This is a genomic window from Salmonella sp. 741265050_HSA (genome assembly GCF_046569445.1).
GTDB lineage: Bacteria > Pseudomonadota > Gammaproteobacteria > Enterobacterales > Enterobacteriaceae > Salmonella > Salmonella enterica.
The window spans coordinates 57,672-517,193 of sequence record NZ_JBKFSV010000001.1; the positions used below are offsets into that span (position 1 = coordinate 57,672).

Genomic DNA, 459,522 nt, shown 5'->3' on the forward strand with positions numbered 1-459,522 from the left:
GCGCTGCGGGCAGCGCAGTCATGCGGAGTATGATAACGAAAACAGGGGGCAAGGGATGTTGCTTAATAAGATGTGTGGTCGTTGTCTGTCGGCAATCAGTTTATGCCTGGCCGTAACATTCGCTCCACTGTTCAATGCGCAGGCCGATGAGCCTGAAATGATACCTGGCGATAGCGCCGTTGCTGCGACGGATCAGGCTGGGCCGCAGAAGCAATCCGCCGCGACGGCGATTATGGCCGGGATTCAGCCGCTGCCGGAGGGCGTTTCAGCCGAGAAAGTCCGGGCTGATTTACAGTCGCAGCTTCCTTCCGGCTATACGCCGGTCTATATGAGCCAGCTGACATTGCTGTATGCCGCGCGCGACATGAAGCCCATGTGGGATAATCGCGATGCGGTGAAAGCCTTCCAGCAACAGTTGGCGGAGGTGGCGATTGCCGGATTCCAGCCGCAGTTTACCGCCTGGGTGGCATTGTTGACCGATCCCGCCGTAAACGGTATGGCGCGCGATGTTGTGTTGTCAGACGCCATGATGGGCTATCTCCATTTCATTGCGAATATCCCCGTCAAAGGCCAGCGCTGGTTATATAGCAACAAACCTTACGCATTGGCGACGCCGCCAGTCTCGGTGATTAACCAGTGGCAAATCGCGCTGGAAGAGGGCCAGTTGCCGATGTTTGTCGCCAGCCTGGCGCCGCAGCATCCACAGTATGCGCCCATGCATGACGCGTTGCTGAAGCTGGTGGCGGACTCTCGCCCGTGGCCGCAGTTGGCCAATACCGCGACGCTGCGCCCGGGGCAATGGAGTAACGATGTGCCTGCGCTGCGCGAAATATTACAGCGTACGGGGATGCTGGATGGAGGTCCAAAGATAGCCTTACCCGGCGATAACACTGCTGATAGTGCCGTCGTCAGCCCCTCCGCCGCGGTAGTCGAAACATCGGTGGCGCAGCCGGTCGACGAACCAACGGCCCGCCGTAGCAAGTCGGCTCCGGCGGCACGCGCCTACGATCGTGAACTGGTCGAGGCGGTAAAGCGTTTTCAGGCATGGCAAGGGCTGGGGGCGGATGGCGTTATTGGCCCGGCGACGCGTAACTGGCTTAATATGACCCCCGCGCAACGCGCAGGCGTACTGGCACTGAATATCCAACGTTTACGCCTGCTGCCGGCGGAACTCTCTACCGGTATTATGGTAAACATTCCCGCTTATTCGCTGGTCTACTATCAGAATGGCAACCAGGTGCTGGCTTCGAGGGTGATCGTCGGGCGTCCCGATCGTAAAACGCCGATGATGAGCAGCGCGCTGAATAATGTGGTGGTGAACCCGCCGTGGAACGTTCCGCCCACGCTTGCGCGTAAAGACATTTTACCGAAGGTGTGGAATGACCCAGGCTATCTGGAGCGCCATGGCTACACCGTGATGCGCGGCTGGAACAGCAAAGAAGCGATCGATCCGTGGCAGGTTGACTGGGCCACCATTACGCCATCGAATCTTCCGTTCCGTTTCCAGCAGGCGCCAGGCGCGCACAATTCGCTGGGGCGTTATAAATTTAATATGCCGAGCTCAGATGCGATCTATCTGCACGATACGCCTAACCATAATCTCTTTCAGCGTGACGCCAGGGCGTTAAGTTCCGGCTGCGTGCGGGTCAATAAGGCCTCTGAACTGGCGAATATGCTCTTGCAGGATGCTGGCTGGAACGATGCGCGGATCTCAGGCGCCCTGAAGCAAGGCGACACGCGGTATGTCAATATCCGGCAGAACATTCCAGTAAATCTTTACTATCTGACCGCGTTTGTCGGCGCAGATGGACGTATGCAATATCGTACAGATATTTACAATTACGATCTCACAGCGCGATCCAGCGCACAAATTGTGCCAAAGGTTGAACAATTAATCAGGTAAATGAAGAAGTTCTGGTAAATATGTTGTCCTAATGTTTGGCTTCAACGGGGCGTTTCGCTGTAGACCCCCGTTGTGGCTGGGGGAGGGCCATCTTGACGCGGGCTTTATCGGCAGTTAAGGTGCCTTTCGTGCGCCAGAAGTGCATATACAACAACCTTTAAGTCGACCGGGCCGTTCAGAAGTCTGTGCCAGCCGGTATCATGTCTGCTTAAAGGTAGAAGTGTATTAACGATAACATTGACCTGTAGACCTGATTATCATGGACAAATTTGACGCTAATCGCCGCAAGCTGCTGGCGCTTGGTGGTGTCGCTCTCGGCGCCGCCATCCTGCCCGCGCCAGCGTTTGCCACACTCTCGACCCCACGCCCGCGCATTTTGACGTTAAACAATCTCCATACCGGAGAGTCAATCAAGGCGGAGTTTTTCGATGGAAGAGCCTACATTCAGGATGAATTAGCAAAGTTAAACCATTTTTTCCGTGACTATCGCGCGAATAAAGTCCGATCAATCGATCCCCGCCTGTTTGACCAACTTTACCGACTTCAGGGGCTGTTAGGGACGCGTAAACCTGTGCAGCTCATCTCAGGCTACCGTTCTCTTGATACCAATAATGAATTACGCGCCCGTAGCAGCGGCGTAGCGAAAAAAAGCTACCATACAAAAGGGCAGGCGATGGATTTTCATATTGAAGGCGTGGCGCTGAGCAATATTCGCAAAGCGGCGTTATCTATGCGCGCAGGTGGTGTAGGATATTACCCACGTAGTAACTTTGTGCATATTGATACCGGGCCGGCGCGGCACTGGTAATCAGCGAGGCTTAATCAAAGGAGCAGTATGAACTATCGTATTATTCCGGTCACCGCGTTCTCCCAGAACTGTTCATTAATCTGGTGCGAACAAACCCGGCTGGCGGCACTGGTCGATCCGGGCGGCGACGCGGAAAAAATTAAACAGGAAGTGGACGCCAGCGGCGTGACGTTGATGCAAATTTTACTCACGCATGGGCATCTCGATCATGTCGGCGCGGCGAGTGAACTGGCGCAGCATTACGGCGTTCCTGTTATCGGTCCGGAAAAAGAAGATGAGTTCTGGCTGCAAGGACTGCCGGCGCAAAGCCGCATGTTTGGTCTGGATGAGTGTCAGCCGCTGACGCCTGATCGCTGGCTGAACGATGGCGATCGCGTCAGCGTAGGGAATGTGACGTTACAGGTGTTACATTGTCCGGGACACACGCCGGGACACGTGGTTTTCTTTGATGAACAGTCGCAACTGCTGATCTCCGGCGATGTGATTTTCAAAGGTGGCGTTGGGCGCAGCGATTTTCCTCGCGGCGATCACACCCAGTTGATTGACGCCATTAAGCGAAAATTATTGCCGCTTGGCGATGATGTGACCTTTATTCCTGGCCACGGCCCGCTCTCTACGCTCGGGTACGAGCGTCTGCATAATCCCTTCCTGCAAGATGAGATGCCGGTCTGGTAAGCAGAATGAAAAAGCCTGCAATGTGCAGGCTTTTTTATCGGTCACGCCAGTCGGCAGCTTTTTACAGTACCGCGACAATGGCTTCGCACAGCGGTGCCATATTATCCGGGGTCATGCCCGCCACGTTCACGCGACCAGAAGCCACGGCATAAACGCCAAACTCTTCACGCAGACGCAGCACCTGATCTTTGGTCAGACCGCTGAATGAGAACATCCCGTTCTGCTTGATAATAAAGCTGAAGTCACGGTTCGCGCCTTTTTCCTGCAAGGTATTCACGAACAGTTGACGCATACGCTGAATACGCTGGCGCATGTCCGTCAGTTCCTGTTCCCAGATAGCGCGCAGGGCGTCATTACTCAGGATAGTCGCGACGATGGACGCGCCGTGCGCTGGTGGGTTGGAGTAGTTAGCGCGAATGGCGGATTTCATCTGGCTAAAAGCGCGATCCACGGTTTCCACATCGGCAGCCACGAGGGTGCAGGCGCCGACGCGTTCATTATATAAGCCGAAGTTTTTGGAGTAGGAGCTGGCGACAATAAGCTCTTTATGCAGCGCGGCAAAGGCGCGCAGACCTTCCGCATCTTCTTCCAGGCCGCGGGCAAAGCCCTGGTAAGCGAAATCGAATAGCGGCAGCCACCCTTTTTCAACGGAAAGCTCAGCCAGAACCTGCCACTGTTCCAGAGTAGGGTCAATGCCGGTTGGGTTATGACAGCAACCGTGGAACAGAACCACATCGCCGGCCTGTGCTTCGCTCAGGCTGGCTTGTAGCGCTTCAAAATCCAGCGTGTGATTTTCCGCATCGTAGTAAGCGTACTCCCGAACTTCCAGGCCGGCAGCGTTAAACACGCTTTTGTGGTTCGGCCAGCTGGGGTTGCTCACCCACACCCGTTTTACCGGAGTATTTTTTGCCAAAAAGTCGGCGGCAATGCGTAACGCGCCGGTACCGCCCGGCGTTTGCGCCGTGCGTGCGCGCTTATCGTTAATCAGCGCGCTGCCTTTGCCGAACAGCAGTTCCTGAGTACAGCGAGCAAATTCCGGAATCCCGTCAATGCCGAGATAGTTTTTCGTCGTTTCATTTTCCAGTAAATACTGCTCGGCTTTTTTAACGCTGGTGAGCACCGGTGTTTTGCCGGTTTCATCTTTATATACGCCAATGCCAAGGTTAATTTTCCCTGGACGGTCATCGGCGCGAAACAGATCGGCCAGGCCCAAAATCGGGTCGGCAGGAGCGGCGGTTATGTTCTCAAACATGACGAGGTTCCATTATAGTTACAGAAGGGAAATCCGCTATCAGGTTAACGGCAGATTTACAAAATGCCAACCGTTAGCGCTAAAAAGCCCGCCTGTTTTTGAAAGACGCACATTTTCTCTAAGAGAGATAAAAAAACAGGACCGAAGTCCTGTTTTTGAGGCATAAAACAAAGGGGTCTGCTGATCAGAACTGGTAAGTAATACCGACAGCCGCCTGATCGTCGGTGCCAACGTAGCTGGAGCTGTAGTCGTTTTCGTCCAGCAGGTTGAAACGGTAGTCAACCCATACGTTCATGTTTTTGTTGAAGTAGTAAGTCGCGCCCGCCTGAATATATTTCGCCAGATCGGCCGAGCCGTCGGCGCCGTTCAACTGCTTACCTTTACTCTGCACATACGAGATTGCCGGACGCAGGCCGAAGTCAAACTGGTACTGAGCGACCACTTCCAGGTTCTGCGTTTTGTTTGCCATTTCCACGGTATCGGTAACCGTATTTTCAACAATGCTCATATTGCGGGTTTCAGCATATACGGCAGCCAGGTAGACGTTGTTTGCATCATATTTCGCGCCAACGGCCCACGATTCTGCGCGATCGCCATTACCATCGCGATCCTGCTGATCGTTAGTACGCTTGCTGTTGCTGTATGCTGCGGTGACGCCAAAGCCGTCGAACTCATATGCCATGGTGTAACCTACGCCATCGCCATTCTGAGAGTTAATGCTGTGGTTGTCCTGATTTTTACCCTGATACTGAATACCGAAAGAGAGACCGTCCACCAGACCAAAGAAGTCAGAGTTACGGTAGGTCAACAAACCGCCAGCACGGCTGGTCATGTAGTTATCGGTATAGGCGCCGCCCCAGGTTTCGCCGGAGAAGTAGGGGGCCATATCGGTATAGGATTCAACATCGTAAACGATACCGTAGTTACGACCATAATCGATTGAACCCACTTCCGCGTATTTCAAACCCGCGAAAGCCAGACGTACCAGATTCGAGTTCTGCTGTTCGCCTTCAGCGCGGTCTGCTTTAGTACGGTATTCCCACTGACCGAAACCGGTCAGATCGGTGTTAATCTGCGTTTCCCCTTTAAAACCAATCTGGGCATAAGTCTGGTCGGCATTTTTACTATCGCCGGTCGTTGTCCATACGTGACGACCCACGGCTTTACCGTACAGATCCAGCTTATTACCATCTTTATTATAAATTTCTGCTGCGTTTGCGGTTGCAGCAGCCAGCAGGGCAGGGATCACCGCTGCCAGGATTTTGCGCTTCATCATTATTTATTACCCTCATTGGTTTTTTTATATGACACCTGCCACTGCCGTCAATAAATTCCGTCAATAAAACTTTACAGAAATATTGATGAGAGTTTGGTGTCTTTATGTGTCTGACAGGCATCTTTCCATTCAAACTAACGTTTCGCTACCGTGAAAGTGCTACAAATATAAAGATTTAGTTTCAAAAGGAAAAAATATGTAAATAAATGTTATTTTCGTGGAACTTTGTGAACAACGTCAAACTTCCCCTGAGTTCTCGCTTTGATTTGATCGTTTTTCTTTTATCACTATGATTTTATTGTAATTATTGGCTTGTAGAACCGTTGTGCCTGAAAAAGCAGCAGACGAGCTATTTCATAAAAATAGCCATTTAGAAGTCTTGATGTCCGAAATTGTGGTGAAAAATTGTGCTATTAGAGCAGAAAAATCTAATCCGCAATAAAATTAAGGATTAATTTTTATGTGTAAATATTTTCGTGAAATATACAGTAACAAGATGTGGTAATTCAGAGGGTTGTAATTAAATTTATTTACTTATTGATAATAAAACTGACATTCAGGCGGAAAAAAAGGCCAGCATAGCTGGCCTTGAGTGTGTCGTAAAAATCAGAAGCTGGCGTTGCGTGGGGTCCGTGGGAACGGAATAACATCGCGCACGTTTTGCACACCCGTGACGTAAGCGATAAGGCGTTCAAAGCCCAGGCCAAAGCCGGAATGCGGTACAGTACCGTAGCGACGCAAGTCGCGATACCACCAGTAATCCTCTTTATTCAGCCCCATTTCGGCCATACGGGCATCCAGCACATCCAGACGCTCTTCACGCTGGGAACCACCGATGATTTCGCCGATTCCCGGCGCCAGCACATCCATAGCCGCCACGGTTTTGCCATCTTCGTTAAGGCGCATGTAAAACGCTTTAATTTCTTTCGGATAGTTTTTCACCACTACCGGCGCTTTGAAATGCTCTTCCGCCAGATAACGTTCGTGTTCGGAAGAGAGGTCGACGCCCCAGAACACCGGGTTTTCAAATGTCTTACCACAGCGTTCCAGAATGGCGACCGCATCGGTGTAATCCACCTGAGCAAAGTCGGTGGAGACAAAACGCTCCAGACGAGCGATAGCGTCTTTATCCACGCGTTCGGCAAAGAACTTCATGTCATCCGCACGCTCTTCCAGAACCGCGTTGAAGACATATTTCAGCATAGCTTCCGCCAGACGGGCGTTGTCTTCCAGATCGGCGAACGCCATTTCCGGCTCCAGCATCCAGAACTCCGCCAGGTGGCGGCTGGTGTTGGAATTTTCCGCGCGGAAGGTCGGCCCAAAAGTATAGATTTTGGACAGCGCGCAGGCATAGGTTTCACCGTTGAGCTGGCCGGAGACGGTCAGGAATGATTCTTTGCCAAAAAAGTCTTTGTCAAAATCTACTCTGCCCTGGTCGTTACGCGGCAGGTTTTCCAGATCCAACGTTGAGACGCGGAACATTTCGCCAGCGCCTTCGGTATCGGAAGCGGTAATCAGCGGGGTAGAGACCCAAAAGAAACCCTGCTCATCGAAGAAGCGATGCAGCGCCTGCGCCAGAGTATGGCGGACGCGCGCTACCGCGCCAATCAGGTTAGTGCGCGGGCGCAGATGCGCGACCTCACGCAGATACTCAATGCTATGGCGTTTTGCCGCCATCGGGTAGGTATCCGGATCTTCCACCCAGCCTGCGACCTCTACTTTCGTAGCCTGGATTTCGAAACTTTGCCCCTGTCCCGGCGACGCGACAACCTTACCTGTTACTACCACGGAGCAGCCTGTCGTCAGGTGTAATACTTCTTCATTATAATTGGGCAGAGAATTATTAATGACAGCCTGTACAGGATCAAAGCAGGAGCCGTCATAAACGGCGAGGAAGGAGATGCCAGCTTTTGAATCTCGGCGGGTACGCACCCATCCGCGCACGGTGACTTCTTGGTCAACGGCTACACGGCCCTGGAGTACGTCGGCTACAGGCACAACGCTCATAATATTCTCTCTGTTAATAGTCGGAAAAAATAAACACTTGTCCACCCGAAATGGGGGTATTCCTATGTTACCTGGCATCTGCAATCAGACAAGCAGAAATCGCATCTGGAAGCAGGTTTTCAGAAAGAAACCTGTAAAAAGTTCGCACCTGCTCGCGAACCATTGAGAATTTAGGCTGGTTTTGCAAGCTTTGCGCACGTTACTCGATCAGGACGCGCATCTCTTGCTTGGCGTTTTGCATCACGACAATCGTTTTAAAAGACTTTATATTGCCTGAGGAAAAGAAAAGCTCACGGGTAAGCGCTTCATATTCCGCCATGTCACGAACATTGAGCACCAGTAAAAAGTCGAAATCGCCCGTTACGTAGTAGACCTGCTGCACCTGCGGGCAACTGACAAACCGTTGACGAGCCTCTTCCAGTAAATTGAATCGCTCGTTTTCGATCACCACCTGCACCACAATCGTGACCGGGCGTCCCACTTTGCCAGCATCAATAAGGCTGACATTGCCTTTAATTATGCCCGCCTCCTCCAGTGCCGCGATACGACGATTCACTGCCGAAGGTGAAAGATTGACCTGTTCGGCGATTTCCCGCTGAGAAAGACGATTATCGCGCTGCAATAATGTCAGAATGTTTTTATCCCAGGCGTCAAGCTTCATATCGCAAATAACCTCTTTAATGTGATGACTATCACTGTGCGCAATTTTGCTGCGTCCAGGTCGTTAAAAAAAGGTGAAAATTGTACGACGATGGGCATTTTCGCGCCATTTAACAGCAATAAGCATAGTACTATCATAATCAGTGGAATAAAGAAAAGGACGTAATAGATATTGTGCGACTCTTTTATCAGTACGGTTTATTAAAGTGAGGATAACCACTACTACAGCCACAAAACGCGAGTTCTTTACTTGTTTCTACTCAATAATTGCCAAAAACATATTATTTCAATAAATAAACTTTAACAAAAGGTATCATTATGCATGAACTTATTAAATACCAGTTTAATACACGTCGGAAAAAATATGGTACAGGAGCGGCCTTAAGTTTGCTTAACGGAAATGTTGGGCGTGAGGTGTTAGCATTTCATAAAAAATTACCCAATTATGCCGTCACGCCGTTACATAATCTGGCGCATCTAAGCCGGCGGCTTGGACTAGGGTCCATCCATATTAAAGATGAATCCTGGCGTTTTGGTCTGAATGCTTTTAAAGGTCTGGGAGGCTCTTATGCTGTAGGAAAATATCTCGCTGATAAATTGCAATGTGATATTAACTCGTTAAGTTTTGCTGCCCTTAACACTCCTGAGATTAAAGAAAAAATTAAGGATTGTGTTTTTGTTACCGCGACGGATGGCAATCATGGCCGTGGTGTGGCGTGGGCGGCGGAGCAATTAGGTCTAAAAGCCGTCGTTTATATGCCTAAAGGATCATCGTTAATCCGGGCAGAGAATATTCGCCATCATGGAGCTGAATGCACCATCACCGATCTGAACTACGATGATGCAGTGCGACTGGCCCATAGAATGGCGCAAACAAAAGGCTGGGTGCTTTTGCAGGATACAGCCTGGACAGGGTATGAAGAGATCCCAACGTGGATTATGCAAGGCTATATGACACTAGCGGTTGAAGCTTATGAGCAGCTCGCAGAAACAAACAGTCCGTTGCCAACCCACCTTATTTTACAAGCGGGGGTGGGATCGTTTGCTGGCAGTGTTATGGGTTATTTTGTTGAAAAAATGCAGGAAAATATCCCTAATATTATTGTGGTTGAGCCGCATCAGGCCAACTGTCTTTATCAATCCGCAGTTATGAATGATGGTCAACCTCACTGCGTCACTGGCGATATGGCGACGATAATGGCCGGGCTTGCGTGTGGGGAGCCGAATATTATCAGTTGGCCTATTATTCGGGACAACACCAGTTGTTTTATTTCCGCTGATGATTGTCTGGCGGCTAAGGGTATGCGCATTTCTGCCGCGCCGCGTCCAGGCACTGATACGCCTTTTATTTCCGGCGAGTCCGGAGCTATTGGCGTAGGGTTACTTTATGAGTTGATGAACAATATGCATTATCAGGATCTTGCTAATCGCTTACAGCTTGATGCCAATGCTCATGTTTTGCTTATTAGCACCGAAGGCGATACGTCCCCAGATATTTATGAAGATATAGTCTGGAACGGACGCAGTGCTTAAACATTACGACTAAAAAATTAGATAATAAAGGCAGCATGTAAAAAACGCGTTTTTTATACGCATAATAAACCTAATGCAGGAAGCAAAACTTCATAACAATATACCATTAAAACGGCATTTAGTGAGTAAGGGATGCTCCTACCCGCTGACTTTCCAGTTTAGTGTTGTTGGCAAAATTTAGGATTACGCTGAACTGGAAAGATTATTTCTGAGACTGAACGAATTAATTTAAATCCGAGGTCATTATGTTAGAGCAACTTTCACAACTCTTTGAATTTCTATGGGGTGGCCCATTATTTTTGTGTGTCATCGGCATTGGCTTTTATTTTACAGTACGCCTCAAATTTTTCCAGATTATCAATTTAAAAGAAATTTACCGTAATACAATTGGTACACTTGCCGGAAAAAATAAACAAAACACTACTGGCGAGGCAGCGTCTAAAAAATCCTTAAAATCAATAGAGGTGGCTGCCACTGTGCTATCCGGCTCATTAGGCGCGGGAACGATCGCAGGTGTTGCTGCGGCTATTGCGGTTGGCGGACCTGGGGCAATTTTCTGGATGTGGATCATTGCGGTCGTGGGTATGATGACCAAAATGGTTGAAGTGACGCTGGCGGTGAAATACCGAAGTAAAGGTGAGAATGGCGAATATTATGGCGGCCCAATGCATTATATTAAGAAAGGGCTCAATAAAAAATGGCATCCCCTGGCAGGATTATATGCGTTTGCATTAATGATTCTGGTTATTACGGATGCCTGTTTTGTGCAAGCTAATACGATGGCGGCGGTCATTCACTATACGTTTGACATCCCAACAAGGCGTCATTGGGGGATTTATTGTCATCGTAGGCGCGTTGGTTATTTTAAAAGGACTCGCCAGTCTTGGTAAATTCTGTACGATTGCACTTCCACCGATCACCATTGCCTATTTCATTGGTGCCGCTGGTGTAGTGGTATTGAATATCGAGGCTATCCCACAGGTTATAAAAAGTATTTTCTATTATGCCTTTGCCCCTGCGCCAGCAGCCGGTGGCTTTGTCGGGTCAACCATCATGATGGCCATCAGTAAAGGAGCCAGTCGCGGAATATTCACTAACGAAGCTGGCATGGGTACCTCGGCCACAGTACATGCTACTGCCAACGTGGATTACGCTTTCCGTCAGGGAATGTGGGGGGCAGTGGAAGTTTTTTTTGTCTCAATGATTACCTGTAACTTTACTGCATTTGCTGTACTTGCTTCTGGTATGTGGACAGACGCCAGCTATCAAGGTATTCAGATTATCTTTGCCGCCTTAAAAGAAACATGGCATCCGATTATTGTTCAGGTTCTCTGTCTCGGTGTGGCGTTGATTCTGTTTACTTCTTATCTTGGTTCATATATTAAATTTCGCACTTCAATAAACTATATCTTTGGCGATAAGCTAGAACGCATCATTAAATGGGTATATTTTTTGCCGCCACTGATTGCCGTTAATATGGAAATCCCGGTAATCTGGTTAATGGCTGATATTGCTGTCGGTTTTCTGGTTATCCCCAACGTAATTGCTCTGTTCTTGCTGCGTAAAGAATTTATTAGCGAATTCAATTTATTCAGAACGCGTACACAGCGGGACACTAATTCTGTAAAAACAACGCAAATCACGCACGTAAATATGTCGAAGAGTGAAGGGAAAGAATAGTCACCATCGCGGCCAGAACAGGTAAGATGGTCAGAAGAGTAACAAAGCGCCCACTTTCCGGGCGCTTCGCACAGGCATGGTTAACTTGCTTTACGCACCTGCGGGAGATCGAACGCTTTACGCAGCGCGCGCACAAACGCTTTATCATGACAGATCGTTTTACCGGGGCTATCGGAAAGTTTAGCCACCGGCTTTCCGTTACATTCCACGAGTTTAATCACGATATTGAGCGGTTTTACCTGAGGGATATCACAGGTCAGTCGGGTACCGATGCCGAAGCTTAGCTGCACGCGAGAGGCGAAATGGCGATAGAGCTCGACCGCCTTTGGCAGATCAAGGTTATCTGAAAAGACCAGCGTTTTTGTCAGCGGATCAATCCCCAGCTTTTCATAATGGGCAATCGCCTTTTCGCCCCATGCGACAGGGTCTCCTGAGTCGTGGCGTAACCCCTGATAACGGCTGGCGAATTCAATGCCGAAATCGCGTAAAAACGCATCCATTGTAATGCAATCTGTCAATGCGATACCAAGCTGGTCCGGATATTCGTTAAGCCAGGCGGCCAACGCGGCACGCTGGCTGGTCGCCAGGTCCGGACTAATTTGTTGATGCGCCTGGAACCATTCGTGCGCCTGAGTACCCATCGGCGTAAGCGCCAGGCGACGCGCGAGATCATAGTTGCTGGTGCCGACGAACCATGACTCCTGCTGGAGACGTTTAACTATCGCCTGCTGCACTTCACGAGAGAAACGACGGCGGGTGCCGAAGTCCATCAGGTGGAAGCGGGACATATCGAGATTGGCGGTTAACGCAGTGAAATCAACCAGCTTACTTTCCAGCGCGTCGAGCGCCTGATCAACGTCCGCGTTTGGCGAGCGGTAGTGATGAACCAGCTCACTGATCACGGCCAGCAGCGGCACTTCCCACATAATGACTTCACGCCACGGGCCGGTTAAGCGAATATTCAGCTTGCCGTTATCGTTGGTGACACAGACTTGAGCTGGGTTATAGCGAAACTCGCGTAACCAGTTCAGATAATCCGGTTTAAAAAAGGGCAGGTCGGAGAGCCACTGGAACTCGTCCTCCTGGAGGCGCAGGTGCTGCATCGCGTCCACCTGCTCGCGAATAGCATCGGCATAAATACCCAGCAGGTCGTCGCCACGGCAACGAAACTCAGCCGCTACCTGCACATCATAGTAGTGATGAAAAACGGCTTGCTGCATATGCAACTTATAAGCATCTGTATCCAGCAACGAGTGCAGAACAGGAGAAGCGAATTGTGTCATAGGTGCGCTGTTGCGTCCTCTCACGGGAGCGTTTAGTACAATAAACAACTAAGAAAACCGCTGGAGTATACCTTGTTTAGCGATTTATTGAACCCCGATCACACCATAAGCTGTCTTTAGGGTCGAGCGCATTTCGTGCCCCATGTTATAAAAATGTAGCAAATAGGCCGTTTGTGCCTGAAAAGATGAACATTCTGCGTAGCGCGATTTGCGCAACAGGAATAGACTGGAGTCGACACTCTACACAAAGATGCGAAAGGTTTTTTATGACACAACAGCCACAAGCCAAATACCGCCATGACTATCGCGCGCCGGATTACCAGATTACTGATATTGACTTGACCTTTGACCTCGATGCCGAAAAAACCGTGGTCACCGCAATAAGCCAGGCTGTTCGTCATGGCGCGCCTGATGCGCCTCTTCGCCTTGATGGGGAAGATTTAACGCTGGTATCTATCCACGTCAACGATGCGCCGTGGACAGCATATAAGGAAGAAGAGGGCGCGCTTATCATCAGCGACCTGCCAGAGCGTTTTACGTTACGCATTGTCAACGAGATAAGTCCGGCGGCGAATACGGCGCTGGAAGGATTGTACCAGTCCGGCGATGCGCTCTGTACCCAGTGTGAAGCGGAGGGCTTCCGCCATATTACCTGGTATCTTGACCGCCCGGACGTACTGGCGCGATTTACCACCAAAATTATTGCCGATAAAAGCAAATATCCGTTCCTGCTTTCCAATGGCAACCGTGTTGCGCAGGGTGAACTGGAGAATGGCCGTCACTGGGTTCAGTGGCAAGATCCGTTCCCGAAACCGTGTTATCTGTTTGCGCTGGTGGCCGGTGATTTTGACGTGCTGCGCGATACCTTTACCACCCGCTCCGGGCGTGACGTCGCGTTAGAACTGTACGTTGACCGTGGCAATCTGGATCGCGCGCCGTGGGCAATGACCTCGCTGAAAAATTCCATGAAATGGGATGAAACGCGTTTTGGGCTCGAATATGACCTCGACATCTATATGATTGTCGCGGTGGATTTCTTTAATATGGGCGCGATGGAGAATAAAGGTCTTAATATCTTTAACTCCAAATACGTGCTGGCGCGAACCGATACCGCGACGGATAAAGATTATCTCGATATTGAGCGCGTGATAGGTCATGAGTATTTCCACAACTGGACCGGCAACCGCGTCACCTGCCGCGACTGGTTCCAGTTGAGCCTGAAAGAGGGGCTAACCGTGTTCCGCGATCAGGAGTTTAGCTCTGATTTGGGGTCACGCGCGGTGAACCGCATCAGTAACGTGCGTACCATGCGCGGTTTACAATTCGCGGAAGACGCCAGCCCGATGGCGCATCCTATCCGCCCGGATAAAGTAATCGAAATGAATAACTTCTACACCCTCACCGTTTATGAAAAGGGTGCGGAAGTCATTCGCATGATCCACACGTTGCTGGGTGAGGAAAATTTCCAGAAGGGGATGCAGCTTTATTTTGAGCGCCATGACGGCAGCGCAGCGACGTGTGATGACTTCGTACAGGCGATGGAAGATGCTTCTAATGTCGATTTGTCCCATTTCCGCCGCTGGTACAGTCAGTCCGGCACGCCGATTGTAACGGTAAAAGATGATTATAATCCGGAAACCGAGCAGTACACGTTGACCATCAGCCAGCGCACTCCGGCGACGGCGGATCAGGCGGAGAAGCAGCCGCTGCATATTCCATTCGCCATCGAACTGTACGATAACGAAGGCAACGTCATTCCGTTGCAAAAAGGCGGTCACCCGGTCAATGCCGTGCTGAACGTCACGCAGGCGGAGCAGACATTTACCTTCGATAATGTTTACTTCCAACCTGTTCCGGCCTTGCTGTGCGAGTTTTCAGCGCCGGTGAAACTGGAATATAAATGGAGCGATCAGCAGTTGACGTTCCTGATGCGCCATGCGCGCAATGATTTCTCCCGTTGGGATGCGGCGCAAAGTCTGCTGGCCACATACATTAAACTGAATGTGGCGCGTCATCAGCAGGGGCAACCGCTATCGCTTCCGGTGCATGTCGCTGATGCGTTCCGCGCAGTACTGTTGGATGAGAAAATCGATCCGGCGTTGGCCGCAGAAATTTTAACGCTGCCTTCGGCCAATGAAATTGCGGAGCTGTTTGAGGTCATTGACCCGATCGCCATTGCGCAAGTTCGTGAAGCGCTAACGCGTACGCTGGCGGCAGAACTGGCGGATGAGTTCCTGGCTATCTATAACGCCAATCATCTGGATGAGTATCGTGTTGATCACGGCGATATCGGTAAGCGCACGCTGCGCAATGCTTGCCTGCGCTTCCTGGCGTTTGGCGAGACGGAGCTGGCTAATACGCTGGTCAGCAAACAGTATCGCGACGCCAATAATATGACCGATGCGCTGGCGGCCCTGTCTGCTGCGGTGGCGGCGCAGTTGCCGTGCCGCGATACGCTGATGCAGGAGTATGACGATAAGTGGCATCAGGACGGCCTGGTGATGGATAAATGGTTTATCCTGCAATCCACAAGCCCGGCGGAAAATGTACTGGAAACCGTACGCGGCCTGCTCAAACACCGTTCTTTCAGTATGAGCAACCCGAACCGCATCCGTTCATTAATTGGCGCGTTTGCTGGCAGCAACCCGGCGGCGTTCCATGCGCAAGACGGTAGCGGATACCAGTTCCTGGTCGAGATGCTGACCGATCTGAATAGCCGTAACCCGCAGGTAGCATCTCGCCTCATTGAACCGCTGATTCGTCTGAAACGTTATGATGATAAGCGTCAGGAGAAAATGCGCGCGGCGCTGGAGCAGTTAAAAGGACTGGAGAATCTTTCCGGCGATCTGTACGAGAAGATAACTAAAGCGTTAGCCTGACAGTATCCGTTATAAAGAGGTAAGACATGCCCGGTAAGCGTTAGCGCTGCCGGGTATTTTTTTGCCGGACGATGACGCTCGCTGGCGAAACGTGAAGTGAGAATGAAGGAAAACGATTGCTATTTATTGCCGTAGGTCAATTCCCTTTTGCCTTGTTATCGCCCATAATACGCCCCCGGTTTGCACACCGGGAATCCAGGAGAGTTCATGTACTATCCCTTCGTTCGTAAAGCCCTTTTCCAGCTCGATCCAGAGCGCGCTCATGAATTTACATTTCAACAATTACGCCGCATTACAGGTACGCCGCTGGAAGCGCTGGTGCGCCAGAAAGTACCGACAAAGCCGGTTACCTGCATGGGACTTACCTTTAAAAATCCACTGGGGTTGGCTGCCGGTCTGGATAAAGACGGGGAGTGCATCGACGCGTTAGGCGCGATGGGGTTTGGCTCCCTGGAAATCGGCACCGTGACGCCGCGCCCACAGCCGGGTAACGATAAGCCGCGTCTTTTTCGTCTGGTGGATGCTGAAGGTCTGATCAATCGGATGGGCTTTAATAATCTGGGCGTCGATAACCTGGTCGAGAATGTTAAAAAAGCCCATTTTGATGGTATTCTGGGAATTAACATCGGTAAAAATAAAGATACGCCTGTCGAAAATGGCAAAGATGACTACCTGATTTGTATGGAAAAAGTCTATGCTTATGCGGGTTATATCGCCATTAATATTTCTTCGCCGAATACGCCAGGGCTACGTACGCTCCAGTATGGCGATGCGCTGGACGATCTGTTAACTGCCATTAAAAATAAGCAAAACGATCTTCAGGCGATCCATCATAAATATGTGCCGGTAGCAGTAAAGATCGCGCCGGATCTTTGTGAAGAGGAATTGATCCAGGTTGCCGATAGCCTGCTTCGTCATAATATTGATGGGGTGATTGCGACAAATACCACCCTCGATCGTTCGCTGGTACAAGGAATGAAAAATTGCCAGCAAACGGGGGGATTAAGTGGCCGGCCATTACAATTAAAAAGCACAGAAATTATTCGCCGTTTATCCCAGGAGTTAAAAGGACAATTGCCTATTATCGGCGTCGGCGGCATTGACTCAGTTATCGCCGCGCGCGAGAAGATAGCGGCAGGAGCTACGCTGGTACAAATTTATTCCGGCTTTATTTTTAAAGGCCCGCCATTGATTAAAGAAATCGTAACGCATATCTAAACTTTACCCTTTATCAGACAACCAGGGCTTTATTTCCGGCGCTGGTTGTTTTATATTTCTCCACTGTTGCTTATTTAGACATTTTAGGCTTTTATTATTGGGGTAATAAACGAAGCGGCGAAAGGACAATGCTGTTACGAGTTGCTTAAAAGCGGGAGAGAGGTAATGCGAATTAAACCTGACGATAACTGGCGCTGGTATTATGATGAAGAGCACGATCGTATGATGCTCGATCTCGCCAATGGTATGCTTTTTCGCTCGCGCTTCTCTCGTAAAATGCTTACGCCGGACGCGTTTTGCCCGACCGGTTTTTGTGTGGATGATGCCGCGCTCTATTTTTCCTTTGAAGAAAAATGCCGGGATTTCGAATTAACCAAAGAGCAACGCGCGGAGTTGGTGTTGAATGCGCTGGTGGCGATTCGCTATCTCAAACCGCAGATGCCAAAAAGCTGGCATTTTGTGGCGCATGGCGAAATGTGGACCCCGGGAACGGGCGATGCCGCAAGCGTCTGGTTAAGCGATACGGCGGAACAGGTTAATTTGCTGGTCGTTGAGCCGGGAGAAAATGCCGCGTTGTGTCTGCTGGCCCAGCCGGGCGTGGTGATAGCAGGCCGAACCATGCAGCTTGGCGATGCGATTAAAATTATGAACGACAGGCTGAAACCGCAGGTTCACTGTCACAGTTTCAGCCTTGAACAAGCGGTTTAATTTTCCAGTCGTAACGCGGTCTTAGGCACGCAGCTACAGCTCAGAATCGTACCATCGTCACCCATAGCCGATTTTTTCAGCGGACTTACTTCGCCTTCCAGCAAACGTATCCGGCAGCAACCACAGATACCAGCCCGGCAAGAATACGGAATACGAATTCCCTGATTCTCCAACTGTTCCAGTAGTACCTGTTGATTATTCCCGCAGAAGGTTTGCCCCTGCCAGTCGATGGTTACACTCGCGTCCAGGTGTTTCTCTGGCGTAACGCTGTCGTCGACCGTTGTGGCGCCATAAGCTTTTGCCGGGGCTGTCGCCAGAATCTCCACTTCATCGCCGACGCGAATAACGCCGCTATTGCGGGCAATCAGATTCTGACCGAAATCCACATCGCCATTGTCCTGGGCGGTACGAAAAGCTTGCAGTGTCGCCAGCGGTTCTCCGGAAGGATGTTTTTGCCCCTTTTCAGGGCTGACGGTTGTAAAAATACAGCGGCTACAGGGCTTCACGACGTCAAAAATCACATCGCCAATGCGAAGCACTTTCCAGCTATCTTCCTCCCAGGCCGCTACGCCGGAAACCACTAAGTTTGGGCGAAATTGTTCCATTTGTACGCCTGCCGGACAACGCTGTTGCAGATCGCGCAGCGAGGCTTCGTTGGTCAATAAATACGGGTAGCCATCGGCAAATCCCAGCGGCACCGCGTTATGCCGTTTAACCCGGCGCGTCAACTGCGGCCCAACCCAGCGCAACTGGACATCGCGGGAGAAAAAGCCGCTCAACCATTGATTAATCGCCGTCGGGGCGACGCGAGCGGTAAAATGGTTTCCCCAGACCTCGGTCGGCGCATCCTGCGGGGTGAAATCCGTAAAGCGAACCAGCGCGCTACTGCCGTCTGGCGCGGTCAAATGAAGGCCGTCGTGTAAGGGGGAGGGGGTAAAACGTACCATTTGTGGAAACTGGCGGGCGGTGATAAATGTGCCGTCAGGCTCGGTTATCATGAAGATGCGATCAAAAGCCAGGCCGCTGATATCTGCCAGCGCATGAGTCAGACCAATGCCGCGCATGGATTTGACCGGATGAATAAAGAGCCGTGATAACGTCGCCACCGTACAGTCCCTCAAATGAAAATAAGCCTTCAACTTTATGACATGGGCGTGAGATTAGCTATAATGCGCAACAATTTTCTTAGCGTAAAAGTGACAATATGAATTCTCTGTTTGCCAGTACGGCCCGCGGGCTGGAAGAGCTGTTAAAAACTGAACTGGAAAAACTGGGCGCCGTAGGGTGTCAGGTTGTTCAGGGTGGGGTCCATTTTCAGGGCGACACGCGGCTTATTTACCAGAGCCTGATGTGGAGCCGCCTGGCCTCGCGTATTATCCTGCCGATGGGTGAGTGCAAGGTCTACAGCGATCTCGATCTTTACCTCGGCGTTCAGGCGATAAACTGGACAGAGATTTTTAATCCTGGCGCGACGTTTGCGGTGCATTTCAGCGGCCTGAACGACACCATCCGTAATAGTCAGTATGGCGCGATGAAAGTTAAAGACGCGATTGTCGATGCGTTTACGCGGAAAAATCTTCCGCGTCCAAATGTGGACCGCGAATCGCCGGACCTCCGTATTAACGTCTGGCTGAATAAAGAAACTGCCAGCATTGCGCTGGATCTCAGTGGTGATGGCCTGCACCTGCGCGGTTATCGCGATCGCACCGGGCTGGCGCCAATTAAAGAGACGCTGGCGGCAGCGATTGTTATGCGTTCCGGCTGGCAACCCGGTACGCCGCTGCTCGACCCTATGTGTGGTTCGGGGACACTGTTGATTGAGGCCGCGATGTGGACGACCGATCGCGCGCCGGGACTGCACCGTGGTCACTGGGGATTTAGCGGCTGGGCGCAGCATGACGAGACTATCTGGCAGGAAGTGAAAGCCGAAGCGCAGACCCGGGCGCGTAAGGGGCTGGCGGAGTATTCCTCTCATTTCTACGGTTCCGACAGCGATGCGCGCGTCATTGAGCGGGCGCGCAGCAACGCCCGTCGCGCCGGTATCGGGGAGCTTATCACCTTTGAAGTGAAAGATGTGGCGCAACTGAGTAATCCATTGCCGAAAGGCCCGTATGGTACGGTGATCAGTAACCCGCCTTACGGCGAACGTCTGGACAGCGAACCGGCGCTGATTGCGTTGCACAGCCTGCTGGGCCGTACCATGAAAAATCAGTTTGGCGGCTGGAACCTGTCGCTGTTCAGCGCTTCGCCCGATTTGCTGGGCAGCCTGCAATTACGTGCCGACAAACAGTTTAAAGCCAAGAATGGCCCGCTGGACTGTGTGCAGAAAAACTATCATATTGCGGAAACCGCGGCGGACAGTAAACCGGCGACGGTGGCGGAAGATTACGCTAATCGCCTGCGTAAAAATCTTAAAAAGCTGGAGAAATGGGCGCGCCAGGAAGGGATTGAATGCTATCGCTTGTATGATGCCGACCTGCCGGAATATAACGTGGCGGTAGACCGTTACGGCGACTGGGCGGTGATTCAGGAATATGCGCCGCCGAAAACGGTGGATGCGCAAAAAGCGCGGCAACGTCTGTTCGATATTATTGCGGCAACTTTGTCAGTGCTCGGTATTCCGCCGAATAAACTGGTGTTAAAAACCCGTGAACGGCAAAAAGGAAAAAACCAGTATCAGAAAATGAGCGAGAAGGGCGAGTTCCTTGAGGTCAGCGAATATAATGCGCGCTTATGGGTAAATCTGACGGATTATCTCGACACCGGTCTGTTCCTCGATCACCGTATTGCCCGCAGAATGCTGGGAGAAATGAGCAAAGGCAAAGATTTCCTGAATCTCTTTTCTTATACCGGCAGCGCCAGCGTACATGCGGGTCTGGGCGGCGCGCGCAGCACCACAACGGTGGATATGTCCCGTACCTATCTGGAGTGGGCCGAACGTAATTTGCGTCTGAACGGACTGAGCGGCCGCGCGCATCGCCTGATTCAGGCCGACTGCCTGGGCTGGCTGCGCGAGGCGAATGAACAGTTCGATTTGATCTTTATCGATCCGCCGACGTTCTCTAACTCAAAACGTATGGAAGAGTCGTTTGATGTTCAGCGCGATCATGTCGCGTTAATGAAAGATTTAAAACGCCTGCTGCGTAAAGGCGGCACCATCATGTTCTCAAATAATAAGCGCGGATTCCGTATGGATCTGGAAGGGTTGGCTGAGCTGGGGCTTACCGCACAAGAAATTACGCAAAAAACGCTTTCCCCGGATTTTGCCCGTAACCGTCAGATTCATAACTGCTGGCTGATCCGCGCCGCCTGAAAGGAAAAGTAAATGTCATTAATCAGTATGCATGGCGCATGGCTGTCGTTCAGCGACGCGCCGCTTCTCGATAACGCAGAGTTGCATATCGAAGATAACGAACGCGTCTGTCTGGTGGGGCGTAACGGCGCCGGGAAATCCACCTTGATGAAGATTCTTAACCGCGAACAGGGTCTGGACGATGGGCGTATTATTTATGAGCAGGATCTGATCGTCGCGCGTCTGCAACAGGACCCGCCCCGTAATATTGCGGGCAGCGTCTATGACTTTGTCGCCGAAGGTATCGAAGAACAAGCGGAATACCTCAAGCGCTATCATGAGATTTCCCGTCTGGTGATGACCGATCCCAGCGAGAAAAACCTCAATGAAATGGCGCGCGTACAGGAACAGCTCGATCATCATAATCTGTGGCAGCTGGAAAACCGTATTAATGAAGTGCTGGCGCAGCTTGGACTCGATCCTAACGCCGCGCTGTCGTCGCTCTCCGGCGGCTGGCTGCGTAAAGCCGCGCTGGGTCGGGCGCTGGTCAGCAATCCGCGCGTATTGTTACTGGATGAACCGACTAACCATCTGGATATCGAAACTATCGACTGGCTGGAAGGGTTTCTGAAAACCTTTAACGGAACGATTATTTTTATCTCTCACGATCGTTCGTTTATTCGCAATATGGCGACCCGCATTGTCGATCTCGATCGTGGCAAACTGGTCACCTATCCGGGAAATTACGATCAATACCTGCTGGAGAAAGAAGAAGCGCTGCGCGTAGAAGAGTTACAAAACGCGGAATTTGATCGCAAACTGGCGCAGGAAGAAGTCTGGATTCGCCAGGGGATCAAGGCGCGCCGCACCCGTAATGAAGGGCGCGTGCGGGCGTTAAAAGCGATGCGTCGTGAACGCAGCGAGCGCCGGGAAGTGATGGGCACGGCGAAGATGCAGGTCGAAGAGGCGACGCGCTCCGGTAAAATCGTTTTTGAGATGGAAAACGTCGATTACCAGGTAGAAGGAAAACAACTGGTAAAAGATTTCTCCGCTCAGGTACAGCGCGGTGACAAGATTGCGTTAATTGGCCCGAACGGCTGCGGTAAAACCACGCTACTGAAACTGATGCTGGGACAGCTTCAGGCTGACAGCGGGCGTATCCACGTAGGAACGAAGCTGGAAGTCGCCTACTTCGATCAGCATCGCGCCGAACTGGACCCGGAAAAAACCGTGATGGATAACCTGGCGGAAGGCAAGCAGGAGGTGATGGTAAACGGTAAGCCGCGCCATGTACTGGGCTATTTGCAGGACTTCCTGTTTCACCCCAAACGGGCGATGACACCCGTCCGCGCGCTTTCCGGCGGCGAACGTAACCGTCTGCTGCTGGCACGACTGTTCCTCAAGCCGAGCAATCTTTTAATTCTCGATGAACCAACGAACGATCTTGACGTCGAAACGCTGGAACTATTAGAAGAATTAATTGATGGCTATCAGGGCACGGTACTACTGGTCAGCCACGATCGGCAATTTGTCGATAATACCGTGACGGAATGCTGGATTTTCGAGGGCGGCGGCAAAATCGGACGTTATATCGGCGGCTACCATGATGCGCGCGCGCAGCAAGAGCAGCATCTGGCGACGAAACAGCCGATGGCGAAAAAAAATGAGGAAGTTATTGCCCCTAAAGCAGAAATTGTAAAACGTGGCAGTAGCAAACTAAGCTATAAACTGCAGCGCGAGCTGGAGCAGTTACCCGGTCAGCTTGAAGACCTGGAAGCGAAGCTGGAAGCGCTACAGGCGCAGGTTGCGGATGCGGCCTTTTTTAGCCAACCCCATGAGCAAACGCAAAAAGTTCTGGCCGATTTAAGTCAGGCGGAGCAAGAACTTGAGCAAGCCTTCGAACGTTGGGAGTATCTTGAAGGCCTGAAAAACGGGGCATAACGAAAGGAGCGCCTATGTGTGAACATCACCATGCTGCGAAGCACATATTGTGCCCGCAATGCGACATGCTGGTGGCTTTACCCCGCCTCTCGCATGGGCAAAAAGCAGCATGTCCACGATGCGGCGCAACGTTAACGACCGAGTGGGACGCGCCCCGGCAGCGTCCTACCGCCTATGCGTTAGCGGCACTATTTATGTTGCTGCTTTCTAACCTTTTTCCCTTCGTGAATATGAATGTCGCGGGCGTCACCAGCGAAGTCACGCTTCTGGAAATCCCCGGCGTCATGTTTTCTGAAGATTACGCCAGCCTCGGCACGTTCTTTTTATTATTTGTCCAACTGGTGCCGGCATTTTGCCTGGTGACCATTCTATTACTTGTCAACCGCGCCAGTCTGCCGTTGTCGGTAAAAAAAACGCTGGCAAGGATCTTTTTCCTCCTCAAATCGTGGGGAATGGCGGAAATATTTCTCGCCGGGGTGTTGGTCAGTTTTGTTAAGCTGATGGCCTACGGCGATATCGGCATCGGCAGCAGTTTTATTCCCTGGTGCTTATTTTGTCTCGTTCAACTGCGGGCGTTCCAGTGTGTCGATCGCCGCTGGTTGTGGGATGATATCGCCCCGCAGCCTGCACTGGCGCAGCCGTTAACGCCGGGGATTACCGGTATCCGGCAGTCTTTGCGTTCTTGCGCCTGCTGTACGGCGATCCTGCCTGCGGAGAGTCTCGTCTGTCCGCGTTGCCATACGAAAGGCTATGTCCGGCGTAAAAACAGTTTGCAGTGGACGCTGGCGTTATTATTTACCTCGATCATGCTTTATCTGCCCGCCAATATTTTGCCGATTATGATTACCGACTTACTGGGCTCGAAAATGCCGTCGACCATTCTGGCTGGCGTGATTTTGCTGTGGAGCGAGGGGTCTTATCCGGTGGCGGCGGTTATCTTTCTCGCCAGTATTATGGTGCCGACGCTAAAAATGATCGCCATTGCCTGGCTTTGTTGGGATGCGAAAGGCCACGGTAAGCGCGACAGTGAACGGATGCATTTTATTTATGAAGTAGTGGAGTTTGTGGGGCGCTGGTCAATGATTGATGTCTTTGTCATTGCCGTACTCTCTGCGCTGGTGCGTATGGGAGGGTTAATGAATATTTATCCTGCGATGGGTGCGTTGATGTTTGCTTTAGTCGTCATAATGACAATGTTTTCTGCGATGACCTTTGATCCGCGTCTGTCGTGGGATCGTGAATACGAACCAGGCCATGAGGAGTCCTGATAGCATGGAACCTAAAAAAGGGGAAGCCAAAGTACAAAAGGTGAAAAATTGGTCGCCTGTCTGGATATTCCCGATTGTTACTGCGCTTATCGGAGCCTGGATTCTGTTTTATCACTACAGCCACCAGGGACCGGAAGTGACCTTAATTACCACCAATGCGGAAGGCATTGAAGGCGGAAAAACGACGATCAAAAGTCGCAGCGTGGATGTCGGCGTGGTTGAAAGCGCGACGCTGACTGACGATCTGACCCATGTACAAATCAAAGCACGGCTTCATTCCGGTATGGAGAAGTTGCTGCATAAAGACTCGGTATTTTGGGTCGTAAAACCGCAGGTGGGGCGTGAAGGCATCAGCGGGCTTGGGACGTTGTTATCAGGCGCGTATATTGAACTACAACCAGGAAGTAAGGGCAGTCAGCCGGAAAGCTATCAGCTTCTTGACTCACCGCCGTTGGCGCCGCCCGATGCCAAAGGTATTCGTGTGATTCTGGACAGCAAAAAGGCCGGTCAGCTCAGTCCTGGCGATCCCGTTCTGTTCCGGGGCTATCGGGTAGGATCCGTTGAAACCAGCTCTTTCGATCCGCAAAAACGGACAATGAGTTATCAGTTGTTCATTAAGGCGCCAAACGATCGATTGGTTACCAGTAATGTCCGATTCTGGAAAGATAGCGGTATCGCTGTGGATCTGACATCGGCGGGAATGCGCGTGGAAATGGGATCGTTGACGACATTGTTTGGCGGCGGCGTGAGTTTTGATGTGCCGGAAGGACTTGAGCAGGGGCAACCCGTCGCCGAAAAAACGGCGTTTAATCTCTACGACGATCAAAAAAGTATTCAGGATTCGCTGTACACCGATCATATCGATTACCTGATGTTCTTTAAAGATTCGGTGCGCGGATTACAACCTGGCGCGCCGCTGGAGTTCCGCGGTATTCGTCTGGGGACGGTAAGCAAAGTGCCTTTCTTTGCGTCTAAAATGCGCCAGGTATTTAACGATGATTACCGTATTCCTGTGCTGGTGCGCATTGAACCGGAGCGTCTGAAAGCGCAACTGGGAGAAAATGCGGATGTTGCCGCGCATTTGGCGGAGCTGCTTAAGCGCGGTCTGCGTGCATCGCTCAAAACCGGTAATCTGGTGACCGGGGCGCTGTATGTCGATCTGGACTTTTATCCTAAGGAGCCGCCGATTACCGGGCTACGCGAATTTGATGGTTATGAAATTATTCCCACCGTCAGCAGCGGCCTGGCGCAAATTCAACAGCGACTGGTGGAAACGTTGGATAAGATCAACAACCTGCCGCTGAATCCGATGATCGAACAAGCGACCAATACGCTGTCTGAAAGCCAGCGTACTATGCGTCGGCTGCAAACCACGCTGGATAATATGAACAAGATTACCTCCAGTCAGTCGATGCAGCAGCTTCCGGCGGATATGCAAACGACGTTACGCGAACTTAACCGCAGTATGCAAGGCTTCCAGCCTGGATCGGCGGCGTATAACAAAATGGTGGCGGATATGCAGCGTCTCGATCAGGTGCTTCGTGAGTTACAACCGGTGTTGAAAACTCTGAACGAGAAGAGCAACGCGCTGGTATTTGAAGCGAAGGATAAAAAAGATCCTGAGCCTAAGAGGGCGAAACAATGAAAAAATGGCTAGTCGTGATAATGGCGTTCTGGCTGGCGTCATGTAGCTCCGGCGGAGAGAATAAAAGCTATTATCAGCTCCCGATAGCGCAAAGCGGTGTGCAAAGCACCGCAAGCCAGGGCAACCGTCTCTTATGGGTAGAGCAGGTTTCCGTACCTGACTATCTGGCAGGTAACGGCGTGGTGTATCAAACCAGTGATGTCCAGTATGTGATTGCCAATAACAATCTGTGGGCCAGCCCGCTGGACCAGCAATTACGTAACACGCTGGTGGCGAATCTTAGCGCCCGGCTTCCTGGCTGGGTCGTCGCTTCCCAGCCGTTGGGAACCACCCAGGATACGTTGAACGTTACCGTAACCGGATTCCATGGACGTTACGATGGTAAGGTTATCGTCAGCGGGGAGTGGCTATTAAACCACAACGGACAACTGATTAAGCGGCCTTTCCATATCGAAGCCAGCCAGCAGAAAGATGGCTATGATGAGATGGTCAAAGTACTGGCAAGCGCATGGAGTCAGGAAGCAGCCGCTATCGCAGATGAGATAAAGCGCCTTCCCTGAGATAAAAGTAATGTAAATTTAACCGCTTCAGGTCGTGCGCCTGAGGCGGTTTTTTTTATTTTTGACGCCGGAAAAATAGTTGTTATGGCTCACATTTTTTGTACAAATGATTTACCGTATAGCTCACAAATATGACATTGGTGTGAATTTTGCGCATTGACGGGCGATCCATTTAGAGGTATTCGTGTAGTGTGATTGCACATTTTGTAATCACTGTTTTCTTTTCCACCAGATACAAATATGAGGGAAACGAGGCATGAAGAGACAAAAACGAGATCGCCTGGAACGGGCACATCAACGTGGATATCAGGCCGGCATCGCCGGACGATCAAAAGAAATGTGTCCCTATCAGACGCTGAATCAACGGTCATACTGGTTGGGAGGTTGGCGACAAGCCATGGAGGACAGGGCGGTAATGGCCTGATTCTGTCTCTTTAGAAAAAAGAAACCTCCGCAGTGCGGAGGTTTCGCCTTTATTGGCTTTGCAAGCATGATACCGATAGCGCGGAATATCAATTCAACACTTAGAACGCGGAAGTATCCTGGAACAAACCGACTTTCAAATCGTGTGCGGTATAGATTAGACGACCATCCACCAGAACCTCACCGTCCGCCAGGCCCATGATCAGGCGACGGTTTACGATACGTTTGAAATGAATGCGATAGGTGACTTTCCTGGCTGTCGGCAGAACCTGGCCGGTAAATTTCACTTCGCCCACGCCCAGAGCGCGGCCTTTGCCTTCGCCGCCCAACCAGCCCAGGTAGAATCCCACCAATTGCCACATAGCATCCAGACCCAGACAACCGGGCATCACCGGATCGCCGATAAAGTGGCATCCGAAGAACCATAGGTCCGGATTGATATCCAGCTCGGCTTCGACATAGCCTTTGTCGAAATTGCCGCCCGTTTCGGTCATCTTAACGACGCGGTCCATCATCAGCATGTTCGGCGCAGGGAGTTGCGGCCCTTTAGCGCCAAACAGTTCACCACGACCAGAGGCAAGAAGGTCTTCTTTTGTATAGGATTCGCGTTTATCTACCATGTTTTATGTAAACCTTATTTTATTGAAGCACGCAGGATAGCTAACACGTGTACGCTGAACAAGTCCGATCAGTTCGGAATAAAAGCGTTCAGCCAACGTAATGGCCACGGGAAACGATGACGGCCTTCCTGTTGCGTCGCCTGCGCGATACGCTCCTGGATAGTCTGCATCAACGTCGTTTGACCTTCGCCATCCCACACCAGATTTAACAGTAGCGGTAAGGCGTCGGTCACGTCGTCTACCGCCCAGATAGTGAACTTCTCTTCTTTAACCGCTTGCAGCAGTTCAGATTTAAGACTGAGATGGCGGACATTGGCGGCAGGGATAATCACGCCCTGTTTACCGTTTAATTCCCGCTGCTCGCAGATGGCGAAGAAACCTTCAATTTTTTCGTTTAGCCCACCCACCGGTTGCGCGCGACCAAACTGATCGACCGAGCCGGTAATCGCAATGTTTTGATTCACTGGCACATTGGCCAGCGCGCTGATGAGCGCACATAATTCCGCCATAGAGGCGCTATCGCCATCCACTTCGCTGTAGGACTGCTCAAAGGTTAACGAGGCAGAGAAGGGAATTTGTTGCTCCAGCTGCAACTCCGACATCAGGAAGGCCTGCATAATCATCATTCCCTTAGCGTGGATATTTCCGCCAAGTTCGGCCTTGCGCTCAATATCGTTAAATTCGCCATCGCCGATATGTACAACACAGCTAATTCGCGACGGTTCGCCAAAGGCGCGTGGATGTCCGGGAAACTCAATGACGGAAAGCGCATTGATTTGTCCAACACGTTCGCCTTCGGTTTCAATCAGGATCTGCTCTTGCAGAATCTCATCCTGCATCCGCTCCGCCAGAAAGCCTTCTCGCCATTCGCGTCGGGCAAGCATCAGGCTGAGCGCTTCTGCGCCGCAGGTATCGCCTTCGCATAAAGGCGACGCCTCCTTAAACTGGCGGGCTATCCACAGTGGGCAAAGAGGCAGCGTATCCTGTTCGCCGGTATAGCGCACAGCCTCGCGTATCAGGACGGGCCAGGCGTCCGGCGCCGGAGGGGGCAAATTATCGCGTAAAGCGATACGCGTCACCCATTGACACCACAGGGTCATAGCTTCTGCGTCCGCTATCTGTAAATTGTCTTCAAATTCACTGTAGATAGCCTGTTCCGCGAGCTCCGGTTCCATCTCCTGAAAATCAGCCAGTGATTCACGTTCGCCAACCAGAATCACCTTCAGTTTGAGCGGCATTGATGGCACGGAGACCGGTAATGGACGCGACTCGTCAAAGGCCACCCAGTCAAAACGCTCGCGGCTAACGATGGCTTTCAGACGCATCCACAGTAACGGCTGCGCCAGAAGGGTTCGTAAGGAAATAATCAGCACGCCGCCGTTCGCCTGATGAACCAGTCCCGGCTGCAGGGTAATGTCGCCGTTATACTGCCGCAGGCAACCAAAGAGCTGTTCGGCTTCGACCCAGTCCGCGCTGACGACTTGTGTGACGGTGGCAAAGTTGTCTTGCGCATTCTGCGCGGCGCGGTAATGAACAGTATGCCCGGAAACGTCATAATGTCCGCCGGTTAATTGTCCGGCATCGGTTTGCAGAGCGCGGACGGCATCTGAAAGTAAAGTGAGATACTCTTGCTCTTCAGGCGCTTTAGTCAGCATAAAAGAGGATGAGCTCCACGGCTGAATAAGTTGCTCAAGCGCAAATTGCAGTCGTGGCTGAGTATCACTGAGTAAGGTGTCGTTTTCATCAGTCGCGTGTGGCTGTGCAAATATCTCCTGATAGCTTTCGCTATCCGGAACCAGATCACGCCATGCAAGTTTCGTAATGGTCAAAGTTGAGGTTTTTTAGTCTGTTGTAAAAGGGGGGATTATAGCCTAACCCGTCACGCTGCACACGCGGAAAGCGAATGCAAAGTAATATGAAGACGTGTAACCATTCACAGGTTCGAGATTCTTTTCTTCAGATGGCTAAAAAACTGATATTCTGATAACAGTTACACGGTAACATTGGGATCACAATGAAATATCAACAACTTGAAAATCTTGAAAGCGGTTGGAAATGGAAATATCTGGTGAAAAAGCACCGCGAAGGGGAGTTGATCACCCGCTACGTGGAAGCCAGTGCTGCCCAGGAAGCCGTCAATTTGTTGTTGGCCCTCGAAAATGAACCGGTGCGGGTAAATGTCTGGATAGACAGGCATATGAATCCTGCCTTGCTTAATCGGATGAAACAAACCATTCGGGCAAGACGCAAACGACACTTCAATGCGGAACATCAGCATACGCGCAAAAAATCTATCGATTTAGAGTTTATGGTCTGGCAGCGTCTGGCGGGCCTTGCGCAGCGACGCGGTAAAACATTATCCGAAACGATAGTGCAACTGATAGAAGACGCGGAGCATAAAGAGAAATATGCCACGCAAATGACCACGTTAAAGCAGGATTTACAGGCGTTATTAGGCAAGAAGTAACGCTGAAAGGCGTTGTCATCCAGACCAGAGCAAAAAACCCCGCGACGCGGGGTTTTTTATCAGACGGAAACTTAAGCCTGCGGCTGAGTTACCACGTCTTTAACGCCTTTAACTTCGATCTCTACGCGACGATCCGGAGCCAGGCAATCGATCAGGGCAGCGCGAGGTTTCACGTTGTCACAGGTGTTGCCGGTAACCGGGTTAGATTCGCCCATACCACGTGCGGAGATTTTGTCAGACGGAATACCTTTGGCGATCAGGTAATCAACAACAGACTGAGCACGTTTCTCGGACAGACCCTGGTTGTAAGCGTCAGAACCGATACGGTCAGTGAAGCCCAGAACGACGACGGAACCGTCTTTCGGATCCAGGTTGCTCAGCTGGCTGTACAGCTGATCCAGAGCCTGCTGGCCTTCTGGTTTCAGAGTTGCTTTGTTGAAGTTGAACAGTACGTCAGACTTCAGAGTGAAGTGCTTGGTCTGTACTTCCGGAGCCGGAGCCGGTGCCGGAGCTACTACCGGAGCAGCTTCTTGCTGGCCGAAACGGTAGGAAACACCTACGCTCAGCAGGCCGTTGTCCGGACGGGTGCCGATGGTGTTGGCATCACCGATGTTGTTAGTCCACTGGTATTCCAGACGGGTTGCGATTTCAGGGGTGATGGCATACTCGATACCGCCCGCGAATACCGGGGAAACGCCGGTGTCGTGGTCTTTAGTAGACGCGCCGCCAGGGACGTTAGACTTGGTGTCTGCACGCCATACCATACCACCCAGACGGGTATAAACGTCCAGATCGTCAGTGATTGGATAACCCAGTTTAGCGGTCAACTGAACGCCCTGAGCTTTATAAGCGCCATTGATGTTGTCGCCTTTGTACGGCATACGGCCTAACCAGTCGTAGCCCATTTCAAAGCCAACGTACGGGTTAACCTGGTAACCACCAAAAGCACCTGCGCCCAGTTGGTTTTCATGAGTCGGGCCATCATTGTTAATGAAGCCGGTGTCATGGTACTGAGACCAGCCCAGTTTAGCACCAGCGTACCAGGTGTTATCTTTCGGAGCGGCCTGCGCTACGGTAGCGAAACCAGCCAGTGCCACTGCAATCGCGATAGCTGTCTTTTTCATTTTTTGCGCCTCGTTATCATCCAAAATACGCCATGAATATCTCCAACGAGATAACACGGTTAAATCCTTCACCGGGGGATCTGCTCAATAGTTACTCTACCGATATCTACGGCTTATGCTGAGCACCCCTGGCGATGTAAAGTCTACAACGTAGTTGGAAACTTACAAGTGTGAACTCCGTCAGACATGTGAAAAAAACATGATGGATATACACATCATTTAACAGTTTCAGATGATAAATCGTACAGCAAAAATTGCGGAAACCGCTTCTGGCAAGCTTTCTCGCAAAAAAAACGTTAGCACTCAAAGGAGATACGTTCGCGTAAAAAAAAGTCCAGGATAAATCCTAATTTTACTTAATGATACAAATTAGAGTGAATTTTTAGCCCGGAATGCTGTCTCCTGGGTAAAGCGTGCGCACGTACAGGGCGCATGATAAACCCTACCGCATTACCTACCTTCGCTGCTTCAACCAGGCTGGCATGTTCTTCTTCTGTCAGTTCTTCAGTCAACCAACCAATTACCACGCTGTAATTTCCTGTACGCAAAGCGCGGATCATCGACTCCAGCGTATGACGAGGCGCAAGCTGGCTAATTTGCATCACTTTCGTTAATGGCAAACCTGAAGACTGTACCCATTCACGGCTGAGCTTTTGCTGCGGCGTGAGCCAGAGCTGCCATCGTGATTGTTGGCCTAACTGACGGAGTAAAGGCAAAAGCAGGAGTTGCGCCATCATGGGCTGGTCTTCGTGGTAGACAACTTCACTGACCAGTCCTGCCGCGGCATTTTCCGTAGCGGTGCGCGCAGCGTTGTGGGTAGTGGTAGGAAATGACGAAGAACGATTTGCATAACCTGAAGTGTACATAATCAATCCAGCCCTGTGAGTTACTGTATATTCATACAGTACCCCTGTGGCGATGAAAGATCAACTCTATTTTCGGAAACTGTCTCGCAATTTTTATTCTTAGTGGCGTCAAAAATAAAAATCATCTTGCTCGCGGAGTATAAGTTGCCTATTTTCGTCATTAACGGATCCGTTACTGCAAATCATTCTTTTACTTTATGATTTAAAAGGAATTTTATGAGAGCACTCTCTTATGACAGGATCTATAAATCGCAAGAATATTTGGCCTCTTTGGGGACGATCCAATATCGATCTTTATTCGGTAGCTATAGTCTGACCGTGGAGGATACCGTCTTTGCGATGGTGGCTAATGGCGAGCTTTATCTCCGCGCCTGTGAAGAAAGCGTACCCTACTGTGTGAAGCATCCTCCCGCCTGGCTCATGTTTATGAAATGTGGACGTCCCGTTATGCTCAACTATTACCGGGTGGATGAAAGCCTGTGGCGCGATCAGCAGCAGCTGGTACGTTTATCGAAGTATTCTCTTGACGCGGCAATGAAGGAAAAACACAGCCGTATTTTACAGCACAGACTCAAAGATCTCCCCAATATGACCTTCCATCTGGAAACATTGCTCAATGAGTCAGGGATAAAGGACGAAAATATGTTATGCATACTGGGCGCGAAAATGTGCTGGCTAAGGTTGCGACAAAGCAATCCCTTGCTGACGGTGAAAGTTTTGTATGCCCTGGAAGGCGCAATTGTCGGCGTACATGAAGCGGCGCTCCCGGCGAGTCGTCGCCAGGAGCTTGCCGACTGGGCTCATTCGCTTACGGCTGGGTAATTAATGTAGAAGTCGGCGGTGAAATTTGCCGTTGCAAGCGTCCAATCTCGGGCAGTAAGGCAATGAGCAAACCAATTTGTTGAACAACCAGAGGTTCTTTGCTGTCCGGACGTGTTTCCAGCGACTGAACTCGCTGCTTTAAACCCTCCAGCGCCTGGTGTACGCGCTGTTCGTCTTCAGGTTGATGATGAAGCGCATCATCAACGTAGCAGACCGCGTCATCCAGAAGCCCCAACACGTCCGGATTACTGAGCTTTTCGCGGTGCGCGCCGAGGGCGGAGATATAGCTGGTAAAAGTGTGATTGAGGCAAAGCAGCCTGAACGCCGCCTCCCGGGTTTCAGCCGTGACGTCGGGTTCGCTCGACATATTAGAAACCACGGATGCCAGTTCTGCATCGCGGTTGTGCGCGTCGCGTCTGGCAATGCGATAGGCCAGGCGGTTATCCCGTCCCTGGTGATATTGCTCAAGGATCGCATCAAGGTAGCGGCAATTAGCATCGGTGGCGCGCTGGAGTACCCGGGGAAGGTTGCGAAAGCGCCAGTCCGGCCAAATAAAGCTGACCGCAGCCCAGGCGATAGCGCAGCCAATTAACGTGTCGACGACGCGCGGTAACGCTACCTCAAAGCCTTCGCCCAGGAGGTTAAAGCAGAGTAATACCAGCAGGGTGATGAACATCGTTGCATGGGCATACTGCACATTACGGAATGCGAAGAAAAGCACGCCGGTAATCACCAGCAGAACTAACTGTCCTTCAAGCGAAGGAACAAACCATAAAATCGGCAGGCCGATAGCAACGCCTACCAACGTGCCGATAATCCTGAGCGCAAGGCGATGGCGGGTCGCGTTATAGTTAGGCTGACAAACAAACAGGCTGGTGAGCAATATCCAGTACCCGTGGCGCATCCCGGTAATTTGGATGAGAGCATAACCGATGCACAATACCAGCGACATGCGTACCGCATGGCGAAAGAGAGCGGACTCCGGGGTAAAATTACGGCTCAGACGCAGCCAGATGTCGCTAAACCCGTGCAGGCTATCATCAGCCAACTGGTTTTCTGACTCATTGCGCGGCATTGCCTGGGCCTGCTCCGACTCGATCGTCGCCAGTTGCGCATCAATAGCGCGTAGGTTGGTTAATAAGAACCCAAGCGTATTTAACAGCTCTAAAGAAGCGCCGCTGGCGCGCATACGTTCAAGCGCGGCGTCAATGTGGGTAAAGACGCGTTCAAAACGCGGATCATGCTGGTACGGCGTACGCAGTAAGATACAGCGCGCCAGCTGCGTACAGGCCTGCGCCTGCATCGACATCAGACGTTGGAAGCGGAACATGACGTCGCTATGGCGAAAATAATCGCGCAGCGTCTGGTATTGAATATGCGAAGAACTGGCGCGTTCATGAATATCCTGCGCCACAAAATAGTAATGGAGAGTGCGGCGCGTACCGCGTTGACCGCGATCGCCGCGCAGGCGACTCAATAACGACACTTTCGTTTGGTTCAGCGTCGCCATTAACTGCCCGTTCGCTAACGCTAAATCATAGAGCGGCGCCTGGCTTTCATCTTCAATATCAGGATCAAACAGACGTGATTTCAGTTCCAGATAGTGCGCTAACTGTTCGTAACTGCGTGCCAGATTATCCTGCAACGGACGGATCGGAAATAGCAGATGCCCGGTTAGCGTCAGTAGGTTATACCATACTGCGCCTGCCAGCAGGAGCAGTGGTTGCTGATACCAGTGATCGTATAGAGAGGTACCCAGCATCGTATAGATGGCAATGAGTAACGCGCCGAACGCGATGGTGGCATAGCGTTGCCCCAGTCCTCCCAACAGAATAAACCCGCTGGTGGATAACGTTAAGCCCAACGCAAATAGCCACGGCCAGGGAAAGAGCAGCTCCACAGAAGCCGACGCGATAAAAAAGCAAATTAAGGTAATGATTAAATTACGCAAGCGTCCGGCAAGGCGATCGTCGAGATCGGTTAGCGCCGCGGCAACCATACCGAGCGTGAGCGGGATGGTCAGTTTGACGTCGCCCAGCCACCAGGGCAGGGCGGTGGTGCCGCACAGAGCGATAAAAATGCGGATGTAATACAGCCAGGTACTGTTCCAGGTATAACGGCGAATCAACGGACTTAACATAAAGGCTATTTGTCCCGATCATTCAAAACGGCGGCGCGCGTTAGCTTCTCGCGCGGCGCGAGCGGTTTCTACAGAGACGACGCGGCGACCGACAGGCCAAAGCGCAATCGCGGCAATTTTAAAGTTCGCAATACCGACAGGTATCCCGATGATAGTGACACACTGCGCGATACCGGAGGCAATGTGCATCAGGCATAGCCACCAGCCGAAAAAAAGTAACCAGAAAATATTCAGCAAGGTACCGCCAGTATTCATTAATACGCTTTTCGCCGCCGGATTAAGTTCGTCAACGTGAATGGCTTCATTACCGTAAGGGAACAGGGACAGTTTGGTTATCTCCCAGCAGGAGCGGGTCAACGGCAGGGTAAAAATAAGCACAATACTGACAAGCGTCGCCAGCAGCCAGGCCAGCGTAGTGGCAAAGCCGCCCAGTACAAAGTTTAAAATATTCAGAACGGTACGCATAAACCCTCAGTTCATTCCGGTTTTCTATCACTGCGGGCAATTGTAACGTTTTTTTAGACTGGAGCACGTTTTCTCTGGCGGTTACACTGATAAGCACATCTTTACGTCTGGATTCGCTGAGTCATGGAACTGAAAGCAACTTCTCTTGGAAAACGTCTGGCGCAACACCCGTATGATCGTGCCGTGATCCTCAACGCTGGGGTGAAAGTGTCTGGCGACAGGCATGAATATCTTATTCCATTCAATCAGTTATTGGCGATTCACTGTAAGCGTGGGCTGGTATGGGGCGAGCTGGAGTTTGTCCTGCCGGAGGATAAAGTCGTACGTTTGCACGGTACCGAGTGGTCGGAAACCCAGCAATTCCATCGCTATCTGGACGCGCACTGGCGTCGCTGGAGCCAGGAGATGAGTGATGTCGCCGCGCAGGCATTGCAGGAGCAATGGGCGCGTATTAGTGAGCGAACGGGCGAAAACCAATGGCTTACCCGTGAACGCGTTCGGGGGCTGGAACACGAAATTCGCCAGACGTTTGCCGCCTTGCCGCTGCCGGTCTCACGTCTGGAGGAGTTTGCTCACTGTCGCGAGATATGGCGTAAGTGTCTGGCCTGGTTACAGGATAGCGAGGGAAGTCGGCAGCAGCATAATCAGGCGTATGCTGATGCCATGCTGGAAGCGCATGCCGACTTTTTTACGCAGATAGAATCTTCTCCGCTTAATCCTTCCCAGGCCAGGGCGGTGGTTAACGGGGAATCATCGTTACTGGTACTGGCGGGCGCGGGAAGCGGTAAGACCTCGGTGCTGGTGGCGCGCGCGGGTTGGCTGTTGGCGCGCGGACAAGCCGATGCGGGGCAAATTCTTTTACTGGCGTTTGGTCGCAAGGCGGCAGAGGAGATGGATGAGCGTATCCGCGAGCGCTTACATACGGAAGAGATTACTGCCCGTACGTTCCATTCGCTGGCGCTGTATATTATTCAGCAAGGCAGTAAAAAAGCGCCGGTTGTCAGTAAGCTGGAAAGTGACGCCACCGCGCGGCATCAGCTATTTCTGCGCACCTGGCGTCAGCAGTGTAGCGAGAAAAAAGCGCAGGCCAAAGGCTGGCGTCAGTGGCTGGAAGAGGAGATGCAGTGGGTAGTGCCGGAAGGTAATTTCTGGGACGATGAGACATTGCAGCGGCGTCTGGCCCCTCGCCTGGATCGTTGGGTCAGTTTGATGCGTATGCACGGCGGCGCGCAGGCAGAAATGATCGCTGGCGCGCCAGAGGAGTGCCGCGAGCTGTTTGGCAAACGCATTAAGCTGATGGCGCCGCTGCTAAAGGCCTGGAAAAGCGCGTTGAAAGCGGAAAATGCCGTTGATTTCTCCGGGCTGCTCCATCAGACAATGGTGATTCTCGAAAAAGGGCGTTTTATCAGCCCGTGGAAGCATATTCTGGTCGATGAATTTCAGGATATTTCCCCGCAACGGGCGGCGCTGTTAGAGGCGCTGCGCAAGCAGAATAGCCAGACTACGCTGTTTGCCGTTGGCGATGACTGGCAGGCGATTTACCGTTTTAGCGGGGCGCAGCTCTCCTTAACGACGGCGTTTCATCAGACGTTCGGCGAGGGCGAGCATTGCCACCTGGACACCACGTACCGCTTTAACAGTCGGATTGGCGATATTGCCAATCGCTTTGTACAGCAGAATCCGCACCAGCTTAAAAAACCGTTAAATAGTCTGACCCCAGGCGATAAAAAAGCGGTGACGTTATTGGATGAAAGCCAGTTGGACGCGTTACTGGATAAATTATCCGGCTATGCGAAGGAGGATGAACGTATCCTGGTGCTGGCGCGCTATCACCATCTGAAACCCGCGAGTCTACAAAAAGCGGCGACTCGCTGGCCAAAGTTACAGATAGATTTCATGACTATCCATGCCAGCAAAGGCCAACAGGCCGATTACGTGATTCTTGTCGGATTGCAGGAGGGTAACGACGGTTTCCCCGCCCCGGCGCGAGAGTCCATTATGGAAAGTGCGCTTCTTCCTCAGGTTGAGGATTTTCCGGACGCTGAAGAGCGGCGGTTGTTATATGTGGCGTTGACGCGCGCGCGTGCGCGGGTCTGGCTGCTTTTTAATAAAGATAATCCCTCGCGCTTTGTGGAGGCGCTTAAACAGCTGGATGTGCCGGTGGCGAGGAAGCCCTAAAGCGCGGGCGGTACAGCATCCCGCCCGCGTAGCGGTTATTTCAGGCGCTCGGCCAGATAACGCGCATAATCCGGAATAAGAATATCTACAGCGTCATTAAAATGCGGGGACTGGATGATAAAGTCCGCCGTTGAGACGTTAGTGGCGACAGGGATATTCCATACGGTGGCCAGACGCAGTAGCGCTTTGACATCGGGGTCGTGCGGTACCGCGTTAAGCGGGTCCCAGAAGAAAATCAACACGTCGATTTTCCCTTCTGAAATGAGCGCGCCAACCTGCTGGTCGCCGCCCATCGGGCCGCTCAGCATCGCATTAACGTCCATACCGGTTGCGCGCTGGATCAGATTCCCCGTGGTGCCGGTTGCATAAAGAACGTGTTTTTCCAGCAACGGCTGATGGCGTTCCACCCAGTTCATTAACATCTGTTTGCAGTGGTCGTGAGCAACCAACGCGATATGTTTGCGCGTCGGCAAGGTGCGAGTCGTCAGTTCCATAATTCGATTCCGTAGTTAACCTGTCTACAGATTACTGGAAGCGCTTGATGCTGCAAGAGAAAGACAAAAAAATTGCGCGCTGGGGCAACTCATATCAAGAGGGCGGCTGTTTTTCCGCCCATTGCAGAAAATGATGGCGTGTCTGCGGGTCGGCCAGTCGGAACCAATATTTCAGCCGCTGTTCTGTCAGAGTTTGTGATTGCGGCGGTACGGTATCAAGCTCTGAGACGTCGGAAAGTAATGTGCTGTCGTCTGCCATCATCGTGGCGAACTGAGGAAGCGAGGCGCGTTTCGCCGATTTATTATAACGCTCGGTCTCTATTTCATAATCGACCACTTTAGCCGTAGAAGTAATGGCCAGAATATCGAGTTTTACCGGAATGGGCATGGCGTCGCCGTCCAAAAGCGCCAGACGCGGCGCCGCGTTAAAATGCGAGGCTTCGCGCTCGTTTTCCAGCCGCGGGAGCTGGAAATTGACCTGACTTATCAGTTGGGTATCGAAACTTATCACCAGCGGCGGAGAAATATAAAGCCGCTCTTCATTACCGGACAGGCGGATGGTTTTTTCCACCCGGAAAACGAGTTGATGCGGCCCGTTTTCCAGTTCGATGCTCTCTGCGCCGCGTAATAAAGAGCTGGACACCTTTTTGCCGTCCAGCACCAGCAGATCAACCTCATTCGACAAACGGAGCGTTGTGGCAAAAACAGTCACCGGCAAACAGAGAGCAAGGAAGGTGGTTAGCGCGCCGGTTTTCATAAGGTTCTCCTGTCCAAAGGCCGTCTGGCTAATAATGTATCGAAATTTTTCTTAGATCATGTTTACTAACATATAGACATATTTTGGCGTTTTGCTCTCATACATCGGTATGGGATGAATGGTTGCTATGTCAGGTTTGTCGTACACTTTGCAAAACAGCCAGGAGAAAGATGATGAAAGAGACCGATATTGCTGATGTATTGACGTCCACTCGCACTATCGCGCTGGTAGGTGCGAGCGATAAACCCGATCGTCCAAGTTATCGGGTAATGAAATACCTGCTTGAACAGGGCTACCATGTGATTCCGGTTGCGCCAAAAGTCGCAGGTAAGACATTGCTGGGGCAACAGGGGTATGCCACGCTGGCGGACATTCCCGAAAAAGTCGATATGGTGGATGTTTTTCGCAACTCTGAAGCTGCATGGGGCGTCGCGCAGGAAGCTATCGCCATCGGCGCAAAAACGCTGTGGCTACAGCTTGGCGTGATCAACGAGCAGGCGGCGGTACTGGCGCGGGATGCAGGCATGACCGTGGTGATGGATCGCTGCCCGGCGATTGAGATCCCTCGCCTGGGGCTGGCGAAATAAAAGTTTAAATGGCCGGATATCGCTCTCCGGCCTTTTACATACAATCAGTTACGTAGTCGCGGCGCCTGAAGCTGCTTGCGAATGGTACGCGCCAGTTCATCCATCGATGGCTGTTCTGGATGCTCGTCCCGCATTTCGCTTCGCAACTGGGCCTCGGCCAGATAAGTATGCACTGGCTGACCATCATCATCTTCCATTACCACGTGGTACCACGGAGCGGCGCGAAGTTCGTCGTTAACCGCCAGTTCATCAGGCGACGGTTCATCAAGCGAATATTCCGGGTCGATATCGACGACCACTCCGAGGTAACCTAACAGGGAATGGCGGACCTGTTGGCCGATACCGAATTTGCTGGCTATCATAGTCACCTCCCGGGAAATAGATACCCTTTATATGAGGATACTATTCCACTTTTCAAGTTACATGACGCGACAGGCAAACCCTTTCAGATACAGCCCTTCCGGGTAGGTGGCGATCACCGGGTGATCGGCGGCCTGACGGAACTGCTCTATAAATTGTACATCACGACCGGCATCTATTGCGGCATCGGCAATGATTTTCTGAAATAAATCGCTGGTCATCAGTCCGGAGCAAGAGAATGTCAGCAGTATGCCGCCCGGATTGAGCAGTTGAATCGCTAACATGTTAATGTCTTTATAGCCCCGGCAGGCCCCCATTAACTGGCTTTTATTTTCGACGAATTTGGGCGGGTCCATGATGATGACGTCGAATTTTTCGCCGTGTTCACGGTAAGCGCGCAGCAACTTAAACACGTCATCGCGCACGAATTCGGCTTTGCTCAAGTCCAGTTGGTTCAGTTCAACGTTTTGCCTGGCGATATCCAGCGCATCCTGTGAGGTATCCACGCTGACAACCTGGCGACAACCGCCCATTAATGCCGACACGGCAAAACCGCCGGTATAAGAGAAGCAGTTCAGTACCCGCTGATTTTCCACGTAGCGGCGCGTCGCCAGACGACTGTCGCGCTGATCAAGATAATAACCGGTTTTGTGGCCGCCCTGGATATCGACCAGTAATTTCATACCGTGTTCTTCAATTGGCAGAAGCGCAGGCGGCAGTTCGCCAGTGACCGGACCTTGCGTCAGCGCCATCCCTTCTTTTTTCCGCACGGCGACGTCGCTGCGATCGTAAATAGCGCAATCCGGATAGCATGTTTGCAGAGCGCTAATTAATGCGGCACGTTGATATTCGGCCCCGGCGCTGAGCAGTTGCAGCACCAAAAAATGACCAAAACGATCGATAGTGACGCCAGGCAGGCCATCGGACTCACCGGCGATCAGACGATAGCTATCCAGGCCGTCTTTTTTCGCCAGCCAGTCGCGCCACTGCTGCGCCTGGCGCAGGCGGCGGGTGAAAAACGCAATATCAATGGATTCTGCTTTATCAAATGTCCAGACGCGCGCGCGGATCTGAGATGCTGGCGACCAGGCGCCGCGTGCTAACCACTTTCCCTGATGGTCGACGATATCGATAGTTTCACCGAGGTTGGCTTTGCCTTCCAGGCGGGAGACGGCGCCGGAAAAGACCCATGGGTGGCGGCGGAGTAAAGATTTTTCTCGCCCTTTGCTGAGGACTAAACGGGGATATTGCGGAAATGTAGATTCAGTCATGCGGAGTAACCTCTCACAAACAGTGACGCGAGCCGGATGATAGCTCCAGCCAGGGACCGTGAAAACGAAATGGCGCGTAGGGTAGCACAGATAAGAGGGGCAATCACCAGCGTATGGCGGTGAGCGTTTCTGCACAAAATAGAATCGTAAAGGCACAGTTTCTTCAATGGGCGCTTTTTATAGTGTTATTTCTTTACATGAAGAAGGAAATACAATGAAAACAGTCTTCTCTTTGACCGCAGCCGCAATGATGGCATTAAGTGGCAGCGTATCTGCCGCGTCGGCGTTTAGCCTCAGTAGCGCGGATATTCCGGCGGATTTTCGTTTAACGCAACAGCATGTCTTTAAAGGATTTGGTTGTAGCGGAGAAAATATTTCGCCGCAGCTGAGCTGGCGCAATTCGCCTGCCGGAACCAAAAGCTACGCTATTACCGTCTTCGATCCTGATGCGCCCACCGGAAGCGGCTGGTGGCACTGGACGATGGTGAATATTCCTGCGCAGATTCACGACCTGCCGACGGGGGCTGATAAAAAAACGTTACCCGCTGGAGTGGTGCAGGGACGGAATGATTTCGGTTATGCTGGCTTTGGCGGCGCCTGTCCGCCGCCGGGCGATAAGCCTCATCGCTATCAGTTTACTGTGTGGGCGCTGAATACGGCAACACTGCCGCTCGACAGTGAGTCGAGTGGCGCGTTGGTAGGGTTTATGCTTAACGCGCATGTGATTGCGAAAGCACAATTCACGGCCACATACGGAAGATAAAATAGAGGACGGCACGGTGCAGGAGATGCATATTCGACATCAGGATCTTACGACGGCAGAGGTGCGTTCCAGTCATCTGCACCGTTTGCATCGTGTTACGCTTTTTTCCGCCGCTATCTGCCATATTACGCAGGGCAGTAAAGTCATCATTCAGGATGATAGCCGCCTTGTCGCCGGGCCGGGCGAGTTGATTATTATTCCGGCGAACACGCCGCTGGAGATTATTAATCAGCCTGCGCAGAACGGTTTTCGCTCCGACCTGTTGTTACTTTCACCGGAGATTATTGCTCGCTTTAAAACGATGTACGTTCAGGATTATCCACCGGCAAACCTGACATCGCTGTGTACGCCGATGAGCCGTAGCCTGACATTTATGTGGGAGAACGTGTTGGATGCTGTGCGCCAGGGTTTACCCGTTGGGCTACAGGAACATCAGGCGATGGGGTTACTGTTAGCGCTTTTGCATGATGGCGCGGCGGGACCGCTGCTTATTGAACGGCGTTACACCCTCACGGAGCAGGTGCGGCAACTGATTATGCTCTCACCTGCTAAGCTATGGACAGCCCAGGAGATAGCCCGCCGCCTTGCTATGGGAACATCGACGCTGCGTCGACGTTTGCAGCGCGAATCGCAGAGTTATCGACAAATTGTTGAAGAGGTGCGCATGTCCTGCGCGCTTTCTCAACTGCAATCGACGACGCTGCCGATCGGCGAAATAGCGCTACGGTGCGGTTACCTGTCGGGGTCGAGATTTACGGCCAGATTCCGCCAACATTATGGGTGTCTGCCCAGTCAGGTACGTTAAGTATGTCCTGTATGCGTCTTCACCGTTGATTATGAAAGGAGAACCATCATGTCGAACGTCTGCATTATCGCCTGGGTTTATGGTCGCGTTCAGGGAGTCGGGTTTCGCTATACCACGCAGCATGAGGCGCAGCGGCTGGGGTTAACCGGCTATGCGAAGAATATGGATGACGGAAGCGTAGAAGTAGTGGCCTGTGGCGACGCGGCGCAGGTGGAAAAACTCATCAAGTGGCTGAAAGAGGGCGGGCCGCGCTCTGCTCGTGTGGACAAAATCCTCACTGAACCGCACAGCCCTCGCGAGACGCTAACAGGCTTCAGTATTCGGTATTAAATACACTTTACCGGTTTGGGCAGACCGGCGATTTTGGTCGCTTGCTTTGCCGGGCCTTTCGGGAACAGACGATACAGATAACGGCTGTTGCCTTTTTCTTCGCCGAACTTATTCGCCATCGCTTTTACCAGCATTCGGATGGCGGGAGAGGTATTAAACTCCAGGTAAAATTCGCGCACGAAGCGCACGACTTCCCAGTGTTCCGCAGAGAGCTCAATGCCTTCATTGGCGGCGATAGCGACTGCCAGCGCTTCACTCCACTGCGTCGTCTCTTTCAGATAGCCTTCGCTATCAGTACTGATTTCTTTACCTTCAAAGATCAACATAACGTTTCACTGCGTAATCAACACGGACGGCAGTGTAGCAAAAAATAAAGCCCTGCATAAGCAGGGCTGGAAGAGGGGAATGTCGATTAGTCGCGGCTGGCGAAGCCCAGAATGCTGAGCAGGCTGACAAAGATGTTGTACAGCGAAACGTACAGACTGACGGTCGCACGAATATAGTTGGTTTCACCGCCGTGAATGATGTTACTGGTTTCATACAGGATAGCGCCCGAGGAAATCAGGATAAACACCGCGCTAATCGCCAGGTGCAATGCAGGCAGTTGCAGGAAAATATTCGCCACCATACCAATCAGCACGACGACGATCCCGGCCATTAGCATACCGCCCAGGAAAGACATATCCTTACGGGTGGTCAGAACGTAAGCGGAGCAGCAGAAAAATACTAACGCGGTACCACCCAGCGCCAGGCCAATGACATCGCCCATGCCTGCTGACAGATAGGCGTTTAGAATCGGGCCCAGGATATAGCCGAGGAAGCCGGTAAACGCAAAAGCAGACAGGATACCGACCGGCTTATTGGCGGTTTTATAGGTCAGGAACATCAGCCCATACATACCGACCAGCGTCAGAATCAGGCCGGGGGAGGGCAGCATCAGTACCGTACTGGCTGTCGCGGTAATTGCGGAGAAAGCCAGCGTCAGGCTCAACAGAAAATAGGTGTTGCGCAGTACTTTGTGCGTACTCAGTAGCGAGCTACGATCACGCGATGATGTAATGATACGATCCATTAGTCACTCTCTTATGACAGATGTAATTAATAAAGGAGAATAATAAAAATAGTCACTGTCACCCAGTGGTTTTACCCATCTTTACGCATTCGTTTACGTTTAGTTTCCTTAAGAGATTTCAGGTGATTACCGTCGTTAAAACGGTCTTCTCATGCCTGGCGCTACGCCATAAAACAGGCGGCAGCGCCAACCACGCGTTACCGATAAAAAATTGATAATCACAGCGGTAAAACAGTGGGGACGATCAACACGTATTAAGCCCGTTTTTGTGTTGAAGAAATGGTCAATGTGCCGCTATTTCAGGCAATTAACGAAAATTTGCCTGTTTTTCACGCAAACGAACACATTCGGTCTTTACATGACGCACCGGGATGTTTATAGTGCGCCTCATTCCGGAAGTGTGGCCGAGCGGTTGAAGGCACCGGTCTTGAAAACCGGCGACCCGAAAGGGTTCCAGAGTTCGAATCTCTGCGCTTCCGCCAGATTAAACAAGGGGTTACCGAAAGGTAACCCCTTGTTTTTTGGGCGCTTAGAATATAGTTAGAAAATACTGCTAGAATATTTCCCGAAAAAACGGACTACGCGGGTTTTTAGTTTCTTCTCGTTTCCTGATGTGTCTATTTATTGAAGATGTAGGCCATTCTGGGAGGTGAAGGATGCCCCATCTCTTTCAGAATAATGTTGGTATATTCGACAACAGGGCCTCTTGGATGATTTTCTTCTTTATCCTGAAGATGGGTCAGTGCATGTACAACTTCATGAATAAATGAACGTTTTATGTCAAAAAGTTGTGGTCCTTCGTTACTTTCATAATGTTCGGTATATAAATCATCAGAATCGTCCAGATTGAGACAAATAACTTTCTTGCCTTCTGAAAGTTTGAAGTGTTCCTGAGCCACGGTAGTTTCAAAGGCTTCGCCTGCCCCCAGTAGCCAGCGCTGCTCCACATCATGTAGTTCTTTTTCATATGCGTAATTCATCAATCTGCGGAATGTTTCGCTTTGGGTATACGCATTTTGAAGTACGGAGGATAGTTCATCGTAGCATTCGTCATAAGTGTCGTCATCAATTTCTGTATCAGGGTCTATTCCACCCGCGCCTGAGATAAGGTACTCCACCACACACTCTGGCTCCAGACGGAATTCACTGTTTATGGCAAGGCTGTCATGAGCAAGGCGTAGCCGTGAGGGGTTTGGTGCATGTTCGGGAATATCGGGGAAAACAGGTGTATCTGCGGTATTTAATCCATATGTGGATACTCCACTTTGAGGTATTAATCTGTAGGTGACCGGAAGCATAACTTCTTATTTCCTGACTACAATTATGAATTATTTAAATTAAACAATAATAGTGTTTTTAGTTAATGTGCCACATACAGATAACGCTATGATTCAGACAAAGCCAACAAGTAATACGCTGAAAATGTTATTTATAATGAAACTTAGGGGCGGGGTTTATGTAATAAAACAAGGGGGGCTTCTGTTTGAATACTCCTTGTTTATAAAATCCCTTTATCTCGACTAAAATATCGGATGGGGAAAAAGCGTTTTATCATTGTAATCCGGGAGTGGAGTAGGGGTATGTTGACTACCTGTCAGATCGGCTCCTGTTAATGATTTCGCTAAAGTTAGAGCTATCTTATCTAATTTCGCACCATTTAGTTTGGTGTCAGTTAAGTCTGAGCCGAATAGAATTGCAGCGGTTAAGTTTACACCGGACATGTTAGCGCAAGTCAGGTCTGCGTGAGTCAGGTTTGCTTTAGTCATGTTTGAACCCATTAGATTTACAGCGTGTAGATTTGCACAACACAAAATTGCACCGACTAAATTTACATTAGAAAGATTTGTTTCACGGAAATCTGCATTAGAAGCATCTATTTTTGACAAATCTTCCCCCTGGAAATCTTTATGAGCCAGGTTTACTCCGCGCAGGTTCAGAAAACCATCCTCGGTTATAAGTGAATCAGGCTGTTGTATATTATGTTTACTCATTAGTTTTAACATTCGACATACATTCCAAAATCTCTCGCTATCAACGTTATCCGTTACAGTTTTTCCATTTTTGTTCACTTCAATAATGACCATGGGATCCGTATTTTCGGATGCTGCTCCACATGACAGACATATAGTACACCCGTTGACGTCCTCCAGAAATATTTTATTACCATCAAGGAAAGCATCTTTATTTACATATAATAATGATGTGGTCAGTTTTCCAATTACCTCCTGAAAGCATCTTTCATTGCTTCTTCTTACTCCACCACAGGTAAAAAAATTGACAAACCATTCCAGTATACCGCGTGGTGAAGTTGCACTTTTCATTGCTTCTTTCGTACCGGTACCGGCCGCATGCAAATATCTTAATATATTTTCTGGGGACGCGTTAGTTATTGGCATTTTGATTCCTTCTTATGGAAGTGAGCCGACTCCTTATAGGTGTGAGTCAAGTCACATTTATACAAGGAATAATAAAAAAAGATATAAGGTGATTTTTGTATTTAGAGCTTTGGTTGAGTATGAGTAGGTGTCTGGCATCTGACAAGAGGCGATGATATCTGCCATAACGGTGAAGCAGAAGTAATATCACCCGTGAATAATAAGATTATCCTTGCTATTGACTTCCTTCATTTCCAGCATAGCTTACGCTTCATCATCATTGAATAAACAATTAAGTTTGTTGAGCGAAAATTTACTTAAAGAAAAAATAATAAGTACCAATATTTTTTTGCAGTATTTCAACTTATAGCAGAATAAATGCACATAGATGGCGTAAAAACCTGATGAGCAGGAATACTTACACACTAAAAATGCTCCCGCAAACAGAGCAAAATGAGAAAGAGGAACGTTTGCCCCTTACATTTCCACCAAAGATTCTGGTTTTGTCTCTTGTAAAGGGCATACGTATCGCGTTTTATCTCATTAAGAAAGTATGTTGACGTATTAAATTATGCATAATGCTCTTTCAATTGCTTCACGTTTGAAATGAATAATTCAAAACCAGTGAGCGCCTCTTCTTCGGTACTGGTTTGCGGCAAGCGATAAAGCGCCACTAAAGCAGTATTGTCTGCGTCAGCGCCGATAGTGACGGCGCTCGTGTAGTTAAGACGTAAAAAATGCTGCAAAGTCAGGATGTCGTCAGGCAGTGGCATAAAGGGACAGCACATTTCCAGTGTATGATCGGATTCATTAAAATAAACCTGTATCCCATCATCAATGATAAGCAGTGGCTCATCTTCTGGCGCATCCAGGCCTAACGCGTCATATAAACGATTTAATAAATTTTCCATATAGTTACCTCAAGACTCAAGATGTGATTAATGAAGAAATGCCTTTTACTGACTGCCAAATATTTTCATCCCCAACTCGTTTTTGATAGGAAAGATTGAGCACCTCTGGCGATAAATTTTTCATTACTTTGTTTCCCGCTCCACCCGTATTTTGTTTCTGAATCTCCAGGTTACCGCTATTCAGTAATACTTTTTGGAAAATTTTCTGCCCACCGCTATCCGGAAGACTGCCAGGAGTATTTAACATATGGGTCTGATGGAAAGAAATGAGCTCTCGCTTGATTTCTGAATCCATCATCCCTGTACGATCTTTGCCGCTTTTACAATTCCAGGCGGGTACCGCGCCAATTTCATGGGCTAACATGGCAAGGCGTTGTGCGAGTTTATAGGGTTCGCCGCCATCTTTATGATGTTGGTTATTTTTCCAGATATCCTTAATCTGGCGCGCTAATGTATTTACGACCTCATAATTATCCGGGTATTGCGCCAGCCATTCGCCAACCCAGCCACCTGGTCTGGCTTCAGGGCGTAAATCATTGCCTAATAACTGATGTAGCGCTTCGGCATTATAGCTATCAGATGCCTTAAGGCCAAAGCCGAGCTTGAGTGCCAGCTCATTAACACCCATATTAAATGCGGCGACGTCCGGTTTTATTTTTACCGTCTGTAGATCGCCATCTTTATTGCGGATTTTTAAATGAATCATTTTTCCCGGCTGGGTCAACGATTGCCATGCGCGCATTTGATCCTCGACCATCGTTCCCTCTTTGCCGAAAATATTCGACGCGGTGAGTAACCCGACGGATACCAGTTTCAGGCTTACCGCTTCGCCCGCTAAGGCTCTGTTAAGCAACTCAGGTTTACTAAAAAGTGCCGCAGTTAATACTTCTTTGGCTTTGTTTTCAGCGCCGACCTGACGCAGAAGCGGATCTTTTTCATGATAGGGGGAAAGCACGCCATGACGTATCCCACAAAAAAGCGTTTTATCTTTACCGTCCTCATGCACACTCACCGTGGACATCCACAAATTATTGGCGTGATGAATATTTTTGGTATCCCAACTGCATACGCCCTTTCCCTGATAAGCACTGGGAAAGATATCTTTTGCGCCGATTTTCATCTCTGCGGCAGGGAGCTGCGTGTTGGTATAGTGATGCCCGTTATGCGTGAGTGTATGTTTTATGGTTTGCCAGGGCTGGTTATTAAGCTGCTTGACCTGAGCGTCTCTAAACGCTACTGCCGCAAAGCGATGAGCTTCTTTTGCAGGTAAGCCATCCTGCTGCTGAGTGCGTGCTGCAATAAGTTCGATAAGATTTTTCTTCAATGCTTTTGCCGCGGCTTCTTCTTGTTTTGTTGCTGGCCGGTCCGCTTTAACTTTGGCTAACTCCATTTGGTTTGCCATTGACGCCAGGACTGGGTCTTGTTTACCCAGAACGGTTGCCGCGACGGTAAGAAGATCGCGCTGTAAGTTATAGAGGTTATGCAGCGAGTGGTTAGATGCCTTCTGATGCTGTAGATAATTCCCCCATGTCGCGCCAGGTTCTCGCAGGACAATAATTTCCGGGCGAGCGTCGGGCGCTTTAGCCGGCGCTTTGCCCTGGCCTGATAGAATCTGCATTCCATTGTATAAGGTTTTTTGTAGGCTTTTAAAAGCCTCCTGGGTTTTTAGTGAAGCTGAGTGATAGAAGCTCTGTATTTGCATAGCGTTTTTAATATTCCTGAATAGGGGAGTGGGAACATTCAACAGGGTTAACAACCCTTTAAAAGGATGTGACTTTTATGCACCAGGAACTTTAAAAAAATGTCCTTTTTAATGAGGAAACGCTTCTGATCAGGCGGGGAGGTGTCCTGACGTCCATACGTAGTGGCGATCATGGGGGGAGATCGGTACATCAAATGTTCATAAAATCTACAAACTTCACAATTTATGGCACAACTTTTATTGAAAACCCACCTTCTTGACTCAGATCAAATTCACCGATTTACTCCTGCGTAAAGTAACGGCGTTACATCAAATGTTATACAGGTGTGTGTATGCCAGCAAAGCCCCGGACAAGTAAGACCGTGACGAAAAATATTCGTTTTTCCTATTCCATGCTTGAACAGATAGAATTCGCGTTGAAATCTGAAAAGACGCGGAATTTTTCAGCATGGGTAAAAGAGGCCTGTCGGGAAAAGTTATGTAACACGGGACATAAGCTGTAGTTATCGTCTTATGTAAGAGGGGGCGGCCATTTTGAAAAGAACAACGTGCTTATATACCTCTTGGGTTTTTGCCGCTTTTATCTCTTTGCTGATATTTGCCTGGAGTGTCATAAACTATCCTCTCTATGAATCTATAATAATTATTGTCTTTTATATCTGGCTAATTCTGGTGCCGCTTTATCTTATTGTGTATGAGTGGCTAATAGATTGTCATTAAATTTATGGTTGCGTACTTGAAAAGTGATATTTCATATCTGTGCGGTAAGTCATTGTCGTAATAATATTATTGGTCAGGCGACGGGCGAGCGTCTGCGCATTTTGCATCGTTTTATCTTCAAAATTTTGCAGTAAGCGTTGCGCTTCTTTCGGATGCGACGCATATAATCTCAGATAGCTCTGTTCCATCTTATACTGCTGCTTAGCTGTTTGCTGTTCAAATGTTTTCCAGGCGTGTTGCACATCTGGCGCAAACGCATTGTAGTCCTGCATAACCAGCGTTTGCAGCGTGCGGAATGTCCAGTAGGTAGAGTCGTTGCTCGCCCGATCGGTTCCTTTATCATCTCCGGGTTGATAATGACGCATTCCCTGATAATAGGGGAGATAGACGCTAAGAGATGGCATTCCATAGGCGATGTATTCTACGTTGCCGATAGCCTGCGGTAATTTAGGTCTGACCTGTAAAATATGTGACTCCTGGGTACGAAAAACGGATATGGGTCGCCATGATTCTTGTGGGTTATGACTGGCATAAGGGTCGTGCGACGTTCCCTGATAGTGATTGCGTAACGCGTTTTTTACTGCCGCCACGCTAATTTTCGTTATTGGCGTTAAAAAAACAGGAAATGTTTCCCCTTCGCTAACGACCGTATCCAGATGCGGATTAAACTGATGTTGTAGCGTCCAGACGCGCGGATAATTATAGGTGGTATCGTTTTTGTTATCCTGCGAATAGGCTTGATGAAAGTCGAATTCGCCGCGGGCCGGATCATATAATCCCTGCTTTTTCGCAAAGCTTACTAACGTTGGTGACGCCATATAATTCGCGTTATCATTCGGATCGTAATGGCGTAAACGTCCCTGATTGGCGGAAACGAAATAGCTATCTGCCGGAAGTCGTACTGCCAGCCATTGATGACCGCTTCCCGTCTCCAGATACCATATCTCTTTGCTATCAATAAACGCGACGCCGAAACCTTCGCCCGCGCCTTTTTGTTCAATAATGTCTCCCAGTAATTTGGCGCCCTGACGCGCCGATTGCGCCACTGGCAGGATCACGGACTCAATGGCGTCTTCCGTGATTCCCGTTTTTGTCACGTAAGGATCGGCAGCCAGCGCCGCTCTGCCGTTATAAATGGTTTCCGTTGCGCTCATTCCGACGCCCGCCGAATTGAAACCGGCTTCACCCATGGCGTTATCGTTAGTATCAAAGTCATGAATTGCCGTATAGCGCATCGCTGTCTCCGGAAGCGGCCAGCTAAAATTGTTCCGATGTGCTTTATACTCGCCTTGTTGATGAAACGCGACGGGATGAATAACCTTATGCTTGGCGTTATTTGCCGAGCCATCTTCGTTGCGCGCGATAATGAAGGAGCCGTCAGCCGAAGCCTGATTGCCTACCAAAAGGGTAGTACAGGCGATGACTTTACCCATACCCAGCAGCGTAACGGCGAATGCAAGATACTTTTTCATAAAGGTTCCCACTGAATAACGCGTTATGGGATGAATTGACCCTGGATTGGAAACCGAGAAAGTGATCGAGCCAGCAATATTCTTTGCCGGCATCCTTTATTTTCTCTTTATTGAGGTTGTATTGATAACCACAGCCCTGTGGCAGGGAAGGGGAACAGAACCTGTACTGACCTTAGCTATCACCGCTATCAGGCAGACGAACCGAAAAGATATTATGTTCATCGGCATAGCGGTAAGATGCCGAGCCACCGTGCAATAGAGCAATCGCGTTAACCAACGATAGCCCCAGGCCGAAACCAGCAGTGTGGCGGGCATTATCTCCTCGCCAAAAACGCCGGAAAAGCTTATCCGCATCGGCGGGGTGGCTGCCCGGATTAGCGACCCGAATTTCTGCAACGTTATCATCATAAGCGCTTTCAATACGTATCACGGCGTTTTCATCAGAATAACGGATGGCATTCGTCAGCAGGTTTGAGAGCACTCTTTGTAATAATATTTCGTCAGCCCATACCGTTCCCTGACATTGATTTATAAAACAGATGCGCTTCTCCTCGGCAAGTGGGCTAAGATAATCCAGCATATTTTCGACCAGCGCATTGAGCGAAACAGGCTGTTTTTTTACCGCTATATTCTGGTGCTCCGCGCGTGCCAGAAAGAGAATATTTTCTGTCAGTCGCGACAGTCCCTCCAGCTCTTCAATATTATCGACAAGGGCTTGTTGATACTCTTCGGCGCTGCGTTCCTGACTCAGCATCACCTGATTCTTCCCCAGTAAAATATTAACCGGCGTGCGCAGCTCATGCGCCAGATCGTCGGCAAATTGGTTCAGGCGTTCAAAATCGTCGGAAAGCTTCTGGCGCATAGTATTTAGCGCTTGTCCAAGCGGCCTGAGCTCGACGGGTAACGCCTGTTCCGCCAACGGCTGGCGAAGTGTGCCGCTATCTGTCGCCGCGGTGAGTCGGCTGAGCGACGTAATGGCCCGCAGCCCGTTTCTGATGACTAATGGACTGAGCGCCGAACAGACGAGGATCGCGATAAGGCTCATCAGCAAACTGTTGCGGCGATATTGCGCCAGCATTTGCCGCCTTTCCGTCGCCAGCCTGGCAATAGTAAGGGTCAGCGGGTCATCGCCGCTTCTGGCGTTTACTCGTACCGCGGTAAGTTCCGTGCCTTGTACCGCCTGGCGAAATAAGGTTTCGCGGGTGATGTTTTTAGCCAGCGGAATCTCGTTAAAGCGTTGGTCGGGGATGCCGCTATGATTAATCGCAACATTGTGGCCTGTTGCTGAATGGATCAATAAGATATCCTGCTTCGTATCCACCATCCGATTGAAATAGAGCGGCAGATTTTCCGGCCTGGCGCCATCCAGTAACAGTTGCTGCATTTGCGCCGCCCGATTTATTAGCGTCATATCATCCCGATACGTTAATTCTTTGCTCAGCGCGTTATAGAGCGTCCAGCTAATGCCGGTACAGGCGAGGATAAGTATGGCGATAAAAGAAATTGTCAGGCGCAGCGTCATTGATAACTTAACCATTCTGCGACGTTTCCGCCTGTAATCGATAACCCATCCCCCGGACGGTCATAATGAGCTTCTTTTCAAATGGATCGTCTACTTTGGCGCGCAGCCGACGAATCGCGACATCAACGGTGTTGGTTTCACTATCAAAGTTAATTCCCCAAACTTCGCTGGCGATCGCGGTTCGGGGCACGATTTCTCCTGCCCGGGACGCCAGTAACCAGAGGAGCAGGAATTCTTTGCGGGTCAGGGAAATCGGTTTGCCATTTCGTGACACCGATTGCTTTGTGGCATCCATGTCCAGACCATTGATCGTCAGTCGGGTCAAGACCGGGACATGCTGTCTGAGTTGAGCTCTCACCCGGGCCAGCAGTTCGGCGAAGGAAAAAGGCTTAACAAGGTAATCATTAGCGCCCGCCTCAAGACCTTTGACGCGATCCTCAACCGAGTCGCGCGCCGTCAGGCAAATAACAGGGGACTGATGCGCAGTGCGTAACGCGCGTAAAACCTGCCATCCATCAAGCCCCGGCAGCATAATATCAAGAATAATCAATGAATAATGTTCCTGAAGGGCCAGGTGTAATCCGTCTCGTCCATCACAGGCATAATCAACCACATAGCCTGCTTCCGTGAGTCCCTGACGTACCCACTCAATGGTTTTCTGGTTATCTTCAATCAATAAAATCTTCATCAACGCAGTATGCCATAGGCTTGTTAGCGAATCCGTAAATCTCCAACAAGATGACATAATTGTCATGTCCGTGTAAGGTTAATCCTGGACGCGCCAGATATATTTTCCTGCATCAATACCGTAAAGGAGTGAAGCATGAAACGATATATACTGGCTACCGTGATAGCATCTCTTGTTGCAGCCCCGGCAATGGCGCTGGCCGCTGGCAACAATATTCTCAGCGTACATATTCTCGATCAGCAAACAGGCAAACCGGCGCCCGGCGTGGAGGTGGTACTGGAGCAGAAAAAGGATAACGGATGGACGCAATTAAACACCGGGCATACCGACCAGGATGGACGTATTAAAGCACTGTGGCCCGAAAAAGCTGCCGCGCCGGGGGATTATCGCGTTATTTTTAAAACCGGCCAGTATTTTGAAAGTAAAAAACTGGATACGTTTTTCCCGGAGATTCCCGTCGAGTTTCATATCAGCAAAACGAATGAGCACTATCATGTGCCGCTGTTATTAAGTCAGTATGGTTATTCAACCTATCGCGGGAGCTAATTTAGAGCCTATCCCATTAGGGTTATTTTACTTGCCATTTTGGTCCTGGGCAGTGCTCGCCAAAACGCGTTAGCGTTTTGAACGCCGCTTGCGGCGGCCCGAAGGGCGAGCGTAGCGAGTCAAACCTCACGTACTACGTGTACGCTCCGGTTTTTGCGCGCTGTCCGTGTCCAAACTGGCTGCGCCAATAACGCCTGGTGGGATAGGCTCTTAGATTGTATTAATCGCCGCGATTTATGGCGAGCAAACATCGCGGCGGGAATAAAAATCTTCAGCGTATCGACTCTTCTCCCACAAGCGGTGGTTATCCCGCTTGTGGGCATGAGTGACGGTTAAACAGGCGCTTCCATCTCAAGTCTGACCGGATGAAAACGGCGTTTGAAATAAATCAGGCCATGCCCATCCTGGCTAAGAATAATATTTTTGATCGCCACCAGATACACCAGATGCGTGCCAATGGTTTGTACCTCGCTGATCTCGCCTTCAAGACCGGCCAGCGCGCCGTTAAGTACCGGCTGGCCCAGCGGCCCGTTTTGCCAACATGGCTGGTGAAAACGCTCTTCCATCGCCATCCCCGTCATACCGGCAAAGTGGCGCGCCATCAGCTCCTGCTCATGGTTAAGTACATTAATGCACAGCCTGCCGTTGCCCTGAAAAACGGGGTTCATGGCGCTATTGGCATTAATACATACCATCACGGAGGGCGGCGTATCGGTGACGGAGCAGACCGCTGTTGCGGTGATACCGCAGCGTCCGGCGTGACCCGCCGTGGTTACGATGTTGACCGCTGCCGCCAGACTTGCCATCGCATCGCGAAAACGCAGACGTTGTTCATCTACTTGCATGAGAACCTCCTGCCGCGTTATTTCAGCAGCTTATCCAGTTGATTGATGTCGTCGTTATTGTGCAAATGCGAAACCGTCCAGCCATTCTGATCGTATTCGGAGAGGCAGCGATCGACCATTGCCATCATCTTATCCATATTGCCGGAGCTCTGGGCCTGACGCAGGCACTGCAGACGAATTTCATCCTGGCTGCCCGAGTAGTTAATCTCGTACAGCTCATGGCGACCGCCAAACTCGCTGCCGATGGCATCCCACATCAATTTAAGAATTTTGATACGTTCAACATGGTCCATTCCGTTAGAGCCACGTACGTATTTCGCCAGGTACTGGTCGATTTGCGGATTATTCAGATCGCGGGCGCTGGAAGGCAGGTAAATCAGGCCGCTGGTAACGTTACGTTCAATAATATTTTTAATTTTCGCGTAGGCCATTGGGGCCATGACACGATAGGTTTGCAGCGCGGCGTGGTCCGGTAGCCAGGCGCCGTTTACCCACGGGGTTGCTTCAGAACACATAGAATCGCTCAATGCCCAGAACATATTGCGCCAGGCTACGACTTCGCCGAGATCGGCCTGCACGCCCCGGAACTCTACGGTACCCGTACATTCGAGCGATTTTTTCAGCAGCGCGGTAATGAAATCAAGTTTAACCGCCAGACGAACACAGGCTTGCAGTGGATACATACGGGCAAAACCGCCTTCCATCGTCCAGCGACGGCAACGATCAAAATCACGGTAAATTAATACGTTTTCCCACGGGATCAGCACCTTGTCCATCACCAGAATGGCATCGTTTTCATCAAAGCGGCTGGAGAGTGGATAATCAAACGGCGAGCCCGTCGCGCCCGCGACCATTTCATACGAGGCGCGCGAAATAAGTTTTACGCCTTCGGCATCCATTGGCGCGACAAACATCAGAGCAAAATCCGGGTTTTCGCCCATCACCTGGGCTGAGCCGAAACCAATCATGTTGTAGTGAGTCAGGGCGGAGTTAGTGGCGACGACTTTCGCCCCGCTGACAATAATCCCGGCGTCCGTCTCTTTCTCCAGCTTGATATAGACGTCTTTCACTTCGTCGGCAGGTTTGTGGCGGTCAATGGGCGGGTTGACGATAGCATGGTTAAAGTACAGGCCGGTCTCCTGAATACGGGTGTACCAGTTGCGGGCGTTCTGCTCAAACTGGCCGTAGAAGGCTGGGTTAGCGCCCAGAGCGCAACCAAAGGCGGCTTTGTAATCCGGTGTGCGTCCCATCCAGCCGTAACTCAGGCGTGACCACTCGGCGATAGCATCACGCTGTTGGCGCAGATCGTCTGCGCTTTTCGCCACGCGGAAAAATTTATGCGTATAACCGCCGCTGCCGGTATCAGTATTCCAGCACAGGGTATCTTGCATCGACGGTTTATGTAATGCGTCATACAGTTGTGCGACAGAGGCTGCGGCATTGCGGAATGCCGGATGTGTCGTAACATCTTTAACGCGTTCGCCGTAAATATAAATTTCCCGCCCGTCCTGCAGGCTTTTTAAATACTCTTCGCCCGTTAACGGACGCTTGTTATCAGTACGAAAATCTTCAGGTTTCATTGCGGCCTCTTCCTCGTTAATCGGAATGTTTTGTTAATAATATGTTTCTTATTTGTTGTTTAATTGAATAGGCAGAAGCGTAAACTGTGAAGAGACTTTCAGGACAACGGCGGGTACTTTTCAGATGAACGTCGAAGAAGAAGAGTAAAATGCGATCGCCGTCAACGTTGTAAGCGGGAGGGGATTCCCGCGTCGGCGGCGTGGGAAGGTAAGAATACTATGCTTCCGCTTCGCTATCAGGATGCTGGCGTCCCAGAGCAATAAGATCGTCCAGCAGCAGCATCAATTGCTGTGTTTTTTCGGGCGTGAAATCGGCCTCAATTTTTCGATAAGCCTCTTCAACCTGGCTCCGGGCACGGGCGTACAACGTTTGTCCCTGCTCCGTCAACATGACATATAACTTACGCTGATCGTTAACCGGCTTGAGTCGCAACACCAGTCCGTCTCGCTCCATGCGCGTCAATATTCCGGTCAGACTTGGACGCAAAATGCAGGTACGAAAGGCCAGCTCATGAAAATCCATAGAGGGGCTATCGGCCAGGATTCGCACAATGCGCCATTGCTGGTCGGTCAGATTGTGGCTTTTAACGATGGGGCGGAAATAGGTCATTGCCGCTTCGCGCGCCTGAAGCAATGCGATGGTTAATGAATCATGCATAAGCGTTTCTCTTTTGCAGAATTATTAATACCTGAATAATCGTGTTTACCGATGTGAGCTATGACATCTGTTTTATGTCCAAAGTTTAACAGAAACAAAGGGTTTTATTTAACTATTTGATATGTATGCATTTAATTATTATTTTGTGAAAATATTGTTAATCACATCACAAATACTTTACTTCAGCTTGCTAAATGTACAGCGAAAGCATAAATCTAATCATTAATATATTAATGAAATCACAGCCCGTTAAATCGGCCTGAGGAGTTTATGTATGAAGGGTACTGTTTTCGCCGTTGCGTTAAACCATCGCAGCCAGCTTGATGCCTGGCAAGAGGCTTTCTCTCAGCCTCCCTATAATGAGCCGCCTAAAACCGCAGTGTGGTTCATCAAGCCGCGTAATACGGTGATTCGTCACGGCGAACCCATTCCTTATCCGCAGGGAGAAAAGGTACTGAGCGGCGCGACAGTGGCGCTCATTGTGGGGAAAACCGCCAGCCGGATACGCCCTGAAGCGGCGGCGGACTATATCGCCGGGTATGCGCTGGCTAACGAGGTCAGCCTGCCGGAAGAGAGCTTTTATCGCCCGGCGATTAAAGCGAAATGTCGCGATGGCTTTTGCCCGTTGGGTGAAATGGCGCCGCTGAGTGATGTGGATAACCTCACCATTATCACGGAAATCAACGGACGAGAAGCGGACCACTGGAATACTGCCGATTTACAGCGTAGCGCCGCACAGCTGCTTAGCGCGTTAAGTGAGTTCGCTACGCTTAACCCTGGCGATGCGATCTTACTCGGTACACCGCAGAATCGCGTTGCGCTGCGTCCCGGCGATCGGGTGCGTATTCTGGCGAAAGGTTTACCCGCTCTGGAAAATCCGGTTGTCGCAGAAGATGAATTCGCCCGCCACCAGACGTTTACGTGGCCGCTGTCAGCGACGGGAACGCTATTTGCGCTGGGGTTGAACTACGCCGATCACGCCAGCGAGCTGGCATTTACGCCGCCGAAAGAGCCGCTGGTATTTATCAAAGCGCCAAACACCTTTACCGAACATCACCAAACGTCGGTGCGCCCGAACAACGTCGAATATATGCACTATGAAGCCGAACTGGTCGTGGTAATTGGCAAAACGGCGCGTAAGGTGAGCGAAGCCGAAGCCATGGAGTATGTGGCCGGTTACACCGTCTGTAACGACTACGCGATCCGCGACTATCTGGAAAACTACTACCGTCCGAATCTGCGGGTAAAAAGCCGCGACGGCCTGACGCCGATAGGCCCGTGGATTGTGGATAAAGAGGCGGTTTCTGATCCGCACAACCTGACGTTACGCACCTTTGTCAACGGTGAGCTGCGCCAGGAAGGGACGACCGCCGATCTGATCTTCAGCATCCCGTTCCTGATTTCTTATCTGAGCGAATTTATGACGTTGCAACCGGGCGACATGATTGCCACCGGTACGCCGAAAGGGCTGTCCGATGTGGTGCCGGGGGATGAAGTTGTCGTGGAAGTAGAAGGCGTGGGTCGCCTGGTTAACCGAATCGTCAGTGAGGAGAGTGCAAAATGAAGAAAATAAATCATTGGATTAACGGCAAAAACGTTGCAGGTAACGACTACTTCCAGACTACTAACCCGGCGACCGGTGACGTGCTGGCGGAAGTGGCCTCCGGCGGTGAAGCAGAAGTGAACCAGGCTGTCTCGGCGGCCAAAGAGGCGTTCCCGAAATGGGCCAACCTGCCGATGAAAGAGCGCGCGCGCCTGATGCGTCGTCTGGGTGACCTGATTGACCAGAACGTACCGGAAATCGCGGCGATGGAAACCGCCGACACCGGCCTGCCTATTCACCAGACTAAAAACGTGCTGATCCCGCGCGCCTCGCATAACTTCGAATTCTTCGCCGAAGTGTGCCAGCAGATGAACGGCAAGACCTATCCTGTTGACGATAAAATGCTCAATTATACGCTGGTGCAGCCCGTCGGCGTCTGCGCGCTGGTGTCGCCGTGGAACGTGCCGTTTATGACCGCGACCTGGAAAGTCGCGCCGTGCCTGGCGCTGGGTAACACGGCGGTGCTCAAAATGTCCGAGCTGTCGCCGCTGACTGCCGACAGGCTGGGCGAGCTGGCGCTGGAGGCAGGAATTCCGGCAGGGGTGCTGAACGTGGTGCAGGGCTATGGCGCCACTGCTGGCGATGCGCTGGTACGCCACCATGACGTGCGTGCGGTGTCGTTTACCGGCGGGACCGCCACCGGTCGCAATATCATGAAAAATGCCGGCCTGAAAAAATACTCGATGGAGCTGGGCGGCAAATCGCCGGTGCTGATTTTTGAAGATGCCGACATTGAGCGCGCGCTGGACGCCGCGCTGTTCACCATCTTCTCGATCAACGGCGAACGCTGCACCGCCGGGTCGCGCATCTTTATCCAGCAGAGCATTTACCCTGAGTTCGTGAAGCGCTTTGCCGAACGCGCGAATCGCCTGCGTGTCGGCGATCCGACCGACCCGAACACTCAGGTCGGCGCGCTGATTAGCCAACAGCACTGGGAAAAAGTCTCCGGTTATATCCGCCTCGGCATTGAAGAGGGCGCAACGCTGCTGGCGGGCGGTGCGGAAAAACCCACTGACCTGCCTGCGCATCTGAAAGGCGGTAACTTCCTGCGCCCAACCGTGCTGGCCGATGTCGACAACCGTATGCGCGTCGCGCAGGAAGAGATCTTTGGGCCAGTCGCCTGTCTGCTGCCATTCAAAGACGAAGCGGAAGGGTTACGTTTGGCGAACGACGTGGAATACGGTCTGGCCTCTTATATCTGGACCCAGGACGTGAGCAAAGTGTTGCGCCTGGCGCGTGGGATTGAAGCCGGCATGGTCTTCGTCAACACCCAGAACGTCCGCGACCTGCGCCAGCCGTTCGGCGGCGTGAAAGCCTCCGGTACCGGGCGCGAAGGCGGCGAATATAGCTTCGAAGTGTTTGCGGAAATGAAAAACGTCTGCATCTCAATGGGCGACCATCCTATCCCAAAATGGGGAGTTTGATATGGGCAAGTTAGCGTTAGCAGCAAAAATTACCCACGTGCCGTCGATGTATCTTTCTGAACTGCCGGGAAAAAATTACGGTTGTCGTCAGGCAGCCATTGATGGGCATATTGAAATTGGCAAGCGTTGCCGCGAAATGGGCGTTGACACCATTATCGTATTCGACACCCACTGGCTGGTGAATAGCGCTTACCACATTAATTGTGCCGACCATTTCCAGGGCGTCTATACCAGCAACGAATTGCCGCACTTTATTCGCGACATGACCTATGACTATGACGGTAATCCGGAGCTCGGCCACCTGATCGCCGACGAGGCAGTCAAACTGGGCGTGCGCGCTAAAGCGCATAACATCCCGAGCCTGAAGCTGGAGTATGGCACGCTGGTACCGATGCGCTACATGAACAGCGACAAGCACTTCAAAGTGGTCTCCATCTCGGCGTTCTGCACTGTGCATGATTTTGCCGACAGCCGCAGACTGGGCGAAGCCATTCTCAAGGCGATTGAGAAATATGACGGTACCGTAGCGGTATTCGCCAGTGGTTCTCTGTCGCACCGTTTTATTGACGACCAACGGGCGGAAGAGGGGATGAACAGCTATACCCGCGAGTTTGATCATCAGATGGACGAGCGCGTGGTCAAGCTGTGGCGCGAGGGCAAATTCAAGGAGTTTTGCACCATGTTGCCGGAGTACGCCGACTACTGCTACGGCGAAGGCAACATGCACGACACGGTCATGCTGCTGGGAATGCTGGGTTGGGACAAATACGACGGCAAGGTGGAGTTCATCACCGACCTGTTCGCCAGCTCCGGTACCGGCCAGGTGAACGCTGTTTTCCCGCTGCCTGCGTAAGGGGGGGTTATGCCGCACTTTATTGCTGAATGTACTGAAAATATTCGCGAGCAGGCTGATTTACCCGGCCTGTTCAGCAAGGTAAACGAGGCGCTGGCCGCCACCGGAATTTTCCCCATCGGCGGTATCCGCAGTCGCGCCCACTGGCTGGATACCTGGCAGATGGCTGACGGTAAGCATGATTACGCGTTTGTACATATGACGCTGAAAATCGGCGCCGGGCGCAGCCTGGAGAGCCGTCAGGAAGTCGGCGAAATGCTGTTTGGGCTGATTAAAGCCCACTTCGCCGACCTGATGGAGAACCGCTATCTGGCGCTGTCGTTTGAGATTGCCGAGCTACATCCGACGCTCAATTACAAACAAAACAACGTACACGCGCTGTTTAAATAGCACACTCTTTCGCCCGGTGGCGCTGCGCTGACCGGGCCTACAAAAAAACGATGCACGAAGCAATACCGAACCGTAGGCCGGGTAAGACGCACCCGCGTCGCCACCCGGCGCAGCAGCACCGAATGACGTAACAGGAAGCAACTATGCTCGATAAACAGACCCATACCCTGATCGCCCAGCGACTTAATCAGGCTGAAAAACAGCGTGAACAGATCCGCGCAGTGTCGCTGGATTATCCCAACATCACTATTGAAGATGCCTATGCTGTACAGCGTGAATGGGTCAATATCAAGATCGCCGAAGGGCGCACGCTCAAAGGCCACAAAATCGGCCTGACCTCAAAAGCGATGCAGGCCAGCTCGCAAATCAGCGAACCGGATTACGGCGCGCTGCTTGACGATATGTTCTTCCATGACGGCGGTGATATCCCCACCGACCGTTTTATCGTTCCGCGCATCGAAGTGGAGCTGGCGTTCGTGCTGGCGAAACCGCTGCGCGGCCCTCACTGCACGCTGTTCGACGTCTACAACGCCACGGATTATGTGATTCCGGCGCTGGAACTGATTGACGCCCGCAGCCACAACATCGACCCGGAAACCCAGCGCCCGCGCAAAGTGTTCGACACCATTTCCGACAACGCCGCCAACGCCGGGGTGATCCTCGGTGGTCGTCCCATCAAACCAGACGAGCTGGATCTGCGCTGGATCTCCGCGCTGCTCTATCGCAACGGCGTGATCGAAGAAACCGGCGTCGCCGCAGGTGTGCTGAATCATCCGGCCAACGGCGTGGCGTGGCTGGCGAACAAGCTTGCCCCCTACGATGTCCAGCTTGAAGCCGGGCAGATCATCCTCGGCGGCTCGTTCACCCGCCCGGTGCCGGCGCGCAAGGGCGACACTTTCCATGTCGATTACGGCAACATGGGCGCGATCAGTTGCCGGTTTGTGTAAGGAAAAAACGATGAAAAATGCTTTCAAAGACGCGTTAAAAGTGGGGCGTCCGCAAATCGGTTTGTGGCTGGGGCTTGCCAACAGTTACAGCGCTGAACTGTTAGCGGGCGCCGGCTTCGACTGGCTACTGATTGACGGCGAACACGCGCCAAACAACGTGCAGACGGTGTTGACCCAGTTGCAGGCGATTGCGCCTTATCCCAGCCAGCCGGTGGTGCGTCCGTCATGGAACGATCCGGTACAGATTAAGCAACTGCTCGACGTCGGCGCGCAAACGCTGCTGATACCGATGGTGCAGAATGCCGATGAAGCGCGAAACGCCGTGGCGGCTACGCGTTATCCGCCTGCCGGTATTCGCGGCGTGGGCAGCGCGCTGGCGCGGGCATCGCGCTGGAATCGCATTCCGGACTATCTCCACCAGGCCAACGACGCCATGTGCGTACTGGTGCAGATTGAAACGCGTGAGGCGATGAGCAATCTGGCGTCAATTCTCGACGTGGATGGCATTGACGGCGTGTTTATTGGCCCGGCGGATCTCAGCGCCGATATGGGCTTTGCCGGCAATCCGCAGCACCCGGAAGTGCAGGCGGCGATTGAGAACGCCATCGTGCAGATACGCGCGGCGGGGAAAGCGCCGGGGATTCTGATGGCCAATGAAGCACTGGCGAAACGTTATCTGGAACTGGGGGCGCTATTTGTCGCCGTCGGCGTTGACACCACGCTGCTGGCGCGCGGCGCGGAGGCGCTGGCGGCGCGCTTTGGCGCAGAAAAAAACCTGTCCGGTGCGTCCGGCGTCTATTAAGCCTGGCCCGGTAAGCGCAGCGCTACCGGGCAACCGTAGTACCCTACAAAAATTCCCATCAGAGGAAAAAAAATGAGCGACACATCATCTGCACTTCCGGAAAGCCCCGAGTCTGTCAGTTCGCACAACGCGCTCAGCACGGGTCAACAAACCGTCATAAATAAACTGTTCCGCCGACTGATCGTATTTTTATTCGTGTTGTTTATCTTCTCGTTTTTAGACCGTATCAACATCGGTTTTGCCGGGTTGACGATGGGGCAGGATCTGGGGTTAAGCGCCACCATGTTTGGCCTTGCCACGACGCTGTTTTACGCCACCTACGTCATTTTCGGCATTCCCAGCAACGTGATGTTGAGCATCGTCGGCGCCCGCCGCTGGATTGCGACCATTATGGTGCTATGGGGCATTGCATCTACCGCCACGATGTTCGCGGTGGGACCGAAAAGCCTGTATGTGCTGCGAATGCTGGTGGGCATTACCGAAGCGGGCTTTTTGCCAGGAATATTGCTCTATTTAACCTACTGGTTCCCGGCATTTTTCCGCGCCCGCGCCAACGCATTATTTATGATTGCCATGCCGGCCACTACCGCGTTGGGGTCGATTGTCTCCGGCTATATTTTATCGCTGGACGGCATATTCAATCTGCATGGATGGCAGTGGTTATTCCTGCTGGAAGGATTTCCGTCAGTTTTGTTAGGCATTATGGTCTGGTTTTACCTGGATGATACCCCGGCAAAAGCCAAATGGCTGACGGCAGAGGATAAAAAATGTTTGCAGGAGATGATGGATAATGACCGCCTGACGCTGGTTCAGCCGGAGGGGGCCATCAGCCATAACGCCATGCAGCAGCGTAGTCTGTGGCGCGAAGTATTCACGCCAATTGTACTGATGTATACGCTGGCCTATTTTTGCCTTACCAATACGCTTAGCGCCATTAGTATCTGGACGCCGCAAATCCTGAAAAGTTTTAATGAAGGCAGTAGCAATATCACCATCGGCCTGCTGGCGGCGATCCCGCAGATTTGTACTATTCTGGGCATGATTTACTGGAGCCGCCATTCGGACAAACATCAGGAGCGTAAACATCACACGGCGTTGCCGTTCCTGTTTGCCGCCGCGGGCTGGCTGCTGGCGTCGGCGACCGACCATAACCTGATCCAGCTCCTGGGGATCGTGATGGCATCCACGGGTTCTTTTAGCGCGATGGCGATCTTCTGGACCACGCCGGATCAGTCGATCAGTTTACGCGCCAGGGCGATAGGCATTGCGGTCATCAATGCCACCGGCAATATTGGCTCCGCGCTCAGCCCGTTTATGATTGGCTGGCTAAAAGATATCACCGGTAGCTTCAATAGCGGACTCTGGTTTGTCGCTTCTCTGTTAGTCGTCGGCGCCGCCATTATCTGGCTCATTCCCATGAAAGCATCGCGTCCGCGCGCCACCCCTTGAGGAGAAACTATGTGCCAACGTGCGATCGCCAATATTGATATCAGCAAAGAGTATGACGAAAGCATGGGCAGTAACGATGTGCATTATCAGTCGTTTGCTCGTATGGCGGATTTCTTTGGTCGTGATATGCAGGCGCATCGCCACGACCAGTTTTTTCAAATGCACTTTCTTGATACCGGGCAGATTGAGCTACAGCTCGACGATCATCGCTATTCGGTGCAGGCGCCGCTATTTGTGCTTACGCCGCCCTCGGTGCCGCATGCTTTTATTACCGAATCGGATAGCGATGGTCATGTTCTGACGGTACGCGAAGAGCTGGTTTGGCCGCTGCTGGAAGTGCTTTATCCCGGCACCAGAGAGGCCTTCGGCCTGCCGGGGATCTGTCTGTCGCTGGCGGATAAACCCAATGAGCTGGCGGCGCTCAAACATTACTGGCAGCTAATTGAGCGGGAGTCCACGGAACAACTGGCTGGCTGCGAACATACCCTGGTGCTACTGGCGCAGGCGGTATTTACCTTGCTGTTGCGTAATGCGAAGCTGGACGATCACGCCGCAACCGGGATGCGCGGTGAACTGAAACTTTTTCAGCGCTTTACCCTGTTAATTGACAACCACTTCCATCAGCACTGGACGGTGCCCGATTATGCCTGCGAGCTGCATATTACCGAATCTCGTTTGACCGATATTTGCCGACGTTTTGCTAATCGCCCGCCTAAACGCCTGATTTTTGATCGGCAATTACGCGAGGCGAAACGACTGCTGCTTTTTTCCGACAATGCTGTCAACGAGATCGCCTGGCAATTAGGTTTTAAAGATCCGGCTTATTTCGCCCGTTTCTTTAATCGCCTTGCTGGCTGTTCTCCTTCGCAGTTTCGCCAACGTGAAGTTCCCTCTTTTCTCAACTAAGAAGAGTAAAAACATGATGAAAAAAAGCGTCGCTATGCTGGCGGTTTGTATGCTGGCGCAAAGCCACCTTGCCATTGCTGCCGGTACTCCTGCGCCTCAAGAGATCAACATTGTTTTACTGGGCACCAAAGGCGGGCCTTCTTTGCTCAATACAGCCAGACTACCGCAAGCGACGGCGCTCACTATCGGCGATAAAATATGGCTGATAGATGCCGGCTACGGCGCCAGTCTGCAACTGGTGAAAAACGGCATTCCACTGCGCAACATCAATACTATTTTGCTCACACATCTGCACAGCGACCACATACTGGATTATCCTTCCTTGCTGATGAATGCCTGGGCAAGTGGTCTGAAAGACCATACCATACAGGTTTATGGCCCGCCGGGAACCCAGGCGATGACGAAGGCTAGCTGGAAGGTCTTTGACAGGGATATCACGCTACGCATGGAAGAAGAGGGGAAACCCGATCCGCGCAACCTGGTTAAGGCGACCGATATTAGCCAGGGCGTCATCTATAAAGATGAACTGGTTACAATAAGCGCGCTGAAAGTGCCTCATTCCCCTTTCCCGGACGGTGAAGCGTTTGCTTACCGTTTTGATACCCAGGGTAAGCGAATCGTCTTCTCTGGCGATACGTCCTGGTTTCCGCCGCTTGCAACGTTTGCTCAAGGGGCGGATATCCTGGTACATGAGGCGGTACATGTCCCTTCAGTAGCAAAACTGGCTAATAGTATTGGCAACGGAAAAACGCTGGCTGAAGCGATTGCGTCGCATCACACCACGATTGAAGATGTCGGTAAGATTGCTCGCGAGGCCCACGTGAAAAAACTGGTGTTAAGTCATCTGGTGCCTGCGACGGTTGCGGATGACGTCTGGCAACAGGAAGCCATGAAAAATTACCCGGGCCCTGTCATTGTCGGTCATGACAATATGACGATAAGCGTACCGTAAGGATCAGGGCAGGGGTAAACCCACGGGCTGACATGATGTCAGCCCGTTATGCTTTTGGCGATCAGCATGACGCGCAGAGCTTTTGTCTAAAACATTATTTTTTCTAAACACTACTTGCTGATTTTTATGCACAATAAAGGTAAGATGATTGCTCTGGTGAAATATTACTAAATAAGAATGTCACGGATGGAATTTATACAGTGTTAAAAGCAATGCGTTTCTTTGTCTGCCGGCCATCAGTAATATCCTCTGTACCGGCTCCTCGTTGCCAAAGTGAAGGTTAGATTAAACGAATCAAAAAATATCCGAACTGTACAATTTTTATATCAAACATATTTAACTGCAAAATACTGCAAACGTGCGCGAATACACTTAATCAGTAGTATGGCTAATGCATACTTTATTTCCTAAACTTTCTTATTATCTATTTGAATATTTCTGGTTAAACCAAATGGACAAACGGATACCAGACACTCGAAAGGATAACTGCAGGCTTCTGGTTTAGGGTTGCAGTTACCAGGACAGTGGCTATTTTCTTTAAGCGATTTCCATAGAACAGGATTAAACCTGGTAACGTTGTAAACAGTAACGGGATAAAGTTTATCGTTTATTAAGACCCCCTTATTAAAGGGGATGATAATGCTACCTGGAGGCATGTAAACATCTGCCTGATACCATAAGGTCAATCTAAGATTTTTTAGGCTATGTATGCATGAGAACGACACTCCGGTAGAGGGACTTATAACTGTATCAACGACCTTCCATTCCATTACAGAAACCTTTTAAGTGAAATAGTCAATGGTGTAAATTACATTTTCCGCAAGCCTATTCAGGATAGATGAAAATCTGAGAAACATAACTCGTTGAAAACGATCGTTTTTTATTGACCACTCTATTTATATTGATTTTTTAATAAGTTATTTATTTTATGCTCTTATTTTGTTTACATTCTATTACATTTTTGTATTTTAGGCGTGGTGTAAATATTGGGCGGTAGTGGATGTTATAACGCTCAATTATTAAACTGTAAGTGACTGTTGTATTTCTTATTTATAAATACCGCAACCTGTAAGCGCAGCGGTACATTTTACCCGGCATTGACAGGGAGAAGGTACGTATCAACCAGAGAGTACAAAACAGTGAAAGAATATATTCTTCAGACAATAAATGATCGCTAACGTGTAAAAATAACCGACGTATCTAAAAAATGTGAACGTGTGGCTGGTCTTTATTTAAACGATGATCTTCGCAATGGCGCATTAATGGCTGACATTGGCGGTTCGTTGATCGGGTTGTGCGCGGTGAAAGGCTATATTTCTTCCGTTGGGGGAAGTATGTCAGAGGCATTCTGGTATTATACCGGGTGCATGTAAATCCGGGGTGGGCAGAAAGCCCACCCTCGGTTTATTGCCTTTATCGTGGATTAGGGATGCGAGATAAAGCGAGAAAGGCGTTGCAGCAGTAACCGGTTTTCTTCGCGCAGCCGTGAATTCTCTTCCAGCAGCGTTAACGCGACCGCGATCCCAGGCCAGTCGAGCGCCAGCTCCTCGCGTAAGCGTAGCGCGCGTTGTACCACGCTCGCTGCGCGATCGTCGAATTGCCAGTCGGCGTTATCGTCTTCGTAAGGCTCAATTACGCCAAGTCCGACGATTTCGTTTAGCTCCTCTTCCGTCACGCCGGTGTGCAAACAAAATTCGGTGATGGTAAAGGTGACAGTGATGTTAGCCATTATGCTTTCCCCCATTGCTGGCGTGGGTCAAAGGACGACTGCGCGTCCGCCAGTTGTTGCCACAGGGCAGCTGTTTTCTCGTCAGGTTTCGGCGGCATAACGATTTTGATGATGGCATAGAGATCGCCAGTGTGCTTTTTACTGGCTAATCCTTTTCCTTTGATACGCAGCCGCTGACCAGCCTGGCTGCCGGGGGGAATGGTCAGCAAAATACGCTCTTTAAGCGTTGGCACAGACACCTTAGCGCCGAGCGCCGCCTCCCATGGGGCAAGCGGAAGGACGACTTCCAGATCCTGATTGACGATATCAAAGAGCGGATGCGGGGCAATATGGATAACGAGCCATAAATCGCCATTAGGTCCGCCGTTTTCCCCCGGCGTGCCCTGGCCTTTTAGTCTGATTCGTTGCCCGTTGCTGACGCCAGCCGGGATTTTCACATTCAATGTTTTGGGAATTTCCCGCTCCACCAGGCCGAACGCGTTATAAACGGGGACGGAATAGCTAATCGTACGCTGGTGCTCTTCCAGCGTTTCTTCCAGGAATACCGCCACTTCAATTTCGATATCATGACCGCGTGCGGCGTGGCGGTGGTGCGAATGACGACCGTGCTGACCAAAAATAGACGAGAAAATATCATCAAAATCTTCGGCGTTATACGGCTGGCCTTCGTGTTGCTGGAACTGGCGATTAAATTGTGGATCGTTACGGTGTTGCCATAACTGGTCATACTCGGCGCGCCGTTGCTCATCACTCAGCACTTCCCATGCTTCAGCAACCTCTTTGAAACGGGCTTCGGCATCGGGTTCTTTGCTGACATCTGGATGGTACTTGCGGGCCAGTCGGCGATAGGCGGTCTTAATCGTCTTGAGATCGTCCGTCGGTTTCACGCCCATAATGGCGTAATAATCCTTAAGTTCCATAGCATCATCTCGCTAAATCAATACATACAGAAGGGACCCCAAAAGGTTTCTCCACTAAGTGTAGGGTAAACCTGAAAAGTGCGTATGAAAACACCAGTTATATCATTAGTAAGAATAAATTACGTTGTTCGACTATCAGAAGGTTGCGCAGCGCGCCGACATAACTTTACAGGGGAAAGGTTGCCAAAACCGCGCCAGTGGCTAAGATAACTCGCGTTAAACAGTGAGGGCGCAATGGCGAAACAACAACGGATGGGCTGGTGGTTTCTTTGCCTTGCATGTGTCGTGGTAATGGTTTGTACCGCGCAACGCATGGCGGGCCTGCACGCCTTGCAGATGCAGGCGACGGCCTCTGCTGCGGTGGTCAGCGCTCCCTCCTCGACAGATGACGGCTCGCCGGTCACCCCCTGCGAATTAAGCGCCAAGTCGCTGCTGGCGGCGCCTCCGGTACTCTTTGAAGGCGCTATCCTTGCGCTTTGTCTACTGCTTTCCTTACTGGCGCCTGTCCGGGTCATGCGCCTGCCGTTTTCGCCTCCACGGGCTATTTCGCCGCCCACATTACGGGTACATCTACGATTTTGTGTCTTCCGTGAATGACAGACCGGTTATTGCTAACGGTTAATTACTCATTCACGGAGAAAAAATATGATGATTTTGTTCAGGCGGATACTGTTCTGCCTGTTATGGCTTTGGCTGCCCGTCTCCTGGGCGGCGGAAAGCGGCTGGCTGCGTTCGCCCGATAACGACCATGCCAGCATACGGCTACGTGCCGATACGTCCGCTAACGGTGAGACCCGGCTGTTGCTGGATGTCAAACTGGAAAACGGCTGGAAAACCTACTGGCGCGCGCCGGGGGAAGGGGGCGTGGCGCCCTCTATCGCCTGGAAAGGCGACATGCCTGAGGTAAGCTGGTTCTGGCCAACCCCCTCGCGCTTTGATGTGGCGAATATCACCACCCAGGGATATCACGACGAGGTGACCTTTCCGATGATCGTGCGCGGTACGCCGCCCGCGACCTTGCGCGGCGTGTTGACGTTATCAACCTGCAGCAATGTTTGTCTGTTGACCGATTACCCCTTTTCCGTGACGCCCACTGTGCAGAATGCCGATTTTGCCCATGACTATGCGCGGGCGATGGGTAAAGTTCCGCTCCGCAGTGGACTAACGGACTCGCTTGAGGTCGGCTATCGCCCGGGAGAACTGGTGGTCACTGCTACGCGAGCGGCGGGCTGGTCATCGCCCGGGCTCTATCTTGACACCATAGATGACGTCGATTTTGCGAAGCCTCGCCTGCGCGTAGAGGGCGACAGGTTACAGGCGACGGTGCCGGTGGCGGACAGTTGGGGCGAAAAGGCGCCCGATTTGCGCGACAAATCGCTGACCCTCGTGTTAGCCGATGGCGCTATCGCCCAGGAGAGCACGCAAACCATTGGCGCTGCGCCAGCGCAAACGCCGGACAATGCGGCGCTACCTTTCTGGCAAGTTGTAATGATGGCGCTAATCGGCGGACTGATTCTTAATTTAATGCCCTGCGTACTGCCGGTTCTGGGCATGAAACTTGGCTCTATTTTATTGGTAGAGGAAAAAAGCCGCTCTCACATCAGGCGACAATTTTTGGCTTCGGTCGCCGGTATCATTGCGTCATTTATGGCGCTGGCGGCGTTTATGACCCTCCTTCGCCTGTCAAACCATGCGCTGGCCTGGGGAGTCCAGTTCCAGAATGCATGGTTTATTGGTTTTATGGCGTTGGTGATGTTGTTGTTTAGCGCCAGCCTGTTCGGGCTTTTTGAGTTCAGGCTTCCCTCATCTATGACCACGAAACTGGCCACTTACGGCGGTAACGGTATGTCGGGACATTTCTGGCAGGGGGCATTCGCCACGCTGCTGGCGACGCCTTGTAGCGCGCCGTTTCTGGGCACGGCGGTCGCGGTGGCGCTCACGGCGTCGCTGCCGACGCTGTGGGGGCTGTTCCTTGCGCTTGGCCTGGGAATGAGCGCGCCGTGGCTACTGGTCGCGCTACGACCAGGGCTTGCGCTACGTTTACCGCGCCCCGGGCGCTGGATGAATGTCCTGCGCAGGATCCTCGGTCTGATGATGCTGGGGTCGGCTATCTGGCTGGCGACGTTACTCCTGCCGCATTTCGGCTTCACTGCGTCAAAGAGCGCGCAAGACACGGTTCAGTGGCAACCGTTGAGTGAACAGGCAATCCAGTCGGCGCTGGCGCAGCATAAGCGGGTATTTGTCGATGTCACTGCGGACTGGTGTATTACCTGTAAAGTGAATAAATACAACGTCCTGCAAAAAGAGGATGTGCAGGCCGCCTTGCAACAGCCGGATGTTGTGGCGCTGCGGGGAGACTGGACGCTGCCGTCCGATGCCATTACAGATTTTCTGAAAACGCGTGGTCAGGTCGCCGTGCCGTTTAATCAGGTATATGGCCCCGGCTTGCCGGAAGGGGAGGCATTGCCCACTTTGCTGACCCGCGATGCGGTATTACAAATGTTGAAAAAAGCGAAAGGAATAACCCAATGAAATACATGATTGTTTTGCTGCTGGCGCTGTTTTCGACGCTGAGCATCGCGCAAGAAACCGCTCCTTTTACGCCGGATCAGGAAAAGCAGATTGAAAATCTGATCCATGCGGCGTTGTTTAACGATCCTGCCAGCCCGCGGATAGGCGCTAAACACCCTAAGCTGACGCTGGTGAACTTTACGGATTACAACTGCCCGTACTGCAAACAGCTCGATCCGATGCTGGAAAAGATTGTGCAGAAATATCCTGACGTTGCGGTCATTATTAAACCGCTGCCATTTAAAGGAGAGAGTTCCATACTGGCGGCGCGTATTGCGCTGACCACCTGGCGCGAGCATCCGCAACAGTTCCTCGCGCTACATGAAAAACTCATGCAAAAGCGCGGTTACCATACGGATGACAGTATTAAACAGGCCCAGCAGAAAGCAGGGGCTACGCCAGTGACGCTGGATGAAAAAAGCATGGAAACGATACGCACTAATTTGCAGTTGGCAAGGCTGGTCGGCGTGCAAGGAACGCCAGCGACGATCATTGGCGACGAGCTGATTCCGGGCGCAGTGCCCTGGGATACGCTGGAAGCGGTGGTGAAAGAAAAACTGGCGGCTGCCAATGCCGGGTAAACTGCGGCGTTGGCTGCGTGAAGCCGCGGTTTTTCTGGCGCTCCTCATCGCGATAATGGTGGTCATGGACGTCTGGCGCGCGCCGCAGGCACCTCCGGCGTTTGCCGCGACACCATTACGTACGCTGACGGGAGAGTCGACAACTCTGGCGACCTTGAGCGAGGAACGCCCCGTACTGCTCTATTTTTGGGCCAGCTGGTGTGGGGTATGCCGCTTTACTACGCCTGCGGTCGCTCGCCTGGCGGCGGAAGGGGAAAACGTCATGACCGTTGCGCTCCGCTCCGGCGATGACGCTGAGGTTGCCCGCTGGCTGGCGCGCAAGGGCGTTGACTTCCCGGTCGTCAATGATGCTAACGGCGCCTTATCCGCTGGCTGGGAAATCAGCGTGACGCCAACGCTGGTGGTGGTTTCACAAGGTCGGGTTGTGTTCACCACCAGCGGCTGGACCAGCTATTGGGGCATGAAGCTTCGACTGTGGTGGGCAAAAACGTTCTGAATATGCGCCGGGGTTTCCCGGCGCTAACGCGTTTACTGTAAGAAAAACCCCCGTTTTGCGAAATCGTTCCCGGAAAAATGATCCATTTCTGTCACACTCAGAACGATTTGATAACAACAAGAGGTCATAGGGATGAAAAAATCATTACTCGCTGTTGCTGTGGCAGGGGCTGTTTTGTTGTCATCCGCCGTACAGGCGCAGACAACGCCGGAGGGTTATCAATTACAACAGGTGCTGATGATGAGCCGCCATAATCTGCGGGCGCCGCTGGCGAATAATGGCAGCGTACTGGCGCAGTCGACGCCGAACGCCTGGCCGGCGTGGGACGTTCCCGGCGGGCAACTGACGACGAAAGGCGGCGTGCTGGAAGTCTATATGGGACACTACACACGTGAATGGCTGGTCGCGCAGGGGCTGATACCGTCGGGAGAATGTCCGGCGCCCGACACGGTATATGCCTATGCGAATAGTTTGCAGCGCACCGTCGCCACCGCGCAATTTTTCATTACCGGCGCTTTCCCCGGCTGTGATATTCCTGTTCATCATCAGGAAAAAATGGGCACTATGGACCCTACCTTCAATCCGGTAATTACCGATGATTCCGCCGCGTTCCGGCAACAGGCCGTACAGGCGATGGAAAAGGCGCGTAGTCAGCTACATCTTGATGAGAGTTATAAACTGCTTGAGCAGATAACGCATTATCAGGACTCGCCGTCCTGCAAAGAGAAGCATCAGTGTTCGCTAATCGACGCGAAAGATACCTTCAGCGCGAACTATCAGCAAGAGCCTGGCGTGCAGGGGCCGCTGAAAGTAGGGAACTCGCTGGTGGATGCGTTTACCCTGCAATATTACGAAGGGTTTCCGATGGATCAGGTCGCCTGGGGCGGCATCCACACCGATCGGCAGTGGAAGGTGCTGTCAAAACTGAAAAACGGCTATCAGGACAGCCTGTTTACCTCACCCACGGTGGCGCGCAATGTCGCTGCGCCGCTGGTGAAATATATCGATAAGGTGCTGGTTGCCGATCGCGTTAGCGCGCCGAAGGTTACCGTGCTGGTGGGGCATGATTCCAATATCGCGTCGCTGCTGACGGCCCTGGATTTTAAACCCTATCAGCTCCATGACCAGTATGAGAGAACGCCGATTGGCGGCCAGCTTGTCTTCCAACGCTGGCATGACGGCAACGCTAACCGGGATTTGATGAAAATCGAGTATGTCTACCAGAGCGCCCGGCAGTTACGTAACGCGGAAGCGTTAACGCTCAAATCGCCCGCGCAAAGGGTAACCCTGGAACTGAAAGGATGTCCGGTGGATGCGAACGGCTTCTGTCCGCTGGATAAGTTCGATAACGTCATGAACACTGCCGCAAAATAGCCGTATGCCCCCGCGCAGGCGGGGGCGTTTGTGTTATACGTTCTTACGTTCGATGATTTGTTCGCCCCAGAAGAGCGAGTCTTTGTCCGTTTTCTCAAAGGCTTTGATCAGCACCTCATCGCTACCTTCTTCCCATATTTTTTCTGCCAGTTTCTCGTCATAGTGAGCGACTTCAAAAATGGCTTCGGCAATTTCCGGCGACGTATTACGCAGGCTTGCCCATTCGCCGACGCGGTGCGCTTTTGCTTCTTGAGTTGGCATTCGAATCCTCCTGTTGAAGATTAGCCGTTGAGTTTGACTGCCAGACCGGCGACGTATTCCCCCTGATAGCGAGCGATAGAGAGTTCCTCCTGGCTTGGTTGACGTGAACCGTCGCCTCCGGCGATAGTCGTTGCGCCGTAAGGCGTGCCGCCGCGAACCTGGGAGACGTCAAAGAGTTCCTGTGCGGCATAGCCTATCGGGACGATCACCATCCCATGATGGGCAAGAGTAGTCCAGGTCGAGGTGATGGTCTGCTCCTGGCCGCCGCCCGTTCCGGTAGAACTGAACACGCTGCCGAGCTTGCCGTATAGCGCGCCGGATGCCCACAGTCCGCCGGTTTGGTCCAGGAAGGTACGCATCTGGCCTGACATATTGCCAAACCGGGTTGGCGTACCAAAAATAATGGCATCGTAATCCGCCAGCTCCTGTGGGGTGGCAACCGGTGCGTTTTGTGTTTTACCGCCAGCTTTTGCGAAGATTTCAGGCGGCATTGTTTCTGGCACACGCTTTATAATGACCTCTGCGCCGTCGACTTTCTTTGCCCCTTCCGCCACCGCATGCGCCATGGTTTCAATGTGTCCGTACATGGAATAATAGAGCACCAGAATCTTTGCCATTTGTACTACTCCTCAGATTAATCAGGTGTGTAGCGATTCGCTACGTCTATTTAAAGATATGCTCTCCTGTGAAGAGTGCAAATTTCAGCGCCATTTCTTTGATTTATAACAATAATTAATTTGGCGACCTTTGTTGCAAAATGATACATTTTTAAGCGCTTTGATTTTCCCAAATATAAGAATAACTTATTTATTTCTTATGGTTATTATTCTGCGTATTCGGCTTCCAATGTTGCAGAATATTTCGGTAAGCGGCCTACCACGACGTTTTTCACTATGCTTAATGTTACGCGGCGTTACTGATGATATCGTTCATACGCTGCGCGAGGAGATACTCCTCATTACCTATGCAATATGATGTCTAATCTATGACGGAGGTCAGTAATGGCAAACCATCGTGGCGGTTCCGGTAATTTTGCGGAAGACCGCGAAAGAGCATCAGAAGCAGGTCGTAAAGGTGGTCAGCACAGCGGGGGCAATTTTAAGAATGACCCGCAGCGTGCATCCGAAGCAGGCAAAAAAGGGGGCAAAAGCAGTAACCGTAATAGCTAGCCTGCGTCACAACAGCAAGACGCTGAGCGTTTCACGCTAAAAAGCGTCATGCGCCACCGCCGCCGGATTTCCGGCGGTTTTTTTGTTTATAAGCCGGATTTGGTATGCTTGCGTCCTGACAAAAAGGAGAGGGCGCATGTCGCAACGCACAGAGAAAAAAATCGGGAAACGCTCGCAGGCCACCGGTGCAAAACGGCAGCTTATCTTAACCGCCGCGCTTGCCGTTTTTTCCCAGTATGGCATTCATGGCGCGCGTCTTGAGCAGGTCGCCGAGCGGGCAGGCGTCTCCAAAACCAATCTGCTTTATTATTATCCCTCGAAAGAGGCGCTGTATGTCGCGGTAATGCGACAGATTCTGGATGTCTGGCTGGCGCCGCTCAAGGCGTTTCGCGCAGAATTTTCCCCTCTGGAGGCCATCAAAGAGTATATCCGTCTCAAGCTGGAAGTTTCGCGTGATTATCCGCAGGCGTCGCGGCTCTTCTGCATGGAGATGCTGGCGGGCGCGCCGCTCTTAATGGAGGAACTGACCGGCGATCTAAAAGCGTTGATAGATGAAAAATCCGCGCTGATTGCCGGATGGGTGCACAGCGGGAAACTGGCGCCCGTCTCCCCGCACCATTTGATCTTCATGATTTGGGCCGCCACGCAACATTACGCCGATTTTGCCCCTCAGGTTGAGGCGGTAACCGGCGCGACGCTTCGCGATGAAGCCTTTTTTAACCAAACGGTCGAAAGCGTTCAGCGCATTATTATTGAAGGGATTCGCGTGCGTTAACCGGCTGGCGGCAGTGGGCAGCTCAAATCACCCTCTTCACATTGCAGCAGCGAGGCTAAAAACGCTTCGCGTTCGTTCGTTTTATCGGTCAGGCACTGGCTGGCGATCATGGGTTGCACGCTGCCGCCCTCCGTACCTGAGCGAATCAGAGCGCAATCGGCGTCCCGCAGTGCAATCCATGCCACCTGCGCTTTTTGCAACAGCTCGCGCTGCGGCGGTTGCGCACGCTTAATCGCGCTTTGATAGGTTTCGTTCAGCTTTTTATCTGCCGCCTGGTATTGCGCGGCGGCGCAGCGATTCATTTCCAGCTGCGTACTGGCGCTGGCACACTCATCGGCCAACGCCTGACTGCTGAACAACAACGCCGCGCAGGTAAGGAAAATTCGTTTCATACGCTCCTCTGACGCGAGTAAAAAGGCTCCATTGACGGAGCCTTAATTAACCACAGTATTAGCCAATTGTCATCAGGCTGGCATTACCGCCAGCGGCGGCAGTGTTTACGCTCAGCGAACGTTCAATATAGAGCCGTTCCAGCAGTATATTGCTTTCGCCGCGGGCGAACCCCTGTACCGACACTATCGCGCCTTCGCGGGCGGCGACGGCTTCGCACACGGTTCGCAGCTTGTCGGAGTCGCCGTGGAAAATCACCGCGTCAAACGGCTGCGCCATCAGCGTTTCCGCTTTCGCAAACTGGACACGCGCCGCGACGGCGGCGGGGAGACGTTTCGCCAGATCGCGGTGGAAGGCGTCGTCTGACCATAGCGCCTGACTGCCGACGGCGAGAACGGCGGCAAGCTGCGTCAACGCGTCATGTTCGTCATCAGCCAGGCATAATACCCGTTCACGCGGCAACAGCGTCCAGGTATTGCGCTCGCCGGTCGGCCCCGGTAGCAGGCGCTGCGTGCCGGCCTGCGCCAGATCGGCGAATTGTCGGCAGAGCGTCTGTAGCGCTGGACGATCCGCCGCCCATTGCGTCAGGGCGGTCAACGGCGCGAGTAGCGTGGTTTTAAGCTGCGCATCCACCGGGTAACGCGCATCCTGACGAGTCAGCGTCGTATTGAGCGCATTGGGCGGGCGGTGTGCCAGCAGGCGGTAGAGATAGAGCGGCCCTCCCGCTTTTGGCCCGGTGCCGGACAGTCCTTCGCCGCCAAACGGCTGGACGCCGACGACCGCGCCCACCATATTACGGTTAACGTACAGGTTGCCGACATGGGCGGAACCGGTGACTTGCGCAATGGTTTCATCAATACGGGTATGTACGCCCAGCGTTAGCCCGTAGCCGGAAGCGTTAATCTGTTCGATAAGCTCCGCCAGTTGGTTACGGTTATAACGCACGACGTGCAGCACAGGCCCGAAGACCTCTTTTTCCAGTTCTGCGAAGTTTTCCAACTCAATAAGCGTGGGCATTACAAACGTACCGGTTTGCCATTCCTGCGCATCATCGCTGTTTTCACGCGCGGCCTGGAAAACCGGGCGGCCTTTGGCGCGCATTGTCTGGATATGACGTTCAATGTTGGCTTTGGCCTCGCTATCAATCACCGGCCCGATATCGGTCGTCAGACGGCCTGGATTCCCCATCCGACACTCCGCCATCGCGCCGCGTAACATTTTCAGCGTATGTTCGGCGATATCGTCCTGCAAACACAGCACGCGGAGCGCGGAACAGCGTTGTCCGGCGCTGTCGAAAGCGGAAGCCAGCACATCCACGACCACCTGCTCGGTGAGCGCGGAAGAGTCGACAATCATAGCGTTCATACCACCAGTTTCCGCAATCAACGGAATAGGGCGGCCCTGGGCGTCAAGACGCGTGGCAATGTTGCGCTGCAACAACGTCGCGACCTCCGTGGAACCGGTAAACATCACGCCGCGTACACGCGCATCGGCGGTAAGCTGGGCGCCGACGGTTTCTCCCCGTCCCGGCAACAGTTGCACGACGCCCGGCGGTACGCCCGCTTCCAGCAAAATAGCAATGCCCTGGGCGGCAATCAGCGATGTCTGCTCTGCCGGTTTCGCCAGAACGCTGTTACCTGCCGCCAACGCGGCGGCGATTTGGCCGGTGAAAATGGCCAGCGGGAAGTTCCACGGACTGATGCAGACTACCGGCCCTAACGGGCGATGCGTTTCGTTATCGAAATCGTCACGCACTTGGCCGGCATAATAATGGAGGAAGTCTACCGCTTCGCGCACTTCGGCAATGGCGTTGCTGAACGTTTTCCCCGCTTCACGCACCAACAGGCCAATCAACTGCTGCATTTGGTCTTCCATCAATACCGCCGCCCGCTGCAAAATGGCGGCGCGTTCTTGCGGCGGCGTCGCAAACCAAACCGGTGCCTGATTGACCGCGTTTTGCAATGCCTGTTCAACCTCGCTTTCTGTCGCTTCGCGTCCCCAGCCGACAATATCTTTCGGTTCCGCCGGGTTGATAACCGGCGTCATCTCACCGTCGGCCACCGGTTGTTCCAGCACAGGTTTGGCCTGCCATTTCTGCATGGCGTTGCTTAACAGGGCAGAAGAAAGCGAGGCGAGGCGATGTTCATTCGCTAAATCAAGTCCGGCGGAGTTTATCCGACCTTCGCCGTACAGATCGCGCGGCAGCGGAATTTTCGGATGCGGTATGCCAGCCTGACCTTCCTGCTGCGCCAGTTTTTCCACGGCCTCGACCGGGTCCGCCACCAGTTCATCGAGCGGTAGGGTGGCATCGGCGATACGGTTGACAAAAGAGGTGTTGGCGCCGTTTTCCAGCAGGCGTCGTACCAGATAGGCCAGCAGGGTTTCGTGTGTTCCCACCGGCGCGTAAATACGGCAGGGACGGTTAAGTTTTCCGTCCGCCACTTTACCGGTGACCTGTTCATACAGCGGTTCGCCCATGCCGTGCAGGCACTGGAATTCGTACTGACCCGGATAGTAATTTTGCCCGGCCAGATGATAAATCGCCGCCAGTGTGTGAGCGTTATGGGTCGCGAACTGCGGGTAGATCAGATTAGGTACGGCGAGCAGTTTTTTCGCGCAGGCCAGATAAGAGACATCGGTATACACTTTGCGGGTATAAACCGGATAGCCCTCCAGCCCTTCTATTTGCGCGCGTTTGATCTCGCTATCCCAGTAGGCGCCTTTCACCAGACGAATCATCAGCCGACGGCGGCTACGGGAGGCCAGATCGACTAAATAATCAATGACCAGCGGGCAGCGTTTCTGGTAAGCCTGGATCACAAAGCCAATGCCGTTCCAGCCTGCGAGTTCGGGTTCGAAGCAGAGTTTTTCCAGCAGATCGAGCGAGATCTCCAGACGATCCGCCTCTTCGGCGTCGATATTGAGACCAATGTCGTACTGGCGCGCCAGCAGCGTCAGGGATTTCAGGCGCGGATAAAGCTCCTCCATTACCCGATCGTATTGCGCGCGACTATAGCGTGGATGCAGGGCGGACAGCTTAATCGAGATGCCTGGCCCTTCGTAAATACCGCGACCGTTAGACGCTTTGCCGATGGCATGAATCGCTTGCTGGTAAGAGACCATATAGGCCTGCGCATCGGCGGCGGTTAACGCGGCTTCGCCCAGCATATCGTAAGAATAGCGGAACCCTTTCTCTTCCAGTTTTCGGGCATTCGCCAGCGCCTGAGCAATGGTTTCGCCAGTCACGAACTGCTCGCCCATTAAACGCATCGCCATGTCGACGCCTTTGCGGATTAACGGCTCGCCGCTCTTGCCGATAATGCGGTTCAGCGAGCGCGAAAGATTGGCTTCGTTATGCGTTGAGACCAGTCGGCCGGTAAAGAGCAGCCCCCAGGTGGCGGCGTTTACAAACAGCGACGGGCTACGGCCAATATGCGACTGCCAGTTGCCATTACTGATTTTGTCGCGAATTAACGCATCGCGCGTAGCTTTGTCGGGAATACGCAGCAGCGCTTCCGCCAGACACATCAGCGCAACGCCTTCTTGCGAAGAGAGGGAAAACTCCTGCAACAGGCCTTGTACCATACCCGCGCGACCGCTGGCGGATTTTTGATTGCGCAATTTCTCCGCCAGTTGATACGCCAGTTTATGCGCCTGCTCAGCGACAGGCGGCGACAGGCGCGCCTGTTCCATTAGCATTGACACCGCATCGGTTTCCGGGCGGCGCCAGGCGGCGGTGATGGCGGCGCGAGAGACGGATTGGGGAAGAATCTGTTCGGCAAACTCCAGAAAGGGCTGATGCGGCTCATCCTGCGGCGCGACCGGCTCCTCGCTTTCATTTGCCGCGCCGGCAAACAGCGCAGGTAGCTCCGGTAGCGTATCGCTATTTTCCAGCTTGTCCAGATAGCTAAAGATTGCCTGTTTTATTAACCAGTGCGGCGTGCGATCGATACGCGACGCGGCCATTTTGATCCGTTCGCGCGTGGCGTCGTCCAGCTTAACCCCCATCGTGGTGGTTCCCATACCCTCTACTCCTGTTATTCGCTCTATCTGCTAACCAATAGTTAGCGGAAAATATCCACTATGTTGCAACTTTGTGCAACCGCGTTAAATGTGACCTGCGTTGCAAGCTTAAAAATGAATAAATTGTTAAAAAAAGAAAGTGGGAGTCTGACGGGGAAAACCATCTGGATTTATTTTCTCTGCGGTAGTTAACACTTTTAAAAGGTGCAACCGCAAAAAATGTGAGAGAGTGCAACCTGGAGAAAAATAGTATCCCTCTGCAATCAAATTTGATGTAAATGGTGTGTTAAATCGATTGTGAATAACCACCGCTTCCGGCAGGATACGGTCGCCCTGGTAAACATAACACCCTTGCCACGTTCCGGCAGGGTACAAAACGGCACGCTACGGTAGTGCCAATAAATAAATTTGGAGAACCTTGATGGCTATTAGCACACCGATGTTGGTGACATTCTGTGTCTATATTTTTGGCATGATATTGATTGGGTTTATCGCCTGGCGCTCAACCAAAAACTTTGATGACTATATTCTTGGCGGTCGCAGCCTGGGGCCGTTTGTTACGGCTTTATCAGCCGGCGCGTCGGATATGAGCGGCTGGCTGTTAATGGGGCTGCCTGGCGCTATCTTTCTGTCGGGGATCTCTGAAAGCTGGATCGCCATTGGCCTGACGTTAGGCGCATGGATTAACTGGAAGCTGGTGGCCGGGCGCCTGCGCGTGCATACCGAATTTAACAATAACGCGCTCACGCTGCCGGACTATTTTACCGGTCGGTTTGAGGATAAGAGCCGAGTCCTGCGTATTATTTCCGCGCTGGTCATTCTGCTGTTTTTCACTATCTATTGCGCATCAGGTATTGTCGCTGGGGCACGACTGTTCGAAAGCACCTTCGGTATGAGCTATGAAACCGCACTGTGGGCGGGGGCCGCGGCAACCATTATTTATACGTTTATAGGCGGGTTTCTTGCCGTTAGCTGGACGGATACCGTTCAGGCCAGCCTGATGATTTTTGCGTTAATCCTGACGCCGGTGATGGTTATTGTCGGCGTAGGCGGTTTTAGCGAGTCGCTGGAGGTGATCAAGCAAAAGAGCATCGAGAATGTCGACATGCTCAAGGGGCTGAATTTTGTCGCTATTATTTCTCTGATGGGCTGGGGACTGGGTTACTTCGGTCAGCCGCATATCCTGGCGCGCTTTATGGCGGCGGATTCCCATCACAGTATTGTTCATGCGCGTCGTATCAGTATGACCTGGATGATTCTGTGTCTGGCGGGCGCGGTGGCGGTGGGCTTCTTTGGCATTGCGTACTTTAACAATAACCCCGCGCTGGCCGGGGCGGTGAACCAAAACTCAGAACGCGTATTTATTGAACTGGCGCAGATCCTGTTTAACCCGTGGATTGCCGGTGTTCTGCTGTCTGCTATCCTGGCGGCGGTGATGTCGACGTTGAGCTGTCAGTTGCTGGTATGCTCCAGCGCGATTACGGAAGATTTATATAAGGCTTTTCTGCGTAAAAGCGCCAGCCAGCAAGAGCTGGTATGGGTAGGGCGAGTGATGGTGCTGGTGGTAGCGCTGATCGCCATTGCGCTGGCGGCGAATCCCGATAACCGTGTGCTGGGGCTGGTGAGCTACGCCTGGGCTGGATTCGGCGCGGCATTTGGACCTGTTGTCCTGTTTTCTGTGATGTGGTCGCGTATGACACGTAACGGCGCGCTGGCGGGAATGATTATTGGCGCGGTGACGGTTATCGTCTGGAAACAATATGGCTGGCTGGATCTGTATGAGATCATCCCTGGCTTCATTTTCGGCAGCCTGGGGATCGTAATCTTTAGCCTGCTTGGCAAAGCGCCGACAGCAGCGATGCAGGAACGCTTTGCAAAAGCGGACGCGCATTATCATTCCGCGCCGCCGTCGAAGCTACAGGCGGAATAACCGACATGTCCGATAGCATTATTGCCATCGGACATATTTTACCAGGCGGCGTTATACGCCTGCCTGGTCCTCTGATAAGTCCCGGACCGATTGACTGAAGATGTTCAGGTAAATGAGGACGCTCTCTCAAACTATTTTTAGCCCTTGAGCGCCGTTAACGCGGCCGTAATACGTCTCGAGTAATCACTAACTGGCCATATATGAAATCGCCTGTTAATGGTACCAATAGCCTTGACGCAATAGGATAATGACAAAAATTAAAACGAGTCAGCGTTACTGGCGTAAGTATGCCGCACAAAATTTTGCATAAATAATGCCGTTTTAGCGATGGGAGAGAGGACATGTTAATTACTCCATTTTAACCTTTTATATGTTTAATATTCAATGGCTTATGGGTGGTTTCACCATTAATACCCATAGTAGCTAATGATTATCTTTTTTAGTCTCCTGCCAATGAAATAATTGTGTAATCTTTCTGTAAGAGACTGACAATGACGCAATAATGTTTGGTTAATGTTTGGTGAATATATTGTTGCATTATTGATGTTTTGTGTTGTACTTAGTAGTAATAGCGGTAGTTCCCCGGCAGTGATGGTCACTCACTATGGAGATCGCGAATGGTAATGTCCGCACCAGGACACATTGTTTACAGTAGTTACAACACCCTGTACGGACATTCTCTCTCCGGTGGTGGTCTTGTCACCTTAAAAGCTCTCATCATTTCTCTTACTGTCCATACCCATGACGTCATATGTGGTGCGCGTAGCCGTGTGTGGCGTCGTTTCAAAAAGCAAGCTAAGGCTTACAAGGAAGCCAACCCTCAGATGTGTGTGCGCATAATCGCGTTCAAGAGAGCGCGGGTGATGTATACCTACAACTCAAGGTGCTATCCATGGGAAGACAAAAAGCAGTGATCAAAGCTCGTCGTGAAGCAAAGCGTGTGTTGAGACGAGATTCGCGTAGTCATAAGCAACGTGAAGAAGAATCGGTCACGTCACTGGTACAGATGGGCGGAGTAGAAGCCATTGGCATGGCGCGCGATAGTCGCGATACCTCTCCTGTTAAGGCGCGAAATGAAGCACAGGCGCATTATCTGAACGCTATTGACAGTAAACAGCTTATTTTTGCGACCGGCGAAGCCGGCTGCGGAAAAACATGGATCAGTGCGGCAAAGGCGGCAGAAGCATTGATTCATAAGGACGTCGAGAGGATCATTGTGACGCGTCCGGTATTGCAGGCTGATGAAGATCTTGGTTTTTTGCCCGGTGATATCGCTGAAAAATTCGCGCCTTATTTTCGTCCCGTCTACGATGTCCTGCTTAAACGGTTGGGCGCGTCCTTTATGCAATATTGTTTGCGCCCGGAAATCGGTAAGGTAGAAATTGCCCCGTTCGCCTATATGCGTGGGCGTACTTTTGAAAATGCGGTCGTGATTCTCGACGAGGCGCAAAATGTGACTGCGGCGCAAATGAAAATGTTTTTGACGCGATTAGGCGAAAATGTCACGGTCATTGTCAATGGCGATATTACGCAATGCGACCTGCCGCGCGGCGTGCGTTCCGGGTTGAGCGATGCGTTGGAACGCTTTGAAGAAGATGAAATGGTGGGGATTGTGCATTTCAACAAAGACGACTGCGTGCGCTCGGCGCTTTGTCAGCGAACGCTTCACGCATACAGCTAATATAGCATTGACTTTCAGAGCCCGGGAGACCGGGCTTTGTTGTCTATAAAGCGTCCAGCAGACTCATGGACAAAAAAGGAAATGACGCCTGTACGTGAAGGGAATTATTTTGTCATGTCCAGGGCATTCATTGTCCGTAATTTGCTTTCTCGGGCCTGTTCCGGCGAGGACTGTACAAGAAGGGTATAGAGCAGGTCAAAGACGAAAAGCTGCGCGGCTTTCGTACCGATCGAGTCACCCTGCAACATTCCTTGCCGATTACCATTGATCAGGCAAAAATCGGCCTCTTCACATAATGGAGAACCCAGATTATGGGTAATGGCGACTGTGGTGGCGCCAGCCTGTCGGGCCAATCGGAGTGAATGCACTGTTTCTGGCGATGTGCCCGAGTGACTGACACCCATCGCGACATCGCCTGCTTTTAATAGCGTAGCCTGCATGTACATAAAATGGTTATTGCTTACCGCATCTCCCCGTAAACCAATACGCATTAGCTTGTGTTTCATATCCAGCGCCGTGATCCCCGATGAGCCCACACCAAAGATATAAACTGAGTGACAGTGACGTAGGGCGTCCACGACACCGAGAACCTGTTGCATATCAAGCAGATTTAGCGTTTCAGATAATACATTACTAATGGTGTTCTGCAATTTTAAACCAATGGCGTGGGCATCGTCGGATTCGCTAACTTCGGCATCCAGTAGAGGACTACTGTCATCAGACTCGGTAGTGGCAAGTTCAATGGCCAGGTCCATTTTAAAATCCTGAAAACCTTTATAGCCCAGGGTGCGACAAAAGCGAATAACCGTGGCTTCTCCGGCCTGTGTGTCGCGCGACAAATCGGCAATAGATGACTGTGTCACCTGTCTGGGGAAGGCTAAAATATATTGCGCAATACGCTGGGAGGCACGTGTCAGGCTTTTTTGCATAGCACCCAGAGTGTCAAGGATTTTTCCGGGTTTAAGACGTGGGGGTTGAGGCTCCATATAGTTCCTGCTCTTGAGGGCTGATTGCGGCACAAAGCCTGCAATATCGAACAGAGCAGAGCCTATCAAGTCTGCGGCATGAAAAAAAGCGCGATGTAAGTAAAGGAGGGGGAATATTTACATCGCGTTGCCAACTTATGACAGAACATCACTGGAGAGTAATCTGTTTGCTCTTACGGTGTTTATAGCGCGCCATCTGACGGATGGTTTATATCTGGCCCGGTATTGTCGCCCCGGGCGTTGGCGTCACCGTGTGTTGTGTCGGTATAGCGTGGTATCATGAAATCATAATGTCACCTTTGGTTCAGGTTTTTCATCCAGCGTCAATGGCGGTGCCGGGGCAAATAACGGGGCGAAAATAACGCCGCTGATCACCACGCTTAGCGAGCCAATGACCCCATAAAAGAAGAAGTTAAGGTCAGTGGCATAGCGTGCGCCCAGCACGGTAATGACGCTGATAATAATTCCTAAAACCGCACTCCCGGCATTTGCTCGTTTAAAGAAAATGCCCAGCATGAACAGACCGGTCATTGGCCCTCCCATCAGACCTATCAGACTATTAAATGCATCCCAGATTTCTGATTCATCGGCCATGACCAGCCATACCGAGGCCGCGCTACTTATCAGGCCCGCGACCAGAATAACTAACTTAGCTATTTTCATACGGTTTTCTGGCGTTCTTTTTTTATGACTCAAACGCTGATAGATATCGGAATTAAAACAACTGGAAATGCTGTTTAAGCTGCTGGAGATGCTGGACTGCGCGGCAGCGAAAATAGCGGCGATTATCAACCCTGCAATGCCGACTGGCATTTCGGTGACCACGAATAAGGGCAAAATGCCGCCAGTGTTGAATCCCGCCGGTAATAATTGTGGATGTTGCTGATAGTAGACAAATAATGCCGAGCCGATAGCAAAAAAGAAAACAGGGATCACAGCAACCAGTTTGGCATTTGTAAGTAATGTTTTCTTCGTTTCCTCTATGGAGTCAGTCACGATATAGCGTTGGACCACATCCTGACTGGCAGTAAATTGCTGAATATTGGCAAACAGAAAACCAATCATCAATACAGGTACTGTGCTTTCCGTCCAGCTCCAGTGGAACTGCGTAGCCGGAAAGAATTTATCCGCCTGCTGCGTCACCGTAAAAATTTCACCAATGCCGCCCTGGACTTTGAGACATATCACTATAAAAATCAGTATCGCGCTGCCAGAAAGTAAGAGACCTTGAATAACATCAGTCCATATTACTCCTTCAATTCCCCCCATCCAGGTATAAATGATACACATCACGCTAATCAACAGTACCAAAATCACCGGGTCTATAGCGATGAAGGGGCGCAAGGCCAGCACGGTGAGGAAAGTGATAATGGCGATACGTCCGATATGAAACAACATAAATGACATGCTGGCGAATAGACGGCAGCGCACATCGAACCGTGCTTCGAGATATTCATAGGCTGATGTGACTTTCAATTTCCGAAAAAACGGAATATAGAAATAAAAAACCAGCGGTAAAATTGCGATAGCCAGATACTGACCAATGATAAACGTCCAGTCGGAAGTAAACGCTTTGGCAGGAATTGACATAAATGTAATTGAGCTTAACGTAGTAGCAAATACACTGACCCCAGCCGCCCAACCAGGAACCCGGCCACCACCGCGAAAATAATCGTCTGCTGTTTTTTGCCGTCTGGAAAAATAGACACCGACTAACATCATGGCCAGGAGGTAGCCAAATAATACAAGATAATTAACGATGCCGAAAGAATGTGTAATCATAGTTCTTTCCTGCTTATGGTTTTGAGTAGAGTTGCGGTCATCGTCTGTGTATTTTTATCTTCCCATCATTCAGACGATACGATATTCAGATCAAGTAATAGTTTTTGTTAATCTCAATGACGGTAATCATGAGATGTAAAAGGCAGAGCATTTATGCTCCACCAATGGTGATGCCCAGACGTATGTCCTGCCGGATACCTGAAATAGCAGATATCCGATATTGCGTTCAAACAGGCTTCAGGCCTGGGTATCGTATTTGCCGATAGCATTATTAACGTCGGATTATTCTCTGAGACATAAATATCAATAGTAAGCGTGTTCATTTTCTTTTCCTGTTCAGCGTTTTACTGCGTGACTGAACCACTGACAGATATGCTCGATACGGGTGATAGCGGAACCAACGGTAACTGCCCAGGCACCATGCTCAATAGCATTGGCCGCCAGTGCAGGCGTGTTATAGCGCCCCTCGGCAATAACACGACAACCTGCATGGCTCAGTTGCGTCACCATTGCCAAATCTGGCTCAACCGGCGTGATGGGGCCGGTATAGCCAGACAGTGTTGTACCAATGAATTCGACTCCTTTCTGATGGCAACTTATGCCTTCATTCACGGTTGAACAGTCTGCCATCGCCAGTAATCCATGCAGGCGAATACGTGTCAGTAAACTATCAATATCAACCGGGCGAGAGCGGAATGAGGCATCAAAAGCGATAATATCGGCACCTGCCTGCGCCAGGGCGTCAACATCCTGTAAATATGGAGTGATACGGACTGGCGACCCTGTAAGGTCACGTTTAATTATCCCAATAATTGGAACAGAAAGATGGGGACGAACAGTCCGCAGATTCTCAATGCCTTCAATGCGCACAGCGACCGCACCCGCCGAAGCCGCTGCCTGTGCCATTGCAGCCACAATTTCAGGTTTATCCATAGGGCTGCCTGATACCGGTTGGCATGAGACAATCAGCCCACCGTTTTCGTGTACACTTTGTTCCAGCCTGGCTAATAGTGACATCCAGTTCCGCCTTATATATTTTGAAGTTTTACTCCGTTTTATGTTATGTCGTGGAGTGTTGCTGCATCAAGCAAAAAGATAGAAAAATGTGAACACAGTCATAAGGTATGTTTGTTATTCAATTACTGCGCCAGCGGATTTGAGGCTATAACCTGAAGCTACAAGACAAATACAATTCATTCTGACGGCAGCTTGCTGTATTTTATTAATTGCTTCCGGCATAAAGATAAAATGCTCAGAAGGAGCTTATACGCCACGGGATAGCCAGTATGAAATGCATCACATAATTCTTGTTGTATTTATTCAGAATGCTATCACTAATGAGTTTGGCCATAACAGGTCACCCATAATCACTTCTAACATCACCATGGGGTGCTTTTACCTCGCACATGATAACTCCATGTAATTATTTTTAGCGCTTGGTCACATTTTGTCATTGTCATTGTTGAAATTGTGCACCATAAGATCACTAATGATGAAGCTTTACTCCAATTGTATTTCTTCGCATGGGGATGCAGATGAAAAATTTTAAGAAAATGATGACGCTAATGGCGCTATGTTTCTCAGTTGCTATCACCACATCAGGATATGCAACGACGCTTCCTGATATACCAGAACCACTGAAAAATGGTACTGGCGCTATTGATAATAATGGCGTGATTTATGTCGGCTTAGGTACCGCAGGGACATCCTGGTATAAAATTGATCTTAAAAAGCAACATAAAGACTGGGAGCGTATAAAGTCGTTTCCTGGTGGAGCTCGTGAGCAATCCGTGTCGGTATTTTTAAATGATGAGCTTTATGTTTTTGGTGGCGTAGGGAAAAAAAACAGTGAATCACCGTTGCAGGTTTATAGCGATGTGTACAAATACTCACCGGTGAAAAATACATGGCAAAAAGTTGACACTATATCTCCAGTTGGATTAACAGGGCATACGGGAGTAAAATTAAACGAAACGATGGTACTTATTACCGGAGGGGTTAATGAGCATATCTTTGATAAGTATTTTATTGATATAGCGGCTGCTGCTGCGGATGAAAGTGAAAAAAATAAAGTCATCTATAATTATTTTAATAAACCTGCCAAAGATTATTTTTTTAATAAAATCGTATTTATCTACAATGCTAAAGAGAACACATGGAAGAATGCCGGTGAGCTGCCAGGCGCGGGGACGGCAGGATCGTCATCGGTAATGGAAAATAATTTCCTGATGCTGATTAATGGTGAGCTCAAACCGGGTTTACGTACCGATGTAATTTACCGCGCCATGTGGGATAACGATAAGCTAACATGGTTGAAGAACAGCCAGTTACCGCCATCGCCTGGAGAACAACAGCAAGAAGGGTTGGCCGGAGCATTTTCGGGCTATAGTCACGGTGTCCTGCTTGTCGGTGGTGGCGCGAATTTTCCGGGAGCAAAACAAAATTATACCAATGGAAAGTTTTATTCCCACGAAGGAATAAATAAAAAATGGCGAGATGAAGTCTATGGTTTGGTTAATGGCCATTGGCAATATATGGGTAAAATGAAACAACCTCTCGGCTATGGTGTATCAGTAAGTTATGGTGATGAAGTTTTCCTTATTGGTGGTGAAAATGCTAAAGGGAAACCTGTTTCGTCTGTAACCTCCTTTACCATGCGTGATGGTAATTTATTAATAAAATAATTTTTTAAATACAAAAATAAAGTTAATTGATGAGCGGAGTATTTTATGAAAATCAACAAATATCTTCTGGGTATGGTTTCGTTTATAGCATTTTCATCATATCTACAAGCGGCAACCTTTGATTATCGGCATGAATATGCTGATAGAACCAGAATTAATAAAGACCGTATTGCTATAATTGAAAAGCTTCCTAACGGCATTGGTTTTTATGTCGATGCCAGCGTTAAATCGGGAGGAGTAGATGGTGAGCAGGATAAGCATTTAAGCGATCTCGTCGCAAACGCTATAGAACTGGGCGTAAGTTATAATTATAAAGTTACGGACAATTTTGTTTTGCAGCCTGGATTTATATTTGAAAGCGGTCCAGACACTTCAATTTATAAGCCTTATTTAAGGGGGCAATATAATTTTGATTCTGGTGTTTATATGGCTGGTCGTTACCGTTATGACTATGCAAGGAAGACAGCTAACTATAGTGATGATGAGAAAACGAATAGATTTGATACTTATATAGGTTATGTTTTTGATGAGTTGAAATTAGAATATAACTTTACCTGGATGGATAGCGATCAAATTAAATTTGATAACAAAAAAACAAACTATGAACATAATGTGGCTTTAGCCTGGAAACTGAATAAGTCATTTACACCATACGTTGAGGTCGGAAATGTAGCGGTGAGAAATAATACCGATGAGAGACAGACCCGTTATCGCGTTGGATTACAATACCACTTTTGAGAAAGGTTAAAGAGTTACTGTACTAATCTTTGCTTAGTATTCATATCGATAATCTTATAGCCCGTGGCTACGTTACAGAACGTTAGACTTTGTCTTGAGTATTCACGTCCTTAACGTAGCTACGAATAAGGATGATAAACAATGAATATACGTCTTACATAGCTACGATCTCAGGCGGTTGTCGGAAAGTGCCGGTTGATTGTGTCTTATTCGGCAATTGATATGACTTAAAAGTTAATTCCGTAAGCATTTCAGACGGTAACAGCAAATAAGGGTTTTATTGTGATAGCAAAATTCTTCCCGTGGTATAGCGAGATAACTCGTCCACAAAAAAATGCTTTATTTTCAGCATGGCTGGGTTACGTTTTTGATGGCTTCGACTTTATGCTGATTTTCTACATTATGTATCTGATCAAGGCTGACTTAGGATTGACAGATATGGAGGGCGCATTCCTTGCCACAGCGGCCTTTATTGGGCGACCATTTGGCGGGGCGCTATTTGGTCTGCTGGCAGACAAATTTGGCCGTAAGCCGTTAATGATGTGGTCGATAGTTGCCTATTCTGTTGGTACAGGGTTAAGTGGCCTGGCTTCCGGTGTAATTATGCTGACGCTTAGTCGCTTCATTGTCGGTATGGGGATGGCGGGGGAGTATGCTTGCGCTTCTACTTATGCCGTGGAAAGTTGGCCAAAGCATTTAAAATCTAAAGCGAGCGCATTTCTGGTTTCAGGTTTCGGTATTGGTAACATCATAGCAGCCTACTTTATGCCGTCATTTGCCGAAGCGTATGGTTGGCGTGCTGCTTTTTTTGTCGGTTTGCTACCCGTTCTTTTAGTAATCTACATCCGGGCCAGGGCTCCTGAATCTAAAGAGTGGGAAGAAGCCAAACTCAGTGGTCCCGGAAAGCACTCACAAAGTGCCTGGTCAGTTTTCTCTTTGTCAATGAAAGGGCTATTTAATCGAGCTCAATTTCCACTGACATTATGTGTATTTATTGTTCTGTTCTCTATTTTTGGCGCAAACTGGCCAATCTTTGGTCTACTGCCTACATATTTAGCGGGCGAGGGCTTTGATACGGGCGTGGTCTCTAATTTAATGACGGCGGCAGCATTCGGCACTGTATTGGGAAATATCGTTTGGGGTCTGTGCGCAGATAGAATTGGTTTGAAGAAAACGTTCAGCATTGGTCTTCTCATGTCCTTTTTATTCATTTTCCCGTTATTCAGAATTCCGCAAGATAATTATTTACTGCTGGGCGCATGTTTATTCGGTTTAATGGCGACTAACGTAGGTGTTGGCGGGTTGGTTCCCAAATTTCTCTACGACTACTTTCCTCTTGAGGTTCGTGGTTTGGGTACCGGGCTGATTTATAATCTTGCTGCGACATCAGGCACATTCAATTCAATGGCGGCGACCTGGCTTGGAATAACAATGGGGCTAGGCGCTGCGCTAACGTTCATTGTTGCTTTCTGGACCGCAACAATTCTACTCATTATTGGCTTATCCATTCCGGATAGACTAAAAGCACGTCGTGAAAGTTTTCAATCAACAAAAGAATTTTAATAGAGGATAAATGATGACGAAATACGGTGTTGTAGGTACGGGTTATTTTGGCGCTGAACTGGCGCGATTTATGTCTAAGGTTGAAGGAGCGAAAATCACTGCGATTTACGATCCGGTAAATGCGGATCCGATAGCGAAAGAGCTGAACTGTGTCGCCACTGCAACAATGGAGGCGCTTTGTACCCATCCTGATGTGGATTGCGTAATTATTGCTTCACCAAATTACTTACATAAAGCGCCGGTCATTGCGGCGGCTAAAGCGGGTAAACACGTGTTTTGTGAAAAACCTATCGCCTTAAATTACCAGGATTGTAAGGATATGGTTGATGCCTGCAAAGAAGCTGGTGTTACCTTTATGGCGGGTCACGTTATGAACTTTTTTCATGGGGTTCGCCACGCTAAAGCGCTCATCAAAGCCGGTGAAATCGGTGAAGTTACACAAGTTCACACTAAACGTAATGGTTTTGAAGACGTGCAGGATGAGATCTCATGGAAGAAGATTCGCGCAAAGTCAGGCGGGCATCTGTACCATCACATTCACGAGCTAGATTGTACACTGTTCATCATGGATGAAACCCCATCCCTGGTTTCAATGGCGGCGGGGAATGTTGCGCACAAAGGTGAAAAATTTGGTGATGAAGATGATGTTGTCCTAATCACCCTTGAGTTTGAAAGCGGTCGTTTCGCGACACTTCAGTGGGGATCATCGTTCCACTACCCTGAGCACTATGTATTAATTGAGGGCACGACAGGTGCAATTCTCATTGATATGCAAAACACGGCGGGTTATCTAATAAAAGCGGGCAAAAAAACACACTTTCTTGTGCATGAAAGCCAGGCGGAGGATGATGATCGTCGCAACGGTAACATATCCAGCGAGATGGATGGCGCAATCGCTTATGGTAAACCCGGTAAACGTACGCCGATGTGGCTCTCATCAATTATGAAACTGGAGATGCAGTACTTGCATGATGTGATAAACGGTCTGGAGCCAGGCGAGGAGTTTGCTAAATTGCTAACGGGAGAAGCGGCGACAAATGCCATTGCTACCGCTGATGCTGCGACGCTTTCCTCAAACGAGGGGCGCAAAGTAAAACTCACTGAAATTCTTGGCTAAAATTGAAAGCCGGATGGTGGTGTTATTGCCCGGTGGCGCTGCGCTTATGTAGACCGGATAAGGCGCCTGTGAACTGTGCCGCCATCCGGCAATGGACGGGGGGGCTTAATGCGAAAAAAGCCCGTACATTCGTACGAGCTCTTTCTTAAATATGGCGGTGAGGGGGGGGATTGACTCGCTGCGCTCGCCCTTCGGGCAGTCTCCTCGCAGGCTCGTCGTCTGTCCAACTGGCTGCGCCGCTACTCAGCCCATCCCTGGGCCTCGCCCCTTCGGGGCCAGAGCAAGCTCTGTTCAAAAACGCTCCCGGCGTTTTTGTGTCGAACCCCGGTCGGTGGTTCTCATCCCCCCTTGGTTTGGGGGATACATATAAGCAAAAAGCCCGTACTTCTGTACAGGCTCTCAACTTGAATATGGCGGTGAGGGGGGGATTCGAACCCCCGATACGTTGCCGTATACACACTTTCCAGGCGTGCTCCTTCAGCCACTCGGACACCTCACCATATTGTCGCTCCAGCATTACTGGAACGGGCGCTAATGTAGGGAAATATCCTTTCTACGTCAATCAACTTTTTTAAAAAAAAGCGCGTTTATACAAACTTCCACCAATCTGTGGCTTTAATAAGCGAAAACTGCTTTTTTTGCCCGCGCCGGGAAATTTGCTATGCTGCACATCCCGTTGAAAACGCTGATAACAGGCGCAATCACATTCCGCACAATACTGCTCAGGAGATAACATGGAGATAATTTTTTATCACCCGACATTTAACGCCGCCTGGTGGGTAAATGCGCTGGAGAAGGCTCTCCCACATGCGCGCGTTCGTGAATGGAAGGTCGGTGATAACAACCCCGCAGACTATGCGCTTGTATGGCAGCCCCCGGTTGAAATGCTGGCCGGAAGACGCTTAAAAGCCGTCTTTGCGCTGGGCGCGGGGGTGGATGCAATTCTGAGTAAATTAAATGCGCATCCGGAAATGCTGGACGCCTCCATTCCTCTATTCCGTCTGGAAGATACCGGAATGGGCCTGCAAATGCAGGAGTATGCCGTCAGCCAGGTATTACACTGGTTCCGTCGTTTCGATGATTATCAGGCGCTGAAAAATCAGGCGCTATGGAAACCGTTGCCGGAATATACCCGCGAAGAATTTAGCGTCGGTATCATGGGCGCAGGGGTACTGGGCGCAAAAGTGGCAGAAAGTCTACAGGCGTGGGGGTTCCCGTTACGTTGCTGGAGTCGTAGCCGCAAATCCTGGCCTGGCGTGGAAAGTTATGTTGGGCGTGAAGAGCTGCACGCTTTCCTGAACCAGGCGCGGGTGCTGATTAATCTGCTGCCGAATACGGCCCAAACGGTAGGAATTATTAATAGCGAATTGTTGGATCAATTGCCGGATGGCGCTTACGTGTTGAATCTCGCGCGCGGCGTGCATGTTCAGGAGGCGGATCTGCTGGCTGCGCTTGATAGCGGTAAGCTAAAAGGCGCGATGTTGGATGTCTTTAGCCAGGAACCGTTACCGCAGGAAAGTCCATTATGGCGCCATCCGCGAGTCGCCATGACGCCGCACATTGCGGCAGTCACCCGTCCAGCGGAAGCCATCGATTATATTAGCCGCACCATTACCCAGCTGGAGAAGGGAGAGCCGGTGACGGGGCAGGTGGATCGGGCGAGAGGATATTGACATCAACCCGGCGCGGGCCGGGTTTCGCTAAAAAACGCTGGCGATACCTGCTATCCTTGTCGGAAATGACTACAGGAGAGAGCAATGTATCCCGTTGACCTGCATATGCATACCGTCGCCAGCACTCATGCCTACAGTACCCTGAGCGATTATATCGCGGAAGCCAAACGCAAAGGCATTAAACTTTTTGCGATTACCGATCATGGTCCGGACATGGAAGATGCGCCGCATCACTGGCATTTTATTAACATGCGCATCTGGCCGCGTCTGGTTGACGGCGTGGGGATACTGCGTGGCATTGAGGCGAATATCAAGAACATTAACGGTGAAATTGATTGTTCCGGAAAGATGTTCGACTCGCTGGATCTGATTATCGCAGGCTTTCATGAGCCCGTTTTTGCGCCGCATGATAAAGAAACCAATACCCAGGCGATGATCGCGACCATCGCCAGCGGCAAGGTGCATATAATTAGTCACCCCGGAAATCCAAAGTATCCAGTGGAGGTTAAAGCCATCGCGCAGGCGGCGGCGAAACACCATGTAGCGCTGGAAATCAACAACTCTTCTTTTCTGCATTCGCGTAAAGGAAGCGAAGATAATTGCCGCGCGGTCGCTGCCGCCGTACGCGATGCGGGAGGCTGGGTAGCGTTAGGATCTGATTCCCATACGGCCTTTACGCTTGGCGATTTCACCGAATGCCGGAAAATTCTGGATGCGGTGAATTTTCCGGAAGATCGAATCCTGAACGTCTCGCCGCAGCGCTTACTGGCCTTCCTCGAATCACGCGGTATGGCGCCTGTACCGGAATTTGCCGAACTTTAATCGTTATTTATGGGAAGATATCAATGAATGAGTTTTCAATCCTGTGCCGTGTGCTGGGATCGTTGTTTTACCGCCAACCGCAAGATCCTTTACTGGTTCCGCTGTTTACGTTAATCCGTGAAGGTAAACTGGCGGCAAACTGGCCGCTGGAGCAGGATGACATGCTGGCGCGTTTACAGAAAAGCTGCGATATCACGCAGATTTCCACTGATTACAATGCGTTATTTGTTGGGGAAGAGTGCGCGGTAGCGCCATACCGCAGTGCGTGGGTCGAAGGCGCAGAAGAGTCTGAGGTGCGCGCTTTTTTAACGTCGCGAGGGATGCCGCTGGCCGATACGCCTGCCGATCACATTGGCACTTTATTGCTCGCGGCCTCCTGGCTGGAAGATCAGTCTGCCGAAGATGAAAGTGAAGCGCTGGAAACCTTATTTGCCGATTATCTGCTTCCCTGGTGCAATACCTTCCTCGGTAAAGTTGAAGCCCATGCCGTTACGCCATTCTGGCGCACTCTGGCGCCGCTAACGCGTGATGCGATAGGGGCCATGTGGGATGAACTTCAGGAAGAAGACGAAGAATAATGTGATGTAAATCACTTTTAACTGCAACTGGTTTTACATCATTGCATAAAATGTGTGCGTGATCTCATTAATGTGCCGCTTTTCTGTTATGATGCGCGCCATGAACATACTTCTTTCTATTGCTATCACGACGGGCATCCTTTCTGGAATATGGGGATGGGTGGCCGTCTCCCTGGGGTTACTAAGCTGGGCCGGTTTTTTAGGCTGTACGGCTTATTTCGCCTGTCCGCAGGGCGGCTTTAAGGGATTGTTGATTTCCGCTTGTACGCTGTTAAGCGGTATGGTGTGGGCGCTGGTCATTATTCACGGTAGCGCGCTGGCGCCGCATCTGGAAATTGTCAGTTACGTGTTGACGGGGATCGTGGCATTCCTGATGTGTATCCAGGCAAAGCAGCTATTGCTTTCTTTTGTTCCGGGAACATTTATCGGCGCCTGCGCGACATTTGCAGGGCAGGGTGACTGGCGGTTGGTATTACCGTCGCTGGCGCTGGGGCTAATCTTTGGCTATGCCATGAAAAATAGTGGGCTATGGCTGGCATCACGCCGCGAGCAACATTCAGCGAATACGGCGGTCACAAAATAAAAAAGCGTGGGGTTCTTCCCCACGCTTTGTCGTATTCATCAGGATTCTGGCGGTACTGACAGCTCACGGTATTTCACCAGAATATCATTTTGCCTGTCCGCTTTATTCTGCAAATCCCACAGTCCGCGATCGATACCATCATTAATGAGGAAGATAACGCCGGTTTCAATGGCTGACATCAGACACAGCATCACCGGTTCGTTCGAGGTATAGCCGATTTCGCCTTCCAGTAAGCGCTGGTAATCAATAAAACGGAACACGCCTGCCTGTACTTCATAGGAAAGGATCGTTTTACTGGTGTTCACCGAAGAAAGGATCTCGCCCGTACTGACGTTAACCACGCGCAGGTTGACAGCAATCTGATCCAGCTGATACTGCGTATCGGCGCCAATACCGAAATATCTTGCGCCGACCCCGCCGGATTTGACGTTACTTTCATAACCAATAATAGAACCTTCCACCATAATATTTGCCGCCGTCAGCGACTGAAGCGGGATACGGTTATTCATCGCCACGGTGCCGTTTTCCTGGGCTGCGCGAATAATTTTCCGTTCATTCAAAAGATTCTGTAAGCCTTGTCGTTCCAGCGGGATAAACCAGCGCGAATCTTTCAGCGCAGTGACCAACATAGCGGTGGCGCTCTGCGGCACAGCCGTAGAAAAGTTACTTGCCGGGTAAGGTTTAAATTGGCCCGTTTCATCCTGAATGTTATATACCGAAACAAAGATCTTACCGGTGGGAGCAGGTAAGTGCGTCAAATCTTTGTAACTTTGTGCGCGGGGCATTAATGTCGGTTTCGCAGCTTGTTTCGGCGGGGCAGTTAAGCATCCGCTCAACAATAAAACGGCAACCAAAATAAGTAAGCGCGGCATGATTTATATCCTTTAGTGACTGTAGCTTAAAAATCGGTTGACTGAGTTTGTAAACCTGACACTTCGATGGTCGAGGTTCTTCCCGTTTTTCTGTCCGTGACGTTGAGCTGGAGCTGTCCGTCGCGATTAGCGATATCGATAATAAAATCGTTGGTCACCATACGTCCTGGTTTCCCGGTATTAATATTGGTCAACAAGCCGCCCAGAATTTGCGATTGAATAGCCTGTGTAAAGTTATCCAACGCTGAGGGGGTTTCGATACCAAAATCGTTATCATAAGCGGGGTCTTTATATGAATTTTGCGCCTGGGCGCTATTCAATAAAAAGGAACCGTTATTGGGGTTTCCACCAAAGTTAGGATTACGGAACTGGAACGTCATATTTCCAGCCCAGGTTAATGGCGAAAAAAGCATGAGTAGCACTACTGCATGTTTAACACGCATGACAGCCTCCGGATAAAAATCATGTTTTAGAATTCATCACGCGCTAAATCACTCGTACTTAATAGCGTTTGATCTATTTGTCGGCGATTTAATGCTTCCTCTGTTTGCGCTAATGCGAAGACGACGGTTTTCTCGAAGTCTCTTTTCATTGGAAATAAAAAGGTCTGGAAAATAACGTCCTGATTTACCGTTATGGTGATCCAGCTTCCCCAACGCGCACTGGGTCTTTCATTAATGGTCAGATTGCCGGTGTATTCGCTTTCCCATTTGTCGCTGAATGCACGATAGAATTCATGTCCTATCGAAGAGACGGTATGGTCGGTTAACAATCCGGGAACCTCGACTTCAACTTCATTGGCATGCAGGTTTCCGGTAGCGAACAGTAACTCTGCTGCTACAATCCAGGTCAGATAGCGTTTCATGGCCTTACCGCCTGAGATTATCGTTTGCCCATGAAACTGCCTGGGTGCGATTTTTGACAGCTATCTTTTTGAAAAGATTATAAAGATGTGTCTTAACCGTATTCTCGCTGATAAATAGCGACCTGGCGATTTCATTATTAGAGGCACCAATACGTAACTTATTGAGGATCTCTTTTTCGCGATGAGTGAGTAATGCGGACTCGGTGCTGTTGTAGCGGTAATTTCCTGAGTGTGTAATCAGGTAACTGGCTAATTTTTGTGAAAAATAGCATTCGCCCCGCAGAATACCCTGTAATCCGCTGACCACGTGTTCCTGGTCTTCAGTGGCGTAAAACACGCCGTTAATATGAGGCCAGTTTTCAATTTCACGGTAGGGATAATCGTCAGGGGTATTTAACAATAATGTTTTTATATTATTGTTTTTGCGGCTTAAATTATCCTGCCAATAGTGGATAAGCTTCTTATCCGCTTCCATCATATCCATTAAAACAATGCAACCGGCTGAGATATCTTCCAGAGAACGTTGAATATTATGCAGTTTTCCGGTTATGGCCAGCGATTGCTTTAAATGTTGCAATAATGCCGTAGCTTGCAGAGATGGCTTTGTGATCAACAATAGTGTGTGACCATGACTACTATGGACTTCATTAAACATGATGAAACTCCACTTTTTTTAATCGCACATCTGACAGCTGCCCCCATAAAATAAAGGCACCAGAAGTACTGACAGATGTTGCACTGCTGTGGGTTGAAATAGCCCATTATCCAGAAAGAGAAAAATATTTACGAAAATACTTTTAACTGTTTTCAATCTAGCCATTACAAATCTTAAAGCAAGTGTTAAACTTGTAACAAGATGTAAAAATATATATTAAAATGTTGTTTTTGGGTTTTTTTGAAGTTTAGAATTGATAGTAAAGTTGTACATTTCGCTGTTATTGCATAGATTTAAAAAATCATACAAATTATAATAATCCATTGATTTTTAATCATTTTAATTATTGTATGTCATGTTTTGATTTTATTTTTTCTTAAAATTTGAGACGTGGCATTAACCTGGACAGCACAAAGACAAAAAAAACGAAGTGTGTCACGTCTTGTGCGTATTGCCCCCCATGGGAAGCATAAGAACATCCCCATGGCGGCATAACACACACCAACACTTCATTTTTTGGGGGCGCGATACACTCTCTTCTGTGGCCAAAAATCAATTATAAAAAATCACATGGCTATCGTTTTATTAGCACTTTGGTATGAGCTTAAATAACAAAATACCACGCGTGGGTGAGTTATTAAAAATGTTTCCACGGACATACTCTTCATCGTAACGACGCGTTAACAAAAAACGCATGTCGCTAACAAGGTAATAGATAGTTTTCGCTATGTACGACCAGGTCCAGGGTGACAGCATGAAAAACAAATTGTTATTTATGATGTTGACAATACTGGGTGCGCCTGGGATTGCAACCGCGACAAATTATGATCTGGCTCGTTCAGAGTATAATTTTGCGGTAAATGAATTAAGCAAGTCTTCATTTAATCAGGCGGCCATTATTGGTCAAGTCGGCACGGATAATAGTGCCAGAGTACGCCAGGAAGGATCAAAACTATTGTCCGTTATTTCACAAGAAGGAGGAAATAATCGGGCGAAAGTCGACCAGGCAGGGAATTATAACTTTGCGTATATTGAGCAAACGGGCAATGCCAACGATGCCAGTATATCGCAAAGCGCTTACGGTAATAGTGCGGCTATTATCCAGAAAGGTTCTGGAAATAAGGCCAATATTACCCAGTACGGTACGCAGAAAACAGCAGTTGTAGTGCAGAAACAGTCGCATATGGCTATTCGCGTCACCCAACGCTAATACCGTTACGACTTTTAAATCAATCCGATGGGGGTTTTACCATGAAACTTTTAAAAGTGGCAGCATTCGCAGCAATCGTAGTTTCTGGCAGTGCTCTGGCTGGCGTCGTTCCACAATGGGGCGGCGGCGGTAATCATAACGGCGGCGGCAATAGTTCCGGCCCGGATTCCACGTTGAGCATTTATCAGTACGGTTCCGCTAACGCTGCGCTTGCTCTGCAAAGCGATGCCCGTAAATCTGAAACGACTATTACCCAGAGCGGTTATGGTAACGGCGCCGATGTAGGCCAGGGTGCGGATAACAGTACTATTGAACTGACTCAGAATGGTTTCAGAAACAATGCCACCATCGACCAGTGGAACGCTAAAAACTCCGATATTACTGTCGGTCAATACGGCGGTAATAACGCCGCGCTGGTTAATCAGACCGCATCTGATTCCAGCGTAATGGTGCGTCAGGTTGGTTTTGGCAACAACGCCACGGCTAACCAGTATTAATTTAGCGTCTGCGCTAATAAAAAAACAGGGCATAAGCCCTGTTTTTTTTCGGGAGGAAATTATGCATACTTTATTGCTCCTTGCCGCACTTTCAAATCAGATTACGTTTACCACGACTCAGCAAGGCGATATTTACACGGTGATCCCTCAGGTCACATTAAACGAACCCTGCGTCTGTCAGGTGCAAATTCTCTCTGTGCGCGACGGCGTCGGGGGACAAAGCCATACACAGCAAAAACAAACGCTATCTTTACCTGCTAATCAACCGATTGAGTTGTCTCGTCTTAGTGTAAATATATCTTCAGAGGACTCGGTTAAAATTATTGTTACTGTTTCGGACGGACAATCACTGCATTTATCACAACAATGGCCGCCTTCTGCACAGTAGTTTTTGATGGTGGCGGAAATGGATTGGCTGACCTGGGTATAAAGAGGCGATAAAAGCGTCTCATCGTCTCGGCATGTCGCTAAAAGGTAACGCCGAACCCTCGAGGATGACTAATCATTGAGGAGTTAACATGTCCGTAATCAAGAAAAATATCCCTGGCATAGGCCTGTGTATCTGCGCTTTTTTTATCCATTCTGCGGTAGGGCAACAAACGGTACAGGGCGGCGTTATCCATTTTCGCGGCGCGATTGTTGAGCCACTGTGCGATATTTCTACTCACGCCGAAAATATTGATTTAACCTGCCTACGCGAAGGTAAAAAGCAAATGCACCGGATTGACCTTCGGCAGGCATCTGGATTACCGCAGGATATTCAGTCCATTGCGACGGTTCGGCTGCATTATCTCGATGCGCAAAAAAGCCTGGCGGTGATGAATATTGAGTATCGTTAACGGCGGTGTCATAGATATAAAAAGAGCGACTCTGTTGAAAGCCCTGCTGTACACTTTGCAGATAAGGTGAGACAAAGGGGGGGATTATGACATCACGTCTTCAGGTCATACAGGGTGATATCACTCAACTTAGCGTCGATGCGATTGTGAATGCCGCTAACGCATCATTAATGGGCGGCGGCGGCGTAGACGGCGCGATTCATCGCGCGGCGGGGCCGGCATTGCTGGACGCCTGTAAACTCATCCGCCAGCAACAGGGCGAATGTCAGACGGGACATGCGGTTATCACGCCTGCTGGCAAGCTTTCGGCAAAGGCGGTTATTCACACAGTGGGGCCCGTCTGGCGAGGCGGCGAACACCAGGAAGCTGAGCTACTCGAAGAGGCATACCGGAATTGTTTGCTGCTTGCCGAGGCGAATCACTTTCGTTCCATCGCTTTTCCGGCAATCAGTACCGGCGTTTATGGCTATCCACGCGCCCAGGCCGCTGAGATCGCCGTCAGGACGGTTTCAGATTTTATTACCCGTTACGCTCTGCCTGAACAAGTATACTTTGTCTGTTATGATGAAGAAACTGCCCGGCTTTACGCAAGATTACTTACTCAGCAAGGCGACGACCCTGCCTGATAAAACACGCCTGGAGCGTGCCGTTGAACCGCTATGCGCGCGCCATCCCGGAGAGTGCGGCATTCTGGCGCTGGATAACAGTCTGGACGCTTTTGCCGCCCGCTACCGCCTGACTGAAATGGCGGCGCGGACGCTGGATGTGCAGTATTATATTTGGGAAGACGATATGTCCGGGCGGCTGCTCTTTTCGGTACTGCTGTCGGCGGCGAAGCGCGGCGTTCATGTTCGTCTGCTGCTGGATGATAACAATACGCCTGGTCTGGATGATACGTTGCGCTTTCTGGATAGCCATCCTAATATCGAAGTTCGTCTGTTTAATCCTTTCTCTTTTCGTACGCTACGCGCGCTGGGATATTTGACGGATTTTGCGCGGCTGAATCGGCGGATGCACAATAAAAGTTACACTGCCGACGGCGTAGTGACGCTGGTCGGTGGGCGCAACATCGGCGATGCCTATTTCGGCGCTGGCGAGGAGCCGCTATTTTCCGATCTGGACGTGATGGCCATTGGCCCGGTGGTCAATGATGTCGCCAATGATTTTGAACGTTACTGGCGCTGTAGTTCAGTGTCGACATTGCAGCAAGTATTATCCCTTTCTGAGCAGGAACTGACGCAGCGTATCGAACTTCCCGAATCCTGGTATAACGATGAGATCACCCGCCGTTATCTGCATAAGCTGGAAACCAGCCAGTTTATGGCGGATCTCGATCGCGGAACGTTGCCGCTGATTTGGGCAAAAACACGCTTGCTTAGCGATGACCCTTCTAAAGGCGAGGGGAAGGCGCAGCGCCATTCGCTTCTTCCGCAGCGATTATTTGACGTGATGGGGTCGCCGACGGAGCGTATCGACATTATTTCCGCTTACTTTGTCCCTACGCGCGCAGGCGTGGCGCAGTTGCTTAATCTGGTCAGGAAAGGCGTGAAGATCGCCATCTTAACTAACTCTCTGGCGGCCAACGATGTGGCGGTCGTTCACGCAGGGTACGCGCGCTGGCGCAAGAAATTACTGCGCTATGGCGTGGAGCTCTACGAACTGAAACCGACCCGCGAACATGAAACCGCCGTACATGATCGCGGACTCACCGGGAACTCAGGTTCCAGCTTACATGCTAAAACGTTCAGTATTGATGGTAGTAAGGTGTTTATCGGGTCGCTTAATTTTGATCCCCGTTCAACGCTTTTAAATACCGAAATGGGCTTTGTCATTGAAAGTGAAACGCTGGCGACGCTTATTCATAAGCGTTTTACGCAGAGCCAACGCGATGCGGCCTGGCAACTGCGGCTGGATCGCTGGGGACGAATTAACTGGATCGATCGTCAGCAAGAAGAGGAAAAGGTGTTAAAGAAAGAACCCGCTACGCGTTTCTGGCAGCGAGTTCTGGTACGGTTGGCGGCAATTTTACCTGTGGAATGGTTGCTGTGAACCCGCGCGCGGAAAACTACCCGATCGCGGCGCGGCTTTCTTGTTTTACCGGCGGTTTACCTGAAAAGAGAAATTTCAGGAGCGGGATGCGTAAATGAATTTCATACAGAATTAACGCAATACCCATAACAAATATCAGCCCGCACAAGAACCCGATCAGGTTGGAGGAGATATGCGGCGTAATATACGCGCCAAAGAAAAGCGTTAAGGGATGATGCACCAGATAAATAAACAGCGAAGCATTCACGAAATAGGTGACGCGCGCGGACTGGAAGTTTAACAAGCGATGCCCCAGTGAGAATACCACGTTCACCATCCACAGCCCCATTACCATCGTAATCACGGATTCGGTTTCGTACATCCAGGCGTCGCCGCTCCCATAACGTTGATTCAGCAGATACGCGATAAAAGCAACGGCAGCGCCTAAAGTGCATCCGCGTGAGGGCGTGGTGAAGCGCGCTTTCAGATCGGGGTGAATGAAGGCCAGCGCGCCGAGAATAAAAAACGGCACATAAAATAGCGTTTGCATCACAATAAAATTGAACATGCCGTCACTGAGGATTGCCGGATATACGATGAAAATAATGCGCCTGATAGCGGCGTAAGCCATCCCCAGCAGGAAAAAAATAAGCGAAAGCCTGGCCAGTGAAATAGCGGCGGGACGAGGCTTGCTTGTTTCCTGCCTTTTTTGGAACCAGGTAAAAATCCCGATGCTGACTGTGGTTAATATCACCAGCACCAGTAAAAACCACAGATGTGAAATGAGTTCCCACGCTAACGTATTATATTTTTCATAGGCAGAGAGTGTAGGCCAGTTCTCTGTTTTCTCTTTGACATATTGCAACAGGATAAATTGCGGCAAGGTAAGCAAAGGGATTGCGGTAAGCATAGGAATACCCACACGTTCTACCCGTACTTTCCACCAGCGTTTTAACGGATAACGTAAAAACAACATGTACGAAAAATAACCAGAAATAACAAAAAACACCTGCATACGAAAAGCGTGGATAAAATCGTTAAACAGGGTTAGCCACCATGATGGCGTGGCGCTATTGACATGCCAACTGTGAGTGGAATAGATCAACGAGATATGAAAGGGAATCCCTAACAACATCAGCCATGCGCGGATAGAGTCAAGAAAATATTCACGCGGCGCGGGTACAGAGCTCATATAAGGTCACGTATTCTCAGATTTTTCACCTTATCCATAAGGCGAATTATAGTTACATTCGGTAGCAACCCTACACCAACTCCGACAACCTGTCTCCAGGATAAGCACGCAAAGTGAAAACAGGCGCGGGAGGTGCTTAATCCATGAGCCAGCGCGCTGAACAAAGCCTGGATTCAGTTGTCGTAATGCCTGATTATCCATTAAAATGGATCGGATCGATATAAGCACACAAAGGGGGAAGTGCTTACTTATTATGAAACATAAACGACAAATGATGAAAATGCGTTGGTTGGGCGCAGCTATTATGTTAACGCTCTACGCATCATCGAGCTGGGCGTTCAGTATTGATGACGTGGCAAAACAAGCTCAATCTTTAGCCGGGAAAGGCTATGAGGCGCCTAAAAGCAACTTGCCCTCCGTTTTCCGCGACATGAAATATGCGGATTATCAGCAGATCCAGTTTAACAGCGATAAAGCCTACTGGAACAACTTAAAGACCCCTTTTAAGCTCGAATTTTACCATCAGGGGATGTACTTCGATACGCCGGTCAAGATTAACGAAGTGACGGCGACGACGGTCAAAAGAATCAAATACAGCCCGGATTACTTCAATTTTGGCAATGTTCAGCACGATAAAGACACGGTAAAAGATTTAGGCTTCGCCGGGTTCAAAGTTCTGTACCCCATCAACAGTAAAGATAAGAACGACGAAATCGTCAGTATGCTTGGCGCCAGCTATTTCCGCGTTATCGGCGCAGGCCAGGTATATGGCTTATCTGCGCGCGGCCTGGCGATTGATACCGCCTTACCATCTGGTGAAGAGTTTCCCCGCTTTCGCGAGTTCTGGATTGAGCGTCCAAAACCCACCGATAAGCGTTTGACCGTCTATGCATTACTGGATTCTCCGCGCGCGACCGGCGCTTACCGTTTTGTGATCATTCCTGGCCGCGATACCGTGGTGGACGTGCAGTCAAAAGTCTATCTGCGCGATAAAGTGGGCAAGCTGGGCGTTGCGCCATTAACCAGTATGTTCCTGTTTGGGCCAAACCAGCCGTCGCCGACGACCAACTATCGTCCGGAACTGCATGACTCGAACGGCTTATCCATTCATGCGGGTAATGGCGAGTGGATTTGGCGTCCGCTGAACAATCCAAAACACCTCGCTGTGAGCAGCTATGCAATGGAAAACCCTCAGGGATTCGGCCTGTTGCAGCGTGGTCGCGAGTTCTCGCGCTTTGAAGATTTAGACGATCGCTACGACCTGCGTCCAAGCGCCTGGATTACCCCGAAAGGCGACTGGGGCAAAGGTAAGGTTGAACTGGTTGAAATTCCGACCAATGATGAAACCAACGATAACATCGTCGCTTACTGGACTCCGGATCAACTGCCGGAACCGGGTAAAGAGATGAACTTCAAGTACACTCTGACCTTCAGCCGCGATGAAGATAAACTTCATGCGCCGGATAATGCTTGGGTGCTGCAAACACGCCGCTCAACGGGCGACGTTAAACAGTCTAATCTGATTCGCCAGCCCGACGGCACTATTGCCTTTGTGGTGGATTTCGTTGGCGCCGACATGAAAAAACTGCCGCCGGATACGCCTGTCGCTGCGCAAACCAGCATTGGCGATAACGGTGAAATCGTTGACAGTAATGTACGCTATAACCCAGTCACTAAAGGCTGGCGTTTAATGCTGCGCGTGAAAGTCAAAGACGCGAAGAAAACCACGGAAATGCGTGCCGCATTGGTGAATGCCGATCAGACGCTAAGTGAAACCTGGAGCTACCAGTTACCTGCCAATGAATAAAACAACTGAGTATATTGACGCACTGCTGCTTTCTGAACGTGAGAAAGCGGCATTGCCGAAAACTGACATCCGCGCCGTGCATCAGGCGCTGGATGCCGAGCATCGGACTTACTCGCGAGAAGACGATTCACCGCAGGGTTCCGTAAAAGCCCGCCTTGAACACGCCTGGCCGGATTCATTGGCGAAGGGGCAGTTAATTAAAGATGATGAAGGGCGCGATCAGTTGCAGGCTATGCCAAAAGCGACGCGCTCTTCGATGTTTCCCGATCCCTGGCGAACCAACCCGGTTGGCCGTTTCTGGGATCGTCTGCGTGGGCGGGATGTAACGCCGCGCTATGTTTCTCGTCTGACAAAAGAAGAGCAGGCGAGCGAGCAAAAATGGCGTACCGTCGGCACTATACGCCGCTATATTTTGTTAATTTTGACTCTGGCGCAAACCGTCGTCGCGACCTGGTATATGAAGACCATTCTGCCTTATCAGGGATGGGCGCTCATCAATCCTATGGATATGGTGGGGCAGGATATTTGGGTCTCTTTTATGCAGCTCCTGCCCTACATGCTGCAAACCGGTATCCTGATTCTGTTTGCCGTGCTGTTCTGCTGGGTGTCAGCCGGATTCTGGACGGCGCTGATGGGCTTCCTGCAACTGCTTATCGGGCGCGATAAGTACAGCATCTCCGCGTCTACGGTTGGCGATGAGCCCCTCAATCCGGAACACCGGACGGCGCTGATCATGCCTATCTGTAATGAAGATGTTAGCCGCGTTTTCGCCGGTCTGCGCGCGACTTGGGAGTCCGTTAAAGCCACAGGCAACGCCGCGCATTTTGACGTCTATATCCTTAGCGACAGTTATAACCCGGATATCTGCGTGGCGGAGCAAAAGGCGTGGATGGAGCTCATCGCGGAAGTGCAGGGCGAAGGCCAAATTTTTTACCGTCGTCGCCGCCGCCGTATGAAACGCAAAAGCGGCAATATTGACGATTTTTGCCGCCGCTGGGGCAATCAGTACAGCTATATGGTGGTGCTGGACGCGGACTCAGTGATGAGCGGCGAGTGTCTGAGTGGTCTGGTGCGCCTGATGGAAGCGAATCCAAACGCCGGGATTATCCAGTCTTCGCCGAAAGCGTCGGGAATGGATACTCTGTATGCCCGCTGCCAACAGTTCGCGACCCGTGTTTATGGACCGCTGTTTACCGCCGGGCTGCACTTCTGGCAGCTGGGGGAGTCGCACTACTGGGGGCACAATGCCATTATCCGCGTGAAGCCGTTTATCGAGCATTGCGCTCTGGCGCCGCTGCCGGGAGAAGGTTCGTTCGCCGGATCGATTCTTTCCCACGACTTTGTGGAGGCGGCGCTAATGCGTCGGGCAGGGTGGGGCGTCTGGATTGCCTACGATCTCCCCGGCTCCTATGAAGAGCTGCCGCCAAACCTGCTGGATGAGCTTAAACGCGACCGCCGCTGGTGTCACGGCAACCTGATGAACTTTCGTCTGTTCCTGGTGAAAGGAATGCACCCGGTGCATCGCGCCGTGTTCCTGACCGGGGTAATGTCATACCTGTCGGCGCCGTTATGGTTTATGTTCCTCGCGCTTTCTACCGCGCTGCAGGTCGTTCATGCGTTAACAGAGCCGCAATATTTCCTTCAGCCGCGCCAGCTTTTTCCGGTCTGGCCGCAGTGGCGTCCGGAACTGGCAATCGCGCTGTTTGCATCAACGATGGTGCTGCTGTTCCTGCCGAAGCTGCTCAGTATTATGCTGATCTGGTGTAAAGGCACCAAAGAGTATGGCGGTTTCTGGCGCGTTACGCTGTCGCTGTTGCTGGAAGTGCTGTTCTCCGTGTTGCTGGCGCCGGTGCGTATGCTGTTTCATACCGTGTTTGTGGTCAGCGCGTTCCTCGGCTGGGAAGTGGTCTGGAACTCACCGCAACGCGACGATGATTCTACGCCGTGGGGAGAAGCCTTTATGCGTCACGGCTCTCAACTGTTGCTGGGGCTGGTCTGGGCGGTGGGTATGGCGTGGCTGGATTTACGCTTTCTGTTCTGGCTGGCGCCGATTGTCTTTTCGCTGATTCTGTCGCCATTTGTTTCGGTGATCTCCAGTCGTTCAACGGTAGGATTACGCACCAAACGCTGGAAGCTGTTCCTGATCCCGGAAGAGTATTCGCCGCCTCAGGTGTTGGTCGATACCGATAAATATCTGGAGATGAATCGCCGCCGTATTCTGGACGATGGCTTTATGCATGCGGTATTTAACCCGTCGCTTAATGCGCTGGCGACCGCGATGGCCACTGCGCGTCACCGCGCCAGTAAGGTGCTGGAAATAGCCCGCGATCGCCATGTGGAGCAGGCGCTAAACGAAACGCCGGAGAAACTGAACCGCGATCGGCGTCTGGTTTTGCTCAGCGATCCGGTGACGATGGCGCGTTTACACTATCGGGTCTGGAATGCGCCAGAGAGATACTCTTCCTGGGTAAACCATTATCAGTCTCTCGTCCTGAATCCGCAGGCGTTGCAGGGGCGAACATCGTCAGCGGGATAAGGTCTGGAGTGAGGTGAAAAATACCGGCGTGATGCCGGTATTTTTATAGTGAAATGAGGTATCAGGTGCGTATATTCGCGGTGAGCATAATGGTGATTACCCTGAGCGGCTGCGGCAGTATTATCAGCAGAACGATCCCCGGACAAGGACACGGCAACCAGTATTACCCTGGCGTGCAGTGGGATATGCGTGATTCCGCATGGCGCTATATCACTATCCTCGATCTGCCCTTCTCACTGATCTTCGATACATTGCTGCTGCCGCTCGATATTCACCACGGGCCTTATGAGTAATTAACGCTCATCCCATTCGTCTGCCGCAGTACGGCCTTCCTCGGTATCAAGCGGGGGTTCAAGCTGGAATTCCCCTTCATCCCATTCATGCAAGGTATTCTCTTCCTGCCACTCCTGGCGGATCTCTATCTCATCATAATCGCCGTCAAACACGCTCTGCGCGGCTTCACCACTCAGCATCGGCAGACATTCGCCATCTTCACCTTCATCGGCGAAAAATTCGACCTGCCACATAATGTCCCCATCCTGCAGTACATATTTCTGAACGTTGAACTGCTGCACATTCGCTTCATCTTGTTCGAGGCCTGGATGGTCAGCCAGAAATTCTTCCCGGGCTGCATCGATAGCTTCTTCCAGCGTGGCATACATGGTCATCAGTGTCTCCCTTTGATTTGACGAGGTATTTAGGGAAAGAATAGCTGATTCTGTGATATTGCAAGTATGAAAGCGCAAAAATCATTCTATTGCCAGTCTGCGCCGTCGTAAGCTGTTCCATGAATAGATAGCATTGAACAACACCACGCCTGCCGTGACGCAGAATACGGCGCGGAAGCCATAGCTCGCGGAAATTGCGGCGCCCATGAGAGGGCCGGTGACGTTGCCGATATCGCGGAAAGATTGGTTGTAACTGAATATGCGCCCGGCTATCTGGTTGGTAGAGTTGTAAACCAGCAGAGTTTGAACGGCTGGCAGCAGCGCGCCATCCGCCGCGCCAAGCAGAAACCGCAATAGCGCGAGCTGCCATGGCGTTTGCACAAAAGACATTGGAATCAGCAGCAGTACGGAAATAATCAGCGCGACGATAAGGATCTTTTCCGGGCCAATTCTGTCGCCAAGCTTGCCGAGCCGGGGGGCGCTAAGTAATGCCGCCACGCCGGGAACGGACGCTATCATCCCGCTAATGAACGCAATATTACTGACATTTCCCGCGAGTTCGCGCACATAGAGCGTCAGGATGGGCGCAATAGACCCCGTCGCCACCTGAATAATCAGCGTGGTGACAAACAGGCTTAACACCAGGCGGGGATTTTTTAACGAGGCGACCACTTCCCGAACGTGAAGCATCTCTTTTTTGCTCACCGGCAGGAAATTCTCGCGAATAAAAAAGAAGGTGAGCAGAAAACAGATAAACAAAACGCTGGCGGTAATAAAAAAGACCGGGCGAAGGCCGTAATGGTCGGCGAGCAGACCGCCCGCAAGTGGGCCAAGCAGAGCGCCGCTGACGCCGCCAGTAGAGAGCGTCCCTAACGCCCAGCCGCTTTTATGGCGCGGCACTTGAGTGGCGATGAGCGCATTGGCGTTGGGAATAAATCCGCCCAGCAGGCCTAATAACGCGCGGAGGATCAGAAATTGCCAGATATTTTGCGCCATGCCCATTAACAGCATGACAATGGCCATGCCGAGAGCGGAACGCAACAGCATGATCTTACGCCCTTTACGATCCGCCAGACCGCCCCAAAAAGGGGAAGCGATAGCTGAAAAGAGGAACGTAATACTAAAGACCAGCCCGGACCACATGTTGAGCGCGCTATGGCCTGTTACGCCGAGTTGCTCAACGTAGAGAGGGAGAAAAGGCATGACCAGACTGAATGCCGCGCCGGTTAAAAAACAGCCCAGCCAGGTAACGGTTAGATTGCGTTTCCAGTTTATGGGGACATCAGAGGGTGACATAGCGTTCCACAGTATGATGCGCGGTTTGCGCTATCATCAATTTAATTATGAGCGTACTAATTATAATTATGCGCCGACCTTACCAGCCTCGCAATGTGGGGAGCTTTTAAAGCTAAAAGAGGGGAAAAATTGCAGCCTGACGGCTGCAATCCTGTCAATAGCGCGACGGTACGCCTTCAGGGCGAGTTTTAAAGCGGCGATGCAGCCACATATACTGCTCTGGCGCCATCATAATGCACTGCTCAACAATCTTATTCATCCATGCGGCAGTCGCTTCTGCGCTCTCCAGCGGAGGCGAATATTCCGCAGGAAGAATGATCAGTTCGTAGCCTTTCCCATCGGGTTTACGGCGAGGCACGAAGGGGATAATACAGGCTTTAGACATGCGCGCGAGCATCCAGGTACCGGAGGTCGTGGCGGCCTGGTCGACGGCAAATAATGGTACAAAAACGCTGGCGCGTGGGCCATAATCGTGATCCGGCGCATACCAGATCAATTCGCCGCTTTTCAATGCCTTAACCATGCCTTTCAGATCTTTGCGATCCAACATCGATTTATTGGAGCGTAAGCGTCCCCAGGTCTGTAACCAGTCGAGCAACGGATTATCATTCGGGCGATAAACCCCGATCCCCGGGTTATGCATACCAAACATGCGGGCGCCAAACTCAAGGGTAAGAAAATGTATTCCTACCAGAATGAACCCCAGCCCCTGCGCCTTAACTTCACGGATATGCTCCAGACCGCTCGCTTCCATCCAGCGGTTCACTCGCCGATCGGGCCAGAACCAGGCCATGCCGGTTTCCATCACGCCCATACCGACGGATTCAAAGTTTTTGACCACCATGGTGTGGCGTTCCTGCGCGGTCATTTCCGGAAAGCATAATTCAAGGTTGCGATAGGCGATTTTCGCGCGGCGTTTCATTACGCGTCGCGCCAGGTGGCCCAATGCGCAACCCAATTTATAGATGACCGGGTAAGGGAGTTGCACGACCAACCAAAGCGCGCCTATACCCAACCAGGTTAACCAATAGCGCGGGTGCAGTAAGGCCACGGAGAACTTAGGCAACTTCGTCATTTCTATCCTGTCTTTCAACGAACAATTCCCCGTATTCTCGCATCTTTTTGCGTTGAGCAAAAATATGTAGCAGGAGAGTGGCGATTAAATCGACAATTGTTGTTAATTATTTAGTGTAAAGCAGGAAATGTAGCGCAAAATGTGTGGATGTAAATTGGCGAGACTTGCCTTATCATGCCTGCCCACTTTATTTTTTGCTGATTGCAGGATACGTACACCATGCCAGTGTTACACAACCGCATCTCTAATGACGAGCTGAAAGCCAAAATGCTGGCGGAAAGCGAGCCGCGTACGACAATTTCTTTTTATAAATATTTCACTATCGCCTCGCCGCAACAGACGCGGGACGCGTTGTATCAGGTATTTACGGCGTTGGATGTTTTTGGTCGCGTTTACCTGGCGCATGAAGGCATCAATGCGCAAATCAGCGTGCCGCAAAGCAAGCTCGAGACGTTTCGTCAACAGCTTTATACGTTCGACCCCGCGCTGGACGGGCTGCGTTTAAATATTGCGCTGGAGGATGACGGAAAGTCATTTTGGGTGCTGCGTATGAAAGTTCGCGACCGTATCGTTGCTGACGGTATTGACGATCCGACTTTTGACGCCAGTAATGTCGGCGATTATCTGAAGGCGGCAGATGTGAATGCGATGCTGGACGATCCTGATGCGGTCTTTATTGATATGCGCAACCACTATGAGTATGAAGTCGGCCATTTCGAAAATGCTTTGGAAATTCCGGCGGATACGTTTCGTGAACAGTTGCCAAAAGCGGTTGAAATGCTGCGGGAACATGCAGATAAAAAGATAGTGATGTACTGTACCGGCGGTATTCGTTGTGAGAAAGCCAGCGCCTGGATGAAACACAACGGTTTCAATAAAGTCTGGCATATTGAGGGTGGCATCATTGAGTACGCCCGTCGCGCGCGCGAGCAGGGGCTTCCCGTTCGCTTTATCGGCAAAAACTTTGTATTTGATGAGCGAATGGGCGAACGAATCTCGGATGAGGTTATCGCGCATTGCCATCAGTGCGGCGCGCCCTGCGATAGCCATACCAACTGCAAAAACGACGGTTGCCATCTGCTGTTTATCCAGTGTCCGCAGTGCGCCAGTAAATTTAACGGCTGCTGTAGTGAACAATGCTGTGAAGAGTTGGCCTTGCCGGAGGAAGAACAGCGCCGACGTCGCGCGGGTCGCGAAAACGGCAATAAAATTTTTAATAAATCGCGTGGTCGGCTTAATAGCAAACTGAGCATTCCCGATCCAGCTGAGTAATATTTTGCCGGATAGCGGCGTAAAGGCCGCTATCCGGCATTTCGCTAGGCGTTACTTCTGCTGAACGCCTTCTACTGAGATTATAAGCTCAACCTCTTGTGATGCCGGGCCGAGATCGGTAGTTATATTGAAATCCTTCAGCTTAATTTTTCCTTCGGCCTCAAAGCCCGCGCGCTTACCGCCCCACGGATCGTCGCCCTGACCCATCAGCTTCGCTTCCAGCGTCACCGGTTTAGTCACGCCATTGAGCGTCAGATTGCCGGTAATATCCAGTTCATCGCCCTCTTTTTTCACGCTGGTAGAGGTGAAGGTTGCCTGCGGGAATTTCGCAACATTAAGAAATTCCGCGCTACGCAGGTGTTTGTCACGTTCTGCATGGTTAGTGTCGACGCTATTGGTGTTAATGGTCACATTCACTTTGTCTGCCGACGGATTTTTTTCGTCAAAAGTGAACGTGCCGTCGAAATCTTTAAAGGTGCCGTATAGCCAGCTGTAGCCCAGATGCTGGATGCGGAAATTGACGAACGCATGTTGGCCTTCTTTATCAATTTTATACTCCGCCGCCACGGCGGAACCGGTCGTGAATAACAAGGATGCGAGGGTGAATCCCAGCAGGTTTTTTTTCATTTTTGAGCTCCATAGTCAGATGACGACATTCCTGTCATACGTTTCAGTGTGTCGTCTTTATCGATGAAATGGTGTTTTAGCGCCATAACCCCATGCGAGAGCGAGATAATGACCAGCGACCAGGCAAACCACAGATGCAGCGTTCCGGCGATGTCAGCCTGCGCGCCCGCGTCCATAAGCGTGGCCGGAATCTCAAACCAGCCAAAGACGCTAATCGGTTTACCATCGGCGGTGGAAATCAGGTAGCCGCTAATGATTATCGCAAAGAGCAGGAGATACAGGAGGAGATGACCCGCGGCGGCGCCAGCGCGCGTTAAACGGGAATAGCTGGCCAGCGCAACGGGCGGTGGCGAATAAAGCCGCCAGATAATACGCACGATCAGCGCCATCATCAGTAATATGCCAATACTTTTATGTATTTCCGGTGCCTGGTGATACCAGCCGTCGTAATAACTGAGCGTGACCATCCATAAACCCAACGCAAACATGCCATAGACCACCAGGGCGGTCAGCCAGTGGAGCGCGGCGGAAACCACGCCATAACGCTGTGGAGTATTTTTAAATTGCATAAACACACCAATGAATATTTCACGAGAGAATGAAAATGGCGTGGAAAAGCGCCGAATGCAACTTATAAATAAGAATTTGAATGATATTTATTTTTATTTCAATAATTTTGATGTTGTTTGCGGTTCAGCTTCAGAAGTTTCGAGATATTTCCCCCTGATAACCGCGCAACGGCAGGAACTGGCATTATTACCGTGCTTCAACATTATGAAATAAAAAGTGAGGAATTTTCAGGAAGTGTCAGTTAACGTCAATGAAAAGCAATCAGAAGAAAAGGAGATAAACAATATCCATCACCGCCAACAGCGACCAAAGAATAACGTAAAGCATGAAATGTTCGCGAATATTATTCATCAGAAAATGAAAGAGACGGCGCATAGGTTACCTTAATAAACAGCCCCTTTACGGGGCCGACAAATTATTGGCTAAAACGGGAAAGCCGGAACGGCGTCAGATCAAAGGAGGATGTTTTTCCCAACGCAAAATCCGCAGCGATTTCTCCTAACACCGGGGCGAATTTAAAACCATGTCCGCTGAGTCCAGTGATGACAAGCGTGTTCTCATGGCCAGGCAGCGTATCGATAATAAAATCCTCGTCCGGCGAATTATCATAGGTACATGCCGCCCCATGTAAACAACCGCCGATACCCGGCAGTACGTTACGCAGGAAAGGAAATGCTTCCGCGCCATCGCTGGCAACGGCGGCAAAGGGCTTGCGCTCTTCCGGAGCCTGTATTAGCTGTCCGCCATTGTGTTTGCCGATTTTTAACTCGTCGTTCTCCGCCGGGAAGCCGTAATATTGATCGCCGTTGGGCATTTCGCCGGTAAAGGCCGGAAAGCGGTTTTTAGTGCTGTAACGTCCATCCGCCTTAAACCAGGCAAAAACTTTACGTACGGGCTGAACGGGCAGCTCCGGTACCAGCGCTTTTACCCAGGTGCCCGCGCTAATCAGCGCCTTGCTGGCGTGGTAGCTGCCTTCACTCGTCTCTATCGTCACACCGTTATCATCATGGTGAATATGGCTTACCGGGCTGTTGAATAGCTGTGCGCAGCCAGCCTCTCGGGCCAGACGAAGCCATGTGGTAATGGCTAATTCGCTGCGCAGGAAACCGGAGTCAGCTTCAAACAGCCCGATATAATTATCGGGCACGCGAATTTCCGGCCAGCGCGTCATGAGGGCCGTCGCGTCCAGGCGCTCGACGTTCAATTGCCACTGTTGCGCGCTTCGTGCGACGTTGGCTAAGAAAGCGGAATCGGCCGGGCCGAGGTTAACGACGCCAGAGCGGACAAAAATAGGCTCTTCATTGTGTGTGGAGAGTTCATCCCAAAGCGTCTGGGCGCGAAGCACCAGCGGGACATATTTTTCGCCTTCACCATAAGCGTGGCGGATAAGTCGGGTATCGCCGTGGTGGCTGCCCTGTTGATGAGGCGGCATATGCGCATCGGTCATCAGGACCTTTAGCCCGGCGCGGGTGGCGTAATAACCAGCGGCGGCGCCAACCGAACCGCTGCCGATAATAATAAGGTCGTATTTCATCAGCTTCTCTCTGCTATCGCGATGATTTCAGGGTAAATAACTGCGCTGAGATATACAAGCCAGAAATAAGTGAGGCACCTTACGGTGCCTGAGAGAGGGGGAGCGCGTCACGCTAATGGCGACGATACTCGTTTTCCTGGTAATCGCCTGATTCTATTTTGGCGATGCCGGCTTCTAATATTGAAATAAATTGCCTGGCTACATCTGTTGTTAACCAGAGCGTTTGACCAACTTCAGTCCCTTCCGGTTCCGGACGATTTGGGGTCTGGTAGTGCAAACGCAGCATCAGCGCATCATAGCTATCGACGGTGCTGATGTCCCATCCTACAAGCGGATGGGTCTGAATGACTTCATTATTCTTTTCCATCATGCCCCCCTGGTACGTGTTATAAGACAACGGTTCTCGAGGTTCAATGCGTGTTTTTCTTCTGAAGCAACTTCAGTATACCAATTAATAAGGCTATTCACTGCGTTTTTAAAGAGACCGGAGGATAAATTTCTCTTTTTAAGAATTATATGAACAATAAAGCGGCAGTTCATTCATATTTTTTTAGGATGTTGTGCAATTATTTTGAGGGTCAGGCGAAATATTCATCAGTTGCGCAAATAAAAAAGCCGGGGCGACCCGGCAAACATACATCACTGCATATCATTTTTTATTCATTGATGAACCAGTCATCAGCACTCTCCCAGGTCTCCTGGAGAATCTCGCTAATGCGTTCTTTGTCCTCTTTTGATGCGCCAATGACGGACAAGTTGTTGGCGGTAGCGTAACGCACGGTGACGTTACCCAAGTTCTCAGGAAAATGATGGCTAATACGACGGGAGAGTTCGCCCGCCAGCGCATCAATCGCACCGGCAGGCAGAGGTGACGTTTTGGCTATAGTGACTTCAATACGCATAATGGCCCCCTGTTGAATATACTGGATATATATACAGTTAAATCCAATATATAGCAACAGGTAAGCGCATTTTTTATTTTTTTACTGACCAGCGTACTGTTTCACCCGCTAAAAAAGGCACCAGCGAATCATCAGCCAGCGCGATATTTTCCGGTACCTGTTGTTCATCGCGAACCAGTTCCACCCACCCCGTATTCACCGGCAGGCCATAGAATTGCGGGCCATTCAGTGAACAGAACGCTTCAAAGTGCGCCAGCGCGTTCATTTCCTCAAACACGGCGGCATAACTGCCAAGGGCGGAGGGGGCGTTGAAACAACCGGCGCAGCCGCAACTGGTCTCTTTACGATGACGTGAATGCGGCGCTGAATCCGTCCCCAGGAAGGCGCGCGTAAAACCACTGGCGACCAGGTCGCGTAACGCCTGCTGGTGAATATTGCGTTTCAGAATCGGCAGACAGTACAGGTGAGGACGAATGCCGCCGACCAGCATATCATTACGGTTAAACATTAAATGTTGAGGCGTAATGGTAGCCGCCAGGTTGTCGTTGCCGTCACGTACATACTGCGCGGCATCTTTGGTCGTGATGTGCTCAAAGACCACTTTAAGCGCGGTCAGACGCTGGCGTAGCGGTTCCATTACGGTGTCGATAAAACGCGCTTCACGATCGAAGATATCAACCTCCGCATGGGTCACCTCACCGTGGACCAGCAATGGCATTCCGAGTTTTTCCATCCGCTCCAGTACCGGCATGATAGCGTCGACTGACGTTACGCCATGACTGGAGTTAGTGGTGGCATTGGCCGGGTAAAGCTTAGCCGCAGTAAACACGCCTTCATGGAAACCACGCTCCAGTTCATCGGCATCGAGCGAATCCGTTAAATAGCAGGTCATTAACGGCGTGAAATCATGCCCGGCGGGCACCGCATCGAGAATACGCTGGCGGTAGGCGATCGCTGCATCAACGGTCGTGATGGGGGACGCCAGGTTCGGCATCACGATAGCGCGACCATAAATTTCGCTGGTATAGGGTACGACCGTTTTTAACATGTCGCCATCGCGAAGGTGAACGTGCCAGTCGTCCGGGCGGCGGATCTTTAAAACCTGGGATGGTGCAGTCATTAATAAGCTCCGGCTGAGGAATAGTCTTTTTGCCGGAAACAAAGGATAAGCGGAAACGTTTTCGTTTGCACGTAAAAAAAGGCGCGAGCGCGCCCTCCGAAATCAATTGGTGAAAGGAATAACGATTTCACCAGGTTTAACTTCAATGCCTTTCGCGAGTTTCTTCGCTAACGCTTCGCCTTTACTACTGTCCTCACGCAACACGTAAGCGGGCCGCTGGTTAAAGTAGCTACGTAAAGACTGATTTAAATAAGGCAGGAGCGTTTGTAGCACCGATTGCATTTTCTCCGGCGTCACGGTGGCGTCTACTACTTCCATCTCCTGAAGATAGATGGCGCCTTTTTCTTTATCAAAGACCGGCAGGGCTTTTAGCTTGAGTTTCATCGTCGCTTTTTGACTGCCAAACAGGGAATTCATATCCAGCCTGGCATCGCCAGTAAGGGTGACTTTATTAGGCTCTTCCCGACCAATCTGGCTGGCAAGGTTAGTCAATACGATATGCGCGTCGGCAATGCCGGGCAGACCAATATCTTTTGAGAAATTATTCCGTTTTTCAAGCGCTTGATTGATTTCTTGTTCGCTAATGGTGTATTGCGTAAGTTGATTACAACCCACTAACAGGCCGCTAACTACCAGCGCAGCGGCAAAAAAAAACTTTTTCATGGCGTTCCTTAGCATGTTGCCTGTGCCCTAATCTTGACACAAAGCAGCATGTCGCGCCAGCGGACATGGCGCCACTAGAAAAAGCTGAAAAAGGCGGCAAGAAAGGGTTGCCGCCTGGCGGGCGTTAGATAGCCATTGAGGAGAGTAAATTAATTTGCGTCTGCTTTGCCATATTATCGCGATAGTCCGCGACTTTTGTCGGCCAGTGAATACCGGCGACCAGCGTCAGATTACGCAGAAGCGGAAACAGATGAATATCATCTTCCGATAATTCGCCGTTAACGGCGTTAGGCTGTACGATGAGTTTATCCAGCAAACGTAAATCATCGCCGATCTTTTTAATCAGTCCGGCAGAGTGCGCAAGATGGTTGTCAAAACTGCCAGATGAGGCTTCTTTTTTGCGGATAAAATACTGGCGTGCCGCAGGGGTAGAAAATTCATCGAAAGCGGATTTTGCAAATCGCGGCAGCAGTAGCTGATTAACGTAACCGTTAACTTTGCGCAACCACTCTTCAATGGCTGGATTGCGTTTCTCGGTTAACAGCGGTTTGCCGTCGAGGTTGTCGACATAATGTACAATATCCATACTTTCAGGAAGGTAGCGACTATCATCTTTTTGCAGGATGGGTACCATCTTTTGACCAATCATCCGGGTGGGCGTCGCCTCGTCGTCATTTTGTAACACGTTAAGTTCAACGGGGATGTTCTTCAGGCCGAAAATCATGCGGGCTTTAACGCAGAAAGGGCAATGATCGTAAATATAAAGCTTCACGTTTCTCCTCCATTTGACTGTCGGTTCCTGACCAGTATGGAGGAGATAGCGACAGGTATCAAATCAGGCGTCGGGTTCCAGCATCCGGCGCGGCGTGCGTTTATGACTAAACTGCCAGCCTAAAGCCAAAAAGGTGATAAAGCCGACAATACCGAGCATCATCCACGGTAGTTCAGGCTGCGCAAGCGCTTTACCCATATCAAACAACCAGCCGCCGCCGATATAACCAATCGCGCCGCCAATGGCTAATCCCAGACGGCTAAAGCCCATATAGCTTCCCCGCGCCCTCGCGTCCGCGAGCGACGCGCTGAGCGTTTCGCGCGCCGGTTCGGCGATAACCGAGCCGATGTAGAAAGCGCAAATAAGCGTAAAAAGCTGCTGTAAATTGCCCACCATCCCGATGGGGATCATGCTCAGCGACATGACGAGCAAACCGGCCATCAGCCGATGCTCTAGCCGAAAACGCTTTTCGCTCCAGCGGGCAATCGGGTAGAGCAACGTCAGCGAGAGACACGCCTCTATAGCGTACATCCATTTCACGGCAGCAGGCGAACCGGCGATATCGTTTACCATAATCGGCAGCATTAACATGACCTGTACCGCCAGCATATAGTAGCCCGCCAGCGTCAGCACGTAGGTGACAAACCTTTTATCGCTCATGACGCGGCGCATTCCTTCACGCACCGGCGTTCTGACCGTTGATAGCTTCCAGGCCGGAAGCAGCCATGCGTTGAAAAGGGCGCATAATATGAACAAAATAGCGCCCGTCGCGCAGACCAGGCGAAAATCGTATTGTAGCAACCAGCTTCCCAGTAGCGCGCCAATCACCGCGCCCGCGCTGTCCTGCATCATCAACAGAGAGAAGAAGCGGCCCCGTTGCTCCGGACGAATTAATTTGACCACCAGCGCTGAGCGCGGCGGGTCAAAAAGCGTACCGCCGAGACCGGAAAGAAAGCAGGAAAACCACAAGAGCCAGGGCTCATGCGCGATACCCATGGTGGCAAAGCCTGCGGCGCGCATCAGCATACCGGTGACAATCATCGGTTTCGCGCCAAAGCGATCGGCGATGGCGCCGCCAAAAATGCCCAGACCTTGTTGAATAAACTGGCGCAGGCCGAGCGCGATCCCTACCATTACGGCAGCCCACCCCATTTGATCGACAAAGCGAATAGAGATGAGCGGGAATACGACGAAAAAACCCAGCACCACCAACATGTTATCGATGAGAAGAAAATATTTACCCAGGTTCCTCGCCTGCGAGACGCGCGACATTTCCCCTCCCGGGAAATAAAAGATGAGCGTCTTCTATTCTGCGGCGGCGTTTCGTTTTTTCCTACCGTTAGCGGGACAATATTTTTTTATCAAAAGTCCTTTTTAATCGAGAGTTTTCATCAAAATGTGGCAGCAATTCAAAAAATGACGATTTGCGCTTTTCACAGAGCCTGGTTGCGCAGGTATAGTAATGTTACTGGCGTGCTGAAGACGTTACAGGAAGGAGTAGGTATAGAATGTTTGGCTATCGTAGTAACGTGCCAAAAGTGCGCTTAACCACCGATCGTCTGGTGGTACGTTTAGTGCATGAGCGTGATGCCTGGCGTCTGGCCGATTATTACGCGGAAAATCGTCATTTTTTAAAACCCTGGGAACCGGTCCGTGATGAAAGTCATTGTTATCCTTCAGGATGGCAGGCGCGTCTGGGAATGATCGGTGAATTTCACAAACAGGGCTCCGCCTTCTATTTCGCGCTGCTTGATCCGGAAGAAAAAGAAATTATCGGCGTGGCGAATTTTTCCAATGTGGTGCGCGGTTCTTTTCATGCCTGTTATCTGGGCTATTCCATTGCGCAAAAGTGGCAGGGGCAAGGGCTGATGTTTGAAGCCCTAACCGCTGCGATTCGCTATATGCAGCGCACTCAGCATATCCACCGTATCATGGCGAATTATATGCCGCACAACAAACGTAGCGGCGCGTTGCTGGCGCGGCTTGGTTTTGAAAAAGAAGGCTATGCGAAAGATTACCTGTTGATCGATGGACAATGGCGCGACCATGTCCTGACGGCGTTAACCACGCCGTTATGGACGCCGGGGCGTTGAGCGGCTTACGGAATGAGAGGCAAAGGGAGAAAACGATGAAATATGAATTAACCGCCACTGAAGCGCGAGTGATTGGCTGTCTGCTGGAAAAGCAGGTGACAACGCCGGAACAGTATCCGCTTTCCGTCAACGGGGTGGTGACAGCCTGTAATCAGAAAACCAACCGTGAACCGGTGATGAACCTGACGGAACAAGAGGTACAAGAACAGCTCGATAACCTGGTGAAACGCCATTTCTTACGCACGGTCAGCGGGTTTGGCAACCGCGTCACCAAATATGAACAGCGCTTCTGTAATTCCGAATTTGGCGATCTGAAACTTAGCGCGGCGGAAGTGGCGCTCGTCACTACGCTGCTGCTGCGCGGCGCGCAAACGCCCGGCGAGTTGCGTAGCCGGGCGTCGCGGATGCATGAATTCAGCGATATGGCGGAAGTTGAATCCACGCTGGAACGGCTTGCCAGCCGTGAGGACGGCCCGTATGTCGTCCGTCTGGCGCGTGAACCGGGTAAGCGCGAAAGCCGCTATATGCACCTTTTTTGCGGCGACGTCGATGACCTGTCTCTCCAGACGTCTGCGCCGGAAAGTGCGTCGGGCGATCTTCAGTCGCGCGTCGAAGCGCTGGAAAGCGAAGTGGCGGAGTTAAAGCAGCGGCTGGATTCTTTGTTAGCTCACCTGGGAGAGTAATGTGAGAACATTACGGATTGGCATTGTCGGGTTAGGCGGTATTGCGCAGAAGGCCTGGCTGCCGGTATTAACCAACACCGCCGGATGGACGCTACAGGGCGCCTGGTCTCCTTCGCGGGATAAAGCCTTACGTATCTGCGAAAGCTGGCGCATACCGTATGTGGATTCGCTGGCGAATTTAGCATCCGGCTGCGATGCGGTCTTCGTCCACTCCAGTACCGCAAGCCATTATGCCGTGGTCAGCGAACTTCTCAATGCCGGCGTCCATGTTTGCGTGGATAAACCGCTGGCGGAAAATCTACGTGATGCCGAACGGCTGGTGGCACTGGCGGCGCAAAAAAAATTGACGCTGATGGTTGGCTTTAATCGCCGTTTCGCGCCGCTGTACCGCGAACTGAAGACGCGCCTCGGCACTGCGGCGTCACTGCGTATGGATAAACATCGTACCGATAGCATCGGGCCGCACGACTTACGTTTTACTTTGCTCGATGACTATCTGCATGTCGTGGATACCGCTCTGTGGCTGGCGGGCGGCGAGGCGCGCCTTACCAGCGGCACGTTGCTCACCAGTGAGTCCGGCGAAATGTGCTATGCGGAACATCATTTTTCCGCCGACAAATTACAAATTACCACCAGTATGCACCGGCGCGCCGGAAGTCAGCGTGAATCGGTCCAGGCCGTCACCGACGGCGGGCTGTATGACGTGACGGATATGCGTGAATGGCGCGAAGAGCGCGGGCAGGGTATTCTCATCAAACCCAGTCCGGGTTGGCAAACGACGCTTGAACAGCGTGGTTTTGTCGGATGCGCGCGGCATTTCATTGACTGCGTACAAAATCAGACGGTTCCGGAAACGGCGGGGGAGCAGGCGATTTTGGCCCAGCGCGTCGTGGAGGCGCTGTGGCGGGACGCCATCAGCGAATAACCCTCTGTAACATCTGGCGGTAGTAATTCATCGTAATCCAGGTACTATACCCTCAATAATTCGAGTTGCAGAAAAGCTAACGCACATGCAGCTCGAAGTATGGCGGGTATATATGCCCACTCTACATAATACCTCTTTTCACAGTGAATAATGGCAAACCGTGGGGAGTCTGTAAGGCCTGATAAGACGTTTTAACGTCGCCGTCAGGCGCGGTGATACAGCCGGATACGGCAGAAGTTGCGTTATCCGGTCGATGGATCAGCCATGCAGGAGTTTTACGCCAGGGTCTGGAATACAAAAGAAATGAATTTATTGAAATCGCTGGCTGCCGTCAGCTCGATGACTATGTTTTCACGCGTGTTGGGCTTTGCCCGTGATGCGATTGTCGCCAGAATTTTTGGCGCAGGGATGGCGACCGACGCCTTTTTTGTGGCGTTTAAACTCCCCAATCTACTACGCCGGATCTTTGCCGAAGGCGCTTTTTCTCAGGCCTTTGTGCCTATCCTGGCGGAATATAAGAGCAAGCAGGGTGAAGAAGCGACGCGGATCTTTGTCGCTTACGTTTCCGGCCTGTTGACGCTGGCATTGGCCGTCGTGACGGTGGCCGGTATGCTGGCCGCCCCGTGGGTGATTATGGTAACCGCGCCGGGTTTTGCCGATACTGCGGATAAATTCGCGCTGACGACGCAACTGCTGCGGATTACGTTTCCCTATATTCTGCTGATCTCGCTGGCTTCACTGGTTGGCGCCATTCTCAACACCTGGAATCGCTTCTCTATTCCCGCTTTTGCGCCGACATTTCTTAATATCAGCATGATCGGTTTTGCATTATTCGCCGCGCCATACTTTAATCCGCCGGTGCTGGCGTTAGCCTGGGCAGTCACCGTCGGCGGCGTGCTGCAACTGGTGTATCAACTTCCGTATTTGAAAAAGATCGGTATGCTGGTGCTGCCGCGCATTAACTTTCGCGACACCGGGGCGATGCGGGTGGTCAAACAGATGGGGCCGGCGATTTTGGGCGTTTCCGTCAGTCAGATTTCCCTTATCATCAATACCATTTTCGCCTCGTTTCTGGCCTCTGGCTCGGTTTCATGGATGTACTATGCCGATCGGTTGATGGAGTTCCCGTCCGGCGTGCTGGGCGTGGCGTTGGGGACCATCCTGTTGCCGTCATTGTCGAAAAGCTTTGCCAGCGGCAATCATGATGAGTACTGCCGCCTGATGGACTGGGGGCTGCGTTTGTGCTTTTTACTGGCGTTGCCGAGCGCGGTAGCGTTAGGCATTCTGGCGAAGCCGCTGACGGTCTCGCTGTTTCAGTACGGTAAATTCACCGCCTTTGATGCGGCAATGACGCAGCGGGCGTTAATCGCCTATTCGGTGGGGCTGATTGGCTTGATCGTCGTAAAAGTGCTGGCCCCTGGCTTCTATTCTCGCCAGGATATTAAAACGCCGGTGAAAATCGCCATCGTGACGTTAATCATGACGCAGTTAATGAACCTGGCGTTTATTGGACCGCTGAAACACGCCGGGCTGTCGCTCTCTATTGGTCTGGCGGCATGTCTCAATGCGTCGCTGCTGTACTGGCAACTGCGCAAACAGAATATCTTTACGCCACAACCGGGTTGGATGTGGTTCCTGATGCGTCTGATCATTTCCGTACTGGTGATGGCTGCCGTATTGTTCGGCGTGTTGCATATTATGCCGGAGTGGTCGCAAGGGTCGATGTTATGGCGTTTGCTACGTTTGATGGCGGTAGTGATCGCGGGTATCGCGGCCTATTTTGCCGCGCTTGCCGTGCTGGGCTTTAAAGTTAAAGAGTTTGTTCGCCGGACGGCGTAAATTCAGTGCCTGATAGCTCTGTGCTATCAGGCCTACAAGGCATTCAGGCCGGAAAGGCGCAACGTCGCCATCCGGCACTGATTAGATAGAAATTTTTTTACCGCCGCGGTGAGAGACGGAAGTCTGACCGTCAGCCCCGTACAAGGTCGGCTCCTGGTGAGGTTTCAGCACCTCCAGCGCCTGTTGATTACGCTCGATTTGCCCTTCCAGCAGCCAGCCGTTGTGCTGGTTGAGGTCGCGCAGATGCTGCGTTTTTTCGGTAATCGCCTGCCAGCGCTCTGCAATGTCATCGTTTGCGCTACGCTGCGCGTTCTGCTCCAGACGGCGCTGTTGTTCCAGATAATCCAGCGTCGCCAGCAACGAGCTTTTTTCTTCTGTAATACGCTGTAGCTGGCTGCCGTTAATCTGGCCTACGGAAAGCTGTTGTTGCTCGGCGTCCATCACCGTCTTCAGGTCATTCAGGACGGTGGTCATCTGGTCAAGTATTTCTGACAAACGAGTCATACGCTTATTTACTCTGTAAGTAGCTCTGCGCCTCGCGAATGAGCGAGTCTGCTATTTTTCCCGTATCCATTTTTAACTCACCGTTACGGATAGCCGTTTTTAATGCTTCGACGCGTTCCATATTAATGTCGCTGACGCCTGGCTGCATGAGCTTCGCTTGCGCGTCGCTTAACGTTACGCTGGCGCTCGTCGCGGCGGACGTTTTTTCCTGACGCGTTTTTTGTACCGGCGTATCGCTGGTTTCGCGCGTCTGGACAGTGCTAACGGGTTTCAAAGGTGAGGTACGGTCAATGCTCATTTATTTATCCTCATCGAGGGTTACGTTGTAGCGGCCAGCTACCATCATGGTTGAATATCTCATCGGCAGCCGCGACAAAATCTTTACACAATTATAGGTTAATAAGAATATTCCCATCAGAATCGACGGTTCCACTCACGATTTGACCCGATGTCATGCGCACGCGCGCATTTTGCGCGACGGCGGCATTATTCATCGCCTGACCTTCCGCATTGACGCTAAACCCCTCGCCATTGGCGATGACCTGTACTCGTTGCCCCGCTTTGACGCGCCAGGCCTGACGTATCATCGTAAGCTGTACCGGCTGCCCGGGAGCGAGATCGCGCAAACTGACGGCATCCTGAATCTGACGGATATCCAGTACCGTCCGCGGCGGTAACTGATCCAGCCTGCCACGTTTTAGCGTGACGTTGGCCGGCGTCAATTTTCCGCCGCGCGCGACGGGCGCGGCAACGGCGACATAATTGCCGGTCGCTTGCACATTCACCTGCAAATAACGTTTTTCATTGGCGCAGCGCGCCACCACATTGACGTTGCCCCACAGCTTCGCGCTGCCCGTCATGCTGAAGGCTGGCTGCTCGCAGCTCGGCAGCAGATTGGGCGGTGAGCGGAGCGTGACAACCACCTCATCGCTGAAGCCAGCCAGACGCTGGGCAAACCACGTGGTCAGTTGGGCGTTGATGTCCTGCGCCATTGTCAGGGGGCTGAACAGCAAAGCCGCCACGGCGAATCCTTGTTTTAACGTTTGCATGGTACTTCCCCCTGGTTGATGTCATGACAGGATTCTACCCGTGTGAAGCAAGCATCAACGCAATAAATAGCGACGCATTTTGCGTTTATTCCGGCGATAACGCGCGCGTGAAGGCATTTAAGCTGTCGGCTGAATTTTGCCATTTGCGGAGGAGATATGCTCGACAGGCTCGATGCCGCCTTACGATTTCAGCAGGAAGCGCTAAATCTGCGCGCGCAACGTCAGGAAATATTAGCGGCGAATATCGCCAATGCCGATACGCCGGGGTATCAGGCGCGCGATATTGATTTTGCCAGTGAGTTAAAAAAAGTGATGGTGCGCGGACGGGAAGAAACCGGCGGCGTCGCGTTGTCGTTGACTTCCTCTCGCCATATTCCCGCCCAGGCGGTCTCTTCTCCCGCAGTGGATCTGCTTTACCGCGTACCCGATCAGCCTTCTTTGGATGGTAACACCGTAGATATGGACAGGGAACGTACGCAGTTTGCGGATAACAGTCTCAAATATCAGATGGGGCTTACCGTTCTGGGTAGCCAACTCAAAGGCATGATGAATGTGCTACAGGGAGGAAACTAATTCGTGGCGCTGTTAAACATTTTTGATATTGCCGGATCGGCGCTTGCCGCACAGTCCAAGCGGTTGAACGTTGCGGCCAGTAACCTGGCGAATGCGGATAGCGTCACCGGCCCGGACGGACAGCCTTATCGCGCCAAACAGGTGGTTTTTCAGGTGGACGCCGCGCCGGGGCAAGCCACTGGCGGGGTAAAGGTCGCCAGCGTGATTGAAAGTCAGGCACCGGAAAAGCTGGTTTATGAGCCAGGCAATCCGCTGGCGGACGCTAATGGTTACGTCAAAATGCCCAACGTCGATGTGGTCGGCGAAATGGTCAACACGATGTCAGCCTCGCGCAGCTATCAGGCAAATATCGAAGTCCTGAATACCGTAAAAAGCATGATGCTTAAAACGCTGACATTAGGCCAGTAAAGGAGGCGCGTATGTCTATTGCCGTAAATATGAATGACCCGACCAACACGGGCGTCAAAACGACGACCGGCAGCGGGTCGATGACCGGAAGCAACGCTGCCGATCTGCAAAGCAGTTTCCTGACCTTACTGGTCGCGCAATTGAAGAACCAGGACCCGACTAACCCATTACAAAATAATGAGTTAACGACACAGTTGGCGCAAATCAGTACCGTGAGCGGCATTGAAAAACTGAATACGACGCTGGGGGCTATTTCCGGGCAAATCGATAATAGTCAGTCCCTACAGGCGACCACGCTGATTGGACATGGCGTTATGGTGCCTGGCACCACAATTCTGGCGGGTAAAGGCGCGGAAGAAGGGGCCGTGACGTCCACGACGCCGTTTGGCGTGGAATTGCAACAGCCTGCGGACAAAGTGACGGCAACCATTACCGATAAAGATGGCCGGGTGGTACGGACGCTGGAGATCGGTGAGTTGCGAGCCGGGGTACACACCTTTACCTGGGATGGTAAGCAAACGGACGGAACAACGGTACCGAATGGTTCTTACAACATTGCGATTACCGCCAGCAATGGCGGGACGCAACTGGTGGCGCAGCCGCTGCAATTCGCTCTGGTACAGGGCGTGACGAAGGGCAGTAACGGCAACCTGTTGGATCTGGGTACCTACGGCACCACCACACTCGACGAAGTTCGGCAAATAATCTAAGCCCTTACACTTATCAGGAGTCAGTCATGTCTTTTTCTCAAGCGGTTAGCGGCCTGAACGCTGCGGCCACCAACCTTGATGTTATCGGTAATAACATCGCCAACTCCGCCACCTATGGCTTTAAGTCCGGTACGGCATCATTTGCCGATATGTTCGCCGGTTCCAAAGTGGGGCTGGGCGTAAAAGTGGCGGGGATTACCCAGGATTTTACCGACGGTACGACAACGAACACCGGGCGCGGGCTGGATGTCGCGATTAGCCAGAACGGTTTTTTCCGCCTGGTAGACAGCAACGGTTCCGTGTTCTATAGCCGCAACGGCCAGTTCAAACTGGACGAGAACCGTAACCTGGTCAATATGCAGGGGATGCAGTTGACCGGCTATCCGGCCACCGGTACGCCGCCGACCATTCAGCAGGGGGCGAATCCTGCGCCGATCACCATTCCGAACACGCTGATGGCGGCGAAATCGACCACCACCGCGTCAATGCAGATCAACCTGAACTCGACGGATCCTTTACCGTCTAAAACGCCCTTTAGCGTGAGTGATGCGGATTCGTATAACAAAAAAGGCACCGTCACCGTTTATGACAGCCAGGGTAATGCCCATGACATGAACGTCTATTTTGTGAAAACCAAAGATAATGAATGGGCCGTGTACACCCATGACAGCAGCGATCCTGCAGCCACAGCGCCAACAACGGCGTCCACTACGCTGAAATTCAATGAAAACGGGATTCTGGAGTCTGGCGGTACGGTGAACATCACCACCGGTACGATTAATGGCGCGACAGCGGCCACCTTCTCCCTCAGCTTCCTTAACTCCATGCAGCAGAACACCGGGGCTAACAACATCGTCGCCACCAATCAAAACGGCTATAAGCCTGGCGACCTGGTGAGCTACCAGATTAACAACGACGGCACCGTGGTTGGCAACTATTCCAACGAGCAGGAGCAGGTGCTGGGGCAGATTGTGCTGGCTAACTTCGCCAACAACGAAGGTCTGGCATCCCAGGGCGATAACGTCTGGGCGGCGACGCAGGCCTCCGGGGTTGCGCTGCTGGGGACTGCCGGTTCCGGCAACTTCGGTAAGCTGACGAACGGCGCGCTGGAAGCCTCTAACGTGGATTTGAGTAAAGAGCTGGTGAATATGATCGTCGCGCAGCGTAACTACCAGTCGAATGCGCAGACCATCAAAACCCAGGACCAGATCCTCAATACGCTGGTTAACCTGCGCTAAGCGCCTGACGGGATAGCTTAATGGATCACGCAATTTATACCGCCATGGGGGCGGCCAGCCAGACGCTTAACCAGCAGGCGGTAACGGCCAGCAACCTGGCTAATGCCTCAACGCCGGGCTTTCGCGCACAGCTTAACGCGCTACGCGCGGTGCCCGTTGATGGCCTCTCTTTAGCAACGCGCACGCTGGTTACGGCGTCGACGCCCGGGGCGGATATGACCCCGGGTCAGTTGGACTACACGTCCCGCCCGCTGGATGTTGCGTTGCAGCAGGACGGCTGGCTGGTGGTGCAAGCGGCGGATGGCGCTGAAGGATATACCCGTAACGGGAATATCCAGGTGGGGCCGACCGGGCAGTTAACCATTCAGGGACATCCGGTTATCGGCGAAGGCGGCCCGATCACCGTTCCTGAAGGGTCGGAAATCACCATTGCGGCAGACGGCACGATCTCCGCGCTCAATCCCGGCGACCCGCCAAACACGGTGGCGCCCGTTGGGCGACTGAAGCTGGTCAAAGCGGAAGGCAATGAGGTGCAGCGGAGCGATGACGGTTTATTCCGCCTTACCGCCGAGGCACAGGCTGAACGCGGGGCGGTACTGGCCGCTGACCCGTCAATTCGCATTATGTCGGGCGTGCTGGAGGGCAGTAACGTCAAGCCGGTTGAAGCCATGACCGACATGATCGCCAACGCACGTCGTTTTGAAATGCAGATGAAGGTTATCACCAGCGTAGATGAGAACGAAGGGCGAGCTAACCAACTGCTGTCGATGAGTTAATACAGGACATTTTATGATCAGTTCATTATGGATCGCCAAAACCGGTCTGGACGCGCAGCAAACCAATATGGATGTGATTGCCAATAACCTGGCAAACGTCAGCACCAATGGTTTTAAGCGTCAGCGCGCGGTATTTGAAGATCTGTTGTATCAGACCATCCGCCAGCCGGGCGCGCAGTCGTCCGAGCAGACGACGCTGCCTTCCGGGCTGCAAATCGGTACCGGCGTGCGTCCGGTCGCCACGGAGCGCCTGCACAGCCAGGGGAACCTGTCGCAGACCAACAACAGTAAAGATGTGGCGATTAAAGGGCAGGGCTTTTTCCAGGTCATGCTGCCGGACGGTACGTCTGCCTATACCCGCGACGGCTCTTTCCAGGTGGATCAGAATGGTCAACTGGTGACGGCGGGCGGTTTTCAGGTGCAGCCGGCAATCACCATTCCGGCCAACGCGTTAAGCATCACGATTGGCCGCGACGGCGTGGTCAGCGTTACCCAGCAGGGGCAGGCCGCGCCGGTTCAGGTCGGGCAGCTTAACCTGACCACCTTTATGAACGACACCGGGCTGGAAAGCATCGGCGAGAACCTCTATATCGAAACGCAATCGTCCGGCGCGCCGAACGAAAGCACGCCGGGGCTCAACGGCGCGGGGTTGTTGTATCAAGGGTATGTCGAAACGTCGAACGTTAACGTGGCGGAAGAGCTGGTGAACATGATTCAGGTTCAACGCGCCTATGAAATTAACAGTAAAGCAGTATCGACGACCGATCAGATGCTGCAGAAACTGACGCAACTCTAAGGGGCCGCCGGTGGGGGATACGCCACCGGCTCCCTGATTTTGAAGATGAAGGTAATGCAAAAATACGCGCTTCACGCTTACCCAGTTATGGCCCTGATGGTCGCGACGCTGACAGGATGCGCCTGGATACCCGCTAAACCGCTCGTGCAGGGGGCGACCACGGCGCAGCCGATACCTGGCCCGGTACCGGTGGCGAATGGCTCCATATTTCAGTCTGCGCAGCCGATTAATTATGGCTATCAGCCGCTTTTTGAAGATCGTCGACCGCGTAATATCGGCGATACGCTCACGATTGTGTTACAGGAAAACGTCAGCGCCAGTAAAAGCTCGTCGGCAAATGCCAGTCGCGACGGCAAAACCAGCTTTGGTTTTGATACGGTACCGCGTTATCTGCAGGGATTATTCGGTAATTCCCGCGCGGATATGGAGGCCTCCGGCGGCAACTCTTTTAACGGTAAAGGCGGCGCGAATGCCAGCAATACCTTTAGCGGCACGCTGACCGTGACCGTCGATCAGGTTCTGGCCAATGGCAATTTACACGTCGTGGGGGAAAAACAGATCGCGATTAATCAGGGAACGGAATTCATCCGCTTCTCCGGCGTGGTAAATCCACGCACCATCAGCGGCAGCAACTCCGTTCCCTCGACACAGGTGGCGGATGCGCGGATTGAATATGTCGGGAACGGCTATATTAACGAAGCGCAAAATATGGGCTGGCTGCAACGTTTCTTCCTTAATTTGTCGCCGATGTAAGCGAGGTGTATGTGTTTAAAGCTCTTGCAGGAATCGTTCTGGCACTGGTTGCCACTTTGGCGCACGCCGAGCGTATCCGGGATCTGACCAGTGTCCAGGGAGTACGGGAAAACTCGCTGATCGGCTACGGGCTGGTGGTCGGGCTGGACGGTACGGGCGACCAGACGACCCAGACGCCATTTACCACCCAGACGCTGAATAACATGCTGTCACAACTGGGGATTACGGTCCCCACCGGCACCAACATGCAGTTGAAAAACGTGGCGGCGGTGATGGTGACGGCGTCGTATCCGCCTTTTGCGCGACAGGGACAAACGATCGATGTCGTCGTTTCCTCAATGGGGAACGCTAAAAGTCTGCGTGGCGGGACGTTATTAATGACGCCGTTAAAAGGGGTGGACAGCCAGGTGTATGCTCTGGCGCAGGGCAATATTCTGGTCGGCGGCGCGGGCGCTTCCGCAGGCGGCAGTAGTGTGCAGGTTAACCAGCTTAATGGCGGGCGCATCACTAACGGCGCGATTATCGAACGCGAGTTGCCGACTCAGTTCGGCGCTGGCAACACCATTAATCTGCAATTGAACGACGAAGATTTTACGATGGTGCAGCAAATTACCGACGCCATCAACCGCGCCCGCGGTTACGGCAGCGCCACTGCGCTTGATGCGCGAACGGTACAGGTGCGCGTGCCCAGCGGCAACAGCTCGCAGGTGCGTTTTCTGGCGGACATTCAAAATATGGAAGTCAACGTGACGCCGCAGGATGCAAAAGTCGTGATCAACTCGCGTACCGGTTCGGTGGTCATGAATCGGGAAGTCACGCTGGATAGCTGCGCTGTGGCGCAGGGCAATTTGTCAGTGACAGTCAATCGCCAGCTCAACGTCAACCAGCCGAATACGCCATTTGGCGGCGGGCAGACCGTGGTGACGCCACAGACTCAAATAGATTTGCGTCAGAGCGGCGGATCGCTACAGAGCGTGCGTTCCAGCGCCAATCTGAACAGCGTAGTGCGCGCGCTGAATGCGCTTGGCGCGACGCCGATGGACCTGATGTCGATTTTGCAGTCCATGCAGAGCGCAGGCTGTCTACGCGCCAAACTGGAAATCATCTGATGATCGGAGACGGTAAATTGCTGGCCAGCGCGGCCTGGGATGCGCAATCTCTGAACGAACTGAAAGCGAAAGCGGGCCAGGACCCGGCGGCGAATATCCGTCCTGTGGCCCGTCAGGTGGAAGGGATGTTTGTGCAGATGATGCTGAAAAGTATGCGCGAGGCTTTACCCAAAGATGGTTTATTCAGCAGCGATCAGACGCGTCTGTATACCAGCATGTATGACCAGCAGATCGCCCAGCAGATGACCGCCGGTAAGGGATTGGGGCTGGCGGATATGATGGTTAAACAGATGACGGGCGGGCAGACGATGCCTGCAGATGATGCGCCGCAAGTACCGCTTAAATTCTCCCTGGAGACGGTAAACAGCTATCAAAATCAGGCGCTGACCCAACTGGTGCGCAAAGCCATCCCGAAAACGCCGGACAGCAGCGATGCGCCGCTTTCCGGCGACAGTAAAGACTTTCTGGCCCGGCTTTCGCTCCCGGCGAGGTTGGCCAGCGAACAAAGCGGGGTGCCGCATCATCTGATTCTGGCGCAGGCGGCGCTGGAGTCCGGCTGGGGGCAACGGCAAATCCTGCGGGAGAATGGCGAACCCAGCTATAACGTATTTGGCGTGAAAGCGACCGCCAGTTGGAAAGGGCCGGTGACGGAAATCACCACCACTGAATACGAAAATGGCGAAGCGAAAAAAGTGAAAGCGAAATTCCGCGTCTATAACTCGTATCTGGAGGCGTTATCGGATTATGTTGCGCTGTTAACGCGTAACCCACGCTACGCTGCCGTGACCACTGCCGCCACGGCAGAGCAGGGCGCAGTGGCTCTGCAAAACGCCGGATACGCCACTGACCCGAATTACGCGCGTAAATTGACCAGCATGATTCAGCAGTTGAAAGCGATGAGTGAAAAGGTCAGCAAAACCTACAGCGCGAATCTCGACAATCTCTTTTAAATTGCTCAAGTCCACGTAGTCGCTGCCGATAACAACGAGTATTGAAGGATTAAAAGGAACCATCATGTCCAGCTTGATTAATCACGCCATGAGCGGACTTAACGCCGCGCAGGCCGCGTTAAATACGGTCAGTAATAACATCAACAATTATAACGTTGCGGGTTATACCCGGCAGACAACTATTCTGGCGCAGGCAAACAGTACGTTAGGGGCTGGCGGCTGGATAGGTAATGGCGTTTACGTTTCAGGCGTACAGCGCGAATATGATGCGTTTATCACTAATCAGCTACGCGGCGCGCAAAACCAGAGCAGCGGCTTGACCACGCGCTATGAACAGATGTCGAAAATCGACAACCTGCTGGCCGATAAATCCAGCTCACTGTCTGGTTCGTTGCAGAGTTTTTTTACCAGCCTGCAAACGTTAGTCAGTAATGCGGAAGATCCTGCGGCGCGTCAGGCGCTGATTGGTAAAGCGGAAGGGCTGGTAAACCAGTTCAAAACCACCGATCAGTATCTGCGCGATCAGGATAAACAGGTCAATATCGCGATTGGCTCCAGCGTGGCGCAAATCAACAATTACGCGAAGCAGATAGCTAACCTGAACGATCAAATCTCCCGTATGACGGGCGTAGGCGCGGGCGCATCGCCGAACGACCTGCTCGATCAGCGTGATCAGTTGGTCAGCGAGCTTAACAAGATCGTTGGCGTCGAGGTGAGTGTACAGGACGGCGGCACCTATAACCTGACGATGGCCAATGGCTATACGCTGGTGCAGGGGTCGACGGCGCGTCAGTTGGCGGCGGTTCCCTCCAGCGCCGACCCGACGCGAACGACTGTCGCTTATGTCGATGAGGCCGCCGGTAACATCGAAATTCCGGAAAAGTTGCTGAACACCGGTTCGCTCGGCGGATTACTGACGTTCCGTTCTCAGGATCTGGATCAGACTCGTAATACGCTGGGCCAGTTGGCGTTGGCGTTTGCCGATGCGTTTAACGCGCAGCATACCAAAGGTTATGACGCCGACGGTAATAAAGGGAAAGACTTCTTTAGCATTGGCTCGCCGGTGGTATATAGCAACAGTAATAATGCCGATAAAACGGTATCGCTAACCGCTAAGGTGGTCGACAGCACGAAGGTTCAGGCGACGGATTATAAGATTGTTTTTGACGGTACAGACTGGCAGGTTACTCGCACTGCGGATAACACCACCTTCACGGCGACAAAAGATGCTGACGGAAAACTGGAGATTGACGGTCTGAAAGTGACGGTAGGGACCGGCGCACAGAAAAACGACAGTTTTCTTCTCAAGCCGGTCAGCAATGCTATCGTCGACATGAACGTTAAAGTGACAAATGAAGCCGAGATTGCGATGGCGTCTGAGTCAAAACTCGATCCTGATGTGGATACCGGCGACAGCGATAACCGCAATGGTCAGGCATTGCTGGACTTACAAAACAGCAATGTCGTGGGCGGCAACAAAACCTTTAACGATGCTTATGCCACGTTGGTCAGCGATGTGGGTAACAAAACGTCAACGCTGAAAACCAGCAGCACCACGCAGGCGAATGTGGTTAAACAGCTTTATAAACAGCAACAGTCGGTTTCCGGCGTTAACCTCGACGAAGAGTACGGCAATTTGCAGCGTTATCAGCAGTATTATCTGGCGAATGCGCAAGTATTGCAGACCGCGAATGCGCTGTTTGATGCGTTACTGAATATTCGCTAAAGGAGAAGGATGACATGCGTATCAGTACCCAGATGATGTACGAACAAAATATGAGCGGCATCACTAATTCTCAGGCCGAATGGATGAAGCTGGGCGAGCAGATGTCTACCGGTAAGCGCGTTACCAACCCATCTGACGATCCGATCGCCGCGTCGCAGGCGGTAGTACTCTCTCAGGCGCAGGCGCAGAATAGCCAGTACGCCCTGGCGCGTACGTTTGCCACCCAAAAAGTGTCGCTGGAAGAAAGCGTACTCAGTCAGGTGACGACGGCGATTCAAACCGCGCAGGAAAAAATCGTCTATGCCGGAAACGGCACATTAAGCGACGATGACCGCGCGTCACTGGCGACGGATTTACAGGGGATCCGCGATCAGCTGATGAACCTGGCAAACAGCACTGACGGCAATGGTCGCTATATCTTTGCCGGATATAAAACGGAAGCGGCGCCATTCGACCAGGCGACAGGTGGTTATCATGGTGGCGAGAAAAGTGTTACCCAGCAGGTGGATTCCGCACGCACGATGGTAATTGGCCATACGGGAGCGCAAATTTTTAATAGCATCACCAGCAATGCGGTGCCGGAACCGGATGGCTCGGACTCCGAAAAGAATCTGTTTGTCATGCTCGATACGGCAATTGCCGCGCTCAATACCCCGGTGGAAGGCAATGACGTGGAAAAAGAAAAGGCCGCTGCCGCCATTGATAAAACCAATCGCGGCTTAAAAAATTCGCTTAATAACGTCCTGACCGTTCGTGCGGAACTGGGAACGCAACTGAGCGAACTCAGTACGCTGGATTCACTGGGAAGCGACCGTGCGCTGGGACAGAAGTTGCAGATGAGCAACCTGGTAGATGTGGACTGGAACTCGGTCATCTCCTCCTACGTCATGCAACAGGCGGCATTACAGGCGTCCTATAAAACGTTTACCGACATGCAGGGAATGTCGCTTTTCCAGTTGAACCGGTAACGCCTCTTTTGAAACATATCACGAAACTGGATATGTTTTGTCTGCCCGCGCCATCCACCCCGGCGCGGGCATTTTTTAGTCGTCATTGAGTTAGTGGTCATATTGTCGCGCCCGTAGCGACGCCATCCGTACGTATTATCCCGCCCGATCTCATAAACGCCTGGAGTGACTAAAAGACGCCATGGGGTGAGGCATCGCCCTGTGAGGGGCATAAAAAAGCCGACCTGGCGGTCGGCTTTGTATCAGCATTTACATCATTCTACCGGCTGTGGTCGTGTTGCCGGGGCGCTGGCGTGGCGTGTGGCGCTGTGTCCGCCTGCTGCGCCTTTACCTTCAAAGTGGAAGGAAGGGCGCTGCCAGTCGCTATGGTGCGGGGTTTCCGGCACATATTCCGGCGCTGGCGCACGCGTCATCGGCGCGCTGGCGTGGTTATGATCGTCAACGCAGACAACGTCCTGCGGCTTTTCCACCACCTGGGCCGGTGCGATAACGGTTTCTTCTGCCGTGTGCTCCACAACAGCCGCTTCCGCTTTTGTCTCTTCTTCTGGCTCGACAACGACAACATCAGCCACGTTTTCAGCCACCGTAATGGACGCGTCGGCGGTTTCTGCTACCGGTTCGGCGTCAGCAATAACCTCTTGCGCTTCCGGCGTATCGCTTTCGGCAATCAGTTGCGGCTGTTCATCAACCGGCGCGGCAATCACTTCCGGATGCGTTGTCTCGACCTCGACGACTTCCGGCGCCTGTGGTTCGGCGACGGTCTGCGGCTCAACGGCAACGTTTTCTACCGCCTGTACCGACGCTTGTGGTTCGAGCGCTACGGTCGCAGCGATAACCTGCGGTTCAGCGACAACCGGTTGTGGCAGCGCCAGATCTGCTTCACGCTGCTCTTCAACAACCTGCGTTTCCTGAGGACGGACAATCGGGTAGCGGATCCAGACTTTACCGGACGCCATTTCCGGCGACGCGCAGGCGACGGTTAGCGGCATTGGCGATTGTGTCGGGTAGCGCTCGTCACGATAGCGACGGCGACGCTGACCGCTTACGCGCAGGTGGCGCGGAGAACGGCGGGAGCGACGCGGCATACCGGTATTATCGCGAGGTTCTACGCTATCATCCTGCTCCGGCGCGATATCGGCAACGACAGGTAAATCAACTTTCGCCAGCTCGGTACGCGGCGCTGGAACGGGCTGTTCAACGTTTTCAACCGGGCGTGGTTCGTCGACGACGACCGGCGTGTCAACCGTTTCAACCACTGCGCTGTTGGTAAAGCGGACTTTCTGATTAAGCTGACGCTGCTTGCGGCGCGGCTGAACCTGCTGAACGCGTTCTTCCTGCTCGGTCTCCTGGACAGGTTGTTCTTCGCGGTTAAGCGCTTTTACTTCCTGCTGCGCCTGGCGCTTGTCATCATTGCGGCGGCGGCTGCGTTCGCGACGCGGCGTCTGTTGCTGCTCATCGCCGGTTTTCACTTTTTCCGCCGTTTCCTGCTGGCGGGTGTCGCGCGTTTCCGCATTTTGCTGCTGCGCCTGGCGACGGTTACGACGATTATCGTCGCGGCTCTCGCCGCCGTCACGTCCGGCACGGTTATCACGGGTGTCGCGGCGTTCGTTACGATCGCGACGGTTGTTCTGCCGTGGCTTGCGACGATCCTGCTGACGCTCCGCTTTTTCTTCCGCTTTCGGCGCGGCTGTTTCGACGGCTTTCGTTTCTTCACCGCTGAACAGTTGTTTCAGCGCGTTAAGGAAGCGGCTAAACAGACCCGGCTGGGCAGGCTGCGCGGCGGCAACATTATCCTTTTTCGCCGTGGCGACGCTAACCGCCGGTTCGACAGGCGTCGGCGCCGGAGGCACATCTGGCATAGCGAATGTCGCCAGCGCAGGCTGTTCCGGGCGTTTACGCTCGGCGTACTCTTCTTCAGAAGGCAGCGCCATCGCTTCTTCGTGCAGCTTCGGCAGCATGTAGCTCAGGGTCGGCGTTTCTTCCCCTTTGCGTACGCGCAGCACGGAATAGTGCGGCGTTTCCATCTGATCGTTCGGGACGATGACACAGCGGACGCCATCCTGACGCGTCTCAATAGCGTTAACTGCCGTCCGTTTTTCGTTAAGCAGATAAGAGGCGATCGGCACCGGAACAATGGCATGGACTTCCTGCGTATTCTCTTTCAGCGCTTCTTCTTCAATCAGGCGCAGAATGGACAGCGACAGAGATTCGTTATCGCGCACGGTGCCGGTACCGCTACAGCGCGGACACACGTGATGGCTGGATTCGCCCAGCGACGGGCTCAGGCGCTGACGCGACATTTCGAGCAGGCCGAAGCGGGAAATATGGCTAATCTGAATACGCGCCCGGTCCTGACGCACCGCTTCACGCAGACGGTTTTCTACCGCGCGCTGGTGACGTACCGGCGTCATATCGATAAAGTCGATAACGATCAGGCCGCCCAGGTCGCGCAGACGCAACTGGCGGGCAATCTCGTCGGCTGCTTCGAGATTGGTGTTGAACGCGGTTTCTTCGATATCGCCGCCGCGAGTCGCGCGGGCGGAGTTGATATCGATGGCGGTTAACGCTTCGGTACTGTCAATGACGATGGAACCGCCGGAGGGCAGGCGCACTTCACGCTGGAACGCTGACTCGATCTGCGATTCGATCTGGTAATGGCTGAACAACGGGATTTCACCGGTGTATAGCTTAATTTTGCTGCTAAAATCCGGGCGGCCCAACGCGGCGATATGCTGACGCGCCATTTCCATCACTTTTGGATTGTCGATCAGGATTTCACCGATATCCTGACGCAGATAGTCGCGAAACGCGCGTACGATGACGTTGCTTTCCTGATGGATCAGGAACGGCGCGGGACGGCTTTCAGCGGCTTTCTGAATGGCTTCCCAGTGTTTCAGGCGGAAGCTTAAATCCCACTGCAACGCTTCGGCGGATTTACCCACGCCTGCGGTACGCACGATAAGCCCCATCCCTTCAGGAAGTTCCAGGCTGGCCAACGCTTCTTTTAACTCGGTACGATCGTCGCCTTCAATGCGACGGGAAATACCACCCGCGCGCGGGTTATTCGGCATCAGCACCAGGTAGCTGCCCGCCAGACTGATAAAGGTGGTTAACGCCGCGCCTTTGTTGCCGCGCTCTTCTTTATCGATTTGAACAATGACTTCCTGGCCTTCGCGTAACACGTCTTTAATGTTCGGGCGACCATGAGCGCTGTAGTTAGCGGGGAAATATTCGCGGGCAATTTCTTTTAACGGGAGGAAACCGTGACGTTCTGCGCCGTAATCAACAAAAGCCGCTTCCAGGCTCGGTTCAATACGGGTAATTTTGCCTTTATAGATGTTCGCTTTTTTCTGCTCGTGTCCGGGGCTTTCTATATCCAGATCGTACAGACGCTGCCCATCTACAAGGGCGACGCGCAACTCTTCCTGCTGAGTCGCGTTGATTAACATTCTTTTCATCGTAACTTACTCATTATTCTTACGTTGACGACTAAGCTGCGGGCATGGTGACGCCTTACCGGGCATGAACCGATGGCCTCGTGACTATTTCGCGTCGCCAACCTCACGGTTATCGTCAGCTCAAAGAGGCGCAGAGTGTCGGTTGCCTGTATTTCATACGGAAACACAGCGCAATTATCAGGGAAGCAGCCTGGGCATTACTCTCCAGAGAAGATCCTATCTACCGGTAAGGACTGCAACCCGCAGCCCGCTAACTGTCTGAAAAATCAATACGTCTTACGCCATTGCTGCGTTGATGATCGGTCAGACAAAATGGGTTATTCCGCTAAACTTTTTGTTTTAACAAGTTTCGGTGCGGAAACCGCATCATTATTCCACTGCTAACCTTGTTATAGCAAGATGACTTTTACCATTTATCACCCGCTTACTCACAGTTTTTTCACCAGCGCGAGCCAATCGCTTTAATAACCAGCAAAACCGCAGTGAAAAATGTTCATCCACTGGCGTAGGCGTCTCTATAAGCATAGAAAAATGTGTGGCGCGAATCTCACAGGCTATTTAGAATCGCCCCCCATGAAAACAGAAACGCCATCCGTAAAAATTGTTGCTATCGCCGCTGACGAAGCGGGGCAACGCATTGATAACTTTTTGCGCACCCAACTGAAAGGGGTACCAAAAAGTATGATTTATCGCATCTTGCGTAAAGGCGAGGTGCGGGTGAACAAAAAACGCATTAAACCGGAATACAAACTGGAAGCGGGTGATGAAGTCCGCATTCCGCCGGTTCGCGTTGCTGAACGCGAAGAAGAGGCCGTGTCGCCGCATTTGCAAAAAGTGGCGGCGTTGGCGGACGTCATTTTGTATGAAGACGACCATATTCTGGTGCTGAATAAGCCTTCCGGCACCGCCGTACACGGCGGGAGCGGGTTAAGTTTTGGCGTCATCGAAGGGCTGCGGGCGTTGCGTCCGGAAGCGCGATTCCTGGAACTGGTGCATCGTCTTGACCGCGATACCTCCGGCGTGCTGTTGGTGGCGAAAAAACGCTCCGCGCTGCGTTCGCTGCATGAGCAACTGCGCGAAAAGGGAATGCAGAAAGATTATCTGGCGCTGGTGCGCGGCCAGTGGCAATCGCACGTTAAAACCGTACAGGCGCCATTATTAAAGAACATTCTGCAAAGCGGCGAACGCATTGTCCGCGTGAGCCAGGAAGGTAAACCGTCAGAAACGCGCTTCAAGGTGGAAGAGCGTTATGCCTTCGCCACGCTGGTGCGCTGTAGCCCGGTCACGGGCCGTACGCATCAGATTCGCGTACATACCCAATATGCCGGTCACCCTATTGCGTTCGACGATCGCTACGGCGACCGTGAGTTTGATCAACAGCTTACCGAAGCGGGAACTGGTCTTAAACGTCTCTTTCTGCACGCCGCGGCGCTGAAATTCACACATCCGGGAACGGGCGATGTCATGCGCATTGAAGCGCCAATGGATAAGCAATTGAAGCGCTGCCTTGAGGTATTACGTAGTAAAGCCTGATGCACGTTGCTTATCAGGCCTACAATCGTGTGATGCACCGTAGGCCTGATAAGACGCATCGCGTCGCCATCAGGCAGATTAATCAGGCATTCAGCGGGTTCATCTCTTCCCGCCGCAGCATTTGACACAACGCGATCAGCGGCAAACCGATCAAGGTATTTGGGTCACGACCTTCCAGGCGTTCAAATAATGCAATGCCTAAACCTTCGCTTTTAAAACTTCCCGCGCAGTGCAGCGGATGCTCTTTACGGACATAGTCATCTATTTCCGCTTCGCTTAAATGGCGAAAATGAACGTCAAAAGGCTCCACTTCGGTTTGTAAGTGCCCGGAGGCGGAGTTATACAGTGCCAGTCCGGTATAAAACGTCACAATATTTCCGCTGGCTTTGGCTAATTGCTGACGCGCTTTTTCTTCCGTCAGCGGTTTGCCGGTGATTTCGCCGTCCAGAACACAAATTTGGTCGGAGCCAATAATCAAATGATTCGGGAAACGCGCGGCGAGCGATTGCGCCTTCGCCTGCGCCAGCCGCAGCACCAACTGACGCGGCGCTTCGCCCGGCATGGGGGTTTCATCAACATCCGGCGCGGCGCATTCGAAAGGAATCGTCAGCTTTTCCAGCAGCGCGCGACGCCAGGGAGAGGTAGACGCAAGGATGAGACGGGGCATATTTTTTCCCTCAGATATAGCGTAATGATGAGAGCCATCTTAAACTATGCTCTTCGGTCTTCAAGCCTGTCATACTGACTCGTCTTGAGCGAAAATAAGTCTGTAACCCGCAATGTGTGCGAATTATTGGCAAAAGGCAACCGCAGGCTGCCTTTTTCTTTGACTATATGACGTTACGAAGTTAATATGCGCGCCCTATGCAAAAGGTAAAATTACCCCTGACTCTTGATCCGGTTCGTACCGCTCAAAAACGCCTTGATTACCAGGGTATCTATACCCCCGATCAGGTTGAGCGCGTTGCCGAATCTGTAGTCAGTGTGGACAGTGATGTGGAATGCTCCATGTCGTTCGCTATCGATAACCAGCGTCTCGCCGTTTTAACCGGCGATGCGGTCGTTACGGTGTCGCTCGAATGCCAGCGTTGCGGGAAACCGTTTACCCATCAGGTTCACACAACGTATTGTTTTAGCCCTGTCCGTTCCGACGAGCAGGCTGAAGCACTGCCGGAAGCGTATGAGCCGATTGAGGTAAACGAATTCGGCGAAATCGATCTGCTGGCGACGGTTGAAGATGAAATCATCCTCGCCTTGCCGGTAGTTCCGGTGCATGATTCTGAACACTGTGAAGTGTCCGAGGCGGACATGGTCTTTGGCGAACTGCCTGATGAAGCGCAAAAGCCAAACCCATTTGCCGTATTAGCCAGCTTAAAGCGTAAGTAATAGGTCTTCCCCGCGGACGCAGGGATAAACCGTAATTGAGGAGTAAGGTCCATGGCCGTACAACAGAATAAACCAACCCGTTCCAAACGTGGCATGCGTCGTTCCCATGACGCTCTGACCGCAGTCACCAGCCTGTCTGTAGACAAAACTTCTGGTGAAAAACACCTGCGTCACCACATCACTGCCGACGGTTACTACCGCGGCCGTAAGGTCATCGCTAAGTAATCGCGCGATACTCGATGCCTTTTGCATCACAGGCGTGCCTGTGGTGTAAAAGCCGAAGAGTACAAGCGTGATAAAGCTTAGTGAGGATTTCTCCGCGTAAGCGGAGAACACCGAACCAGGCAGCGACGATACCTTGACACGTCTAACCCTGGCGTTAGATGTCATGGGGGGCGATTTTGGTCCTTCCGTGACGGTGCCTGCAGCATTGCAGGCACTGAACGCTAATTCGCAGCTCACTCTTCTTTTAGTCGGGAATCCCGATATTATCACGCCATTACTTGCCAAAGCTGACTTTGAACAACGTTCGCGTCTGCAGATTATCCCTGCACAGTCAGTTATTGCCAGTGATGCCCGGCCTTCGCAGGCGATCCGCGCCAGTCGCGGGACATCCATGCGTGTGGCCCTGGAGCTTGTGAAAGAAGGCCGAGCCGAAGCTTGCGTTAGCGCCGGTAATACCGGGGCGCTGATGGGGCTGGCGAAATTATTGCTCAAGCCTCTTGAGGGGATTGAGCGTCCGGCGTTGGTGACGGTATTACCGCACCAGCAAAAGGGCAAAACGGTAGTGCTTGATTTGGGTGCCAACGTCGACTGTGACAGTACCATGCTGGTGCAGTTTGCCGTGATGGGCGCCGTTTTGGCGGAAGAGGTCGTCGGGATCAAAAATCCCCGCGTGGCGCTACTCAATATCGGGGAAGAAGAAACCAAAGGCCTCGACAGTATTCGCGAAGCCTCTTTAATGTTAAAAACAGTCCCAACCATCAATTACATCGGCTACCTTGAGGCGAATGAGTTACTGACGGGAAAAACCGATGTACTGGTGTGTGACGGCTTTACAGGCAATGTCACACTTAAAACGATGGAGGGGGTTGTCAGAATGTTCCTTTCACTGCTGAAATCACAGGGCGAGGGGAAAAAACGGTCGTGGTGGCTGCTGTTATTAAAACGTTGGTTACAAAAAAGCCTGACGAGGCGATTCAGTCACCTCAACCCCGACCAGTATAATGGCGCCTGTCTGTTAGGATTGCGCGGCACGGTGATAAAAAGTCATGGTGCGGCCAATCAGCGAGCATTTGCAGTCGCGATTGAACAGGCAGTGCAGGCGGTGCAGCGACAAGTTCCTCTGCGAATTGCCGCTCGCCTGGAATCTGTATACCCAGCCGGATTTGAACCGCTGGACGATGGCAAAGGCGTAAACCTGCGGGCGCACAGATAATATCGCTGTCTCCCCGGCGCCGCCAGCGTGCCAGACGTTTACAGGTAACGGTATATAACCGAAAAGTGACTGAGCGTACATGTATACGAAGATTATTGGTACTGGCAGCTATCTGCCCGAACAAGTGCGGACTAACGCCGATCTGGAAAAAATGGTTGAGACCTCTGACGAGTGGATTGTCACTCGTACAGGTATTCGTGAACGCCATATCGCCGCGCCGAATGAAACTGTCGCGACGATGGGCTTTACCGCTGCGAATCGCGCGATTGAGATGGCGGGGATCGATAAAGACCAAATTGGCTTGATTGTGGTGGCTACCACATCAGCAACGCATGCATTTCCAAGCGCGGCATGTCAGATTCAAAGTATGCTCGGTATTAAAGGTTGCCCGGCGTTTGATGTCGCGGCAGCGTGCGCAGGTTTCACCTACGCGTTAAGCATCGCCGACCAGTACGTTAAATCCGGCGCGGTTAAACACGCGCTGGTGGTCGGTTCCGATGTATTAGCCCGCACTTGCGATCCTGGCGATCGCGGTACGATCATTATTTTCGGCGATGGCGCAGGCGCGGCCGTACTGAGCGCTTCTGAAGAACCGGGTATTATCTCCACTCATCTTCATGCCGATGGTCGTTACGGTGAATTACTGACCCTGCCGAATGCCGATCGCGTAAATCCGGATAACCCGATTTACCTGACAATGGCGGGCAATGAAGTCTTTAAAGTGGCGGTCACTGAACTGGCGCATATTGTCGATGAGACGCTGGCGGCTAATAACCTGGATCGCTCAGAACTCGATTGGCTGGTGCCGCATCAGGCTAACCTGCGTATCATTAGCGCGACAGCGAAAAAACTCGGCATGTCGATGGACAATGTCGTCGTCACGCTGGACAGGCACGGCAATACCTCCGCAGCTTCTGTGCCGTGCGCGCTGGATGAAGCCGTGCGTGACGGGCGAATTAAAGCCGGTCAGCTGGTATTGCTTGAAGCCTTCGGGGGTGGATTCACCTGGGGCTCCGCGCTGATTCGTTTCTAGTATAAGGATTTAAACATGACGCAATTTGCATTTGTGTTCCCCGGTCAGGGTTCTCAGAGCGTTGGGATGTTGGCCGAAATGGCGGCAAATTACCCTATCGTAGAAGAAACGTTTGCTGAAGCTTCTGCGGCTCTGGGATATGATCTGTGGGCGCTCACCCAGCAAGGTCCAGCGGAAGAACTGAATAAAACCTGGCAGACGCAGCCGGCGTTATTAACCGCTTCCGTCGCGCTTTGGCGCGTTTGGCAGCAGCAGGGCGGTAAAATGCCTGCGTTAATGGCAGGTCACAGCCTGGGCGAATATTCCGCGCTGGTTTGCGCTGGCGTCATCAACTTTGCTGATGCCGTTCGTCTGGTGGAAATGCGTGGTAAATTCATGCAGGAAGCGGTTCCGGAAGGCACTGGCGGCATGTCTGCGATCATCGGGCTGGATGATGCCTCTATTGCTAAAGCCTGTGAAGAATCTGCCGAAGGGCAGGTTGTTTCGCCGGTTAACTTTAACTCGCCGGGACAGGTGGTTATCGCCGGGCATAAAGAGGCGGTAGAACGCGCGGGCGCAGCCTGTAAAGCCGCTGGCGCGAAACGCGCGCTGCCGCTGCCGGTGAGCGTACCGTCGCACTGCGCGCTGATGAAACCAGCGGCAGATAAGCTGGCGGTTGAATTAGCCAAAATTACCTTTAGCGCGCCAACGGTGCCGGTAGTAAACAACGTTGACGTGAAATGTGAAACCGATGCCGCCGCTATCCGCGATGCGCTGGTTCGCCAGTTGTACAATCCGGTACAGTGGACGAAGAGCGTGGAATTTATCGCGGCGCAGGGCGTTGAACATCTTTATGAAGTGGGTCCAGGTAAAGTCCTCACTGGTCTGACGAAACGTATTGTCGACACCCTGACAGCGTCGGCGCTGAACGAGCCGGCGGCGCTGTCTGCGGCACTTACGCAATAAAAGAGGAAAACCATGAGCTTTGAAGGAAAGATTGCGCTGGTGACTGGTGCAAGCCGTGGCATAGGCCGCGCAATTGCAGAGACTCTCGTTGCCCGCGGCGCGAAAGTTATCGGGACTGCGACCAGTGAAAATGGTGCGAAGAACATTAGCGACTATTTAGGTGCTAACGGGAAAGGTTTGATGTTGAATGTGACCGATCCTGCATCTATTGAATCTGTTCTGGAAAATATTCGCGCAGAATTTGGTGAAGTGGATATCCTGGTTAATAATGCCGGTATCACTCGTGATAATCTGTTGATGCGAATGAAAGATGATGAGTGGAACGATATTATCGAAACCAACTTATCATCCGTTTTCCGCCTGTCAAAAGCGGTAATGCGCGCTATGATGAAAAAGCGTTGTGGTCGCATTATCACTATTGGTTCTGTGGTTGGTACCATGGGAAATGCAGGTCAGGCAAACTACGCTGCGGCGAAAGCGGGCCTGATCGGTTTCAGTAAATCACTGGCGCGTGAAGTTGCGTCCCGTGGTATTACTGTCAATGTTGTGGCTCCGGGTTTTATTGAAACGGACATGACGCGTGCGCTGTCTGACGATCAGCGTGCGGGTATCCTGGCGCAGGTGCCTGCGGGTCGCCTCGGCGGCGCTCAGGAAATCGCCAGTGCGGTTGCATTTTTAGCCTCTGACGAAGCGAGTTACATCACTGGTGAGACTCTGCACGTCAACGGCGGAATGTACATGGTTTAATCACGATTGAAAAATATTTGCGTTATTAGGGCGAAAGGCCGCAAAATAACGTAAAATCGTGGTAAGACCTGCCGGGATTTAGTTGCAAATTTTTCAACATTTTATACACTACGAAAACCATCGCGAAAGCGAGTTTTGATAGGAAATTTAAGAGTATGAGCACTATCGAAGAACGCGTTAAGAAAATTATCGGCGAACAGCTGGGCGTTAAGCAGGAAGAAGTAACCAACAATGCTTCTTTCGTTGAAGACCTGGGCGCAGATTCTCTTGACACCGTTGAGCTGGTAATGGCTCTGGAAGAAGAGTTTGATACTGAGATTCCGGACGAAGAAGCTGAGAAAATCACCACCGTTCAGGCTGCCATTGATTACATCAACGGCCACCAGGCGTAAGTGAACATCTCCAGGCGGTCGTTCGACCGCCTGAGTTTTATCTTTTTGTCCCACTAGAATCATTTTCCCTCCCTGGAGGACAACCGTGTCTAAGCGTCGTGTAGTTGTGACCGGACTGGGCATGTTGTCTCCTGTCGGCAATACCGTAGAGTCTACCTGGAAAGCTCTCCTTGCCGGTCAGAGTGGCATCAGCCTGATCGACCATTTCGATACTAGCGCCTATGCAACGAAATTTGCTGGCTTAGTAAAGGATTTTAACTGTGATGACATTATCTCGCGCAAAGAACAGCGCAAGATGGATGCCTTCATTCAATATGGAATTGTCGCTGGCGTACAGGCCATGCAGGATTCTGGCCTTGAAGTGACGGAAGAGAACGCAAGCCGTATTGGCGCCGCTATCGGCTCCGGTATCGGTGGTCTCGGTCTGATCGAAGAAAACCACAGTTCGCTGGTAAAAGGCGGACCGCGTAAGATTAGCCCGTTCTTTGTCCCGTCGACGATTGTTAACATGGTAGCAGGCCATCTGACTATCATGTATGGCCTGCGTGGGCCAAGCATCTCTATTGCGACTGCCTGTACTTCAGGCGTGCATAACATCGGCCATGCCGCGCGTATCATCGCCTATGGTGATGCGGACGCGATGGTGGCAGGTGGCGCAGAAAAAGCCAGTACGCCGCTGGGCGTAGGTGGTTTTGGCGCAGCGCGCGCGCTGTCGACCCGCAACGATAACCCACAGGCGGCGAGCCGTCCGTGGGATAAAGAACGCGATGGTTTTGTACTGGGCGACGGTGCCGGTATGTTGGTGCTTGAAGAGTACGAACATGCAAAAGCGCGTGGTGCGAAAATCTATGCTGAAATCGTCGGCTTTGGTATGAGCAGCGATGCTTACCATATGACGTCGCCGCCGGAAAATGGCGCAGGCGCTGCGCTGGCGATGGTTAACGCGTTGCGTGATGCCGCGATTGAGCCTGCTCAGATTGGCTACGTCAACGCGCATGGCACGTCGACGCCTGCCGGCGACAAAGCTGAGACGCAGGCGGTTAAGTCAGTCTTTGGCGATGCTGCAAGCCGAGTGATGGTGAGCTCGACCAAATCGATGACCGGCCATCTGTTGGGCGCCGCAGGCGCAGTAGAGTCTATTTTCTCTATTCTGGCGCTGCGCGATCAGGCCATTCCGCCAACCATTAATCTGGATAACCCGGATGAAGGTTGCGATCTGGACTTCGTGCCGCATGAAGCGCGCCAGGTCAGCGATCTGGAGTACGCTCTGTGTAACTCCTTTGGCTTTGGCGGAACTAACGGTTCCTTGATTTTTAAAAAGATCTAAGTTAAGCCAGAGACAGACATTAATAAAAAGGTCCGCTTGTCGGGCCTTTTTTATCAGGCATATCACCTCTTGTTCTGCGTTATTCATCCTGCCACACTAGCAGGCGACGGATAAGGAGCCACTATGTTTTTAATTAATGGCCATGCGCAGGATCAACTTGCTGTAAGCGACCGGGCGACGCAGTTCGGCGATGGCAGTTTTACGACCGCACGTATTGTTGATGGCAACATTTGCCATCTGGAAGCGCATCTTCAGCGCTTGCAGGTTGCCTGTGAAAAATTACGGATCGCTTTTAGCCATTGGGCGACCCTTCGGCAAGAGATGACAATGTTGGCCACAGGGCATGATTCAGGCGTGTTGAAAGTGATCATTAGCCGTGGCAGCGGCGGCCGGGGATACAGCGCCATGAATTGTCAGGCAGCTACCCGAATCCTCTCCGTTTCTGCTTATCCCGCTTATTATTCTCAGTGGCGTAAGCAAGGCATCACTCTTACCCTTAGTCCCATACCGCTTGGGCGCAATCCTTATCTTGCCGGATTAAAACATCTGAACCGTCTCGAACAGGTGTTGATTCGCTCTCATCTTGAGCAGACGGACGCCGATGAGGCGCTGGTTCTTGACAGCGAGGGATGGGTTACGGAATGCTGTGCGGCTAATTTGTTCTGGCGTACAGGCGACATTGTTTTTACGCCGCGTCTGGATCAGGCCGGGGTGAACGGCATTATGCGACAATTTTGTTTACGCCAACTGGCGCAATCTCCTTTCCAGGTTCTTGAAGTACAGGCGAGAGAGGAGGCAGTCAGGCAGGCGGATGAGATTATCATCTGCAACGCGCTAATGCCGATTATTCCCATACGCGCCTATCACGGGACGTCGTATTCTTCGCGAACACTGTTTCAATTTTTAGCCCCATTTTGTGAGCATCCGAATTAGTTATGAAAAAATTGTCAGGCGTTTTCCTTCTGCTGTTGGTTGTGCTGGGTATTGCCGCGGGCGTGGGGATGTGGAAAGTTCGCCATCTGGCGAACAGCACGTTACTTATTAAAAACGAGACTATCTTTACGCTCAAGGCGGGAACGGGGCGGCTGGCGCTTGGCGACCAGCTTTATGATGAAAAAATCATTAATCGCCCCCGGGTATTTCAGTGGCTGCTGCGCGTGGAGCCTGAGTTATCGCACTTTAAAGCGGGAACTTACCGTTTTACGCCGGGGATGACCGTACGGGAGATGCTTGAGTTGCTGGAGAGCGGCAAAGAAGCGCAATTCCCGTTGCGGTTTGTGGAAGGGATGCGCCTTAGCGATTACCTGAAACAGTTACGAGAGGCGCCGTATATTCGCCATACATTGCCGGATGATGACTACGCCACTGTCGCTCAGGCATTAAAGCTTGCGCACCCGGAATGGGTAGAAGGGTGGTTCTGGCCTGATACCTGGATGTATACCGCCAACACCAGCGATGTCGCTATTCTCAAGCGAGCGCATCAAAAGATGGTGAAAGCTGTCGATACTGTCTGGAAAGGTCGGGCCGAGGGGCTGCCTTATAAAGATCAGAACCAACTGGTGACAATGGCCTCGATTATTGAAAAAGAGACGGCTGTCGCCAGCGAACGCGATCAGGTGGCCTCAGTCTTTATTAATCGCCTGAGAATCGGTATGCGCCTTCAGACCGATCCCACCGTGATTTACGGGATGGGGACGAGTTATAATGGTAACTTGTCGCGTGCGGATCTGGAAAAGCCGACGGCTTATAACACGTATACCATAACCGGGCTGCCGCCAGGACCGATTGCATCGCCCAGCGAAGCGTCATTGCAGGCGGCGGCGCATCCGGCGAAAACGCCGTATCTCTATTTTGTGGCCGACGGTAAAGGCGGTCACACATTTAACACCAATCTTGCCAGCCATAATCGGTCAGTGCAGGAGTACCTGAAAGTGCTTAAGGAAAAAAATGGGCAGTAATTATATCGTCATCGAGGGCCTGGAAGGCGCCGGAAAAACCACTGCGCGCGACGTGGTGGTGGAGACCCTTGAGCAACTGGGTATTCGTAATATGATTTTTACCCGTGAGCCGGGCGGTACGCAGCTTGCCGAAAAACTAAGAAGTCTGGTGTTGGATATTCGATCGGTAGGCGACGAAGTGATTACCGATAAAGCGGAAGTGCTGATGTTTTATGCCGCTCGCGTACAGCTCGTCGAAACGGTAATCAAACCCGCGCTGGCGCAAGGCATATGGGTGATCGGCGATCGCCACGATCTCTCGACCCAGGCGTATCAGGGGGGAGGGCGCGGCATTGATCAAACCATGCTGGCGACACTACGCGATGCCGTGCTGGGCGATTTTCGCCCTGACCTGACGCTGTATCTGGATGTCACGCCGGAAGTCGGGCTAAAACGCGCCAGAGCGCGCGGCGATTTGGATCGCATTGAGCAGGAATCTTTTGATTTCTTTAACCGGACTCGCGCGCGCTATCTGGAACTGGCGGCGCAAGACTCGCGTATCCGCACCATTGACGCGACCCAGCCGCTGGATGCCGTCATGCGCGACATTCGCGCCACGGTGACGAAGTGGGTGCAGGAGCAAGCGGCATGAAATGGTATCCATGGTTACGGCCCGCCTATGAAAAACTGGTAGAAAGTTACCAGGCGGGACGTGGGCACCATGCGCTACTGATTCAGGCCTTACCTGGCATGGGCGACGAGGCGCTGTGCTATGCGCTGAGCCGTTATCTGTTATGCCAGCAGCCTGAGGGCCACAAAAGCTGTGGGCATTGCCGTGGTTGTCAGCTTATGCAGGCTGGCACGCATCCGGACTATTACACGCTGACGCCGGATAAAGGCAAAAGCAGCCTCGGCGTAGATGCGGTACGCGAGGTCAGCGAGAAATTGTACGAGCACTCCCGTCTGGGCGGTGCGAAGGTGGTGTGGATTGCGGATGCGGCGCTATTAACCGACGCCGCTGCCAATGCGTTGCTCAAAACGCTGGAAGAGCCGCCGGAGCAAACCTGGTTTTTCCTTGCCAGCCCGGAGCCTGCTCGTCTGTTGGCGACATTACGCAGCCGCTGCCGGCTGCATCATCTGGCGCCGCCGTCCGAATCGTATGCGATGTCATGGCTATCGCGAGAAGTGACGGCGTCACAAGAAGCATTGCTCACGGCACTACGCCTGAATGCGGGGTCGCCCGGCGCCGCGCTGGCGCTGTTGCAGTCTGAACGCTGGGCGCAGCGTGAGGCGCTGTGTCAGGCGTTAATGGACAGTTTACATACGGGCGACTGGTATGCGTTATTAACGGCGCTCAATCATGAGCAAGCCCCGGCGCGCCTGCACTGGCTGGCGACGCTGCTGGTAGACGCGCTGAAACGTCAGCACGGCGCGTCGTACCTGACAAACGTTGATGCGGACGCGGTTGTTGCCGCGCTGGCGGGGCCGCTATCCCCGGCGCGTATTCAGGCAATCCTGAACGATGTTTGCCATTGTCGTGATCAATTACTTCATGTGACCGGATTAAACCGCGAACTGGTATTAACCGATCTCATTCTCCGCATCGAGCATTACCTGCAATCAGGCACCTTGTTGCCTGTTCCTCATCTTTGAGAGAGACATTATGTTTTTAGTCGACTCACACTGCCATCTTGATGGTCTGGATTATCAATCTTTGCATAAGGACGTGGACGATGTGCTGGCGAAAGCCGCCGCGCGCGATGTGAAGTTCTGTTTAGCGGTGGCGACGACGCTGCCGGGGTATCGCCATATGCGCGAGCTGGTGGGCAAGCGCGATAATGTGGTCTTTTCCTGCGGCGTGCATCCGTTAAATCAGGATGAAGCATATGACGTAGAAGAACTGCGCCTCCTTGCTGCAGAAGACGATGTGGTGGCGATGGGCGAGACCGGGCTTGATTACTTTTACACGCCTGAGACCAAAATCCGCCAGCAGGCGTCTTTTATTCATCATATCCAGATTGGCCGCGAATTGCATAAACCGGTGATTGTCCATACTCGCGACGCGCGTGCCGATACGCTGGCTATCCTGCGCGAAGAAAAAGTGACGGATTGCGGTGGCGTACTACACTGTTTTACAGAAGACAGAGAAACGGCCGGCAAATTGTTGGATCTGGGGTTTTATATCTCTTTTTCCGGCATCGTAACGTTCCGTAACGCTGAACAGTTGCGTGATGCGGCGCGCTATGTGCCGCTGGATCGGTTGTTAGTCGAGACCGATTCTCCTTATCTGGCGCCGGTGCCGCATCGCGGTAAAGAGAACCAGCCTGCGATGGTACGCGACGTCGCAGAATATATGGCGGTATTGAAAGGGGTTGCCGTTGAAGAACTGGCGCAGATCACCACCGATAACTTTGCTCGCCTGTTCCATATTGACGCGTCTCGCCTGTCATCAATCCGTTAAACGAGTTTTTTTAAAGCTCGTAATTAATAAGCAAAGCGCGTAAAGTTCACCGCCACAAAAGGGGCGGTGAGCGAGCTTATGGAAACATTAGGAAACTCATTTTGGCAGAATGTGATACTTTTTAGGCTATCTGGCGCTGAAACGTGATAGCCGTCAAACAAAATCAGACGTATTTATTTTACTCTGTGTAATAAATAAAAGGGCACTTAGATGTCCTGTCCACGGCGGGGTTCTCCCCCCTCGCCAATGCGTGAGAACGTAGAAAAGCACAAATACTCAGGAGCACTCTCAATTATGTTTAAGAATGCATTTGCTAACCTGCAAAAGGTCGGTAAATCGCTGATGCTGCCGGTATCCGTACTCCCTATCGCAGGTATCCTGCTGGGTGTCGGTTCCGCTAACTTCAGCTGGCTGCCAGCCGTTGTATCGCACGTTATGGCAGAAGCGGGCGGATCTGTTTTTGCCAATATGCCGCTGATTTTCGCTATCGGCGTGGCGTTGGGCTTCACCAACAACGACGGCGTTTCGGCTCTGGCGGCGGTAGTAGCGTATGGCATCATGGTGAAAACCATGGCTGTGGTTGCGCCGTTGGTTCTGCATTTACCTGCTGAAGAGATCGCCGCTAAACACCTTGCTGATACGGGTGTTCTCGGGGGGATTATCTCCGGTGCGATCGCAGCGTATATGTTTAACCGCTTCTACCGTATCAAACTGCCTGAGTATCTGGGCTTCTTTGCGGGCAAACGCTTCGTGCCGATCATTTCGGGTCTGGCCGCTATTTTTACCGGTGTGGTGCTGTCTTTCGTATGGCCGCCAATCGGTACGGCTATCCAGGCGTTCTCGCAGTGGGCGGCTTATCAGAATCCGGTTGTCGCGTTTGGTATTTACGGTTTTATCGAGCGTTGCCTGGTGCCGTTTGGTCTGCATCATATCTGGAACGTTCCTTTCCAGATGCAGATCGGCGAATATACCAACGCAGCGGGTCAGGTATTCCACGGCGACATTCCGCGCTATATGGCGGGCGACCCGACGGCAGGTATGTTGTCTGGCGGCTTCCTGTTCAAAATGTACGGTCTGCCGGCTGCGGCCATTGCTATCTGGCACTCTGCTAAACCGGAAAACCGCGCAAAAGTGGGCGGTATCATGATTTCCGCCGCGCTGACCTCGTTTTTGACGGGTATTACCGAGCCTATCGAGTTCTCCTTCATGTTCGTGGCGCCGATCCTGTACATTATTCACGCGATTCTGGCAGGTCTGGCATTCCCGATCTGTATCCTACTGGGGATGCGTGACGGTACGTCATTCTCCCACGGTCTGATCGACTTTATCGTGCTGTCCGGTAACAGCAGCAAATTGTGGCTGTTCCCGATTGTTGGCGCCGGTTATGCGATTGTGTACTACACCGTGTTCCGCGTGCTGATCAAAGCGCTGGATCTGAAAACGCCGGGTCGTGAAGACACTACTGATGACGCAAAAGCGGGCGCGACCAGCGAAATGGCGCCGGCTTTGGTTGCGGCGTTTGGCGGTAAAGAGAACATCACTAACCTGGATGCCTGTATCACGCGTCTGCGCGTGAGCGTAGCCGATGTAGCGAAAGTGGATCAGGCTGGCCTGAAGAAACTGGGTGCGGCAGGCGTTGTCGTCGCGGGTTCCGGCGTTCAGGCTATTTTCGGTACGAAATCCGATAACCTGAAAACGGAAATGGATGAGTACATCCGTAACAGCTAAGCAGTAATGATGTTGGGGAGAATTAAGGCAGCCATTCGGCTGCCTTTTTTAATGGCGCTTTACATGCCGCTCTCCGACAGTCTGTCAGAACTGATAATTGGCGGTGAGGCTGACGTTACGCGGCGCGCCGTAAACAATGGAACCATCAATATTGGTGTCGTAGGTTTTATCAAACAGGTTGTTGATGTTTCCCTGTACGGAAAAATTTTTCGTCACCTGATAGCGGGTAAACAGATCGACCAGCGCATAGCTGCCCTGTTCGGCGCGGAAAGTACCGTACGGCGTCGTGGTATCTTTGTAAACCCGATTCTGCCAGTTCACGCCGCCGCCGACCGTCAGCTCCGGTATCGCCGGCAGACGATAGCGGGTGAATAACTTCACGCTGGTGCGCGGAAGATTAGGGTTCACGGCGTTACCTTCATTGTCCTCGGCAACATACCGGGTAGCCCCGAAAGTCATCTGCCAGTTATCGGTAATTGCGCCGTTTACTTCAAATTCGACGCCTTTGCTCACCGTTCCGTCAGTAGACTTCCAGGCAAACTCCCCATTACTGCCAGGGATGGGAATAGTGGTTGCCTGAGCGACGTTATTCTGCTCAATGCGGAACACGGACAACGTGGTGGTGAGGCGGCTGTTCATCCAGTCGGACTTCAGACCCGCTTCATAGTTATTACCGGTAATCGGAGCCAGATATTGACCCGCTTTGTCGCGTTTATTCTGCGGCTGAAAGATAGAGGTATAACTGGCATAAGCGGACCAGTTGTCGTTGATATCATAAATCAGCCCGGCATACGGCGTGGTATGGTTTTTCTCCATGCTGTAGGTCAGTGTATCAACACGCCAGTTGGTATAACGAGCGCCAAGAATCAGATGCAGCGGGTCGGCCAGCGAAATGCGCGTAGCGGCATACAGCGATTTCATATGCGTGGTATCGTCCTGCGCCAGATTTTGTGGCGCCCAGTGGGTTTGGGGGAAATTACCGTTAAAGGCGCTGAAGTTGCCAATGTCGTCCGGAAAGACGTTCGCCCAGGCGCTAAAATAGCGGTTATTCTGTTTACTATAACTGCCGCCAAACATCATATTGTGCTGACGGCCAAACAGCTCATAAGCGCCATCGGCAAAGAGATCTATGGCATCTACTTTGCGCTTGCCGCTGTTCCAACCCGTACCGCCGACCACGGGGTAGCTTGCGCCATAAGGACTCACCAGCGTACCTGTCTCTTTATCGACTAACGCATCGATATACATCATTTTACTGTCGAATTTGACCTCAGTATGGGTCGCATTCAGGGTCGCCTGCCAGCTTTCGGCAAAACGCTGTTTAAGCGTGACGAAGAATTTATTTATCTCTTTGTTGTTATAAGCCCAGTCCGGGGCGGTACTACGTGCGCGGTCATAGCTATTTTTGCTGCCATCGGTGTTCCAGCGCGGCAGACCGCCCCAGGTCGGGCTGTTGACATCAATTTTTTGATATTCATAACCGGCTGAAAGGCTGGTAGTTGCACCCAGATCGGCATCGATAATTCCGGAAAAGAACGCTTTCTCACTGTTATAGCGGTCCAGCCAGGAATCATTATTCTGATAACCCGCCACGATGCGCCCACGGACATTACCGTCTGCGGTGAGCGGACTTTGCAGATCCATGACGTAACGCTGCTTATTCCAGCTACCGTATTCTGTGGAGACGTTACCTTTGAACTCCCGACTGGTGGCGTGTTTACGGATCATATTAATTGAGGCAGAAGGATTGCCGGTTCCGGTCATCAGCCCATTCGCGCCGCGAACCACCTCCACGCGCTCATACAGCGCGGTATCCGTTAGCGCATCGCCCAGATTCCAGCGGGACTCAAAATACGTTGGAATACCGTCAACCATATAGTTGTCAATTTCAAACCCGCGCGAGTAATAGCTGATGCGATCGGAGTCAGCCTGGCTTCCGCTGATCCCCAGCGTATTGGTCATCACCTCGCCCAGGGTTTGCAACTGCTGGTCTTCCATACGCTGTTGGCTGACAATACTGACCGACTGCGGGATATCGCGCTGAGTCATCGGCATTTTGGTGCCCGCTGCGGTCGTTTTCACGCTGTAATCCTGTTCTTCACGGTTTACGGCGTCAGCGGTCGTCGCGCCTTCGACAATAACGGTATCCTCAGCCGCGAAGGCGGCAGGCATAAATGCCATCGCCATACCCATAGCTAACAGCGACGGTGCGGCGGTGGACTGAAGGTGTTTGTCCCGGCGGTATTGAATGAAAGACATCTGAAAATCCTTGCTTGTTATTGGGGTAAGTTCAGGACGTATGACGTTGAACCTTTTCATTCTTTGCTAGTTAATGCGCATAAAAATGCAAATGAGAAATATACGCATTTGTATTAAATGTGTAAAACGGTATAAACAGGGAAACTAGAAATATTTTTTAAGCGTACAAAGGCGTCATGGCAGGGGGATATGGCGGTAAGTCCAGCATGTAGTCATTTTTCGCTTAATAAATCGTGGGTTAAAGTTGAAAGAGCGTCGGTAACTCGCTCATACTCTATACTCGCAGTATGGCTCGGCGTAGCATGTGCGCTGCAAGGGCTATTATGAAAAAGGAAAACGTCGTGGCAGAAGAAACTATATTCAGCAAAATTATTCGTCGTGAAATCCCTTCGGATATCGTTTATCAGGATGAGCTGGTCACCGCCTTTCGTGATATTTCACCGCAGGCGCCGACGCATATCTTGATTATTCCCAATATCCTGATCCCAACCGTCAATGACGTGACGGCGGAACATGAACAGGCGTTAGGTCGGATGATCACCGTGGCGGCGAAAATCGCTGAACAAGAAGGCATTGCCGAAGATGGGTATCGTTTAATCATGAATACCAACCGTCATGGGGGCCAGGAGGTTTATCATATCCATATGCACCTACTGGGCGGCCGCCCGCTAGGCCCGATGCTGGCGCATAAAGGCTTGTAAGTATGATCAAAGGATGCATCGCGGTTTCTCTGGGCTTGCTGCTGCTTACCGGCTGCCGGTCACACCCTGAAATTCCGGTAAGCGACGCGCAGTCGCTGGTGATGGAGTCCACGGTTCTGGCGGCGGGCGTCACCGCAGAGCCGCCTGAACTGACGGCGTCTGATATCCAGCCATCAGCCTCTTCCCGCGTCTATAACGAAAGGCAAGAGCCCATAACCGTTCATTATCGGTTTTACTGGTATGACGCGCGGGGGCTGGAGATGCATCCGCTGGAGGCGCCGCGTAGCGTAACCATACCCGCGCGTTCGTCGGTAACGCTATTTGGCAGCGCCAATTATCTGGGGGCGCATAAGGTCAGGCTTTATCTTTATTTGTGAGGAGTGAATTTTGATGACAAAAATGCATCGCTACGCTGCCATTGCTGCGCTGGCGATATTTCTCTCCGGGTGTATGGCGCAACGTCAACCTGCGCCAGTTGAAGAGGTAAAACCAGCGCCAGAACAACCCGCGCAGCCGCCGCAGCCTCCTGTTGTGCCGTCTGTGCCAACCATTCCACAGCAACCGGGGCCGATCGAACATGAAGATCAAACGGGCCAGCCAGCGCCTAAGGTGCGCCACTATGACTGGAACGGCGCGATGCAACCGCTGGTCAGCAAAATGTTGCAGGCTGATGGCGTGACGGCCGGAAACGTATTGCTTGTCGACAGCGTGAATAACCGGACGAATGGGTCGTTAAATGCGAACGAGGCAACGGAAACGTTACGTAATGCGCTGGCGAACAACGGTAAATTTACGCTGGTCTCCGTACAGCAACTCTCGATGGCAAAACAGCAGTTAGGGTTGTCTCCGCAGGATAGTCTGGGAACGCGCAGTAAAGCTATTGGCATTGCGCGCAATGTCGGGGCGCAATATGTACTTTACTCCAGCGCATCCGGTAACGTTAACGCGCCTGCATTACAGATGCAGTTAATGCTGGTGCAAACTGGCGAGATAATCTGGTCAGGTAAAGGTGCGGTCCAACAACAATAATCCCTTAACGCGCGACGAGATCCTGTCGCGCTATTTTCCCCAGTATCGTCCCGCCGTTGCCGCATCGCAGGGGCTAAGCGGCGGGAGCTGTATTATTGCTCACGATACTCACCGTATCGTGCTGCGCCGTCATCACGACCCCGACGCTCCACCAGCCCATTTTTTACGTCATCACCGCGCCTTATCCCAATTGCCGGCCAGTCTGGCGCCGCGAGCGCTTTTTTATACGCCGGGCTGGATGGCGGTAGAATATCTGCATGGTGTGGTAAATTCCGCTCTGCCAGATGCCGACGAACTGGCGGCCTTACTGTATCATTTGCATCAACAGCCGCGTTTTGGCTGGCGTATCGCGCTATCGCCACTATTGGCGCAGTACTGGTCGTGTTGCGATCCGGCAAGGCGTACGCCGTTTTGGTTGCGGCGGCTCAAACAGTTGCAAAAAAAAGGTGAACCTCGCCCGCTGCGGCTCGCGCCTTTGCATATGGATGTCCATGGCGACAATATAGTATTAACGTCAGCCGGGTTGAGACTGATTGACTGGGAGTATGCCGGCGACGGCGATATTGCGTTGGAGCTGGCGGCAGTATGGGTTGAGGATGAATGCCAGCACCGACAACTGGCAGACGCTTATGCAGCGCGCGCGCGAATCGACGCCCGGCAGCTATGGCGACAGATACGATTATGGCACCCCTGGGTCATTATGCTAAAAGCAGGGTGGTTCGAATACCGCTGGCGACAAACCGGCGAGCAACAATTTATCAGGCTGGCCGATGAAACCTGGCGCCAGCTACGTATGAAAGGATAAGGAGAGCAGTGTGGGCCCAGTAATGTTGAATGTCGAAGGATGTGAGCTGGATGCGGAGGAGCGCGAGATACTGGCGCATCCGCTGGTTGGCGGGCTTATTCTGTTCACGCGTAATTACCATGACCCGGAACAGCTGCGCGAATTAGTGCGCCAGATTCGGGCGGCATCGCGTAACCATCTGGTGGTGGCCGTCGATCAGGAAGGCGGGCGCGTACAGCGTTTCCGTGAAGGGTTTACCCGCCTGCCCGCGGCGCAATCTTTTTTTGCGCTGCATGGGCTGGAAGAGGGGGGACGACTGGCGCAGGAGGCAGGGTGGCTGATGGCCAGCGAAATGATCGCGATGGATATTGATATCAGTTTTGCGCCAGTGCTGGACGTCGGGCATATCAGCGCGGCAATTGGCGAGCGCTCCTATCATGCCGATCCCGCAAAAGCGTTGGCAATGGCAACGCGCTTTATTGACGGCATGCATGACGCCGGGATGAAAACGACCGGTAAGCATTTCCCCGGCCACGGCGCAGTCACGGCGGACTCCCACAAAGAGACGCCGTGCGATCCACGTCCTGAAACGGACATCCGTGGCAAAGATATGTCGGTGTTCCGCACGCTGATTAGCGAGAATAAACTGGATGCGATTATGCCTGCCCACGTGATCTACCGCGCTATCGATCCGCGTCCGGCAAGCGGTTCGCCGTACTGGCTGAAAACGGTGCTGCGTCAGGAGCTAGGCTTTGACGGCGTCATTTTCTCCGACGATCTGTCTATGGAGGGCGCGGCGATTATGGGCAGCTATGCTGAGCGCGCCCAGGCGTCGCTGGATGCGGGTTGCGATATGATTCTGGTCTGCAATAATCGTAAAGGCGCAGTCAGCGTGCTGGATAATCTGTCGCCGATCAAAGCAGAGCGTGTTACACGTTTGTATCATAAAGGTTCATTTTCACGCCGGGAGCTCATGGACTCAGCACGCTGGAAAACAGCCAGCGCCCAGCTCAACCAGTTACATGAACGCTGGCAGGAAGAAAAAGCAGGTCATTAACTCGAGTTTTCGTGAGGGTGCCAGATGATTATTTATTTACACGGTTTTGATTCAAATAGTCCGGGCAACCATGAAAAAGTGTTGCAATTACAGTTTATCGACCCGGATGTTCGGCTGGTAAGCTACAGTACGCGGCATCCTAAGCACGATATGCAGCATCTGCTGAAAGAAGTGGACAAAATGTTGCAGTTGAATGTGGACGATCGCCCTTTAATCTGTGGCGTGGGGCTGGGCGGTTACTGGGCGGAGCGGATTGGCTTTTTGTGCGATATCCGTCAGGTGGTTTTTAACCCGAACCTGTTCCCCTATGAAAACATGGAGGGGAAAATCGATCGCCCGGAAGAGTATGCGGACATCGCTACAAAGTGCGTGACCAACTTTCGCGAAAAAAATCGCGATCGTTGTCTGGTGATCCTCTCGCGTCATGACGAAGCGCTGGACAGCCAACGCTCAGCGCAAGCGCTTCACCCGTATTATGAAATTGTGTGGGATGAGGAACAGACTCACAAATTCAAAAATATTTCGCCGCACTTGCAACGTATCAAAGCGTTTAAAACGCTGGGATAACGCCATCCGGCAATATGGCGTTATTAGTGACCGGATAACCAGCCTTGCGGCTGGTTTTTTTATGCTCAATTCTCGCAAACTGTCTATCTTTTCAGCATGAAAACTTGATGCACATCAATTTTGGTATGACCAATGCACCGTTCATGCTATTCTCATATCAGAAGCTTATTCTCATTAACGTAACTTGTTGTTAATTAAAGGCTATTGCAATAACTTTTAATTAACAATTGGTTAATAAATTTAAGGGGGTCACGTTGACTACACCATTAAAAAGGATCGTGATTGTCGGCGGCGGCGCTGGCGGGCTGGAAATGGCGACGCAGTTAGGCCATAAACTGGGGCGCAAGAAAAAAGCGAAAATCACGCTGGTAGACCGAAATCACAGCCATCTGTGGAAACCATTGCTGCACGAAGTGGCGACTGGCTCTCTGGACGAAGGCGTGGATGCGCTGAGCTATCTGGCTCATGCGCGTAATCATGGTTTCCAGTTCCAACTGGGATCGGTGATGGATATCGATCGCGAAGCGAAAACCATCACCATTGCCGAGTTGCGTGATGAAAAGGGCGAACTGCTGGTGCCGGAGCGCAAAATCGCGTATGACACGCTGGTGATGGCGCTGGGCAGCACCTCTAATGATTTCAACACGCCAGGCGTGAAAGAGCACTGTATCTTCCTCGATAACCCGCATCAGGCGCGCCGTTTTCACCAGGAGATGCTGAACCTGTTCCTCAAGTATTCGGCTAATCTGGGCGCGAACGGTAAGGTCAATATCGCCATCGTTGGCGGCGGTGCGACGGGGGTTGAGCTGTCGGCTGAACTGCATAATGCGGTAAAACAGTTGCATAGCTATGGTTATAAGGGGCTGACCAACGACGCGCTGAACGTGACGTTGGTTGAGGCTGGCGAGCGTATTCTGCCTGCGTTGCCGCCGCGTATCTCCAGCGCCGCGCATAATGAACTGACCAAACTGGGCGTTCGCGTGCTGACGCAAACTATGGTCACCAGCGCCGACGAAGGCGGTCTGCATACGAAAGAAGGTGAATATATTCAGGCCGATCTGATGGTGTGGGCGGCGGGTATCAAAGCGCCAGATTTTATGAAAGAGATTGGTGGTCTGGAAACGAACCGCATTAACCAACTGGTGGTGGAACCGACGCTGCAAACCACGCGCGATCCTGATATTTATGCGATTGGCGACTGCGCTTCCTGCGCACGTCCGGAGGGAGGTTTTGTGCCGCCTCGCGCTCAGGCGGCGCATCAGATGGCTACCTGCGCAATGAATAACATTCTGGCGCAGATGAATGGCAAACCGCTGAAAGCTTACCAGTATAAAGACCATGGTTCGCTGGTCTCCCTGTCCAACTTCTCTACCGTGGGTAGTCTGATGGGGAACCTGACCCGCGGTTCAATGATGATTGAAGGACGTATCGCCCGCTTCGTGTATATCTCGCTATACCGTATGCACCAGATAGCGCTGCATGGATATTTTAAAACCGGCCTGATGATGCTGGTGGGCAGTATTAACCGCGTCATTCGTCCGCGCCTGAAACTGCATTAATTTTTCTGCGCCTCACCGGCTGCTCGCGCCGGTGAGCGCTTCTCCATCACTCGCTTCGGAGTTGTCCGAATCCTTCAGCTTTACCGCCTCATCCCGCATTTTTCATCCTCATTCCGATTGGCTTTGTTCACATACTGGTTGCAAAATTGTTACCAATAGCAACGAAGGAGGAGCTCCCGTGAATAAATCAATGTTGGCGGGTATAGGGATTGGCGTAGCGGCTGCGCTGGGTGTGGCGGCAGTGGCCAGTCTCAACGTATTTAATCGTAGTCCGCAATATGCGCAGGTGATATCGGCTAAACCGATTAAAGAGACGGTAAAAACGCCGCGTCAGGAGTGCCGTAATGTCACGGTCACGCATCGCAGACCGGTTCAGGACGAAAACCGTATTGCCGGCTCGGTGCTTGGCGCAGTAGCAGGCGGCGTGATTGGACATCAATTTGGCGGCGGTCGTGGTAAAGATGTGGCGACGGTTGTCGGGGCGCTGGGCGGCGGTTATGCTGGCAATCAAATCCAGGGATCAATGCAGGAAAGTGATACCTACACTACCACGCAGCAACGCTGTAAGACGGTGTATGACAAATCTGAAAAGATGCTTGGCTACGACGTGACCTACAAAATTGGCGATCAGCAGGGCAAAATCCGCATGGATAAAGACCCCGGAACGCAAATTCCCCTCGACGGCAATGGCCAACTGGTTCTGAATAACAAAGCATAAAAAAGCTGTACTCTGCAAGTTAGCCCCTCATTCGCTCAGGCTGAGGGGCTTTTTTTTATCCGAAGCCGCGTTGTTCAGGGCTTGAGCAGTTCAGGCCAGATGCGCAGAGTCGTACGCGTAATTTGCATCAGTTGTTCGAAAGTGGCTCCCTCACGGGCGCTGATCGACATTCCCTGTAAAATACAGTTTATATATTCCGCGAGCGCCTGCGGGTTACAGTGCGCCGGAATTTCACCGCGCTCCTGACGTTGGCGCAGAAACTGGATGAGCGTCTGTTCCTGCATGGCGTGGCGTGATTTTACCGTGCGGGCGATATCGCGCGAGGAGGCGGCGAGGGTGGCGGACGTATTAATCATAAAGCAGCCAGCCGGCGTGTCTGTACTGGTAAAGCAGGCGGCAATTTCTGTGAAGTAATCTTCCAGCGCCGATTCCACGCTTTTCTCTTCACAAAAGAGCTGGGCTTCGTGCTTTGAGGCAAAGCGAGTGATGTAGCGATCCAGGACAGCGCGAAATAATCCTTCTTTGTTAGTGAATTCCGCATAGAGAGTAGGCGCTTTCGCCCCGGTAGCCTCTACGAGATCGGCAAGCGAAGTTGCTTCATAGCCGTGCTGCCAGAAGAGAGTCATGGCCTTATCAAGCGCGGCTTCCCTGTCGAACACTTTTGGTCGGCCACGGCTTTTCTTCGCGCAACTCGTGGTATCCGTTGTCATGATGCCGTTGTACCTGTTTAAAGAGCGGTCTCTCTATTATAAAAACAAACCACTTCTGGCTCCAGAGTATTCATTAGAAAAATAAATCAATTCTATTCACATGAAAAATAACATCTTTATAAATTATATAACGATCATTATAAAAAGAAGTTGACGTGTGATATAGATCACATCTATGATTAATTTATCGATCGTTAAGTTAATGCTTACGACACCCATTCATCTGCTAAAGGTCATCACTATGAAAAATGTAAAAACCCTCATCGCTGCTGTGGTACTGAGTTCGCTCTCATTCGCCAGCTTCGCCGCCGTTGAAGTTCAGGCAACGCCAGAAGGTCAACAGAAGTTCGGCACCATTTCCGCGAATGGCGGCACGAATCTGGGCTCGCTGGAAGATCAGCTGGCGCAAAAAGCGCAGGAGATGGGGGCGAAGTCTTTCCGTATTACCTCTGTTACCGGCCCGAATACCCTTCACGGTACGGCGGTAATCTATAAGTAAGCATTAACCCTCATTAATGCCGCTGCGATTGCCACAATAAAAAGAGAAAGCCTCGCGATGCATAGCGAGGCTTTTTTGTCGGTCAGCTATTCACGCTTACAGCGACTGCGGTTTCGCCTCTGATTGACGGGTTACATCTACCGGCATTCCGGAGCGCACTTCCATAACATGTTCCATCACCGCGGCGTCGGTCTGCGGCGCGTCCTTAAAGGTCTGCATCGGGCCATTCAGCACAATCGGCAGCACCTGCGGATCGTCGCCTATATTTTTAGACAGCGGCTGATGAACTTCCACCAGTCGCACGCCGCCTGGTTCCACCGAGGCTTTAATCGGCGTATTGATTATATTCACTTTGGTTCCCGGCGTGACCTGACGGAACAATGTCTCTATATCACCGTCGCGCAGACGGATACAGCCGGAACTGACGCGCATACCAATGCCAAAATCGGCATTCGTGCCATGTAACAGATAGACGCCGCCGTAGGCCGCTAAACGAATCGCGTGATGCCCCATTGGGTTATCGGGACCGGCAGGCACCACGGCGGGGAGATCGATACCTTGTGCTTTATAACGGGCGCGAATATTGGCGGTCGGCGTCCAGGTTGGATTGGCGCGTTTATCCGAAATGGTCGTCACCATCGTTGGCGTCAGGGTATCGCCGCCCAGTTGGCCAATCCCGATAGGGTAGACCGTGACCGTATTTTTCCCCGGTTGATAATAGTAAAGCCGTAATTCCGCGAGGTTAATGACGATACCTTCACGTGGCGCGTCCGGTAGCAGCGTTTGCAGCGGAATCGTCAGCACGCTGCCTGCGCGTGGCACGTAAGGATCAATGCCGGGGTTGGCCTGTAACAGGGCTAAAAAGCCCACGTTATATTTTTTGGCGATCGCCTCCAGCGAGCCGCCGTCGTCTTCAACGACATGGAATTTATTTTCTCCCACCAGTCGACTGCCGGGGGGCGGAAGAGGCCACGTATTTGCCTGCGCGGGAAGGGCAAGCATGATGGTCGCGGTAAGCGCAAACAACGCCCACCAGCGAGAGAGTCGCGTATTGTTGAACATTATAATAAACCCATGATTATTATGTGGTTATTTTTATAAAAGAGGAAATAAGAATTATGGCGGCTGGCTGTGTCTGGAACTGCAGGGAAGTGCAAAGAATTTGTAAAGATTAGGCCGGACGCAGAGTAATGACGCCCGGCCTGACGCTTATGCAATAGCGTTTTCTTCCAGTTGCTGCATGAACTGGCGTACCCAGTCTATACGCGTTTTACGTTCGCTTAAATCCTGAATAAACTTGAGGCGCGTCGGGCCATCCAGACGGAAATGCTGCGGTTGTTTTTGCAGCAACCCGATAAGCCAGGCAGGGTCAACGTGGTTTTTCTCGGCGAACTCAATCGTTCCGCCTTTCTCGTTACCCTCCAGTTTTCGGATGCCGAGCTTTTGCGCCTGTTGGCGCAGGCGGGCGATATCCAGCAGATTACGCGCCGGATCGGGCAGCAGGCCGAAGCGATCGATCAATTCCACTTTGATCTCTTCCAGCTCGTTTTCGTTCTTCGCGCTGGCAATGCGTTTATAGAATGACAGCCGGGTATTAACATCCGGAATAAAATCATCCGGCAGTAACGACGGCATTCGCAGCTCGACTTCCGTTTGCTGACTGGTGAGATCTTCCAGCGAGGGTTCGCGGCCTGCTTTCAGCGCATCAACGGCGTTTTCCAGCAGTTCCATGTAGAGTGAGAAGCCAATGGTTTCCATTGAGCCGCTTTGCTCTTCGCCAAGCAGTTCGCCCGCGCCGCGGATCTCCAGATCGTGGGTCGCCAGCGCAAACCCGGCGCCTAAATCCTCCAGCGACGCAATCGCCTCCAGCCGTTTTTGCGCATCGGTGGTCATGGCCTTAGGATGTGGCGTCAACAGCCAGGCGTAGGCCTGGTGGTGCGAGCGCCCAACGCGGCCACGCAGCTGGTGCAACTGCGCGAGGCCGAAATGATCCGCGCGTTCAATGATGATCGTGTTAGCGGTGGGAATGTCGATCCCCGTTTCGATAATGGTAGTACACACCAGCACGTTAAAACGTTGATGGTGGAAATCATTCATGACCCGTTCCAGCTCACGTTCGCGCATCTGCCCGTGGCCTATAGCGATTCGCGCTTCCGGCACCAGTTCCGCCAGCCGCTCTGCGGCTTTCTGAATATTTTCGACGTCATTGTACAAATAGTAAACCTGGCCGCCGCGCAGGATTTCACGCAGAATCGCTTCCCTTACTACCAGGCTATCATACTCGCGGACAAAGGTTTTTACCGCCAGACGACGGGCAGGGGGGGTGGCGATAATGGAGAGATCGCGCATACCGCTCATCGCCATATTCAGCGTCCGCGGGATCGGCGTCGCCGTGAGCGTCAGAATATCGACATCGGCGCGCATCGCCTTAATTCGCTCTTTGTGGCGCACGCCGAAACGGTGCTCTTCATCGACAATCAGCAGGCCGAGGTCGCGCAGCTTCACATCGCTTTGTAGCAGTTTATGCGTACCGATCAGAATATCGATCTTACCCTCGGCGGCTTCCGCCAGGATTTGCGTCTGCTCTTTGGCACTGCGAAAGCGAGACAGCATCTCAATGCGTACCGGCCAGTTGGCGAAACGGTCGCGGAAGTTGTCATAGTGTTGCTGCGCCAGCAGCGTAGTCGGCACCAGTACCGCCACCTGTTTATGGTTTTCCACCGCCAGGAACGCGGCGCGCATCGCCACTTCGGTTTTGCCGAAGCCGACGTCGCCACACACCAGCCTGTCCATCGCCAGCGGTTGGCACATATCGCTCAATACGGCGTTAATCGCCTGTGCCTGATCGGGCGTCGTTTCAAACGGGAAGCTGTCGCAGAATAACTGATACTGCTCACGATCATGCTTAAAGGCAAAACCCTCTTTTGCCGCCCGTTGCGCATAAATATCCAACAGTTCCGCTGCGACATCGCGCACTTTTTCCGCCGCTTTCTGCCGGGCGCGCGACCAGGCGTCGCCGCCCAGTTTATGCAGCGGCGCACTTTCTTCCGCGCCGCCAGCATAGCGGCTAATCAGATGCAATGAGGAAACCGGCACATACAGTTTGGCGTCATTGGCGTAGGTGAGCATCAGATATTCACCCTTGATGCCGCCAGCCTCCAGAGTGGTCATGCCGGCATAGCGTCCGACGCCGTGCTCCAGATGCACTACCGGTTGACCGACGTGGAGCTCCGCCAGGTTACGAATCAACGTATCCGGGTTGATCGTGCGGCGGGAATCCAGGCGGCGACGCGCCACCCGTTCACCCAGGAGATCGCTTTCACAAATCAGCGCCAGATTGCGTTGGGTGTCGATAAAGCCATGTTCTGCGGCGCCAATCATCAGATAGCGTCCCGCATCCTGCGCCTCGTCCAGGCGTAATATTCGCTTCGGCGCGATTTTTATGCGAGCCAGGAGCTCTCCCAGCGCTTCGCGGCGTCCTTCGCTTTCCACCGAAAAAATCACCGGACCGCTGAAAGATTCGAGGAACTTACGCAGCGCGTCCAGCGGCGCTTTCTGCTGCGCCTGGATAGCCAAATCCGGTAATTTCTGGAAACCAAGATTGGTATTGGCGGCTTTTTCCGGCAGATGGTCGGTTTTAAGCTGGAGGCGAGGCCAGCGTTTAAGCTCGGAAAAGAGCTCATCTACCCGTAGCCAGAGGGCTTCCGGCGGCAAAAGCGGGCGCATAGGATCGACGCCGCGATTTTCAAAACGCGCCAGCGTATCGGCCTGAAAGCGTTCGGCGCTGGTTTCCAGCGAGCCAGTATTCACCACCAGAGTATTGGCGGGGAAATAGCTAAATAATGGCGGTAACGGTTCGCTGAAAAAGAGCGGCTGCCAGTATTCGATCCCGGCGGGCAGGGTGCCTTTGCTGACCTGCTGATAGATGTGCTCGGCGTCGCGTTTTACCTCAAAGGTATCGCGCCACTGGCTACGGAAAAGCTCAATAGCGGCTTTGTCGGTAGGAAATTCGTGCGCGGGCAACAAATTGATGGCCTCGACCTCCTCCAGCGTACGTTGGGTATCCGCGTCAAACAGACGCAGGCTGTCGATTTCATCATCAAAAAAGTCGAGGCGATAAGGCTGTTCGCTGCCCATCGGAAAGAGATCCAACAGCGCGCCGCGCGTCGCGTATTCGCCATGCTCCATCACCTGATCGACATGCCGATAACCGGCGCTGTCAAGCTGCGCGCGCAGAGCGTCGCGGGACAGCCGCTGGCCTTTTTTCATCACCAGCGCATGACCATGCAGATAGCTATGCGGACAAACGCGCTGCATCAGGGTGTTTACCGGTACAATCAAGACGCCGCGCTGCATCGACGGCAACTGGTAGAGCGTGGACAGACGCGAAGAGATAATTTCCTGATGCGGGGAGAAGCTGTCATACGGTAGCGTTTCCCAGTCCGCCAGGTTCATGACCATCTGATCGGTAAACTGGCGGATTTCATCATGCAATCGCAGAGCATTTTGCATGTCAGGCGCTATGAGTACCACCGGACCGGCATGGCGTTCAGCTATCTCCGCCACCAGCGTAGCGCAGGCGGCACCGGTAAGTTCGCCCAACTGGCGCTGATCGCCCGCTTTTGTCGGCAGCGTGTAACGTTGTTTTTCAGGCATAACGGTTGTCAGTATCTCTTTTTGTTTTACGCCGCACTCTACGCGTCACCCTTCAGGCTGCTTCATGGTTGGCTGCACGCCAGGACAGCATGAAGGACTCAGGTATTCAGGGGCATATGACTGATAAGCAATGTTCTTTATTATCCGCGATCGTTGTTTATTAGCAAATTGAATCCGCCGGATAACACGTCGAACAGGTAAAGTATGAACATGTAAGTGACTTGATTTGTCGGCCTTTTTCAGAATAACGCTGACGAACTCTTACGGTTCAGACATTTACGCATTCCGCTTTCGCTTATATACTCGGGACTTTGCTAACAGCAACCAGACGGATTACATGTATCAACCTGTCGCTCTATTCATCGGCCTGCGTTACATGCGCGGGCGTGCAGCAGATCGCTTCGGTCGCTTCGTTTCCTGGCTTTCCACTATCGGCATTACCCTGGGGGTGATGGCGCTGGTCACGGTATTGTCGGTGATGAACGGTTTTGAGCGCGAACTGCAAAATAACATTCTTGGTTTGATGCCTCAGGCCATCCTCTCTGCTGAACATGGCTCTCTTAACCCGAATCAGATGCCGGAAAAAGCGGTGAATCTGCAAGGCGTTAACCGTATTGCGCCGCTGACGACGGGCGATGTCGTACTGCAAAGCGCGCGTAGCGTTGCGGTTGGCGTGATGTTGGGTATCGATCCGGCGCAAAAAGATCCGTTAACGCCGTATCTGGTCAATGTGAAGCAAAGCGAATTACAGCCGGGTAAGTATAATGTCATCCTCGGCGAGCAGCTCGCCGGACAGTTAGGGGTCAACCGCGGCGATCAGATTCGGCTAATGGTGCCATCTGCCAGCCAGTTTACGCCAATGGGACGTCTGCCCAGCCAGCGTCTGTTTACGGTGATTGGCACATTTGCCGCCAATAGCGAGGTCGATGGCTATGAAATGCTGGTCAATATTCAGGACGCGTCGCGTTTAATGCGCTATCCGGCAGGCAATATTACCGGCTGGCGTCTGTGGCTGGATGAACCGCTGCAAGTCGATACCCTCAGCCAACAGACGCTGCCGCAAGGCACGAAGTGGCAGGACTGGCGCGAACGCAAAGGCGAGTTGTTCCAGGCTGTGCGCATGGAAAAGAACATGATGGGATTGTTGCTGAGTCTCATCGTGGCAGTCGCGGCTTTTAACATTATTACTTCGTTGGGCCTGATGGTCATGGAGAAGCAGGGCGAAGTGGCGATTTTACAAACTCAAGGGCTGACGCCGCGACAAATTATGATGGTCTTTATGGTGCAGGGCGCCAGCGCCGGGATTATTGGCGCGCTGTTGGGCGCCGCGCTGGGCGCATTGCTTGCCAGCCAACTGAATAACCTGATGCCGATCATCGGCGCGTTTCTGGATGGCGCTGCGTTGCCCGTGGCGATAGAGCCGTTACAGGTGATCGTTATCGCTCTGGTGGCAATGGCCATCGCGCTGCTTTCTACGCTTTATCCTTCCTGGCGCGCTGCCGCCACTCAACCCGCTGAGGCTTTACGTTATGAATAAGATCCTGTTGCAATGCGACAACCTGTGCAAACGCTATCAGGAAGGCACCGTACAAACCGACGTGTTGCACGATGTCAGCTTCAGTATCGGCGAAGGCGAAATGATGGCGATCGTCGGCAGTTCCGGTTCGGGTAAAAGTACGTTGCTGCATCTGTTAGGCGGGCTGGATACGCCTACCTCTGGCGATGTGATTTTTAGCGGCCAGCCGATGAGCAAACTCTCTTCTGCGGCAAAAGCGGAATTACGTAACCAGAAACTGGGGTTTATCTATCAGTTTCATCATCTCCTGCCGGATTTTACGGCGCTGGAAAACGTGGCGATGCCATTATTGATTGGCAAAAAGAAACCGGCGGAGATTGACGCTCGGGCGCGAGAAATGCTGCACGCCGTAGGGCTGGAGCATCGCGCAACCCATCGACCTTCGGAACTTTCCGGCGGTGAGCGCCAGCGTGTCGCGATAGCGCGCGCGTTGGTGAATAACCCGCGTCTGGTACTGGCGGATGAGCCGACCGGTAATCTGGATGCGCGTAATGCCGACAGTATTTTTGAGCTTCTGGGCGAGTTAAATCGTCTGCAGGGAACCGCGTTTCTGGTGGTGACTCACGATTTGCAACTGGCGAAACGTATGAGCCGCCAGCTTGAGATGCGCGATGGCCGCCTGACGGCGGAACTGAGCCTGATGGGGGCGGAGTAATGGCGTCGCCTTTATCATTGTTAATTGGCTTGCGTTTCAGCCGTGGACGGCGGCGCGGCGGTATGGTTTCGCTCATTTCCGTCATTTCTACCATCGGTATCGCGCTGGGCGTGGCGGTATTGATTGTCGGTTTAAGCGCGATGAACGGTTTCGAACGCGAGTTGAATAACCGTATTCTGGCGGTGGTTCCGCACGGGGAGATTGAAGCGGTCAATCAGCCGTGGACCAACTGGCGTGAAGCGCTGGCAAAAGTGCAGAAGGTGCCGGGCATTGCCGCCGCCGCGCCGTATATCAATTTTACCGGCCTGGTAGAGAGCGGGGCCAATTTGCGCGCCATTCAGGTTAAAGGCGTCGACCCTAAGCAAGAGCAGCAGCTTAGCGCGTTACCGTCATTTGTGCAAAATCACGCCTGGGATCATTTCAAAGCGGGCGAACAGCAGATCATTATCGGCAAAGGCGTCGCCGATGCTCTGAACGTGAAACAGGGCGACTGGGTGTCCATCATGATCCCCAATGCGAATGCCGACCATAAGCTGCTCCAGCCCAAACGCGTGCGTTTGCATGTCATCGGGATTCTGCAACTGAGCGGCCAGCTCGATCACAGCTTCGCCATGATCCCGCTTGAGGATGCGCAGCAGTATCTGGATATGGGGTCCAGCGTTTCCGGTATCGCGCTTAAAGTCCACGACGTGTTTAATGCGAACAAACTGGTGCGTGACGCGGGTGAAGTGACTAACAGCTATGTCTACATTAAGAGCTGGATCGGCACCTACGGCTATATGTATCGCGATATCCAGATGATTCGCGCCATTATGTATCTGGCGATGATTCTGGTGATCGGCGTGGCCTGTTTTAATATCGTTTCCACCTTAGTGATGGCGGTAAAAGATAAAAGCGGCGACATTGCGGTATTAAGAACGCTGGGGGCGAAAGATGGTTTGATTCGTGCCATTTTCGTCTGGTACGGGCTACTCGCGGGCTTGCTGGGCAGTTTGATTGGCGTGGCGATCGGCGTTGTCGTTTCGCTTCAGCTTACCGCCATTATTAATGGGATTGAAAAGGCGATCGGGCATCAGTTTTTGTCCGGCGATATCTATTTTATCGACTTCCTGCCATCCGAATTACATTGGCTGGACGTTGTTTACGTACTGGTCACGGCGTTGTTGTTAAGCTTACTGGCGAGCTGGTATCCGGCGCGGCGGGCGAGCAACATTGACCCTGCGCGAGTATTGAGCGGCCAGTAATCGCGGAATATAAAAACAAGGAGCGGTGATGTATTACGGGTTTGACATTGGCGGAACAAAGATTGCGTTAGGCGTATTTGACTCAACGCGGCGGCTGCAGTGGGAAAAACGGGTTCCCACGCCCCATACCAGCTATAGCGCCTTTTTAGACGCCGTGTGCGAACTGGTCGCGGAAGCCGACCAGCGATTTGGCGTAAAAGGGTCGGTAGGGATTGGCATACCCGGTATGCCGGAAACTGAAGACGGCACGCTGTACGCCGCGAATGTCCCGGCAGCCAGCGGTAAGCCGTTGCGCGCCGATCTCAGCGCCCGACTGGATCGCGATGTGCGTCTGGACAATGACGCTAACTGTTTTGCCTTGTCCGAAGCCTGGGATGATGAATTCACGCAATATCCTTTGGTTATGGGGCTTATCCTCGGCACCGGCGTCGGCGGTGGCCTGGTGCTAAACGGGAAGCCGATTACCGGTCAGAGCTATATCACCGGCGAGTTTGGCCATATGCGTTTGCCGGTTGACGCGCTAACGTTGATGGGGTTTGATTTTCCTCTCCGCCGTTGTGGATGCGGCCAGATGGGCTGCATTGAGAATTATCTGTCCGGGCGCGGGTTTGCGTGGCTATATCAGCATTATTATGATCAATCGCTGCAGGCGCCGGAGATTATCGCGTTGTGGGAGCAGGGTGATGAGCAGGCGCACGCGCATGTTGAGCGCTATCTGGATTTACTGGCGGTTTGTCTGGGGAATATACTGACGATTGTCGATCCCGATTTATTGGTGATCGGCGGCGGACTATCGAACTTTACGGCAATAACAACGCAACTGGCGGAAAGACTGCCGCGCCATCTCCTCCCTGTTGCCCGCGCGCCGCGCATTGAGCGTGCGCGGCATGGGGATGCAGGTGGGATGCGCGGTGCTGCTTTTTTACATCTTACCGACTAATCAAAAAAAGAGGTTGTTATGCAGTCGCGTCGGTTTCATCGATTAAGCCGCTTTCGTAAAAATAAACGTCTGTTGCGTGAACGTCTGCGCCAGCGGATCTTTTTCAGAGACAGAGTGGTGCCGGAAATGATGGAAAACCCAAGAGTATTAGTCCTTACAGGTGCAGGAATTTCTGCAGAGTCTGGTATTCGTACGTTTCGCGCGGCGGATGGCCTTTGGGAAGAGCATCGGGTTGAAGACGTGGCAACGCCGGAAGGATTCGCCCGTAATCCGGGGCTGGTGCAGACATTTTATAATGCCCGCCGTCAGCAGCTTCAACAGCCGGAAATACAACCTAATGCGGCGCATCTGGCGTTAGCGAAGCTTGAAGAAGCGCTTGGCGATCGCTTTTTGCTGGTGACGCAAAACATCGACAATTTGCATGAACGCGCGGGCAATCGCAACATCATTCATATGCATGGCGAGCTGTTGAAGGTGCGCTGTTCTCAAAGTGGCCAGATTCTGGAATGGAACGGCGATGTGATGCCGGAAGATAAATGTCACTGCTGTCAGTTCCCGGCGCCGCTACGTCCGCACGTGGTGTGGTTTGGCGAGATGCCGCTTGGCATGGATGAAATTTATATGGCGCTGTCGATGGCGGATATTTTTATCGCCATTGGCACATCCGGTCATGTCTATCCGGCTGCGGGTTTTGTGCATGAAGCAAAACTGCACGGCGCACATACGGTGGAACTGAATCTTGAGCCAAGCCAGGTCGGCAGCGAGTTTGAAGAGAAGCACTACGGCCCGGCAAGCCAGGTTGTGCCGGAATTTGTTGATAAATTCCTGAAAGGGCTGTAGTGCTGTTTGCCCGGTAACGCCTTATCCGGCCTACATTTCACGTTACGTTCATCTGTAGGCCCGACAGGCGCTTTGGCTGAATTAGCGTCCTGCTTTTAGCTTCTGATAATACTCTTCATAAATGGCGCTGGCGTCGCCGACATCGTTTTGCCACTCGCCTTTGCTGATGGTTTGCGCATCCGGATAGAGCGACTTATCATTGGCGACCTCCGGGCTTAACAGCTTACGCGCCGCCAGGTTGGGGGTAGGGTAGCCGATGGTTTCTGCCACCTCTTTCGCGACGTCAGGACGCAGCAGGAAGTTGATTAGCTTCAGCGCGCCCTCTTTATTTTTCGCGTTCGCCGGAATAGCCAGGCTATCCATCCAGAAAATACCGCCTTCCTTCGGCCAGACGACCTCCAGCGGCGTGCCAGCCTGACGAGCAACGAAGGCCGAACCGTTCCACACCATCCCCAGGTTGACTTCTCCTTCCATATACGGATTCGCCGGATTATCGGAGTTGAAGGCCGCTACGTTCGGCATCAGTTTTTTCAACTCTTCATATGCCGCTTCGATCTCTTTCGGATCGGTAGTGTTACCGGAATAACCTAGCTTGCGCAGCGCCATCTGGAAGACTTCTCGCGCATCGTCGGTTAAAAGCAGGCTGTTTTTATATTCCGGTTTCCACAAGTCAGCCCAGCTGGTAATGGTTTTTGGATCGATAGCATCGCTGTTCACGCCAATCGCCGTTGCGCCCCAGATATACGGGACAGAATAATCGTTGTTGGGGTCAAACGGTTTGTTGAGCATTTCCGGATCGAGGTTGTGGAAATTGGTTAATTTCGACTTATCGATCTTCTGGATCATGCCTTCTTTGCGCATTTTGTCGACATAGTATGTAGAAGGAACAACCAGGTCATACGCGCCATCTTTATAGGTTTTGAGTTTGGCATACATGGTTTCGTTCGACTCGTAGGTCGAATAAATCACCTTAATGCCGGTCTCTTTAGTGAACTGTTCCAGCAGGCCCGGCGGCACATACTCAGTCCAGTTATAGAAATAGAGCGTGTCGTTGTCGGAGGCATGAGCGGCACTCATACCCAGCGCCAGGGCGCCCGCCGCGAGCAGGTGGCGTGACCATTTTTTCATTTAACGTCCCCTGAATTATGGGCCTTATCGGCCCTTGGTTTTATCACGAGCAATAAGCTGGCTGGCAATGACCATTACCAGAGACAGCACCAATAAAACGGTCGCCAGCGCGTTCACTTCTGGTGAAACGCCGACTTTTACCATGGAATAAATCTTTAAGGGTAAAATTTCATAGCCCGGCCCGGTGACAAACGACGAGACCACGACATCGTCCATCGACAACGTAAAGCTCAGCAACCAGCCCGCCGCCACCGCTGGCATCGCCAGCGGCAGAATGATTTTGCGTAAAATCGTTACCTCACTGGCCCCCAGGTCTTTTGCGGCTTCCAGCATTCTGACATCAAAGCCTTTCAGGCGCGAATAGACCGTGACGACCACAAACGGCAGGCTAAAGGTGATATGCGAGAACAGCAACGACCAAAAGCCCAATTGAATGCCGAGTAACATAAACAGCACCAGCAGGGAGATCGCCATCACAATATCCGGCGACATCATTACTACAAACAGCATCCCGCTGACGAATGGCTTCCCGCGAAAGCGGTAGCGATAAAGCGCCACCGCGGTTAACGAGCCAATCAACGTAGCGAAGGTCGCTGAGAAAATCGCCATCGTCAGTGAATGTTGAGCGGCCTGCAACAGACTGTCGTTATTGACCAGTAGTTCGTACCATTTAGTGGTAAAGCCCTGCCAGTTAATGCCGAACCGCGAACTGTTGAAGGAGTTCACAATCAGAATAATGATAGGAATATACAGATACGCATAGATGGCAGTCATGAAACCGCCACGGAGCAGCCGACCGATCATTCAAGTTCCACCTTCTTATTCAGAGGATGGGGTGCTTTTAGAGTATTGAAAATGATCAATTTTTTCTCTTCTCCAAAATCTCTCCAAAACGTCTCGCGGTTATCAGCAGCCAGGAAGAAGCAAGCTGCCGCTTGAAGCCGCGAATTTTACAACAAATTGCCAGACGAGCGGGAAAAAAAGGCCATCTAAATGACTATTCTCATCCGATCCGGTCAGATGCGGCATTATTGCGCCAGGCAAGAGGTTACTCTGTAGGCAAACATGAAGTACGTGAGTAAACCCTGAACGTGACGTCTGAGAAAGCGTCGTCTGATTTTATAAAAAACAACATAAACAGCCGCTTTGTTGTTCTGAGCGAACGTGTAGCGTGGTTAACTGTTCTTCCGCCATTTTTTGTATAGCCTGGGGGTCTATTCTAAAAATGGCGTGAAAAAACTGATCAGAGAGGGCTTCGATTATCTCAGCTAACATGCTTAGGCTGGCACTGGGATCCGTTACGAGGAACGCCTGAAACGTCTTATCCGCCAGTAAAACCTCTTCTACCATTTTTTCAATAGGTATGTGGGTATGCGGTGGTGGTATTTCAAGCTGTTTTAAGCCACACATCGTCATTGTTTCTAAAAATGCGTTTTGCTGAGTACTTTCGGATATATTCGCATGCTGTAAAATGCGCGTTGTCTTTTCAATCCCAGACTGAATTTTCTCTGCCAGGTAGGTTACCTTTTCTTGCGTTTTCCACTCATCTAAATTTCCTTTTCTCCATTCAGAATATAAATACCCCTCTATGTTGTCTAATGGAACCGATAATGTCGGCGCGCCAGCAGGATTGAGACATAATGTCGAAGGGAGGGGGTAATCTACGATTTCGCTATATCTTCTATTAATCATGGCCGTCATTTGTGGATGCGGTTTTAAAATATCGGGGCGATCTTTTATTAAAAAATAAGCATTCCCCATGACTTCACAGGTAAAGGCATCGGTATTTTGAGTGATACGTAACAATTCGTTCTCTTCGTTTTGATCCATGATGCGAAGAATAATAGTGTCATCATTTTCATTAGGATTATAAACCTGAAATCTATCTCTTTGTGATGCGCAGGCTAACTCTTTTAACTCAAAAAAAATCTCTGTAAGCCGCTCTCGTGTGGGGGTGCGATCGGCAAACAACATCTCATGTAGACAACTGTCCGCTTTTGCTTTGCCAGTAGAAAAAAAGAAGTCTTTAATTTTTTCCCATAAAACTTTCCACCATGCTTCTTTCGTATTCCTTGGGGAGTTGGTAAGGATTTCACTTTTTAAAAAACCATTCCCTATAGTAATCGGCATATTAATCTCACTTATACTGGAGTAAAAATGACTACATAATTGATTAAATCGACCCTTTTTATCTCAACTGCGGGCGCATCGGATGTAATATAATTTTTAAAAGAGACTGGCAATCAGTATAAAACCTGAGAGCTTCGCGTATAAACGCATTACTGTCTGTGCTAGCGTCGGTACAGGTAAAAGTAAAAGAAGGCCTGGCGCGGATGATGTTGTAGATTTGCAATACTGGCGGCAACTTCTTTCATGCGTTTTTTATGCCGGAGGCATGAAGTTTACCCTTGAATAAACTTCATGCCTGGATGCGTGTGGATTTGTTAGCGTTGCGCAATTAATCGCTTATATCACTCACCTTCTTATTCAATAAGCGGGAAGCCCGCCAGTAAATCAACAGCATGAGTCCCATCACAATGGTCAGCGTAATGCTGGTCGCCGCGCCAAACGGCCAGTCGCGAATATTCAGGAACTGTACCTTAATGACGTTACCAATCAGCAGGTTTTTCGCGCCACCCATTAAATCGGAGACGTAGAACAGGCCCATTGCCGGTAGCATCACGAGCAGGCAACCGGCGACAATGCCCGGCATGGTTAATGGAATAATGATGCGGATGAACGTTTGCATTTTACTGGCGCCGAGATCGCGTGCGGCCTCCAGTAGCGGTTTGTCGAGCTTCTCAATGCTGGAGTAGAGCGGCATGACCATAAACGGCAGCAAAATGTAAACCAGGCCGATAATAACGGCGCTCGGGGTGAACATGATGCGAATCGGCGTATCAATCACGCCCAGCCACAGCAGGAATTCATTGAGATAACCTTTAGTGCTCAGGAATATTTTCAACCCATAGATGCGGATCAGTGAGTTGGTCCAGAAAGGAACAATCAGCAAAAACAGCAATAACGGACGTATCTTTTCCGGTAACTTCGCCAGAAACCAGGCAAAAGGATAGCCCAGCACCAGGCAGGAGAGGGTGGCGATCAGCGCCATATTCAGAGAGTGCAGGAGCACTTCAAAATAGAGCGGATCGAGCAGGCGTGCGTAGTTATCCAGCGTAAAGACCATCTTGACGAAACTGGCGTCGTCACGGGTCAGAAAGCTGGTGCCAATGATCATCAGGTTGGGCAGAAAAACAAACAACACAAGCCAACCGACGATAGTGACAATCACTACATTCTGGAATTTACTTGTGTTCTTCATCAGCCAGTACGACCTCCCAGCTTTCTACCCAACTAATGGCCATTTTTTGGTCAAGTGAATGGTCGAAGTCAGGATCGTCTTCGTTGAAGAATTCGCTGACCATCACCATTTTGCCATTTTCCAGTTCAACCACCGACTCCAGCGTCATACCTTTATAATTGCGCTCGCGCACGTAGCCGATAAGCCCTTCGATGTGGTTATCATCGTTGATCTCTTCGACGCGTAGATCTTCCGGTCGCAGCAGGACGTTCAGTTTTTGGCCTGGTTCGACAGCGAAATTGACGTATATATTGCACTCCCGACCTTCTACGCTGGCGCGGACGCGCTGTTCATCAAGCCGTTCAATGACTGTCGCGTCAAAGCGGTTAATTTCGCCGATAAAACCGGCGACAAACAGGTTTTTTGGCTCTTCATAGATTTCACGCGGCGTGCCGTCTTGCTCAATCACGCCATTACGCATTACCACGATACGATCGGACATGGTGAGCGCTTCTTCCTGATCGTGAGTGACAAAAACAAACGTGATACCGAGTTTACGCTGTAATGCTTTAAGCTCGTTCTGCATTTGTTTGCGCAATTTATAATCCAGCGCGGAGAGCGATTCATCCAGTAATAACAGGCGAGGTTTATTCACCACCGCGCGAGCGATAGCCACACGCTGCTGCTGTCCGCCGGAAAGCTGGTGCGGTTTACGTTGTGCAAACTCTTCAAGCTGCACCATACGCAGCGCATCGGTCACGCGGGGCGCAATCTCGGCGGCTGGCGTTTTTTGCATTCGTAAGCCAAACGCGACATTTTCAAACACCGTCATATGCGGAAATAAAGCGTAGCTTTGAAATACGGTGTTCACATAACGATTTTCGGCGGGAACGTGGGTGATATCCTGGTTATCCAACATGATATGCCCGGCATCAACGGTTTCCAGGCCGGCAATCAGGCGAAGAACGGTTGTTTTACCGCAGCCGGAAGGGCCAAGTAGCGTGAGGAATTCGCCATTGTTAATGGTCAAATCCAGCTGTGAAATGACCTCTTTGCCATCGAAACTTTTGCTAATTCCCGACAAAAGCACCAGCGGTGAAAGCGAACGCGGTTGTTTATTCAATTTCTTACTCTGTCCCATGTAAACGCAACGGATGGCTGACCGCTGCGGGGTTTGTGGTTAACCACCTTAATCACTCTTAATGAGGGCGGTCATTCTACGGCAAACCACTGTGATCGCCAATCCTTGTTGCGAATTACTGACTTAGCTTTATAGTCAGAAAGCGTGTCAAAGTGAAATATTCTTGTTTGCAGGGATAAAAGTGACCTGACGCAATATTTGTCTTTTCTTGCTTATTAATAATGTTGTCACGAAAAGTGAGGGTGACTGCATGGATAAACTACTTGAGCGTTTTTTACACTACGTATCGCTGGATACCCAATCAAAGTCGGGTGTTCGGCAGGTTCCCAGCACTGAGGGGCAGTGGAAGTTACTACGTTTGCTCAAACAGCAGCTCGAAGAGATGGGGCTGGTTAACATTACATTAAGTGAAAAAGGGACGTTGATGGCGACGCTCCCGGCCAATGTTGAGGGGGATATTCCCGCCATTGGTTTTATCTCCCATGTGGATACCTCTCCGGATTTCAGCGGTAAAAACGTTAATCCGCAGATTGTCGAGAATTATCGCGGCGGCGATATAGCATTAGGGATTGGCGATGAGGTGTTGTCACCCGTGATGTTCCCGGTACTGCATCAATTACTGGGACAGACGCTGATTACTACTGATGGTAAGACATTGCTGGGCGCGGACGATAAAGCCGGTGTTGCGGAGATCATGACCGCGCTGGCGGTGCTGAAAGGTAATCCTATTCCCCACGGCGACATTAAAGTGGCGTTTACGCCTGACGAAGAGGTAGGGAAAGGCGCGAAGCACTTCGATGTTGAGGAATTTGGCGCGCAGTGGGCCTATACGGTCGACGGCGGCGGCGTGGGCGAACTGGAGTTTGAAAACTTCAATGCCGCCTCGGTGAATATCAAAATCGTCGGCAATAACGTGCATCCCGGTACGGCGAAAGGCGTGATGGTCAATGCGCTGTCGTTGGCGGCGAGGATTCACGCGGAAGTGCCGGCGGATGAAGCGCCGGAAACCACCGAAGGTTACGAAGGGTTTTATCATCTGGCCAGCATGAAAGGCACCGTTGACCGGGCCGAAATGCACTACATCATTCGCGATTTCGACCGTAAGCAGTTTGAAGCGCGTAAACGCAAAATGATGGAGATTGCCAAAAAAGTCGGTAAGGGGCTGCATCCGGACTGCTATATCGAACTGGTGATTGAAGACAGTTATTACAATATGCGCGAAAAAGTGGTTGAGCATCCGCATATTCTCGATATCGCCCAGCAGGCCATGTGCGACTGTCATATTACGCCGGAGATGAAACCGATTCGCGGCGGTACAGACGGGGCGCAACTGTCGTTTATGGGCTTGCCGTGTCCTAATCTCTTTACCGGCGGATATAACTATCATGGTAAACATGAGTTTGTGACGCTGGAGGGGATGGAAAAAGCGGTACAGGTGATTGTACGTATCGCGGAGCTGACGGCGAAGCGCGGCCAGTAGCGAATGTTACGCATTGTGGTGAAGCGTTTTATTATTTATGGCGGGATATTTTCCGCCATCAATTTTTCTGCCTGGAGCGCCGAATATACGCCTTCCTGGTCCCTGCGCCAGCAACAATCTGCAGCATGTTTTATGACCGGCGATGAAACCTGCATGACGTTTATTGATGATGCGGTGAGGCTGGCCTCGCGGCAATATGGCAAACGCTCAATACAGCTTGTTCGTAGCCTGCTATTACAAAGCGATATTTATCAATGGCTGGGTAAACCTGAATTAACGCCGCAAATGCTGCTGCGAGCGCGGGCAATCATGAAAACATTTCCGGCGGGCACTTATCCGGGCGATCGGGCCGATATGTTTGAACACCTGGCGGCCTTTAATGTTTACAGTGACGATCGCCATATAGAGTATTCATCTACAGAGCAGTGGCGATACGAGATCAAGGTTGATTACCGTCAGCGGATAGCCTGGCAAGAGCAGGCATTAACGTGGCGTCTTAAAGACAAAAAGGCATCGACGGAGGCATTGGTTTATACCTTAAACAGGATGCGCGACGCTTATTCTGATGCGCTGGAAGAGCGGGATGTCGAATGTGATAGTGCGCGTAAAGCCTATTATTTGGCGAAGATAGACGCAACGGAGCGGCAGTGGTTGGGCGTTATTTTACGGGATAAAACCTGGGATAATCGTGAGCGTGTCGCCTCTTTTTTGCAGCAGAAAGCGGATATTGCTTATAATGCAGGACATATTAGCGAGGCGATTAATGCGCTAAGTCAGGCGCTAAAAATTAAGCAAACGCTTTATGGCGCCGAATTCGGCGAAATGACGGTTGACAGCAATAATCTTGCTGGCTTTTATGCACAGGGCCATCATTATAAGGAAGCGAAAGATCTCTACCTTAAACTTATCGCGTATTACCAGAGCCGTTTAACGCCAATGGCGACGGTAATATCACGATTACGCTTTTATTTGCCCGAAAACATCGACCTGGACAGTACCTCCCTCTATCTCCCATTGCTGGCAGAATATAAACGTCGGCAGTCTGACGTATCAATGGTGTTGTATGGTATTTCGCTGCTTTATCAGAGTAATCAAGAACTTGAACAAGCAAAAGACTTTGCGGAACGCGCCTTTACGCTTGATGCCGTAGCTTATCCAGCAAAGATGCAGTATGAACGATTACAGCAACTGGCTAATATTGCCGAAGGTCTTGGAGATAACGCGCAGGTGCGACGTTACCGACAATTGTCATTTCGCCATCGAATGGCCCACTCGATTTATCCGGGCGATCCGCAATATAACGATTTCGCCAAACCTGGTGGCGATCGTTGTGGATAGTTTGCGTCAGCCCGGCGGTCGCCGGGCATTGCGATGTTCTTATCCTTCGAAGAACCAGTACCCGCTATTCACCAGCGCCGCCAGCATCGCGAGGAAGGACGGGTCTTCCAGCGCATCGCCGAAGTTTTCAGCGGTTAGTGCAATATGACTGGCGAGCGCCTCCAGAGCGGGGCGATGCGGAGAGTCTATTTTTTCGCCATTCGCATAGACCTCATCGCCGATACGCAATACGCGAAGCCCGCCGAGACGTACTAATACCTCGCCTTGCTTTAAGGCATCGTAAATCTCATCAGGCTGATACGGCGGCTCCGGCGGCGCAATATCCAGCTCGTGGCGTGACTGAGAGAGAAACTCGCCAAGCCACTGTTGGAAATGCGCGGGTTGATTGATCAAATCGAGCATCATATTACGCAGTTTATCCATCTCCTGCGGCAGGATATCCGCCGGATGCTTGCGGGACGGCATATCCGGATCGCTGTAGTATGTATTGCCCAACTCCCGTTGCAGGACGTAATCGGCAAAACCGCTGATCAGCTCACGGCTATTGGGCGCGCGAAAACCGACCGAATAGTTCATGGCGTTTTCCAGCGCATAGCCTTCATGCGGGAATCCTGGCGGAATATACAGAATGTCGCCCGGCTCCAGCTCTTCATCAATAATGGCCTCGAACGGATCGACTTGTAACAGGTCGGGATGTGGGCAGTGCTGACGCATTTGCAGCTTTTCGCCCACGCGCCAGCGACGGCGACCGGTTCCCTGGATAATAAACACATCATACTGATCCAGATGCGGGCCAACGCCGCCGCCGGGAACGGAAAAGGAGATCATCAGATCGTCGATACGCCAGTCCGGCAGAGCGCGGAACGGGCGCATCAAGGCGGCGGTGGGTTCGTGCCAGTGGTTTACCGCCTGTACCAGCAGCGACCAGTTGCTCTCACCCAGATGATCGTAGCTTTCGAAAGGGCCATGGCTGACCTGCCATTTGCCATCCTGATGGCTAACGAGTCGGCTGTCGATTTCGCTTTCCATCGCCAGCCCCGCCAGCTCATCCGGCGAGAGCGGATCGATAAAGTTGCTAAACCCACGTTTTAAGACCACCGGGCGTTTTTGCCAGTGGCGTTCAAGAAAGTCGGGCCAGTTAAGAGTTAATTGGTATTCCATGTTAAGTATCCGCAGGCTGGTATCTGACACCGATTATAACGGATGCTTAACGAGATGCGTGGAAGAACGCACAGAAATGTTTATTCCTCTTTCTGTGTGGGATGCTGTCGGCCAAAAACGACCTCCATACGGGCGCCGCCGAGCAGACTGTCGCTGGCAATGATCTGCCCGGCGTATTGTTCCGTAATCTCGCGCGCGACAGCCAGCCCCACGCCTTGTCCTGGTCGTAGGGTATCGGCGCGCTGACCGCGATCAAACACCAGGGAACGTTTGCTGTGGGGAATGCCTGGGCCGTCATCTTCGACGAAAATATGCAAATGATCGTCGGTCTGGCGAGCCGAAATCTCGACAAACTCCAGGCAATATTTACAAGCGTTGTCCAGTACGTTGCCCATTACTTCGACAAAGTCGTTTTGCTCGCCGACAAAACTGATCTCTGGTGAAATATCCATACTGATATTCACCCCTTTACGCTGATAAACTTTATTGAGCGCGGAGATCAGGTTATCTAACAACGGCGCGACGGGATGCAGTTCGCGGCTTAACAATACGCCGCTACCGCGCATACTGGCGCGATGCAGATAATAGCCGATCTGCTGGGAAATCCGGCTGATCTGTTCCAGCATCACCGGTTCAGCTTTGCTGACGCTCATCTTTTCGTTGCGTAAAGAGCGTAACGTACTCTGCAAAACCGCGAGCGGCGTTTTTAAACTGTGCGTCAGGTCGGTCAGGGTCGTGCGGTATTTGTTATAACGTTCACGCTCGCTTTTGAGCAGTTGATTAAGGTTGCGCACAAGGCTGGTCAGCTCACGCGTCGTCTCCGGATTGAGCATTTCGCGGTGATGATCTTCAAGCTCGCGGACTTCCCGTGCCAGCGCCTCGATAGGGCGTAAGCTCCACCAGGCGGCGATCCACAGTAAAGGAATGACTAACAGTAAATTGGCGGCCAGCACGTATACGAACCAGCTCCACACCATATAGGAGCGTTTTAGTTCTATCGGAATGGTATCGACCACCACGATGGTTAACTGCGGCATCCGCGCCGTGGCAGGATAAATATTTACCGCTACCGAGTGGGTCATCTCGGCATCATCGTCATCTTCACGTACTTCTTTGAGTTTTTCCTGCGCGGAATGGTCTTCGCTCAACAGCGTGCTGGTGGCGTCTACGTTGGTTTCAATTTCATGGAAGCCGTTCGTTTTTAACCATTCCGGTTGAATGCTTTTAATCAGCCAGGGGATATTGCGCTGCGTCCATAATAATTTGCCCGTTTCATCGTAAATCAGCGTCATGGTCGGGCTTTGCATGTCCAGATTTTCAGGCAGCTCAACGCTGATTTTATTATTTTCCCATTTGGCGAGGGTATAAAACAGGTTGCTTTCGCCGCGCAGCAAACGAAAGGTGGTTTTATCAAAACTTACGCTATAGCCGACCAGCGCCACTATGCCATATGCCAAAGAAAGCACCAGCACGACGCCGGCTGTCGCCAGCAAAAAACGAACCCGCAGCGACAGCGGCAGAAAATGGCGAGCAAATTTATTCATTAGCGCAATTCAAAAAGATATCCTTGTCCGCGTACGGTGGTAATGACATCGTGCGGATACTGGGCCTGTATTTTTTTCCGCAGACGCCCCATGAGAACATCAATGGTATGACTTTCCCGCAGTTCCGCATCCGGATACAGTTGAAGCATCAGCGAATCCTTGCTGACCACTTTACCGTTGTTACGGATAAGCGTTTCCATAATGGTGTATTCGAACGCCGTGAGTTTGATGACCTCTTCATTGACGGATAATTCCCGACGTGAGAGATCCACCTGGAAAGGCGGGATGTTGATCACCTGGGAGGCCAGACCGCTATTACGGCGCATTAACGCCTGCATACGCGCCATTACCTCTTCGATGTGGAATGGCTTCGTTACGTAGTCATCGGCCCCGGAGCTGAGAACCTCGACTTTATCCTGCCAGCCTTCGCGCGCGGTTAACACCAGAACCGGCAGTGAAACATCACTGCTGCGCCAGCGGCGTATCAAGGAAAGGCCGTCTTCATCCGGCAGACCTAAATCGACAATAGCGATATCCGGAAGGTGTTCATTAAGGTAGTAATCAGCTTCCCTGGCATCTTCTGCGGCATCGACCTGGTGACCTGAATCCTGGAGCTGAACCTTCAGGTGGTGGCGTAATAATGCATTATCCTCTACAACCAGTACGCGCATCATCTCTTCTCCCTTGTGTTAACAATAAGAACAGTCTAGCGTTGATTATGGTGCTTTGGGGATAAACAGTTAATAAACCAGACAAATAGTCACCCTCTTTCTGAAGAAAAGAGGGTGAGGCAGACATTATTTAAGTTCGTCGACCAGAGTCACAGCGCGACCGATATAATTTGCCGGCGTCATGGCTTTAAGGCGCGTTTTTTCTGCTTCCGGCAGGGCCAGACTATCAATAAACTGTTTCATTCCTTCGGCATCAACACGCTTGCCACGGGTCAACTCTTTCAGTTTTTCATATGGTTTTTCAATACCATAGCGGCGCATGACGGTCTGGATCGGTTCGGCTAATACTTCCCAGTTGTGATCCAGTTCGTCAAGCAGATGATCGCGGTTTACTTCCAGCTTGCTGACGCCCTTCAGGGTGGACTGATAAGCGATAAGCGCATAGCCGATGCCGACACCCAGGTTACGCAGGACGGTTGAGTCGGTCAGATCGCGCTGCCAGCGGGAAACCGGCAGTTTGTTTGCCAGATGGTGCAACACTGCATTAGACAGACCGAGGTTGCCTTCTGAGTTTTCAAAGTCAATGGGGTTAACTTTATGCGGCATAGTAGAAGAACCGATCTCCCCGGCGATGGTTTTCTGTTTGAAATGGTTCAACGCAATATAGCCCCAGACATCGCGATCGAAATCGATCAGGATGGTGTTAAAGCGCGCGATACAGTCAAACAGTTCCGCAATATAATCATGTGGTTCAATCTGGGTGGTGTAAGGGTTCCACTGGATGCCCAGCGAGGTGACGAACTCTTCGCTGAACTGATGCCAGTCAACTTCCGGATAGGCGGCGATATGCGCGTTATAGTTGCCTACGGCGCCGTTGATTTTACCGAGGATCTCCACCTGGTTGAGCTGGCGGAACTGACGCTCCATACGATACGCCACGTTCGCCATCTCTTTACCCAGAGTGGAAGGCGTTGCCGGCTGGCCGTGGGTGCGGGAGAGCAGAGGGATATCGCGATACTGTACGGACAGATCTTTCACTGCGTCGATAAGCTTACGCCAGTATGGCAGGACTACTTCGTCGCGAGCGGTTTTCAACATCAGCGCGTGAGACAGGTTGTTGATGTCTTCTGACGTACACGCGAAGTGGATAAACTCGGAAACGGCATGCAGTTCCGGGATATCAGCCACTTTTTCTTTCAGGAAATACTCAACTGCCTTCACATCATGGTTAGTCGTACGCTCAATGGTTTTAATGCGCGCGGCATCTTCTTCGTTGAAGTTTGCCACAAGCGTATCCAGGTAACCGTTTGCGTCGGCAGCAAAAGCAGGAACTTCCTTGATCGCTGCGTGCGCGGCTAATTTCTGCAGCCAACGTACTTCGACTTGTACACGAAATTTCAGCAAACCGTATTCGCTAAAAATTCCGCGCAGCGCGCTGACTTTATCGCCGTAGCGTCCATCGACAGGGGAAACGGCGGTCAGTGAGGATAATTCCATAGATCATAACTCCGGGGTTAAATGAGCAAGAATTTGTTTTGCCTGAGTCGTCAGGCGATGACGAGAAAACATAAGCTGTAGGCGACCACCGCCTACCTGATGCCAGAGCACGGCTGCACGGATGCCTGCCAGTAGCGAGGCGCGGACTTTGGCCTGCACCTGCGGACTTTGCAGAACGGCCGGGGAGCCCGTCACCTGAATGCGCGGGCCCAATGGGCTAATCACATCCACGTAGATGCCCGCCATGGCGCTCATTAACGTGTCTGACTGTAAATCAAAATGATCAAGCTGGCGCTGCAGGCCGTTAATGCGATCGCCTAACGTATTCAATGCGCCTTTGGCGGATGACAGCTTGCGCTCCAGCACCATCAGGCTAAGCGTATAACGCGTCAGTTCGGCGTTAAGTCCTTGTCGGCTGCTGGCATTCAGCACGCCGAGCAGTGTTTCCAGACCAAGACGCAGGTTAGCTTCGCTGCCGCCGAACACGCCCAGAGTAGAACTGGGATTCATATCAATGACACTGTTGAGTGAAACGTGCAACGCGTCGGCATCACAGTGTCCCTGGTGCGCCAGTTGTTGCACCAGGCGTGCCGACTGGCAAATGCCAGACAGCGCGAGGGTGATGTCATAATAATTCTTTGCCACAATCACTGCTTCCTTGTATCAAATAAAATACACTTCATCTTTTAAGCCGCTTCGAGGCGACTTGAATGGTGTTGTGTATTGAATAATCAGACCGTCAGCGGCAGTCGCTGCTCGATAATGCCGCCGCCCAGGCAGACTTCGCCGCTGTAAAAGACAGCGGACTGGCCCGGCGTAACGGCGGCAACCGGCTCGTCAAAAATGACCTCGATACGATCGTCATCCAGCGCGTTAATCGTGCACGGAATATCGGTCTGGCGGTAGCGGGTTTTTACCGTACAGCGCAGAGTGCCGGTGAACGGTTCGCGATCGACCCAATGTAGCTGCTGGGCGATGAGGCCTACCGACATCAGGCGTGGGTGCTCATGCCCCTGGGCGACAATTAACACATTGTTTTCAACGTCTTTATCCACCACATACCAGGGGTCTTCGCTACCGTCTTTGGTGCCGCCGATTCCCAGCCCTTTACGCTGACCGAGCGTATGATACATCAGACCCTGATGCTCGCCGATTTCATCGCCGTCAACGGTAATGATTTTCCCCGGCTGCGCAGGCAGATAGCGCCCTAAAAAGTCGCGGAATTTGCGCTCGCCGATAAAGCAGATACCGGTAGAATCTTTTTTCTTTGCGGTTACCAGCCCCAGATCTTCGGCGATTTTACGCACCTGCGGTTTTTCCAGCTCGCCAACCGGGAACAGACTTTGCGCAATCTGCTCATGGCCAAGTGTGTAGAGGAAGTAGCTCTGATCTTTGTTGCCGTCGAGCCCGCGCAACAACCGGCTTTTGCCGTTTACATCCGCGCGGCGAACGTAGTGACCGGTGGCGATATAGTCGGCGCCTAAATCTTCTGCGGCAAATTCAAGGAAGGCTTTAAATTTGATCTCTTTATTGCACAGAATATCCGGGTTCGGCGTACGGCCCGCTTTGTACTCTTCAAGGAACAGTTCAAAGACGTTATCCCAATATTCTGCGGCAAAATTAACGGTATGCAGTTCAATGCCAAGCTTGTCGCACACGGCCTGCGCGTCAGCCAGATCGGCTGCCGCGGTACAGTATTCCTCACCATCGTCCTCTTCCCAGTTCTTCATGAACAGGCCTTCTACCTGATAACCCTGTTGTTGCAACAGCCAGGCGGAAACGGAGGAGTCGACACCGCCGGACATGCCGACGATCACTTTTTTTTGGCTTTCTGACATTGGAATACTCGCGACATTGAACTTCAAGGCGGCGTATTCTACCACGCAGCCCTTTACTTGACACCCTCTGTAAACGGCCAGTTAAATTCGCCCACTATAGATAAGGGGTAACATTGTCCCGTTTGATAACTGCGAATGCTTTCAGCCACCAGCGGAGAACGTAAATTCGGCGCGTTCAGAATCTCGTCGGCGCTCACCCAACGGCAGCAATCGATGTCATTGTCATGGGGTTCGGTCGCGCAAATATGATCAAGCTTGATAGCGAATAAAAAGCGCAGGAACGGGGTCTTATCCGGCGCAATCCACTGATGCATACGGATAAAATACTGTGGTTGCGCCGTGATGCCAGTCTCTTCCCACAGTTCACGTGCGGCGGCCTGCGCCAGCGTTTCATCTGCCTCCAGGTGTCCGGCAGGTTGATTCCATAACGATTTACCGTTGATGGTCTCTTCCACCACCAGAAATTTATCTTCGGCATGAACGATGCAGGCAACGGTCACGTGCGGCTTGAACATAGGCATCCTTATTAAAGCGGTTTATCAATGTGGTCATAGATCGCGTCAAGCTGTTTCAGACGCTCGTTATAAGCTTTTGTCAGGCAGGTGACGTCGGCCTTGCACTGCTGACGCTGTTTAAGCCAGCTCTGCTGGGCGTCCTGCAGGGCGCCGCGACTGCCCATCGCGAACAACCCTTTCAGAAACTGATATTTGGTGTGCATTTCCACGTCTTTATCATTCAGCGTCAGGTGCGCGCAGATAGCCTTTTCATCCGCAGCCTGCGCTTTCTGGCAGTCGAAGCTGGCCGCATTAACGGATAACGGTGTTAATAAAGCAAAAGCAATGAGAAGCCGTTTCATCTGTCTTTCTCCTGTGCGATCTCGCGCCACTGTCCATTATCGAGGCCGTTGAGCGTGTAGTCGCCCATGCTGTAACGAATTAATCGTAGAGTGGGATGACCGACATGCGCTGTCATGCGTCTTACCTGGCGGTTGCGGCCTTCATATAAGGTGACTTTTAGCCAACTGGTGGGAATATTCTTCCGTTCGCGAATCGGCGGGGTGCGCGGCCACAGCCAGTCAGGCTCCGCGACAATCTCAATACCGGCGGGCAGGGTAGGGCCATCGTTGAGCGTGACGCCAGTACGAAGCGCCTGCAGCGCTGCATTATCCGGTATACCTTCTACCTGAACATAGTAAATCTTGCCGGTGCGTTTGCCCGGTTGCGTGAGGCGCGCCTGCAGCGCGCCGTCATTAGTCAGCACCAAAAGCCCTTCGCTGTCGCGGTCCAGGCGGCCTGCGGCATAAACGCCTTGCACAGGAATAAAATCTTTTAACGTGCGGCGACCTGCTTCATCCGTGAACTGCGGCAACACATCGTAAGGTTTATTGAACAAAACCACGCGTTTTGGCTGGTTTTCTTTCCGTGATTTAGATGCTTGTCGTGAGCTGAATCGCTTAACGTAGTGATTTCTAAAAGAAGTTTTTTGCATGGTGTTTTCAGAACTTATTAATTGCCGCATTATAGCGCAATAATGAGTGTCTTTCATGGCGGCAAACAATAGGGTAGTATTGACATGCTCATTACAAAACATTAACAAAAAATTGCTCTAACGCAGTCGTGCAGCAGGACGCCATTGCACATGCAGCGCGATGACAGACGAGCAAACCAGAAGCGCTCGAAGGAGAGGTGAATGGAAAGCAAAGTAGTTGTTCCGGTGGAAGGTAAGAAGATCACCCTGCAAAACGGCAAACTCAACGTTCCTGAGAATCCGATTATCCCGTTTATTGAAGGCGATGGTATCGGTGTTGATGTCACTCCAGCCATGCTTAAAGTGGTCGATGCCGCCGTCGAGAAAGCCTATAAAGGCGAGCGTAAAATTTCCTGGATGGAAATTTACACCGGAGAAAAATCCACACAGGTTTACGGCCAGGATGTCTGGCTTCCCGCTGAAACCCTTGATTTAATTCGTGATTACCGCGTAGCGATTAAAGGTCCGTTGACCACGCCGGTTGGCGGCGGTATTCGCTCTCTGAACGTTGCCCTGCGTCAGGAGCTTGACCTGTACGTTTGTCTGCGTCCCGTTCGCTACTATCAGGGCACGCCAAGTCCGGTGAAACATCCGGAGCTGACCGATATGGTCATCTTCCGTGAAAACTCTGAAGACATCTACGCCGGAATTGAATGGAAAGCTGACTCTGCAGACGCTGAGAAAGTGATCAAGTTCCTGCGCGAAGAGATGGGCGTGAAGAAAATTCGCTTCCCGGAGCACTGCGGTATCGGTATCAAACCGTGTTCTGAAGAAGGCACTAAACGTCTGGTTCGCGCGGCGATTGAATACGCTATTACCAACGATCGCGATTCCGTTACGCTGGTACATAAAGGCAATATCATGAAGTTCACCGAAGGCGCGTTTAAAGACTGGGGCTACCAGTTGGCGCGCGACGAGTTCGGCGGTGAGCTTATTGACGGCGGTCCGTGGCTGAAAATTAAGAACCCGAACACGGGTAAAGAGATCGTGGTTAAAGACGTTATCGCCGATGCGTTCCTGCAACAGATCCTGTTGCGTCCGGCGGAATACGACGTTATCGCCTGTATGAACCTGAACGGTGACTATATTTCCGATGCCCTGGCGGCTCAGGTTGGCGGTATCGGTATTGCACCGGGTGCGAATATCGGCGACGAATGCGCGTTGTTTGAAGCGACTCACGGGACTGCGCCGAAATATGCGGGCCAGGATAAAGTCAACCCAGGCTCCATTATTCTGTCTGCGGAGATGATGCTGCGTCACATGCAGTGGTTCGAAGCGGCGGATCTAATCGTTAAAGGTATGGAAGGCGCGATTGCCGCGAAGACCGTGACCTATGACTTTGAACGCCTGATGGAAGGCGCGAAACTGCTGAAATGTAGTGAGTTTGGCGACGCGATTATCGCAAATATGTAATAACGATAATTGTTAAAAACAAAAACGGGGACTTAACGTCCCCGTTTTTATTATTAGCATTCGAACGGTTATCAAAATTTTATCAAAAAAATTTATCAAAACTCCCTCAATTCTGACCGCAATAGTAATCCATCCTTTACGCCGATCGTCATGATAACCTGAGACCCCCTGAAAGCTGATAGTTACCGATTTTGATTGTGGTGGTTTTCTTTATGATGTGTGGTTTGGCTATTTTTTGAAAGTGCCTTACCAGATTTATTGTTATTATCAGGGGATTATTTCAATAAAAGGTGATGATTTATTGCCTGCAATAGTGGGTAGATTAAGCATTTTATGAAATTATTAGTGTCTTTATTTGCACTTCTATAAGGCTGTTAAGAGGTGTTGAAATATCAGCCTGGTAAAGAATACGTCAGCGAAAGTGAATGCTATATTAGTCATAAAAATTCAGGAGACATATGCTCAAACTTATCTTCTACAGTGGAAGTGTGAAGGTTCCGGAATATCTGGAAACAGATAAGGAAAAAAATGTCGGACGTACTCCTCTGTCTTCAGACATTCAGCAAATTAAAAATTTTGTTGAAGATGTTCCGCCATTTCCAGAAAGCAGAGCGGCGAGAGGTTCTGTAAGCGCAGCGTACAGGCTTTCTTTTGACGAAGTGTTTTGCGGTCTCAGCAATGAAGAGCGTAAAAAGGTGTATGGTCGCCTTTTTGGAAAACAAGTACTTGCGCATATTCATTCCAGGTGTCAGCGCGATGCTGACATAATAAGAGAAAAAGCGCTCAGGCGGATAAGTCGTGAGTGTGGTGCCGAAATAGATTGCGCTCTCTTACTAAATAAGATGGTGGATATTTTACAAAATGCCCGGCTGACAATAAATTTTAATGCAGCAAAAATTGACTTTGTCTCTCTCTTAAAAAATAAAGAATATCTGAACTCTTATGCATTAGGTTGCAGACCAGGAGATTTACCTGCTTATAATGTCGGGCGTGATTCAGTTGAAACTAAAGCATTTGAACTGGAGAAGCTTGCAGATTCACCTTATGCCCCATATGGTCAGACAGGCGGTTTTTCCGTAGCATATACTCCCAACAGTAAAACTTTTAGCCCTACAAGCAGACCAATTTATGCTGCACTGGACTTTCTGAACGGTGAAAATGGAGGTGCCAGCGCCTATGGGAAATCATTTTTTGAATTAAATGATAATGTAAAAACAAATTGTACATTCTCACCTTTTGATATCTACGGCCACAGATTTGGCCTGGATACGAGTAAATTATCTACATTTTGCCATATGGAGAACCTGATTGCATCCTGTCAAAATGATTTTTTTGGTTATAATTGCTTTAAGAGTTTGGTTAAAATGGCTAAGGGCGAAAAATTTTTAGCTCATTCTAATTATGGTACAGGCTATGAAGGGAATTATATAGAGGCTCATATTCATGGTGATGTATGTTTATTCAGAGATATAAAGCACGTTTATTTGTCTTTGCAAGAAAACTCTTACTCGGAAAGTCAACTATATGATTATGCAAAACAAATAAACCAGGCGCTTAATAGAGACTGCATAATATTATATTGACAAGCTTATTATCAGGCTCTTTAAAAGAGCTTTAAATGATCATGAGCACATACTTCTTAAGGTAGGCAGTAACTGCTATCTGTTTATATTTATTAGCTTAGGATCAATCTGGCAGATACCTGGTGGCGCTCCAGTATGGCCTGGCAAAATGGAGGAATATGGACCAGCAGAAGCGCCTGCTGGCTATCGATATTCCTGCTCATCAGGTTTTTACGCCATCTACGCACATTTATTCTGCTATAAGTTGAAATACTGCAAAAAATATTAAGGCTTATTATTTTTTCTTTAAGTAAATTTTCGTTCAACAAACTTGGATGCGGGAATGTTTGAAATATTATTGCCTTATACTAGATCTCAGCGACCTACAACTCACAACTTTATTAGATCATCTTTCTGAACATATTACTTTTCTGGCGGTTATCAACAATAGGCTGACTAAATTGCCTGACACTTTACCAGGAGGGTACAGATAGATTACGCGGGTAGGATCACTACACTGGAAAAAGATTGCCAGTTAATAAGATGTCGTCCATGATTCAGTTGGATGATAATGATTTATTCCCCACTCTTTGATCCTATAATAGTGATCTGATAGTTATCCAGAATGTTCTTGCAGAGGGCGGGCTTGTTAAATTACCGTCAATTTATTAATGAGTTATGTCGTGCTTTGCTGAAAATAAAAACCAGTAGACAGACGACGGCGATCAATATGAGCCGGAAGTACCTGTGTTATTACCGTGGCAGAAATTCTGTAACTGATAAAATAGGTGTGGCTTATTATCAGTGATGAAATTTTTTATATGTGTATTATTACTATTTACAAGTAATTTGAGTGTTTGTTGTGGTTGGTAACATTGTGTTGAAGTAAATCATGATAGACTGAATTTTGATGTGATGAGATATAATAAATTTGTTTTTTGTTAATTATTTTAAATGTACAGGAGAGTAGTATGTATATAAATAAGTTTGTGCCTGTTTATACATTATTAATTATCATTTATTCTTTTAATGCCAGCGCTGAGTGGACAGGAGATAATACGAACGCCTATTACTCAGACGAAGTTATTAGTGAATTACATGTTGGTCAGATAGATACTAGTCCTTATTTTTGCATAAAAACGGTTAAAGCTAACGGTAGTGGTACACCAGTTGTTGCATGTGCGGTATCAAAGCAGAGCATATGGGCGCCCTCCTTTAAAGAACTTCTTGACCAGGCAAGATATTTTTACAGTACAGGGCAATCCGTAAGGATTCATGTTCAAAAAAATATCTGGACCTATCCGCTTTTTGTTAATACCTTTTCAGCAAATGCTCTTGTGGGACTATCATCGTGCAGTGCGACACAATGCTTTGGACCCAAGTAAGAGGGGAGAAGAAATAATGAAAAAGTTAATATTCTTAACCTTATCTATAGTTAGCTTTAATAACTATGCAGTAGATTTTGTGTATCGTGTGGACTCAACCCCGCCGGACGTTATTTTTCGCGATGGGTTTTCACTACTTGGGTATAACCGTAACTTTCAGCAATTTATCAGTGGAAGGTCATGTAGTGGTGGAAGTAGTGACAGTCGCTATATTGCAACAACCTCAAGTGTTAATCAAACATATGCTATAGCCAGAGCGTACTATTCTCGCTCAACATTCAAAGGTAATTTATACAGATATCAGATTCGTGCAGATAATAATTTCTACAGCTTGCTCCCATCCATCACCTATCTGGAAACGCAAGGTGGTCACTTTAATGCTTATGAAAAAACGATGATGCGATTGCAAAGAGAGTATGTTTCCACATTATCTATTTTACCCGAGAATATTCAAAAGGCCGTGGCGCTTGTTTATGATAGCGCAACAGGTCTGGTAAAGGATGGTGTAAGCACAATGAATGCCAGTTATTTAGGTTTAAGCACTACGTCTAATCCTGGCGTGATACCTTTTCTTCCGGAACCGCAGACGTATACCCAACAACGAATTGATGCATTCGGCCCATTAATAAGTTCATGCTTTTCAATAGGTAGCGTATGTCAGTCACATCGAGGGCAAAGAGCTGACGTATACAACATGTCTTTTTATGATGCAAGACCTGTAATAGAACTTATACTTTCTAAATAAATGAAACTTACCTATGTTGCCTATTAAATTAAACAGACCGTTTATTAGTGGCCTGGTTAATATTGTTTATTAAGTTGGCTATCCACTTAAATATAAATGTTTATATACTTCAATAAGTTTTTATCAGATTCATTGCATTATCAATCATGGCATTCAGATACGTATTTTATTAATATTAGAAGGAGTCATTATGACTAAAGATGAAATCTTTGCAGCTATCCTTAGTAGAGAAGGCGGTTATGTTGATCACCCTGACGACAGGGGGGGACCAACGCATTGGGGTATAACCCTGACGACGGCTCGGGCTAATGGCTATATGGGGGATATGCGGAATCTTACCCGTAATCAAGCATTAAAAATCCTTGAGGCAGATTATTGGTATGGTCCACGACTTGATCAGGTTGCCATTATCTCTCATTCTATCGCAGCTGAGCTTTGTGATACTGGTGTGAACATGGGACCCTCAATCCCGATTAAGTACTTCCAGCGTTGGCTTAATGTTTTTAATGATCAGCAAAAAATTTATCCGGATTTGATAGCAGATGGTCAGATTGGGCCACGGACGCTTTCGGCACTAACATTTTTTCTCTCTCACCGGAGAGATGAGGGCGAAATGATACTTATCCGGGCATTGAATTGTAGTCAGGGACAACGCTATCTGGAGTTAGCAGAAAAGCGCCAGGCGAATGAGTCATTTGTTTATGGATGGATAAAGGAACGGGTAAGGTTGTAATTCCCTTACTTACCACTATGGCGGTTTGTGATGATAGCATATAATGATATATTCACACGGAGAACTGGTGAAAGCCACTAAGTCTCATTATTACTATATTAAGGCGTCAGGTTTTTCTATAGTTCTTTGTGTGTTAAAAACGAGAAATTAATTATGTTGTATGGTATGAGAATGATAGTATTTCCAGCCAAATATTCTTACGGCTAAATACATTATTATCCTTTTCCATTTTGGCACGCCCAGAACTTTCATCCCATCCAGGAATATGAGATCGGACTCTTTTCTGTTACGTAATGGATAATGATACAGGTAGTCATGAATGATTGCCGCTTTGGCATATTCACCATCCGGTGGCAATAATGACCAGAAAATACGCGGAACAGTGGCAAGGTCGGTAACGAATCCTACCGGTACTTCAATGACATCATTTTTATCTTCACTGAGATAAAACCTGAATGGCTCATAAACACGCCATTTATAATGACCTAACATTTCCATAATTGCTGGACTGGTAAAACAACTCATAATTTTACCTTATAATAAATATATATTCTGCAAAGTACATGTCGTCAACGCTATTTACTCATTAACAGCTTCGTGCCAAAAAGGCTACGGGATAATGATCAGAAGCGAGTTGTGGATTACGTAATGCTTCAACCCTTTGTGAATAAGGTGCTCGATCGACAATGACCCCATAATCTAAAATACCACCGCCAGTTTGCGTGGGTTCTGTAGGTGCGAGTACGGCTACAACTCGTTCCAGATGCTCAGTCATCAGGTCATTTTCAAGTCTGTCTGGGCTGCGATTAAAATCCCCGGCAAGAAACCAGGATAAATGCCGCATCTGAGGTTGTCTAAAAAAATTAATGGTAACCCTGACAATAGCTGCAGCATCCGGACCTCCACTAGCCAGTGCGTGCGCTGTCAGAAAAACATCATTACCCAGTCCGATGCCAATGACGGGGCGAGATGCGACAGTTGTCGGACGCAAGACATAAACATTATCCGCTCTTTGTCTGGAAACTATTGCCAGATTAACACGGCGTGCTCCAACATCAATAGCCGAGTGGTAGATATATCTTATATCCTGACGGCTGGTGGTTCCGAGATTCCAGGTGTATTCATCAATGGGAATACCCACTCCAAAAGGCTGAATATGTCGTCCGGTAGGAACCGCTGAGGTGGGAACAGCACCGGCCTCCTGTACCATAAGAATATCCACACCGGCAGTACCACTTAAAAGCTGTCTGACATTGACATTCCATTTACTTTCTGTAGATGCTGAAGAGCCCTGAAGATTCCAAGTCATAACTTTGTAGTCACTGATATTAGCGCAGGCAAAAGAAATATAGCTGCAGATGATCATGGTCAGAAGGAAAAAAACAGGTTTTTTCATGATATCTACTCTCCCGATTATTACTTCTTTATCTGAATGATGTATGTGTTCATAACCCAGTGTTTCATGACGTTGATTTTATTCTGGCAATGCCTGACTTGTTTCTGGTTCTATGTCTTGTGCAGATAGTAAGATACATAGTCTAACGTCAATAAAACTAAAATAGATGTCTATTACAGAGGTAAAATGATAGTTTATTCAGTACAATCAATTAATTATTGTTAATACCAAAGAGACAACTATAGATAAACAACTAACTGAATTTAAAACTACATTCACTTATCTCATTGTAACTGTATTGGGTTGATTTATATGCGGAAATAGAGATTCGATATCATTAGTACTTTATAAGTAAACATAAATTTTTCATTACCAGGATTATTATATCCCTGTGTGGAAGGTAACATTTCATCTATTCTCATTCTTGTAGTGACACAGTAAATTTGGTCACCTGATTAAAGGTGATATTCTCACCTCAACACAAAACAGGTGACTTAATGAACAAGAAAACCGGACAAATTAATGGATACATCTTGAACGACTACAATAGCGTCAGACCTCACCATTATAACGGTGCACTGATGCCGGAAGAACCTGAGAACAGGTACCGTTTTTACTGTAAAACCGTGACCAATAGTGTCGATGCGCAGCAAAACGTATAATTCGTTGATAGGGCGTACAGGCGTGGCACTGGGCAAAATGTTCAGTGGCAAGGACTGGCGCTGGAGCAGTCGGCATCTGGCAAATAGCATGTTGACCATGCGATAAACGCCAACTTCCGCTACATGTTCTGAGTGGTGGCGTTTGCGTTATATCGTCACAGACAGCGCCTCAGGGCGCTGTTTTCGATCGGACATGTCGCTTTCGCAGGAGGGGACGTTATTCGGCGACCAGCCACATATCAGCCTCTTCAAACATCTCTTCCAGCATACGGTGCAGTCGTTCTTTCTCGGTTTTTGTACAGTCACTGTTTAATGCGTTCGCCTGCATTGGCTTAACTTTCACTTGCGCATCGGGAAAAAGTTGATGTACGCGTTTTGTGAGTTCATTGAGGATGATTTCGCGTGCGCCTGGCAAACCTTCAACATTTCGCTTGTCATAAACGAGTTCGACGAACATCGCCATTTCCTTTTTACTGGTTGGATGACCAGTATTTAAGCTGGGTATATAACTGGTGTCAAGGTTTAGCCGCCGTTTTGTCATCCTGACGTTGCGGACGTGACCGCACGTGGAAGTAAAGGTCGCTAACCTATTGTTGTGTCATGAGGTTAGCGGCCCTCTCTTCACAGCGATGTCCTGCTACCTGATGGTAAATTCCAGGGCGCGACTAAAATCGCAATCGGCCAACACAACAGGGTCGCCTTTTCTGACAATAATGCTATTTGTGCCCAGGCATTTTCGGCTCTGTTTCCCCTTAATTTTGTTATCATCAGTGAGCCAGCGCTGGTTATCATTACCCGTGCATGAATAAAGAATGATTGGTGTGCCTTCTTTTGTACCTTGTCCTGCGGCATCCAGACATTTCTCACCCTGCGTGATTCTGTCTCGGTGAAATGAGAAAAGCTGAGATTGCACATGCTTACACTCCCGCAGCGTCAAACGATTCTGTTGATCTGAACCTGTATCAAGGCACAGACCATCAGTTGTCCGAATTTGTTCCGCGTCATTTATGTAATAACCACCGGAATTAATTTGGTTTTGTGTAATGACCGGGAACGACAAATTAATACTATAAGGTGCGGGTAAGCCGTTCGTCGTACATCCACATAAAATAGAGGAGAGGCAGAGAACCAGTGTGGTTTTTCCTGAAAGCAAAGTCATTCAATTATTACCCTAAAAATAAATAGCGTTACAACTATATTGGCGATTTATACCCACTGAATATGACGTAGCATTGAGCGACAATAGAGATAATTCCGATAGAATCACATAAATACTTCGGTTAAATGCGCGCAGCCAGCCACTCCTGTAACGATGGGTATATAGCGTTAAATACTTTTGCAATATTAGATGCTATCACAGTGAAAAACGGCTGTACATTTCTTCACGTTAAACAAAGTGAGAAGGGGGGGGACACCCGATATATGATAAAAGAGGTCACAGGAGTCATTAGCAAAATAAATCCTTTAGATTTTCGCCACTGAAAACATTCTGCAGCCTTTCAGGCAAAGCCTCATAGCAGACTGCGGAGGTATACGGGCTCGCTAAATTTTTCTGAAAAAATGCCGAGTGACGAATTATGAAAGATAAACGTTGGCGGCGGTAGGTCCGCGGAGGCCATTAATACGACAAAACTCAACGCGTATACCGGGGATAAGCGCTTCTGTTTCGTGTTGGCGACATGCTGAAATGTGGACCTGAACATCTTTGCGTCCATCGGAGGGGGTGATGAGACCTTTACCGCTCTTACAATCAAAGGTTTTGACAATTCCTGTCATTTTACGAGACAAACAAATTCCTTAATGGGGATAACGAGGCGCACTATACACATCAGGAAAAATAATGCCAGCTATATTTGATGGCAATCAAGATTTCCGGATGGCTAAAAGTAGTCGTTCGGCACCATTGTAGATAAAGAACATTATGTTCTGGAGAAAGTATTCCCTTTCCTGGCGTCATTGACTGGTGCGGACATCATGGGTTTTGCCGTCGGGCAGGATGGTGAACTAATCTGCCTGGCTTGCTTTTTATCGGTATTTGTAGGTAGTTGCGGGGTTTTACTACCAAAATCGTAGATAAAAATTTCCCATGATGCCTGTTGTAAACCAGAACAATGGTCTGAACTGGCCAAAACATGAAATGAAAAAATAAGTAATGACCAAAGCATAAAAGCATGATGTTTCATAGCACCTCCTGTTATATGTAATGACTTGTGAAGTTCATCTAATGAATTATGGAACGTCACTGGCATTTTTTATTCAACGAAGAGTTAACCACTCTTAATAATAATGGGTTTTATAGCGAAATAGACTTTTTTATCGCGCGTTCAATATTTGCGTTCGTTATTATTTTTCTGGAATGTAAATTCTCTCTCAACACAGGTGATATTTATGTTGGAATTGTGGTGTTGATTCTATTCTTATAACAAGAAATGTTGTAACTGATAGACATATTAAAAGATTAAATCGGAGCGGGAATAAATCGTGCTAAGCATCATCGTGAATATGATTACAGCGCCTGCGATGGCATATACGGTATTGCGGCTGGAGCGTCACGTGAGGACTGTGAAGCACAATGCGATATGTTCTGGTTATATGGCGAGTGTGCTTAATGACATGTTTTAGCCGTTCGGCGTCAGGTTTCTTAATGTGGTTGTGAGGTTTTTGCTTTAAATATCAAATAGTTGTATGGCGAGTTTGTTGTTCTATAGTGGCTTAATACTTTATGGTTTCTGTTAAATATATATGCGTGAGAAAAATTAGCATTCAAATCTATAAAAGTTAGATGACATTGTAGAACCGGTTACCTTAATGAGCGATAGAGCGCTTTGGTAGTAAAAATATCTTTCAGGAAGTAAACGCATCAGGAGCGATAGCGGTGAATTATTCGTGGTTTTGTCGATTCGGCATAGTGGCGATAACTGAATGCCGGATCGGTACTGCAGGTGTTTAAACACACCGTAAATAATAAGTAGTATTAAGGAGTTGTTATGAAAAATATTATTTTATCCACTTTAGTTATTACTACAAGCGTTTTGGTTGTAAATGTTGCACAGGCCGATACTAACGCCTTTTCCGTGGGGTATGCACAAAGTAAAGTTCAGGATTTCAAAAATATCCGAGGGGTAAATGTGAAATACCGTTATGAGGATGACTCTCCGGTGAGTTTTATTTCCTCGCTAAGTTACTTATATGGAGACAGCCAGGCTTCCGGGTCTATTGAGCCTGAAGGTATTCATTACCATGACAAGTTTGAGGTGAAGTACGGCTCTTTTATGGTTGGGCCAGCCTATCGATTGTCTGACAATTTTTCGTTATACGCGCTGGCAGGTGTCGGCACGGTAAAGGCGACATTTAAAGAACATTCCACTCAGGATGGCGATTCTTTTTCTAACAAAATTTCCTCAAGGAAAACGGGATTTGCCTGGGGCGCGGGTGTACAGATGAATCCGCTGGAGAATATTGTCGTCGATGTTGGGTATGAAGGAAGCAACATCTCCTCTACAAAAATAAACGGCTTCAACGTCGGGGTTGGATACCGTTTCTGAAAAGCATAAGCTATGCGGAAGGTTCGCCTTCCGCACCGCCAGTCAATAAAACAGGGCTTCTTTACCAGTGACACGTACCTGCCTGTTTTTTCTCTCTTCGCCATACTCTCTTCGTCATAGTGACGCTGTACATAACATCTCACCAGCATAAGCACAGATAAAGGATTGTGGTAAGCAATCAAGGTTGCTCAGGTAGGTGATAAGCAGGAAGGAAAATCTGGTGTAAATAACGCCAGATCTCACAAGATTCACTCTGGAAAATTTTCCTGGAATTAATCACAATGTCATCAAGATTTTGTGACCGCCTTCGCATATTGTACCTGCCGCTGAACGACTACTGAAAAGTAGCAAGGTATGTATTTTATCCAGGAGAGCACCTTTTTTGCGCCTGGCAGAAGTCCCCAGCCGCCACTAGCTCAGCTGGATAGAGCATCAACCTCCTAAGTTGATGGTGCGAGGTTCGAGGCCTCGGTGGCGGTCCAATGTGGTTATCGTATAATGTTATTACCTCAGTGTCAGGCTGATGATGTGGGTTCGACTCCCACTAACCACTTCAGTTTTGAATAAGTATTGTCTCGCAACCCTGTTACAGAATAATTTCATTTATTACGTGACAAGATAGTCATTTATAAAAAATGCACAAAAATGTTATTGTCTTTTATTACTTGTGAGTTGTAGATTTTTCTTATGCGGTGAATCCCCCTTTGCGGCGGGGCGTCCAGTCAAATAGTTAATGTTCCTCGCGAACCATATTGACTGTGGTATGGTTCACCGGGAGGCACCCGGCACCGCAATTTTTTATAAAATGAAATTCACACCCTATGGTTCAGAGCGGTGTCTTTTTACATCAGGTGGGCAAGCATAATGCAGGTTAACGTGAAAGATACGAGCAATAGCAGAAACCAGTGATTTCGTTTATGGCCTGGGGATTTAACCGCGCCAGAGCGTATGCAAGACCCTGGCGCGGTTGGCCGGTGATCGTTCAATAGTGCGAATATGAATGGTTACCAGCCGCTGCGAATTCTACCTGGGTCACTTAATAAAGCAAAACATTTAAACGCTCAACAACGACAATTCAGACAGTTCGAACTTTTCTTTAAAAATAGGATTAACCATGTTCAAAGGTGGTTACTAATTAGCCATTATACTATGGTAGTGATTCACATATTCTTTAACGTTACGTTACAGGAAGGTTGAAGTGGAAATGCCTGATGAGCCTTCAGGCATTTCTTAAGGTTAGTTAGCTAAGGAACAGTTACTGAGAACAGGTTTATCATCACCTTCCACCAGTTCAGCCGTTTTGCCTTTGGTATAAAGTTTATAAGTATAATTTTTGTCTATGGCTTCGTAATTTGCTCCGGAGGCCATTTTCATTAACCGCATCGGGATCATCTCGTTTACCTGACTGATAATCGCATAGGCGTTTCCAGCCTCGGTGTTGACGTAAATCACCTCCATAACCTGGTTATCATTACAGGTGTATATAGATTTAGAAATCTCCTGCGAAGCTGCTATAGATGTGGAACTGGCGCTAAGCGCAGCGAGAAAGAGGGTAAATGGGATCAATTTACGTTTCATCATTAGTATCCTTTGTGCATAAAATTGTCGTTAATTCCCTGAAGAACGGGAGATAAAGCGGCATCAATACGATGAATGCTGTAGTATTCCTGTTTACTGACGAAAAGTGCGCCAGAAAAGCGTATTATAATTTATCCATCACTGACATATGTGATGAGTAGACAAATCTTAAAATCATAAACTATAGGCTGCAAATCATTATGGTGCGATAGAAAATGATTGTCACCACTGCTCAATACTATGGCATAAAAACCGAAGAAAACGGTACTGTTCACTGTCTCGTTTCATACGGTATCTGTCAGTGAAACTATTTCTTCAAATGATGGTCTTTTTATTATCGATCAGATAATGGCATCAACAGGGGTTATTCAGGAGTATATGTGAAAAAGTGGCTTATAGGAGGGATATTGATCGCAAGTTTTCTGACCGGTTGTCTGATGTGGCACAACATTGATAAATGGTTTAATAAAGATATCGAATTTTTCTACGTCGGAGACGATAGCTAAAATTCCAGTCAGTTGGCAACGGGGGTCATATCTTCAGGTATGGCGCCCGGAGTAGCCGGGCGCAAATTGTAGGTGTATAAATGTCATTTCATTAAAATTTTAGCGACAACATGGACAGTCACTACCGCGTGCTAGCGACCCTCTGAAGTCACAAGATGAATAAGCCAGTTTTTTGTTTCAGCGGTGACTGAAACATATTTTGCTCCTGGTGGGCTTACCGCCAGTTGCTGAAAAAGACAACGATGATGTAACTGTTGCAGAGACTGACGAATACGACGACCGTGAATTTTATTTTTGGCGACCATATTTCCTCCCAAAAGGCCGCCCGAAGGCGGCGCTGGGTTTGATAATGGAGAAGGGCGTTGGTCACTGCCATAACCAACCTGTATACACTAATGCAATTGATAATCATTATCAATTGTGATGGTGAAGAAAAATTGTAAAGATGAAGGGACAGCGGAAATGGCAATGAACGGGATGAGACTTTTCGTTAACTACTTAAATTCGTGACTAAAAAAAGGCTTTTATAGACTTGAAAATGTTTTTTCCGTCCCTATGTAGTCAGTGGACAAGCAATGCTTGCCTTGATGTTGAACTTTTGAATAGTGATTCAGGAGGTTAATGATGGCACTCAGAACCTTGTCAGCACTTCCCGTGTTTGCTGATTCTCTTTTCTCTGACCGTTTCAACCGTATTGATAGACTTTTCAGTCAATTAACAGGAGATACGCCAGTCGCTGCGACGCCAGCTTACGATCTGCAAAAGCGCGATGCGAATAACTATCTGCTTACCGTGAGCGTTCCTGGCTGGAAAGAGGAAGAGCTTGAAATTGAAACGGTTGGCGGCAACCTGAATATTACGGGTAAACACACTGAAGAGACGGTAGAGGATCAGACGCACTGGATTTATCGTGGTATTCGTAAGGCGGATTTCCAGTTGAGTTTTTCTTTGCCTGAACATGCTAAGGTGAATAATGCGAAACTGGAACAGGGCCTCTTGTTGGTCGAGATTTACCAGGAGATCCCTGAAAGCGAGAAACCGAAAAAAATTGCCATAGAAAGCAAACCAAAGGCGATTGAACACAAATCATAATCGCGTTAATAGAGGCCCGTTTAGACGGGCCTTCATTGCCTGTAGCGAAAAGTATCCCGTCATGCTTGTAGGCACAGATCGCTAAATATTATAGCCCTGACCTCTATATTATCCCGTGCCACTGACCTCGTCGCCATTGGACGGCGGTAAGTTGGAATTATCCGCGAGGTCAGTCCAATTTTTGTCCACTCTCGACATTCTGCCTGTTATGGGCGCGATATCTGAACATAAATTCGTATAGCAGTTCATCGTTTTCACCGCGTTGATGCTATTTCTGCTAACACTACTTTCATACATAAAAAAGCTGATGCTTTTTACCTTATTTAATAGAGGCAGGTATGAAATTAGCGCTCGTCAATCGGCAGGTCATTTTACCGGAAAGCAGAACCGAGTCCTTCCAGTGCCATGCCTCTACGCTTGTTCGCTTACCGTGCGGTACGCTCGTGGCCGCATGGTTCGCGGGGTTGCGCGAAGGAAGCGAAGATACAGCCATCTGGCTATCTCGCTATGAACATAATATCTGGACAACACCGCAGCGAGTGGCGGCACGCGAGGGGGAAGCGCACTGGAATCCGGTGTTATTTTACCCGTCGGATAAATTGTGGTTATTTTATAAAGTAGGCAGCGACGTACACGTGTGGAAAACCTGGTTTATCACCTCCAGCGATCGAGGATTTACCTGGAGTACGCCAGCTCCGTTGGTTAACGATGATATTTTGCCGCGCGGTCCCGTAAAAAATAAACTCCTGCTGGCATCAAATGGCGCCTGGATTGCGCCAGGGTCGATTGAAAGTCCTGAACGGTGGAGGGCATTTGTGGATCGATCCTCTGACGAAGGAAAACACTGGAATATCTCTTTTGTTCCGCTGGAGCCTGATAACGCTATTTCCGGGACAAACGTAGCGTTGTGGGATGGTGTAAAAAAGGGGATGTTGTGGGAATGTTGTCTGGAAAACCTCCTGCGCTGGGATGGCGTTATTCAGCCTACGCTGTGGGAGTCTTCTCCGGGGCATATCCATATGTTGTTACGAAGCACACGCGGGGCAATTTTTCGCAGTGATTCAATCGACTATGGCGCTACCTGGTCTGTTGCCCGCGCGACATCTTTACCGAATAATAATAGTGGTATCGATCTGGTTAGTATGCAGGACGGTACGCTGATTCTTGCGTTAAATCCGGTCAACGGCAACTGGGGAAAGCGCTATCCGCTTTCACTGATTGCTTCCCAGGATAATGGCGAATCATGGCTACCGCTACTGGACCTGGAAAGTGACCACGGTGAGTATTCTTATCCCGCTATTATTAGCGAGGGGAGCGTCGTACATATCACTTACACGTGGAACCGGAAAAATATCGTATATTGTCGATTACAAACGGTATAAGGCGCTATCAGTCGAAACCGATAGCGCTGGAATAATAATGCCTTGCCCGGCGTGCTCTCTCACGCCGGGATGGCCGAAATAGTCATGATTTACCGGGTAACATCCTTGAAAATGTATCGTCTTTTTGTATGTAATGGTGAAACAACGCCGCTGCTGCATGCATGGCAATCAGGAAATAGCCGATATTGGCCAGCATTTCATGAATACGCTTTATATCCGATTTTAGGGTGCTATCTGGCGTCAAAAATACCGGTACAGTAAAACCAAAAAAGCTCCAGCTTTTCCCGCCTGACGCCATCATCGCGACGCCCAGCAGCGGTAAGGCGAGAAAAGTGAGATAAAGCGCGATATGCATTAATTTAGCGGCTACGTGCTGCCAGTGAGGAGGGGGAGGCGTAATGACCGGATCCGGGTATTTGTGTTTAAGATATAACCGTAAAAACATCAGCGCCCAGACCAGAACGCCCATGTCATAGTGCATGTCTTTCATAAACAGGTAAACGCTGGAGCCTTTTGGCGCCCACCCCCGTAACTCAATAGCCGCATATGCGATGCCTGTCAGGAGCAGTGTTAACCAGTGAAGCGTTATTTGCAGTCTTGAGAAATGTGCCATTATTATTATCCTTTATTAACAACTGCTTGTAGGGTATGCGTAAAATCTTAACAGAACCTTAAAGCGGGGGCTGAGTCGCAAGGAACAGACAGAGATAGCGGCACGTAAAATGGGATAAAAAGCCGGCGGCATCGCCGGCTTACTGTTGTTATTGTCCTCTTACGACAACACAGGTTTTACCATAAAACGGATATGAGCCTGTAGTTTCATAATCAACACTCGACACTAAAGAAATATCGCCCGCTTTTTTCGCTGAATCAATAGATGCGTCGCCGGTATTTACAATACCCAATACCGTTTGCGCACACGCTTTACCGGTTTTGGTTGCCGAGAGACTCGTGGCAGTAATTGGCCCTTTAACATCCGTATATAAGCCAATCCCTGTCGGTGATGGTCCTGTAGCACACCCCGTTAAAAGAGAACCAATAAAGATAATTGAAAAAATGTGTTTTTTATTTGTCATGGGATTAGTCCATTATAAATTAATAGAAAACTTACCGTCCGAAAATGTCCGGACAGTCATTTAAAAAGTGGTGTATATTAAATATGCGATATTACTCTTTGCACCCTCCTGTTGATGTCGTACCTGATGGACAAATATCCGTTGAAGCCGGATATATTCCCCATGCCGTGTTTTTATAACTTGCGCATCCTGTCAGCAATGAGAACAGTACGGCTAAAAAAATCATCACGAGCCCTGGCGGCGTTAACATTTTTCGGTTGGACTCCATAGCATGTCATTTTATCGGGTTGCCATATGACTGGCGTTCTGCTGGTAAGTTTCATTAACGTCCGGTTCGTTTAATATTGGTTTAGGTTTAAAGCCAGGAGGCGTTAATTACGATACCTTCTTACGTTTCAGCACTGACTAATAACGTTGAGAAAATGAACAGCGTCGGATGGGAAGACGTAATACAGAATAGAAAGGAAATAAGAGAATAAGATGGCGTTAATTAACCCGGTATTCCTGGCGTCATTTCCCTTGCGTTTTATCCCCGTCAAAAGCGGCCTTTAGCCCACGTTGGCGCTCCCGACGTTTGTGCGTATGATGTTTTTAAAAGATCGTCATACTTTCTGTTCTGCGTCAATTTTTTCATTACAAATGCTCGCCATAATGCCGTCCTCAGGAGGTCTCCCGACGTTTATGCTGCGCCGGGAGAAACAAAAACAACGCATAATCTGGGACAAATTGATGATTAAAGGCAAACTGGCGCTCGTGACGTGCGCGCTGACTCTGGTATTCACTTCGTCGCTTTTCGCCGCGTCGGACACGGCAGACGGTCGTACCCTGAAGCTGGCCATTGGCCCTGAGCCAACGGAAGGCTTTGATCCTATGCTGGGCTGGAGCCACGGCAGCTACTTATTGCTTCATGCGCCGTTGCTTAAGCAAAACGCCGACATGAGTTGGGGTAATTTACTGACGGAAAAAGTGGATACCAGCCCCGACGGTAAAATCTGGACGCTAACCTTAAAGCCCGGGCTGAAATTCTCCGATGGCTCGCCATTAACTGCCGAAGATGTCGTTTTTACATACAATAAAGCGGCGAAGAGCGGCGGTAAAATTGACATGGGCAATTTTAGCCATGCGCGAGCGCTGGATGCGCGCCGAATTGAGATGACGCTGAGCCATCCGCAGAGCACCTTTGTGAATGTACTCGGGTCGTTAGGGATTGTTCCGGCCAGCCGTTATGATGAAAAAACGTTCGCCCGCGAACCGATAGGCGCCGGTCCATACCGACTGGTCAGCTTTCAGCCGGGTCAGCAACTGATCGTTGAAGCTAATCCCTGGTATGCGGGTAAAAAGAATGACTTTAACCGGCTGGTTTTTGTCTTTCTGGATGAAGATAATGCTTATGCCGCCGCGCGCAGCGGACAGTTAGGTCTGGTGCGCATTGCCCCTTCTATGGCGGTGACCCCGCAGCAGGATAATCTTAAACTCTGGGTACGCGATAGCGTTGAAAACCGGGGCATTGTCTTCCCGATGGTGCCTGCCGGTAAAAAGGATGCTAACGGTTATCCTGTCGGCAACGATGTGACTGCTGATGTCGCTATCAGACGCGCAATTAACTATGCCATTAATCGTAAACAACTGGCGGAACAGGTGATGGAAGGCCATGCGATACCCGCCTATAGCGCGGTGCAGGGATTGCCGTGGCAAAATCCTTCAGTGGTATTCAGCGATGGCGATATTGCAAAAGCGCGCGCCATCCTGGAAGAGGCTGGCTGGAAGATAAACAGTGCGGGCGTGCGTGAAAAAGCAGGTAAAGAAGCGCGTCTGACCTTATGGTATGCCAGTGGCGACAGCACCCGGCGGGATCTGGCCGAGGCGGTGCGCGCCATGTTGCAGCCTTTAGGCATTGTCGTCTCGTTGCAATCGGGAAGCTGGGAAACCGTAGAGCGCCATATGCACGCTAACCCTACGCTGTTTGGCTGGGGAAGTCTGGACCCGATGGAACTCTTCCATCACTACAGCGGGAAAGCCGCTGGTGTGGAATATTATAACCCGGGCTATTACAGCAACCCTGCGGTAGAAGCACATCTGAAACAGGCTATAGATGCGCCTGACTGGCAAAAGGCGATCCCTTTCTGGCAGCAGGTTGAGTGGGATGGGAAGCAGGGCGCGGGCGTCCAGGGCGATGCGGCATGGGCATGGCTGCTTAATATTCAGCATACCTATCTGGCCAACCCCTGTATTGATCTGGGAAAAGGCGCGCCAGAAATCCACGGTAGCTGGTCGGTGTTAAACAATCTTGATGACTGGACCTGGACCTGTCGGTGATGAAATTGTTCTTCAGTCATTTTTTGCGGCTGATTATTCTGTTGGTGCTGGTGGCTGCCGGCACCTTCATTTTGCTTAGCTTTTCGCCCGTTGATCCTATCCGTGCTTATATTGGCAACGATCTGCTCCATGTTCCGCCAGAACAATATGCGCGGATTGCGGCGCGCTGGGGGCTTGACCAGCCGCTGTGGGAGCGTTTCGGTCACTGGTTTTGGCGTCTGCTCCAGGGTGACATGGGGTATTCCATGCTGTTCAACATGCCTGTCGCCAGCGTGATCCGGGAACGTTTTGCGACGTCATTCGCGCTGCTGGCAGGCGCCTGGCTATTGTCTGGTGTGTTGGGCGTGACATTGGGTTTTCTGGCCGGACGTTTTCTCTACCGCTGGCCGGATAAGATGATTTGCCGTATCAGCTACTTATTGTCATCGTTGCCCACTTTCTGGATAGCAATGCTGTTGCTGGCGCTGTTTGCCGTCCGCTGGCCGGTATTACCTGTTTGTTGCGCCTGGGACCCCGGAAATAATGCAGGAACAGCTCTTTTATCGGAACGCTTACGCCATCTTGTATTGCCGGTATGTGCGTTAAGTCTGTTGGGCATGGGGCAAATTACGCTGCATACGCGAGAAAAAATAGCCAGCGTAATGAAGAGCGAATTTATTCGTTTTGCGCGCGCTCAGGGGGATAAAGGATGGTCGCTGTTACGTCACCAGGTGTTACGTCATGCGATTACCCCAGCACTCTGTTTACAGTTTGCTTCTCTGGGAGAACTGATGGGGGGAGCGTTACTGGCAGAAAAAGTCTTTGCGTATCCGGGGCTGGGACAGGCCACTATCGATGCCGGCCTGCGTGGCGATGTCCCGCTACTCATGGGGATCGTTTTATTCTGTACGCTATTAGTGTTTGCCGGAAATACGATTTCAGCCTGGCTTGTGGTGGTGCTTAATCGATCGCTGGAGCGTCCCGATGCTCTATAATCCTGCCCCGACGTTGTTTCGTCTGATCCTCTCCATTACCTGTCTGCTGTTTATTGCCGGATACGGTTATGCCACGTTGAGCCAGCCGCCAGAGGTTAATCTGCTTGCTCGGCATCTGTCGCCTGATATCCAGCACTGGTTTGGCACCGATAATCTGGGGCGCGATGTATGGCTTCGTTGCTTTCAGGGGGCCTTCACCAGTTTACAAATTGGCGTTGGCGCCGCGCTGTGCAGCGGCGTTATCGCGCTAGTGATGGCGGCAGTGGCGCGTATTCATCCCAGGCTGGACCTCCTGATGCGGCTGATAACCGATGCTATGCTTGCCATGCCGCATTTACTTTTGCTGATCCTTATCTGTTTTACGCTCGGCGGCGGTAAAAGCGGCGTCATTGCGGCCGTGGCGTTAACGCACTGGCCCCGTCTGGCGCTGATTCTGCGCGCCGACGCGGAGCGGGTAGCGCAGAGTGACTACCTGACATTGACCTATCGTCTGGGGCATGGACACCTTTACTGCTGGCGATATCACTATTTTCCGGCGCTATTGCCGCAATGGTTGACGGGAACGTTATTGATGTTTCCTCATGCGGTATTGCACAGCGCGGCGTTAAGTTTTCTGGGGTTTGGGCTGGCGCCGCATGAGCCTTCGCTGGGGCTGTTGCTGGCGGATGCATTACGGTTTATTAGCCATGGAAACTGGTGGCTGGTGCTGTTTCCCGGCCTAATGTTATTCACGCTGGTGATGCTCTTCGATCAGTTTGCGCACGCCATTCAGCGGCTGTGGTTAAGGAGTGACGTATGCTGAGTTTACAACAGGTTACGCTGGAAAGCGCGCGTTATCGCTGGTATGGCGCGAGACGCTGGTCGCCGTTATTACAGAATGTCTCTTTTGATATCGCGCCCGGCGAAATGGTGGCATTGGTTGGCAGCAGCGGGGAGGGAAAAAGTCTGCTGCTGCAATGCCTGCTCGATCTGCTGCCGGAAAACTTACGCTTTCGGGGGGAGATTACGCTTGATGGCAACCGGCTGGACAGACATACCATCAGGCAGCTTAGGGGCAATACGTTTAGCTACGTGCCGCAGGGGGTACAGGCGCTTAATCCCATGCTGAATATCAGAAAACATTTGAACAGAGCATGTCATCTGACCGGACGCGCCTGGGATGAGACGCAAATGGTACAGCTATTACAGCAAAGCGATCTTGAACCGACAGTCCTGGAACGCTTTCCCCGCCAGCTCTCCGGTGGGATGGCTAAACGAATTCTGGCGTGCCACGCCTCGCTTAGCCAGGCACGTTATATTCTCGCGGATGAGATCACCGCCTGGCTTGATACGGCACTGGCAAACCAGTTGCTTGAGCACTTGCGAGGTCTCTGCGAGCGGGGATGCGGCGTGCTGTGGGTGACTCATGACCTGCTGCTGGCGGCGCGGTATGCCGATCGCATTGTGGCGCTGCATCAGGGTTATATCACGGACAATATCCGCTGCGAGCAGTTACAGCCGGAAGAGATGAGTGAGCCGTTAAAACGGCAATGGCAGGCATTGCCTGAACTAAACCCGTTATTTATGCCGACCGGAGAGGGAATAGAATGTTGAGCTGCCGCGACCTCGTTATTCGTCAGGGCGGGAAAGTCTTATGGCAGAACCTGACGTTTACGATTTCTGCCGGTGAACGGGTAGGAATTCATGCGCCAAGCGGAACGGGGAAAACAACGTTGGGGCGCGTCCTGGCCGGATGGCAAAAGCCGACGGCGGGCGACGTTCTGCTGGACGGCAGCCCGTTCCCCCTGCATCAGTATTGTCCGGTACAGCTTGTTCCCCAGCATCCTGAACTGACGTTTAATCCCTGGCGAAGCGCCGGAGACGCTGTGCGTGATGCCTGGCAGCCTGATCCGGAAACGATGAGGCGTTTGCATGTGCAGCCCGAGTGGCTGACGCGTCGGCCAATGCAGCTCTCAGGCGGGGAGTTGGCGCGTATTGCGATACTGCGCGCGCTTGACCCACGAACGCGTTTTCTGATTGCCGACGAAATGACGGCGCAACTCGATCCGTCTATTCAAAAAGCGATATGGGGATACGTGCTTGAGGTGTGCCGCAGCCGTTCATTAGGGATGTTGGTGATTAGTCATCAGTCTGCGCTACTTGATCAAGTCTGTACCCGCCATTTACAGGTGGAATAGCCGCAAGTCGTTTCCCCGCATTGCCGTGTCGCCGTTAACGCACCGGGAACCCATGGGTTCCCGGTATTGTCGGCAGAGATTTTACTGCATGACGCGTTTATCTGCGTTTTTTGCTTCAGCGGTATTACTGTAGTCCCTGGTCTCTTCAACCTGTACAGGGGCTCTGACGACCAGACTAGGCAGCGCCAGTTCGATATCATTCTCAATGAGTTTTTCAATAATACGGATATTTATCTCTTGCTGAATATCCATGTATTTATTGTAATCCGCGGTATTGACGATATGCACCACCTCATAGGTCAGCCGATCCTGACCAAAGGCCAGTAGATGGGCGCGGTCGAATTGTGTTTCGCCGACATCGGTAATAATCTTTTTCACCATATCGCCGATGAGGCGTAACTTTTCCGGCGGTGTCGCAGTGGCGACGCCAAAAGTAAACACGATACGACGCGTTTGCATCCGCTTATAGTTGTGTATGGTTTGCTGCAACAACTGCGCGTTCGCACAAACGATCTGTTCGCCGCTGAGGCTACGGATGCGAGTGGTTTTCAAACCGATATGTTCAATCGTACCGGCTACATCATTAAAGACGACGAAATCGCCGATCTCGAAGGGCTTATCGAAACCAATCGACAGCGAAGCGAAGACATCGCTCAGAACGGTTTGTACCGCCAGGGCAATAGCAATACCGCCCACGCCGAGGCTGGCTACCAGTGCGGTAATATCCACGCCGACGTTCGCCAGGATGGAGAGCAACATCATAGACCAGACGAGCACGCGCAAAATCATACCAAGAATGACTAACGTCACCGGGTTTTTATTGGAGCCTGGGGCATACAGTAAATGACGCATCCATGACTGTACGCCCTGATCAAGCCAAATCGCCATTTGAATCGCAACCACTAAAAACCAGGCGTGAGAGAGGGTAGAGAATAACCGGTCGGGCAGGGCGACAAAGCGCAGGCTAAAGAGAAATGCGGCAAAAAAGATTAGCATCTTACTGGTCTTTTTCAGCATCTCGAAAACAATAGGCCGCAGCCGCCCATGAGCATCATTCTTTTTATCCGGGCGTTGTAGCGCTTTATAGACCACATTAAGTAGCCAGTTGATGAGCCAGTAAGTAATGAGGGTGACGAAAAAAACGACCGCCAGATTGATCCAGAACGTCGTTGACATCAGCATCGCAACGATATTTAGTCGTGCTAAATACTCCATTTTACCTCCGATGAAAAGCAGATGAACATTACAGTATAGACGTCACATCACGGAGGCCGATTTCCGGCTTTACTATTGCTGTTTTATTCAGCACTTTTGTTCAAAAAGTATGAAAAAGAGGGGTAGCCGTTTGGCTATCCCGGCGTTTCTGTGCAGACTTATCTACTCCTCTTAATAAAATAAGGAGTCATTTATGCAACAAGAACATCGTGAGTGTATTGAGCAGTGTTATGAATGCGCGGCGGCGTGTGATATCTGCGCCTCTTCTTGTCTGCGTGAAGATAACGTCGAAATGATGAAGCACTGCATCCAGTTAGATATGCAATGTGCGGCCATTTGTCGCCTGGCGGCGCAATTTATGGCATTGGAAAGCGAGTACTCACAAAAATTATGCCGCCTGTGCGCGGATATCTGCAAAGCCTGCGCCGAAGAGTGTGCAAGGCACGATCACGACCATTGCCAGAATTGCGCGCGGGCATGCAGCCAATGCGCAGACGCCTGCCTTAAAATGGCCGCGTAATTTTTCTTCCGCCATTAGCTCAACCGGATAGAGCATAGAGCTTCTACCTCTAAGGTTCGGGGTTCAATTCCTCGATGGCGGACCAGTTGATATCAAAAAAGGCCACCTGCGCGGTGGCCGCTGAGTTTCTGTTGAAATAAATGCAATGTTATAATATAACAATCATCTTTCTAAGAAAGATGAGGGTAACGTTTTGGTGATTCATTTAAAAAAACTGACAATGCTTCTGGGAATGCTGTTGGTAAATAGTCCTGCCTTCGCGCATGGTCATCATGCTCATGGCGCGCCGATGACGGAGGTTGAGCAAAAAGCGGCAGCGGGCGTGTTTGATGACGCTAATGTACGCGATCGCGCGCTCACCGACTGGGATGGTATGTGGCAATCCGTCTATCCTTATCTGGTCAGCGGCGAGCTGGACCCTGTCTTCAGGCAAAAGGCGAAGAAAGACCCGGAGAAAACGTTTGAGGATATTAAAGCGTATTATCGCAAAGGATACGCGACGAATGTTGAGACTATCGGCATTGAAAATGGCGTTATAGAATTCCATCGCGACAATAACGTTGCATCCTGTAAATACAATTATGCCGGCTATAAAATTCTGACTTACGCATCGGGTAAAAAAGGGGTGCGCTATCTGTTCGAATGTAAAGATGCGAATAGCAAAGCGCCTAAATATGTTCAGTTTAGCGATCATATCATTGCCCCGCGCAAATCGGCGCACTTCCATATCTTTATGGGAAATACCTCGCAACAGGCATTGTTGCAAGAGATGGAAAACTGGCCTACCTATTATCCTTATCAGTTAAAGGCGAATGAGGTCGTTGACGAAATGCTACATCATTAAGTCTGATTGCAATGTTAAAAGCTCGCTATGAATAGTGAGCTTTTTTTCTGCCGTTATGCCATATTTCTGGCAACCAATATAAAAAATACCTGCGCCCCCGGAGCGATGATGACGCTGTCCATACCGCCCTCGATTCAATGCCAAACGGAAGCGGCATGTCGCCTGATTACTCGTGTCACAGGCGATACGTTGCGTGCTATTCATTTATATGGTTCCGCTGTCGCGGGCGGTCTGAAGCCAAACAGCGACATTGATCTACTGGTGACAATATGCCAGCCGCTGACGGAGGCCCAACGCGCAACGCTGATGCAGGAATTGCTGGCGCTTTCATCGCCGCCGGGGGCGTCGGCAGAAAAACGCGCTCTGGAGGTCACTGTCGTGCTTTATTCGCAGCTGGTTCCCTGGTGTTTTCCACCTTCCAGGGAAATGCAATTTGGCGAGTGGCTAAGAGAGGACATTTGTCAGGGGATTTATGAACCAGCGCAGCAGGACTGGGACATTGTGTTACTGATAACCCAAATTCTGGAAACCAGTATACCGCTAAAGGGCGAACGCGCGGAACGGCTGTTCACGCCAGCCCCTGCGGCGCAGTTGCTGAAGGCCTTGCGTTACCCCCTCGACCTTTGGCAATCCACGGCAGATGTGCAGGGAGATGAGTATCATATCGTTTTAACCCTGGCGCGTATCTGGTATACCCTTTCTACCGGGAGATTTACCTCTAAGGATGCGGCGGCTGACTGGCTGTTACCTCAGTTGCCAGAAGATTATGCTGCCACGTTGCGTGCGGCGCAGCGTGAATATTTAGGTCTGGAGCAACAGGACTGGCATATTTTGCTGCCTGCGGTCGTACGCTTTGTGGATTTTGCGAAAGCGCACATCCCCACGCAGTTCACATAAGATGCCCCAGGACGTCTGTCAGGTTGCGCAAACGGCGTTCCTCAACTACTACTTAATAGGTTCTCATCGCTGAAGTAAGCAGATGATCTTATGCGGGCCATCGAATGGATATTCCCACATGGCTCTCGTTTTGTTGAGGTGGATATGACTGGTTCCGCATCATCTGTTTTAAAGACAGATACAAGACTATTGAGCGAAAACCTGTTTCTTAATTATGGTCTGGAGTCCTTATTTAAGGACGTCGCAATAATAGCTGGCAACGTAAATTATATTATTTTTGATATCGACGATTACTACACCGTACAGCAGTATATTACTTCCACATTTAAAACGGTACTCATTGGAATTGTTACCCATAATGAATATAACTTTATTGATGAACATCATGCTATATATCGAATAAAGGTCGATGCCTCTATTGCTGAGTGGCGTGAGTTACTGATTTTGGCCGCTGCTGGTCAATTTTTTCCCAGGTCAGAGAAAGTCAGATTAACGGCGAATGAAAGAAATGTTTTGGCGATGCTTGTTAAAGGAATGGATATCCGACAAATAAGCTGTGAGCTAAATGTACATTTAAAAACTATTTACTCAGTACGCTACCATGTTCTGACTAAATTAGGTTGTAGAACAGTTCTGGATTATCAAATACTGTCCGTCTCTAAAGCCTTTATGCACTGGCTTACAATAAATAATGTTGATAATGTAATTTCCCGTGTAAATAGTAAGGTCATTGCTTAATAATGATTTGCTTCTGATGGCGTTTAGGTTCACTATGCTTTCTTACATCATCATGAGGCCAGACAGGCATGGCTACTTTTAGTATTAGCGCAATGGCGGCGCAGTGTGGTGTCACAACAGCAAATATCAGGTCCTGGGAACGCTATGGCCTGCTTCAACCTACCAAAGATGAAGCTGGCAATCGTTTTTATTGCATAGAAGATGCTATCAGAATACAGCATATTATCGACGCGTTAAGCAAAGGCTTTTCATTAAAAGAGATTAAACCTGCCCTCTATGGTGAAGAAACGCATTGCCGCTCGGGATGGTTATTCTACCAGGAAGAGATTTTAGCGCAGTGTAGAAAATTCGAACCCGCCAAATTGCGAAAATTACTCTGGCGTTATGGTCGGGAAATTCCGCCGTGTATCGTAATTGAGTCAATACTGCGTCCTTTACGGCTGTGGTTGTCCGCAGGCGATGATGATGCACGCCGATTTGAAAAGGCATTACTGGATACTGCGATTATTGAGTACGCCACATTCCAGCTCAGTAGCGTACGAAAGGCGCCAGCAGGCACAATGCTTATTGCTGCGTTTTCGCTGAACGACCCCATTGAGCTATGGCTGGAAACGATTAAATATTGTAGTGAAGGTATGCGAGTTGAAGTCATCCCCTGGCAGGCGCCGATGCCCGATCTTTTATCAACGTCTTTCGAGCATATTGTTCTGTGGCATGATGAGACATTAACTCCCGCGCAGGAAAATCTTATTCAGGCTTTAAAAGAATCGGGTAAATTTAGTCTTCATGTGAAAAATGGTTCAGGTTTAACATTACTGCCAGCCGTATACCGGCAGCATGAGATGCCAGAAAGCATGCAGCATGTTGCACCGCAAATCCATGCAAACGGCTACGAAAAATCAGGCACCGCACGTTGAGGCATCTGCATTATTAACGAACAGGGGAGGAGTAACCCCCTCCCTTGTTTATACCCTTCATACTTCAAGTTGCTTATGTGTTGGCTACGGATTACTCGGCCCATCCATGGGCCTCGCCCTGACGGGCCGTCGCACGCGACGTTCAAATCTACTCCCGGCAGATTTGTCGTTCACCCCAGTCACATCGTTATCTATGCTCCTGGGGACTGGCTCCCTTGCCGCCTTTAAGCAACTCGAATTATTTTGGGTATATATTAGATGTCGTCAGGTGTCTGAAACAAAACGGCTTCTAAGGCATTACGGTAAATATCAAGCTGCACTACGTCTTTTTCTGTTTCCAGTTTTTCAATAAGTTTGGCGATGATATCCTTATTTGAGACATGCTGCTGCGATTGCAATAGTTCGTAAGTAATTTCCTGAATAGCTCGCTGTTCACATAACATATGTGCAGAAAAAGGATTGCCAGTACTATTTTGTTCGTTGACTAGTGTAATGGTAGTCATATTTCACCATATTCGATGTAAATTGAAGCCGATCTCCCTGAGCGGGGGAGAGAAATTAGTGACCTATTAAAATTAGACCTATATCATAAAACCGTAATAAAAAATCATAAAAACGTGATGTGCATCACATTTGTGTGATTTGTTGTATATTTTATACACTTTAAATGAAGGTGAAGATTCCGCAGAATCAACGGCCTGTTCTTTTTATCACTCCAGTTTAAACGAATAAGCATTAATACCAATCCGTAATAATTACTTAATGTTATCTTAATAAAGGTAAATTACTGTCAGGCCTCCGTAAAAGGAGGTTGATTAATGATTCGTCATATCGCCATTTTTCTTTGTTCTTTATTGATGTGCAGCACCACTTTTGCCGATTCGGTAACGTCGGTATCGCTTGGCGCGCTCTTAACCGCGCTCAATGAACGCATGTTATTAATGAAAGATGTGGCTGCTTATAAAATGAAGCACCATCTGCCGATAGAGGATTTCACGCGTGAACAAAATGTTTTTGCCGAGGCTGAAGAAGAAGCGAAAAATAACGGTCTGGACCCGCATTCGATAACCCCTTTTATTCGTTCGCTAATGGATGCCAGTAAAGCGATACAGTACCGCTATTTAGCGCAGTGGCGAACCGGCCCAGAACCCTCCTTTCCGATACAAACCTTGTCGGTCACCCGGCAACGTATTCGACAACTTGATAATCAAATGTTGATCATTATCAGCCAGCGCCTGATGGTCGGCGCTTTCAGCCACGAGGATATGGTGTGGCTGAGAGCGAAGTTTAATGCGCCGAATCTGAATGAGAGCGATATCAGTGATGTGTTGGCATCTCTGTCTTTGGTGCGACGCGCGCGTTAATTCCCCATGAGGAAACGTGGGCCAATACCTGGTGATTGCCTGCGGGGGGCGCGATACAAGAACGTTTTTGGGTGATGTGGATATAAGCGTGGCGGAATAGCGGCTGGAGAGACGTGGTTTCGCTTCCCATCTTCCGGTGCATTCGTTAGCATACTGTTTCGCAGCTAAGCGTAAATGTTTTCAGGAAGAGGTTAATGTGTTCGCGGAGTATGGTGTTCTGAATTATTGGACGTACCTGGTCGGGGCGATTTTTATCGTTCTGGTGCCGGGGCCGAATACGCTTTTTGTGCTTAAAAACAGCGTGGGACGCGGGGTTAAAGGAGGATATCTTGCCGCATGCGGCGTGTTTATCGGCGATGCGATATTAATGTTTCTGGCGTATGCGGGCGTGGCGACGCTGATCAAAACAACGCCGGTTCTGTTTAACATTGTTCGCTATCTCGGCGCGTTTTATCTGCTCTACCTTGGCGCAAAAATCCTTTACGCCACGCTGACCTCAAAAGGGCGTGCGGCGACGGAAACGGTAGTTCCTTTTGGCGCTATTTTTAAGCGTGCTTTAATTCTTAGCCTGACGAATCCTAAAGCCATACTTTTTTATGTTTCCTTTTTTGTGCAATTTATTGATGTTACTGCGCCGCATACTGGGGTGTCATTTTTTATTTTGGCTACCACCCTTGAAATCGTCAGTTTTTGCTATCTGAGCTTTTTAATTCTTTCTGGCGCTTTTGTAACCCACTATATTGGTACCAAAAAGAAACTGGCAAAAGTGGGCAATTCTTTGATTGGCCTTCTTTTCGTCGGATTTGCCGCCCGGCTGGCAACGCTCCAGTCTTAACCACCTGGACCCGTCGTCAACGGCGGGTCATTGCTCTCCTTTCGGTTTTATTGCGTGGAAAACAGCAAAATAGTAACCAATAAATGGTATTTAAAATGCTGTTTTTGGAGCGTAACCTTTTTACGACAGCGATGAGATTATCGCTGAGTAACCTGCGGGAAGAGGGAAGCAAATGCGGCAAATTCCACAAAATCATATCCATACACGTTCCACGCCCTTCTGGAACAAAGAGACGGCGCCTGCCGGAATTTTCGAACGCCACCTTGATAAGGGAACGCGACCCGGCGTTTATCCTCGCCTCTCGGTGATGCAGGGGGCGGTCAAATATCTCGGATACGCTGATGAACATTGCTCTGAGCCGGAAGAGATCATGGTGATCAATGCCGGCGAGTTTGGCGTGTTTCCTCCGGAAAAGTGGCACAATATTGAGGTCATGACGGATGATACCTATTTTAACATCGACTTTTTTGTCGCGCCGGAAGTACTGATGGAAGGGGCGACCTCACGAAAAGTCATTCATGCCGGGAGAGAATAATAATGGGAAAAGCTACTTATACCGTCACGGTCACGAATAATAGCAACGGCGTCTCTGTGGACTATGAAACGGAAGCACCGATGACGTTGCTGGTACCTGAAGTTGCAGCAGAAGTTGTGAAGGATTTGGTCAATACCGTGCGTTCCTACGATACCGAAAACGAACACGACGTTTGCGGTTGGTAAGGATCTTGTAGTATCTATTTGATATAAAGTGATTTTTTAAATCAGAAGCCGCATCGCGCGTCGCCAGCGTGATGCGGTTTTTGCGTATTGAAAAGCGCTGTTTATTTACATCAGACATGGGTTGAAAAGAAACATTAAGAAAACATTAAGAATATCGCATTGTTTGCTAATGAGAGCGTATTCATAAAACTTATGATTGGGTATTAAAAACCAGAAGAGTCTTATGATCATGAAACTCGATACCCGATTAACTTCGTCAGCACTTACTCTTGCGCTTGCCGCTGTGGTCATCCCGTTTACAGCGGACTGGCAATTGCCTTTGCTTAACGGCGTGGTGGTCCGATGGATTGAAAACGGACAAGCGTTATGGTTACTGTTTGGGACGCTATTTACCGCCTGGTATATACGGCCACTTTCCCGTCCCGAAGGGGCAAAGCAGTTTTGGCTATGGGCTGTTGTCTGGTGGCTGGTACTGCTGGGTAGAAGCACCAGTTGGGGGCGTGACTATTTCCCTGACGAGCCGCGTATATTGTTCAGAATGATTTCAGTGCTATTAATTGCTGCGTTAGTCTTGCCAGTCCTGTTTTCTGCCGGGCTACGTAAGGAGATTGTTCGTCGTCTGCGGGACGTTTCTCTGCCATTGTGGCTGTTTGCCGTGACGGCATGTTCATATCTGATTTCCGACACTGTCGAGCATCATCGGTGGTTGTCGCCGATATTCCTGCATAACGCGCGTTACACAGATTTGATTGAAGAGCTTTATGAAGTGCCATTTATGATCGGTTTGTTTATGGTGACCATGGGGTTTATGCAGCAGGACAAGCAAGATGAATGTACGGCGCTGGAGATGACCCTGTATCACGCAAAATAGCGCGGCTGAAAAAGACCATGAATTCGACATGGGATAGATAGCGGTTAGCAAAAAAAGCCCGCACTCGGTGAGGCGGGCAAATAATACTGGAAGCAATGTGAGCAATGTCGTACCGAACAGGTGGGTTATAAACTCAACTACTCGGTGTTGATAAAGATAATCGTTATCATTAATGATTGCAACCCTGATATTTATGCGCTTTTATCCACGACGCTAAAAGGTGATGGACATCACAAACTTCACTTTCCTGACGATGTGCTATTCTTTTTAACGGCAAATAAACCGCTAACGTTAAGACATAAGTGAGGAAAAAATGGGCATTCTTTCATGGATTATTTTTGGACTTATTGCGGGTATTTTGGCTAAGTGGATCATGCCAGGTAAAGATGGCGGCGGATTCTTTATGACGATCATTCTGGGGATCGTTGGTGCGGTAGTCGGAGGATGGATCAGTACGTTCTTTGGCTTTGGCAAAGTGGATGGTTTCAACTTCGGCAGCTTTGCAGTCGCGGTGATCGGCGCGATTGTCGTGCTGTTAATCTACAGAAAAATCAAAAGCTAAACGCAGAACTTTCAGAGATAATAAAGGCTACGACAGGTAGCCTTTATTATTCAAAATGAATTTACCACCAGCCCAGTTCGGTACCCGCCACCGCAATTAGCGCGATGCCCATCAACACCATCGTTGTTTTCCTCATGGTTATGCTCCCGGCGCGGCGTAACCGCCAATAAAAAACCATGCCAAAAATAATATTGCCGTAATAAAAATGACGACAGGGAAGAGGATACCCACTCTCATGCTATTACCTTCACTGTTCAGGGGGCGCCAGAATAGCAGGGTTTTCTCAGCGACAAAAGGTCGGTTACTTTGTGACAGGGCGTGGCTATTACTGACTTAACCCGGGATAAACACCCGCTAAAGCGCTGACAGAAAGTATGGAAATAGCGTACCCGCCAGGTTATCCTGGACAAAATATCGCTTTAAGGAGTCGTTATGAAATTTACGTGGATTGCGTTGCCAGGCGTATTGCTGCTGAGCGCTTGTTCATCGTCGCAACCCAACGCCCCCAGGTCGCCGCGCATTGGGATGCCTAATCCGGCAGCCGTCTACTGTGAGCAACAGGGCGGTACGCTGATGCCGGTGCAGACCCCACAAGGCGTGCGTTCCGATTGCAAATTGCCCAATGGCGAAATCATTGATGAGTGGACATTATGGCGCAGAGAGCACCCTGATACGAAAAAGTGACAACCTGCGGTCCGACGGGATATGATTAAGAACAATCTGATAATGAGTTTCATGCGGCGCAAGAAAATATGTTTCAGTTAAAGCCGGGCGCGTTGGCAATAGTTATTGGCGCTAAAACACCCGCCGGACGGCAGAATATTGGTAAATCGGTTGAGCTATTTTGCCTGTGCCAACCCGGAGATGAATTCATTAATCCAGTAAATGGACACGTCACCTTACTGCCGAAAGAAGCGCCTCGGGCGCTGTGGCTGGTTACGGGCGACGTAGCCTCCGCCGATGGTCAGCACGGTTTTGCCTGGGTGCGGGCAGAACATTTGATGCCGTTGTCCCCGGACAGACAACCAGGCCAGGCGGCGGCACGACAATCACAGCTCTCTTAGCCACTCTGCCAGCACAATGGCATGGTTCTGGCGAGTATCTTTAGCGGCGTATAGCAACGTTAGCGGTTGGTGTCGGGCAATATCCGCCAGCCGTTTGCCTTCTTGATGCTGTTGCGCAAGTTCTGCCCGGTATTGCTGCGCGAAGTGGTTAAAATCAATCAGTTCGCTATGAAAGGCTTTGCGCAATTCGGTTGAGGGCGTAATGCCCTTATTCCATTCATCATAGACCAGCGCCGATTTTTTAATGCCGCGCGGCCATAGCCTGTCAACCAATACCCGATAACCATCGTCTTTTTCCGCCGGGAAATAGACGCGCTTACACTGGATTCGCATTTTTCCCTCCTGTGATGGTGTCGCTTACGGTACTTTTGTCGGATAGCGGTAATGATTTTAATGGATCAGGCCTGATAAACGAAGCGCCATCAGGCATTCAGAAGTGGGTATCAGGTTTATTTATGACGCTATCTCTCGATCGCGTCCGGCGTAGAGGCCAAAAATCGCCATGATGATAGCCAGAACCGTCACGCCTGATAGCGGCAGATACCAGCTACCGCTGGCATCATGAAGTTTTCCCATGACGGGGGGCCCACATGCCGCCAGTAAATACCCGACCGACTGCGCCATGCCGGAAAGCGCCGCCGCCTGATGCGCCGAACTGGCGCGCAGGCCGATAAACGTCAGGCCGAGGATCATCGTCGCGCCTGAACCGAAGCCGAACAGTAGCGTCCAGATGACCGCCTGGCCCGGCACAAACCAAAGTCCCGCCGCGCCCACCGCGCACAATAGTGAGACCAGCGCGGCAATCCAGCGTTGATCGTTAAAGCGAGGCAAAATAAGCGGAATGGCTAACCCAGGCGCCGCGGTCGCCAGTTGCAGCAGGCCATGTAGCGATCCTGCCTGTGCTTCGCTGTAACCGTGGCTGATAAGTATTGTTGGTAACCAGCCGATGATCACATAATAAATCAGTGAGTTAAGTCCCAAAAACAACGTAACTTGCCAGGCTAATGGCGAACGCCAGATACCGCGTTCATGTAATGCCCGGGAGCTACTCAGGTTAGCTGAGCGGGTAGTGCGCCATTGCGGCAACCAGATAAGAAACGCCAACAGCGGAAACAGCATTAGCATTAACAGCGCGCCGCGCCAGCCAAAACCGTGCAACGCCAGCGGAACCACTAGCGCGGACCCCAACGCGGCGGCGGCGCCCATCGTCAATGAATACGCGCCCGTCAGCCTGGCGACATGTTGTGAAAAATCGCGCTTAATCAATCCTGGTAGCAGCACATTACCCAGCGCTATCCCGCACCCAATAATGGCAGTTCCGGCAAACAACAATGCAGCGGAGGGCAGGGAGCGGAGGGCAATACCCGCGCAAATCAGCAGCATTGCGGCAAACAGACTGCGTTCCATCCCAAACCGGCGGGCAATACCGGCCGCCAGCGGCGAAACCAGCGCAAACGCCAGAAGCGGCAAGGTTGTTAGCAGGCCCGTCTGGGCGGTGGAAAGACCGTAATCCGAACGGATTGTCTCCAGCAACGGCGCAGCGCCGGTAAATGTTACACGCAGCGTAGTGGCTATCATCAAAATACCGGCAATCAGTAAAGCGCCGTGTTTGCCGCGTGGTGAAAGGGCTGTCGTCATCGTTTTCTCATCTCGTCAGGCGAGGCGATACCTTAACAGTTTTTACTGTTTGGATGAATCAAGCTAAAATGACAATTTATCGCTAAAATCGGACAATATAATGATTGGCCTGAGACTGGACGGTTACGATCCCGACCTTCACCACGATGCCGCTGTGGCCTTTTGTATTCGCGCCAGGGATGATGAACTGTTTAGCCCTCGCCATCAGCATCGCAAGGGACAGTTGATTCTCGCTCTGCACGGCGCGATTACCTGCGAGGTGGAAAATGCGATGTGGATGGTTCCGCCCCAGTATGCCGTCTGGCTCCCCGGCTCGCTGCCGCACAGTAATCATGTGACCGCAGGGGCGGAACTGTGCTTTTTATTTATTGAACCTGCAGCGGTCGTCATGCCGGAGCGTTGCTGCACGCTGAAAATTTCGCCGTTATGCCGGGAGTTGATTTTGTCGCTGGCGCGCAGAACCGATTCCGAAAGAGCGCAAATGCCAACGCAGCGCCTTATTCAGGTGTTGTTTGATGAACTGCCGCAGCAGCCGCAGGAACAATTGCAATTACCGGTATCGGGGCATCCGAAAATTCGCCAAATGGTGGAGACAATGGCGCAGGAGCCCGCGCGATGGAATACGTTAGGGCAGTGGGCCAGCGTATTCGCGATGAGCGAGCGTAACCTTGCCCGGCTGGTCGTCAAAGAGACGGGACTAAGCTTTCGTCGCTGGCGTCATCAGTTGCAATTAATCCTGGCGCTACAAGCGCTGATCGCGGGACGTAATGTACAGCAGACGGCGCAAATGCTGGGTTATGATTCCACCACGGCATTCATTACCATGTTTAAAAAAGGCCTGGGGCAGACGCCAGGCCAGTATCTGACGGGCGAGTTACTGCTTCCCCACAATTAAAGAGACCAGCCCCGCCGCAATCAGTGGGCCGACCGGCACGCCGCGAAACAGCGCGACGCCAAGTACCGTACCGACCAGCAGCCCGGCGACGAGCTGCGGTTGGTTTCCCATCAGCGTAATGCCGCGACCGCCCAGCCAGGAGACGAAAACGCCGACGGCAATCGCGACCAGCGATTTCCAGTTCACAAAAGAGTGGATCAATGTGGAGGGCGGTAGGGTTCCGCTGGCGATGGGGGCCATCACGCCGATGGTCAGAATGATAATCCCGACGGTGAGTCCCTGTTTTTCAATCCAGGGAAAAAAGGTATTCAACGGGGTTACGCGGACAATAATCAGCACCAGAATTGAGACGGCGACAGTGGTGTTGTGGCTGATAAATCCCAGAGCTGCCAGTCCGAGCAGGATCAGCAGAGTGACATCAAACATTATGGTTTCCTTGCCAAAAAGTAAGCCTGACTACTTTACGCCCAAACGGCAAAGCGCACAGGCCTTTTTAACGATTGATGCGAATTTCAGGCAACTGCCTGAAAGACAATCTCTACGTGAAAAACGGCGTTGTCATTAAATTGCCATCAACGCCGCGTATTGCTAACAGGTGAACCGTCATTGTTGTCTTCCTGAGGATACAATTATGTACGATCCACCGTTTCTTGAAGCGCTGATGATTACGGCGTCGTTTTTCGCCATTTTTATCATTATCGTTGTGTCTATATTGCTCCTTGAAGAGGGAGGGGACTAAGAGCCTATCCCATTAGGGCTATTTTACTTGCCATTTTGGACCTGGGCAGTGCTCGCCAAAACGCGTTAGCGTTTTGAACGCCGCTTGCGGCGGTCCGAAGGGCGAGCGTAGCGAGTCAAACCTCACGTACTACGTGTACGCTCCGGTTTTTGCGCGCTGTCCGTGTCCAAACTGGCTGCGCCAATAACGCCTGGTGGGATAGGCTCTAAGCCGTTGGCGATGACTGAAAGCGGCGGAAGACTGCCAGTTCTGGTCGGGCGATGCGTAGATAGTCCTGTGTATTCATAATGACTGATTTTTCCAGCAGGCCGGCATTAAAGGCAATTTCATCGAAACGCTCAAACAGGAGCGGATCGGCGACCAGTTTCAGATTGGGGTGAAAACTGAAAGGCGGGATTGCGCCAAAAACGCAGCCGGTCAGCATATCGACTTCCGCCGGGCTGGCAAGGGAAGCGCGTAAGCCGCCCAGATGTGAAGCAAGCTGAGAGAGGTCGGCTTGCTGATCGGCCGCCAGAATAGCAAGAACGTGCTGGTTGACGCCGTTGCCTTTGACTTTACAGACCAGCGCTTTTGCGCCCTGGCCCAGCGCAGTACCGCGTATTTCAGATACCGCTTCGCATTTTCCTACCGCTTCATGGTTCACCACACGATAGCGCGCGTTCTCCTGGGTTAATAAAGCCACTAAACGTTGGTGTGTAGCGACACCCTTCGCGACTTCAGTCATTTCGGCCATTTCTCACTCCTGGTGCAATATGAACATTTACTGCGAAGCACTATGATGAACGATGTTGTTTTTGTTGTTTGTTCAGATAGAGCTGCGCATCGGAAGCCTGGTAGGCATCATTAATCGTATCATTGGGCTGCATATTATAAATCCCGGCAGAAAAATGGACTGTCTTATCCGGTGCGATAATTTGCAGGTTACGAATAATACGCTCCGGCAGATGGATAGCCAAATCCGCCGCGTAATCAACAAGAATAATACAGAACTCATCGCCGCCGAGGCGAATGGCGTAATCGCTTTTACGAATCGATGTTTTAATCGCTTTCGCCAACAGGGTAATAATTCGGTCGCCTTCCTGATGCCCCTGGGTATCGTTGATCAGTTTTAACCTATCGCAATCAATAGCGACAAATGTCACCGGCGTCCCGGTATTGACCAGGCGTTGCAATCGCTGCTCCAGCACCGGTGTTAATATTTTACGGTTGTAAAGCCCGGTCATGGCATCGCTAATATTTTCGCGTGTGACGTTGCGATAAAGCCGAAAGTGCATCCGTACCATATTAAGCAGGAGCGCCGTTGCCAGTAAGTAAAAGGCGAGCGCTTTCCAGGACGAGACAAGGAAATAGGTTAAATCAAGGGACAACGAAACGCGCAGCCCACCAGGGATATCATGGCTATAATTCACATATTGAAACAGATTATTTTTGCTTTGATTAATAATAATTTCTTTTCCGGAGTCCATATCCTTTAGTGTTACGTTAAGATAGCGCCAAACCAGCGGACGGTCCTGGGTATAAAAAATATTTTTTAAATTATCCTGGTTAACATCCACCATCACGATACCTTTTAACGCTCCCGCCAGATAGACTGGCGTTAAAAAGCTCATGACGTTTTCCTGGGTAATATCATCCATGTAAATACTTGAAATAACCGTACGGCCGGTAAAAAGTTTATCTATATCTTTTCTGTTAATACCCATTGTGCCTTTTTGTAAAAAAGTCCAACGATGCATGGCGAAGCGCCGTGAGTTGATTAAATCATAGAAATAGACATAATGTTTATTTAAATCAACGTAATAACGGAATTTAAGCTCCAGTGTGCCCAGCCCGTGACTGTGGTCGTCCTGCGAACGGTTGATGCTTACCGCCTGATCAAACGCAGGCAGTAAAAGGGCGTCATCAAGATTATCGGTACACTGTGTAGCGGCGGTTTGCAGGGTGCCATGTAGCGCCGGATAATTATGCCGGGTCAGGTTGACGCCGTGCGTACCGTTAATAGCCTCAAAGGCGTCGCAAAACGCGCGGCGTTTTTCTGCGGTGACGGGGTCTCCCGGCGCTTCAAAAGTTCGCATCAAATGTGCGGCGATGCTTTGATTCTGGTACTTATCGTACAAAAACGACGAATCGGCTCTCTCCATGATATAACGCATATAGGCATTCATTGCCCTGTCGCTGGCAATAAGTTCGTAAATCAGGAAGGACGATGTCAAAACGATGACGCTTGCCGAGATAAAGTGCCTGAGCGCTTTATGATGCAAATTCATGATGAACTACAGCCCTGAAAGTCGGATGCGTTAGTTTACCATAGCGATGAGAATTCCTCTAATAGACTGTTTAAAAATAAAACGTGTTGATGTTATGGAATAAAAATCATTCTCGGTTTAATAAACCAATTAATACGCTGTGTTTATATTTTCATGTGTGACTATTGTGATAAAAACTAAATTTTTAATCAATAATACTGATCTATTTGTGACAAAAAGAAAATAACCTTTATTATGATGATGAAAGGAGTGTGAAGTGGTAAGGATAATAATGTACTTCCGTTCGGAGGCGCTATGAAACGATTTAAAGAGATGGCTGTGATTTTATTTTTTGCATTACTGGCAGCAGGTTTTACGTCGTCGGCGATGGCGGATGATCCTTTTTCACATGTTTTGGATCATGTTTTTGATAAAGTCCCTGCCTGTCACATTGTTCCTCCTGGAGTGGGGCAACCAGGACATTTGGGGCCTTGGTCTTGGCCTTGGTGTTATTAACATGATGGAATTCTATTAATGGGTTAAATTACCCGATATGCCGGAATACCTTCATTCAGACTATTCGCGGGTAATTGCTTCAGTCATAAAAACCGAACACCAGGTTTATTAAAATCCGCCCGACATATGAACGGGCGGGTTTATTTATGCACTTTGATTGGCGCTCTGTTTCTGAAACAATTCGCGGAATACCGGATAAATATCCTCCTGATCGCGAATATGCTGCATGGCGAAGTTATCGAACGTCGCCTGCAGATGTTCATACTCGCGCCATAAGGTCTGGTGGGCGCGGCGGGTAATCTCAATATAGCTGTAATAGCGCACTACCGGCAGCAGCTTTTTCGCCAGAATCTCATGACACAGCGGTGAATCGTCGGCCCAGTTATCACCGTCTGACGCTTGCGCCGCATAGATGTTCCATTGCCCCGGGTCGTAGCGCTCTTTAACCACTTCATCCATGAGTTTAAGCGCGCTGGAGACAATCGTCCCCCCGGTCTCTTGCGAATAAAAGAACTCATGTTCGTCCACTTCCTTCGCCTGGGTATGGTGGCGGATATAAACCACTTCTACGTTCTTATACGTTCGGCTCAAAAACAGATAAAGCAGAATGTAAAAACGCTTGGCCATATCTTTGGTTGCCTGGTCCATCGAACCCGAGACGTCCATCAGACAGAACATCACCGCCTGGCTGGAGGGCTCAGGCCGTTTTTCATAATTTTTATAGCGTAAATCAAAGGTGTCGATAAACGGCACTCGCTCGATTTTAGCCCGTAGCTCGGCAATCTCCCGACGTAACCGCTCCTCTTCAAGCAGTTGCGCTGGTTCGCTTTTGCTGATGGTCTCCAGTTCCGTTTCCAGCGCGTGCAGTTCGCGGCGTTTTCCTGCCGTCATTGCTGTACGGCGCGCCAGAGAGTTTTGTAGCGAACGTACCACGCTGATATTGGCCGGTACGCCGTTTGAGGTGAAACCGGCGCGGTGAGTTTTATACTCGTTAAGCTGGCGATGCTGGTTTTTCTTCAGATTAGGCAGCGCTAAATCTTCAAAGAGCAGATCCAGATACTCATCTTTTGAAATCTGAAAAACAAACTCATCCTGGCCTTCGCCGTCCTGGCTGGCCTGACCTTGACCGCTGCCGGAACCGCCGCCGCCACCGCCTTGCGGACGCTCAATGCGATCATTCTGGATAAAGTGATCGTTACCCGGATGGACGCGATGGCGCAGACCGCCGCGCCCCTGATGAAACATCGGTTCGCTAATATCATCGGTTGGAATAGAGACGGACTCTCCGCTGTCGACATCGGTCACTGAGCGTTTATTAATCGCTTCGGAAATTGACTGCTTAATTTGTGCTTTATAACGACGCAAAAAGCGCTGGCGATTCACCGTGCTTTTATTTTTGCCGTTAAGACGTCGGTCTATGAACCAGGTCATATGCCCCCCGTACTGCCAACTGAGCGCCTGTTCTGTCAGTGCCGAATAGCGCTAACGCTTAGCCAGTCTACAGAACATTACTTTGTAGGCCCGGTAAGCGCAAGCGCCACCGGGCATTAACATCACGACGATTTACGCACGCGCAGGTACCACTCGCACAGCAAACGAACCTGCTTACGGGTATACCCTTTCTCCATCATCCGATCGACAAAGTCGTCATGCTTTTTCTGCTCGTCAGTCGATGTCTTGGCGTTAAAAGAAATGACCGGCAACAGCTCTTCAGTATTAGAGAACATTTTTTTCTCAATCACCGTGCGCAGCTTCTCGTAACTGGTCCAGTTTGGATTACGGCCGCTATTGTTGGCTCTGGCGCGCAGGACAAAGTTGACGATCTCGTTACGGAAATCTTTCGGGTTACTGATACCCGCCGGCTTCTCAATTTTCTCCAGTTCGGCGTTCAGCGACTCGCGATCGAACAGTTGACCGGTATCCGGGTCGCGATACTCCTGATCCTGAATCCAGAAATCCGCATAAGTCACGTAACGATCAAAAATGTTTTGCCCGTACTCAGAATAAGATTCGAGATAGGCCGTCTGGATCTCCTTGCCGATAAATTCGGCGTATTTCGGGATCAGGTAGCCTTTCAGGAACTCCAGATAACGTTCAGCCTGCTCCTGCGGGAACTGCTCACGCTCGATTTGTTGTTCCAGAACGTAGAACAGATGTACCGGGTTTGCCGCCACTTCCGCATGGTCGAAGTTGAATACGCGGGAGAGGATCTTAAAGGCGAATCGGGTGGAGAGACCGTTCATCCCTTCGTCCACACCCGCATAGTCGCGATACTCCTGGTACGATTTAGCTTTGGGGTCGGTATCTTTCAGGCTTTCACCGTCATAAACGCGCATTTTCGAGTAAATACTGGAATTTTCCGGCTCTTTCAGGCGGGAAAGAATCGAGAAGCGCGAAAGCGTTTCCAATGTGCCCGGCGCGCAGGGCGCATGAGCCAGCTCGCTATGATTAAGTAGTTTCTCGTAGATTTTGATCTCTTCGGAGATTCGCAGGCAATAAGGCACCTTCACAATATAGACACGGTCGAGGAACGCTTCGTTATTTTTATTGTTACGGAAAGTCACCCATTCAGATTCGTTTGAGTGGGCAAGTATGATGCCATTAAAGGGCAGGGCGGAAATACCTTCCGTACCATTGTAGTTACCTTCCTGAGTTGCGGTCAGCAAGGGGTGCAGCACCTTAATAGGCGCTTTAAACATCTCGACGAACTCCATGATCCCCTGGTTAGCGCGGCATAGCGCGCCAGAGTAACCATACGCATCCGGATCGTTCTGGGCGTGATGTTCGAGTTTACGAATATCCACCTTGCCGACCAGCGCCGAAATATCCTGGTTGTTTTCATCGCCGGGTTCCGTTTTGGCGATGGCAATCTGCTCCAGAATGGAGGGCCAGACTTTCACCACGCGGAATTTAGTAATATCGCCGCCAAACTCATGCAGGCGTTTGGCCGCCCACGGGGACATAATCGTACCGAGATAGCGGCGCGGAATACCGTACTCTTTTTCCAGAATCTGCGCGTCTTCCTGCGGATTAAACAGGCATAACGGATGATCGTTGACCGGACTACGCTCGCCGTTGGCGCTTAAAACATAAATTGGCACGCGCTGCATTAGCGATTTCAGCCGTTCAGCGAGCGATGATTTGCCACCCCCCACAGGTCCCAGCAAATAGAGAATTTGCTTCTTCTCTTCCAGCCCTTGCGCCGCATGTTTCAGATAAGAGACAATCTGTTCAATCGCGTCTTCCATGCCGTAAAACTCTTCAAACGCAGGATAGCGAGCAATAACCCGGTTGGAGAAGAGTCGGGAAAGTCGGGGTTCCTGGGCAGTGTCGACCATATTAGGCTCGCCGATAGCCATTAATAGCCGCTCTGCCGCGTTGGCATAAGCACTGCGATCTTGCCGACAAATGGTAAGAAAATCCTGCAGTGTGAACTCTTCGTCCTTGGCAGCTTCGTAACGCTGGCGATAGTGATCGAATATATTCATGATATGCCATCCTTTCGTTTTTTCGCACATGTTAAGAGCCGTTCATATGAATAGTAGAGGCTCCCGGAAGAAGTAGACTGAACGCCGTCTCTGCTAAGGAAAAAAAGCAACTCTCATGCCATTTTATTGGTCAGAAGATTAACGTGTCCGGTGATACACCTTCTTAACATTAAGCGTAGATGGCATTTGCAAAACTTGCCTGTACGCGTCAGTGGATTTCGATGACATATCAATAACTCATCAGGTAGAAAAGGCTGGTGGATATCAGAAAAAGCGTTCCCGGTCACATAACGATCATCAGCCGATCATCTGAAAATAATCGGTGGTGGTGATATTAAACGGTTACATTGTGTAAAATAGTTGGGCTTACAGGTATTGGCGGTTACACTTTTGCCGCAGAACATTTGAATAAGGAATTATGGATTGTGACCAAACTTAAACTTCTGGCTCTTGGCGTGTTTATTGCAACATCCGCCAGCGTCGCGCACGCTGAAAGCAACCTGACGTTGGGCGCAGGCGTTGGTGTGGTTGAACACCCTTATAAAGATTACGATAGCGATGTTTATCCGATACCGGTCATCGCTTATGAAAGCGAAAACTTCTGGTTCCGTGGTCTGGGCGGCGGGTACTACTTGTGGAATGACAATGCCGATAAGTTGTCAATCATGGCATACTGGTCCCCGATGTACTTCAAACCGGGCGACAGCGATGACCATCAGTTGCGTCGTCTGGACAGGCGTAAAAGTACTATGATGGCGGGCGTTTCTTACGCGCATCACACCCAGTATGGATTCCTGCGTACCTCACTGGCAGGGGATACGTTGGATAACAGTAACGGTATTGTCTGGGATCTGGCCTGGCTGTATCGGTATACCAATGGCGGGCTGACCTTAACGCCAGGTATCGGGGTTGAATGGAATAGCGAGAACCAGAACGATTACTATTACGGCGTATCACGTAAAGAATCTTCGCGTAGCGGCCTGCGCGGCTATAACCCGAACGATAGCTGGAACCCGTATCTTGAACTTAGCGCTAACTATAATTTCGCCGGTAACTGGAGCGTATATGGTACTGCGCGCTACACCCGCCTGTCGGATGAAATTACCGACAGCCCGATGGTGGATAAATCCTGGACCGGTATCCTTTCTACTGGCGTGACCTATAGATTCTGATTGATTGAATTTGCCGGAAAGATCATGACAAGGCCTGCGTTATGCAGGCTTTGTGCTGTCTGAAACGCGAACATGGCGGCTTGCATAAATGCGCTGTTGACCGGGTATGGTACAGCCTTACGTGATTTATACTTTGTTACATCAATTTAAAAAACTAGCCTTTTATATGAAAAATCCAGGTGATTACAACTGCGCTAACAATTAGCGTAATAATTGTTGCAATGCTGGTTGATATCGCCCTGTCACGTCCCGCTTATGCTATACCCATTCTTCACAGCGAGTAAGACGAATGAGCATAGTATTCAATACCGTAGCCAAGCCCAGCGGCAGTCTGTGTAACTTATCCTGCAAGTACTGTTTCTATCTTGATAAACCCCGGGGCCAGCGCGTCATGTCTGACGATGTGCTGGAGACGTATATCCGCCGGGTAATTGATGATACGCCATCATCAGAGGTCTCGTTTTGTTGGCAGGGGGGAGAGCCGACGCTATGCGGTCTTTCTTTTTACCAAAAAGTGGTGTGCTTACAGCAACGCTATGCCAACGGCAAAACTATTTACAACAGTCTGCAAACCAATGGCGTATTAATCAATGAAGAGTGGGCGGCTTTCTTTGCGCAGCACCAGTTCCTGATTGGTATATCGATTGATGGGCCGCAAGTCGTTCATGATAATTACCGGAAAACGCCGTCAGGGCGGGCGTCTTTTTCCCGGGTCGTTAATGCTATCCGCCTTCTGCAGGCAAATGATGTCGAGTTCAACACGCTCACTGTCGTGAATGATGCGTCATGCCGTCATGGCAACGCTATTTATCATTTTTTGACGCAGGAACTGGAAAGTAAACACCTGCAATTTATTCCCATTGTTGAGCCGCTCGCACAAAAAGCGCAGCGTTCTTTGACGTTATCTGACAATGAGGATTCGCCTTCGCTGATGCCCTTTTCCGTTACGCCTGAAGGGTGGGGCGCCTTTATGTGCGATGTTTTTGATCAATGGATACGTCACGATGTCGGACGCATATTCGTACAGCTTTTTGACAACTTACTTGGCGTCTGGATGGGGGAGCCCGCCACGCTTTGTACGATGCAGTCGACCTGCGGGCAAAGTTTGCTGGTGGAGCAGAATGGCGACGTGTTTAGCTGCGACCATTTTGTTTTTCCCGCCTATAAACTGGGCAATCTGCAGCAACACTCTTTAGAAGAAATGGCGGCCTCTCCTTTTCAGCAGCAGTTTGGCGCGGCTAAAGCAAACCTTTCCTCACGCTGCCAGAACTGTACGTGGCGCTTTGCCTGTCACGGCGGTTGTCCGAAACATCGAATTTGCATGGACGGCGGCGAACGGCAAAATTATCTCTGTAAAGGATATCTGGAGTTCTTTCAACATGTGACGCCCTATATGAATGTGATGCGTCAATTATTACTGAATCAGCGACCCGCCGCGCATATTACCCGCATCGTCGACATGATTGCGGATGACGTTCGTCAGTGACAAGAAAATCGCCCCCTTGCGCGGTATGATGCCGGACATTACCGTAGGGTCTAAGAGTCCTGTATTGTTTTACCGTCGAGTGACATTGAAAAGGAAATGAAATCAGTGAAAAACGTAACGTTTTGCGGGCAGGTGACGCTTCCTGCCATCGGACAGGGAACATGGTATATGGGCGAGCGCGCGGATCAACGTCAGCGCGAGGTTTCGGCGTTGCGCGCGGGGCTGGATTTGGGGTTACGCCTTATTGATACAGCGGAAATGTATGCCGACGGCGGGGCGGAAAAGGTCGTGGGCGAGGCGTTAGCAGGGCGACGCGATGAGGCATTTCTGGTGTCAAAAGTGTACCCGTGGAACGCTGGCGGTCAGAAGATAGTTGCCGCCTGTGAAGAAAGCCTGCGTCGTCTGAAAACAGATTATCTCGATCTCTATCTATTGCACTGGGCCGGAAGCTTTTCATTCGAAGAGACCGTTGAAGGTATGGAGCGGCTAATCGCGCAGGGGAAAATTCGCCGTTGGGGAGTCTCTAATCTTGATTATGACGATATGCAGGCGCTGTGGCGCATCCCTGGGGGACAGCAATGCGCGACAAATCAGGTGCTCTATCATCTGGCGTCACGCGGTATTGAGTATGATTTATTGCCGTGGTGTCAACAACAGCGAATGCCAGTGATGGCCTATAGCCCGCTGGCGCAGGCTGGCCGGTTACGTAGCGGTTTACTGAATCATCCGGTGGTGAATGAAATTGCGCAAGCGCATAACGCTACGGCGGCGCAAATCTTACTGACGTGGGTGATTGCGCATCCGGGCGTGATGGCGATCCCGAAAGCCGGAAGTACAGAACACGTGAAGCAAAATGCGGCGGCGCTTGAGATCGCCTTGTCAGCAAACGAACTTGCCTTACTGGACAACGCCTGGCCTGCGCCAAAAGGGAAAACCGCGTTGGATATGGTGTGACGCCGGATAAAATGTGTAAGCGCCGCCATCCGGCAAGTCATGCCTGATGGCGGCTGACGCCTTCCAGAGCCTATAGCAACGCCGTTATCCATTCACTTTTAGCGTTTAGCGACGCAGATAGTCTGCGCCAGACGAGAGGGTTTTTCTTCTGTGGCTTGTTGCGGCGCAGTAGCGTAAACCGTTTCAACGCAGACAAACGTTTTATAGCCGTCATCCGGCATGTCGCCCATGCTGATGGACAACGCCGGGCCAGGGTTCCAGCCTACGACGTTAAGGTGATGGTGGTGAACTACATCAATCGTGCGGTTTAATGTCGCATCGTGGATCACGCTACATGCTTCAGGATTGAGGTAAACGCGATCGGTACGGTCCGGAAAGGTTTGTATACCGCCGGCCAGGACACCTTCTTTAGCGTCGTTAACTTTATCAATAAACCGATCGCCGAGTCCGCTGACCTTAACGTTGGCGATGTCGCCAACGTTAAAATAGCTGTGGAGCGCGGATGTGGTTGCAAACTCGCCATGCGCTTCCAGTTCAATTTCACAGGTTTTACCCATTTTAAAACGTGCCAGCAGCGTGAAATCGTGCGGCCAGTATTTCCGGGTGGCCTCACTGCTTTGCAGCTCAAATGTCAGCATTACGCCATTATCATCTTCATTATGCGCTTTTAGCGCCCACGGTAGATTACGCGCAAAGCCGTGTGACGGCAGACCTTGTTGAGCCGCAGGTCCAAACCAGGGCCAGCAGAACGGTACGCCGCCGCGTAGCGCCACGCCGGTTTTGAAAGGCGTATTATTACTGAGCCACAATACCTCTTCCTCGCCAACGGGTTTCCAGGAGAGAAGGTGCGCGCCCTGTAATGCAAAAGAGGCTTTAACCTGCGGATGGTCAACGACGATCAGATCCAGGTCATCAAGCTGACGACGGGAAAGGACAGGGGTAAGCTGTTCGATAACCGGGAGGGCAAAAATTTTATTAATCATTACGCAATCCTCTTAACCCTAAATAATTCGAGTTGCATGACAAGGCGCTTGTGCCTTGACCAGTGCTTGCGCTGGCCCGTAGAGGCGAGGCCGCAGGCCGAGTAACGCGGCAAGTGAACGACAAATTCATCGGGAACGAATTTGAACAACCGTAGGTCATCTCCGGCCAGGGACATGGACATCCCTGATTCATCCCGATAAGTTCGACTTCCGTCAGTGATTCGGGTGAGAAAGCATAGCCAACACACCTGCAACTTGAAGTATGACGGGTATATCTTTAAGCAAAAAAAAGAGCGACCTGAGTCGCTCTTACCAATGACTGTGTCATCTCAACTTATTTGGAGATGTGAGCAATCAGGTCCAGTACTTTGTTGGAGTAACCGGTTTCGTTATCGTACCAGGAGACCAGTTTCACGAAGTTGTCGTTCAGCGCGATGCCTGCTTTAGCATCGAACACGGAAGTGCATACTTCGCCGTTGAAATCGGTAGATACAACGTCGTCTTCGGTGTAACCCAGAACGCCTTTCATTTCGCCTTCGGCAGCAGCTTTAACAGCAGCTTTGATCTGCTCGTAGGTAGCCGCTTTTTCCAGACGAACGGTCAGGTCAACAACGGATACGTTCGGAGTCGGAACGCGGAACGCCATACCAGTCAGTTTGCCATTCAGTTCCGGCAGTACTTTACCTACCGCTTTAGCAGCGCCAGTAGAGGACGGGATGATGTTCTGAGATGCGCCGCGGCCGCCGCGCCAGTCTTTGTGAGACGGGCCATCAACGGTTTTCTGGGTTGCGGTAGTCGCGTGAACAGTAGTCATCAGACCTTCGATGATACCGAAGTTGTCGTTGATAACTTTAGCCAGCGGCGCCAGGCAGTTGGTGGTGCAGGAAGCGTTGGAAACGATGTCCTGGCCTTCGTATTTGTCAAAGTTAGCGCCTTTAACAAACATTGGGGTGTTGTCTTTAGACGGACCCGTCAGAACCACTTTTTTCGCGCCAGCGGTGATGTGTTTACGCGCGGTTTCGTCAGTCAGGAAGATACCGGTAGCTTCAGCCACTACGTCAACACCAACTTCGTCCCATTTCAGGTTAGCCGGATCGCGTTCAGCGGTAACACGGATTTTTTTACCGTTAACGATCAGATGACCGTCTTTCACTTCAACAGTACCGTCGAAACGGCCGTGAGTGGAGTCATATTTCAGCATGTATGCCATGTACTCTGCGTCTAACAGGTCGTTGATTGCAACGATCTCGATGTCAGAACGTTTCTGAGCAGCACGGAAAACAATGCGACCGATACGGCCAAAACCGTTGATACCTACTTTGATAGTCATATATTCCACCAGCTATTTGTTAGTGAATAAAAGGTTGCCTGTAAAATTACAAAAACCTTACGCAGCGTCAAGCGGAATCGTGTCAATCATTGCGACAAATCAATCCTCTGCACAACCTTTGCGCGGCTGATTCGCCTCACTCTTCCTTTCGGCTTGAAACCACATGGGGGCGCCGCCCCGAATTTTAAAGGGCAACCGAGATAATAATGTGACATCAGTCACGATTCGTGAGCCGCCATTTCGCAATGATCAAGTTTAGAACAAAAGTTGGTACTGAGGTGTTAATGTTTTGTTAGAATCGGTCAGGCAATGTGAGCACGTTTAAAGTGAGATGTGAGCAAATGGCTAACCAACCTTCAGCAGAAGAACTCAAGAAAAAATTGTCCGAAATGCAATTCTACGTGACGCAGGATCGTGGCACAGAACCGCCATTTACCGGACGCCTGCTACATAATAAACGCGATGGGGTTTATCACTGCCTGGTCTGTGATACGCCGCTTTTTCACTCCCACACCAAATACGATTCAGGCTGCGGCTGGCCTAGCTTTTACCAGCCTGTCAGCGAAGAGGCGATTCGTTACATAGACGATTTTTCTCATGGAATGCAGCGTGTCGAAATTCGTTGCGGTAACTGCGATGCGCATCTCGGACACGTTTTCCCGGACGGGCCGCAGCCAACCGGTGAGCGCTATTGCGTTAACTCGGCCTCGCTGGCCTTTTCTGACGAGAAAAACGGCGATCAACTGAAAGGCTGAAAAAACGATTCAGCAAATTATTCCACAGGAGCGGACACATCATGAATCTTGATGAGATCATTAACAGCATGACGCCGGAAGTGTATCAACGTTTATCCACCGCCGTTGAGCTGGGTAAGTGGCCGGATGGCGTGGCGTTGACGCCGGAACAGAAAGAAAACAGCCTGCAACTGGTGATGCTATGGCAGGCGCGGCACAATACCGAAGCGCAACATATGACGATCGATACTCACGGTCAGATGGTGATGAAAAGCAAGCAGCAGCTCAAAGCGGATTTCGGTATTACGTCAAAGCCGATTGCGACATTGAAAATGCAGTAACGGGTAGTCGGATAAGAGATAGTCGCCATCCGGCGGTTTCATTGCCAATGCGTTGTGCTTACCGGGCCTGCTCATTGCTGTCAGGCACAGGCCCGCCATATATTTACGAATAACGCTTAATGTCCAGTGAGTCCGCCAACTGTGTCGCTAACTGATTATTGTCATCGGCGGCCTATTCCCGGAACATTGTGCCGGCCAGCCCGCGCTTTTTAATCTGGTCCGCGTTGATCCCCACCGGCGCGGATTTTCATAAGAGAGGGCAAACAGTGCCTTCCCCCGGCAGACTTTACTGTCAGCAGCAGGCCAGGCGTTTGAGTCATACGGATTGGCGTTGAAATACTGCGTGCCATAAGGCCATGTCGTAAGTCATCAGATTGATAAAGTCGAGCTACGGGGCTATAGCTTTCACGTCCAGCCAGCTTTTCGGATTTTCCGCATTCGCGCCGACGGCGAGGGTGACCCGCTTTTGGGGCTCATTAGCTGACGAAGCGCTTTTAAATGCGACGTTAACCGAATATTCCCAGTCAAGAGCGATCCCATCGAGACCATATTTGTCGACAATCTTCTGCGCCGGTTTAATAAACACCGCGCGGGCTTCTTTAACGATCCTCTTTGACATCTAAAACAGAAACACGCCACAGAATGGAATGCGAAAAAATAACCGCAGCAGATTAGCGTCTTCATCCATGGAAACCTGCGCAGGCGTTCGCGCCGTCTTTCGCGATACGGCTTCCATCTTTTTGGTTTTATCGCCGTTTGTTTCGTTGAGTTTGTGATCTTGGTTGGCAAATACAGATAATTGTCTGTGTTTTAAAGATTTATCGTTGACCTTAAAGATTTTATGGATAAGTATGATGAGCATTGATGCACACCAAACACAAAGGAAGATGCAATGAAAGCACTGGCGAGATTTGGCAAGGCCTTTGGCGGCTACAAAATGATTGATGTCCCGGAGCCGGTATGCGGTCCGGAAGACGTGATTATCGAAATCAAAGCGGCGGCGATCTGCGGCGCGGATATGAAGCACTATAACGTTGACAGCGGGTCCGACGAATTTAACTCCGTTCGCGGTCATGAATTCGCCGGACGTATCGCGCGGGTGGGCGAAAAAGTGAAAGACTGGAAAGTCGGCCAGCGCGTGGTTTCTGACAACAGCGGACACGTTTGCGGCGTTTGCCCTGCCTGTGAACAAGGCGATTTTCTGTGTTGTACAGAAAAAGTCAATCTGGGTCTGGATAACAACACCTGGGGCGGTGGATTCTCCAAATACTGCCTGGTTCCGGGAGAAATCCTGAAAATCCATCGCCATGCCCTGTGGGAGATCCCGGAAGGCGTGGATTACGAGGAAGCCGCAGTTCTGGACCCTATCTGCAACGCCTATAAATCTATCGCCCAGCAATCCAAATTTTTACCCGGCCAGGACGTGGTTGTCATCGGCACCGGTCCGTTAGGTCTGTTTTCGGTCCAAATGGCCCGCATTATGGGGGCGGTAAATATCGTGGTGGTTGGTCTGGATGAGGATGTTCCTGTCCGTTTCCCTGTGGCCAAAGAACTCGGCGCGACGGCGTTTGTTAACGGCTCCACGGAAGATGTCGTCGCACGCTGCCGGGAGATTTGCGGCAAAGACAACCTCGGTCTGGTGATCGAATGCTCCGGTGCCAACATTGCGCTTAAACAGGCCATCGACATGCTACGGCCAAATGGTGAAGTGGTTCGCGTCGGTATGGGATTTAAGCCGCTCGATTTCTCCATCAACGACATTACTTCCTGGAACAAAAGCATCATTGGGCATATGGCCTATGACTCCACATCCTGGCGCAATGCGATTCGCCTGCTTGCCAGCGGCGCTATCAAAGTAAAACCGATGATCACCCATCGTATCGGTCTTTCTCAGTGGCGCGAAGGGTTTGACGCAATGGTCGATAAGACAGCCATTAAAGTGATCATGACCTACGACTTTGATGAATAACCCTTCTGCTAAAGGAACGTTATCGCATGGAACAGATAACAAAACCGCACTGCGGCGCCCGGCTGGATCGCCTGCCGGATTGCCGCTGGCATTCATCAATGTTTGCCGTCGTCGCCTTTGGTCTGCTTGTTTGCTGGAGTAATGCCGTCGGCGGATTAATTCTTGCCCAGCTCAAGGAGTTAGGCTGGACCGATAATTCCACGACAGCCACTTTCTCCGCCATTACCACAGCGGGGATGTTTCTCGGCGCGCTGGTGGGCGGCATTATCGGCGATAAAACCGGGCGCAGGAACGCCTTTATTCTTTATGAGGCAATCCATATCGCCGCGATGGTGGTTGGCGCATTCTCACCGAATATGAGCTTTCTGATCGCCTGTCGTTTTGTGATGGGCGTGGGATTAGGGGCACTACTGGTCACCCTGTTTGCTGGTTTTACCGAATATATGCCGGGCAGAAATCGGGGAACCTGGTCGAGTCGTGTTTCGTTTATTGGCAACTGGTCATATCCATTGTGTTCCCTGATTGCAATGGGGCTGACGCCGCTAATTAGCGCGGAATGGAACTGGCGCGTGCAGTTACTGATCCCGGCTGTACTGTCGCTGATTGCTACCGCGCTTGCCTGGCGATACTTCCCTGAATCTCCCCGCTGGCTGGAATCGCGCGGGCGTTATCAGGAAGCCGAAAAGGTCATGCAGGCCATTGAAGCAGGCATCGAACGTCAGACAGGAAAACCGCTGCCGCCGGTTGTTATTGAAAGCAGCGGCAAGCCTCCGCGTTCCGTACCTTATTCAGCGTTGCTCACTGGCGTATTACTGAAACGCGTTATTTTGGGTTCCTGCGTGCTGATTGCCATGAACGTTGTGCAATACACGTTAATTAACTGGCTGCCCACCATCTTTATGACGCAGGGCATCAACCTCAAAGATTCGATCGTTTTAAATACCATGAGTATGTTCGGCGCACCGTTTGGCATATTTATCGCTATGTTGGTAATGGATAAAATTCCGCGCAAAACCATGGGTGTCGGTTTATTAATTCTGATTGCCGTGCTGGGATATATTTATTCACTGCAAACCAGCATGTTGCTTATCACCTTAATTGGCTTTTTCCTGATTACCTTTGTCTATATGTATGTCTGTTATGCCTCGGCGGTCTATGTGCCGGAGATCTGGCCAACAGAAGCGAAACTTCGCGGTTCCGGCCTGGCGAACGCTGTCGGCAGAATCAGCGGTATCGCTGCCCCCTATGCAGTGGCGGTATTACTCAACGGTTATGGCGTGACGGGCGTTTTCGTCCTGCTGGGCACTGTCTCGATTATCGTCGCTGTTGCAATAGCGACTATCGGAATCGAGACCAGGGGTGTTTCGGTCGAAAGTCTGGGCATTGATAAGGTCACGAGTAAATAAAGGAATAAAAATGAAAAATTCAAAAGCGATATTAAAAACGCCTGGCACCATGACAATTATGGCGGCTGATATTCCAGTACCAAAAGAAAACGAAGTATTGATCAAAGTGGAATATGTCGGTATTTGCGGTTCAGATGTTCACGGTTTTGAATCCGGGCCATTCATTCCGCCGAAGGATCCAAATCAGGAAATTGGTCTCGGTCATGAGTGTGCCGGAACGGTCATTGCGGTCGGCAAGCGGGTAAGCAAATTTAAGCCAGGCGATCGGGTTAATATCGAGCCGGGCGTGCCGTGCGGCCACTGCCGCTATTGTCTGGAAGGAAAATACAATATTTGTCCGGATGTTGATTTTATGGCGACGCAGCCGAATTATCGCGGGGCCTTAACTCACTATCTGTGCCATCCGGAAAGTTTTACGTACAAGCTTCCGGACAATATGGACACTATGGAAGGTGCGCTGGTGGAACCCGCTGCTGTTGGAATGCACGCGGCAATGCTGGCGGATGTTAAACCGGGTAAGAAAATCGTCATTCTCGGCGCGGGCTGCATTGGTTTAATGACCCTGCAAGCGTGTAAGTGTCTGGGGGCGACCAATATCGCGGTAGTGGATGTACTGGAAAAACGGCTGGCAATGGCTGAACGACTGGGAGCGACAACCGTTATCAATGGGGCGAAAGAAGATACTGTCTCGCGCTGCCAGCAGTTCACCGACGATATGGGCGCCGATATTGTGTTTGAAACCGCCGGTTCCGCCGTCACAACTCAGCAAGCGCCGTATCTGGTCATGCGCGGCGGGAAGATCATGATTGTCGGCACTGTCGCGGGAGATTCAGCGATTAATTTCCTCAAAATTAACCGTGAAGTCTCCATCCAGACGGTATTCCGCTATGCCAACCGCTATTCGGTGACTATTGATGCCATCTCCTCCGGGCGTTTCGATGTGAAATCAATGGTGACGCATATTTACGATTACAAAGACGTGCAACGTGCATTTGAAGAGTCGGTGAATAACAAACGCGACATTATTAAAGGCGTTATTAAAGTTTGCGATTAATAAAAAACGGGAGAAACAGCGATGTTGGCAGATATAAAATATTGGGAAAATGATGCACAAAATAAACATTACGCGATTGCGCACTTTAACGTGTGGAATGCGGAAATGTTGATGGGAGTGATTGATGCGGCGGAAGAGGCAAATTCGCCGGTTATTATCTCCTTTGGTACCGGATTTGTGGGCAATACTTCATTTGAAGACTTCTCTCATATGATGGTTTCCATGGCTAAAAAAGCCTCTGTGCCGGTAATTACCCACTGGGATCATGGACGTAGCATGGACATTATCCATAATGCCTGGACGCACGGCATGAACTCGCTGATGCGTGACGCTTCATCCTTTGATTTTGAAGAAAATATTCGCCTGACCAAAGAAGCCGTTGATTTCTTTCATCCGCTGGGTATTCCGGTAGAGGCGGAGTTAGGGCACGTAGGGAACGAAACGGTGTATGAAGAGGCGTTGGCGGGGTATCACTATACCGACCCGGATCAGGCGGCGGAATTTGTAGCGCGCACCGGTTGTGACTCGCTGGCGGTCGCCATCGGCAACCAGCATGGCGTGTACACCTCTGAACCAAAACTGAATTTTGAGGTCGTGGAGCGCGTGCGCCAGGCAGTTTCCGTACCGCTAGTGTTACACGGCGCTTCCGGTATTAGCGACGCGGATATCAAAAAAGCCATTTCGCTGGGCATCTCGAAAATCAATATCCACACCGAACTGTGTCAGGCCGCGATGGTAGCGGTAAAAGAGAATCAGGATCAGCCGTTCCTGCATCTGGAACGCGAAGTACGCAAAGCGGTAAAAGCCCGCGCGCTGGAAAAAATCAAACTGTTTGGTTCAGATGGTAAAGCGGGATGATGATATGGACGAAATCGAAGTTCTTTGCATAGGGGCGGCCATTGTCGACATTCCTTTGCAACCGGTTAGTAAAAATATCTTTGATGTCGATTCGTATCCATTAGAACGCATTGCCATGACCACAGGGGGGGATGCGATTAATGAAGCCACGATTATTTCGCGTCTCGGGCATCGCACTGCGCTAATGAGTCGCGTTGGCGACGATGCGGCAGGATATTTTATTCTCGACCACTGTCGGAAGGAGAATATCGATATTCAGAGCCTGAAGCAGGATGCTGATATTGATACCTCAATTAATGTTGGGCTGGTGACTGATGATGGTGAGCGCACCTTTGTCACTAACCGTAACGGCAGTCTGTGGAAGCTAAATATTAACGATGTCGATTTTGACCGTTTTTCTCAGGTCAGGCTGTTATCACTGGCAAGTATCTTTAACAGCCCGCTACTGGATGGCAAAGCATTAACGGCTATTTTTACGCAGGCGAAAGCGCATCAACTGGTTATCTGCGCTGACATGATCAAACCGCGGCTGAATGAAACTCTGGACGATATTCGCGAAGCGCTAAGTTTTGTCGATTATCTGTTTCCTAATATTGATGAAGCCAAAAAACTGACCGGGAAAGAGACGCTGGATGATATTGCCGATTGTTTTTTGCAATGTGGCGTAAAAACAGTGGTGATTAAAACTGGCAAGAAAGGCTGCTTTATCAAAAGCGCCGATATAAAAATGGAGGTGCCTGCGGTGGCAGGCATTACCGCCATCGACACTATTGGCGCCGGCGATAATTTTGCATCGGGATTTATCGCCGCGCTGCTGGAGGGAAAAACGCTGCGTGAATGCGCACGGTTCGCCAATGCGACGGCCGCGATATCGGTACTCAGCGTGGGCGCCACAACGGGCGTGAAAAACAGAATGCTAGTGGAACAACTCCTGAATGAATACGAAGGGTAATAGCGGCAGATGAAAATGATACCTTTAGGTAATACAGATATAGCGCTTTCCCGTATGGGACTCGGCACCTGGGCTATCGGCGGCGGTCCGGCATGGAATGGCAACCTCGATATGCAGGTCTGCATCGATACTATCGTTGAGGCGCACCGTTGCGGTATTAACCTGATTGATACGGCGCCGGGCTATAACTTTGGCAATAGCGAAGTGATTGTCGGCCAGGCGCTGAAAAAATTACCGCGTAACGAGATGGTGGTGGAGACCAAATGCGGGATCGTCTGGGAGCGGGAAGGGAGCCTGTTCAATAAAGTCGGCGATCGCCAGCTTTATAAAAATCTTTCTCCGGACTCTATTCGTAAAGAAGTCGATGCCAGTCTCCAGCGACTAGGGATTGATTATATCGATATCTATATGACCCACTGGCAGTCGGTACCGCCGTTTTTTACGCCGATTGCAGAAACCGTTGGCGTGCTCAATGAGCTGAAAGCAGAGGGGAAAATCCGTTCTATCGGGGCGGCGAATGTAGATGTCAGCCATATCCGCGAATACCTTAAACATGGCGAGCTGGACATCATACAGGCGAAATACAGCATTCTTGACCGGGCGCTGGAAACGGAGCTGCTGCCTCTATGCCGCGAGCACGGCATCGTGGTACAGGTTTATTCGCCACTGGAGCAGGGATTGTTAACCGGCACCATTACCCGTGACTATGTTCCCGGCGGGGCGCGAGCGAATAAACTCTGGTTCCAGCGTGAGAATATGTTGCGGGTTATTGATATGCTGGAGCAGTGGCAGCCATTGTGCGACAAATACCATTGCGCCGTCCCGACGCTGGCGCTGGCGTGGATATTGCGACAAAGCGAACTGATTTCGATACTGAGCGGCGCCACGTCGCCGGAGCAGGTACGAGAGAATATCGCTGCGCTGTCCATCACCTTAACGGATGACGATGCGTTATTGATGAGACAAATGGCGGAAGCGCTGGACAATCCATAAGCAATACATTACACCTCTTTTTTGGCGAAATGCAGATAAAATCTGTTATTCAAACGGCTTATTTTGAAAGTAAACATAGTCTGTGAGATACTCAACGTTTATCATGACGTCGAAAACAGAGGTGTAATCGTGGCGGCGAAAGACAGGATTCAGGCGATCAAACAAATGGTCGCTAATGATAAAAAAGTAACAGTCTCTAACTTGAGTTCAATTTTTCAGGTAACCGAAGAGACAATTCGACGCGATCTGGAAAAACTCGAAGATGAAGGCTTTTTGACTCGAACTTATGGCGGTGCGGTATTAAATTCGGCGGTGCTGGCTGACAATATCCATTTTTATAAGCGTGCAAAATCGTTCTATGAAGAGAAGCAAATTATAGCCCGTAATACGCTTCCGTTTATTAAAAACAAAACAACGATGGCCGCCGACTCCAGCAGTACGGTAATGGAATTGCTAAAACTCCTGAAAGACCGAAACGATCTTACTTTGTTAACTAATTCAGCGGAAGCTTTCCATGAACTGGCGCAATCGGACATTAATCTTGTTTCTACGGGCGGTGAGTTAAATAAAAATACGCTATCGCTGCAGGGGCGTATCACTAAAGAAATAATCAGCCGTTATCATGTTGATATTATGGTAATGAGTTGTAAAGGGCTGGATATGGCGAGCGGGGCGCTTGATTCTAACGAGGCGGAAGCTGAAATCAAAAAAACGATGATTCGCCAGGCCACAGAGGTGGCGTTATTGGTGGACCACTCAAAATTTGATCGTAAAGCGTTCGTGCGGTTGGTCGATTTTAGTCATATCCATTACCTGATAACGAATAAAACGCCAGGTGATGAATGGATCGCATTTTGCGATAAAAATAATATCCAGCTTGTCTATTAATCGATAGATTATCCTTGACTGGATTGTTTTCGCCTGGACTATGCCAAAAAAAACGGCAGATGATAGCAAGTGCGGCAAATACCCCTTTGCCGCGAGACAATAATTTATTATTTTGCTGCGTTAGAGGCCATCCAGATGGAAGACAATGATCATATCGGCGCCAGACTAGACCGCTTACCTTTATCCCGGTTTCATTTTCGTATTTTTGGAATAATTAGTTTTGGCCTGCTATTAACGGGGTTTTTGAGTTATTCAGGAAATGTGGTTCTGGCCAAATTGATAAACAATGGTTGGTCGAATAATTATCTTAATGCCGCGTTCACATCGGCACTGATGCTTGGCTATTTTATTGGTTCGCTTACCGGCGGTTTTATTGGGGATTACCTGGGGCGTCGAAAAGCGTTTCGCATTAATTTGTTGCTTGTGGGCATCTCCGCAACGGCTGCCGCATTTGTTCCCAATATGTACTGGCTGATTTTCTTTCGTTGTCTGATGGGGACAGGCATGGGGGCATTGATTATGGTTGGATATGCTTCTTTTACCGAGTTTATCCCTCCCGTTGTACGAGGAAAATGGTCCGCGCGTCTCTCTTTTGTAGGGAACTGGTCACCGATGCTGTCTGCGGGGATTGGCGTAGTGGTCATTGCGTTTTTAAGCTGGCGGATGATGTTTCTTCTTGGCGGGATCGGGATGTTGCTGGCGTGGTCTCTTTCAGGAAAGTACTTTATCGAATCACCCAGGTGGTTAGCAGGTAAAGGGCGGCAACGCGAGGCTGAACAGCAGCTTCTCATGATTGAATCGCAAATAGAAAAAGAAAAAAGTATTGTTTTGCCGCCGCATCAGGAAAGCAATAAATCCATGGAATCGCACTTTGAAAACGGTACATTCTGGCTCTTATTCAAAGGACAAATGCTGCGGCGCACGTTAGTGGCGATCACTGTATTGATTGCAATGAACATTTCGCTTTATACCATTACGGTATGGATCCCGACAATTTTTGTTAATTCAGGAATTGATGTTACAAAATCTATTTTCATGACCGCCATCATTATGATTGGCGCGCCAGTGGGCATATTTATCGCCGCGCTCATTATTGACCATTTCCCCAGACGGTTATTTGGTTCGCTGTTGCTTATCGTTATTGCGGTAGTAGGATATTTTTATTCAATACAGACTGAGGAATGGGCCATTCTGGTTTATGGACTAGTCATGATTTCCTTTCTGTATATGTACGTCTGCTTTGCCTCGGCGGTTTACGTTCCCGAATTATGGCCTACGCACCTTAGACTACGCGGATCGGGTTTTGTGAATGCGGTAGGGCGGATCGTCGCTGTCTTTACCCCCTACGGCGTGGCGGTTTTATTGACCCGGTATGGATCTGTCACCGTTTTTGTTGTGCTGGGTATGCTGCTGGCGGCGTGCGCGCTGATATTATTTTGTTTTGGCATTGAAACGAGAAGAGTTTCGTTAGAAGCGCTCTCCAGCCTGCGTTGAGCTTTGCCTGGTAGCGACGCTGACGTGACGTATCCGGCCCAAAGATCTATGCAATGGTCTCACCGTTGCGTGATGTATTGACCGGATACGATACCTGCTCCGCTACCTGGCGACAGCCTGGCCCTGCGTCTCTTCCCAGTCTGCCAGCGTATACAGCGTCGCGCCTGCTGCCGCCATCTCCATAAACGCGTGTGCGCTATCCTGCGGGTGAATATTCACGCCGCGACAGCCATCGGTGATAACGTTAACGGCATAGCCCAACTCTAGCGCATCCAGCACCGTAAATTTTACGCAGTAATCGGTCGCCAACCCCATCACGATAAGCTCGGTAACGTCATGCTCGCGAAGCCAGGTATCAAGGGTAGTTTTCTGCCGATGTTCGTTGTCAAAAAACGCGCTGTAGCTATCAATCAGCGGGTTTTCACCCTTATAGATGCAGGCGTCAATCGCATGTTGGTTAAGCAGGGGATGTAACGCCGCGCCGTCGGTATGTTGAACGCAGTGATCCGGCCAGAGCGTTTGCGGCAGCCCGTCCAGCTCTCCCTGACTATAGGGTTCCGCCTGATGCTGGCTGGCGAAGCTGCCATGCTGCGCGGGATGCCAGTCCTGGCTGGCCAGCACCGGAATCTGCCGGGGCTGGCACCAGTCAATAAGAGCGTTGGCGATGTCGATGGTGCTGTCGCCTTCCGCTACAGCCAGCGCGCCGCCGGCGCAAAAGTCATTTTGCAAGTCGACCAGTAATAAGGCCCGGTTTGTCATTATCTTCTCCTTGTCGTCGGGATTTTTTAATCATCCGGCGTCAATTCACCACGCAAGTTTTGCGCCATCGCGCTACGAATCGCCTGAGTGTCCAGACCCTGGCTTAACAAATAATGCAGTTTGGTTAAGGTAGCTTCGACGGTCATATCGGCACCGCCAATCACGCCAGCGTGCGCCAGCGCATTACCGGTAGCGTACCCGCCCATATTGACTCGCCCTGACATGCATTGCGTCAGGTTAACCACCACGATGCCGCGCGAACTGGCCTCTTTCAGCTCCTGTAAAAACGCTTTATTTTGCGGCGCGTTGCCTACGCCATAAGAGCGCAGAATCAGCGCTTTTACCGGCTGACGCAGAAAGTTACGTACTACCTCGGCGGAAATCCCCGGATAAATCGTCACTACGCCTATCGGCTGCGGCGTAATAGGGTGAACGATTAATTCACCAGAACCGTAGGGCGCGGGAGGCGTATTTAAACGGCGAATGTGAATTCCTGCTTCCAGCAAGGGCGGCAGATTAGGAGAGGCAAAAGCGTCAAAACCATCCGCATGGGCTTTGGTCGTGCGATTGCCGCGGAACAGACGATTATTAAAAAACAGCGTTACTTCATTAATAGGATAGTTGGCGGCGACATAAAGCGCATTCAGCAAATTAATTTGCCCGTCGGAGCGCAGCTCAGCCAGCGGAATTTGTGACCCTGTCACAATGACCGGTTTGCCCAGATTTTCCAGCATGAAAGAGAGCGCCGATGCGGTAAACGCCATCGTGTCGGTGCCATGCAGAATAACAAAACCGTCATACTCATCGTAGTGCGCTTTGATATCTGCAGCGATATGCTGCCAGTCTTCCGGCGTCATATCTGATGAATCCATCAGCGGGGCATATTCATGGATGGTAAAATCCGGCATCTCCGGGCGGTGGAATTCCGGCATCAGCGCCAGCTGACGCTGAAGGTGCCCGGACACCGGGATATACCCTTTATCTGAGCGCTGCATACCGATAGTGCCGCCGGTATAGGCAACGTAAATTGATTTCTTTTGCATGATAATGTTCAGTCGTGTCGCGAAGGACGTATTAATGATTATCGGATGGCGGCTATGAGCAGACGCCGCCATCCGGTATGGCTATAGATGAAGCATTAGCGAACGTTCGCGCAAGTCAAACAGAACGCATAACGGTTTTGCGGATCGTTAAATGCCGCCAGTTTATCCCCCTCGGCCTTCACCGTGTTGGCGGCGGAAACGAGCGGCGCCGGGAGCATCGCCTGAATGGCCTCCGGCAGCATGGCGCGTACTGATCCGGTCATACTGTCCATGACCATATCAAGGACCGTCGGTTCGTCCTGATAGTAATCAAGATGCCACTGTTTCAGTTTCGCCAGCTCCGCCGCTTTGGCGACGGCGTCGTCAAAGTCGCCGAGACTGTCCACCAGACCATTGGCTTTCGCGTCTTCTCCGGTCCAGACATGGCCTTGTGCGATTTTATCAATCTGCTCCGGCGTACGCTTACGCGCGTCTGCCACCAGTGTGATAAAGCGTTTGTAGCCGTACTCAATACTGAGTTGCATCATCTGCTGCACTTCCGGTGACAGCGCTTTGGTCATCGAAATATCCGCCAGCGGCGAGGTGGAAACGCCGTCGCTGTGTACGCCAATCGACGACAGGCTGTTTTCTACCGTATTGATGACGCCGAAGATGCCAATTGAACCCGTCAGTGTGCTGGGGCTGGCCACGATATAGTTTGCTGGCGTAGAGATCCAGTAACCGCCGGAGGCCGCCATACCGCCCATTGAGACCACCACCGGTTTGCCAGCCGCTCTTGCCGCCGCCAGTTCGGCGCGGATAACTTCGGAGGCGTTGACGCTACCGCCTGGGCTATTGACGCGCAGCACAATCGCTTTCACTTTAGGATCAAGGCGTGCGTCGCGGATCTGCGATGCCGTAGTGTCGCCGCCGACATTCCCTGGCGTTTCTTCGCCATCCATAATCGCGCCATTGGCGAAAATAACCGCAATAGTACCGCCGGTATCCGCAGGCGTTTTCAGCGAATAATCGTAATAGCTGATCGCGCGATAGTTATTTTCGGTTTTGCTCCAGCCAAACTGCTTCGTCAGCGCTTTTTCAACATCTGCACTGGAGGCGAGGGCGTCCACCAGTTTATGGTCGAGCGCATATTTGGCGGTGTCGCCGCCCACGCTGGTTAACCCGTCGATAATAGCCTGTGCGCCGGGGAAGAGTTGTTGCGGCGAAATCTGGCGATTGGCGGAAACGGTATGCAGGTAGTTCTGCCACAGTTCGCCTATCCAACGGCTGTCGGCCTCGCGGGCGGCGGGCGACATATCGTCGCGGATAAACGGCTCGACGGCGGATTTATAGGTGCCGACCCGGAAAACGTGGGTAGAGACTTTCAGTTTATCCAGCAGCGTTTTGTAGTACAGGCCATTCGTAGCGAAGCCGTGAAGATCTACCTGACCCTGTGGGGAAAGCCAAATTTTATTGGCGAAACTGGCGAGGTAATACTGACCCTGGCTGTAGTTTTCACCCACGGCGAAAACCGGTTTGCCGCTGTCGCGGAATTCGCGCAGCGCTTTACCGATATAGCGCATTGACGGCTGATCGGCGCCGGTGAAGTTTTTCAGATCCAGAACGATACCAGTGATGTTACGGTCATCTTTCGCCTGACGAATAGCGTTGACGATGTCAAACAGGGAGTTTTCCTGCAGACGGTCGGAGCTGGCGCCAAATAACTGGCGACCCAGCGCGCCCAGACGGTGATTGGTGGACGGTTTATCCACAATGACGCCGGAAATATCCAGCAGCAGAGCGCCGCGCGCCGTTTGCTCACTGTTGCTGCCGTTACCGATCTGCATCCAGATCCCAACGCCCACCAGGACCAGAAAAATAAAGAACAGGTTGAGTACCATTTCACGGACGAAGTTCAACACTCGCCACGTCCATTTAAAAAATCCGGCAATAAATCGCCACAGGGTTCGCATGTATTCTCCCTATCTGAGTAACAACGCTTATACCTTGGTGAGGATAAAGCATTAAGATGTGGCTATCGTAATGACCCATCAGGCAGTTGTCAGCAGGAATCACTGCCTGCGCTGTAACAAAATCTGCTCCCGTGTTAATTTTGTGAATAAATATCATTGCTGGAGTTAATCAAATGGATGCACTAGAACTGCTGGTCAACCGTCGGAGCGCCTCTCGTCTCGCAGAACCGGCGCCTGTCGGAGAGCAATTACAGAACATTCTGCGGGCGGGAATGCGTGTTCCCGATCATAAATCTCTACAGCCGTGGCGTTTTTTTGTGATTGAAGGAGAGGGGCGCGACCGCTTCAGCGCCGTGCTTGAACAAGGCGCTGTCGCTGCCGGGGGCGATGAGAAAGCGATCGAAAAAGCGCGTAATGCGCCGTTTCGCGCACCGCTGATCATTACCGTGGTGGCGAAATGCGAAGAAAACCATAAGGTTCCAGTGTGGGAACAGGAGATGTCTGCCGGATGCGCGGTGATGGCGATGCAAATGGCGGCGATTGCGCAAGGGTTTAATGGTATCTGGCGTAGCGGTGCATTAACGGAGAGCGCTATCGTGCGGGAAGCCTTTGAGTGCCGCCCTCAGGATAAAATTGTTGGTTTTCTCTATCTCGGCACGCCGCAGCTCAAAGCGTCAACGACGATCAGTACCCCCGACCCCACGCCGTTTGTGCGTTATTTCTGACGCTGAGGGATAAAACTGTCTGGATTCTGAGCAAAGGCGCGGTAATTCAGACAGTGATACTTACCACATCAGGGAATGAGCGCTACCATAGCGCGAATGCAATGACAGGAGATGTCCATGAGCGAGCAAGCCATTCGTTTAACGCAATACAGCCACGGCGCTGGTTGCGGTTGTAAAATTTCCCCTAAAGTGCTGGAGACTATCCTGCATAGCGAGCAGGCGAAGTTCGTCGACCCGAACCTGCTGGTGGGTAATGAAACCCGCGATGATGCGGCGGTTTACGATCTGAGTAATGGCACCAGTATTATCAGCACCACCGACTTCTTTATGCCGATAGTCGACAACCCGTTTGATTTTGGCCGCATTGCGGCAACAAACGCCATCAGCGATATTTTTGCGATGGGCGGCAAACCGATTATGGCGATCGCGATCCTTGGCTGGCCGATTAATACCCTGTCGCCCGATATTGCGCGTGAAGTGACCGAGGGGGGGCGCTTTGCCTGCCGTCAGGCCGGTATCGCGCTGGCGGGCGGACACTCTATTGACGCCCCGGAGCCGATCTTTGGTCTCGCGGTCACAGGCGTAGTGCCGACCGAACGGGTGAAGAAAAACAGTACCGCGCAGGCGGGATGCAAACTCTTTCTGACCAAACCGTTGGGGATTGGCGTGTTGACCACCGCCGAGAAAAAATCGCTGCTTAAGCCTGAACATCAGGGGCTGGCGACGGAAGTCATGTGTCGGATGAACATTGCTGGCGCGGCGTTTGCCAATATCGACGGCGTAAAAGCTATGACTGACGTTACCGGTTTTGGCCTGCTGGGGCACCTGAGCGAGATGTGCCAGGGCGCAGGCGTGCAGGCGCTGCTTTGCTATCAGGACATCCCTAAACTGCCGGGCGTGGAAGAGTATATTGCTCTGGGCGCCGTACCGGGCGGCACAGAGCGCAACTTCGCCAGCTATGGTCATCTGATGGGCGACATGTCGCGTGAAGTTCGTAGCCTGCTGTGCGATCCGCAAACGTCAGGCGGCCTGCTGTTGGCGGTAACGCCGGACGCCGAAGACGATGTTAAAGCCACCGCGGCGGAATTTGGTATCGATCTGACCGCGATTGGCGAACTGGTCGAGGCCCGCGGCGGTCGCGCTATGGTTGAGATTCGTTAACCTGATGCGGTTGTTTATTGCCGAAAAACCGAGTCTGGGGCGCGCCATTGCGGATGTGCTGCCAAAACCGCACCGTAAAGGCGATGGTTTTATTGAGTGCGGAAACGGGCAGGTCGTCACCTGGTGTATTGGTCATTTGCTGGAACAGGCGCAGCCGGATGCGTATGACAGCCGTTATGCGCGCTGGAATCTGGCTGACCTGCCTATCGTGCCGGAAAAATGGCAGCTTCAGCCTCGTCCTTCTGTCACCAAACAGCTCAATGTGATTAAGCGCTTTTTGCATCAAGCCGATGAAATTATTCACGCCGGCGACCCGGATCGCGAAGGGCAGCTTCTGGTTGATGAAGTGCTGGATTATCTCCAGCTTCCTGCCGAAAAGCGCCAGCAGGTGCGGCGTTGTCTGATAAACGACCTTAACCCGCAGGCGGTCGAGCGTGCTATTGACAGGCTGCGAGCGAACAGCGACTTCGTGCCGCTGTGCGTCTCCGCGCTGGCGCGAGCGCGAGCGGACTGGCTGTATGGCATTAATATGACCCGCGCTTACACGATCCTGGGCCGGAATGCCGGCTATCAGGGCGTGTTATCCGTGGGACGCGTGCAGACGCCGGTACTGGGGCTGGTGGTGCGGCGAGACGAAGAGATTGAGAACTTCGTCGCCAAAGACTTCTTTGAAGTAAAGGCGCACATCGTTACGCCTGCCGACGAGCGTTTTACCGCTATCTGGCAGCCGAGCGAGGCGTGCGAACCTTATCAGGATGAAGAGGGGCGCTTGCTGCATCGTCCGCTGGCGGAGCATGTAGTGAACCGAATCAACGGTCAGCCCGCGCTGGTAACCAGTTATAATGATAAACGGGAATCAGAATCCGCGCCGCTGCCGTTTTCGCTCTCGACGCTACAGATTGAAGCCGCTAAACGTTTTGGCCTGAGCGCGCAAAACGTGCTTGATATTTGTCAGAAGCTATATGAAACCCACAAACTGATTACCTATCCGCGTTCCGACTGCCGTTATCTGCCGGAAGAACACTTTGCCGGACGGCAGGCGGTCATGAACGCGATTAGCGTCCACGCCCCGGATTTACTGCCGCAGTCTGTGGTTAATCCTGATACGCGCAATCGCTGCTGGGATGACAAAAAAGTGGATGCGCACCACGCGATTATCCCGACGGCGCGCAGTTCTTCTGTCCATCTGACGGAAAACGAAGCGAAAGTGTACACCCTGATTGCGCGTCAGTATCTGATGCAGTTCTGCCCGGACGCGGTGTTTCGTAAATGCGTTATTGAACTGGAAATCGCCAAAGGAAAATTTGTCGCCAAAGCGCGTTTTCTGGCGGAGGCCGGTTGGCGGACGTTACTGGGCAGTAAAGAGCGCGACGAGGAAAACGACGGTACGCCGCTGCCGGTTGTCGCCAAAGGTGATGAGTTGCTGTGTGAAAAGGGGGAAGTGGTCGAGCGCCAAACCCAGCCGCCGCGTCATTTCACCGATGCGACATTGCTTTCCGCGATGACCGGAATTGCCCGCTTCGTGCAGGATAAAGATCTGAAAAAGATCCTGCGCGCGACCGATGGGCTGGGGACGGAAGCCACGCGCGCCGGGATTATCGAACTGCTGTTCAAACGTAGCTTTCTGACCAAAAAAGGGCGCTACATTCATTCTACCGATGCTGGCAAAGCGTTAATACATTCGCTGCCGGAAATGGCGGCCCGTCCAGATATGACCGCGCACTGGGAATCTGTTTTGACGCAAATCAGCGAAAAACAGTGCCGTTACCAGGATTTTATGCAACCGCTGGTCGGCACGTTATATCAGCTGATCGAGCAGGCTAAGCGCACGCCGGTGAAGCGCTTCAGAGGGATAGTCGCGCCAGGCGGTGGAGACAAGAAAAAGAGCGCGCCGCGTAAGCGAGCGGGCAAAAAAAGCCCGCCGGCTGAGGAGACAGGCCGTCAGACCGAATAAGCGTAAAGCTATCTGGCCTGACGACGGGATTAAATGACGCCCTGCGCCAGCATGGCGTCGGCGACTTTCACGAAACCGGCGATGTTGGCGCCCTGAACGTAGTTGGTATGCTTATTATCGCCGCCGTACTCGACACAGGCGTGGTGGATATCCAGCATAATGTGATGCAGACGGGCGTCCACTTTCTCGGCTTTCCAGCTCAACCGCGCGGCGTTCTGCGCCATTTCCAGACCTGATGTCGCCACGCCGCCCGCGTTGGCGGCTTTACCCGGCGCAAACAGTACGCCCGCCTCAAGGAAGAGATCGGTCGCTTCAATCGTGGTTGGCATATTTGCCCCTTCCGCCACGGCTTTTACGCCATTGGCAATCAGTACGCGCGCGGCGTCAACGTCCAGTTCGTTCTGCGTCGCGCATGGCAGGGCGATATCCACCGGTACGTTCCAGGGCTGCTGGCCTTCCAGATAGGTTAAGCCAAACTCACGGGCGTAGTCAGCGACGCGACCGTCACGGCTGGCTTTAATTTCACACAGACGCGCCAGCTTCTCTGGCGTGAAGCCACTTTCATCGACCACCGTCCCGCTCGAATCCGACGCGGTAACCACGCGCGCGCCAAAGGCCATCGCTTTCTCAATGGCGTATTGCGCTACGTTGCCGGAGCCGGACACGGCGACGCGCATCCCTTCGAAACCAAGACCATGACGTTTAAGCATCGCTTCAGTGAAGTAGACCAGGCCATAGCCCGTCGCCTCCGGGCGAATCAGGCTGCCGCCGAAGGAAAGCCCTTTGCCGGTGAAGACGCAGGCGCTGTTATTGGAAAGCTTGCGCATCATTCCCGCCATAAAGCCCACTTCGCGCCCGCCCACGCCGATATCCCCGGCAGGCACGTCGGTATCCGGCCCTAAATGGCGATACAGTTCAGTCATCAGCGCCTGGCAGAAACGCATCACTTCGCCTTCGCTTTTCCCTTTCGGATCGAAATCGCTGCCGCCTTTACCGCCGCCCATCGGCAACGTGGTGAGGGCATTTTTAAAGGTTTGCTCAAAGCCGAGGAACTTAAGGATGGAAAGGTTTACCGAAGGATGGAAGCGCATACCGCCTTTATAGGGGCCGATAGCAGAGTTGAACTGCACGCGCCAGGCGCGATTTACCTGCACCTGGTTTTTGTCGTCCAGCCACACTACGCGAAACTGAATTACGCGCTCTGGTTCAACCAAACGTTCCAGTAAAGACATGTGGCGGTAACGGGGGTTTTGTTCAAGAAACGGCCACAGGGTGGTCATGACTTCACGGACGGCTTGCGCGAACTCGGTTTGATGCGGGTCGCGCTTTTGTACATGGTTGAGGAACGATTCCAGAGAACATGTCTGATCCATAGATATAAAAACCTCTTATATATTAATGTGGTTGTATTTGCGTTTTATCAGAATATGTATTTGCAGTTTTCGACTATACCATCAGCAATGTGACGGTAAGCAAGAAAAAAATGACGCTGCTAAGTAAATTCATAACGGGGCGAGGGTCATAACTAAAAGCGATGACAAAAGAGGATTAAAGTTTTCACGGCGGCTTACCGTTATACTGAGAATATACTTAGAAAAATAAGGAAATCCTATGCGCCGAAGCCTCGTGGTCGCCGTGATGGCGATAATGCCAATGGTCGGGCTGGCAAACCAGAACAGTCGTCCTGATATTCAGGTGAATGTCCCGCCGGAAGTTTTCAGCACGCGCGGTCAGTCGTCCCAGCCCTGCATTCAGTGCTGCGTTTACCAGGATCAGAATTACTCCGAAGGCGCGGTAATAAAAGTGGAAGGCGTCTTGCTCCAGTGCCAGCGTGACGAAAAAACCATCAGCACGAATCCGTTAGTCTGGCGTCGCGTAAAGCCATAAACGCCTGCAATAGCGGAATATCCGCCGGGGCGAGGGGGTACTCCAGCGCCTCTTCCGGCGTACACCAGGCTAATGCCTGATGTTCCAGCGCACGTATCAGACCGTTAAACGCAGGCACATGCCAGGCGTGCAAATGAATTCGTCGGCCAGACACGTCGCGTTGATGGCTGGCGATATAGACGCCGGGCGTGGCGTCAATCCCTAACTCTTCGCGTAGCTCGCGGATAAGCGCCTGCGGCTGGGTTTCGCCGGGTTCGACTTTACCGCCGGCAAACTCCCAAAAACCGGCTTGATCCGCATGATCTGGGCGCTGGGCCAGCAGAATTTTGCCGTCGCGTTCAATGATGGCGGCAACAACATCGAGTTTTTTTATCATTGTCGTTAAGGTCGTTATTCCTGCCGGGAAGCGTCGCGCTATCCCGGCCTTACGGTTAATCAGAAAGCGGAATCAAACACGAAACGTCGCCCAGACCGGCGCATGGTCGGAGGGTTTTTCCATACTGCGAATGTCGTAGTCTATACCGGTTTCTGCGCAACGTTCCGCCAGCGGAGCGCTTGCCAGCAAGAGGTCGATACGCAGTCCGCGATTATCCACGAAACCTTTTGAGCGGTAATCAAACCACGAAAATTTATCCATCGTTTGCGGATTCGCCTGACGGAACGTGTCCACTAATCCCCACTTCAGTAACCGCGACATCCATTCACGCTCCTCCGGCAGGAAGGAGCATTTACCGGTACGCAGCCAGCGTTTGCGGTTCTCTTCGCCGATGCCAATATCCAGATCGGTCGGGCTGATATTCATGTCGCCCATAATTAATACCGGATTATCGCACTTGAGTTCCGTTTCAAGATAGTTTTGCAAGTTCTGATAAAACTGCGCTTTCGCGGGGAACTTCAACGGATGATCCCGGCTTTCCCCCTGTGGGAAATAGCCGTTAATGACGGTGATATTACCCAGCGGTGAGGGGATTTCCGCCATGATAATGCGGCGTTGCGCCTCTTCGCCATCATCCGGGAAACCGCGTCTGACGGAAATGGGCGTGGCTTTTGTTAGCAGCGCGACGCCGTAATGGCCCTTTTGTCCATGATAGAAAACGTTATAGCCCAGCTTCGCGACCTCTTCGAGCGGGAACATTTCGTCGTGGACTTTTGTCTCCTGTAGGCCGATCACATCGGGCTGGTGTTTTTCGACAATCGCTTCAAGCTGATGGGGACGGGCGCGCAGGCCGTTGATATTAAAAGAGACAAATTTCATAGTCACTGCCACTTTGCAAGGTGAATCGTGTTGGGATGGTAACAGAAATTTTACCGGGTGACTGCCACTCATCGTCAGATTCGGCCAATGGAAGCGTATGGTGTTTTCTATAGCGCGAAAATGGCACAGTTTGCGTGCAGATGCGCCAGAACGGGGCGGTAATTTCCAGTAAATTTCGTATAAGATCACAATTCCAGAATTATATTTGGCAACTGAATAATATTTCGCTTTTTCCTCTTTTTAGCCACCGATTATGCGGGAATATTCACTTTTCATGCAGTAAAAGTGAATATCGCTACGCTGTAACCCATTGATTTACCGTTTATCACTTCTGTTTATGCAATGTTAACGCTGGCTGGCACGAATGCTGCAATCTACATTTACAGCGCAAACACTCATATTAATTAACATATAAATAACTTTATTTTTACCAAAAGAGGTCGCTATGTCTCTGTCAGTTACGCGCGAAAACTTTGATGAATGGATGGTGCCGGTATATGTTCCCGCGCCTTTTATTCCTGTACGCGGAGAAGGCTCACGCCTGTGGGATCAGCAGGGGAAAGAGTATATTGATTTTGCTGGCGGGATCGCGGTCAACGCCTTGGGACATGCGCATCCGGCGCTGCGCGAGGCGTTAAATGAACAGGCGAATCGCTTCTGGCATACCGGGAACGGTTACACCAATGAACCGGCGCTGCGACTGGCGAAAAAACTGATCGATGCGACTTTCGCCGAACGCGTTTTCTTTTGTAATTCAGGCGCTGAAGCAAATGAAGCAGCATTAAAACTGGCGCGCAAATATGCCCACGATCGTGTCGGCAATCATAAAAGCGGCATTGTGGCCTTTAAAAACGCGTTCCATGGCCGCACGCTCTTTACCGTCAGCGCTGGCGGTCAACCCACCTATTCACAGGACTTTGCGCCGCTGCCGCCGGATATTCGTCATGCAGCCTATAACGATCTGAACTCCGCCAGCGCGCTAATTGATGACAATACCTGCGCCGTGATCGTAGAGCCTGTGCAGGGCGAGGGCGGCGTGATCCCTGCCACGAAAGCTTTTTTGCAGGGGCTGCGTGAATTGTGCGACCGGCATCAGGCGTTACTGATTTTTGATGAGGTGCAGACGGGCGTCGGACGTACCGGCGAACTGTATGCATATATGCATTATGGCGTTACGCCCGATATCCTGACGACCGCTAAAGCGCTGGGCGGCGGCTTCCCGATCGGCGCGATGCTGACCACGCAAGACTATGCCAGCGTCATGACGCCAGGCACGCATGGCACCACCTACGGCGGTAATCCGCTGGCAACGGCAGTTGCCGGAAAAGTACTGGATATCATCAATACGCCGGAGATGCAAAACGGCGTCAGACAGCGCCACGATGCGTTTATTGAACGTCTAAATACCCTTAATGTGCGTTTTGGCATGTTCAGTGAAATTCGCGGGCTGGGGCTACTGCTTGGCTGTGTGCTACAGACGGAGTTTGCCGGAAAAGCCAAACTCATCGCTCAGGAAGCGGCAAAAGCAGGTGTGATGGTGCTCATCGCCAGCGGCGACGTGGTGCGTTTTGCGCCAGCGTTAAATGTGAGCGACGAGGAGATAGCCACCGGGCTTGATCGTTTTGCCCTGGCGTGCGAACGCCTTCAGACGGGAGGCGCATCATGCGGGTGATTCGTCCTGTCGAACATGCGGATATCGCCGCGCTGATGCAGCTTGCAGGCAAAACGGGCGGCGGCTTAACCTCGCTACCGGCAAATGAAGCGACGCTGGCGGCCCGCATTGAACGCGCGCTAAAAACCTGGTCCGGTGAGCTGCCAAAAGGCGAACAAGGGTATGTATTCGTTCTCGAGGACAGTGAAACGGGTGAGGTCGGCGGGATCTGCGCCATTGAGGTCGCGGTCGGTCTTAACGACCCCTGGTATAACTATCGTGTCGGTACGCTGGTTCATGCCTCCAAAGAGCTGAATGTATATAACGCGTTGCCAACATTATTCCTGAGTAATGATCACACTGGCAGCAGTGAGCTTTGCACGCTGTTTCTCGATCCCGAATGGCGTAAAGAGGGTAACGGCTACCTGTTGTCAAAATCGCGCTTTATGTTTATGGCCGCGTTTCGCGATAAATTCAATGAGAAAGTGGTGGCGGAAATGCGCGGCGTCATTGACGAGCACGGTTATTCTCCCTTCTGGCAAAGTCTCGGCAAACGCTTTTTTTCTATGGATTTCAGCCGGGCGGATTTCTTATGCGGTACCGGGCAAAAAGCGTTTATCGCCGAGCTGATGCCCAAACATCCTATTTATACCCACTTCTTATCTGAAGAGGCACAGGCCGTGATTGGCGAAGTCCACCCGCAAACGGCGCCAGCCCGCGCGGTGCTGGAAAAGGAAGGCTTTCGCTATCGCCACTATATCGACATCTTCGACGGCGGGCCGACGCTGGAGTGTGATATTGACCGCGTGCGAGCCATTCGTAAAAGCCGACTGGTGGAAGTCGCGGAAGGGCAACCCGCGCCTGGCGACTATCCGGCATGTCTGGTCGCCAATGAAAACTATCACCACTTTCGGGCCGCGCTGGTGCGTGCCGATCCGCAGACTTCACGACTTGTACTTACCGCCGCGCAGTTGGATGCGCTGAAATGTCGCGCGGGCGACCACGTTCGGCTGGTACGCCTTTGCGCTGAGGAGAAAACCGTATGACGCTATGGATAAACGGCGACTGGATAACCGGTCAGGGCGAACGCCGCCGCAAAACGAACCCGGTGAGCGCGGAGATACTTTGGCAGGGGAATGACGCTAATGCGGCACAGGTCGCCGAGGCCTGTCAGGCGGCGCGCGCGGCGTTTCCTCGTTGGGCCAGACAGCCTTTTGCGGCACGACAGGCTATCGTAGAGAAATTTGCCGCCCTGCTGGAGGCGCATAAAGCCGAGCTCACGGAGGTCATCGCGCGTGAAACCGGTAAACCGCGCTGGGAGGCGGCAACGGAAGTGACGGCGATGATCAATAAGATTGCCATCTCGATTAAGGCTTACCATGCCAGAACCGGCGAACAAAAAAGCGAACTTGTCGATTGCGCCGCGACGTTGCGCCATCGTCCTCACGGTGTGCTGGCGGTATTCGGCCCTTATAACTTTCCCGGCCATTTACCGAATGGCCATATTGTGCCCGCGTTGCTGGCAGGCAATACGCTGATCTTCAAACCTAGCGAGCTAACGCCATGGACCGGGGAAACGGTAATAAAACTCTGGGAACGGGCCGGGCTACCGGCAGGCGTTCTTAATCTGGTGCAGGGCGGCCGGGAGACCGGACAAGCGCTGAGTTCGCTCGACGATCTCGACGGACTGCTGTTTACCGGCAGCGCCAGTACCGGATATCAGCTTCATCGCCAGCTATCCGGCCAGCCGGAAAAAATCCTGGCCCTTGAAATGGGCGGAAACAACCCGCTCATTATTGAGGATGCGGCAAATATAGATGCGGCGGTACATCTGACGCTGCAATCGGCGTTTATTACCGCCGGACAGCGCTGTACCTGCGCGCGACGCCTTCTGGTAAAACAGGGTGCGCAGGGAGATGCATTTCTGGCGCGGCTGGTTGACGTCGCCGGACGTCTGCAGCCCGGCAGATGGGACGACGATCCGCAGCCGTTTATCGGCGGACTGATTTCAGCGCAGGCGGCACAGCATGTGATGGAGGCCTGGCGTCAACGAGAGGCATTAGGCGGTCGCACGCTACTGGCGCCGCGGAAGGTCAAAGAGGGAACCTCTCTGCTGACGCCTGGCATCATTGAGCTGACGGGCGTCACGGATGTGCCGGATGAAGAGGTGTTTGGTCCGCTGCTGAACGTCTGGCGTTATGCGCATTTCGATGAGGCGATTCGTCTGGCGAATAATACCCGTTTTGGTCTGTCGTGTGGGCTGGTGTCGACGGATCGCGCGCAGTTCGAACAGCTCTTGCTGGAGGCGCGGGCAGGGATCGTTAACTGGAATAAACCGCTCACCGGGGCAGCGAGTACTGCGCCGTTTGGTGGTATCGGCGCGTCTGGCAACCATCGGCCCAGCGCCTGGTATGCCGCCGATTATTGCGCCTGGCCGATGGCCAGTCTGGAATCTCCCGAACTGACGTTGCCTGCGACATTAAGCCCTGGCCTCGACTTTTCTCGCAGGGAGGCGGTATGACGGCGCATGAAGTTAATTTTGACGGGCTGGTGGGGCTTACGCACCATTATGCCGGGCTATCCTTCGGCAATGAGGCATCGACCCGCCACCGTTTTCAGGTGTCGAATCCTCGTCTGGCGGTAAAGCAGGGGCTGCTAAAGATGAAAGCTCTGGCGGATGCCGGCTTTCCCCAGGCGGTGATCCCGCCGCATGAGCGGCCTTTTATTCCGGCGTTGCGTCAGCTCGGCTTCACGGGTAGCGATGAGCAGATTCTGGATAAGGTTGCGCGTCAGGCGCCACGCTGGCTTTCCAGCGTGAGTTCCGCGTCGCCAATGTGGGTTGCGAATGCGGCGACGGTTTGCCCATCGGCAGACGCGCTGGACGGAAAAGTTCACCTGACGGTGGCGAATTTAAACAATAAATTTCATCGCGCTCTTGAGGCGCCTGTTACCGAAGCGCTGCTACGCGCCATATTTCGCGATGAAAGTCAGTTTTCAGTGCATAGCGCGTTACCGCAGGTCGCATTATTGGGAGATGAAGGCGCGGCGAATCATAACCGTCTTGGCGGCGAGTATGGTTCGGCAGGCGTGCAGCTTTTTGTCTATGGGCGCGAAGAGGAGAATGAAATACGACCCGCTCGTTATCCGGCGCGCCAGAGCCGCGAAGCCAGCGAGGCCGTGGCGCGTCTTAATCAGGTGAATCCGCAACAGGTTATCTTCGCTCAGCAAAACCCGGAGGTCATCGATCAAGGCGTATTCCATAATGATGTCATCGCCGTTTCGAATCGACAGGTATTGTTTTGTCACGAAGCGGCATTTGCCCGGCAGAAAGTGCTCATTAATCAGTTGCGTACGCGCGTTGACGGTTTTATGGCGATAGAGGTGCCCGCCGGAGAGGTTTCTGTATCAGATGCTGTGGCCACCTACCTGTTTAATAGTCAGTTGTTAAGCCGTAACGACGGCTCAATGGTGTTAGTGTTGCCGCGGGAATGTCAGGACCATGTCGGCGTCTGGCGCTATCTGAATAAGCTGGTGGCGGAGGATAACCCCATCAGCGCGATGCAGGTGTTTGATTTGCGAGAAAGTATGGCCAACGGCGGCGGCCCGGCCTGTCTGCGATTACGCGTGGTGTTAACAGAAGAAGAACGACGGGCGGTGAATCCAGCGGTAATGATGAATGACGCTCTGTTTACGGCCCTTAACGCGTGGGCGGATCGTTATTATCGCGATCGCCTGACCGCTGCCGATCTGGCCGATCCGTTATTATTGCGAGAAGGCCGGGAGGCGCTGGATGTGTTAACGCGTCTGCTGGATTTGGGGTCGGTTTATCCTTTCCAGCAAACGGGGGCGGCTGATGGATAACTTTCTGGCGTTGACGCTAAGCGGCACGACACCACGGGTGACGCAGGGGAAGGGCGCTGGTTTTCGCTGGCGCTGGTTAGGCCATGGTCTGCTTGAACTCACGCCCGATGCGCCGGTCGACCGCGCGTTAATTCTTTCTGCGGGGATACACGGTAATGAAACCGCGCCGGTAGAGATGCTGGATAGGCTGCTGTCGGCGCTGTTCTCAGGCAGCTTGACGTTAACGTGGCGAGTGCTGGTGGTACTCGGCAATCCGCAGGCGCTGACGGCGGGAATACGCTATGGTCACAGCGATATGAACCGTATGTTTGGCGGGCGTTGGCAGTCCTTTGCCGAAAGCGATGAAACGCGGCGGGCGCGTGAGCTGGAGCTAAGTCTGGAGACCTTCTTTTCATCTGGCCAGGCGCGGGTACGCTGGCATCTGGATCTGCATACCGCCATTCGTGGCTCGCATCATTTGCGTTTTGGCGTTTTGCCGCAGCGCGACCGCCCGTGGGAGACAGATTTTCTGGCGTGGCTGGGCGCGGCAGGACTGGAGGCGTTGGTATTTCATCAGGCGCCCGGCGGTACGTTTACGCACTTTAGCTCTGAACATTTCGGCGCGCTTTCCTGTACGCTGGAGTTGGGAAAGGCGTTGCCGTTTGGGCAAAACGATCTGACGCAGTTCAGCGTAACCTCGCAGGCGTTGTCGGCGTTGCTGAGCGGTGTCGAAACGTCAACCTCGTTTTCGCCGCCGCTACGCTATCGGGTGGTGTCGCAAATCACGCGTCACAGCGACAAGTTCGCGCTTTATATGGATGCGCAAACGCTGAATTTTACTGCCTTTGCGAAGGGAACGTTGCTGGCCGAGGAGGGGGATAAGCGCGTGACGGTGACGCATGACGTTGAATATGTTCTCTTTCCTAATCCCTCTGTCGCCTGCGGATTGCGGGCTGGATTAATGCTGGAAAGACTGCCCTGATAAATGTCCCTGTAAGCTCACGTTAGGGTTACAGGGATGATTTGGGATACAGTTTCATGCTATTACGGATTATTCCTGGAGAATTGCTTTATTAATAAGCGTTGCTGCGTTATAGTTCTGCATAATTTCTGCTATATCATGCTGTTGTATATTTCTCTTTCAACTCTGCGCAATTTATTCTTTTTTTCTTCACAATTGGCGAAAAAGTGTTTTTTATACTTTCATTGTTTTACCGTTGTTATGACTAATTGACGCTAAGACGGTTAAAGTTAATCACGACAACACGGCGCTGTTTTAAATATGCCGTAAAAATAACTGAAAGGAAGGATGGAAATATGCGTAAACTGACTGCTCTATTTGTTGCCTCTACCCTGGCGATGGGTGCTGCGAATCTGGCTCATGCCGCTGAGACTACCACCGCCGCGCCAGCGGATGCGAAGCCAATGATGCAGCATAAAGGTAAATTTGGCCCACATCACGATATGATGTTTAAAAACCTGAACCTGACGGACGCGCAGAAGCAACAAATTCGCGACATTATGAAAGCGCAGCGCGAGCAAATGAAACGTCCGCCGCTGGAAGAGCGTCGCGCCATGCATGATATTATCGCCAGCGATACCTTCGATAAAGCCAAAGCCGAAGCGCAAATTACGAAAATGGAAGCACAGCGCAAGGCCAATATGCTGGCGCATATGGAAACCCAGAATAAAATTTATAACGTTCTGACGCCGGAGCAGAAAAAGCAATATAACGCTAATTTTGAGAAGCGTCTGACAGAACGCCCGGCGCAAGAAGGTAAAATGCCTGCTGCGGCAGAATAACTTTCCGCATAATTTAAGACCGCCGGTCTTGTCGACAACACAATCGTTGAGGTGGACAGGATCGGCGGTTTTCTTTATGACTGGCGACAATCGGTGTGCAGTTCAATGATCTCATATTGACCTGACATTAGTGGCTTACAGAGAATTTTATAGCCATCCTGATCAAAGCCCGCAGGTGTGCGCACCAGGGTGGCGGCCTCATCCAGCGAGGGTACCGCCCCCAGCCATAACCAGTTGTTGATAATGTGAAACTGGGTCATTTGTGGGCGGCTCTCTTTTAACGCGATGGCGCCTTTCCAGGGCCAGCAAACCACACGTAACCGTTCCAGTGAGGCCTGCAGACGAAGAAAATGCGCCTGCGGGGTTTCTTGCCCACAACACGCGCCAGCGCAGCGCTTCAGCGCGAAACGAAAACAGGCGCGCCCACGGCTTACCGGTTCAAGCCCCAGCAGGCCATAACACAATTTTTGTTCATCGGCGAGGTTCTGTAAGCTTTGCAGCGCTGCCCGACGGTTGGCGAAGAGCCCAAACAGGTTCGGCTCATGGGAAAAATCGACGCTGCGGGCGGAAACGACCTCAATCTTTTGTTCGCTCAACTGTAGAGAGCAAAGCTGTCGATTACGCCGTAACCGCTTGTTAAACAGCGGCTGTTGTTCTTTGATCAGCCGCGCCTCCAGCAGCAACGCGCCCATTTCCCCAGCGGTGCAGATCCAGCTTATCCGCCGCGCCTGTCGCAGCATAGCGGCCTCGTCAGGCGTTCGCAGATGTGAGAGCACCCGGCTGCGAATATTTACGCTTTTACCGATATAAAGCGGCAGCGTCTCGCTTTCGCTATGAAATATATAGACGCCCGGTAAGGCTGGCGCTTCGCTGAGGAAAGGACGTAAATGTTCTGGATATTCGTAAATGGCCGCTGCTTCAAACTCAAGGCGGGGGGCTGATTGACGCCGTACCACAGTGATCTCCGTTAACTGGTTATTCATCCAGTATAACAGCGGATGGGTGATTAAAAAAGAGGCTGGGAAGAGAGGAGGCCGGATAGACGAGCGATATCCGGCACAACAGTAGAAGTACGCTTACTTTTTCCAAAAGTCGTCGAATACCGTAATCGGCAAACGGCGCTTATGTTCAGTTTTTACATACCAGCCTTCGATAGTTTTAGCGATGGCGGAGTCCAGCGTTTTGCCTTCCAGGTAATCGTCAATATTGTCATACGTTACGCCCAGCGCGGCTTCATCAGGCAGTGAAGGGCGGTCGTCTTCCAAATCGGCGGTGGGGACTTTTTTATACAGATGCTCAGGACAGCCCAGCGCTGCGAGAAGCTGTTTGCCCTGGCGTTTGTTAAGGCGATGAAGCGGGTTAATATCGGTACCGCCATCGCCATATTTGGTGAAGAACCCGGTTATCGCTTCCGCCGCATGGTCGGTGCCCACCACGACGCCGTGAGTCATACCGGCGATGCTATATTGCGCCTTCATTCGCTCACGCGCTTTTTCATTGCCGCGAACAAAATCGCTCAGCTCAATTCCCGCTTCGCGCAGCGCCTGTTCGCTGGCGAGGACGGCGCCTTTAATATTGACGGTGAGTACTCTGTCCGGCTGAATAAAAGCAATGGCGTCCTGGCAATCCTGTTCATCGGCCTGCACGCCATAAGGCAGACGAACGGCGATAAACTGCAGCGCATTATCACCAGTCTCTTCCCGCAATTCGGCGATAGCCATCTGGCTGAGTTTCCCGGCCAGCGTCGAATCCTGCCCGCCGCTGATGCCTAACACCAGCGATTTCAAAAAGGGATAGGTTTTCAGGTACGCTTTAAGAAAATCCACGCTGCGGCGAATTTCTTCTTCAGGGTTGATATGCGGTTTCGCGCCAAGCGCCTGGATTATCTCTTGCTGCAGAGTCATTTAACCCCCTTCGACATTAAAAAAATGAATCTTTACCCTGTTAAAGCTAACCCTTCGCCGCTGAAACGACAAGGTTTGGCGGGCTAAGCGGTGTTTAAAACAACATATCGCTGCGTTAGAGAATTTTCCGAAAGACTTTTTGTGGCGAGGCGCGGCTTGAAAAATGTTCTGATGTATTCCAGGCTTACATAACACGCTGATAAACAAGAGGACGGAAAATGAACAAGAACGTAGCAGGAATTTTAAGCGCAGCGGCGGTAATGACTATGCTGGCAGGCTGTACGGCGTATGATCGTACAAAAGACCAATTTGTTGAGCCTGTCGTTAAAGATGTTAAAAAAGGAATGAGCAGGGCGCAAGTTGCGCAGATTGCGGGCAAACCGTCATCTGAAGTGAGCATGATTCATGCGCGTGGTACCTGTCAGACCTACATCCTGGGTCAACGTGATGGTAAAGCGGAGACCTACTTTGTTGCGCTGGATGATACCGGGCACGTGATTAACTCCGGCTACCAGACCTGTGCGGAGTACGACACTGACCCACAGGCGCCGAAGCAGTAACAACTGTACATTGCCTGAACATTCAAGGAAACCGGCCTGCGAGCCGGTTTTTTTGTGCCTGCCATAACCTTATTTATTATCGCGAATTATTTGCCCGAAATGTGAAGGGGGTCATAACGCCAGGTCAATGAGAGACAATTTAGTGGGTCAAGGAAATACCATCCGGCGGTCCGATCCCGTATACTCATTTCAGCCACCTAAAAAAGTAAATCCGGTTACGCAAGTCGCCCAGAGTATGGATGCAGGTTGAGGCTTGCGGCGTATCTGGTTGACAGATAATCGCACATGAGGAAGGTTTTTATGGAAAAGAAACACATTTATCTGTTTTGTTCTGCGGGCATGTCAACATCGTTACTGGTATCAAAAATGCGCGCTCAGGCTGAAAAATATGAAGTGCCGGTGATTATTGAAGCATTCCCTGAAACCCTGGCCGGTGAAAAAGGCCCGGCAGCGGACGTCGTGTTATTAGGCCCGCAAATTGCTTATATGCTCCCCGAAATTCAGCGTTTATTACCCGGTAAACCGGTAGAAGTCATTGATTCAATGTTGTACGGCAAGGTAGATGGCTTAGGCGTGCTTAAAGCTGCGGTAGCGGCAATTAAAAAAGCCGCCGCGAATTAATTATTTTTTAATTTTTCCCGTCAAAGAGTTATTTCATACACTAACCGCAATATTTTATTGCGGTATTTAAGGGTATTTTTCTATGAGTAACGTTATTGCTTCACTTGAAAAGGTACTCCTTCCTTTTGCTGTAAAAATAGGAAAGCAGCCACACGTTAATGCAATCAAGAACGGCTTTATTCGTTTAATGCCATTAACCCTTGCGGGGGCGATGTTTGTATTAATTAATAACGTTTTCCTGAGCTTTGGGGAGGGGTCGTTTTTTTATTCCATGGGCATTCGGCTTGATGCCTCAACCATTGAAACACTTAATGGATTGAAAGGCATCGGCGGGAACGTCTATAACGGCACATTGGGCATTATGTCGCTCATGGCGCCATTTTTTATCGGCATGGCGCTGGCGGAAGAGCGCAAGGTTGATGCGCTGGCCGCCGGATTGCTTTCCGTGGCGGCATTTATGACCGTAACGCCGTATAGTGTCGGCGAGGCCTATGCCGTAGGCGCTAACTGGCTGGGTGGTGCAAATATTATCTCCGGTATTATTATTGGCCTGGTGGTCGCGGAGATGTTTACATTTATTGTCCGGCGCAACTGGGTGATTAAACTACCGGACAGCGTACCGGCTTCGGTGTCTCGTTCATTCTCAGCATTAATTCCCGGCTTTATTATTCTCTCTATTATGGGGATTATTGCCTGGGCGCTGTCTAATTACGGTTCTAACTTCCATCAGATTATTATGGACACTATCTCTACGCCGCTGGCATCGCTGGGTAGCGTGGTAGGGTGGGCATATGTCATTTTTGTACCGCTGCTGTGGTTCTTTGGTATTCATGGTTCGCTGGCGCTGACCGCGCTGGACAGCGGCATCATGACGCCCTGGGCGCTGGAAAACATCTCTATTTACCAGCAGTATGGCTCCGTCGATGCGGCACTGGAAGCCGGTAAAACGTTCCATATCTGGGCGAAACCGATGCTGGATTCTTATATCTTCCTCGGTGGTAGCGGCGCAACGCTGGGTCTGATCATCGCTATCTTCCTGGCATCCCGTCGCGCGGACTATCGCCAGGTGGCAAAACTGGCGCTGCCGTCAGGTATCTTCCAGATTAACGAACCCATCCTGTTTGGCCTGCCGATTATTATGAACCCGGTGATGTTTATCCCCTTTATTCTGGTACAGCCGATTCTGGCGGCGATTACGCTGGTGGCTTACTATTTGGGTATTATTCCGCCGATTACCAATATTGCGCCGTGGACCATGCCAACCGGGCTGGGGGCGTTCTTTAACACCAACGGCAGCGTCGCCGCATTACTGGTTGCGCTATTTAACCTGGCGGTCGCTACCCTGATTTATCTCCCCTTCGTGGTGGTGGCTAACAAAGCGCAGAACGCCATCGAGCAGGAAGAAAGCGAAGAAGATATCGCTAACGCACTGAAATTCTAAACTCCGCGTCGGCATGGGATGCCATGCCGGGCTGAATCAGAGGAAAGACTATGTTTGATCTTGAAAATGTTGTAGATAACCAGACAGCGGCTGAGGAACTCGAAGAAGTCGTTATGGGGCTTATCATCAATTCTGGTCAGGCGCGCAGCCTGGCATATGGCGCGCTCAGAAAAGCGAAAGAAGGCGATTTTGAAGCGGCGAAAGCGATGATGGACCAGTCGCGCATGGCGCTCAATGAAGCGCATCTTGTGCAGACAAAACTCATCGAAGGCGATCAGGGCGAAGGCAAAATGAAAGTCAGTCTGGTCCTGGTTCACGCTCAGGATCATTTGATGACATCAATGCTGGCTCGTGAACTGATCGCTGAGTTGATTGAGCTCCATGAGAAACTGAAATAACAGGGGGCGGATGATGCAGCTACAGGTTAACGCAACGGAAATCAAAACGGTTTATGAGCAGCAGCTCTTCAATGGCAAAAATTTCCATGTGTTTATCTATAACAAGACGGAAAGCGTCACCGGGCTGCATCAGCACGACTATTATGAATTTACCCTGGTATTAACCGGACGTTATTACCAGGAGATTAACGGGAAGCGTGTGCTGCTGGAACGTGGAGATTTTGTTTTTATCCCGGTGGGGTCGAATCACCAAAGTTTCTATGAGTTTGGCGCAACGCGTATTCTGAACGTAGGAATTAGTAAACGTTTTTTTGAACAGCATTATCTTCCGTTACTGCCGTTTTGTTTTGTGGCATCGCAGGTATACAGGGCGAATAGCACCTTCCTTACCTATATTGAAACGGTGATTGCGTCGTTGAACTTTCGCGGTAATGGGCTCGACGAATTTATTGAAGTGGTGACATTTTATATTATAAACCGCTTACGTCATTACCGCGAAGAGCAGGTTTATGATGATATCCCACAATGGCTGAAAGCCACCGTGGAGATAATGCACGATAAATCGCAGTTTGGCGAACATGCGCTGGAAAATATGGTGCGCCTGTCGGCAAAATCCCAGGAGTATCTAACGCGCGCCACCCGACGTTATTACAGCAAAACGCCGATGCAAATCATTAATGAGATTCGCATTAATTTTGCCAAGAAACAGTTGGAAATGACCAACTATTCGGTTACGGATATTGCTTATGAAGCCGGGTATAGCAGTCCAAGTCTGTTTATTAAAACGTTTAAGAAGATGACCTCATTCACGCCGAATAGTTATCGGAAGCGATTGACGGAAATTAATGAGTAACGGTTTGCATTGCTCGATTAATTACATTTCACGCTTGCCCCAATAGCGCGGGGAATGTCACGCTATTTCTTACGAGCGGGCATAGCGTAATACATATCAGTGTCATACACTGAAGGGAGATATTATGAGCCAGAAATTAAAAGTCGTCACTATTGGTGGCGGGAGCAGCTACACCCCTGAATTACTTGAAGGCTTTATTAAACGCTACCATGAATTACCTGTCACTGAATTATGGCTGGTTGACGTTGAAGACGGGAAAGAGAAGCTGGACATTATTTATGATCTCTGCCAGCGAATGATTGATAAAGCAGGCGTTCCGCTAAAATTGTATAAAACGCTGGATCGTCGGGAAGCGCTGAAAGACGCTAATTTTGTTACTACCCAGCTACGCGTTGGTCAACTCAAAGCCCGTGAACTGGACGAGCGTATCCCGCTTAGCCACGGCTATCTGGGGCAAGAAACCAACGGCGCTGGCGGTTTATTTAAAGGGTTGCGCACCATTCCGGTTATTTTTGACATCATTAAGGATGTTGAGGAATTATGTCCGAATGCGTGGGTCATTAACTTTACTAATCCGGCGGGGATGGTGACGGAAGCGGTTTATCGCCATACCAACTTTAAAAAATTCATCGGCGTATGTAATATTCCTGTCGGCATGAAAATGTTTATTCATGACGTGCTGGCGCTGAATGAGAATGACGATCTTTCCATTGACCTGTTTGGTCTAAACCATATGGTCTTTATTAAAGATGTGCTGGTGAATGGCACCTCACGGTTCGCAGAATTACTGGATGGCGTGGCGTCCGGTCAGTTGAAAGCGTCAACCGTAAAAAATATCTTTGATCTGCCGTTTAGTGAAGGATTGATTCGCTCGCTGAACATGCTGCCGTGCTCTTATTTGTTGTATTACTTCAAGCAAAAAGAGATGTTGGCGATTGAAATGGGCGAATATTACAAAGGCGGCGCGCGCGCTCAGGTCGTACAGAAAGTGGAGAAACAACTCTTCGACTTGTACAAAAATCCTGAGCTAAACGTGAAGCCGAAAGAGCTTGAGCAACGCGGCGGCGCTTATTATTCCGATGCCGCTTGTGAAGTCATTAACGCTATTTATAATGACAAGCAGACTGAGCATTACGTTAATATTCCACATCATGGGCATGTCGAGAATATCCCGGCGGACTGGGCGGTGGAAATGACCTGCATTCTGGGACGCAATGGCGCGACGCCGCACCCGCGTATCACCCGTTTTGACGAAAAAGTGCTGGGGCTTATCCACACTATTAAAGGATTTGAGGTCGCGGCCAGCAATGCGGCGCTGAGCGGAAACTTTAATGATGTGCTGCTGGCGCTTAACCTGAGTCCGCTGGTGCATTCCGACCGAGACGCAGAAGTCCTGGCGCGTGAGCTCATTCTGGCGCATGAAAAATGGCTGCCTAATTTTGCCGCTTGCATCGAAGCGCTTAAAGGTAAGCACCACTGACAGAGGTAGGCTATGGAACGCGTGTTGATTGTGAATGCCGATGATTTTGGCCTGAGTAAAGGGCAAAATTACGGCATTGTTGAAGCATATCGCAACGGCGTTGTGACCTCCACGACGGCGCTGGTCAATGGCGAGGCTATTGACCATGCGGCGCAGCTTAGCCGCGAGCTGCCTGCGCTTGGGGTGGGAATGCATTTTGTTTTGACGTTAGGCAAACCGGTGTCAGAGATGCCGGGCTTGACGCGAGACGGCCTGTTGGGGAAATGGATCTGGCAAATGGCGGAGGAGGATACGCTTCCGCTGGATGAAATTGCGCATGAACTGGCGTGTCAGTATCAGCGTTTCATCGACGTATTTGGCCGCGAGCCAACGCATCTCGACAGCCACCATCATGTGCATATGCTCCCGCAAATTTTCCCCATCGTCGCCCGCTTTGCGGCGCAGCGCGGGATTGCGTTACGTATTGACCGCCAGACGGTGTTGAATGCAGACGATCTGCCGTCGGATTTGCGCAGCACTCAAGGATTTAGTAGTGAATTTTACGGCGAGGAGATCACCGAAGCGTGCTTTTTACGCATTCTGGATGCCTCGGCGCATCGAGGAGAGGCCTCTCTGGAGGTGATGTGTCATCCGGCGTTTGTGGACAACATTATTCGCCAGAGCGCCTATTGTTACCCCCGCTTAACTGAACTGGATGTGTTGACGTCTGCGTCACTCAAGGCAGCGATTGCGGAACGTGGATATCGTCCTGGCAGTTTTCTTGATATTTAGCTCCTGAGTTTGCGGCGCAAGAATGCGCCGCATTTTTTGCCGTTTATGCAGGAATCGCGTTAATTTTCCCCGCACGCGACCAGACACGGTGTGCCGCCATCAGCGTCAGCAGAGTGTCCATAAAGTGGTGGTCAACGTTATCTGCCTCAACAAGTCCTTCTTCCCCCAGGCTATCAATGTTTAAAAGCGCCTTAAACCGTCGGGCGTCGCCTGCCAGTGCGATGGGCTTCAGATGTTTGTAGGCTTCCAGAAGGTAGTAACGGGCATCGCCGCAACTCTCGATATCGGCAATATTGCCGCACGGTACTATTACCGCATCGACCGTTAGCGACGGCGCGCCGGCAAAGGTTGCCGCAATCGTTAATGTTGAACCGTCATCAGCCGTTACTTCACCCATCCGTGAATAGAGCAGTTTTGCGTGGACGCCTTTGGCTTTTAAAGCCTGCAAAATGGTCAACAGTTCGGCGGCGTTAACCTTGTCGTTCAGCAGGATAGCGACCACGCGGCCTTTAACATCGCCGTCCGGCACCGCATACAGGCTGAGCGCCGGATCTTTTTTCAGACCGTTGACATCAGGAGGCGGGGCAATTTGCGTTTGTTCATGGGTGAGTGCAAAACCGAGATTATGCGCGACGCCCTGAGCCAGCGTGACATCAATATGCGCTAACTGATCGACCACCCGCTCCCGAATATACGCGCGGGCGACTTTACCCAGTTCAAAGCTGAACGCGTCAATAATATGCTGCTGCTCTATCGGCGTCTGACTGAGCCAGAACAGGCGAGGGTGCGCGTAATATTCACCGAAAGAAGGGCTGCGTTCGCGGATTTTATTGCCATCCACGCGTTCCTGGTATGATTCGAAGCCGCCGCGTTTTGGCGATGGCGGCGTTTCGCGCGGCCAGTTGTCATTAATGGAGTTCGGTTCATAGTTCGCCGGATTGGTGTCGATATCCATCCGGTGCATACCGTCACGCTGGAAGTTATGGTAGGGGCAGGTAGGGCGGTTAATCGGAATTTCGTGGAAGTTTGGCCCGCCCAGACGACTGATTTGCGTGTCGGTATAAGAGAACAGACGCCCCTGTAACAGCGGATCGTTGGTAAAATCAATGCCGGGAACAATATGTCCAGGATGAAATGCCGCCTGTTCGTTTTCAGCGAAAAAGTTATCCGGATTACGGTTTAACACCATTTTGCCGACGCGTTGTACTGGCACCAACTCTTCCGGAATCAGTTTGGTCGGATCGAGCAGATCAAAATCGAATTTAAATTCATCCTCTTCGGCAATGAGTTGTAGGCCCAGCTCGTATTCCGGGAAATCGCCCGCTTCGATGGCCTCCCACAGATCCCGGCGGTGAAAATCCGGATCGCGACCGGTCAGTTTTTGTGACTCATCCCATACCAGCGAGGCTTTACCTGCCAACGGTTTCCAGTGGAAACGGACAAAGGTCGCTTTCCCTTGTGCATTGATCAGACGGAAGGTGTGAATGCCGAACCCTTCCATCGTCCGATAACTCCGTGGAATACCGCGATCCGACATTGCCCACATGACGTTGTGCAGCGTCTCAGGCTGTAAGGATACATAGTCCCAGAAGGTGTCGTGCGCGCTCTGTCCTTGCGGAATAGCCCAATGTGGTTCGGGCTTAACGGCGTGCACAAAATCCGGAAACTTATGCGCATCCTGGATAAAAAAGATCGGCGTGTTATTACCGACGAGATCGAAAATTCCCTCTTCGGTATAAAATTTGGTCGCAAAACCGCGGATATCACGTACGGTATCAGCAGACCCCGCGCCGCCCTGTACTGTCGAAAAGCGAACAAAGACCGGGGTAATTTTCTGTGGATCGCACAGAAACGCGGCTTTCGTGATGTCGCTCAGGTCTTTATATGGCTGAAAATAGCCGTGCGCTGCAGATCCGCGGGCGTGAACGATCCTCTCCGGGATACGCTCATGGTCAAAGTGGGTAATTTTCTCGCGCAGGATAAAATCTTCCAACAGCGTAGGGCCACGGCTGCCGGCGCGAAGAGAATTTTGATCGTCGGCGATGCGCACGCCCTGATTGGTGGTCAGCGCATAATTTTCGCTGCCTTTACGAAAGGCGTCGAGGGCGGTGAGCTTATCATTCGCGGTCTCGGGCGCTTTTAAGCTGCCGGGGGCCGTTGGTTGTGCGCCCGGCGGCGTCGGTTCTGGCGTGGGGCGATGTGAACCGTCTGACGGCGCCAGGGAGTCCAGACCGGGCTGTGATTCACGGGTATCATGCACGGGGGACTGATGGGGGGATTTCTCATTATGCGACATTGAACTCGTCTCCTGCTTTCATCACTGAAATGGGCGTGGTAGTAGTCAAAATCACTCTAACTATAGAACATTTCAGCAATTATGCCGGGGGAGAGCGGAACGGCAGACAGGGTACAACGGGGAAATCGCACGCGCGGAACAGGACGTCGGGGGCGAAGATCGGCTAAAATAGTGTTTTTCTGATTTTTAGCCTTAGAGCCTATCCCAGTAGGCGTTATTGGCGCAGCCAGTTTGGACACGGACAGCGCGCAAAAACCGGAGCGTACACGTAGTACGTGAGGATTTTGAGCACTGCCCAGGACCAAAATGGCAAGTAAAATAGCCCTAATGGGATAGGCTCTTAGCCTCTTTTAGTGAAGCATTAATGATGAAACCTCTTCGCCAGCAAAATCGCCAGATTATTAGCTATATTCCGCGTGTTGAACCCGCGCCGCCGGAACATGCGATAAAAATGGATACGTTTCGCGACGTCTGGATACTGCGCGGTAAATATGTTGCCTTTGTTCTGACGGGGGAGTCATTTCAACGGTCGCCCGCCTTTAGCGTGCCAGAATCGGCGCAGCGTTGGGCGAATCAGGTTCGCCAGGAAAACGAAATCGCTGACTAAGAAAAAAACAAAACGCCGGTACTGGAGACCGGCGTTTTTAGTGACAGACATTTTGAGTTGCCGATCGTCGTGTCTCAGACGATGTGAACTCCCGATAATGTATTATCGATGCGCCAGTTCAGCGTCTTCTTCGCTATCGAGAATGGTTTTATCGGTCTGCTTCAGCCACTGGCTGGTCAGCGTACCCGCGGTCATTGAGCCACTCACGTTCAGTGCGGTACGGCCCATATCAATCAACGGTTCGACGGAGATTAACAGCGCGACCAGCGTGACCGGTAAGCCCATGGCAGGCAGCACAATCAGCGCGGCGAAGGTCGCGCCGCCGCCAACGCCGGCAACACCCGCCGAACTTACGGTAACGATACCCACCAGCGTGGCTATCCATACGGGGTCTAAGGGGTTGATGCCGACCGTCGGCGCAACCATTACCGCCAACATCGCAGGATAAAGACCGGCACAACCGTTTTGGCCGATGGTCGCGCCAAAAGAGGCAGCAAAGCTGGCGATGGACTCCGGCACGCCCAGGCGGCGGGTTTGCGCTTCCACATTAAGTGGAATGGAGGCGGCGCTGGAGCGGCTGGTAAAGGCAAATGTCAGCACCGGCCACACCTTGCGGAAATATTTCAGCGGGCTAATCCCGTTCACGCCCAATAGTATGCCGTGAACCACAAACATTATCGCCAGACCAAGATATGACGCTACCACGAAGCTTCCAAGCTTAATGATGTCCTGCAGATTGGAGCCAGCAACCACTTTCGTCATCAGCGCCAGTACGCCATAAGGCGTAAGTTGCATCACCAGACGCACCAGCTTCATCACCCAGCTTTGCAGGGTATCGATAGCAACAAGCACACGCTCGCCTTTTGGCGCATCATCTTTCAGCAGTTTAAGCGCGGCCACACCCAGGAATGCGGCGAAAATCACCACGCTGATAATAGACGTAGGATTTGCGCCAGTCAGATCCGCAAATGGATTTTTCGGTACAAAAGACAGCACCAGTTGCGGCACGCTGAGATCGGCCACTTTGCCGACATAGCTCGTCTCAATGGCATTCAGACGCGCGGTTTCCGCGCCGCCCTGAACCAGACCTTCCGCCGTCAGTCCGAACAGATTGGTGACCAGCACGCCCACCAGCGCTGCGATAAGGGTAGTAAACAGCAGCGTGCCGATAGTCAGAAAACTGATTTTCCCCAATTGAGAGGCGTTATGCAGTCGTGCCACGGCGCTTAAAATAGAGGCGAATACCAGCGGCATCACAATCATTTGTAGCAATTGCACATAACCGTTGCCGACAATATTGAACCACTGAATGGAGTCTTTTAACACCTGACTGTCAGCGCCATAAATGGTGTGCAGGGCCAGACCAAAGACCACGCCCATCACAAGGCCGACAAGCACTTTTTTAGCCAGACTCCACTGTTTATGACGGGCCTGCGCCAGTACAAACAGCAGAATGACGAACACCGCAATGTTCGCAATTAATGGAAAATTCATCCCCGTTCTCCTGATTTTTTTATTATGAAGCGCTGTGTTTTAGCGATTCTGTTCGCGCAAGATTAGCAGAACTGTGAGCTGGCTCTTATATTCAAATGGAATGGTTTATACCAAAAATGACTTTGGCGTTGATTTACTAATCAATCTGGTGATTTATAAAACGATTGAACTGCATTTGCAGGATAGTGATCATCTGCGAAGACCAGCGTATGACGTTGTTTTCCGGCATGGACTGCGGCATCCACACCGCCCAGGCAAACAACGCCATACATAAAAATCGCTCCAGCTGATTGCCTTTGCGCGGCGCCAGAATAGGCAGGCGGAAACGCCAGCGGCACGGCCACAGTAAGGGAACGCCTGCGGGGGTGAGCATATCCGCGACGATATGGCTTAAATAGCCAAGTACCATGCCTTGCAGCGCATCCGCCGGGATAATCCACGTATCCGGTACCTTGAGATAAAAGGTCGCCAGTAGGGCAAAGACCGCCAGCAGACTATGGGTAAACCCCCGGTGACCGAACGCGCGGGCGATTGGTTTTGATACCCATTTCAGGCGCTGACCAAGAAAAGATTTGGGGTGGTCGATATCCGGCAGCAGACAGGTCAAAATAGCCGAAGGAATAATATGCCACCAGTCGCCGTGCGCAAGGACGGGCGTTAACTCGGCATTCTTGGCGAAAACCGCGCTGGCTATAGAAAAAAGAAGATGTCCTTCCGCCGTCATGATAAAACCCATTAAACTGTCAATTCATACAGTATAGGGTTTTTATACAGTAGGCGGAAGTGGTGACGTTGTAACTCTTTGTCTCTGTCAAAGCCGCTTGCCGTCTGGCTCAGCGGCTAATTGCCCGTTGACTTTGTTTCGGAAACATCTTAACCGAGTAGATGCGCCGCCGTCAGCTCTGTCAGTGAGTTAAGTTTGACATTCGCCAGCGCAAAGCGCGGATCATGCTGGTTTTCTTCTGCTGGCACCACAATGGCGCGCATTCGCGCCGCCTTTGCCGCGATTAAACCATTCACCGAATCTTCCAGCGCCACGCAGGTTAATGGATCAACGCCTAATTTGGCCGCACAATCCAGATAGACCTGCGGGTGCGGTTTGCTGTAGGGCAATTTTTCCGCAGAAGCCAGCGCGTCAAAACTGTCGCGCAGTTCAAACATGGTGAGCACTTTTTCCAGCATATGCAGCGGCGATGCCGAGGCAAGCCCCACTAATAGCCCCTGCGCTTTACACAGTGCCACGGCCTCGCGCACACCCGGCAAAAGAGGGCGCGTCTCTTCGATAAGCGTAATCGCGCGGGCAATAACACGGTTTGTCACTTCCTGGCGATCGGGGCCGCTCCACGGTTGCTGCGCAAACCAGAGATCGACAACCATATCAATGCGTAGCCCAAGCGTGTCTGGTAACTCATGGCGCCGAGTAATATCTACGCCTAAACTTGCCATCACGTCCAGTTCAGCGCGATCCCAGAGCGGTTCGGAATCGATCAGTAGTCCATCCATATCGAAAATTGCAGCAAGAATTTGACGTGGGGTTGACATCACAACCTCTCCTGTTGAGATTAAAAAATAACGAATTAAGCGTTCATTATGACCATGTTCTTAGTATATCGCCCTTAAAGATCAGGCGAAAACGGGAATCAACAGGTAGACTTAGGCCAAAACGACGCGTCTTTATCAAGGGGAACTCATGACGTATCAACAAGCTGGACGCATTGCAATCCTAAAAAGAGTTGTTGGGTGGGTTATTTTTATTCCGGCACTGCTTTCCACGCTCATCTCAGTCCTTAAATTTATGTATGCGCACAGTGAAAAGCAGGAGGGGATAAATGCGGTAATGCTGGATTTTACCCACGTAATGATAGACATGATGCGCGTGAATACGCCGTTTCTGAATGTTTTTTGGTACAACTCGCCGACGCCGAATTTTCAGGGAAGCCTGAATATCGGTTTCTGGCTCATTTTTATTCTGATTTTTGTCGGGCTGGCGATGCAGGATTCCGGCGCCAGAATGAGCCGCCAGTCACGTTTTTTACGTGAAGGCGTGGAAGATCAGTTGATCCTGGAAAAAGCAAAAGGCGCGGAAGGACTAACGCGTGAGCAGATAGAGTCACGTATCGTGGTGCCGCGCCATACCATCTTTTTACAGTTTTTCCCGCTCTATATTTTGCCGGTCATTATTATCGTGCTCGGCTACTTTTTCTTTTCCTTGTTAGGCTTCATGTAAACTGAAAAATGCCGGATAGCCCGTATCCGGCATGGGCTGTACCTATACTGCAAGCAGCCGATCCATCGCTTTTTGCGCAGTAGCCAGGTGCTGACCGCCAAACAGCCTTGCCCGATTAAGCAGGGTGTAGAGCTGGTAAATCGGCTGCCTGTCGAGAAAATCCAGCGGTAGCGGCGAAACGGACTGATAGCCATCATAAATCTGCGGTGGCTGATCGGTATGCAGCGGTAGCATCGCCAGATCGCATTCTCTGTCGCCCCAATAGCAGGCTGGATCGAAGATATAGGGGCCGTCAGGGCCAAGCGCGCAGTTCGCCGACCATAGATCGCCATGCAAAAGAGAAGGCTGCGGTTGATGCGACGCCAGACGTTGCTGAACATGTTCAACAATGGCGTCAATATTACCAAAAGTAATGCCTTTTTCCGCGGCGAGTTCAAGCTGCCAGCCAATGCGCTGTTCGGCGAAAAAAGTCGACCAACGGCGTTGCCAGGTATTCGGCTGCGGCGTGGTAGAGAGCGCGTTATCAAAATCGAGGCCGAATTGAGGTTGGTCGCTCCATTGGTGCAGGCGCGCCAGCTGTTGCCCAAGAATAAACGCATTATGGGCATCCAGCGGGCGGGGCGAGAGGTAGTCCATAACTAAAAAGCTGTAATCCCGATCCGAACCTACCGCCCATACCTTAGGCACAACAACGGTTTTACTGCGGGAGAGCAGTTCCAGCTGATCGGCTTCAGCGGTAAAACCGCGAAGCATTTCTCGTTCATCGCACTTCACGAAAAAATCATGGCCTGCATAACGTAAATGCCATGCGGCATGAACTTCTCCGCCTGGCAGTTCATTACGCAGTTCGATTTCGCCTTCACCGACTTGCTCGCTTAAAAGACGACTGATAGCTTGCCACATAATGTCTCTCCCCACGTTGTCTGCCAGATCATAAGGTTAGCGCAAAAATGCGGTTAAAAAATACGAACTAACGCACATCACGGACGCGCCGCGGCGGGAATGGCACTTATTGTGCGTTTTTACTCCACGCCTCCCAGGTCGCCACGGTAATGTCGACATCCTTATCTAACGCGCTTTTCGCAAGTCCGGCGACAAGCGCTTTGATTTCATCAGCGCTCTGAGCGCTAATAAAGCCAAACGTATTGGTGCCGAGCTCATGCACATTCCCTTCATCGTCCGTTAATGTCAGCAAAAAACCGCTACGCGTCAGATGGTTATTGAGTTCGTTAATCTCGGTCAGGGAATCTTCATGGAAGGTTACGGTAATAACATAACGGGTAATATCGCCACTGGCCATCGTTCACCTCGTTGGGAGCAACTGTGTTTTTAACAGCGGCGGATGCGCCGCCCGTTAACCGATTTTCCGGTATCCCCCTCGGGGAGGGGGATACGGTTATTGCGCGGAAAGATAGGCGTATATTTTTTGGGTATCGTCACGAGAACACAGACGCGTACCTTGATTGAGCGTAGCGGCGCTGCCTGCCGCCACACCGAAGCGCACCATCTCTTCCAGCGACGCGTCTTGCGCCAGTTTTAACGTCATCGCGCCTACCATACTGTCGCCTGCGCCAACAGTACTTTGACTTTTCACCGGGGGAGGAACAACCTGGATGCAATTCTCACTGTCTATGCCCAGTGCCCCTTGCGGCCCCAGAGAAACCACTACCCGGCGAGCCTTGCCGCTTTGCACTAATTCCTGGGCCGCTTTACGCACATCATCAGGCTGCGTCAGATCGCGATTAACCAACGCGCTCAATTCTTTCAGGTTAGGTTTCACCAGTTCGATATCGCCAAGCGCCAGCGCGGCGGTGAGCGCGTCGCCAGAGCTATCAATAATGCAGCGAATGCCTTGCTTCTGCGCGGCGGAAATCAGTTGCGTGAGTTTCTCGACCTTAACGCCGGGCGGAAGGCTGCCGCTGATAACCAGAATTGCCCCGGATTCAATTTCCAGTACCTGTTCTTCAAGCTGGCGAAATTCGTCATCGTCCAGCGTGGCGCCGGGCATAACAAAACGATACTGTTCGCCGCTGGACTCGACGTGGACGTGCAGGTTCTGACGCGTCCAGTCTTTCGCATCGACGGTAGACACGGGGACATTTTCGTCAGCCAGTAGTGCGACCAGATGTTCGCCGGTAGCGCCGCCAGCCGGGAAAATTGCGGTCGCGGTGCCGCCAAGATGCGCAATGGCGCGAGCGACATTAATACCCCCGCCGCCGGGTTCGAATACCGGCGCGGAGCACCGCAGTTTACCTTCGGGATAAATTTGCGGCGTGATTGTTGCGCTATCGAGAGAGGGCGCAAGCGTCAACGTATAGATACGTACCATCGTTACCTCCTGTTAGGCTGATTTCAGTCTGGCACTTAATCCCCGGAAAGTGAAGGAATTAACAATATGATTTTCCGGATCTTTATTTAAAGAAGTACGAAGTAAAGTTATATAAATAAATGAATGCTTCGGGAGGGTTCTTATTCAAAAAATGAAATAGTAATTGATTGCTATGTTATTCGGGGCTTCTTATAATTCGCTACCTTTCCAGGGGCGTTTGTCATTGATCCCTATGAAAGTTTCCGGGACCGTCGTGGTCTCTTTTTTAGTTGTACGGACTCTATATAAATGAAGCTTTTGAAGGCAGTACCCGCTGTAGTTATGCTGGCGGGTGGCGTGTTCGCGTCTCTGTATGCCGCCGCCGATGATTCCGTTTTTACTGTCATGGATGATCCCTCCACCGCGAAAAAACCTTTTGAAGGTAATCTGAATGCGGGCTACCTTGCTCAGTCAGGCAATACTAAAAGTTCTTCCTTAACGGCTGACACGGCGATGACCTGGTATGGACAACGTACCGCCTGGTCATTATGGGGCAATGCCAGCAATACCTCCTCTAATGATGAACGCTCTTCAGAAAAATATGCGGTAGGCGCGCGTAACCGTTTTAATATGACGGATTATGATTATACCTTTGGCCAGGCCAGTTGGCTGACAGACCGTTTCAACGGTTATCGTCAGCGCGACGTACTGACCGCCGGTTACGGGCGGCAGTTCCTTAATGGTCCAGTGCACAGCTTCCGTTTTGAATTCGGTCCAGGGGTTCGCTATGACGAACATACGGACGATACCACTGAAACGCAGCCGCTGGGTTATGCTTCCGGCAGCTATGCCTGGCAGTTAACTGACAATGCTAAGTTTACACAGGGGGTGTCAGTATTTGGCGCAGAAGACACCACACTAAATTCGGAAACAGCCCTCAATGTCGCCATTAACGAACATTTTGGCCTAAAGGTGGGGTATAATTTAACGTGGAACTCGCAGCCGCCTGAATCAGCGCCTGAACATACCGATCGTCGCACTACGGTAACGCTGGGCTATAAGATGTAATATTGTACCGGGTTACGTTACGTAACCCGGTTATTCCGCGGTGACGCCTCAGAAGAAGAAGGTGATGTCGCCGTTGATATAAGAATAGTCGTCTCCGGTGCGAAATTCCGACGTGACTTTGTTTAAAGAAAGAGAAAATGCGACGGGAGAATAGCCGATAGTAGCACCGACGCGATATTCATCCACGGTTTTATTAATATCCACCGTTTCCATTTTTGTTTGCAGCGTTTTCCCCTGTAACGTGTAGTTTTTATCAACTTCCCTACGCTCAACGCCAGCAAATACCTTATAGATCAATCCCTCTTTTTGAGTGTGTATTAACCCTCGGCGGGACAGTAACCCAAACCCATTATCAGAGTTGAAGGTCTTATCATTTCCCAGCGCAAAGGTTGCGCCGTACCCTAAATACTGGAAGAGATTGCCGCCGACAGCAGAGACTTCTGGATAGAAGCCCACATTGACACCCAGAATATCAATAGCTGGCGTAAGGGACACCATTCCTTTTGCCGTATAACCATAACGATTTTCAATTTGATCCTGCCAGGCAGGGTATTTTTCTGCGCCTATTATTCGATGCGCCCGATTCTGAACCTCCTGACCGCCTGCGTCAGGACCAATAACGCCGATATCGGTACCTAAACGATAACGTAACCAATTGGTGGCTAATGAATTCCACTCCAGTCCGGTATGAAGAAAGGCGCTGAACGCGCGGTCGCCTTTGACGGCTTCAGGCTTTCTCTTATTGGCGCCTGATGGAGAATAAATATCTTGCGCGATATGAAAAGAGAGTTGACTGGCGTCAGTGAGATCGTGGCTGTAGCCTAAAAAGAGCCCGGCAGTATAATCACCCCGGTCTGCAGCCTTGTGCCCGTAAAGGGCATTTAAGGATGGTTGAAATATACCTGCATCATCATTCGCCACTGAAATAGCAAGGCTACTGGCATTGGCCATTGTGGTCGTACTGAGTATGGCGGCAATCATCGTTGCGCAATAGCTGTATTTGTTCACTTTTTACCCCTGAATATGAAAGTGAATACTCTTATTTTTACAAAGTAATAAGCACAGCAGCATGATGCGCAGTGCTTATTAAACCTTTAAATATAACTAAACTCCTGCCAGCAGCGAGTCATTGAGAGGATACGTTGCCTTAATGTTGAAAAATGGTGTTGAAAAACATGCGTCAGATATTATTGAATATCCATTTTTCATTCGCTATCTGAGTGCGAGAAATTATTGGCTTCACGATTATGCATATAACACGATGTTTTTTGGTATCAATATGGATATCACGTTGTATTCTTTTGAGCTCATTTTCTATGATGGCTTCGATGTTTATCTGTTATTAATTTTTACCGTGATAGTGTTGTCTTTAATGATGAGCGCATCTAACGGCTGGCAGGGTAATATAACCAAATTATTGCCACCTGAATTATTAGGGCGGTTATTATTAAGGAAGAAAAAATGAATAAAACCATTAATCTGCTAAAATTACTGCCCGTAGTATTATTAAGCGCATGTACTACATCGTATCCTCCCCAGGATACAACATCGGCACCCGAGTTACCCCATCGTAACGTACTCGTTCAGCAACCTGATAACTGTAGCGTTGGCTGTCCTCAAGGAGGAAGCCAACAAACAATCTATCGCCATGTCTATACGCTCAATAATAATAGCGCCACGAAATTTGCCAACTGGGTTGCCTATAGCGTGACAAAAACCAGCCAGGCAAGCGGTCGCCCGCGGAACTGGGCGCAGGACCCCGATTTACCGCCCTCGGATACGTTGGCCCCTTCCGCCTATAAAAATGCCCATACGCTATTAAAAGTCGACAGGGGACACCAGGCGCCGTTGGCAGGATTGGGCGGCGTATCGGACTGGCCGTCGTTAAATTATTTATCGAATATTACGCCGCAGAAATCCGCCCTGAATCAGGGAGCATGGGCTGCACTGGAAAACCGGGTGCGCGAACTTGCCAAACAGGCTGATGTATCTGTAGTGCACGTAGTGACCGGCCCCCTTTTTGAGCGGCATATCGCCACATTGCCAGAAGATGCGACGGTAGAAATTCCCAGCGGGTACTGGAAGGTTTTATTCACCGGAACGGCGCCGTCAAAAAGTGAAGGAAATTACGCTGCGTTTATTATGGATCAGAATACGCCCCGTTCGGCGAATTTTTGCGACTATCAGGTTACCGTGGAGGCTATCGAACATAAAACGAAGCCAGTGCTGACGCTGTGGTCTGCCTTGCCTGAAGCGGTAGCCAGCGAGGTGAAAACGACAAAGGGAAGTCTGGCGCAGAAGTTAGGTTGTCGATGAGAAGCGCTATACGGCGCGTAGAAAGATAACGGAGAAATCCTGTCAAGGGTCTTGATTTGCTACAGAGTGATGCAATCTCCCTTTTTTTAGTGTTACCATCGTCATGCCGGACGAAAATAGCGATTTTCGTCTGTGTCGAAGGTTGTGCGCCAATTTAGCAATGGTTGGCTAGATGGATACACAACTCACTGTCAATAAATTCATTTTCTCTTTGTATGTGATCTTGCGTATAAGTACTATCCTTCATTCACATCCATTCACGTTCGTTTAAACCTGTTTCACCAGTTCCGCGTTATTACTAGTAATAACGCATATATATGTTTCATACCGTTTCACATTGATCCCTTTCGTGCCGTAAGATGTGTGTACCTAATCTAACTTAAGCAGGGAACTGTCATTCATAACACAGCGTTTATTGATATCAATGGTAGATTATATTACGGTGATAATCTCGGGATGATCCGCATATGAGTAGATGTGGATTAGGGCGGAGTAGCGGCAGGACTAATAATAACCGGCGGCGAGAAATATATAATTGAGGGGCTATTCATAAATCATTATTAGGAAACTCAAGCACTATCATGAATGCATCAAAAGTAATTTACGTTGGTAATGCTGTTCAGCAAACCCAACAAGATTTACGCTCCAAAACTAAATAAAACGGCGGCATTGCCGCCGTATAAATTATTTATCGCTTCTTAGTAAAACGAATCTTATATGCGCTGAAAAAACAAAGGAAGATGCAATGTATACCATAAAGGCAATCATCAAATGCTCAGGGAACAACCATCCCATGCTAACAGGAATCACACTTATTCCAATGCAAAATAGGAACATTATGAAATAATGCGCTGACTTTGTTTCCTGAGTTTTATTGGAGAAATACTTAGCCAGGACGCCTTTAAATACTCCAGATATAACTAACCAAACTGGTGTAAAAAGCCCGAAATCTGCGTATAGTTCACCATACCCGAAAGCAGGAGCGCCCTGATTCCTGTAGAATGCATCAGGGAAAAATACTTTTGCCAGATACAATGCGCCAAAATCTTCAGGCTTATCAGGCCAAATAGCCCTCGGAATTCTCGAGTAAACCTCGCTCTCCATTAGTAATTTTCCGTACATAAAGTCAAAGTTTGAGGAAGCAACAAGAACAGCATTACGGGTATAATCCGAGTAATTCGCCATATTTTCTATCGGATTCCCATCAGTAAACGTATATGCAAAGAATGCCGTTACAATGACTGCTATAACAGCAAACGATTTCACCAGGAACATAAATTTAATTTTTTTATTTTCAATATATGAAAGATAAAGGATGAATGCTATAAATATACTAAATATTGGTCCTTTGTTACCATGCAAGAAAATAAGTATACAGTTAAATAAAACTATGGAAATACAAAATAACTTTGATTTTTTGTATGTAAAGAACGCGCAAATAGAAGCGACAAGAGAAAACATTAATGAAGGATAGAAGTATATACCATACCCTGTTCTGGTTAATTCGTATATTCTTCTTGGGCTAAGTATGTACTCTCTGAACTCCATCAACACTGGAAGGTAAATGATAAAAGCAAGGAAGGTGAATAACAATGAAGTAAACACATACCTTGGTTTATTTTTTGTGTTTGATTTGTTGTATATGGGTTTTCTTTGTGTGTAAAGATAAGAAATAACAAATGATGCTATGTATGTTATATAGCAAGTATAGAAAAACAAATATTCCACTGTATACTTCCGCACCTCTGAGAGGTATACAAATATACCTTCAAACACGTACAGTGTAGGCACTGTTATTATCAGGTATGGGACCATTATATTTATTATTTTTCCCTCAATTCTTACGGAAAGAGTATAGAGATAAACTATAAATAATAAGCATAATACAATGTATGAAATTATAAGCATATAGAGCCTTTAGAAAAAATGCTTAGTATTAAAAATATTAATAATATTGCCATCAGGCAAACAAGGTGTGGTACGGAAAATCTTCTGGCAAGATATTCTGAATCTGGTAGTCTATAATCATTACTCATCACTATCTTCCCGATATCAAAACCGTGTTATTGACATATTAACACTCATTAACACTCCTATCTACTGCGCCTCCGATAGCATGAAGCTATCAAGCGTTTGCAGCACAAACATCAAGCAATGTAAATGCTTTTGATAATTACGCATGATTGTTACTGCGTTTATATACAGTGGTATTCGAAGGTTCATCATGAGGTTCCCGAGTCCTGTAAAAGACTATACAGAGAAAGGGCTATCACTCGACGAGTAACTCATCTCACATCGTGCCGCGACATACTTCAAGCAACACAGACGAATTACAAGTACGGCATCATAAGGGAGGCGTTGCTAGTTATAGAAGCTTCATAGCAGCATGTAATGGCTCTTTGCTGGTATGTGCTTTGGAAAGTGTGTTTCGTATTGTGCGTTATCGCATGCTGCCAGGTCCCCATCTGGAGAATATAGATAGCGGTCGTCGAAAGCTATCTGATGTGAATGACTCATACGGTGGCAGTAAGTCGAGACTCAGAGTGACCATGTACATCATTAACGATACGCGTGCTGGGTAGTGTGTTGGGATTCAGGTTCTGTAGAACAGAAAGATGCAATCTCCCTTTTTTTAGTGTTACCATCGTCATGCCGGACGAAAATAGCGATTTTCGTCTGTGTCGAAGGTTGTGCGCCAATTTAGCAATGGTTGGCTAGATGGATACACAACTCACTGTCAATAAATTCATTTTCTCTTTGTATGTGATCTTGCGTATGGGTCACCACTGCAAATAAGGATATTACATGCCTGTTATTACTCTTCCTGATGGCAGCCAACGCCATTATGACCACCCTGTAAGCCCGATGGATGTTGCTCTGGACATTGGTCCTGGCCTGGCGAAAGCCACCATTGCGGGCCGTGTGAATGGCGAGCTGGTTGATGCTTCCGATCTGATTGAAAATGATGCGACGCTTTCCATCATCACCGCAAAAGATGAAGAGGGTCTGGAGATCATTCGTCACTCTTGCGCGCATCTGTTAGGTCACGCTATCAAGCAACTTTGGCCGCACACGAAAATGGCGATCGGCCCGGTTGTCGACAACGGTTTTTACTATGACGTTGATCTTGACCGCACGCTAACTCAGGAAGATGTCGAAGCGCTCGAAAAGCGGATGCATGAGCTCGCCGAGAAAAATTACGACGTTATCAAGAAGAAAGTCAGCTGGCACGAAGCGCGTGAAACCTTCGTGAAGCGTGGTGAAAGCTACAAAGTTTCCATTCTTGATGAAAACATTGCTCATGATGACAAGCCAGGCTTGTACCATCATGAAGAATATGTCGACATGTGTCGTGGTCCGCACGTGCCGAATATGCGTTTCTGCCATCACTTTAAACTGATGAAAACTGCCGGCGCATACTGGCGCGGTGACAGCAATAATAAGATGTTGCAGCGTATTTACGGTACGGCATGGGCAGATAAAAAAGCCCTGAACGCTTATCTGCAGCGCCTGGAAGAGGCCGCAAAACGTGACCACCGTAAAATTGGTAAGCAGCTCGACCTGTATCATATGCAGGAAGAAGCGCCGGGCATGGTGTTCTGGCATAACGACGGCTGGACTATCTTCCGCGAGCTGGAGGTCTTTGTTCGTTCTAAACTCAAAGAGTACCAGTATCAAGAAGTTAAAGGCCCGTTCATGATGGACCGTGTGCTGTGGGAAAAAACCGGGCACTGGGATAACTATAAAGATGCGATGTTCACCACGTCCTCAGAAAACCGCGAATATTGCATCAAGCCGATGAACTGCCCGGGCCACGTTCAGATCTTTAACCAGGGTCTGAAATCCTATCGTGATTTGCCGCTGCGTATGGCGGAATTCGGTAGCTGCCACCGTAACGAGCCATCAGGCGCGCTGCATGGTCTGATGCGCGTACGCGGCTTTACGCAGGATGATGCGCATATCTTCTGCACCGAAGAGCAGATCCGCGATGAAGTTAACGCTTGTATTCGTATGGTCTACGATATGTACAGCACCTTTGGCTTCGAGAAGATCGTCGTCAAGCTTTCCACTCGTCCTGACAAGCGTATCGGCAGCGATGAGATGTGGGATCGTGCTGAGGCGGATCTGGCGGTTGCGCTGGAAGAAAATAATATCCCGTTTGAGTATCAACTGGGTGAAGGCGCATTCTACGGTCCGAAAATTGAATTTACCTTATATGACTGCCTCGATCGTGCATGGCAGTGCGGTACAGTACAGCTGGACTTCTCCTTACCGTCTCGTCTGAGCGCCTCCTATGTAGGCGAAGACAACGAGCGTAAGGTGCCGGTAATGATTCACCGTGCGATTCTTGGGTCGATGGAACGCTTCATCGGTATCCTGACCGAAGAGTTCGCTGGTTTCTTCCCGACATGGCTCGCGCCTGTTCAGGTAGTCGTGATGAATATTACCGATTCGCAGTCTGAATACGTTAACGAATTGACGCAGAAACTACAAAATGCGGGCATTCGTGTAAAAGCAGACTTGAGAAATGAGAAGATTGGCTTTAAAATCCGCGAGCACACTTTACGTCGTGTCCCTTATATGTTGGTCTGTGGTGATAAAGAGGTGGAAGCAGGCAAAGTTGCCGTTCGCACCCGCCGCGGTAAAGACCTGGGCAGTCTGGACGTAAATGACGTGATTGAGAAGCTGCAACAAGAGATTCGCAGCCGCAGTCTTCAACAACTGGAGGAATAAAGTATTAAAGGCGGAAAACGAGTTCAAACGGCGCGTCCGAATCGTATTAATAGCGAAATTCGCGCGCAAGAAGTTCGCTTAACAGGTCTGGAAGGCGAGCAGCTTGGTATTGTGAGTCTGAGAGAAGCTCTGGAAAAAGCTGAAGAAGCCGGAGTAGACTTAGTCGAAATCAGCCCTAACGCCGAGCCGCCGGTTTGTCGTATAATGGATTACGGCAAATTCCTCTATGAAAAGAGTAAGTCTTCTAAGGAACAGAAGAAAAAGCAAAAAGTTATCCAGGTGAAGGAAATTAAATTCCGTCCTGGGACAGATGAAGGCGACTATCAGGTAAAACTCCGCAGCCTGATTCGCTTTCTCGAAGAGGGCGATAAGGCCAAAATCACGCTGCGTTTCCGCGGTCGTGAAATGGCCCACCAGCAAATCGGTATGGAAGTGCTTAATCGCGTGAAAGACGATTTGCAAGAACTGGCAGTGGTCGAATCCTTCCCAACGAAGATCGAAGGCCGTCAGATGATCATGGTGCTTGCTCCTAAGAAGAAACAGTAAGGCCTTCAAGTAACAATTCTGTGAAGCCTTCGGGCTTCACAGGTTTTGTTCGCCTATGTTTCGTTTATTAACAATGCGAAGTGGAAGTTATTAAAATGCCAAAAATTAAGACCGTACGCGGTGCTGCTAAGCGCTTCAAAAAAACCGGTAAAGGTGGTTTTAAGCACAAGCACGCTAACCTGCGTCACATTCTGACCAAAAAAGCGACTAAACGTAAACGTCACCTGCGTCCGAAAGCCATGGTTTCTAAAGGCGATCTGGGCCTGGTTATCGCGTGCCTGCCGTACGCATAAGCCGTTAACGTTTTTAACTTTTTAATTAGAATAGATACAGGAGAGCACATATGGCTCGCGTAAAACGTGGTGTAATTGCACGCGCACGTCACAAGAAAATTTTGAAACAAGCCAAAGGCTACTACGGTGCGCGTTCTCGCGTATACCGCGTTGCCTTCCAGGCAGTTATCAAAGCTGGTCAGTATGCTTACCGTGACCGTCGTCAACGTAAGCGTCAGTTCCGTCAACTGTGGATTGCGCGTATCAACGCAGCAGCACGTCAGAACGGTATTTCTTACAGCAAATTCATCAACGGCCTGAAAAAAGCCTCTGTTGAAATCGACCGTAAGATCCTGGCTGATATCGCCGTATTCGACAAAGTCGCGTTCACCGCGCTGGTTGAAAAAGCGAAAGCAGCTCTGGCATAAGCCAGTGAAAAGAGGGAGCCTGGCTCCCTCTCTTTTATTTACTGTTCAGTGAGTTGACAATTGACCTGTAACCCTTTTCAATAAAGGATGTTCGGTTTTACCACATAAGGTAACGCAAGCATGAACGCTGCTATTTTCCGTTTCTTTTTTTACTTTAGCACCTGATCCCAGGAGGCTAGCGCGTGAAAAACGAAACGAAAAACAGCGCAAAAAAGCCTCCTGATGGAGGCTTTTTTTGTATCTGAAATCGAGAGATTACGTCCAATGAACCGGTGTCTTCACCGACACAATGAGGAAAACCATGTCACATCTCGCAGAGCTGGTTGCCAATGCAGCGGCCGCCATTAACCAGGCGTCAGATGTTGCCGCGTTAGACAATGTACGCGTCGAATATTTGGGCAAGAAAGGGCATTTAACCCTTCAGATGACGACCCTACGCGATCTGCCGCCGGAAGAGCGTCCGGCAGCCGGGGCAGTCATTAACGCCGCGAAAGAGCAGGTACAACAGGCTCTTAACGCGCGTAAAGCCGAGCTGGAAAGCGCAGCGCTTAACGCCCGTCTGGCCGCTGAAACCATCGATATCTCCCTGCCGGGGCGCCGTATTGAGAACGGCGGTCTGCATCCGGTCACGCGTACCATTGACCGTATTGAAAGTTTCTTCGGCGAGCTTGGTTTTACCGTGGCGACTGGCCCGGAAATCGAAGATGACTACCATAACTTCGATGCGTTAAACATTCCGGGTCATCATCCGGCCCGCGCCGATCATGATACCTTCTGGTTTGACGCGACCCGTCTGCTGCGGACCCAGACGTCTGGCGTCCAGATCCGGACGATGAAAGCGCAGCAACCGCCGATCCGTATTATTGCGCCGGGCCGTGTATACCGTAATGACTACGACCAGACGCATACTCCGATGTTCCATCAGATGGAAGGTCTGATTGTTGATACCAACATCAGCTTCACCAACCTCAAAGGTACGCTGCACGACTTCCTGCGCAATTTCTTTGAGGAGGATCTGCAGATTCGCTTCCGTCCTTCTTATTTTCCGTTTACCGAACCTTCTGCAGAAGTGGATGTGATGGGTAAAAACGGCAAATGGCTGGAAGTGCTGGGCTGCGGGATGGTGCATCCGAATGTGCTGCGTAATGTCGGTATCGATCCGGAAATCTATTCTGGCTTCGCTTTTGGTATGGGGATGGAACGTCTGACCATGTTGCGTTACGGCGTCACCGACCTGCGTTCATTCTTCGAAAACGATCTGCGTTTCCTCAAACAGTTTAAATAAAGGCAGGATAAAACAATGAAATTCAGCGAACTGTGGTTACGCGAGTGGGTTAACCCGGCAATTGATAGCGATGCGTTGGCTAACCAGATTACGATGGCTGGCCTGGAAGTAGACGGCGTTGAGCCGGTCGCGGGAAGCTTCAATGGCGTTGTGGTTGGGGAAGTGGTTGAGTGCGCCCAGCATCCGAACGCTGACAAATTGCGTGTAACGAAAGTCAACGTTGGCGGAGAACGCCTGTTGGATATCGTCTGCGGCGCGCCAAACTGTCGTCAGGGGCTGAAAGTAGCGGTGGCCACCATTGGCGCCATCCTGCCGGGCGATTTCAAAATTAAAGCGGCGAAACTGCGCGGCGAACCGTCTGAAGGGATGCTGTGCTCCTTCTCCGAACTGGGGATTTCCGACGATCACAGCGGCATTATCGAACTGCCGGCGGATGCGCCGCTGGGTACCGATATCCGTGAATACCTGAAGCTTGACGACAATACCATCGAAATTAGCGTCACGCCGAACCGTGCGGATTGCTTAGGTATCATCGGCGTTGCGCGTGATGTGGCGGTACTGAACAAAGCGCCGCTCCAGGAGCCTGAAATGGCGCCGGTTACGGCAACCATCAGCGATACGCTGCCGATTACAGTAGAGGCCGCTGATGCGTGTCCACGCTATCTTGGCCGGGTGGTAAAAGGCATCAATGTTAACGCGCCGACGCCGCTGTGGATGAAAGAGAAACTGCGTCGCTGCGGTATTCGCTCCATCGATGCGGTGGTTGACGTCACGAACTATGTGCTGCTCGAACTGGGTCAGCCAATGCATGCTTTCGATAAAGATCGCATTGATGGCGGTATTGTCGTGCGGATGGCAAAAGAGGGTGAAACCGTCGTCCTGCTGGACGGTAGCGAAGCGACGTTAAATGCGGACACGCTGGTGATCGCCGATCACCATAAGGCGCTGGGGATAGCCGGTATTTTTGGCGGCGAACATTCCGGCGTGAATGGCGAAACGCAAAATGTGCTGCTGGAGTGTGCGTACTTTAATCCGCTGTCTATCACCGGTCGCGCTCGCCGCCACGGTCTGCATACCGATGCGTCTCATCGCTACGAGCGCGGGGTGGACCCGGCGCTGCAATATAAAGCGATAGAGCGCGCTACTCGTCTGCTTCTTGATATCTGTGGCGGTGATGCGGGTCCGATAATTGATGTGAGCAACGAAGCAACATTGCCGAAACGCGCCACCATTACGCTGCGTCGCAGTAAACTGGATCGCCTGATCGGGCATCATATTGCGGATGAGCAGGTCAGTGATATTCTGCGTCGTCTGGGCTGTGAAGTGACCGAAGGGCAGGACGAGTGGAAAGCCGTGGCGCCGACCTGGCGTTTCGATATGGAGATTGAAGAAGATCTGGTGGAAGAGGTGGCCCGCGTTTACGGCTATAACAATATTCCGGACGAGCCAATCCAGGCCGGTTTAATCATGGGGACGCACCGTGAAGCCGATCTGTCGTTGAAGCGGGTTAAAACCATGCTGAACGACAAAGGCTATCAGGAAGTGATTACCTATAGCTTTGTCGATCCTAAAGTACAACAGCTCATCCATCCAGGCGCAGAAGCGCTGCTGCTGCCAAACCCTATCTCCGTTGAGATGTCGGCGATGCGTCTGTCTCTGTGGAGCGGATTGTTGGCGACGGTGGTCTATAACCAAAACCGTCAGCAGAATCGCGTGCGTATTTTTGAAACCGGTTTACGTTTCGTTCCGGATACACAAGCCAATCTGGGTATTCGACAGGATCTGATGCTGGCTGGCGTGATTTGCGGTAACCGCTATGATGAGCACTGGAACCTGGCAAAAGAGACCGTTGATTTCTATGATTTGAAAGGCGATCTGGAAGCAGTACTGGATTTAACCGGCAAACTGGGTGATATCCAGTTTAAGGCGGAGATGAATCCGGCTCTGCATCCGGGACAGTCTGCGGCGATTTATCTGAAAGATGAACGTATTGGTTTTATTGGGGTTGTTCACCCTGAACTGGAACGTAAACTGGATCTGAATGGTCGTACGCTGGTGTTTGAACTGGAATGGAATAAGCTCGCAGACCGTATCGTGCCGCAGGCGCGGGAGATTTCACGCTTCCCGGCCAACCGTCGCGATATTGCGGTTGTTGTTGCAGAAAACGTTCCCGCAGCGGATATTTTATCCGAATGTAAGAAAGTTGGCGTAAATCAGGTAGTTGGCGTAAACTTATTTGACGTGTACCGCGGTAAGGGTGTTGCGGAGGGTTATAAGAGCCTCGCTATCAGCCTGATCCTTCAGGATACCAACCGTACACTCGAAGAAGAGGAGATTGCCGCTACCGTCGCCAAATGTGTAGAGGCATTAAAAGAGCGATTCCAGGCATCATTGAGGGATTGAACCTATGGCGCTTACAAAAGCTGAAATGTCAGAATATCTGTTTGATAAGCTTGGGCTTAGCAAGCGGGATGCCAAAGAACTGGTTGAACTGTTTTTCGAAGAGATCCGTCGTGCTCTGGAAAACGGTGAGCAGGTGAAACTCTCTGGTTTTGGTAACTTCGATCTGCGTGATAAAAATCAACGTCCGGGGCGTAACCCGAAAACGGGTGAAGATATTCCTATTACAGCACGGCGCGTGGTGACCTTCAGACCCGGGCAGAAGTTAAAGAGCCGGGTCGAAAACGCTTCGCCCAAAGAAGAGTAATCAGATCCAGGCATAACATCCATCAGGGTGTATTGCGGCAGATACGCTGCCATCCCGCAAGTAGATCAGCGGGATGACAGCGTATCTGTCAGCCTGAAAGATGACCCGTATAACTAAAAAGGCCGCATTGCGGCCTTTTTTCTTTCAAGTAGAGGATACCCACCGTAAAATCACGCTACCTCTTTTCAGCTGAATGGATAACATGCTGACTTTTGCCCGCCAACAACAGCGACGAAACGTTCGCTGGCTTCTGAGCCTGTCACTGCTGGTGTTACTGGCTACATTTCTGAGCTTATGCGCAGGCGAACAGTGGATTGCCCCCGGTGACTGGTTAAGCGCCCGGGGAGAACTGTTTGTCTGGCAAATTCGCCTTCCCCGCACGCTTGCGGTATTGCTGGTTGGCGCTGCGCTGGCGCTATCGGGCGCTGTGATGCAGGCGCTGTTTGAAAACCCACTTGCTGAACCGGGCCTGCTCGGCGTTTCGAATGGGGCCGGTGTTGGGCTTATTGCCGCCGTCTTACTGGGGCAGGGGCAACTGCCAGGATGGGCGCTGGGACTGTGCGCTATAGCCGGCGCGCTCATTATTACGTTAATCCTGCTGCGTTTTGCGCGCCGCCATCTCTCTACCAGCCGCTTGTTGTTGGCGGGCGTCGCGCTGGGCATTATCTGTAGCGCGCTGATGACGTGGGCTATCTATTTTTCCACCTCTTTCGATCTGCGGCAATTAATGTACTGGATGATGGGAGGATTCGGCGGCGTTGACTGGCAGCAGAGCTGGCTAATGATTGCGCTCATCCCGGTACTGATCTGGATATGTTGCCAGTCGCAACCGCTGAATATGCTGGCGCTAGGGGAAACCTCGGCGCGGCAACTTGGCCTGCCGCTGTGGTTCTGGCGCAATTTGTTGGTCATCGCCACCGGCTGGATGGTGGGCGTCAGCGTGGCGATGGCGGGGGCGATTGGTTTTATCGGTCTGGTTATTCCGCACATCCTGCGCTTATGTGGTTTAACCGATCACCGGGTTTTACTTCCCGGCTGTGCGCTGGCCGGGGCTATCGCCCTGCTATTGGCTGATGTGGTCGCCCGACTGGCGCTGGCGTCGGCTGAACTGCCTATCGGGGTGGTCACCGCCACATTGGGGGCACCAGTGTTTATCTGGCTGCTGCTCAAATCCGCGCGTTAGCGCATCGGTAAACAACTGCTTTCATCATTCGCAGTCTATGATTAAAGGCTAACGATGAAACCCGCTATTCTACCGACATCAGGGAGACACCATGCAAAACTCGCTTCTTAATACTCACGTTACGACGATTGATGGAGAGGTCACTACACTTGAAAAATACGCCGGAAAAGTGCTGCTCATTGTAAACGTCGCCTCCAGATGTGGCCTGACGCCGCAATATGAACAGTTGGAAAATATCCAGAAGGCGTGGGCAGATCAGGGGTTTGTCGTGTTGGGTTTTCCCTGCAACCAGTTTATGGGGCAGGAGCCAGGCAGCGAAGAGGAGATTAAAACCTATTGTGCCAGCACCTGGGGCGTCACGTTCCCGATGTTCAGCAAAATTGATGTGAATGGCGACGCGCGCCATCCGCTGTATCAAAAACTGATAGCCGCTGCGCCAACGGCAGTCGCGCCGGAGAAGAGCGGCTTTTACGAACGGATGGTAAGCAAAGGGCGTATGCCACTCTATCCGGATGATATCCTGTGGAATTTTGAAAAATTTTTGGTAGGCCGGGATGGTCAGGTGGTACAGCGTTTTTCGCCGGATATGACGCCTGAAGATCCTATTGTGATGGAAAGCATAAAAATCGCGTTGGCAAAATAATGTCTCAATTGATGCAATTAAAGGATGTCGCCGAGAGCACCCGCCTGGGGCCGCTTTCCGGCGAAGTAAGCGCAGGAGAGATCCTTCATCTTGTCGGGCCGAACGGTGCCGGGAAAAGCACGCTACTGGCGCGTATGGCGGGGTTAACCTCCGGCGAGGGGAGCATCAGGTTTGGCGGAGCGCCGCTGGAGGCATGGGCGACGGCAACGCTTGCCCAACACCGCGCTTATCTTGCGCAACAGCAAAATCCGCCGTTCGCCATGCCGGTCTGGCATTACCTGACATTGCATCAACCTGATAAAACGCGAACCGGGCAGCTTAACGAGGTGGCCGATATGCTTGGATTGGGCGACAAACTGGGGCGAAGCGTGAATCAGCTTTCCGGTGGCGAGTGGCAGCGCGTTCGCCTTGCTGCCGTTGTACTACAAATTCATCCCGACGCTAATCCGGTCGGTCAATTATTGCTGCTTGATGAGCCGATGAACAGTCTCGATGTTGCGCAACAAAACGCTCTGGATCGGGTATTACATCATTTATGTCAGGCAGGAATTGCGATTGTGATGAGTAGCCATGATCTGAACCACACGCTGCGCCATGCGCATAAAGCCTGGTTACTAAAGCGCGGTAAACTCATTGCCTGCGGCCGCCGGGAAGAGGTGCTCACCCCCTCTTATCTGGCGCAAGCCTACGGTCTGCGCTTTCGACGACTCGACGTCGAGGGGCATCCAATGCTCATTTCGGCCACTTAAGTAAAATCGTTTCTTGAAAAGCAGGTAATTTCGACGCTAAATTAATACCAAAATAAAAACAGAGGATTGTTGCGGCATGCGTTTTTGGCTTCTTGTTATCACAGCATTGTTCCTGGCAGGATGCAGTACTCATCGGGCTCCGGCGCCAAATGCCAGATTATCAGACTCCATTACCGTCATTGCGGGTCTGAACGATCAGTTGCAGTCCTGGCGCGGTACGCCATACCGTTACGGCGGCATGAGTCGCAGAGGCGTGGACTGTTCCGGCTTTGTGGTAGTCACTATGCGCGACAAGTTTGATTTGCAGTTGCCTCGTGATACGCGTGAACAATCAAAAATCGGCACCAGAATCGATAAAGATGAATTGCTGCCCGGAGATTTGGTTTTCTTTAAAACCGGTTCGGGCGAAAGTGGTTTACATGTTGGTATTTACGATACAAATAATGAGTTTATTCATGCCTCTACCAGTCGTGGCGTGATGCGTTCATCGCTGGATAATGTGTACTGGCGAAAAAACTTCTGGCAGGCACGGCGAATTTAACCCCGCAGACGATATAAATTTTATAGTCTATTTTTAACATATCGCCGGTTGAACTTATGACATCTGTTGTCATCATATATAATGATATAACCGTAGCATTTACAAACGTACTTTTATTAAAAACGGGTGTGCTCACGCCCTGTTAAAAGTACAACATTGGATATTGGTTTATAATCAGAGTAAGTTAAAAAAAGGAACCGGTTCACCGGTAAACAAGAAAAATGATGACGCTTCAATTAGTATCTGAAGTTACGTCTGTTTCCGTCCGTAGTGACTGGATGGCGAATAGCGCCCTAACCATGGGACTGGCGTAATGATTGCTTCACTTGATGAGCTTTACCATTCCGAACTCTTTTTCCTTCCCGTCATGGATGAAAACGCTCGGCTTGTTGGTTTAGAGATTATTGCAACGTTTGCCGCTGAAGACGGCGCCGTGCGGATGCCGACTGAGTTGGTAGCGCCTCGCCTTTCGGTGGAGGAACAATACTGTCTGTTTGTTGAAAAACTGGCGTTGTTAGAAACCTGTCAGCACTTTTTTATTCAGCATAAACTTATTGCATGGCTTAATTTACCGCCTGCAATTAGTGACTTATTATTATTAGATAGCGAACTTTTTTCCCGGGCAGCGCGCTTTCCGTTTCTTGAATTAGCTATAAATGAGAATTATCCTGGGTTAAACCAGGGCAAAAACAATGAAACGTTAGCTAATCTGGCAATGCATTTTCCATTAATGCTGGCAAATTTTGGGGCAGGCGAGGCGTCGACTAAAGCTATTTTCGATGGGCTTTTCAAACGAGTCATGTTGGATAAAAATTTTATTCAGCAGCGAGCTGAAATGATCTCATTCGAACCATTCATGCACGCTATCGTTGCCCAGATCTCCTCCAGCTGCGAGTCGCTGATGATTGCCGGTATTGATACTGAGGCGATGTTTGCGCGCGCAGCGCCATTGGGGTTTAGCGCATTCCAGGGCGGACTATGGCCTTCGGTGCCGGTAAGCCAGCTCATTAAACTCGTTCAGCGATAACCTTTCTGTTTGCCGGTGTTTAACCGGTGATTAACCGTCTACACTGAAGACAGGAGGCCCTATGACCCTGTCTTTTACTGCCCGTTGGCGCGATGAACTGCCAGCAACGTATACCGCGCTTTTACCCACACCGTTAAAAAATGCGCGACTGATTTGGTATAACGACGAACTGGCGCAGCAGTTAGCCATTCCCGCTTCGTTATTTGACGCTACCAATGGCGCTGGCGTTTGGGGCGGCGAAACCTTATTACCCGGTATGTCGCCTGTCGCGCAGGTATATAGCGGGCATCAGTTCGGCATCTGGGCGGGACAACTCGGCGACGGACGCGGTATTTTGCTGGGCGAACAGCTCCTGGCGGATGGCTCGACCCTCGACTGGCATCTGAAAGGCGCCGGATTAACACCCTATTCGCGAATGGGGGATGGACGCGCCGTCCTGCGTTCAACCATACGAGAAAGTCTTGCCAGCGAAGCCATGCATTATCTGGGTATTCCCACTACGCGCGCGTTATCTATCGTAGCCAGCGATACGCCGGTTCAGCGAGAGACGCAGGAAACGGGCGCGATGTTAATGCGTCTGGCGCAAAGTCATATGCGTTTTGGTCATTTCGAACATTTCTACTACCGCCGTGAGCCGGAAAAAGTTCAGCAACTGGCTGATTTCGCTATTCGTCATTACTGGCCGCAATGGCAGGATGTCCCGGAAAAATATGCTTTGTGGTTTGAAGAGGTGGCGGCGCGTACCGGAAGACTCATCGCCGAGTGGCAAACCGTCGGTTTTTCGCACGGCGTTATGAATACGGATAACATGTCGATTCTGGGGCTGACCATCGACTATGGCCCCTTTGGTTTTCTCGACGACTACGATCCCGGCTTCATTGGTAACCATTCCGATCATCAGGGACGTTACCGCTTTGATAATCAACCGTCGGTGGCGCTGTGGAATTTACAACGTCTGGCGCAGACGTTAACCCCTTTTATTGAGATCGACGCGTTAAACAGAGCGCTGGATCGCTACCAGGACGCGTTGTTAACGCACTATGGGCAGCGAATGCGCCAGAAGCTGGGCTTCTTTACCGAGCAAAAAGACGATAACGCTTTACTGAATGAATTGTTTAGTCTGATGGCGCGCGAAGGGAGTGACTATACCCGTACATTTCGGATGTTAAGCCATACGGAGCAACAGAGCGCTTCCTCGCCGTTGCGGGATACGTTTATCGATCGCGCGGCGTTCGATGCCTGGTTCGACCGCTACCGGGCGCGATTGCGCACAGAGGCGGTTGATGACGCGCTGCGCCAACAGCAGATGCAACGCGTGAATCCTGCGGTTGTGTTGCGCAACTGGCTGGCGCAACGCGCGATAGATGCGGCTGAACAAGGAGACATGGCGGAACTGCATCGGTTGCATGAAGTTTTACGTCAACCTTTTACCGATCGAGATGATGACTATGCCAGCCGACCGCCGGAGTGGGGAAAGCGGCTGGAGGTCAGTTGTTCAAGTTAGCCTGATGCCAGCAGCATCGTCTGCTGGCGGGAGCGCTATTTGGTTAACAGTAGCTTACCGGCCTGAGTTTTGCGCAACAGATACTCCTGACCGTTGTGATCGATAATGACTTTGCCGTCCGGACCTAATAGCGCCTGACTGTTGACGCGCCGTTCAGCGGCAGGGAGAAGCGTTTCATTGTCCATTTCCTTAGGGTGAGGCAGCTCGGTGTTATCCATACGCGACATGTTATTTATTAATAATCAAACTCACAATGATTATTATTATCAATAATTAATGCGATAACAGCAAGTGCTAATTCTGGGGAGTGATATACGCGCGCGGAGAGAAAAGGGCGGGTAACGCATCGAAGAAACGCCCATCCCGGCAGGATGGGCGAGCTATTAAAAGCGGCTGTCTACCGCTGCGGCAAGTTTTTCCAACAAAACTTCCGTATCTTCCCAGTTCAGGCAGGGATCGGTAATGGACTGACCATAGATTAATGGTTGACCGCTGATAATTTTTTGCGTGCCTTCCCGTAAAAAACTCTCGGCCATAATCCCGGCAATTGCCGTGGAGCCATTACGAATCTGCTGGCAAATATCATCACATACCTCCAACTGGCGGCGATGCTGTTTTTGACAGTTGCCGTGGCTGAAGTCGACGACCAGATGTTCCGGCAGATCAAATTCATGCAACGTGTCGCAGGCGGCGGCAATATCTTCAGCGTGGTAGTTCGGTTTTTTACCGCCGCGCATGATGATGTGCCCATACGGGTTGCCACTCGTCTGGTAGATGGTCATCTGTCCGTCTTTATCCGGCGAGAGAAACATATGGCTGGCGCGGGAGGCGCGAATAGCGTCAACGGCAATGCGAGTATTGCCATCCGTACCATTTTTAAAGCCGACCGGACAAGAGAGTGCGGAAGCCATTTCCCGATGGATTTGGCTTTCGGTGGTACGCGCGCCAATCGCTCCCCAACTGATCAGATCGGCAATAAACTGGCCGGTGACCATATCAAGAAATTCTGTGGCGGTCGGTACTCCCAGTTCGTTCACCTGCAATAGCAAGCGACGCGCCAGTTCAAGCCCATAATTGACGCGGTAACTTCCATTCAAGTCGGGATCGGAAATCAGGCCTTTCCATCCCACAACGGTGCGCGGTTTTTCAAAATAGGTGCGCATGACGATCTCCAGACGCGCCTGATGCTTTTGGCGTTGTGCCTGGAGCTGCGTCGCGTATTCCATGGCAGCATTCAGATCGTGAATCGAACAGGGGCCAATGACGACCAGTAGCCGTGGATCTTCACCATTTAAAATCTTTTCTATCCGGCGTCGGGAGTCGGTAACGTGACTGGCGACGGAGGACGATACAGGATACCGCTGCGCGAGTTCGGTCGGTGTTACCAGGCTGTCGATACGCGCAGTACGGAGTTCGTCGGTTCTGTTCATTACAAGTCTCAGAAATTTGTTGCTTCAACGGCAGGACTACCGGGAAGTGATGGGCATCACGATAAACCAATCCCTGCTGATTTCAAGTGCGAGGCGTGTCACACCTCGCAGGCAGAACGGCATGATAACAAAAACCAACCCATTAAACTAGTTTGCTAGTACATCCTGCGGTTAAGCCCCATAATATCGAGAATCTTGGTGGCTATCTCTTCAACGGAATAATTGGTGCTGTTCAGGCAGGGGATCTGATTCTTACGATACAGCGCTTCAACCTCCGCCACTTCCATGCGGCACTGACGCAACGAGGCATAGCGACTGTTTTCACGGCGTTCTTCGCGAATTGCCGCCAGGCGTTCAGGGTCAATTGTCAGGCCGAACAGTTTATGTTGTAGCGGTTTTAACGATGTAGGCAGTGTCAAATTATCCATATCATCGGCGATGAAAGGGTAGTTAGCCGCACGAATACCGAATTGCATCGCCAGATAGAGGCTGGTGGGCGTTTTTCCACAGCGCGAAACGCCAAGTAAAATGACCTGGGCCTGATCGAGGTTGCGCAATGAAATGCCATCATCATGCGCCAGGGTATAATCGATAGCGGCAATACGGGCGTCATACTTGTTCAGGTTACCCGGATTAAGCCCATGAGTACGATGAGCGATCGGCGTCGGATCCAGTTTCATCTCCTGCTGAAGCGGCGCCACCAGCGCCTGGACGATATCCTGGCAGAAACCTTCGCTCTGTAAGATGATGGCGCGAATTTCAGGTAAAACAATCGAGTAAAATACCAGCGGGCGAACGCCGGTTTGCTGATAAATGGCGTCAATTTGGTCTTTGACGGCGCGGGCGCGACTTTCGTTTTCCACGAATGGCAGCGTGATGCTGCTGATCGTCACCGGAAACTGCGACATGACCGCGTGACCCAGGACCTCGGCGGTGATGGCGGTACCATCAGAAATATAGAAAACATGGCGATCAACAACATTATCCATTCTGTTCATCCTGAAGAGTAAACATAATTATCTGAAAGCATAAATTAAAAGTAACGGGAAACGTATAACTTGTCGCTTATTTTATAAAATGACAGGCGCTTTTTATAATTAATGAAAAGTGTGTTTCATTTCCTGGAAACGCAGTTTATACCGGGGGTTATTCAGGGAATGCCGTGCTATGCGCGGGTTTGCGCAACTACGTAAACAATCTGAAAAAATGAAAAAATAAATTTGCTTGAACGATTCACCGTTTTTTTCGCGGGTTTAAGTATGCCAGGATAAATACGCAACTATGTGTTTCTTAAACTCGTTCATTTATCACAAAAGGATTGTTCGATGTCCAACAATGGCTCGTCACCGCTGGTGCTTTGGTATAACCAACTCGGCATGAATGATGTAGACAGAGTTGGGGGCAAAAATGCCTCCCTGGGTGAAATGATTACTAACCTTTCCGGCATGGGCGTATCCGTTCCGAATGGTTTTGCAACCACTGCCGATGCGTTTAACCAGTTTTTGGATCAAAGCGGCGTAAACCAGCGCATTTATGAGCTGCTGGATAAGACAGATATTGATGATGTCTCCCAGCTGGCGAAAGCGGGCGCGCAGATCCGCCAGTGGATTATCGACACTCCTTTCCAGCCGGCGCTGGAAAACGCCATCCGCGATGCCTATGCACAGCTTTCGTCGGATGATGAAAATGCCTCTTTTGCCGTGCGTTCCTCCGCCACGGCGGAAGATATGCCAGATGCTTCGTTTGCGGGCCAACAGGAAACGTTTCTTAACGTTCAGGGCTTCGACGCGGTGCTGGTGGCAGTGAAACACGTATTTGCTTCTCTGTTTAACGATCGCGCTATCTCTTATCGCGTTCACCAGGGATATGATCATCGCGGCGTAGCGCTTTCCGCTGGCGTGCAGCGGATGGTTCGCTCCGATCTCGCCTCGTCAGGGGTGATGTTCTCTATCGATACCGAATCCGGCTTTGACCAGGTGGTCTTTATCACCTCGGCATGGGGACTGGGTGAAATGGTGGTGCAGGGCGCGGTTAACCCGGATGAATTTTATGTCCATAAGCCAACCCTGGCGGCAGGCCGTCCGGCCATCGTACGCCGCACCATGGGGTCGAAAAAAATCCGCATGGTTTACGCCGCCACCCAGGAGCACGGCAAGCAAGTGAAGATTGAGGATGTGCCGCAGGAACAGCGCGACATTTTCTCGCTCACCAACGAAGAAGTGCAGGAACTGGCTAAACAAGCGGTGCAGATTGAGCAGCACTATGGTCGTCCGATGGATATCGAATGGGCGAAAGACGGTCATACCGGTAAGCTCTTTATTGTGCAGGCACGTCCGGAAACCGTGCGCTCCCGTGGCCAGGTGATGGAGCGTTATACGCTACATGCGCAAGGGAAAATCATTGCCGAAGGTCGCGCCATTGGGCATCGTATCGGCGCAGGTACGGTAAAAGTTATTCACGATATCGGCGAAATGAACCGTATTGAGCCTGGCGATGTGCTTGTCACCGATATGACCGACCCGGACTGGGAACCGATCATGAAAAAAGCGGCGGCGATTGTCACTAACCGTGGCGGGCGCACCTGTCACGCGGCGATTATCGCCCGCGAATTGGGCATTCCGGCGGTAGTCGGCTGCGGCGACGCCACCGAACGCATGAAAGATGGCGAAAAAGTAACCGTCTCCTGTGCGGAAGGTGATACCGGTTATGTGTATGCCGACATGCTGGATTTCAGCGTAAAAAGCTCCAGCGTAGATACCATGCCAGAGCTACCGCTGAAGGTCATGATGAACGTCGGCAACCCGGACAGAGCATTTGACTTTGCCTGCCTGCCGAATGAAGGCGTAGGTCTGGCGCGACTGGAATTCATCATTAACCGTATGATTGGCGTTCACCCGCGCGCGCTGCTGGAGTTTGACGACCAGGATGCCGCGCTGCAAAACGACATTCGTGAGATGATGAAAGGGTTTGACTCGCCGCGTGAATTTTACGTTGGTCGACTGACGGAAGGGATCGCGACGTTAGGCGCCGCCTTCTACCCGAAACGCGTCATCGTTCGCCTGTCTGACTTTAAGTCCAACGAATACGCCAACCTGGTCGGCGGCGAACGTTATGAGCCGCATGAAGAAAACCCGATGCTGGGCTTCCGCGGCGCGGGCCGTTACGTCGCAGAAAGTTTCCGCGATTGTTTTGCGCTGGAATGCGAAGCGGTGAAACGCGTGCGCAACGATATGGGCCTTACCAACGTCGAAATCATGATCCCGTTCGTGCGGACGGTCGACCAGGCGAAAGCGGTCATCGAAGAGCTGGCGCGCCAGGGGCTTAAACGCGGCGAGAACGGGCTGAAGATCATCATGATGTGCGAGATCCCGTCCAATGCCTTGCTGGCTGAACAGTTCCTCGAGTATTTTGATGGCTTCTCGATTGGTTCTAACGACATGACGCAGCTGGCGCTGGGGCTGGATCGCGATTCCGGCGTGGTGTCTGAACTGTTTGACGAGCGTAACGACGCGGTGAAAGCGCTGCTGTCGATGGCGATCCGCGCGGCGAAAAAACAGGGCAAATATGTTGGAATTTGTGGTCAGGGTCCGTCCGACCATGAAGACTTTGCCGCCTGGCTGATGGAAGAGGGGATCGACAGCCTGTCGCTGAACCCGGACACCGTGGTTCAGACCTGGCTGAGTCTGGCGGAACTGAAGAAGTAGTGTAATACCGGATGGCGGCGTTAACGTCGCCATCCGGCAATTTATACCGCAGTGTGCTCCTGGCGCAGCCGCTCAATAATATCCTGCCGCAACAGAAACTTCTGCACTTTGCCAGAGGCGGTTCTGGGCAGTTTTTCTAAGATGACGATCCGTTCCGGATATTTATACTTCGCTACCCGTTTTCGACTGAAAAAAGCGATCACCTCTTCCAGCGTCAGCGAAAGGTGCGGCGGTTTTAAGACCACATACGCGCATGAACGTTCGCCTAAGCGTTCATCAGGCATAGCAACGACGCAAGCATCGTGTATGCGAGGGTGCTGTAGCAAAATATCTTCGACTTCGCGACTGCTGATATTTTCACCTCCACGTATAATAATATCCTTTTTGCGCCCGGTAATTTTGATATAACCGTCTTCATCCATGCGGCAGAGGTCGCCGCTGTAATACCAGCCCTCATTATCCAGTGCGTGGGCGGTAAGTTCCGGCTCGTCCAGGTATCCCATAAAAACGTTCGGCCCGCGCGAGGCTTCTTCGCCTTCGTGGCCTGCTGGAAGCGTATTGCGATCTTCATCCACGATTTTAATTTCTACACCGGTGGCGGCATAACCATCGGTGTTCATCATGCGTGAAGTCGAATCACCCAGATTAACCATCGAGTGTGGAGAACTTTCTGTAGAACCGTAAATACTCAATAATTTGATACCGCGCTGCTGGCAGTCGCGGGCAACCTTTTTGGGAATAGTCGTGCCGCCGCATAAGAAGAATCGCAGTGAGGAGAGGTCGGCAGGCTGTTGCTCAACGGCACAAAGCAGATCGTAAATAAACGGCGTCGCGCCTGACATACAGGTACAGCGTTGCTGCGCTAATAAGGTAAGGCAGGCTTCTGGGGTAAAGATGTCCAGCAATACGCTACGCGCCCCGATTAAAAAGGGCGCGGTGACGCCGTGTAAAAATCCGGTGGCGTGGCCCAGTGGCGCAGGCATCAGGAACACATCTTGCCAGGTTAAATTCAACCGCGCGCAATACGCCCGTTCGCTGGCAAGAATATTATTGTGGGTCAACATTACCCCTTTCGGCATTCCTTCTGTGCCGGAGGTAAACAGCACTGCCGCCAGTTCATCACCGTGAATGTTAATGTCTGACTGCAACGGTTCGCTGCGGTCGATGATTTGACTAAGCGCAAGCGCTGTGGTGGCAGGCGCCAGTTTATCCACGCCGACAATATGCGTCAGATGGCGCAGTTGATTTTGTAGCGGAAGGATAAGATCGACCGGACGATTCTGTTTGAACACGGTAGGGGCGAAGAATATTTTAGCCTGACATTTGTTCAGCACCCAAACCAGCTCTGCTTCTCGCCAGGCGGGAAGTAGCGGGACAGATACCGCGCCCGTTTTCAGGCAGGCCAGATAAATGAGGGTAAACTCACACCAGCCCGGAAGCTGAAAGGCCACGCGATCGCCCGGTTGAATCCCCTGAGACAGTAACCAGTTTGCCAGGCGGCTTGCCGCGCAGTCGAGTGCGGCGTAGGTCCAGGACGCGCCATGATTATCGACCACGGCGATTTTATCGGGTACGGCGCGTGCGGTTTGCCGCCAGTAGTCGCCCAGTGAAGCATCGCCCCAGTAGCCGGACTCGCGATAGGTTTTCCGCCTTGCGGCGTCAAACGTTAATGTAACACTCATTGACTTGTTCTCTATTAATACAAATGACGTAATCTCCGGGGACAAGCCGAATAAGACGCCGTAGCGTCGTTATCCGGTGTTTCAGAGCGTCAGCCGTAGCGAAACTCAACGCCGAACGTTCCCGCCGGGTATTCCCATTTTTCGAGAAGAGTATTGCCGCAGAGAACCCTGCAGGTCCCGCATTCCAGGCAGCCCGCGGAGTCAAAATGAATATTTCCCGCATCGTCCAGCTTATAGAGTCCGGCAGGGCAGGCTTTTATTAATTTATTAAACTCCAGCATGTCAGGCGAGGAGCGCAAAATGATATGTGGGTGTCCTTCATCTACGTAAAATTTATTTACGCCCAATTTGACGTCAACATTCACCTTATTGTCCGAACTCATAATGCCGTAGCCCCTTTTATGCCGTCTTTTAATAGATTCACCAGTCCAATTTTTTTCGCATGTGACAGGATAGTTTTACGCAACGGTGGGACTGGACCGCCATCAACGGTGAACAGATCGCCCACAATGTTTGCCGCCATTCGCGGGTACTCGGTAAAAAGCCGTGGGTTTTCCATTAATCCGGGGAGTTTGCGGAAATGCCGCATATCGCGTAACACGCCGTTTTTCTCCAGCGCGCGTTTGTAACCGGCAAGACTCGCGGCGGAAAAATCTTGCCGCGCTTTAGCGTCAATGGCGGTTTGAGCGGCCGCTTGCGCGGACGCGATGGCTAAATCCATGCCGCGGACGGTATAACCGAGATTCAGGCAAAGACCGGCGGCGTCGCCGACAATCATCACGCCGTCATTTGCCAGCTCCGGCATCATTGCTATGCCGCCTTCGGGCACCATATGAGCAGAGTATTCAAGCAGCGTTCCCCCCTGAATCAAAGGGCGTATTGCCGGATGCTGTTTAAAATCTTCCAGCATTTGCGGTACGCTTTTGGTCGCGTGAGCAATGTCGCCCAGGCCACATACCAGCCCCAGAGAAACCGAATCGCGGTTGGTATAAAGAAACCCGCCGCCCATGAGCCCGTTGGAGGGCGCGCCAGCGAATAACCAGGCGGCGCCTTCATGGGACGCCAGATTAAAGCGCTCTTCAATAAGTGCCGGAGAGAGCCCAATCAACTCTTTTACGCCGACGGCATAGTGATGCGCAGAAGAGGCAGGCACCATGTCCAGTGAACGGCCCAGCATGGAATTCACGCCGTCCGCGAGAATCACAATATTCGCATCCAGAATATCATCCCCGGCCTGAACGCCAGTGACGCGATTGCCTTCACGTACCAGAGCGTCGACCCGTACACCTGGGATAAACTGCGCGCCAGCCTGCTCCGCCTGCGCCATTAGCCACGGGTCCAGTTTGTTGCGCAGTACGGTATATGACGTAAGGGGCGGAGTAGGGGGCGCGCGGTGAAAATCAAGTGTGACGGCGCTTTCTTCGGTTAAAAAGGAGATTTTTTCACGGGTAACGACACGTTCGATGGGGGCGGACGTTGCGAATCCCGGCATAATACTTTCGATACTGTGAGCGTAGAGCCGGCCACCGGTCATATTTTTGCTGCCCGCGCTGTTTCCGCGTTCAATAACCAGTACATCCAGTCCCGCTTTTGCCATCACATACGCGGCGACCGTTCCTGCTACGCCTGCGCCCACCACAATAGCGTCAAATTTATCATCCGACATGCTTTATGCTCCTTTCCCGCCGTATCGACGACGGGAGATGTGCGTTGAAAAAGGAATTAGCGGCTTAACTGGTCGATGAGGGCAGGAACAACCTTATAGATATCGCCCACCAGGCCATAATCGGCATAATTGAAAATGGGCGCGTTTTTATCTTTGTTAATTGCGACAATAATTTTTGCGCCGTTTCCACCCACCATATGTTGAATTTGGCCGGAAATGCCCAGCGTCAGATAGAGATCGGATTTCAACAGAACGCCGGATACGCCAATATAACGCTCGCGTTCCATCCAGTTTTCACCTTCCGCAATGGGGCGGGAACAGCCCACTTCTGCGCCGAGGATGGTCGCCAGTTTATGCACCATATCCAGATCGCTTTGCGCCGCCAGGCCTCGTCCTACGCCGATGACCCGTTTGGCTTTGCTCAAATCGACGCTGCTTAACGATTTCGCGCGCCGCTGCTGGCACAATACCTCGTGGCGTGGGGCAATATATGCCAGCGTGGTCTGCGGGCAAGTATGACCGGGGAGAGGGGCGGCGGGTTCCAGCACGCCGGGTGCCAGCGTAATAATCGCCTGCGGACTGTTTAATTTCTCTTTGCCGAAAGCAAGTCCGCCGTACATGCGATGCTCTGCGTGTAGCGTCCCGTCGAGGAGGTCAATAGACGTCGCGTCGTTCACCATCACGGCGTCAAGCTGGATGCTCAGCCGGGCGCCCAGCGTTTTACAGCGCTTGGTCGCCGCCATGAGCAGCAGCCCATTTTGGTCGCCTAATAACGAGGCCAGCGTTTCGGCATAGTTTTCCACGCGCTGCAAATCCGTATGCGATTCAAGAATGACTATCTCATCAGCGCCAAGCGCTTTCACGTAGTCGATCTCCGTGTTTCCTTGCACGATGGCGTAAACTTTTTCTCCCCACTGCCGCGCGCCGGTCATTAATTCAGCATAACGCTCTACGTTATCGCTAAATACCCATACGTTAGCTAAATGATTCATGATAATTTTTCTCCGTTGGGTTTAGTTCAGGGATTTTTTCAAATGGTCGGCCAGTGCGGTAATGGCTTCCGGCGAATCGTTATCGAGAATGATATGCTTGCGTTCTGTCTGCGGCGGTACCGAGATGGCGACCAGTTCCGCCATTGGCGTGGTTGGGGTCCAGTGGATATCGCTCGCCAGCCACGACGTAACGGCTTTTTTCCCGGCGCCGAGAATGGCTTTCATTGACGGGATGCGTGGAACGTTAATATCTGAGGTCACGCAAAGCACCGCGGGCAGCGTGAGCTCGATAATTTCAACGTCTTCTTCCAGTGTGCGTTCAACGATGATTTTGTCGCCGTCGCGTTGGATATGGCTTACTGCGTTGATGACGGGGAGTTTCAGGAGTTCGCCAGTCAGCAGGCCCACCTGTTGGGCATAAATATCGCCGGAGCCCTCTCCAAAGAGCAGCAGGTCAAAGCCGATTTTCTCCGCCGCGGATGCTAGCGCCAGCGCGGTTTCTTTGGGCAGGGCGTGCTCCAGCTGCGCATCCTGAACCATAAAAAGCGCATCTGGCCCGCGGGATAACACATCTTTGCGGACTTTTGAATTTTGTAACAGAGAGCCGCCGACGGTGAGCGCGGCGATCTCGTCGCCATCGCCAGCTAACTGCGCGGCGGCCTCAATTGCATTTAAATCAAACTGGCTGATTTTGGCCTCGGCACGATCAAAATTGAGCGAATGCTCCGGGGTCACGGTAATGTCCTGTTCTTCAGGCACCAACTTAAAGCAGGTTATTATTTTCATTGCATCTCCAGTGAGTCGCGTGCGGATAAGTAACGTAAATCTGACTGAAAATAGTCTGCGGCAGTCGGAAGAGGTTTTCGATGGGTCAATCTGTTTTCCTTGCCAACAATCTTGCACGAAAAATCTGCGAACAGAGAATCGTTAGCAACCATCTGAAAAGGGCGTCATAAAAATATAAATACGGTAGTGAGAATAATAAGTGCGAAGCATATCATCATTTTTTAACATGAAACGTGCGATGTTGTTTCTGTAAGGTTAAAAGAAAACATCAAAGATATGTCGGCTATGTATTTTTGTCTGATAATACGCTATCGACAGGTAATCTGAGCTGTCTGCAAAAGAACATAATATCTTGCATTCGGAACGAATAATCTTGTTTTGCTGGTAATCTCCACGGTTGTACAACACTGACGCTCGCTTTATTTTATCCTGGTTATCTTTTTAAACCTGACAGAGGTTATTATGTATCAGCGCTGTTTTGACTCCGCCGCGGAGACGATTTTTGAACAGGACAAGACCCCTCGATTTTCACGTTTTGTGATTAGCGATGATCCAAACTGGGAGTCTGGTCATCATATGCATGATAATGAAACAGAGCTTATTTACGTCAAAAAAGGGATAGCCAGGTTAATTATTGACTCTTCACTCTACGTCGCGCATGCGGACGATATTGTCGTCGTTGAGCGGGGGCGGCTACACGCTGTAGCATCCGACAGCAATTCGCCGGCTACCACCTATACCTGTGCGCTGTATGGGTTTTGTTTTCCAGGTTGGGAAGAAAACCAACTATTGCAGAGTCATTCCTGTCCGGTGGTTTCCGTGGTTCAGGGAAAAGAGGTCATTAAAAGTATCTTTAATGAATTAAGCGTGTTACTTCCGCAGGGGAAAAACGTATTGGCTTCCTCTGTATACGATGCATTTGCTTACACTCTGACCGCACTTTACTATGAAAATTTTAAAAATGCCTATCGTTCTGAACAAGGCTACATTAAAAAAGATGTATTAATTAAGGATGTACTTGTTTATCTCAATAATAATTATCGTGAGAAAATCACGCTTGACCAGCTATCGAAAAAATTTCGCGCCAGCGTCAGTTATATATGCCATGAATTTGCCAAAGAATATCATATATCCCCTATCAACTATGTTATTCAACGACGTATGACCGAGGCCAAGTTTGCGCTGACAAACACTGAGTCGCCACTGGCAGAAATTTCATGGTGGGTAGGATATGAAAATGTGGACCATTTTGCCAAATTGTTTATGCGGCATGTAGGATGTTCTCCCAACGATTATCGTAAGCAATTTAAAAATAGTCTGGTTGAGCAGGCGTATTTGCTGCCAAATACCTGACGGCGAAATTTATCTGATTTATTCGGCCTGATGCCGTAAAGCAGTCAGGCCGAATAAGACGTTCCGGTACGATCCTTACTTGTTCTGATAGTCTTTCAGAATTTGGCGTCCTGCCACATAGATCATAATTTCATCCGTGCCGCCACCGATACGTTCGCAGCGAACATCGCGCCAGAAGCGGGAGACACGGGCTTCGTCAGTATAACCAAGCCCACCCATAATCTGAATCGCATCGTCAATCACTTCCATCGCTGTGCGTGCGCAGTACAGTTTAGCCAGCGCGGCGCTGGTACGCAGTGACTCTTCCCGATCGGCCTGCCAGGCGACTTTCAACACCATATTGCGCATGTTTTCGATTTTGATGGCCATTAACGCCAGCTTTTCCTGGATCATCTGGTTATGGCCGATGGGTTTACCAAAGGCGATACGCTGGTTGGCGTAACGGGCGGCATCTTCAAATGCGCATTCGGCGAAACCTGTACTGCGCGCCGCATTAATCAAACGCTCCATCTCAAAATTGTACATGACATTGAGGAAACCCATGCCTTCTTCACCGACCCGGTCGCTTTCGTCCACCTCGACATTATCGAGATAAACTTCGCATGTACTCAACATGTGCCAGCCAATTTTGTGCAGCGGATTAATCTTTATGCCCGGTTTATTTGAGTCCACCCACCAAAGCGTGAACGCTTTTTTAGGATCTTTTGGCTCCGTATCGCGCGCCAGAACCAGCATGTAAGGATATTCTTTTGCACCGGTGATAAACGTTTTCTGACCGTTAAGATAAACCTTGCCGTTTTTACGCGTCCAGGTTGTTGTGGCGCTATTATTATCAGATCCCGCGCCAGGTTCTGTTAAAGCTAGCGCATATGCTGGATCGCCGGTGGCCAGAGTACTTTCTGCTGTTTTACGCAGTTGTTCTGCGGAACCAAAACGGCGCATACTGTGAATGCATTGGCCGTTGGTAATCAAAAAGGCCGGAGCACCGCATTTTGAGATTTCCATCAGCGCCAGCATTTGCGTTACATAGTCAGCCGGAATGCCGCCGAATTCTTCCGGGACGCCCAGCATCGAAATACCGTTTTCCGCCAGCGCCTGCATAAATTCTTTGGGATAGGTGCCCGTTTGATCGCAGGTACGGAAATACTCTTCCGGAAAATTGCTGGTGATTAACTCGCGAATACTGGCCAGTAATAGTTCTTGTTCTTCAGTTAATGAAAAATCCATATTTGTACTCCTTTTAATGTGTTGCGTCAGGAAGCGTGAATCCCATAGTGCTATCGGTAAATAATCTTGTGTCCATCAGTTTTAAATCTGGTGAGATAACCGGTGAAAAATCCATCTTGTCAAGAATATCCCGTTGCAGATCGACGCCAGGCGCAATTTCAATTAAATGCAGGCCATCTTGTTTGAGAGTGAAAACCGCACGTTCAGTGATGTAACGCACATCTAACCCGCGCTCAAGCGCAATTTTTCCACTGAACGTAATTTCCGGCAGTTCGCTGACGAATTTTTTCACGCGACCTTCCTGCAGAATATTTAATTTGCCATCGGTAATTTCAGTTTTTAAACTTCCGGCCGTCAGAGTTCCGCAGAAAATAATTTTTTGCGACGTTGCGCTAATATCGATAAACCCGCCGGTGCCCATAATTTTGCCGTTGAATTTATGTACACCGACATTACCGTGTTGATCCACTTCGGCAAAACTTAAATAGCAGACATCGAGCCCACCGCCGTGATAAAAATCAAATTGTGAGGTCATATCGAGGATCGCGCGGGTATTGACATTGGCGCCGAAGGCCACGCCCTGAGAGGTAATACCGCCCACCGGGCCGGTTTCTACGGTCAGCACGAAGTCATCGGCGCAGCCTTCCTCGCGAGCGACCAGACCAATACCGTCGGCAATGCCTACGCCCACATTGCCTACCGCGCCTTTACGCATTTCAAACAGCGCGCGTCGGGCTACCAGCTTGCGCTGATTAAGGGGCAGGGTAAGCTGGGTACTATCATCAAGAGTAAAATCCCCGGAGATAAATCGGTTCACCGGCGCGCCGCCATACAGTTGCGTCTGGTCGGCGTCGACAACCACAATATCCACCAGATAGCCGGGAATACGCACGGATTTTGGATGCAGCGTGGCTTTTTTTACCATTTTCTGCACCTGCATCATTACAATACCGCCATTATTGTGAACGGCCTGGGCGATCACCAGCGCATCAAGATACATCACCTCATCTTCAAATGATGCATAGCCTTCGCTGTCGCAGGTGGTGGCGCGGATAAAAGCCACATTAGGCGCTATCGCTTTATAATAAAGATATTCTTTATTATCGATCTCTACCAGCTTAATGAGATCTTCTTTAGTCACGTCGTTTAATTTTCCGCCCTGTTGGCGAGGGTCGACAAAGGTACCAATACCGATATCGCTCAGAATACCCGGCTGGTGTGCGGCACTGGCGCGCAGCGTCTGGGTTAATACGCCTTGTGGGTAGTTATAGGCGGCGATTTTATTTTGTTCAGCCAGTTCAGAAATACGGGGAGATTGCCCCCAATGTCCGCATAGCGCCCATTTTACCAGTCCCTCCTGCGCCAGCGGGCTGATGCCGCGATCGGCGCGGTCACCTAATCCGGTAGGGCTAATAATAGATAAATCTCGTGGTGACTGGGTTGTTTGATATTTATCTGCCAGTGCGGTAATTAATGTTGTCGCTTCGAGAATGCCGCCGCCTGCGCCCAGAATACATAAAGTGGCCTCGTCCGGGATATAATTTACTGCTTCTTGTGCAGAGAGCACGGGAACGCGGCCATTAATGCGTGATGGCTTATTGAGTTTCATATTTACTCCACTATTATCCCTGAAAGCAATATCGATATAACCGTGTTAAGGTAATAAAGACAGCGGCTTTCAATGAATATGGAACATATTCATGTCAGATAACTATTTATTTTATTGTGGCAGAAAGAGAATATTCCGCCACACGATAAAGTATTACGCCTGGTGCAATATAGTTAATACGGTACGCAGATCGGCTACCGATATTTGTCCCGGCGCAGATGCTTTTTTCACCGCGCCAAACGTTGCTGCAGAACCGAACACTTCGCCGGCAAGACGAGATATTACCCCGGTTTTCGACATTGACATGGTAATAATCGGACGATCCGCATAGCGCTCCTGCATTTCTACAGTGGCGGTAAGTAAGGTCAGGACATCGGCTTTAGTCTGCGGCATGACGGCGATCTTCGGAATATCGGCGCCCAGTTCCTGCATTTTACGCAGACGCTGAACAATCTCTTCCGCTGCGGGCGTTTTATGAAAATCATGGTTAGACATGATCACCGCAACGTTGTGTTGATGAGCATAGCCGACGGTGGCTTTCACCTCATCGTCGCCGGTAAAAAGCTCAAGATCGATCATATCGACCAGACCGCTGTCAACCGCTGCACGATTCAGAGCGATATACTGTCCGGTGGTTAGCGCCTGTTCGCCGCCTTCTTTCGCGCTGCGGAAGGTAAATAGCAAGGGTTTATCGGTAATAATCTCCCGGATGGCGCCGGCGGCCTCAAGTACGCTTTCCGCCGTTGTCACGTTGGCAAAATGGTCAACGCGCCACTCCAGAATATCGAAATCCGCTTCACGGTAGGCGAGTGCTTCCGATTTCACATCGGTAATGGTTTTTCCCATTAGCGACACAATGATCTTTGGCGCGCCTTCGCCAACCACGAGATCTCTTACAGTTACGGTTTTCATTTGGTACCCTTCATTGTCATTCGTCGCAATTATAATTTTACCGGTCAGGCTGTGAATCCCATCACCTGCTTCACATAGTCCAATGGAAACGCTTTTCCTGTCCACAGTTCAAACTGTTCGGCTCCTTGCCATAACAACATGCCGTAACCATCAATTGTTTTGCAACCAGCTTGTTGCGCCTGCTGCAATAACTTTGTCATATGCGGATTATAAACACATTCGGTGACCAGCAATTCAGGGCGGAGCAGGGAAACATCGCCGATCAGGGATTCGTTCTCCAATGGTTTCATGCCAACTTTGGTGCCGTTCGTCAGAATATCTGCGCTGGCAAGCGCTTCAGTAAAAGCGTGCTGATCGGCAAGATCGGTGACGGTAACGACGCAATCGGTGTTTTCATTCACCCGCTTCGCAAAGGCAACCGCTTTTTCGAAAAAGTCATCTTTACGGTTAAACAGTTTAATTTCCTTAATGCCTTCAATGGCTGCCTGGGCGCCAATGGCGGTAGCCGCGCCTCCCGCGCCGAGCAGCACCATGGTTTTTCCCCGAATATCGAAACCGCTTTCTTTAATTGCCCGAATATGGCCCGTACCATCCGTGTTGTAGCCGCGTAGATAGCCGTCATCGTTAACAATGGTGTTGATAGCGCCAACCAGTTTTGCTGCTGGCGTTAATTCATCGACATACTCACACGCGAGCTGTTTGTTTGGCATGGAGACGCCCGTACCGCGCATTTTTAATGCTTTCAGTCCTTCAATGGCGCTGGCAAACGTCGTGTTATCCACTTCGAAAGCCATATAGGTATACGGTAGCCCCGCTTTTTCTAACGCTTTGTTTTGCATTTCGGGCGATAAGCTATGACGGATAGGATACGCCATAAGACCAATTAATTCATATTTTGCGGTAACATCCATTTTATACTCCTTAATAAGTGGACAGTGCAGAGCAGGGCGCATGCCTGTTGCGCATCGTTAACATTTTTACTGGAAATAACGCTCGCCAAATCGGACATCGTTTTGCGGGATCTTAAATACGCGATAATAGCGAATAAATACAATAATGGCGGTGATAAATGTCAGTAGTGCAAAGGCAAAATCTAACAAAATGATATATTGCAGGCCAATAGTAGAGAGATAACCGGTGATCAGTGGAATAATAAAGTTAGCTACGCCCCCCATCATCATATATATACTGGTGACTTTAGCTTTACTCTTAGGGAAAAATTCCGACATTACCGATACACCTAATTGTAAAATACCTCCAGCAGCGGAAAAACCAATCACGAAGGCGCCAGCATTACAGATCAGTGGAGAGGGATACAGGTAAATTGCCGCAGCGGTGAGTGTCGCCAGCCCGGCATTGAAAACATTGGCCCAGATAGGGCGAACCATTTTTTTCAGCAATGCGGCAAAAATAAACACGCAAACCAACGATCCCATACTGTAATAAGAGATGGTTTTCAGCGCGTCGGATTCCGCCATTCCGGCGAAGGCCATCGCATATTTAGGCATCCAGACCACAATCACATAGAAGGTTGAGAACGCGGCGACGCCAAATAAAACGGAAGCTACGCCTTCCAGCCAGACGAGGGGAGTACTGTTCATCTGGGGTAATTCTTTTGCAATACTGGCATCGACAAGTTGGCTGGGAAAACGGCTTTTCAACAGCATCAACGTGATGAGGACGAAAAGGATACCGGGGATTACCACCGCGTAGCCGTACCAGATATGGTTGACTAACAAGGCGCTGACGATAAGGGGGTAAATCATTTGCCCAAAAGAGACCATCGCTTTAACCAGAATAACTGCCGAGCCCGATGCTTTGGGAAAACACTCCATTAATGCAGGGTATCCGCCGGTATCCAGCGCGGAGTTCGCCACGCCGACACACACCGCTAATATGAAAGCGATCATCAGGTTAGGACTGGCGGGAATACCGAAGAAAAACAGCATATATAGTACGGCGCCAAGCAGTATTATTGCCCGACGGCCAAATTTATCGGACAGTACGCCAAAGAATAAAATACTGACCAGACGGCCAAGACCAATGCCAGAGATTAAATAGGCAATACCGGCACTATCCGTAGAGAATTTATGTGCAAGGGAGGTCATGTTCTGGGCTAGTGTAATAACACTCATGCCGTGGAGAAAGTAACTAAAATAAATGCAGATAACAGCCAGCAAATATGGCATGTTGCGAGCCTTGTTCTGAGACATTTGTTCACAGCTCCTTGCTAATGGTTTGATTCAATGTCCTGCTTATTACTGCTTTACTACATGCAGCGATTGTTCAGTAACACTATAATTCGGTACTGTCGTTATATGTACATAACATGGCGTTTAAAATGCCAGGTTTATTGCATTGATAGCATTTCATTTGTTAGCCAGGAAATATAAAAATTGCTGCGAATTTGTTGTTTAATACATATAACTCGTGATGCTCATCGCAATTTTTCTGATAAGTGTGAAGATAATGAATAATAATTAACACGAAAATTACATTTTTTGTTTCCCGGTGATAATGGCTAACGTTTTATTTTGCATAGCAAGGCAATAATATTGCAACTGGCACGCTAACATTTATTGCGCAGTTGACGCTGCTTCAGCGTGATGTTGTGATTCAGCCCGACTTCGGTAACCGATGAACAGTGCGAGGAGAAATCCCGCTGCGGCGATACCGGTATCAAACCACATAATATGTGCAATGCTCATTTCTGAAATCCGCGCTGTGATCAACGGAATAGTGAACGTCGCGATACTGCCGGCGCTGTAATAAATGCCGGTCGCTTTACCTTTCTCCTGTGGAAAACGGGCCGCCATCAGCGTCAGGCCGATTTGTACTACGCCACCGGCGGAAGAGAATCCAATGACGAATGCGAAGATCATAACAACATAGGCCTGAGGATGCAGGCAGACCGTCAGAAGCGCAATAAAAGAGATAAAGGTATAAAACATCAATAATGTGGTAGAGCGAATTGTTTTTCTGACCAGCGGGGCGGTTATAAAAACGCACAGTAGCGAGCCGCAGGTATAAATACTTAACAGTTTGATGGATTGGGTATACGACATTCCTGCGACGAACTGTCCATACTGCGCCAGCCACTGGCTGATAAGGTAAAAGGTTGCCATCGAGATATAGCCATAAAGGGTGTAGCTGATCAGATCGATGAGGGAGCAATGATGTACGCCTGCAGCAGGCGCTTGCGAGATTTTGGGTTTCAATATCCGACCAGGATAGGGTGGAAAAGGGCAGCGTAATAAAAACAGAGCATTAATAAGCATGATTGCCCCGGCAAGCAGGAAGGACCAGCCAAACCACATATTAGCCCAGACTAATAAACTGATAATAATGGGCAACAAGAATTGCCCGCCAGAGACAAATGCTTTGATCAGAATATTTGCCGTACTGGGGGAGCGAGGGAAGGCTTCCATCAAACTGGGATAGGTACCTGCATCTAAAAAACTGTTGGCCATACCCGCTAAAAAGCCACAGGCATAAGCGACAAAAATCGTCTGAGCATAAAGAATGCCAATGAAAAAAATCAGGTAACAGGCGGTCCCCAGAATGATAAAAGGACGGCGACCAAAGCGATCGGAAAGCATACCGGCGATTAACAAAACGCTTAGCCGGCCAATACCAAGCGAAGAGATCACAATAGATACGCCTGCGGCACTGGTATGCCATTGCTGTTCAAGCGATGACATGTTCAGGCTCATCAGGATAACCCCCATGCCATGTACAAAGTAATTAAAATACAACCCTACAGCGGTAGGGAAATAACGATTTTTCATATTATCTGACTCAGAGATGCCGCCTGAACGTTACAGTGGTATACACAGGCAGGAAGCATATTGGATAGGGTGACAAGTCAATGTCGTGATTGTGTGGTTTTTTATCCGGTATCAATACGATGCGGCGATAAAGTTTACGTCTAACACAGCCGCTCCAGATCATGTGCGAAAAGTTCGGCAGCAACAGATTGATAAATTTTCCACTCGATAAAATCACCCTCTGTATAAATGGACTGAAAAGAAGATAAATCAGGGAAGTAACGCATTGTATTATTGCCGATGCGGTTATTTATTTTGTCAACAATGGCGTTAATTCGTCGCTGTCTCTTGGCTTTCATTTCCTTCAGCCTGGCAATGATTTCTGGAGAGATGGGAGTGTCGCCAGCTTCCCATCGTTGCCAGGTTGCCGAATTATTATCCTGGGTGATATAGATTGTGCATTCTTCAATCGTCATATCAAAAATACGCCGTAGTGCTTGTAGTTCTAACGCGTTCATCATTTTTTAGGCTTTTATATGAAAAAAGTGATGCTATAAATAGCACCACCGACACCGTTTCGACTTGAACAGAATCACACTATTTTGTGCAATATTATTTGTTCGTTGCAGATATCGCGGTGTTGAAGGGAAACGGGAGCTGGCTTATGTAACAATGCAGCGAAAAAAGTTAAAAAAAAAGCCCATCGTAGGAGACGGGCAAAGACTACACACAGCAATTCGTTGTTTCACTCAGGGGATTTCCATGCTTATAAATCAATGTGTTGATTTATAACCGTGTGCTAATAGTAGGCATGAGCACTTTTTGCGTCGATCAGATTCGTCTCAATAGTTTAAAAACTGTAACGGATTTGCGACAGAAATGAGATGCGGCGGGGAACAGACGGGCGAATCAAAATGAGGTGTGCGTTGAATTGATAAACGTCGCTAAAGCATCGGGCGGCAATGCCGCCCGACGGGATTATGACTGCTTGTTGGCTTCCTCGATGTCATCCAGCTCTTCAAGGATCTCCTCTGGTTCATTCGTCGGCGCCGGAACTTCATGTACCCATGCGGAGAACAAACGCCAGGTCACGGCCAGAAGCACCGGTCCAATAAACAGACCAATCATACCGAATGCAATCAGGCCGCCGATTACCCCGGAAAGGATCAGAAGCAGCGGTAAATCGGCACCCATGCGGATGAGTACCGGGCGAATCACGTTATCCAGAGTGCCGACGACGGCGCTCCAAACCAGCAGCACGGTGCCCCAGGTGGTGTCGCCTGTCCAGTAAAGCCAGATAATGGCTGGAATCAATACCGGTAACGGCCCCAACTGAACCAGACACGAAAGGATCATCACTACCGTCAACAGGGTAGCGTAAGGCACGCCGGAAATCGCCAGCCCGATGCCGCCAAGTACCGCCTGTACCAGCGCGGTGACCACCACGCCAAGCGCCACGGCGCGGATCGCCTGGGCAGCCAGCAGAACCGCCGCATCGCCGCGTTTAGCCGCGAGACGACAGGCAAAATGGCGTATTCCCATCGCCACTTGTTCGCCGCGCCAGTAAAGCAGGGCGCTAAACAACAGCATCAGGGCGCAGTGCATCATAAAGCGTCCGATATGCGCCGCCTGACCGACAAACCAGGTCGTGGTTGTGCCGATATAAGGCCGCACTTTCGCCATAATAGCGCTACCGCCCATATCCAGCAGGCTATGCCATCCGGCATACAGTTTGGCGCCAACCAACGGAATATTATTTAACCATGCCAGATCGGGTAGCGTCATATCGCCGCCGGTCACTGCATGGATGAGCGGGCCGCTACCGTCGACAATGCTGTTCACCAGCAAGGCGACGGGAATAACGAAGAGCAGCACTAACAGCAGCGTCATGACCAGTACGGCAAGCGAGCGGCGGCCCCACAATATTTTTTGTAATTTCAGCAAAACGGGCCAGGTCGCGATAACAATCGTACCTGCCCATGCAAACCCCAAAATAAAAGGCTGTACTATCCACAAACAAGCCACAATCATGATGGCTAAAAACAGCACCGATAGCAGCACTTGCGCAATATCCCTGGGCTGACGAACATTTACCATAAATACTTTTCACCTTTGTCTTTGCGCCAGAACGTTGGCGCGACGTGAACATGCAAACCACACCCTATAATGATGAGCAATTTCAGCGGTTTTTAACAGGCCGATTCTGCATGTAATTCTGTTGGGCGCACAGGAAAAAAATGTGATACAACAAATAACGCAACACGCAAACGATTAAGCATCCCTTCCTGTGCGTAGACCGCTCGCGCTCGCCGGGTTGGGCGCCACCGTTCACAACATAGACCGCAGGAAAAGGTCAATATAATGATTCCACAAATTTCTCAGGCACCCGGCGTCGTTCAGCTGGTGCTCAATTTTTTGCAGGCGCTGGAGCAGCAAGGGTTTACGGGCGATACGGCAACCAGCTATGCCGACCGTCTGACAATGTCGACCGATAACAGTATCTACCAGCTTCTTCCCGATGCTGTTGTGTTTCCCCGTTCTACGGCGGATGTCGCGCTTCTTGCCCGTCTGGCGGCGGAGCCGCGCTTTATGTCGCTGATATTTACCCCGCGAGGCGGCGGTACTGGCACGAATGGCCAGGCGCTAAACCAGGGCATCATTGTTGATATGTCCCGCTATATGAACCGCATTATTGAAATTAATCCTGAAGAGGGATGGGTGCGGGTAGAGGCGGGGGTGATAAAAGATCAGCTTAATCAGGCGTTAAAGCCGTATGGCTATTTTTTTGCGCCGGAACTTTCCACCAGTAATCGCGCCACGCTTGGCGGTATGATTAATACCGATGCCTCTGGTCAGGGTTCGCTGGTCTATGGGAAAACGTCAGATCACGTCTTAGGCATACGGGCCGTATTGTTGGGGGGCGATATCCTTGACACGCAATCGATGCCCGTAGAGCTTGCCCGGACGCTGGGTGAAAACACGACGATGCCAGGCCGCATCTATCAGACCGTCTATCAGTCCTGCCTGGAAAACCGTCAACTTATCCTCGATAGCTTTCCAAAGCTCAATCGTTTCCTGACAGGCTACGATTTACGCCACGTCTTTAACGATGACATGACCCGCTTCGATCTTACCCGCATCTTAACGGGGTCGGAAGGGACGCTGGCGTTTATTACTGAAGCCCGGCTGGATATTACCCCGATACCCAAAGTCCGCCGTCTGGTAAATGTAAAATACGACTCCTTTGATTCCGCGCTGCGTAACGCCCCTTTTATGGTTGATGCGCGCGCCTTATCCGTCGAGACGGTCGATTCCAAAGTCCTTAACCTCGCGCGGGAAGATATTGTCTGGCACTCCGTTAGCGAATTGATTACCGATGTGCCGGATAAAGAGATGCTTGGCCTGAATATCGTGGAATTCGCGGGTGACGATGAAGCGCTTATTGACGGACAGGTCGAGGCGCTGTGCCACCGACTGAATGGCCTGATGGCGCGTGCGGAAGCGGGCGTGATCGGCTGGCAACTTTGTACCGATTTGACGGGTATTGAGCGTATTTACGCGATGCGTAAAAAAGCGGTAGGGCTGCTGGGTAATGCGAAAGGCGCTGCCAAACCGATTCCTTTTGCGGAAGATACCTGCGTGCCGCCTGAACATCTGGCCGATTACATCGCCGAATTTCGCGCCCTGCTGGATGGTCATGGCTTAAGTTACGGCATGTTCGGCCACGTGGATGCCGGGGTGCTGCATGTGCGTCCGGCGCTGGATATGTGCGATCCGCAGCAGGAACTGTTGATGAAACAGATCTCCGATGAGGTCGTCGCGCTGACCGCCAGATACGGCGGGCTGTTGTGGGGCGAGCATGGAAAAGGTTTTCGTGCGGAATACAGCCCGGCCTTTTTCGGCGAAGTTCTGTATGGCGAGCTGCGCAAAATAAAAGCGGCTTTTGATCCGCATAATCGACTTAACCCGGGTAAAATCTGTCCGCCGCAAGGGATAGAGGCGCCGATGATGAAGGTGGATGCGGTAAAACGCGGCACCTGGGATCGGCAAATCCCGCTGGCGGTACGGCAGACCTGGCGCGGCGCTATGGAGTGTAATGGTAACGGCCTGTGCTTTAATTTCGATGCGAAAAGCCCAATGTGCCCGTCGATGAAAATTAGCCTTAACCGGATCCACTCGCCGAAAGGGCGGGCGACGCTGGTGCGGGAATGGCTCCGTCTATTGGCCGATCGCGGCGTCGATCCGTTGAAGCTGGAAAAGGAGTTGCCAGAAAAACGCGCCAGCTTACGCACGCTGATTGCCCGCACCCGGAATAGTTGGCACAAACGCAAAGGCGAGTATGACTTTTCCCATGAAGTTAAAGAGGCCATGTCCGGCTGTCTGGCGTGTAAAGCCTGTACGACCCAGTGTCCAATTAAAATCGATGTTCCGGAGTTTCGTTCACGTTTCTTACAGCTTTACCATACGCGTTATCTGCGTCCGGTACGCGATCATCTGGTGGCGACGGTCGAGACCTACGCGCCGCTGATGGCGCGTGCGCCAAAGACCTTTAACTTTTTTATTAACCAACCGGTGGTTCGCAATCTGGCGAAAAAACATATCGGTATGGTGGATTTACCTCTGCTTTCTGCCCCTTCATTGCAACAGCAACTGGTGGGCCATCCGTCCGCCAATATGACGCTTGAGCAACTGGAGCGCATGAGCGCCGAGCAAAAAGCGAAAACGGTACTGGTGGTTCAGGACCCGTTTACCAGCTACTACGACGCTCGGGTCGTAGCGGACTTTATTCGCCTGGCGGAAAAACTGGGCAGGAAGCCGGTATTGTTACCGTTCTCGCCGAATGGTAAGGCGCAGCATATTAAAGGTTTTCTTAGTCGCTTTGCGAAAACGGCGAAAAAAACCTCTGAGTTCCTTAATCGGATCGCCGCGTTGGGGATGCCGATGGTGGGCGTCGATCCGGCGCTGGTTCTGTGTTATCGCGACGAATACAAACTGGCGCTGGGCGAACAGCGCGGCGATTTTCATGTGTTGCTGGTGAATGAATGGCTGGCGCAGGAAATAAATGCAAGACTGTCCGTCGAGGTGAGCGGCGAACCGTGGTACTTTTTTGGTCATTGTACGGAAGTCACGGCTTTACCCGGCGCGCCTGCGCAGTGGGCCGCCATCTTTGCCCATTTTGGCGCGAAGCTGGAAAATGTCAGCGTAGGCTGCTGCGGTATGGCGGGCACTTATGGACATGAACTCACCAATCATAAAAATTCGCTGGGAATTTATGAGCTATCCTGGCATCAGGCGATGCAACGTCTACCGCGAAACCGCTGCCTGGCAACCGGCTATTCCTGCCGAAGCCAGGTTAAACGCATTGAAGGTACGGGCGTGCGTCACCCGTTGCAGGCATTACTGGAGATTATAGGTTGATCTGGAAACGTGAAGTGACCCTCGATGCGCTTAATGCGATGGGGGAAGGGAATATGGTTGGCCTGCTTGATATCCGCTTTGAGCGTATTGGGGACGATACGCTGGAAGCGACAATGCCCGTCGATCATCGCACCAAACAGCCGTTCGGCTTGCTGCATGGCGGAGCGTCTGTGGTGCTGGCGGAAAGTATCGGCTCGGTCGCAGGCTATCTGTGTACGCAGGGGGAGCAAAAGGTGGTGGGGCTGGAGGTGAATGCCAACCATGTACGGTCGGCGCGTCAGGGGCGCGTACGAGGCGTCTGTAAAGCGTTGCATACCGGGGCTCGCCATCAGGTCTGGCAGATAGAGATCTTTGATGAACAGGGATGTCTGTGCTGTTCTTCGCGCCTTACTACGGCGATTGTGTGACGTTGTCACCATAAAAGTGTGATGCATATTGCTTTTGGTCAAAATGTGCGCAGAAAAAGGTGATATACTGTGCACGTTTACACATAAGCGAGGATGATATGTCTACTGATTTAGACCCAACCCAACTGGCGATTGAATTTTTACGCCGTGATAAAACCGAACTTTCTCCCGCGCAGTATTTGAAGCGTTTAAAACAGCTGGAGTTAGAGTTTGCCGATCTCCTCACCCTCTCTGCAACCGAACTGAAAGAAGAGATCTATTTCGCCTGGCGGTTGGGCGTGCATTAATAAAGTCTGTGTAGGCCGGATAAGGCGTTAGCCGCCATCCGGCTATGTTACCAGGCAATCTCACCAGACACTGTCCCCCGGTAATAGATAACCCCCTTGATTTTGTTTAAAAAAAATACAGATCGCCATTTGTGCTAAAAAGGCGCGCGCTCTTTATGAGATTATTCTTATGCCCCTTCAAGAGCTAAGCCATTAAGAGTGCCGGAGATAAGCGCCGGATGGGGCCGGAACCCTTAAGCCTGTATTGAACAGACTTAAGGGTTTTTCTTTTCCGGGCGCGTAAAAAACTAAGGTCTGTCAATAACCGCTGGCATGTCGTCAGCCGTATGATTATTCAAAATACGGTTAGCCAGCACACCTGACATCATCGATCCGTTAACGTTCAGTGCCGTGCGGGCCATATCAACGATAGGTTCGATGGCAATAAAAATACCGACCAGCGCAACGGGAAAATTCAACGTCGACAGGACAATCAGCGCCGCGAACGTACCGCCGCCGCCGACGCCGGCTACGCCAATAGACCCTAGCGCAATGGCAGGCAACATCGCGGCCAGAAAATGTAGCGAGAGCGGATCAATGCCGATGGTGGGCGCAATCATCGCTACCATAATAGCCGGATAAATCCCGGCGCAGCCATTTTGCCCCATACTGGAGCCAAACGAGGCGGAAATATTGGCAATGGTGCTTTGTACGCCAAATTTTTCCTGGGCGGAAATGGCCAGCGGGATAGAGGCTGCGCTGCTGCGGGAAACAAACGCAAAGGTTAAGACGGGCCACACCATTCTGAAATAACGCGCTGGATTATTACCGCTGAGGATCAGCAAGATGGCATGCACGATAAACATCATAAAAATCGCGATGTAACAGGCGCCGATAAAACCAAGTAAGCTGGCGAATTGTTCAAAGTGGTATGATGAAAATACGGTAGTCATTAATGCCATGACGCCATAGGGCGTTAATGCAATAACGATACGTACCATCTTCATGACCCAGATCTGAATAGCGTTAATGCCTGCGCTTAATTTCTGACCTTCTTCCGGCGCCTCTTTTTTGACCTTTAACAGAGCGATCCCCGCTATTAGCGTGAAGATAACGATGCCGATAACGGAAACACTTCTGGCCCCCGTAAGATCAAGAAAAATATTAGTCGGAATCAGCGATGTCACTAACTGGGGAATCGACACCGCGGCAGTCTTATTGACTTCTTCCGTAGTTAACATTGACGGCATGTGCACAAAAGCGCTGGCGTCAAGCCCCAGCACATGAGCGGTCAGTAATCCGATAAAACCGGCAACCATCACCAGGCATAACATGCATCCGACGATCGTCAGCGACATTTTTCCGATGCCGGCACTATTTTCCAGTTTATTGATGGCGGAAAGAATAGAAATAAAAATTAGCGGTATAGCGACCAGTTTTAGCAGGTGGACGTAACCATTGCCGACGATGCTATACCATTCGATAATAGTTTTAGTGTGATTTGCTGAAATAAAATGCAGGGATAAACCAATAACAGCCCCTAAAAAGATAGCGATAAAAACGCTTTTCGACAGGGAATCGCTTTTTTGATTAATTCTCAAGATGACCCACGAGAAAACCAAAAAAAGTGCGATATACGCGAGCGTAACAACCATATTTTAAGCCTCTTGCCTCATTCAGCACCTGAAATGCCGGAAAGAGTTTACATAAACCTATAGCTCAAACTGAGTTATAGAACCGCAGCGGATTATAAAGAGCGCAACGCCAGGTATCCATACAAAAAATGGGGTTCTGACCTCGCCGCCCGGCAATGTCGACAGCCTATTAATTAAATAGTCATTTTCTATACATCTTTTCGTTTTTGACCTGTCAGAACGGTTAATGTCTTATAAATCATTACTTATCAAAATGTTAAGCGATTTTTTGTCTGTCGTATGACCTGGCGGACAGGGTCTATGCTTAATAAAAGGCGCTCAATATGACCATTTGTTGGAAAGCCCCTGCGGTTAAGGGGTTGAAGTGATAATCATTATCACTAACATGCTGTTATATCCTGGTGATTTAGAACGCGAGGTAACTCTATGGAATTGCATTCAGGCACGTTTAACCCGGAGGACTTCCCCTGGCAAGGGCTGACGTTAACGCCAGCGGCGGCTGCGCACATACGTGAACTGGCAGCAAAGCAGCCGGGCATGTTGGGCGTGCGGTTAAGCGTAAAACAGACGGGATGTGCCGGATTCGGCTATGTTCTGGATACCGTTCGGGAGCCGGATAAAGACGATCTGGTTTTTGAAGCCGAAGGCGCAAAGCTTTTCGCACCGTTACAGGCGATGCCTTTTATTGACGGAACAGAAGTGGATTACGTACAGGAAGGGCTGAACCAGTTATTTAAATTTCATAACCCCAAAGCCCAGAACGAATGCGGCTGCGGCGAAAGTTTTGGGGTATAGGCGGTACTATGTCTCGTAATACTGAAGCAACGGAAGAGGTCGGCATCTGGACAGGCGGACGCCTTAATTACAAAGAAGGATTTTTCACGCAATTACCCACTGATGAACTGGCAAAAGGCATCAGCGAAGAGGTGGTGCGCGCGATTTCCGCAAAGCGTAACGAACCTGAGTGGATGCTGGAATTTCGTCTCAATGCCTATAGAGCCTGGCTGGACATGGATGAACCGCACTGGCTGAAGGCGCACTACGATAAACTGAACTATCAGGACTACAGCTATTACTCTGCGCCATCATGCGGAAACTGCGACGATAACTGCGTTTCCCAGCCGGGAGCCGTACAGCAAACGGGCGCGAATACCTTTTTGAGTAAAGAGGTTGAAGACGCCTTCGAGCAGCTTGGCGTTCCGGTTCGCGAAGGGAAAGAGGTCGCCGTCGATGCGATTTTTGACTCGGTCTCCGTAGCGACCACATACCGTGAAAAACTGGCGGAACAGGGCATTATTTTCTGTTCTTTTGGCGAAGCGATACACGATCACCCTGACCTGGTCAGGAAATATCTTGGCACCGTCGTGCCGGGGAACGATAACTTTTTTGCCGCGCTGAATGCGGCAGTCGCTTCCGATGGGACATTTATCTATGTTCCCAAAGGCGTGCGTTGCCCAATGGAGTTATCCACCTATTTTCGCATTAACGCTGAGAAAACCGGTCAGTTTGAGCGCACGATTCTGGTGGCGGATGAAGGCAGCTATGTGAGTTATATCGAAGGCTGCTCCGCGCCCGTACGCGACAGTTATCAGCTCCACGCCGCGGTAGTGGAAGTGATCATCCATAAAGATGCTGAAGTAAAATATTCCACCGTACAAAACTGGTTCCCGGGCGACAACAACACGGGCGGCATTCTGAACTTTGTGACCAAGCGGGCGTTGTGCGAAGGGGAAAACAGCAAGATGTCGTGGACCCAGTCTGAAACCGGTTCGGCGATTACCTGGAAATACCCGAGCTGTATCCTGCGCGGTGATAATTCTATCGGCGAGTTCTATTCCGTTGCGCTGACCAGTGGACATCAGCAGGCTGACACCGGCACCAAAATGATCCATATCGGTAAAAACACGCGCTCAACCATTATCTCAAAAGGCATTTCCGCCGGCCACAGCCAGAACAGCTACCGTGGGCTGGTAAAAATTATGCCGACGGCAACCAACGCCCGAAATTTCACCCAATGCGACTCCATGTTGATTGGCGCGGACTGCGGCGCGCATACGTTCCCGTATGTTGAATGCCGCAATAACAGCGCGCAGCTGGAGCACGAGGCGACGACATCACGCATCGGTGAAGATCAGCTTTTCTATTGTTTGCAACGCGGCATCAGCGAAGAAGACGCTATTTCGATGATCGTCAACGGTTTCTGCAAAGACGTTTTCTCGGAACTACCGCTGGAGTTCGCCGTTGAAGCGCAAAAACTGCTGGCGATTAGCCTTGAGCACAGCGTCGGTTAATGATGAAGGAAAAACCATGTTAAGCATTAAAGATTTACAGGTCAGTGTGGAAGAAAAAGCGATTTTGCGTGGCCTGAATCTGGAGATTCGCCCCGGCGAAGTTCATGCCATTATGGGGCCGAACGGTTCCGGGAAAAGCACGCTCTCCGCCACTCTGGCGGGACGTGAAGATTATGAGGTCACCGGCGGCTCGGTTACGTTCAAAGGTAAAGATCTGCTTGAACTGTCGCCGGAGGAACGGGCGGGCGAAGGGATTTTTATGGCCTTCCAGTACCCGGTAGAAATCCCTGGCGTCAGTAACCAGTTTTTCCTGCAAACCGCGCTGAATGCCGTGCGCGCCTACCGCGGGCAGGCGTCGTTGGATCGCTTTGATTTTCAGGATCTGATGGAAGAAAAGATCGCATTGCTGAAAATGCCGGAAGATTTACTGACCCGTTCGGTAAACGTCGGTTTTTCCGGCGGGGAGAAAAAGCGCAATGATATTTTGCAAATGGCGGTGCTGGAGCCGGAACTGTGCATCCTTGATGAGTCTGACTCCGGACTGGATATCGATGCGTTGAAAATTGTGGCGGAAGGCGTCAACGCGTTACGCGACGATAAACGCGCTTTTATTATCGTGACCCACTATCAGCGCATACTGGACTACATCAAGCCTGATTACGTCCATGTCCTCTATCAGGGGCGAATTGTCCGATCCGGCGATTTTACTCTGGTCAAACAACTGGAGGAGCAGGGTTATGGCTGGCTTACCGAACAGCAGTAAAGCGCTACAGCAATGGCAGCATCTCTTTGAAGAAAAAGGAGAAAGTCGAACTGAGCAGGCAAGACAACATTTACAACAGATGTTACGTCTGGGATTGCCGACGCGTAAACATGAAGACTGGAAATACACGCCGCTGGAGGGCTTAACCCATAGCCAGTTTATCCAGCAGTGTGCGACTATCAGCGCCGCACAGCGTGATGCGTTGGCGCTGCAAATCGATGCCGTGCGGCTGGTGTTTGTCGATGGTCGGTTTATGCCAGAGCTCAGTGATAGCACGCAAAACAGCGGATTTGACGTTAGCGTCAGGGATGAGCGCCAGACGCTTGCCGCGCCGGTACATCCCGAGGTTTTTCTGCATCTGACGGAAAGCCTGGCGCAATGTGTCACGTATATACAGGTACGGCGAAATCAGCGTCCGACCAGGCCGCTACTGTTAATGCATATCACGCAGGGCGTGGATGGCGACGAGCTGAATACCGCGCATTATCGCCACCATCTGGCGCTGGCGGAAGGCGCGGAAGCGACGGTTATTGAGCATTATGTCAGCCTTACAGCGGCAAAACATTTTACCGGCGCGCGTCTGACGATGAACGTTGCAGACAATGCGCAACTGCGCCATATCAAACTGGCGTTTGAAAATGCGTCCAGCTATCACTTTGCGCATAACGATCTTCTGCTGGCGACAGACGCCTCGGCGTTTAGCCACAGTTTTCTGCTGGGCGCCGCAGTACTACGTCACCACAGCAGCTCACAACTGAATGGTGAAAACGCGACGCTTCGACTGAATAGTCTGGCGATGCCGGTGAAAAATGAAGTCTGCGATACGCGGACATGGCTGGAACATAACAAAGGCTACTGTAACAGCCGCCAGTTGCACAAGACCATCGTCAGCGACAAAGGACGCGCGGTCTTTAATGGCCTGATTAACGTGGCGCAACACGCCATTAAAACCGACGGCCAGATGACCAATAATAACCTGTTGTTGGGGAAACTGGCTGAAGTCGATACCAAACCGCAATTAGAGATCTATGCCGATGACGTGAAGTGCAGCCACGGCGCGACGATCGGGCGTATTGACGATGAGCAGATGTTTTATCTGCAATCACGCGGCATCAGGCAGCAGGAGGCGCGGCACATGATTCTTTACGCGTTTGCCGCAGAGTTAACGGAAGCTATCCATGATAGCGCCCTTAAACAGCAGGTGCTGACGCGAATCGGCCAGCGACTGCCCGGAGGCCTGGTATGACATTTCCTGTAGAAAAAGTACGGGCGGATTTTCCCATACTGCAGCGAGAAGTTAACGGCCTGCCGCTGGCTTACCTGGACAGCGCAGCCAGCGCTCAAAAACCTAATCAGGTGATTGATGCTGAATCTGCCTTCTACCGTCACGGCTATGCTGCGGTACATCGAGGTATCCATACGTTAAGCGCGCAGGCGACCGAAAGCATGGAGAATGTGCGTAAGCAGGCGTCGCGGTTTATTAACGCCCGTTCCGCAGAAGAACTGGTGTTCGTGCGCGGTACGACGGAGGGCATTAACCTTGTCGCCAACAGTTGGGGAACGGAAAATATTCGCGCCGGGGATAACATTATTATCAGCGAGATGGAGCATCACGCCAACATCGTTCCCTGGCAGATGCTGTGCGAGCGCAAAGGCGCCGAACTGCGCGTGATCCCATTGCATCCTGACGGTACGCTGCGGCTGGAGACCTTAGCTGCGCTGTTCGATGACCGGACCCGACTGCTGGCCATTACCCACGTTTCCAATGTGCTGGGGACGGAAAACCCACTGCCGGACATGATTGCGCTGGCGCGCCAGCATGGGGCGAAAGTGCTGGTGGATGGCGCCCAGGCCGTGATGCACCATGCTGTTGACGTCCAGGCGCTGGACTGCGATTTTTACGTTTTCTCCGGCCATAAACTTTACGGGCCGACCGGCATCGGCATTCTGTATGTTAAAGAGGCGTTGCTGCAAGAAATGCCGCCGTGGGAAGGGGGCGGGTCGATGATCTCGACCGTCAGCCTGACGCAGGGAACGACATGGGCGAAAGCGCCCTGGCGTTTTGAGGCGGGAACGCCGAATACTGGCGGCATCGTCGGTCTGGGCGCGGCGATTGACTATGTGACGTCGCTGGGACTGGATAAGATTGGCGATTATGAGCAGATGCTGATGCGCTATGCGCTGGAGCAACTGGCGCAGGTGCCTGATATCACGCTATATGGCCCGGCGCAGCGGTTGGGCGTCATCGCGTTTAATCTGGGTAAACACCATGCTTACGACGTTGGCAGCTTTCTTGATAATTACGGTATCGCGGTACGAACGGGGCATCACTGCGCGATGCCGCTCATGGCCTGGTATGGCGTGCCAGCAATGTGCCGGGCTTCGCTGGCGATGTATAACACCCATGAAGAAGTGGACCGACTGGTGGCAGGATTAACGCGTATCCACCGCTTATTGGGATAACAGTGAGGTTTTATGGCTGCGCTACCGGATAAAGAAAAATTGCTGCGTAACTTTACGCGTTGCGCTAATTGGGAAGAGAAATATTTATATATTATTGAGTTGGGGCAGCGCCTGGCGGAGTTAAATCCGCAGGATCGTAATCCGCAAAATACGATTCATGGTTGTCAGAGCCAGGTGTGGATCGTGATGCGGCGAAACGCCAACGGCATTATCGAATTGCAGGGCGACAGCGACGCGGCGATCGTTAAAGGCCTTATGGCGGTGGTATTTATTTTGTACCACCAGATGACGGCGCAGGATATTGTGCATTTTGATGTCCGGCCATGGTTCGAAAAAATGGCGCTTACGCAGCACCTCACGCCTTCTCGTTCTCAGGGGCTGGAAGCAATGATTCGCGCAATTCGCGCTAAGGCCGCGACTCTTAGCTAAACTGTACAGACAGCGTTCTACCTGATGTCAAATCCTTTGTCGGACGGCGACGTCGCTTTATCCAGAGTGGACAGAGCGTATATTTTGTTGTTCTGATAAGCGAAGCGCTACCAGTCGTCGCAGAGGGCATCACCAGGAATACAGGAGGTTTGGTATGAAACGTGCGTCTTTCATTACGCTAACTATTATCGGCGCGTATAGCGCGTTACAGGCAGCCTGGGCGGTTGATTATCCATTACCGCCCGAAGGCAGCCGTCTTATTGGTCAGAATCAAACCTATACCGTACAGGAAGGTGATAAAAACCTGCAGGCTATCGCCCGGCGTTTTGATACGGCGGCGATGCTCATTCTTGAAGCGAACAATACGATTGCGCCGGTGCCTAAGCCCGGTACGCTAATTACCATTCCCTCGCAGATGCTATTGCCGGATGCGCCCAGGGAAGGCGTTATCGTCAACCTCGCGGAGCTACGGTTGTATTATTACCCGCCGGGAGAAAACCGCGTTCAGGTGTATCCCATCGGCATCGGTTTGCAGGGACTGGAAACTCCCGTCATGGACACCCGGATAGGGCAAAAGATCCCCAACCCGACGTGGACGCCGACGGCGGGCATACGCCAACGTTCGCTTGAGCGGGGGATCACGCTGCCGCCGGTGATCCCTGCCGGGCCAAATAACCCGCTGGGACGCTATGCGCTGCGTCTGGCGCACGGTAATGGGGAATATCTCATTCATGGCACCAGCGCGCCGGATAGCGTGGGTCTGCGCGTGAGTTCCGGTTGCATTCGCATGAACGCGCCGGACATCAAGGCGTTATTTGCGCAGGTCAGAACGGGGACGCCGGTAAAAGTGATTAACCAGCCGGTGAAATTCTCTGTCGAGCCGAATGGCATTCGTTATGTAGAGGTACACAGGCCGCTATCGCCGGAAGAAGAGCAAAACGTGCAGACGATGCCCTACGTGTTGCCTGCGGAATTTACCGCGTTCAGAAACGCGCAAGGGGTGGATAGTCGCCTGGTCGATAAGGCGCTATACCGGCGAGCCGGGTATCCTGTCAGCGTGAGCGCCGGGCAGACGCCAGCGGTAAATACGACCGCAGTCGAATCCGCTCAGAACGGTTTTGTCGGGGAAGAGGGGCAAACGCGCGCGACGCAGTAGCCTTCGCAGCAAACGACGGACAAAAAAATGGCGCACGATGTGCGCCATTTTTATTACGCAGGTACTATTACTTACGGTATTTAGTAGCCTGGTTGTCCAGACGCTGGTTAGCGCGAGCTGCGTCGTCTTTAGCAGCCTGAACGTCGGAACGCATTGCGTTCACGTCGTTGCTCAGCTGGTCAACTTTAGCGTTCAGAGTCTGAACGTCAGAAGACAGCTGATCGATTTTAGCGTTGCTGGAGCAACCAGCCAGCAGAGTAGAACCCAGGATTACCGCGCCCAGTACCAGTTTAGTACGATTCATTATTAATACCCTCTAGATTGAGTTAATCTCCATGTAGCGTTACAAGTATTACACAAACTTTTTTATGTTGAGAATATTTTTTTGATGGGAATGCACTTATTTTTGATCGTTCGCTCAAAGAAGCATCGAAATGCATGAAAGTCCCTAAAAAACCGAAAGAAAACAGGGGGCTTCCATCGGATTCTTCTTAGATAATCCGCAATTAGATAGTAAAATCCGATTTGATTTTTTTATTAATAGTGGCTATCGATTAAATAAAAAAAGCGCCGGAAGGGCGCTTTTTTAAACAAATTAATTCACACAACAATTATTACAGTACGTGAACAGAGGCGGTGTTAGTGGTGCCGCTTGGAACCAGCGCGCCGGAGACCATCACGACGACGTCGCCTTTCTGGGCGAGGCCGCTTTGCAGGGCGACATCTTTGCCCAGACGGTAGAAATCATCAGTAGAATTGATTTCTTTCACCAGCTGCGATACCACGCCTTTGCTCAGTACTAACTGACGGGCGGTCACTTCATTGGTGGTCAATGCCAGGATGGTGGCGTCCGGGAAGTATTTACGCACGGCGCGAGCGGATTTACCGCCCTGGGTCGCTACCACGATCAGCGGCGCTTCCAGTTTTTCGGCGGTTTCTACCGCGCCGCGGCATACTGCTTCCGTAATGCGCAGTTTACGGCTGTCGTTGTTGTAGTCCAGACGGCTGTTCATGACGCGGTCGGTACGTTCGCAGATGGTCGCCATGATAGAAACGGCTTCCAGCGGGTATTTCCCTTTTGCGGATTCGCCGGACAGCATAACCGCATCCGTACCGTCGAGGATGGCGTTCGCAACGTCGCCTGCTTCTGCACGGGTCGGACGCGGGTTTTTGATCATAGAATCCAGCATCTGAGTCGCGGTGATCACGACTTTACGTGCGCGGATACATTTTTCGATCATCATTTTCTGCGCAAAGATTACTTCTTCAACCGGGATTTCTACGCCCAGGTCGCCACGCGCAACCATGATGCCGTCGGAAGCTTCGAGAATTTCATCGAAGTTGTTCAGGCCTTCCTGGTTTTCGATCTTAGAGATAATCTGGATGTTTTCGCCGCCGTGGGCTTTCAGATGTTCGCGAATTTCGACAACGTCAGAACGTTTACGGATAAAGGACGCCGCAACAAAGTCAACGCCCTGCTCGCAACCGAAGATCAGGTCCTGTTTGTCTTTTTCAGCCAGCGCCGGCAGAGCAATAGAAACGCCCGGCAGGTTAACGCCTTTGTTCTCGCCCAGGTCGCCGTTGTTCAGCACCTTACAAATGACTTTATTGCCTTCGATGGCGGTCACTTCCATACCGATCAGACCATCGTCAACCAGGACGGTATTGCCAACGCTCAGGTCGCTGGTGAAGCCTTCATAGGTGACGGCAACGATTTCATTATTACCGACCACGGATTTGTCGGTGGTAAAAGTAAAGGTTTGACCCGCTTTCAGCGAAACGTCGTTACCGCCTTCCAGTTTAATGGTGCGGATTTCTGGCCCTTTAGTATCAAGCAGAATAGCGGCTTTTTTACCGGTTTTGCTCATCACGTTGCGCAAGTTCTGGATACGCTGACCGTGTTCTGCATAATCGCCATGAGAGAAGTTCAGACGCATCACGTTCATGCCCGCGTCCAGCATTTTGCTTAACATCTCTTCGGATTCGGTTTTCGGACCGATAGTACAAACAATTTTCGTCTTTTTCATGACAGTCTTAGTCTTTAAGTTGAGGAGGATATGGAAATCTGGCTTCGGGCGCGCACGGCCCGGAAGCTAAGCCTGTGTTGCTAAAGTGATGATGCCTCGCTCTAAGGATAGGTGACATCGAAAGAGCGTGCAGAGGAATGTGTGCTCGCGTTTCAGCCCAACGGGAAGGGGATAATTTTAGTCGTTGAGTTTTACAGTCCAATGCGCTGAAACCATTCAAGAGACAATTGGCGCGCATTATACGCTGAAATTTACAGAAAAGGAAAATGAAAACCCTGTTTCAAAAGACATCTGTGCAGATCCACAACGGTTTGTTATTACGCTGTTTACGATGTCGCTGGTGATGACGCCGCCCGAACAGGGGCGGCGTTGCGCAACAGCGGGTATTGTTGCGCATAATGTCAATCGAGCAACTTTTTGCCTTCCAGGTCGATGGCGATGTTTTGGTTATGCGCTTTTCGATAGCACAGAATCGCTATCCCGATCGCCGCCCAGCTAATTCCGAGTACCAGAGCGTGAATGTTCATGTTTAAACAGACGTAGCCGATGACGATCATCCCCATGATCGGCGAAATGACATGGGCGAAAATGCGCCGCTGGGCTTTCATCCGGAAATTGAACAGGATAAACACACACAGGTTCACGACAAAAAAGGCGAAAAGCGCGCCAAAGTTCACCAGCGTGGAGATAGATTCAATCTTGCCGGAAAACAGGTAGCTGAGCAGCAGGGTGACGCCGCCGGTAAACAGAATGGCATAATCTGGCGTTTTACGCGTGGTATGGACGTGAGCGAGGAAGGCAGGCAACATTCGGTCACGCCCCATTGAAAATAGCACTCTGGACACCGCCGTTTGCGCGGTAATAATGTTGCCGACGGCGCACACAAACGCCACAATGATGGAAAACGCCACTTTGAGCCAGATACCGCCAACGTTGCCGGCAATGGTGAAAAATGCTTCATTCGTCGCATTACCTTCCGCGAAGCGGTCGACATTACCGGTGGCGAAAGCCGCAAACGCTACAACGATAATAAACAATACCGTCGCCAAAACTAACGCCAACAGCGTTGCTTTACTGACGGCGCGTCCCCCGCCTTCGCTTTCTTCACTTAATGTACTGATAGCGTCAAAGCCGAGAAAATTCAGCGCAGCCACCGAAATCGCCGTCGCGATGAGCCCTGGGGTGAACCACTGTGAATCGAAAAAAGGCCGGAAGGAAAGCGTTATCTGACTACTGTCCTGCATCATCAGACGGACAATGAGTAGCACGAAAATCGCCAGAATACCGAGTTGAATAAAGACCAGTAACTTATCGAATTTCGCCGTTTGCTGTATCCCGAGATAGTTGATTCCGGTGCCAATAGCCACATAAATCAACGGCCAGACCCAGACCGGGATTTGCGGTAAAATAGCGTGGACCGCGACGCCGCCCAGCACTGCCACAAGCGTAGGGAACAAAAGATAATCCAGCAATAATATCCATCCGGTCAGAAACCCTACGGCGGGATTAATACATACGCCAGCATACGCATAGGCCGAACCCGACGAGGAGATATGCTGCGATAAGGTAGAGTAGCTGTACGCGGTAAAAAACATCGCGATCGCGCCAATAATATAAACCAGCGCAACCATACCGTGCGAAAGATTATAAACGACGCCATAAAGAGAGACTGGTGCGATAGGCACCATAAACACCAGACCATAAAGCACTAAATCGGTAAGAGACAATTTTTTGACTTTTTTCATGATAAATACCTTAATGGCTTTTTATGCCAGGTCGCGTAAAAACGCGCTTACCGCTGCGAGGCAGGGCGCGATATTTTCTTCATGTGGGTTATGGCTGCTGCCGGGAATAGTGACCGCGCGGCAGTCTGAAATGTGAGAGAGAAGCGGCGAGACGACGCGCTCGGTTGCCTGATCGTTTTCGCCGCGTAGTACCAGAACAGGACAGCGTATCTGGCACAAATGGGGCGTAATATCCCAGTCGGCAAGTTTGCCATTTGCCGCCAGTTCATTGGTTCCCCATAAAATGTGATAACCCGTAGGGTCGGCGGCGAACTGCGCATTAGATCGCTGAACATGAACGGCTTCTTCCGCGAGGGTATAAACGTGTCTGGCATAATAAGCGACCAGCTGTTCCGGTGGGTTTTGATAAATGACGGCGGGCATAATGACGTTTTTGATATCGTCATCGGACATTGGCGTCAGAGCGTTAAAGAGCCGTATGGCTTCCTGTTGCCACAGGGCGATACTGGCCGGCGAACTGGCCAGTATCGTCCCGCGAAGCCCGGCAGGCTGTAAGCAGGCGTGCTCTGCGGCAAGCATTCCGCCCCAGGAATGTCCCAGTATCGAATACCCGTGTCCAATACCCAGGTGATGAATTAATTGGGTTAATTGACGGAGATAACGCGCAATAGTCCAGAAAGACGCGTCGGCATGAGGAAAATGCGTTGAACGACCGCAACCATATTGATCGTAAAATATTACCATGCGCCCGTCATCAGCCAGACGGCGATAATTTAATAAATAATCAAAGCCGCCAGAAGGGCCGCCATGAAGGATAATGAGCGGCGTGAGTAATGATTTTCTGTCTCCATAAATCCGATAGCTTGTCAATATGTTTTCAGAAAACATTTCGCCATAGAGATAAGTATCATTCATATTCTTAATGACTCAGTGTGTGGCAGGGCAGGCGAAATTTATATTCGCCTGGGTAATATTATTTTTTTATTGTGTGTAAAACATTACACCAGAAGGTGGCGTAATGTTCCCATTGCAGAAACTGCGGGCTTCCCCAGTGCGGTGAACAATCACTGGCAAAGCAACATACTTTCCCTTTATGGTAAGTACCCATAACTAACAGTGGATCGCCATTAATTTCAGCAAGGATTTGACTATTTTCTTTGGCGATAAGCTTGTTATAACCCAACAGCGGCGGCCATTCGCTAAATGGCTGGGTAATAACATGCTCTACCGCAGTATTTATTGCTTTACATCCTTGCGGTAGTTCTACGCGGTCATCTACATCCAGCATATCAACCGGCAATACCTCCGCCAGAACCGTATTTTTATAATTGGCTTTTGCTTCTATTCCCGTAAAGGATAAATACCCGCCGATCATCAACAGACCGCCGCCCTCAGCAACATAATCCGTGATAAGTTGTAACGCATCAGGAATAATGTCCATATTATAAAACGTTCTGTTTTGTAGCAGGAACGTATTGCTACCGATATCACTGATGACGATCGCATCATAGCAGGCTAATGCTTCGGCGGTTTGTGGAAAATGAGTTTGCACAATATGGGCAGGCATGTAGTCCACATCGATATTACCCTGGCGTAAGCAGGATAATAAATAGTCTGCGCCTTCTTCGTATTTGCTCGATGTAAAGCTATCAAAACCTTTAGAGTGAATCATATGAATGTGCCAGGATTCGCCAATAAATAAAATTTTCATTATGTCACCTGTTAATTAATGTGAATGACTTTATTAGATTGGGTACGCATTCGATGTAAAACCTGCAAGTGCTGAGGCATACTCGACGCACCGACTTGTTCCACCGCCAGAGAAGCGAAAGCGGAGGCATATTGAATGGCTGCGACCATATCTGCTTGTCGCGCCAGCGCGGCGGCTAAGGCGCCATTAAAAGCGTCACCGGCCCCAGCGGCATCTTTTACCACGGCGCTCCACGCAGGAATATACAACGTGCGGGCGTGCTCACAGAGCAGAGAGCCACGGGCGCCAAGGGTAATGATGACTTTTTTCACCCCGGATTGCAGAATAATATTTCCGGCTTTTTTCGCATCATTAATATCAGTAATGGTTACGCCGGATAAAAAAGAGGCTTCAGTTTCATTCGGCGTGATGATGTCAATATCAGATAATAAATGCGTCACCTGTTTCGTATAGGGGGCAGGATTCAGCATGATCATTTTATTTTCTTGTTTTCCCAGGCGAATAAATTCAGTCAACGCTTCAATGTTCGTTTCGAGCTGCATTAACATAACGTCAGACTCGGCGATATAACGGTGTTGCTCGTTAATCTCTTGCGTGGTGAGCATCATATTGGCGCCAGGGTAGATGGCGATAATATTATCGCCATCCACGGCGGAGACATAGATCAATGCGCTACCGGTGGGCGCTTTATCTGTTTGATACGCGCTGTATGAGGCGATACCTGATTGAATAATATGATTCATAGCAAATGCGCTGAACTGATCTTTGCCCACTTTAAAAATAAAATGTGCCGCAGCGCCGGCATTGTTCGCCGCTAAAGCCTGGTTGGCTCCTTTACCGCCAGGATAGAATCCAAATTGACTGGCCAGAATGGATTCTCCGCTTTGTGGAAACCACGGCACGGTTGCTGAAACATCAATATTGAAGGAGCCTAAAACACACACCTTGCCTGCTTTTTTTGTGTTTTCCCGGCGCAGTTTTGCATCCTGATGGATTGGCGTGGCGATAGTGCTGGAAATATCAATCTTATTTTCAGTGATAAGCTTACTCAGCGCGTCACGATTTAAAATCCCTCCGCCATAGCAACGCTGAAGCATACCTGATTTCTGGAAATAGCGTAGATCGGAACGAATAGTCTCCTGGCTAACCTTATAAAGGTCTGAAAGTTTACTGACGCTAACACTATTATCCTTTATCAGTAAATTAATGATGGCATGACGTCTTTCTTCTTTAAACATATTGCCTCCGGGTAGTGAGTTGAATTGTATTTATGGCAATGTTGTCATGCGGTGAATTCAATCACAGATTATGCGGTCAACCGGAAGTAACCCCAAATGAATGTCAATAATCAGAAGCGCAGTCAATGTGTTAAATATTAATTGCTTACAGAAGGGGAAAATAGTTTTGTGAGTGTTGTCATATATTTTCTATGTAATATGACGGGGTGAACGTAAAATAGTTGGGCTTGCACGATTCAGTGAGTATATGCAGCCGGACAGCGTTCGCTTATCAGTCGCTACCCTCGACGAAATAAGACGATATCGCTCTCCGGCCCTGGGGTTATATACGCTCGATTTTTGCCGGCAGCCCCTGACGTACTGCCGCACCGGAAACCCAGTCGAGCCAGGTGTTGGTAATGGTTCTTGTCGGATCAGCAAAGCCCAGATCGTTAAGATTTATGCCTGCCCTGATTTGTGGATCATACGGCATAGGCACGCCGTCCAGAGAGTGCTGCGTTGCGCCCATCTCGCGGTGGCCATATCCGTGTTCGATGGCGATGACGCCTGGCATCACGCCATTTAACAAACTGATTTGCGCCACGACCTGACCGCCCGGCGTAATGATCCGTACCCGATCGCCATGTTGCAGTCCATAACGCTCGCCGTCTTGCGGATTCAGCGCCACCAGGTTTGCTGGCTTCACATGGTGTAAGCGCGGGATGACGGCTGTTGAGCTGGACATGGTATTTGATTTAAATGAAATCAGTTTCAGCGGCCATTGCCCAATGGGAAACTGGTCGTCAATCGCACGACCATCTGACAAACGCGCCGGATACCAGACCGGGCAACCGCTGAAACGCTCCCCGGTGATGGCGTGACGGTGGGCGGCGACATCTGCATTCCAGATCTGTAAGGGTTTTTTCCACGCGTTACCTAATCGTTGCTCCGTATAGCCGCTATCTTCGGGCGCAAACCGGCCGCCACGCGAGTAGATAAACGCCACGCGACCGACCTCATCAGCTTTAAGCGTGTGCTGAATTGCTGGCAGAATGCGGCTGACGCCGGTAAGCGAAATATCTTCCTGATTTGCCAGCGCGACCGGCGTCTTGCCCATAAAGGCGATATTAGCGGCTACGCGCAGATAGAAGTCTTCCGCCCGGTTCAGTGGAAAAGTATTGCCCTGCGGATCGGTTATCGCCCGGTCGCCGAAGCCGGGCAGATGGAGCCGTTTTGCTACCGCAATACAAAATGCTTCCATTGAGACAGGTTGCCCGTCCGCCGTTCGGTGAGTGGCGGGGGCGACAACCGGCCAGCGGGCGGTAGTGGCTTTACTGGCTACGCCGCCCCAGGGTGCCGTAAAGCCCCAGCTCTCAAAATTGTGCGTATCCGGCACAATGTAATCCGCCAGCGCCGTCGTTTCATTCATAAAGGCGTCAATCGCGATAAAGAGCGGCAGTCGGCGAGGGTCTTTTAGCTTTTCTTCCGCCACGGCGCGTAGACCGGGAACACCGTAAAACGGGTTGCTCATATTGGAAATCCAGGCTTTAAGCGGATAAGGATAGCCTTCGAGCGCGGAGGTCAACAGTTCGGTAAGCTGGCCTGCCACAAAGGGATACCACGGCGCTTTGGCTGGATAAGGAGATTGCCCGCCGGCAATTTTGTTGCGGTATTCTTCCGATGCTTCATAAGCGGTTTTGCTACGGGCAATACTTAACCCTGACGGTTTCACTTTTCCGGCAAAACTGTTCATGTTGTAGCGGGGACCGTCGCTAACGCCGTTGAATTTGCCGCCGCCGACAAAGACGCCGCCGGACAAGCTGAGGTTGCCGATCAGCGCGTTAAGCATCATGACCGACCAGGCGTTATAAAACCCATTGCCGGCCATCATGCCGCCGTGACTGATGACCGCAGCTTTACGTCCGTGACTGGTAAAGGTTTCCGCCAGCGCGATAATTTGCGCTTCCGGCACGCCGCACTGTTCGCTGTATTGCGCCAACGAGAGCTTTTCTGCCGCCTCTTTCAGGCGTTGCAACCCGCTCTTCACCGTGACCCGTTGGCCGTCGGCGAGCGTAACGTACTGCGTCACGAAAAGCCGTGCCTGTCGGCAAGTGGAGGCATCGACCAACTCGCCGTCGGTATTCAGTACGACAGGGGTCTCTTCGCCATCGGGCGTAAGATGGCGTAGCGTCAGGTGTTGTCCGGCAAGCGTCGGCAGTTCATCCGCAATGACCAGGTGCGTGGCGTTGGTCCAACTTTGCTCGCCGGCCTGCTGCATCGCCTGTACGCCGGGAATCGCCAGATAATCAGCATTATAACGTTGATTATCCATGATCCAGCGGATCATCCCCATTGCCAGCGCCGAATCGCTGCCGGGCATGACCGGTTGCCAGCGACCGCGAGGATCGGCGAGCACCGTTGATAAGGGGAGGGCGGGGGCGACCACGACGTATTGAAAATTCTCACGCAGCCGGGCGCTCGCCAACTGACGCGCCTGGCGTTTAAAGGGATTACCGGACTGTGCCGGGGAGGTGCCCATAAAGAGCGCAAACTCCACGTTTTCCCAGTCGGGTTTGACATGCGGGTTTTTATCCAGATCGCCCATCAGCGCCCCGGAGCCGGCCCGGTAAGCCAGTCCACAGTAGGCGCCATGCGCGCCGAAATTCTTGCTGCCGAAGCTATTTAGCGCAAAACGACGCAGAAACGCATCGCGGCCTTCGTCGCTGGTATTCGTGACCAGTAACTGATTGGTTTTGGGCCCGAAACTGGGATGCTTTGCGTCAATTGGCGTATCCGGCGCATGAATAGCGCGCAGTCCGTCCACATGACCTTCGCCAAACAGATCGCCGCCTTCCACGACTTCTTCAATAAGCTGCTCAAAGCTGATGCGCTGCCATTTCCCTTCGCCGCGTTTACCCACGCGTTTCATTGGTTCAAGCAGTCGCAGCGGACTGTACAGGCTTTCCAGCAGCGTGGCGCCGCGCGCGCAGGCGGTTGAGCGGGCGTCAAGACCGCTTTCTCCCGCCAGTTGCTCCATGGCTTCGCTAAAAGGCACGGATGAGTCAATCGGGTGTTCCTGCGACAAGGGGTGATAGGGATTGCCGGCGATGCGTATCACTTTGCCATCGGCATTTACCCTGGCGCGGATACCGCACTGTGTCCAACAGCCGAAGCATTGCGTCATGGCGATGGTTTGTTGTGGATTTTGCTGCCAGTGCGTTTGCGCCTGCGCCTCCGGAATTAACGCATTGCCAAAGATGCGGTCGCGCGTTACCTTGCCGGACGTCCCGTTTAACAGGCCATCAATTGCGCGTTTCGCCACATCACGGTAGCTCAGACCAAAAGTGACCATCCCACCGACGGCGAGACCGACTTTTAGCCACTGACGACGGGTTAAATTAGCCATGTTGTAATCTCCTGGTGAGTCCGTTCAGCGTTTCACGAATAATAATCAGTAGCGCTATCCACAGGCCGAAGGTGCCGAGAATAGCCAGCCAGCCATCCGTTCCGCCTGGTAACGAGTAAGGGTTAAATTGCGCGTTGAACTTGGGTACGGTTTGTACCTGAATCAACAATGTCCAGCGCATCAGCCAACATAGCGCCAGCGCGCTCAGAACCAGCAGGACGCGTCTTAGCTGCGATAACGGATGACGTAGCGCCAGGCTACAGAACAGTAGTGTGAATACCCACAGCGCTAGCCAGCCGACAGCGTAATATTTGGCTGACAGGGCGACAGTAATCCACTGACGGATTGCCGTGCCGGAAAGCGTATCGCCGCTAACCCACATGGCCACAACCAGCCCCAGCGCCGCCAGCGTCCAGAGTTGTCCCCACAATATTTTTGGCAGCCTTACCGAGTCGCGTCGGGCGGCGACAATCATCAGCGCGAAGAACGCCTGTAAGGCGCTAAGAAACATCGCCACGGGGAAGGCGTAGCTAAACCAGATTGGGCGCGCCAGCACAACGGAGACTTCGCGGCCGGTATAAATCAACAGGCCCACCGCGCAAAGCGCGCTGGCTAACGCCAACCATTTTGTGACGTTGTAACTTTTATTGAATAATCGTTTTATCTGCTGCGCCAGGAACCACAGCGCGAGAAATCCGGTAAACAGCGGCAGGAACAACGCTCCCCAGGGCATCCACGACCAGGGCGTCGGCCAGGCATAGAAATGCCAGACGCGGGCGGTCTGGTGCAGATCCGCCGTCAACGCCAGCGGTGCGGTAATCGCACAGGTAATGGCAATCAGTAATGCCCGATTTTCTTCTGTTGCGGCGTCTTTTTTCCGCCAGTGAAGATAACAGGCAAACAGTGCGGCGCAGGCGGCAATGCCAATAAAAAAGAAATATTGTACCGCCCACGGCAGCCAGCTAATGTCCTGCGGGTGAGCCAGCACTTCTTCAATGATGAGTGAATGCGTCATTCAGACCTCCTGCCAAAGCGCGGACTGCGCACGGCCCATTAATGGGGTGACAAAGGCGTCGTCCAGACCCAGGTAGAAAACATGGGGCGACGTGCCGTTTTCCGGCTTTAATACCTTGATAGCGTCGCGATGTTGATGAAGCATGGTGGAGATGCGGCTATGGGGATCTTTGATATCGCCAATAATACGCGCGCCGCCGACGCAGGACTCTACGCAAGCGGGTAACAGCCCGGCTTCCAGACGATGGACGCAAAACGTGCATTTATCGGCAGTTTGCGTTTCATGATTGATAAATCGGGCGTCGTAAGGACACGCCTGGACACAATAGGCGCAGCCGACGCAGCGTTTGTTATCCACCACCACAATGCCATCTTCCCGCTGAAAGGTGGCTTGTACCGGGCAGACCGGCACACAGGGGGGGGTATCGCAATGGTTGCACAGACGCGGCAACAGCACATTCGTGACTTCCTGACTACCTTCACGCTGGACCTGGTATTGGTTCACGGTCGTACGAAACGCGCCCTGCGGCGTTTGGTTTTCAATAGTGCAACTTACGGTACAGGACTGACAGCCGATACAACGCCGCAGGTCGATAAGCATGGCGTAACGGTGTCGGGGAGAGCCTTCATGCCGCTCCGGCGAAAAAGGAAATTTCGCTTCAGCCAGCGGAACCAGCGAGGCGCCAGCGGTCAGGACGCCGAGCTGCTGGAGAAATTGCCGTTTACTGCTGTCCATATTGACTCCCGTCCACATTGCCAACAATGAAACATTTGTCACGATGTTGGTTCATGTGTAATGAATAAAAAATGTTGATGATTTACAGTGTAAAAATCGAGACGGGGTGTGCTCTATTGTGGTTAACCACATACCCGGCTTGTTGTTGATCTAAAACAACATAATTGACAGGGATATTGGGGTGAGAGGTAAAACCGTAAGGCGCCTGGCGGTGTTGGCGGCAGTAGGGCTACTTTGTCATGGCGCGTGGGCAGGGACGTGGAGTATCGGTATTTTGGCCATGCGCGGCGAGGCGTCTACGCGCAGCCACTGGCAACCGTTGGCAAAGACATTAAGCCAACAGCTTCCAGGCGAAACCTTTCATATCCAGCCGCTGGATCTGCATCAAATGCAGGAAGCCGTTAACCAGGGAACCGTGCAGTTTGTGATAACCAACCCGGCGCAATTTGTCCAACTGAACAGCCATGCGCCGCTCCGCTGGTTAGCTTCCCTGCGCTCCACGCGCGATGGGAAAGCGGTGAGTAATGTTATTGGCAGCGTGATTTTGACCCGGCGCGATAGCGGCATCACCACGGCGCATGATCTCATCGGTAAGACAGTCGGCGCGATTGATGCTCAGGCGTTTGGCGGCTATTTATTAGGCTATAAAGCGCTCAGCGACGCGGGCTTACGCCCGGAGCGCGATTTTCATCTTCGTTTTACCGGATTTCCTGGCGATGCCTTAATCTATATGCTGCGCGAAAAAGCGGTGCAGGCGGCAATTGTGCCAGTGTGTCTGTTAGAAAATATGGATCAGGAAGGATTGATTAATAAAAAGGACTTTATCGCGCTGCTTTCCCGACCGACGCCCCTGCCTTGCTTAACCAGTACGCCGTTATATCCTGACTGGTCGTTCGCGGCGCTACCTGCGGTAAGCGATGCGCTGGCGGATCGCGTAACGCGAGCGCTATTCAACGCGCCCGCCGCTGCGTCATTTCACTGGGGCGCGCCAGCGTCGACCAGTCAGGTGGAAGCGTTGCTGCGTGATGTTCGTCAGCACCCTCAGCAGCGTCGACTGTGGCTGGATGTCAAAAGTTGGTTAATCCAGCACCAGCTAATGGTCGGCGGCGTGATTCTGGCGTTCCTGTTGCTCACGCTCAATTATATTTGGGTCATGCTGCTGGTGCGTCGACGTGGAAAGCAACTGGAACGTAATAGCGTAGTCCTTCATCAGCATGAGCGGGCGCTGGAAACCGCCCGGCAAATGAGCGTGTTGGGTGAAATGACCTCCGGGTTTGCCCATGAGCTTAATCAGCCGCTTTCCGCGATTCGACATTATGCCCAGGGGTGCCTGATTCGACTGCGCGCTGCAGATGAACAGCATCCCTTGCTGCCGGCGCTGGAGCAGATTGACCAGCAGGCGCAACGCGGTGCGGATACTCTGCGTAACCTGCGTCACTGGGTCAGCCAGGCGCAGGGCAACCCGGTGCTAACCGAAGCGTGGAAGGCCATAGCCATTCGCGAGGCGATTGATCATGTCTGGCAATTGTTGCGTATGGCGCAACAATTTCCGACAGTGACTCTGCATACCGAGGTTAGCGCTGCGCTGCGCGTAACGCTGCCGTCAGTGCTGCTGGAACAGGTGCTGGCGAATATCATTCTTAATGCGGCTCAGGCGGGCGCCACCCATTTATGGGTCGTTGCTGAACGCACTGAAAACGGCATCAGTATTGTTTTACAGGATAACGCCGGGGGAATCGATGAGGCACTATTACGTCAGGCGTTTCAGCCGTTTATGACCACCCGTAAAGAGGGGATGGGCTTAGGGCTGGCGATTTGCCAGCGGCTGGTGCGGTATGGGCGGGGCGATATCAGCATCAGGAACCAGACCGCGCCGGACGGTCTGTCGGGAACGGTGGTCACGATACATTTCTTACATGAACATGGGGGCAGGGATGGCGACAATTCATCTACTGGATGATGATACGGCGGTCACTAACGCGTGCGCGTTTTTACTGGAAAGTCTGGGATATGACGTAAAATGCTGGACGCAGGGGGCGGATTTTTTGGCGCAGGCCAGTCTGTATCAGGCCGGGGTCGTATTACTGGATATGCGAATGCCGGTACTGGATGGGCAGGGCGTTCATGATGCGTTGCGCCAGTGCGGAAGTACCCTGGCGGTTGTTTTTCTTACCGGGCATGGCGATGTACCGATGGCCGTGGAGCAGATGAAACGCGGCGCCGTCGATTTTCTGCAAAAACCGGTATCGGTAAAACCGCTACAGGCGGCGCTGGAGCGTGCGCTGACGGTTTCATCGGCAGCGGTGGCGCGCCGTGAGATTATACTGTGTTACCAGCAGTTGACGCCGAAAGAGCGTGAGCTGGCCAGCCTGGTGGCAAAAGGGTTTATGAACCGGGAAATTGCGGAAGCGATGAATATCGCGGTGCGTACCGTAGAGGTGCACCGCGCCAGAGTCATGGAAAAAATGCAGGCCGGTAGCCTGGCGGAACTGATTAGGCGTTTCGAAAAAATGGCCTCGCCAGAGACCAGAATACGAACAACGTATGAGCCATGAATAATAAACTGCGTTATTTCTTTGATTTGCATCAAATTTTGTTTAATTGAGAAGACTGTTATATTCTGTTGGTTTGAGCTGGCGACGAGTAAAACGTATGACAAAACCGACAAAAGATGACGAACTGTACCGCGAGATGTGCCGGGTGGTGGGCAAGGTCGTGCTGGAAATGCGCGATCTGGGGCAGGAGCCTAAATATATTGTTATTGCGGGCGTGTTAAGAACCGCGCTGGCGAATCAACGCATCCAACGTAGCGCGTTAGAAAAACAGGCTATGGAAACCGTGATTAACGCTCTGGCGCGGTCATAGCCGCTATCAGGGTGGCAATAACGAAATCGCCTTTGAATTGTCGCGATTGTCACCATGGCGGGCTGGTTACCCGCCGTTAGCGATGCGCAGGGTTATCAGGTGATGGCTAAGCGCAGCCCTAATGTATCAGGGTACGGCTCAAAATAATTCTGGCTGCGTAGATAGTCATCCGGATGTTCCGCCAGATAGTGCTTCAGCAGCGTTAACGGTGCCAGGATAGGTAGTCGGCCCGCCCGGTAGCCGAGAATCACCTCGCGTAATTCCGCGCGTTGCCTGCTGTTCAACGCGCGGTGAAAATAGCCCTGGATATGCATCAGCACATTGGTGTGATTTTTACGTGAAGCGGGGTGGCGCAGGATAGCCATCAGTTTTTCTCTGTATCGGACAAAGAAGGCATCCAGATCGTCCCACTCATGCAGACGCGCGACGAAAGGGCCAATTTCGCGGTAGCCGGCCTGGTGGTGGGCGAGAAGCTGAAGTTTGTATCGGCTATGAAACGCGAGCAAACTGTGACGACTCAAGCCCTGCGCGCGTAGCGCATTTAATTCATGTAGCGCGAAAATACGTGCGATGAAATTTTCGCGTAGTACCGGATCGTGCAGGCGACCATCTTCCTCTATCGGCAGCCAGGGATATTTGTCCATCATCGCGGCGGTAAACAGCCCCGTGCCAGCTTTGCGGCCCCTGTTACCCTTTTCATCATACAGGCGAACGCGCTCCATTCCGCAACTGGGCGATTTTGCACACACAATAAACCCCGCCAGTTCGCCTATTGTTGGCAGAAACCGATCGGCAAAGGCATTCATTCGCTCGGTGACGTCATCGTGCGGGGCATGGCTATAGCGCATCCGAATGTCGCCACAGGTCGTCTGGATAAGACGCAGCGCAGGGCGAGGCACGGGCAGGCCGATCGCCACCTCCGGGCAGATCGGTTTGTAGTCCACCCACGGCGCCAGAGAGTTCATGACAAAATCCATACGCTTATGTCCGCCATCAAAGCGTACCGCGGCGCCAGTCAGACATCCGCTAATGCCGACTACGGGTTTGTTATTCATGATTCCCCCTTATTGAAAGTACGACGACTGACGCCAATGGTGCAAAATGTTATCTCACGCTGATTTAAAACTTACACAACTTTGTTTTTTTGTCTAAGTTTTCGCGGGGATTTTTTTGACGTAGTTAAATATCAATAAGATAGAATGAGGGGAAGAAATCTATTTCAGCGCTTATAGTGTGATAACCTCCAGCGAAGCGACCACGTTGCGCCACTGGGCAAGCTGTTTTTTCTGCCCGGCAGTGAGCTTTCCGGTGGTCACCAGGAACCATTTTCTCTGGGCGAACAGCTCGGGCGCCAGCATGGCTGGTGGAGAGGGAAGCACATTGAGCCGCAGCTCTTGTCCGGTACGAGTCAACGCTTCCAGCCAGATTTCACAGTGATCCGAGAGATGCCATCCGCTAATAAAGGCATTGTTGCCAGGCGCTTTTCTGTCGCCTTCAAGGCAAAAAGAGGTGTAGGCAATAATGATGCCATCCAGTATTTCGCGCAGCGTCATCACGGCGGGAAGATGCGCGGACACTTTGCTGCGCAACGGACGCAATAAATGGGTCACCAGTTCTGCGCGGGGATATTCCCGGCCACAGTCATAAATCAACTGCCGCAGCGCGTCAATTCGCCCTTCGTGGAGATGTTGAAGCATCGTCTCCTGAATCGTTATCCAGTTATCGCCCAGGCGAATGACCGGACGCGACAGTAAGGGTTTGACCTGGCTTATCGGTACGCCTTTTCTCACCCAGTCGAGGATGCTAAGCGCTTGTCGAATATCGTCATCGCTGTATAAGCGATGCCCGCCATCAGTACGCTGCGGTTTCAATAAACCATAGCGTCGCTGCCATGCCCTTAGCGTGGCGGCATTGATACCGCATAGTCTGGCAAATTCGCCGATAGAATACGACATGGTAAAGCCCGTTAAATAAGGGGATTCTACTATATCATGATTAAATGAAGACTAAGGTAGTGATAAATGGTGCGGCATACCAGGGCATCCGTATGGATTTTGTCGATGATGAGCAATACTGCGTGGCGTAAGGCTCATCAAAATATGACCAATGCTTAATACCATCGGATGCCCCTGGTTAATACTCTATTAACCTCATTCTTCGGGCGCAGTTAAGTAACTCTGTCACTTTATGAACCTGTAGCTTTCTCATCATATTCATCCGATGTGTTTCGACGGTTTTTATACTGATATGTAGCTTTTCGCTGATCCCATGATTGGTATACCCCTCGTCAATAAGTTTAAGAACCTGACGCTCGCGCAAAGTAAGCAGTTGATGATTGGTAGTGTCAGCCTTTAATTCAGCCAGGATAGCTTCCCGATTCAACGTCGGGTCAATGTAACGCTTGTTTACTGCGACTGTTTGCAATGCCGCTAACAGAACTTGCTGACTACTGCTTTTTAAAACATAGCCATTAGCACCTGCGGCTAAAGTTTTAATGGTCATATACTCTTGTTGGTATGCTGTGTAAACCAGAATATTCATTGCTGGCCAACGCTGATGTAATTGAGGAATGATATCCAGGCCATTGATGCCAGGTAAGCTAAGATCAAGGATAAGTATGTCAGGCTCGTATGCGCAACAGGCATTATAAACCTCAAGACCATTTTTAACATGCTCTACAATTTTAAAATGAGGCCAGGGTAATAAGGCATTCATAATGCCGTTAATGATGATTTCATGATCGTCTACTAATAAGATCTTATATTCTTTCATTTTGCTGCCCTCGCGAAAATTAAGATAATATTAAGTAATGGTGTAGTTTTTGAAGATCATACGTATTTTCTGGCGTAAGTCGGTTAGTTCCTCCAGCGCGATGATTTTCCCCATTTTTACGCGATTCTCAATGTCTATGACATAGCATACCAATTCAGTCTGCCCTATTTGACCTAAACAGCCTTTTAATGTGTGAATTAACTGATCGATTTTTTGTCCAGCCGATACGGCATTTTCAATATCAGCCAGCAAGAGGTCCAGTGATTGGAAAATCTTGCTATTAATGACCATATCATCTGTCGCCAGTAGCGCTGAGCAGCGACTTGGATCCTGCTCCTGTAGCTCTATATTTCGTAAAAGTTGGTATTCTGCGGCAATACTGATATAGCGAGCTAAGGTAGCCAATGTCACTGGTTTGGTAATGTAATGATGAATCCCATTTTTTTTACAACGATGAATATCTTCTGTCGCTACGCTAGCGGATAGCGCCACAAACATGCAGTCAGGATCTAAATTATTCGGCTCATCGTGCCATAATTGTACACATTCAATACCATCTATTTCTGGCATTCTAATGTCAATCAGTACTAAATCGAATCGTTGCTGTTGTGATAAAGTCAGAGCCTCGTTACTACTGGCGGCAATAGTGACGTGTTGGCCCAGGCTGACAAGCATTTTGCCGATGATATCCCGATTAATATCGGCATCATCAACCAAAAGAATCTGCAACTGCCAGGGAGGTAACAAATTATTTATTACTGGTATATTTGGTGTACACAATATTAACTGTTGCGCCAGGTCGTAGAGTTTTCCGGGGAAATACAAAAGCTCTGCGTTGAGAAGCGCATTTTGCTGGTGGGGGGGGGCACCGCGTATTCCCCAGCAAGCCAGTTGCCGATGCAGGCAGAACGGCGCTGATAGTGTCCCTTCAATTGGTTGAGGCGGCTGGTATTCTTGTAAGGGTAATGCTAGCGAGAAACAGGTTCCAACCCCGGGGACACTTTTTAGTGTCAGATTACCGCCCATCATTTTAGCCAGGCTTGACGCAATAGTCAGTCCAATTCCTGTACCTTGCGAATTTGTGTCTGCTTGATAAAAAGCAGTAAAGATTTGAGACTGCTGCTGTATTTCAATCCCTTTACCGCTATCGCTAACCAGAAATATTAATTGTTCCTCATGACGCTTGACCGTCAGACGTATCCCTCCGGTTTCGGTAAATTTTACCGCGTTCCCGAGTAAATTAACCAAAATTTGCCGTAAACGGATACTGTCGGTATGAAAATAGAGAGGGACATGTTGACCGACAAAAGTACGTAATGACAGTTTTTTGCTTTGCGCCGGCCCCTGGATGGGTTGCATTGCCTGGTCCAGTAACGGCAGTAACGCTGTTTCTTCCATATGTAATGTGAAATGACCAGACTCGATGCGTGAAAAATCCAGCAGATTATTAATAATAGCTAACAAAGACAGTGTACAATTCCTGGCGGTATCAGCTAATCCTTGCTGCTCTATGTTTAAAGGGGTGGTTTGTAATAATTCAATCGCACCGAGTACGCCATTCATCGGAGTACGTAACTCATGACTTATTACCGTAAGATGAATGCTTTTACGTTTGTTAGCTTGCTCAGCGCGTTTTTTTGCTTCATTTAGCGCCTGGGTGCGCTCTGCGACTTTGTTTTCCAGATTGTCGTATTGGACTTGTAGAGTATCAAGCAGTTGGTTAAAAGCACCGGCAATACTATCTAATTCATCCAGTCGTTGTGCTGGTAAACGTGTGCTCAGCGGTGCAGTTGCGGTTTTATTAATGACATCGACAAAACGCCATAACGGTTTGGCCAGTGAGCGATGTAGTAACCAGCAAAAAGCCGACGTCATCAACACCAATGCTGTTAATGTAAAGGGGATTTGTTGAAGGATAATTTTTAAGATGCGATTATGTAGATTACCGTATGGGTACAGTGTAACCAGACTCCATCCGGGGCCATGCAAGGTTGTGCGTAATATCAGAAATCCGGGAATTTGCTGCCATCCATCATGCAGCGTTACATTCTCTAACTGTGTACGTATTTTTTGCGGGATGTATGAAAACGGCAATAAGTGGTTGTTTTGATCCAGCCATACTCGAATACTATCATCTAATGGTAGGTGGCTCTTAGTAATGAGATCGGGAAGTTTAACCGTCACCCCAAAAAATACGCCTTGCTGATCGGCAACCGCAACGGAAGCGTGCCATCCTTTGCCGTTTATGTATTCTGGTTCACTCCAGTAAAACCCGGCATGGGTTGGGTATAAAGGAAAGCTTTTTCGCGTTAAAGGCTGTAGAGTTGAATAATCTGAAGGGTTATCAGTAGATAATAACGAAATCTCATTTTTATGGTTAAGAATAAAACTATCGCGACGAAAGCTTTTTTCATCGATATCAGAGGACTGCAGAAAGAGACGGTGCTTCTCTCCGTTTAGCGTCGGCGTGCAATTTGAAGGACCGACAGAAAGATGCCGGCTCACCTCAGGGAAAATATCGTTATGATGAATCTCAGTCGCTAATGAGCATTGATACATTAAATTTTTAGCATCACGTTCAGCTTCTTCAAACCGTTGATTACTTAGTACAATATTCATCTCGGATAGAACGGATAAATCCTCTATTATATGCTGCCGTTTCTGAATCATTGATATATAAGCTGCGGCAAGCACAGATAGCAGCCAAATAATTATTATTGTTAATAAAAATAAAAAAGTTAGCCTGATTACTAAAGATGTTTGCAGCGTATTCTTGAGATTGAGCAAATTCATAATGCTTTCCTCCAGTTGCCTGTTGCAAAATCTTTGGCACTTGATCACTATCGCAGTACATATAGTTTCATCAGAAGATTAATCGATGGTGTTATCATTAGGAAGATAAATTTCTTCATATATAACCCAGTCGATGACTACAATTACTTTTTAATAAGGTGGCGATGTAAAAACATCGTAACAGTTTATTTAATAAATAATTTTTCAAATTGTAATTTTTTATGTCAATGCTGAAAGTGTAATTGTGAATTTATCGGAAAATCCGAATGATAGAATCGCCTGTGACAAGGTATATGTAGACAGCATCCTGATATTGTACAAGAAGAGTATAGTCGAAATAAATGTGAATCAGGCTTTTTACGGATGTGGTTGTGAGCGAATTTGATAGAAACTCCCATTTATGTCTGAGGAGGGATTCATGCTGGCAGTTTTAAAAGGCATTCCATTAATTCAGGATATCAAGGCCGAAGGTAATAGCCGATCCTGGATAATGACTATTGATGGGCATCCTGCCAGAGGAGAAATTTTCTCAGAAGCATTTTCTATTTCTTTGTTCTTAAATGACCTGGAAAGCTTACCTAAGCCTTGTCTTGCCTATGTGACACTACTGCTTGCAGCACACCCGGACGTCCATGATTATGCTATACAGCTCACAGCGGATGGGGGATGGTTAAACGGTTATTATACCACAAGTAGTAGCTCTGAGCTTATTGCTATTGAGATAGAAAAACACCTGGCTTTAACTTGCATTTTAAAAAATGTAATACGCAATCACCATAAACTTTATTCGGGTGGGGTATAAAATGGTAGTAAATAAACGTTTAATCTTAATTTTACTATTTATACTCAATACAGCAAAGAGTGATGAGTTATCATGGAAAGGTAATGACTTCACCCTTTATGCCAGACAAATGCCATTAGCAGAGGTTTTACATCTGCTCTCAGAGAACTATGATACGGCTATTACTATTAGCCCATTGATAACAGCTACATTTAGTGGAAAAATTCCGCCTGGACCACCGGTCGATATTTTGAATAACCTGGCAGCACAATATGATTTGCTTACCTGGTTTGATGGTAGCATGTTATATGTATATCCTGCATCGTTATTAAAACATCAGGTTATCACTTTCAATATTTTATCTACTGGACGGTTCATTCATTACTTACGCAGCCAGAATATCCTTTCATCACCGGGATGCGAGGTTAAAGAAATTACCGGTACCAGAGCTGTGGAGGTGAGTGGTGTTCCCAGCTGTCTGACTCGTATTAGTCAATTAGCTTCAGTGCTGGATAATGCGTTAATCAAACGAAAAGACAGTGCGGTGAGTGTAAGTATATACACGCTTAAGTATGCCACTGCGATGGATACCCAATACCAATATCGCGATCAGTCCGTCGTGGTTCCAGGGGTCGTGAGTGTATTGCGTGAGATGAGTAAAACCAGCGTACCGGCGTCATCGACGACCAATGGTTCACCCGCTACACAGGCATTGCCCATGTTTGCTGCCGACCCACGCCAGAATGCAGTGATCGTTCGTGATTATGCGGCCAATATGGCCGGGTATCGGAAACTCATCACAGAATTAGATCAACGCCAGCAGATGATAGAGATTTCGGTGAAAATTATCGATGTTAATGCTGGAGATATTAACCAGTTAGGCATCGACTGGGGAACGGCAGTGTCGCTGGGTGGCAAGAAAATTGCGTTCAATACAGGTTTGAATGACGGTGGTGCTAGCGGTTTTTCAACGGTAATCAGCGATACCTCAAACTTTATGGTGCGTTTGAATGCACTGGAAAAAAGCTCTCAGGCTTATGTACTTTCCCAGCCATCTGTGGTGACTTTAAATAATATCCAGGCTGTGCTGGATAAAAATATTACTTTCTATACCAAACTGCAGGGAGAAAAAGTGGCTAAACTTGAATCCATCACTACGGGTTCTTTGTTGCGCGTTACACCTCGCTTGTTAAATGACAATGGCACGCAAAAAATAATGCTTAATCTTAATATTCAGGATGGACAACAAAGTGATACGCAAAGCGAAGCAGATCCGCTACCCGAAGTGCAAAATTCTGAAATTGCTTCGCAAGCCACATTATTGGCCGGACAAAGCCTATTGCTGGGAGGGTTTAAACAAGGTAAACAAATCCACTCGCAAAACAAAATCCCTTTATTGGGCGATATTCCTGTCGTAGGTCATTTGTTTCGCAATGATACGACTCAAGTACATAGTGTAATCAGGCTTTTTTTGATTAAAGCCTCAGTAGTAAATAATGGCATATCTCATGGTTAATCCAAAGAGTTCCTGGAAAATACGTTTTTTAGGTCACGTTTTACAAGGCCGGGAAGTATGGCTGAATGAAGGTAACCTGTCACTGGGGGAGAAGGGATGCGATATTTGTATTCCGCTGGCTATAAATGAAAAAATTATTCTGAGAGAACAGGCAGATAGTTTATTTGTTGATGCCGGGAAAGCCAGAGTTAGAGTTAATGGCCGCAGATTTAATCCAAATAAGCCGCTACCATCCAGTGGGGTTTTGCAGGTTGCGGGAGTGGCTATCGCGTTTGGTAAACAGGATTGTGAACTTGCTGATTATCAAATACCCGTTTCCAGATCAGGGTACTGGTGGTTGGCTGGCGTATTCTTGATTTTCATCGGTGGAATGGGTGTCCTGTTAAGTATTAGTGGTCAGCCTGAAACGGTAAATGACTTACCTTTGCGGGTTAAGTTTTTATTAGACAAAAGCAATATTCATTATGTGCGGGCACAATGGAAAGAAGATGGAAGCCTGCAGTTGTCCGGTTATTGCTCGTCAAGCGAACAGATGCAAAAGGTGAGAGCGACTCTCGAATCATGGGGGGTCATGTATCGGGATGGTGTAATCTGTGATGACTTATTGATACGAGAAGTGCAGGATGTTTTGATAAAAATGGGTTACCCGCATGCTGAAGTATCCAGCGAAGGGCCGGGGAGCGTGTTAATTCATGATGATATACAAATGGATCAGCAATGGCGTAAGGTTCAACCATTACTTGCAGATATTCCCGGCTTATTGCACTGGCAGATTAGTCATTCTCATCAGTCTCAGGGGGATGATATTATTTCTGCGATAATAGAGAACGGTTTAGTGGGGCTTGTCAATGTTACGCCAATGCGGCGCTCTTTTGTTATCAGTGGTGTACTGGATGAATCTCATCAACGCATTTTGCAAGAAACGTTAGCAGCATTAAAGAAAAAGGACCCCGCTCTTTCTTTAATTTATCAAGATATTGCGCCTTCTCATGATGAAAGCAAGTATCTGCCTGCGCCAGTGGCTGGCTTTGTACAGAGTCGCCATGGTAATTACTTATTACTGACGAATAAAGAGCGTTTACGTGTAGGGGCATTGTTACCCAATGGGGGAGAAATTGTCCATCTGAGTGCCGATGTGGTAACGATTAAACATAATGATACTTTGATTAACTATTCATTAGATTTTAAGTGAGTGGAAAATGACAACTCTGACCCGGTTAGAAGATTTGCTGCTTCATTCGCGTGAAGAGGCCAAAGGCATAATTTTACAATTAAGGGCTGCCCGGAAACAGTTAGAAGAGAACAACGGTAGGTTACAGGATCCGCAGCAATATCAGCAAAACACCTTATTGCTTGAAGCGATCGAGCAGGCCGAAAATATCATCAACATTATTTATTATCGTTACCATAACAGCGCACTTGTAGTGAGTGAGCAAGAGTAAAGTAAAAATATCTTAGAGCCTATCCCACCAGGCGTTAATTGGCGCAGCCAGCCTGGACACGGATAGCGCGCAAAAACCGGAGCGTACACGTAGTACGTGAGGATTTTGAGCACTGCCCAGGTCCAAAATGGCAAGTAAAATAGCCCTAATGGGATAGGCTCTTAGTTAGCACGTTAATTATCTATCGTGTATATGGAGGGGAATGATGATAAAGAAAAAGGCTGCGTTTAGTGAATATCGTGATTTAGAGCAAAGTTACATGCAGCTAAATCACTGTCTTAAAAAATTTCACCAAATCCGGGCTAAGGTGAGTCAACAGCTTGCTGAAAGGGCAGAGAGCCCCAAAAAGAGCAGAGAGACAGAGAGTATTCTTCATAACCTATTTCCACAAGGCGTTGCCGGGGTTAACCAGGAGGCCGAGAAGGATTTAAAGAAAATAGTAAGTTTGTTTAAACAACTTGAAGTACGACTGAAACAACTTAATGCTCAAGCCCCGGTGGAGATACCGTCAGGAAAAACAAAAAGGTAAAGCATAATGTCTTCAGGAAACATCTTATGGGGAAGTCAAAACCCTATTGTGTTTAAAAATAGTTTCGGCGTTAGCAACACTGATACCGGGGGGCAGGATGACTTATCCCAGCAAAATCCGTTTGCCGAAGGGTATGGTGTTTTGCTTATTCTCCTTATGGTTATTCAGGCTATTGCAAACGATAAATTTATTGAAGTCCAGAAGAACGCTGAACGTGCCAGAAATACCCAGGAAAAGTCAAATGAGATGGATGAGGTGATTGCTAAAGCAGCCAAGGGAGATGCTAAAACCAAAGAGGAGGTGCCTGAGGACGTAATTAAATACATGCATGATAATGGTATTCTCATCGATGGTATGACCATTGAGGATTATATGGCTAAATATGGCGATCATGGGAAGCTGGATAAAGGTGGTCTACAGGCGGTCAAAGCGGCTTTGGATAACGATGCCAACCGGAATACCGATCTTATGAGTCAGGGGCAGATAATAATTCAAAAAATGTCTCAGGAGCTTAACGCTGTCCTTACCCAACTGACGGGGCTTATCAGTAAGTGGGGGGAGATTTCCAGTATGATAGCGCAGAAAACGTATTCATGAAAAAAGACCCGACCCTACAACAGGCACATGACACGATGCGGTTTTTCCGGCGTGGCGGCTCGCTGCGTATGTTGTTGGATGACGATGTTACACTGCCGCTTAATACTCTGTATCGCTATGCCATGCAGCTTATGGAGGTAAAAGAATTCGCCGGCGCAGCGCGACTTTTTCAATTGCTGACGATATATGATGCCTGGTCATTTGACTATTGGTTTCGGTTAGGGGAATGCTGCCAGGCTCAAAAACATTGGGGGGAAGCGATATACGCTTATGGACGCGCGGCACAAATTAAGATTGATGCGCCGCAGGCGCCATGGGCCGCAGCGGAATGCTACCTCGCGTGTGATAACGTTTGTTATGCAATAAAAGCGTTAAAGGCCGTGGTGCGTATTTGCGGCGAGGTCAGTGAACATCAAATCCTCCGATTGCGTGCAGAAAAGATGTTACAGCAACTTTCTGACAGGAGCTAAAAATGAATCGAATTCACAGTAATAGCGATAGCGCCGCAGGAGTAACCGCCTTAACACATCATCACTTAAGCAATGTCAGTTGCGTTTCCTCGGGTTCGCTGGGAAAGCGCCAGCATCGTGTGAATTCTACTTTTGGCGATGGCAACGCCACGTCTCTGCTATCAGGGAAAATTAGTCTTCAGGAGGCAAGCAATGCGTTGAAGCAACTGCTTGATGCCGTACCCGGAAATCATAAGCGTCCATCATTGCCTGACTTTTTGCAGACCAATCCCGCTGTTTTATCAATGATGATGACGACATTAATACTCAACGTCTTTGGTAATAACGCCCAATCGTTATGCCAACAGCTTGAGCGGGCAACTGAGGTGCAAAATGCATTGCGTAATAAGCAGGTAAAGGAGTATCAGGAGCAGATCCAGAAAGCGATAGAGCAGGAGGATAAAGCGCGTAAAGCGGGCATTTTTGGCGCTATTTTTGACTGGCTTACTGGCATATTTGAAACCGTGATTGGCGCCTTAAAAGTTGTGGAAGGTTTTCTGTCCGGTAATCCCGCAGAAATGGCTAGCGGCGTAGCTTATATAGCCGCAGGTTGTGCAGGAATGGTTAAAGCCGGAGCCGAAACGGCAATGATGTGCGGTGCTGACCACGATACCTGTCAGGCGATTATTGACGTGGCAAGTAAAATTCAAGTTGGTTGTGAAGTCGTCGCGATGGCACTGGATGTTTTCCAGATTGGTCGTGCTTTTATGGCGACGAGAGGCTTATCTGGCGCAGCTGCAAAAGTGCTTGACTCCGGCTTAGGCGAAGAAATGGTTGAGCGTATGGTTGGTGCAGGGGAAGCAGAAATAGAGGAGTTGGCTGAAAAGTTTGGCGAAGAGGTGAGCGAAAAGTTTTCCAAACAATTTGAGGCGATTGAACGTGAAATGGTTTCGCCGGGCGAGATGGAAGAGGAGTCTGCTGAGTTTTCTCGTAAGGTAGAAAATAATATGACAAAAAATGCGGGAAAAAGTTTTACGAAAGAGGGGGTGAAAGCCATGGCAAAAGAAGCGGCAAAAGAAGCCCTGGAAAAATGTGCGCAAGAAGGGGGAAAGTTTCTGTTAAAAAATTTTCGTAATAAAGTTCTCTGGAATATGTTCAAAAAAATCCTGTATGCCTTACTGAGTGATTGTTCATTTAAAGGCTTACAGGCTATCAGATGTGCAACCGAGGGCGCCAGTCAGATGAATACTGGCATGGTTAACACAGAAAAAGCGAAGCTCGAAAAGAAAATAGAGCAATTAATAACTCAGCAACGGTTTCTGGATTTCATAATGCAACAAACGGAAGACCAAAAAAAGATAGAACAAAAACGCTTAGAGGAGCTTTATAAGAGTAGCGGTGCCGCGCTTAGAGATGTATTAGATACCATTGATCACTATAGTAGCGTTCAGGCGAGAATAGCTGGCTGTCGCGCTTAATCTGAGGATAAAAATATGGAAGCGAGTAACGTAGCACTGGTATTACCAGCACCTTCCTTGTTAACGCCTTCTTCCAGTCAAGCTCCCTCCAGGGAGGGAATGGGTACTGAATCAATGCTTCTGTTATTTGATGATATCTGGACGAAGCTAATGGAGCTTGCCAAAAAGTTGCGCGATATCATGCGCAGCTATAACGTAGTAAAACAACGGCTGGGCTGGGAACTGCAAGTCAATGTTTTACAGACGCAAATGAAAACAATTGATGAAGCGTTTAGAGCATCAATGATTACTGCGGGTGGCGCAATATTGTCGGGCGTGCTGACGATAGGATTAGGGGCTGTAGGCGGGGAAACCGGTCTTATAGCGGGTCAAGCCGTAGGCCACACAGCTGGGGGCGTCATGGGCCTGGGGGCTGGTGTAGCGCAACGTCAAAGTGATCAGGATAAAGCGATTGCCGACCTGCAACAAAATGGGGCCCAATCTTATAATAAATCCCTGACGGAAATTATGGAGAAAGCAACTGAAATTATGCAACAAATCATGGGCGTGGGGTCGTCACTGGTCGCGGTTCTTGCTGAAATACTCCGGGCATTAACGAGGTAAACATGGTGCAAGAAATAGAGCAATGGTTGCGTCGGCATCAGGTGTTTACTGAGCCTGCATATTTAGGGGAGACCGCCATATTACTTGGGCAACAGTTTATATTATCGCCTTACCTGGTGATCTATCGTATTGAGGCAAAAGAAATGATTATTTGTGAGTTCAGGCGCCTGACGCCCGGGCAACCTCGACCACAGCAATTGTTTCGCTTACTGGGACTTTTACGCGGGATATTTGTGCATCACCCGCAGTTAACATGTTTAAAGATGTTGATAATCACCGACGTTCTGGATGAAAAAAAAGCCATGCTACGCAGGAAATTATTGCGCATCCTGACAGTAATGGGAGCGACCTTTACACAGCTTGATGGCGATAACTGGACAGTTTTATCCGCCGAGCATCTTATCCAGCGACGTTTTTAAATAACCTTCCTGACGTAAATCATTATCACGTGAAAATAACAATCAATAGGTATGATGATGAAAGAAGATCAGAAAAATAAAATACCCGAAGACATTCTGAAACAGCTATTATCCGTTGATCCGGAAACCGTTTATGCCAGTGGTTACGCCTCATGGCAGGAGGGGGATTATTCGCGCGCCGTAATCGATTTTAGTTGGCTGGTGATGGCCCAGCCATGGAGTTGGCGTGCCCATATTGCATTAGCTGGCACCTGGATGATGCTTAAAGAATACACGACGGCCATTAATTTCTATGGACATGCCTTGATGCTGGATGCCAGCCATCCAGAGCCGGTTTACCAAACGGGCGTCTGTCTCAAAATGATGGGGGAACCCGGGTTGGCGAGAGAGGCTTTTCAAACCGCAATCAAGATGAGTTATGCGGATGCCTCATGGAGTGAGATTCGCCAGAATGCGCAAATAATGGTTGATACTCTTATTGCTTAAATAACAGAACGAAATATGAAAATTCATATTCCGTCAGCGGCAAGTAATATAGTCGATGGTAATAGTCCTCCTTCCGATATACAAGCGAAGGAGGTATCGTTTCCTCCCCCTGAAATTCCAGCCCCTGGCACCCCCGCAGCCCCGGTGCTGCTTACGCCTGAACAAATAAGGCAGCAGAAGGATTATGCGATACATTTTATGCAATACACTATTCGTGCGCTGGGTGCGACAGTCGTGTTTGGGTTATCGGTTGCTGCAGCGGTAATTTCTGGCGGGGCAGGATTACCCATTGCTATTCTTGCGGGGGCGGCGCTCGTGATTGCTATTGGGGATGCTTGCTGTGCGTATCATAATTATCAATTGATATGTCAGCAAAAGGAGCCGTTACAAACCGCCAGTGATAGCGTTGCTCTTGTGGTCAGTGCGCTGGCCTTAAAATGTGGGGCAAGTCTTAACTGCGCTAACACTCTTGCTAATTGTCTTTCTTTATTAATACGTTCAGGAATCGCTATTTCTATGTTGGTTTTACCCCTACAGTTTCCACTGCCCACGGCTGAAAATATAGCAGCCTCTTTGGACATGGGGAGTGTAATTACCTCCGTTAGCCTGACGGCGATAGGTGCGGTACTGGATTATTGCCTTGCCCGCCCCTCTGGCGACGATCAGGAAAATTCTGTTGATGAACTTCATGCCGATCCCAGTGCGTTATTGGCGGAACAAATGGCATCGCTCTGTCAATCTGCTACTGCACCTGCATTAATGGACAGTTCTGGTCATACATCTCGGGGAGAACCATGAAACCTGTTAGCCCAAATGCTCAGGTAGCAGGGCAACGTCCTGTTAACGCGCCTGAGGAATCACCTCCATGTCCCTCATTGCCACATCCGGAAACCAATATGGAGAGTGGTAGAATAGGTCCTCAACAAGGAAAAGAGCGGTTATTGGCCGGACTTGCGAAACGAGTGATAGAGTGTTTTCCAAAAGAAATTTTTAGTTGGCAAACGGTCATTTTGGGCGGACAGATTTTATGCTGTTCCGCTGGAATAGCATTAACAGTGCTAAGTGGTGGAGGCGCGCCGCTCGTAGCCCTGGCAGGGATTGGCCTTGCTATTGCCATCGCGGATGTCGCCTGTCTTATCTACCATCATAAACATCATTTGCCTATGGCTCACGACAGTATAGGCAATGCCGTTTTTTATATTGCTAATTGTTTCGCCAATCAACGCAAAAGTATGGCGATTGCTAAAGCCGTCTCCCTGGGAGGTAGATTAGCCTTAACCGCGACGGTAATGACGCATTCATACTGGAGTGGTAGTTTGGGATTACAGCCTCATTTATTAGAGCGTCTTAATGATATTACCTATGGACTAATGAGTTTTACTCGCTTCGGTATGGATGGGATGGCAATGACCGGTATGCAGGTCAGCAGCCCATTATATCGTTTGCTGGCTCAGGTGACGCCAGAACAACGTGCGCCGGAGTAATCGTTTTCAGGTATATACCGGATGTTCATTGCTTTCAAAATTTTGCTATGTTGCCAGTATCCTTACGATGTATTTATTTTAAGGAAAAGCATTATGGATATTGCACAATTAGTGGATATGCTCTCCCAAATGGCGCACCAGGCAGGTCAGGCCATTAATGACAAAATGAATGGTAATGATTTGCTAAACCCAGAATCGATGATTAAAGCGCAATTTGCCTTACAGCAGTATTCTACATTTATTAATTACGAAAGTTCACTGATCAAAATGATCAAGGATATGCTTAGTGGAATCATTGCTAAAATCTGAAGTTATTAGCGACGATGTTCGACGGTTGCTGCTGGAAATCATGTTTGCGGGCGTTAACCATAGCCTGATTTCCCAGGTACATGCGATGTTACCAGCGCTAACGGTTATTGTTCCGGATAAAAAATTACAGTTGGTATGTCTGGCATTACTGTTGGCGGGTTTAAATGAGCCGCTAAAAGCCGCGAAAATTTTATCGGATATTGATTTGCCAGAGGCTATGGCGCTGCGTCTGTTATTTCCTGCACCAAATGAGGGGTTTGAAAATTGAATATTTCTGATATGAGCGTAGTGCCTGTAAGCACTCAATCTTATGTAAAGTCCTCTGCAGAACCGAGCCAGGAGCAAATTAATTTTTTTGAACAATTGCTGAAAGATGATGCATCCACCAGTAACGCCAGTGCTTTATTACCGCAGGTTATGTTGACCAGACAAATGGATTATATGCAGTTAACGGTAGGCGTCGATTATCTTGCCAGAATATCAGGCGCAGCATCGCAAGCGCTTAATAAGCTGGATAATATGACATGAAGGTTCATCGTATAGTATTTCTTACTGTCCTTACGTTCTTTCTTACGGCATGTGATGTGGATCTTTATCGCTCATTGCCAGAAGATGAGGCGAATCAAATGCTGGCATTACTTATGCAGCATCATATTGATGCGGAAAAAAAGCAGGAAGAGGATGGTGTAACCTTACGTGTCGAGCAGTCGCAGTTTATTAATGCGGTTGAGCTACTTAGACTTAACGGTTATCCGCATAGGCAGTTTACAACGGCGGATAAGATGTTTCCGGCTAATCAGTTAGTGGTATCACCCCAGGAAGAACAGCAGAAGATTAATTTTTTAAAAGAACAAAGAATTGAAGGAATGCTGAGTCAGATGGAGGGCGTGATTAATGCAAAAGTGACCATTGCGCTACCGACTTATGATGAGGGAAGTAACGCTTCTCCGAGCTCAGTTGCCGTATTTATAAAATATTCACCTCAGGTCAATATGGAGGCCTTTCGGGTAAAAATTAAAGATTTAATAGAGATGTCAATCCCTGGGTTGCAATACAGTAAGATTAGTATCTTGATGCAGCCTGCTGAATTCAGAATGGTACCTGATGTACCCGCGAGACAAACATTCTGGATTATGGACGTGATCAACGCCAATAAAGGGAAGGTGGAGAAGTGGTTGATGAAATACCCTTATCAGTTGATGTTATCGTTGACAGGACTGTTATTAGGAGTGGGCATCCTGATCGGCTATTTTTGCCTGAGACGCCGTTTTTGAGCCGACCTGATCCCGAGGTGTTGCAACTTTATCGTTATTTCTGGCAACCTGCTCGTTACGCTGTACCGGAATGGCTGGATAAGCTGGGCTTTCATCTTTCAAACTGCTGGCGTTATGGCGATCGGCCCGAATTGGATCGTCTTCTTGACAGAGCGTTAAATAGACTAAGGGGAAGCTCTGTTATTCCAGCCTGTTTAAATGACAGGCAAAAACGGCAGGTTCGTCTTGCGCCGCGTATATCGGCATTTGCCTTTGGGCTGGGATTATTCAAACTCAGGTGTAGTGACTATTTTATGCTACCAGAGTATCGGCAATTGCTTCTACAGTGGTTTAGCGAGGATGAGATCTGGCAGCTATATGGTTGGTTGGGGCAAAAAGATGGCAAATTACTTCCTCCGCAAGTGATGCAACAAACTGCATTGCAGATCGGTACCGCCATTCTTAATCGGGAAGCGCATGACGATGCGGTTTTACATGCGCTATTAGTATTATTACCCCCTCCGCAGCGTATACTTTGGCCGAAGACTTCTCTTACCGAGATTATCTTCATGGAGCATTTGCTATGAGTTTTACTTCACTTCCTCTGACGGAAATTAACCATAAGCTACCCGCTCGAAATATTATTGAGTCACCGTGGATAACATTACAATTAACTTTATTTGCACAAGAACAACAAGCTAAGAGCGTTTCACATGCTATTGTGAGCTCCGCTTACCGTAAGGCTGAAAAAATCATCCGAGACGCCTATCGTTATCAGCGTGAACAGAAAGTTGAGCAGCAACAAGAACTAGCGTGGTTGCGTAAAAATACGCTGGAAAAAATGGAAGTGGAATGGCTGGAACAGCATGTAAAACATTTACAAGACGATGAAAATCAATTTCGTTCATTGGTCGATCAAGCAGCGCATCATATTAAAAATAGTATAGAACAGGTTCTGTTGGCCTGGTTCGACCAACAGTCGGTAGACAGTGTTATGTGCCATCGTCTGGCACGCCAGGCCACGGCTATGGCGGAAGAGGGAGCGCTTTATTTGCGTATTCATCCTGAAAAAGAGGCATTGATGCGTGAAACTTTTGGCAAGCGGTTTACGTTGATTATCGAGCCTGGTTTCTCTCCCGATCAGGCTGAACTTTCCTCAACACGATATGCCGTTGAATTTTCACTTTCTCGTCATTTCAACGCGTTACTGAAATGGTTACGTAATGGTGAAGATAAAAGAGGTAGCGATGAATATTAAAATTAATGAGATAAAAATGACGCCCCCTACAGCATTTACCCCTGGTCAGGTTATAGAGGAACAAGAGGTTATTTCGCCTTCAATGTTAGCTCTCCAGGAGTTACAGGAAACGACGGGGGCAGCGCTCTATGAGACGATGGAAGAAATAGGAATGGCGCTGAGTGGTAAACTGCGCGAAAGTTATAAATTCACGGATGCTGAGAAACTGGAGCGCAGACAGCAGGCTTTGCTGCGTTTGATAAAACAAATACAGGAGGATAATGGGGCAACGTTGCGTCCGCTTATCGAAGAGAATAGTGATCCTGATTTACAGAATGCGTATCAAATTATCGCTCTTGCAATGGCGCTTACTGCCGGCGGGTTGTCAAAAAAGAAAAAACGCGATTTGCAATCGCAACTGGATACGCTTACAGCGGAGGAGGGATGGGAACTTGCCGTTTTTAGTTTACTGGAACTTGGCGAAGTGGATACCGCTACGCTGTCCTCGCTGAAGCGTTTTATGCAACAGGCGATAGACAACGATGAAATGCCCTTATCGCAGTGGTTCAGACGCGTGGCAGACTGGCCGGATCGCTGTGAACGGGTCCGTATTTTGCTAAGAGCAATAGCCTTTGAACTTAGCATATGCATCGAACCCTCGGAGCAAAGTCGTTTGGCCGCAGCATTAGTACGTTTGCGTCGTTTGTTGTTATTCCTTGGCCTTGAAAAAGAGTGCCAGCGTGAGGAGTGGATTTGCCAGTTGCCGCCTAATACATTACTGCCGCTACTACTCGATATCATTTGTGAGCGTTGGCTTTTCAGTGATTGGTTGCTTGATAGACTTACCGCTATAGTTTCTTCATCGAAGATGTTCAATCGGTTACTCCAACAACTTGATGCGCAGTTTATGCTGATACCCGATAACTGTTTTAACGACGAAGATCAACGTGAACAAATTCTCGAAACGCTTCGTGAAGTAAAGGTAAATCAGGTTTTATTCTGATACCTGGCTTTCAATATTTAGGTAAATTGGCGTTCTGGCTCATCATGAGGCGGCAGGATGGATTGGGATCTCATTACTGAACGTAATATTCAGCTTTTTATTCAATTAGCAGGATTAGCTGAACGGCCTTTAGCAACCAATATGTTCTGGCGGCAAGGACAATATGAAACCTATCTAAACTATCATAACGGTCGTATTCACTTATGTCAGATACTCAAGCAAACCTTCTTAGACGAAGATCTGCTTTTTAAAGCCTTAACTCACTGGAAACCTGCAGCGTTCCAGGGTATTCCTCAGCGATTATTTTTGTTGCGCGATGGGCTTGCAATGAGCTGTTCTCCTCCTCTTTCCAGCTCCGCCGAGCTCTGGTTACGATTACATCATCGACAAATAAAATTTCTGGAGTCGCAATGCGTTCATGGTTAGGTGAGGGAATCAGGGCGCAACAGTGGCTCAGTGTATGCGCGGGTCGGCAGGATATGGTTCTGGCGACGGTGTTATTAATCGCTATTGTGATGATGCTGTTACCTTTACCGACCTGGATGGTTGATATCCTGATTACTATCAACCTTATGTTTTCAGTGATCCTGCTCTTAATTGCTATTTATCTTAGTGACCCTCTCGATTTATCGGTATTTCCGTCTTTATTACTTATTACTACATTATATCGTTTGTCACTCACAATCAGCACATCACGGCTGGTACTGTTACAACATAATGCCGGTAATATTGTGGATGCTTTCGGTAAGTTTGTCGTAGGAGGAAATCTCACCGTTGGGTTGGTCGTATTTACCATCATTACTATCGTGCAGTTTATTGTCATTACAAAAGGTATCGAGAGGGTGGCGGAAGTTAGCGCACGTTTCTCGCTTGATGGGATGCCAGGCAAACAAATGAGTATCGATGGCGATTTGCGTGCCGGAGTTATCGATGCAGACCATGCCCGTACATTAAGACAGCACGTCCAGCAGGAAAGCCGCTTTCTCGGTGCGATGGACGGTGCGATGAAATTTGTTAAAGGCGATACGATTGCCGGTATTATTGTTGTTCTGGTGAACATTATCGGCGGTATCATTATCGCTATCGTGCAATATGATATGTCGATGAGTGAGGCTGTTCACACTTATAGCGTACTTTCAATCGGAGATGGTTTATGTGGGCAAATTCCATCGCTGCTGATTTCCCTTAGCGCGGGAATTATTGTCACCCGTGTTCCGGGTGAGAAACGCCAGAACCTGGCGACAGAGTTGAGTTCTCAAATTGCCAGACAACCTCAGTCGCTCATATTAACCGCTGTGGTTTTAATGCTCCTCGCTTTAATTCCTGGCTTTCCTTTTATCACTCTCGCTTTCTTTTCAGCGTTGTTAGCATTGCCAATTATCCTCATTCGCCGCAAAAAGTCTGTGGTTTCCGCAAATGGCGTCGAAGCACCGGAAAAAGATAGTATGGTTCCCGGCGCATGTCCTCTAATCTTACGTCTTACCCCGACGTTACATTCTGCCGACCTGATTCGTGATATTGACGCCATGAGATGGTTTTTATTTGAGGATACTGGCGTCCCTCTCCCTGAGGTGAACATTGAGGTTTTGCCTGAACCCACCGAAAAATTGACGGTACTGCTATATCAGGAACCCGTATTTAGTTTATCTATTCCCGCCCAGGCGGATTATTTATTGATAGGCGCGGACGCTAGTGTGGTGGGTGACAGCCAGACGTTACCGAACGGGATGGGGCAGATCTGTTGGCTTACAAAAGACATGGCCCATAAGGCGCAAGGTTTTGGACTGGACGTTTTCGCGGGCAGCCAACGTATCTCTGCCTTATTAAAATGTGTCCTGCTTCGCCATATGGGAGAGTTTATTGGTGTTCAGGAAACGCGTTATCTAATGAATGCGATGGAAAAAAACTACTCTGAGCTGGTGAAAGAGCTTCAGCGCCAGTTACCCATTAATAAAATCGCTGAAACTTTGCAACGGCTTGTATCAGAACGGGTTTCTATTAGAGATTTACGTCTTATTTTCGGCACCTTAATTGACTGGGCGCCACGTGAAAAAGATGTCCTGATGTTGACAGAATATGTCCGTATCGCGCTTCGCCGTCATATTCTGCGTCGTCTTAATCCGGAAGGAAAACCGCTGCCGATTTTGCGGATAGGCGAAGGTATTGAGAACCTCGTGCGTGAATCCATTCGCCAGACGGCAATGGGGACCTATACTGCGCTGTCGTCTCGTCATAAGACGCAGATCCTGCAACTTATCGAGCAGGCGCTGAAGCAGTCAACCAAATTATTCATTGTCACTTCTGTCGACACCCGACGTTTCTTGCGAAAAATTACAGAAGCCACCTTGTTCGACGTACCGATTTTGTCATGGCAGGAATTAGGAGAGGAGAGCCTTATACAAGTGGTAGAAAGTATTGACCTTAGCGAAGAGGAGTTGGCGGACAATGAAGAATGAATTGATGCAACGTCTGAGGCTGAAATATCCGCCCCCCGATGGTTATTGTCGATGGGGCCGAATTCAGGATGTCAGCGCAACGTTGTTAAATGCGTGGTTGCCTGGGGTATTTATGGGCGAGTTGTGCTGTATAAAGCCTGGAGAAGAACTTGCTGAAGTCGTGGGGATTAATGGCAGCAAAGCTTTGCTATCTCCTTTTACGAGTACTATCGGGCTTCACTGCGGGCAGCAAGTGATGGCCTTAAGGCGACGCCATCAGGTTCCCGTGGGCGAAGCGTTATTAGGGCGAGTCATTGATGGTTTTGGTCGTCCCCTTGATGGCTGCGAACTGCCCGACGTCTGCTGGAAAGACTATGATGCAATGCCTCCTCCCGCAATGGTTCGACAGCCTATCACTCAACCATTAATGACGGGGATTCGCGCTATTGATAGTGTTGCGACCTGTGGCGAAGGGCAACGAGTGGGTATTTTTTCTGCTCCTGGCGTGGGGAAAAGCACGCTTCTGGCGATGCTGTGTAATGCTCCAGACGCAGACAGCAATGTTCTGGTGTTAATTGGTGAGCGTGGACGAGAAGTCCGCGAATTCATCGATTTTACACTGTCTGAAGAGACCCGAAAACGTTGTGTCATTGTTGTCGCAACCTCTGACAGACCCGCCTTAGAGCGCGTGAGGGCGCTGTTTGTGGCCACCACGATAGCAGAATTTTTTCGCGATAATGGAAAGCGAGTCGTCTTGCTTGCCGACTCACTGACGCGTTATGCCAGGGCCGCACGGGAAATCGCTCTGGCCGCCGGAGAGACCGCGGTTTCTGGAGAATATCCGCCAGGCGTATTTAGTGCATTGCCACGACTTTTAGAACGTACAGGAATGGGGGAAAAAGGCAGTATTACCGCATTTTATACGGTACTGGTGGAAGGCGATGATATGAATGAGCCGTTGGCGGATGAAGTCCGTTCACTGCTTGACGGACATATTGTGCTATCCCGGCGGCTTGCAGAGAGGGGGCATTATCCTGCCATTGACGTGTTGGCAACGCTCAGCCGCGTTTTTCCAGTCGTTACCAGCCATGAGCATCGTCAACTGGCGGCGATATTGCGACGGTGCCTGGCGCTTTACCAGGAGGTTGAACTGTTAATACGCATTGGGGAATACCAGCGAGGAGTTGATACTGATACTGACAAAGCCATTGATACCTATCCGGATATTTGCACATTTTTGCGACAAAGTAAGGATGAAGTATGCGGACCCGAGCTACTCATAGAAAAATTACACCAAATACTCACCGAGTGATCATGGAAACTTTGCTGGAGATAATCGCGCGGCGTGAAAAGCAATTACGCGGCAAACTTACCGTACTTTATCAGCAGCAACAGGCGATTATTACTGAACAGCAGATTTGCCAGACGCGCGCTTTAGCAGTGTCTACCAGACTGAAAGAATTAATGGGCTGGCAAGGTACGTTATCTTGTCATTTATTGTTGGATAAGAAACAACAAATGGCCGGGTTATTCACTCAGGCGCAGAGCTTTTTGACGCAACGGCAGCAGTTAGAAAATCAGTATCAGCAGCTTGTCTCCCGGCGAAGCGAATTACAGAAGAATTTTAATGCGCTTATGAAAAAGAAAGAAAAAATTACTATGGTATTAAGCGATGCGTATTACCAAAGTTGAGGGAAGTCTTGGGTTGCCATGCCAGTCTTATCAGGATGATAACGAGGCGGAGGCGGAACGTATGGACTTTGAACAACTCATGCACCAGGCATTACCCATTGGTGAGAATAATCCTCCTGCAGCATTGCATAAAAACGTGGTTTTCACGCAACGTTATCGTGTTAGTGGCGGTTATCTTGACGGTGTAGAGTGTGAAGTATGTGAATCAGGGGGGCTAATCCAGCTAAAAATCAATGTCCCTCATCATGAAATTTACCGTTCGATGAAAGCGCTAAAGCAGTGGCTGGAGTCTCAGTTGCTGCATATGGGGTATATAATTTCCCTGGAGATATTCTATGTTAAGAATAGCGAATGAAGAGCGTCCGTGGGTGGAGATGCTTCCAACGCAAGGCGCTACCATTGGTGAGCTGACATTGAGTATGCAACAATATCCAGTACAGCAAGGGATATTATTTACCATAAATTATCATAATGAGCTGGGTAGGGTGTGGATTGCAGAACAATGCTGGCAGCGCTGGTGTGAAGGGGTAATTGGCACCGCTAATCGATCGGCTATCGATCCTGAATTGCTATATGGAATAGCTGAATGGGGGCTGGCGCCGTTATTGCAAGCCAGTGATGCCACCCTCTGTCAGAACGAACCGCCAACATCCTGCAGTAATCTACCACATCAGCTAGCGTTGCATATTAAATGGATAGTTGAAGAACATGAGTTCCATAGCATTATTTTTACATGGCCAACGGGTTTTTTGCGCAATATAGTCGGAGAGCTTTCTGCTGAGCGTCAACAGATTTATCCTGCTCCCCCTATTGTAGTCCCTGTATATTCAGGCTGGTGCCAGCTTACATTAATTGAACTTGAGTCTATCGAAATCGGCATGGGCGTTCGGATTCATTGCTTTGGCGACATCAGACTCGGTTTTTTTGCTATTCAACTACCAGGGGGAATCTACGCAAGGGTATTGCTGACAGAGGATAACACGATGAAATTTGACGAATTAGTCCAGGATATCGAAACGCTACTTGCGTCAGGGAGCCCAATGTCAAAGAGTGACGGAACGTCTTCAGTCGAACTTGAGCAGATACCACAACAGGTGCTCTTTGAGATCGGACGTGCGAGTCTGGAAATTGGACAATTACGACAACTTAAAACGGGAGACGTTTTGCCTGTAGGTGGATGTTTTGCGCCAGAGGTGACGATAAGAGTAAATGACCGTATTATTGGGCAAGGTGAGTTGATTGCCTGTGGCAATGAATTTATGGTGCGTATTACACGTTGGTATCTTTCCAAAAATACAGCGTAAACCTGATAAGAAAAATAATATGCGAACAATATAATAGCGTTCCAGGTCGTGTCATGAGAGATACAGTATGTCTTTACCCGATTCGCCTTTGCAACTGATTGGTATATTGTTTCTGCTTTCAATACTGCCTCTCATTATCGTCATGGGAACCTCTTTCCTTAAACTGGCGGTGGTATTTTCGATTTTACGAAATGCTCTGGGTATTCAACAAGTTCCCCCAAACATTGCATTGTATGGCCTTGCGCTTGTACTTTCCTTATTCATTATGGGGCCGACGCTATTAGCTGTAAAAGAGCGCTGGCATCCGGTTCAGGTCGCTGGCGCTCCTTTCTGGACGTCTGAGTGGGACAGTAAAGCATTAGCGCCTTATCGACAGTTTTTGCAAAAAAACTCTGAAGAGAAGGAAGCCAATTATTTTCGGAATTTGATAAAACGAACCTGGCCTGAAGACATAAAAAGAAAGATAAAACCTGATTCTTTGCTCATATTAATTCCGGCATTTACGGTGAGTCAGTTAACGCAGGCATTTCGGATTGGATTACTTATTTATCTTCCCTTTCTGGCTATTGACCTGCTTATTTCAAATATACTGCTGGCTATGGGGATGATGATGGTGTCGCCGATGACCATTTCATTACCGTTTAAGCTGCTAATATTTTTACTGGCAGGCGGTTGGGATCTGACACTGGCGCAATTGGTACAGAGCTTTTCATGAATGATTCTGAATTGACGCAATTTGTAACGCAACTTTTATGGATCGTCCTTTTTACGTCTATGCCGGTAGTGTTGGTGGCATCGGTAGTTGGTGTCATCGTAAGCCTTGTTCAGGCCTTGACTCAAATACAGGACCAAACGCTACAGTTTATGATTAAATTATTGGCAATTGCAATAACTTTAATGGTCAGCTACCCATGGCTTAGCGGTATCCTGTTGAATTATACCCGGCAGATAATGTTACGAATTGGAGAGCATGGTTGAATGGCACAACAGGTAAATGAGTGGCTTATTGCATTGGCTGTGGCTTTTATTCGACCATTGAGCCTTTCTTTATTACTTCCCTTATTAAAAAGTGGCAGTTTAGGGGCCGCACTTTTACGTAATGGCGTGCTTATGTCACTTACCTTTCCGATATTACCAATCATTTACCAGCAGAAGATTATGATGCATATTGGTAAAGATTACAGTTGGTTAGGGTTAGTCACCGGAGAGGTGATTATTGGTTTTTTAATTGGGTTTTGTGCGGCGGTTCCCTTTTGGGCCGTTGATATGGCGGGGTTTCTGCTTGATACTTTACGTGGCGCGACAATGGGTACGATATTCAATTCTACAATGGAAGCTGAAACCTCACTTTTTGGCTTGCTTTTCAGCCAGTTTTTGTGTGTTATTTTCTTTATAAGCGGCGGCATGGAGTTTATATTAAACATTCTGTATGAGTCATACCAATATTTACCGCCAGGGCGTACTTTATTATTTGACCGGCAATTTTTAAAATATATCCAGGCAGAGTGGAGAACGCTTTATCAATTATGCATCAGCTTCTCTGTTCCTGCCATAATATGTATGGTATTAGCCGATCTGGCTTTAGGTCTTTTAAATCGGTCGGCACAGCAATTGAATGTGTTTTTCTTCTCAATGCCGCTCAAAAGTATATTGGTTCTACTCACGCTCCTGATCTCATTCCCTTATGCTCTTCATCACTATTTGGTTGAAAGTGATAAATTTTATATTTATCTAAAAGACTGGTTTCCATCTGTATGAGCGAGAAAACAGAACAACCTACAGAAAAGAAATTACGTGATGGCCGTAAGGAAGGGCAGGTCGTCAAAAGCATTGAAATAACATCATTATTTCAGCTGATTGCGCTTTATTTGTATTTTCATTTCTTTACTGAAAAGATGATTTTGATACTGATTGCGTCAATAACTTTCACATTACAATTAGTAAATAAACCATTTTCTTATGCATTAACGCAATTGACTCATGCTTTGATAGAGTCATTGACTTCTGCACTGCTGTTTCTGGGCGCAGGGGTAATAGTTGCTACTGTGGGTAGCGTGTTTCTTCAGGTGGGGGTGGTTATTGCCAGTAAGGCCATTGGTTTTAAAAGTGAGCATATAAATCCGGTAAGTAATTTTAAGCAGATATTCTCTTTACATAGCGTAGTGGAATTATGTAAATCCAGCCTGAAAGTTATCATGTTATCTCTTATCTTTGCCTTTTTCTTTTATTATTATGCCAGTACTTTTCGGGCGCTACCGTACTGTGGGTTAGCCTGTGGCCTGCTTGTAGTTTCTTCTTTAATAAAATGGTTATGGGTAGGGGTGATGGCTTTTTATATCGTCGTTGGCATACTGGACTATTCTTTTCAATATTATAAGATTAGAAAAGATCTAAAAATGAGTAAAGATGACGTAAAACAGGAGCATAAAGATCTGGAGGGAGACCCTCAAATGAAGACACGGCGTCGGGAAATGCAGAGTGAAATACAAAGTGGGAGTTTAGCTCAATCGGTTAAACAATCTGTTGCGGTAGTGCGTAATCCAACGCATATTGCGGTTTGTCTTGGCTATCATCCCACCGATATGCCAATACCACGCGTTCTGGAAAAAGGTAGTGATGCTCAAGCTAACTATATTGTTAACATCGCTGAACGCAACTGCATCCCCGTTGTTGAAAATGTTGAGCTGGCCCGCTCATTATTTTTTGAAGTGGAACGTGGAGATAAAATTCCTGAAACGTTATTTGAACCCGTTGCAGCCTTGTTACGTATGGTGATGAAGATAGATTATGCGCATTCTACCGAAACACCATAAATGCTTTTGGTATGCTTCTTCAGGCCACTGCGAAGGTTAAGAGGGGTAATACAGTATAGAGCAGCGCTTGACGATAAAGGTGAGAGACTGAAAATAATCGCTTTTAGCCTGGCACAAGCACCAGATAGCGTATTTTAAAATTAAACAAGATAATGGATTGGTGCGTCTGAATGGACTCGAACCATCGACCCCCACCATGTCAAGGTGGTGCTCTAACCAACTGAGCTACAGACGCATTAAAATGATGGTGCGTTCAATTGGACTCGAACCAACGACCCCCACCATGTCAAGGTGGTGCTCTAACCAACTGAGCTATGAACGCAACGTTGTAGGTGACAACGGGGACGAATATTAGCGTCACAACCGCAATGAGGCAAGAGGGAAATCGCAATTTTCTTCCTGAAATCACCTGATTGCGGTGGAAATATGCAACATGTCGAGAAAATAGCCGCCATGCGACGGCTATCGTCGTATTATCGCGCAGCGCGCTGCAAAATGATGGCGGACGGCTGACGTTGTAGATAGCGCATCCGTAGCATCATTAACACCGCCGCCGAGGTCAGGCCGATGATGAACCCCATCCAGAAGCCCGCCGGTCCCATACGATCAACCACCAGATCCGTTAACGCCAGGATATAACCGCTGGGTAAACCTAACACCCAGTAGGCGGTAAAGGTGATAAAAAAGATGGAACGCGTATCTTTATAACCGCGCAGAATACCGCTGCCGATAACCTGTATAGAGTCGGAAATCTGATAAACCGCAGCGAGCAGCATTAATTGCGCGGCAAGCGCCACGACCTCAGGGTTGTCATTGTAGAGCAAAGCAATATGCTTACGCAGAGTAACGGTAAAGATCGCGGTAACCACAGCCATACAAATGCCAACGCCTAAACCGGTACGCGCTGCGGTTTGCGCATCCAGCGTTGAGCCCTGGCCCAGACGATAACCCACTCGAATCGTTACCGCCGCAGCCAGCGACATCGGCAGCACGAACATCAGCGAGCTAAAGTTAAGCGCAATCTGATGACCCGCGACATCCACAATACCTAATGGCGAAACCAGCAGCGCAACGACCGCAAACAACGTCACTTCAAAGAACAGCGCCAGCGCAATCGGCAACCCTAGTTGAATCAGGCGCTTCATGACGACGCTATCGGGTTTGCCAAAGCCTGTTTCATTACGAATATCACGCATTGAACGCGCGTGTTTAATGTAAGAAAGCATGGCGATAAACATCACCCAATAGACCGCCGCGGTCGCAACGCCGCAGCCGATACCGCCGAGTTCCGGCATACCAAAATGGCCATAGATAAAAATATAGTTCACCGGAATATTTACCAGCAGGCCCAAAAATCCCATCACCATACCCGGTTTGGTTTTGGCCAGACCTTCGCACTGGTTTCGCGCTACCTGAAAGAAAAGGTATCCTGGCGCGCCCCACAGCAGCGCGCGAAGATAACCCACGGCTTTATCGGCCAGCGCCGGATCAATATTATGCATAGAGCGGATAATGTATCCGGCATTCCACAGGACGATCATCACCAGCACGGAGACAAAGCCCGCCAGCCAGAACCCTTGTCGAACCTGATGCGCGATACGCTCACGACGGCCGGAGCCATTGAGTTGCGCAATCACAGGCGTCAAGGCCAGCAGTAAGCCGTGACCAAACAAAATGGCGGGAAGCCAGATAGAGGTGCCGATAGCGACGGCAGCCATGTCCGTAGCGCTATAGCCTCCCGCCATGACGGTATCGACGAATCCCATTGCGGTCTGTGCCACTTGCGCAAGGATCACCGGTATCGCTAACGCTAATAACTGACGCGCTTCACTGGTATACTTCTGCACGTATTCACCTTTTATTTTGTTGTTATATGAAAGACTAAAAAGCCGCCGTAGTGGCAGCCAAAAGAAATAGCAGGGGAAATTTCAGTCTATTGTAGCGGGGTATTACTATTTCTCCAGCGAAAAAACAGTTGTTAACGGCGCATTGCTGGCAAGCTGTTTTTCCACCTGCTATTGTGCTGAACAGTTCTGCTTTTATTTATTTCAGGAGTTGAAGATATGTTTACGGGGATCGTACAGGGTACCGCGAAACTGGTATCGATTGATGAAAAACCCAACTTTCGCACCCATGTGGTGACGTTACCGGACTACATGCTGGAGGGGCTGGAGACGGGGGCGTCGGTAGCGCATAACGGATGCTGTTTGACGGTGACTGAAATAAACGGCAACCAGATAAGCTTTGATCTGATGAAAGAAACGTTGCGCATCACCAATCTGGGCGCGTTGAGGGTAGGTGATGAGGTCAACGTAGAGCGCGCCGCCAAATTCAGCGATGAAATCGGTGGACATCTGATGTCGGGGCATATTATTACGACGGCGGAGATCGCGAAAATCCTGACCTCCGAAAATAACCATCAGGTGTGGTTTAAAGTGCAGGATGCGTCCCTGATGAAGTATATCCTGTACAAGGGCTTTATCGGCGTCGACGGCATCAGTTTGACCGTCGGCGAGGTAACGCCAACGCGCTTCTGCGTGCATCTCATTCCGGAAACGCTGGAACGTACTACGCTTGGCAGAAAAAAACTGGGTGAGCGTGTGAATATCGAGATCGATCCGCAAACGCAGGCGGTTGTCGATACCGTAGAACGCGTACTGGCTGCACGAGAAAATGCGGTCAGAAATCAGGCCGACATTGGCTAACGGAAAATAAGATTCCCCCGCATGAAATGCGGGGGCGATGATTAGCGAGGAACGCGCAGACCGTTTTCAACGCCGCGCGTAAATACCACCTGCCAAAGCTGGATATCACGCGCGCGAAACGCACCCGCGCAGGCATTGAGATAATAGCTGAACATACGTTTAAAGCGCTCGTTATAATTGCCCGCAATCTCTGGCCAGGCATTGATAAAGCGCTCATGCCACGCCATCAGAGTCGTGTCATAGTCGGCGCCAAAGTTATGCCAGTCTTCCATTACAAAGTGTGATTCGCTGGCCTCGGCGATTTGACGAACAGACGGCAAACAACCGTTGGGGAAAATATACTTATTGATCCACGGATCGACATTATGATCGGTTTTTTTAGAACCAATAGTATGGAGCAGGAAAAGACCATCCGGTTTTAAATTCCTGTCAACGACCTCAAAATAGGTGTTGTAGTTTTTTGGCCCGACATGTTCGAACATACCGACAGAGACGATTCGGTCAAACTGATCGTTAAGGTCGCGATAATCTTCGAGGAGAATGGAGACATCCAGACCTTCGCAACGCGTCTGCGCCATTTTTTGTTGTTCAGCGGAGATCGTTACGCCCACCACGCTAACGCCATAATGGGTCGCCATATATTGCGACAGGCCGCCCCAGCCGCAGCCGATATCCAGCACACGCATCCCCGGTTGTAGCTGTAGCTTTTCGCAAATTAATTTCAGCTTGGCTTGCTGTGCCGCTTCCAGCGTATCGGCATCTTTCCAGTAGGCGCAAGAATATTGCATATAGGGATCGAGCATACGGGAAAAAAGGTCATTACCAAGATCGTAATGTTCCTTGCCGACAATCCAGGCGCGTTTTTTACTTTGTAGATTAATCAGACGCGCGCCGAGGATGCGGAGCGTATCTTTAACATGGTGGGGGAGTTGATTTTCAAGACCGGCACGTAAGACTTTGCTGAAGAAAATATCCAGACGCTCGCATTCCCACCAGCCATCCATGTAACTCTCACCTAACCCCAACGATCCTTCCTGAAGGACGCGTTTAAAAAAATCGGGATTCTTAACACGAATGTCAGACGGGGCGGAACCATTAATTGTAATATCCGCGCGACTTAACAATTCGTTGGCGATTCGGTACCAGTTATCATCCGGTACGCTGACTTCTTCTATACACGATGAACTCATAGCTTCTCCATCACTGGACGGTGATCAGAACCTTAAAACAGCGTAGACGCTTTTTTGGCTTTGTGAGAAATCCCACGGGCAATTCCGTGAGCCAGTTATCCGACGTAGAACAGAGGAAGGGAGGAACCCTTGCCGAAAAGGCCATCCATGGTGAATCGGGAACGCTCCGGTTCCCGTTAATGCCTAATAATTATCGTAATATAAACAACCGTGAATCAGTATAGGCCGCAATTTTTGATGATTCAACCGAAAATTGTTAGCGTGCTAATTACCAGCGGTTAACAAGCTTTTAGTGAGACTTGTCGTGGGCGACATTGGCATGAGGAAACCCAGTCTCATCGCACTCTGCATGAGACTGCATTTTATAGCCTAACGCCGCCAGAACAACGGTAGAGAGCATTACGCTGGTGGTGGTCAGCAGCGGCGTGCTGATGAGCCATGAAACCACCAGGCTTGCCAGGAAACATAACCCCAGTTGCAGCGTATTTTGTAGCGCCGCAGCGCGCCCCGTGGCTTGAGGGAAAGGGCGTAACGCTTGCGCGACGACGATAGGGTAGATGGCGCCATTAGCAATCGCCATTACGCAGAAAGGAATCAGGATCTCCACCAGTGAGGCATTATTCAGAAGGCCCGCTCCCCAGGTGGCGATAACGCTCAGCGCGTACAGCCCTAACAGCCACGGAAGCAATTGGTAGCCCTGCCATTTTTGTAGCGCCGCGCGGCAACCATATCCGCCAATCAGAAAAGCGATGGTTTGCGGAACATAGCTCAGGCCAATCACTGCCGGGCTGTAACCCATCGCGCTGAGAATAAACGGCGACCCTGTTAGCCACGCAAAAAAGCTGGCGGAACAGGCGGCATAAATCAGCACATTACCGCGATAGGTTTTAGAGCGTAACAACGTCGCGAAAGTGAGTTTATCCTGTCCCTCGGTACGCGCTTTTACCGATGGTTTTAAGCGCAGCGCTGGCAACATCAGCAACAACGTAATCACGAACAGGGTGGCGAAAATCGCCTGCCATGAGAAATGCGTCAGTATCCAGCTTCCCAGTAAGGGCGCAAGCGCCGGGGATAATCCCACCAGTGGCATGATCGTGGCGAAGATACGGTTAATTTTTTGCGAAGGATAATAATCGGTCACCAGCGCTTGCCAGATTACCGTTGCCGCGCAAACGCCGACGGCCTGCACGAAGCGCAGCGTCAGCAGTGCTGCCGCGCTTTCTACCCACAGCATCCCCAGACTTCCGAGTGCAAAGATAGATAACCCCAGCAGTAAAATCGGTTTACGGCCATAACGATCCGATAGCGGTCCCCAGAGGAGTTGCGCGACGGCAAAGCCAGCTAAAAACAGGCTGAGGCTGGCGCTGACAGCGGCGGCAGGCGTTTGTAAATCCGCCTGTATGGCGGCAAACGCGGGCAGGTACATGTCCGTAGCCAGAAATCCCAGCACGCTAAGGCCGGCTAACCAGACTAAAAAACCTTTTCCAGGTTGCATATTTGTTTCTCTTTCTTATCAGACAGACATTGTCGCAGAGTGTAGGGAGTGAAATTACGGTTGTGAAACGTTAATATTTGTCCAGTGAATTCAAAATTTTTGTAGGCAAATTATGTGGTCGGAATACTCGCTTGAAGTGGTTGACGCCGTGGCGCGCAATGGCAGTTTTAGCGCGGCGGCGCAGGAACTGCACCGTGTGCCTTCAGCAGTCAGTTACACCGTTCGTCAGTTAGAGGAGTGGCTGGCCGTACCGCTTTTTGTACGACGTCACCGTGATGTTGAACTGACGCCTGCTGGCGTCTGGTTTTTAAAAGAAGGGCGTTCTGTTATCAAAAAAATGCAGATCACTCGCCAACAGTGTCAGCAAATTGCTAATGGCTGGCGCGGGCAGTTAGCTATTGCGGTGGACAATATCGTCAGACCAGAACGTACCCGGCAGATGATCGTCGATTTCTATCGCCATTTTGACGATGTGGAACTGCTGGTTTTTCAGGAGGTGTTTAACGGCGTCTGGGACGCGCTCTCCGACGGGCGTGTCGAACTGGCGATTGGGGCGACGCAGGCGATTCCGGTAGGGGGGCGTTACGCTTTTCGGGATATGGGGACCCTGAGCTGGAGCTGCGTAGTGGCAAGCGATCATCCGCTGGCGTCAATGCCTGGGCCGTTAAGCGACGATACCCTGCGCAACTGGCCGTCGCTGGTCAGGGAAGACACTTCGCGAACTTTACCGAAACGGATAACCTGGCTGCTGGATAACCAAAAAAGGGTCGTCGTACCGGACTGGGAGTCATCGGCAACCTGCCTGTCGGCAGGACTATGCGTGGGAATGGTGCCGACGCATTTTGCCCGACAGTGGATAGACAGCGGAAAATGGGTGGCGCTGACGTTAGAGAATCCGTTTCCCGATGCGGCCTGTTGCGTGACGTGGCAACAAAACGAGGCCTCGCCCGCGCTGGCATGGCTGCTGGACTATTTGGGCGATAGCGAAACGTTGAATCGGGAGTGGCTGCGGGAGCCAGAAGAGGCTCCCGACTGCGGGGACTAACGCCGATAGTCGCGGAACGGGCCGTCAGCGACCGAGCGACGCTCAACCAGGCGTGGATGAACTTCAATAGACTGTGACTCTTCACGCTTATTGACGATGCGATCCAATAGCATATTAAATGCGGTTTCGCCTAAAGAGTCTTTGGGCTGGTGAATCGTCGTCAGCGCCGGGGTAAAGAAACGGGCGTTACGCACATTGTCATAACCGATCACCGAAACGTCCTGCGGTACGCGAAGCCCCATTTCGTCAGCCGCGCAAAGCGCGCCCATCGCCATAATATCGCCGCCGCAGAAAACGGCGGTAGGGCGATGTGACTGCGATAAAATTTGCTGCATCGCGTGGTAACCGGATTCCGGCTCGAAGTCGCCCTGAACAATCCAGTTGTCCGGCACGTTGATCAGCGCCTCCTCCATGGCTTTCATAAAGCCTGCCAGCCGGCCCGCGCCGGTGTTGCGCTCCAGCGGGCCGGGAATAACGCCGATATCCCGGTGGCCGCGCTCAACCAGATAACGACCCGCCATATAGCCGCCTGCAAAGGCGTTATCAATCACCGTGTCGGTAAAATCGGCCTTCGCTTCACCCCAGTCCATCACCACCATCGGAATATGGCGATACTCTTCCAGCATGGAAAGCAGAGGTTCTGGATACTCAGAACACATCACCAGCAGGCCATCCACGCGCTTTTGCGCCATCATGGACAGGTAGGCGCGCTGTTTTTCCAGGTTATTCCAGGCGTTGCCTAAAATCAGCGTATAGCCTTTCTGGAAACAGTTTTTTTCAACTGCCTCGATAATTTCGGCAAAATAGGCCGCTTCGCTGCTGGTCGCCAGTAAGCCTATCGACTTGGTATGGTTAACCTTCAGGCTACGCGCGACGGCGCTGGGAGAGTAGTGCAGCTCTTTAATTGCCGCCCAGACCGCGTTACGCGTTTCTTCAGCGACAAAACGCGTTTTGTTGATTACGTGTGATACAGTTGTAGTGGAAACGTTTGCTCGTTTCGCTACATCTTTAATTGTTGCCATTACATTTCACTCCAGACCCTCGCTAAGCTCCTGAGAAACGCCAGGTAAACGTTTGCCTACACACACCCTAATCGCAACATCAGGGTTGCGGCACGCCGGAAAAACGACACGGAACGTCAGGAAGGGGTCAATGGCCGTTACGCTAATTCAGTAAGCCTGGAATTTTGTCTGATCTTGAGGAAAAGGGGAAGCGTTAAAAACAGTTATCAATATAAAACATGAGAGATTTTTGTGCGGGAATGTGCAAAAATGCGCTATATCACTTTTTGTGTGGGAATAAAAAGGAGAAAACTTGATGAGTACCGACCTGAAATTTTCGTTGATTACTACGCTGATTGTTCTGGGCGTGATTGTCGCAGGTGGATTAACGGCCGCTCTGCACTGATTTCCTCTCTTCTGAGGGTGGGCGTCTCCTCTATTCTATCCCTCTCTAAAACGCAGAAGGCGTACCTTCTGCGTACTCAGGCTTATGCGGCGAGATTTTTCGCAACAAATTCCCAGTTAACCAGCGCCCAGAAATGCTCCAGATAGTTTGGACGGGCGTTGCGGTAGTCGATGTAATACGCGTGTTCCCACACATCAACCGTCAGCAACGGCGTTGCATCCGTAGTCAGCGGCGTACCGGCATTTGAGGTAGAAACGATAGCCAGTTTGCCATCAGCGCTTTTTACCAGCCATGTCCATCCGGAACCAAAGTTTTTGATAGCGGCATCGGTGAACTGCGCTTTAAATTCCGCGAAGCTGCCAAAAGATGCCGCGATAGCATCAGCCAGTTTCCCGGTCGGTTCGCCGCCAGCGTTTGGCGCCAGGCAGTTCCAGTAGAAGGTGTGGTTCCACACCTGAGCGGCGTTATTAAAGATGCCGCCTTCGGAAGTGCGCACGATCTCTTCCAGCGATTTGCCTTCAAATGCCGTGCCTTTGATCAAATTGTTAAGATTGGTCACGTAAGTCTGATGATGTTTGCCATAGTGATATTCCAGCGTCTCAGCAGAAATATGCGGCGCCAGAGCATCTTTGGCATACGGTAATGCAGGTAATTCGAACGACATTGCTTCTCTCCTTATTATTAATATTGCGCACGCACAATAACCCTGGTGCGCGTAAGGATAGGGTAGCAAATTGAGCGGTGGCGCAAAAGAAGAAGTTATCCTGTCGTTAAACGACAGGATAAAATATTAGCGAATTGTTTTAGGCGTCATCACCCGACGGGCGCCGACATAATGACGTTGCCAGTACTCTTCGTTCAGTGAGGTGATCTTAATTTCCTGACCGCTGCGTGGAGACTGAATAAACTTACCGTTGCCGACATAGACGCCAACGTGATCGGCGGTGCCGCGCCCCTGCGTACGAAAGAACACCAGATCGCCGTTTTTCAACTCGCTACGCTCAATAGGCGCCGCGTCACGCAGGTGATACATCTCATTCGCCGTTCGGGGGATACGGATCTTCACTAAATCTTTATAGGCATAATAAACCAGACCGCTGCAATCAAAACCGGTGCGCGGCGACGCGCCTCCCCAGTGATACGGTTTACCAATCTGATTCATGAGTTTGGACATCGCGGTTTTCGTCGCTTTTTGTACTTTTGCACGATGCGCATCGGCAATAGAGACCGGCAATGTTCCTTTCCCCTTCACGCAGTGCGGCTTACGGCCTTTACGCGTCGTGCATTTTTCCGTTACGTCGAGGGCGGCGATTGACGTGGGCGCGGTTCTGTTACGACGATGCGTCGTATGACGAGATTTTGTGGAGGCGGTGGTACGTTTTGGCGTAGAAGCGGAAGAAGAACGGCTGGTTTTTGAGGTTTTTTTTACGTTTTTTTTGCTGGTTTTACTGATCTTTTTCGTTGTGCTTTTCTTTTTATCTGCCGTTTTCGTGACATGAGAAACAGCAGGCGTCGCTTTGGCTTGCCTGGAAGCATGGGCCATTGGCGTAAAGGGGAGAGTAGTAAAAAGTAAAGCACAGAGCGTGATCGAGATTTTGTTTATCCGCGCCACTGAGCAATCCTCTGTTAAAGGCAGGCGATTCATGCCTGCGTATGATTTACAAAACCTGATAATTCTAATCTACAAAAGCACAGATTGGTAATTGCTTTTGGTTTCTGAAGCTGTGTTTCGTTAACAGATGTAAAAAAATAGCAATTAATGCTAAACACAAACGCGTTATCTACAAATCACTGCACGGCAACCCGCTTAAAAGATATTTTGTATACAACTTATTCCCGCAGACGGTAAAATAATAAGGCATGATGAAAATGTTATTTTCCGTTGCCAGCCTGACCCGTTACAATGACAGGCTTCGGTCGTAAAAGTAGTTTAAGGAAGCGAGACAATGAGCACCACTATCGAAAAAATTCAGCGCCAGATCGCTGAAAACCCGATTCTCCTGTATATGAAAGGTTCACCGAAACTGCCAAGCTGTGGTTTCTCTGCGCAGGCCGTTCAGGCGCTTTCAGCCTGCGGGGAACGTTTTGCCTATGTTGATATCCTGCAAAACCCGGATATTCGCGCTGAATTACCGAAATACGCCAACTGGCCGACATTCCCACAACTGTGGGTGGACGGTGAGCTGGTCGGCGGGTGTGATATTGTGATTGAAATGTATCAGCGTGGCGAGCTGCAGCAGCTTATTAAAGAAACTGCGGCAAAATATAAAACTCAGGAGCCGGACGCAGAGTAATCTGTGAAAGGGGAAAGCGACCTGTAAAGGTCGCTTTTTTACCGCCATCGTGAGCAAGAGCGGCGTTGTTAGCCTCGTTATTTGTCCGTCGGCAAAGGTAACGGCCAGCCGCCCAGGCGCTTCCAGCGATTGACGATTTCACAAAACAGCACCGCTGTCCGCTCGGTATCATACAAAGCGGAATGGGCTTTTTCACCGTCAAACTCCATACCTGCCGCCAGGCACGCTTTTGATAACACCGTTTGTCCCAGCGCCAGTCCGCTCAATGCCGCAGTATCAAAGGTGACGAACGGATGAAACGGGTTACGTTTCAGCGAGGCGCGCTCTGCGGCGGCCATCATAAAACTGTGATCAAAAGTGGCGTTATGCGCGACCATAATGGCGCGGCTACAACCGCTGTCTTTGATACCTTTACGCACCATTTTGAAAATAGCGTGTAGCGCCTCATATTCACTCACCGCGCCGCGTAGCGGGTTAGAGGGATCGATACCGTTAAACGCAAGCGCTTCCGGCTGTAAGTTGGCTCCAGCGAACGGCTCTACATGGAAATGCAGCGTCATGTCCGGCATCAGCCAGCCTTGTTCATCCATTTTCAGCGTGATGGCGGCGATTTCGAGCAGCGCATCGGTTTTAGCGTTAAATCCTGCAGTTTCAACGTCGATGACGACAGGATAAAAACCACGAAAACGGTCGCACAGACCGGAAAGTTGAGCGTTATCGGACATCTGAGTCTCTTAATACGAAAAAATGCAGCGCGTATTATGGCAAATTTTACGCCGGGATGCAGTAAAACAACGGGCGCAGTGACCTGCGCCCGGCGGGGGATCAGTTACCCAGACCGCGGCCTGCGTCTTTAGCTTCAATCAATTCGATTTTATAGCCATCCGGATCTTCAACGAAGGCGATGATGGTCGAACCGCCTTTTACCGGCCCCGCTTCACGGGTCACGTTGCCGCCGTTCTGACGAATGCGTTCACAGGCTTCAGCAGCATTGTCAACGCTCAGCGCGATGTGCCCATACGCATTGCCCATGTCGTAGCTCTCAACGCCCCAGTTATAGGTTAGTTCGATGACCGCTTCTTCCGTTTCCGGACCATATCCCACAAAGGCCAGCGAGTATTTGTATTCCGGATTCTCACTGGTACGCAGCAATTTCATGCCCAGAACGTTAGTGTAAAAAGCGATGGAACGCTGCAAATCGCCGACGCGCAGCATAGTATGCAATAAACGCATTTTCGTTGTCCTTAAAATAGTCAAGATATTCAAAGTATAGCGGCGATGTGAGGCCGCTATCAATGAAATTACAGAGTAGGGTAGTCAGTGTAGCCTTCCGCGCCGCCGCCATAAAAACTTTCGGGACGCTGTGGATTGAGTTTCGCTTTACATTGCAGACGCGCTACCAGATCCGGGTTCGCGATGTAATCACGACCAAACGCCACGGCGTCAATCAGCCCTTTTTCGATCAGATCTTCCGCTTTTTCTGGCGTATAGGCGCCAGCGCCGATGATGGGACCGTGGAAACGCGCGCGCACTTTTTCACGGAACGCGTCGCTGTACGGTTCGCCGCCCGCCCAGTCTGGTTCAGACATATGCAGATAAGCGATGCCGCGTTTGCCTAACGCTTCAATCAGATAAAGGGCGTCAGCTTCTTCATTCGGGCCGTTATCGACATTCTGGAAAGTGCCGACAGGAGAAAGGCGGATGCCGATACGGTCCGCGCCCCATTCCTTAATGCCGGCATCAACCACCTCCAGCACCAGACGGGCGCGATTCTCTACGCTGCCGCCGTACTGATCGGTACGGTGATTAGAAGACGGTGAGAGGAACTGGTGCAGCAGATAACCGTGCGCGGAGTGCAGCTCCACCAGATCGAAGCCTGCCTCTCGGGCATTGGCGATAGCCTGGCGGAAATCGTTGACGATCCCGGGGATCTCGTGAGTATCCAGCGCGCGCGGCGTGGAAGTCTCTACGCGGATGGCCTGGCCGTTTTCGTCACGCAAAGAGGTGCGGGTTCCCGCATTGATAGCGGATGGCGCGACGGGCGCTTGTCCGCCTGGTTGCAGGCTGGCGTGTGAAATACGGCCCGTATGCCACAGTTGCACCGCCATATGGCCGCCCTGGGCATGGACTCCCTGAGTGATTTTTTTCCAGGCGGCGATCTGCTCATCGCTGTGTAATCCCGGTGCGCCGGCATAGCCTTTCGCCTGTGCGGAGATTTGTGTGGCTTCGCTGATGATCAATCCGGCGCTGGCGCGTTGACGGTAATATTCCGCCATTAACGGCGTAGGAATGTCGCCCGGTTCAATACTCCGCAAACGCGTCAAAGGCGCCATAAATACGCGATTTGTCGCCGTGATGGCACCCACCTTGAGGGGGGTAAACAGTTTTGCTGATGACATAGTGGCTCCTGATATAAGTAGACCGGTCGTCTTGTAATAAAGGAAATAAAAACGCCTGTTACTGCTCAGGCGTTGCAATGATGGTCTTAACATGCGCCAACGCATTTTCCAGCGGCGCGGCGCTACGGGATATTTTGGCCTGCAAATTGGCGCCCAGCCACAGGGCATAAAGTACCTGCGCCTGTGGCAACGGCTGGCCGGTGAAATGTAAACAGTGGCTATTACGGCCATCTTCCAGCGCGCGTGCAAGCAGTGCCATGATCTCCTGCGCCCCTTTATCCATCGTAGAGCGCATATCCTCCGACAGATCGCAGACCTCCGCTGACAGTTTCACCGTCAGGCAACCGCTAATGGCGCCTTGCTGGCAAAACTGCTTTAACGTTTCCTGATACCAGGCGAGAAGACGATCGCGATGATTACCGGGACCGGAGGTGAAGTGCGCCGTAAGACGCTGATGATAGCAGGCGTAATGTCGCTCAAGCATGGCGACGCCGAAGGCTTCTTTCGAGCGAAAGTAGTGATAAAACGACCCTTTAGGCACCTGGGCGGTTTTGAGCAACTCGCTAAGCCCCATGCCGGTAAAACCCCGTTGCATACAAAGCTGCTCGCCGGTGGCCAGCAGATGTTCGCGGGTATCGTGTTCGGTTTGCTTATTCATGACAGGCAGTATAGTAGACCAGTCGGTCTACTGCAAGCAGAGTTGCCATAATGTCAGTTAGCGTCTTCAATAGTCATAAGCGCCAAACGTTGAGGAGGGGATGTGGCCGAGCAGTTGGAGTTTTTTCCTGTAGCAAGCCCATGTCGCGGTATCTGCCAGTCTGATGAGCGTGGCTTTTGTCGGGGCTGTATGCGCAGCCGCGACGAACGGTTTAACTGGCAAAAAATGAGCGATGCCGAGAAACAAAATGTACTACGGCTTTGTCGCCAGCGTTTCTTGCGTAAAATACGCACAAATAAGCCTCTCCCATCGGAAGATCCTCAACAACCTTCACTCTTTTAAACGCGGAATTGCGTATACTCAACCTCATTATTCTCTATGAGGAATCTGTTATGGTTCAGCGTGTCACCATCGCTCCACAAGGCCCGGAGTTTTCGCGTTTTGTCATGGGTTACTGGCGTTTGATGGACTGGAATATGTCCGCGCGTCAGTTAGTGAGTTTTATCGAAGAACATCTGGATTTGGGCGTCACCACCGTTGACCATGCGGACATTTATGGCGGTTATCAGTGCGAAGCGGCGTTTGGCGAGGCGCTAACGCTGGCGCCGCATTTGCGGGAAAAACTGCAAATCGTTACCAAATGCGGTATTGCGACCACCGCCAGAGCGGAAAATAGGCTCGGTCATTATATTACCGATCGCCGCCATATTATTCTGAGCGCCGAACAGTCATTAAAAAATCTGGCGACAGATTATCTGGATATGTTGTTAATTCACCGTCCCGATCCGTTAATGGATGCGGATGACGTCGCCGAGGCGTTTCAACATCTGCATCAAAGCGGCAAAGTGCGCCATTTTGGCGTTTCTAATTTTACGCCAGCGCAATTTACGTTGCTGCAATCGCGCCTGCCGTTCACCCTGGCGACCAACCAGGTGGAGATCTCGCCGGTTCACCAGCCTTTGTTGCTGGACGGCACATTAGATCAATTACAGCAACTGCGTATTCGTCCGATGGCCTGGTCATGTCTTGGCGGCGGTCGGCTGTTTAATGATGAGGCTTATCAGCCGTTGCGCCAGGAACTTTCCGTTATCGCGCAAGAACTCAACGCCAGTTCTATTGAACAGGTGGTCTATGCCTGGATTTTACGTTTGCCGTCGCAGCCGCTGCCGATTATTGGCTCGGGTAAAATCGAACGCGTACGCGCCGCACTAGAAGCGGAAATGCTGTCATTGTCGCGTCAACAGTGGTTCCGAATCCGCAAGGCGGCACTGGGTTATGACGTGCCGTAATCGCCAACTCGTTGACTTTCCGTTCATGTTTTCGCCAGTGGTTTACACTTAACAGACGACCACATGTAACGGAGGTTTTATGAAGCGATTAAGTTTAGCGATGGTGACGCTGCTGGTCTGTGCGGGTGCGCAGGCCGCCAGCGAGAAAGTAGAGATGAACCTGGTGACGGCGCAAGGCGTAGGACAGTCTATCGGCACCGTCGTCATCGATGAAACCGAAGGCGGCTTAAAATTTACCCCACACCTTAAAGCGTTACCGCCGGGCGAGCATGGTTTTCACATTCATGCCAAAGATAGCTGCCAGCCCGCGATTAAAGACGGCAAAGCAGTTGCCGCAGAGGCCGCTGGTGGTCATCTGGACCCACAAAATACCGGCAAGCATGAAGGACCGGAAGGCCAGGGGCATCTGGGCGACCTCCCGGTGTTAGTCGTTAATAATGATGGTATCGCCACCGAACCGGTTACTGCGCCGCGTCTGAAGTCTCTTGATGAAGTGAAAGATAAAGCGCTCATGATCCATGTGGGCGGCGATAACATGTCCGATCAGCCGAAACCGCTCGGCGGCGGCGGAATGCGTTACGCCTGCGGCGTCATTAAATAACCCGGAGACAGTGTTCCCTGCGCTGGAGCCTGTTCCAGCTGCGACAGCGAACAGTGTAAACGCCAGATAATCGCCGCCAGCTCATGCGCGGCGGGTTGATGATGATGTGCGAGCGTGTCGCAGATACGCTGTAGTTCCTGTAGCGTGACGGCAAGCGGGCGTTGCTGCACGCCGCGCTCGCTCATCACATCGCGCAGCAGGGATATACAAATATCCCGCACCCGGGAAAGCGGATCGGAACGCGACTCCCAGGCGCGCAGCTGCCACACCACATGCGAGCAGTTCAGCAGTACCACTCCCCAACGTAATAACCACCGGCGCGCCAGCGCATCCTGGCTATTGCTGAGCTGACTGACGTGATGATAGGTCAGCGATTCAAACTCGCTTTCGCTATGGGAAGGGTGACGGCTAAGCTGATCGACGAAATCCCGGCGTAGCGCGCGGATATGGCGGCGGCTTTTTACGGCATCGGAACCGGGGCGCAAAATCGCAAACGCCAGCCAGGAAATCGCGACGCCGACGATCTTGGCGGTATTATCGTTAAGGAAGTCGGCGAAGTCGTACACCGGCGGATTGGTCACGGCGATGAATGAGCCCATAAAAACGATAAGCTGCCCCCACAGTCCCGCCAGCTTAGGCATCTGCAGTTTAAGCAGTTGCATCGTGACGAACAGCGGAAAAAGGAAAAGCAAGAATTGCCACAGATCGGTGATTTGCACCATCAGGCCAAATTTCACCACGAAGCTGAATAAGGACAGCAGCACTAAAGTTCGCATCAATAAGGTGAGCGACTTAAACGGCGTGGCGACGATGGAGTAGAGGACACAACTGATCGCCGCCAGGGTTAATGCGCCGGGCCCGGATTCCCATTGCGCGCCAATACTCCAGGCGCCAATCACCGTGAGCGTGCAAAAGGTACGCACGCCGCTCCAGATGGCCTCTGCGTTATCCGTATGCCGCGCAAGGCCGGGAGTGCGGCGGATATGGATTTGATCCACCGGCGCGCCGCTTTCGATCAGATATAACTGGCGGCTGCTGCGCAGATATAAGTGGCAAAAATAGCGTAATCGCTGCCAGAACGCGAGGTGACGATAATCCTGTTCATCCTGCGGGCGTAGCGGCGCAATAATCCGCGCCACGGTGTAGCTGTCCGCGCGCGGTTTTGCCAACTCAGCTAAGAGTTGTTCAATGACTTCGCGGCTGTTTTCCGGCGGCGTCGGCCAGTTTAAAAGCATTCTACGCAGACTGGAGATCACGCTGGTTAGCCGTAATTGCTGGTGTAATAATGCATTTAGTAATGCATTCTGGCGGCGAAAACGGTAATGACTCCAGAAGGCCTGAATACGCAGCAGGTTCATGGTCAGGATTTGCCCAATGACCCCCTCATGCGCGGAGCGGATGGCGTCGGTAGTCTCCGGCTGCCACAGTAGACTGGCATGTTCCAGCAAGCGCGCATGCATGTTTTTCAACGCGGTGAGCAGGGCAGTGCCATCCGATGTGCTGGGTAGGATCATCATCATCATGCCGCCACAGAGGATGCCGACGATAACTTCACATACACGTGCCTGGGCGATATCCCACAACTGCGTGATTTCTACAATATTAACCATCGGGAACGCGATGATTGCCGCCGTGTAGCCGGACAACTGGAAAGCATAAGCGACATTATTGGTAAAATGCGCGCAGGCCCAGGTACAAAAACCGATCCAGGCGGCCATGCTAAATAAGAACAACCAGGGTTCATTCAGCGTATGGCCGGCAATAATCAACGCGGCGGTCGCGCCGAGTAAACTCCCGGCAATACGCCCCAGACTTTTACTGATTACGCCGCCTACGGTCGGAAAGCTCACCACTGCGGCCGAAGTCATCGCCCAGTAGGGCTCATCCAGATTGAGATAATAAGCGAATGTCAGCGCGAGACACATGGCAATGGTATTGCGCAACGCGTAACGCCACTGGCCGGAGGTCGCTTTAAACCAGGGCGTATTTCGCAGGGCCGGCAGGGAGAGTTTCATTACCGCTGTCCAATGGCTACGCTGCAGGTAGTGCCGGAGACGAGCGTGATATCCTGCGGCAAAGCGTCAAATTCGATACGTACCGGTACGCGTTGCGCCAGACGTACCCACGGTACGTTGGGTTTGATATCGGGCACTAAACCGGAGTCGCTTTCCACGCTTTGGTCGTAAATAGCGCGCCCGATACTGCCAACGTGACCCTGTAACTTAATATTGCCACTATACAGTGTTATTAATGCAGGTTCACCTTCGCGGATATGGCGTAGTTTGGTTTCTTCGAAATATCCCGTTACATAAAATGAATGGCTATCTACCAGGGCGAAAAGTGGCTTACCGGTACTGGCATAATCACCGGTACGCGTGGAAAGGTTGGTCACCCAGCCGGATACCGGCGCTTTTACTTCCGTCTGGCCAAGCTGCCACTGCGCCTGTTTTAACGTTGCCAGTGCGACATCTACGCTGGCCTGCATCGCTTTAACATTCAGATTGGCGCTATCCAGATCTTCAGCAGAGATGTAGTTACGCGATAAATGTCGACGTCGATCGGCTTCATTATTCGCTTTTGCCAGATCGGACTGCGCTTTGGCCAACTGCGCCTGCGCGTTAAGTTCTGCAATATGGAAGGGCGTTTTATCAATGACAAAAAGAACGTCCCCGGCGTTGACGAACTGATTATCTTTGATGTTGAGTTGGGCAATGCTGCCAGAAACCTGCGGCGTTACGCTGACCTGTTCCGCGCGGATTTTACCATCGCGCGTCCATGGCGATTGCATATAGTAATTCCATAACCACCACGCGGCCAGAACGGCGACGACGGCGACAATGAGAGTAGAAAAATATTTTATTGTTTTTAACGACATATTTACCACACGATCAGTAAAACGAGGCCCAGACATACGCAAAGCGTAAAGAGGGAGAGATCCATTAACAGGGGATGCCAGATTTCATCAGAGTATATCCGGTCACGCAGGAGTCGGTGAATAAACAACCAGATAACGAACCCAAGCGCAAAGGCTTTAAAGAATGGCGGAAAGTAAACAGATGCTCCCAACATGAGATCTTGTAAGGGCAATCCTGTGGCGTTGAGTATACACTTCACAAGCAATGTTCCTTTGCGTCAGACATCGATGCTTTAGTTTTAGCCAAAACCGAAGCTACAGGTGCCAGGTGCGCACTATGTCTGAAAAAATGTCTATTGGTAAGCAAATTTAGCAATACATTTGTTTTGAGAATACAAATACTGCACACTATTCTAAAATCAGCATAATAACTTAGCAAGCTAATTATAAGGAGATGAAATTGGAATCGCCACTAGGTTCTGATCTGGCACGGTTGGTGCGCATTTGGCGTGCTCTGATTGACCATCGCCTCAAGCCTCTGGAATTGACGCAGACACATTGGGTCACGTTGCACAATATTCATCAATTGCCGCCTGACCAGTCGCAGATTCAATTGGCTAAAGCGATAGGCATTGAGCAGCCATCGCTGGTACGCACGTTGGATCAACTTGAAGATAAGGGGCTAATTTCGCGGCAAACCTGCGCCAGCGATCGTCGCGCTAAGCGCATTAAACTGACCGAAAAAGCGGAGCCGCTGATCGCTGAGATGGAAGCGGTCATTCATAAAACGCGCGGTGAAATTTTGGCTGGGATTTCTTCAGAGGAGATTGAGCTTCTGATTAAACTTATCGCCAAACTTGAACACAACATTATGGAATTGCACTCTCACGATTGAGGTGCAGGGGCATACGTGTGGCCATGTGACCACACGTAAAGCCTGGTTTAGCGTGGAGAGACAGTAACCTGGCTGCCATTGCTGGCCAGCACGACACGCTGACCTGCCGAGAAACGCGTATTTCCTTGTTTCTGCACAACCATAATGGTGTTGCCATCGTCTTTACGAATTTCCAGTTCCACACCCTGGGTTTTATTCATTGCGCTCTGGACGCCCTGGCCCGCTACGCCGCCAGCCACCGCGCCTGCCGCGGTCGCCAGTGAACGACCCGTACCGCCGCCGATAGTGTTGCCGAGGAATCCGCCCAACACCGCGCCGCCGATAGCGCCAATCACGTTAGAATCATCACCGCCCTGAATTTGAACCGGACGAACGTTAACGATAGTACCGTACGTTACATTCTGAACTTGTTTAGCCTCGGATGCGGTATAAACATCACCCGAAAGGCTATCATTGTTAACACACCCCGCTAAGGATAACCCCATCAGTGAAACGGCCAGTACACGTTTAATCATTTACCCATCTCCTGTTCTTCACGAAACGCTATTTCAGCATCCCTATAGCTAAATTATATGGCATTTATGCAGTTAAGGTCATATCTTCTGCCAAAAGAATGTAAAAATCATAATCAGAAGTTAATTAACTAATCTTAAACGAAGTGGGAAGCAAGAAAAGATAGGTTATTGATATCCGTGGACGGCACGGCAAAAAACGTGACGCGGGCATCGCATTGCAAAATACGTTATGCCGAGTGTTAAGGCTTAACCCAGCTTAATAAGGAAGAGGTATGAAATCGGGCCGTTTTATTGGCGTTATGTCCGGGACCAGCCTTGATGGCGTGGATGTTGTACTGGCGGCAATTGATGAAACCATGGTTGCGCAACAGGCAAGTCTCACCTGGCCCATTCCCGTTCATCTGAAAAAAGGCATTCTCGATATTTGCCAGGGACAACCGCTTACGCTCTCGCAACTCGGCCAGCTGGATACCCAGTTAGGCCGGCTTTTTGCACAGGCGGTTAATGCGCTGTTAGCGCAACAACGTTTGCAGCCGCGGGATATCGTCGCTATTGGTTGTCATGGGCAAACGGTCTGGCATGAACCGACCGGCGAGGCCCCGCATACGCTGCAAATTGGCGATAATAATCACATCGTCGCCCATACGGGGATTACAGTGGTCGGCGATTTTCGGCGGCGGGATATTGCGCTGGGCGGACAAGGCGCGCCGCTGGTGCCCGCTTTCCATCACGCGCTGTTGGGACATCCGACGGAAAAACGTATGGTCCTGAATATCGGCGGCATCGCCAATTTATCTCTGCTTTTCCCCGGACAGGCGGTGCGCGGGTACGACACGGGGCCGGGTAATATGTTGATGGATGCGTGGATTTGGCGACAATGCGCGCAGCCCTACGACAAAGACGCGGCATGGGCGAAAGAAGGTCAGGTTATTCTTCCCTTGCTGCAAAAGATGTTGCGCGATCCGTACTTTGCTGCGTCGGCGCCCAAAAGTACAGGACGCGAATATTTCAACTATGGCTGGTTAGAGCGTCATCTTACGGCTTTCCCTGGCGCAGACGCGCGCGATGTACAGGCCACGCTGGCGGAGCTGACGGCGGTCTCCATCGCCCAACAGGTGCTGCTCAATGGCGGCTGCGAGCGGCTGATGGTCTGTGGCGGCGGAGGCCGGAATCCGTTAGTGATGGCCCGTCTGGCGGCGCTGTTGCCCGGTATCGAGGTTTCGACCACCGATAAGGCGGGGATCAGCGGCGATGATATGGAAGCGCTGGCCTTTGCCTGGCTTGCCTGGCGAACGCTCGCGGGCCTGCCGGGAAATTTACCTTCCGTGACGGGGGCTACAGAAGCCAGTGTTTTAGGCGCTATTTACCCGGCTAACCCAATAACTCAGAGTTAACTGAATTTTTCCCGGACCCTATATCGGTAAACTAGCAAGGTCAGGAAGGGGCGTTTGCCTTCCAGAAGCAGGAGAGCTTTCGGGATATGCCTATGAAAAAGATCGCAATAATGTGTTTACCTGTGCTGCTGACCGGCTGTAGCGTTTATCAACAATTTGTTGAACGTATGCAAACGGATACGCTGGAATACCAGTGTGATGAGAAGCCGCTTACCGTTAAAGTCAATAACCCGCGTGAAGAGGTCAGTTTTGTTTATGACAATAAGCTGCTGACCCTGAAGCAAGGAATCTCGGCCTCGGGCGCGCGTTATACCGACGGGATTTATGTTTTCTGGTCGCAAGGCGAGAGCGCCACGGTCTATAAACGAGACAGAATTGTGCTTAATAACTGTCAGTTACAAAATCCGAAGCGTTGAGATTTTCAGTATGGGGGCGCACAATAGCGCCACCCACTGATTATTTCTGATCAACGCCATGTCTGATAACGACCAATTGCAGCAGATCGCGCATCTGCGCCGTGAATACACGAAAGGCGGCTTGCGTCGCCGCGATTTACCCGCTGAACCGTTAACCTTATTTGAGCGCTGGCTTGGGCAAGCGTGCGACGCCAGACTGGCCGATCCGACGGCAATGGTCGTGGCGACCGTAGATGACAAGGGGCAACCGTACCAGCGTATTGTATTGCTCAAGCATTATGATGAAAAAGGCCTGGTCTTTTATACCAACCTGGGAAGCCGCAAGGCGCATCAGATTGAGCACAATCCGCGTATCAGCCTGTTATTTCCCTGGCATATGCTTGAACGCCAGGTGATGGTGACAGGCAAAGCCGAGCGTCTCTCCACACTTGAGGTGGTGAGGTATTTCCACAGCCGTCCGCGCGACAGCCAGATTGGCGCATGGGTCTCTAAACAATCCAGCCGCATTTCCGCGCGCGGTATCCTCGAAAGCAAATTCCTGGAGCTTAAGCAGAAATTTCAACAGGGCGAAGTGCCGTTACCCAGCTTCTGGGGCGGTTTTCGCGTGAGTATCGAACAGATGGAGTTCTGGCAGGGCGGCGAACATCGTCTGCACGATCGCTTTTTGTACCAACGCGACGACGGCGCATGGAAAATCGACCGTCTTGCGCCCTAAAGATGCAAAAATCTTGTTTTAAGCACTGGTGCGGATGAATCTGCCGTTTTATGCTATGTCTCTTTCGCGTCTGGCGAAAAGTCGTGTACCGGCAAAGGTGCAGTCGTTTTATACATGGAGATTTTGATGGCAAGCAGTAACTTGATTAAACAATTGCAAGAGCGGGGGCTGGTAGCCCAGGTGACGGACGAAGACGCGTTGGCAGAGCGACTGGCGCAAGGCCCGATCGCGCTCTATTGCGGCTTCGATCCTACCGCTGACAGCTTGCATTTGGGGCATCTGGTTCCATTGTTATGCCTGAAACGCTTCCAGCAGGCAGGGCACAAACCTGTTGCGCTGGTAGGCGGCGCGACCGGTCTGATTGGCGACCCGAGCTTCAAAGCCGCCGAGCGTAAACTGAACACTGAAGAGACCGTTCAGGAGTGGGTGGCGAAAATTCGTAAACAGGTTGCCCCATTCCTGGACTTTGATTGCGGCGAAAACTCCGCCATCGCGGCCAATAACTATGACTGGTTCGGCAGCATGAATGTGCTGACTTTCCTGCGCGATATCGGTAAACATTTTTCCGTTAATCAGATGATCAACAAAGAAGCGGTGAAGCAGCGTCTGAACCGTGACGATCAGGGTATCTCTTTCACGGAGTTCTCTTATAACCTGCTACAGGGGTACGACTTCGCTTGTCTGAATAAACTGCACGGCGTTGCCTTACAGATTGGCGGTTCTGACCAGTGGGGGAACATCACTTCCGGTATCGACCTGACCCGTCGTCTGCACCAGAATCAGGTATTTGGTTTGACCGTTCCACTGATCACCAAAGCTGACGGCACGAAATTCGGTAAAACCGAAGGCGGCGCTGTCTGGCTGGATCCGAAGAAAACCAGTCCGTACAAATTCTACCAGTTCTGGATTAACACCGCAGATGCCGATGTTTATCGCTTCCTGAAATTCTTCACTTTTATGGACATTGAAGAGATTAATGCCCTGGAAGAAGAAGATAAAAACAGCGGTAAAGCGCCGCGCGCGCAGTATGTGCTGGCCGAGCAGGTGACGCGCCTGGTTCATGGTGAAGAGGGGCTGGTCGCGGCGAAACGGATCACTGAATGCCTGTTCAGCGGTTCACTGAGCGCGCTGAGCGAAGCTGACTTTGAGCAGTTGGCGCAGGACGGCGTACCGATGGTTGAAATGGAAAAAGGCGCCGACCTGATGCAGGCGTTGGTAGACGCCGAACTCCAGCCGTCGCGTGGTCAGGCGCGTAAGACTATCGCCTCCAACGCTGTCACTATCAATGGTGAGAAACAATCCGATCCTGAATACATCTTTAACGATGAGGACCGTCTGTTTGGCCGCTATACCTTATTACGTCGCGGCAAAAAGAACTATTGTCTGATTTGCTGGAAATAAGGCATTAAGTAACAGGGAGTGAGAAATCACTCCCTTATTTTTGATGTTCAGGTAAAAAAATGAAGAATATCCTCGCTATCCAGTCCCATGTTGTTTTCGGACATGCGGGCAACAGCGCCGCCGAATTTCCCATGCGCCGTCTTGGCGCGAATGTTTGGCCGCTGAATACCGTTCAGTTTTCTAACCACACGCAATATGGTAAATGGACCGGCTGTGTCATGCCGCCCAGCCATCTGACTGAGATTGTCCAGGGGATTGCGGACATTGGCCAGTTAGCGCACTGCGACGCCGTACTTAGCGGTTACCTGGGATCTGCCGAGCAGGGAGAACACATTCTCGGTATTGTGCGCCATGTTAAAGCGGCAAATCCGCAGGCAAAATATTTCTGCGATCCCGTGATGGGGCATCCGGAAAAGGGCTGTATCGTGGCGCCTGGCGTCGCAGAGTTCCATGTGCGTTATGCGCTACCCGCCAGCGATATGATCGCGCCTAACCTGATTGAACTGGAAATTCTCAGCAAACATAGCGTGAATAATGTGAATGACGCCGTGCAGGCGGCGCGAGAACTGATTGCTCAGGGGCCAGAAATTGTACTGGTAAAACATCTCGCCCGCGCCGGTTACAGTTCAGAACGCTTTGAAATGCTGCTGGTGACAGCGCAGGAAGCCTGGCATATTAGCCGTCCGCTGGTGGATTTCGGCTCACGTCAGCCGGTTGGCGTTGGCGATGTCACCAGTGGTTTATTGCTGGTCAAACTTTTGCAGGGCGCGACGTTGCAGCAGGCGCTGGAGCACGTTACGGCGGCAGTCTATGAGATTATGATCGCCACCAAAACGATGCAGGAGTACGAACTGCAGGTCGTGGCGGCCCAGGACAGGATCGCTAACCCTGAACATTACTTCAGCGCAACGCGGCTGTAATTATTGCTGCTAAAAAGAGGCCGGATGGCGGTACAGCGAGCTATCCGGCAACATGACATTAATTCAGTCCTTCCGCTTTAAGCGCTGCCGCAACGGTCGGTCTTTTTGCGACACGCTGCATATAACTTTCAATATGCGTTAACCCGTCCATATTCAGTTTTACGCCATAGGCCCAACGCAATACGGTAAACAGATAAGCGTCAGCAATGGTAAAACGCTGGCCGCAAATCCACTGGTCGTCTGAAAGCGACTCATCCACATACTGCAATTTCTTTTCCAGACCGGCGCGAACGGCGGGTTTGAGTGTTTCCGGCGTGTCAGGGCGGAACAGCGGGGTAAAGCCTTTATGCAGTTCCGTTGCAATATAGTTGAGCCATTCCAGTGTATGATAGCGAGCAAGACTACTTACCGGCGCCAGAAGCTGGCGGTCGGGAACGCTGTCGGCGAGGTACTGCATAATGGCGACGCCTTCAGTCAACAGTGTGCCGTCATCCAGCAGCAGAGCCGGAACCTGTCCTTTAGGGTTGACTGCCAGGTAATCATCACCGTTTTCCAGGCGTTTTTTTGCGAGATCGACGCCATCAAGCGTAAAGTCTTTGCCAATTTCGCGCAGGGTAATATGGGAAGCAAGAGAGCAGGCACCCGGTTTGTAGAACAGTTTCATCGGTAACTCCTTTTTGCTGAGGTTTAAAGTATGGTAGTGCGGGGACGAGCAAAAAAAAAGCCGCTAACGCACAGTTAGCGGCCTGAATGTTGTTTCCCGGAAAATTAAACTGTAGCGGCTTTAGAGCCTTTTTCAGCGGTATCATCGTCCTGGGTCATACGGTTCAGCTTAGGCGCTGTCAGCAGCATCAGGACGGCGATAACGGCGGTTGCTATGCCAATCTGCATAAATACGCGACCATAGACTTCCAGGGACATCAGCGGGTCAGTCACGTCGCTCGGCACAGCCATCAGGTTGGCGACATAGCCGCCGATGATGTTAGCGCCTGCCGTTGTCAGGAACCAGCTGCCCATGATGAAGCCCATCAGACGCTGCGGAACCAACTGTGCGACCATTGCCAGTCCCAGACCGGAGATCATCAGCTCACCGATACTTTGCAGGCCGTAGCTTGCGATCAGCCAGTTTACGGATACGATGCCGGCATCGTTCGCAAATTTGGCGCCCAGCGGCAGAATCAGGAACGCGCCGGAACACAGCACCATACCAATGGCGAATTTCATCGGCATCGGCAGCGTATCGCCCATCCTGTTATAGATAGCGGCCAGAATCGGGCTGCCGATAATGATCCAGAATGGGTTCAGCGCCTGATACTGTTCCGGTTCGAACGCGATACCGAGAATAGAGTGCTCGACGTTACGAATGGCAAAGAAGTTCAGCGACGTCGGCATCTGGCTGTACAGTACGAAGAAGATAATCGCCTGCAGCATCAAAATAAAGGCGACGATCATTTTACGGCGAGCCGCGCCGTGCATGGAAAACGCTTCTTTACCGAAGATAATGACGATGCCAAGAGCGATTACGCCCAGCACCATACGCGCGATATCCTGGTTGTGCAGCAGCCAGGTGGCGACCGCAATCAGAACGACAATACCGACGATTGTCAGCAGCAGATTACGGAAGTTGATCGGTTCAAAGTCGGGTTTGGAACCGTAGCTTTTCACCCAGCGCTGGCAGAAAGCAAAGTTAACGACGGTTATCAGCATACCGACGACGCTAAGCGCAAACGCGGTGCTCCAGCCATAACGCGCCGCCAGCCACGGCGTCGCCAGCATAGAGAAGAAGGAGCCGATGTTGACGGACATATAATACATCGTAAATGCGCCGTCGAGACGCGGATCGTCCTTCGCGTAACAGGTAGACAGCAGGGAAGACGGGTTAGCTTTAAACAGACCGTTACCCACAGCGATAGCCGCCATGCCCATATAGACGATGCCAGCGTCATGACCAGACCATGCGACCAGCGCATAACCGATAGCCAGCACCACGGCACCCAGCATAATAACGCGTTTGGTGCCCAGAATTTTATCACCTAACCAACCGCCAATGGCGACCAGGCCGTACACCAGCGCACTGAAGGAAGAGAAAAGGGTGATGGAATCCGCTTCTGACATACCCAGTTGTTTTACCAGGTAGACGGCCATAATGCCTTGCAGGCCGTAATAACCAAAACGCTCCCATAACTCTATCGAGAAGATGAGATAGAACGCCTTCGGTTGTTTGAAAGCGTTCAAACTGACGCTTTCAGTTGGTTTTTTGTTTGCAGTAGACACTTTTACCTCTTTTTTACGCCCCGTATTAACAGGGATTGTCTGGCGCGTGATGAGTCAGACTCATCCGTCCGATTGTTATATTGGAGGGGAAACGGCAGGTAATGTTCACTATCTTTCCTCTCCAGACAAGAGCTTTGTAATAATCTGTTACATATAACTCTTCTGGTTGAATCGTCCGATGTCAGAAATGTTATCCAGCGTTAAATTTCTTCATTTGAAGAATGGCAGATTTTTACACTGCAAAAAGGCCATTGGTTTGGGTGAAAGGCGATATCTTCTGCTATTTAAGGTGAAAAGCAGTGATATAGGCCATTATCTGAAAAAATGGCAGAGTAATATTTTGTAGTGAAAACAGGGCGTCAGTCTATCCGGTTGTAAATGTAACCTTAGATGTCATTAAATTTCACATGAAGTTATCAAAGTGATCCTGATCACGGATAGATAGAAATTTTTGCGATTAAAAAAATGATTAACCTGACGTGGAGGGAAAACGAAAGCACATTACATCAGAAAAAGGACAGAGACTGGAATGATTGATGGCTAAAATAGATCCAGGCCGCAGGTGGGAGCGCGCTGGCGTGACGGACGCGCTCCGGGCATATCAAATATCGACTTTTTCTTTGTATTCGCAAAGGTCTTCAATGAGGCAGGAGCCGCAGCGGGGTTTTCGGGCAATACAGGTATAGCGGCCATGCAAAATTAACCAGTGATGGCAGTCCACTTTGAACTCATTCGGCACCACTTTCAGTAATTTCTCTTCTACCTGCTCGACATTTTTACCCGGTGCGAACTGTGTTCGGTTGCATACACGAAATATATGCGTATCAACGGCGATGGTCGGCCAGCCGAAGGCGGTATTTAGCACCACGTTAGCGGTTTTACGCCCCACGCCGGGAAGCGCTTCCAGCGCCGCCCGATCCTCCGGCACTTCGCCATTATGCTTGTCCAGTAAAATACGGCAGGTCTTAATCACGTTTTCCGCTTTACTGTTAAATAAACCGATGGTTTTGATATAGGATTTCACGCCTTCTACGCCCAGTTCCAGCATCGCGGCTGGCGTATTGGCGACCGGGTAAAGCTTGGCGGTAGCCTTGTTCACGCTGACGTCGGTTGCCTGCGCGGAAAGCAACACGGCAATCAGCAACTCAAACGGCGACGTGAAATTGAGTTCCGTTGTGGGGTGCGGATTGTTGTCGCGCAGGCGCGTCAGAATTTCCAGCCTTTTTGCTTTGTTCATCAGACTTTCCCTGTTTCACCTGCCGGAACAGCGGAAGGCACGGTTTCGGCGCGGCGTTTCTTCATTTTTTCATCAATAAGATATTTTACCGCCAGCATGAGCCCCAGGCCGATAAACGCGCCTGGCGGCAGCATCGCCAGCAGGAAAGGCGAGTCGGTGTGAAATATCTCGACCCGTAATACTTTTGCCCAGCCTCCCAGCAGGCTATCCGCGCCATCGAAAAGCGTACCATTCCCGAGGATCTCGCGCAGCGAACCCAGCACGAACATCGCGCCTGTCGCGCCCATGCCGATGGAAAAACCATCCAACGCGGAAAGCCACGGTCCTTTTTTCGCGGCAAACGCTTCGGCGCGACCGACAACAATGCAGTTCGTTACAATCAGCGGAATAAAAATCCCTAAAGACTGATACAAACCGAACGCATACGCATTGATCAGCATCTGTACTGCGCTTACCACCGAGGCAATGATCATAACGTAAATCGGGATACGGATTTCTGCCGGCGTCCAGCGACGTAGTGCGGACACCGTAAGGTTGGTCAGCGTTAATACCAGCGTTGTGGCCAGACCCAGCCCCAGAGCGTTGGTTGCCGTAGACGTCACCGCCAGTAAAGGGCACAGGCCAAGTAGCTGCACCAGAGCAGAGTTATTTTTCCATAACCCCTGAACAACAATGTCTTTTATTTCGCTCATGGCTATTCTCCACAGGCGGTTAAATGGGGGAGCTGAGCGGGCAGTGATTCGGCGTACAGCCCGGCGCGTTTAACCGCATTCACTACGGCGCGCGGCGTTATTGTCGCCCCGGTAAATTGATCAAAATCACCGCCATCTTTTTTCACCGCCCAGTGCGTATCATTTTCACCGCTGATGGTTTTACCGCTAAAGTGGGTAATCCAGTCAGACAAACGGCGCTCAATTTTATCACCTAACCCTGGCGTCTCATGATGTTCCGTCACACGCGTCCCCAGGACGGTACCGTTGAAATCTGCGCCAACAATAAGCTGGATAGCGCCGGAATAGCCATCTGGGGCGGTGGCCTCAATGATGGCCGCTACGGGTTTATCATCCTTGCGAGCGATAAAAACACGGTGTGTGCCTTTGCCGAGGGCGGGCGCATCGACCAGATAACAGCTCTCTTGCAGATTATTATTGTAACGATCTGGCGGCAATACCTGATCGAACAGGGCATGCTGTTGTTGCAGCGCTTGTTCGTGGATGGTTGATTTTGTCATCTGATTAATCACCGCGGTCAATCCCGTAGAGCCTGCGGCAAAAAGCGCCAGCGTAATACCGTGTTTACGAATCGTTTTCAACATGGTTTATCCTTTGCGATGTCCATAGACGCGGGGGCGCGTGTAGTAGTCGATCAGAGGAACCGTGATATTCGCCAACAGGACAGCAAAAGCAACGCCGTCCGGATAGCCGCCGAAGCTACGAATCAGCCACACTAATACCCCAGCCAGCGCGCCGAAAATTAAACGTCCACGGTTGGTCGTGGAGGCGGTAACCGGATCCGTCAAGATAAAAAATGCGCCCAGCATGGTGGCGCCTGACAGCAGATGAAGCTGCGGCGAGGCCAGCGTAGCGGGCGAGAAAAGCCAGCCTAACGCGGCGCATAGCGCCAGCGTCAGCAGAAAACTGACCGGGATATGCCAGCGGATGGCTTTTTGCCACAGCAGGAATACGCCGCCGACAAGCCAGGCGAGGTTAACCCACTGCCAGCCCACGCCAGCCAGCGCACCGCTGTATATCGGGTACTGCATGATTTGCTCAACGGAGTGCCCGGCGCGCAAGGACGTTTTAAACGTATCCAGCGGCGTCGCCTGGCTGATACCGTCAATACCGATACGTAGCAGCGTCATATCGCCGCCGCTGGCGGTATGCCCGGTAAAAATCATCCGCAACGTGTCCAGCATATCGGGCGTTGTTGCGGCTATTTCATAAGGCGGCAACCAGCTTGTCATTTGCACCGGAAAGGAGATTAATAGCACCACGTAGCCGATCATGGCCGGATTAAAGGGGTTTTGTCCCAGCCCGCCATATAACTGTTTAGCGATAATAATGGCGAATCCGGTTCCCAGCACGACCATCCACCAGGGCGCAAGCGGAGGGATGCTGACCGCCAGCAAAAGCCCCGTCAATAACGCGGAATAATCCTGCAGGTGACTGGCGACCGATTGTTTGCGCAGTCTAAGGACAATGGCTTCTGCGACGAGCGCCGTGATGGCAGCCAGAACGATCTGGAAAAGCGTTCCCCAACCAAAAAACCATGTCTGCGCGGCAATCCCCGGCAGAGCGGCGATTAATACCAGCAACATGATTCGCGATGTCTGGCGCTGGTTATGGGTATGAGGCGAGCTTGCGATTCTGAATACCATTTAGTCCTCGTTAACAACCTGCTGCTGTGCTGCTTTTTTTGCCTGAACGCGGGCGATAGCCGCAGCAACCGCGGCTTTACGCGGGTCTACCGGTTCGGCAGGTTCGCTTCCGGTCTGCTGCTCCTGCTTGCGGGCTTTGGCGCGGGCGATGGCCGCTTCCACCGCGGCTTTACGCGGATCGACCGGTTCGGCAGGTTCGCTTCCGGCCTGCTGCTCCTGCTTACGGGCTTTGGCGCGGGCGATAGCCGCCTCCACTGCGGCTTTACGCGGGTCGACCGCTTCGGCAGGTTCGCTTCCGGCCTGCTGCTCCTGCTTGCGGGCTTTGGCGCGGGCGATAGCCGCTTCCACCGCGGCTTTGCGCGGGTCGACCGGTTCGGCAGGTTCGCTTCCGGCCTGCTGCTCCTGTTTGCGGGCTTTGGCGCGAGCGATAGCCGCCTCCACTGCGGCTTTACGCGGGTCGTCGCCGGGTATCGCGCTGTCAGCCACCGGATGAGCCGCTTGTTTAGCGCGCGCTTGCGCTTTACGCGCTTCACGGGCCGCGATGACGGCGCTATTGTCTGGCAGACTACCCGCCTGAATAACCACCGGTTGCGTGGCCTGCGCCTGTTTCTCTTTTACCCGCGCCAGCGCAGCGGCAATGGCATCCTGATCTTTTGCCGCTGGTTGTACCGCTGCGCTCTTGTGACGTGCAAGGCGGGCGGCTTTTTCGCGCTCCAGTCTTGCCTGACGAGCCTCAAAACGCGCTTTGGCTTCGGCGGCGCGTTTTTCTTCAAGCCTGATCGCATTAATCTCCGCTTTTTCCTGACGGAAATATTGGACGAGCGGAATATTACTGGGGCAGACCCAGGCGCAGGCGCCGCATTCTATACAATCAGCAATATGGTGTGCGGTAGCCTTGTCATGCTGCTGCCCTTTGCTGAACCAATAAAGCTGCTGCGGTAAAAGGTCGGCAGGGCAGGCGTCAGCGCAAGCGCTGCAACGAATACAGCTTTTCTCTTCCTGAGGCGCTCCCATTTCAGTCACGGATGGCGCCAGCAGGCAGTTGGTGATTTTTACGACCGGTACGTCAAGCCAGGGAAGGGTGAATCCCATCAACGGGCCGCCCATGATGACCATCTGGTCAGCAGAAGGGCAGAACCCGGCATCGTTAAGCAAATGACGAACGGGAGTGCCGAGCCGCGCCCAGACGTTACCCGGACGGCTTACCGCTTCACCCGTTAAGGTGACAACGCGTTCTGTGATCGGTTCGCCGTCAACCACGGCGCGTTTAACGGCATACGCCGTACCGACGTTTTGCATCAGCACGCCAATATCAGAGGAGCGCCCGCCGTGGGGAACCTGTTTTCCCGTCAGTATTTGGGTGAGCTGTTTTGCGCCGCCGGAAGGGTATTTGGTTGGGATCACACGTAACGAAATATCGTGGGCGTCAGCCAGTACGGCGCGCAGCATGGAAATAGCCTGCGGTTTGTTATCTTCAATGCCGATTAATACCTCACGCGGTTGCAGAATATGCGCCAGGATGCGAATACCTTCCACAATCTGCGCGGCGCAGTCCTGCATCAAACGATCGTCCGCCGTAATGTAAGGTTCGCACTCTGCGGCATTGATAATAAGCGTGGTGATTTTATCGCCGCCACCCTGCAATTTAACGCCGGTGGGAAACCCTGCGCCGCCAAGCCCGGCAACGCCATACTGATGAATGCGTTCAATGAGCGCTTCACGGCTGTGGGCGCGGTAATCAGACCAGCCCTCGCGTTCAATCCAGCGGTCCTCGCCGTCGGCATCAATGATGACGCTTAACTCCGCCAGCGCCGAAGGATGTGCCGTCGAGTGGGGGGCAATAGCGATAACCGTCCCGGAGGTGGGCGCGTGTACCGGCAGCATTCTCCCACGTCCACGGGTAAGCGCCTGGCCGCGTAGCACGCGATCGCCGACGCTAACGCACAGCTCGCCCTCAGCGCCAATGTGCTGTTTTAAAGGGATAACAAAGCGCGGCGCTAAAGGCACCTGGCGCAGCGGCGTGCCGTTTGACTGGGACTTCATTTCGGGCGGATGAATACCACCGTCGAAATCCCAGATTTTATCTTTTCTGAAAGCGGAAAATAGTTTAAGCATGTTGTTCCACGGGAATGATGCGAACGGGAATAGTGTTCAAATCCCATTTCCAACTGTCGGGCGTCTCATTCACCGGACGTAATTCGATGCAGTGCGTCGGACACGGATCGACGCACAGATTACAGCCAGTACAGAGATCGCTCATGACCGTGTGCATGGCGCGAGTTGCGCCAACGATGGCGTCAACCGGGCAGGCCTGAATGCATTTTGTGCAGCCAATGCAGTTATTTTCATCAATAACTGCCAGCATACGTACTGGCGCGGCCTGCAGTTCTTCACCATCGCATGGTTGCGGCTCTACGTTTAGCAACTCTGCCATTTTCAGCATGACGGCTTCGCCGCCGGGCGCGCAACGATTGATTTTCTCGCCCTGGAGACCCACGGCTTCGGCGTAGGGGCGACAGCCGGGATAGCCGCACTGACCACACTGACTCTGCGGCAAAATCGCATCGATTTTTTCAACAACCGGATCATCTTCAACCGCGAATCGGCGGGAGGCATAACCCAGAATGGCGCCGAACACCAGACCCAGAAGGGTCAGGGCGCCAACGGCAATCCAGATAGTATTCATTACAACTTCACCAAACCACTAAAGCCCATAAAGGCCAAAGACATTAATCCTGCGGTAATCAATGCTATCGCGTTACCACGAAAAGGGGCGGGCACATCCGCCACGGCAAGGCGTTCGCGGATGGCGGCAAACAGAACCATCACTAATGAAAAGCCGACGGCGGCGGAAAATCCGTACAGCGCCGACTGAAGAAAGTGATGACCGAGATTAATATTCAGTAACGCTACGCCCAGAACCGCACAGTTAGTGGTAATCAGTGGTAAGAAGATGCCTAACAAGCGGTATAACGCCGGGCTGGTTTTCCGCACAACCATTTCGGTAAATTGCACGACCACAGCAATGACGAGGATAAAGGCCAGCGTCCGCAGATAAATCAGATCCAGCGGAATAAGTATCCAGGTGTCGATAAGCCAGGCGCATATCGACGCCAGCGTCATGACAAAGGTCGTCGCGAGGCCCATCCCCATGGCGGTTTCCAGTTTTTTGGATACGCCCATAAAGGGACAAAGGCCCAGGAATTTGACCAGTACAAAGTTATTGACCAGTACAGTTCCGACAAAGAGCAGCAGGTAATCAGTCATGTTTCGGCCTGAAATAAAAAAGCCGCCTATTATCTGTCAAACTACCACAGGCGACAACAGGTTAACTGTAGGGTTATTACGGATTAACAAACGTTGTTTTGACGCGCGCTGAACGTTTGAGATAAGGCACAATGAGCGCCGTCGCCAACAGTGGGAAGAGTAACTGACGCACGGCAAAGGCATCTGAGACGGGCGAAAAGGCAAATGCTTTAACCGCCAGTAACACCGACACCAGCAGCCAGATAATGTAATGCTTCGGCACGCAGCGTCTGCGCTTGAAGAATGCGATCGTCAACCACAGGGTATAGTACCACATGGCGATAGCGGTAATAAATGAAATGCCCCATAGCAGTAAATTACCGGTTTCCTGTCCGCTAAGCGTCTTGAACGTTTGCGGTGTGGCAAGCGCCATAACGTAGAGTAATAACGCCAGCGAGGTGCTCAACAACGCGACTAACAGCCAGGCTAACGGGCCAAGAAGCCAGCCTCCAATTCGTTGTGGCGGTGTTGTTGTCATATCTTCTCCGGGGTTACACGCGTTAACGGTCATGCCGCTCATTTTGGGGCAAACATTATAAGGTTTTTGATGTTAAACGCTACTTTCTTTATTGCACATAGCGCCAGACGGATTGCGGAACCTGACCTACATCAAACAGGCGTCCTCCGGAAACCAGTTCGGCACGGCGGTGATCTGCAGCGCGATACATATTAACAATGTCCATGTCATCAGTAAGGGTATAGTTAAGGTGGTCGAACAGTTTTTCCAGACTTTCGAGCGAACTAATTTTGCGGAATTTTAATAGATAATCCTGAACAGTCATATAAAGTTGATCCATATTAAATATAATGCCAACGGAGTAGTCACTGATAAAAAATAAACAAAACCGCACCAGTAAGAGGTCAGGGGTGCAGGTAAAAAGGGAATATTCTTACCGGTAAAGAGTCAGGCGCCACATGGCGCCTGGGGCGAAAGGTTAACGCGCTTTCCTACAACAGGCAATAAACGTCAGACCAGATAGGACATATTTCGTTTTTTTTGCCGGTTTTTGACTTTTCTTTGCACCCCCCGGGGCGCCGCTTACCGTACCACGCGAAAATGCCTTTACATTATCTGACGCTTACTTCTTCTGGACGGAAGCCGTGGGCTCTGGTGGTTGGTAATTGTCAATATGGTTGGCAATACCTAAAAGAATGACTGAGATAACGAGAACTATCCACCCAGTTAATTCAATAAGACGATTCATTATTGACGACATTTGCTTTGATTTATCCATAAACACAGAGGGTAAATGTTACTTTCCTGGCGAACGGTCGGCAAGAGGGAGGGAAACGATTTCAGCCTCTGTTCTGTAACAAGTTAATCATTTGATGCTACGTTGATGGTCAGGACGCTATTGCGGCTAATCGCACGATGGTGTGGAATAGCGATATCTAAAACCGGAGGCAGTGAGATGAATGACAAAATCCGCGTTGGGTTAATCGGTTATGGCTACGCCAGTAAAACCTTTCATGCGCCCTTAATTATGGGAACGCCAGGGCTAGAGCTTGCGGCGGTGTCCAGCAGCGATGAAACAAAAGTGAAAGCAGACTGGCCGGCGGTTTCCGTGGTCTCTGAGCCCCGACATTTATTTAACGATCCGCATATCGACCTGATCGTGATCCCGACGCCCAACGATACCCATTTCCCGCTGGCGAAAGCTGCGCTGGAAGCCGGTAAGCATGTGGTGGTTGATAAACCCTTTACCGTGACACTGTCACAGGCGCGAGAATTGGATGCGCTTGCGCGGAGCACTGGTCGGGTACTTTCCGTCTTCCACAACCGACGCTGGGACAGCGATTTTTTGACGCTGAAGGCCTTGCTGGCGGATGGCGTGCTCGGCGAGGTGTCCTTGTTTGAATCCCACTTTGATCGTTTCCGTCCCCAGGTGCGCGACCGCTGGCGCGAGCAAGGCGGGCCAGGAAGTGGTATCTGGTACGATCTGGCGCCGCACTTGTTGGATCAGGCCATTCAACTTTTTGGCCTGCCGGTCAGCATGACGGTGGATTTAGCGCAACTGCGTCCGGGCGCGCAATCTACAGATTATTTCCACGCGATTTTATCCTACCCCCAGCGCCGCGTGATTTTGCACGGTACGATGCTGGCCGCGGCGGAATCCGCGCGATACATCGTTCATGGTTCGCGCGGTAGCTATGTAAAATATGGCCTCGATCCCCAGGAAGAACGGTTAAAAAACGGCGAGCGTTTACCGCAGGAAGACTGGGGATACGACATGCGTGACGGCGTATTGACCCTGGTTGAGGGAGAGACGCGCAAAGAAGAGAACTGGCTTACGTTGCCGGGTAACTATCCGGCATATTATGCCGCTATCCGCGATGCGTTAAACGGTAACGGTGAAAATCCCGTGCCGGCAAGCCAGGCGATTCAAATTATGGAGTTGATTGAACTGGGCATGGAATCGGCAAAACATCGCGCGACGCTGTGTCTTGCCTGAGATGTCGCATTTCTCCGCCTGGGATAGCATTAAACCGCAGGCGGAGAAGAGCGTTAGTGTCAATAAAGCAATCTTACGCCGCGGCCACTTTTTCGCGCAGCGCACGTTTTTCGCTATCGCTCAGAAAGGCGATTTCCAGACCGTTAATCTGCGCCTGGCGAATCTGTTCGCGGCTCAATCCTGCCGCTGGCGCGGCGACGTGATATTCATGGATAATATCTACGCCCTGAACAGCCGGATCGTCCGTATTAAGACTGGCGAGAACGCCATGCTCAAGGAAGGTTTTGAGTGGATGATCCGCCAGCGATGTGACGGTACTGGTCTGAATATTCGAGGTCAGACAGGATTCAATACCGATACGCTGCTGTGCAAGAAAATCCATTAACGCGCGATCTTCGACAGCTTTTACGCCATGTCCGATACGTTCGGCCCCCAGTTCGCGAATCGCCTGCCAGATACTTTCCGGCCCTGCGGCTTCGCCAGCGTGAACGGTAATATGCCAGCCCGCATCGCGCGCCCGATTAAAGTGCGACAAAAACAGACTGCCGGGAAAGCCCAGCTCATCACCGGCTAAATCCAGCGCGGTGATTTTCTCTCTGTGCGCCAGCAGCGCATCAAGCTCCTGTAAACATGCCGCCTCGCCGAAGGTACGGCTCATAATGCCAATGAGTCGTGCCTCGACGCCAAACGTGTTACAGCCGTCGCGTACACCGTCGATAACGGCTTCAACCACGCCTGCGATCGGTAACTGATGCGCCATCGCCATATAGCCGGGCGAAAAGCGAAGCTCGACGTAATGCAGGCCGTTACGTGCGGCATCTTCAATATTTTCAAAGGCCACACGGCGGCAGGCGTCAAGCGATGCCAGGACTTTTACCCCCCAATCGAGCTTCGTGAGAAAGCTCACTAAATCGGGTTCGGTTGAGGTGACCTGGACATGCGGAATCAGCGTTTCCAGCGTTTGGGCGGGAAGGGCGATGTTGAACTGCCGACCAAGATCCAGAATTGTTTGGGCGCGAATGTTGCCATCAAGGTGGCGGTGGATGTCAGTTAAAGGAAGCGTAATATCAATCATGGGCGCACTCAATTTTTAATAAAAGTGCGCACCATTATACTACAGATTGATAATCCTCTGGAAATTTTGCAAAAACGGAGTCATTACGTTGCAACTTCGCGAGAGCGCGGGAGAAATTTTGTATCATTCTCTTTAACGCGCCCCCGGTCAGCTCACGGGGGCGTCTCTGTTATCGCATCTTAGGATAAAGGGTCAACCCCCCGCCTGTAGACAGTATCAGCGAACGGTGCGGATAGCGTTAATCAATCCGTTGACGCCTTTTTCAAGTTTCAGGCGAGGGCATCCGGCATTCAGACGCACAAATCCCCGGCCTTCGGCGCCATAGGTATCGCCGGGCATAATGGCGACTTTCTCCTGATGAATGAGCGTGTGCTGTAATTTTTGATCGTCAATGCCGAGTGGACGGAGATCAATCCAGGCCAGATAGGTCGATGGCGGCGCTTGCCAGTTCAACGTCGGAAAGGCGCCATTCAGCGCCTGCTCAATATAGCGCATATTAGCCGCCAGCGAGGCGCGTAACGCATCCAGCCACGGCGCGCCGTGCTGATACGCGGCAATATGCGCCGTGAGCGAGAGCACCGCTGGCGAAGAGAGGCCGTCGCGCCCTTTTAAGGCGGCCAGGTAGCGTTCACGGCTTTCAATATTTTCAATGATTCCATAAGCGCCGGTTAATGCCGGAATATTGAAGCTTTTCGAGCCGGAGGAGAGCAGCGCCCAGTCTCCGCGCGCGACATTGCTCCAGGGAATATGCGGCTGGTTTCCCCATACCATATCCATGTGAATTTCATCGGAAATCACCCGTACGCCATGGCGCTCGCACAGCGTTGACATCGTTTCCAGCTCGTCACGCGTCCACACTTTACCGGTGGGATTTTGCGGACTGCACAGCAGCAGGATTTTGCTTTCCGGACGCGCCAGCGCCGCCTCCAGTTTAGCCATATCGCAATACCAGGCGTTGCCTTCTTTCTCCAGCGGGACGGGAGTGACGATGCGATGGTTGCCTTCAATCGCCTTATAAAAAGCATCGTAAGCGGGGGTATGAACTACCACGCCATCGCCTTCGTTGGACCACTGGCGGATAAGCTCGGACGCCATATAGATAACGGAGGGGCCGTATACGAGGGAGTGGGCATCTATCGTGGTCTGATGGCGTGTCGCAAACCAGTGGGTAATCGCCCCTAAAAACGCCTCATTTTTCCAACGGCTATAGCCCAGCACACCGTGGGAAAGGCGCTGGTTTAGCGCCTCCAGGATACACGGCGCGGTGGCAAAATCCATATCCGAGATCGTAAAGGGGAGTAGATCGGCCTCGCCAAAACGATCGGCGACATAATCCCACTGCGTACACCATGTCCCGCGACGGTCAACTTCCTGTGAAAAATCGAACATATCTCTTCCTTATGCCTGAACGGTATTCATCAGACCAACCATTTCATCTTTTACCGACTGAACCTGCGGGCCGATAACCACCTGCAAATTATGCTGATTGAGCTGTACGACGCCTATCGCACGATTGTCCTTCAATGCCTGGACATCGACAAGCGACATATCTTTCACGGACAGACGTAGGCGGGTGATGCAGTTGTCCAGACTCACGATGTTTTCCGTGCCGCCTAATGCCGCCAGGATAGCAGGCACGTTGTAGCCGGATTTTCCTGGCGCGCCAGCGATCGCTTTTTCAATGCTGGTGGCAATCTCCGCTTCGCGCCCCGGTGTTTTGAGGTTAAAGCGTGTAATGGCGAAGCGGAAAATGAGGTAGTAAACCGCAAACCAAATCGCCGCCACTACCGGTACCAGATACCATTTTGTTGACAGACCATGCAGGATGCCAAACACCACAAAGTCAATAATATTGCCATCCGTATTGCCGATAGTGACGCCGAGAATAGCCATGATGGTAAAGCCCAGTCCGGTCAGCAGAGCATGAATAACGTACAGCACCGGCGCTACGAACAGGAACAGGAATTCCAGCGGTTCCGTTGTACCGCCGACAACACAGGCGATTAAACCGGAAATCAATAATCCTTTAATTTTAGGGCGGTTTTCTGGACGGGCACAGTGGTACATTGCCAGCGCGGCGCCCGGCAACCCACCGAGAAACGCCGGCATTTTGCCTTGCGATAAGAAGCGAGTGGCGCTTTCAGAGAAGCCGTGCGTCGTTGGGCAACTGAGTTGGGCCTGGAAAATAGTCAATGCGCCGCTCACGGTATGCCCGCATACCTCTTGCGTACCCCCCGCCTCGGTGAAGCGAATCAGCGCTACCAGAATATGGTGCAGACCAAAAGGCAACAGCAGGCGCTCGCCGGTGCCGAAAATCATCGGTCCGAAGTCGCCGGCGCTATTGATGATATGACCCAGTCCACTAATTCCCATCGCAAAAACCGGCCAGACGAGCGGGATAACCAGGCCGACAAGCCCCATCACAACGGCGGAAACGATAGGTACAAAACGCGTACCGCCGAAAAAGGCCAGCGCATCCGGCAAACGAATGGTATGAAACCGTTCATGCAGCATCCAGACAATAATACCAGCGATAACGGCGCCGAGGATGCCGGTATCGATAGAGGGGATGCCCAGAATATTTTGTACGTTATTGGCTTTCAGCACCGCCGCATCGGTGGTCGGCAGAATGCCTTTTGCCGTGAGCCAGAAGTTGACTGCAAGGTTCATGACCGCATAACCGACAAACCCGGCAAACGCGGCGACGCCTTTGTTTTCCCGCGCCAGACCAAGCGGAATCGCGATACAAAACATCACCGGCAGGAAGCTAAAGGCAAAAGAACCTACTTTACTCATCCAGGTAAAGATAGCCTGTAGCAAGGGATTACCCAGCACGGGGAGCAGGGTGATTACGTCGTGGCTACTAAGCGAGCTGCCGATACCGAGCATAATGCCGCAGAACGAGAGCAAGGCGACGGGCAACATAAACGTTTTGCCCAGTTGCTGGAAAAATTCCCATAGCGTTATTTTTGGCGTGGTTTTCGTCGTCATCTAACGACTCCTTGTTAATAAAGGCCGGTGTCAGGTTATGATGGCGAAAAGATAAAACGTTTTATCAAATTTTAGTGCGGCATTAATCACATTACTGACCGATAATAACGCGTATAAAGATAACAGATAGGTAAAACGTTTTATCTGTCAGATTCTGGAGCGATTTGTTGACATGGCTATCGCCAAAAAAATCACTATCCACGATGTTGCGCTGGCGGCTGGCGTGTCGGTGAGCACCGTTTCCTTAGTGCTGAGCGGCAAGGGGCGAATATCGGTCGCGACCGGCGAGCGCGTAAACGCGGCAATTGAACAACTGGGTTTTGTGCGTAACCGCCAGGCGTCCGCGCTGCGTGGCGGGCAAAGCGGCGTTATCGGTTTGATCGTGCGTGATTTATCGGCACCCTTTTATGCCGAATTAACCGCCGGGTTAACGGAAGCGCTGGAAGCGCAAGGCCGTATGGTTTTTCTCCTGCACGGGGGGAAAGATGGCGAACAGCTAAATCAGCGTTTTACCATGCTGCTTAATCAGGGCGTGGATGGCATGGTGATCGCCGGTGCGGCGGGCAGTAGCGAAGCGCTGAGAGCGCAGGCCGACGCACAAGGAATTCCGGTGGTGTTTGCGTCACGCGCCAGCTATCTTGATGATGCGGATACCGTTCGGCCTGACAACATGCAGGCGGCGCAACTCCTGACGGAGTACCTTATTCGTCAGGGCCATCAGCGCATCGCCTGGCTGGGAGGACAAAGCGCATCTTTAACCCGCGCGGAGCGCGTGGGCGGCTATTGCGCGACGTTGTTAAAATACGGTCTACCGTTTCACAGCGAGTGGGTCGTGGAATGCGCTTCCAGTCAGAAACAGGCAGCAGAAAGCATTACCGCGCTGTTGCGATACAATCCGACCATTAGCGCTGTCGTTTGTTACAACGAAACCATTGCGATGGGGGCGTGGTTTGGCCTGCTGAGAGCCGGACGACAGAGTGGCGAGAGCGGTGTCGATCGTTATTTCGAGCAGCAGGTGTCGCTGGCGGCGTTTGCTGATGTGGCGGAGAACGCCCTCGACGACCTGCCGATTATCTGGGCCAGTACGCCGGCGCGAGAAATAGGCTATACCCTGGCCGAACGAATATTGCAGCGTATTGCTCACGACGAGCACCATGTGCGGAGTCAAACGATAGCCGCTCGCCTGGTAACGCAAAAGTAGAGGCTGCGCGTCGTTCGGCGCAGACCGGGTGTAGCGTCGCGACACCCGGCAAGGCGATTATTGTTGAGGCAGCGCCGGAACGTCCGGAACGGAAAGCGCCGGCATTCCAAACAGGCCGACAAAGTCTTCCAACGGCATTTTTTGTCCGTTGAGCGTGATCTGGCCATTGGCGTACTGCAAACTGGAGGCGATAGTATTATCCTTCAGCGTTGTCAGTCGGAACATCTGACCCATTGCGGACAGCCCCTGCACCTGCTGTTTTGCCAGTTTTTCCGCATCATCCTGCTGATAGCCTTCCAGCTTTGCTATCTGCGTCATAAACTCGACCGCCATGTCCATCGGAATTGCCAGTTTCGCATCCAGCGATTTCACGGAGCGGTCGACTTCCTGCGCCAGCGTTTGCGGTTGTGCCGTTGTGGTTGCCGGATCTTTGAGGAACAGCGACAGATTCAGCGTGGTTTCCCCTTTGGCGTTTTTCCAGCTAAGCGGCGCCAGAGTCAGTACCGGATCGCCTTTTAACAGCACGGGGAGAGCGCTAAAGAACGCTTCAGTGACTTTTTGCTGATAAAGCTCAGGATTCTGCGCCACGTCCGGCTGATTCAGCAGCGCCTGCGTTTGCGCATGATATTGCTGACTAAACTGGTGCCAGGCTTCGCCGTCGATTTGACCGACTTTCAGCGTTAATTTACCGCTGCCTAAATCCTGATTCTGCACTTTCAGGCTGTTAAGCGAGTAATCCAACTGGCTGTTAATGGTTTTTCCGTCGTTGACGAGATCGGACTTGCCGGCAATTTCCATCCCTTCCAGCACCGCCATCTCTTTACCCTCAATGGCGATGGACAGTTTATCCAGCGTTAACTTTTGGTCGCCCACACGTTCGCCAAAGCTTGCCAGCTTACTGGTACCGTCGGTTTTCAAATTATTAAAGGTGAGTTGGACCTTCTGATTATATTCGTTAACGGCATCGACAAGGCCGCTCTGCGCTTCGCCTGACAGCGAAACCACATTACCGTCTTTATCGGCGTTAAGCTGGAACTCGCCGCCGCTAAAGGCGACCTTTTCACCGGCATTCTCGTAGTTTAACGGCTTGAGAGAGATATCGGAGCGGGTATCGCCGCCATAACCAATGCGGGTATTGATAACAAAGGGCGTGTCGCCTTTCGCGATATCAAAGAGGGGTTTTGCCGCATCGTTATTCACCAGGGTGGTTTTTACCGACGCCATAGAAGGGATCAGATTGAGCGTTTTGAGCTGGGCGAGCGGGAAGGGGCCATGTGAAACGGACTCGTCCAGCACAATGCTTTGCCCGGGCTTCAACCAGGTAGTGTCTGCGCCGGCAACCGGTTTGACAACCAGTTGCAGATGGCTACTGAACACGCCACGCTGGTAGTTTTGATAACTTAATTCGACACCGGCCTCCGGCGCAGTACGCTTGAGCTGTTCATTGGCCTGAGTCACCATTTCTGCAAGATGGTTCTCCAGCTTTTTCCCCGTATACCAGGCGCCGCCTGTCCAGACGATGCCAAGTGCAATTACTACACCTGCAGCTACCAGTGTTTTTTTCATATCAATTGTCCATAAAAATGAAACCAGGCGGATTAAACCGCCTGGAGGAGTTTTACGTCTGTTATAAGCTTAGCAAGAGTTGTTAAAAAATTCAGTACGTTGCTACAGCTTGTTATAAACACGCGCTAAACGGCCCGTGCCGCTGGCGTTAACCGGAGACTCATCCGCGCCGATAAAGGCAGATTCACCCGGCTTCAGTACCAGACGCTGTTCATCTTTACGTAACACCGCCTCACCCTCAACGCAGAACAGAATCGCGGCGCTGTGTTGGCCGATGTTCGTCTCCTGAAGCGCCAGGTCGTGCAGTGAAAAAGCAAAATCGTCAACCGGAATTGGAAAGTCCAGCTCCGCGCCGTTTTTCACCGGGGCAGTCAGCAACTCGCCGGCAGGCTTAGGTTCGAACTTCACGTTCGCGACCAGCTCAGGGATGTCGATATATTTTGGCGTAAGGCCAGCGCGCAGAACGTTATCGGAGTTTGCCATGACTTCCAGCGCAACGCCCTGCAGATAAGCATGAGGCGTTTCGGCAAACAGGAACATCGCCTCGCCGGGATTCAGTTTGACCACATTCAGCAACAAAGGAGAGAAAAGCCCGCTGTCGTCAGGATAATACTCTGAAATCACGCGGATCGTTTGCCACGGTTCACCTTGCTGGCTGTTAAGCGCCGCTTTGAGTACGGCTAACGCGCGGGATTTTTCTTCGCCTTGCATATTCAACAGGCTGGCGAAAAGCTGGCTCAGACGTTCAGCGTTCGGCGCCTGCAAAAAGTGGGCGATAGCGGAATGCGCGCCGGCGACAGGTTGCAGTAAAGAGACAATGTCAGAAAATTCGCGGAACGCGTTCATCGCCAGGAAAGGCGTCAGGGCAAAAACCAGCTCTGGTTTATGGTTAGGATCTTTATAGTTCCGCTCTGCGGCATCCATGGGGATACCCGCCGCATTTTCTTTCGCGAAACCGATTTCGGAATTGCGCTTATTCGGGTGCACCTGAATAGAGAGCGGCTGCGCGGCGCACAGTACTTTAAACAGAAACGGCAGTTCGCCGAAACGGTTGGCTACCGCTTCGCCCAGCATGGCGGTTTTATTCTTTTCGATGGCGTCACGCAGGGAGACGGTTTCGCCGTTGGCGGTGGTGATTCGCGAGCTGCTTTTGGGATGCGCGCCCATCCAGAGTTCAGCCATTGGCTGCTGCTGCGGATTGGCGATGCCATAAAGTTCCGTTAACGCAGTTTTACTTCCCCAGGCATAGTTTTGCACTGAGTTAATGAGTTTTTGCATTATCAAGCCCTGTTTCAATGTGGAGATCAATGGGAGGTATTAAACCAAGAAACCCGCATGAAGTAACCTCCGGGCGTAAAAAGTCGTACTTGTCTCAGTTTTTGTTAAAAAATTGTGTAGGATAGTGTTACTCGCTTTGAGTCGGGCAATGGAACACCTGCCCAGAGAATAACCATACCGAGCGGTAAGTGAGAGCACAATGTCAAACAAACCCTTCTTTTATCAAGACCCTTTTCCCCTCAAAAAGGACGATACCGAGTACTACTTGTTGACCAGCGAACATGTTTCCGTCGCCGAATTCGAAGGACAAGAGATCCTGAAAGTCGCGCCGGAAGCGCTAACGTTGTTGGCGCGTCAGGCCTTCCACGATGCGTCTTTTATGCTACGTCCCGCGCATCAGCAACAGGTGGCGGATATTCTGCGCGATCCGCAGGCCAGTGAAAACGACAAATATGTCGCGCTGCAATTCCTGCGAAACTCCGATATCGCGGCCAAGGGCGTGTTGCCCACCTGCCAGGATACCGGTACGGCCATTATTGTCGGCAAAAAAGGCCAACGCGTCTGGACTAGTGGAGGTGATGAAGCGGCGCTGGCTCGCGGCGTATATAACACTTATATCGAAGATAACCTGCGCTATTCGCAAAACGCGGCGCTGGATATGTACAAAGAGGTCAATACCGGTACTAACCTGCCGGCGCAGATCGATCTCTACAGCGTCGATGGCGATGAATATAAATTCCTCTGTATCGCTAAAGGCGGCGGATCGGCGAATAAAACCTACCTCTATCAGGAGACAAAAGCGCTACTGACGCCGGGTAAGCTCAAAAATTATCTCGTCGATAAGATGCGTACGCTGGGCACCGCCGCCTGTCCGCCGTATCACATTGCGTTTGTCATTGGCGGCACCTCGGCGGAAGCGAACCTGAAGACCGTTAAGCTGGCCTCGGCAAAATACTATGATGCGCTACCAACCGAAGGCAATGAACACGGGCAGGCCTTCCGCGATATTGAGCTGGAAAAAGAATTGTTGCTTGAGGCGCAAAATCTTGGCTTAGGCGCGCAGTTCGGCGGCAAATATTTCGCTCACGATATTCGTGTCATCCGATTGCCGCGCCACGGGGCATCGTGTCCGGTAGGTATGGGCGTGTCCTGCTCCGCGGATCGAAACATTAAAGCGAAGATCAACCGGGAAGGGATCTGGATCGAGAAGCTGGAGCGCAATCCCGGTAAATATATTCCAGAGGCGCTGCGCCAGGCGGGAGAGGGCGAGGCGGTGCGCGTTGATCTTAACCGTCCCATGAGCGAGATACTGCAACAACTGTCGCAGTATCCGGTATCAACGCGCCTGTCGCTGAACGGCACGATTATTGTGGGCCGCGACATCGCGCACGCTAAACTGAAAGAACGGATGGACAGAGGCGAAGGTTTGCCGCAGTACATCAAAGATCATCCTATCTATTATGCGGGGCCAGCAAAAACGCCGGAAGGGTACGCCTCCGGGTCGCTTGGGCCGACTACCGCAGGACGGATGGACTCTTATGTTGATCAGCTCCAGTCGCAGGGCGGCAGTATGATCATGCTGGCGAAAGGCAACCGCAGCCAGCAGGTGACCGATGCCTGTAAGAAACATGGCGGCTTCTACCTGGGCAGTATCGGCGGCCCGGCAGCCGTTCTGGCGCAGGGTAGTATCAAGCGCCTGGAGTGCGTGGAATATCCTGAACTGGGTATGGAGGCTATCTGGAAAATTGAAGTGGAGGATTTTCCGGCCTTTATTCTGGTGGATGATAAAGGCAACGATTTCTTCCAGCAGATTCAGTCATCGCAGTGCGCGCGCTGCGTTAAGTAATGTCGCCGCCCTGCGGGGCGGTAACATGATTCGCTATTTTGCCGGAGAACGGCGCAAGCGCCTTATCCGGTCTACACCGTTGTGTTGTTATCGTTAATACTCATAAGACCGCAAACATGTGAGCAATGTCGACACATGATCTCATCAACTTGAGTAAGGAGCAGGTAATGGTAACGGTACGCCGCGAGAAAGATTCAATGGGCGCTATTGAAGTCCCGGCAGATAAACTGTGGGGGGCGCAGACTCAACGTTCGCTGGAGCATTTTCGGATTTCCACGGAGAAAATGCCCGTCTCGCTCATTCACGCTCTGGCGTTGACCAAGCGCGCCGCTGCGAAGGTCAACCAGGACTTAGGGTTGTTGGCGGCGGAAAAAGCCAGCGCGATTATCCAGGCGGCTGATGAAGTGCTGGCGGGAAAACATGCTGATGAGTTTCCGCTGGCGATTTGGCAGACCGGGTCCGGTACGCAAAGCAACATGAATATGAATGAAGTGTTAGCGAACCGCGCCAGTGAAATTTTGGGCGGCGTTCGCGGTATGGAACGCAAGGTGCATCCCAATGATGACGTCAATAAGAGTCAAAGCTCAAACGATGTGTTCCCAACCGCCATGCACGTGGCGGCGTTACTGGCGTTACGCGAACACCTCATCCCGCAATTATCCGCATTAACGGATACGCTTCGCGATAAATCCCACGCTTTCGCCGATATTGTCAAAATTGGCCGTACTCACCTGCAGGACGCGACGCCGCTCACCTTAGGCCAGGAGATTTCCGGTTGGGTAGCCATGCTGGAACATAACCTCAGGCACATTGAGCACAGTTTACCGCACGTCGCGGAACTGGCGCTCGGCGGAACCGCAGTGGGGACAGGGCTTAATACCCACCCGGAATATGCCCGGCGCGTGGCCGAGGAACTGGCGACGATTACCGCAGCGCCGTTTGTTACCGCCCCGAATAAATTCGAAGCGCTGGCGACCTGTGACGCGTTGGTACAGGCGCATGGCGCATTAAAAGGACTGGCGGCCTCGCTGATGAAAATCGCCAATGATGTTCGCTGGCTGGCGTCCGGCCCGCGCTGCGGCATTGGCGAGATTGCTATCCCGGAGAATGAGCCAGGCAGTTCCATTATGCCTGGTAAAGTGAACCCGACCCAGTGTGAAGCAGTAACGATGCTATGTTGCCAGGTAATGGGTAACGATGTGGCCATCAATATGGGGGGCGCATCGGGCAACTTTGAGCTCAACGTCTATCGTCCGATGGTTATTCATAATTTTCTGCAAACGGTGCGCCTGCTGGCCGATGGCATGGCGAGTTTCAATCAACACTGTGCGTCAGGAATTGAGCCAAACCGCGAGCGTATTACGCAGTTGCTGAATGAGTCGCTGATGCTGGTCACTGCGCTCAATACGCACATCGGTTACGATAAAGCGGCGGAGATTGCGAAGAAGGCGCATAAAGAAGGGCTGACGCTCAAAGCCTCAGCCGTGGCATTAGGATACCTTAGCGACGAGGAGTTCGACGCCTGGGTACGTCCGGAGTTGATGGTTGGCAGTATGACGCCGGGACGTTAATCCGCCACATACAGGTGCAGTCGCGGAATAATCAGTCGCAGCGGCTGCGCCTGTGGTTTAAAACGGTGCTGAATATTATCGGCGTCATAGTTTTCCAGCCCGCCAATATCCGGCACGCCAGCGCCGTTGTCCGTGTTGATTAATGCGATAATCGGCGTGGGGCAGGCGTGTTGCACCTGTTTCTGCTGGCCTTTATACCAGATGCGGGCGATCGGCTGTACTTTAACCGGACGCTTAATCTTGAGTCGGGCCTGCTGCGGTAAGGCAGCGATATCCTGATATTCCCGTTCCAGCTTGAATTGCCATTGTTCGCGCGTCCACGGCGGGACGCTGCGCGGCGACGCGAGGCTTTTTTTCAACTGGCTCAGAACCTCATCCCGGCTTAAATTTTTAATAATATGTTTATTTGCCCAGCCGAAACGTATGGTGGCGGGGTTATTGATAAGCGTCAGCGTACGGTAAGCGTTCAGCGTAATTAAGCCGGGTAGATGCCGATGCACCCACTCAAAACGTGCCGCTGAGGGAAGACCGGACTCTACCGTAACCATCTGCTCGAAGGTGGTTTTCAACTGGTTAATGCGCTGTATCTGATTTTCCAGATCTAACTGTGTCGCATTATCCACTTGATAGCATAAGACGCCAGGCAGGCGGACGGCGGCTTTACTGCTGCGGTTTTCGGACTGCTGTTGAATAAACAAATGGCGATAGTGACGTAGCGCCAGCGTTTCGGCCTCTTTCCCCAGATGTTGCGTTACCTCGATAGTATCCAGCGGCGCATGTTCCGCCTCTTTGGTCACCTGCGGCAGTGAAAAGACACGGGCGATAAGTAGCGAATGCTGCTGTAGATTATCCGTCAGCGCCGCCAGGTGTTGTTCTATCTGGCGAAAAGTGCCATTCAGGCGTTCAACGAGATCGTAGCGTGACATGGTATTACTCACTTTAGTTACAACATACTATCTGTATAGCACAGTTCCCGCCGCTCAACCAGCGTGCAAAATGCGTCAGGCAGCGGTCATGTCGGGCATCGCGTGCCAGACCGGCCAGCGAAAGCTAAATTTTGCGCCGCCCAGTTCGCTCTCGTCACAGACGACGCTACCGCCCATCGCCAGGGCGATAGAGTGTACGATGGCGAGTCCAAGCCCGCAGCCGCCTGTCGCCCGGTCTCTACTGGGGTCGAGTCTGACAAAAGGTTCAAATATGCGCTCACGCGCATCCGCTTCAATGCCGGGGCCGTCATCTTCGACTATCAGCGTTGCCTGACTGCCGTCGAGTAACAGACTGACCTGAACGGTGGTACGACTGTAGCGCAACGCATTATTCAGCAGGTTATCCAGCACTCGCGACATTAACCGCATATCAAGCGCGCCATAATCGCCGATTACACATGTGACAAGGTGTACGGCGCGTTCCGGGGTCACGCTCTGCACATCCTGCAAATGCGCGAGCAACCAGGCGGGGAGGTCGGGTTCGGTCAACATCAGTTCATTTTGCGGCCGGTCAAGGCGCGCATAGGTGAGCAGTTCTTCAATTAGCGCTTCCAGTTGACCAATATCGCGATTGAGCGCCTGTGATTCTGGCGGTGTCAGATTTTCACTCATTTCAAGCCGATAGCGTAAACGTACCAGCGGCGTGCGAAGTTCATGGGCGATACCGTCAATCAGCTGTTTTTTACTGGCGATCAGAGCATTAATATTATCCGCCATCTGGTTGAACGCGACGCCCAGACGTTCGAAACTGGAACCATTATCGAAGTGCAGGCGTTCAGTCAAATGACCCTCGCCAAAGCGCTGCGCGGCGGATTCGAGCCTGAGCATTTCTTGCCAGTGCGGGCGCATCCAGATAAACACAGGAAAGGCGAGAGAAAAGGCAATGAGCGCCATTAAGGCGATATCCAGCAGTCGCATTTGATGCAGGAAATAGAGATAGGGAACCGGGCCAACCGCCAGGACGTAATGGCTGCGCGGGATACGTTGAATAAAGGTGTATTGATCGTCAAGCGCGACAATATCGCCTTCACGCAGTCGCTGCGTGGTGGCGGCATCAAGCTTATAGTGATTTAACGGTTCAACGCGTAAATCGAAAGAGAGGTTCAGGTCCATCTCTTTTAACGTTTTCCCCCATTCACGCGGCGGAATTTCCCGCAGTTCGCTGCGCATCAGATAGAGCGAACTTTTCATCAGATCGTCGAGCGATTGCCTGCCCGCGCGTTCGGCGGTGAATTTGTACACCAGTCCGACCAATAAGGTCATGACCAGAAAACAGACGAACAGCAAAAGGTAAAACTGCACAAACAGCTTTTTCATCAACGCCCACCGGATCTCAATACATTAGCTCTATCGCGCACTGACGGAAAAGATTTCCCGTCAGCGCCGCTGGTGGGTTATAAAAGCAGGCTTTGCGTCAACTGACAACCTCATTGTCCGGCGTTAAGGTCCGGACTTTCGTGAACAATGCGTCCATCGACAAGCGTCAAAACAGCGCGAATGGTATCAATTCTGTCTTCGGGCATCGTCATAAATGGCTGATTGAGTACCGCCAGATCGGCCTGTTTTCCGACGCTAAGCTGGCCCCGGTGTTGTTCGGCAAAGGCGAGCCAGGCGGCATGACGTGTATATAACGCTAGCGCTTCCAGACGCGTGAGCCGCTCGCTGGCGGGTTTACGTACGGAACCGCCTGACGCTATACCGGTGATATGATATTCGATAGCGTGCCAGACACCGGCAATGCCAATACGCGTCGAATCGGTACCGCCAGCTACGACAAGCCCTTTATCCAGCGCCAGTCGAACCGGCGGCGAATTGTCCGTCGCGCCGGGTGGATTGGCGTCACGGATGGCAAGCCCCTCAAAGTAAGGCCCCATTTGCACAGTGTATGCCAGACCCAGCTTACGCATTCGCTCAAGCGTCTGTGGCGAACCGGTATTCAGGTGCGCAATAGACCAGCGCAGAGGGCGCAGATCGTACTGCTGCGCTACCTGCTCAAAAATCGTCAATATCGCGTCGGCGCTGTCATCGGTATATGCATGGATCTCAAGCGGTATTCCCCGTTTTGCCGCAAACGTCGCGACCTGGCGAAGCGCGGTTTTGTCTTGCTCTGAGGAAGAAAAACCTGGGGCCATCCGCACGCCGTCATTCATTCCGGCCACCAGGCTTTCCCCCAGACCTAGAAAAGCCAGTTGCCCGTCATCGGCACGCGCCGGGCGAAAGGCCATCAGGTTGCTGAACCACTGCGCTTCATGACCTTTCGCTTCTGGCTGTACCGGAATGCGATACCCCACGCGCAGCGGTAAATCCCCCTGGTTTCGCATTGCAAATAAAGGCTCATAAGCGGCGGCAGGCCCGGCAGAGGGGTCAATGATGCCGGTCACGCCGCGAGCGTTCATATCAGCGAAAAATTGCCGCAGACCACCCTCACGATCGGCGTTACTACTTATGCTGGCAAAAAGCTGATTGAACGCGGCGATGTCAGCAAATAATTTCCCCGTGGCGCTACCTTTTGCGTCGCGCTCTACGCGGATTCCCGCTAAATCAGGAGGAGGGGTGTCGTTAAGGCCAAGTACGTCTATACCGCGCTGATTCACTAACGCATAGTCGTACAGATACTGAATATAAGCCGGATGATCGGGAAGGGCGTGGCTCAATTCGGCTACCGTCGGCGCCCGGTTTTCTGCAAATTGCGCCGGTATCCACGATCCCACTACGGCTACCCATTGATCGTGGGGACGACGGTTAGCGTCGGCGCGTAATTTATCCAGCGCGTCTTTAAGCGAAGGGCTGTCGTACCAGTAGGTTTCGAATGTCCAGGTTTGTCCGCCGCGAATGGCGTGGATATGGGTATCGGTCAGGCCGGGTATCACGGTTTTACCCTGTAAATCGATGGTACGGGTATGGTCGCCGCGCCATTCATTTGTCGCCGTATCATCGCCAATCGCCACAATCCGCGAGCCGGAAATCGCCAGCGCGCTGGCCTGCGGCTGGGCATCATTCAGAGTGATGATATTACCGTTATGCAAAATAATATCCGCTGCCGGGCGGGCGGCGGTGGCTGCGCCTGTGGCCATGAGCAGAAAGAGAAGCGCGGTTCTGGAAAGCAGAGGCGGGACGAGACTGATCATTAGCATGTTCCTTTTGTCGGGCGATAAGCAAACCATAGAGAGCGAACAAGAATTGTTCAATCTGTGCCCAGGGAACAGTGCGTTCTGTTTTTAGAACGGTGGTAATGAAAAAAGAAAAGCCCGCCGAAACGGCGGGCTTGAGAAGAATTAATGAATAATTAGAACTGGTAAACCATACCCAGCGCGACGATATCATCAGTGCTGATACCGGCATCTTTATAGAACTGGTCGTCATCATCCAGCAGGTTGATTTTATAATCAACATAGGTGGAGAAGTTTTTGTTGAAATAGTAGGTAGCACCTACATCAGCATATTTAACCAGGTCTTTATCATCGCCATTAACGTTGTTATAGGTCAGATCTTTACCTTTAGACATCAGGAAAGAAACCGCCGGGCGCAGACCGAAATCAAATTGATATTGGGCTGTAACTTCGAAGTTTTGCGTTTTGTTTGCTACGCCGCCAGCATAACCCGTGTCCGTTTTACCATAAGGCGTCATATTACGGGTTTCAGAATACATAGTCGCTAAATAGATGTTGTTGGCATCATATTTCAAACCAGCTGTCCATGCATCCGCTTTGTCGCCGCCAGCAATAGTGCCGCCTGCATTGACTTGCTCATTAGTACGATCGGAAGTGGTATACGCAGCGCCTGCGCTGAAGCCCATGCCAATATCATAGGTAGTAGAAATACCGAAGCCATCACCGTTATCGTAACGAATATCGTCGCCATTATTACGGTTATTGGTACCGATATTTACATCGTCAGCGCTTTGGCTTTCATTTTTACCCTGATATTGCAACGCGAAGTTCAGACCGTCTACCAGACCGAAGAAATCAGTGTTACGGTAGGTGGCCACGCCGTTAGCACGACCGGTCATGTAGTTGTCAGCGTAAGTATAGGAGTCGCCGCCGAACTCAGGCAGCATATCGGTCCAGCCTTCCACGTCGTACAGGACGCCGTAGTTACGACCATAGTCGAATGAGCCGTAGTCGCCGAATTTCAGGCCGGCGAATGCCAGACGAGTCCAGGAATTAGCACCTTCGCCTTCGGTAGTGTTAGCCTGAACGTTATATTCCCACTGGCCGTAACCGGTCAGTTGGTCGTTAATCTGTGTTTCGCCTTTAAAGCCGAAACGCATATAGGTCTGATCGCCATCTTTAGAAGAGTCATCAGAGAAATAGTGCAGGCCGTCTACTTTCCCGTAAAGGTCCAGCTTATTGCCGTCTTTGTTATAAATTTCAGCGGCGTGTGCTGCGCCAGCAGCCAGCAGAGCCGGGATGACAAGTGCCAATACTTTTCTTTTCATTTTTTTTATCCTTAAAAACTTAACTTATTTGCAAAAGATTGAACTTCTACAGATTCGTTGAATCAAAGGCATCCTAATCTGAATAATATTATTTCAGCAAATACTAACTTTTCTTATATGTTATTAATTAATACAAAAGTTACTATCGGAAACGCATATATTTATAGTGAATATATTTGTTATTATATATTCATGGTTGTGATTTGTTTTATTTCACAATTTGCGAAAAAAGATGGCAATATAGCGCCGGGTAGACACTCTGTTATCAATTTTGTGAACTGGCTTCGAGTTTTTTTTAATTTAATTTTTTTGGCGAAAAAGACGTAATGAAGAACCGCAACGCAGAGAAAACGGTAATAAAGGGGCTGTTCCGACTAATAAAAATAGCATCCATGTATACAATGTCTGTTTTTTGAACAGTGGCGGTGATGAGCATCGCCACTATGACTTGATAAAGGCAGGTAAAATCTGTCGGCTAACTTATCCCGTCGTTTCGTCCCAGGCATGAGGGGCAAAAAGATAGCCTTTATTGCGAATGGTCTTTATACGATAGGGCTCAGCAGCGCTATCCAGCAGTTTCTTACGCAGGCGGGAAATCGCCACATCCACGCTGCGATCCAGACCATCATAATTGACGCCGCGCAGCGTTTTTAGCAACGCGTCGCGATCCATAATTTGTCCGGCGTGTGTCGCCAGTTCCCAGAGCAATTCAAAATCGGCGGTGGAGAGCGATATGAAATCGCCATTGAGCTGGACCGCCCGGTTAAGGGGATCGATGGTTAACGCGCCAAAACGCAGCGCTTTATGCGGCGTAAGCGCGCTCTCCTGAAGACTTTTTGCCTGTTGCGTTTGTTCGCTTTGCCGCAGGTGTAAGCGCAGACGCGCCAGCAAAACGGCCGGAGGCGTGGTTTTGAGGATGTAGTCGCAGGCGCCCATCTCCAGCGCCAGAATATGATTCATATCACTGTCCAGCGAGGTGAGCAGGACAATCGGGCCTTGCCAGCGGTGGCGTAAATCGCGGCATATCGTCATGCCATCTTTACCTGGAAGCATAATATCCAGTAAAACCAGATCGGGCTGAGTGGTGAGGATAAGATCCTCCGCCCGGTCACCACGCGGCTCAACAATGACATCAATATCATGTTTCGCCAGATAAGCGGCAATGAGAGAACCCACTTCAGCGTCGTCTTCAACAAATACAATGCGGTTCATATTATAAATGGAGAATAGAAAACGCCAACATACACCGCCTCTGTTTTCCCTTCCATAAATCTTTTCTAAACGAGAGCGGTTCCGTTATGCTACACGCTGTTGTTATTAGCGTGTTAAGGCAAGGTAATGGGACTCGTGATTAAAGCTGCCCTGGGGGCGCTGGTCGTCGTATTGATTGGTCTGCTGTCAAAAACGAAAAATTATTATATCGCCGGATTAATTCCTCTGTTTCCAACGTTTGCGCTTATCGCGCACTATATCGTGGCCAGCGAGCGGGGCATCGACGCGATGCGTACCACCATCGTCTTTAGCATGTGGTCGATCATTCCTTATTTCATTTATCTTGCAACGCTATGGTATTTCAGCGGCGTGATGCGCCTGCCCGTCGCGCTTGGCGGTGCGGTGGTCTGCTGGGGGCTAAGCGCGTGGCTGCTGATTTTTTGCTGGATTAAATGGCATTAATATTGGCAAAGACCGTGGTTTCCCCATCGTAATACAGACGGATATTACGATGGGGAGGTTGTTAACCCACCAGCATCCACGTAGCCGGAACCGCCGCGACCAGCAATAAACCAATCAGCACGACTTCCTGACGATTTAATACATTGTCATGCTTGTGCGTCCGACGCGCATACAGGAAAACCAGTAATCCAGGCGCGTACAGTACGACGGACAGCAGCAGGTGCATAGGGCCCGACGCATATAATAACCATAAGCCATAAATACAGGCTCCGATACCGACCGCCCGATGGAGGGGACGCGTTGCAATCTTCAGCAGAAATGCGCCGACCAGAAAGTAGGGCACCAGAATCATTTCTGACGCAATCGTCAATAGCGTGTTGTAGTCTGAACCGGTAAGCCAGATCAGCACCAGACAGATTTGCACACAGATATTGGTGAGCCATAACGACGCAGAAGGCGCGCCTTGCGCATTTTGTCGCGCGAAGATGCCCGGGAAGGATTTATAGGCTGCCGCCAGAAATGGTACCTCCGCCGCCATGATAGTCCAGCTTAGATAAGCCCCGCAGACAGACACAATCAGCCCCGCCGCAATAATAATTTCTCCCCACGGCCCCATCATTTTCACCATCAGACCGGCCATCGACGGGTTACGCATCTCCGCCAGTTCCGGACGCGCAAGAACGCCAAGAGAAAGCAGCGTGACCAGGAGATATATTCCCAGCGCTGCGAGTACCGCCAGTAGCGTGGCGCGGCCTACATCGCGTTTATTTTTCGCTCGGGCCGAGACGACGACGGCGCCTTCAACGCCAATAAACACCCACAGCGTAATAAGCATGGTGTTCTTGACCTGTTCCCATACGGGAATACCGAGCTCAACACCGGTGAAGTCCAGTGTGAAGGTATCCAGTTTGAACATCATGATAGCCAGCACAATAAACGCGCCGAGCGGCAACAGTTTCGCCAGAGTCGCGACCAGATTGATGCTGGCTGCCGTTTGTACGCCGCGCAGGATGAGGAAATGGACAATCCAGAGCAAGACTGAAGCGCCAACAATAGCCTGCCAGGTATTACCGTCGCCAAACAGACGCAGCGCAGGCGTATCGGTAAAGAAACTCAGCGCTGAAAAGACGATAACCAAATAGGATACGTTGGCGATGACCGCGCACAGCCAATAGCCCCAGGCAGAACAAAAGCCAATCAGTTCGCCGAAGCCTTCGCGGGCGTAAGTAAAGATACCGCCGTCAAGCTCGGAGCGAATGCGCGTAAGGATTAACATGGCGAATGCCAGTAGGAGTATCCCCACGCCGGTAATGGCCCAGCCAATTAACAACGCAGCCGGACTGGCAACGGCGGCCATATTCTGGGGCAGACTGAAAACACCTGCGCCAAGCATTGAGCTTAAAACCAGCGCGGTCAGCGCGCTCAGTCCCAGTTTTTTTTCCATTGGTATCCAGCTATAAAAATGAAATTGGAAGAATAATTATTATGGCAAAACGCATAAAAATGGTGAAAGCCACTAAGGCGCGGGATTTTACGGAGAGAAGGGACCGCATGCAACGGCCTGGATAAGATTTATCGCCAAAAAAGCGAAAAGTGAGATTCATCGCGATATTTGACGGAACTGGCATCCCGCGAGAAAGTGCCTGATGGTGGCTTATCAGGCCTGCCGTTGAACGATCGTGTAGGCCTGATAAGGCAGGTATGCCGCCATCCGGCGAGAAGCCTGATGGCGACGCGCGCCTTATTTATAGAGGTCGGCGCTGATGGTGATGTTATTGCCGCGCTCCTGCCACTGACGCGTAATATGATAATACTTAGCGCCTTTCTTCGCCGCGCGTTTGGCGACCTGGTAGGAGATTTCTGTCATATTGCCGTAGTTGCCGGTGAACTTAACGCTGTCGAAAGGCACCATCATCGCAGCCGTCGCTTTATTCAGCTCCTCAACTTTAGTGCCATCCGGAAGTGTGACAGTGTAACGCCCGCCTTTGGTGGATTGCGTTTCGAAGAAACGGCCTACTTCGGCGCTCGGCGAGGCTGACGTGGCGACGCCTGGAATTTCGACTTTCTTCGCAGCTTCGCCGCCCTGAGCCAGCGCGGCGCGGCCAGCTTCAGAGTCTGCCGGAATAGCGTCCGGGCTCTGGACGATGCGTTTTTTCGCATCTTGTTTATAGATAAATGCAGTGATGCGCTGGTTTCCGCCCTGATTCGCATCCACCTGACGAACAATATAGAAAGCGTATGCGTCTTTCTGTTTCGCCGCTTTCGTAATGGCATCGTTAACTTCCGGCTGGCTACGGTAGAAGCCCTGAACGGTGACGGTGTCATACGGTTCTAATTGTACGGCCTGGTCTTTCGGTAATTCCACGATGCCATTAATGACACGATTTTTGGGCGCTTCGGCTTTCGGCGCGTCGGCTTTATACACGTCCGCCACAACACGCCAGTTACCACTGTTGCCGAACTCCGAGGTGTCGACAACATAGAAGGAGGCTGCGCCTTCTTTATCTGCGCGGCGGGACACGGCGGAGACCGCATCGCCAATAGCATTAAAACGACCGGTAATAACGATGCGGTCATAAGGTTTTAGTGCAGCCGCTTGCTCCGGCGTCAGTTCTGTTGCTGCATGGACAGAAAAAGCAGCCGCAGAAAGCAGAGCCGACGCCAGGAGAGTGTTCTTAAGCTTCATAAAAATAATCCTTCGCCTTGCGCAAACCAGGTACTGGTATTGTTATTGACTAGAAACGTGGCTGATTATTGCATTTAAACCATATGGATGTCTGCGGGATTTTTCACGCATCGTGTCATGTATCCTATCTTTGATGATAACATTTACCGATATGTCGAAAAAAACGGCGTCCGGGCGGCTAAGCTCATGAAGCGCATGAATTTAATAAGTTAATTTAATGTTAATTTCTTGATATCGACAGAGGTTTAATGATGTTTTACTGTCAAATTTGAGCGAATTATCAGCCCTCGCAGGCCATTTTCAAGGCATTATGGCTGCTTAGCGGCTGAATCGTTCATGTTTTGCAAATTTGATAAAAAATTCTGTTTTTTGGCGCTAGATCACAGGCGTTATTTTCAGTAGGTTATAGAGAGTTTGTAACGGTTTTATTCTGCTGGGGTAACATTTACCTCAAACGCGGGCAGGCGTACGCTTCTCGCGCTTACTGACAAACCATCATCAAAAATACCGATGGAAGGGAACATTTATGCGAATTGGCATACCAAAAGAGCGGTTACCCAATGAAACCCGTGTCGCTGCGACGCCGAAAACGGTAGAGCAGCTACTGAAGCTGGGGTTTAGCGTCGCTATCGAAAGCGGGGCGGGTCAACTGGCAAGTTTTGACGACAAAGCGTTTGCGCAGGCTGGCGCGGATATTGTAGACGGCAATGCTATCTGGCAGTCGGAAATTATTCTCAAGGTTAATGCGCCTGAAGAAGAGGAAATCGCTTTACTGAACCCCGGGACTACGCTGGTCAGTTTTATCTGGCCTGCGCAAAATCCTGGGTTAATGGAGAAACTTGCCGAACGTAAGGTTACGGTGATGGCGATGGACTCCGTGCCGCGTATTTCCCGCGCGCAATCGCTCGACGCGTTAAGCTCAATGGCGAATATCGCGGGTTATCGCGCTATTGTAGAGGCCGCGCATGAATTTGGGCGCTTCTTTACCGGCCAAATCACTGCCGCCGGGAAAGTGCCGCCGGCGAAGGTGATGGTGATTGGCGCGGGCGTAGCCGGTCTTGCGGCTATCGGCGCGGCAAACAGCCTGGGGGCGATTGTCCGCGCGTTTGACACTCGTCCTGAAGTCAAAGAGCAGGTCCAGAGTATGGGGGCTGAGTTCCTCGAACTGGATTTTAAAGAGGAAGCCGGTAGCGGCGATGGTTACGCCAAAGTGATGTCCGAGGCGTTTATCAAAGCGGAAATGGCGCTCTTTGCCGCCCAGGCCAAAGAAGTAGATATCATTGTTACCACCGCGTTGATTCCGGGCAAACCTGCGCCGAAGCTGATTACCCGCGATATGGTCGATTCTATGAAGGCCGGCAGCGTGATTGTCGACCTGGCCGCGCAGAATGGCGGTAACTGCGAATATACCGTCGCCAATCAGGTTGTGACGACGGACAATGGCGTGAAAGTGATTGGCTACACCGATCTACCGGGGCGTTTGCCGACGCAGTCATCCCAGCTTTATGGCACCAACCTGGTTAACCTGCTGAAGCTGCTGTGCAAAGAGAAAGACGGCAATATTAACGTGGATTTTGACGATGTCGTGATCCGTGGCGTGACGGTGATTCGCGACGGCGACATTACCTGGCCTGCGCCGCCAATCCAGGTTTCCGCGCAGCCACAGGCCGCGCCTAAAGCAGCACCTGCGCCAAAAGAGCCGGAAAAGCCCGCTTCACCCTGGCGGAAGTATGCGTTAATGGCGCTGGCGATCATTCTTTTTGGCTGGCTGGCCGATGTCGCGCCAAAAGAGTTCCTCGGCCATTTTACCGTGTTTGCGCTCGCCTGCGTGGTTGGTTATTACGTGGTGTGGAACGTGTCTCATGCGCTTCATACGCCATTAATGTCGGTGACCAACGCAATTTCAGGGATTATTGTTGTCGGGGCATTATTGCAAATTGGTCAGGGCGGCTGGGTCAGCTTCCTGAGCTTTATCGCGGTGCTTATCGCCAGCATTAATATTTTCGGTGGCTTCACCGTGACTCAGCGTATGCTGAAAATGTTCCGGAAAAACTAAGGGGTAACACATGTCTGGAGGATTAGTTACAGCTGCATACATTGTTGCCGCGATCCTGTTTATTTTCAGTCTTGCCGGGCTTTCAAAGCATGAAACGTCCCGCCAGGGGAATAACTTCGGTATTGCCGGGATGGCGATCGCGTTGCTGGCGACCATTTTCGGGCCGGATACCGGCAACGTAGCATGGATTCTGGTCGCCATGATTATTGGCGGCGCGATTGGCATCCGCATGGCGAAAAAAGTTGAGATGACCGAGATGCCGGAGCTGGTCGCGATTCTGCACAGTTTCGTGGGCCTGGCGGCGGTACTGGTTGGCTTTAACAGCTATCTGTACCATGACGCCAGTCTGGCGCCGGTGCTGGTGAATATTCATCTGACCGAAGTCTTCCTCGGTATCTTTATTGGCGCAGTCACTTTCACTGGATCGATCGTAGCGTTTGGTAAACTGCGCGGCAAAATCTCTTCTAAGCCGTTGATGTTGCCTAACCGTCACAAAATGAACCTGGCGGCGCTGGTTGTTTCTTTCCTGTTGCTGCTGGTTTTTGTTCGTACCGAAAGCGTGGGTCTACAGGTTCTGGCGCTGCTGCTGATGACCATTATCGCGCTGGCGTTTGGTTGGCATCTGGTCGCTTCTATCGGTGGGGCGGACATGCCGGTGGTTGTTTCAATGCTGAACTCCTATTCCGGTTGGGCTGCCGCGGCGGCTGGCTTCATGTTGAGCAACGATTTGCTGATTGTGACCGGCGCGCTGGTCGGTTCGTCAGGCGCGATCCTGTCTTACATTATGTGTAAAGCGATGAACCGCTCTTTCATCAGCGTTATTGCTGGTGGGTTCGGTACTGACGGCTCCTCAACGGGCGACGATCAGGAAGCTGGCGAACATCGCGAAATCACGGCGGAAGAGACCGCTGAGATGCTGAAAAACTCCCACTCCGTCATTATTACGCCGGGGTACGGGATGGCGGTGGCGCAGGCGCAGTATCCGGTGGCGGAAATCACCGAAAAACTGCGTGCGCGCGGTATCAACGTGCGTTTCGGCATTCATCCGGTGGCGGGTCGCCTGCCGGGGCATATGAACGTGCTGTTGGCAGAGGCGAAAGTGCCTTATGACATCGTGCTGGAAATGGACGAAATCAATGATGATTTCGCCGATACCGATACCGTGCTGGTGATTGGTGCGAACGATACGGTGAACCCGGCGGCGCAAGACGATCCCCGCAGCCCGATCGCCGGTATGCCGGTTCTCGAAGTGTGGAAAGCACAGAATGTCGTGGTCTTTAAGCGTTCAATGAATACTGGTTATGCTGGTGTGCAGAACCCGCTGTTCTTTAAAGAGAATACGCAAATGCTGTTTGGCGATGCCAAAGCCAGCGTGGATGCAATTCTGAAAGCGCTTTAATCTTTTAAACGTGCGGCGGCCTCTTCGGAGGCCGTTTTTATACACTTCATCCTTTAAGCTGCCTCTTTGTTGGCTGCGCTCAGAAAACCCGGTCACATCGTTATCTATGCTCCCGGGGATTTCTTCCCTTGCCGCCGCGAGGCATCTTGAATGATTTTGTGTATGTATTGCATTTTATCTTTTGTTTAAATCGCTAAGCAGAACGGCGATACTCTGCCCGCCGGTGGTCTGTTCGAGGGCGATTTTGACAATGATGGTTAACGGAACGGAGAGCAACATACCCACCGGACCTAATAGCCAGCCCCAGAAAATTAACGACAAAAATACCACTAAGGTTGAAAGGCCTAAACCACGTCCCATGATTCGTGGCTCAAGGATATTGCCGAAGACCAGATTAATCAGCAGATAGCCTGCCAGCACCAGCAGCGCATCATAAAACCCGTTAAATACCAGCACTTGAATAATGGGCGGCAGGGCAGCGAGCACCGATCCAATATTAGGAATATAGTTCAGCGCGAAGGCCAGTAGACCCCAGACAAAGGCGAAGCGGACATCCAGCGCGGCCAGCATGCCCCATGCGACCAGCCCCGTCACGATACTGATCGCTGTTTTTAACACCAGATAATGGGAAACGCTATCAAGCGCGCGTTGAATTGCCGCCATGCCTTCCACCGGACGGCTCATCATCTGCTGCAGTTTTTCAGGCAATTGTGGAACCTCCAGCAGCATAAATACCACGGTCAATAACAATAAAAAGATGGACGACATGGCATTGGACAGCTGGGTGAGCAGGTTCGTTACCAGAGTCATGGCGGCGTTTGGATCGATATATTTCGCCAGCTCATCAACCGACACGCCAATGCCTGCTCGCTGTAACCACGGTTCAATACGTTGCAACGGTATCACCAATGAGGAGCGATATTGCGGTAGGGTACGAGCCAGTTCATTTAATGATGTCCCCAAATAGGCCAGTAGCAGTACCATTAACATAACAATAATCACAATGAGCAATGATACGGCGATAACGCGCGGAATTCGGCATCGGGTCATCCGTTGCACAACGGGATTGAGAACGACTGCAATAAATAACGCCAAAATAAAGGGAACAATGATATCTGCGGCGAAGCGGATACCGCTCAGAATAACCACCAGCATTCCCAGCATAATGACGATTTTTAGACCATTGAGCGTGATGATCGGTTTTGCCATATCAGTCCCTGTTTTCTGATGCCGACTCGAATAATAATGTGATGTCGGTCGACCTGTTCTGGTTAAAATCAAACACTTCAGGTAAAGAAGTGAAAATATTTTGAGTTAATTCCTGGCTTATGATACAAATCAGGCGTGTTCAACTACCGAGGACAATTATCATCCGCGATGACGAGAAGCAACACTGCGGATAATTGTAATATTATGGACAATATGTTCAGCGCTTTTTTCTCCACGCAAACGCATCTTCACTCTACCTCCTTTTTCCTGCTTATCGGCGAGCAGCACTGGCGTAACGCACTTTAGTCTCTCACTTCTGCCTGAGCTGGCGCAATGCGCTGTGCTAACTGATTTTATTTTTTAGTTTGCTGCGTGCAGCAGACTCGAAAGAGTATATTCTCATGCAGGAGAAGTGTCATGTTTTACTGGATTTTATTAGCTCTGGCTATCGCGACTGAAATTACCGGCACGCTCTCAATGAAATGGGCTAGCGTGGGTAATGGCAATGCGGGTTTTATTTTAATGCTGGTGATGATCACGCTGTCATATATATTTCTTTCTTTTGCGGTAAAAAAGATTGCCCTGGGTGTAGCGTATGCCTTATGGGAAGGGATCGGCATTTTATTTATTACCATTTTTAGCGTGCTGCTATTTGATGAAGCATTATCAACCATGAAGATTGCCGGCTTGCTGACGCTGGTCGCCGGCATCGTATTGATCAAATCAGGGACGCGTAAACCCGGCAAACCGGTGAAGGAGGCGGCTCGTGCAACAATTTGAATGGATACACGGCGCCTGGCTTGGGCTGGCAATAATGCTGGAAATCGCGGCTAACGTACTGTTGAAATTTTCGGACGGCTTTCGCCGTAAATGCTATGGCATCTTATCGCTTGCCGCTGTTCTGGCCGCCTTCAGCGCGCTTTCCCAGGCGGTTAAAGGGATAGACCTGTCGGTGGCGTATGCGCTATGGGGCGGTTTTGGTATTGCCGCCACGCTGGCGGCGGGCTGGGTGCTCTTCGGCCAGCGCTTAAATCCCAAAGGCTGGGTTGGCGTGATATTGCTGCTCGCCGGAATGGTCATGATCAAATTTGCCTGAGACGATCGCTGCCGGTCAGGCAGCGATTCCCGCATTAATCCTGCGCCAGAGCTTTCAGCTTATCGCGAAAGCCGGTGACGGATATGGCGCGGTTATCGGCGCGCCAGCGATCTTTAGCCGCAGGAGCGGAGCTTTGTACGCCAATGAGCTGCCATCCGCTATCCGTGTGCAATAAGAGAGGCGAGCCGCTGTCGCCAGGTAACGTGTCGCACTGGTGTGAGAGTACGGCATTCTGCGCCCAGCCGGTCACGACGCAATCCTGATGGGAATAAAGCGCATTCAGATGATCTTCCGGATAACCGGACTGCGTGACTTTTCGGTCTGCGGCTTTCAACGCCGCAGTGAGCGCCGCTTTATCGCCGGTAAATAAAGGCACTGGCGTGATACCGGAAGGTGGGTAGCGCAATATTACCAGACCAAAATCCCAGCTTGCCGCGGCAGGCGGCACAATCCAGCCATCGCCATCCGCTTTCAGACGTCGGCCCAGCGACGGTTCAACGCGGCCTTCAATGCCGTGGATTTCATAGCGCCATACTCCTTTTCGCGCCACAAAACGCAGCGCAACCGCCTTGTCTGGTTTTCCTTTCGGTGGCGTTAGCAGGCAGTGACCTGCTGTCAGGGCGATATGCGGGGAGATAAGCGTTGCCGTACACAAATTACCGCTGGCGGTCTCTAGTTGCCCGATGGCATCCCACGGCGATTGGGTAGGATCGGCGACGGGCACCCGATCGTCATGGTTAAAAAAAAGCGTTTTAACGTCGCTGGCATCCGTGGCGTCTGTTTCAGCCCCCCCGGCTTTCGCCATAACCGGTAAAAAACACACTATGCCCAGTAATACAGCAATGGTTTTATGCATATCACACTCTGGTGGGTAATTATGATTATTAACAACAAACCCTCAGTACTACTATAGACGTGACGGTAAGAAAGTGGGAGTAAAATCAGATAACTACACTCAGGAAAGATAGAAATGCGTGGCAATAACGGCGCATAAAATAAGCACGATAAGAATGAGCTCAAAGCGGTAGCGAGACACTTTTTTGCCCTCCCGGAAGGCGGCGCTAAACCAGAACAATTTAGCGCCGTAAAAACGGGCGCGGGGGCGCGCCGCAGCATGTTACGACTTACGCAGCCGGTTGAGTAGTTGGTTTTGACGTGGTTTTGGCTGGCGCTTTACCACCTTTTTTCTGGTGCTTTTTAGCCGCCTGCGCTTTTTGCTCAACGGTTTTTTTATGCTGTTTTTTGTGGTGCTGGGTGGTCTGGGTTGTTTTGGCAGGCGCTGCGGTTTTCGCAGGCGTTGCAGTCTCAGCCGCGAATGCTGCGGAAGAGAGACCCATTGCAGCGGCAACAACCAGAGCTAATACTTTTTTCATTTTGATACCCTCGATTTGGTTTTCATTCAACCCCACTGCGGGGCCGGTGAAATGACTATATCGCTGTTATCAAAAGGCTTCCGTGAGTGATTGGTTTCGGCATGTAACGCTATGTACAATCCCCCGGTAACGCGATGTAAGCCCCCACCATAATAGGTAGCTTTACGTTACCGGCCGTTATTTTTGGTCGCAGAGTCGGTAATATCCGCCCTCCAGAATAACAGGCACACCGTATATGAATCCGATAATCTGGGTGGTATTTACGCTTCTGGCGCTGGATGCAATCAGAGAAGTTATGGGCGTATCAAGCCTGACAGGTCTATGGTGAACAGTGAGTCGTGGCGTGAAACCAGCCCGGCGATAGCGCACGTTGCTATCGCCGGATTATTTCTTTTCAGGCGTGAAGACGATGATGTAACCGCGTCCCGACCAGGATGGCCAGCACCAGCATTAGCGCGATAAAACCGCCTACGCCGTTCCAGCCGTAACTATGCCAGAATACGCCGCCTAGCGTCCCGGCGATACTGGACCCCAGATAATAGCTGAAAAGATAAAGTGACGAGGCTTGTCCCTTCGCCCGGCGCGCACGCGGGCCAATCCAACTACTGGCCACGGAGTGCGCGGCGAAAAAGCCGGCGGAAAAAAGCAGCATCCCGGCAAAAATCAGCCAAAGCGAGGTAAAAAGCGTCAGTAAAAGCCCGCCCAGCATTACTGCGGTAGAGAACAGCATCACCGGCCCCCGGCCATAGCGTGAGGTCATGGCGCCAGCTTTCGGCGAGCTCCATGTGCCGGTGAGATAGGCTACGGATAACAGTCCGACCACGGCCTGGCTTAATTCCCAGGGGGAGAGCATCAGGCGATAACCAATGTAGTTAAACAGGGTGACGAACGCGCCCATCAGTAAAAAACCTTCTGCAAACAGCAGAGGTAACCCCCGATCGCGCCAGTGGAGACGGAAATTAATAAATAGCGTTTTAGGCCGTAGCGACGTGGGACGGAAATGTTGCGAGGCGGGTAAAATCTTCCAGAACATCAGCGCGGACGCAAGCGCAAAGCATCCGATGGCCGCCAGCGCGATGCGCCAGTTAAAAAAGTCGGTCATGACGCCGCTTAATAAACGCCCGCTCATCCCGCCGATGGAATTACCGCTAATATAGAGCCCCATGGAGAAAGCGACAAAGCTGGGATGGATTTCTTCACTCAGGTAGGTCATTCCCACCGCGGCGACGCCGCTTAACGACAGACCGATCAGCGCACGCATAATCAGAATACCATGCCAGCTGGTCATCATGGTTGATAACAATGTGCAGCAGGAAGCTAATAACAACGCGGTGACCATCACCGGTTTACGGCCTATCGCATCAGAAAGCGGGCCGGTAAAAAGTAAGCCGATAGCCAGCATGGCGGTAGAAATAGAAAGTGAAACGCTGCTGCTGGCGGGGGAGACGCCAAACTCCTGGGAAAGTACCGGTAGTATAGGCTGAACGCAATAAAGGAGCGCGAAAGTCGCCAGGCCCGCGGAAAAAAGGGCCAGCGTGACGCGCATGAAAGGCGCTGTACCGCGTTTAATAAATTGAACCGGCTGAGAATGGCGTTGTTCATCGATATCGCTCGCCGTGGCGTCATCGAGAATAGTTGTACGACTCACGTTAAATCCTTGCTTTACATCTCCGTCAACAGGAGACGGGTATAACCGACATGTAAAGCATAGAAAAAGCAAAATATTCTGTCTAATATATTAATTGTCTCAAATAAGACGTTAAAAATATGAATATCGAATTACGTCATTTACGTTACTTTGTGGCGGTAGCAGAAGAGCTGCATTTTGGTCGCGCCGCCGCGCGCCTCAATATCTCGCAGCCGCCGTTGAGTCAGCAGATACAAATTCTGGAGCAGCAGGTCGGCGCGCGATTACTGGCGCGGACCAACCGCAGCGTAGCGTTAACCGCCGCCGGGCGACAGTTTCTGGTGGATAGCCGACACATCCTGAGTCTGGTAAACGACGCCGCCGCTCGCGCCGAGCGGTTGCATCAGGGCGAAGCGGGTGAAATCCGTATTGGCTTTACGTCTTCAGCGCCTTTTATTCGGGCGGTATCGCATACCTTTTCGCTGTTCCGCCAGTCCTATCCGGGGGTGCATATGCAAACGCGTGAAATGAATACGCGTGAGCAAATCGCGCCGCTCAACGAAGGCGTACTGGATATTGGCTTGCTGCGGAATACGCCGCTGCCCGACACACTTAATCGCGAGGTGATTTTGCATGAGCCGCTTATGGCCATGATCCCGCGCGAACATCGACTGGCGCAAAAGCCGGTCGTCAGTCTGACAGAACTGGCGGAAGAACCTTTCGTCTTTTTCGATCCGCATGTCGGGACGGGCCTCTACGACGATATTCTCGGCCTGATGCGGCGCTATAACCTGTCGCCGACCATCACGCAGGAGGTTGGCGAGGCAATGACCATTATCGGTCTGGTGGCGGCGGGGCTGGGTGTCTCGATTCTGCCGGCATCCTTTAAGCGTGTACAGATGAGCGAGATGTGCTGGGTTCCCCTGGCGGAAGAGGACGCCGTATCTGAAATGTGGCTGGTATGGCCAAAGCATCATGAACAGAGTCATGCCGTACAGCGGTTTTGCCAACTGCTATTACTGGCTGCCCGACGGGATTAATTACGCTTAAAAAGGGTGAAAATGTGCAGTTAATCACACGGCTAAGCAAAAAGTTGACGGCGAGTATTGAAGTGTTTCACCATAGCACACAGATTATTTCGGAGCGCGAAAATAAAGGGAGTGAGCGGTGGTTGCTGATAGTCAGCCTGGGCATATCGATCAAATTAAGCAGACCAATGCTGGCGCAGTGTATCGCCTGATTGATCAGCTCGGACCGGTATCGCGAATTGACCTGTCTCGTCTGGCGCAGTTGGCGCCTGCCAGTATTACGAAAATTGTTCGCGAAATGCTGGAAGCGCATTTGGTTCAGGAACTTGAAATTAAAGAGGCGGGCAGTCGTGGACGTCCCGCCGTCGGGCTGATGGTGGAAACGGAAGCCTGGCACTATTTATCTATTCGTATTAGCCGTGGCGAAATTTTCCTTGCGCTACGCGATCTTAGCAGCAAACTGGTGGTAGAAGAGTGTCTGCCGCTGCCGTTAACCGAAGCCACGCCGTTGCTTGAGCGAATTATTACGCACGTTGATCGGTTTTTTACCCGCCATCAGCAGAAACTGGAGCGTCTGACCTCTATTGCCATTACGTTACCGGGCATTATCGATACCGAAAACGGCGTTGTGCACCGGATGCCGTATTACGAAGATGTCAAAGAGATGCCTTTGGGAGATGCGCTGGAGCGGCACACTGGCGTACCGGTTTACATTCAGCATGATATTAGCGCCTGGACGATGGCAGAGGCGCTTTTTGGCGCCTCACGCGGCGCGCGCGACGTTATCCAGGTGGTGATTGATCATAATGTGGGGGCGGGCGTTATCACCGACGGTCATTTGCTTCATGCGGGCAGTAGCAGTCTGGTAGAGATTGGGCATACCCAGGTCGATCCTTATGGTAAGCGCTGTTATTGCGGTAATCATGGCTGTCTGGAGACCATCGCCAGCGTCGATAGCGTGCTGGAACTTACGCAGCTTCGGCTTAATCAGTCGATGAGTTCAATGTTGCACGGCCAGCCGTTAACGGTTGATTCACTGTGTCAGGCGGCGATGCAGGGAGATCTATTAGCAAAAGATATTATTAGCGGCGTTGGCGCGCATGTCGGACGCATTCTGGCTATCATGGTGAATTTATTTAATCCGCAAAAAATTCTTATTGGTTCGCCGCTAAGTAAAGCAGCTGATATCCTTTTTCCGGCCATTGCTGACAGTATCCGTCAGCAGGCGCTGCCCGCCTACAGTAGGAATACGGTAGTGGAAAGCACGCAGTTTACCAACCAGGGCACGATGGCCGGGGCGGCGTTGGTAAAAGACGCGATGTATAACGGCTCTTTGTTGATTCGTCTATTACAGGGTTAACATTTTTTAACTGTTGTACAAAAATTTGCGCTAACTCAAGCTGATTGCCCTTGCCATATCTTAGACTTTCTCCACTGTATTATTTTCCTGGCTTATATTTTCGAAGCATAACGGTGGAGTTAGTGATGCTGAAGCGTTTCTTTATTACAGGTACAGACACTTCTGTTGGGAAGACGGTGGTTTCCCGCGCATTACTACAAGCGTTAGCGTCGGGTGGTAAGAGCGTTGCAGGGTATAAACCTGTCGCTAAAGGGAGCAAAGAGACTGCAGAAGGGATGCGCAACAAAGACGCTCTGGTATTGCAAAGCGTCTCTTCGCTGGAGTTGCCGTATGAGGCGATTAATCCGATCGCGTTAAGCGAAGAAGAAAGCAGCGTCGCGCATAGCTGTCCTATAAATTACACCTTGCTGTCCAACGGTCTGGCGAGCCTGAGCGATAAAGTGGACCACGTGGTTGTGGAGGGTACTGGCGGCTGGCGTAGTTTGATGAATGATTTACGTCCATTGTCCGAATGGGTGGTACAGGAACAGTTACCGGTATTGATGGTGGTAGGGATTCAGGAGGGGTGCATTAATCATGCGCTACTGACTGCGCAAGCTGTCGCTAACGATGGACTGCCATTAATTGGCTGGGTGGCGAATCGTATCAATCCTGGGCTGGCGCATTATGCTGAAATTATTGATGTGCTTGGGAAAAAACTGCCAGCGCCGCTGATTGGCGAGTTACCGTACCTGCCGCGCGCCGAGCAGCGTGAGCTGGGGCAGTATATTCGTTTGTCAATGCTCGGCAGCGTGCTGGCGGTAGATAGAATCATGGCGTAATGTTCGCGAGAGCACTGACGCGACTACACAGGCAATCAGCAGACCGGGGAGTAACTGATACTCGCCGGTCATTTCACAAATCATCAGGGTGGACATTATCGGCGCATGGGTTGTCGCCGCCAGTAGCGTCGCCATACCCGCCAGCCCCAATAAAATCGCTATTTCATCCGAGCCTGGCAGCCAGAATCCCCATATCCGACCCAGAAACATTCCAATGGATAATCCGACAAATAATGTTGGCGTAAAGACGCCGCCCGGCGCGCCAGACCCGCTGCTGGCGAGCACCGCCAGGATTTTGCACGCAAAAATTCCGCCAATCAGCGAGAATAGCGGTGGGGAGAGCAGAAATGATTGTACGACGCTATAGCCGTTTCCCCATACCGTGGGCGTGAGTAACGACAGTAATCCGACAATAAGCCCGCCCAACGCCAGTTGCCAGGGCGGCGACAGTTTTAAACGTAAGAAACTATTATGGCTGGCTGTCATCAGCCACATCAGCAATGGGCCGCACAGACCGGCGACCAGGCCAGTACTGACTATCATGACGTACTCCCGCGCGTGGAGATCAACGGTCAGATGTACGGTATAGAGTAGTGAATCGCTACCGTTTAATACATGGGTGGTTAGCAGGGCGACGACGGCGGAAACGACAACCGGGCCGAGGGAAGCCAGCATTAAGGTACCGAACAGGATCTCCGCGATAAACAGGCTGCCCGCCAGCGGCGCATGGTAAGCGCCCGCCATGCCCGCAGCGGCGCCGCTGGCGATCCATAATTTCCATTCCTCACGCGGCGTGAAGCGTCGGGCAAAGCTGGATGCCGCCAGCGCGGCGAGGAGGATCATTGCGCCTTCGCGACCAATTGCGCTGCCGCTGACCACGACCAGCAGCGAGGCCAGCGATTTCACCAGACTGGCGCCAACGTCAAATTGCCCGTCGGTTTGCAATGCTTCCATATAGTCAGTGGGCGCATGGGGGCGCTGTTGGTTCATTTTTTGCCACCCCCACAGCAACAGACCAGCGGCCAGGCCGCCAAGCGCCGGCGTAATCAGCCGTCGCCAGGGCGAAAGCCCCTCAGCCGCATTCACCAGACTGCCGGTGTCATTACTCAGGAAAATCCACTCCAGCAATTGCATCGCATGACGGAAGGCGGCGACAGCCAGCGCCGCGAGAATACCAATGAGCGTAGCGATCAGCAGGCGACGAAACATCGCGCGCAGATCCGGGTAAGCGTGTAAACGATGCATGAGCAGGTAAACAGGGAGTTTCAGGATAGCCTATTCTGCGGGGAAATGGCGTCAGACGCAAAAGCACTATGTGCGATATAATATTGCGTACAATAATGATATTGCCGGATAGCGAGAGGCCATCCGGCGGCAGCGTTAGCTGTTTTCGTGAATATTTAGCGCCCGACGTGTGCGGCCTGAGCTGAGATAGTCGGCGATGTAATCCTGAGAGATTTCACCGTTATAGCGTCCGTCTTCATCAACGATCGGCATCCAGCTGGTATTACTTTCGTACAATCTGGACAGCACAATACGCAGGTTATCTTCCGCTTTGCCCGTAATACGGAAAGGATGGGTGATATCGGCGCAGATTCCGCTGGCTTTCCGCGCTTCCCGTCGCTTCACAAATCCCAGTGGCTTACCGTCGTTGTCAATGACGGTAATGGCGCGAATATCGTGATCATCCATAATGCCGAACGCCTCGCTTAACGGCGTGGAAGGCCGCGCGGTAATGGTTGGCTGTTGGTCGGTCACATCGCCTGCGGAGACCAGTAGCAAACGCTTTAACGTTCTGTCCTGACCGACAAACGACCCGACAAACTCGTTAGCCGGTTTGGCCAGCAGTTCATCAGGACTGGCGCACTGTACAATTCGCCCCTGACGGAACACGGCGATACGGTCGCCGAGCTTTAGCGCTTCGTCGATATCATGGCTGACCAGCATCACGGTCTTTTTTAGCTTACGCTGCATATCCAGAAACTGGTTCTGGATCACTTCGCGGTTAATGGGGTCCACCGCGCCGAAGGGCTCATCCATCAGCAGTACCGGCGGATCGGCGGCCAGAGCGCGGATCACGCCAATACGCTGTTGCTGTCCCCCGGACATCTCCTTTGGATAGCGATGCAGAAATTTTCTGGCATCCAGCGCCACCATGTCCATCAACTCTTCGGCGCGTTGCTTGCAGCGTGCTTTGTCCCAACCCAACATGCGCGGCACAACGGTAATATTTTCTTCAATCGTCATATTAGGAAACAGGCCGATCTGTTGGATAACATACCCAATATTGCGGCGTAGCGTTACCGTATCCATATCGTTGGTATTCTCGCCGTTGATAAGAATATTACCGCTGCTGGGCGCGATCAGCCGGTTGATCATCTTTAACGTGGTGGTTTTGCCGCAGCCGGAGGGACCGAGTAAGACGCACATTTCGCCTTCCGGCACGTTCAGGTTGACGTTGTCGACGGCTTTTAGCGGCTGACCCTTTTTCTGTACAAATTGTTTGGTGAGATTTTCCAGTTTTATCATTATCGTATCCCCTTAGGTGTCAGTACGACTTGCAGACGATGCAACAGCCAGTCAAGTACAATTGCCAGTAGACAGATCATCAGCGCGCCGGCAATTAACATGCGAATATCGCTGCCGCTAATGCCGTTTAACAGTAGCAGCCCCAGACCGCCAGCGCCGATCACCGCGGCAATCGCCATCACGCCGATATTCATCACTACCGCGGTGCGGATACCCCCGAAAATAACCGGTAGGGCCATTGGGATTTCGACCCAGCGCAGCCGTTGCCAGAAAGTCATACCGATGCCGCGTCCCGCTTCACGCAGACCGGGCGGCAAACTATCAAGCGCAGTATGGGTATTACGGACAATCGGCAGTAAAGAGTAGAGAAAAACAGCCGTCACGGCGGGCAGAACGCCAATACCATGCCCGATCAGCGAAAAGAGCGGGATCATTAACCCAAACAGCGCGATAGACGGAATGGTAAGAAGTAGCGTGGCTGCGCCCAATACCGGCGTTGCCAGCCATTTGTGGCGTACAATCAAAACGCCTAACGGTACGCCGATGATAATCGCCAGACCGACGGCCAGCGCGACCAGCCAGAGATGCTGAAAGGTAAGGCTGGTGAGATAACCTGCGTTATCCAGCATATAATGTATCGTATCCATAGGCGCTCCTTACAGCAGACCTTTGTCCTGCAAAAATTGATGGGCTACCTGTTGCGGCGTGCGATGTTCGATATCGACCTGGGCGTTTAGGGTCGATATCACATCGTTATTGAGCAGGCCGGAAAGGGTGTTTAAGGCGTCATCAAGGCCAGGATTGGCTTCCAGCACCTCTTTACGCACCACTGGCGTGACAGCGTAACTTGGGAAGAAGCCTTTATCGTCTTCCAGCACTTTCAGATCAAACCCTTTCACCCGTCCGTCGGTGGTATAGACCAGCCCGGCGTCAACCAGCCCATCCCGAACGGCGTTATAGACCAGCCCTGGGTCCATCTGTCGTATTTGCGGGCGATCAAGCTGCATCTGATAGGCTTGCTGAAGGGGCTTCATCCCGTCGCTGCGCCCGGCAAATTCCAGATCGAGGCCGAGCATCCAGTTGTGGTCAGGATCGTTCTGCCGGACTTGTTCGATTTTTGCCACCATTTGCGAGATGGTGGTGATATTTTCCGACTCGGCGCGTTTGCGCTGCATCGCGAACGCGTAAGTATTGTTCATGTCAGCCGGTTTGAGCCATACCAGGCCCAGCTTCGCATCCAGGCGTTTTACCGTATCGTAGGTTTCCTGTGGGCTCATGCGCTTATCGATACGGTTGAAAATAATCAGCGATGTACCGGTATATTCCCAGGTAATATCAATTTGTTTATTCACCATCGCATTACGTGAAATCACCGCGGCGATATTGGTTTGCGGCTGAACCTGAAAGCCTTTCTTCTGCAAATACTGAACGGTCATAGCGGAAAGAATATGCTGCTCGGTAAAGCTTTTGGTGGCGAGAACCAGCGGCGCGGCCTGCGTCTGGCTACTGAACAACAGCGTTGTGGCAAGCCATCCCAACAGGTGTTTTTTGAATCTCATTTAACGCTCCTTATTGTTATTTATGCGTTCAGACGGTATGAGGGCTAAGGCGTCGCCCAAACCAGGCAAGCAGAGTGTCAAGAATCAGCGCGAATAACGCCGTGGCCGTTGCGCCGAGGATCAACGTCGGAAAATCGTTGAGATAAATCCCCGGGAAAATCAGCTCGCCGTAGCTGCTGGCGCCGATCAGAAAGGCCAGCGGCGCGGTGCCGACATTGATGGCGGTCGCGATGCGAATACCGGACAGCATCACTGGCCACGCATTAGGTAGCTCTACCTGACGAAGCCGCTGCCATTTTGTCATCCCAATCCCGTTCGCCGCTTCAATCAGTGAGGCGGGAACGGAACAGAGGCCCGCATAGGTATTGCGGACGATAGGCAGAAGGGAGGCCAGAAATAGCGCGACAATAGCGGGGGTATCGCCGATCCCGATAATCACCATCGCTAAGGCCAGAACGGCTAGCGGCGGCAAGGTATTACCAACATTAAAGATTTGCATGACATATTCAGCAAATCCTTTTGCCGCAGGTCGGCTGAGTAAAATCCCGCTCGGGATACCGACCAGTAAAGCAAAAAACATGGACGTAAAGACCAGCATCAAATGCCGTTGTCCGAGATACAGCAGATCGACCTGACGCGCTTTCAGCGTCTCCAGACCGATTCCCCAGATAAACAGCGCCAGTAACAGCAAAATGACGATAGTGAACCCAAGTACGCGTTTTAGGGTGAGGGTGTGCATTGCGGTGTGTCTCCCTGTTTGCATGTGTTATGGCGACGTTAAGAGTCGCGTGTTGTTATGCCATGTTCCGGCAGGGTGCTTTGAGCTATAGCAACAGGTTGGGAAGGATTCCAGCGGAGCGTGATGTTTAACACTGTTAAACATCTATTAACAATTATGTTTTGCCCTTATGCGGCTTAGGGTGAACATTCACGATAAAGAATTATCTTAAAAATAGAAGCGTGGTGTGACGTTGTCACTTTTTGTAGATAAAAATAGGCCGCAATGGGAGAAAAGGCAGGTAAAATCCTGCCTTTTGTGGGGATTAACGGAATAACGGTTTTACAGCGACGGGAATAATGAGTTGAGCTTGCCATTGCGCCAGCGTCAGACGCGCCAGTTGCCCCAACGCCTGATAAAACGGATGCCCGGCATGATCGATAAATACGTCCAGAAAGCGGGACGACCACGGAAACAGATGCCAGGCCAGGAGTTGTTCGCATTCATGATGACGGCCATTCTCGGCAAGCCAGGCCGCCAGCAGCAACAGCGACCCAAAATGATCTTCTGGCTCGTTTTGCTGCATTACAAACTGAATTCCGTTTTCGCGCATCCACTGACGTAGCGCCAATGTAGAATCGCCAAATAATACGCTCTCACGATCCAGCCAGACGGAACCCCACGGCGGAGACGGCAGAGCGTAAGGGCCGATAAACAGACGCTGCCAGGCCTGTGGCAACGACTCTTCGCTATGGGTCTTAAACATAGCCGCCACAGGCGCAAGCGCCTCGGCATCAAGCGGCCACTGCGCCTGCCAGTCGTCGGTTAATAGCGCCTGAACCAGAGGAGCGGTTTCGTGGCTTTCCGGCGAATAATAAAACAACGCGCCAAGAACACGCGCCGTTACTGAAAAATCATCACGTTGTAAAAAAGTGGTCATTCAAACAATCCCGAAAGGTGCGGGTCGCCCCGCACGCATAAATTAACCTGCGACGGCCATACCTACGGTCATATGCAGGCCATAAAAAAGTCCGCGGCCAATAATTTCGCCTGCCAGCACCAGCACGACACCGAGCAGCAAACCAACGGTATGCGGTTCGCGGCGACGGATTAGCGGACATAGCCAGCAGCCTAATCCGGCAGCAAGCAAGACAATGCGCCAGACCTGTAGCATACCGTAATCCGGTGCGAGATGGCTGGCCTGTTGCACGGAACTGTGAATGGTTGAGAGAGACAGCCCTTGTAATACGATGACCGCCACGCACACCACCAACGCCAGGCCGCTAATACTGGCAAACGTCACGCTGCAAAATGGGACGCGCGCGATGCGTAGCAGTAGCGCCGCAAACACCGGGCCGCACAGGAATGCCGTGAGGAAAAAGGCCAGCGTGGTGTAGCCATTATACCAGGTTGGCACGGTATCTATCTGATAAACGAGCGTCATTGCCCAGATGAATGCAACGCCGAGCGCCATACTGACCAGCAGCCACACTTTACCCAGCGCCGGGGGCATTTTACCGAGTACCGCCACCAGCCACCAGATGCCGCCTACGGCAAAGAACACCGATCCTGCGGCGATTTCATTACTCAGTGCGGAAGCGCCTACGCGGTTAAGCGAGTTAAACGCGCGCATCGGCGAGCCGAGATGCATAATCGACGCGAGGAATCCCAGTCCCATCACCAGCCACAGAAAAAACATGCTACGCACGATGCGCTGACGGGCGATGGTATCGTCTTTTGCCGTCAGCCAGCCCAGTCCGCTAACGATTAACGCGCCGACCACGCACTGACCAAAGACCGTGAAGATCATCAACGGCCATTCATGCCATCCACTTCCCATCTTATACCTCCTTCGGATTGGCCAGATAACCGGTGGTGTCCCCAGTCGGGCGGCTGTTGGCGTTGGGTTTAATCACAATATTCGGCTTCGTGAAATGCGCGCGCGGCAGCGGCGCGACGGCAGCCAGCTCACCGTGTTTTTTGCGCAGTTCGTCTATCGGGCCGAAATCCAGCGCCCGCAGCGGACAGGATTCGACGCAGATCGGTTTCTTGCCGTCAGCGACACGGTCATAACAGCCGTCGCACTTGGTCATATGACCTTTGGCGGCGTTGTACTGCGGCGCGCCGTACGGGCAGGCCATGTGGCAGTAGCGGCAGCCGATACAGACCTCTTCGTTCACCACCACAAAACCGTCATCGCGCTTGTGCATCGCGCCGCTCGGGCAGACTTTGGTACAGGCCGGGTCTTCGCAGTGGTTGCATGAAATGGAGAGATAATAGGCAAAGACGTTCTGGTGCCAGACGCCGTTATCTTCCTGCCAGTCACCGCCCGCATACTCATAAATGCGGCGGAAGCTGACGTCGGGAGTGAGATCTTTGTAGTCCTTGCAGGCCAGTTCGCAGGTTTTGCAACCGGTGCAACGGCTGGAATCAATAAAAAATCCATACTGGGTTGTCATCGGTTACTCCTTACGCCTTTTCAACCTGAACAAGATTACTGTGTGACGGATTACCTTTCGCCAGTGGGGAAGGTCGGTGCGACGTCAGAATGTTAATGGAGCCGCCGCGATCGACTTTGTCGCCAAACATGTCGGCATTTAACCAGGCGCCCTGGCCGATAGCGGTGACGCCAGGCAATATGCGCGGCGTGACTTTTGCCGGAATGAGCATCTGTCCGTTCTGGTTAAAGACCCGCACGGTGTCGCCGTGCTGAATGCCGCGCGCTTGCGCATCAATCGGGTTGATCCAGATCTCCTGCGGACATGCCTGTTGCAGGACGTCGATATTGCCGTAGCTGGAGTGGGTACGCGCTTTATAGTGGAAGCCGGTTAGCTGTAGCGGGTAGCGCTGACGAAGCGGATCGTCCCAACCGTCAAAGCCTGGCGTATAGGCGGGTAAAGGATGGATAATCTCATCTTTCTTCAGCTCCCACGTGTCGGCGAGGGTTGCCAGACGCTCGGAATAGATTTCGATTTTACCGGACGGCGTTTTCAGTGGGTTGGCGGCAGGGTCTTCGCGGAAGGCGCGGAAAGCGACGTAGTGCTCCTCCGGGCATTTTTTCTTGAAAATCCCTGTTTGTTTCATCTCTTCGTAATCCGGCATTTCCGGGTTACGCGCTTTGGTTTTTGCGTGCAGGTATTTGACCCACTCATGCTGCGTGCGGCCTTCTGTGAAGGTCTGGTATACGTCCGGACCAAGCCGTTTAGCCACTTCACTGAGCGTCCAGTAAATGGGCTTTCTTTCAAATTTCGGCGAGGTGGCGGGCTGACCAAGAATGACATAGCCCATATTGCCTGCGGATTCGTGGGAAATCAGATCTTCCTGCTCGGTCGGCATTAAATCAGGCAGCAGAATGTCGCAATATTTTGCCGACGCGGTCATAAAGTGCTCGATGCCGACGATCATTTCACATTTACTGTCGTCCTGAAGCACCTCGTGGGTGTGGGCGATGTCGCCATGCTGATTGATCAGCGTATTACTGGCGTAGCACCACAAAAATTTGATCGGCACGTCGAGCTTGTCTTTTCCCCGCACGCCGTCGCGTGTGGCGGTCATTTCCGCGCCATGATCGATAGCGTCGGTCCAGGTAAAGACCGAAATCTGGGTTTTTACCGGGTTCTCCAGCATAGAAAACCATTCGACGCCCAGATCCCAGGTGCCTTCGCGCACGCCGGAATTACCGCCATTTATGCCGACGTTACCGGTGAGTACAGACAGCATGGCGATTGCGCGTGCGGTCTGCTCCCCGTTAGAGTGGCGTTGCGGTCCCCAGCCCTGGCAAATGTAAGCCGGTTTCGCCGAGCCGATTTCCCGCGCCAGTTGAATGATTTTTTCCGCCGGAATACTGGTAATCTGCGCGGCCCATTGCGGCGTTTTGGCGATACCGTCGTCGCCCTGACCCAAAATATAGGCTTTATAGTGCGTGTTACGCGGGGCCGAGGCGGGCAGAGTGGTTTCGTCGTAGCCGATGCAGTATTTATCCAGAAACGGTTTATCAATAAGATCTTCGGTAATCAGCACCCAGGCGATTGCCGCCGCCAGCGCGCCATCGGTACCTGGGCGAATCGGCAGCCACTCGTCTTCGCGGCCGGCAGCAGTGTCGTTATAACGCGGGTCAATCACGATCATCCTGGCGTTGGAGCGCTCGCGCGCCTGTTCGACATAGTATGTCACGCCGCCGCCGCTCATACGTGTTTCCGCGGGGTTATTGCCAAACATCACCACCAGTTTTGTATTGGCGATATCATCCGGACTGTTGCCGTCGTTGCCGCCGAACATATAGCTCATGGCCGCGCTGATTTGGGCTGTGCTGTAGCTACCGTAACGGCTGAGATAGCCGCCGCAGGCGTTCATCAGGCGATACGGTACGTTAGAATTGGTAATATTGCCGCCGTCCACGCCGGTACCGTAAAGCACATGTACCGCTTCGTTGCCGTAATCCTTGAGGATACGTTTCAGGTTATCGCCGATGGTATCC

General features: G+C 50.9%; 455 protein-coding genes, 6 tRNA genes, 1 other RNA gene, 6 pseudogenes and 1 other annotated feature (1 of these 469 cut by a window edge). Of the genes and pseudogenes, 261 read left to right on the top strand and 207 right to left on the bottom strand.

Going from position 1 to position 459,522, the window contains the following annotated elements:
• Positions 1-55: 55 nt before the first annotated feature.
• From ldtD to ACLD4F_RS00235, 3 genes are all read left to right on the top strand, one after another.
• Positions 56-1,903, top strand: a complete 1,848-nt coding sequence (ldtD, locus tag ACLD4F_RS00225; RefSeq protein ID WP_024158854.1) for a L,D-transpeptidase — start codon at positions 56-58, stop codon at positions 1,901-1,903.
• Between the two features lie 259 nt (positions 1,904-2,162).
• Positions 2,163-2,711 carry a YcbK family protein gene (locus ACLD4F_RS00230; RefSeq protein ID WP_000357052.1) on the top strand — a complete coding sequence of 183 codons (549 nt, stop codon included), beginning with the start codon at positions 2,163-2,165 and terminating at the stop codon, positions 2,709-2,711.
• A gap of 27 nt (positions 2,712-2,738) precedes the next feature.
• Positions 2,739-3,386: an MBL fold metallo-hydrolase gene (locus ACLD4F_RS00235; protein WP_001109471.1), complete on the top strand. Its 648-nt coding sequence runs from the start codon at positions 2,739-2,741 to the stop codon at positions 3,384-3,386.
• A gap of 61 nt (positions 3,387-3,447) precedes the next feature.
• Here the strand turns inward: ACLD4F_RS00235 and aspC are convergent, their stop codons facing one another.
• The 4 genes from aspC to ACLD4F_RS00255 form a co-directional block, all read right to left on the bottom strand.
• Positions 3,448-4,638, bottom strand: coding sequence for an aspartate transaminase (gene aspC / locus ACLD4F_RS00240; protein ID WP_000462655.1), 1,191 nt, complete (start codon positions 4,636-4,638; stop codon positions 3,448-3,450).
• Positions 4,639-4,822: 184 nt separating this feature from the next.
• Positions 4,823-5,914 carry a porin OmpF gene (gene ompF, locus ACLD4F_RS00245; protein WP_000977709.1) on the bottom strand — a complete coding sequence of 364 codons (1,092 nt, stop codon included), beginning with the start codon at positions 5,912-5,914 and terminating at the stop codon, positions 4,823-4,825.
• 606 nt (positions 5,915-6,520) lie between these two features.
• A complete protein-coding gene (asnS, locus tag ACLD4F_RS00250) occupies positions 6,521-7,921 on the bottom strand; it encodes an asparagine--tRNA ligase (RefSeq protein WP_080250253.1) in 1,401 nt (466 codons plus the stop codon).
• 199 nt (positions 7,922-8,120) lie between these two features.
• Positions 8,121-8,582, bottom strand: a complete 462-nt coding sequence (locus ACLD4F_RS00255) for an Lrp/AsnC family transcriptional regulator (protein WP_000762342.1) — start codon at positions 8,580-8,582, stop codon at positions 8,121-8,123.
• 317 nt (positions 8,583-8,899) lie between these two features.
• On the opposite strand from ACLD4F_RS00255, the gene dpaL reads away from it, so the two are divergent.
• Both dpaL and ACLD4F_RS00265 read left to right on the top strand, forming a co-directional pair.
• Entirely contained in the window at positions 8,900-10,114 is a 1,215-nt protein-coding gene (gene dpaL, locus ACLD4F_RS00260; RefSeq protein ID WP_000544858.1) for a diaminopropionate ammonia-lyase, read from the top strand.
• Between the two features lie 245 nt (positions 10,115-10,359).
• A pseudogene (locus ACLD4F_RS00265) lies at positions 10,360-11,794 on the top strand (alanine/glycine:cation symporter family protein).
• Between the two features lie 80 nt (positions 11,795-11,874).
• Here the strand turns inward: ACLD4F_RS00265 and pncB are convergent.
• A complete protein-coding gene (gene pncB, locus ACLD4F_RS00270; RefSeq protein ID WP_411010628.1) occupies positions 11,875-13,077 on the bottom strand; it encodes a nicotinate phosphoribosyltransferase in 1,203 nt (400 codons plus the stop codon).
• 266 nt (positions 13,078-13,343) lie between these two features.
• On the opposite strand from pncB, the gene pepN reads away from it, so the two are divergent.
• The 3 genes from pepN (at position 13,344) to zapC (ending at position 17,882) form a co-directional block, all read left to right on the top strand.
• Entirely contained in the window at positions 13,344-15,956 is a 2,613-nt protein-coding gene (gene pepN, locus ACLD4F_RS00275; protein ID WP_076935081.1) for an aminopeptidase N, read from the top strand.
• 207 nt (positions 15,957-16,163) lie between these two features.
• Entirely contained in the window at positions 16,164-17,174 is a 1,011-nt protein-coding gene (pyrD, locus tag ACLD4F_RS00280) for a quinone-dependent dihydroorotate dehydrogenase (RefSeq protein ID WP_000291723.1), read from the top strand.
• 165 nt (positions 17,175-17,339) lie between these two features.
• The gene (gene zapC / locus ACLD4F_RS00285) at positions 17,340-17,882 is read left to right on the top strand and encodes a cell division protein ZapC (RefSeq protein ID WP_001220671.1); all 543 of its coding nucleotides are present in this window, start codon (positions 17,340-17,342) and stop codon (positions 17,880-17,882) included.
• Here the strand turns inward: zapC and ACLD4F_RS00290 are convergent.
• Positions 17,879-18,988, bottom strand: coding sequence for a YcbX family protein (locus ACLD4F_RS00290; protein ID WP_079944632.1), 1,110 nt, complete (start codon positions 18,986-18,988; stop codon positions 17,879-17,881). The genes zapC and ACLD4F_RS00290 overlap by 4 nt on opposite strands.
• 98 nt (positions 18,989-19,086) lie before the next feature.
• On the opposite strand from ACLD4F_RS00290, the gene rlmKL reads away from it, so the two are divergent.
• The 6 genes from rlmKL to rmf all read left to right on the top strand — a co-directional run bounded on the left by rlmKL (position 19,087) and on the right by rmf (position 27,012).
• Positions 19,087-21,195: a bifunctional 23S rRNA (guanine(2069)-N(7))-methyltransferase RlmK/23S rRNA (guanine(2445)-N(2))-methyltransferase RlmL gene (gene rlmKL, locus ACLD4F_RS00295; RefSeq protein WP_079944633.1), complete on the top strand. Its 2,109-nt coding sequence runs from the start codon at positions 19,087-19,089 to the stop codon at positions 21,193-21,195.
• A gap of 12 nt (positions 21,196-21,207) precedes the next feature.
• Entirely contained in the window at positions 21,208-23,115 is a 1,908-nt protein-coding gene (locus ACLD4F_RS00300; RefSeq protein ID WP_000053044.1) for an ABC transporter ATP-binding protein, read from the top strand.
• Positions 23,116-23,129: 14 nt separating this feature from the next.
• Positions 23,130-24,383: a membrane integrity-associated transporter subunit PqiA gene (pqiA, locus tag ACLD4F_RS00305; RefSeq protein ID WP_000333152.1), complete on the top strand. Its 1,254-nt coding sequence runs from the start codon at positions 23,130-23,132 to the stop codon at positions 24,381-24,383.
• 4 nt (positions 24,384-24,387) lie between these two features.
• A complete protein-coding gene (gene pqiB, locus ACLD4F_RS00310; protein WP_000433412.1) occupies positions 24,388-26,028 on the top strand; it encodes an intermembrane transport protein PqiB in 1,641 nt (546 codons plus the stop codon).
• Positions 26,025-26,588, top strand: coding sequence for a membrane integrity-associated transporter subunit PqiC (pqiC, locus tag ACLD4F_RS00315; RefSeq protein ID WP_000759136.1), 564 nt, complete (start codon positions 26,025-26,027; stop codon positions 26,586-26,588). The genes pqiB and pqiC overlap by 4 nt, the downstream gene beginning before the upstream one ends.
• A gap of 256 nt (positions 26,589-26,844) precedes the next feature.
• Complete coding sequence (gene rmf / locus ACLD4F_RS00320; protein ID WP_001537784.1) at positions 26,845-27,012, top strand: ribosome modulation factor; 168 nt, start codon at positions 26,845-26,847, stop codon at positions 27,010-27,012.
• Between the two features lie 100 nt (positions 27,013-27,112).
• Here the strand turns inward: rmf and fabA are convergent, their stop codons facing one another.
• Together fabA and ACLD4F_RS00330 are read right to left on the bottom strand one after the other, a co-directional pair.
• Positions 27,113-27,631 carry a bifunctional 3-hydroxydecanoyl-ACP dehydratase/trans-2-decenoyl-ACP isomerase gene (gene fabA, locus ACLD4F_RS00325; RefSeq protein ID WP_000227928.1) on the bottom strand — a complete coding sequence of 173 codons (519 nt, stop codon included), beginning with the start codon at positions 27,629-27,631 and terminating at the stop codon, positions 27,113-27,115.
• A gap of 68 nt (positions 27,632-27,699) precedes the next feature.
• The gene (locus tag ACLD4F_RS00330; protein ID WP_000156458.1) at positions 27,700-29,460 is read right to left on the bottom strand and encodes a Lon protease family protein; all 1,761 of its coding nucleotides are present in this window, start codon (positions 29,458-29,460) and stop codon (positions 27,700-27,702) included.
• A gap of 185 nt (positions 29,461-29,645) precedes the next feature.
• Here ACLD4F_RS00330 and matP point away from each other — a divergent pair, with 185 nt between their 5' ends.
• A complete protein-coding gene (gene matP, locus ACLD4F_RS00335) occupies positions 29,646-30,098 on the top strand; it encodes a macrodomain Ter protein MatP (protein WP_000877172.1) in 453 nt (150 codons plus the stop codon).
• Between the two features lie 71 nt (positions 30,099-30,169).
• Here the strand turns inward: matP and ompA are convergent, their stop codons facing one another.
• Both ompA and sulA read right to left on the bottom strand, forming a co-directional pair.
• Positions 30,170-31,222 carry a porin OmpA gene (ompA, locus tag ACLD4F_RS00340; RefSeq protein ID WP_079944634.1) on the bottom strand — a complete coding sequence of 351 codons (1,053 nt, stop codon included), beginning with the start codon at positions 31,220-31,222 and terminating at the stop codon, positions 30,170-30,172.
• 356 nt (positions 31,223-31,578) lie between these two features.
• Positions 31,579-32,088 (bottom strand): SOS-induced cell division inhibitor SulA, encoded by a 510-nt coding sequence (gene sulA / locus ACLD4F_RS00345; protein ID WP_000288730.1) that lies wholly within the window; start codon positions 32,086-32,088, stop codon positions 31,579-31,581.
• A 216-nt stretch (positions 32,089-32,304) separates the two neighbouring features.
• On the opposite strand from sulA, the gene ACLD4F_RS00350 reads away from it, so the two are divergent.
• Positions 32,305-32,910 (top strand): TfoX/Sxy family DNA transformation protein, encoded by a 606-nt coding sequence (locus ACLD4F_RS00350; protein WP_079944635.1) that lies wholly within the window; start codon positions 32,305-32,307, stop codon positions 32,908-32,910.
• On the opposite strand, the gene yccS is transcribed toward ACLD4F_RS00350, so the two are convergent.
• Entirely contained in the window at positions 32,897-35,050 is a 2,154-nt protein-coding gene (yccS, locus tag ACLD4F_RS00355) for a YccS family putative transporter (protein WP_000950876.1), read from the bottom strand. The genes ACLD4F_RS00350 and yccS overlap by 14 nt on opposite strands.
• 18 nt (positions 35,051-35,068) lie before the next feature.
• A complete protein-coding gene (locus tag ACLD4F_RS00360; protein ID WP_001261222.1) occupies positions 35,069-35,515 on the bottom strand; it encodes a YccF domain-containing protein in 447 nt (148 codons plus the stop codon).
• A 123-nt stretch (positions 35,516-35,638) separates the two neighbouring features.
• On the opposite strand from ACLD4F_RS00360, the gene helD reads away from it, so the two are divergent.
• Positions 35,639-37,693 (top strand): DNA helicase IV, encoded by a 2,055-nt coding sequence (helD, locus tag ACLD4F_RS00365; RefSeq protein WP_079944636.1) that lies wholly within the window; start codon positions 35,639-35,641, stop codon positions 37,691-37,693.
• 35 nt (positions 37,694-37,728) lie between these two features.
• Here helD and mgsA read toward each other — a convergent pair whose 3' ends face one another.
• Positions 37,729-38,187 (bottom strand): methylglyoxal synthase, encoded by a 459-nt coding sequence (gene mgsA, locus ACLD4F_RS00370; RefSeq protein ID WP_000424187.1) that lies wholly within the window; start codon positions 38,185-38,187, stop codon positions 37,729-37,731.
• Positions 38,188-38,281: 94 nt separating this feature from the next.
• Entirely contained in the window at positions 38,282-38,944 is a 663-nt protein-coding gene (locus ACLD4F_RS00375) for a DUF2057 family protein (protein WP_000847736.1), read from the bottom strand.
• A 173-nt stretch (positions 38,945-39,117) separates the two neighbouring features.
• Here ACLD4F_RS00375 and ACLD4F_RS00380 point away from each other — a divergent pair, with 173 nt between their 5' ends.
• Positions 39,118-39,531: a CoA-binding protein gene (locus ACLD4F_RS00380; protein WP_001537782.1), complete on the top strand. Its 414-nt coding sequence runs from the start codon at positions 39,118-39,120 to the stop codon at positions 39,529-39,531.
• A gap of 44 nt (positions 39,532-39,575) precedes the next feature.
• Here the strand turns inward: ACLD4F_RS00380 and hspQ are convergent, their stop codons facing one another.
• Both hspQ and rlmI read right to left on the bottom strand, forming a co-directional pair.
• Positions 39,576-39,893: a heat shock protein HspQ gene (gene hspQ / locus ACLD4F_RS00385; RefSeq protein WP_000561983.1), complete on the bottom strand. Its 318-nt coding sequence runs from the start codon at positions 39,891-39,893 to the stop codon at positions 39,576-39,578.
• Between the two features lie 57 nt (positions 39,894-39,950).
• A complete protein-coding gene (gene rlmI / locus ACLD4F_RS00390) occupies positions 39,951-41,162 on the bottom strand; it encodes a 23S rRNA (cytosine(1962)-C(5))-methyltransferase RlmI (RefSeq protein ID WP_000140480.1) in 1,212 nt (403 codons plus the stop codon).
• Positions 41,163-41,376: 214 nt separating this feature from the next.
• Between rlmI and ACLD4F_RS00395 the strand changes: the two genes are divergently transcribed.
• The 3 genes from ACLD4F_RS00395 to yccX are packed head-to-tail and all read left to right on the top strand — an operon-like array spanning position 41,377 to position 43,060.
• A complete protein-coding gene (locus ACLD4F_RS00395; protein ID WP_024158869.1) occupies positions 41,377-41,925 on the top strand; it encodes a YbhB/YbcL family Raf kinase inhibitor-like protein in 549 nt (182 codons plus the stop codon).
• Between the two features lie 25 nt (positions 41,926-41,950).
• Positions 41,951-42,730: a helix-turn-helix transcriptional regulator gene (locus ACLD4F_RS00400; RefSeq protein WP_000548082.1), complete on the top strand. Its 780-nt coding sequence runs from the start codon at positions 41,951-41,953 to the stop codon at positions 42,728-42,730.
• A gap of 48 nt (positions 42,731-42,778) precedes the next feature.
• A complete protein-coding gene (gene yccX / locus ACLD4F_RS00405) occupies positions 42,779-43,060 on the top strand; it encodes an acylphosphatase (protein WP_000072884.1) in 282 nt (93 codons plus the stop codon).
• On the opposite strand, the gene tusE is transcribed toward yccX, so the two are convergent.
• Both tusE and yccA read right to left on the bottom strand, forming a co-directional pair.
• A complete protein-coding gene (gene tusE / locus ACLD4F_RS00410; protein ID WP_000904446.1) occupies positions 43,057-43,386 on the bottom strand; it encodes a sulfurtransferase TusE in 330 nt (109 codons plus the stop codon). The genes yccX and tusE overlap by 4 nt on opposite strands.
• A gap of 86 nt (positions 43,387-43,472) precedes the next feature.
• On the bottom strand, positions 43,473-44,132 hold the full coding sequence (gene yccA / locus ACLD4F_RS00415; protein WP_000374046.1) for an FtsH protease modulator YccA: 660 nt from the start codon (positions 44,130-44,132) through the stop codon (positions 43,473-43,475).
• A gap of 394 nt (positions 44,133-44,526) precedes the next feature.
• Here yccA and ACLD4F_RS00420 point away from each other — a divergent pair.
• Positions 44,527-44,614: transfer RNA gene (locus ACLD4F_RS00420), tRNA-Ser, on the top strand.
• Between the two features lie 135 nt (positions 44,615-44,749).
• Here ACLD4F_RS00420 and pipA read toward each other — a convergent pair.
• A complete protein-coding gene (gene pipA, locus ACLD4F_RS00425) occupies positions 44,750-45,430 on the bottom strand; it encodes a type III secretion system effector protease PipA (protein WP_079944637.1) in 681 nt (226 codons plus the stop codon).
• A 222-nt stretch (positions 45,431-45,652) separates the two neighbouring features.
• Positions 45,653-46,528, bottom strand: a complete 876-nt coding sequence (gene pipB, locus ACLD4F_RS00430; protein ID WP_079965479.1) for an SPI-2 type III secretion system effector PipB — start codon at positions 46,526-46,528, stop codon at positions 45,653-45,655.
• A gap of 217 nt (positions 46,529-46,745) precedes the next feature.
• Here pipB and ACLD4F_RS00435 point away from each other — a divergent pair.
• Positions 46,746-47,067 (top strand): annotated as a pseudogene (locus ACLD4F_RS00435) (hypothetical protein).
• Between the two features lie 9 nt (positions 47,068-47,076).
• Here the strand turns inward: ACLD4F_RS00435 and sigE are convergent.
• Entirely contained in the window at positions 47,077-47,418 is a 342-nt protein-coding gene (gene sigE / locus ACLD4F_RS00440; protein ID WP_076726376.1) for a type III secretion system chaperone SigE, read from the bottom strand.
• A 16-nt stretch (positions 47,419-47,434) separates the two neighbouring features.
• Positions 47,435-49,120: an SPI-1 type III secretion system effector inositol phosphate phosphatase SopB gene (sopB, locus tag ACLD4F_RS00445; RefSeq protein WP_079944639.1), complete on the bottom strand. Its 1,686-nt coding sequence runs from the start codon at positions 49,118-49,120 to the stop codon at positions 47,435-47,437.
• 332 nt (positions 49,121-49,452) lie between these two features.
• On the opposite strand from sopB, the gene ACLD4F_RS00450 reads away from it, so the two are divergent.
• On the top strand, positions 49,453-49,623 hold the full coding sequence (locus ACLD4F_RS00450; protein ID WP_001111006.1) for a YlcI/YnfO family protein: 171 nt from the start codon (positions 49,453-49,455) through the stop codon (positions 49,621-49,623).
• Here ACLD4F_RS00450 and ACLD4F_RS00455 read toward each other — a convergent pair whose 3' ends face one another.
• From ACLD4F_RS00455 to hprR, 4 genes are all read right to left on the bottom strand, one after another.
• A complete protein-coding gene (locus ACLD4F_RS00455) occupies positions 49,624-49,734 on the bottom strand; it encodes a hypothetical protein (protein ID WP_001579221.1) in 111 nt (36 codons plus the stop codon).
• 108 nt (positions 49,735-49,842) lie between these two features.
• The gene (locus ACLD4F_RS00460) at positions 49,843-51,312 is read right to left on the bottom strand and encodes a C69 family dipeptidase (RefSeq protein WP_079944640.1); all 1,470 of its coding nucleotides are present in this window, start codon (positions 51,310-51,312) and stop codon (positions 49,843-49,845) included.
• A 172-nt stretch (positions 51,313-51,484) separates the two neighbouring features.
• Positions 51,485-52,849: a heavy metal sensor histidine kinase gene (locus ACLD4F_RS00465; protein WP_023216403.1), complete on the bottom strand. Its 1,365-nt coding sequence runs from the start codon at positions 52,847-52,849 to the stop codon at positions 51,485-51,487.
• A complete protein-coding gene (gene hprR / locus ACLD4F_RS00470) occupies positions 52,842-53,522 on the bottom strand; it encodes a response regulator transcription factor HprR (RefSeq protein ID WP_139763215.1) in 681 nt (226 codons plus the stop codon). The genes ACLD4F_RS00465 and hprR overlap by 8 nt, the downstream gene beginning before the upstream one ends.
• A gap of 135 nt (positions 53,523-53,657) precedes the next feature.
• Between hprR and hiuH the strand changes: the two genes are divergently transcribed.
• Positions 53,658-54,068 (top strand): hydroxyisourate hydrolase, encoded by a 411-nt coding sequence (hiuH, locus tag ACLD4F_RS00475; RefSeq protein ID WP_000833188.1) that lies wholly within the window; start codon positions 53,658-53,660, stop codon positions 54,066-54,068.
• Positions 54,069-54,400: 332 nt separating this feature from the next.
• On the opposite strand, the gene ACLD4F_RS00480 is transcribed toward hiuH, so the two are convergent.
• The 3 genes from ACLD4F_RS00480 to hpaR all read right to left on the bottom strand — a co-directional run bounded on the left by ACLD4F_RS00480 (position 54,401) and on the right by hpaR (position 57,151).
• Positions 54,401-54,913, bottom strand: a complete 513-nt coding sequence (locus ACLD4F_RS00480) for a 4-hydroxyphenylacetate 3-monooxygenase reductase subunit (RefSeq protein WP_001195556.1) — start codon at positions 54,911-54,913, stop codon at positions 54,401-54,403.
• Positions 54,914-54,930: 17 nt separating this feature from the next.
• Positions 54,931-56,493, bottom strand: coding sequence for a 4-hydroxyphenylacetate 3-monooxygenase, oxygenase component (gene hpaB / locus ACLD4F_RS00485; RefSeq protein ID WP_000801496.1), 1,563 nt, complete (start codon positions 56,491-56,493; stop codon positions 54,931-54,933).
• 217 nt (positions 56,494-56,710) lie between these two features.
• Complete coding sequence (gene hpaR, locus ACLD4F_RS00490) at positions 56,711-57,151, bottom strand: homoprotocatechuate degradation operon regulator HpaR (RefSeq protein WP_000543922.1); 441 nt, start codon at positions 57,149-57,151, stop codon at positions 56,711-56,713.
• Positions 57,152-57,425: 274 nt separating this feature from the next.
• On the opposite strand from hpaR, the gene hpaG reads away from it, so the two are divergent.
• The 9 genes from hpaG to ACLD4F_RS00535 all read left to right on the top strand — a co-directional run bounded on the left by hpaG (position 57,426) and on the right by ACLD4F_RS00535 (position 66,477).
• A complete protein-coding gene (gene hpaG / locus ACLD4F_RS00495; RefSeq protein WP_000679213.1) occupies positions 57,426-58,715 on the top strand; it encodes a 4-hydroxyphenylacetate degradation bifunctional isomerase/decarboxylase in 1,290 nt (429 codons plus the stop codon).
• The gene (gene hpaE, locus ACLD4F_RS00500; protein ID WP_079944642.1) at positions 58,712-60,178 is read left to right on the top strand and encodes a 5-carboxymethyl-2-hydroxymuconate semialdehyde dehydrogenase; all 1,467 of its coding nucleotides are present in this window, start codon (positions 58,712-58,714) and stop codon (positions 60,176-60,178) included. The genes hpaG and hpaE overlap by 4 nt, the downstream gene beginning before the upstream one ends.
• Position 60,179: 1 nt before the next feature.
• Complete coding sequence (gene hpaD, locus ACLD4F_RS00505; RefSeq protein ID WP_000517001.1) at positions 60,180-61,031, top strand: 3,4-dihydroxyphenylacetate 2,3-dioxygenase; 852 nt, start codon at positions 60,180-60,182, stop codon at positions 61,029-61,031.
• A 9-nt stretch (positions 61,032-61,040) separates the two neighbouring features.
• A complete protein-coding gene (locus tag ACLD4F_RS00510; RefSeq protein WP_001119852.1) occupies positions 61,041-61,421 on the top strand; it encodes a 5-carboxymethyl-2-hydroxymuconate Delta-isomerase in 381 nt (126 codons plus the stop codon).
• A 143-nt stretch (positions 61,422-61,564) separates the two neighbouring features.
• On the top strand, positions 61,565-62,368 hold the full coding sequence (gene hpaH, locus ACLD4F_RS00515) for a 2-oxo-hept-4-ene-1,7-dioate hydratase (RefSeq protein ID WP_000884795.1): 804 nt from the start codon (positions 61,565-61,567) through the stop codon (positions 62,366-62,368).
• A 10-nt stretch (positions 62,369-62,378) separates the two neighbouring features.
• A complete protein-coding gene (gene hpaI, locus ACLD4F_RS00520; protein WP_079944643.1) occupies positions 62,379-63,170 on the top strand; it encodes a 4-hydroxy-2-oxoheptanedioate aldolase in 792 nt (263 codons plus the stop codon).
• A 72-nt stretch (positions 63,171-63,242) separates the two neighbouring features.
• Positions 63,243-64,619 (top strand): 4-hydroxyphenylacetate permease, encoded by a 1,377-nt coding sequence (gene hpaX / locus ACLD4F_RS00525; protein ID WP_001285803.1) that lies wholly within the window; start codon positions 63,243-63,245, stop codon positions 64,617-64,619.
• Positions 64,620-64,628: 9 nt separating this feature from the next.
• Complete coding sequence (hpaA, locus tag ACLD4F_RS00530; protein ID WP_000336602.1) at positions 64,629-65,525, top strand: 4-hydroxyphenylacetate catabolism regulatory protein HpaA; 897 nt, start codon at positions 64,629-64,631, stop codon at positions 65,523-65,525.
• Positions 65,526-65,538: 13 nt separating this feature from the next.
• The gene (locus ACLD4F_RS00535) at positions 65,539-66,477 is read left to right on the top strand and encodes an MBL fold metallo-hydrolase (RefSeq protein WP_000976564.1); all 939 of its coding nucleotides are present in this window, start codon (positions 65,539-65,541) and stop codon (positions 66,475-66,477) included.
• A 407-nt stretch (positions 66,478-66,884) separates the two neighbouring features.
• Here the strand turns inward: ACLD4F_RS00535 and ACLD4F_RS00540 are convergent, their stop codons facing one another.
• The 3 genes from ACLD4F_RS00540 to cbpA all read right to left on the bottom strand — a co-directional run bounded on the left by ACLD4F_RS00540 (position 66,885) and on the right by cbpA (position 69,126).
• A complete protein-coding gene (locus tag ACLD4F_RS00540; RefSeq protein WP_001537781.1) occupies positions 66,885-67,247 on the bottom strand; it encodes an anti-adapter protein IraM in 363 nt (120 codons plus the stop codon).
• A 653-nt stretch (positions 67,248-67,900) separates the two neighbouring features.
• Entirely contained in the window at positions 67,901-68,206 is a 306-nt protein-coding gene (gene cbpM, locus ACLD4F_RS00545; RefSeq protein ID WP_001284251.1) for a chaperone modulator CbpM, read from the bottom strand.
• Positions 68,206-69,126, bottom strand: a complete 921-nt coding sequence (gene cbpA, locus ACLD4F_RS00550) for a curved DNA-binding protein (protein WP_000420603.1) — start codon at positions 69,124-69,126, stop codon at positions 68,206-68,208. Before cbpA ends, cbpM begins: the two co-directional genes overlap by 1 nt.
• Before the next feature lie 234 nt (positions 69,127-69,360).
• Between cbpA and ACLD4F_RS00555 the strand changes: the two genes are divergently transcribed.
• The 5 genes from ACLD4F_RS00555 to agp all read left to right on the top strand — a co-directional run bounded on the left by ACLD4F_RS00555 (position 69,361) and on the right by agp (position 74,148).
• On the top strand, positions 69,361-69,723 hold the full coding sequence (locus tag ACLD4F_RS00555; protein ID WP_001118902.1) for a copper resistance protein: 363 nt from the start codon (positions 69,361-69,363) through the stop codon (positions 69,721-69,723).
• Positions 69,724-69,771: 48 nt separating this feature from the next.
• Positions 69,772-71,658, top strand: coding sequence for a protein-disulfide reductase DsbD family protein (locus ACLD4F_RS00560; RefSeq protein ID WP_079981443.1), 1,887 nt, complete (start codon positions 69,772-69,774; stop codon positions 71,656-71,658).
• The gene (locus tag ACLD4F_RS00565; RefSeq protein ID WP_017440946.1) at positions 71,655-72,278 is read left to right on the top strand and encodes a DsbA family protein; all 624 of its coding nucleotides are present in this window, start codon (positions 71,655-71,657) and stop codon (positions 72,276-72,278) included. The genes ACLD4F_RS00560 and ACLD4F_RS00565 overlap by 4 nt, the downstream gene beginning before the upstream one ends.
• Positions 72,268-72,774 carry a protein disulfide oxidoreductase gene (locus tag ACLD4F_RS00570; RefSeq protein ID WP_023201793.1) on the top strand — a complete coding sequence of 169 codons (507 nt, stop codon included), beginning with the start codon at positions 72,268-72,270 and terminating at the stop codon, positions 72,772-72,774. Before ACLD4F_RS00565 ends, ACLD4F_RS00570 begins: the two co-directional genes overlap by 11 nt.
• Before the next feature lie 132 nt (positions 72,775-72,906).
• A complete protein-coding gene (gene agp, locus ACLD4F_RS00575) occupies positions 72,907-74,148 on the top strand; it encodes a bifunctional glucose-1-phosphatase/inositol phosphatase (RefSeq protein ID WP_000749201.1) in 1,242 nt (413 codons plus the stop codon).
• Between the two features lie 33 nt (positions 74,149-74,181).
• Here the strand turns inward: agp and ACLD4F_RS00580 are convergent, their stop codons facing one another.
• Entirely contained in the window at positions 74,182-74,409 is a 228-nt protein-coding gene (locus ACLD4F_RS00580) for a YccJ family protein (RefSeq protein WP_001143125.1), read from the bottom strand.
• Between the two features lie 20 nt (positions 74,410-74,429).
• Entirely contained in the window at positions 74,430-75,026 is a 597-nt protein-coding gene (wrbA, locus tag ACLD4F_RS00585; RefSeq protein ID WP_001062898.1) for an NAD(P)H:quinone oxidoreductase, read from the bottom strand.
• A 384-nt stretch (positions 75,027-75,410) separates the two neighbouring features.
• Between wrbA and ACLD4F_RS00590 the strand changes: the two genes are divergently transcribed.
• Together ACLD4F_RS00590 and rutR are read left to right on the top strand one after the other, a co-directional pair.
• Positions 75,411-75,578 carry a general stress protein gene (locus ACLD4F_RS00590; RefSeq protein ID WP_001273663.1) on the top strand — a complete coding sequence of 56 codons (168 nt, stop codon included), beginning with the start codon at positions 75,411-75,413 and terminating at the stop codon, positions 75,576-75,578.
• A gap of 136 nt (positions 75,579-75,714) precedes the next feature.
• Positions 75,715-76,353 (top strand): HTH-type transcriptional regulator RutR, encoded by a 639-nt coding sequence (gene rutR / locus ACLD4F_RS00595; protein WP_000083128.1) that lies wholly within the window; start codon positions 75,715-75,717, stop codon positions 76,351-76,353.
• Here the strand turns inward: rutR and ACLD4F_RS00600 are convergent.
• Both ACLD4F_RS00600 and putA read right to left on the bottom strand, forming a co-directional pair.
• The gene (locus ACLD4F_RS00600; RefSeq protein WP_000821059.1) at positions 76,350-76,745 is read right to left on the bottom strand and encodes a lysozyme inhibitor LprI family protein; all 396 of its coding nucleotides are present in this window, start codon (positions 76,743-76,745) and stop codon (positions 76,350-76,352) included. The genes rutR and ACLD4F_RS00600 overlap by 4 nt on opposite strands.
• A 58-nt stretch (positions 76,746-76,803) precedes the next feature.
• Entirely contained in the window at positions 76,804-80,766 is a 3,963-nt protein-coding gene (gene putA / locus ACLD4F_RS00605) for a trifunctional transcriptional regulator/proline dehydrogenase/L-glutamate gamma-semialdehyde dehydrogenase (protein WP_080094903.1), read from the bottom strand.
• A 421-nt stretch (positions 80,767-81,187) separates the two neighbouring features.
• Between putA and putP the strand changes: the two genes are divergently transcribed.
• Entirely contained in the window at positions 81,188-82,696 is a 1,509-nt protein-coding gene (gene putP / locus ACLD4F_RS00610) for a sodium/proline symporter PutP (protein WP_001018467.1), read from the top strand.
• A gap of 892 nt (positions 82,697-83,588) precedes the next feature.
• Complete coding sequence (phoH, locus tag ACLD4F_RS00615) at positions 83,589-84,377, top strand: phosphate starvation-inducible protein PhoH (protein ID WP_000533527.1); 789 nt, start codon at positions 83,589-83,591, stop codon at positions 84,375-84,377.
• Positions 84,378-84,481: 104 nt separating this feature from the next.
• On the opposite strand, the gene ACLD4F_RS00620 is transcribed toward phoH, so the two are convergent.
• From ACLD4F_RS00620 to ACLD4F_RS00630, 3 genes are all read right to left on the bottom strand, one after another.
• The gene (locus ACLD4F_RS00620; protein WP_000433673.1) at positions 84,482-85,363 is read right to left on the bottom strand and encodes a MurR/RpiR family transcriptional regulator; all 882 of its coding nucleotides are present in this window, start codon (positions 85,361-85,363) and stop codon (positions 84,482-84,484) included.
• A 285-nt stretch (positions 85,364-85,648) separates the two neighbouring features.
• Positions 85,649-87,145, bottom strand: a complete 1,497-nt coding sequence (locus tag ACLD4F_RS00625) for a sodium:solute symporter (RefSeq protein WP_000628085.1) — start codon at positions 87,143-87,145, stop codon at positions 85,649-85,651.
• A gap of 336 nt (positions 87,146-87,481) precedes the next feature.
• On the bottom strand, positions 87,482-88,162 hold the full coding sequence (locus ACLD4F_RS00630) for an N-acetylmannosamine-6-phosphate 2-epimerase (protein WP_058344313.1): 681 nt from the start codon (positions 88,160-88,162) through the stop codon (positions 87,482-87,484).
• Between the two features lie 506 nt (positions 88,163-88,668).
• On the opposite strand from ACLD4F_RS00630, the gene ACLD4F_RS00635 reads away from it, so the two are divergent.
• The 4 genes from ACLD4F_RS00635 to ACLD4F_RS00650 all read left to right on the top strand — a co-directional run bounded on the left by ACLD4F_RS00635 (position 88,669) and on the right by ACLD4F_RS00650 (position 93,247).
• Complete coding sequence (locus ACLD4F_RS00635) at positions 88,669-89,829, top strand: N-acetylneuraminate epimerase (RefSeq protein ID WP_015405990.1); 1,161 nt, start codon at positions 88,669-88,671, stop codon at positions 89,827-89,829.
• A 45-nt stretch (positions 89,830-89,874) separates the two neighbouring features.
• Complete coding sequence (locus ACLD4F_RS00640; RefSeq protein ID WP_411010629.1) at positions 89,875-90,567, top strand: oligogalacturonate-specific porin KdgM family protein; 693 nt, start codon at positions 89,875-89,877, stop codon at positions 90,565-90,567.
• Between the two features lie 282 nt (positions 90,568-90,849).
• Positions 90,850-92,130 carry an MFS transporter gene (locus tag ACLD4F_RS00645; RefSeq protein ID WP_000560758.1) on the top strand — a complete coding sequence of 427 codons (1,281 nt, stop codon included), beginning with the start codon at positions 90,850-90,852 and terminating at the stop codon, positions 92,128-92,130.
• A gap of 10 nt (positions 92,131-92,140) precedes the next feature.
• Entirely contained in the window at positions 92,141-93,247 is a 1,107-nt protein-coding gene (locus tag ACLD4F_RS00650) for a Gfo/Idh/MocA family protein (RefSeq protein ID WP_000988594.1), read from the top strand.
• Between the two features lie 411 nt (positions 93,248-93,658).
• On the opposite strand, the gene ACLD4F_RS00655 is transcribed toward ACLD4F_RS00650, so the two are convergent.
• A tRNA-Ser gene (locus ACLD4F_RS00655) sits at positions 93,659-93,746 on the bottom strand.
• Between the two features lie 235 nt (positions 93,747-93,981).
• On the opposite strand from ACLD4F_RS00655, the gene ghrA reads away from it, so the two are divergent.
• The 4 genes from ghrA (at position 93,982) to ACLD4F_RS00675 (ending at position 96,903) form a co-directional block, all read left to right on the top strand.
• Positions 93,982-94,920 (top strand): glyoxylate/hydroxypyruvate reductase GhrA, encoded by a 939-nt coding sequence (gene ghrA, locus ACLD4F_RS00660; protein WP_023216572.1) that lies wholly within the window; start codon positions 93,982-93,984, stop codon positions 94,918-94,920.
• Between the two features lie 84 nt (positions 94,921-95,004).
• Positions 95,005-95,742, top strand: a complete 738-nt coding sequence (locus tag ACLD4F_RS00665; RefSeq protein ID WP_000283643.1) for a phosphatase — start codon at positions 95,005-95,007, stop codon at positions 95,740-95,742.
• Positions 95,743-95,765: 23 nt separating this feature from the next.
• Positions 95,766-96,320, top strand: a complete 555-nt coding sequence (locus ACLD4F_RS00670) for a molecular chaperone (RefSeq protein WP_001001883.1) — start codon at positions 95,766-95,768, stop codon at positions 96,318-96,320.
• A 100-nt stretch (positions 96,321-96,420) separates the two neighbouring features.
• The gene (locus ACLD4F_RS00675) at positions 96,421-96,903 is read left to right on the top strand and encodes a DUF1097 domain-containing protein (RefSeq protein ID WP_001546652.1); all 483 of its coding nucleotides are present in this window, start codon (positions 96,421-96,423) and stop codon (positions 96,901-96,903) included.
• A 38-nt stretch (positions 96,904-96,941) separates the two neighbouring features.
• Here ACLD4F_RS00675 and csgG read toward each other — a convergent pair whose 3' ends face one another.
• From csgG to csgD, 4 genes are read right to left on the bottom strand one after another with little or no spacing between them, the layout of a single operon-like run.
• Positions 96,942-97,775, bottom strand: a complete 834-nt coding sequence (gene csgG, locus ACLD4F_RS00680) for a curli production assembly/transport protein CsgG (protein ID WP_001137620.1) — start codon at positions 97,773-97,775, stop codon at positions 96,942-96,944.
• Between the two features lie 26 nt (positions 97,776-97,801).
• Complete coding sequence (csgF, locus tag ACLD4F_RS00685; RefSeq protein WP_001264073.1) at positions 97,802-98,218, bottom strand: curli production assembly/transport protein CsgF; 417 nt, start codon at positions 98,216-98,218, stop codon at positions 97,802-97,804.
• A gap of 26 nt (positions 98,219-98,244) precedes the next feature.
• Positions 98,245-98,640 (bottom strand): curli production assembly/transport protein CsgE, encoded by a 396-nt coding sequence (gene csgE / locus ACLD4F_RS00690; RefSeq protein ID WP_000833307.1) that lies wholly within the window; start codon positions 98,638-98,640, stop codon positions 98,245-98,247.
• A 4-nt stretch (positions 98,641-98,644) separates the two neighbouring features.
• Positions 98,645-99,295, bottom strand: a complete 651-nt coding sequence (csgD, locus tag ACLD4F_RS00695) for a biofilm master transcriptional regulator CsgD (RefSeq protein ID WP_000481517.1) — start codon at positions 99,293-99,295, stop codon at positions 98,645-98,647.
• 754 nt (positions 99,296-100,049) lie between these two features.
• On the opposite strand from csgD, the gene csgB reads away from it, so the two are divergent.
• The 6 genes from csgB (at position 100,050) to ACLD4F_RS00725 (ending at position 103,890) form a co-directional block, all read left to right on the top strand.
• A complete protein-coding gene (gene csgB, locus ACLD4F_RS00700) occupies positions 100,050-100,505 on the top strand; it encodes a curli minor subunit CsgB (protein WP_000791655.1) in 456 nt (151 codons plus the stop codon).
• 41 nt (positions 100,506-100,546) lie between these two features.
• Complete coding sequence (gene csgA / locus ACLD4F_RS00705; RefSeq protein WP_000771416.1) at positions 100,547-101,002, top strand: curli major subunit CsgA; 456 nt, start codon at positions 100,547-100,549, stop codon at positions 101,000-101,002.
• 61 nt (positions 101,003-101,063) lie between these two features.
• Positions 101,064-101,390: a curli assembly chaperone CsgC gene (csgC, locus tag ACLD4F_RS00710; RefSeq protein ID WP_000557256.1), complete on the top strand. Its 327-nt coding sequence runs from the start codon at positions 101,064-101,066 to the stop codon at positions 101,388-101,390.
• A gap of 130 nt (positions 101,391-101,520) precedes the next feature.
• Complete coding sequence (locus tag ACLD4F_RS00715) at positions 101,521-101,841, top strand: type 1 fimbrial protein (protein ID WP_000111257.1); 321 nt, start codon at positions 101,521-101,523, stop codon at positions 101,839-101,841.
• A gap of 86 nt (positions 101,842-101,927) precedes the next feature.
• Positions 101,928-102,467 (top strand): O-acetyl-ADP-ribose deacetylase, encoded by a 540-nt coding sequence (gene ymdB / locus ACLD4F_RS00720; protein ID WP_000203941.1) that lies wholly within the window; start codon positions 101,928-101,930, stop codon positions 102,465-102,467.
• Positions 102,403-103,890, top strand: coding sequence for a phospholipase D family protein (locus ACLD4F_RS00725; protein WP_411010630.1), 1,488 nt, complete (start codon positions 102,403-102,405; stop codon positions 103,888-103,890). The genes ymdB and ACLD4F_RS00725 overlap by 65 nt, the downstream gene beginning before the upstream one ends.
• 16 nt (positions 103,891-103,906) lie before the next feature.
• Here ACLD4F_RS00725 and mdoC read toward each other — a convergent pair whose 3' ends face one another.
• The gene (gene mdoC / locus ACLD4F_RS00730; protein WP_000100069.1) at positions 103,907-105,061 is read right to left on the bottom strand and encodes a glucans biosynthesis protein MdoC; all 1,155 of its coding nucleotides are present in this window, start codon (positions 105,059-105,061) and stop codon (positions 103,907-103,909) included.
• Positions 105,062-105,332: 271 nt separating this feature from the next.
• Between mdoC and mdoG the strand changes: the two genes are divergently transcribed.
• The 3 genes from mdoG (at position 105,333) to ACLD4F_RS00745 (ending at position 109,697) form a co-directional block, all read left to right on the top strand.
• On the top strand, positions 105,333-106,868 hold the full coding sequence (gene mdoG / locus ACLD4F_RS00735; protein WP_001562609.1) for a glucans biosynthesis protein MdoG: 1,536 nt from the start codon (positions 105,333-105,335) through the stop codon (positions 106,866-106,868).
• Positions 106,861-109,404, top strand: a complete 2,544-nt coding sequence (gene mdoH / locus ACLD4F_RS00740) for a glucans biosynthesis glucosyltransferase MdoH (RefSeq protein ID WP_001044609.1) — start codon at positions 106,861-106,863, stop codon at positions 109,402-109,404. Before mdoG ends, mdoH begins: the two co-directional genes overlap by 8 nt.
• A gap of 65 nt (positions 109,405-109,469) precedes the next feature.
• Complete coding sequence (locus tag ACLD4F_RS00745; protein WP_001217832.1) at positions 109,470-109,697, top strand: YceK/YidQ family lipoprotein; 228 nt, start codon at positions 109,470-109,472, stop codon at positions 109,695-109,697.
• Here the strand turns inward: ACLD4F_RS00745 and ACLD4F_RS00750 are convergent, their stop codons facing one another.
• The 3 genes from ACLD4F_RS00750 to ACLD4F_RS00760 all read right to left on the bottom strand — a co-directional run bounded on the left by ACLD4F_RS00750 (position 109,698) and on the right by ACLD4F_RS00760 (position 112,443).
• The gene (locus ACLD4F_RS00750) at positions 109,698-110,072 is read right to left on the bottom strand and encodes a MysB family protein (protein WP_000180050.1); all 375 of its coding nucleotides are present in this window, start codon (positions 110,070-110,072) and stop codon (positions 109,698-109,700) included.
• 81 nt (positions 110,073-110,153) lie between these two features.
• Entirely contained in the window at positions 110,154-111,368 is a 1,215-nt protein-coding gene (gene mdtG, locus ACLD4F_RS00755; RefSeq protein WP_000075053.1) for a multidrug efflux MFS transporter MdtG, read from the bottom strand.
• A 154-nt stretch (positions 111,369-111,522) separates the two neighbouring features.
• Positions 111,523-112,443, bottom strand: a complete 921-nt coding sequence (locus tag ACLD4F_RS00760) for a Kdo(2)-lipid IV(A) acyltransferase (RefSeq protein WP_000163977.1) — start codon at positions 112,441-112,443, stop codon at positions 111,523-111,525.
• Between the two features lie 219 nt (positions 112,444-112,662).
• Here ACLD4F_RS00760 and ACLD4F_RS00765 point away from each other — a divergent pair, with 219 nt between their 5' ends.
• Positions 112,663-113,715, top strand: coding sequence for a rhodanese-related sulfurtransferase (locus ACLD4F_RS00765; protein ID WP_001144629.1), 1,053 nt, complete (start codon positions 112,663-112,665; stop codon positions 113,713-113,715).
• Between the two features lie 51 nt (positions 113,716-113,766).
• Here ACLD4F_RS00765 and ACLD4F_RS00770 read toward each other — a convergent pair whose 3' ends face one another.
• The 10 genes from ACLD4F_RS00770 to mdtH form a co-directional block, all read right to left on the bottom strand.
• On the bottom strand, positions 113,767-114,342 hold the full coding sequence (locus ACLD4F_RS00770) for a YceI family protein (protein ID WP_000739886.1): 576 nt from the start codon (positions 114,340-114,342) through the stop codon (positions 113,767-113,769).
• The gene (locus ACLD4F_RS00775; RefSeq protein ID WP_183060579.1) at positions 114,339-114,911 is read right to left on the bottom strand and encodes a cytochrome b; all 573 of its coding nucleotides are present in this window, start codon (positions 114,909-114,911) and stop codon (positions 114,339-114,341) included. The genes ACLD4F_RS00770 and ACLD4F_RS00775 overlap by 4 nt, the downstream gene beginning before the upstream one ends.
• 262 nt (positions 114,912-115,173) lie before the next feature.
• Positions 115,174-115,287 carry a YceO family protein gene (locus ACLD4F_RS00780; RefSeq protein WP_001253282.1) on the bottom strand — a complete coding sequence of 38 codons (114 nt, stop codon included), beginning with the start codon at positions 115,285-115,287 and terminating at the stop codon, positions 115,174-115,176.
• Between the two features lie 40 nt (positions 115,288-115,327).
• The gene (gene solA / locus ACLD4F_RS00785; protein WP_024798075.1) at positions 115,328-116,446 is read right to left on the bottom strand and encodes an N-methyl-L-tryptophan oxidase; all 1,119 of its coding nucleotides are present in this window, start codon (positions 116,444-116,446) and stop codon (positions 115,328-115,330) included.
• A gap of 112 nt (positions 116,447-116,558) precedes the next feature.
• A complete protein-coding gene (gene bssS, locus ACLD4F_RS00790) occupies positions 116,559-116,813 on the bottom strand; it encodes a biofilm formation regulator BssS (RefSeq protein WP_000414441.1) in 255 nt (84 codons plus the stop codon).
• Positions 116,814-117,102: 289 nt separating this feature from the next.
• Positions 117,103-117,348, bottom strand: a complete 246-nt coding sequence (gene dinI / locus ACLD4F_RS00795; RefSeq protein ID WP_001217763.1) for a DNA damage-inducible protein I — start codon at positions 117,346-117,348, stop codon at positions 117,103-117,105.
• A gap of 73 nt (positions 117,349-117,421) precedes the next feature.
• The gene (gene pyrC / locus ACLD4F_RS00800; protein WP_023219170.1) at positions 117,422-118,468 is read right to left on the bottom strand and encodes a dihydroorotase; all 1,047 of its coding nucleotides are present in this window, start codon (positions 118,466-118,468) and stop codon (positions 117,422-117,424) included.
• Between the two features lie 102 nt (positions 118,469-118,570).
• Positions 118,571-119,131, bottom strand: coding sequence for a lipoprotein (locus tag ACLD4F_RS00805; protein WP_000713054.1), 561 nt, complete (start codon positions 119,129-119,131; stop codon positions 118,571-118,573).
• A 124-nt stretch (positions 119,132-119,255) separates the two neighbouring features.
• The gene (gene grxB / locus ACLD4F_RS00810; RefSeq protein WP_411010631.1) at positions 119,256-119,903 is read right to left on the bottom strand and encodes a glutaredoxin 2; all 648 of its coding nucleotides are present in this window, start codon (positions 119,901-119,903) and stop codon (positions 119,256-119,258) included.
• 63 nt (positions 119,904-119,966) lie between these two features.
• The gene (mdtH, locus tag ACLD4F_RS00815; RefSeq protein WP_411010632.1) at positions 119,967-121,175 is read right to left on the bottom strand and encodes a multidrug efflux MFS transporter MdtH; all 1,209 of its coding nucleotides are present in this window, start codon (positions 121,173-121,175) and stop codon (positions 119,967-119,969) included.
• A 236-nt stretch (positions 121,176-121,411) separates the two neighbouring features.
• Here mdtH and rimJ point away from each other — a divergent pair, with 236 nt between their 5' ends.
• The 4 genes from rimJ (at position 121,412) to murJ (ending at position 125,443) form a co-directional block, all read left to right on the top strand.
• Positions 121,412-121,996 carry a ribosomal protein S5-alanine N-acetyltransferase gene (rimJ, locus tag ACLD4F_RS00820; protein WP_000468204.1) on the top strand — a complete coding sequence of 195 codons (585 nt, stop codon included), beginning with the start codon at positions 121,412-121,414 and terminating at the stop codon, positions 121,994-121,996.
• Positions 121,997-122,031: 35 nt separating this feature from the next.
• Positions 122,032-122,679, top strand: coding sequence for a YceH family protein (locus ACLD4F_RS00825; protein WP_183060571.1), 648 nt, complete (start codon positions 122,032-122,034; stop codon positions 122,677-122,679).
• Position 122,680: 1 nt separating this feature from the next.
• Positions 122,681-123,604, top strand: coding sequence for a Gfo/Idh/MocA family protein (locus ACLD4F_RS00830; protein WP_411010633.1), 924 nt, complete (start codon positions 122,681-122,683; stop codon positions 123,602-123,604).
• A 303-nt stretch (positions 123,605-123,907) separates the two neighbouring features.
• Positions 123,908-125,443 (top strand): murein biosynthesis integral membrane protein MurJ, encoded by a 1,536-nt coding sequence (murJ, locus tag ACLD4F_RS00835; RefSeq protein ID WP_001537775.1) that lies wholly within the window; start codon positions 123,908-123,910, stop codon positions 125,441-125,443.
• An 81-nt stretch (positions 125,444-125,524) separates the two neighbouring features.
• Here the strand turns inward: murJ and flgN are convergent, their stop codons facing one another.
• From flgN to flgA, 3 genes are all read right to left on the bottom strand, one after another.
• Positions 125,525-125,947: a flagella biosynthesis chaperone FlgN gene (gene flgN, locus ACLD4F_RS00840; protein WP_000197547.1), complete on the bottom strand. Its 423-nt coding sequence runs from the start codon at positions 125,945-125,947 to the stop codon at positions 125,525-125,527.
• A gap of 4 nt (positions 125,948-125,951) precedes the next feature.
• Positions 125,952-126,245: a flagellar biosynthesis anti-sigma factor FlgM gene (gene flgM / locus ACLD4F_RS00845; RefSeq protein ID WP_000020893.1), complete on the bottom strand. Its 294-nt coding sequence runs from the start codon at positions 126,243-126,245 to the stop codon at positions 125,952-125,954.
• Positions 126,246-126,336: 91 nt separating this feature from the next.
• A complete protein-coding gene (flgA, locus tag ACLD4F_RS00850; RefSeq protein WP_411010634.1) occupies positions 126,337-126,996 on the bottom strand; it encodes a flagellar basal body P-ring formation chaperone FlgA in 660 nt (219 codons plus the stop codon).
• Positions 126,997-127,152: 156 nt separating this feature from the next.
• On the opposite strand from flgA, the gene flgB reads away from it, so the two are divergent.
• The 11 genes from flgB to flgL all read left to right on the top strand — a co-directional run bounded on the left by flgB (position 127,153) and on the right by flgL (position 137,003).
• Entirely contained in the window at positions 127,153-127,569 is a 417-nt protein-coding gene (gene flgB, locus ACLD4F_RS00855) for a flagellar basal body rod protein FlgB (RefSeq protein WP_000887042.1), read from the top strand.
• Positions 127,570-127,572: 3 nt separating this feature from the next.
• Positions 127,573-127,977, top strand: a complete 405-nt coding sequence (gene flgC / locus ACLD4F_RS00860) for a flagellar basal body rod protein FlgC (RefSeq protein WP_001196448.1) — start codon at positions 127,573-127,575, stop codon at positions 127,975-127,977.
• An 11-nt stretch (positions 127,978-127,988) separates the two neighbouring features.
• Positions 127,989-128,687 (top strand): flagellar hook assembly protein FlgD, encoded by a 699-nt coding sequence (flgD, locus tag ACLD4F_RS00865; RefSeq protein ID WP_000020450.1) that lies wholly within the window; start codon positions 127,989-127,991, stop codon positions 128,685-128,687.
• Between the two features lie 26 nt (positions 128,688-128,713).
• Positions 128,714-129,925, top strand: coding sequence for a flagellar hook protein FlgE (flgE, locus tag ACLD4F_RS00870; RefSeq protein ID WP_411010635.1), 1,212 nt, complete (start codon positions 128,714-128,716; stop codon positions 129,923-129,925).
• Positions 129,926-129,945: 20 nt separating this feature from the next.
• On the top strand, positions 129,946-130,701 hold the full coding sequence (locus ACLD4F_RS00875; protein ID WP_000349278.1) for a flagellar basal body rod protein FlgF: 756 nt from the start codon (positions 129,946-129,948) through the stop codon (positions 130,699-130,701).
• Positions 130,702-130,714: 13 nt separating this feature from the next.
• Positions 130,715-131,497, top strand: coding sequence for a flagellar basal-body rod protein FlgG (gene flgG, locus ACLD4F_RS00880; protein WP_000625851.1), 783 nt, complete (start codon positions 130,715-130,717; stop codon positions 131,495-131,497).
• Positions 131,498-131,551: 54 nt separating this feature from the next.
• Positions 131,552-132,250 (top strand): flagellar basal body L-ring protein FlgH, encoded by a 699-nt coding sequence (gene flgH, locus ACLD4F_RS00885; RefSeq protein ID WP_001174897.1) that lies wholly within the window; start codon positions 131,552-131,554, stop codon positions 132,248-132,250.
• An 11-nt stretch (positions 132,251-132,261) separates the two neighbouring features.
• Positions 132,262-133,359 (top strand): flagellar basal body P-ring protein FlgI, encoded by a 1,098-nt coding sequence (locus ACLD4F_RS00890; protein ID WP_411010636.1) that lies wholly within the window; start codon positions 132,262-132,264, stop codon positions 133,357-133,359.
• Positions 133,359-134,309, top strand: coding sequence for a flagellar assembly peptidoglycan hydrolase FlgJ (gene flgJ, locus ACLD4F_RS00895; RefSeq protein ID WP_000578680.1), 951 nt, complete (start codon positions 133,359-133,361; stop codon positions 134,307-134,309). The genes ACLD4F_RS00890 and flgJ overlap by 1 nt, the downstream gene beginning before the upstream one ends.
• Positions 134,310-134,373: 64 nt before the next feature.
• Positions 134,374-136,035, top strand: coding sequence for a flagellar hook-associated protein FlgK (flgK, locus tag ACLD4F_RS00900; RefSeq protein WP_000096425.1), 1,662 nt, complete (start codon positions 134,374-134,376; stop codon positions 136,033-136,035).
• Positions 136,036-136,049: 14 nt separating this feature from the next.
• Positions 136,050-137,003, top strand: a complete 954-nt coding sequence (gene flgL, locus ACLD4F_RS00905; protein WP_058331241.1) for a flagellar hook-associated protein FlgL — start codon at positions 136,050-136,052, stop codon at positions 137,001-137,003.
• Positions 137,004-137,257: 254 nt separating this feature from the next.
• Here the strand turns inward: flgL and rne are convergent, their stop codons facing one another.
• Positions 137,258-140,461, bottom strand: coding sequence for a ribonuclease E (gene rne / locus ACLD4F_RS00910; protein ID WP_411010637.1), 3,204 nt, complete (start codon positions 140,459-140,461; stop codon positions 137,258-137,260).
• A 573-nt stretch (positions 140,462-141,034) separates the two neighbouring features.
• Between rne and rluC the strand changes: the two genes are divergently transcribed.
• On the top strand, positions 141,035-141,994 hold the full coding sequence (gene rluC, locus ACLD4F_RS00915) for a 23S rRNA pseudouridine(955/2504/2580) synthase RluC (RefSeq protein ID WP_064043274.1): 960 nt from the start codon (positions 141,035-141,037) through the stop codon (positions 141,992-141,994).
• An 82-nt stretch (positions 141,995-142,076) separates the two neighbouring features.
• Here rluC and ACLD4F_RS00920 read toward each other — a convergent pair whose 3' ends face one another.
• Positions 142,077-142,661 carry a Maf family protein gene (locus ACLD4F_RS00920; RefSeq protein ID WP_001137603.1) on the bottom strand — a complete coding sequence of 195 codons (585 nt, stop codon included), beginning with the start codon at positions 142,659-142,661 and terminating at the stop codon, positions 142,077-142,079.
• A 197-nt stretch (positions 142,662-142,858) separates the two neighbouring features.
• Between ACLD4F_RS00920 and yceD the strand changes: the two genes are divergently transcribed.
• From yceD to ptsG, 14 genes are all read left to right on the top strand, one after another.
• Positions 142,859-143,380 carry a 23S rRNA accumulation protein YceD gene (gene yceD, locus ACLD4F_RS00925; RefSeq protein WP_001174492.1) on the top strand — a complete coding sequence of 174 codons (522 nt, stop codon included), beginning with the start codon at positions 142,859-142,861 and terminating at the stop codon, positions 143,378-143,380.
• A gap of 51 nt (positions 143,381-143,431) precedes the next feature.
• A complete protein-coding gene (gene rpmF / locus ACLD4F_RS00930; protein ID WP_000290727.1) occupies positions 143,432-143,605 on the top strand; it encodes a 50S ribosomal protein L32 in 174 nt (57 codons plus the stop codon).
• A 133-nt stretch (positions 143,606-143,738) separates the two neighbouring features.
• Positions 143,739-144,818 carry a phosphate acyltransferase PlsX gene (gene plsX, locus ACLD4F_RS00935; protein WP_023220299.1) on the top strand — a complete coding sequence of 360 codons (1,080 nt, stop codon included), beginning with the start codon at positions 143,739-143,741 and terminating at the stop codon, positions 144,816-144,818.
• A 79-nt stretch (positions 144,819-144,897) separates the two neighbouring features.
• Positions 144,898-145,851: a beta-ketoacyl-ACP synthase III gene (gene fabH / locus ACLD4F_RS00940; RefSeq protein WP_000288148.1), complete on the top strand. Its 954-nt coding sequence runs from the start codon at positions 144,898-144,900 to the stop codon at positions 145,849-145,851.
• A 15-nt stretch (positions 145,852-145,866) separates the two neighbouring features.
• Positions 145,867-146,796: an ACP S-malonyltransferase gene (gene fabD, locus ACLD4F_RS00945; protein WP_000191343.1), complete on the top strand. Its 930-nt coding sequence runs from the start codon at positions 145,867-145,869 to the stop codon at positions 146,794-146,796.
• 12 nt (positions 146,797-146,808) lie between these two features.
• Entirely contained in the window at positions 146,809-147,543 is a 735-nt protein-coding gene (gene fabG, locus ACLD4F_RS00950; RefSeq protein ID WP_000007236.1) for a 3-oxoacyl-ACP reductase FabG, read from the top strand.
• A 155-nt stretch (positions 147,544-147,698) separates the two neighbouring features.
• Positions 147,699-147,935, top strand: a complete 237-nt coding sequence (gene acpP / locus ACLD4F_RS00955; protein ID WP_000103754.1) for an acyl carrier protein — start codon at positions 147,699-147,701, stop codon at positions 147,933-147,935.
• Positions 147,936-148,020: 85 nt separating this feature from the next.
• On the top strand, positions 148,021-149,262 hold the full coding sequence (gene fabF / locus ACLD4F_RS00960; protein WP_000044664.1) for a beta-ketoacyl-ACP synthase II: 1,242 nt from the start codon (positions 148,021-148,023) through the stop codon (positions 149,260-149,262).
• A 123-nt stretch (positions 149,263-149,385) separates the two neighbouring features.
• Positions 149,386-150,195, top strand: a complete 810-nt coding sequence (gene pabC / locus ACLD4F_RS00965) for an aminodeoxychorismate lyase (protein ID WP_000478653.1) — start codon at positions 149,386-149,388, stop codon at positions 150,193-150,195.
• Between the two features lie 2 nt (positions 150,196-150,197).
• Positions 150,198-151,220 (top strand): cell division protein YceG, encoded by a 1,023-nt coding sequence (gene yceG, locus ACLD4F_RS00970; protein WP_000736459.1) that lies wholly within the window; start codon positions 150,198-150,200, stop codon positions 151,218-151,220.
• Positions 151,210-151,851 carry a dTMP kinase gene (gene tmk / locus ACLD4F_RS00975; protein WP_000535396.1) on the top strand — a complete coding sequence of 214 codons (642 nt, stop codon included), beginning with the start codon at positions 151,210-151,212 and terminating at the stop codon, positions 151,849-151,851. Before yceG ends, tmk begins: the two co-directional genes overlap by 11 nt.
• Positions 151,848-152,852 carry a DNA polymerase III subunit delta' gene (gene holB, locus ACLD4F_RS00980; protein ID WP_039590724.1) on the top strand — a complete coding sequence of 335 codons (1,005 nt, stop codon included), beginning with the start codon at positions 151,848-151,850 and terminating at the stop codon, positions 152,850-152,852. Before tmk ends, holB begins: the two co-directional genes overlap by 4 nt.
• Positions 152,853-152,862: 10 nt before the next feature.
• Complete coding sequence (locus ACLD4F_RS00985; protein WP_000480268.1) at positions 152,863-153,660, top strand: metal-dependent hydrolase; 798 nt, start codon at positions 152,863-152,865, stop codon at positions 153,658-153,660.
• Between the two features lie 294 nt (positions 153,661-153,954).
• Complete coding sequence (gene ptsG, locus ACLD4F_RS00990) at positions 153,955-155,388, top strand: PTS glucose transporter subunit IIBC (RefSeq protein WP_000475705.1); 1,434 nt, start codon at positions 153,955-153,957, stop codon at positions 155,386-155,388.
• Positions 155,389-155,472: 84 nt separating this feature from the next.
• Here ptsG and fhuE read toward each other — a convergent pair whose 3' ends face one another.
• Complete coding sequence (gene fhuE / locus ACLD4F_RS00995; protein ID WP_023259046.1) at positions 155,473-157,647, bottom strand: ferric-rhodotorulic acid/ferric-coprogen receptor FhuE; 2,175 nt, start codon at positions 157,645-157,647, stop codon at positions 155,473-155,475.
• A 341-nt stretch (positions 157,648-157,988) separates the two neighbouring features.
• Here fhuE and hinT point away from each other — a divergent pair, with 341 nt between their 5' ends.
• The 8 genes from hinT to ACLD4F_RS01035 all read left to right on the top strand — a co-directional run bounded on the left by hinT (position 157,989) and on the right by ACLD4F_RS01035 (position 164,062).
• The gene (hinT, locus tag ACLD4F_RS01000) at positions 157,989-158,348 is read left to right on the top strand and encodes a purine nucleoside phosphoramidase (protein WP_001532068.1); all 360 of its coding nucleotides are present in this window, start codon (positions 157,989-157,991) and stop codon (positions 158,346-158,348) included.
• A gap of 2 nt (positions 158,349-158,350) precedes the next feature.
• The gene (locus ACLD4F_RS01005; protein ID WP_000589563.1) at positions 158,351-158,725 is read left to right on the top strand and encodes a YcfL family protein; all 375 of its coding nucleotides are present in this window, start codon (positions 158,351-158,353) and stop codon (positions 158,723-158,725) included.
• Between the two features lie 13 nt (positions 158,726-158,738).
• On the top strand, positions 158,739-159,377 hold the full coding sequence (gene lpoB, locus ACLD4F_RS01010; protein WP_000164353.1) for a penicillin-binding protein activator LpoB: 639 nt from the start codon (positions 158,739-158,741) through the stop codon (positions 159,375-159,377).
• Positions 159,358-160,182: a thiamine kinase gene (gene thiK, locus ACLD4F_RS01015; protein WP_076726398.1), complete on the top strand. Its 825-nt coding sequence runs from the start codon at positions 159,358-159,360 to the stop codon at positions 160,180-160,182. Before lpoB ends, thiK begins: the two co-directional genes overlap by 20 nt.
• Positions 160,183-160,192: 10 nt before the next feature.
• Complete coding sequence (gene nagZ / locus ACLD4F_RS01020; RefSeq protein WP_000529340.1) at positions 160,193-161,218, top strand: beta-N-acetylhexosaminidase; 1,026 nt, start codon at positions 160,193-160,195, stop codon at positions 161,216-161,218.
• Between the two features lie 24 nt (positions 161,219-161,242).
• Positions 161,243-161,785: an alpha/beta hydrolase YcfP gene (ycfP, locus tag ACLD4F_RS01025; protein ID WP_021000185.1), complete on the top strand. Its 543-nt coding sequence runs from the start codon at positions 161,243-161,245 to the stop codon at positions 161,783-161,785.
• Between the two features lie 254 nt (positions 161,786-162,039).
• Positions 162,040-163,344, top strand: a complete 1,305-nt coding sequence (ndh, locus tag ACLD4F_RS01030) for an NADH-quinone dehydrogenase (protein ID WP_000211060.1) — start codon at positions 162,040-162,042, stop codon at positions 163,342-163,344.
• A 178-nt stretch (positions 163,345-163,522) separates the two neighbouring features.
• Positions 163,523-164,062 (top strand): glycine zipper 2TM domain-containing protein, encoded by a 540-nt coding sequence (locus ACLD4F_RS01035; protein ID WP_183060533.1) that lies wholly within the window; start codon positions 163,523-163,525, stop codon positions 164,060-164,062.
• 74 nt (positions 164,063-164,136) lie between these two features.
• On the opposite strand, the gene comR is transcribed toward ACLD4F_RS01035, so the two are convergent.
• Entirely contained in the window at positions 164,137-164,772 is a 636-nt protein-coding gene (comR, locus tag ACLD4F_RS01040; protein WP_000205985.1) for a TetR family copper-responsive transcriptional repressor ComR, read from the bottom strand.
• A gap of 241 nt (positions 164,773-165,013) precedes the next feature.
• Between comR and bhsA the strand changes: the two genes are divergently transcribed.
• Positions 165,014-165,271: a multiple stress resistance protein BhsA gene (bhsA, locus tag ACLD4F_RS01045; RefSeq protein WP_000800161.1), complete on the top strand. Its 258-nt coding sequence runs from the start codon at positions 165,014-165,016 to the stop codon at positions 165,269-165,271.
• A gap of 96 nt (positions 165,272-165,367) precedes the next feature.
• Here the strand turns inward: bhsA and ACLD4F_RS01050 are convergent, their stop codons facing one another.
• Together ACLD4F_RS01050 and mfd are read right to left on the bottom strand one after the other, a co-directional pair.
• Positions 165,368-166,333: a L,D-transpeptidase family protein gene (locus ACLD4F_RS01050; RefSeq protein ID WP_000482962.1), complete on the bottom strand. Its 966-nt coding sequence runs from the start codon at positions 166,331-166,333 to the stop codon at positions 165,368-165,370.
• Positions 166,334-166,480: 147 nt separating this feature from the next.
• Entirely contained in the window at positions 166,481-169,927 is a 3,447-nt protein-coding gene (gene mfd / locus ACLD4F_RS01055; RefSeq protein ID WP_001114323.1) for a transcription-repair coupling factor, read from the bottom strand.
• Positions 169,928-170,264: 337 nt separating this feature from the next.
• Between mfd and lolC the strand changes: the two genes are divergently transcribed.
• The 5 genes from lolC to cobB are packed head-to-tail and all read left to right on the top strand — an operon-like array spanning position 170,265 to position 175,182.
• The gene (gene lolC / locus ACLD4F_RS01060) at positions 170,265-171,464 is read left to right on the top strand and encodes a lipoprotein-releasing ABC transporter permease subunit LolC (RefSeq protein WP_001518787.1); all 1,200 of its coding nucleotides are present in this window, start codon (positions 170,265-170,267) and stop codon (positions 171,462-171,464) included.
• Positions 171,457-172,158, top strand: coding sequence for a lipoprotein-releasing ABC transporter ATP-binding protein LolD (gene lolD, locus ACLD4F_RS01065; protein ID WP_001033714.1), 702 nt, complete (start codon positions 171,457-171,459; stop codon positions 172,156-172,158). Before lolC ends, lolD begins: the two co-directional genes overlap by 8 nt.
• Positions 172,158-173,402 carry a lipoprotein-releasing ABC transporter permease subunit LolE gene (lolE, locus tag ACLD4F_RS01070; protein ID WP_000168091.1) on the top strand — a complete coding sequence of 415 codons (1,245 nt, stop codon included), beginning with the start codon at positions 172,158-172,160 and terminating at the stop codon, positions 173,400-173,402. Before lolD ends, lolE begins: the two co-directional genes overlap by 1 nt.
• Before the next feature lie 28 nt (positions 173,403-173,430).
• Positions 173,431-174,342, top strand: a complete 912-nt coding sequence (nagK, locus tag ACLD4F_RS01075) for an N-acetylglucosamine kinase (RefSeq protein WP_000291330.1) — start codon at positions 173,431-173,433, stop codon at positions 174,340-174,342.
• 18 nt (positions 174,343-174,360) lie between these two features.
• Positions 174,361-175,182 carry a Sir2 family NAD+-dependent deacetylase gene (cobB, locus tag ACLD4F_RS01080; RefSeq protein WP_001191856.1) on the top strand — a complete coding sequence of 274 codons (822 nt, stop codon included), beginning with the start codon at positions 174,361-174,363 and terminating at the stop codon, positions 175,180-175,182.
• A gap of 81 nt (positions 175,183-175,263) precedes the next feature.
• Here the strand turns inward: cobB and potD are convergent, their stop codons facing one another.
• The 5 genes from potD to potA all read right to left on the bottom strand — a co-directional run bounded on the left by potD (position 175,264) and on the right by potA (position 180,752).
• Positions 175,264-176,310, bottom strand: a complete 1,047-nt coding sequence (gene potD / locus ACLD4F_RS01085) for a spermidine/putrescine ABC transporter substrate-binding protein PotD (protein ID WP_000759329.1) — start codon at positions 176,308-176,310, stop codon at positions 175,264-175,266.
• A 24-nt stretch (positions 176,311-176,334) separates the two neighbouring features.
• The gene (gene potC / locus ACLD4F_RS01090; protein WP_000580299.1) at positions 176,335-177,114 is read right to left on the bottom strand and encodes a spermidine/putrescine ABC transporter permease PotC; all 780 of its coding nucleotides are present in this window, start codon (positions 177,112-177,114) and stop codon (positions 176,335-176,337) included.
• Positions 177,115-177,429: 315 nt separating this feature from the next.
• Positions 177,430-178,440, bottom strand: coding sequence for an SPI-2 type III secretion system effector SifA (sifA, locus tag ACLD4F_RS01095; RefSeq protein ID WP_411010638.1), 1,011 nt, complete (start codon positions 178,438-178,440; stop codon positions 177,430-177,432).
• Between the two features lie 328 nt (positions 178,441-178,768).
• On the bottom strand, positions 178,769-179,632 hold the full coding sequence (potB, locus tag ACLD4F_RS01100; RefSeq protein ID WP_000799391.1) for a spermidine/putrescine ABC transporter permease PotB: 864 nt from the start codon (positions 179,630-179,632) through the stop codon (positions 178,769-178,771).
• Entirely contained in the window at positions 179,616-180,752 is a 1,137-nt protein-coding gene (gene potA, locus ACLD4F_RS01105) for a spermidine/putrescine ABC transporter ATP-binding protein PotA (RefSeq protein WP_000531582.1), read from the bottom strand. The genes potB and potA overlap by 17 nt, the downstream gene beginning before the upstream one ends.
• A 250-nt stretch (positions 180,753-181,002) precedes the next feature.
• Here potA and pepT point away from each other — a divergent pair, with 250 nt between their 5' ends.
• Complete coding sequence (pepT, locus tag ACLD4F_RS01110) at positions 181,003-182,232, top strand: peptidase T (RefSeq protein ID WP_079944661.1); 1,230 nt, start codon at positions 181,003-181,005, stop codon at positions 182,230-182,232.
• A gap of 3 nt (positions 182,233-182,235) precedes the next feature.
• Entirely contained in the window at positions 182,236-183,570 is a 1,335-nt protein-coding gene (locus ACLD4F_RS01115) for a hypothetical protein (RefSeq protein WP_411010639.1), read from the top strand.
• 39 nt (positions 183,571-183,609) lie between these two features.
• Here ACLD4F_RS01115 and roxA read toward each other — a convergent pair whose 3' ends face one another.
• From roxA to rluE, 9 genes are all read right to left on the bottom strand, one after another.
• A complete protein-coding gene (gene roxA / locus ACLD4F_RS01120) occupies positions 183,610-184,731 on the bottom strand; it encodes a [50S ribosomal protein L16]-arginine 3-hydroxylase (protein ID WP_000456514.1) in 1,122 nt (373 codons plus the stop codon).
• A gap of 80 nt (positions 184,732-184,811) precedes the next feature.
• Positions 184,812-186,275 carry a two-component system sensor histidine kinase PhoQ gene (gene phoQ / locus ACLD4F_RS01125; RefSeq protein ID WP_001031687.1) on the bottom strand — a complete coding sequence of 488 codons (1,464 nt, stop codon included), beginning with the start codon at positions 186,273-186,275 and terminating at the stop codon, positions 184,812-184,814.
• Positions 186,275-186,946 (bottom strand): two-component system response regulator PhoP, encoded by a 672-nt coding sequence (phoP, locus tag ACLD4F_RS01130; RefSeq protein WP_001537766.1) that lies wholly within the window; start codon positions 186,944-186,946, stop codon positions 186,275-186,277. The genes phoQ and phoP overlap by 1 nt, the downstream gene beginning before the upstream one ends.
• A 126-nt stretch (positions 186,947-187,072) precedes the next feature.
• Positions 187,073-188,443: an adenylosuccinate lyase gene (gene purB, locus ACLD4F_RS01135; protein ID WP_000423766.1), complete on the bottom strand. Its 1,371-nt coding sequence runs from the start codon at positions 188,441-188,443 to the stop codon at positions 187,073-187,075.
• A 3-nt stretch (positions 188,444-188,446) separates the two neighbouring features.
• Positions 188,447-189,088 (bottom strand): high frequency lysogenization protein HflD, encoded by a 642-nt coding sequence (gene hflD / locus ACLD4F_RS01140; protein WP_001519653.1) that lies wholly within the window; start codon positions 189,086-189,088, stop codon positions 188,447-188,449.
• An 86-nt stretch (positions 189,089-189,174) separates the two neighbouring features.
• Positions 189,175-190,281, bottom strand: coding sequence for a tRNA 2-thiouridine(34) synthase MnmA (gene mnmA, locus ACLD4F_RS01145; protein WP_411010640.1), 1,107 nt, complete (start codon positions 190,279-190,281; stop codon positions 189,175-189,177).
• Between the two features lie 53 nt (positions 190,282-190,334).
• Entirely contained in the window at positions 190,335-190,796 is a 462-nt protein-coding gene (locus ACLD4F_RS01150) for an NUDIX hydrolase (protein WP_000476069.1), read from the bottom strand.
• An 11-nt stretch (positions 190,797-190,807) separates the two neighbouring features.
• On the bottom strand, positions 190,808-191,137 hold the full coding sequence (locus ACLD4F_RS01155) for a lysozyme inhibitor LprI family protein (protein WP_000825956.1): 330 nt from the start codon (positions 191,135-191,137) through the stop codon (positions 190,808-190,810).
• Complete coding sequence (gene rluE / locus ACLD4F_RS01160) at positions 191,134-191,799, bottom strand: 23S rRNA pseudouridine(2457) synthase RluE (protein ID WP_001249412.1); 666 nt, start codon at positions 191,797-191,799, stop codon at positions 191,134-191,136. The genes ACLD4F_RS01155 and rluE overlap by 4 nt, the downstream gene beginning before the upstream one ends.
• Positions 191,800-191,970: 171 nt before the next feature.
• On the opposite strand from rluE, the gene icd reads away from it, so the two are divergent.
• Entirely contained in the window at positions 191,971-193,221 is a 1,251-nt protein-coding gene (gene icd, locus ACLD4F_RS01165) for an NADP-dependent isocitrate dehydrogenase (protein WP_000444508.1), read from the top strand.
• 458 nt (positions 193,222-193,679) lie between these two features.
• Positions 193,680-194,804, top strand: a complete 1,125-nt coding sequence (sopF, locus tag ACLD4F_RS01170) for a type III secretion system effector SopF (RefSeq protein ID WP_061383022.1) — start codon at positions 193,680-193,682, stop codon at positions 194,802-194,804.
• A 191-nt stretch (positions 194,805-194,995) separates the two neighbouring features.
• On the opposite strand, the pseudogene ACLD4F_RS01175 reads toward sopF, so the two are convergent.
• A pseudogene (locus ACLD4F_RS01175) lies at positions 194,996-195,142 on the bottom strand (hypothetical protein); the annotation flags it as partial.
• A 612-nt stretch (positions 195,143-195,754) separates the two neighbouring features.
• On the opposite strand from ACLD4F_RS01175, the gene pltB reads away from it, so the two are divergent.
• The 3 genes from pltB to ACLD4F_RS01190 all read left to right on the top strand — a co-directional run bounded on the left by pltB (position 195,755) and on the right by ACLD4F_RS01190 (position 197,646).
• Entirely contained in the window at positions 195,755-196,168 is a 414-nt protein-coding gene (pltB, locus tag ACLD4F_RS01180; protein WP_079841405.1) for a typhoid-like toxin S-CDT binding subunit PltB, read from the top strand.
• A gap of 16 nt (positions 196,169-196,184) precedes the next feature.
• Positions 196,185-196,913: a typhoid-like toxin S-CDT ADP-ribosylating subunit PltA gene (gene pltA / locus ACLD4F_RS01185; RefSeq protein WP_011233073.1), complete on the top strand. Its 729-nt coding sequence runs from the start codon at positions 196,185-196,187 to the stop codon at positions 196,911-196,913.
• 190 nt (positions 196,914-197,103) lie between these two features.
• Positions 197,104-197,646 carry a glycoside hydrolase family 108 protein gene (locus ACLD4F_RS01190; protein ID WP_000158843.1) on the top strand — a complete coding sequence of 181 codons (543 nt, stop codon included), beginning with the start codon at positions 197,104-197,106 and terminating at the stop codon, positions 197,644-197,646.
• 147 nt (positions 197,647-197,793) lie between these two features.
• Here the strand turns inward: ACLD4F_RS01190 and ACLD4F_RS01195 are convergent, their stop codons facing one another.
• On the bottom strand, positions 197,794-198,171 hold the full coding sequence (locus ACLD4F_RS01195) for a DUF1353 domain-containing protein (RefSeq protein ID WP_001277616.1): 378 nt from the start codon (positions 198,169-198,171) through the stop codon (positions 197,794-197,796).
• Positions 198,172-198,232: 61 nt separating this feature from the next.
• The gene (gene cdtB / locus ACLD4F_RS01200; RefSeq protein WP_350388790.1) at positions 198,233-199,042 is read right to left on the bottom strand and encodes a cytolethal distending toxin S-CDT; all 810 of its coding nucleotides are present in this window, start codon (positions 199,040-199,042) and stop codon (positions 198,233-198,235) included.
• A 497-nt stretch (positions 199,043-199,539) separates the two neighbouring features.
• Here cdtB and ACLD4F_RS01205 point away from each other — a divergent pair, with 497 nt between their 5' ends.
• Positions 199,540-199,704: a hypothetical protein gene (locus ACLD4F_RS01205; RefSeq protein WP_058331232.1), complete on the top strand. Its 165-nt coding sequence runs from the start codon at positions 199,540-199,542 to the stop codon at positions 199,702-199,704.
• A 217-nt stretch (positions 199,705-199,921) separates the two neighbouring features.
• Here the strand turns inward: ACLD4F_RS01205 and msgA are convergent, their stop codons facing one another.
• From msgA to pagD, 4 genes are all read right to left on the bottom strand, one after another.
• A complete protein-coding gene (gene msgA / locus ACLD4F_RS01210; RefSeq protein ID WP_000497451.1) occupies positions 199,922-200,161 on the bottom strand; it encodes a virulence protein MsgA in 240 nt (79 codons plus the stop codon).
• A gap of 180 nt (positions 200,162-200,341) precedes the next feature.
• Entirely contained in the window at positions 200,342-200,863 is a 522-nt protein-coding gene (locus tag ACLD4F_RS01215; protein WP_011233071.1) for an RICIN domain-containing protein, read from the bottom strand.
• 416 nt (positions 200,864-201,279) lie between these two features.
• Positions 201,280-201,492 (bottom strand): cold shock-like protein CspF, encoded by a 213-nt coding sequence (cspF, locus tag ACLD4F_RS01220; protein ID WP_001537306.1) that lies wholly within the window; start codon positions 201,490-201,492, stop codon positions 201,280-201,282.
• Positions 201,493-201,623: 131 nt separating this feature from the next.
• Positions 201,624-201,887: a virulence protein PagD gene (gene pagD, locus ACLD4F_RS01225; RefSeq protein ID WP_079944656.1), complete on the bottom strand. Its 264-nt coding sequence runs from the start codon at positions 201,885-201,887 to the stop codon at positions 201,624-201,626.
• 804 nt (positions 201,888-202,691) lie between these two features.
• Here pagD and pagC point away from each other — a divergent pair.
• Together pagC and ACLD4F_RS01235 are read left to right on the top strand one after the other, a co-directional pair.
• A complete protein-coding gene (gene pagC / locus ACLD4F_RS01230) occupies positions 202,692-203,249 on the top strand; it encodes a virulence membrane protein PagC (protein WP_000789472.1) in 558 nt (185 codons plus the stop codon).
• 405 nt (positions 203,250-203,654) lie between these two features.
• Positions 203,655-203,731 (top strand) — tRNA-Arg (locus ACLD4F_RS01235).
• 754 nt (positions 203,732-204,485) lie between these two features.
• Here the strand turns inward: ACLD4F_RS01235 and ACLD4F_RS01240 are convergent.
• Entirely contained in the window at positions 204,486-204,830 is a 345-nt protein-coding gene (locus ACLD4F_RS01240; protein WP_000977722.1) for a c-type lysozyme inhibitor, read from the bottom strand.
• A gap of 702 nt (positions 204,831-205,532) precedes the next feature.
• Between ACLD4F_RS01240 and ACLD4F_RS01245 the strand changes: the two genes are divergently transcribed.
• The 3 genes from ACLD4F_RS01245 to ACLD4F_RS01255 all read left to right on the top strand — a co-directional run bounded on the left by ACLD4F_RS01245 (position 205,533) and on the right by ACLD4F_RS01255 (position 207,807).
• Positions 205,533-205,757 carry a hypothetical protein gene (locus tag ACLD4F_RS01245; RefSeq protein ID WP_077677844.1) on the top strand — a complete coding sequence of 75 codons (225 nt, stop codon included), beginning with the start codon at positions 205,533-205,535 and terminating at the stop codon, positions 205,755-205,757.
• 200 nt (positions 205,758-205,957) lie between these two features.
• Complete coding sequence (locus tag ACLD4F_RS01250) at positions 205,958-206,425, top strand: Hsp20 family protein (protein WP_001218118.1); 468 nt, start codon at positions 205,958-205,960, stop codon at positions 206,423-206,425.
• A gap of 338 nt (positions 206,426-206,763) precedes the next feature.
• Positions 206,764-207,807, top strand: coding sequence for a sialidase family protein (locus ACLD4F_RS01255; protein WP_350409708.1), 1,044 nt, complete (start codon positions 206,764-206,766; stop codon positions 207,805-207,807).
• A gap of 82 nt (positions 207,808-207,889) precedes the next feature.
• Here the strand turns inward: ACLD4F_RS01255 and ACLD4F_RS01260 are convergent, their stop codons facing one another.
• Both ACLD4F_RS01260 and ACLD4F_RS01265 read right to left on the bottom strand, forming a co-directional pair.
• Complete coding sequence (locus ACLD4F_RS01260) at positions 207,890-208,420, bottom strand: cytochrome b (RefSeq protein ID WP_000929974.1); 531 nt, start codon at positions 208,418-208,420, stop codon at positions 207,890-207,892.
• Between the two features lie 148 nt (positions 208,421-208,568).
• Positions 208,569-208,883 carry a TRL-like family protein gene (locus ACLD4F_RS01265; protein WP_411010641.1) on the bottom strand — a complete coding sequence of 105 codons (315 nt, stop codon included), beginning with the start codon at positions 208,881-208,883 and terminating at the stop codon, positions 208,569-208,571.
• Positions 208,884-209,564: 681 nt separating this feature from the next.
• Here ACLD4F_RS01265 and ACLD4F_RS01270 point away from each other — a divergent pair.
• The 5 genes from ACLD4F_RS01270 to ACLD4F_RS01290 are packed head-to-tail and all read left to right on the top strand — an operon-like array spanning position 209,565 to position 214,350.
• Complete coding sequence (locus tag ACLD4F_RS01270; protein WP_023233867.1) at positions 209,565-211,199, top strand: ABC transporter substrate-binding protein; 1,635 nt, start codon at positions 209,565-209,567, stop codon at positions 211,197-211,199.
• Entirely contained in the window at positions 211,199-212,173 is a 975-nt protein-coding gene (locus tag ACLD4F_RS01275; RefSeq protein WP_350367390.1) for an ABC transporter permease, read from the top strand. Before ACLD4F_RS01270 ends, ACLD4F_RS01275 begins: the two co-directional genes overlap by 1 nt.
• Positions 212,163-212,975, top strand: coding sequence for an ABC transporter permease (locus tag ACLD4F_RS01280; protein ID WP_076726415.1), 813 nt, complete (start codon positions 212,163-212,165; stop codon positions 212,973-212,975). Before ACLD4F_RS01275 ends, ACLD4F_RS01280 begins: the two co-directional genes overlap by 11 nt.
• Positions 212,969-213,766 carry an ATP-binding cassette domain-containing protein gene (locus ACLD4F_RS01285; RefSeq protein WP_411010642.1) on the top strand — a complete coding sequence of 266 codons (798 nt, stop codon included), beginning with the start codon at positions 212,969-212,971 and terminating at the stop codon, positions 213,764-213,766. Before ACLD4F_RS01280 ends, ACLD4F_RS01285 begins: the two co-directional genes overlap by 7 nt.
• Positions 213,760-214,350: an ATP-binding cassette domain-containing protein gene (locus ACLD4F_RS01290; RefSeq protein ID WP_079965398.1), complete on the top strand. Its 591-nt coding sequence runs from the start codon at positions 213,760-213,762 to the stop codon at positions 214,348-214,350. Before ACLD4F_RS01285 ends, ACLD4F_RS01290 begins: the two co-directional genes overlap by 7 nt.
• A gap of 81 nt (positions 214,351-214,431) precedes the next feature.
• On the opposite strand, the gene ACLD4F_RS01295 is transcribed toward ACLD4F_RS01290, so the two are convergent.
• A complete protein-coding gene (locus ACLD4F_RS01295) occupies positions 214,432-215,565 on the bottom strand; it encodes a mechanosensitive ion channel family protein (protein WP_080108329.1) in 1,134 nt (377 codons plus the stop codon).
• A 193-nt stretch (positions 215,566-215,758) separates the two neighbouring features.
• Between ACLD4F_RS01295 and ACLD4F_RS01300 the strand changes: the two genes are divergently transcribed.
• From ACLD4F_RS01300 to ACLD4F_RS01325, 6 genes are all read left to right on the top strand, one after another.
• A complete protein-coding gene (locus tag ACLD4F_RS01300; protein WP_001183699.1) occupies positions 215,759-216,085 on the top strand; it encodes a four-helix bundle copper-binding protein in 327 nt (108 codons plus the stop codon).
• Positions 216,086-216,093: 8 nt separating this feature from the next.
• Positions 216,094-216,170, top strand: a tRNA-Arg gene (locus ACLD4F_RS01305).
• A gap of 111 nt (positions 216,171-216,281) precedes the next feature.
• Complete coding sequence (gene zinT / locus ACLD4F_RS01310; RefSeq protein ID WP_001537483.1) at positions 216,282-216,929, top strand: metal-binding protein ZinT; 648 nt, start codon at positions 216,282-216,284, stop codon at positions 216,927-216,929.
• Positions 216,930-217,037: 108 nt separating this feature from the next.
• A complete protein-coding gene (gene aadA / locus ACLD4F_RS01315) occupies positions 217,038-217,826 on the top strand; it encodes a cryptic aminoglycoside nucleotidyltransferase ANT(3'')/ANT(9) (protein WP_080081949.1) in 789 nt (262 codons plus the stop codon).
• Positions 217,827-217,970: 144 nt separating this feature from the next.
• The gene (locus tag ACLD4F_RS01320) at positions 217,971-218,564 is read left to right on the top strand and encodes a helix-turn-helix domain-containing protein (RefSeq protein WP_001534706.1); all 594 of its coding nucleotides are present in this window, start codon (positions 217,971-217,973) and stop codon (positions 218,562-218,564) included.
• A gap of 68 nt (positions 218,565-218,632) precedes the next feature.
• Positions 218,633-219,481, top strand: coding sequence for a MerR family transcriptional regulator (locus ACLD4F_RS01325; protein WP_000190263.1), 849 nt, complete (start codon positions 218,633-218,635; stop codon positions 219,479-219,481).
• A gap of 254 nt (positions 219,482-219,735) precedes the next feature.
• Here ACLD4F_RS01325 and ACLD4F_RS01330 read toward each other — a convergent pair whose 3' ends face one another.
• Both ACLD4F_RS01330 and ACLD4F_RS01335 read right to left on the bottom strand, forming a co-directional pair.
• Positions 219,736-219,984: a biofilm/acid-resistance regulator YmgB/AriR gene (locus ACLD4F_RS01330; RefSeq protein WP_000208086.1), complete on the bottom strand. Its 249-nt coding sequence runs from the start codon at positions 219,982-219,984 to the stop codon at positions 219,736-219,738.
• 78 nt (positions 219,985-220,062) lie between these two features.
• Positions 220,063-220,217: pseudogene (locus ACLD4F_RS01335) on the bottom strand (hypothetical protein).
• Between the two features lie 82 nt (positions 220,218-220,299).
• Between ACLD4F_RS01335 and ACLD4F_RS01340 the strand changes: the two are divergent.
• From ACLD4F_RS01340 to ACLD4F_RS01365, 6 genes are all read left to right on the top strand, one after another.
• The gene (locus ACLD4F_RS01340; protein ID WP_076726420.1) at positions 220,300-220,845 is read left to right on the top strand and encodes a chorismate mutase; all 546 of its coding nucleotides are present in this window, start codon (positions 220,300-220,302) and stop codon (positions 220,843-220,845) included.
• 196 nt (positions 220,846-221,041) lie between these two features.
• Positions 221,042-221,680: a leucine efflux protein LeuE gene (leuE, locus tag ACLD4F_RS01345; protein WP_000457190.1), complete on the top strand. Its 639-nt coding sequence runs from the start codon at positions 221,042-221,044 to the stop codon at positions 221,678-221,680.
• A 172-nt stretch (positions 221,681-221,852) separates the two neighbouring features.
• Positions 221,853-222,215, top strand: coding sequence for a DUF1971 domain-containing protein YeaR (yeaR, locus tag ACLD4F_RS01350; RefSeq protein WP_001248993.1), 363 nt, complete (start codon positions 221,853-221,855; stop codon positions 222,213-222,215).
• 2 nt (positions 222,216-222,217) lie between these two features.
• On the top strand, positions 222,218-222,400 hold the full coding sequence (locus ACLD4F_RS01355; RefSeq protein WP_000513733.1) for a DUF1869 domain-containing protein: 183 nt from the start codon (positions 222,218-222,220) through the stop codon (positions 222,398-222,400).
• Between the two features lie 229 nt (positions 222,401-222,629).
• The gene (locus ACLD4F_RS01360) at positions 222,630-223,271 is read left to right on the top strand and encodes a hypothetical protein (RefSeq protein WP_411010715.1); all 642 of its coding nucleotides are present in this window, start codon (positions 222,630-222,632) and stop codon (positions 223,269-223,271) included.
• Positions 223,272-223,584: 313 nt separating this feature from the next.
• Positions 223,585-223,833, top strand: coding sequence for a GlsB/YeaQ/YmgE family stress response membrane protein (locus ACLD4F_RS01365; protein ID WP_000512149.1), 249 nt, complete (start codon positions 223,585-223,587; stop codon positions 223,831-223,833).
• Positions 223,834-223,971: 138 nt separating this feature from the next.
• Here ACLD4F_RS01365 and ACLD4F_RS01370 read toward each other — a convergent pair whose 3' ends face one another.
• The gene (locus ACLD4F_RS01370) at positions 223,972-224,070 is read right to left on the bottom strand and encodes a YoaK family small membrane protein (RefSeq protein ID WP_001589065.1); all 99 of its coding nucleotides are present in this window, start codon (positions 224,068-224,070) and stop codon (positions 223,972-223,974) included.
• A gap of 195 nt (positions 224,071-224,265) precedes the next feature.
• On the opposite strand from ACLD4F_RS01370, the gene ACLD4F_RS01375 reads away from it, so the two are divergent.
• Together ACLD4F_RS01375 and ACLD4F_RS01380 are read left to right on the top strand one after the other, a co-directional pair.
• Positions 224,266-224,517 carry a DUF333 domain-containing protein gene (locus tag ACLD4F_RS01375; RefSeq protein ID WP_076935147.1) on the top strand — a complete coding sequence of 84 codons (252 nt, stop codon included), beginning with the start codon at positions 224,266-224,268 and terminating at the stop codon, positions 224,515-224,517.
• A 68-nt stretch (positions 224,518-224,585) separates the two neighbouring features.
• Entirely contained in the window at positions 224,586-224,897 is a 312-nt protein-coding gene (locus tag ACLD4F_RS01380; RefSeq protein WP_000487126.1) for a hypothetical protein, read from the top strand.
• On the opposite strand, the gene ACLD4F_RS01385 is transcribed toward ACLD4F_RS01380, so the two are convergent.
• Together ACLD4F_RS01385 and ACLD4F_RS01390 are read right to left on the bottom strand one after the other, a co-directional pair.
• Positions 224,883-225,230 carry a DUF488 domain-containing protein gene (locus ACLD4F_RS01385; RefSeq protein WP_175268419.1) on the bottom strand — a complete coding sequence of 116 codons (348 nt, stop codon included), beginning with the start codon at positions 225,228-225,230 and terminating at the stop codon, positions 224,883-224,885. The two genes, ACLD4F_RS01380 and ACLD4F_RS01385, sit on opposite strands and share 15 nt — an antisense overlap.
• Before the next feature lie 120 nt (positions 225,231-225,350).
• Positions 225,351-226,535 carry a CynX/NimT family MFS transporter gene (locus tag ACLD4F_RS01390; protein WP_134944847.1) on the bottom strand — a complete coding sequence of 395 codons (1,185 nt, stop codon included), beginning with the start codon at positions 226,533-226,535 and terminating at the stop codon, positions 225,351-225,353.
• Between the two features lie 100 nt (positions 226,536-226,635).
• Here ACLD4F_RS01390 and ACLD4F_RS01395 point away from each other — a divergent pair, with 100 nt between their 5' ends.
• Positions 226,636-227,430: an AraC family transcriptional regulator gene (locus ACLD4F_RS01395; protein WP_000579798.1), complete on the top strand. Its 795-nt coding sequence runs from the start codon at positions 226,636-226,638 to the stop codon at positions 227,428-227,430.
• On the opposite strand, the gene ACLD4F_RS01400 is transcribed toward ACLD4F_RS01395, so the two are convergent.
• Positions 227,410-227,856 (bottom strand): DUF441 domain-containing protein, encoded by a 447-nt coding sequence (locus tag ACLD4F_RS01400; RefSeq protein ID WP_000460698.1) that lies wholly within the window; start codon positions 227,854-227,856, stop codon positions 227,410-227,412. The genes ACLD4F_RS01395 and ACLD4F_RS01400 overlap by 21 nt on opposite strands.
• 205 nt (positions 227,857-228,061) lie before the next feature.
• Here ACLD4F_RS01400 and yoaI point away from each other — a divergent pair, with 205 nt between their 5' ends.
• On the top strand, positions 228,062-228,169 hold the full coding sequence (gene yoaI / locus ACLD4F_RS01405; protein ID WP_000272234.1) for a small membrane protein YoaI: 108 nt from the start codon (positions 228,062-228,064) through the stop codon (positions 228,167-228,169).
• 205 nt (positions 228,170-228,374) lie between these two features.
• On the opposite strand, the gene ACLD4F_RS01410 is transcribed toward yoaI, so the two are convergent.
• Positions 228,375-228,893 carry a YbaK/prolyl-tRNA synthetase associated domain-containing protein gene (locus ACLD4F_RS01410; RefSeq protein ID WP_010989016.1) on the bottom strand — a complete coding sequence of 173 codons (519 nt, stop codon included), beginning with the start codon at positions 228,891-228,893 and terminating at the stop codon, positions 228,375-228,377.
• A gap of 49 nt (positions 228,894-228,942) precedes the next feature.
• Positions 228,943-230,436, bottom strand: coding sequence for a diguanylate cyclase DgcJ (gene dgcJ, locus ACLD4F_RS01415; RefSeq protein ID WP_023193575.1), 1,494 nt, complete (start codon positions 230,434-230,436; stop codon positions 228,943-228,945).
• A gap of 294 nt (positions 230,437-230,730) precedes the next feature.
• Between dgcJ and ACLD4F_RS01420 the strand changes: the two genes are divergently transcribed.
• Positions 230,731-230,931 carry a hypothetical protein gene (locus ACLD4F_RS01420; RefSeq protein ID WP_016705258.1) on the top strand — a complete coding sequence of 67 codons (201 nt, stop codon included), beginning with the start codon at positions 230,731-230,733 and terminating at the stop codon, positions 230,929-230,931.
• Positions 230,932-231,075: 144 nt separating this feature from the next.
• Here ACLD4F_RS01420 and ACLD4F_RS01425 read toward each other — a convergent pair whose 3' ends face one another.
• A complete protein-coding gene (locus ACLD4F_RS01425) occupies positions 231,076-232,362 on the bottom strand; it encodes a YeaH/YhbH family protein (protein ID WP_000219717.1) in 1,287 nt (428 codons plus the stop codon).
• Positions 232,363-232,484: 122 nt separating this feature from the next.
• Entirely contained in the window at positions 232,485-234,419 is a 1,935-nt protein-coding gene (gene yeaG, locus ACLD4F_RS01430; protein WP_001518010.1) for a protein kinase YeaG, read from the bottom strand.
• A gap of 425 nt (positions 234,420-234,844) precedes the next feature.
• Here yeaG and ACLD4F_RS01435 point away from each other — a divergent pair, with 425 nt between their 5' ends.
• The 3 genes from ACLD4F_RS01435 to ACLD4F_RS01445 all read left to right on the top strand — a co-directional run bounded on the left by ACLD4F_RS01435 (position 234,845) and on the right by ACLD4F_RS01445 (position 238,031).
• The gene (locus ACLD4F_RS01435; protein WP_000163762.1) at positions 234,845-235,591 is read left to right on the top strand and encodes a MipA/OmpV family protein; all 747 of its coding nucleotides are present in this window, start codon (positions 234,845-234,847) and stop codon (positions 235,589-235,591) included.
• 289 nt (positions 235,592-235,880) lie between these two features.
• Positions 235,881-237,077: an anaerobic sulfatase maturase gene (locus ACLD4F_RS01440; protein WP_023249654.1), complete on the top strand. Its 1,197-nt coding sequence runs from the start codon at positions 235,881-235,883 to the stop codon at positions 237,075-237,077.
• 96 nt (positions 237,078-237,173) lie between these two features.
• Positions 237,174-238,031 carry an aldo/keto reductase gene (locus tag ACLD4F_RS01445; RefSeq protein ID WP_000843751.1) on the top strand — a complete coding sequence of 286 codons (858 nt, stop codon included), beginning with the start codon at positions 237,174-237,176 and terminating at the stop codon, positions 238,029-238,031.
• A gap of 98 nt (positions 238,032-238,129) precedes the next feature.
• Here ACLD4F_RS01445 and ACLD4F_RS01450 read toward each other — a convergent pair whose 3' ends face one another.
• Positions 238,130-239,014, bottom strand: a complete 885-nt coding sequence (locus tag ACLD4F_RS01450; RefSeq protein WP_411010643.1) for a D-hexose-6-phosphate mutarotase — start codon at positions 239,012-239,014, stop codon at positions 238,130-238,132.
• A 334-nt stretch (positions 239,015-239,348) separates the two neighbouring features.
• Positions 239,349-240,344, bottom strand: coding sequence for a glyceraldehyde-3-phosphate dehydrogenase (gene gapA, locus ACLD4F_RS01455; RefSeq protein WP_000153505.1), 996 nt, complete (start codon positions 240,342-240,344; stop codon positions 239,349-239,351).
• 341 nt (positions 240,345-240,685) lie between these two features.
• On the opposite strand from gapA, the gene msrB reads away from it, so the two are divergent.
• Together msrB and ACLD4F_RS01465 are read left to right on the top strand one after the other, a co-directional pair.
• Entirely contained in the window at positions 240,686-241,099 is a 414-nt protein-coding gene (gene msrB / locus ACLD4F_RS01460) for a peptide-methionine (R)-S-oxide reductase MsrB (RefSeq protein WP_001519539.1), read from the top strand.
• 41 nt (positions 241,100-241,140) lie between these two features.
• Positions 241,141-241,419 (top strand): YeaC family protein, encoded by a 279-nt coding sequence (locus tag ACLD4F_RS01465; protein ID WP_001046864.1) that lies wholly within the window; start codon positions 241,141-241,143, stop codon positions 241,417-241,419.
• Between the two features lie 103 nt (positions 241,420-241,522).
• Here ACLD4F_RS01465 and ACLD4F_RS01470 read toward each other — a convergent pair.
• Positions 241,523-242,017 (bottom strand): annotated as a pseudogene (locus ACLD4F_RS01470) (glycosyl hydrolase family 18 protein); the annotation flags it as partial.
• 21 nt (positions 242,018-242,038) lie between these two features.
• A complete protein-coding gene (locus ACLD4F_RS01475; protein WP_411010644.1) occupies positions 242,039-242,281 on the bottom strand; it encodes a hypothetical protein in 243 nt (80 codons plus the stop codon).
• Between the two features lie 30 nt (positions 242,282-242,311).
• On the opposite strand from ACLD4F_RS01475, the gene ACLD4F_RS01480 reads away from it, so the two are divergent.
• From ACLD4F_RS01480 to ACLD4F_RS01515, 8 genes are all read left to right on the top strand, one after another.
• Positions 242,312-243,388, top strand: coding sequence for a zinc-binding dehydrogenase (locus ACLD4F_RS01480; RefSeq protein WP_000645184.1), 1,077 nt, complete (start codon positions 242,312-242,314; stop codon positions 243,386-243,388).
• A 26-nt stretch (positions 243,389-243,414) separates the two neighbouring features.
• Complete coding sequence (locus ACLD4F_RS01485; protein ID WP_079982667.1) at positions 243,415-244,794, top strand: MFS transporter; 1,380 nt, start codon at positions 243,415-243,417, stop codon at positions 244,792-244,794.
• Positions 244,795-244,804: 10 nt separating this feature from the next.
• Positions 244,805-245,848 carry an NAD(P)-dependent alcohol dehydrogenase gene (locus ACLD4F_RS01490; RefSeq protein WP_080094921.1) on the top strand — a complete coding sequence of 348 codons (1,044 nt, stop codon included), beginning with the start codon at positions 244,805-244,807 and terminating at the stop codon, positions 245,846-245,848.
• 21 nt (positions 245,849-245,869) lie between these two features.
• Positions 245,870-246,706: a ketose-bisphosphate aldolase gene (locus ACLD4F_RS01495; protein WP_080108922.1), complete on the top strand. Its 837-nt coding sequence runs from the start codon at positions 245,870-245,872 to the stop codon at positions 246,704-246,706.
• 4 nt (positions 246,707-246,710) lie between these two features.
• Entirely contained in the window at positions 246,711-247,658 is a 948-nt protein-coding gene (locus ACLD4F_RS01500) for a sugar kinase (RefSeq protein ID WP_000343332.1), read from the top strand.
• A gap of 9 nt (positions 247,659-247,667) precedes the next feature.
• The gene (locus tag ACLD4F_RS01505) at positions 247,668-248,651 is read left to right on the top strand and encodes an aldo/keto reductase (RefSeq protein WP_000782142.1); all 984 of its coding nucleotides are present in this window, start codon (positions 247,668-247,670) and stop codon (positions 248,649-248,651) included.
• 129 nt (positions 248,652-248,780) lie between these two features.
• Positions 248,781-249,539, top strand: coding sequence for a DeoR/GlpR family DNA-binding transcription regulator (locus ACLD4F_RS01510; protein ID WP_000719104.1), 759 nt, complete (start codon positions 248,781-248,783; stop codon positions 249,537-249,539).
• Positions 249,540-249,674: 135 nt separating this feature from the next.
• On the top strand, positions 249,675-251,033 hold the full coding sequence (locus ACLD4F_RS01515) for an MFS transporter (RefSeq protein ID WP_411010645.1): 1,359 nt from the start codon (positions 249,675-249,677) through the stop codon (positions 251,031-251,033).
• 102 nt (positions 251,034-251,135) lie between these two features.
• Here the strand turns inward: ACLD4F_RS01515 and pncA are convergent, their stop codons facing one another.
• The 3 genes from pncA to sppA form a co-directional block, all read right to left on the bottom strand.
• Positions 251,136-251,792 (bottom strand): bifunctional nicotinamidase/pyrazinamidase, encoded by a 657-nt coding sequence (gene pncA, locus ACLD4F_RS01520; protein ID WP_000184701.1) that lies wholly within the window; start codon positions 251,790-251,792, stop codon positions 251,136-251,138.
• A gap of 26 nt (positions 251,793-251,818) precedes the next feature.
• Positions 251,819-252,835: an asparaginase gene (gene ansA / locus ACLD4F_RS01525; RefSeq protein WP_001170134.1), complete on the bottom strand. Its 1,017-nt coding sequence runs from the start codon at positions 252,833-252,835 to the stop codon at positions 251,819-251,821.
• Positions 252,836-252,930: 95 nt separating this feature from the next.
• Positions 252,931-254,787 carry a signal peptide peptidase SppA gene (gene sppA, locus ACLD4F_RS01530; protein WP_001259874.1) on the bottom strand — a complete coding sequence of 619 codons (1,857 nt, stop codon included), beginning with the start codon at positions 254,785-254,787 and terminating at the stop codon, positions 252,931-252,933.
• 173 nt (positions 254,788-254,960) lie between these two features.
• On the opposite strand from sppA, the gene ACLD4F_RS01535 reads away from it, so the two are divergent.
• The 3 genes from ACLD4F_RS01535 (at position 254,961) to topB (ending at position 258,627) form a co-directional block, all read left to right on the top strand.
• Positions 254,961-255,512 (top strand): NAD(P)H nitroreductase, encoded by a 552-nt coding sequence (locus ACLD4F_RS01535; RefSeq protein WP_000339313.1) that lies wholly within the window; start codon positions 254,961-254,963, stop codon positions 255,510-255,512.
• A gap of 117 nt (positions 255,513-255,629) precedes the next feature.
• Positions 255,630-256,673 carry a selenide, water dikinase SelD gene (selD, locus tag ACLD4F_RS01540; RefSeq protein WP_411010646.1) on the top strand — a complete coding sequence of 348 codons (1,044 nt, stop codon included), beginning with the start codon at positions 255,630-255,632 and terminating at the stop codon, positions 256,671-256,673.
• Positions 256,674-256,677: 4 nt separating this feature from the next.
• The gene (gene topB, locus ACLD4F_RS01545; RefSeq protein WP_079944268.1) at positions 256,678-258,627 is read left to right on the top strand and encodes a DNA topoisomerase III; all 1,950 of its coding nucleotides are present in this window, start codon (positions 256,678-256,680) and stop codon (positions 258,625-258,627) included.
• Between the two features lie 29 nt (positions 258,628-258,656).
• On the opposite strand, the gene gdhA is transcribed toward topB, so the two are convergent.
• The gene (gene gdhA / locus ACLD4F_RS01550) at positions 258,657-260,000 is read right to left on the bottom strand and encodes an NADP-specific glutamate dehydrogenase (RefSeq protein ID WP_023218982.1); all 1,344 of its coding nucleotides are present in this window, start codon (positions 259,998-260,000) and stop codon (positions 258,657-258,659) included.
• A gap of 238 nt (positions 260,001-260,238) precedes the next feature.
• Here gdhA and ACLD4F_RS01555 point away from each other — a divergent pair, with 238 nt between their 5' ends.
• Positions 260,239-260,514 (top strand): YnjH family protein, encoded by a 276-nt coding sequence (locus ACLD4F_RS01555; protein ID WP_001254682.1) that lies wholly within the window; start codon positions 260,239-260,241, stop codon positions 260,512-260,514.
• Here the strand turns inward: ACLD4F_RS01555 and ACLD4F_RS01560 are convergent.
• Together ACLD4F_RS01560 and xthA are read right to left on the bottom strand one after the other, a co-directional pair.
• Entirely contained in the window at positions 260,474-260,890 is a 417-nt protein-coding gene (locus ACLD4F_RS01560) for a pyrimidine (deoxy)nucleoside triphosphate diphosphatase (protein ID WP_000592138.1), read from the bottom strand. The genes ACLD4F_RS01555 and ACLD4F_RS01560 overlap by 41 nt on opposite strands.
• Before the next feature lie 72 nt (positions 260,891-260,962).
• Positions 260,963-261,769: an exodeoxyribonuclease III gene (xthA, locus tag ACLD4F_RS01565; RefSeq protein ID WP_000673954.1), complete on the bottom strand. Its 807-nt coding sequence runs from the start codon at positions 261,767-261,769 to the stop codon at positions 260,963-260,965.
• A 445-nt stretch (positions 261,770-262,214) separates the two neighbouring features.
• Here xthA and ACLD4F_RS01570 point away from each other — a divergent pair, with 445 nt between their 5' ends.
• From ACLD4F_RS01570 to spy, 6 genes are all read left to right on the top strand, one after another.
• The gene (locus ACLD4F_RS01570) at positions 262,215-263,441 is read left to right on the top strand and encodes an aspartate aminotransferase family protein (protein ID WP_079944267.1); all 1,227 of its coding nucleotides are present in this window, start codon (positions 262,215-262,217) and stop codon (positions 263,439-263,441) included.
• Positions 263,432-264,466 (top strand): arginine N-succinyltransferase, encoded by a 1,035-nt coding sequence (gene astA, locus ACLD4F_RS01575; RefSeq protein ID WP_001263889.1) that lies wholly within the window; start codon positions 263,432-263,434, stop codon positions 264,464-264,466. The genes ACLD4F_RS01570 and astA overlap by 10 nt, the downstream gene beginning before the upstream one ends.
• Positions 264,463-265,941, top strand: coding sequence for a succinylglutamate-semialdehyde dehydrogenase (gene astD, locus ACLD4F_RS01580; protein ID WP_079944266.1), 1,479 nt, complete (start codon positions 264,463-264,465; stop codon positions 265,939-265,941). The genes astA and astD overlap by 4 nt, the downstream gene beginning before the upstream one ends.
• On the top strand, positions 265,938-267,281 hold the full coding sequence (astB, locus tag ACLD4F_RS01585; RefSeq protein ID WP_079944265.1) for an N-succinylarginine dihydrolase: 1,344 nt from the start codon (positions 265,938-265,940) through the stop codon (positions 267,279-267,281). The genes astD and astB overlap by 4 nt, the downstream gene beginning before the upstream one ends.
• Positions 267,274-268,242, top strand: a complete 969-nt coding sequence (astE, locus tag ACLD4F_RS01590; RefSeq protein ID WP_079944264.1) for a succinylglutamate desuccinylase — start codon at positions 267,274-267,276, stop codon at positions 268,240-268,242. The genes astB and astE overlap by 8 nt, the downstream gene beginning before the upstream one ends.
• Positions 268,243-268,577: 335 nt before the next feature.
• On the top strand, positions 268,578-269,063 hold the full coding sequence (spy, locus tag ACLD4F_RS01595; RefSeq protein ID WP_001229001.1) for an ATP-independent periplasmic protein-refolding chaperone Spy: 486 nt from the start codon (positions 268,578-268,580) through the stop codon (positions 269,061-269,063).
• 74 nt (positions 269,064-269,137) lie between these two features.
• Here the strand turns inward: spy and cho are convergent, their stop codons facing one another.
• Entirely contained in the window at positions 269,138-270,019 is an 882-nt protein-coding gene (gene cho, locus ACLD4F_RS01600) for an excinuclease Cho (RefSeq protein ID WP_001805139.1), read from the bottom strand.
• 120 nt (positions 270,020-270,139) lie between these two features.
• A complete protein-coding gene (nadE, locus tag ACLD4F_RS01605; RefSeq protein ID WP_000174982.1) occupies positions 270,140-270,967 on the bottom strand; it encodes an ammonia-dependent NAD(+) synthetase in 828 nt (275 codons plus the stop codon).
• 218 nt (positions 270,968-271,185) lie between these two features.
• On the opposite strand from nadE, the gene osmE reads away from it, so the two are divergent.
• The 7 genes from osmE to chbG all read left to right on the top strand — a co-directional run bounded on the left by osmE (position 271,186) and on the right by chbG (position 277,091).
• A complete protein-coding gene (gene osmE, locus ACLD4F_RS01610) occupies positions 271,186-271,527 on the top strand; it encodes an osmotically-inducible lipoprotein OsmE (protein WP_001039301.1) in 342 nt (113 codons plus the stop codon).
• Between the two features lie 300 nt (positions 271,528-271,827).
• On the top strand, positions 271,828-272,148 hold the full coding sequence (gene chbB / locus ACLD4F_RS01615; protein WP_000412161.1) for a PTS N,N'-diacetylchitobiose transporter subunit IIB: 321 nt from the start codon (positions 271,828-271,830) through the stop codon (positions 272,146-272,148).
• 82 nt (positions 272,149-272,230) lie between these two features.
• Entirely contained in the window at positions 272,231-273,589 is a 1,359-nt protein-coding gene (gene chbC, locus ACLD4F_RS01620) for a PTS N,N'-diacetylchitobiose transporter subunit IIC (protein ID WP_000073063.1), read from the top strand.
• Between the two features lie 50 nt (positions 273,590-273,639).
• Positions 273,640-273,987, top strand: a complete 348-nt coding sequence (gene chbA / locus ACLD4F_RS01625) for a PTS N,N'-diacetylchitobiose transporter subunit IIA (RefSeq protein ID WP_079944263.1) — start codon at positions 273,640-273,642, stop codon at positions 273,985-273,987.
• Positions 273,988-273,997: 10 nt separating this feature from the next.
• Complete coding sequence (gene chbR, locus ACLD4F_RS01630) at positions 273,998-274,840, top strand: transcriptional regulator ChbR (RefSeq protein WP_079944262.1); 843 nt, start codon at positions 273,998-274,000, stop codon at positions 274,838-274,840.
• Positions 274,841-274,964: 124 nt separating this feature from the next.
• A complete protein-coding gene (locus ACLD4F_RS01635; protein ID WP_000078772.1) occupies positions 274,965-276,320 on the top strand; it encodes a 6-phospho-beta-glucosidase in 1,356 nt (451 codons plus the stop codon).
• A 12-nt stretch (positions 276,321-276,332) separates the two neighbouring features.
• Positions 276,333-277,091, top strand: coding sequence for a chitin disaccharide deacetylase (gene chbG / locus ACLD4F_RS01640; RefSeq protein WP_079944261.1), 759 nt, complete (start codon positions 276,333-276,335; stop codon positions 277,089-277,091).
• 43 nt (positions 277,092-277,134) lie between these two features.
• Here chbG and katE read toward each other — a convergent pair whose 3' ends face one another.
• Positions 277,135-279,387, bottom strand: a complete 2,253-nt coding sequence (gene katE, locus ACLD4F_RS01645; RefSeq protein WP_079944260.1) for a catalase HPII — start codon at positions 279,385-279,387, stop codon at positions 277,135-277,137.
• 364 nt (positions 279,388-279,751) lie between these two features.
• Between katE and cedA the strand changes: the two genes are divergently transcribed.
• The gene (gene cedA / locus ACLD4F_RS01650) at positions 279,752-279,994 is read left to right on the top strand and encodes a cell division activator CedA (protein ID WP_000977510.1); all 243 of its coding nucleotides are present in this window, start codon (positions 279,752-279,754) and stop codon (positions 279,992-279,994) included.
• Between the two features lie 102 nt (positions 279,995-280,096).
• On the opposite strand, the gene tcyP is transcribed toward cedA, so the two are convergent.
• From tcyP to hxpB, 3 genes are all read right to left on the bottom strand, one after another.
• Entirely contained in the window at positions 280,097-281,488 is a 1,392-nt protein-coding gene (tcyP, locus tag ACLD4F_RS01655) for a cystine/sulfocysteine:cation symporter (protein WP_001010662.1), read from the bottom strand.
• 136 nt (positions 281,489-281,624) lie between these two features.
• Entirely contained in the window at positions 281,625-282,224 is a 600-nt protein-coding gene (locus tag ACLD4F_RS01660) for a metal-dependent hydrolase (protein ID WP_000505804.1), read from the bottom strand.
• 137 nt (positions 282,225-282,361) lie between these two features.
• Positions 282,362-283,030, bottom strand: coding sequence for a hexitol phosphatase HxpB (hxpB, locus tag ACLD4F_RS01665; RefSeq protein ID WP_000106854.1), 669 nt, complete (start codon positions 283,028-283,030; stop codon positions 282,362-282,364).
• Between the two features lie 148 nt (positions 283,031-283,178).
• Between hxpB and ACLD4F_RS01670 the strand changes: the two genes are divergently transcribed.
• On the top strand, positions 283,179-283,715 hold the full coding sequence (locus ACLD4F_RS01670; RefSeq protein ID WP_175268407.1) for a YniB family protein: 537 nt from the start codon (positions 283,179-283,181) through the stop codon (positions 283,713-283,715).
• Between the two features lie 42 nt (positions 283,716-283,757).
• On the opposite strand, the gene ACLD4F_RS01675 is transcribed toward ACLD4F_RS01670, so the two are convergent.
• The 3 genes from ACLD4F_RS01675 to pfkB form a co-directional block, all read right to left on the bottom strand.
• Positions 283,758-284,618 (bottom strand): fructosamine kinase family protein, encoded by an 861-nt coding sequence (locus ACLD4F_RS01675; protein ID WP_000267686.1) that lies wholly within the window; start codon positions 284,616-284,618, stop codon positions 283,758-283,760.
• Between the two features lie 106 nt (positions 284,619-284,724).
• Entirely contained in the window at positions 284,725-285,015 is a 291-nt protein-coding gene (gene ghoS, locus ACLD4F_RS01680) for a type V toxin-antitoxin system endoribonuclease antitoxin GhoS (RefSeq protein ID WP_000146129.1), read from the bottom strand.
• A gap of 96 nt (positions 285,016-285,111) precedes the next feature.
• A complete protein-coding gene (pfkB, locus tag ACLD4F_RS01685; RefSeq protein WP_000251707.1) occupies positions 285,112-286,044 on the bottom strand; it encodes a 6-phosphofructokinase II in 933 nt (310 codons plus the stop codon).
• Between the two features lie 288 nt (positions 286,045-286,332).
• Between pfkB and ACLD4F_RS01690 the strand changes: the two genes are divergently transcribed.
• On the top strand, positions 286,333-287,091 hold the full coding sequence (locus ACLD4F_RS01690; RefSeq protein WP_000770981.1) for a YdiY family protein: 759 nt from the start codon (positions 286,333-286,335) through the stop codon (positions 287,089-287,091).
• Between the two features lie 48 nt (positions 287,092-287,139).
• Here the strand turns inward: ACLD4F_RS01690 and ACLD4F_RS01695 are convergent, their stop codons facing one another.
• On the bottom strand, positions 287,140-288,099 hold the full coding sequence (locus ACLD4F_RS01695; protein WP_079944258.1) for a lipid A deacylase LpxR family protein: 960 nt from the start codon (positions 288,097-288,099) through the stop codon (positions 287,140-287,142).
• Between the two features lie 142 nt (positions 288,100-288,241).
• Between ACLD4F_RS01695 and ACLD4F_RS01700 the strand changes: the two genes are divergently transcribed.
• The 3 genes and pseudogenes from ACLD4F_RS01700 to ACLD4F_RS01710 all read left to right on the top strand — a co-directional run bounded on the left by ACLD4F_RS01700 (position 288,242) and on the right by ACLD4F_RS01710 (position 289,785).
• Positions 288,242-288,556, top strand: a complete 315-nt coding sequence (locus ACLD4F_RS01700) for a hypothetical protein (RefSeq protein WP_080094929.1) — start codon at positions 288,242-288,244, stop codon at positions 288,554-288,556.
• A complete protein-coding gene (locus ACLD4F_RS01705; RefSeq protein ID WP_001044093.1) occupies positions 288,553-289,407 on the top strand; it encodes a DNA/RNA non-specific endonuclease in 855 nt (284 codons plus the stop codon). Before ACLD4F_RS01700 ends, ACLD4F_RS01705 begins: the two co-directional genes overlap by 4 nt.
• A gap of 172 nt (positions 289,408-289,579) precedes the next feature.
• A pseudogene (locus tag ACLD4F_RS01710) lies at positions 289,580-289,785 on the top strand (hypothetical protein).
• A 306-nt stretch (positions 289,786-290,091) separates the two neighbouring features.
• On the opposite strand, the gene rfc reads toward ACLD4F_RS01710, so the two are convergent.
• The gene (rfc, locus tag ACLD4F_RS01715) at positions 290,092-291,315 is read right to left on the bottom strand and encodes an O-antigen polymerase Rfc (RefSeq protein ID WP_080094931.1); all 1,224 of its coding nucleotides are present in this window, start codon (positions 291,313-291,315) and stop codon (positions 290,092-290,094) included.
• 897 nt (positions 291,316-292,212) lie between these two features.
• Here rfc and thrS point away from each other — a divergent pair.
• From thrS to selO, 14 genes are all read left to right on the top strand, one after another.
• Positions 292,213-294,141, top strand: a complete 1,929-nt coding sequence (thrS, locus tag ACLD4F_RS01720; RefSeq protein ID WP_001144226.1) for a threonine--tRNA ligase — start codon at positions 292,213-292,215, stop codon at positions 294,139-294,141.
• Between the two features lie 3 nt (positions 294,142-294,144).
• A complete protein-coding gene (infC, locus tag ACLD4F_RS01725; RefSeq protein ID WP_001574431.1) occupies positions 294,145-294,687 on the top strand; it encodes a translation initiation factor IF-3 in 543 nt (180 codons plus the stop codon).
• Positions 294,688-294,782: 95 nt separating this feature from the next.
• Positions 294,783-294,980: a 50S ribosomal protein L35 gene (gene rpmI / locus ACLD4F_RS01730; RefSeq protein WP_001124225.1), complete on the top strand. Its 198-nt coding sequence runs from the start codon at positions 294,783-294,785 to the stop codon at positions 294,978-294,980.
• 50 nt (positions 294,981-295,030) lie between these two features.
• Positions 295,031-295,387: a 50S ribosomal protein L20 gene (gene rplT, locus ACLD4F_RS01735; RefSeq protein WP_000124850.1), complete on the top strand. Its 357-nt coding sequence runs from the start codon at positions 295,031-295,033 to the stop codon at positions 295,385-295,387.
• Between the two features lie 115 nt (positions 295,388-295,502).
• Positions 295,503-295,626, top strand: a sequence feature (Phe leader region).
• Positions 295,508-295,552, top strand: a complete 45-nt coding sequence (gene pheM, locus ACLD4F_RS01740) for a pheST operon leader peptide PheM (protein ID WP_001386830.1) — start codon at positions 295,508-295,510, stop codon at positions 295,550-295,552. Its footprint overlaps the feature before it by 45 nt.
• A 62-nt stretch (positions 295,627-295,688) precedes the next feature.
• Entirely contained in the window at positions 295,689-296,672 is a 984-nt protein-coding gene (pheS, locus tag ACLD4F_RS01745) for a phenylalanine--tRNA ligase subunit alpha (protein WP_000018570.1), read from the top strand.
• A gap of 15 nt (positions 296,673-296,687) precedes the next feature.
• Complete coding sequence (gene pheT, locus ACLD4F_RS01750; RefSeq protein WP_000672402.1) at positions 296,688-299,075, top strand: phenylalanine--tRNA ligase subunit beta; 2,388 nt, start codon at positions 296,688-296,690, stop codon at positions 299,073-299,075.
• Positions 299,076-299,079: 4 nt separating this feature from the next.
• The gene (ihfA, locus tag ACLD4F_RS01755) at positions 299,080-299,379 is read left to right on the top strand and encodes an integration host factor subunit alpha (protein WP_001229266.1); all 300 of its coding nucleotides are present in this window, start codon (positions 299,080-299,082) and stop codon (positions 299,377-299,379) included.
• A 202-nt stretch (positions 299,380-299,581) separates the two neighbouring features.
• Entirely contained in the window at positions 299,582-300,562 is a 981-nt protein-coding gene (btuC, locus tag ACLD4F_RS01760; RefSeq protein WP_079944257.1) for a vitamin B12 ABC transporter permease BtuC, read from the top strand.
• Positions 300,563-300,653: 91 nt separating this feature from the next.
• Positions 300,654-301,205, top strand: a complete 552-nt coding sequence (locus tag ACLD4F_RS01765) for a glutathione peroxidase (RefSeq protein ID WP_023232948.1) — start codon at positions 300,654-300,656, stop codon at positions 301,203-301,205.
• Complete coding sequence (gene btuD, locus ACLD4F_RS01770; RefSeq protein WP_000080607.1) at positions 301,205-301,954, top strand: vitamin B12 ABC transporter ATP-binding protein BtuD; 750 nt, start codon at positions 301,205-301,207, stop codon at positions 301,952-301,954. The genes ACLD4F_RS01765 and btuD overlap by 1 nt, the downstream gene beginning before the upstream one ends.
• A 76-nt stretch (positions 301,955-302,030) precedes the next feature.
• On the top strand, positions 302,031-302,495 hold the full coding sequence (locus tag ACLD4F_RS01775) for a C40 family peptidase (RefSeq protein WP_001213256.1): 465 nt from the start codon (positions 302,031-302,033) through the stop codon (positions 302,493-302,495).
• Between the two features lie 313 nt (positions 302,496-302,808).
• A complete protein-coding gene (gene ydiV / locus ACLD4F_RS01780) occupies positions 302,809-303,522 on the top strand; it encodes an anti-FlhDC factor YdiV (protein ID WP_000562006.1) in 714 nt (237 codons plus the stop codon).
• A 61-nt stretch (positions 303,523-303,583) separates the two neighbouring features.
• Entirely contained in the window at positions 303,584-305,026 is a 1,443-nt protein-coding gene (gene selO / locus ACLD4F_RS01785; protein WP_023234482.1) for a protein adenylyltransferase SelO, read from the top strand.
• Positions 305,027-305,061: 35 nt separating this feature from the next.
• Here selO and hemP read toward each other — a convergent pair whose 3' ends face one another.
• The 3 genes from hemP to ppsR form a co-directional block, all read right to left on the bottom strand.
• Positions 305,062-305,253 carry a hemin uptake protein HemP gene (hemP, locus tag ACLD4F_RS01790; RefSeq protein WP_000089118.1) on the bottom strand — a complete coding sequence of 64 codons (192 nt, stop codon included), beginning with the start codon at positions 305,251-305,253 and terminating at the stop codon, positions 305,062-305,064.
• Positions 305,254-305,409: 156 nt separating this feature from the next.
• Positions 305,410-306,456 carry a 3-deoxy-7-phosphoheptulonate synthase AroH gene (aroH, locus tag ACLD4F_RS01795; protein WP_001082196.1) on the bottom strand — a complete coding sequence of 349 codons (1,047 nt, stop codon included), beginning with the start codon at positions 306,454-306,456 and terminating at the stop codon, positions 305,410-305,412.
• A 155-nt stretch (positions 306,457-306,611) separates the two neighbouring features.
• A complete protein-coding gene (gene ppsR / locus ACLD4F_RS01800; RefSeq protein ID WP_000370992.1) occupies positions 306,612-307,445 on the bottom strand; it encodes a posphoenolpyruvate synthetase regulatory kinase/phosphorylase PpsR in 834 nt (277 codons plus the stop codon).
• A 336-nt stretch (positions 307,446-307,781) separates the two neighbouring features.
• Here ppsR and ppsA point away from each other — a divergent pair, with 336 nt between their 5' ends.
• Positions 307,782-310,160 carry a phosphoenolpyruvate synthase gene (gene ppsA, locus ACLD4F_RS01805; RefSeq protein WP_000069333.1) on the top strand — a complete coding sequence of 793 codons (2,379 nt, stop codon included), beginning with the start codon at positions 307,782-307,784 and terminating at the stop codon, positions 310,158-310,160.
• A gap of 41 nt (positions 310,161-310,201) precedes the next feature.
• Here the strand turns inward: ppsA and fadK are convergent, their stop codons facing one another.
• The 5 genes from fadK to ACLD4F_RS01830 all read right to left on the bottom strand — a co-directional run bounded on the left by fadK (position 310,202) and on the right by ACLD4F_RS01830 (position 315,286).
• Entirely contained in the window at positions 310,202-311,842 is a 1,641-nt protein-coding gene (fadK, locus tag ACLD4F_RS01810; protein ID WP_411010647.1) for a medium-chain fatty-acid--CoA ligase, read from the bottom strand.
• Positions 311,843-311,931: 89 nt separating this feature from the next.
• Positions 311,932-312,225 carry a ferredoxin family protein gene (locus ACLD4F_RS01815; protein ID WP_000093359.1) on the bottom strand — a complete coding sequence of 98 codons (294 nt, stop codon included), beginning with the start codon at positions 312,223-312,225 and terminating at the stop codon, positions 311,932-311,934.
• The gene (locus tag ACLD4F_RS01820; protein WP_001278555.1) at positions 312,222-313,508 is read right to left on the bottom strand and encodes an FAD-dependent oxidoreductase; all 1,287 of its coding nucleotides are present in this window, start codon (positions 313,506-313,508) and stop codon (positions 312,222-312,224) included. The genes ACLD4F_RS01815 and ACLD4F_RS01820 overlap by 4 nt, the downstream gene beginning before the upstream one ends.
• Before the next feature lie 56 nt (positions 313,509-313,564).
• Positions 313,565-314,500, bottom strand: a complete 936-nt coding sequence (locus ACLD4F_RS01825) for an electron transfer flavoprotein subunit alpha (RefSeq protein ID WP_156010687.1) — start codon at positions 314,498-314,500, stop codon at positions 313,565-313,567.
• A gap of 21 nt (positions 314,501-314,521) precedes the next feature.
• Complete coding sequence (locus tag ACLD4F_RS01830) at positions 314,522-315,286, bottom strand: electron transfer flavoprotein (RefSeq protein ID WP_000692096.1); 765 nt, start codon at positions 315,284-315,286, stop codon at positions 314,522-314,524.
• 462 nt (positions 315,287-315,748) lie between these two features.
• Here ACLD4F_RS01830 and ACLD4F_RS01835 point away from each other — a divergent pair, with 462 nt between their 5' ends.
• A complete protein-coding gene (locus ACLD4F_RS01835; RefSeq protein ID WP_079945004.1) occupies positions 315,749-316,639 on the top strand; it encodes an AraC family transcriptional regulator in 891 nt (296 codons plus the stop codon).
• A 75-nt stretch (positions 316,640-316,714) separates the two neighbouring features.
• Here the strand turns inward: ACLD4F_RS01835 and ACLD4F_RS01840 are convergent, their stop codons facing one another.
• The 9 genes from ACLD4F_RS01840 to ydiK all read right to left on the bottom strand — a co-directional run bounded on the left by ACLD4F_RS01840 (position 316,715) and on the right by ydiK (position 326,251).
• Positions 316,715-317,866: an acyl-CoA dehydrogenase gene (locus ACLD4F_RS01840; RefSeq protein ID WP_000347819.1), complete on the bottom strand. Its 1,152-nt coding sequence runs from the start codon at positions 317,864-317,866 to the stop codon at positions 316,715-316,717.
• A 13-nt stretch (positions 317,867-317,879) separates the two neighbouring features.
• Positions 317,880-319,475 (bottom strand): acyl CoA:acetate/3-ketoacid CoA transferase, encoded by a 1,596-nt coding sequence (locus ACLD4F_RS01845; RefSeq protein ID WP_000773598.1) that lies wholly within the window; start codon positions 319,473-319,475, stop codon positions 317,880-317,882.
• Between the two features lie 153 nt (positions 319,476-319,628).
• A complete protein-coding gene (aroD, locus tag ACLD4F_RS01850) occupies positions 319,629-320,387 on the bottom strand; it encodes a type I 3-dehydroquinate dehydratase (protein ID WP_000860224.1) in 759 nt (252 codons plus the stop codon).
• A 44-nt stretch (positions 320,388-320,431) separates the two neighbouring features.
• Positions 320,432-321,298 carry a quinate/shikimate dehydrogenase gene (ydiB, locus tag ACLD4F_RS01855; protein ID WP_000383488.1) on the bottom strand — a complete coding sequence of 289 codons (867 nt, stop codon included), beginning with the start codon at positions 321,296-321,298 and terminating at the stop codon, positions 320,432-320,434.
• A gap of 66 nt (positions 321,299-321,364) precedes the next feature.
• Complete coding sequence (locus tag ACLD4F_RS01860; protein ID WP_079944255.1) at positions 321,365-322,600, bottom strand: MFS transporter; 1,236 nt, start codon at positions 322,598-322,600, stop codon at positions 321,365-321,367.
• Positions 322,601-322,963: 363 nt separating this feature from the next.
• Positions 322,964-324,175 carry an MFS transporter gene (locus tag ACLD4F_RS01865; RefSeq protein WP_000797664.1) on the bottom strand — a complete coding sequence of 404 codons (1,212 nt, stop codon included), beginning with the start codon at positions 324,173-324,175 and terminating at the stop codon, positions 322,964-322,966.
• A gap of 140 nt (positions 324,176-324,315) precedes the next feature.
• On the bottom strand, positions 324,316-324,675 hold the full coding sequence (locus tag ACLD4F_RS01870) for a YdiL family protein (protein WP_000980454.1): 360 nt from the start codon (positions 324,673-324,675) through the stop codon (positions 324,316-324,318).
• Positions 324,676-324,842: 167 nt separating this feature from the next.
• Positions 324,843-324,950: antisense sRNA RprA (gene rprA, locus ACLD4F_RS01875), an RNA gene on the bottom strand.
• A gap of 182 nt (positions 324,951-325,132) precedes the next feature.
• Entirely contained in the window at positions 325,133-326,251 is a 1,119-nt protein-coding gene (gene ydiK / locus ACLD4F_RS01880) for an AI-2E family transporter YdiK (protein ID WP_000248613.1), read from the bottom strand.
• Positions 326,252-326,515: 264 nt separating this feature from the next.
• Between ydiK and ACLD4F_RS01885 the strand changes: the two genes are divergently transcribed.
• The 3 genes from ACLD4F_RS01885 to ACLD4F_RS01895 all read left to right on the top strand — a co-directional run bounded on the left by ACLD4F_RS01885 (position 326,516) and on the right by ACLD4F_RS01895 (position 330,266).
• Positions 326,516-329,572, top strand: a complete 3,057-nt coding sequence (locus tag ACLD4F_RS01885) for an FAD-binding and (Fe-S)-binding domain-containing protein (protein ID WP_411010648.1) — start codon at positions 326,516-326,518, stop codon at positions 329,570-329,572.
• Positions 329,569-329,979 (top strand): 1,4-dihydroxy-2-naphthoyl-CoA hydrolase, encoded by a 411-nt coding sequence (gene menI / locus ACLD4F_RS01890; RefSeq protein WP_208211071.1) that lies wholly within the window; start codon positions 329,569-329,571, stop codon positions 329,977-329,979. The genes ACLD4F_RS01885 and menI overlap by 4 nt, the downstream gene beginning before the upstream one ends.
• A 98-nt stretch (positions 329,980-330,077) precedes the next feature.
• A complete protein-coding gene (locus ACLD4F_RS01895) occupies positions 330,078-330,266 on the top strand; it encodes a YdiH family protein (RefSeq protein WP_001537749.1) in 189 nt (62 codons plus the stop codon).
• A gap of 287 nt (positions 330,267-330,553) precedes the next feature.
• On the opposite strand, the gene ACLD4F_RS01900 is transcribed toward ACLD4F_RS01895, so the two are convergent.
• The gene (locus ACLD4F_RS01900; protein WP_000261861.1) at positions 330,554-331,900 is read right to left on the bottom strand and encodes an L-cystine transporter; all 1,347 of its coding nucleotides are present in this window, start codon (positions 331,898-331,900) and stop codon (positions 330,554-330,556) included.
• A 426-nt stretch (positions 331,901-332,326) separates the two neighbouring features.
• Here ACLD4F_RS01900 and sufA point away from each other — a divergent pair, with 426 nt between their 5' ends.
• From sufA to ACLD4F_RS01935, 7 genes are all read left to right on the top strand, one after another.
• Positions 332,327-332,695, top strand: coding sequence for a Fe-S cluster assembly scaffold SufA (gene sufA / locus ACLD4F_RS01905; protein WP_000418973.1), 369 nt, complete (start codon positions 332,327-332,329; stop codon positions 332,693-332,695).
• Positions 332,696-332,703: 8 nt separating this feature from the next.
• Entirely contained in the window at positions 332,704-334,191 is a 1,488-nt protein-coding gene (gene sufB, locus ACLD4F_RS01910) for a Fe-S cluster assembly protein SufB (RefSeq protein ID WP_000089375.1), read from the top strand.
• Between the two features lie 16 nt (positions 334,192-334,207).
• Entirely contained in the window at positions 334,208-334,954 is a 747-nt protein-coding gene (gene sufC / locus ACLD4F_RS01915; RefSeq protein WP_000948902.1) for a Fe-S cluster assembly ATPase SufC, read from the top strand.
• Positions 334,929-336,200 carry a Fe-S cluster assembly protein SufD gene (gene sufD, locus ACLD4F_RS01920; RefSeq protein ID WP_023218246.1) on the top strand — a complete coding sequence of 424 codons (1,272 nt, stop codon included), beginning with the start codon at positions 334,929-334,931 and terminating at the stop codon, positions 336,198-336,200. Before sufC ends, sufD begins: the two co-directional genes overlap by 26 nt.
• On the top strand, positions 336,197-337,417 hold the full coding sequence (sufS, locus tag ACLD4F_RS01925) for a cysteine desulfurase SufS (RefSeq protein WP_076726474.1): 1,221 nt from the start codon (positions 336,197-336,199) through the stop codon (positions 337,415-337,417). Before sufD ends, sufS begins: the two co-directional genes overlap by 4 nt.
• A gap of 12 nt (positions 337,418-337,429) precedes the next feature.
• Positions 337,430-337,846: a cysteine desulfuration protein SufE gene (gene sufE / locus ACLD4F_RS01930; protein ID WP_000729470.1), complete on the top strand. Its 417-nt coding sequence runs from the start codon at positions 337,430-337,432 to the stop codon at positions 337,844-337,846.
• A 154-nt stretch (positions 337,847-338,000) separates the two neighbouring features.
• Complete coding sequence (locus ACLD4F_RS01935; RefSeq protein ID WP_000817059.1) at positions 338,001-339,002, top strand: L,D-transpeptidase family protein; 1,002 nt, start codon at positions 338,001-338,003, stop codon at positions 339,000-339,002.
• Positions 339,003-339,069: 67 nt separating this feature from the next.
• Here the strand turns inward: ACLD4F_RS01935 and lpp are convergent, their stop codons facing one another.
• The 9 genes from lpp to ttrB form a co-directional block, all read right to left on the bottom strand.
• The gene (gene lpp / locus ACLD4F_RS01940) at positions 339,070-339,306 is read right to left on the bottom strand and encodes a murein lipoprotein Lpp (protein ID WP_001082307.1); all 237 of its coding nucleotides are present in this window, start codon (positions 339,304-339,306) and stop codon (positions 339,070-339,072) included.
• 310 nt (positions 339,307-339,616) lie between these two features.
• Positions 339,617-341,029, bottom strand: coding sequence for a pyruvate kinase PykF (gene pykF / locus ACLD4F_RS01945; RefSeq protein ID WP_000751447.1), 1,413 nt, complete (start codon positions 341,027-341,029; stop codon positions 339,617-339,619).
• A gap of 401 nt (positions 341,030-341,430) precedes the next feature.
• On the bottom strand, positions 341,431-342,774 hold the full coding sequence (locus tag ACLD4F_RS01950) for an APC family permease (protein WP_183059088.1): 1,344 nt from the start codon (positions 342,772-342,774) through the stop codon (positions 341,431-341,433).
• A gap of 21 nt (positions 342,775-342,795) precedes the next feature.
• Entirely contained in the window at positions 342,796-343,689 is an 894-nt protein-coding gene (locus ACLD4F_RS01955; protein ID WP_001000508.1) for a proline iminopeptidase-family hydrolase, read from the bottom strand.
• 58 nt (positions 343,690-343,747) lie between these two features.
• Positions 343,748-344,485, bottom strand: coding sequence for a glutamine amidotransferase (locus ACLD4F_RS01960; RefSeq protein WP_411010649.1), 738 nt, complete (start codon positions 344,483-344,485; stop codon positions 343,748-343,750).
• A gap of 11 nt (positions 344,486-344,496) precedes the next feature.
• Positions 344,497-345,723 (bottom strand): PfkB family carbohydrate kinase, encoded by a 1,227-nt coding sequence (locus ACLD4F_RS01965; protein WP_000471815.1) that lies wholly within the window; start codon positions 345,721-345,723, stop codon positions 344,497-344,499.
• Between the two features lie 322 nt (positions 345,724-346,045).
• Positions 346,046-349,108: a tetrathionate reductase subunit TtrA gene (ttrA, locus tag ACLD4F_RS01970; RefSeq protein WP_080094942.1), complete on the bottom strand. Its 3,063-nt coding sequence runs from the start codon at positions 349,106-349,108 to the stop codon at positions 346,046-346,048.
• Entirely contained in the window at positions 349,101-350,123 is a 1,023-nt protein-coding gene (ttrC, locus tag ACLD4F_RS01975; protein ID WP_000149766.1) for a tetrathionate reductase subunit TtrC, read from the bottom strand. Before ttrC ends, ttrA begins: the two co-directional genes overlap by 8 nt.
• The gene (gene ttrB, locus ACLD4F_RS01980) at positions 350,124-350,858 is read right to left on the bottom strand and encodes a tetrathionate reductase subunit TtrB (protein WP_411010650.1); all 735 of its coding nucleotides are present in this window, start codon (positions 350,856-350,858) and stop codon (positions 350,124-350,126) included.
• Positions 350,859-351,039: 181 nt separating this feature from the next.
• On the opposite strand from ttrB, the gene ttrS reads away from it, so the two are divergent.
• The 3 genes from ttrS to fumD all read left to right on the top strand — a co-directional run bounded on the left by ttrS (position 351,040) and on the right by fumD (position 353,723).
• The gene (ttrS, locus tag ACLD4F_RS01985) at positions 351,040-352,818 is read left to right on the top strand and encodes a tetrathionate respiration histidine kinase TtrS (protein WP_350388240.1); all 1,779 of its coding nucleotides are present in this window, start codon (positions 351,040-351,042) and stop codon (positions 352,816-352,818) included.
• Positions 352,793-353,413 carry a tetrathionate respiration response regulator TtrR gene (gene ttrR / locus ACLD4F_RS01990; RefSeq protein WP_000190927.1) on the top strand — a complete coding sequence of 207 codons (621 nt, stop codon included), beginning with the start codon at positions 352,793-352,795 and terminating at the stop codon, positions 353,411-353,413. Before ttrS ends, ttrR begins: the two co-directional genes overlap by 26 nt.
• Before the next feature lie 97 nt (positions 353,414-353,510).
• A complete protein-coding gene (gene fumD, locus ACLD4F_RS01995; protein ID WP_000165779.1) occupies positions 353,511-353,723 on the top strand; it encodes a fumarate hydratase FumD in 213 nt (70 codons plus the stop codon).
• A gap of 95 nt (positions 353,724-353,818) precedes the next feature.
• Here fumD and mlrB read toward each other — a convergent pair whose 3' ends face one another.
• From mlrB to ACLD4F_RS02015, 4 genes are all read right to left on the bottom strand, one after another.
• Positions 353,819-354,778: a transcriptional regulator MlrB gene (gene mlrB, locus ACLD4F_RS02000; protein WP_001060723.1), complete on the bottom strand. Its 960-nt coding sequence runs from the start codon at positions 354,776-354,778 to the stop codon at positions 353,819-353,821.
• Between the two features lie 171 nt (positions 354,779-354,949).
• Positions 354,950-355,678 carry a MerR family transcriptional regulator gene (locus ACLD4F_RS02005; protein WP_000122318.1) on the bottom strand — a complete coding sequence of 243 codons (729 nt, stop codon included), beginning with the start codon at positions 355,676-355,678 and terminating at the stop codon, positions 354,950-354,952.
• 178 nt (positions 355,679-355,856) lie between these two features.
• Positions 355,857-356,495: a two component system response regulator gene (locus tag ACLD4F_RS02010; protein WP_000666334.1), complete on the bottom strand. Its 639-nt coding sequence runs from the start codon at positions 356,493-356,495 to the stop codon at positions 355,857-355,859.
• Between the two features lie 30 nt (positions 356,496-356,525).
• Complete coding sequence (locus tag ACLD4F_RS02015) at positions 356,526-359,288, bottom strand: two component system sensor kinase (RefSeq protein ID WP_411010651.1); 2,763 nt, start codon at positions 359,286-359,288, stop codon at positions 356,526-356,528.
• Between the two features lie 400 nt (positions 359,289-359,688).
• Between ACLD4F_RS02015 and spiC the strand changes: the two genes are divergently transcribed.
• From spiC to ssaU, 30 genes are all read left to right on the top strand, one after another.
• The gene (spiC, locus tag ACLD4F_RS02020; RefSeq protein ID WP_001562740.1) at positions 359,689-360,090 is read left to right on the top strand and encodes an SPI-2 type III secretion system protein SpiC; all 402 of its coding nucleotides are present in this window, start codon (positions 359,689-359,691) and stop codon (positions 360,088-360,090) included.
• Position 360,091: 1 nt separating this feature from the next.
• Complete coding sequence (gene spiA, locus ACLD4F_RS02025) at positions 360,092-361,585, top strand: SPI-2 type III secretion system protein SpiA (protein WP_079944246.1); 1,494 nt, start codon at positions 360,092-360,094, stop codon at positions 361,583-361,585.
• Complete coding sequence (ssaD, locus tag ACLD4F_RS02030; RefSeq protein WP_079965543.1) at positions 361,566-362,777, top strand: SctD family type III secretion system inner membrane ring subunit SsaD; 1,212 nt, start codon at positions 361,566-361,568, stop codon at positions 362,775-362,777. Before spiA ends, ssaD begins: the two co-directional genes overlap by 20 nt.
• A 7-nt stretch (positions 362,778-362,784) precedes the next feature.
• Positions 362,785-363,027, top strand: a complete 243-nt coding sequence (ssaE, locus tag ACLD4F_RS02035; protein WP_000210204.1) for a YscE family type III secretion system co-chaperone SsaE — start codon at positions 362,785-362,787, stop codon at positions 363,025-363,027.
• A gap of 202 nt (positions 363,028-363,229) precedes the next feature.
• Positions 363,230-363,556 (top strand): SPI-2 type III secretion system chaperone SseA, encoded by a 327-nt coding sequence (gene sseA, locus ACLD4F_RS02040; RefSeq protein ID WP_000972855.1) that lies wholly within the window; start codon positions 363,230-363,232, stop codon positions 363,554-363,556.
• Between the two features lie 6 nt (positions 363,557-363,562).
• Positions 363,563-364,153 carry an SPI-2 type III secretion system translocon protein SseB gene (sseB, locus tag ACLD4F_RS02045; RefSeq protein WP_079981157.1) on the top strand — a complete coding sequence of 197 codons (591 nt, stop codon included), beginning with the start codon at positions 363,563-363,565 and terminating at the stop codon, positions 364,151-364,153.
• Positions 364,150-364,623, top strand: coding sequence for a SycD/LcrH family type III secretion system chaperone SscA (sscA, locus tag ACLD4F_RS02050; protein WP_411010652.1), 474 nt, complete (start codon positions 364,150-364,152; stop codon positions 364,621-364,623). The genes sseB and sscA overlap by 4 nt, the downstream gene beginning before the upstream one ends.
• Before the next feature lie 2 nt (positions 364,624-364,625).
• Complete coding sequence (locus tag ACLD4F_RS02055; protein ID WP_079981158.1) at positions 364,626-366,080, top strand: type III secretion system translocon protein; 1,455 nt, start codon at positions 364,626-364,628, stop codon at positions 366,078-366,080.
• Positions 366,081-366,095: 15 nt separating this feature from the next.
• Entirely contained in the window at positions 366,096-366,683 is a 588-nt protein-coding gene (gene sseD, locus ACLD4F_RS02060) for an SPI-2 type III secretion system translocon protein SseD (RefSeq protein WP_079944243.1), read from the top strand.
• A 2-nt stretch (positions 366,684-366,685) separates the two neighbouring features.
• Complete coding sequence (gene sseE / locus ACLD4F_RS02065) at positions 366,686-367,102, top strand: LcrR family type III secretion system chaperone SseE (RefSeq protein ID WP_023209473.1); 417 nt, start codon at positions 366,686-366,688, stop codon at positions 367,100-367,102.
• A 51-nt stretch (positions 367,103-367,153) separates the two neighbouring features.
• Positions 367,154-367,588, top strand: a complete 435-nt coding sequence (gene sscB / locus ACLD4F_RS02070; RefSeq protein WP_000979963.1) for a SycD/LcrH family type III secretion system chaperone SscB — start codon at positions 367,154-367,156, stop codon at positions 367,586-367,588.
• Between the two features lie 15 nt (positions 367,589-367,603).
• Entirely contained in the window at positions 367,604-368,386 is a 783-nt protein-coding gene (gene sseF, locus ACLD4F_RS02075) for a type III secretion systems effector SseF (protein ID WP_079981160.1), read from the top strand.
• Positions 368,383-369,072, top strand: coding sequence for a pathogenicity island 2 effector protein SseG (gene sseG / locus ACLD4F_RS02080; protein WP_000805835.1), 690 nt, complete (start codon positions 368,383-368,385; stop codon positions 369,070-369,072). Before sseF ends, sseG begins: the two co-directional genes overlap by 4 nt.
• A 93-nt stretch (positions 369,073-369,165) precedes the next feature.
• On the top strand, positions 369,166-369,381 hold the full coding sequence (gene ssaG / locus ACLD4F_RS02085) for a type III secretion system needle filament protein SsaG (protein WP_411010653.1): 216 nt from the start codon (positions 369,166-369,168) through the stop codon (positions 369,379-369,381).
• Positions 369,359-369,649 (top strand): EscG/YscG/SsaH family type III secretion system needle protein co-chaperone, encoded by a 291-nt coding sequence (locus ACLD4F_RS02090; RefSeq protein ID WP_000444713.1) that lies wholly within the window; start codon positions 369,359-369,361, stop codon positions 369,647-369,649. The genes ssaG and ACLD4F_RS02090 overlap by 23 nt, the downstream gene beginning before the upstream one ends.
• Before the next feature lie 11 nt (positions 369,650-369,660).
• Positions 369,661-369,909 (top strand): SctI family type III secretion system inner rod subunit SsaI, encoded by a 249-nt coding sequence (ssaI, locus tag ACLD4F_RS02095; protein WP_023232141.1) that lies wholly within the window; start codon positions 369,661-369,663, stop codon positions 369,907-369,909.
• Positions 369,906-370,655 carry an SPI-2 type III secretion system apparatus lipoprotein SsaJ gene (gene ssaJ / locus ACLD4F_RS02100; protein WP_000862878.1) on the top strand — a complete coding sequence of 250 codons (750 nt, stop codon included), beginning with the start codon at positions 369,906-369,908 and terminating at the stop codon, positions 370,653-370,655. Before ssaI ends, ssaJ begins: the two co-directional genes overlap by 4 nt.
• 17 nt (positions 370,656-370,672) lie before the next feature.
• Positions 370,673-371,221 carry a type III secretion system domain-containing protein gene (locus tag ACLD4F_RS02105; protein WP_023199466.1) on the top strand — a complete coding sequence of 183 codons (549 nt, stop codon included), beginning with the start codon at positions 370,673-370,675 and terminating at the stop codon, positions 371,219-371,221.
• The gene (ssaK, locus tag ACLD4F_RS02110) at positions 371,218-371,892 is read left to right on the top strand and encodes an SPI-2 type III secretion system apparatus protein SsaK (RefSeq protein WP_000011194.1); all 675 of its coding nucleotides are present in this window, start codon (positions 371,218-371,220) and stop codon (positions 371,890-371,892) included. The genes ACLD4F_RS02105 and ssaK overlap by 4 nt, the downstream gene beginning before the upstream one ends.
• Complete coding sequence (gene ssaL, locus ACLD4F_RS02115; RefSeq protein WP_079944241.1) at positions 371,858-372,874, top strand: SPI-2 type III secretion system apparatus protein SsaL; 1,017 nt, start codon at positions 371,858-371,860, stop codon at positions 372,872-372,874. The genes ssaK and ssaL overlap by 35 nt, the downstream gene beginning before the upstream one ends.
• A 57-nt stretch (positions 372,875-372,931) precedes the next feature.
• On the top strand, positions 372,932-373,300 hold the full coding sequence (gene ssaM, locus ACLD4F_RS02120) for an SPI-2 type III secretion system apparatus protein SsaM (protein WP_000383700.1): 369 nt from the start codon (positions 372,932-372,934) through the stop codon (positions 373,298-373,300).
• Positions 373,285-375,330 (top strand): SPI-2 type III secretion system apparatus protein SsaV, encoded by a 2,046-nt coding sequence (gene ssaV, locus ACLD4F_RS02125; protein WP_023182100.1) that lies wholly within the window; start codon positions 373,285-373,287, stop codon positions 375,328-375,330. Before ssaM ends, ssaV begins: the two co-directional genes overlap by 16 nt.
• The gene (ssaN, locus tag ACLD4F_RS02130; protein WP_047606429.1) at positions 375,320-376,621 is read left to right on the top strand and encodes a SctN family type III secretion system ATPase SsaN; all 1,302 of its coding nucleotides are present in this window, start codon (positions 375,320-375,322) and stop codon (positions 376,619-376,621) included. Before ssaV ends, ssaN begins: the two co-directional genes overlap by 11 nt.
• Positions 376,622-376,623: 2 nt before the next feature.
• Positions 376,624-377,001 (top strand): SPI-2 type III secretion system apparatus protein SsaO, encoded by a 378-nt coding sequence (ssaO, locus tag ACLD4F_RS02135; protein ID WP_079972935.1) that lies wholly within the window; start codon positions 376,624-376,626, stop codon positions 376,999-377,001.
• Positions 376,982-377,356: an SPI-2 type III secretion system apparatus protein SsaP gene (gene ssaP / locus ACLD4F_RS02140; protein WP_079972936.1), complete on the top strand. Its 375-nt coding sequence runs from the start codon at positions 376,982-376,984 to the stop codon at positions 377,354-377,356. The genes ssaO and ssaP overlap by 20 nt, the downstream gene beginning before the upstream one ends.
• Positions 377,337-378,305 (top strand): SPI-2 type III secretion system cytoplasmic ring protein SsaQ, encoded by a 969-nt coding sequence (gene ssaQ / locus ACLD4F_RS02145; protein WP_079972937.1) that lies wholly within the window; start codon positions 377,337-377,339, stop codon positions 378,303-378,305. The genes ssaP and ssaQ overlap by 20 nt, the downstream gene beginning before the upstream one ends.
• Positions 378,306-378,372: 67 nt before the next feature.
• Complete coding sequence (gene ssaR / locus ACLD4F_RS02150; RefSeq protein ID WP_000056367.1) at positions 378,373-379,020, top strand: SPI-2 type III secretion system export apparatus protein SsaR; 648 nt, start codon at positions 378,373-378,375, stop codon at positions 379,018-379,020.
• The gene (ssas, locus tag ACLD4F_RS02155; protein ID WP_000999982.1) at positions 379,017-379,283 is read left to right on the top strand and encodes an SPI-2 type III secretion system apparatus protein SsaS; all 267 of its coding nucleotides are present in this window, start codon (positions 379,017-379,019) and stop codon (positions 379,281-379,283) included. Before ssaR ends, ssas begins: the two co-directional genes overlap by 4 nt.
• Positions 379,284-380,063 carry an SPI-2 type III secretion system apparatus protein SsaT gene (ssaT, locus tag ACLD4F_RS02160; protein ID WP_023206050.1) on the top strand — a complete coding sequence of 260 codons (780 nt, stop codon included), beginning with the start codon at positions 379,284-379,286 and terminating at the stop codon, positions 380,061-380,063.
• Entirely contained in the window at positions 380,060-381,118 is a 1,059-nt protein-coding gene (ssaU, locus tag ACLD4F_RS02165; RefSeq protein WP_001291707.1) for an SPI-2 type III secretion system apparatus protein SsaU, read from the top strand. Before ssaT ends, ssaU begins: the two co-directional genes overlap by 4 nt.
• A 158-nt stretch (positions 381,119-381,276) precedes the next feature.
• Here the strand turns inward: ssaU and ACLD4F_RS02170 are convergent.
• The 3 genes from ACLD4F_RS02170 to mdtK all read right to left on the bottom strand — a co-directional run bounded on the left by ACLD4F_RS02170 (position 381,277) and on the right by mdtK (position 382,965).
• Positions 381,277-381,353: transfer RNA gene (locus ACLD4F_RS02170), tRNA-Val, on the bottom strand.
• 10 nt (positions 381,354-381,363) lie between these two features.
• A tRNA-Val gene (locus ACLD4F_RS02175) sits at positions 381,364-381,440 on the bottom strand.
• A 151-nt stretch (positions 381,441-381,591) separates the two neighbouring features.
• Positions 381,592-382,965, bottom strand: coding sequence for a multidrug efflux MATE transporter MdtK (gene mdtK, locus ACLD4F_RS02180; RefSeq protein ID WP_001175081.1), 1,374 nt, complete (start codon positions 382,963-382,965; stop codon positions 381,592-381,594).
• 216 nt (positions 382,966-383,181) lie between these two features.
• On the opposite strand from mdtK, the gene ACLD4F_RS02185 reads away from it, so the two are divergent.
• On the top strand, positions 383,182-383,823 hold the full coding sequence (locus ACLD4F_RS02185) for a riboflavin synthase (RefSeq protein WP_000493971.1): 642 nt from the start codon (positions 383,182-383,184) through the stop codon (positions 383,821-383,823).
• A gap of 41 nt (positions 383,824-383,864) precedes the next feature.
• On the opposite strand, the gene cfa is transcribed toward ACLD4F_RS02185, so the two are convergent.
• Together cfa and punC are read right to left on the bottom strand one after the other, a co-directional pair.
• Positions 383,865-385,013 carry a cyclopropane fatty acyl phospholipid synthase gene (cfa, locus tag ACLD4F_RS02190; protein WP_000098879.1) on the bottom strand — a complete coding sequence of 383 codons (1,149 nt, stop codon included), beginning with the start codon at positions 385,011-385,013 and terminating at the stop codon, positions 383,865-383,867.
• Positions 385,014-385,302: 289 nt separating this feature from the next.
• Positions 385,303-386,508, bottom strand: coding sequence for a purine nucleoside transporter PunC (gene punC, locus ACLD4F_RS02195; RefSeq protein ID WP_079944234.1), 1,206 nt, complete (start codon positions 386,506-386,508; stop codon positions 385,303-385,305).
• A gap of 112 nt (positions 386,509-386,620) precedes the next feature.
• Between punC and punR the strand changes: the two genes are divergently transcribed.
• Positions 386,621-387,553: a DNA-binding transcriptional activator PunR gene (gene punR, locus ACLD4F_RS02200; protein WP_000269522.1), complete on the top strand. Its 933-nt coding sequence runs from the start codon at positions 386,621-386,623 to the stop codon at positions 387,551-387,553.
• On the opposite strand, the gene purR is transcribed toward punR, so the two are convergent.
• Positions 387,550-388,575 carry an HTH-type transcriptional repressor PurR gene (gene purR, locus ACLD4F_RS02205; RefSeq protein WP_000190992.1) on the bottom strand — a complete coding sequence of 342 codons (1,026 nt, stop codon included), beginning with the start codon at positions 388,573-388,575 and terminating at the stop codon, positions 387,550-387,552. The genes punR and purR overlap by 4 nt on opposite strands.
• 295 nt (positions 388,576-388,870) lie before the next feature.
• Here purR and ACLD4F_RS02210 point away from each other — a divergent pair, with 295 nt between their 5' ends.
• Positions 388,871-388,960, top strand: coding sequence for a YnhF family membrane protein (locus ACLD4F_RS02210; protein ID WP_000102277.1), 90 nt, complete (start codon positions 388,871-388,873; stop codon positions 388,958-388,960).
• Positions 388,961-389,042: 82 nt separating this feature from the next.
• Here the strand turns inward: ACLD4F_RS02210 and sodB are convergent, their stop codons facing one another.
• Positions 389,043-389,624, bottom strand: coding sequence for a superoxide dismutase [Fe] (gene sodB, locus ACLD4F_RS02215; RefSeq protein ID WP_000007299.1), 582 nt, complete (start codon positions 389,622-389,624; stop codon positions 389,043-389,045).
• Between the two features lie 126 nt (positions 389,625-389,750).
• Positions 389,751-390,572, bottom strand: coding sequence for a C40 family peptidase (locus ACLD4F_RS02220; RefSeq protein ID WP_001520344.1), 822 nt, complete (start codon positions 390,570-390,572; stop codon positions 389,751-389,753).
• A gap of 334 nt (positions 390,573-390,906) precedes the next feature.
• Between ACLD4F_RS02220 and grxD the strand changes: the two genes are divergently transcribed.
• On the top strand, positions 390,907-391,254 hold the full coding sequence (gene grxD / locus ACLD4F_RS02225; protein ID WP_000108176.1) for a monothiol glutaredoxin 4: 348 nt from the start codon (positions 390,907-390,909) through the stop codon (positions 391,252-391,254).
• 77 nt (positions 391,255-391,331) lie between these two features.
• On the opposite strand, the gene rnt is transcribed toward grxD, so the two are convergent.
• The 4 genes from rnt to ACLD4F_RS02245 form a co-directional block, all read right to left on the bottom strand.
• Positions 391,332-391,979: a ribonuclease T gene (rnt, locus tag ACLD4F_RS02230; RefSeq protein ID WP_001282267.1), complete on the bottom strand. Its 648-nt coding sequence runs from the start codon at positions 391,977-391,979 to the stop codon at positions 391,332-391,334.
• A gap of 100 nt (positions 391,980-392,079) precedes the next feature.
• Positions 392,080-392,487 (bottom strand): lactoylglutathione lyase, encoded by a 408-nt coding sequence (gene gloA / locus ACLD4F_RS02235; protein ID WP_001237787.1) that lies wholly within the window; start codon positions 392,485-392,487, stop codon positions 392,080-392,082.
• A 68-nt stretch (positions 392,488-392,555) separates the two neighbouring features.
• Complete coding sequence (locus tag ACLD4F_RS02240; protein WP_000092927.1) at positions 392,556-393,653, bottom strand: alkene reductase; 1,098 nt, start codon at positions 393,651-393,653, stop codon at positions 392,556-392,558.
• Positions 393,654-393,711: 58 nt separating this feature from the next.
• On the bottom strand, positions 393,712-394,311 hold the full coding sequence (locus tag ACLD4F_RS02245) for a TetR/AcrR family transcriptional regulator (protein WP_001041823.1): 600 nt from the start codon (positions 394,309-394,311) through the stop codon (positions 393,712-393,714).
• Positions 394,312-394,413: 102 nt separating this feature from the next.
• On the opposite strand from ACLD4F_RS02245, the gene ACLD4F_RS02250 reads away from it, so the two are divergent.
• The 3 genes from ACLD4F_RS02250 to sodC2 all read left to right on the top strand — a co-directional run bounded on the left by ACLD4F_RS02250 (position 394,414) and on the right by sodC2 (position 396,201).
• The gene (locus ACLD4F_RS02250; RefSeq protein WP_031605363.1) at positions 394,414-394,653 is read left to right on the top strand and encodes a DUF1289 domain-containing protein; all 240 of its coding nucleotides are present in this window, start codon (positions 394,414-394,416) and stop codon (positions 394,651-394,653) included.
• Between the two features lie 50 nt (positions 394,654-394,703).
• Positions 394,704-395,600, top strand: coding sequence for an aldo/keto reductase family oxidoreductase (locus ACLD4F_RS02255; RefSeq protein ID WP_001727487.1), 897 nt, complete (start codon positions 394,704-394,706; stop codon positions 395,598-395,600).
• Positions 395,601-395,679: 79 nt separating this feature from the next.
• Positions 395,680-396,201 carry a superoxide dismutase [Cu-Zn] SodC2 gene (gene sodC2, locus ACLD4F_RS02260; protein WP_079965536.1) on the top strand — a complete coding sequence of 174 codons (522 nt, stop codon included), beginning with the start codon at positions 395,680-395,682 and terminating at the stop codon, positions 396,199-396,201.
• Here sodC2 and ACLD4F_RS02265 read toward each other — a convergent pair.
• Genes ACLD4F_RS02265 through ACLD4F_RS02275 form a run of 3 tightly spaced genes read right to left on the bottom strand, consistent with a single transcriptional unit; the run spans position 396,177 to position 399,315 of the window.
• Positions 396,177-398,216 (bottom strand): FUSC family protein, encoded by a 2,040-nt coding sequence (locus ACLD4F_RS02265; protein WP_000777636.1) that lies wholly within the window; start codon positions 398,214-398,216, stop codon positions 396,177-396,179. The genes sodC2 and ACLD4F_RS02265 overlap by 25 nt on opposite strands.
• Positions 398,216-399,076 carry an efflux RND transporter periplasmic adaptor subunit gene (locus ACLD4F_RS02270; protein WP_411010654.1) on the bottom strand — a complete coding sequence of 287 codons (861 nt, stop codon included), beginning with the start codon at positions 399,074-399,076 and terminating at the stop codon, positions 398,216-398,218. Before ACLD4F_RS02270 ends, ACLD4F_RS02265 begins: the two co-directional genes overlap by 1 nt.
• A gap of 2 nt (positions 399,077-399,078) precedes the next feature.
• Positions 399,079-399,315 (bottom strand): DUF1656 domain-containing protein, encoded by a 237-nt coding sequence (locus tag ACLD4F_RS02275; RefSeq protein WP_000649756.1) that lies wholly within the window; start codon positions 399,313-399,315, stop codon positions 399,079-399,081.
• A 194-nt stretch (positions 399,316-399,509) separates the two neighbouring features.
• Here ACLD4F_RS02275 and slyA point away from each other — a divergent pair, with 194 nt between their 5' ends.
• Positions 399,510-399,950 carry a transcriptional regulator SlyA gene (slyA, locus tag ACLD4F_RS02280; RefSeq protein ID WP_000764551.1) on the top strand — a complete coding sequence of 147 codons (441 nt, stop codon included), beginning with the start codon at positions 399,510-399,512 and terminating at the stop codon, positions 399,948-399,950.
• Between the two features lie 47 nt (positions 399,951-399,997).
• Here slyA and slyB read toward each other — a convergent pair whose 3' ends face one another.
• The gene (slyB, locus tag ACLD4F_RS02285; RefSeq protein ID WP_000597179.1) at positions 399,998-400,465 is read right to left on the bottom strand and encodes an outer membrane lipoprotein SlyB; all 468 of its coding nucleotides are present in this window, start codon (positions 400,463-400,465) and stop codon (positions 399,998-400,000) included.
• A gap of 272 nt (positions 400,466-400,737) precedes the next feature.
• Between slyB and anmK the strand changes: the two genes are divergently transcribed.
• The 5 genes from anmK (at position 400,738) to pdxY (ending at position 405,311) form a co-directional block, all read left to right on the top strand.
• Positions 400,738-401,859, top strand: a complete 1,122-nt coding sequence (gene anmK / locus ACLD4F_RS02290) for an anhydro-N-acetylmuramic acid kinase (protein ID WP_042947353.1) — start codon at positions 400,738-400,740, stop codon at positions 401,857-401,859.
• 86 nt (positions 401,860-401,945) lie between these two features.
• Positions 401,946-402,275, top strand: coding sequence for a C-type lysozyme inhibitor (mliC, locus tag ACLD4F_RS02295; RefSeq protein WP_001132086.1), 330 nt, complete (start codon positions 401,946-401,948; stop codon positions 402,273-402,275).
• Between the two features lie 58 nt (positions 402,276-402,333).
• The gene (gene pdxH / locus ACLD4F_RS02300) at positions 402,334-402,990 is read left to right on the top strand and encodes a pyridoxamine 5'-phosphate oxidase (RefSeq protein ID WP_001282334.1); all 657 of its coding nucleotides are present in this window, start codon (positions 402,334-402,336) and stop codon (positions 402,988-402,990) included.
• A gap of 126 nt (positions 402,991-403,116) precedes the next feature.
• Positions 403,117-404,391, top strand: a complete 1,275-nt coding sequence (gene tyrS / locus ACLD4F_RS02305; RefSeq protein ID WP_000168626.1) for a tyrosine--tRNA ligase — start codon at positions 403,117-403,119, stop codon at positions 404,389-404,391.
• 59 nt (positions 404,392-404,450) lie between these two features.
• Positions 404,451-405,311: a pyridoxal kinase PdxY gene (gene pdxY, locus ACLD4F_RS02310; protein ID WP_079944229.1), complete on the top strand. Its 861-nt coding sequence runs from the start codon at positions 404,451-404,453 to the stop codon at positions 405,309-405,311.
• A 58-nt stretch (positions 405,312-405,369) separates the two neighbouring features.
• Here the strand turns inward: pdxY and gstA are convergent, their stop codons facing one another.
• The 12 genes from gstA to blr all read right to left on the bottom strand — a co-directional run bounded on the left by gstA (position 405,370) and on the right by blr (position 415,710).
• On the bottom strand, positions 405,370-405,975 hold the full coding sequence (gene gstA, locus ACLD4F_RS02315) for a glutathione transferase GstA (RefSeq protein WP_000765727.1): 606 nt from the start codon (positions 405,973-405,975) through the stop codon (positions 405,370-405,372).
• A 104-nt stretch (positions 405,976-406,079) separates the two neighbouring features.
• Positions 406,080-407,585, bottom strand: a complete 1,506-nt coding sequence (gene dtpA / locus ACLD4F_RS02320; RefSeq protein WP_000100911.1) for a dipeptide/tripeptide permease DtpA — start codon at positions 407,583-407,585, stop codon at positions 406,080-406,082.
• Between the two features lie 601 nt (positions 407,586-408,186).
• On the bottom strand, positions 408,187-408,822 hold the full coding sequence (gene nth / locus ACLD4F_RS02325; RefSeq protein WP_001030318.1) for an endonuclease III: 636 nt from the start codon (positions 408,820-408,822) through the stop codon (positions 408,187-408,189).
• Positions 408,822-409,514: an electron transport complex subunit E gene (locus ACLD4F_RS02330; protein WP_023195533.1), complete on the bottom strand. Its 693-nt coding sequence runs from the start codon at positions 409,512-409,514 to the stop codon at positions 408,822-408,824. The genes nth and ACLD4F_RS02330 overlap by 1 nt, the downstream gene beginning before the upstream one ends.
• Before the next feature lie 2 nt (positions 409,515-409,516).
• The gene (rsxG, locus tag ACLD4F_RS02335) at positions 409,517-410,137 is read right to left on the bottom strand and encodes an electron transport complex subunit RsxG (protein ID WP_000920822.1); all 621 of its coding nucleotides are present in this window, start codon (positions 410,135-410,137) and stop codon (positions 409,517-409,519) included.
• 3 nt (positions 410,138-410,140) lie between these two features.
• Entirely contained in the window at positions 410,141-411,199 is a 1,059-nt protein-coding gene (rsxD, locus tag ACLD4F_RS02340) for an electron transport complex subunit RsxD (protein WP_411010655.1), read from the bottom strand.
• The gene (rsxC, locus tag ACLD4F_RS02345; RefSeq protein WP_411010656.1) at positions 411,200-413,314 is read right to left on the bottom strand and encodes an electron transport complex subunit RsxC; all 2,115 of its coding nucleotides are present in this window, start codon (positions 413,312-413,314) and stop codon (positions 411,200-411,202) included.
• Positions 413,307-413,885 (bottom strand): electron transport complex subunit RsxB, encoded by a 579-nt coding sequence (gene rsxB / locus ACLD4F_RS02350; protein ID WP_080108505.1) that lies wholly within the window; start codon positions 413,883-413,885, stop codon positions 413,307-413,309. Before rsxB ends, rsxC begins: the two co-directional genes overlap by 8 nt.
• The gene (gene rsxA, locus ACLD4F_RS02355; protein WP_000133179.1) at positions 413,885-414,466 is read right to left on the bottom strand and encodes an electron transport complex subunit RsxA; all 582 of its coding nucleotides are present in this window, start codon (positions 414,464-414,466) and stop codon (positions 413,885-413,887) included. Before rsxA ends, rsxB begins: the two co-directional genes overlap by 1 nt.
• 76 nt (positions 414,467-414,542) lie before the next feature.
• The gene (locus ACLD4F_RS02360) at positions 414,543-414,983 is read right to left on the bottom strand and encodes a DUF2569 domain-containing protein (RefSeq protein ID WP_079944747.1); all 441 of its coding nucleotides are present in this window, start codon (positions 414,981-414,983) and stop codon (positions 414,543-414,545) included.
• 88 nt (positions 414,984-415,071) lie between these two features.
• Positions 415,072-415,287 (bottom strand): transcription modulator YdgT, encoded by a 216-nt coding sequence (ydgT, locus tag ACLD4F_RS02365; RefSeq protein WP_000217946.1) that lies wholly within the window; start codon positions 415,285-415,287, stop codon positions 415,072-415,074.
• Between the two features lie 297 nt (positions 415,288-415,584).
• Positions 415,585-415,710, bottom strand: a complete 126-nt coding sequence (gene blr / locus ACLD4F_RS02370) for a division septum protein Blr (protein WP_001708800.1) — start codon at positions 415,708-415,710, stop codon at positions 415,585-415,587.
• A gap of 207 nt (positions 415,711-415,917) precedes the next feature.
• Here blr and ACLD4F_RS02375 point away from each other — a divergent pair, with 207 nt between their 5' ends.
• Positions 415,918-416,958 (top strand): oxidoreductase, encoded by a 1,041-nt coding sequence (locus ACLD4F_RS02375; protein ID WP_000998242.1) that lies wholly within the window; start codon positions 415,918-415,920, stop codon positions 416,956-416,958.
• Positions 416,959-417,031: 73 nt separating this feature from the next.
• Here the strand turns inward: ACLD4F_RS02375 and add are convergent, their stop codons facing one another.
• From add to malX, 3 genes are all read right to left on the bottom strand, one after another.
• Positions 417,032-418,033 carry an adenosine deaminase gene (gene add, locus ACLD4F_RS02380; RefSeq protein WP_080108503.1) on the bottom strand — a complete coding sequence of 334 codons (1,002 nt, stop codon included), beginning with the start codon at positions 418,031-418,033 and terminating at the stop codon, positions 417,032-417,034.
• A gap of 216 nt (positions 418,034-418,249) precedes the next feature.
• A complete protein-coding gene (locus tag ACLD4F_RS02385) occupies positions 418,250-419,422 on the bottom strand; it encodes a MalY/PatB family protein (RefSeq protein ID WP_079944749.1) in 1,173 nt (390 codons plus the stop codon).
• A gap of 9 nt (positions 419,423-419,431) precedes the next feature.
• Positions 419,432-421,024, bottom strand: a complete 1,593-nt coding sequence (malX, locus tag ACLD4F_RS02390; protein ID WP_000208903.1) for a maltose/glucose-specific PTS transporter subunit IIBC — start codon at positions 421,022-421,024, stop codon at positions 419,432-419,434.
• A 172-nt stretch (positions 421,025-421,196) separates the two neighbouring features.
• On the opposite strand from malX, the gene ACLD4F_RS02395 reads away from it, so the two are divergent.
• A complete protein-coding gene (locus ACLD4F_RS02395; RefSeq protein WP_079944750.1) occupies positions 421,197-422,225 on the top strand; it encodes a Mal regulon transcriptional regulator MalI in 1,029 nt (342 codons plus the stop codon).
• 57 nt (positions 422,226-422,282) lie between these two features.
• Here the strand turns inward: ACLD4F_RS02395 and ACLD4F_RS02400 are convergent, their stop codons facing one another.
• Entirely contained in the window at positions 422,283-423,791 is a 1,509-nt protein-coding gene (locus ACLD4F_RS02400) for a YdgA family protein (RefSeq protein WP_000753334.1), read from the bottom strand.
• 102 nt (positions 423,792-423,893) lie between these two features.
• Positions 423,894-425,069: a mannose-6-phosphate isomerase gene (manA, locus tag ACLD4F_RS02405; protein ID WP_080094755.1), complete on the bottom strand. Its 1,176-nt coding sequence runs from the start codon at positions 425,067-425,069 to the stop codon at positions 423,894-423,896.
• Between the two features lie 199 nt (positions 425,070-425,268).
• Here manA and fumB point away from each other — a divergent pair, with 199 nt between their 5' ends.
• Both fumB and fumC read left to right on the top strand, forming a co-directional pair.
• Positions 425,269-426,915 carry a class I fumarate hydratase gene (fumB, locus tag ACLD4F_RS02410; protein ID WP_079981165.1) on the top strand — a complete coding sequence of 549 codons (1,647 nt, stop codon included), beginning with the start codon at positions 425,269-425,271 and terminating at the stop codon, positions 426,913-426,915.
• 167 nt (positions 426,916-427,082) lie between these two features.
• Positions 427,083-428,486, top strand: coding sequence for a class II fumarate hydratase (gene fumC, locus ACLD4F_RS02415; RefSeq protein ID WP_000259117.1), 1,404 nt, complete (start codon positions 427,083-427,085; stop codon positions 428,484-428,486).
• Here fumC and tus read toward each other — a convergent pair.
• The 5 genes from tus to rstA form a co-directional block, all read right to left on the bottom strand.
• A complete protein-coding gene (tus, locus tag ACLD4F_RS02420) occupies positions 428,483-429,412 on the bottom strand; it encodes a DNA replication terminus site-binding protein (RefSeq protein ID WP_000092495.1) in 930 nt (309 codons plus the stop codon). The two genes, fumC and tus, sit on opposite strands and share 4 nt — an antisense overlap.
• A gap of 75 nt (positions 429,413-429,487) precedes the next feature.
• Positions 429,488-430,789 carry a two-component system sensor histidine kinase RstB gene (gene rstB / locus ACLD4F_RS02425; protein ID WP_411010657.1) on the bottom strand — a complete coding sequence of 434 codons (1,302 nt, stop codon included), beginning with the start codon at positions 430,787-430,789 and terminating at the stop codon, positions 429,488-429,490.
• Between the two features lie 110 nt (positions 430,790-430,899).
• Positions 430,900-432,606 carry an amidohydrolase gene (locus ACLD4F_RS02430; protein WP_000928661.1) on the bottom strand — a complete coding sequence of 569 codons (1,707 nt, stop codon included), beginning with the start codon at positions 432,604-432,606 and terminating at the stop codon, positions 430,900-430,902.
• 152 nt (positions 432,607-432,758) lie between these two features.
• Entirely contained in the window at positions 432,759-433,910 is a 1,152-nt protein-coding gene (gene ompS2, locus ACLD4F_RS02435) for a porin OmpS2 (protein ID WP_000824303.1), read from the bottom strand.
• A 480-nt stretch (positions 433,911-434,390) separates the two neighbouring features.
• Positions 434,391-435,122: a two-component system response regulator RstA gene (rstA, locus tag ACLD4F_RS02440; RefSeq protein WP_001080048.1), complete on the bottom strand. Its 732-nt coding sequence runs from the start codon at positions 435,120-435,122 to the stop codon at positions 434,391-434,393.
• A 126-nt stretch (positions 435,123-435,248) separates the two neighbouring features.
• Between rstA and ACLD4F_RS02445 the strand changes: the two genes are divergently transcribed.
• Positions 435,249-435,584: a GlpM family protein gene (locus tag ACLD4F_RS02445; RefSeq protein WP_000524877.1), complete on the top strand. Its 336-nt coding sequence runs from the start codon at positions 435,249-435,251 to the stop codon at positions 435,582-435,584.
• A 61-nt stretch (positions 435,585-435,645) separates the two neighbouring features.
• Here ACLD4F_RS02445 and ACLD4F_RS02450 read toward each other — a convergent pair whose 3' ends face one another.
• A complete protein-coding gene (locus ACLD4F_RS02450; RefSeq protein ID WP_000412353.1) occupies positions 435,646-437,028 on the bottom strand; it encodes an amino acid permease in 1,383 nt (460 codons plus the stop codon).
• A gap of 297 nt (positions 437,029-437,325) precedes the next feature.
• Positions 437,326-438,270: a DUF1471 family protein YdgH gene (gene ydgH, locus ACLD4F_RS02455; RefSeq protein WP_058115883.1), complete on the bottom strand. Its 945-nt coding sequence runs from the start codon at positions 438,268-438,270 to the stop codon at positions 437,326-437,328.
• Positions 438,271-438,796: 526 nt separating this feature from the next.
• Here ydgH and pntA point away from each other — a divergent pair.
• Together pntA and pntB are read left to right on the top strand one after the other, a co-directional pair.
• On the top strand, positions 438,797-440,326 hold the full coding sequence (gene pntA / locus ACLD4F_RS02460; RefSeq protein ID WP_079944755.1) for a Re/Si-specific NAD(P)(+) transhydrogenase subunit alpha: 1,530 nt from the start codon (positions 438,797-438,799) through the stop codon (positions 440,324-440,326).
• Positions 440,327-440,336: 10 nt separating this feature from the next.
• A complete protein-coding gene (gene pntB, locus ACLD4F_RS02465; RefSeq protein WP_000014056.1) occupies positions 440,337-441,725 on the top strand; it encodes a Re/Si-specific NAD(P)(+) transhydrogenase subunit beta in 1,389 nt (462 codons plus the stop codon).
• Positions 441,726-441,899: 174 nt separating this feature from the next.
• Here the strand turns inward: pntB and ACLD4F_RS02470 are convergent, their stop codons facing one another.
• On the bottom strand, positions 441,900-442,934 hold the full coding sequence (locus ACLD4F_RS02470; protein ID WP_001118268.1) for an AI-2E family transporter: 1,035 nt from the start codon (positions 442,932-442,934) through the stop codon (positions 441,900-441,902).
• 417 nt (positions 442,935-443,351) lie between these two features.
• Between ACLD4F_RS02470 and mdtJ the strand changes: the two genes are divergently transcribed.
• Positions 443,352-443,714: a multidrug/spermidine efflux SMR transporter subunit MdtJ gene (gene mdtJ / locus ACLD4F_RS02475; protein WP_000500277.1), complete on the top strand. Its 363-nt coding sequence runs from the start codon at positions 443,352-443,354 to the stop codon at positions 443,712-443,714.
• Positions 443,701-444,030: a multidrug/spermidine efflux SMR transporter subunit MdtI gene (gene mdtI, locus ACLD4F_RS02480; RefSeq protein WP_001183821.1), complete on the top strand. Its 330-nt coding sequence runs from the start codon at positions 443,701-443,703 to the stop codon at positions 444,028-444,030. Before mdtJ ends, mdtI begins: the two co-directional genes overlap by 14 nt.
• 34 nt (positions 444,031-444,064) lie before the next feature.
• On the opposite strand, the gene ACLD4F_RS02485 is transcribed toward mdtI, so the two are convergent.
• Together ACLD4F_RS02485 and asr are read right to left on the bottom strand one after the other, a co-directional pair.
• The gene (locus ACLD4F_RS02485; RefSeq protein ID WP_000549642.1) at positions 444,065-444,886 is read right to left on the bottom strand and encodes a trypsin-like serine peptidase; all 822 of its coding nucleotides are present in this window, start codon (positions 444,884-444,886) and stop codon (positions 444,065-444,067) included.
• 268 nt (positions 444,887-445,154) lie between these two features.
• The gene (gene asr / locus ACLD4F_RS02490; RefSeq protein WP_000756314.1) at positions 445,155-445,403 is read right to left on the bottom strand and encodes an acid resistance repetitive basic protein Asr; all 249 of its coding nucleotides are present in this window, start codon (positions 445,401-445,403) and stop codon (positions 445,155-445,157) included.
• Between the two features lie 235 nt (positions 445,404-445,638).
• On the opposite strand from asr, the gene ACLD4F_RS02495 reads away from it, so the two are divergent.
• The gene (locus ACLD4F_RS02495; protein WP_001068154.1) at positions 445,639-445,731 is read left to right on the top strand and encodes a KPN_01571 family protein; all 93 of its coding nucleotides are present in this window, start codon (positions 445,639-445,641) and stop codon (positions 445,729-445,731) included.
• A 66-nt stretch (positions 445,732-445,797) separates the two neighbouring features.
• Here ACLD4F_RS02495 and ACLD4F_RS02500 read toward each other — a convergent pair whose 3' ends face one another.
• Positions 445,798-447,051 carry an MFS transporter gene (locus tag ACLD4F_RS02500; RefSeq protein ID WP_000091796.1) on the bottom strand — a complete coding sequence of 418 codons (1,254 nt, stop codon included), beginning with the start codon at positions 447,049-447,051 and terminating at the stop codon, positions 445,798-445,800.
• 119 nt (positions 447,052-447,170) lie between these two features.
• Between ACLD4F_RS02500 and ACLD4F_RS02505 the strand changes: the two genes are divergently transcribed.
• From ACLD4F_RS02505 to bioD, 3 genes are all read left to right on the top strand, one after another.
• Positions 447,171-448,070, top strand: coding sequence for a LysR family transcriptional regulator (locus tag ACLD4F_RS02505; RefSeq protein WP_058109831.1), 900 nt, complete (start codon positions 447,171-447,173; stop codon positions 448,068-448,070).
• Between the two features lie 127 nt (positions 448,071-448,197).
• Positions 448,198-449,418 (top strand): sugar metabolism global transcriptional regulator Mlc, encoded by a 1,221-nt coding sequence (gene mlc, locus ACLD4F_RS02510; protein WP_000225094.1) that lies wholly within the window; start codon positions 448,198-448,200, stop codon positions 449,416-449,418.
• 125 nt (positions 449,419-449,543) lie between these two features.
• The gene (gene bioD, locus ACLD4F_RS02515; protein WP_000919206.1) at positions 449,544-450,239 is read left to right on the top strand and encodes a dethiobiotin synthase; all 696 of its coding nucleotides are present in this window, start codon (positions 449,544-449,546) and stop codon (positions 450,237-450,239) included.
• Here the strand turns inward: bioD and clcB are convergent.
• The 9 genes from clcB to ynfF all read right to left on the bottom strand — a co-directional run.
• Entirely contained in the window at positions 450,195-451,484 is a 1,290-nt protein-coding gene (gene clcB, locus ACLD4F_RS02520) for a voltage-gated ClC-type chloride channel ClcB (protein ID WP_000554908.1), read from the bottom strand. The two genes, bioD and clcB, sit on opposite strands and share 45 nt — an antisense overlap.
• A gap of 135 nt (positions 451,485-451,619) precedes the next feature.
• A complete protein-coding gene (osmV, locus tag ACLD4F_RS02525) occupies positions 451,620-452,768 on the bottom strand; it encodes an osmoprotectant ABC transporter ATP-binding protein OsmV (protein WP_411010658.1) in 1,149 nt (382 codons plus the stop codon).
• Positions 452,768-453,415: an osmoprotectant ABC transporter permease OsmW gene (osmW, locus tag ACLD4F_RS02530; protein ID WP_023218290.1), complete on the bottom strand. Its 648-nt coding sequence runs from the start codon at positions 453,413-453,415 to the stop codon at positions 452,768-452,770. The genes osmV and osmW overlap by 1 nt, the downstream gene beginning before the upstream one ends.
• A gap of 9 nt (positions 453,416-453,424) precedes the next feature.
• A complete protein-coding gene (gene osmX, locus ACLD4F_RS02535) occupies positions 453,425-454,327 on the bottom strand; it encodes an osmoprotectant ABC transporter substrate-binding protein OsmX (RefSeq protein ID WP_001211196.1) in 903 nt (300 codons plus the stop codon).
• A gap of 28 nt (positions 454,328-454,355) precedes the next feature.
• Positions 454,356-455,066: an osmoprotectant ABC transporter permease OsmY gene (gene osmY / locus ACLD4F_RS02540; protein WP_000557304.1), complete on the bottom strand. Its 711-nt coding sequence runs from the start codon at positions 455,064-455,066 to the stop codon at positions 454,356-454,358.
• Positions 455,067-455,370: 304 nt separating this feature from the next.
• The gene (dmsD, locus tag ACLD4F_RS02545) at positions 455,371-455,985 is read right to left on the bottom strand and encodes a Tat proofreading chaperone DmsD (protein ID WP_411010659.1); all 615 of its coding nucleotides are present in this window, start codon (positions 455,983-455,985) and stop codon (positions 455,371-455,373) included.
• 42 nt (positions 455,986-456,027) lie between these two features.
• Positions 456,028-456,885 (bottom strand): dimethyl sulfoxide reductase anchor subunit family protein, encoded by an 858-nt coding sequence (locus tag ACLD4F_RS02550; RefSeq protein ID WP_000534698.1) that lies wholly within the window; start codon positions 456,883-456,885, stop codon positions 456,028-456,030.
• Position 456,886: 1 nt separating this feature from the next.
• Positions 456,887-457,504 carry a dimethylsulfoxide reductase iron-sulfur subunit DmsB gene (gene dmsB, locus ACLD4F_RS02555; RefSeq protein WP_000213064.1) on the bottom strand — a complete coding sequence of 206 codons (618 nt, stop codon included), beginning with the start codon at positions 457,502-457,504 and terminating at the stop codon, positions 456,887-456,889.
• 10 nt (positions 457,505-457,514) lie between these two features.
• Positions 457,515-459,522 carry the 3' portion of a DmsA/YnfE/YnfF family dimethyl sulfoxide reductase gene (ynfF, locus tag ACLD4F_RS02560; protein ID WP_411010660.1) on the bottom strand. 428 nt of this gene lie beyond the right edge of the window, so 2,008 of the gene's 2,436 nt are visible here — the last part of the coding sequence; its start codon lies beyond the right edge, outside the window; the stop codon is at positions 457,515-457,517.

Bases quoted from the DNA above. Each gene is read 5' to 3' on its own strand.
- ldtD (WP_024158854.1), top strand. From the start codon at position 56: ATGTTGCTTAATAAGATGTGTGGTCGTTGTCTGTCGGCAATCAGTTTA.
- ACLD4F_RS00230 (WP_000357052.1), top strand. From the start codon at position 2,163: ATGGACAAATTTGACGCTAATCGCCGCAAGCTGCTGGCGCTTGGTGGT.
- ACLD4F_RS00235 (WP_001109471.1), top strand. From the start codon at position 2,739: ATGAACTATCGTATTATTCCGGTCACCGCGTTCTCCCAGAACTGTTCA.
- aspC (WP_000462655.1), bottom strand. From the start codon at position 4,638: ATGTTTGAGAACATAACCGCCGCTCCTGCCGACCCGATTTTGGGCCTG.
- ompF (WP_000977709.1), bottom strand. From the start codon at position 5,914: ATGATGAAGCGCAAAATCCTGGCAGCGGTGATCCCTGCCCTGCTGGCT.
- asnS (WP_080250253.1), bottom strand. From the start codon at position 7,921: ATGAGCGTTGTGCCTGTAGCCGACGTACTCCAGGGCCGTGTAGCCGTT.
- ACLD4F_RS00255 (WP_000762342.1), bottom strand. From the start codon at position 8,582: ATGAAGCTTGACGCCTGGGATAAAAACATTCTGACATTATTGCAGCGC.
- dpaL (WP_000544858.1), top strand. From the start codon at position 8,900: ATGCATGAACTTATTAAATACCAGTTTAATACACGTCGGAAAAAATAT.
- pncB (WP_411010628.1), bottom strand. From the start codon at position 13,077: ATGACACAATTCGCTTCTCCTGTTCTGCACTCGTTGCTGGATACAGAT.
- pepN (WP_076935081.1), top strand. From the start codon at position 13,344: ATGACACAACAGCCACAAGCCAAATACCGCCATGACTATCGCGCGCCG.
- pyrD (WP_000291723.1), top strand. From the start codon at position 16,164: ATGTACTATCCCTTCGTTCGTAAAGCCCTTTTCCAGCTCGATCCAGAG.
- zapC (WP_001220671.1), top strand. From the start codon at position 17,340: ATGCGAATTAAACCTGACGATAACTGGCGCTGGTATTATGATGAAGAG.
- rlmKL (WP_079944633.1), top strand. From the start codon at position 19,087: ATGAATTCTCTGTTTGCCAGTACGGCCCGCGGGCTGGAAGAGCTGTTA.
- ACLD4F_RS00300 (WP_000053044.1), top strand. From the start codon at position 21,208: ATGTCATTAATCAGTATGCATGGCGCATGGCTGTCGTTCAGCGACGCG.
- pqiA (WP_000333152.1), top strand. From the start codon at position 23,130: ATGTGTGAACATCACCATGCTGCGAAGCACATATTGTGCCCGCAATGC.
- pqiB (WP_000433412.1), top strand. From the start codon at position 24,388: ATGGAACCTAAAAAAGGGGAAGCCAAAGTACAAAAGGTGAAAAATTGG.
- pqiC (WP_000759136.1), top strand. From the start codon at position 26,025: ATGAAAAAATGGCTAGTCGTGATAATGGCGTTCTGGCTGGCGTCATGT.
- rmf (WP_001537784.1), top strand. From the start codon at position 26,845: ATGAAGAGACAAAAACGAGATCGCCTGGAACGGGCACATCAACGTGGA.
- fabA (WP_000227928.1), bottom strand. From the start codon at position 27,631: ATGGTAGATAAACGCGAATCCTATACAAAAGAAGACCTTCTTGCCTCT.
- matP (WP_000877172.1), top strand. From the start codon at position 29,646: ATGAAATATCAACAACTTGAAAATCTTGAAAGCGGTTGGAAATGGAAA.
- ompA (WP_079944634.1), bottom strand. From the start codon at position 31,222: ATGAAAAAGACAGCTATCGCGATTGCAGTGGCACTGGCTGGTTTCGCT.
- sulA (WP_000288730.1), bottom strand. From the start codon at position 32,088: ATGTACACTTCAGGTTATGCAAATCGTTCTTCGTCATTTCCTACCACT.
- ACLD4F_RS00350 (WP_079944635.1), top strand. From the start codon at position 32,305: ATGAGAGCACTCTCTTATGACAGGATCTATAAATCGCAAGAATATTTG.
- yccS (WP_000950876.1), bottom strand. From the start codon at position 35,050: ATGTTAAGTCCGTTGATTCGCCGTTATACCTGGAACAGTACCTGGCTG.
- ACLD4F_RS00360 (WP_001261222.1), bottom strand. From the start codon at position 35,515: ATGCGTACCGTTCTGAATATTTTAAACTTTGTACTGGGCGGCTTTGCC.
- helD (WP_079944636.1), top strand. From the start codon at position 35,639: ATGGAACTGAAAGCAACTTCTCTTGGAAAACGTCTGGCGCAACACCCG.
- mgsA (WP_000424187.1), bottom strand. From the start codon at position 38,187: ATGGAACTGACGACTCGCACCTTGCCGACGCGCAAACATATCGCGTTG.
- ACLD4F_RS00375 (WP_000847736.1), bottom strand. From the start codon at position 38,944: ATGAAAACCGGCGCGCTAACCACCTTCCTTGCTCTCTGTTTGCCGGTG.
- ACLD4F_RS00380 (WP_001537782.1), top strand. From the start codon at position 39,118: ATGAAAGAGACCGATATTGCTGATGTATTGACGTCCACTCGCACTATC.
- hspQ (WP_000561983.1), bottom strand. From the start codon at position 39,893: ATGATAGCCAGCAAATTCGGTATCGGCCAACAGGTCCGCCATTCCCTG.
- rlmI (WP_000140480.1), bottom strand. From the start codon at position 41,162: ATGACTGAATCTACATTTCCGCAATATCCCCGTTTAGTCCTCAGCAAA.
- ACLD4F_RS00395 (WP_024158869.1), top strand. From the start codon at position 41,377: ATGAAAACAGTCTTCTCTTTGACCGCAGCCGCAATGATGGCATTAAGT.
- ACLD4F_RS00400 (WP_000548082.1), top strand. From the start codon at position 41,951: ATGCATATTCGACATCAGGATCTTACGACGGCAGAGGTGCGTTCCAGT.
- yccX (WP_000072884.1), top strand. From the start codon at position 42,779: ATGTCGAACGTCTGCATTATCGCCTGGGTTTATGGTCGCGTTCAGGGA.
- tusE (WP_000904446.1), bottom strand. From the start codon at position 43,386: ATGTTGATCTTTGAAGGTAAAGAAATCAGTACTGATAGCGAAGGCTAT.
- yccA (WP_000374046.1), bottom strand. From the start codon at position 44,132: ATGGATCGTATCATTACATCATCGCGTGATCGTAGCTCGCTACTGAGT.
- pipA (WP_079944637.1), bottom strand. From the start codon at position 45,430: ATGCTTCCGGTCACCTACAGATTAATACCTCAAAGTGGAGTATCCACA.
- pipB (WP_079965479.1), bottom strand. From the start codon at position 46,528: ATGCCAATAACTAACGCGTCCCCAGAAAATATATTAAGATATTTGCAT.
- sigE (WP_076726376.1), bottom strand. From the start codon at position 47,418: ATGGAAAATTTATTAAATCGTTTATATGACGCGTTAGGCCTGGATGCG.
- sopB (WP_079944639.1), bottom strand. From the start codon at position 49,120: ATGCAAATACAGAGCTTCTATCACTCAGCTTCACTAAAAACCCAGGAG.
- ACLD4F_RS00450 (WP_001111006.1), top strand. From the start codon at position 49,453: ATGCCAGCAAAGCCCCGGACAAGTAAGACCGTGACGAAAAATATTCGT.
- ACLD4F_RS00455 (WP_001579221.1), bottom strand. From the start codon at position 49,734: ATGACACTCCAGGCAAATATCAGCAAAGAGATAAAAGCGGCAAAAACC.
- ACLD4F_RS00460 (WP_079944640.1), bottom strand. From the start codon at position 51,312: ATGAAAAAGTATCTTGCATTCGCCGTTACGCTGCTGGGTATGGGTAAA.
- ACLD4F_RS00465 (WP_023216403.1), bottom strand. From the start codon at position 52,849: ATGGTTAAGTTATCAATGACGCTGCGCCTGACAATTTCTTTTATCGCC.
- hprR (WP_139763215.1), bottom strand. From the start codon at position 53,522: ATGAAGATTTTATTGATTGAAGATAACCAGAAAACCATTGAGTGGGTA.
- hiuH (WP_000833188.1), top strand. From the start codon at position 53,658: ATGAAACGATATATACTGGCTACCGTGATAGCATCTCTTGTTGCAGCC.
- ACLD4F_RS00480 (WP_001195556.1), bottom strand. From the start codon at position 54,913: ATGCAAGTAGATGAACAACGTCTGCGTTTTCGCGATGCGATGGCAAGT.
- hpaB (WP_000801496.1), bottom strand. From the start codon at position 56,493: ATGAAACCTGAAGATTTTCGTACTGATAACAAGCGTCCGTTAACGGGC.
- hpaR (WP_000543922.1), bottom strand. From the start codon at position 57,151: ATGCATGATTCATTAACCATCGCATTGCTTCAGGCGCGCGAAGCGGCA.
- hpaG (WP_000679213.1), top strand. From the start codon at position 57,426: ATGAAGGGTACTGTTTTCGCCGTTGCGTTAAACCATCGCAGCCAGCTT.
- hpaE (WP_079944642.1), top strand. From the start codon at position 58,712: ATGAAGAAAATAAATCATTGGATTAACGGCAAAAACGTTGCAGGTAAC.
- hpaD (WP_000517001.1), top strand. From the start codon at position 60,180: ATGGGCAAGTTAGCGTTAGCAGCAAAAATTACCCACGTGCCGTCGATG.
- ACLD4F_RS00510 (WP_001119852.1), top strand. From the start codon at position 61,041: ATGCCGCACTTTATTGCTGAATGTACTGAAAATATTCGCGAGCAGGCT.
- hpaH (WP_000884795.1), top strand. From the start codon at position 61,565: ATGCTCGATAAACAGACCCATACCCTGATCGCCCAGCGACTTAATCAG.
- hpaI (WP_079944643.1), top strand. From the start codon at position 62,379: ATGAAAAATGCTTTCAAAGACGCGTTAAAAGTGGGGCGTCCGCAAATC.
- hpaX (WP_001285803.1), top strand. From the start codon at position 63,243: ATGAGCGACACATCATCTGCACTTCCGGAAAGCCCCGAGTCTGTCAGT.
- hpaA (WP_000336602.1), top strand. From the start codon at position 64,629: ATGTGCCAACGTGCGATCGCCAATATTGATATCAGCAAAGAGTATGAC.
- ACLD4F_RS00535 (WP_000976564.1), top strand. From the start codon at position 65,539: ATGATGAAAAAAAGCGTCGCTATGCTGGCGGTTTGTATGCTGGCGCAA.
- ACLD4F_RS00540 (WP_001537781.1), bottom strand. From the start codon at position 67,247: ATGGAATGGAAGGTCGTTGATACAGTTATAAGTCCCTCTACCGGAGTG.
- cbpM (WP_001284251.1), bottom strand. From the start codon at position 68,206: ATGGCTAACATCACTGTCACCTTTACCATCACCGAATTTTGTTTGCAC.
- cbpA (WP_000420603.1), bottom strand. From the start codon at position 69,126: ATGGAACTTAAGGATTATTACGCCATTATGGGCGTGAAACCGACGGAC.
- ACLD4F_RS00555 (WP_001118902.1), top strand. From the start codon at position 69,361: ATGGCGAAACAACAACGGATGGGCTGGTGGTTTCTTTGCCTTGCATGT.
- ACLD4F_RS00560 (WP_079981443.1), top strand. From the start codon at position 69,772: ATGATGATTTTGTTCAGGCGGATACTGTTCTGCCTGTTATGGCTTTGG.
- ACLD4F_RS00565 (WP_017440946.1), top strand. From the start codon at position 71,655: ATGAAATACATGATTGTTTTGCTGCTGGCGCTGTTTTCGACGCTGAGC.
- ACLD4F_RS00570 (WP_023201793.1), top strand. From the start codon at position 72,268: ATGCCGGGTAAACTGCGGCGTTGGCTGCGTGAAGCCGCGGTTTTTCTG.
- agp (WP_000749201.1), top strand. From the start codon at position 72,907: ATGAAAAAATCATTACTCGCTGTTGCTGTGGCAGGGGCTGTTTTGTTG.
- ACLD4F_RS00580 (WP_001143125.1), bottom strand. From the start codon at position 74,409: ATGCCAACTCAAGAAGCAAAAGCGCACCGCGTCGGCGAATGGGCAAGC.
- wrbA (WP_001062898.1), bottom strand. From the start codon at position 75,026: ATGGCAAAGATTCTGGTGCTCTATTATTCCATGTACGGACACATTGAA.
- ACLD4F_RS00590 (WP_001273663.1), top strand. From the start codon at position 75,411: ATGGCAAACCATCGTGGCGGTTCCGGTAATTTTGCGGAAGACCGCGAA.
- rutR (WP_000083128.1), top strand. From the start codon at position 75,715: ATGTCGCAACGCACAGAGAAAAAAATCGGGAAACGCTCGCAGGCCACC.
- ACLD4F_RS00600 (WP_000821059.1), bottom strand. From the start codon at position 76,745: ATGAAACGAATTTTCCTTACCTGCGCGGCGTTGTTGTTCAGCAGTCAG.
- putA (WP_080094903.1), bottom strand. From the start codon at position 80,766: ATGGGAACCACCACGATGGGGGTTAAGCTGGACGACGCCACGCGCGAA.
- putP (WP_001018467.1), top strand. From the start codon at position 81,188: ATGGCTATTAGCACACCGATGTTGGTGACATTCTGTGTCTATATTTTT.
- phoH (WP_000533527.1), top strand. From the start codon at position 83,589: ATGGGAAGACAAAAAGCAGTGATCAAAGCTCGTCGTGAAGCAAAGCGT.
- ACLD4F_RS00620 (WP_000433673.1), bottom strand. From the start codon at position 85,363: ATGGAGCCTCAACCCCCACGTCTTAAACCCGGAAAAATCCTTGACACT.
- ACLD4F_RS00625 (WP_000628085.1), bottom strand. From the start codon at position 87,145: ATGATTACACATTCTTTCGGCATCGTTAATTATCTTGTATTATTTGGC.
- ACLD4F_RS00630 (WP_058344313.1), bottom strand. From the start codon at position 88,162: ATGTCACTATTAGCCAGGCTGGAACAAAGTGTACACGAAAACGGTGGG.
- ACLD4F_RS00635 (WP_015405990.1), top strand. From the start codon at position 88,669: ATGGGGATGCAGATGAAAAATTTTAAGAAAATGATGACGCTAATGGCG.
- ACLD4F_RS00640 (WP_411010629.1), top strand. From the start codon at position 89,875: ATGAAAATCAACAAATATCTTCTGGGTATGGTTTCGTTTATAGCATTT.
- ACLD4F_RS00650 (WP_000988594.1), top strand. From the start codon at position 92,141: ATGATGACGAAATACGGTGTTGTAGGTACGGGTTATTTTGGCGCTGAA.
- ghrA (WP_023216572.1), top strand. From the start codon at position 93,982: ATGGAGATAATTTTTTATCACCCGACATTTAACGCCGCCTGGTGGGTA.
- ACLD4F_RS00665 (WP_000283643.1), top strand. From the start codon at position 95,005: ATGTATCCCGTTGACCTGCATATGCATACCGTCGCCAGCACTCATGCC.
- ACLD4F_RS00670 (WP_001001883.1), top strand. From the start codon at position 95,766: ATGAATGAGTTTTCAATCCTGTGCCGTGTGCTGGGATCGTTGTTTTAC.
- ACLD4F_RS00675 (WP_001546652.1), top strand. From the start codon at position 96,421: ATGAACATACTTCTTTCTATTGCTATCACGACGGGCATCCTTTCTGGA.
- csgG (WP_001137620.1), bottom strand. From the start codon at position 97,775: ATGCCGCGCTTACTTATTTTGGTTGCCGTTTTATTGTTGAGCGGATGC.
- csgF (WP_001264073.1), bottom strand. From the start codon at position 98,218: ATGCGTGTTAAACATGCAGTAGTGCTACTCATGCTTTTTTCGCCATTA.
- csgE (WP_000833307.1), bottom strand. From the start codon at position 98,640: ATGAAACGCTATCTGACCTGGATTGTAGCAGCAGAGTTACTGTTCGCT.
- csgD (WP_000481517.1), bottom strand. From the start codon at position 99,295: ATGTTTAATGAAGTCCATAGTAGTCATGGTCACACACTATTGTTGATC.
- csgB (WP_000791655.1), top strand. From the start codon at position 100,050: ATGAAAAACAAATTGTTATTTATGATGTTGACAATACTGGGTGCGCCT.
- csgA (WP_000771416.1), top strand. From the start codon at position 100,547: ATGAAACTTTTAAAAGTGGCAGCATTCGCAGCAATCGTAGTTTCTGGC.
- csgC (WP_000557256.1), top strand. From the start codon at position 101,064: ATGCATACTTTATTGCTCCTTGCCGCACTTTCAAATCAGATTACGTTT.
- ACLD4F_RS00715 (WP_000111257.1), top strand. From the start codon at position 101,521: ATGTCCGTAATCAAGAAAAATATCCCTGGCATAGGCCTGTGTATCTGC.
- ymdB (WP_000203941.1), top strand. From the start codon at position 101,928: ATGACATCACGTCTTCAGGTCATACAGGGTGATATCACTCAACTTAGC.
- ACLD4F_RS00725 (WP_411010630.1), top strand. From the start codon at position 102,403: ATGATGAAGAAACTGCCCGGCTTTACGCAAGATTACTTACTCAGCAAG.
- mdoC (WP_000100069.1), bottom strand. From the start codon at position 105,061: ATGAGCTCTGTACCCGCGCCGCGTGAATATTTTCTTGACTCTATCCGC.
- mdoG (WP_001562609.1), top strand. From the start codon at position 105,333: ATGATGAAAATGCGTTGGTTGGGCGCAGCTATTATGTTAACGCTCTAC.
- mdoH (WP_001044609.1), top strand. From the start codon at position 106,861: ATGAATAAAACAACTGAGTATATTGACGCACTGCTGCTTTCTGAACGT.
- ACLD4F_RS00750 (WP_000180050.1), bottom strand. From the start codon at position 110,072: ATGACCATGTATGCCACGCTGGAAGAAGCTATCGATGCAGCCCGGGAA.
- mdtG (WP_000075053.1), bottom strand. From the start codon at position 111,368: ATGTCACCCTCTGATGTCCCCATAAACTGGAAACGCAATCTAACCGTT.
- ACLD4F_RS00760 (WP_000163977.1), bottom strand. From the start codon at position 112,443: ATGACGAAGTTGCCTAAGTTCTCCGTGGCCTTACTGCACCCGCGCTAT.
- ACLD4F_RS00765 (WP_001144629.1), top strand. From the start codon at position 112,663: ATGCCAGTGTTACACAACCGCATCTCTAATGACGAGCTGAAAGCCAAA.
- ACLD4F_RS00770 (WP_000739886.1), bottom strand. From the start codon at position 114,342: ATGAAAAAAAACCTGCTGGGATTCACCCTCGCATCCTTGTTATTCACG.
- ACLD4F_RS00775 (WP_183060579.1), bottom strand. From the start codon at position 114,911: ATGCAATTTAAAAATACTCCACAGCGTTATGGCGTGGTTTCCGCCGCG.
- ACLD4F_RS00780 (WP_001253282.1), bottom strand. From the start codon at position 115,287: ATGCGCCGTCTCTTTCATTTTCTGATGAATAATATTCGCGAACATTTC.
- solA (WP_024798075.1), bottom strand. From the start codon at position 116,446: ATGAAATACGACCTTATTATTATCGGCAGCGGTTCGGTTGGCGCCGCC.
- bssS (WP_000414441.1), bottom strand. From the start codon at position 116,813: ATGGAAAAGAATAATGAAGTCATTCAGACCCATCCGCTTGTAGGATGG.
- dinI (WP_001217763.1), bottom strand. From the start codon at position 117,348: ATGCGTATTGAAGTCACTATAGCCAAAACGTCACCTCTGCCTGCCGGT.
- pyrC (WP_023219170.1), bottom strand. From the start codon at position 118,468: ATGACTGCACCATCCCAGGTTTTAAAGATCCGCCGCCCGGACGACTGG.
- ACLD4F_RS00805 (WP_000713054.1), bottom strand. From the start codon at position 119,131: ATGAAAAAGTTTTTTTTTGCCGCTGCGCTGGTAGTTAGCGGCCTGTTA.
- mdtH (WP_411010632.1), bottom strand. From the start codon at position 121,175: ATGTCGCGCGTCTCGCAGGCGAGGAACCTGGGTAAATATTTTCTTCTC.
- rimJ (WP_000468204.1), top strand. From the start codon at position 121,412: ATGTTTGGCTATCGTAGTAACGTGCCAAAAGTGCGCTTAACCACCGAT.
- ACLD4F_RS00825 (WP_183060571.1), top strand. From the start codon at position 122,032: ATGAAATATGAATTAACCGCCACTGAAGCGCGAGTGATTGGCTGTCTG.
- murJ (WP_001537775.1), top strand. From the start codon at position 123,908: ATGAATTTATTGAAATCGCTGGCTGCCGTCAGCTCGATGACTATGTTT.
- flgN (WP_000197547.1), bottom strand. From the start codon at position 125,947: ATGACTCGTTTGTCAGAAATACTTGACCAGATGACCACCGTCCTGAAT.
- flgM (WP_000020893.1), bottom strand. From the start codon at position 126,245: ATGAGCATTGACCGTACCTCACCTTTGAAACCCGTTAGCACTGTCCAG.
- flgA (WP_411010634.1), bottom strand. From the start codon at position 126,996: ATGCAAACGTTAAAACAAGGATTCGCCGTGGCGGCTTTGCTGTTCAGC.
- flgB (WP_000887042.1), top strand. From the start codon at position 127,153: ATGCTCGACAGGCTCGATGCCGCCTTACGATTTCAGCAGGAAGCGCTA.
- flgD (WP_000020450.1), top strand. From the start codon at position 127,989: ATGTCTATTGCCGTAAATATGAATGACCCGACCAACACGGGCGTCAAA.
- flgE (WP_411010635.1), top strand. From the start codon at position 128,714: ATGTCTTTTTCTCAAGCGGTTAGCGGCCTGAACGCTGCGGCCACCAAC.
- ACLD4F_RS00875 (WP_000349278.1), top strand. From the start codon at position 129,946: ATGGATCACGCAATTTATACCGCCATGGGGGCGGCCAGCCAGACGCTT.
- flgG (WP_000625851.1), top strand. From the start codon at position 130,715: ATGATCAGTTCATTATGGATCGCCAAAACCGGTCTGGACGCGCAGCAA.
- flgH (WP_001174897.1), top strand. From the start codon at position 131,552: ATGCAAAAATACGCGCTTCACGCTTACCCAGTTATGGCCCTGATGGTC.
- flgJ (WP_000578680.1), top strand. From the start codon at position 133,359: ATGATCGGAGACGGTAAATTGCTGGCCAGCGCGGCCTGGGATGCGCAA.
- flgK (WP_000096425.1), top strand. From the start codon at position 134,374: ATGTCCAGCTTGATTAATCACGCCATGAGCGGACTTAACGCCGCGCAG.
- flgL (WP_058331241.1), top strand. From the start codon at position 136,050: ATGCGTATCAGTACCCAGATGATGTACGAACAAAATATGAGCGGCATC.
- rne (WP_411010637.1), bottom strand. From the start codon at position 140,461: ATGAAAAGAATGTTAATCAACGCGACTCAGCAGGAAGAGTTGCGCGTC.
- rluC (WP_064043274.1), top strand. From the start codon at position 141,035: ATGAAAACAGAAACGCCATCCGTAAAAATTGTTGCTATCGCCGCTGAC.
- ACLD4F_RS00920 (WP_001137603.1), bottom strand. From the start codon at position 142,661: ATGCCCCGTCTCATCCTTGCGTCTACCTCTCCCTGGCGTCGCGCGCTG.
- yceD (WP_001174492.1), top strand. From the start codon at position 142,859: ATGCAAAAGGTAAAATTACCCCTGACTCTTGATCCGGTTCGTACCGCT.
- rpmF (WP_000290727.1), top strand. From the start codon at position 143,432: ATGGCCGTACAACAGAATAAACCAACCCGTTCCAAACGTGGCATGCGT.
- fabH (WP_000288148.1), top strand. From the start codon at position 144,898: ATGTATACGAAGATTATTGGTACTGGCAGCTATCTGCCCGAACAAGTG.
- fabD (WP_000191343.1), top strand. From the start codon at position 145,867: ATGACGCAATTTGCATTTGTGTTCCCCGGTCAGGGTTCTCAGAGCGTT.
- fabG (WP_000007236.1), top strand. From the start codon at position 146,809: ATGAGCTTTGAAGGAAAGATTGCGCTGGTGACTGGTGCAAGCCGTGGC.
- acpP (WP_000103754.1), top strand. From the start codon at position 147,699: ATGAGCACTATCGAAGAACGCGTTAAGAAAATTATCGGCGAACAGCTG.
- pabC (WP_000478653.1), top strand. From the start codon at position 149,386: ATGTTTTTAATTAATGGCCATGCGCAGGATCAACTTGCTGTAAGCGAC.
- yceG (WP_000736459.1), top strand. From the start codon at position 150,198: ATGAAAAAATTGTCAGGCGTTTTCCTTCTGCTGTTGGTTGTGCTGGGT.
- tmk (WP_000535396.1), top strand. From the start codon at position 151,210: ATGGGCAGTAATTATATCGTCATCGAGGGCCTGGAAGGCGCCGGAAAA.
- holB (WP_039590724.1), top strand. From the start codon at position 151,848: ATGAAATGGTATCCATGGTTACGGCCCGCCTATGAAAAACTGGTAGAA.
- ACLD4F_RS00985 (WP_000480268.1), top strand. From the start codon at position 152,863: ATGTTTTTAGTCGACTCACACTGCCATCTTGATGGTCTGGATTATCAA.
- ptsG (WP_000475705.1), top strand. From the start codon at position 153,955: ATGTTTAAGAATGCATTTGCTAACCTGCAAAAGGTCGGTAAATCGCTG.
- fhuE (WP_023259046.1), bottom strand. From the start codon at position 157,647: ATGTCTTTCATTCAATACCGCCGGGACAAACACCTTCAGTCCACCGCC.
- ACLD4F_RS01005 (WP_000589563.1), top strand. From the start codon at position 158,351: ATGATCAAAGGATGCATCGCGGTTTCTCTGGGCTTGCTGCTGCTTACC.
- lpoB (WP_000164353.1), top strand. From the start codon at position 158,739: ATGACAAAAATGCATCGCTACGCTGCCATTGCTGCGCTGGCGATATTT.
- ycfP (WP_021000185.1), top strand. From the start codon at position 161,243: ATGATTATTTATTTACACGGTTTTGATTCAAATAGTCCGGGCAACCAT.
- comR (WP_000205985.1), bottom strand. From the start codon at position 164,772: ATGACAACGGATACCACGAGTTGCGCGAAGAAAAGCCGTGGCCGACCA.
- bhsA (WP_000800161.1), top strand. From the start codon at position 165,014: ATGAAAAATGTAAAAACCCTCATCGCTGCTGTGGTACTGAGTTCGCTC.
- ACLD4F_RS01050 (WP_000482962.1), bottom strand. From the start codon at position 166,333: ATGTTCAACAATACGCGACTCTCTCGCTGGTGGGCGTTGTTTGCGCTT.
- mfd (WP_001114323.1), bottom strand. From the start codon at position 169,927: ATGCCTGAAAAACAACGTTACACGCTGCCGACAAAAGCGGGCGATCAG.
- lolC (WP_001518787.1), top strand. From the start codon at position 170,265: ATGTATCAACCTGTCGCTCTATTCATCGGCCTGCGTTACATGCGCGGG.
- lolD (WP_001033714.1), top strand. From the start codon at position 171,457: ATGAATAAGATCCTGTTGCAATGCGACAACCTGTGCAAACGCTATCAG.
- lolE (WP_000168091.1), top strand. From the start codon at position 172,158: ATGGCGTCGCCTTTATCATTGTTAATTGGCTTGCGTTTCAGCCGTGGA.
- nagK (WP_000291330.1), top strand. From the start codon at position 173,431: ATGTATTACGGGTTTGACATTGGCGGAACAAAGATTGCGTTAGGCGTA.
- cobB (WP_001191856.1), top strand. From the start codon at position 174,361: ATGCAGTCGCGTCGGTTTCATCGATTAAGCCGCTTTCGTAAAAATAAA.
- potD (WP_000759329.1), bottom strand. From the start codon at position 176,310: ATGAAAAAATGGTCACGCCACCTGCTCGCGGCGGGCGCCCTGGCGCTG.
- potC (WP_000580299.1), bottom strand. From the start codon at position 177,114: ATGATCGGTCGGCTGCTCCGTGGCGGTTTCATGACTGCCATCTATGCG.
- sifA (WP_411010638.1), bottom strand. From the start codon at position 178,440: ATGCCGATTACTATAGGGAATGGTTTTTTAAAAAGTGAAATCCTTACC.
- potB (WP_000799391.1), bottom strand. From the start codon at position 179,632: ATGAAGAACACAAGTAAATTCCAGAATGTAGTGATTGTCACTATCGTC.
- potA (WP_000531582.1), bottom strand. From the start codon at position 180,752: ATGGGACAGAGTAAGAAATTGAATAAACAACCGCGTTCGCTTTCACCG.
- pepT (WP_079944661.1), top strand. From the start codon at position 181,003: ATGGATAAACTACTTGAGCGTTTTTTACACTACGTATCGCTGGATACC.
- ACLD4F_RS01115 (WP_411010639.1), top strand. From the start codon at position 182,236: ATGTTACGCATTGTGGTGAAGCGTTTTATTATTTATGGCGGGATATTT.
- roxA (WP_000456514.1), bottom strand. From the start codon at position 184,731: ATGGAATACCAATTAACTCTTAACTGGCCCGACTTTCTTGAACGCCAC.
- phoQ (WP_001031687.1), bottom strand. From the start codon at position 186,275: ATGAATAAATTTGCTCGCCATTTTCTGCCGCTGTCGCTGCGGGTTCGT.
- phoP (WP_001537766.1), bottom strand. From the start codon at position 186,946: ATGCGCGTACTGGTTGTAGAGGATAATGCATTATTACGCCACCACCTG.
- purB (WP_000423766.1), bottom strand. From the start codon at position 188,443: ATGGAATTATCCTCACTGACCGCCGTTTCCCCTGTCGATGGACGCTAC.
- mnmA (WP_411010640.1), bottom strand. From the start codon at position 190,281: ATGTCAGAAAGCCAAAAAAAAGTGATCGTCGGCATGTCCGGCGGTGTC.
- ACLD4F_RS01150 (WP_000476069.1), bottom strand. From the start codon at position 190,796: ATGTTCAAGCCGCACGTGACCGTTGCCTGCATCGTTCATGCCGAAGAT.
- ACLD4F_RS01155 (WP_000825956.1), bottom strand. From the start codon at position 191,137: ATGAAACGGCTTCTCATTGCTTTTGCTTTATTAACACCGTTATCCGTT.
- rluE (WP_001249412.1), bottom strand. From the start codon at position 191,799: ATGCGGCAATTAATAAGTTCTGAAAACACCATGCAAAAAACTTCTTTT.
- icd (WP_000444508.1), top strand. From the start codon at position 191,971: ATGGAAAGCAAAGTAGTTGTTCCGGTGGAAGGTAAGAAGATCACCCTG.
- sopF (WP_061383022.1), top strand. From the start codon at position 193,680: ATGCTCAAACTTATCTTCTACAGTGGAAGTGTGAAGGTTCCGGAATAT.
- pltB (WP_079841405.1), top strand. From the start codon at position 195,755: ATGTATATAAATAAGTTTGTGCCTGTTTATACATTATTAATTATCATT.
- pltA (WP_011233073.1), top strand. From the start codon at position 196,185: ATGAAAAAGTTAATATTCTTAACCTTATCTATAGTTAGCTTTAATAAC.
- ACLD4F_RS01190 (WP_000158843.1), top strand. From the start codon at position 197,104: ATGACTAAAGATGAAATCTTTGCAGCTATCCTTAGTAGAGAAGGCGGT.
- ACLD4F_RS01195 (WP_001277616.1), bottom strand. From the start codon at position 198,171: ATGAGTTGTTTTACCAGTCCAGCAATTATGGAAATGTTAGGTCATTAT.
- cdtB (WP_350388790.1), bottom strand. From the start codon at position 199,042: ATGAAAAAACCTGTTTTTTTCCTTCTGACCATGATCATCTGCAGCTAT.
- ACLD4F_RS01205 (WP_058331232.1), top strand. From the start codon at position 199,540: ATGAACAAGAAAACCGGACAAATTAATGGATACATCTTGAACGACTAC.
- msgA (WP_000497451.1), bottom strand. From the start codon at position 200,161: ATGTTCGTCGAACTCGTTTATGACAAGCGAAATGTTGAAGGTTTGCCA.
- ACLD4F_RS01215 (WP_011233071.1), bottom strand. From the start codon at position 200,863: ATGACTTTGCTTTCAGGAAAAACCACACTGGTTCTCTGCCTCTCCTCT.
- pagD (WP_079944656.1), bottom strand. From the start codon at position 201,887: ATGAAACATCATGCTTTTATGCTTTGGTCATTACTTATTTTTTCATTT.
- pagC (WP_000789472.1), top strand. From the start codon at position 202,692: ATGAAAAATATTATTTTATCCACTTTAGTTATTACTACAAGCGTTTTG.
- ACLD4F_RS01240 (WP_000977722.1), bottom strand. From the start codon at position 204,830: ATGATGAAACGTAAATTGATCCCATTTACCCTCTTTCTCGCTGCGCTT.
- ACLD4F_RS01250 (WP_001218118.1), top strand. From the start codon at position 205,958: ATGGCACTCAGAACCTTGTCAGCACTTCCCGTGTTTGCTGATTCTCTT.
- ACLD4F_RS01255 (WP_350409708.1), top strand. From the start codon at position 206,764: ATGAAATTAGCGCTCGTCAATCGGCAGGTCATTTTACCGGAAAGCAGA.
- ACLD4F_RS01260 (WP_000929974.1), bottom strand. From the start codon at position 208,420: ATGGCACATTTCTCAAGACTGCAAATAACGCTTCACTGGTTAACACTG.
- ACLD4F_RS01265 (WP_411010641.1), bottom strand. From the start codon at position 208,883: ATGACAAATAAAAAACACATTTTTTCAATTATCTTTATTGGTTCTCTT.
- ACLD4F_RS01270 (WP_023233867.1), top strand. From the start codon at position 209,565: ATGCTGCGCCGGGAGAAACAAAAACAACGCATAATCTGGGACAAATTG.
- ACLD4F_RS01275 (WP_350367390.1), top strand. From the start codon at position 211,199: ATGAAATTGTTCTTCAGTCATTTTTTGCGGCTGATTATTCTGTTGGTG.
- ACLD4F_RS01280 (WP_076726415.1), top strand. From the start codon at position 212,163: ATGCTCTATAATCCTGCCCCGACGTTGTTTCGTCTGATCCTCTCCATT.
- ACLD4F_RS01285 (WP_411010642.1), top strand. From the start codon at position 212,969: ATGCTGAGTTTACAACAGGTTACGCTGGAAAGCGCGCGTTATCGCTGG.
- ACLD4F_RS01290 (WP_079965398.1), top strand. From the start codon at position 213,760: ATGTTGAGCTGCCGCGACCTCGTTATTCGTCAGGGCGGGAAAGTCTTA.
- ACLD4F_RS01295 (WP_080108329.1), bottom strand. From the start codon at position 215,565: ATGGAGTATTTAGCACGACTAAATATCGTTGCGATGCTGATGTCAACG.
- ACLD4F_RS01300 (WP_001183699.1), top strand. From the start codon at position 215,759: ATGCAACAAGAACATCGTGAGTGTATTGAGCAGTGTTATGAATGCGCG.
- aadA (WP_080081949.1), top strand. From the start codon at position 217,038: ATGACGCTGTCCATACCGCCCTCGATTCAATGCCAAACGGAAGCGGCA.
- ACLD4F_RS01320 (WP_001534706.1), top strand. From the start codon at position 217,971: ATGACTGGTTCCGCATCATCTGTTTTAAAGACAGATACAAGACTATTG.
- ACLD4F_RS01325 (WP_000190263.1), top strand. From the start codon at position 218,633: ATGGCTACTTTTAGTATTAGCGCAATGGCGGCGCAGTGTGGTGTCACA.
- ACLD4F_RS01330 (WP_000208086.1), bottom strand. From the start codon at position 219,984: ATGACTACCATTACACTAGTCAACGAACAAAATAGTACTGGCAATCCT.
- ACLD4F_RS01340 (WP_076726420.1), top strand. From the start codon at position 220,300: ATGATTCGTCATATCGCCATTTTTCTTTGTTCTTTATTGATGTGCAGC.
- yeaR (WP_001248993.1), top strand. From the start codon at position 221,853: ATGCGGCAAATTCCACAAAATCATATCCATACACGTTCCACGCCCTTC.
- ACLD4F_RS01355 (WP_000513733.1), top strand. From the start codon at position 222,218: ATGGGAAAAGCTACTTATACCGTCACGGTCACGAATAATAGCAACGGC.
- ACLD4F_RS01360 (WP_411010715.1), top strand. From the start codon at position 222,630: ATGAAACTCGATACCCGATTAACTTCGTCAGCACTTACTCTTGCGCTT.
- ACLD4F_RS01365 (WP_000512149.1), top strand. From the start codon at position 223,585: ATGGGCATTCTTTCATGGATTATTTTTGGACTTATTGCGGGTATTTTG.
- ACLD4F_RS01370 (WP_001589065.1), bottom strand. From the start codon at position 224,070: ATGAGAGTGGGTATCCTCTTCCCTGTCGTCATTTTTATTACGGCAATA.
- ACLD4F_RS01375 (WP_076935147.1), top strand. From the start codon at position 224,266: ATGAAATTTACGTGGATTGCGTTGCCAGGCGTATTGCTGCTGAGCGCT.
- ACLD4F_RS01380 (WP_000487126.1), top strand. From the start codon at position 224,586: ATGTTTCAGTTAAAGCCGGGCGCGTTGGCAATAGTTATTGGCGCTAAA.
- ACLD4F_RS01385 (WP_175268419.1), bottom strand. From the start codon at position 225,230: ATGCGAATCCAGTGTAAGCGCGTCTATTTCCCGGCGGAAAAAGACGAT.
- ACLD4F_RS01390 (WP_134944847.1), bottom strand. From the start codon at position 226,535: ATGACGACAGCCCTTTCACCACGCGGCAAACACGGCGCTTTACTGATT.
- ACLD4F_RS01395 (WP_000579798.1), top strand. From the start codon at position 226,636: ATGATTGGCCTGAGACTGGACGGTTACGATCCCGACCTTCACCACGAT.
- ACLD4F_RS01400 (WP_000460698.1), bottom strand. From the start codon at position 227,856: ATGTTTGATGTCACTCTGCTGATCCTGCTCGGACTGGCAGCTCTGGGA.
- yoaI (WP_000272234.1), top strand. From the start codon at position 228,062: ATGTACGATCCACCGTTTCTTGAAGCGCTGATGATTACGGCGTCGTTT.
- ACLD4F_RS01410 (WP_010989016.1), bottom strand. From the start codon at position 228,893: ATGACTGAAGTCGCGAAGGGTGTCGCTACACACCAACGTTTAGTGGCT.
- dgcJ (WP_023193575.1), bottom strand. From the start codon at position 230,436: ATGAATTTGCATCATAAAGCGCTCAGGCACTTTATCTCGGCAAGCGTC.
- ACLD4F_RS01420 (WP_016705258.1), top strand. From the start codon at position 230,731: ATGAAACGATTTAAAGAGATGGCTGTGATTTTATTTTTTGCATTACTG.
- ACLD4F_RS01425 (WP_000219717.1), bottom strand. From the start codon at position 232,362: ATGACCTGGTTCATAGACCGACGTCTTAACGGCAAAAATAAAAGCACG.
- yeaG (WP_001518010.1), bottom strand. From the start codon at position 234,419: ATGAATATATTCGATCACTATCGCCAGCGTTACGAAGCTGCCAAGGAC.
- ACLD4F_RS01440 (WP_023249654.1), top strand. From the start codon at position 235,881: ATGAGCATAGTATTCAATACCGTAGCCAAGCCCAGCGGCAGTCTGTGT.
- ACLD4F_RS01445 (WP_000843751.1), top strand. From the start codon at position 237,174: ATGAAATCAGTGAAAAACGTAACGTTTTGCGGGCAGGTGACGCTTCCT.
- ACLD4F_RS01450 (WP_411010643.1), bottom strand. From the start codon at position 239,014: ATGATTAATAAAATTTTTGCCCTCCCGGTTATCGAACAGCTTACCCCT.
- gapA (WP_000153505.1), bottom strand. From the start codon at position 240,344: ATGACTATCAAAGTAGGTATCAACGGTTTTGGCCGTATCGGTCGCATT.
- msrB (WP_001519539.1), top strand. From the start codon at position 240,686: ATGGCTAACCAACCTTCAGCAGAAGAACTCAAGAAAAAATTGTCCGAA.
- ACLD4F_RS01465 (WP_001046864.1), top strand. From the start codon at position 241,141: ATGAATCTTGATGAGATCATTAACAGCATGACGCCGGAAGTGTATCAA.
- ACLD4F_RS01475 (WP_411010644.1), bottom strand. From the start codon at position 242,281: ATGCTCATCATACTTATCCATAAAATCTTTAAGGTCAACGATAAATCT.
- ACLD4F_RS01480 (WP_000645184.1), top strand. From the start codon at position 242,312: ATGAAAGCACTGGCGAGATTTGGCAAGGCCTTTGGCGGCTACAAAATG.
- ACLD4F_RS01485 (WP_079982667.1), top strand. From the start codon at position 243,415: ATGGAACAGATAACAAAACCGCACTGCGGCGCCCGGCTGGATCGCCTG.
- ACLD4F_RS01490 (WP_080094921.1), top strand. From the start codon at position 244,805: ATGAAAAATTCAAAAGCGATATTAAAAACGCCTGGCACCATGACAATT.
- ACLD4F_RS01495 (WP_080108922.1), top strand. From the start codon at position 245,870: ATGTTGGCAGATATAAAATATTGGGAAAATGATGCACAAAATAAACAT.
- ACLD4F_RS01500 (WP_000343332.1), top strand. From the start codon at position 246,711: ATGGACGAAATCGAAGTTCTTTGCATAGGGGCGGCCATTGTCGACATT.
- ACLD4F_RS01505 (WP_000782142.1), top strand. From the start codon at position 247,668: ATGAAAATGATACCTTTAGGTAATACAGATATAGCGCTTTCCCGTATG.
- ACLD4F_RS01515 (WP_411010645.1), top strand. From the start codon at position 249,675: ATGGAAGACAATGATCATATCGGCGCCAGACTAGACCGCTTACCTTTA.
- pncA (WP_000184701.1), bottom strand. From the start codon at position 251,792: ATGACAAACCGGGCCTTATTACTGGTCGACTTGCAAAATGACTTTTGC.
- ansA (WP_001170134.1), bottom strand. From the start codon at position 252,835: ATGCAAAAGAAATCAATTTACGTTGCCTATACCGGCGGCACTATCGGT.
- sppA (WP_001259874.1), bottom strand. From the start codon at position 254,787: ATGCGAACCCTGTGGCGATTTATTGCCGGATTTTTTAAATGGACGTGG.
- ACLD4F_RS01535 (WP_000339313.1), top strand. From the start codon at position 254,961: ATGGATGCACTAGAACTGCTGGTCAACCGTCGGAGCGCCTCTCGTCTC.
- selD (WP_411010646.1), top strand. From the start codon at position 255,630: ATGAGCGAGCAAGCCATTCGTTTAACGCAATACAGCCACGGCGCTGGT.
- topB (WP_079944268.1), top strand. From the start codon at position 256,678: ATGCGGTTGTTTATTGCCGAAAAACCGAGTCTGGGGCGCGCCATTGCG.
- gdhA (WP_023218982.1), bottom strand. From the start codon at position 260,000: ATGGATCAGACATGTTCTCTGGAATCGTTCCTCAACCATGTACAAAAG.
- ACLD4F_RS01555 (WP_001254682.1), top strand. From the start codon at position 260,239: ATGCGCCGAAGCCTCGTGGTCGCCGTGATGGCGATAATGCCAATGGTC.
- ACLD4F_RS01560 (WP_000592138.1), bottom strand. From the start codon at position 260,890: ATGATAAAAAAACTCGATGTTGTTGCCGCCATCATTGAACGCGACGGC.
- xthA (WP_000673954.1), bottom strand. From the start codon at position 261,769: ATGAAATTTGTCTCTTTTAATATCAACGGCCTGCGCGCCCGTCCCCAT.
- ACLD4F_RS01570 (WP_079944267.1), top strand. From the start codon at position 262,215: ATGTCTCTGTCAGTTACGCGCGAAAACTTTGATGAATGGATGGTGCCG.
- astA (WP_001263889.1), top strand. From the start codon at position 263,432: ATGCGGGTGATTCGTCCTGTCGAACATGCGGATATCGCCGCGCTGATG.
- astD (WP_079944266.1), top strand. From the start codon at position 264,463: ATGACGCTATGGATAAACGGCGACTGGATAACCGGTCAGGGCGAACGC.
- astB (WP_079944265.1), top strand. From the start codon at position 265,938: ATGACGGCGCATGAAGTTAATTTTGACGGGCTGGTGGGGCTTACGCAC.
- astE (WP_079944264.1), top strand. From the start codon at position 267,274: ATGGATAACTTTCTGGCGTTGACGCTAAGCGGCACGACACCACGGGTG.
- spy (WP_001229001.1), top strand. From the start codon at position 268,578: ATGCGTAAACTGACTGCTCTATTTGTTGCCTCTACCCTGGCGATGGGT.
- nadE (WP_000174982.1), bottom strand. From the start codon at position 270,967: ATGACTCTGCAGCAAGAGATAATCCAGGCGCTTGGCGCGAAACCGCAT.
- osmE (WP_001039301.1), top strand. From the start codon at position 271,186: ATGAACAAGAACGTAGCAGGAATTTTAAGCGCAGCGGCGGTAATGACT.
- chbB (WP_000412161.1), top strand. From the start codon at position 271,828: ATGGAAAAGAAACACATTTATCTGTTTTGTTCTGCGGGCATGTCAACA.
- chbC (WP_000073063.1), top strand. From the start codon at position 272,231: ATGAGTAACGTTATTGCTTCACTTGAAAAGGTACTCCTTCCTTTTGCT.
- chbA (WP_079944263.1), top strand. From the start codon at position 273,640: ATGTTTGATCTTGAAAATGTTGTAGATAACCAGACAGCGGCTGAGGAA.
- chbR (WP_079944262.1), top strand. From the start codon at position 273,998: ATGATGCAGCTACAGGTTAACGCAACGGAAATCAAAACGGTTTATGAG.
- ACLD4F_RS01635 (WP_000078772.1), top strand. From the start codon at position 274,965: ATGAGCCAGAAATTAAAAGTCGTCACTATTGGTGGCGGGAGCAGCTAC.
- chbG (WP_079944261.1), top strand. From the start codon at position 276,333: ATGGAACGCGTGTTGATTGTGAATGCCGATGATTTTGGCCTGAGTAAA.
- katE (WP_079944260.1), bottom strand. From the start codon at position 279,387: ATGTCGCATAATGAGAAATCCCCCCATCAGTCCCCCGTGCATGATACC.
- cedA (WP_000977510.1), top strand. From the start codon at position 279,752: ATGATGAAACCTCTTCGCCAGCAAAATCGCCAGATTATTAGCTATATT.
- tcyP (WP_001010662.1), bottom strand. From the start codon at position 281,488: ATGAATTTTCCATTAATTGCGAACATTGCGGTGTTCGTCATTCTGCTG.
- ACLD4F_RS01660 (WP_000505804.1), bottom strand. From the start codon at position 282,224: ATGGGTTTTATCATGACGGCGGAAGGACATCTTCTTTTTTCTATAGCC.
- hxpB (WP_000106854.1), bottom strand. From the start codon at position 283,030: ATGTCAACCCCACGTCAAATTCTTGCTGCAATTTTCGATATGGATGGA.
- ACLD4F_RS01670 (WP_175268407.1), top strand. From the start codon at position 283,179: ATGACGTATCAACAAGCTGGACGCATTGCAATCCTAAAAAGAGTTGTT.
- ACLD4F_RS01675 (WP_000267686.1), bottom strand. From the start codon at position 284,618: ATGTGGCAAGCTATCAGTCGTCTTTTAAGCGAGCAAGTCGGTGAAGGC.
- ghoS (WP_000146129.1), bottom strand. From the start codon at position 285,015: ATGGCCAGTGGCGATATTACCCGTTATGTTATTACCGTAACCTTCCAT.
- pfkB (WP_000251707.1), bottom strand. From the start codon at position 286,044: ATGGTACGTATCTATACGTTGACGCTTGCGCCCTCTCTCGATAGCGCA.
- ACLD4F_RS01690 (WP_000770981.1), top strand. From the start codon at position 286,333: ATGAAGCTTTTGAAGGCAGTACCCGCTGTAGTTATGCTGGCGGGTGGC.
- ACLD4F_RS01700 (WP_080094929.1), top strand. From the start codon at position 288,242: ATGTTGAAAAATGGTGTTGAAAAACATGCGTCAGATATTATTGAATAT.
- ACLD4F_RS01705 (WP_001044093.1), top strand. From the start codon at position 288,553: ATGAATAAAACCATTAATCTGCTAAAATTACTGCCCGTAGTATTATTA.
- rfc (WP_080094931.1), bottom strand. From the start codon at position 291,315: ATGCTTATAATTTCATACATTGTATTATGCTTATTATTTATAGTTTAT.
- thrS (WP_001144226.1), top strand. From the start codon at position 292,213: ATGCCTGTTATTACTCTTCCTGATGGCAGCCAACGCCATTATGACCAC.
- rpmI (WP_001124225.1), top strand. From the start codon at position 294,783: ATGCCAAAAATTAAGACCGTACGCGGTGCTGCTAAGCGCTTCAAAAAA.
- rplT (WP_000124850.1), top strand. From the start codon at position 295,031: ATGGCTCGCGTAAAACGTGGTGTAATTGCACGCGCACGTCACAAGAAA.
- pheS (WP_000018570.1), top strand. From the start codon at position 295,689: ATGTCACATCTCGCAGAGCTGGTTGCCAATGCAGCGGCCGCCATTAAC.
- pheT (WP_000672402.1), top strand. From the start codon at position 296,688: ATGAAATTCAGCGAACTGTGGTTACGCGAGTGGGTTAACCCGGCAATT.
- ihfA (WP_001229266.1), top strand. From the start codon at position 299,080: ATGGCGCTTACAAAAGCTGAAATGTCAGAATATCTGTTTGATAAGCTT.
- btuC (WP_079944257.1), top strand. From the start codon at position 299,582: ATGCTGACTTTTGCCCGCCAACAACAGCGACGAAACGTTCGCTGGCTT.
- ACLD4F_RS01765 (WP_023232948.1), top strand. From the start codon at position 300,654: ATGCAAAACTCGCTTCTTAATACTCACGTTACGACGATTGATGGAGAG.
- btuD (WP_000080607.1), top strand. From the start codon at position 301,205: ATGTCTCAATTGATGCAATTAAAGGATGTCGCCGAGAGCACCCGCCTG.
- ACLD4F_RS01775 (WP_001213256.1), top strand. From the start codon at position 302,031: ATGCGTTTTTGGCTTCTTGTTATCACAGCATTGTTCCTGGCAGGATGC.
- ydiV (WP_000562006.1), top strand. From the start codon at position 302,809: ATGATTGCTTCACTTGATGAGCTTTACCATTCCGAACTCTTTTTCCTT.
- selO (WP_023234482.1), top strand. From the start codon at position 303,584: ATGACCCTGTCTTTTACTGCCCGTTGGCGCGATGAACTGCCAGCAACG.
- hemP (WP_000089118.1), bottom strand. From the start codon at position 305,253: ATGTCGCGTATGGATAACACCGAGCTGCCTCACCCTAAGGAAATGGAC.
- aroH (WP_001082196.1), bottom strand. From the start codon at position 306,456: ATGAACAGAACCGACGAACTCCGTACTGCGCGTATCGACAGCCTGGTA.
- ppsR (WP_000370992.1), bottom strand. From the start codon at position 307,445: ATGGATAATGTTGTTGATCGCCATGTTTTCTATATTTCTGATGGTACC.
- ppsA (WP_000069333.1), top strand. From the start codon at position 307,782: ATGTCCAACAATGGCTCGTCACCGCTGGTGCTTTGGTATAACCAACTC.
- fadK (WP_411010647.1), bottom strand. From the start codon at position 311,842: ATGAGTGTTACATTAACGTTTGACGCCGCAAGGCGGAAAACCTATCGC.
- ACLD4F_RS01815 (WP_000093359.1), bottom strand. From the start codon at position 312,225: ATGAGTTCGGACAATAAGGTGAATGTTGACGTCAAATTGGGCGTAAAT.
- ACLD4F_RS01820 (WP_001278555.1), bottom strand. From the start codon at position 313,508: ATGTCGGATGATAAATTTGACGCTATTGTGGTGGGCGCAGGCGTAGCA.
- ACLD4F_RS01825 (WP_156010687.1), bottom strand. From the start codon at position 314,500: ATGAATCATTTAGCTAACGTATGGGTATTTAGCGATAACGTAGAGCGT.
- ACLD4F_RS01830 (WP_000692096.1), bottom strand. From the start codon at position 315,286: ATGAAAATAATAACCTGCTTTAAGTTGGTGCCTGAAGAACAGGACATT.
- ACLD4F_RS01835 (WP_079945004.1), top strand. From the start codon at position 315,749: ATGTATCAGCGCTGTTTTGACTCCGCCGCGGAGACGATTTTTGAACAG.
- ACLD4F_RS01840 (WP_000347819.1), bottom strand. From the start codon at position 317,866: ATGGATTTTTCATTAACTGAAGAACAAGAACTATTACTGGCCAGTATT.
- ACLD4F_RS01845 (WP_000773598.1), bottom strand. From the start codon at position 319,475: ATGAAACTCAATAAGCCATCACGCATTAATGGCCGCGTTCCCGTGCTC.
- aroD (WP_000860224.1), bottom strand. From the start codon at position 320,387: ATGAAAACCGTAACTGTAAGAGATCTCGTGGTTGGCGAAGGCGCGCCA.
- ydiB (WP_000383488.1), bottom strand. From the start codon at position 321,298: ATGGATGTTACCGCAAAATATGAATTAATTGGTCTTATGGCGTATCCT.
- ACLD4F_RS01860 (WP_079944255.1), bottom strand. From the start codon at position 322,600: ATGTCTCAGAACAAGGCTCGCAACATGCCATATTTGCTGGCTGTTATC.
- ACLD4F_RS01865 (WP_000797664.1), bottom strand. From the start codon at position 324,175: ATGAAAAATCGTTATTTCCCTACCGCTGTAGGGTTGTATTTTAATTAC.
- ACLD4F_RS01870 (WP_000980454.1), bottom strand. From the start codon at position 324,675: ATGATGAACGCGTTAGAACTACAAGCACTACGGCGTATTTTTGATATG.
- ydiK (WP_000248613.1), bottom strand. From the start codon at position 326,251: ATGGTAAATGTTCGTCAGCCCAGGGATATTGCGCAAGTGCTGCTATCG.
- ACLD4F_RS01885 (WP_411010648.1), top strand. From the start codon at position 326,516: ATGATTCCACAAATTTCTCAGGCACCCGGCGTCGTTCAGCTGGTGCTC.
- ACLD4F_RS01895 (WP_001537749.1), top strand. From the start codon at position 330,078: ATGTCTACTGATTTAGACCCAACCCAACTGGCGATTGAATTTTTACGC.
- ACLD4F_RS01900 (WP_000261861.1), bottom strand. From the start codon at position 331,900: ATGGTTGTTACGCTCGCGTATATCGCACTTTTTTTGGTTTTCTCGTGG.
- sufA (WP_000418973.1), top strand. From the start codon at position 332,327: ATGGAATTGCATTCAGGCACGTTTAACCCGGAGGACTTCCCCTGGCAA.
- sufB (WP_000089375.1), top strand. From the start codon at position 332,704: ATGTCTCGTAATACTGAAGCAACGGAAGAGGTCGGCATCTGGACAGGC.
- sufC (WP_000948902.1), top strand. From the start codon at position 334,208: ATGTTAAGCATTAAAGATTTACAGGTCAGTGTGGAAGAAAAAGCGATT.
- sufD (WP_023218246.1), top strand. From the start codon at position 334,929: ATGGCTGGCTTACCGAACAGCAGTAAAGCGCTACAGCAATGGCAGCAT.
- sufS (WP_076726474.1), top strand. From the start codon at position 336,197: ATGACATTTCCTGTAGAAAAAGTACGGGCGGATTTTCCCATACTGCAG.
- sufE (WP_000729470.1), top strand. From the start codon at position 337,430: ATGGCTGCGCTACCGGATAAAGAAAAATTGCTGCGTAACTTTACGCGT.
- ACLD4F_RS01935 (WP_000817059.1), top strand. From the start codon at position 338,001: ATGAAACGTGCGTCTTTCATTACGCTAACTATTATCGGCGCGTATAGC.
- lpp (WP_001082307.1), bottom strand. From the start codon at position 339,306: ATGAATCGTACTAAACTGGTACTGGGCGCGGTAATCCTGGGTTCTACT.
- pykF (WP_000751447.1), bottom strand. From the start codon at position 341,029: ATGAAAAAGACGAAAATTGTTTGTACTATCGGTCCGAAAACCGAATCC.
- ACLD4F_RS01950 (WP_183059088.1), bottom strand. From the start codon at position 342,774: ATGAAAAAAGTCAAAAAATTGTCTCTTACCGATTTAGTGCTTTATGGT.
- ACLD4F_RS01955 (WP_001000508.1), bottom strand. From the start codon at position 343,689: ATGAATGATACTTATCTCTATGGCGAAATGTTTTCTGAAAACATATTG.
- ACLD4F_RS01960 (WP_411010649.1), bottom strand. From the start codon at position 344,485: ATGAAAATTTTATTTATTGGCGAATCCTGGCACATTCATATGATTCAC.
- ACLD4F_RS01965 (WP_000471815.1), bottom strand. From the start codon at position 345,723: ATGTTTAAAGAAGAAAGACGTCATGCCATCATTAATTTACTGATAAAG.
- ttrA (WP_080094942.1), bottom strand. From the start codon at position 349,108: ATGGCTAATTTAACCCGTCGTCAGTGGCTAAAAGTCGGTCTCGCCGTC.
- ttrC (WP_000149766.1), bottom strand. From the start codon at position 350,123: ATGACGCATTCACTCATCATTGAAGAAGTGCTGGCTCACCCGCAGGAC.
- ttrB (WP_411010650.1), bottom strand. From the start codon at position 350,858: ATGGACAGCAGTAAACGGCAATTTCTCCAGCAGCTCGGCGTCCTGACC.
- ttrR (WP_000190927.1), top strand. From the start codon at position 352,793: ATGGCGACAATTCATCTACTGGATGATGATACGGCGGTCACTAACGCG.
- fumD (WP_000165779.1), top strand. From the start codon at position 353,511: ATGACAAAACCGACAAAAGATGACGAACTGTACCGCGAGATGTGCCGG.
- mlrB (WP_001060723.1), bottom strand. From the start codon at position 354,778: ATGAATAACAAACCCGTAGTCGGCATTAGCGGATGTCTGACTGGCGCC.
- ACLD4F_RS02005 (WP_000122318.1), bottom strand. From the start codon at position 355,678: ATGTCGTATTCTATCGGCGAATTTGCCAGACTATGCGGTATCAATGCC.
- ACLD4F_RS02010 (WP_000666334.1), bottom strand. From the start codon at position 356,495: ATGAAAGAATATAAGATCTTATTAGTAGACGATCATGAAATCATCATT.
- ACLD4F_RS02015 (WP_411010651.1), bottom strand. From the start codon at position 359,288: ATGAATTTGCTCAATCTCAAGAATACGCTGCAAACATCTTTAGTAATC.
- spiC (WP_001562740.1), top strand. From the start codon at position 359,689: ATGTCTGAGGAGGGATTCATGCTGGCAGTTTTAAAAGGCATTCCATTA.
- spiA (WP_079944246.1), top strand. From the start codon at position 360,092: ATGGTAGTAAATAAACGTTTAATCTTAATTTTACTATTTATACTCAAT.
- ssaD (WP_079965543.1), top strand. From the start codon at position 361,566: ATGGCATATCTCATGGTTAATCCAAAGAGTTCCTGGAAAATACGTTTT.
- ssaE (WP_000210204.1), top strand. From the start codon at position 362,785: ATGACAACTCTGACCCGGTTAGAAGATTTGCTGCTTCATTCGCGTGAA.
- sseA (WP_000972855.1), top strand. From the start codon at position 363,230: ATGATGATAAAGAAAAAGGCTGCGTTTAGTGAATATCGTGATTTAGAG.
- sseB (WP_079981157.1), top strand. From the start codon at position 363,563: ATGTCTTCAGGAAACATCTTATGGGGAAGTCAAAACCCTATTGTGTTT.
- sscA (WP_411010652.1), top strand. From the start codon at position 364,150: ATGAAAAAAGACCCGACCCTACAACAGGCACATGACACGATGCGGTTT.
- ACLD4F_RS02055 (WP_079981158.1), top strand. From the start codon at position 364,626: ATGAATCGAATTCACAGTAATAGCGATAGCGCCGCAGGAGTAACCGCC.
- sseD (WP_079944243.1), top strand. From the start codon at position 366,096: ATGGAAGCGAGTAACGTAGCACTGGTATTACCAGCACCTTCCTTGTTA.
- sseE (WP_023209473.1), top strand. From the start codon at position 366,686: ATGGTGCAAGAAATAGAGCAATGGTTGCGTCGGCATCAGGTGTTTACT.
- sscB (WP_000979963.1), top strand. From the start codon at position 367,154: ATGATGATGAAAGAAGATCAGAAAAATAAAATACCCGAAGACATTCTG.
- sseF (WP_079981160.1), top strand. From the start codon at position 367,604: ATGAAAATTCATATTCCGTCAGCGGCAAGTAATATAGTCGATGGTAAT.
- sseG (WP_000805835.1), top strand. From the start codon at position 368,383: ATGAAACCTGTTAGCCCAAATGCTCAGGTAGCAGGGCAACGTCCTGTT.
- ssaG (WP_411010653.1), top strand. From the start codon at position 369,166: ATGGATATTGCACAATTAGTGGATATGCTCTCCCAAATGGCGCACCAG.
- ssaI (WP_023232141.1), top strand. From the start codon at position 369,661: ATGAGCGTAGTGCCTGTAAGCACTCAATCTTATGTAAAGTCCTCTGCA.
- ssaJ (WP_000862878.1), top strand. From the start codon at position 369,906: ATGAAGGTTCATCGTATAGTATTTCTTACTGTCCTTACGTTCTTTCTT.
- ssaK (WP_000011194.1), top strand. From the start codon at position 371,218: ATGAGTTTTACTTCACTTCCTCTGACGGAAATTAACCATAAGCTACCC.
- ssaL (WP_079944241.1), top strand. From the start codon at position 371,858: ATGGTGAAGATAAAAGAGGTAGCGATGAATATTAAAATTAATGAGATA.
- ssaM (WP_000383700.1), top strand. From the start codon at position 372,932: ATGGATTGGGATCTCATTACTGAACGTAATATTCAGCTTTTTATTCAA.
- ssaV (WP_023182100.1), top strand. From the start codon at position 373,285: ATGCGTTCATGGTTAGGTGAGGGAATCAGGGCGCAACAGTGGCTCAGT.
- ssaN (WP_047606429.1), top strand. From the start codon at position 375,320: ATGAAGAATGAATTGATGCAACGTCTGAGGCTGAAATATCCGCCCCCC.
- ssaO (WP_079972935.1), top strand. From the start codon at position 376,624: ATGGAAACTTTGCTGGAGATAATCGCGCGGCGTGAAAAGCAATTACGC.
- ssaP (WP_079972936.1), top strand. From the start codon at position 376,982: ATGCGTATTACCAAAGTTGAGGGAAGTCTTGGGTTGCCATGCCAGTCT.
- ssaQ (WP_079972937.1), top strand. From the start codon at position 377,337: ATGTTAAGAATAGCGAATGAAGAGCGTCCGTGGGTGGAGATGCTTCCA.
- ssaR (WP_000056367.1), top strand. From the start codon at position 378,373: ATGTCTTTACCCGATTCGCCTTTGCAACTGATTGGTATATTGTTTCTG.
- ssas (WP_000999982.1), top strand. From the start codon at position 379,017: ATGAATGATTCTGAATTGACGCAATTTGTAACGCAACTTTTATGGATC.
- ssaT (WP_023206050.1), top strand. From the start codon at position 379,284: ATGGCACAACAGGTAAATGAGTGGCTTATTGCATTGGCTGTGGCTTTT.
- ssaU (WP_001291707.1), top strand. From the start codon at position 380,060: ATGAGCGAGAAAACAGAACAACCTACAGAAAAGAAATTACGTGATGGC.
- ACLD4F_RS02185 (WP_000493971.1), top strand. From the start codon at position 383,182: ATGTTTACGGGGATCGTACAGGGTACCGCGAAACTGGTATCGATTGAT.
- cfa (WP_000098879.1), bottom strand. From the start codon at position 385,013: ATGAGTTCATCGTGTATAGAAGAAGTCAGCGTACCGGATGATAACTGG.
- punC (WP_079944234.1), bottom strand. From the start codon at position 386,508: ATGCAACCTGGAAAAGGTTTTTTAGTCTGGTTAGCCGGCCTTAGCGTG.
- punR (WP_000269522.1), top strand. From the start codon at position 386,621: ATGTGGTCGGAATACTCGCTTGAAGTGGTTGACGCCGTGGCGCGCAAT.
- purR (WP_000190992.1), bottom strand. From the start codon at position 388,575: ATGGCAACAATTAAAGATGTAGCGAAACGAGCAAACGTTTCCACTACA.
- ACLD4F_RS02210 (WP_000102277.1), top strand. From the start codon at position 388,871: ATGAGTACCGACCTGAAATTTTCGTTGATTACTACGCTGATTGTTCTG.
- sodB (WP_000007299.1), bottom strand. From the start codon at position 389,624: ATGTCGTTCGAATTACCTGCATTACCGTATGCCAAAGATGCTCTGGCG.
- grxD (WP_000108176.1), top strand. From the start codon at position 390,907: ATGAGCACCACTATCGAAAAAATTCAGCGCCAGATCGCTGAAAACCCG.
- rnt (WP_001282267.1), bottom strand. From the start codon at position 391,979: ATGTCCGATAACGCTCAACTTTCCGGTCTGTGCGACCGTTTTCGTGGT.
- gloA (WP_001237787.1), bottom strand. From the start codon at position 392,487: ATGCGTTTATTGCATACTATGCTGCGCGTCGGCGATTTGCAGCGTTCC.
- ACLD4F_RS02240 (WP_000092927.1), bottom strand. From the start codon at position 393,653: ATGTCATCAGCAAAACTGTTTACCCCCCTCAAGGTGGGTGCCATCACG.
- ACLD4F_RS02245 (WP_001041823.1), bottom strand. From the start codon at position 394,311: ATGAATAAGCAAACCGAACACGATACCCGCGAACATCTGCTGGCCACC.
- ACLD4F_RS02255 (WP_001727487.1), top strand. From the start codon at position 394,704: ATGGTTCAGCGTGTCACCATCGCTCCACAAGGCCCGGAGTTTTCGCGT.
- sodC2 (WP_079965536.1), top strand. From the start codon at position 395,680: ATGAAGCGATTAAGTTTAGCGATGGTGACGCTGCTGGTCTGTGCGGGT.
- ACLD4F_RS02265 (WP_000777636.1), bottom strand. From the start codon at position 398,216: ATGAAACTCTCCCTGCCGGCCCTGCGAAATACGCCCTGGTTTAAAGCG.
- ACLD4F_RS02270 (WP_411010654.1), bottom strand. From the start codon at position 399,076: ATGTCGTTAAAAACAATAAAATATTTTTCTACTCTCATTGTCGCCGTC.
- slyA (WP_000764551.1), top strand. From the start codon at position 399,510: ATGAAATTGGAATCGCCACTAGGTTCTGATCTGGCACGGTTGGTGCGC.
- slyB (WP_000597179.1), bottom strand. From the start codon at position 400,465: ATGATTAAACGTGTACTGGCCGTTTCACTGATGGGGTTATCCTTAGCG.
- anmK (WP_042947353.1), top strand. From the start codon at position 400,738: ATGAAATCGGGCCGTTTTATTGGCGTTATGTCCGGGACCAGCCTTGAT.
- mliC (WP_001132086.1), top strand. From the start codon at position 401,946: ATGCCTATGAAAAAGATCGCAATAATGTGTTTACCTGTGCTGCTGACC.
- pdxH (WP_001282334.1), top strand. From the start codon at position 402,334: ATGTCTGATAACGACCAATTGCAGCAGATCGCGCATCTGCGCCGTGAA.
- tyrS (WP_000168626.1), top strand. From the start codon at position 403,117: ATGGCAAGCAGTAACTTGATTAAACAATTGCAAGAGCGGGGGCTGGTA.
- pdxY (WP_079944229.1), top strand. From the start codon at position 404,451: ATGAAGAATATCCTCGCTATCCAGTCCCATGTTGTTTTCGGACATGCG.
- gstA (WP_000765727.1), bottom strand. From the start codon at position 405,975: ATGAAACTGTTCTACAAACCGGGTGCCTGCTCTCTTGCTTCCCATATT.
- nth (WP_001030318.1), bottom strand. From the start codon at position 408,822: ATGAACAAAGCAAAAAGGCTGGAAATTCTGACGCGCCTGCGCGACAAC.
- ACLD4F_RS02330 (WP_023195533.1), bottom strand. From the start codon at position 409,514: ATGAGCGAAATAAAAGACATTGTTGTTCAGGGGTTATGGAAAAATAAC.
- rsxG (WP_000920822.1), bottom strand. From the start codon at position 410,137: ATGTTGAAAACGATTCGTAAACACGGTATTACGCTGGCGCTTTTTGCC.
- rsxD (WP_411010655.1), bottom strand. From the start codon at position 411,199: ATGGTATTCAGAATCGCAAGCTCGCCTCATACCCATAACCAGCGCCAG.
- rsxC (WP_411010656.1), bottom strand. From the start codon at position 413,314: ATGCTTAAACTATTTTCCGCTTTCAGAAAAGATAAAATCTGGGATTTC.
- rsxB (WP_080108505.1), bottom strand. From the start codon at position 413,885: ATGAATACTATCTGGATTGCCGTTGGCGCCCTGACCCTTCTGGGTCTG.
- rsxA (WP_000133179.1), bottom strand. From the start codon at position 414,466: ATGACTGATTACCTGCTGCTCTTTGTCGGAACTGTACTGGTCAATAAC.
- ACLD4F_RS02360 (WP_079944747.1), bottom strand. From the start codon at position 414,983: ATGACAACAACACCGCCACAACGAATTGGAGGCTGGCTTCTTGGCCCG.
- ydgT (WP_000217946.1), bottom strand. From the start codon at position 415,287: ATGACTGTTCAGGATTATCTATTAAAATTCCGCAAAATTAGTTCGCTC.
- blr (WP_001708800.1), bottom strand. From the start codon at position 415,710: ATGAATCGTCTTATTGAATTAACTGGGTGGATAGTTCTCGTTATCTCA.
- ACLD4F_RS02375 (WP_000998242.1), top strand. From the start codon at position 415,918: ATGAATGACAAAATCCGCGTTGGGTTAATCGGTTATGGCTACGCCAGT.
- add (WP_080108503.1), bottom strand. From the start codon at position 418,033: ATGATTGATATTACGCTTCCTTTAACTGACATCCACCGCCACCTTGAT.
- ACLD4F_RS02385 (WP_079944749.1), bottom strand. From the start codon at position 419,422: ATGTTCGATTTTTCACAGGAAGTTGACCGTCGCGGGACATGGTGTACG.
- malX (WP_000208903.1), bottom strand. From the start codon at position 421,024: ATGACGACGAAAACCACGCCAAAAATAACGCTATGGGAATTTTTCCAG.
- ACLD4F_RS02395 (WP_079944750.1), top strand. From the start codon at position 421,197: ATGGCTATCGCCAAAAAAATCACTATCCACGATGTTGCGCTGGCGGCT.
- ACLD4F_RS02400 (WP_000753334.1), bottom strand. From the start codon at position 423,791: ATGAAAAAAACACTGGTAGCTGCAGGTGTAGTAATTGCACTTGGCATC.
- manA (WP_080094755.1), bottom strand. From the start codon at position 425,069: ATGCAAAAACTCATTAACTCAGTGCAAAACTATGCCTGGGGAAGTAAA.
- fumB (WP_079981165.1), top strand. From the start codon at position 425,269: ATGTCAAACAAACCCTTCTTTTATCAAGACCCTTTTCCCCTCAAAAAG.
- fumC (WP_000259117.1), top strand. From the start codon at position 427,083: ATGGTAACGGTACGCCGCGAGAAAGATTCAATGGGCGCTATTGAAGTC.
- tus (WP_000092495.1), bottom strand. From the start codon at position 429,412: ATGTCACGCTACGATCTCGTTGAACGCCTGAATGGCACTTTTCGCCAG.
- rstB (WP_411010657.1), bottom strand. From the start codon at position 430,789: ATGAAAAAGCTGTTTGTGCAGTTTTACCTTTTGCTGTTCGTCTGTTTT.
- ACLD4F_RS02430 (WP_000928661.1), bottom strand. From the start codon at position 432,606: ATGCTAATGATCAGTCTCGTCCCGCCTCTGCTTTCCAGAACCGCGCTT.
- ompS2 (WP_000824303.1), bottom strand. From the start codon at position 433,910: ATGAAAAGAAAAGTATTGGCACTTGTCATCCCGGCTCTGCTGGCTGCT.
- rstA (WP_001080048.1), bottom strand. From the start codon at position 435,122: ATGAACCGCATTGTATTTGTTGAAGACGACGCTGAAGTGGGTTCTCTC.
- ACLD4F_RS02445 (WP_000524877.1), top strand. From the start codon at position 435,249: ATGGGACTCGTGATTAAAGCTGCCCTGGGGGCGCTGGTCGTCGTATTG.
- ACLD4F_RS02450 (WP_000412353.1), bottom strand. From the start codon at position 437,028: ATGGAAAAAAAACTGGGACTGAGCGCGCTGACCGCGCTGGTTTTAAGC.
- ydgH (WP_058115883.1), bottom strand. From the start codon at position 438,270: ATGAAGCTTAAGAACACTCTCCTGGCGTCGGCTCTGCTTTCTGCGGCT.
- pntA (WP_079944755.1), top strand. From the start codon at position 438,797: ATGCGAATTGGCATACCAAAAGAGCGGTTACCCAATGAAACCCGTGTC.
- pntB (WP_000014056.1), top strand. From the start codon at position 440,337: ATGTCTGGAGGATTAGTTACAGCTGCATACATTGTTGCCGCGATCCTG.
- ACLD4F_RS02470 (WP_001118268.1), bottom strand. From the start codon at position 442,934: ATGGCAAAACCGATCATCACGCTCAATGGTCTAAAAATCGTCATTATG.
- mdtJ (WP_000500277.1), top strand. From the start codon at position 443,352: ATGTTTTACTGGATTTTATTAGCTCTGGCTATCGCGACTGAAATTACC.
- ACLD4F_RS02485 (WP_000549642.1), bottom strand. From the start codon at position 444,886: ATGCATAAAACCATTGCTGTATTACTGGGCATAGTGTGTTTTTTACCG.
- asr (WP_000756314.1), bottom strand. From the start codon at position 445,403: ATGAAAAAAGTATTAGCTCTGGTTGTTGCCGCTGCAATGGGTCTCTCT.
- ACLD4F_RS02495 (WP_001068154.1), top strand. From the start codon at position 445,639: ATGAATCCGATAATCTGGGTGGTATTTACGCTTCTGGCGCTGGATGCA.
- ACLD4F_RS02505 (WP_058109831.1), top strand. From the start codon at position 447,171: ATGAATATCGAATTACGTCATTTACGTTACTTTGTGGCGGTAGCAGAA.
- bioD (WP_000919206.1), top strand. From the start codon at position 449,544: ATGCTGAAGCGTTTCTTTATTACAGGTACAGACACTTCTGTTGGGAAG.
- clcB (WP_000554908.1), bottom strand. From the start codon at position 451,484: ATGCATCGTTTACACGCTTACCCGGATCTGCGCGCGATGTTTCGTCGC.
- osmV (WP_411010658.1), bottom strand. From the start codon at position 452,768: ATGATAAAACTGGAAAATCTCACCAAACAATTTGTACAGAAAAAGGGT.
- osmW (WP_023218290.1), bottom strand. From the start codon at position 453,415: ATGGATACGATACATTATATGCTGGATAACGCAGGTTATCTCACCAGC.
- osmX (WP_001211196.1), bottom strand. From the start codon at position 454,327: ATGAGATTCAAAAAACACCTGTTGGGATGGCTTGCCACAACGCTGTTG.
- osmY (WP_000557304.1), bottom strand. From the start codon at position 455,066: ATGCACACCCTCACCCTAAAACGCGTACTTGGGTTCACTATCGTCATT.
- dmsD (WP_411010659.1), bottom strand. From the start codon at position 455,985: ATGACCACTTTTTTACAACGTGATGATTTTTCAGTAACGGCGCGTGTT.
- ACLD4F_RS02550 (WP_000534698.1), bottom strand. From the start codon at position 456,885: ATGGGAAGTGGATGGCATGAATGGCCGTTGATGATCTTCACGGTCTTT.
- dmsB (WP_000213064.1), bottom strand. From the start codon at position 457,504: ATGACAACCCAGTATGGATTTTTTATTGATTCCAGCCGTTGCACCGGT.